Genomic DNA, 459,850 nt, shown 5'->3' on the forward strand with positions numbered 1-459,850 from the left:
CCTAGGGCGTGTCCGCAAAGTCGCGCCTGCCCGGCGACGCCTGGCACGCACTCTCGCCGCACCGGGCGAAGACCCAAGTACGTCCAGTACGAGGGTCTGCGCCCGGCACGCCGAGAGCACGCACCAGACGCCGCCGGGCCCGCCCTCCGGGCGGACGACGCGACTTTACGGACACGCCCTAGGGATTCCCCTGTGTCTGCTCTGTCGCAGCGCCCTCCGTAAGGAGCACATGGCAGGATCGGCCCTGTTCGCACATGTCTATGACGCCATGAGGGAGTGCAGTCGTGCCCGGAGAGAATCTGTCCCGCGACGAGGCCCAGGAGCGGGCGGCACTGCTGTCCGTCGACAGCTACGACGTCTTCCTCGACCTGCGCTCGGCCGTCGGGGAGCCGGAGCCCGGCGCGGCGGCCGGCGAGCCCCGCACCTTCCGCTCGGTCACCACGCTCCGCTTCCGCTGCGCCGAGCCGGGCGCGGCGAGCTTCGCGGACCTGATCGCGCCGAGTGTGACGGCCGTCTCGCTCAACGGCAGGGACCTCGACCCCGGTGAGGTGTTCGACGGCTCCCGGATCCGGCTGGAGGACCTGGCCGCCGAGAACGAGCTCGTCGTGGACGCCCGGTGCGCCTACTCCCGCACCGGCGAGGGCATGCACCGCTTCGTCGACCCCGAGGACGGCGAGGTGTATCTGTACACGCAGTACGAGCCCGCCGACGCGCGGCGCGTCTTCGCGAACTTCGAGCAGCCCGACCTCAAGGCCCCGTTCCGCTTCGAGGCGCGGGCCCCCGAGGGCTGGACCGTCTGGAGCAACGGCGTCGGCGAACTCGTGGACGGCGTGTGGAAGTTCGCCGAGACCAAGCCGATCTCCACGTACATCACGGCGGTCGTGGCGGGCCCGTACCACTATGTGACGGACTCCTACTCCCGCGCGTTCGACGACGGTACGACGCTGGAGATCCCCCTCGGCGCGATGTGCCGCAAGGGCCTGGCCCCCCACTTCGACGCCGACGACGTGTTCCTGGTGACCAAGCAGGGGTTGGACTTCTTCCACGACCACTTCGACTACCCGTACCCCTTCGGGAAGTACGACCAGGCGTTCGTGCCCGAGTACAACCTCGGCGCGATGGAGAACCCGGGGCTCGTCACCTTCCGCGAGGAGTACATCTTCCGCGGCAAGGTGACGCAGACGTCGTACGAGGCGCGGGCGAACGTCATCCTGCACGAGATGGCGCACATGTGGTTCGGCGACCTCGTCACCATGGTCTGGTGGGACGACCTGTGGCTGAAGGAGTCCTTCGCGGACTTCATGGGCACGTTCGCGAACGTCGGCGCGACCCGCTTCACCGACGCCTGGATCACGTTCGCCAACCGCCGCAAGGCCTGGGCCTACCGCGCGGACCAGCTCCCGTCCACCCACCCGATCACGGCCGACATCCGTGACCTCCAGGACGCCAAGCTGAACTTCGACGGCATCACCTACGCCAAGGGCGCCTCCGTCCTGAAGCAGCTGGTGGCGTACGCCGGACAGGACGCCTTCCTGGAGGGCGCCCGCCGCTACTTCAAGCGGAACGCGTACGGGAACACCCGCCTCGGCGACCTGCTGTCGGCCCTGGAGGAGACGAGCGGACGGGACATGGCCGCCTGGTCCCGGTCCTGGCTCCAGACCGCGGGCGTCAACTCCCTCACCCCGCAGGTGATCCTGGACGCGGAGGGACGCGTCGCCGAGCTGTCGGTGCTCCAGGAGGCGCCCGAGTCGCACCCCGAACTGCGCCCGCACCGCGTGGCCGTGGGCCTGTACCACCGTGAGAACGGCGACGGTCCGCTCGTGCGGTACGCGCGCGCCGAGGTGGACGTCGACGGGCCGCGCACGGTCGTCACCGAGCTGGCGGGATCGGAGGCCCCGGCGCTCGTCCTCGTCAACGACGACGACCTCACGTACTGCAAGATCCGCTTCGACGAGGGCTCGCTGGCCACGCTGCGGGACGCGCTCGGCGAGATCACGGACCCGCTCGCCCGGGCGCTGTGCTGGTCGGCGCTGTGGAACCTCACGCGCGACGCGATCCTGCCCGCCCGGGACTTCATCGCCCTGGTGCTGCGCTTCGCGGGCCGCGAGTCCGACATCGGCGTCCTGCAGATGCTGCACGCCTGGGCGAACTCCGCGCTCGTCAACTACGCGGCGCCCGACTGGCGCGAGCAGGGCGAGGCGCTGCTCGCCGAGGGCGCGCTGAAGGAGCTGCGGCTGGCCGAGCCGGGCGGCCAGCACCAGCTCGCCTGGGCCCGCTTCTTCGCCACCGTCGCCTCCGGCAAGGCCGACCTCCAGCTCCTCCAGGGCCTGCTGGACGGGACGGCGAAGATCGACGGTCTCGAGGTCGACCAGGAGCTGCGCTGGGCGTTCCTGGAGCCGCTGGCCGCGCGGGGCGTGGCCGACGAGTCCGTCCTCGCCGCCGAACTCGCCCGTGACGACACGGCGTCCGGCAAGCGGCACCAGGTCCGCTGTCTGGCCGCCCGGCCCTCCGCGGCGGTCAAGGCCCAGGCCTGGGCGGCCGTCGTGGAGTCCGACGCGCTGTCCAACGCCCTCGTCGAGGCGACGATCTCGGGCTTCGGCCGGCCGTCCCGGCGGGACCTGCTGGAGCCGTACACCGCGAAGTACTTCGCCGCCATCGACCGCGTCTGGGCGGAACGCTCCATCCAGATCGGCATGGACGTGGTCAGGGGCCTGTTCCCCGCGCTCCAGGACTCCCCGGAGACCCTGGCGGCGACGGACGCCTGGCTCGCGGCGCACGAGGACGCGCCGCCGGCGCTGCGCCGGCTGGTGCTGGAGTCCCGGGACGATCTGGCGCGGGCACTGCGGGGGCAGGCCCGCGACATCGCCGCCGCGGGCTGATCACCCGCACCACGCGGACCGCACCGCGGAGGGCACCGGCGCCACGGCGTCCGGCGCCCTCCGCCGTGGGCGCGTCCGGCACCCTTCACGGTGGGCACGTCCGGCACCCTTCACGGTGGGCACGTCCGGCACCCTTCACGGTGGGCACGTCCGGCACCCTTCGCGGTGGGCACGTCCGGCACCCTTCGCGGTGGGCTGATCCGATGCGCACACTGGTTACGAAATGCATGTATCCGGACCCGTGACCCCTGCCGACCCGCCTGCGGACCAGCGCCTTTCGGCAGTCGAACACCCGCGCCGAAAGGCGTATTCGTCCCGATTCGTCGACGAGCGGGTAACAGCGGTTAGAAGACGGCTCCCCGGCGGAAGACCCCGGACCATGAGCCACAGCACCCCCAACTCCCCCCGCACCCCGCGCCACCCGTTCCCCGTGCGGCACCGGATCCTGACCACCGCCCAGTTACGCGAACACGACGTGACGGCCGCGGACGCCGACGAGCGGTGCCGGCCCGGCGGTCCGTGGCAGCGGATCCTTCCCGGCGTCTTCCTGCTGCGTCCCGGCCCTCCCACGCCCGAGGAGCGGCTGCACGCGGCGCTGCTCTACACCGCGCGTCCCCCCTCCGCCCGCACGGCACACCGCGTCCCCGTCCAGCCGGGCTCCGAGGAACCGCGCGGCCACCGGCCCCGCGCGGACGCGCTGATCACCGGCCGGGCGGCGCTGGCCCTGCACGGCTTCTCCTGCGTCCCGCCGCTGCCCTCCCTCGGCAGGATCGACGTACTCGTCCCCCGGCTGCGCCGGGTGCGCTCGACCGGCTGCGTCGGCATCGTGCGCACGACCGTGCTGCCGGCGCACACGTTCGTGGCCGGGGTCCCCGTCGCCGCCGTCCCCCGCGCGCTGGCCGACGCGGTCGCGGAGCTGACCGACGCGGAGGCCGTGCGCGAGCTGCTGGCGGAGGCGGTGCGCCGCGGCTACTGCGAACCGCGTTCGGTCGTGGAGGAGCTGACGGCGGCCCGGCTGATGGACCGCCCGCACGTGGTGGACGCCGTGGACTCGCTGGTGGCGGAGGGCAGGGCGATCGCGGAGAACCGTCTGTACCGGATGGTCTTCGAGCACGGACTGCCCGACCCGGTCTGGAACGTCGACCTGCGGCTGCCCGGAGGCCCCCACCTCGGTGGTCTCGACGCGTACTGGCCCGAGCAGGCGGTGGCGGTCGAGCTGGTCACCCGGACCCCGCTCCAGGACGCGGACGCCCAGGGATCCGAGCAGGCCCGCAGGCGCGAGCACCTGGAGCGGCTGGGCATCACCGTCGTCCACGTCACCCCGCGGAAGCTCAGGGACGCGATGGAACAGCAGGCCACGGTCGTACGGACCGCGCTCATGGCCGCGGACGACCGCGATCCGGCCGCGCATGTCGTGGTGCTGCCCCGGTCGTGACGGACAGGGCCGCGCCCGGAGGGGAGGGAGGGGGTCCGCGTGCCGCTCACGCGGGCTCCCTCCCGCGTTCCGGCGGCGTTGTCAGTGCCCCGATCTACTGTGGGGCGGGCAGGAGTTCCCTGGCGGACACACCTGCCCCGACGAGCCGGACCAACGACAGGAGAGTGTGATGACGACCCTGCCCGACCGCCCGAAGACAGCGCTGCTGGTGATCGACATGCAGCACGGAGCCGTGAACGGCGCCCACGATCTCGCGGCCGTGATCGCGAACATCGGCACGCTCGTCGCCAGGGCCCGCGCCGAGGCGGTGCCGGTGATCTGGGTGCAGCACTCCGACGATCAGATGAAGTACGGCAGCGAGTCCTGGCAGTACGTGCCGGAGCTGGTCCGCGAGGACACGGAGCCCGTCGTCCACAAGAACTACGGCGACTCCTTCGAGGCCACCGACCTGGAGGACCTGCTCGCCGAGCGTGCGGTCGGCCATGTCGTGATCACCGGCGCCCAGACCGACATGTGCGTCCGCTCCACACTCCACAGCGCCTTCACCCGTGGGTACGACGTCACGCTGGTCGGCGACGCCCACACCACGGAGGACCTCACCGCGTACGGCGCCCCCACCCCGGCCGAGGTCGTCGCCCACACCAACCTGTACTGGAGGGAGCAGCGCGCGCCCGGCCGGCGCGGGGACACCGTCGAGACGGCGAAGGTGGGCTTCGCCGCCCGAGCCGCCGGCTAGAGCCTGTCGGACAGTCCCCGGGACGGGCTCCCGGACCGGTCCGGGGACGCACTGGTCGCGGGCGGCCGCTTCCCGCAGAACTCCGCCTCGACGACGGCTTCGGCGTCGCCCGCCCAGTCGCCGTTGAAGTTGAAGGCGAGGGAATGGCGGCCGTCCGCGGTGGTGAGGGCCACGCTGGACGAGCCGTGGATGCCGCCGTCATGGCCCCAGACCCGGACACCGCAGCTCAGCTTCCCCTCCAGGAGGCCGAGGCCGTAGCGCATGCCCGGGACGCCCTCGACGGCGACCGTCGTCCGCATCTCCCTGAGCTGCTCGCGCGGCAGGAGCCTGCCGCGCAGGAGTGCGGTGTAGAAGCGGTTCAGGTCGGCGTTGTCGGAGATCATCTCCCCCGCGGAGGACGCCCAGGAGGGGTTCAGCGCGGTGACGTCGTAGGTCGGTCCCGTCGTGGTCCCGGCCAGTTTGGAGTACGCCCTGCCGCTGGGCGAAGGGAGCGTGACCCGGGTGCCCGGCAGCGAAGTGGCGCGCAGGCCGAGGGGTTTGATGATCCGGTCGCGGATCTGCGAGGCGTAGGAACGGCCGGTGACCTTCTCGATCACCATGCCGGCCAGGACGTAGTTGGTGTTGGAGTAGTTCCAGGACGCGCCCGGCGCGAAGTCCGGCTTGTGGGACAGGGCGACGGCGACGAGCTGTCCGGGGGTCAGCGTGTCGTAGCGGTGCCGGAGGAATCCGTCCCTGGTGAAGTAGGTGGCGCCGAAGTCTTTGTCAGCCGTGTAGTTGAAGATCCCGCTGGTGTGGTTGAGGAGTTGGCGAACGGTGATCACGGTGCCGTCGTTGCCGTTGCCGCTCACGACGCCGGGCAGCCAGGTGTCCACGGTGTCGTCCAGGGACAGCCGTCCCTCGGCCTCGAGCTGGAGCAGGACGGTGGAGACGAACGTCTTGGTGATGCTGCCCACGCGGTAGCGGTCGGCCGTGGACCGCGGTGCGCCGGTCCTCAGATCCCCGGCGCCCGCGGTGGCCGACCAGGTGCCGTGCCGGTCCACGGCCCTCGCCGTCACCCCCGGCACACCGTCGCGCACGGCCGCTTCCAGTGCCTGCCGTGTCGGCGCGTGGCCGTCCTTCGCGGGCGCCGCCGCCGCGATGCCCGCCTGCGTCACCGCGATCCCCGCGGCGATCGCCCCCACCAGTGCCGTACGAACCCTCATGTCTTCCCCGTCTCGCTGTGGGACTCGGTCGGGGGGAGGGACACGGGGACACGCCGGCGGGTTGCCCGGACGGCGCGGGTTGATCCCTTTTCAGCCCTTCTTCAGGATCAGCTCGGTGTTGCGGTCGCGTGAGGTGCCCGACAGGTCGGTGCGGGCGCCGGGGGCGTTGAAGGAGAGTTCGCGGCACAGCGCCGCGAGGCCCGTCTGGGTGAGGTCGGAGAAGTCCGTGGCGTGCGGGGCCGCGGACTCGATGAGGGTGGTGAACAGCGAGAGCGTGCCGTCCTTGTTGTCCACCAGTTCGATGACGCGGGCGAGCTGGGGGAAGTCGACGTGGGAGGCGGTGCAGATCTCCCAGAAGGAGCGGTTGCCGGAGGCGGCGTGCGGGATGATCTCGTTCTTGTGGGTGTGGCCGTTCACCCAGGCCAGCGTGTTGCTGAAGCGGGCGAGCAGGGAGACGACCTCGCCGCCGCCGTGCCGCGCCTCGGCCGGGTGGGCCGGGTCGGCGTGGGTGTTGCGCATGGTCTTGCTGGTGTGGTGGCTGAAGACGATGACGTACGAGTCCGCGTTCTCGCGCAGCGTCTTCTCCAGCCAGCGCAGCTGAGCCGTGCCGATGGAGCCCTCGTAGTGGCCGCCGGGGTCGGTGGTGTCCAGGCTGACGCCGATGACGTCCTCGGCGATCCGGAACGTGTAGTACTGGGTACCCGCGGAGAGGTTCGCGGAGGAGTAGCCGTGGCCGATCGGGCCCGGTCCGGTGTACGCCGGGTCGAGGTGCGCCCTGACGTACTCGGCGGGGGTGAACGGGGCGCGCTTCTCGTCGGGCGTGACCGAGCGCATCTCGCGGGCGTGCGCCCTGAGCAGGTCGCGGAACGCGGCGCCCTTGGGGCTGCTGCCGTTCTTGATGGTCTTGGCGAGCGTGGTGGCCTCCGCCGAGCCCAGTGACATCAGCTTCTTGCCGCCGACGGCGAACTCGGTGAGGTAGGAGTCTCCGCGCGATCCGTAGCAGCCGAGCGGGAGCGCGTCGTGGTTGCCGACGGTGGAGTACCAGGGCAGTTTCAGGCCGGGGCTGCGCACCTCGCGGATGGCCGCCGCCAGGAAGCCCTGGATGCGCGGGAAGCCGAGCTGCTTGTCGGCGTCGCGCAGGGCGGCGTCGGGCTGCCAGTAGGTCTTCAGGTTGCTGGCCTGGACGCCCTCGTAGTGCCGCGGGTCACCGCTGTTGGGGGTGATGCGGCCGCCGCTCATGACCTTCAGGAACCACTCCAGCTCCGTCTTGGAGTTGTTGTCGGTGTTGTCCCCGGTGGTCATGACGAAGTGCAGCGGGGTTCCGGTGGCGGGGGCTCCGTGCAGCGAGTTGACCCGCTCGATCAGGGAGACCGCGCCCGCGACGGTCAGCGCCTCCTGCGGGCGCCAGGCGCTCTTGTTCTGGGAGCGCAGGTACTCGAGGCGCAGCGGGTGCTGGGCGTCGATCAGGTGCAGGTCGGTGAGCTGCACGAACGCGGCGAGCGCGGTGCGCCGGTCGGCTCGGCCCGTCCTGGCCGCGGCCAGTTCGTCGCGTACGACCCGCTTCCAGCCGGCGCCGTCACCGAGCCGGCGGTACCCGGTGGAGCCGGAGCGCGGGGTGGCGACGGAGCCCAGGGTCGTGCCGCGGGTGTAGGGGGCGAGCGCGGCGGGTCCCTTCGGGCCGGCCGTGGCCAACTGGCCCTCGTTGTGGGCGACGGAGTCGGCGACGGGCGCCTGGGCGGCCGTCGCCGCGTGCGCCGGGGACTGCGGGCGCAGGGCCAGGCCGATCCCCGCGGAGAGGGACACCGCTCCGGTGGCGGCCAGCAGGGTGCGGCGGTTGAGGGCGGGTACGGTGGCGACAGAGCGTATGCGCGGCATGGCGCGGTCTCCCCGAGTACGAACGCGTCGGCAGTGGCCGCGGGGCGCTCGACTGGCGAACTCCCCGCTTGTACTGGATCGTTGGCACTGGGGATGACCTGCGCGTTAACTGGACGGCAACGGGCGACGCCGATCACCGTACGTCGATCTCCGCGCACCCTGGGCGTCCATGGAGTCCTGTCCGAACGGCCGGTGGAGGGTCACTCCGCGTTCATCTTGCGGGGTAGGGGAGGTGGATCCGGGGCGACGCAGGCACGTTCACGGCGACGCCCGCACATTCACGGCGACGCACGCACGTTCACCGCGACTCCCGCCCGTTCACGGATTCGCCGGCGAGTACGCGGGCGCGGACCAGCGCAGCGGGCTGGCGGCGGACGTCTCGACGGCTTCGGCGAGGGTGAAGCGGACGGTCCGTTCGCCGTCGGGGGTGAACTCCGTGCGCGCCGTGCCGGTGAGCTGGAGCACCGTTCCCGATGTCCAGTCCAGGAAGAGCAGACCGGCGCGCGGATCGGCCGCGAGGTTGCCGAGGGTCAGGAACATGGAGTTCCCGGGGTAGTCGGGCCAGCTCAGTTCGCCGGGCGCGTCGACACGCACGAAGCCGGGGTTGCCGCCGCGGTGGCTCGCGTCGGCGCCGTGCGCGTGGACCGTGGCGAGGAAGAAGGTGTCGGCGGCCTCGACGAACTCCCGCTGGGAGAGGGTGAGTTCGCCGCCACGCCGGGGAACGCCCGGCGCCCGGGCGGTCACCGTCTCGTACGTCCGCCTCTTCTGGAGGTACTTGGGGCAGTTGGCGAAGACCTGGTCGGTCTCGACGGCGAAGCCGCGCGGGGTGGGCCGGACCCGGCCGTTGAGGCGCATACGGCGACGGGTGCGCGGGTCGAGTGCGATGGCACCGACGGCGGTGCCCGGGGTGGTGAGCGCGGCGGTGAGCGGATCACCCGCCGAAAGGCCGCCCGCGACCGAGATCCGACGGGCTCCGGTGGCCCGTACGAATCCCGGCTCCCCGGTGAGCAGCGAGGCCCACACCCCGCCGCCGCCCGCCGTCCCGGCGCCGCGGTCCCGTTCCGTCCCGCCCTCGGGGGCCGCCGCGCCGACGACCAGCATGGGCTGGAGTTCGAGGAACGCGGCGACCACCGGGCGGATGCCCCGGCCGACGGACCGGCCCACATGATCGGCGAGGTCCCGGACGCCGGCACGGTCCTGGATCGCCCGCGAACCGGAGTGATACGTCATGACGACTCCAGCCGCGAGAGGAAGCCGCGGGCCGGCGCGGACGCGTTCGGCGCCGGTGCCTCGCGGCGGGAGGCGGGCGAGCGGCCGGGGTCCTCGACGTCCAGGCCGACGCGGCCGGTGCGCGGCGTCATGACAGTCCCTTTCCGCCGGCGGCAGCCCCAGCGTGAGGCTAACCTTTCTAATCGATATTAGAGGTTAGAATCGAGAGCGTCAACCGGTGACCTACCCTTGAGGGGTTAGTCGCGAAGGGAGACCCCATGTCCACCAGCCCCGACCCCCGCCCCCTCACCGGCGAGCCGGTCTCGCTCGACCTGCTCAACACCCGCTGGATCCACGAGGGCGCGGTGCGGGACCTGCTGGCCGACACCGAGGGCCTCGCGGTGTGGCTGGCGGCCAACGGGCTCGACTTCCCAGCCGACGACACCGTCCTGCGGCACACGCTCGAAGCCCGTGACGCCCTGCGCGCCGCGGTCGACACCCCCCACGGCGAGACCGGCCGGCAAGGCTCCCGGTTCCCGGCACGGGCCGCCGCCCGCGTCGACGCCGTCCTCGCGCACGGACGCGTCCGCCTGACACTGACCGATCAAGGACCGGGCGGGACACCGGAGTTCGACGACCCCGCCTGGGGCCCGGCCTGGCTCGCCGCGCGCGACTACCTGGAACTGCTCCAGGCCGCTCCGGACCGCATCCGCCGCTGCGCCCACGAGGCGTGCGTCCTGCACTTCTTCGACACCTCACGGAACGGCACCCGCCGCTGGTGCTCGATGGCGGCCTGCGGTAACCGCGCGAAGGCGTCCCGCCACTACGCGCGCACAAAAGAGAGCTGAATCGACAAAGAGAGACATCCACCCCGCCCTGGATATCCGCCTATAGCGCACGATCTCCGACGTGACGCATGGCGGAAGTGCGCCATGGCTGCATCCCGCCACGGTCAACTCTCCCCAAACAACTGTCCCTTGGGTAAAGCTGAGCGGTCATCCGGGTTCACATTCCGGACTGATGCGACCGGTCCCTCAAGAACCACCGGAACCGGCCGTTCCACGCTCGTTCCTTTACCTCCAAGGGATGCAGATGACCTCCGACCCTCAGCGCGCCCCGATATCGGGCGCTAGACGCGTGGCCCGCCTGGCCATGGCAGCGGGCCTGGTGGCCGCGCTCTCCGCGGCAGGGCCCATACCCATGGCCTTCTCCGCGGACACGGGTGCGCCCACGGCCGACCCCGGCACCAAGTCCGCCGCCGCCAAACTCGGTTCGGCCGACGCCGACCTCCTGACCGAGGCCAAGGCCAACGGCGACAAGAACGTCACGATGATGATCGCGACGGCTCCCGGCCAGACCGAGCAGGTCGCCAAGGAGCTGGACGCGGTCAAGGGCGGCTCGGTGGGCCGCAGCTACGACAAGCTCGGCTACGTCCGCGCCACCGTCCCGACGAGCAGGGCGGACTCGGCCATCGCCGCCGCCGCGAAGCTGTCCTCGGTGCACGGGATCGACCTGCGCCAGGAGATCGCGCTGGACGACCCGACCCCGAGCGCCGACACGGCCAGGCACGGCAGCAACGCCTCCACGGCCGCCACCTACCCGGGTCCCGGCAAGAAGACGCCCGCCGAGAACCCGTACAACCCGTCCTTCGAGACGGGCGCCGTGGACTTCGTGCAGGACCACCCGAAGGCGGACGGCCGGGGCGTCACCATCGGCATCCTCGACTCCGGCGTCGACCTGGGCCACCCCGCCCTGCAGAAGACCACCACCGGAGAGCGCAAGATCGTCGACTGGGTCACCTCGACCGACCCGATCCTCGACAGCGACGGCACCTGGCGTCGGATGACCAACCCGGTCAGCGGTCCGTCGTTCTCCTACGGCGGCGTCAGCTGGAAGGCACCCGCGGGCGACTACCAGGTCAACCTGTTCCGTGAGTCCGCGACGGCCGGAGGGGACGCCGCGGGCGACGCCAACCGGGACGGCGACACCACCGACGTCTGGGGGATCCTCTACGATCCGGCCGCCGGTACCGTCCGCGTCGACCTGAACAACAACTTCGACTTCACCGACGACACGCCGATGAAGCCGTACAAGGACGGCTACCAGGTCGGCTACTTCGGCACCGACAACCCGGCGACGGACGTCGTCGAGCGGCAGCCGTTCGTCGTGGAGATCCGCAAGGACGTGCCCACCGACCCGTACGGCGGCGACTGGGTCGGCAAGAAGGCCGACTTCGTCAACATCGGCGTCATCGAGTCCGAGCACGGCACCCACGTCGCGGGCATCACCTCCGCCAACGGCCTGTTCGGCGGGAAGATGAACGGCGCCGCGCCCGGCGCGAAGATCGTCTCCTCCCGTGCCTGCACCTGGACCGGCGGCTGCACCAACGTGGCGCTCACCGAGGGCATGATCGACCTCGTCGCCAACCGTGGCGTCGACATCGTCAACATGTCCATCGGCGGCCTGCCCGCGCTCAACGACGGCAACAACGCGCGCGCCGAGCTCTACACGCGTCTCATCGACACCTACGGCGTCCAGCTCGTGATCTCCGCGGGCAACTCCGGCCCCGGCGCGAACACGATCGGCGACCCCGGCCTGGCCGACAAGGTCATCTCGGTCGGCGCGACCATCTCCAAGGAGACCTGGGCCGCCAACTACGGCTCCCAGGTGGAGAAGAAGTACGCGATGCTGCCCTTCTCCTCGCGCGGCCCGCGTGAGGACGGCGGCTTCACGCCGACGCTGAGCGCGCCCGGCGCCTCCATCAACTCCACCCAGACCTGGCTGCCCGGCGGCCCGGTCGCCGAGGCGGGCTACACCCTTCCGGCCGGCTACTCGATGCTCCAGGGCACCTCGATGGCCTCCCCGCAGGCCGCGGGCGCCTCGGCGCTGCTGCTGAGCGCGGCGAAGCAGAAGGGCATCACCCTCACCCCGGCCACCCTGCGCACCGCGCTGACGTCGACCGCCGACCACATCAAGGGCGTTCAGGCGTACGAGGAGGGCGCGGGCCTCATCAACATCGGTGACGCCTGGGACTCGATCAAGGACGGCGCCACCGCCCACGACTACACCGTCAAGGCCCCGGTCGACACCGCGATCGACTTCGCGCTGAAGACCCCGGGCTTCGGTACCGGTCTGTACGACCGCGAGGGCGGCCTCAAGGCCGGCCAGCGCAAGACGTACGACATCACCGTCACGCGTACGTCGGGCCCGGACCGGCCGGTCCGGCACGAGCTCTCCTTCGAGAACAACGCCGGCGGCGCCTTCCGGATCCTCGGCAAGGACGAGGTGTACCTCCCGCTGAACCAGCCGGTGACCGTCAAGGTCCAGGCCGCGCCGGAGTCGGCCGGGCTCAAGAGCGCGATCCTGGAGGTCGACGACCCGCGCACCGAGGGCGTCGACAAGCAGATCCTCTCGACCGTCGTCGTCTCCTCGCCGCTGAAGTACACCTACAGCAAGTCGAGTTCGGTGCAGCGCAACAGCACCACCTCGTACTTCGTGACGGTCCCCGAGGGCGCCAAGTCCCTGGAGATCGCGATCGGCGGGCTGAAGGACAAGAGCCAGACCCGGTTCATCGCGATCCACCCGTACGGCGTTCCGGTCGACAACACCAGCACCCCGTACTGCTACAACAACTACCTCGACGGCAACGGCTGCAAGCCCGACGTGCGTTCGTACGCGGACCCGCAGTCCGGCGTCTGGGAGATCGAGGTCGAGTCGCGCCGTACCTCGCCGCTGCTCGACAACCCGTACAAGCTGGATGTCGCCGTGCTCGGCGCGGCCTTCGACCCGGCCGTCGTGACCGTCCCCGAGGCCAAGGTCGGCACCCCGGCCACCGCCTCCTGGAAGGTGACGAACAACTTCGCCGCGATCGACGGCAGGCTGAAGGGCGGTCCGCTCGGCTCCTCCAAGAACGCGCGGCCGACCATCGCCGAGGGCGCGACGCAGACCACCACGGTCGAGGTGCCCGCGGGCGCCGCGTCGCTCGACGTGGTCATCGGGAACGTCTCGGACAACGCCGCCGACCTCGACCTGACGGTGTACAACGCCGCCGGGGCCGTCGTCGGACAGTCCGCGGACGGTGACTCGGAGGAGGCCGTCTCCATCGCCTCCCCCGCCGCCGGTACGTACACCGTCGAGGTCGCGGGCTACGCGGTCCCGTCGGGCTCGACGGCGTACGACTACCAGGACGTGTTCTTCTCCAGCGCGCTCGGCACGGTCACGGTCGACGACTCCACCCCGGTGAAGCTCGCCACCGGCGCCTCGGCCACGGTGTCCGGCTCGGTCACCGCCGCCGCGGCGGCACCCGAGGGACGCGAGTTCTTCGGTCAGGTCCAGCTGGTGAACGCGCGCGGCACGGTCGCGGGCCTCGGCAGTGTGAAGATCGAGAAGGTCACACCGTAGCGGTGTGACACCCGGCCGCGCGAGCGGCCCGGGGACTTGGGGCGGGCGTCCGGGAACGGACGCCCGCCCCTTCGCGCGCCGCCCCTTCGCGCGCCGCCCGCCCGCGGACCGCCCGCCCGTGGACCGCCCGGCCCCGTGCCCGGACAGCCCTTCCCGTGCCCCCGCCGGCCCGCCGTCCCTTCCGGGCCGCCCGGCCCCGGCCCCGGGTCACCGCTCCTCGGTGGCGCACCTCATCCCCCGGGACTCGGGCAGCGCCTTGACGATCCAGGACCGGTCGCGGGCGATCTGCTGCTCCCCCGTGGTCCAGATGTCGGGCGTCGAAGCGTGCCGCTGGATGCCGATCAGGACCTCGTCGCCCCGGTGCAGCCGCGGGTCGACGGCTTGGTCCATCAGGAAGGTGACCTTCTTCCCGCCCGTGGCCGGCTTGTAGTAGTGGTAGACGTCCAGGGTGATCCGGTCCTGTGCGGTGCCGGGGACCGCGGCCACATCGGTGACCGTGCCCTCCACGATGAGCCGGGAGCAGGCGATGTAGCCGGGGGCGCTGAGCGAGCCCGAGCCGCCACTGTCCTGCACCTTGGCGTCGGAGGAGGTCGTGTCGGAGCTCGCCGCGTCCGACCCGCCGGTCGCGGCCAGCCAGCCCATCCCCACCACCAGCGTGGCCATCGCCGCCGCCGCCAGCGTGCCGACGGCCATGGCGCGCGAAGGCCGAAAGCGCTTCTTCGGGGCGCCGCCGGGCCGCCCGCCGCCGGACGCCCGCGGCCCCTCGGCCCGCCGGTACTTCCCGGACCTCCCGGATTTCCCCGGCTTCTGGGACGCCCGGACCGGACCGGCCGACCGCCCGTTCTCCGCCAGCGCGTCACCGATGACGACCAGCTGCTCCCGGAGCACCTCGACGTCCGCGGCGGCCGACCGGTGCTCGGCCATGAACGCGATGTCGTCGCACGCGCCCTCGGGAAGTTCGGCGTCCGTGATCGCGGCCATCAGCGCGTCCACACCTTCGTACTCGGCCACGTCACACCACCTCGTCCTCGTGCAGGCGGGCGCGCAGCGCGCGGACCGCCGTGTGCAGCCTGCTCTTGACCGTGCCCTCGGGTATGCCGAGCTCGTGGGCGATGTCCCGCACCGGCAGGTCCGCGTAGAACCGCAGGACGAGGACCTGGCGCTGGGCGTCGGGCAGGTCGTCCAGGCCCTGGGCCACGGCCAGCGAGAGCACGCTGGACTCCTCGTCCGAGGGCTGCTCCAGCTGGCGCAGCGAGGCGAGCCGCTCGCCCAGCCGCTCCTGCCGGCGCTTGGCCCGGTGCCAGTCCATCGCCAGGTTCGAGGCGACGACCGCCGCCCAGGCCGACACGTCGCGCGGCGCCTCGTACCCCTTGGCGGCCCGCTCCAGCAGCCGCAGCCGGACCTGCTGTACCCCGTCCGGCAGGTCCGCCTGCGGCACCCCACCGAGCGCGAGCACCGCCCGTACCCGGCGTTCCTGCGTCGCGTCCAAGGGGTCGTCCGCCCCCGGTGCCCGACGTGTCCTTCTGCGCAGCACAGCACCCCTCCCCTCCCCGCGTCCCCTCTACGACGCCGGTGCGGGCCAAAACGTTCGGCCCGGTTCGAGTCGTACGTCACACCGGGCCCACGTCGTGACCGCGCCCGCACCGTACGGCTTGCGGTCACCCCGCGTCGCCGGGCGATTTCCTCGTACCCGGACGCCCGGACGCCGCAGGATCGGGCACCTCGGCGCGGGTCCCGGCGTCCCACGTCCTGAGCGGCGCGGCGAAAGGATTGGACACGCGGGCCCGGGTCAGACGCATGATGGAAGCGTTGGACCACGTAGAACGCACGTCAAGGGAGTCGCCGTGAGGGTCGGAATCGTCGGAGCCACCGGTATGGTCGGCACAGCCATGCGCAAGATCCTCGTCGAGCGGGACTTCCCGGTCGAGGAACTGCGTCTGTTCGCCTCGGCCCGTTCGGCCGGGACGGTCGTCGACGGGGTCACGGTGGAGGACGCTTCCACGGCGGACTACTCGGGCCTGGACATCGTGCTGTTCTCGGCGGGCGGGGCCACCTCCAAGGCGCTGGCCGAGAAGGTCGCCTCCCAGGGCGCCGTCGTGATCGACAACTCCTCCGCCTGGCGCAAGGACCCCGAGGTACCCCTCGTCGTCTCCGAGGTGAACCCGCACGCGATCGCCGACCGCCCCAAGGGCATCATCGCCAACCCGAACTGCACGACGATGGCCGCGATGCCGGTCCTGAAGCCGCTGCACGAGGAGGCGGGCCTCCAGGCGCTGGTCGTCGCCACCTACCAGGCGGTGTCCGGCTCGGGCGTCGCCGGTGTGGCGGAGCTGCACAGCCAGGCCCTGAAGGTCGTCGGCGAGGCCGACCTGCTGACCCACGACGGCGAGGCGGTCGACTTCCCCGAGCCGCAGGTCTACAAGCGCCCCATCGCCTTCAACGTGCTCCCGCTCGCGGGTTCGGTCGTCGACGACGGTCTGAACGAGACGGACGAGGAGCAGAAGCTGCGCAACGAGTCCCGCAAGATCCTGGAGATCCCCGCCCTCAAGGTCTCCGGCACCTGTGTCCGGGTCCCGGTGTTCTCCGGCCACTCCCTCCAGGTGAACGCCCGCTTCGCCCGCCCGCTCTCCGCCGAGCGCGCCACCGAGCTCCTCGCGGGCGCCCCGGGTGTCGTCCTCTCGGACATCCCGACCCCGCTCCAGGCCGCCGGCAAGGACGCCTCGTACGTCGGGCGCATCCGGCCGGACGAGACCGTCGAGCACGGCCTCGCGCTGTTCGTCTCCAGCGACAACCTCCGCAAGGGTGCCGCGCTGAACGCGGTCCAGATCGCGGAGCTGGTGGCGGCCGAGCTCAACGAGGGCTGACGCCCGGATCCACACACGCCCGAGGGGGCGGGCACCGACCGACCGGTGCCCGCCCCCTCGGGTTCTCCTGCGACGCGTCGCGTCCGCCGGCTAGGCGGTCGCGGCCCGCGCGTCCGCCGCCTGCGCCTTCAGGGCCCGCTCGACGCCCGAGCGGGACTCCGAGACGAGGCGCCGCAGGGCCGCGTTGGGCTCGGCCGAGGCCAGCCACGCGTCCGTCCTGGCGAGGGTGTCCTCGGAGATGTGGATGCCCGGGTAGAGGCCGGTCGCGATCTGCTGCGCGATCTCGTGCGAGCGCGTGTCCCAGATCTCCTTGACCACGGAGAAGTACTTGTCCGTGTACGGGGCCAGCAGCTCACGCTGGTCGGTCTGCACGAAGCCGCCGATGACCGCTTCCTGCACGGCGTTCGGGAGCTTGTCGGACTCGACGACCGAGGCCCACGCCTCCGCCTTCGCCTCCTCGGTGGGCCGGGCCGCGCGGGCGGTGGCCGCGTGCCGCTCGCCGGCCGCCGTCTTGTCGCGCTCGTACTCGGCGGCGATCTCCGCGTCGTCGAAGCGTCCGACGGCCGCGAGCCGCTGCACGAACGCCCAGCGCAGCTCGGTGTCGACGGCGAGGCCCTCGATGGTCTCGCGGCCTTCGAGCAGCGCCTCCAGGAGGTCGAGCTGCTCCGGCGTGCGCGCGGTCGCCGCGAAGGCGCGCGCCCAGGCGAGCTGGTGGTCGGAGCCGGCCTCGGCCGCGTGCAGGTGGGCGAGCGTCGCGTCCGTCCAGCGGGTCAGCAGCGCCTCGCGGGCGGTCGGGTCGGCGTACAGCTCGATGGCGAGCTTCACCTGCCGGTGCAGCGACTGCACGACACCGATGTCGGACTCCTTGCCGATGCCGGAGAGCACCAGCGCCAGGTAGTCGCGGGCGGCGAGTTCGGCGTCGCGGGTCATGTCCCAGGCCGAGGCCCAGCACAGGGCGCGCGGCAGGGAGGCCGCGAAGTCGCCGAGGTGCTCGGTGACGAAGGCCAGCGAGTCCTCGTCGAGGCGGACCTTGGCGTACGACAGGTCGTCGTCGTTGAGCAGGATCACGGCGGGGCGGCGCTTGCCGACGAGCTGCGGTACGGCGGTCAGCTCGCCGTCCACGTCCAGCTCGACGCGCTCGTCGCACACCAGCTTGCCGCTGGCGTCGTCGAGCTCGTACAGGCCGACCGCGATGCGGTGCGGGCGCAGGGTCGGCTCGCCCTGGGCGCCGGCGGGCAGGGCCGGGGCCTCCTGGCGGACGGCGAAGGAGGTGATGACACCGTCGGCGTCGGTCTCGATCTCGGGCCGCAGGATGTTGATGCCGGCGGTCTGGAGCCACTTCTGCGACCAGGTGCCGAGGTCGCGTCCGGAGGTCTCCTCCAGGGCGCCGAGCAGGTCGGACAGGCGCGTGTTCCCGAAGGCGTGGGCCTTGAAGTAGGCCTGGACGCCGCGGAAGAACTCGTCCATGCCGACGTAGGCGACGAGCTGCTTGAGGACGGAGGCGCCCTTGGCGTACGTGATGCCGTCGAAGTTGACGAGCACGTCGTCGAGGTCGCGGATCTCGGCCATGATCGGGTGGGTGGAGGGCAGCTGGTCCTGCCGGTACGCCCACGTCTTCATGGAGTTGGCGAACGTGGTCCAGGAGTGCGGCCACCGGCTGTCGGGGTGGTAGGCCTGGCAGGCGATGGAGGTGTAGGTGGCGAACGACTCGTTCAGCCAGAGGTCGTTCCACCACTCCATGGTGACCAGGTCGCCGAACCACATGTGGGCCAGCTCGTGCAGGATCGTCTCGGCGCGCAGCTCGTACGCGGCGTCGGTGACCTTGGAGCGGAAGACGTACTGGTCGCGGATGGTGACCGCGCCGGCGTTCTCCATCGCGCCCGCGTTGAACTCGGGCACGAAGAGCTGGTCGTACTTCGTGAACGGGTACGCGTAGTCGAACTTCTCCTGGAACCAGTCGAAGCCCTGCCGGGTGACCTCGAAGATCGCGTCCGAGTCGAGGAACTCGGCGAGCGAGGGGCGACAGTAGATGCCGAGCGGGACGGTCTGTCCGTCCTTCTCGTACACGCTGTGCACGGAGTGGTACGGGCCGACGATCAACGCGGTGATGTACGTCGAGATCCGCGGCGTCGGCTCGAAGACCCAGACGTCGTCCTTGGGCTCCGGGGTCGGCGAGTTGGAGATGACCGTCCAGCCGTTCGGCGCCTTCACGGTGAACTGGAAGGTCGCCTTGAGGTCGGGCTGCTCGAAGGACGCGAAGACGCGGCGCGCGTCGGGCACCTCGAACTGGGTGTAGAGGTAGGCCTGCTGGTCGACGGGGTCGACGAACCGGTGCAGTCCCTCACCGGTGTTGGTGTACGCGCAGTCGGCGACGACGCGGAGGACGTTGCGCCCCTGAAGGAGCCCGTGCAGCGCGATCCGCGAGTCCTCGAAGACCTCGGCCGGGTCGAGCGGGTCGCCGTTGAGGGTGACTTCGTGGACGGCCGGGGCCACCAGGTCGATGAAGGACTCCGCGCCGGTCTCGGCGGAGTCGAAGCGCACCGTGGTCACGGACCGGTAGGTGCCGCCCTCCTGCGCGCCGGACAGGTCGAGATCGACCTCGTACGAGTCAACGGTGAGCAGCTTCGCGCGCTGCTGCGCCTCTTCGCGGGTCAGGTTTGTGCCAGGCACGCGGTCATCTCCTCGTTATGTGTGGGTTGCGTCATCCTTCCACGGGACCCGCACACAGCGCGATGTCCGTTTCCCGCCGGTGCCGGGCCGTCGCGGGCGCGAGCCTGGACGCATGACGACGTACACCGCACAGCCCATCGGCGCGGCCGCTCTGAAGGAGCTCCGCGCCACCGACGACGCGGGCCGCCGGCCCGTCCCGCTGACCGACGACGAGGGCGGATCCCCGTTGCGCTGCTGTCTGCGCCGCAGCGAGCCCGGAGAGCGCGTCGCCCTGGTCTCCTACGCCCCGTTGCGCCGCTGGGCGGAACGGACCGGCGCCGAGCCCGGCCCCTACGACGAGACGGGCCCGGTCTTCATCCACGCGGACGTGTGCGCGGGCCCGGCCACGGACGCCCTCCCGTTCACCGACGCCCACCGAACGGTCCGCCGCTACTCGGCCCAAGGGCACATCCTGGACGGACGGATGGTCGAGGCGCCGTCCGCGTTCGACGAGGCCTTCACGAAGGCGTTCGCCGAGGCGTTCGCGGACCCGGAGGTGGCGCTGGTCCACGTACGGGCGGTGGAGTACGGCTGTTTCCTGTACGAGGTGCGACGGGGCTGAGGTCCCGGGAAACGCGGGGGGGGGGGGGGGGGGGGGGGGGGGGGGGGGGGGGGGGGGGGGGGGCGGGGGGCGGGGGGGGGGGGGGGGGGGGGGGGGGGGCGCTGGTGCTGGGGGTGGGGGGCGGGGGGGGCGGGGCGGGGGGGGCGCCCCCCCGGGGGGGGGGCGGCCCGCCGCCCCCCCCCCCCCCCCCCCCCCCCCCCCCCCCCACGGAGAGCCGGTGTGGACCGAGCGGGGCTCAGCCCTGCTTCGGCTGCTTGTGGGACTTGTCCAGGACCATCACGAGGGCGGTGATGCCCGCGAACAGCGCGATCGGCAGCACGACGTAGAGGCCGAGCGTCTCGACCACGCTCAGGTGGGAGCCGGGGTCGTCGCCGTCGTCGCGGGTCAGCGCGAGCGCGGGAGACGACATGAGCAGCATCATCAGCGTCGTACCGGCCGCCAGGGCACCGGCGCGCAGAGCGTTCTTCTTGTCCACGGTGCAAACGTAGCGAACACCCGACCGGGCCGCGCGTCCGGGGTGCCGTACGGAGGTCACGGGGCACGGCGCGGCGGGTCCGGAGGGCTCCCGGGCGTGGCCGTCCGGCCGGTCTCCGCCCGCACGACGTCGATCAGGGCGTGCAGCCGGGGCGAGGCGGCCAGCTCCTCCAGGGTCACCGGGCGGCCCTCGGCGTCGGCGACGGGCAGGCGCCAGTTGGGGTACTCGTCCCAGGTGCCCGGAAGGTTCTGCGGGCGGCGGTCGCCGACGGCGTCCGGGAGCCAGACGCCGATCAGACGGGCCGGGGTGCGCGTCAGGAAGCGGTGCACGGCCTGGATCTCGGCCTCCTCCACGGAGGCGGGGGCCCCGCCGCTCGGGCCGCGCAGCAGCCCGAGCCGGGAGAGCAGCGCCAGCCAGTCGCGCACGTCCGCGGCGGCGGCCGCCCGTTCCGTGTCGAGGGAGCCGGTCAACAGGCCCAGCCGGTCGCGCAGTTCGACGTGCTCGCCGGTGAACCGGGCCGCGGTGGGCGGCAGGTCGTGGGTGGTGGCGGTGGCCAGGCAGTCGGCACGCCAGTCGTCGGGCGACAGGGGCAGTCCGTCCCCGTCCCAGTCGCGTTCGAACCACAGCACCGAGGTGCCGAGCACTCCGCGTTCCTGGAGCGTCTCGCGCACCCCGGGTTCGACCGTGCCGAGGTCCTCGCCGATGACCAGCGCTCCGGCCCGCGAGGCTTCCAGGACGAGGATCGCGAGCATCGCCTCGGCGTCGTAGCGGACGTACGAGCCCTCGGTGGGCGGCTGTCCCCCGGGGATCCACCAGAGCCGGAACAGGCCCATGACGTGGTCGATGCGCAGGGCGCCGGCGTGGCGCAGGAGCGCGCGCAGCAGGCGGCGGTAGGGGGCGTATCCGGAGGCGGCGAGCCGGTCGGGCCGCCAGGGCGGCAGGCCCCAGTCCTGGCCGCGCGCGTTGAAGGCGTCGGGGGGCGCCCCGACGGTCGTGCCCGCCGCGAAGTACTCCTGCTGGGCCCAGGCGTCCGCTCCGTCGGGGTGGACGCCGACGGCGAGGTCGTGCACGAGCCCGACGGTCATGCCCGCGTCGCGCGCGGAACGCTGGGCGCCGGCGAGCTGGGCCTCGGTGAGCCAGGCGAGGCGGCTGTGGAAGTCGACCCGGTCCATCAGTTCGGCCCGTGCGCGGGCGGTCGCGGGCGAGCGGGGGTCGCGCAGGGCCGCGGGCCAGTTCCGCCAGTCGGAGCCGTGCACCTCGGCGAGCGCGCACCAGATGGCGTGGTCCTCCAGCGCCTGGCCCTCCTCGGCGAGGAAGTCGGCGTAGGCGGCCTGGCGTCCGGGCCCGAGCGGCACGGTGCGCACCACGGCGAGCGCCTCGCGCTTCAGCTCCCACACGGCGTCGCGGTCGATGAGCGCGCCCTTGCGCAGCACGGAGTCGCGCAGCCGTTCGGCGCGCTCCAGCAGCGTACGCAGCCGGTCCTGGTCCTCGGCGTAGGGGTACTCGGGGATGTCCTCGACGCGCAGGTGCACCGGGTCGGGGAAGCGGCGGGAGGAGGGCCGGTACGGGGAGGGGTCGGTGGGGTCACCGGGTACGGCCGCGTGCAACGGGTTGACCTGGACGAATCCGGCGCCCAGCGCCCGCCCCGCCCAGGCGGTCAGCTCGGCGAGGTCGCCGAGGTCGCCCATGCCCCAGGAGCGGCGGGAGAGCAGCGAGTAGAGCTGGACGAGCAGGCCGTGGGCGCGTCCGGGCGGCGCGGGCAGCCGGGTGGGGGCGACGACGAGGTGGACGGTGGCGGCGCGGCCGTCGGGGGCGGTGGCGTGCAGGCCGTGGACGCCGGGCGGGAGGTTCTCGGCGGAGGTCCGGGACTCGCCCTGTTCGGTGGTGACGCGCAGGCGGGTGCCGTCCGGCAGCGCGGCGACCTCGGCGGGGACGAGTCCGCCCCAGCACACCAGGGTCGGCGGCAGCAGCCGCTCCGCGGCCTCGGCCTCGTGCAGCGCGAGGGCGGTCCGGACGGCGTCCGGGGTGCTCGCGTCGACGCCGAGCGCCGCCAGGATCGCCACGAGCGCGGTGTCCGGGGCCGCGACCGTGCGGCCGGGGGACGGGCTGTACTCGGTGGCGACACCGTGCAGTTCGGCGAGTTCGGACAGGGGCATCCGCGGCGCCGGCTCCGATGCCGTCCGCGGTGGCTCGGCGGGCCCGGTGGGTGCCATCAGACCCCCGACGCGGCGCCGGTCGAGACGGGCTCGCTCGTCAGATGCGCGGCGTCCGCGAGCGGCGGCTCACTGGTCAGCGGCTCGGCGTCGGGCAGCGGGGGTTCGCTGGTCAGCGGCGCCGCGGAGCAGGCGCCTTCCGAGCTGAGCAGGCACAGGTGGGCGCCCTCGGGCTCGACGGCCGCCCGGCCCGCGCGCGGGCCGGGGACGGAGGGCTCCGCCGCGCGTTCGGACAGGGCCGTGAGGAGCAGGTGTGCCGATGCGGCCACGGGGGCCTCCTTGTCGAGGTCGGATACGGCGGCCGGGGGCATTCCGGCGGTTCGTGCCGGAAACGGATGCCCCGGGCGGTCACCGCAGCCCTACCCCGTGGGCGCGACGGCAGACGCGCACGGGCGGACAACGTGCTCCTGGTCACACTCCGTCGCCGCCCCACGGGCCCGGGCCACGCCTCCAGGCTGGGGTAATCCCGGCACTTCGGCCACTCTCGTTGACACCTTCACCACCCGAATGGTGGGCTCGACCGCACACCTAAGCCGCAGCCGAGATGGCGGGCCACGAGGGGGAACCGTGCGACTCGGGCGTGGAAAAGGAGTGACCGCACTCGCGTTCGCCGTGGTCGCGAGCACGTTCGGCGCGGCCCCCGCGGCCGTCGCGGCGGCACCCGGTCCGGCGGCCTCCGCGGACGACCGCGAGACCATCGGGGGCGGGGTGCCCGCCGTCTGGCCCCGTCCGCAGTCGCTGCGCGCGAACGGCACGGCGGTCACGGTCACGGACGAGGTCGTCCTGGTCACGCCGTCGCCCGACACGTCCGGCGCCGCGCGCTCGCTCTCCCCGGCCGGCTCGTACGTCCCGGGCACGCCCCTGACTCCGTACGCCCCCGGCGTGAGCGTCGCCGCGTACGCCCCGGACAGTGATCTCGACCTCGACCCGTACGCCCTCGAAGCGTTGCGCGCGCTGTTGCGGCGGGCCGGCGCCCGCACGATCACGACGGCGCGTGACGGTGACGCGCTACCGGCGCACGCGCTGGTGGTGCGCCTGGGCACGGAACCGGCGGACACCGGCCGGGCGGGCGCGGGTTCCTCCACCGGCGCGCTCGCCGCGTCGGGCTCCCTGGAGCGGGTGCTCACGGCGCTCGGCGCCGCGCCCCGCGCCGATCTCCCCTCCGGCGGCTACCGGCTGGCCGTCGGCCGCACCGGCGGACGGGACACCGTCGCCCTGGCGGGAGTCGGCGAGGACGGCCTGTTCCACGCGGTGCAGACACTGGGCCGGCTCGTCGGCGCCGACCGCCGGATCGCCGGTGCCGTCGTCCGGGACTGGCCCGGCACCGCCGTGCGGGGCGTCACCGAGGGGTTCTACGGCAGCCCGTGGACCCCCGAACAGCGTCTCGCGCAGCTCGACTTCATGGGCAGGACCAAGCAGAACCGCTATGTGTACGCGCCCGGCGACGACCTCTTCCGGCAGGCGCGCTGGCGTGAGCCGTACCCGGCCGGGGAGCGCGCCCGCTTCCGGGACCTGGCGGAGCGGGCGCGCCGCAATCACGTCACGCTGACCTGGGCGGTGGCCCCCGGGCAGGCGATGTGCTTCTCCTCGGACGCCGACGTGAAGGCCCTGACGCGCAAGCTCGACGCCATGTGGGCGCTCGGGTTCCGGGCCTTCCAGCTCCAGTTCCAGGACGTCAGTTACACCGAGTGGCACTGCGGGGCGGACGCGGACGCGTTCGGCTCCGGCTCCGAGGCGGCGGCGAAGGCGCAGGCACGGGTGGCGAACGCCGTGGCCCGGCATCTCGCCGCACGGCACCCGGACGTGGCCGCGCTGTCCCTGATGCCGACGGAGTACTACGAGGACGGCTCGACCGACTACCGCCGGAAGCTGGCGGGCGCCCTGGACAGGAACGTCGAGGTCGCGTGGACGGGCATCGGTGTCGTGCCGAAGACCATCACCGGCGGCGAACTGGCGCGCACCCGCTCGGTGTTCGGCAGCCACCCGCTCGTCACCATGGACAACTACCCCGTCAACGACTACGCGCAGGACCGGATGTTCCTCGGCCCCTACCAGGGGCGCGACCCGGCGGTGGCCACGGGTTCGGCGGCTCTGCTCGCGAACGCGATGCCCCAGGCGGAGGCCTCCCGCATCCCGCTGTTCACGACGGCCGACTACGCGTGGAACCCGCGGGACTACCGGCCCCAGGAGTCCTGGGAGGCCGCGATCGAGGATCTCGCGGGCGGGGACGCCCGGAGCGCGGACGCGCTGCGCGCGCTGGCCGGGAACGAGGCGTCCTCCGTGCTCGGCGGCCAGGAGTCGGCCTATCTGCGCCCGCTCATGGAGGCGTTCTGGCAGGCGCGGACGACCACGGACCGGGCCGCGGGCGAGCGCGCGGCCGAGCGGCTGCGCGCGGCGTTCGCGGTGATGCGCGAGACTCCCGAGCGGCTGGCCGGCCGCCCGGTCGCCACCGAGGTGAAGCCCTGGACCGAGCAGTTGGCGCGCTACGGCGAGGCCGGTGAGACGGCCGTCGCGCTGCTGGAAGCCCAGTCGGACGGTGACGCGACGGCGGCGTGGACGGCGTACCGCGCGCTGAACGGGCTGCGCGCGAAACTCGCGGCGAGCGAGGTGACGGTCGGCACGGGCGTGCTCGACCCGTTCCTGACGCGGGCCCGCACGGCGTACGAGAAGTGGGCGGGCATCGACGACGGGTCCTCCGCCGGGCACGACGCCCCGAAGGGCCCCGGAGCCGCGGGGGACGGCGGCGCGAAAACCGGTGACCCGGACACGGCGGGGACCGGCGGAGGCGGCGCCGCGGACGGCGACGGGACCGCGCCGGGCGACGGCACGACGAGGGACGGCGGGCAGGACGGCGGGCAGGACGGCAGCGTCGTCCTGCTCCCGCGCACCCGCACCCTCACCGACGTGAGCGTGCTCACCGACCCCGGCGTGGCGGGCTTCGTCGAGGCGTACGTACCGGGCGAGGGCTGGCGGTACCTCGGCGCCCTCGCCGCCGGGGGTGCGACGGAGCTCGGAGCGGCGGAGATCGGTGCGGCGGGCGTGCGCGTGAACGCGCTGCGGGTGGTCGGCCCCGCGCGTTCGCAGGTCCGCCATCTCGTGCCGTGGTTCGCCGACGCGCCCGCCGCGGCACTGGACCTGGCCCGCTCCACGGCGGACGTGGAGATCGGCGGCACGGAGCGGATCACGGCCCGGCTGACGTCGCTTCGTCCCACCGGTGTCAGCGGTGAGCTGACCGCGCGGGCCCCCGAGGGCATCGAGGTCAAGGTCTCACGGCCCTCGCCGACCCTGGCGCGCGGCGCCGTCGTCGACAGCGTCGTCGAGGTCACGGTCCCGGCGGGAACGCCGTCGGGCACGTACGAGGTGACGGTCGCCTTCGGCTCGCAGACCCGCACGCTGACCGTCCGCGCCTTCCCGCGCACGGCGGGCCCCGACCTCGCCCGCACCGCGGCGGCCTCCTCGTCCGCCGACGAGACCCCCGACTTCCCGGCCTCGGCGGCCAACGACGGCGACCCGGCGACCCGTTGGTCCTCCCCCGTGGACGACGGCGCCTGGTGGCAGGTGCGGTTCGCCGAGCCGGCGCGCCTCGGCCGGCTCGTGCTGACCTGGCAGGACGCGCACCCGTCCGCGTACCGCGTCCAGGTCTCCGCCGACGGCCGCGTGTGGCGCACCGCGACGACCGTGAACGACAGCCGCGGCGGCCGGGAGTCCCTCCGCTTCGACGAGAGCGACGTCCGCTACCTGCGCGTCCAGGGGATGCGGCGGGCCACGGCGTACGGGTACTCGCTGTGGTCGGCGGAGGCGTACGCGGTCGCGGAGGCGGCCGGAGGGCAGGAATCCGGCGCACCGTGAACCGGCGGGGCCGAAGCGGTCGATAGACGGGGTGTGAGACTGTTCCGCCCCCGAGGGGGCCACCGGGAGGACGACACGGACGCGGCGCTGCTGCGGGCCGTCTCGGACGGAGACTCGGCGGCGATGGCCGCACTGTACGACCGGCATGCCGGCTGGCTGCACGCACGGCTGACCAGACGCTGCGCCGACCCCGAGATCGTGCGCGAGGTCCTGCAGGACACCTTCGTGACGGTGTGGCGCTCGGCCGCCGGCCACCGGGGCGCGGAGGCCGGCGGCTGGCTGTGGACGATCGCCGCACGGCGTCTGGTGGACGCGCGGCGGGTCCAGGAGCGGGCGGCACGCGTGGAGTACGCGGCGCCGGCGCCCGCGCCGTCCGCGGAGGACCGCGTACTGGCGCGGCTCGAGTACGGCGATCTGGGCACGGCGCTGGACCGCATCTCCCCCGAACTGCGCGAGGTGCTGAGGGCCACGGTCGTCGACGGGCTGACCACGCGCGAGGCCGCCCGTCTCCTCGGCATCCCGGAGGGCACGGTCAAGACCCGCGCCCTGCGCGCCCGCGCCGAACTCCGCAAGGCCCTCGCCCAGCTGAACCCGCCGCAGAGCGCCTGCGCGCGTCCGACCCTGGCTCCGTCCCCGCTGGGAGGCCCGGCATGACCGGTTGGCACGCCCCCGACGACCTCGTCACCCGCTACGCGGACGGTTCCCTCCCGGAGACGGACGCCTGGTCGCTGGAGAAGCATCTGGAGCGCTGCGGGCCGTGCGCCGCGCGTGTCTCGCACACGGTGCGGGCGGGCGTGGCGGGGCAGGTGCTGGCGGAGGTCCGCGACGCGGTCCTGACGGCGGTGCGCGAACCGGCGCCGGCCGGTACGGCCGCCTCCGCCGCGCGGCTCCGCACCGGCCCGGCGGCCGGACCCGTACCGGGCCACGCTCCGGCGGCGGCGCCGAGGGCCGCGCGGGCCTTCGGGGGGCGGTTCGCGCGGATCCTGTGGGCCGCCGGACCGGCCGTCCGCGGGACCTGGGCCGGGGCCGTGGTGCTCGTCGCCCTGGGGGCGGTCGCCCTCGCCCACGCGGGCGGATGGGCGGGCGTACGGCCCCTGCTGCTGGCCCTCGCCCCCGTCGTCCCGGTCGCCGGGGTCGCCCTCTCCTACGGGCGCCACGCCGATCCGCTCCACGAGATCGCCGCGGCGGCTCCCTCCGGCGGGCTGCGCCTTCTGCTGACGCGGACGGCCGCCGTACTGGCGTTCAGTACGCCCTGCCTGACGGTGGCGGGACTGCTCCTGCCGTCCTCCGGCGCACGGCTGCCGGCGGGGCCCTCGACGGCCGGCTGGCTGCTGCCGGGGCTGGCCCTGACCCTGGCGTCGCTCGTTCTCTCGGGGTACCTGGGCTGCCGTACCGCCACGGCGGTGGTCGGCGGGGGATGGCTGCTCGCCGTCTCGGCCCCTCTCCTCGCGGCCACCGGAACCGGCCTGACGGCCGGTCTCGGCGAACAGCTCTCCCTCTACTTCACCGGCGCCGCCTCCCAGGGCTGCTGGGCGGCGGCGACCGTGCTGTGCGCCCTGCTCCTCGCCGCGCGCCGCACCGCGTACGACCGTCTGGAGACGATGTGAACATCCCCACGACCGGTGTGCCGCCCCTCGGCGCCACCGACCACCCCGCCACCGCCCCGGCCGGGCGTGCCGAGGACGGCCCGCGGGAGGCCGCCGTGCGGGTCTCCGGACTGAGCGTGCGGCACCGCAGGACCACCGCGCTGGACTCCGTCGACCTGGACTTCGGGCTCGGGGTCCACGGTCTGCTCGGGCCCAACGGCGCGGGCAAGACATCACTCGTCCGCGTCCTCGCGACGGTCGCGGCGCCCTCGGCGGGCCGGGTCGAGCTCCTCGGGAGCGACCTCCGCGGCCACCGGGAGCGCGGCGCGGTCCGCCGCGAACTGGGCTATCTCCCGCAGGACTTCGGGTACTACCCGGGCTTCACGGTGCGGGAGTTCGTCGCCTATGTGGCGTGGCTGAAGGAGCTGCCGCGGGCCGCGACCGACGCCGCGGTCGAACGGGCCGTGGCCCGGGTCGGCCTGGCCGACCGCGTCGACGCCAGGATCAAGACCCTGTCGGGCGGCATGGTCCGGCGCGTCGGCATCGCGCAGGCCATCGTGAACGACCCCCGCCTGCTGCTGCTCGACGAGCCCACCGCGGGCCTCGACCCGGAACAGCGCGTCGAGTTCCGCGCGCTGCTGCGGGAACTGGGCCGCACCGCCACCGTGATCGTCTCCACCCACCTGGTCGAGGACGTGGCCGCGGCCTGTACGGAAGTGACGCTGCTGGAAGCCGGCCGGGTCGCCTACCGCGGCACGCCCGCTTCGCTCGCGGCGCTCGGTGCGGACGGCCCCGAGTCCGACGGCAACGCCATCGAACGCGGTTACACGACGGCCCTGCGCGGCCACCGCGCGGCGACGGGGGCCGGCCGATGAGCACACGCCTCCAGCCGGGCGGAGACCGTCCGGCGCACACCCCCGCCCGAGCCGACACCGTCCCGCACCCGCACCCGCACACGCACCCGACCGACACCGACCCGGACACGCGCCCGACCGACGCGTCCCCGGACACGAACCCGACCGGCGCCACCGCACCCGAGCCCGGCCAGGACGGCCGGCGGATCTCGCGACCGGGCAGCCGGCCCGACCGGAGACCCCGTTCCGCGCCGCACCCCCTGCGCGCCGAGTGGCTGCGCGGCTTCGCCCCCTGGGCGGCCACCGGGCTGATGCTCGCCCTCGCCTGGACCGTGGCCGCCAAGGCGGATCAGTGGCAGGGGAGCTGGGGTGCGACGACGGAACTGCTGAGCATCGCCGCCGCCCTGATCGGTGTCCCGTTCGCGCTCGCCGCGGGCTCCTGGCAGGGCGGCAGGGAGCGCAGACGCCGGACGGCGGAGCTGCGCTCCTCCACCGCGCGTACGCCGCTCGTCCAGCTTCTGGCGGCCGCCCTGCCGCTCGCCGGCTGGCTGGTCGCGGCCCATCTCCTGGTGGTCGCCGGAGCGCTGGCGGCCTGCGCGCCGTACGCGTCGGCCGGCGGACCCGCGTTCACCGTGTACGCGGGGAACGCCCTCACCATCGCCGCCTGCGCGGTCCTCGGCCACACGGCCGGGCGGGCCGTCCCCTTCCGGCTGACCGCCCCGCTGCTCGCGATCGGCGGATACGTCGTCGTCGGCGCCCTCGGCACCCAGCGGTCCGACGTCCGCTACCTCACGCTCTGCATGGTCCACATCGTCGGTGACAACGACCTCGCCGTCTGGTGGTACCCGCTGGTGTCGGCCCTGTGGGCGGCCGCTCTCGCCGCCGCCGCGGTCCTGGCCCTCACCGCGTACCGCCGTGCCACCGCGCTGCTGCCGTTCGCGGCCGCTCTCGGCGCCGCCGTCCTGCTCGTCCAGACGGGCGACGGTCTGCTGCGCGACAACCAGCTCTCCCACCGCCAGGTGTGCGACACCTCGACCACCCCGGACATCTGCGTCAACGGCACCTATCCGGGCATGCTGCCGGAGGTGACCCGGGCCCTGTCCGGCCTCACCGGCCGGCTGGAGGGCGTGCCGAACCTGCCGGTCCGTTACGAGGACCTGTGGCGGGAACCGCAGCGTAACGAGGCACAGCTGCCGATGCTCAGCCCCATCGGCTGGAGCGCCGTCCGGGGCAAGGTGACCGATCCGGAGCGGTACGCGTGGGAGGCGGCCCACATGCTGGTCCGCTTCGACTGCGGCGAGGAGCCGTCCGCACAGCGGATCAGGGTCACCGACGAGGCCGTACTGCACTGGCTGGCCCCGGATCCCCAGGCCGCGTGGAATCGCGAGTACTCCATGAAGGAAGCCCGGCAGGAGGGGGACACGGAGGAACTCGCGTGGCTCAGGGCGAAGGACGAGGCGTACGCGCGCCTCACCGCGATGAGCGACGGCGAACGCCGCTCCTGGCTCGGCCGCTACTTCGCGACGGCCGCCGAGTGCGCCCCGAAGCCGAGCGAGGTGCCGTCCCTGTGAACGCCCGACGGACATCCCCGCCGATGTGGTCCGAGCCCGGACACCGGTTCCGCTCCCTCGCGCTGTACTCCCGCTCGCGCGGCATCCCGGCGACCCTCGCGGCCCTGGCCTGCGCAGCCCTGCTCACCGTGTGGATGGCGAGCCGTCCGGACGCCTACCTCGACCCGTCCCGCAGGGTGCCGCTGGTCGCGCTCGCCCCGCTGCTGGCCGCGGCGGCGACCGGCGCGAGCCTCCACTCGTACACCCGTGAGCTGGACGACACGGCCGTACGCCGCTGGTGGCCCCGGCGCCTGGCCCACCTGCTGTTCCTCAGCGCCCTCTCGGCGGCGCTGCTGGCGCTCGCCGTGCCCGGACACGCGCAGGAGTTCGGCGCGGCGGCGATGGTCCGCAACACGCTGGGGGCCATCGGCATCACGGCGGGCGGCGCGGTGCTGATCGGCGCCCGGCTGAGCTGGATGCCGACGACGCTGTACTTCAGCGCCGTGTACCTCTCGGCCTCCTCGCCCCGTGTGAACAAGGCAACAGTCGTGGGCTGGCTCATGCAGCCGGGTCCGCAGCACGGCGCCTGGGCCGCCGGTGCCGCACTCTTCGTCATCGGGACGGCACTCTGCGCAGCACGCGGGGCCCGTCCCGAAGGACCCCGCCTCTGAGACGGGATCGCACGGGCCGGGCCTCGTGAGTCAACGCGAAAGCCCGGATCGTCAGGCTGAGATGCCGTCGATCCGGGCCATGGCGTCGTCCGCGCCGTACGGTTGCAGGTAGGGCATCCAGCGCGGGTCCCTGTGCCCGGTTCCGATGATGCGCCAGGCGAGCCCCGTCGGCGGGGCGGGTTTGTGGCGCAGGCGCCATCCGATCTCGACCAGATGGCGGTCGGCCTTGGTGTGGTTGCAGCGGCGGCAGGACGCCACCACGTTGTCCCAGGCGTGCTGACCCCCGCGTGAGCGCGGGATGACGTGGTCGACGCTGGTTGCGACGCCACCGCAGTACATGCACCGGCCGCCGTCGCGGGCGAACAGAGCTCGCCTGGTCAGCGGGACGGGCCCGCGGTAAGGGACCCGTACGAACCTCTTCAGCCGGACCACGCTGGGTGCGGGGACAGTAACGGTCGCGCTGTGCATGAAGGCGCCGGATTCCTCGAGAGAGACGGCTTTGTTCTCAAGGACGAGGACGAGCGCGCGGTGGAGCGGTACGACGCCGAGCGGCTCGTACGACGCGTTGAGGACCAGGACGTGCGGCACGGATGCCTCCTTGTACGCCGGCGGCGCGTGGCTCGCGCCGGGACGATCTGCAGTCAGTCTCCCCTCATGCCTGGTGATGGCGCCACCATGTCCCGGTAACGGGCTGGGAGTGTTTTCGACCACACCCCCTACATCCCCAGGTGAGCACGGTCTCTCCCCTGAGCATGGCAACGATCCACACACGATGCCCCGTTAGTGTGGTGGTTCTGCCCGAACGGCACCCTTGTGTCCCCGCCGCGGGCAGACCGCTACGCCTGGAGGTACCTGCTGTGTCCCTGCCCGTCCTATCGGCCCTGGCCGCCGCTCCGGCCCCGTCGCCGTCCCCCTCGACGTCGACCGGTGTGACCCCCACGCTTCAGGACGCCCAGGAGAAGGCGACCCACGCCGCGAGCTGGGTCGAGGAGAACTGGTCGACCTGGCTGGCCATAGGCCTGCGCGTCCTGCTGGTGCTGGTGATCGCGGCCGTACTGAGAGTGTTCGTGCGCCGGGCGATCACCAAGCTCATCGACCGGATGGGCCGCACCGCCGAGGCGGTCGACGGCACGGCGCTCGGCGGTCTGCTGGTGAACGTGGAGCGCCGCCGCCAGCGCTCCCAGGCCATCGGCTCGGTCCTGCGCTCGGTCGCGTCCTTCCTGATCATGGGCACGGCCGCGCTGATGATCCTCAGCACGTTCGAGATCAATCTGGCCCCGCTGCTCGCGTCGGCGGGTGTGGCCGGTGTCGCGATCGGTTTCGGCGCCCGCAACCTGGTCACCGACTTCCTCTCCGGCGTCTTCATGATCCTCGAGGACCAGTACGGCGTCGGCGACGTGATCGACGCGGGCGTGGCCTCCGGCGAGGTCATCGAGGTGGGTCTGCGCGTGACCAAGCTGCGCGGCGACAACGGCGAGATCTGGTACATCCGCAACGGCGAGGTCAAGCGCATCGGGAACCTCTCCCAGGGCTGGGCGACGGCCGGTGTGGACGTCACGGTCCGCGCCTCGGAGGACCTGGACCACGTCCGGTCCGTCATCGGCGAGGTCGCCGAGGCCATCAGCAAGGAAGAGCCCTGGAACGAGCGGCTGTGGGGCCCGATCGAGATCCTGGGCCTGGACAGCGTCCTCCTCGACTCCATGGTGGTCCGGGTCTCGGCCAAGACCATGCCCGGCAAGGCCCTCTCCGTGGAACGCGAACTCCGCTGGCGCATCAAGCGCGCCTTCGACGCCGCGCAGATCCGCATCGTGGGCGGCCCCACCGCGCCCGCGGAGGAGGATCCCCTCGACCCGACGGCCGCGGTGGCGGCCCCGTCGGTCTTCGCCAACACGGAGTCCGCCCAGTCGGTGGCGACCTCGCCCATCCCGGCCCCGGCCCCGTCGAGCGTGCCGAAGTAGGCCGGCGGCGGCAGGGGAAAGGGGGCGGCATCCGGAACATCCGGGTGCCGCCCCCTTTCTCGTACGCACCCTGGCCACCTGAGACGTACGCACCCTGACCACCGGCTCGTACGCATTCCGGCCCTCTTCACAGGACCCCCGCATTCCGGCCACGTCGTTCAGCCGTCTACTGTCGCCCCAACAGCGGGCCCTTGTTCTGGAGCTCAACGCCCAGGGCCCCGCCTCGAATGTGGGGAATCCATGCGCAAGTACGCCATAGGCGCCGCCGTTTCCGGTGCCCTGGCCGTGTCCGCCCTGGCCGTGCCGACCGCGTCGGCCGCCACGCCGGACCTGACCTTCTCCAACGTGGTGGTCAACAACGGCAAGGCGATCGTGGTCGGCACCACCAACACGGTGAAGGTCCCGGTCACGTACACCTTCGTCCGCCCGGCCGACCTCGTCATCGACGGCATGCAGAGTGTCGCGGGCGTCCTCCTGTACCGCGGGGCGTCGCTCTCGCGGCAGGAGAACGAGCTGGGGCCGGACAACGCCCCGATCTGCACCACGACGGCCACGACGGCCACGACCGTCACGCAGTCCTGCACCGAGGTCATCTACGTCGAACCCGACGAGTACCTCTACGAGGCGGCGGACGCCGGCACCTGGAAGGTGGCCGGCTTCTACAGCAACGGCACCTCGGACAACGACGACTCCGACAACCACGTCGGCATCCAGTTCGGCTACGACATGTGGGGGGTTCCCGGCTCCGCGCAGGTCAAGCGCGCCGCCAAGCTCACCGCCGACGCCACTCCCGAGCCGGTGAAGAAGGGCAGCACCCTCACCGTCAAGGGGGCGCTCACCCGCGCCGACTGGGAGACCGGCAGGTACGCCGGCTACAAGGGCCAGTCGGCCGTCCTCCAGTTCAAGGCCAAGGGCGCCACCGGCTACAAGAACGTCAAGACGGTGACCTCCGGCACCGCGGGCGCCCTGAGCACCACGGTCAAGGCCTCGGCCGACGGCACCTACCGCTACGTGTTCACGGGCACGGCCACCACGGGCACCGCCGCGGCCACGGGCGACTACGTCGACGTGAAGTAGTCGAGGCCAGGGCCTCCCCCGCCCCACCCGAGCCGCCCCCGCAGCAGACGAACTCGTCCGCGGCGGGGGCGGCTTCGCGCGTTCCGGCGACGATCGCGCGGCTCGGACGGCGGTTGCTCTTGACGCCCGCACCCCCTCCGGCCTACTTTCCTCGCACCAGCAATAGGAAACTTTCCTAACAATGATCTTGGGTGGACTTCCCGAAGACACCCCTGGGAAGCTGGTCGGTCAAGAAGGGCAGGTGGCGACAGACATGGCAGCATCCGCCGGCACGCCGGGCACCCCGCGCGTCCTGCGTGCGATGAACGACCGCGCCGCCCTCGATCTGCTGCTCGCGCACGGGCCGCTCTCGCGGACCCGGATCGGGAAGCTCACCGGGCTGTCCAAGCCCACCGCCTCCCAGCTCCTCGCCCGCCTGGAGGCCGCCGGACTCGTCCTGGCCACCGGAACCAGCGAGGGACGGCCGGGCCCCAGCGCCCAGCTGTACGAGGTCAACCCCGGCGCCGCGTACGCGGCGGGTCTCGACGTCACCCCCGAGCGCGTCCTCGCCGCCGTCGCCGACATCACCGGCCGCACGGTCGGCGCGTACGAACTGCCCACTCCCGGCCGCCGCCCGGACCGGCCCGTCGTACGCCAGGTCACCGACGCCCTCGACGGCGCGGTGAAGGCCGCCGGGCTCGCCCGGGACGACGTCCGCCGCCTGGTCATCGGGACCCCCGGCGCCTTCGATCCCAACACCGGCCGGCTGCGCTACGCCTCCCACCTGCCCGGCTGGCACTCCCCCGCGCTCCTCGACGAACTGGCCGCGGCACTGCCGATGCCCGTCGAGTACGAGAACGACGTCAACCTCGTCGCCATCGCCGAGCAGCGGCTCGGCGCGGCCCGGGGCCACGAGGACTTCGTCCTGCTGTGGAACGAGGGCGGCCTCGGCGCGGCCCTCGTCCTCGGCGGCCGGCTGCACCGCGGCTGGACCGGCGGCGCCGGCGAGGTCGGCTTCCTGCCGGTGCCCGGCGCGCCCCTGGTGCGCCAGGTGACCCGGGCCAACAGCGGCGGCTACCAGGAGCTGGCCGGCTCCCAGGCCATCCCCAAGCTGGCCCGCGAACTCGGTATCCAGGACCTGCCCGCGGGCCCGTACACGAAGGTCGCGGCCACCGTCGTCGAACGGGCCGCCGCCGTCGACACGGGCCCCTACCGGCGGCTCCTGGAGATGTACGCGACCGGACTCGCCACCGGTCTGGCCTCCCTCGTCTCCGTGCTCGACCCCGAACTCGTCGTCCTCAGCGGCGCCTCGCTCACCGCGGGCGGCGAACCGCTGCGCGCCCTGGTCCAGGCCGAACTGGAGGAGCTGGCCGCGTCCCGGCCGCGCCTCGTCGTCGGCGACGTACACGAACACCCCGTGCTGCGGGGCGCGTTGGAGAGCGCCCTGGCGGCCACCCGCGACGAGGTCTTCGACACCTCCCGCTGAGTCCGCTCCACCCCGCAACGCCCACCGTCCCGAACCCACACCCCCTCCTGTCCCGCCCCGTCCTTCGCAGGGAGATCTCGCCATGCCCGGAATATCCCGAAAGGCGGCCGTCGCGCTCGCCGCCTCCGCCTCGATAGCCCTTCTCGCCACCGCCTGTACCGGCCAGTCCGGCGACGAGGGCTTCGGCGAGGACGCGTCCAAGGAACAGACGATCAACTTCTGGCACGGCTGGAGCGCGCCGAACGAGGTCAAGGCCGTGAAGTCGCTGGTCGCGGGCTTCGAGAAGGCGCACCCCAACATCCACGTGAACATCGTCGGCAACATGACCGACGACAAGATCAACCAGGCACTGCGCGCGGGCGGCGCCAAGGCCCCCGACGTGGTCTCCTCCTTCACCACCAACAACGTGGGCAAGTTCTGCTCGTCGGGCGCCTTCGTCGACCTGAACCCCCTCTTCAAGCAGGCGGGCATCGACCCCGAGACGACCTTCCCGAAGGCGATGAACGAGTACACCCAGTTCGACGGCAACCGCTGCACGGTGCCGCTCCTCGGTGACGCGTACGGCCTCTACTACAACAAGACCGCCTTCGAGAAGGCCGGGATCACCTCTCCGCCGAAGACCTGGTCGGAGTTCGAGAAGGACGCCGAGAAGCTCACGGTCACCAAGGGCGACTCCTACTCCCGGCTCGGCTTCATGCCGAACTACCACGGCTGGGAGTCCACCACCGAGCACTACTTCGGGCAGTTCTCGCCGACGTACTTCGACAGCAGCGGCAAGTCGAACATCGCCAAGGACCCCGCCTTCACCGCCGGGTTCACCCTCCAGAAGAAGCTGGTCGACGCGCTCGGCGGCTTCGAGAAGCTGGAGACCTACCGCTCCAAGCTCGGTGACGAGTGGGGCCCCAAGCACCCGTTCCACACCGGTCAGGTGGCCATGCAGCTCGACGGCGAGTGGCGGCTCGGCATGGCCGAGGAGGCCAAGCCCGGCTTCGAGATCGGCGTCGCCCCGCTGCCCGTCCCGGACGACCAGGCGGACCAGTACGGCAAGGGCTACATCACCGGCACCATCGCGGGCATCGCGTCCACCAGCAAGAAGCAGGGCGCGGCCTGGGAGCTCGTCAAGTACATGGCCACGAACACGGACGCGGTGGTCGGCTTCGCCAACGACATCCACAACGTTCCCTCCACGCTCGCGGCCCTCAAGTCGCCGAAGCTGAAGTACGACCCGCGGTTCAAGACGTTCCTGGACATCGCCTCGAACCCGAACTCGACGACGACTCCGGCGTCCCTCAACGGCGGCACCTACCTCGTGACGCTCCAGCAGTTCGGATACGACTACGAGAGCGGCAGGGCCAAGGATCTGAAGGCGGGCCTCGCGGCCACGGCCAAGCAGATCGACACGGACATCGCGCAGGCGAAGTAGCCGCACGGACATGAGTACTGTCACGCTCGCTTCGAAGCGCCGGCGCTCGGCGCTTCGGACCCTCGCCTTCATGTCGCCCTGGCTGATCGGTTTCGCGGTCTTCTTCGCCTACCCGCTGATCTCGACCGTCTACTTCTCCTTCATGCACTACGACGGCTTCAGGCCGCCGACGTGGAGCGGGACGCAGAACTGGCGTTACGTCTTCGAGAACTACCCGCTGTTCTGGCCCGCGTTGCGCAACACCCTGTGGCTGGTCCTCGTCATGGTGACCCTGCGGGTGGCGTTCGGGCTCGGCGTCGGGCTGCTGATCACGAAGATCAGGACGGGCACGGGTGTCTTCCGCACCCTCTTCTACCTGCCCTACCTCGCCCCGCCGGTGGCCGCCACCATGGCCTTCGCCTTCCTGCTCAACCCCGGTACGGGGCCGGTCAACTCGATCCTGGAGAAGGCCGGCATCACCGCCCCCGGCTGGTTCAACGACCCCTCCTGGTCCAAGCCCGCCCTGACCCTGCTGGCCCTGTGGGGCATCGGCGACCTGATGGTCATCTTCATGGCCGCCCTGCTGGACGTACCCACCGAGCAGTACGAGGCCGCCGAACTGGACGGCGCCTCGGCCTGGCAGCGCTTTCGGTACGTCACCCTGCCGAACATCTCGCCCATCGTGATGTTCGCCGTGGTCACCGGGGTCATCCAGACCATGCAGTACTACACGCAGCCGCTGATCGCCGGGAAGGTCGCCTCGGGCGTCATCCAGGGCGCCGGCACGCAGTTCGAGCCCGGCTACCCCGACAAGTCGACGCTCACCCTGCCCCAGCTCGTCTACAACCTCGGCTTCCAGCGCTTCGACTACGGCTCCGCCTGTGTGGTCGCGCTCGTGCTGTTCGCCCTGTCCATGGTGTTCACCGCGTTCCTGATGCGGCGCCGGGGCGGTCTCATCCAGGCAGGTGACTGACCGATGACCCAAGTACTCGACAAACCGGTGGAGTTGACGACCGCCGTCTCCCCCGCCGAGCGAACCGCCCGCCGCAGGGCCCTCCTGGAGTGGATCGCGGTCCACTCCCTCGGCGTCGCGGCCGCCCTCTTCTTCGTCCTCCCCTTCGTGTTCGTGTTCCTGACCTCGCTCATGAGCGACACCCAGGCGCTCAGCCGCGACCTGATCCCGCACACCTGGGAGTGGGGCAACTACAAGAAGGTCTTCGACACCCCGGGCTTCCTCACCTGGTGGAAGAACACCCTGCTGTACGCCGGTTTCGGCACGGTCCTGACCGTCGTCTCCTCGATCCCGGTCGCCTACGCCCTCGCCAAGTTCCGCTTCCGCGGCCGGAACCTGTCGCTGATGCTGGTCATCTCGATGATGATGCTGCCGCCGCAGGTCGTGATCATCCCCATGTACCTGTTCTGGGCGAAGCAGCTCGACCTGTCCGGCACCCTGTGGCCGCTGATCATCCCGATGGCGTTCGGGGACGCGTTCTCCATCTTCCTGCTGCGCCAGTTCCTGATGACCATCCCGAACGAGTACCTGGACGCCGCCAAGGTCGACGGCTGCGGGGACCTGCGGACGCTGCTGAAGGTCGTCCTGCCGATGGCGAAGCCCGGCATCGCGGCCGTCGCTCTCTTCCAGTTCTTCTACGCCTGGAACGACTACTTCGGCCCCCAGATCTACGCGTCCGAGAACCCGGGCGCCTGGACACTGAGCTACGGCCTGGAGTCGTTCAAGGGCGCGCACCACACCGACTGGAATCTCACCATGGCCGCGACCGTCCTGGTCATGGCCCCCGTGATCCTCGTGTTCTTCTTCGCGCAGAAGGCGTTCGTCGAAGGCGTCACGCTCACCGGAGTGAAGGGTTAACCATGAAACTCACCGTGGTCGGCGGAGGGTCGACCTACACCCCCGAACTCATCGACGGCTTCGCCCGGCTCAGGGACACCCTGCCCGTCGAGGAACTGGTCCTCGTCGACCCGGCCGCCGAACGCCTGGAGCTGGTGGGCGGCCTGGCCCGCCGGATCTTCGCCAGGCAGGGCCACCCGGGCCGGATCGTCACCACCTCCGACCTGGACGCGGGGGTCGAGGGCGCCGACGCCGTGCTCCTCCAGCTGCGCGTCGGCGGCCAGGCGGCCCGCGAACAGGACGAGACCTGGCCGCTGGAGTGCGGCTGCGTCGGGCAGGAGACGACCGGCGCGGGCGGCCTGGCCAAGGCGCTGCGCACGGTTCCGGTGGTCCTGGACATCGCCGAGCGGGTCCGCCGCGCCAACCCCGACGCGTGGATCATCGACTTCACCAACCCGGTGGGCATCGTGACGCGCGCCCTGCTCCAGGCGGGCCACAAGGCCGTCGGCCTGTGCAACGTGGCGATCGGCTTCCAGCGGAAGTTCGCCGGACTGCTGGGGGTCTCCCCCACCGATGTGCATCTCGACCATGTGGGCCTCAACCACCTCACCTGGGAGACCGGTGTGCGCCTGGGCGGCCCCGCGGGCGAGAACGTCCTGCCCCGGCTGCTCGCCGAGCACGGCGACACCGTCGCCGCGGACCTGCGTCTGCCCCTCTCCCTGGTCGAGCGCCTCGGCGTGGTCCCCTCGTACTACCTGCGCTACTTCTACGCGCACGACGAGGTCGTGCGGGAACTGCGCACCAAGCCCTCCCGCGCCGCCGAAGTGGCGGAGATGGAGCGGCAACTGCTCACCATGTACGGCGACCCGTCGCTCGACGAGAAGCCGGAGCTGCTGGCGAAGCGGGGCGGCGCGTACTACTCCGAGGCGGCCGTCGACCTCGCCGCCGCGCTGCTCGGCGGGGGCGGCAGCCCCTACCAGGTGGTGAACACGTACAACCGGGGAACCCTGCCGTTCCTGCCGGACGACGCGGTGATCGAGGTGCAGGCCGCGGTCGGCGCCAAGGGGCCCGCCCCGCTGCCGGTGCCGGCCGTCGACCCGCTCTACGCGGGACTCATGGCGAACGTGACCGCGTACGAGGATCTCGCCCTGGACGCCGCCCTGCGCGGCGGGCGCGACCGGGTCTTCCGGGCGCTGCTCGCCCACCCCCTGGTCGGCCAGTACGTCCTGGCCGACACCCTGACCGACCAGCTGATCGCGCACAACCGGGAGCACCTCGCGTGGGCATGACGTCGACGGAAACCGGTGCCGGGACGGCCGCCGGGTCCGGACCCGCGGGCCTCGTGCTGGCCATCGACGCGGGGAACAGCAAGACCGACGTCGCCGTGGTGACCGCGGACGGCACGGTGGCGGGCACCGCGCGCGGGGGCGGGTTCCGGCCCCCCGCCGTCGGCGTCGAGACGGCGGTGGACGCCGTCGCCGACGCCGTGCGACGGGCCTTCGACGAGGCGGGCGTCACCTCGGTCGCCCATGTCTCCGCCTGCCTCGCCAACGCCGATCTGCCGGTGGAGGAGGAGCGGTTGGCAACCGCGCTGCACGCGCGCGCGTGGGGCACCGGGGTGGAGGTGCGCAACGACACCTTCGCGATCCTGCGGGCCGGGATCGCCGAACCGCGCGGTGTCGCCGTGGTCTGCGGGGCCGGCATCAACTGCGTCGGCATGCGGCCGGACGGCCGCACCGCCCGTTTCCCCGCCATCGGCCGCATCTCCGGTGACTGGGGCGGCGGCTGGGGTCTGGCGGAGGAGGCCCTGTGGCACGCGGCGCGGGCCGAGGACGGCCGCGGCGGGGACACCGCCCTGGCCCGCACCCTGCCCGCGCACTTCGGCCTGGACTCCATGTACGCCCTCATCGAGGCGCTGCACCTGGAGCACATCCCGAACGCGCGGCGCCACGAGCTGACCCCGGTCCTGTTCGCCACGGCGGCGGACGGCGACCCGGTGGCCCGCGCGCTCGTCGACCGGCTCGCGGACGAGGTGGCCGCGATGGCGACGGTGGCCCTGACACGCCTCGGACTGCTCGCCGAGGAGACCCCGGTCCTCCTCGGCGGCAGCATCCTCGCCGCCCGCCATCCCCTGCTCGACGACCGCGTCCACGAGGTCCTGGCCGTCCGCGCCCCCAAGGCGGTCCCCCGGATAATCACCGCCCCGCCGGTCCTGGGCGCGGCACTCCTGGGCCTGGACCACGTACGGGCCGCGGGCGAGATCCACGCGCGCGTGCGGGCGTTCTACGAACGGGACTGAGGAGGCTCGCGGGGCCCGGGCGCCGGGGACGGCGCCCGGGGCTCGGGCACCGACCGTGACCTGGCGCGGAGGGGCGGGAACCAAACCGATCCGGAACACGTGTTCATGAGAAGGGGGGTGGCACGGGGGAATCGTGCTGCGCCGTGATCCGAACAAGATCCAGGCAAGGCCTGTGCGGATGCCGGTACGGGCGGCGATACTTGCCGCCGTGCACGTACACCGGCCGGCCGCGGCCACCGTGTTCCGCGGTGAGCGCGACCGGGCGGATGACCATGGGGGAGGTCGACAGTGACACACCCGCCGAAGGGCAGCGCGGCGCCACCGGGGCAGGGCACGCCCACGATGCCGGCCGTGCCGGCACAGTCCGGACCTCCCCGGCCGCCGGACGGATCCCCCGTGCCCCAGAGCGGGTTCGGGGCCCCGCGGAACGCTCCCCCGGCTCCCGGCGCGGCACCGCGGCGCACGGCGTGGGCCGAGGGTGCGGACCGGCTGCGCGCCGCGGCGACGACGGAGCCGGGGCGGCTGAGGATCATCGGCGCCGTCCTCGCCCTGCTGGTCGTCGCGTTCGGCGCGGTCACCGCCTGGCAGATGACGGAGCGTTCGGCCGCCGCGGACAACGTGCTGCACAGCAGCCAGCCGCTGAGCGCGAGCGCCGCCGACATCTACCGCTCGCTCGCCGACGCCAACACCACCGCCTCCAGCGGCTTCCTGGCGGGCGGTCAGGAGACACAGGACACCCGCGACCGGTACGAGCGTGACATCAGGACGGCGGCCGCGAAGCTGATCACCGCGGCCAACAGCTCCGAGCCGGGCTCGTCCTCGGCCAGGACCATCTCCCAGCTCAACGAACTGCTGCCCGAGTACAAGGGCCTGATCGAGCGGGCCCGCGCCAACAACCGGCAGGGCTACCCGCTGGGCGGCGCGTATCTGCGGTACGCGAACGAGAAGATGCAGCACGAGATGCTCCCGAAGGCCAAGCAGCTCTACGACCGGGAGAACCAGCGGCTGAGCGCCGACTACGCCGACGCCAAGCCCTACCCGTGGGCGGCGATCGCCCTCGGACTCGTCGCGCTCGGCGCCCTGGCTTGGGCCCAGCGGCGCAACTACCGCCGTACGAACCGGGTGTTGAACCAGGGCATGGCCTCCGCCACCGCGGCGTCCGTTGTCGTGCTGCTGTGGCTCGTCGTCGGGCACAGCGTCGCCCGAGCCGGGCTGAGCGAGTCCTACGACCACGGGGTCCGTTCCCTGAACGTGCTGCACCAGGCCCAGATCGCGTCCCTGAAGGCCCGCGGCAACGAGAACCTCACCCTGGTCAGCCGGGGCGCCGAGACCAAGACCCTGGCCGACAAGACGTCCGTGGACCTGTACGACTACGACTTCGGACAGGACATGAAGGCGCTCACCCGGCGCCTCGCGGAGGCGGCGGACCTCGCGGACGACCGGTCGGGCACGGAGCCCGTACAGACCGCGACGTCCAACATGGAGGAATGGAAGCGGCGCCACGGGGACGCCCGCGAGGCCGACAACCTCGGCAAGTACCAGCTCGCCCTGGACCGGGTGATCGGCACTGCCGACAAGAAGCCCACGGGCCAGTGCTTCGACGGCGTCGACCAGAACCTGGGGATCGCGCTGACGCACGAGGAGAGCGAGTTCCAGCGGGCGGCGAGCGACGGACTGGGCGCCATGACCGGGCTCCCGGCCGGTGCGGCCGTCCTCGCGGTGCTGGCCGCGGCGGGCGCGGTGCTCGGCATCGGACGCAGGCTTTCGGAGTACCGGTGAGAGGGGGAGCGGTGATGACCGCACGGCACCTGAGGGCACGCCTGAAGGGCTGGGGCGGCGTGGGCGCGATGGCCGTGGCCTGCGTGATGGCCCTGGTCCTCGCCCTGACGCTCCCGCTCGGCGACGTGCGCGGGAACGGAAGCACCGGCATCGGCGGGCAGGGCATCGCCCGGGGTGCCCAGGCCAGGGCCGCCGAGTGCACCGACCCGCAGAACCGGAGCCTCGCCCCGTCGGGCGCGGACGGGGCGACGATCGAGGCCATCAAGAACCGCAAGGACCGGCGGCTGATCGTCGGCGTCGACCAGAACAGCTACCACTGGGGCTACCGCGATCCGAACAACCCGAAGGCCGGCAGCGAGCTGGAGGGTTTCGACATCGACCTGGTCCACGCGATCGCCAAGGACATCCTGGGGGACGAGAACGCCGTCCAGTTCCGGGCCATCCCGACCAGCCAGCGCATCCCCGCGATCCAGGACGACAAGGTCGACATGGTGGTGCGCACCATGACGATCACCTGCGACCGTCTCCAGCACGTCGCGTTCTCCGCGCCCTATTTCAAGACCGGCCAGCAAGTGCTGGCCCCGACGAAGTCCGACATCAAGGGGTACGACGAGACCCTCGCCAAGAAGAGGATCTGCTCGGCGAAGACCTCCACCGCGTACCAACGGCTCACGGCGGACCGGGCCGCGAAGAAGCTCGTCTCCTCGGCCGTCATCACCGCTCCCGCGCCCAACCAGCTCGACTGCCTGGTGCGCCTCCAACTGGGCGAGGCCGACGCGGTGGTGACCGACGGCGCGCTCGCCGCGAGCCAGGCCGCCCAGGACCCCACGGTGGAACTCAAGGGCGGCATCTTCACCACCGAGTACTACGGCGTGGCGATGAAGCTGGGATCCGACGACCTGGTACGCCGGGTCAACCGGGTCCTCGCGGACTATCGCGAGAGCGGCTGGCGCCGGTCGTACGACAAGTGGCTCGCTCCGACCCTCGGAGCCCACTCCCCCTCGGAGGATCCGCCCCCCGCCTATTACAAACAACCGGCCTGATACGACTGGAGAGTTACCCGGGCGCACACCCAGCGCGCGGGGACCGCACGAGAACGAGAGGTGATCGATGGGCGTCACGGGACCCCCCGGGCCGGTGATGGACCGGGACGAGGCGGACCGTGCGCTGGCGCGCCTCGGCGCGGAGCACGAGGCCATCGAGACCTCGCTCCTCGCCCTTCAGGACCACGCGGGCCGCAGACTCCTGGAAGGCGCCGAACTCACCGGCTCGACCAAGGAGCGCTGGGCGGTCGCGGAGGCGTCGATCACCTTGCTGTGGGCGTACTTCGACGCCTACACGGACGCGCTGCGCTCCGCGCGCGAGATCCGCTCCCGCAGACGCTGGTCCAGCCGTGAGGATCTGGTCGAGCTGACCGAGCTGCTGCGCGGTTCGGGCATCACGGTCGCCGGTTCGGCCACGGCCACCGCGAACGCGCCGACCCTGGCCGGCACGGGCAAGCTCAGCGAGCGGTTCTCGCTGGCCGCCCTGGTGGACCGGATGAACGAGCTGTACGCGGCCTCGCTCGACATGGTCGTGACCGCGGACGCCGTGTGGTCCGCGCTGCCCGCCCGGATAGATTTACTGGCCGCGGAGCTCCAGCGCACCCGCGCGCTCGCGCACTCCGTGGGTGTGCGTCCCGGGGAGCACCCCTCGGGCGACGACCTGGAGCGGATCACCCGGACCCTGACCGCCCTGCGCGAGCGTGTGGTCTCCGACCCGCTCGGCTTCTGGGTTCCCGCGCAGGGGAGTTCGGCCCCGGGCGGCGGCCGCCCGGACACCACGGTGTACGACCGGGAGGCGCGCGCCCTGGAGGAGGTGCGCCGGGAGATCGACGCGGTGCTCACCGTGCGGCAGGACGCGGAGGCGCGGCTGGTGAAGCTGCGGGACGTGCTCAGCCGCGCGGACCGGACGCTCGCCGAGGCGCGCAGTGCCCGCGGCGAGGTCCTCGCGAAGATCGCCGCGTCCGAGGTGCCGGCCGTCAGCGGTCCGCCGACGGCGTTGCAGGAGCAGCTGGCGACGGCCGCGGAGTACCGCAGGCACGCGCAGTGGCACCGCCTCTCGCCGCTCCTGGAGGCGCTGGAGGAGAAGGCAGAGGACGAACTCCTGCGCGCCCGCGAGTCGTTGACGGCTGTCACCCAGCCGCTGGCGGTCCGTGCGGAGCTGCGCGGCCGCCTCGACGCGTACAAGGCGAAGGTCGCCCGGCACGGCTTCGCCGAGGACCCGTTCCTGGTGGAGCGCTACGACGCGGCCCGGCGCATGCTGTGGAGCGCCCCCTGTGACCTGCGGGTGGCGGAGGAGGCGGTGCTGCGCTATCAGCGGGCGGCGGCCGAGCTGCTGAGCCCGCAGGTGCCCGAGCGGAGCGGGCCAGAGGACCGTGCGGACCGGAGGGGGCCCGACGCGTGAGCGTTGAAGGGGATGCGGTGTGAGCGAGCAGCCGGTGAGTGAGCGGAACGAGTGCGGTCGGCCCGGTTGCGAGGGGTCGTACGAGGACATGGGAGGCGGCGAGCTGTACTGCGACACGTGCGGCCTCGCCCCCGCCGTGCCGGCGCCGGGACCTGGTGCGGGCGAACAGCCGGCGGGTGAGCCGCTCACGTGCGACCGGCCCGGTTGCGAGGGGTCGTACGAGGACATGGGAGGCGGCGAGCTGTACTGCGACACCTGCGGCCTCGCCCCGGCCGTGCCGGCGCCGGGGTCCTCCCGGTCCGGGAGCGGCCCGCGAGCCGGTGCCGGTGCGGCGGGTCCGGCGTCGTCCGGCGCCCTCGGGGGCGGCCGCGGTTCGCGTGGCTCCGACAGCGTCGGCGTGCGCGGCGGCTCACCCTCCAGTTCGCGTACGTCGTCGCGTACGTCGTCACGCTCCTCGCAGTCGCGGCGCTCGGTCTCCGGCCGCCTGTCGCGGTCGCTGTCGGGCCGGTCGACGGGCCGTTCGGTGTCGGTGCGCAGCTCCGGCTCGGCGGCGTCCTCCTCCGGGCGGGGCCGCCTCGGCGCCGGGCTCGTGGAGGTCCCCGGGGTGCCGCGGCCCGACCCGCGCGGAATGGTCCTGGAGAACCCGGAGGTGCCCGAGCGCAAACGGTTCTGTTCGCGCTCCGACTGCGGTGCGCCGGTGGGGCGTTCGCGCGGCGAGGCGCCCGGCCGCACCGAGGGGTTCTGCACCAAGTGCGGCCACCCGTACTCGTTCGTGCCGAAGCTGCGCACCGGTGACATCGTGCACGGCCAGTACGAGGTGATGGGCTGTCTGGCGCACGGCGGGCTCGGCTGGGTGTACCTCGCCGTCGACCGCGCGGTGTCCGACCGGTGGGTGGTCCTGAAGGGTCTGCTCGACACGGGCGACCAGGACGCGATGGCGGCCGCGATCTCCGAGCGGCGCTTCCTCGCGGAGATCGAGCACGCCAACATCGTGCGGATCTACAACTTCGTCGAGCACCTCGACCAGCGGACGGGTTCGCTGGACGGGTACATCGTCATGGAGTACGTGGGCGGCAAGTCGCTCAAGGAGCTGGCCAACGGGCGCCGCACGGCGGACGGCAAGCGCGATCCGCTCCCGGTGGAGCAGGCCTGCGCGTACGGCATCGAGGCCCTGGAGGCCCTCGGCCACCTGCACAGCCGCAACCTGCTGTACTGCGACTTCAAGGTCGACAACGCGATCCAGACCGAGGACCAGCTCAAGCTGATCGACATGGGCGCGGTGCGCAGGATGGACGACGACGAGTCCGCCATCTACGGCACCGTGGGCTACCAGGCCCCCGAGGTGGCCGAGGTGGGCCCCTCGGTCGCCTCCGACCTCTACACGGTCGCCCGGACGCTCGCCGTCCTCGCCTTCGACTTCCAGGGCTACACGAACGTCTTCGTGGACTCCCTGCCCGACCCGGACAACATCGAGGTCTTCCGTCAGTACGAGTCGTTCTACCGGCTTCTCGTCCGGGCCACCGACCCCGACCCGGCCCGCCGTTTCGCCTCGGCGCAGGAGATGTCCGAGCAGCTGACGGGCGTGCTGCGCGAGGTGGTCTCGCTCCAGACGGGGCGGGCCCGGCCGGCGCTGTCGACCCTGTTCGGGCCGGAGACCAGGGTCACCGACACCGAGCTGTTCGGGAAGGCCGCCGAGGACGTGTCGCGGCTGGGGGCCCGCGTGGTCCCCGTACGGGCGAGGAAGGGCGCGGCCGCGCTGCCCTCGGGGACGAACGGGACCGGGCCGCTGCCGCCCGGTCCGCCGTCCTCCGCCGCCCTGGTCAGGCCCGTCGCGGCGGCGGCCACCGCGCTCGCCCTGCCCGTGCCGCGGGTGGACCCGGGCGACCCGAACGCCGGTTTCCTCGCGGGGCTCATCGCGTCCGCGCCCGCGGAGCTGATCGCCGCGCTGCGGGCGGCGCCGGCCGCTTCCCCGGAGCTGCGGCTGCGGGAGCTGCGGGCCCGCCTGGAGATGGGCGAATCGAGCGAGGCCGGCTCGGCCGTCGACGCGCTGGAGGCCGATCACCCGGACGACTGGCGGGTGGTCTGGTACCGGGGCGTCACGGCGCTGGCGACCGGCGAGAACGAGATCGCGGCGCTGTCCTTCGACGCGGTCTACGACGCCTTCCCCGGTGAGCCCGCGCCCAAGCTGGCCCTCGGCGTGTGCGCGGAGGTGCTCGGCCAGCTCGACAACGCCGCCGAGTACTACCGGCTGGTGTGGACGACCGACCCCAGCTATGTGAGCGCGGCGTTCGGGCTGGCCAGGGTGCAGCTCGCGGCGGGGGACCGCCGTGGTGCCGTACGTACCCTGGAATCCGTGCCGGAGTCGTCGATCCACTACACGGCGGCCCGGGTCGCCGCCGTACGGGCGCGGCTGCGGCAGCGGCCGGTCACGGAGACGGCGGCGCCGCTCCTGGACGATCTGACGGCGGCGGCCGGGCAGGTGGAGGCGCTCGACGGCTTCGGTCTGGACGCGGTGCGGCGCGAGCAGTTGTCGACGGAGGTCCTCGGCTGCGCGCTGGACTGGGTACTCTCCGGTAGCCAGGGTTCCGCTCCGGCTTCCGGACGCGGAACCGCGCTGCTCGGCAGCGAGTTGGACGAACGTGGCCTCCGTTTCGGCCTCGAACGTTCGTACCGGACGCTGGCCCGGCTCGCGCGGGGCGGCGAGGAAAGGATCGACCTGGTGGAACGCGCAAACCGTTACCGCCCCCGGACGTGGGTGTGATTGATGTCCCAGATGCCCCAGCCGACGGCCCTTTCGCGGTGCCCCAGTTGCGAGGAGCCGCTGGACGCGGCCGACCGTTTCTGCGGTGCCTGCGGCTATGACCTGTCGACGGTCTCCGCACCGCCGCGGGATCACCCCACGATCGCCATGAACGGCACGTCCGCCGGCCCTGCGCCGGCCGCCCCGTCCATGGACTGGCCCCTGGCACACGAGGCCGGCGGCACGGACACGCCGGCGCCGGTCCACCGCGCCGCCGACATCCCGGGCACCGATTCGGGTGGTTCCGAACTGCCGCATCCGGAGCACCCCGAACCCCCCGAGAACTCCGAGCACTCCGAGCACCCCGAGGGGGATCCGGCGGCCGTCCGTCCGGCCGGAGCCAAGCGGCCCGCCGGGCAGCCCTCGGGCGTACGGTTCGACAGGCCGTCGGAGCCGGACGAGTACCCGCTCGCCCCTCCGGCCGACGGCCCGGAACGCGAGGTGCCCGCCGATCCCCGCACCGGCGACCTCCCGGTTCCCCCCGCGGGCGCCAAGCTGTGTGTGGCCTGCCGTTCGGGCCAGGTGGACACCGACGGCTACTGCGAGCACTGCGGACACGCGCAGCCACGGGAACGGGACCACATGGAACAGGAGTTGGGCGCGGTCGCCGCGGTCAGCGACCGGGGCCTGCGCCACCACCGCAACGAGGACGCGTTCGCGATCTCCTCGACCGCGCTGCCCGACGGCTCCCCCGTGGTCGTCGCGATCGTCTGCGACGGGGTCTCCTCCGCGACCCGCCCCGACGAGGCCTCGCTCGCCGCCTCCCACGCGGCGAACGAGTCGCTCCTCGCGGCCCTTCCGCTGGGCACGCATCCGCAGCAGGCCATGCACGAGGCGATCGTCGCCGCCTCGGAGGCCGTCAACGCGCTGGCCGACCCGTCCACCGCGCAGGGCGAGCACGCACCGCACGTGAACGCGCCCGCCTGCACCATCGTCGGCGCCCTCGTGACGTCCTCCCTGCTGATCGTCGGCTGGGTCGGCGACAGCCGGGTCTACTGGGTTCCCGTCGACCGCTCCTCACTGCCGGCCCGGCTCACCGAGGACGACTCGTGGGCCGCGCAGATGGTCGCCGCGGGCCTGATGAACGAGGCGGAGGCGTACGCCGACGAGCGCGCCCACGCGATCACCGGCTGGCTCGGCGCCGACGCCTACGAACTGGAGCCGCACACCGTCTCGTTCAAGCCGGACCGGCCGGGTGTGGTCGTGGTGTGCACCGACGGACTGTGGAACTACGCGGAGACGGCGGAGGAGATGGCCGAGGCCGTTCCCCTCGACGCCGCCGAGAGGCCGCTGCAGAGCGCCCGGGTTCTGGTCGGCCACGCCCTGGACGGCGGGGGCCACGACAACGTAACAGTGGCCGTCCTGCCGTTCCCCGCCCCCTCCCAGGGGGCAGGATCGGCCTGAGGCCGCGAACGAACGGGGGCGGCCGCGGACCGGAGGGGACCGGTCCGCACACAGTCAGCACCTCCGCCGGGGGCGGAGGCCCGAGGGGGACGAATAGGCATGGCCAATTTCTCGAAGTCGAACGTGCCGCAGTTCTCGGTCGACGTGTACCAGAACGAGTACCTGCCGGAGGGCGGTCGCGAGGTCAACGCGATCGTCACGGTGAGCGCGACCGGCGGCGGCACCATCGGAAGCGCGGTCACCTCGCCGCACCTGTACACACCGGGCCAGGGACCGGACGCCGCCGTGGCGATCATGGTCGACTGTTCGGGCTCGATGGACTACCCGCCGGCCAAGATGCGCAACGCCCGCGACGCGACGGCCGCCGCGATCGACACCCTGCGCGACGGGGTCCACTTCGCGGTGGTCGGCGGCACACACGTCGCCAAGGAGGTCTACCCGGGCAACGGGCGGCTCGCCGTGGCGGACGACTCCACCCGCGACCAGGCCAAGCAGGCGCTGCGCAAGCTGAGCGCGGGCGGCGGTACGGCGATCGGCACCTGGCTGCGGCTCGCCGACCGGCTGCTGTCCTCCGCGGAGGTGTCGATCCGGCACGGCATCCTGCTCACCGACGGCCGCAACGAACACGAGTCGCCCGAGGACCTGCGGGCCGCGCTGGACTCCTGTGCCGGACGCTTCACCTGCGACGCGCGGGGAGTCGGCACCGACTGGGAGGTCAAGGAGGTCACCGGGATCGCCTCGGCGCTGCTCGGCACCGCCGACATCGTCGCCGACCCCGCCGCCCTCGCCGCCGACTTCACGCACATGATGGAGACGGCCATGGGCAAGGAGGTCGCCGACGTGGCCCTGCGGGTGTGGACGCCGGTCGGCACCGAGATCAAGTTCGTCAAGCAAGTGGCGCCCACGGTCGGGGACCTGACGGACCGGCGCACCGAGGCCGGACCCCGCGCGGGCGACTACCCGACGGGCTCCTGGGGCGACGAGTCCCGCGACTACCACGTGTGCGTCCAGGTCCCGACGGCCGGGATCGGTCAGGAGATGCTGGCCGCCCGGGTCTCGCTGGTGATCCCGCAGAGCGACGGCAGCGTGCAGAACCTCGGCGCGCAGGGGCTCGTACGGGCCGTGTGGACCGACGACATGACCGCCTCGACCTCCATCAATCCGCAGGTCGCGCACTACACCGGTCAGGCCGAACTGGCACAGGTCATCCAACAAGGTCTGGATCTTCGCAAAGCGGGAGATGTCGACGGAGCAACGGCCAAGCTGGGACGGGCCGTCCAACTCGCCGGAGCCTCCGGAAACGCCGATACCGCGAAACTCCTCGCGAAGGTGGTGGACGTGGTCGACGTCGCGGCAGGTACTGTGCGATTGAAAGCACGTGTCGCGGAGGCCGACGAGATGACCCTCGAGACACGGTCCACAAAGACTGTTCGTGTAAAGAAGTAGCGAGCCCGGGTCCCGCGGGGATCCGGAGAAACCCGGTCATCACGACCGGAAAAGGAAGGGGGAAGCGCCGACATGCCGACCTGCCCGAACGGACACCAGTCGGGTTCCGACGATTGGTGCGAGGTCTGCGGTCACCGCATGGCCGGTACCGTGCCCCCGCTCCCTCCACCGCCGCCGCCCGGCGCCGGTTACGGATACCCGGCGCCCGGTTCGCCGCCGCCGGCCCCCGGCGGCCGGTCCGGCGTGCCGGACGCCAACGCCGAGTTCTGCCCGCAGTGCCGTACGCCCCGTGAGGGCGCGGCGCCGTTCTGCGAGGAGTGCCGGTGGAACTTCCTGACCAACACCGCCACCTCGTACACACCGGCGGCACCGCGTCCGCCGGCCGGCGGTCCGGGCGCTCCCGGCGGGCAGTCGCCGTACGGCGCTCCCGGCGGTCCCGGCGGCCAGAATCCGGCGCCGCGGTTCCCGCAGCCCGGGCCGGGACAGCAGGGCGGTCCGGGTGCCGGTGGCCCCGGTCACGACCCGTTCGAGTACCAGAGCTCGCGGCCCTCGCAGGTGAACCGGCCCGCCGAACCGATTCCGCCGGGCCCGGGTGCCCAGCCGTACGGCGGACCCCAGGGCTTCGGCGACCCCTCGCGCCAGGCGGCGCCGTCCGCGCCCGGCGGCCCCGGTGCTCCGCAGCAGGCCTACACCCAGCAGCCCTCCCCGCCGCCCTTCACCCAGGGCGGACCGCCTCGGCAGGGCGGCCCGGGGCCCGGCGGCCCGGCCTTCGGCGGCGGTGAGGACGACTGGGTGATCCCCCCGCCGTCGTCGGGTACGCCCGGCGGTCAGGGCGGCCCGAACAACCCGGGCCAGGCGAGCGGCTACGGCTACCAGCAGCCCGGCGCCACCCAGGCTCCGCCCGGTCCCGGCTACCAGCAGCAACAGCAACAGCAACAGTCGCTGTCCTGGAGCGCGACCATCGCACCGGACCGCGAGTACTTCATGGCGATGATGCAGCGCTCCGGCCCCGAGGCCGCGGGCCTGAACCTGCCCGCGTACTCGCCGGAGCTTCAGCGTCCGCTCCTCGGCAACCAGATCACCATCGGCCGCCGCCGGCACTCCACCGGCGAATCCCCGGACATCGACCTGTCGGTGCCCCCGGAGGACCCGGGTGTCTCGCACCAGCACGCGGTCCTGGTCCAGCAGCCCGACAGCACCTGGGCGGTCGTCGACCAGAACTCGACGAACGGGACCACGGTCAACGGCGGCGAGGAGCCCATCCAGCCGTTCGTGCCGGTGCCGCTCCAGGACGGCGACCGGGTGCACGTGGGCGCCTGGACGACGATCACGATCCGGCGCGGCTGAGCACCGTCCTGCCGGGCCCGGCACCGTGGCCCGGCAGGTGTCTCCCGTGCGGGAGGCGCCCGCCGAGCGCCTCCCGGACGCCCGGGAGCCCGAGCGCGCGGCTCAGGGCAGCGGCCAGGTGTACGGCCCCTCGGGGTCGTCCAGCCACGCCCGGGCGCCCTCCTCGCCGACCGTGACCCCGTACCGCTCGCGCTGCGGCTGCCCCTCGCTCTCCCACAGCGTGTAGGCCTCCTGCGGGTCCAGGCGGCCCGCCGTCAGGGCGAGCAGGAAACGGAACAGATCGTGGCCGCGGGCCCGGTTCGGCACCCCGTCGGTCCGGGTCGGCTCCGGTCCGGGCCGGGTGGCACCGCGCAGCGGCACGAAGAAGGCGGACGTGTGCAGGAAGCGTCCCTCGGCGTGACCGGGGTCCCGGACCTCCAGCGCGATCAGACCGGTGGCCAGCGGCGCGAGGACGCGGGCTCCGGGACCGCACTGGGCCAGCCAGGGGCGCGGGATCGTGGTCAGCGTGCAGGTGGCGATGATCCGGTCGAAGGGGGCGCGCTCGGGGACCCCGCGCGCTCCGTCACCGGTGACGACGGTCGGGTGGTACCCGGCGATGTCCAGATGCCGGCGAGCGGCCTCCGTGATCTCCACGTCGAGGTCGACCGTGGTCACCAGGCCGTCGCCGAGACGGTACGCGAGCAGGGCCGCGTTGTAGCCGGTCCCCGCGCCGATCTCCAGGACCGTGTCCCCGTCCCGTACCTCCAGCTCGGCCAGCATCTTGGCCATCAGCGACGGCTGGCTGCTGGAGGAGACCAGCTCCCCGTCCCGTACCCGGGTGGCCAGCGGCGCGTCCGCGTACGCGCCGCGCAGCCAGCGGTCCCGGGCCGGCGGGTCCGGGTCCTCGCCCCACAGACGCTCGTAGCCGCCGATCACGCCGAGGTAGTAGTACGGCACGAACAGGTGGCGCGGGACGGCCTCGAAGGCCTCCCGCCAGACGGGATCGCTCCGCCAGGCCCCGCTCCGCTCGATCACGCGCACCAGGGACGCCCGCGCCGCGTCGGCGAGGTCATCGGGGCCGGGACCGGTTTCGAGAGCGTGCGCGCCCATACCTCCACTGTGCTGCCGAACGGGCCACGAGGCGAGCGCCGACCCGTCCGGCCCGGAACCACTGCGTCCGCTCTGCGGGTATGGACCTAAGCCTTGAGTCCTCGGTCGCGCCGTCTGAGAACATGGGGGCGTGAAAGAGATTCGGCGCGGCACGCTTCAGGAGCAGACCTTCTACGAGCAGGTCGGCGGCGAGGAGACCTTCCGGCGCCTCGTACACCGTTTCTACGAGGGTGTCGCCGGGGATCCGCTGCTGAAGCCCATGTATCCCGAGGAGGACCTGGGCCCGGCCGAGGAGCGCCTCACGCTGTTCCTGATCCAGTACTGGGGCGGCCCGACGACGTACAGCGAGAACCGCGGCCACCCCCGGCTGCGGATGCGGCACGCCCCGTTCGAGGTCGACCAGGCGGCGCACGACGCCTGGCTGAAGCACATGCGGGTGGCCGTCGACGAGCTCGGCCTCTCCGAGGAGCACGAGCACACGCTGTGGAACTACCTGACGTACGCGGCCGCGTCGATGGTGAACACGGCGGGCTGACCGCCGGCTCCGGCGCCTGACACCGCGCGCCGCGGGGCCGGACTGCGGCGCCCGGGGGTCAGTGAACGCTGACGCCCAGCGAGCCGAGTCCCGTCCGGCGGACGGCGATCGAGCCGAACGGCGTCCGCAGGCGCAGCCACGCACCGGACGAGTACAGCGCCAACGTGCTGCCGCCCGAGGGGACCTGTCCCCCGGCGGAGGCGGGCGCGGGCGGCACGGGCCGCAGGAATCCCAGGGCCTGCGCGGCGTGCGCGGCCCGCACGGGAAGTCCGGTGTCACCGATCGGCCGGGACCATATCTCCCGCCCGACCCGGTCGAGTTCGGCACGGGTGCGCAGCTCGGGGGCCAACTCCTCGGTGCGCGACCGGAACTCGGCCACCGCCTCGGCGACCTTCGCCCGCACGGCGTCCGGTCCCGGCAGGCCCGGTTCCACCCGCCAGCCGCCGCGCGGCGGCAGGACCCCGGCCCACGGGGGCCCGGTGACGGCGGCCGGGACACCGACGGTGGCCGCCGACTCCTCGACGGACTCGAGGAGTTCACCGGCGGAGACGGTCACGTCCAGGCTGACGTCGAGCCCGTTCTCGTACGGCTTGGCGAGCCGTGCCGTCCGGATCGCGAGGACCTCGAACGACGGCGGCCGGCCGAAGACCGCGAGCGTGGTGCCGTGCGCCTTCAGGCGCACGGCGGCCGCGCGGTCGTAGTGGACGAGCCGGGAGAGGAAGGCGGCGAGATCCGCCGCCTCCCCCGCGTCGGCGAGGTGCAGGACGGTCATGCCGCGACGGCCTCGTCCTCGTCGTCGCGGTACGACTCCAGGAAGTCGCGTTCCTCGGCCGTGATCCGGCGAGGGCGCTGGTGCTCGAAGTCGAACGGCACGATCACCGTCGAGGCCGTGACGTAGACCTGATCGGGGTCCTTGACCTCGTAGGTGATCGTGAAGGACGCAGCGCGGATCTGCGTCACCCAGAGCTCGATGTCCACCGGCGCGTGCCGGTGGACCAGCTGCCGCTTGTAGTCGATCTCATGGCGCGCCACCACGGACCCCTGCTTGAAGTCCTTCTCCGGGCGGAACAGGAAGTCGATACGGGCTTCTTCCAGGTAGCGGAGGAACACCACGTTGTTGACGTGGCCGTACGCGTCCATGTCCGCCCAGCGCAGCGGGCAGCGGTAGATGTGCCGCAAGATCGATCAGCCCCGGGTCAGCTTCTTGTAAGTGGCGCGGTGCGGGCGCGCGGCGTCGGCACCGAGCCGCTCGATCTTGTTCTTCTCGTACGACTCGAAGTTGCCCTCGAACCAGAACCACTTGGACTCACCCTCGTACGCGAGGATGTGCGTCGCGACCCGGTCCAGGAACCAGCGGTCGTGGGAGACGACCACGGCCGCACCCGGGAACTCCAGCAGCGCGTTCTCCAGCGAGGAGAGCGTCTCGACGTCGAGGTCGTTGGTGGGCTCGTCGAGGAGCAGCAGGTTGCCGCCCTGCTTGAGGGTCAGCGCGAGGTTGAGGCGGTTGCGCTCACCACCGGAGAGGACACCGGCCGGCTTCTGCTGGTCGGGGCCCTTGAAGCCGAACGCGGAGACGTAGGCGCGGGAGGGCATCTCGACCTGGCCGACGTTGATGTAGTCGAGCTCGTCGGAGACGACGGCCCACAGCGTCTTCTTCGGGTCGATGTTCTCGCGGCTCTGGTCGACGTACGAGATCTTGACGGTCTCGCCGACCTTGATCGTGCCGGAGTCCGGGGTCTCCAGACCCTGGATCATCTTGAAGAGCGTGGTCTTGCCGGCGCCGTTCGGGCCGATGACGCCGACGATGCCGTTGCGCGGCAGCGTGAAGCTGAGGTCGTCGATGAGGACCTTGTCGCCGAAGGCCTTGGAGAGGTTGTTGACCTCGACGACGATGGAGCCCAGGCGCGGGCCCGGCGGGATCTGGATCTCCTCGAAGTCCAGCTTCCGCATCTTGTCGGCCTCGGCCGCCATCTCCTCGTAGCGCGACAGACGCGCCTTGGACTTGGCCTGACGCCCCTTGGCGTTGGACCGCACCCACTCCAGCTCTTCCTTGAGCCGCTTGGCGCGCTTGGCGTCCTTCTGGCCCTCGACCTTGAGGCGGGAGGCCTTGTTGTCGAGGTACGTGGAGTAGTTGCCCTCGTACGGAATGGCGCGGCCGCGGTCGAGCTCCAGGATCCACTGGGCGACGTTGTCGAGGAAGTACCGGTCGTGGGTGACGGCTACGACGGTGCCGGGGTACTTCGCGAGGTGCTGCTCCAGCCACTGCACGGACTCGGCGTCCAGGTGGTTGGTGGGCTCGTCGAGGAGCAGCAGGTCGGGGGCTTCGAGCAGCAGCTTGCACAGGGCGACGCGGCGGCGCTCACCACCGGAGAGGTTGGTGACGGGCCAGTCGCCGGGCGGGCAGCCCAGGGCGTCCATGGCCTGCTCCAGCTGGGTGTCCAGGTCCCACGCGTTGGCGTGGTCCAGGTCGTCCTGGAGCTTGCCCATCTCCTCCATGAGCGCGTCCGAGTAGTCGGTCGCCATCAGCTCGGCGACCTCGTTGAACCGGTTCAGCTTGCCCATGATCTCGGCGGCGCCGTCCTGGACGTTCTGCAGAACGGTCTTGGACTCGTCGAGCGGGGGCTCCTGGAGCAGCATGCCCACGCTGTAGCCGGGCGACAGGAACGCGTCACCGTTGGAGGGCTGCTCGAGGCCCGCCATGATCTTGAGAACGGTGGACTTACCGGCGCCGTTGGGACCGACCACACCGATCTTCGCACCCGGCAGGAAGCTCAAGGTGACGTCGTCGAGGATCACCTTGTCGCCGTGCGCCTTGCGCGTCTTGCGCATGGTGTAAATGAACTCAGCCAAGAGAAACCGTCCGGACGCTTGAAATCGGCAGTGGGCAGATACACCCCATCTTGCCTGACGGCTACCCCTTGAAGGAAACCCGTTCGGCCACGGGGGCGTGACCTGGCCTTTCCCCGTCCTCGCTCGTAGCTGGTCTGTCACTGGTTGTCGCCGTAGGTCACTGCCGAGCGCCCTCGCACGGCCCAGGGCGGCACCGGTCCGACCCTCCCGGCGATGTCAGTGCCGGTGGCTATGGTCCGACGATCATCGGGGCGAGTCATCGGGGAGGGGCCATGGGAGCCAAGACGGGACTGCTCATCTATGCCGACGGCGAGGTGCCGGGCCTGCTGCGACGGGTGAAGGCGGCGGACCTGCCGCGGACGTCCGAAACGATGCGGCGCCTTTACCCGGGCTCGGAGATCGAACAGCTCGGCGGCTCACCGCTGGCCTACTGCTTGTACCCCCCGAAAGGCGCCGCGTACGCCGCGAGCTGGCCGGGCGTGGAGATCGTCTGCGACCAACGGGTGATGGTCGACTTCCCGTCCCGGCTTCCCGAACACCTCATCGCGGCGAGCACAGGCCGCAAGCTCGTCCTGCACGCCATGCACAGCATCGTCGACTGGTTCGCGTTCGCCGTGTGGGAGGACGGGCGCCTGGTCCGCTCCCTGAGTCTGTCGCCGGACTGCGGCATCATCGAGAACATCGGCGAACCGCTCCCCTTCGAACTGCCCTACTGGGCCGGGGACCGTCCCGTGGACATCGTCCCCTGGCCGGACGAGGACGAAGAGCCTCGCCCGCTGCCCTTTCACCCGCTGGACCTGGGCGCAGAGGCCCTGCGCGCGCTCTGCGGCTTCGTCCGGGAGGACCGCCCCGAACCTGACGACTTCGACGCATACGACATCGACCTCCACGGCTTCTTCGTGTGGGACCCCCACGGACCCGACCCTGCGGGGGAAAAAGCGAAGCTGCGGAGGATCAGGGAAACCATGAGGTCGTTGTATTCCTACCGGCTGGGCCCCGACGGATCGCTGATCAAGTCCGATGTCCCGTAACGCACGACCTGGTCACCCCGAAGCCGAGGGCTGAAGGCCCGCGCTTCCACGTTCACATCGGTCGACCTGAGCCCTTCCACGCCATTGGACTGGTGGGCGCGGACTCCCTCGAATCGCCGACATCCGCCTTGTAAGGGCGGACGTGGTCGGCGGCGGAGTTCCCCAGGTCATTCCGGCTGTAGCGGCAGCCCGGGGGAACGGTGCATCTCGACTGTGACGAGCCGTTGTTGACCGCGGTTGACCGCACGATGTGGCACGGCTGTGGCACGCGGCTTGCCGGACCGTAGCTCCAGGGAAGGCTCCCGGGACTGTGGGCGCTCAGCCTTTGCTTACCCTTCACGAAACCAAGGACGATCCAGCGACACGGCAGCTGGGGCGGGCGGAGCTTGCAGTCCTCGGCGGCGACCATCAGGGACGGCCGCCCCGCACCTCCCCAGCGGAGGGGTCAACAGCTCGCCGCGCCGGAGGCATCGACCTGGCCCTGGCCGATCGCGACCAGGGCGCGGTCCAGGACCTCCTGGACCTGGCCGAGGGCCGAGATCGTGGTCACCAGCCCTGGGGCCTGGTAGTGGTCGACGACCGGCGCCGTCTCGCTGCGGTAGACCTCCAGTCGCCTGCGAACAGTTGCCTCGTGGTCGTCATCGCGCTGGTACAGCTCACCGCCGCAGACGTCACAGGCTCCTGCCACTTCAGACGGGCTGTAGTCGACGTGGAAGATGTGTTCGCGGTCCCGACGGCACAGCCATCGTCCAGCGATCCGCCTGACCACCTCGGCCTCGGGAATCTCCAGGTCGAGAACGGCATCCAGCCTCGAATCCGAGTCGGCCAGGATGCCGTCCAGCGCCTCCGCCTGGGCAAGATTGCGGGGGAAGCCGTCCAGCAGGAATCCGCGCTCGGTGTCCGGGCGGGCAAGGCGCTCTTGGATCACCCCGATCGTGACCTCGTCCGGTACCAGACGGCCGGCGCGCACGTGCATGTGGGCGTTCTGCCCGAGCTCGGTTCCCTGGTCGATGTGCTCACGGAACAGGTCACCGGCGGAGATGTGTTGGATCGACAGATGCGCGGCAAGGCGCACTGCTTGCGTGCCCTTGCCGGCTCCGGGCGGCCCGAGCAGGAGGATGCGCATCGATGAGGTGTCCCTTCGTCATGCGTGACCAGGGTCAATCCCAGGATTCGGAGTAGCCGGGCGTCGCGACTGCGTAGACGCCCTTTGTGCATTCCAGCAGATGATAGGCACCTGTGGTCTTTCACCCGGGTGCTCAAGTATCTCAGTGGCGTGCCCCGGGATGCCGGACGGATGGTTAAAGGGTTTCCGTCAGTCGCCACCCGCTACGAGAAACGCGCCTACATCTACCTCGGCACCGCCACCTTCGCAGCCACGATATGGCCCCGGGCATGATCCGAGAAACAGAGATTACAGGCGGTCTCGTAAGCCGGCGGAGGATCCGAGGCCTAGCCGGGGACTTGACTCTGTGGCCGCATCTTTATCAGGTCGATGACGGGGCGCTTCCGGTGCCGGTCCACCCACCCGGTGCCTCGACTGGCTGTCGGCTGACGTTCAGCGTCGACCACGGCCGGTCGCCCTTGTTGGTGTCAGACACTGATGTCAGGAGACTCATCGGGCTTGACTGTCCGCCGCAAGAATGGCCCGGGGATTCGCCGGTCGTAGCGCTGGTGTCCACACTCCAACGGGGTGCCAGACGCATCGAGTACCTGGGATTCCGAGACAACCCTGTCGGGATCACCGTTCTCGAAAAGCCACACGCTCACCAGCTCGGCCGCGACGGTCACCGCGAACTGGACGTTGGAGCCGTCGCTGACCGCGGAGACGGTGACGGCCTCCCCCGGCTCAAGCCAAAAGTCTTCGCCGTACGGTTCGACGAAGAGGCACAACGGGACGCTCCCCGCATTCTCAACCGGCAGACCTTCGTGCACTGGATCACCCCACTCTGAACCCTAGAGGCCAGTCGCCCACGCTCTGGCCGGCACTTGCGAACGGCGCCCCTTCCATCTCCGTCCGCCACCGCTCAAGGTCCGGCCTCCCTGCCCCTCGATGCGAACTATGGGCACAACGGTCACTGAGGTCTGCTCGGCTGGTCACACGGTCGCATGTGGCTGCTGACGGTTGACTCGGGTCGCGACGGTTGCTGTACCTCGCTGCTGTACGGCAGAAGGACTCTGCTTGGATCGGCCCATGATTTCTGTCGGCACCCCGGACGAGACGCAAGAGAAAGCAGAGCTTGCGGTCTGGTTCGGCGGAGCGTCCTTGGCGTTCTGGTTCTGCTGCCCGTTCTGGATACTGGTCAGCTTCGTCGCGCTGCCTCTGGCGCTCGTCGGCCTGGTGCGGGCCTTTGTCGAGTACCGCGCATCAAAGTCGGGGCGAGCGAACAGCACGCGAGCTGTAGTGGGTGGCGTGCTGTCCCTCTTGGGGGCGACAGCGGCGATCGCCTACATGATCTTTCTGGCCACCCACCCTGATCTTCCAGTCCAGGGGTAGCCGCCTCATTGGTGGCCCGTTTGACGAGGGTCAGGCGGACGAATAGACCCACCGCTTTAGGAGCAAGGTGGGCGATCACAGATGCGACCTGGGAATCCCTGCCTTGGGCAGCGTCGAGCGGTATGCGCCCCGGCGAACCCCGATTCCCCGTGAGTCCCCGTCCGTTCTGGCACGGAGCGGCACGCCCTGGGGCCACCCCTCGCCGCTCGATGATCAGTAGTCGAACCTCGGTGTCCTGACATGTCCGAGGGCGATGAGCCCCGCTCCGATGACCGCGACAGTCACGGACGAGAACACGCAAGCCACGAGCAACAGCACACCGGCCCCCCAGACCCTCGGCTGCGCGACGTAGCGTTGTAGCCGTCGGCCGGGAACTCGTCCGAGTACCAGCGCGCGCATGCCAACCACCGTACCCACGAGCTGAAGCCACACCGCTACGCCCCAGAGAACAAATGCCGCTCCCACGCTCCACCCCCTTGCGAAGCCGCCCTCTGCCGGCGGGCAGCAGTGTGACACAGAGACGGGACGCTGACTGCGTGAGGTCGGCGCCCGTGACTCCCCGCCGTTTTCCGACAGAACGGGCACGGGAGGGGCACGGCTACGCTCCCGGCATGACTGATATAACGCCGACCGATCCTGAGAGCGAGCAGGCGGCCGGGCGGGTACCTCTGTGGCTCGACCCCGCTGACATTCGATGGATCTCCCGCCATTGCTGCTGCCCGCCCGATGCTTCGCAGGAAGAGCGGGACCGCTGTGGCCGTATCCGCTTCCGGGCCAGCAATGCGCTCTACAAGCACGGTCACGGACGCTGACAACGTCAGGTCGGTGGAGCGGCTTTGGGCGGGAGTTGCCATGGGGCGAGTGATCATGGCCCCGTAAGCTTCCGGCGCGTCGGGCAGTCTGTGGACCTGCCCGGTAAAGCACGACGTTGGGGCCATGATCTGCGAGGCTCGCCCCATGGTGGCTGCTTCCTAATGTCGTGTGTCAAGCGTCAGGCCAGGTGTGCAGCTGGTGGAGCGGGAGCGTATTTCCGCTGGTCGCGCAGGAGAGCCCAGAGGACGTTGACGCGTCGGCGGGCGAGGGCCAGGACCGCCTGGGTGTGGCGTTTTCCCTCGGTGCGCTTGCGGTCGTAGAAGCGGCGGGAGTCGTCGCAGGTGCGGATGCTGACCAGCGCGGAGGTGTAGAAGACGCGTTGAAGGCCCCGGTGGTAGCGGCGAGGCCGGTGCAGGTTGCCGCGGATGCGCCCGGAATCGCGGGGTGCAGGTGCGAGGCGGCAAAGCCCGCCAGGCGGTCCGCTGTTTCGAAAGCGGCGATGTCTCCGCCGGTGGCCACCCGGTCTCGGACCCGCCAGTCCGGATCCTTGATCAGCTCGGCCAGGATCTCCGACGGCGCCGTCCTGTTATGTGCGGCCCAGAAACGCATGTCGGGATGCTTGCGCACCAGGTCCCACCACACGGGCAGCGGGAGGGTTGCCCACGCCGAGCGGTTGTACTCCGCCGGGTCCTCGCTCTCCCGCAGCCGGATGAACTCCTCCACGGAGGTGATCTCAGGGAAACGGTCCGTCATGGCACCCAGTAAGCCACGATCTCTAGGTCAGACCTCAAGCATCACCTGATGCCGAATCGTCAAGCATCATCCGAGACAAGACACTCTGGGTTGTCAGTGTGTGCAGTTACGGTGCGGCTCCCGAGGTGATCGAAGGAGCGTTCGTGTCTGCTGAGAGGCTGTTGGCGCCGCTGCTCAGTCTTGTGCCATCGGTGCATGGGGCGGACGAGGAAGTGGACTGGCGTGCAGTCCATGAGGCGCTCGGTGTGCGTCTGCCGAGCGACTACACGGCCTTCATGTCCGTCTACGGCGCGGGTGGCCTCGGAGACCTCAACATCCTGGGGCCGCTGCCTGTTGAGGGTCCGCAATGGGACCCCGGCAACATCCTCGAGTTCGCGCCTGAGTTCCGGGACCTGTGGAACAGCGAGGGTGGCGTTCCCGGCATCGTCGCAGACGGAGGATCGGTCCTGCCCTGGGGTTCCGGTTGCAATGCCAACGAGCTGGGGTGGCTCATGCTCGACCCGGATCCGGAGAAGTGGCCCGTGGTGGTTTGGCGTCGGCAAATCAGCTACGGCGACTCGCGATGGAAGCTCTTCGACTGCGGCATGGTCGAGTTCCTGGTCAGAATGATGCGCGCCCGATTCGATGAGTGTCCTCTTGGCGATGCCTCTCTGTGGGGCAAAACCGCTCCCTTTGTGCATTGGCGCGAGGAGCAGCGGCGTTGGCTTGCGGGGCTCGACCCGGAGACGGGCGAGCCGGACCCCATCATTCAAGACTTCCTGCAATGGCCGGCGCCCTGACTCAGCCGGTCACATGGGGCTTGAAGTCGTCTACGCAGGCTGGGAGTTCGACGCCCTGTCAGTGGGCGAGCGGCGCGAAGAGGACTGGGCGGATCGTCCAGGTGATGCGTGTGCCGACGTGGGTCACTGAGACTGTGCAGAGCTCCATGCGCGCGAGGGGGCTCTCCGGGTCCGGATACGTCCCTCGTACAGCCACGCCCACGCTTCGTCCGATGCGTCGGCGTCGAGCGCCGGGGAAATAGTGCGGAGAGCGACCGCGACCCATCGGTCGGCCTGTGTGCCGTATAGGCGTCGAAGGATGCTCGGAGCTCCGGCGGTTCACCTTCGTCAGGGGCCTCCGGCCTGGGGCTCCGCCGCTGTCGTCCGTGGCTCGTCCGTGACTGTCGGTCGCCAGCGGTCCGGCGGGCCGGCGAGGAACGGACAACGCCGTGGGAGAAGCCCCGGAATCTCCTCTTCCCTCGCACAACCATTCCGGCGGTTCCGTGGTCACACCCGTGTCATAGGCATCCGAAGCATGCCGCGCCCGGCGCCCTCCAGCCTCCGGTGACGCGCGGCCTCCCACGGCTCATGGGGGTTTGAACCACCTTGCGCAACCGCAGGATCTCCACCGCGACGGCACTCGCCGTCCTCTTCAGTTCCGCGGCGCTGACGGGCCTCGGGTCCACGGCCGCCCACGCCGACGGCAACGCCGTCCTGCCCGTCGCCTCCGTCGCCGACGTCGTCGTGGACAGCGTGCACCGGCACGTCTTCGTCAGCGACCGGACCGGCGGCAAGGTCGTCGCCACCGACTACAGCGGCAACGTCGTCGGGACGTTCGGATCGCTGCCGGGGGCCGACGGCCTGGAGCTCTCGGCGGACTCGCAGACGCTGTACGTGGCCGTCCCGGGCAGCGACGAGATCGCGGCCATCGACACGGCCGGCCTCACCGAGTCCGCGCGCTACTCGACCGGCACCGCCGACGCCCCGACGACGCTCGCCCGCGCCGGCGGGAAGCTGTGGTTCGGCTACGGCACGGCGGCGAGCGGGAACATCGGCTCCCTCGACCTCTCGGGCCCGGACGCCGTCCTCGCCGTGGCCCAGGACAGCCGCACCCGCTGGTACTACGCGCCCCGGCTGGCGTCCAACCCGGCCGCGCCCGGTGTGCTGGCCGCGGGCGTCCCAGGCCTCAGCCCCTCCGCCGTGGCGACCTATGACGTCTCCGGCCCGGACGCTCCCAGGCTCATGGCCCAGGGCCAGGCCGGCAGCAACCTGCGCGACCTCGCGGTGACCCCCGACGGCGACCAGGTCGTCACGGCCAGCGGCTCGCCCTACAAGCACCAGGTCCTGTCCACCAGCGACCTGAAGGAAGTCGGCAGCTACCCGACCGACCCCTACCCGAACGCCGTCGACATCGCCGCGGACGGCACCGTCGCCGCGGGCATCGACGGCATGTACGAGCCGGACGTCTACATATTCGAGCCCGGTACCACCGAGCCGGTCCGGAAGTACGAGTTCGCCGACACCGGTTCCGGCACCCTGGTCCCGGACGGACTGGCGTGGGAGCCGGACGGCGACCACCTCTTCGCGGTCACCGAAAGCGGCAACACGTACCGTCTCAACACCCTGAACGCGCCGACCAAGGCCGTCACCACGGTGACGGTGAGCGCGCCTTCCTCGGTGGTCCCCGGCAAGTCGCTGACGGTCACCGGGAAGATCAGCGGCGGCGATCCACTGCCGGCCGGGACGTCGCTGACGGTCACCCGCACCGACACGGAGTCGCCGTCGGGCAAGGAGCTCGCCCCGGTCACCACCGCCGAGGACGGAACCTTCTCCTTCACCGACACCCCGGCCGTCGAGGGCAACGCGAAGTACACCGTCTCCTACGCGGGCGACACCGGCCACGCCCCGACCTCCACCACACGCACCGTGACCGTCTCCCGCAGCACCACCACAGTCACGGTGAGCGCGCCTTCCTCGGTGGTTCCCGGCAAGTCGCTGACGGTCACCGGGAAGATCAGCGGTGGCGATCCGCTGCCGGCCGGGACATCGCTGACGGTCACCCGCACCGACACGGAGTCGCCGTCGGGCAAGACGCTCGCCCCGGTCACCACCGCCGAGGACGGAACCTTCTCCTTCACCGACACCCCGGCCGTCGAGGGCAACGCGAAGTACACCGTCTCCTACGCGGGCGACACCGGCCACGCCCCGACCTCCGCCACACGCACCGTGACCGTCTCCCGCAGCACCACCACAGTCACGGTGAGCGCGCCCGCAACGGCCACGCGCGCCAAGTCGCTGACCGTCACCGGCAAGGTCGCCGGTGCCGAGGCGCTGCCGGCCGGCACGGTACTCACCGTCAAGCGCACGGACCTGGAGTCGCCCTCCGGCAAGACGCTCGCCTCGGTGAAGACCAAGGCGGACGGCACCTTCTCCTTCACCGACACCCCGCCGGCCGGCGGCGACGTGAAGTACGCCGTCTCCTACGCGGGCGACGCGACCCACACCGCGGCTTCGGGCTCCGACACGGTGGCCGTCTCCCGGACCGCCACCACGCTGAGCCTGAACAACAACGGCACGGTGTACTCGTACGACAAGGACGTCACCTTCACCACGCACCTGGGCACCACCTACAAGAACCGCACGGTGGAGATCTGGGCCAACCCCTACGGCTCGGACAAGCCCAACGTCCTGGTGAAGAAGGCGACCGTCAACTCCAGCGGAAACGTCTCCGCTGTGGTGGACATGAAGCGGGACACCACAGTCACCGCGGTCTTCGCCGGTGACGCCCGCACGGCCCCGAAGTCGGTCAAGGTCACCGCGTACGCCAAGGCGAGTGTCTCCACCTCTCTGGCGAAGTACTACAAGACGGCCAAGGTCAGCGCGAACTCCCCGACGTACTACTGGTACCGCAAGAACACCGGCCCGCTGTTCACCACCGCGATGAACTACTACTCGGGCCGCCACTACCGGCTGGACCTCGACGTCTACGTCAATGGCCAGTGGCTCCGCGGTTACGAGGAGTACTTCGAGCTGGGCGCCAGCGGCAAGAGCGTCATGGACCTCGGCGCCTCCGACGAGGCGGGCCTGCGCGTCCGGGTCCGGTCGGCCTACATCAACGACTCCTCCGGCGACGACGTCAACTCCACCGCCTACAGCTCCTGGAAGTACATGTACTTCACCAACTGACCCGCGTCTCCGGACCGTCGGTCACGCCCACGACGGCCCGGAGACGGCCCGGAGACGGCCCAAGCCGCCCGACACGGCCCTTCATCGACGGGAAACCCGCTGGTGAGGGGCCGTTTCCGGTAGCTGTTTCCGGTAGCTGTTTCCGGTAGCCGTTTCCGATAGCCGGACGTCACCGACCGCCGTCGCCGCACAGGCACGGACGCGCCACCCCGTGTGACCCCCCGCGCCCTCGCCTCGTGCCCGGCCCGCCCGAGGAGGACACTTCTTCTAGGGGCTCATCCAGTCCGCTCTTCCAGGGGCTCAACCAGTCCGCTGAGGGCTTCACCAGGGGGCAGCGCCTTCGGAGGTGATCGCGATGACACAGACGACAGCGATGCAGGCACGGACCACGGTCGGCTGGCATGTCGAGATGGAATTCCAGGAGGACGACCACCGCACCCGCGCGGCCGCCCTGCTGCGGCTCCCCGACGGCAGCGAGGTACGCGCCCACGGATACGCCAGCCGCCACCCCTCCGACTCGAACCAGCCCAGGGTCGGCGAGGAGGTCGCGGGCGCGAGGGCCCTGAACGAGCTCGCCATGCAACTGCTGACCAAGGCCCACGACGAGATCGACGCGGCATCGGGCAGGACGTCCCACACGCTGAGGTGACCGGGGCCCGCCCCTCCGCTCCCCCGGAGCCGTCGGGACTCCCGGAGCCGTCGGGACTCCCGGAGCCGTCGCGCGAGCACGATCCGTCACTAGCCGTTCCGCTCCGTACCCCTGGACCTGCCGGAGTCGTGCGGGGGGGGTGTCCGGGGGTCGTCGCCTGCCCCGAGGCCGACCAGGGCGGACAGCTTAAGGACGTTTCCACGAATCCCGCACAGATTCCGCGCGGCTCCTCCATATACGGTTTCGTGGGCACTACAGTCACCCGCGCACCGATCACCGCGCGGCGCCGGGCACCATGCGGCCGGGTGGGGGTGTCGGCACACCGAGTTGCGTTGTTCTGGGGGGATTCATGCGTGAAATGGTCAAAGGGTCGAATGTTTCGCTCGGCGCTCTGAGCGAGAACATCGACTCGGTGATCGTCAGCCTGGGCTGGGGAAGCTCGACCGGCGAAGGGGACGCCGATGTGTCCGTCCTCCTGCTGGACGCGAACGGCAAGGTCCGCAGCGACGCCGACTTCTGCTTCTACAACAACCCGGTCGCCGCGGACGGAAGCGTGCAGCTTCTGGGCAAGACGCCGACGGCGGACGGCGACGAGGACCGGATCGGCTTCGACCTGACCGCGGTGTCCCCCGAAGTGGATCGCATCGTCCTGGCCGCCAGCCGCTACGAGGGCGCCCGGTTCGGTGAACTGGACCGCGTGAGGCTGGCGTTGGCGGACGGTGGGGGTGAGGAACTCCTCCGCTTCGCCATCGGCGACGCCGACTCGGTGAGCGCGATCATCTTCGGCGAGCTGTACAGGCGGGCCGAGGAGTGGAAGTTCCGCGCCGTCGGCCAGGGTTACGACACGGGTCTCGCCGGTCTGGCCGCGGACTTCGGGGTCGACATCGACGACGACGCGGCGGCCGAGGCGGCACTGGACGCGGCGGCCGACGACGATCAGCCGGACACGACGGCGGAGGCACCGGAGCCGGTATCGCCGTCGGCGGCGGCTTCGGTATCAGCGTCGGCGTCGGCGTCGGCCGGCGAACCCGAGCCGCGAGAAGCGCCGGCGGCGATCCCCTCCCCCCGCCGGCCGGAAGGCGAGACCCTGCCGACGAAGGCGGCGGCGCGGCCTCGTACGGCCAAGAAGAAGGTCACCCTGCCCAAGGCGGCCAAGAGGACGCTGGCCGAGAACGAGTCGTGGAGGGACGCGCGGCTCTTCCCGGCGTCGGCGCTCAAGAGCGACCGGGAGCGCGAGACGCGTGCGACGTCGGTGCTGCTGTCCGTGATGGCTCAGGTGCCGGAATTCGGCAGGAGACTCACCGCCGCCTTCGGAGCGCCGGCCGGCCGCATGGAGACCTTCACCGAGGTCACCCTGCCGCACGGCGACACCCCCCGTCGCCCCGACGGAGTGATCCGGGTCGAACGGGCCGGCAAGCTGTGGACGGCACTGGTCGAGACGAAGACCAACGGCAGCGCGCTCAAGGCCGAGCAGGTCCAGGCGTACATGGACATCGCCGCGCGCCGTGGCTACGAGGCCGTGATCACCCTGTCGAACGACGTCGCGCTGGAGGGCAGCCCGCTCGTCGAGGTCAAGATCGACAAGAGGCGCAAGCACAAGGTGGCCCTGTGGCACCTGTCGTGGGCGGAAGTCGCCCATCAGGCGCAGCTGTTGATCCGGCACGAGGGCGTCGGCAACGCGGCGCACGCCTGGCTCCTCCAGGAACTGCTGCACTACCTGCGGCACGAGAACTCCGGCTGCCACGGTTTCCAGAACATGGGGCCGGCCTGGGTGCCGGTACGCAACGGGCTCGACGACGAGACCCTGTGCCAGGGAGACTCGCGCGCGCTGGAGGTCGTCGAGAGCTGGGAACGCCTCGTACGCCAGGTCTGCCTGCGGCTGGGCGGCGAACTGGGCCAGAAGGTACTGCCCGTCCAGCGCACCGGACGCGGAACCGATCCGAAGGCGCTGCGCGGTCTTCTCGCGGACCGGCTCTGCCGCGACGGGCGGCTTCAGGCGGAGCTGCGCATCGAGGGGACACCCGGCGTCCTGGCGATCAACGCGGACCTGCGTACGGGCAAGCTCCGCACCTCGATCGAGATCCCGGCACCCGAGCAGGGCTACCCGTTGTCGTGGGCGAAGCGGCTGGTCCGGCGGCTGGCCGAGGCGCCGGCGGATCTTCACGTCGAGACCCTCGTCGAAGGGGAGGCGTCCGGCCCCCGGGGAACGCTCGAACGCCTCCGCCCCGAGCCGGCCGACATGCTGCCCAAGGAGCCCGCCTCCCGGATCACCGGGTTCCGGCTGTCCCTCCTCAAGAGCATGGGAAGCACGCGCGGGAACGCGGAGTCGGGCTTCATCCGCAGCGTCGACGACGCGGTACACCGCTTCTACACCGGGGTGGTGGTCCACCTGGACGGCACGACATCTCGCCGGACGCCTTCCAAGGACGGCGCGACGACGGGCTGAGCCCGGCGACCGGACGGGGCGGACCGGCGACGGAGGCACACGCGCCCGCTGCCGCCCGGGTGAACCGGCCAGGCATGTCCGGGACGGGAAGGGGGCCCGGCCGGGAGAACACGGCCGGGCCCCCTTCCCGTCCGCATCCACGACGCCGAGGACGACCGGCTCCTGTGCGACGACGTCCACGATCCGAACGCCGAAAACTTCGCCACGTATTCGACGCGGCCACCCGCGAGAACCCGGTGACAGCCGGACGGCCCCGGACCTTCCCCTTGATCATCAGAGAGGCGTTCGGGGCTTCGCCGTATCGAGTGAGACCTGTCTTGACCAGCAAAAAGCCCTCCCCAAAGGGAGGGCGGAGACTGGCGCCCCCGGCAGGACTCGAACCTGCGGCCAAGCGCTTAGAAGGCGCCTGCTCTATCCACTGAGCTACGGGGGCCGGGTGTGTCGGCCTGTGTCCTGGTGCCCGGGTGTGGGCGGATCCGTGACCTTGCCGGGGACAAGGATAGGGCTCCCGCATCCCTGCCCCTCATACTGCGCCTCCGTGGCTCGATGTGGAGGTTCAGTGAAGCGGTCCTGATAATCGCAGGCGGGTACGAATCGTGCACCGCTTTTGGCGTCTCGCGCATCGGGTGTTGTGCACTCGTTATGCCTGCGCCCCAGTCATCCCTTCCGCCCCGTCTGTCCTGTCGGCGCGCAGGCATACCCATATGCTTCAGAAAGACTCCAAAATTGGGCATTCTTCGCATGTGGTGACCTTGGACGTACGGCCTCAACTGCTCGACGCACTTTCCGCCCTGCGCGACCGTGTCGCCGCCGCACGCTTTCCGCTGCCCCTGGCAGGGGCTCCACGAGCGCGTGCCAACCGCGACGAACTGCTCGCACAGCTCGACGACTATTTGGTGCCCCGGTTGAGGGAACCCGAAGCACCCCTTCTCGCCGTCATCGGAGGGTCCACCGGTGCCGGCAAGTCCACCCTCGTCAACTCCCTTGTGGGGCGCCGGGTCAGCGAAGCGGGCGTACTGCGCCCGACGACCCGTACCCCGGTGCTGGTGTGCCATCCGGAGGACCATCACTGGTTCAGCGGCATGCGTGTACTGCCCCAGCTCACGCGCGTGTGGATGCCCCACCGGGAACCCGGCGACGATCTGCCCGCCGACGCCGAACGCGGGGAGCGGGTGCTGCGTATCGAGACCGCCGACACGCTCCCCCGCGGCCTCGCCCTCCTCGACGCGCCCGACGTCGACTCCCTGGTGGCCGAAAATCGGGTGCTGGCCGCCGAACTGATCTGCGCGGCCGACATCTGGGTGATGGTCACGACGGCCGCGCGGTACGCCGACGCGGTGCCGTGGCATCTGCTGCGTACCGCCAAGGAGCAGAAGGCGACCCTGGTGACGGTCCTGGACCGGGTGCCGCACCAGGTGGTGTCCGAGGTCGCGCGGCAGTACGGCGCGCTGCTCGCCAAGGCGGGACTCGGTGAGGCGCCCCGCTTCACCGTGCCCGAACTGCCCGAGTCCGCCTGGGGCGGCGGCCTGCTGCCCGCCACGGCCGTCGCACCGCTGCGTACGTGGCTCACGTACCAGGCCCAGGACCCGGGAGCCCGCCACGGGGCCATGGCCCGTACGGCCCATGGCGTCCTCGACTCCCTGAAGGCGCGGATGCCGGAACTGGCCAGTGCCACCGCCGCGCAGTACGCCGCGGCGACACGGCTCACCGCGGCCGTCGACGGGGCGTACGACAGCGAGCACACGCGCGCTAAGGGGCGTCTGCAGGCCGGGGCCGTGCTCTCCGGGGACGCTCTCAAGCGCTGGCGCGCCTATCCCCTCGACTGCACCGCCGAGGAATTGCTGGACGCGCTCGTGGAAAGCCTGTCCGCCCTGCTGCTGTGCTCCGTCGCGGCCGCCGACGAACGCGTGGACGACGCCTGGCGCCGTGAACCGGCCTCGGGAGCTCCGGGGCTGACGGACCGTGATCCGGCGCTGGAGAGCGCGGAGCACCGGATCGGCCTGGCCGTACGACGCTGGCGACGCGTCCTGGAGGAGTACGCCGAGGACGAGGTGCGCGACCTCGACAAGAGTGTCGCGCCGGACTCCGCGGTGGTGGCCGCGCTGGTCGCCACCGCGCTCCTGGGCGGCCGCAGGGCGCGCAGCGCGGGCGAGGGACTGGCCGAGCGGATCGGGGCCCACGGCGCGCTGCGGCTGCGCGACAAGGGCGGCCGACTGCTCACCGACCTCATCGACAGGGCCCTCCAGACCGAACGCGAGCGCCGGCTCGCCCCCCTCGAAGCGCTCGACGTCCATCCGGAACCCCAGGCCGAGCTCATCGCCGCGCTGTCCGTACTGCAGAAGGAGAGGTGACCGCGGTGACTGCCGTCACTGACCGCACGGATCAAGCCGACCGTCCCGGAGACGGACGTCCCGAGGACAGTCGTCCGGAGAACGACCGTCCCGCGGAGGACCGCCCCGAGGACGGCGTCGGCGAAAACGCCCCCTCACCAGCAGACTCCCCTTCCCGAGCGGGCGCCTCGGGCGGCGAACGCACCGACCTCGACGGCCGCGACGACCGCGACGGGGCGACCGGGGGCTCCAGGGGTACTCAGGAAAGCCGCCCGGACGACGGTCGGGCCGGTGCGGCACGTTCCGGGGCACGGCCCCTGGAGGGCACCAGGGAGGCCGGAGGGGGTGATGAGGGGGCCGACGGCGGCAAGGCGGCGCGGAGCGACGGTACGGCCGGACGGGGAGGCTCCCGGGACGCGTCCGGAACGGAGTCCCGCGCGCGTGGGGAGGACGACGACCCGGCGCACGCGGAGGACGGCCCGGTCTGGGACGACGGCCTCATCGCGCGACGCGTGACCGAGGCGGCCCCGGCCCGGTACCAGGCATCGCCGGCGGAGACCAAGGCCGCCGTTCCGTCGATGCCCGCGCCTCTCGCGTACGACGGGCCGCTGCGCTCGCGCCTGGACGCGCTCCGTGAACTGGTCGGCCTCTCCCGCGCCCGGCTCGACAGCGGAACGCTCGCCGAGGCGGGCCGGGTCCTGGACGAGGCGGCGGCCCGCCGCAGGCTCTCCGGGGAACACACCGTCGTCGCGATCGCCGGAGCCACGGGCAGCGGCAAGTCGCAGCTCTTCAACGCGCTCGCGGGCGTGGCGATCTCGGAGACCGGCGTACGCAGGCCGACCACCTCGGCCCCCATCGCCTGCACCTGGAGCGACGGCGCGGCCACCCTGATCGACCGGCTCGGCATCCCGGGGCGGCTGCGCAGACGACCGTTGCAGAGCGCGGAGGCGGAGGCCCAGCTGCGCGGCCTGGTCCTGGTGGACCTGCCCGACCACGACTCGGCGGCCGTCCAGCACCGCGAGCAGGTGGACCGGGTTCTCAAGCTGGTCGACGCGGTCATCTGGGTGGTGGATCCGGAGAAGTACGCGGACGCCGTCCTCCATGAGCGCTATCTGCGGCCGCTGGCCGGGTACGCGGAGGTCACCTTCGTGGTCCTGAACCAGGTGGACCGGCTCCCCGGCGAGGCCGCCGATCAGGTGCTCGACGATCTGCGGCGGCTGCTCGACGAGGACGGCATCGCGCTCGGCGAGTACGGCGAGCCGGGCGCCACCGTCCTCTCGCTGTCCGCCCTCACCGGGGCCGGGGTCCCCGAACTGCGTGAGTGTCTCGGCCAGTTCGTGGCGGAACGCGGAGCCGCCGCACGACGGATCTCCGCCGATCTCGACGCGGCCGCCGCACGGCTGCGGCCCGTCTACGCGACGGGACGGCGGGTCGGGCTCAGCGAGGAGGCGCGGGACGAGTTCGCGGACCGGCTCGCGGACGCGGTCGGCGCCGTGGCGGCCGGCGAGGCCGCCGAACGGTCCTGGCGGCGCAACGCCAACCGCGCCTGCGGCACTCCCTGGCTGCGGCTGTGGCGCTGGTATCTGGAGCGGCGCGAACCTCCGACCGGGCGTCTGCCCGTGCGCGCTCCGGCGGACGAGGAGGCCACCGCCCGCCAGCGCGTCGAACAGGCGGTGCGGACGGTGGCCGACCGGGCCGCGTACGGACTTCCCGCGCCCTGGGCGCTGGCGGTGCGCGAGGCGGCCGTACGGGGCGCGCAGGGGCTGCCCGAGGCGCTGGACGACATGGCGGCGCGCGCGGCGGCACCGGCGGGACGGCCGCCGAGGCCCGGCTGGTGGCCCGTCGCGGTGCTGGCGCAGGCCGCGATGACGATCGTCCAGGTCATCGGCGGGCTCTGGCTGGTGGGCCAGATCGTCGGGGTCATGTCTCCGAACCTCGGGGTTCCGGTGCTGCTGATGGTGTCCGGCATCGTCGGCGGCCCGGCCGTCGAGTGGGCCGGCAGGATGGCGGCCCGCGGGCCGGCGCGGCGCTACGGCCTGGAAGCGGAGAGACGGTTGCGCGAGGCGGCCGCCGGTTGCGGAAGGGCCCGGGTGCTGGATCCCGTGGCGGCGGAGTTGCTGCGGTACCGCGAGGTGCGGGAGCAGTACGGGCGGGTCATGGGGACGGCGACGGCGGGTACCCCGGTCGGGTGACGCGGTTTTCCACAACCGTCCCTCGGCCCACAGCGCCCAGCGGGCCCGGCCGGGCGGAGGCAGTCTGATCCCGCGGCGATCGCAGCGCATGCGTTCGCCGCGGCAGACGCATCCGCACGGGAGGGATTCACGATGAACGAGACGATGGTGTGCGCGGTGGGCAACGTGGCGACACGGCCCGTGTACCGGGAACTGGCGAACGGCGCGTCGGCGCGGTTCCGGCTGGCGGTGACCTCGCGGTACTGGGACCGCGAGAAGAACGGGTGGACGGACGGGCACACCAACTTCTTCACGGTGTGGGCCAATCGCGCGCTCGCCACGAACGTGGGAGCCTCGGTGTCGGTGGGGGATCCCGTCATCGTGCAGGGCAGGCTGAAGGTGCGCACCGAGACCCGCGACGGACAGAGCTGGACGTCGGCGGACATCGACGCGGTGGCGATCGGCCACGACCTCTCCCGCGGTACGTCGGCCTTCCGGCGTCCGTCCAAGGAGGGCGAGCCGGCTGCGGCACAGCGCCCCGAGCCCAGTTGGGAGTCGGTCCCGGACGCCCCGCCGGAGGGCGTGTCCCCATCGCGTCCGGAACCGGCCGGGGTGACGTGATGTCAGCGAGGGCCACGATCTGACCGAACTGCGGCCTATCGACAAATACATGACGAACAATCCTTGTGGATTTGTCGATAGGCGCAGCTCACGAAGTGATCGCGATAACGATTCCGAGTCAGATCGGTTATCGGACGACAGGACCGGGGGGAGCGATGCGGCGCTTCTTTAGGATGCCGAACACAGCTCTCGGGGCTTCTGATTCTGCTGGCGGGACCGTCCCCCATGTCAAAGGGTCCTGCGCGAAGGGGAATTCTGTGTCATCTGCGTTCTCGGTGTTGTCCGCGCGCGGACGAGGGGCAGCCCGTCTCGCCGCGGCGGCCCTGGTGTGGGGGCTCGCCGCAACGGGAACGATCGCCGCAGCCGGTACGGCCGTCGCGGAGGAGATCCCGCAGGGCCAGGGCGGAGCGACCGCCACCATAGGGGACCTGAAGACGTACGGGTCGGCGGTCATTCACGAGAACGGCGAGGACTCCTGGGTCTCGGCCGGCCTGTTCGAGATGTCCGTCGAGAACGGCGGCATGCTGCAGACCTACGGCATCGACCTCCACAACCCGACCCAGCGGGACGCCAGATACCAGGAGACCCCCTGGAGCGGCACATCACTGAGCGGCAACAAGGACGCGGGCCGGATCCGCTGGATCCTCGAGAACTCCTACCCGCAGGTGAACGACCTGGCGGCGCTCGCCGGGAAGGCCGGTGTCACCGGTCTCACCGAGCAGGACGCGGCGGCAGGCACCCAGGTGGCGATCTGGCGGTACTCGGACGGCGCCGACGTGGACGCCGCGGACCCGCAGGCGGAGAAGCTCGCGGACTACCTGCAGAAGAACGCGCGGGACCTGGCGGAGCCCGAGGCCTCGCTGACGCTCACCCCCGCCGCGGTGTCCGGCCACCCCGGTGAGCGGCTCGGCCCGGTCACGGTGCACACCAACGCGGGCAGCGTGACGGTGACACCGCCGACGGACATCGCCGCCGGCGGAGTGAAGGTCGTCGACCAGGACGGCAGGGCGATCACCTCCGCGACGAACGGGAGCCGGCTCTTCTTCGACGTGCCGAAGGACGGCGCGGACGGTTCCACCTCCCTCACCGTGCAGGCCTCGACGACGGTGCCGGTCGGCCGCGCCTTCACCTCGGAGACCCGCAGCCAGACGCAGATCCTCGCCGGCTCCAGCGAGTCCACCGTCTCCGCGACGGCGAGCGCGAAATGGGCGGCGAAGGGGGCGATACCCGCCCTGTCCGCCCAGAAGAACTGCTCGAAGGGCGGTGTGGACATCACGGCCGCGAACAAGGGCGACGCGGCGTTCACGTTCGAGCTGATGGGCGTCGAGCACACCATCGCGGCGGGCATGTCCGAGACGCTCACCATTCCGCTGCAGGAGGACCAGGCGTACGACTTCACGATCGGCGCCACCGACGGCGGCGGGCAGCGGTTCAAGGGCATTCTGGACTGCAGGACCCAGGGCGGTACGAGCGACATCTCGGCCCAGACCCTCAGCGAGCCGAGCCCGGCGTCGGTGGGAGGCGCCGGCGGGGGCACCGACCTCGCCGAGACCGGCGGCTCCGGACTGACTCCGGTCATCGCGGGCGCGGCCATCGCCCTCGTCGTGATCGGCGGCGCCGTGGTGGTCCTCGTCGGCAGGAAGCAGACACCGCCGCAGGTCTGACGTCCCGGCACCTGGACCGGGACCGCGGTGATCAGCCGTCCCGCCGACGGGAGCCGACGGGACGGCGGCCGCACCGAGGAAGCGGCGTCAGTACGGGCTAGGGCTGGGCCTTCCGGATGCGTACGACGGCGAAGGCCGCCGCGAGCAGACCGAGAACGCCGACGATCAGACCCGCTGTGCCCAGGGCGCGCGCCGTGGAGTCACTGCTCTTGTCGCTCGCGGTCGATTCGGCGGCGGCCGAGGACGAAGAGGAGGACGACGAGGACGAGTCGGATCCGGAGGCCCCTGTCCCGGCCGAAGCGGGCTTCTCCGCCGCGCCCTCGGCGGTGAGGGCGAGCACCGGAGCCGGGCTCTCCGGCTCCTCCTCGCCCTTCTGCGGCTGCTCGATCCAGCGGACCACCTTGCCGTCCGAGTAGGTCTGGAGCGTCTTGAAGGTCAACTGGTCGACGTCGTCCGGGAGCTGGCCGAAGGCGACCTGGAAGTCCTGGAACTCGCCGTGGCGGATCCGGCCACCGGTCCAGGTGATCTCGGAGACCGTGTCGGTGATCGTGCCGTCGTCCGTCTTGACGGGCTTCTTCAGCTTGACGGTCGTCGCCCTGGCGGTCCAGCCCGCCTGCGGGGTGACAAGGACACCCAGGACCGGGTGATCGGTGGGCAGGAAGATCTGCACCTTGGTGGTGCTGGCGGTGTCCTCCTCGTTGGGGACACGGAAGCTCAGGAGGCCGTCCGTGGCTCCCTTGGCGTAGCTCTCGGGGTGGACCGTCACGTGCGCGAAGGCCGCGCCCGCGGCGGTCAGGACGCCGGCGGCGGCGAGGGCGGCGACGGTGCCGGTGCGGCGCAGGGTGGTGCTGATCGGGGACATCCGGGGAACTCCGTACTGAAGGGAAACGTGGTCAGGGCGTGTGAGCGAGCCCTGCCGGCGGTCCCCGGCGCGAGACGGCGTGACGCAGCAGCGGCCGGCCGAGCGGCCACGGCTCGGCGGCCTTCCGGCGCACGACATCTCCGTACGGCCGTACCGGAGACAGTCCCGTCCTCGTCCTCCACCATGCGGCGAGCCCCGGGACGAACGTCACGGCCCGGCGCAGCAGGGACCACAGGGCGGCCTCGCCGCGCCGCAGCCACCACGTCGCCAGCAGGGCGGCGGCGACATGCGCGGCCGTGGCGTGCGGGGTCAGGGCGTGTGCGGCCGGGTGCGCCATGTGCATCCCGTGCATGTTCATCGCCGTGCGCGGCCGGGCGGCCTCGAAGCCGAGGTGGAGTCCGGCCTGCGCGACCAGCATGGCGCCGCCTATCCCGGACAGGGACCGTTCGCGGCCGCCCAGCACGCAGCCGGTGGCGAAGACGGCCAGCAGTCCGGCGCCCTCCGCCCACAGCGGGGGCACCTGCCCGGTGGCGAGCGCGTGCCCCCCGGCGGCCAGCAGCACGCACAGGACGGCGAACACCGCGGCGCGCAGACTCCGTACCGCCGGCGACGCATTCATAGTGCCCAGATACTGCCATGGGGAGGGAGTGACCGTCGCGGCTTCCCCCCGCGGTCCGCCGTCGTGGTCCGTCCGGCTCCGCGTGCCACGGCTCGGATAGGGTCCGGCTGAGCCTGGGAGGGACCCGACATGCGTCTTCGCTGTGCCGTGCTGGACGACTACCAGAACGTCGCGACCCGGATCACCGACTGGTCGCCCGTCGCGGACACCGTGGAAGTCACGGGTTTCGACCGGCACTTCGGTGACGAGGACGCGCTGGCGGCCGCGCTGGCGGACTTCGACATCGTGATCACACTGCGCGAACGCGTGCCCTTCCCGGCGTCCTTGCTGGCCCGGCTGCCCCGGCTGAAGCTGCTGATCGCCTCCGGGATGCGCAACTCGGTGATCGACTACGCCGCCGCCCAGGCGCACGGGGTGACCGTGTGCGGCACGCCGAGTTCCTCGACGCCGCCGGTCGAGCTGACCTGGGCCCTGCTGCTCGGCCTCGCGCGGGGGATCGTCACGGAGAACAACGCCCTGCGGGAGGGCGGTCCTTGGCAGAGCACCGTCGGCGCCGATCTGCACGGCCGGCGGCTCGGACTGCTCGGGCTGGGCAAGATCGGCGGCCGGGTGGCCCGGGTGGGACTCGCCTTCGGCATGCGGGTCGGCGCGTGGAGCCAGAACCTCACCGCGGAACGGGCCGAGGAGGTGGGGGTGGACCTCGCGGCCTCCAAGGAAGAGCTGCTGGCGGACAGCGACTTCGTCTCCGTCCACCTCGCGCTCGGCGACCGCACCCGGGGGCTCGTCGGCGCCGCCGAACTGGCCCTGCTCAAGCCGACCGCCTACCTCGTCAACACCTCGCGCTCGGCGATCGTCGACCAGGACGCCCTGCTGGCCGCGCTGCACGCGGGGCGGATCGCCGGGGCGGGCGTCGACGTGTTCGACGCCGAACCGCTGCCCGCCGGCCATCCGATGCGCTCGGCCCCTCGCCTGCTCGCCACCCCGCACCTCGGCTATGTGTCGCGGTCCAACTACGAGACGTACTACGGGGCGGCCGTCGAGAACATCCAGGCGTTCCTGGCGGGCACACCCCTGCGCCGCCTCGGCTGACCGCGCCCGCCCGATCACCGGCCCGCCCGATCACCGGTCCGCATGCTCACCGGCCCGGACGAACGGCCGTCCGTCCGGCCCCCGTTCGAACAATGATCCCCTGGTGGAACGCCCGTGACCAGGTGCGGACGGACGCGTTGAACGGGAAGTGCGGTCGCGTCCGAGCCATCGCACTCATCGAGTCGAAGGAGAACGTGATGTCTCGCATCGCGAAGGCCGCCGCAGTCGTCGTTGGCACGGGTGCCGTTGCCCTCAGCGGGGCCGGAATGGCCATGGCTGACGCCGGCGCCCAGGGCGGGGCCGTCGGCTCGCCCGGTGTTCTGTCGGGCAACGTCATCCAGGCCCCGATCCACGTTCCCGTCAACCTGTGCGGCAACACGATCAACGTCATCGGTCTGCTGAACCCGGCCTTCGGCAACACCTGCGTGAACGGTGACGCCGACTTCAAGGAGCACAAGGCGGACAAGAAGCACCACGGGGCCAAGAAGCACCACGGGGCCAAGAAGCACCACGGGGCCAAGAAGCACCACGAGGCCAAGAAGCACCACGAGGCCCGCGGCTACGGCAACTGAGCCCAGCACACCGAGCCAGCACGCGCGAGGCCCCCGGCGGGACGTCACCGCCGGGGGCCTCACCGGTGCCGGTGCCGTGACGCCGGTGCCCGCGCTGTGGCTATGGCTATGGCTATGGCTATGGCTATGGCTATGGCTATGGCTATGGCTATGGCTATGGCTATGCGTACCGGTAGATGTGGCTGTGGTCCTCCATCGATTCCGGCGTCACGCCCCACGGGGGCATCTTCTCGCGCCGGGCGACGATGCGCCGGTACTGGGAGTCACGTGGGCCCGGGGGCCGCTCGGGCAGATAGCGGGCACCCCTGTGCAGCTTCTGCCAGCGGGACCACTGAAGGTCGACGAAGGCGTGGTGCAGCCAGAAGGCGGGGTCGTTGACCGAGGCGCCGCCCAGCATGTGACCGCCGACCCAGCGGTGGACACGGTTGTGGTTCTCCCAGGTGGCGTTCCCCGTCCCGTGTCCCCACCCCTCCAGCCTGTTCCGGAAGCCGCGCGTGGTCGTCGAGTCGTAGGGGGCCGTGTCGTAGACGGGGTCGTTCAGGGCCGTGTTCAGCGCGGCCCGTGTGGGCAGTTGGATCGGCTTGCGCGGGCGGCCGAACTCACGCATGAGGAACGTGCCGTCGGTCACCCCTTCCTTGATCGTCCACTTGCCCTGCGCGTAGGCGAAGGGTCCGGTCATGACCTGCCGGTCGGAACGCCGCCCGTCGCCGCCGAGCAGGTCCTTGGTCCACGGGGCGGAGGTCGGCGTGCGGTCCCGCGTCCAGTCCCAGTACGGCACGCTCACCCCGGCGTCCACGCGCTGCAGCGCCTGCTCCAGGTCCAGCAGGAAGCACCGGTGCCAGGGCAGGAACGAGGGCGCCATGTGGGCCGCGCGCAGTCCGCCGTCGCCGTCGGAGACGTAGTAGTCGATGTGCCTGCGGACGAACTCGTCGTATTCTCCGCGGCGTTTGACCTCCAGCATCGCGGTGACGAAACGGCGCCGCTCCGCGCTCGTGAGGGTGCTGACGTTCTTACGCGTGTACACCATGGCGGTGACCGCTCCCCTCCGTACCGTTCATCCCTGTGCCGGTCCCCCGCCCGCCCACGCCGGCCGCCATGCCGTCCATGCCGTCCATGCGCCTGAGCTGCTCGGCCGGGCCCAGCTGCTCGACGGCCGCGCGGACCGCCGCCAGCGGTGTCGGATACGACTCGTAGTGGTCCACCATGCTGAGATAGCTGCCGTCCGCCCGGCGCATCAGATGGAGCGGCCGGCCGTCCACCGTGACCTGCCACTCGCCGCCCGCGAACGCGGCCCTGCCGTCCGAGCGGCTCTGCGTGCCGAGGATGTGCCGGCCGCGGTACACCTCGTCGAAGGAGAGGTCCCGGGGATGGCGGCGCGGCGGCCGTGAGGCCGCGACGACGGGGGCCAGCGCCACGCCGACGGCCGACAGGAGCAGTCCCCGCATCGCACCGCGCCGGGTCAGCGCCAGCCCGCCCGCCACACGTTCCGTCCCACGACCGCGCGCCGGGGCGCCCGGCGCCGGGCCGCCACCCCGCCCACGCCTCGGTACTCTGCCCGGCATCCAGCTGGCGAACATGCTTCTCTCCTCGGCGAATTGATGCTGTTTCGGTCGTTTTCGGGAAGGCCGGCGGCGGCGAGGTCCGGCGGACGACGACGGGGCGGACGTCGCCTCTCGGGGCACTAGGCCCCGGACCCCGTCTCCAGGTCCGACGTCGGGACGGTCCTCACCAGCGGTGCGAACACCGCGGCCTGGGGCCGCTTCGGTCCGGGAAGGCCGAGGTGGTCGGGGTCCGGTGCGCCGAGCGGGCCGTCCAGGCTCACTCCGGGGGGCGGCGTCCGCAGACCGGCCGCCGACGCGGCGAGAATCCCTCGTGCGGTCGGCTTCATCTCAGGTGCGGTCCCTTTCAGGATTCGGGGCTCGGCGTCCGTATCACGTAACGATTCCGGGAACGTCATCAGCTCAAGATTCCCCAGACGGACTCATTAGTCGTCCGATAGGGAGATCTCAGCTCGTCCAGAAATCCCACCAGCGGGTGAGGATCAGCATTCCGATGACGCCGATGTGCAGCGCCGGAACGACCCAGGTGAACTCCGCGAGAAATACCTTCAGCCATTCCGGGGCGGGTAGAAACGCGTTCCGCACATTGAAGGATGTGACGTACCAGAACATGATGATCGTGGCGGCCCACGCCAGACAGCACCACAGACACAGCGCGTTGATCCGGTAGAACGACTGGAACTGGAGCCAGCTGCAGAATCCGACTCCGAACAACATCCCCGCGTTGAAGGTCAGCCAGTACCACCGCGGGAATCCCGCACCGGTCAGCAGACTCACGCCGACACAGATCACCACGCTGTACGCCACCAGGCCCAGCATCGGGTTGGGGAAGCCGAAGGCCGACGCCTGCCCGCTCTTCATGACGCTGCCGCACGAGACCACCGGGTTCAGGCTGCACCCCGGAACGAAGTTCGGGTTCTCCAGCAGCTTGAACTTGTCGATCGTGATGATCCACGCGGCGAGAAGACCGGCCGCCCCGGTGATCACCAGCAGCACGGCCAGGGCACGGCTGCTGCCGACGGTGTGGCCGCGCGGACCGTTGCCGCCGCTCGTCCCCGATCCCGCGGCGGCCGCCATCAGCCGCGCAGCCTGCGCGCGGGCAGCAGCACGTGGGAGGCGCTGAGGAGAGTCTCCTCGTCGCCCGCGAAGGCCGTCAGGTCCTCGGGCGCGACGGGCTCGCCGGGCCGGGCCACGGGCCAGGCACGGGTGGCGAACAGGAAGTAGGCGTAGCCGCGTTCCCCGACCGCCTCGAGCCACTCCGGCGGCGCCACGCACCGGGCGTTGAGGTACGGCATGCTGACGACGGCCTGGCCTGCCTCGACGAGCAGGGTGAGCGGCAGGCTCGGCTGCCCGGATCCGTCGATGAGCTTGTCGCCCACGGGCAGTCCGTTGTCGATGAGCAGCTGCCGGATGGCCGCGGCGGAGCCCTCGGGGCCTCCTTCACCGTCTCCCAGCGAGTAGGCGAGGAGATAGGGCATGTCGCCGTCGGGGGCCTCTCCGCTGAATGCCATGACGGCGAGCGTGCCGAGATCGGCGCTCCGAAGTGAGCGCTTTTCGCTTGAGGTTGAGGTCACCGCGGAACCTTATCGATGCGCCCGTTCGGGTTCTGACCCGATATCACCCGACCGGGGGATGCCAGGAAGTGCGACCACACGAACGAGGTACGCGGCTCGAACAGCGCGAAGGACCGATTCCGCGTTTGGGGAATCGGCCCTTCTCACCACATCGGCCGCGCGATGTCAGTGGTTGAGGCAGGCGTTGCCGAAAGTCGGGTTCAGCAGGGCGATGACGTTCACGGTGTTGCCGCAGACATTGACCGGAACGTGAACGGGAACCTGGACGACATTGCCCGACAGAACGCCCGGGGAATTGACCGCGGCACCTTTGGCCCCGGAGTCCGCGGCGGCGCTTCCCGCGGCGGCACCCGCGGCCATTCCGGCGGTGGCGAAAATAAGAGCGGCCTTCTTGGCGGTGTTCATTGTGAGCCCTTTCATCGGAGATTTTCTCCAGAGCCTAGGGAAATGCCCGCGGGCATTGGGGAAAGACACGCACGCAAGGGATACGACTAACCCCGGGGAGGAAGTCCGCCGAGGAGCTGCGCGGGGGAGGCGGTCGTGTTCAGCGTCTTCGCCGCGCCGTTCACGCCGCTCAGCGCGGAGTCCTTGTTCTCGGTGTCGAGCGCGTTCGACTGGTGCTGGAGAGGAAGGACGTCCTGCGCGTCGAGCGAACGCTGGCTGGTGACGGTCTCCAGGGCGCCGTTGAGGCTGGAGGGCGCGAATCCGGAGGCTCCGGCGGCGAACGCGGGCGCGGCGGCGCCGGCGACGACCAGGGACCCGGCGACCACCGCGGCGGCCTTGAGAGACTTCATCGTGTTCCTTTCTTCGGCGACGGATGTCACCGGAGGGAATTCCTGTGCGCTGCCTAACGAGCCCCGAACGCAACGGAAACTCCGCGTGCGGAGAATTCCTGTGCCCCGCCGGGAGCCCGGGGGCGTCACGCCGGACGGCACGGCCCGTGCCGGGCTCTCGCGCGAACGGCCGGCGCCGGGCGTGCCCACGCGGACCGGCCGCCCTCCGTTTCGGGAGGACGGCCGGCCGGAAGGGTCCGCGACGGCGTCAGTCGTTGACGCAGGTGTTCCCGACCGCGGGGTTCAGCAGGCCGATGACGTTCACGGTGTTGCCGCAGACGTTGACCGGAACGTGAACGGGAGCCTGGACGACATTGCCCGACAGGACGCCCGGGGAGTGGGCGGCCGCGCCGTGCGCGCCGCTGTCGGCGGCGGCGATGCCGGCGGTGCCGGCCACGGCGGCGGCGGCAACGGAGGTCAGGGCCAGGCCCTTCGCGATACGCGACATGGGGAAGTGCTCCTTGGAAATCGACACAACATCCGGGCGGAATGCCCGGCTCTGGTGCAACGCGTGAGGCTCACGCGGGTTGTGCCTCCAAAGGGGTGATGTCTCGGACGACCGGACCTCATGATTCCGACACACATCACAGCTTTCGATGACAAAGGGGGACACCGGCTAGAGTCGGGCTCTCCGAGGACGGCTGGAAGCGGGCGTCCAGGGGCGCCGGGGGCTCGCGGGGAGTCGACGCGCGCATGCCCGATTCATCCGATTCTCGGATTTCCGCCCGTCTTCTCGTCCAGAACCTTTCCCCGAAAGGGCACCGCCGGTCATGCGTACTTCCCCGGGCCTGCTGCCGCGCCGTGCGATCGTGGGCGGCTCCGCCCCCGCCGCCTTCCGGACACCCGGCGGCCCCGCGTCCGCGGAGCCGCCCGCCGACAGACCGCCCGCCGCGCGGGCACAGACGCTCCCGTCCACCCGGCGGTACCGCGCGCTCCGGCACGGCGGAATCGTACGGCCCGCCAACTCCTCGACGAGCTGCCGGAGTTCGGCGAAGGCGGCGCTGGGCGACGCGGCCGACCCCCGCGACGACGTGCCGAATTCCACGATCGGCGGGACCGGACCCGACACCCCGAGGCGGGTGCCCTCGTACGCGAACGCCCCCGGTCACGACTCGGACGCCCTCGAAGTCGGCGAGGGGATCCGCGGCGGGGGTGACCAGTTGGCCTTCCGGATCGTTTCGCAGCGGGACGCGGCCTGGATCGGAGCACTGTTCGCCGCCGTCGACGCGAAGCAGTGACGCGCGCCCCGGTGCGCCGCCCGTGAGCAAGGAACCGCGCATGCATCTGCCAACAGACCCTCCGCCGCAGGTCCTTCATGTCACGCAGCCGGTCGACGGCGGTGTCGCACGCGTGGTCACCGACCTCGTCCGTGCCCAGATCGCCGCCGGGACGCGGGTGACCGTCGCCTGCCCGGACGGCAACGTCTTCGCCCGGGAGCTGCGGACGCTCGGAGCGGACGTACGGCCCTGGCACGCGACGCGGGCGCCGGGGCCGCAGCTCGCCCAGGAGGTACGGCGGCTCGGCCGGGTCCTGGCGCGGGTGCGGCCCGACGTGGTGCACGCGCACAGCGCGAAGGCGGGGCTCGCGGCCCGGCTGGCGCTGCGCGGACGGGTACCGACGGTGTTCCAGCCGCACGCCTGGTCGTTCGAGGCCGTCGACGGTGCCGCCGCGGCGCTCGCGCTGCGCTGGGAGCGGTGGGGGGCGCGCTGGGCGTCCCGGGTGGTGTGCGTCAGCGAGGCAGAGCGCGCGACCGGCGTACGAGCCGGAGTGCACGCCCTCTGGAGGGTGATCCCCAACGGCGTCGACCCCGGACGGTTCCACCCCGCCGCCGCGGACGCCGTACGAGCCGGGATGCCGCTGCTCGCGGGGGTCGGTCCGGCCGCTCCCCTGGTGGTGTGCGTGGGACGGCTGTGCCGGCAGAAGGGGCAGGACGTCCTCCTCGACGCGTGGCCCTCGGTTCTGCGGCGGGTGCCCGCGGCGCGGCTCGTGCTCGTCGGGGACGGACCGGACTCGGCGCGGCTGCGCGCCGTGGCACCGCGTGACGTGCTGTTCGCCGGGGCCGCCGCCGACGCGGTGCCCTGGTACCAGGCCGCCGATCTGGTGGTGCTGCCGTCCCGCTGGGAAGGCATGGCGCTGGCCCCGCTGGAGGCCATGGCCTGCGGGCGTCCGGTCGTCATGACGGACGTGGACGGCGCCCGCGAGAGCCTGCCGCCGGGCCACGACGCCCGCTGTCTGGTGGCCGCGCCGGAACCGGAGCCGCTGGCGGCGGCGATCGGCGCGCTGCTGGCCGATCCCCCGCTGCGCGCCTCGCTCGGCCACCAGGGGCGCCGCCACGTACTGACCACGCACGACGTGCGCCTCACGGCCGACGCGGTCGCGGCGGTGTACCGCGAACTGCTGGCCGGCCGAGAGCCGCAGCACGCCGGAAGAGTCATGTGCGCGGACCACACCGAGTGCAGGGAGTCCATCCACTCGTGACTGCGGAAAGCACCGTTCCCTCCCCCGGCGGACAGCCCCGGGAGTACGGATTCTCACCCGTCTCGGTCATGTCGTCGCACGAGAGCGACGGCGGTTTCAGGTTCCCGGCCGGACAGCGGAACACGGTCCGGCGCGTCTCCTGGCTGCCACTGGCCGCCGTGGACGCCGTCGCGGCGCTGGCGGCCGGACAGGCGCTCACGGAGATCCAGCGGCACCCGCTGTCCGTCGTCGCGCTGCTGCTGGTCGTGGTCCTGCTGAACGCCCGGGCCTCCCTGTACCGGCCGGCGCCGCTGCCCGCCCTGCTCGACGAGCTGCCCGCCGTCTGCGCGCGGATCGCGGTCACCTGGTGCGCGCTGGCCGCCGTCTTCGCCGCGTTCGCCCCGGACGAGGCGCTGACGGCCCGGACGCTGGCCCTGGGATGCGCCACGCAGTCGGTGATCAGCTGCACCGGCCGCGGGATCGTGCACTGGCGGCGTCGCCGGGCCCTCGCGCAGCACCCCGGCGCCGCCCTGGTGATCGGTCCCGCCGGGACCGCGCAGCGGGTGGCCGCGGCCTTCCTGCGCCACCCGAACTGCGGGGTACGGCCGGTCGGTGTCGTCGCCGACCGGCCGGCCGGCCCCGACGGACTTCCGGTCCTCACCACCGGTGAGGAGGTGCAGCGGGCGCTCATCCAGAACGGGGTGCGGGCCGTGCTGGTGGTGGAGCCGCCGGTCAGGCGCGGGCCGATGCTGCGGGCGCTGGCCCTCGCGGGCTGCGAGCTGTGGGAGGTCGATCCGGACTCCCCGTCGTACGACCGCGCGGGCCGGCACACGCTGGCCGGCTTCGCCTGCCGCCCCCTGTCGATCGGCGCCCGGCGCACCGCGTTCGGGAAGCGGTTCCTCGATGTCGCCGTCTCCGGCACGCTGTTGCTGCTGGTCAGTCCGCTGCTGCTGGTGTTCGCGGCCGTCCTGCGGCTGACCGACGGACCCGGTGTGGTGTTCCGGCAGGAGCGCATCGGCAAGGACGGACGGCCGTTCACGCTGCTGAAGTTCCGCACCCACCGCCCGGTCGACGCGCACGAGGCCGCGACCCGCTGGAGCGTGGCGGGCGAGCAGGAGATGAGCCGCTTCTGCGCGTTCCTCAGACGCACCTCGCTCGATGAACTGCTCCAGCTCCTGAACGTCCTGTGGGGCGACATGAGCCTGGTCGGACCGCGCCCCGAACGGCCCTACTTCGTGGCCAAGTTCAGCCAGACCTACCCCGGCTACGCGGCCCGTCACCGGATGCAGACCGGCATCACCGGACTCGCCCAGGTGCACGGGCTGCGCGGCGACACCTCGATCGAGGACCGGTGCCGGTTCGACAACGCGTACATCGACAACTGGTCGATGTGGCAGGACATCTGCATCCTGCTGCGCACGGCCGCGGCGCTCGTGCGCCCGACGGGGAGCTGAGCCGGTGAGCCAGGTCCTGCCCGTCACCCCCCTGGACACCGTGACCGCCGCCCTGCGGCGCGCGCTGCCGGTCCTGCCCGTCGTCGCGGTGATCGCGCTGCTCGGGCTGCCGGTCGCGCCGAGCGACGAGGGCGGCGCGAACATCGCGGACGCCGTGTCCGGTCTCGTGGTGCTCTGCTGCGCGATCCGTCTCGTACGGACCCGCCGGCGCCCCCTGTCCGCGACCGCCGCCCTGGTTCTCGGTCTGCCCGTGGTCGGCATCTCGGTCGCGGCGGCCGGGGCGGCGGACCCGGGCGCGGGGGTCACCGGACTCGCCCGCTATCTCCAGGTCTTCGTGCTGGTGCCGGCCGCGGTCCTGCTGCTCGTCCGCGACCGGCGCGACCTCAGGCTGCTGGCCTGGTCGTTCGTCGGGCTGGCGCTGTGGCAGGGGGCGGTCGGGGTACGGCAGTACGTCACCGGGACCGGCGCCTCGTACCAGGGCGAGGACGTCCGGGCGGTCGGCACCTTCGGGCCGACCGATGTGATGGGCATGGCGACGGTGGTCGCGTTCGGGGTGGTGTGCGCGGTGGCGCTGGCCCTGGGGGCCGGTGAGGCGCGGCAGCGCTCGGTCGCCGTGCTGTGCGCGCTGGCCCTGCTGCCGCCGCTCGCGCTGTCGTTCAGCCGGGGCGCGTGGATCGCCACGGCCGCGGCCTGCGGCGCGCAGCTCGTGCTGGCGGGGCTGCGGCGCGCGGTGAAGGCGGTCGCCGCGCTGGCCGCGGCCGGGATGATCCTGGTGGGCGGGCTGGGTCTCGGCAGCGCGATGCTCCAGGAGCGCGTCACCAGCATCACCCAGGTCACCGACGCACCGGACCAGTCGGTGACCGACCGGTACACGATGTGGGCGGCGGCCACCGACATGTGGCGCGAGCACCCGCTGACGGGCGTCGGGCTGAAGGGCTTCCCCGAGTACCGGGACGGTCACGCCTCGCTCGCGCTCTCCTCGGGCAGCGACATCGCGGGCGCGGGCACCGCCTTCCACAAGCAGGCGCTGCTCTCGCCGCACAACATGTACCTCCTCGTGCTCAGCGAGCAGGGTCTCGTCGGACTGCTCGCCCTGGGGGGCAGCTGGCTGGCGCTGCTGGTGTGCGCGCTGCGCGGACTCGTCCGCCTGCGCCGTACGGCACGGCAGACCACGGGACCCGGCCTCACGCCGGCGGGCCGTACCCCGCACGGCACGGACTGCGCGCTCGTCGCGTGCGGGCTGCTCGTCTGGCAGCTCGTCGACTTCGTGTACGCGGACATCGGCGGCCCCTCCACGGTCCTGACGGCCGTCATCTTCGGCGTGATCGGCTGGTGGGCCCTGATGGACGCGTCGGCCACGCCCGGCACCGGGGCGGCGGCCCCCGCCGCCGTACGGGAAGAGGCCGCGGCGCGATGACGATGACGCCGCCCCGGGCGGGGGAAGGCCCGGACACCACCCCGGACTTCGGGACGGGCAGGGCGACGGACACCGGCGCGCGGACCGGTCCGGCAGCGGGCACGGAGACCGGCACGGGGGCCGAGACAGGTTCGGGGGCCGAGACAGGTTCGGGGGCCGAGACAGGTTCGGGGGCCGAGACAGGTTCGGGTGCGGGCACCGGTCCGGGAGCGGGTGCGGGGACAGGCACGGGGACAGGCGCGAGGGGCGGTACGGGTGCGGGGGGCGTGGGGATGAGCACGGAGACGGAGACGGAGGCGGGAGCGGGCGTCGGCTCGGGGGCGGGTGCCGCCGCGGGAACCGGCGCCGAGCCGGCCCTCACGTTGCCACCCGCCCGTGAACCCGGCCCTCCCGGCGGTCCGCCGCCCGCGTCCGTCGCCGTGAGGACCCCCGGTTCCCGGAAGGGCCGGAAGAAGGCGGATCGGCCCGAAGTCGCCTCCGACCGGTTCCTCGCCAAGGCCGCGTTCGTCACCGTCGCCCTCTCGATCGCCGGAGCCCTGCTGGGCCTCGGCCGGGACCAGGCGCTGGCGCATCTGTTCGGTGCGGGGTCGGACACGGACGCGTTCCTCGTCGCGTGGACGGTGCCGGAGTTCGCGGCGACGCTGCTGATCGAGGACGGGCTGGCCTTCGTGCTGATCCCGGCGTTCAGCCTGGCCGTGACGCGGCGTGCCCGGGGAGCCGCCGGTGATCCCGTACGCGCCCTGGTCGCCGCCACCCTGCCCCGGCTGACGTTCGCCTTCGCGGCCTTCGGCGCGCTGCTCGTCGCGGGGGCGCCGTACCTGGTCGAGGCACTCGCGCCCGGCCTGCCCGACCCCCGGCTCGCGGTGGACTGCACCCGGCTGACCGCGACCTGTGTGTTCTCCTTCGGGCTCGCCGGGTACTGCAGCGCGGCCCTGCGGGCGCATCGGCGCTTCGTGGCACCGGCGGCGATCTACATCGCGTACAACACCGCGATCATCGGGGCGATGTTCGTCCTCGGCGCGCGCTGGGGCGTACGGTCGGCGGCCCTCGGTGTCGCGGTCGGCGGCGCGCTCATGGTGCTGGCGCAGGCACCGTCGCTGTGGCGGCGGCTGCGGCGCGGGCGACCGGAGACCGGGACCCCGGACGGTGAACCGGCCCGCCCGATGGACCTGACCCTCATCGGTACGGTCCTGCTCTTCGCGCTGTGCCGGCAGTCCCAGGTCCTCATCGAGCGCTTCCTCGCCTCCTCGCTGCCCGCCGGGGCCATCTCGCATCTGAACTACGCCCAGAAAGTGGCCCAGATGCCGATGGTGCTCTCGCTGATGCTCTGCACGGTCACCTTCCCGGTGGTCGCGCAGGCCATCGCCGAGGGCGACACCGAGCGGGCCCGCGACCGGGTGGAGCGCGATCTGACACTCGTCGCCTGCACGGTGCTCCTCGGCGCGGCCGTGGTCGTGGCGTGTGCCCCGCAGATCATCCAGCTGCTCTTCCAGCGCGGCGCGTTCACCGCCCAGGACACGGCGGCGACGGCGGCGGTCATACGGGTGTACGCCCTCGGACTGCTGGGTCACACCCTGGTCGGCGCGCTCGTGCGCTCGTACTTCTGCTCGGGGCGGCCGACCTGGTACCCGCTGTTCGCGATGACCGCCGGGGTCGTCGCGACCGGCTGGGCCGGGGCCCTGGCCGTCGGCCCGTGGGGGGTCCGCGGGATCGCCGCGGCCAACGCGGCCGGCGTCACCCTCACCGCCGTGCTCCTGCTGTACGGCATGGGTCCGCGCAGTGTGCCGATCCGCACCCGCGCGGTGGTGACCGAGATCGGCAAACCGCTGCGGGCCGCCCTGACCGCGGCGGCGACCGGTGGCCTGTGCGCGAGCGGTGTGGATTCCCCGCTGCTCGGACTGGTCGTCGGCTGCACGGTCGTGACCTTCGTCTTCGCCCTGCTGGCCTGGGCCTTCCGGGTCGAGGGGTTCGTCTCCGCACTCCGTTCCGTCACACGAAGGGTTCAGAATGCCCGTTTCCGCTGACATCAGCAGACGTACCGGTACGAGCTCCCTCGACGCGCCGCCCTGGGTGGCGATGTACCACTCCGTCGGAGACTGTTCCGACGACCCGTACCGCGTCACGGTCTCCCCGGACCGCCTCGACCAGCAGCTCGGCTGGCTGAGCCGGCGCGGTCTGCGCGGGGTGTGCGTCGCGGACCTGCTCGCGGCCCGTGCCCGCGGCCAGGGGCGGGATCTGGTGGGCCTGACCTTCGACGACGGGTACGCCGACTTCGTCGAGACCGCGCTCCCCCTCCTGCGGCGCCACGGGTTCGGCGCCACCCTGTTCGTGCTGTCCGGCCGGCTCGACGGCGACAACGCCTGGGATCCGCTGGGCCCGCGCAAACCGCTGCTGGGCAAGCAGGGCATCCGGCTCGCCGCCGCCTCCGAGGGCGTGGAGGTCGGCTCGCACGGACTCACCCATGTCGACCTGACGAAGGCCGACGACGCCGTGCTGCGCGCCGAGGTCGCAAAGAGCAGAGCGGTGCTCTCGGAACTGACCGGTGCTCACGTCGAGGGCTTCTGCTATCCGTACGGGAGCGTCGACCGCCGGGTCGTCGACGCCGTCCGCGAGGCCGGATACGGCTACGGCTGCGCGATCGACCCCGGCCCGCTGACCGGCCCGTACGCCCTCCCCCGCGTGCACATCGGCGAGAACGACACCTCCGTACGCCTGTTCCTGAAGCACCGCCTTCACCGGCTGCGCCGGCGCCCCGTCGAGGCGGGCCGGTGAGGGCGCTGCACATCATCACCGGCCTCGGTGTCGGTGGCGCCGAGCAGCAACTGCGGCTGCTGCTGCGGCACCTGCCCGTCGCCTGCGACGTCGTGACGCTGACCAACCCCGGCGCCGTCGCGGAGGGGCTCGCCTCCGACGGCGTGCGCGTGATCCATCTCGGCATGTCCGGCAACCGCGACCTCGCCGCGCTCCCCCGCCTGGTGAAGGTGATCCGCGCGGGCCGCTACGACCTCGTGCACACCCACCTCTACCGGGCCTGCGTGTACGGCAGGCTCGCCGCCCGGCTGGCCGGTGTCAAAGGGGTCGTGGCCACCGAGCACTCGCTCGGCGACTCGCAGATGGAGGGCCGCCCGCTCGGTCCCGGGGTACGCGCCCTGTATCTGGCCAGCGAGCGGCTCGGCCGCTCCACCGTGGCCGTCTCGCCCACGGTCGCCGAACGTCTGCGGCGCTGGGGAGTGCCCGCACCGCGCATCGAGGTCGTGCCGAACGGCGTCGACATCGCCCGCCTCCGCTTCGACCCGGACCTGCGCGAACGCACCCGCCGTCGGCTCGGGCTCCCCCAGGACGCGTACGTCGTCGGCGGGGTCGGCCGGCTCGCGCCCGGCAAGCGGTTCGACGTCCTGATCCGCGCGATGGCCGAGCTGCCCGGCGACTGCCGGCTGTTGCTGGTCGGCGGCGGCACGGAGGAGGTCGTGCTGCGGCGCGCGGCGCACGACGCCAGGGTCGCGGACCGGGTCCTGTTCGCCGGGGAACGCCCTGCGGGCGGCTCTCCCGGCGCCGATCTGCCGTCCCTGATGGGGGCCATGGACGTCCTCGCCTCGCCCAGTCCCGAGGAGGCGTTCGGACTGGCCGTCGTGGAGGCGCTGGCGGCCGGACTGCCGGTGCTGTACGTCTCCTGCCCGGCCGTCGAGGACCTCCCGCCCGGGGTGGCGCGCGGCGCCACCCGGGTCGAGGGCGGTGCGGACTCCTTAGCCCGCGCGCTCGCCGGCGTCCGAGCCGGGGGCCCCGCCCCCCGCTCGGCCCCGGAAGCGGCCCGTCACTACTGCATCACCCGCAGCGCCGCACAGCTCATGGACGTGTACGCGGCCGCTGTCTCGCGCACCTGACTGGAGTGAGTTCCACATGTCCGAAACCCTCACCAGGGGCCACCGCCCCTCGGGTTCGTCCCATTCCCGGGCGAGAACCATCCGGGCGTGGTCGCTGCTCGCGGCCACGACCCTGCTCGGCGGCGCGCTCGGCGGCGCGTACGGCGTGGTGAAACCGCCGGTCTACACGGCCACGAGCTACGTCATCGCCGTTCCGACGGACAAGGGTGATCCGTCCGCCGCGCTCGGCTTCGCCCAGGCCTACGGCCGGGTCGCCACACAGCTCGCGGTGCTCGGGGACGCGCAGGTGTGGGCCGGTGTTCCGGTGAAGACGCTGGAGGCCGACGTGCGGACGGCGACCTCCCCGGACGCGCCGATGGTCGCCGTCTCCGCGACCTCCTCACGCCCCGACCGGGCCGCCGACATGGCCAACGCGGTCACCCGCTCCCTGACCCAGCACGCCAACGCGAGCCAGAAGAGCACCCACGTCCAGCTCCTGTCGTTCTCCCGCGCGATGAAGCCGACCTCGGCGTCCTCCCCGTCCCCGACGGTGACGGGCCTGGTCGGCGCGAGCGCGGGCGGACTGCTCGGCGGCCTCGTGCTGCTGGTCCGTCCCCGGCGGACCGCCGACACGGTCCGTCCGGCCTCGGTACCGGGCCCGGCCACTGCCGCCGATGTGCACGGCCAGCGGTGAGCGCGACGGCACTCCGGGCCGGTGTGCGCGGCACCGCTCCGGCCGAACTCGTCACCGAGGAACGGGAGTTCGCCGAACTGGCGGGCGCCTGGGAGCGCCTGTACCGCCGGTGCGGCGCGGCCACCGCGTTCCAGAGCCACGCCTGGCTGCACTCCTGGTGGCTCTCGTACGGCACACCGGGGCGGCTGCGTCTGATGGTCGTGCGCGAGGGCGGTGAACTGCTCGCGGTCGCGCCGCTGATGCGGGCCCGCCGCCCGCTGCCGACGCTCGTTCCGCTCGGCGGGCCGATCTCCGACTACGCGGACGTGCTCCTCGACGACGAGCACGCCGACCGCGCGGCGGCCCTGCTCGCCGAGGGGCTGTCGGCCGCGGCCCGCACCGCGCTGATCGACTTCCGCGAGGTCCGCCCCGGCGGCGCGATGGAGCGGATCTACGAGCACTGGCGCGGACCGCGCCGCCGGGTCGGGGACTCCCTGTGTCTGGAGCTCCCGGCCACCTCGATGGACGAGCTGGTCGGCCGCCTCCCCTCCTCCAAGGCCCAGCGCGTCCGGGCCAAGCTGCGCAAACTCACCGCGCTCGGGGTCGAACGGCGGGTGGTGGGCCACGACGAGGTGGACGCGGCCCTCGGCCGGCTGCTCGAACTGCACCAGTTGCAGTGGGCGGGCCGGAAGGTGACGTCCGAGCACCTCCAGGAACGGTTCTCCGAACATCTGGTCCGCTCGGTGGGCCCGATGGTGCGGTCCGGGGACGCGGTGGTCACCGAGTTCCGGCTCGACGGCGCCGTGATGGCCGTGGACCTCACGCTGCTGTCCCGGCGCCTGGCGGGCGGCTATCTGTACGGCGCCCATCCGGGACTGCGCGAACGCAAGGCGGACGTGGCGGTGATACTGCTCGACGCCTGCTCCCGGCACACCGAGGGCGGTGACCGCGGGACGCTGAGCCTGCTGCGCGGCGACGAACCGTACAAGCACCACTGGCGCCCGGACCCGGTCGTCAACCAACGACTGCTCCTGGCCCGTCGGCGTACGGCGTTGCTGATGTCGGCGGTGATCTGCGACGTCGCCGCGCGCCGGCGGGGCAAGGAGCTGCTGCGGAGCTGGAAGGAACGCGGCGGCGGCAGGCCCTGACCGGCCCGCCGCCACCCGAGGGTCACCAGCCGCTCGGCCACCAGTCGCCGGACCACCACTCGTCCGGCGCCCAGTCGAGCCGCACGCACGGCTTCCCGCCGAGCCAGTACTCCACCCAGTCACCGAGCTCCAGCGGCGCACAGGTGGCCGGATCCGGTGTCGCGTGCGGAACGGGCTCGCGCGCGGGGGGCGGTGTCGGGGTCGGGGTGGACGCCGGCTCGGACACCGGGGTCTCGACCGGCGTCGGGACCGGATCGGGCGCCGGCGTCTTGACCGGCGTCGGAACCGGTTTCGGCGCCGACGTCTCGACCGGCGCGGGAACCGGCTCGGGCGTCGCGGCCGGCGTGGAGACCGGCTCGGACACCGAGGTCTCGACCGGCGTCGGAACCGGTTTCGGCGCCGGCGTCTCGACCGGCGCGGGAACCGGCTCGGGCGTCGCGGCCGGCGTGGAGACCGGCTCCGGTGTCGGCACAGGTTCCGGCGTCGGGGTCGGCTTCGGCGTGGAGGCGGGCTCGGTCGTCGGTGTCGAAGCCGGTACGGACGTGGGGGTCGCCTCGGATGCCGGCGTCGACGCCGGATCGGACGTCGGGGCCGGATCGGACGTCGGGGCCGGGGTCGCCGCCGGAACCGTGGGCGGCGGATCGTCGAAGGGGGACAGCGCGGCCCGGTAGGCCTCGGACGCCGACGGGTTGTCCCGGCACTGCCACACACCGTGCGGGCAGTAGTCGGTGAGCGTGTTGTACAGCGGCTTGTGCTCGTCGATCCACGCGAGCATGTCCTTCATGTACGTCACGTTGTCGCCGTTGCGATAAAGGCCCCATTCCGGATAGGAGATGGACTTGCCGTGGGCCTTGGCGAAATCCACCTGCTCCTGAAGCCCGTACGGCTCCTTCACCTGCTCGTCGAACGAGAGTCCCGACGGCTGGTCGTACGCGTCCATGCCGATGATGTCGACCGTGTCGTCACCGGGATAGCACTCGGTCCAGGGAATGGCGTCCAGGCCGCGGTTCGGGGCGAAATCGAACCGGAATCTCTGTCCCGGCACCGACCGCATGGCGGTGACGATTCTGTTCCAGTACGTCTTCCAGGCCTCCGGGTCGGGACCGCAGCGATGGGTGTACGTGATGCCGTTCATCTCCCAGCCGAGCACGATGACGGTGTCGGGCACCTTCAGCTCGACGAGCCGCTCGGCGAGCGCGCGGAAATGGTGGTCGAAGGCTCCGGTCTCGGCCTCGCGCAGCAGCCGGCGGACCTGACCGTCAGAGAGGCCTTCCTCGTTGCGCTCCATCATCGGGACGTTGAGGACGAGCATCCGGTCGTCCTGGCGGCGGCGCCAGTCCGCCCAGGCGTCCAGGAATCCGGGCGCGCCCTCGATGTTGCTCCAGCGGTCGCCGGGCAGATACGTGTGCCCGACCCGCAGCTCGGTGCCGCCGAGCCACCGGCTGAGCCGCTCGATACGGGCGACGCCCTCGGGGCCGAAGTCGAGGTAGGCACCGAAGGCAGGCGGCCCGGCCGCGCCCGGCCGGGCGGGCTTCACGCTGTCCGTGACGGGCGCCGTGGGTACGCCGGGGGCCGGGCGCGGCGTCCCGGTGGGGGCCGAGGCCGACCCCGCGGCCGGAACGCCACCGCCGGCCGGGGAGTTCAGGGGTGGTTCCGCCGTCGTGGGTGTCGGAGCCGGTGGGTCGCCGACCCGCACCGCCCCGGCGCCCACGGCATGCACCGGACCGGACGCGAGCGCGACCGACGTGACGATGCCGGCCGCGATGAATGCCAGTCTTCCGCTCCGGGGCCGCTGCCGCTGTGGGGCCATGCCTGCTCCTCCCTCTTGATCCTCGGATTTCCCTTTCCGATCACTGACACTCAGTCATATGAATACGTATTCGGCCAACCGGGCTTCCGGTCTCCCGTTTTGATGACCACCCGCACGGGTGACCCGCCCGGTCACCCCGCCCCTCTCCATTCCGAAGGAGAAGCCGTGCGGAATCTCGACGGCCGAGTCCCCGCCGCGCCGTTGCGCGTCGACCGGAATCCCTTCCACCACGGACGCCGGGAGCCGTACGCTCACCAGGCAGAACCGGTGTGGAGGTGCGCCTGGTCGCGGATTCCGAGGGAAGTCCCGTCCGCGGATCGCGCTTTGCCGGCGAGACGCGCCCTGCGCTCCCACCCGGTTCGTCGCTCGCGGACATCTCCGTGATGTTGCGCCAAGTGGCCGCCCGCGTTTCCCGGCCCGCCGCACTGGTCCCGTCGGATGACGTGAGCGCCCTCGCGGTGAGCGCTCCGGGCGGGAGGCGCGGGCCCTGTGTCCGCGCACCGCGGAGGCGGACACGCTGGGTGCGCGGAGTACGGCGGCTGCGGCTGCGACTGCGCACGAGTGCGGGCGGCAGGCGGCAGGCGGCAGGCGGATCCCGGCGCCCGGGAAGGGCCGTCGGCGGGGATCGGATCTGGAGCTCGGCGCCGGGCTCTGACGCCGGCCGCGCTCCGGGCGGACCCGCCGCGTACCAGGCGGCCCGGCTCCGGGCGGACCAGCCGCGTACCGGGCGGCGGCCGGGCTCCGACCGCGCGCCGATCGGGCGCGCGACCGGCTCCGGGTGCCGGGCGCGAGAACGCGAGCGGCACCCGGAGCGGGGTGTCACGGGCGGGACTGGGCCCGGCTGCGCCGGTACAGCAGGGCGCCGCCCGTCATCAGGGCGACACTGATCGCGGCGTTGGCGAGCACTCCCTCGCCGCCGGTCTCCGCCAGCGTGGGCGGGGTGTACTGACGGGGCACCGGGGGCTGCTCGTGGACCGTCACGGGCGGGGTGTGCACGACGGGCGTCTTCGGCGGCTGCGGAACCGTCCGCGGGGGCGCCGTCGGCGGCGTCCAGTGGTGCGGGGTCGGCGCGTGGTCGTGGGCGCACGAGTTGCCGGACACGGGGTTCGCGATGCCGATCACGTCCAGCGTGTTGCCGCAGAGCTCGACCGGGAGGTCCACGGGAGCCGCCACCTGGTTACCCGAGAGGAGACCGGGCGATCCATGCGTCTCGCCGTACGACGAGGCGCCGCTCCAACCGCCTTGGTGGGCACCCGAGTCACCGTACCCCTGGGCCATGCGACCGGAGTGACCGTGCCGGGAGTCGCCGTAGCCCGGGTCGCCATAGCCGGACTGGCCGTGCCGGGAGTCGCCGTAGCCACCCTGCCCACCGCCGTAGCCGCCGTGCTCGGCACGGTGACCACCGGCGTGGCCGCCGCGGCCCTGCGCGTGGTCGGTACCACCGTGACCGGCGCTGAGTCCCGGGTGGTACGCGGAGTCGGCTCCGTGCTGCGCGGGGTGGTGCGGCGCCGCGTGCCTGCCCTGCGAAACCGGGCCGTTGGCACAGGAGTTGCCGAACGCCGGGTTGAGGGCGGCGACGACGTCGACCGTGTTGCCGCAGACGTTCAGCGGCACGTTCACCGGAACCTGGACGTTGTTTCCCGACGCCACGCCGGGTGAGTCCGAAGCGGTCGCGGTCGCGGTCGAGTCCGCGAGGGCCGGACTGGCGTACAGGGACATGATGCCTGTCGCAGCCGCGGCCAGGACCACTCCCCTACTCAGGTTCTGTCGCACTCTTTTTGTCTTCCTGCTGGGAGAAGTGAGGAAGCCGGCCTTGGGGGCCGTGAGGCGGTCCACAGCCGGCCGTGGCACAGCCGGAGGCGGCTGAAGTGCCGAAACGTCAGTAGTTGGCGCAGACGTTGCCGATCGTCGGGTTCAGCAGGGCGATCACGTTGACCGAGTTGCCGCACGCGTTGACGGGGATGTGGATCGGGGCCTGGATCACGTTGCCCGAGAGGACGCCGGGAGAGTTGGCCGCGAGGCCCTCGGCGCCCGAGTCCGCGAAGGCGGGGGCGGCCATGCCCAGAGCCATGATCGCGCCGACGACGACGGGAGTGCTCTTCCTGAGCTTCACGTGCTTTCCCTTCTCTGCGGTCATGCCCCTTTGTCGGCCGAAACCGAGCGAGCACACCTGGGCGGCTCGCATCATGACCTGCGGGCTGTAAACGAGGGACGGACCACCGAGGAAACTGCGGAACGTCAGCCCGTGGGGAATTCACTCGAATCGCCCTGCCCGGAACGGGAATGCCCATACGACGGAAATGGAATTCATATATACGACGGGAATGCGCGTCGGGGCCCGGACCGCCCCCCGAACACGGCGTGCGGCCCGCTGTTCCCGTGTCCGGCGCGCGGGTCAGTTCCCGTACAGGGCCTCGATCTCGGCCGCGTACGCCGTCGTCACCGCGTGCCTGCGCACCTTCAGGGACGGGGTGAGCAGGCCGTTGTCCTCGGTGAACTCGCCTTCCACCAGGGCGAACGCGCGAATGGACTCGGCCCGGGAGACCGCGTCGTTGGCGTGGTCCACGGCCTTCTGGACATCGGCGCGCATCCGGGGGTCCCGGACGAGGCCGGACAGCGGGGTGTCCGCGGGAAGTCCGCGCACGGCGAGCCAGTGGGCGACCGCCTCGGCGTCGAGGGTGATCAGGGCCGCGACGAACGGGCGGTTGTCGCCGACGACGAGACACTGTCCGACGGGCGCGCGGCCGCGCAGCCGGTCCTCCAGGACGGCGGGCGAGACGTTCTTGCCGCCCGTCGTGATGAGGATGTCCTTCTTGCGGCCCGTGATGGTGAGATAGCCGTCCTGGTCCAGGGCGCCGAGGTCACCGGTGGCGAACCAGCCGCCCCTCAGGACGGCGTCGGTCGCCTCCGGGTCGTTCCAGTAGGCACCGAAGACGACACCTCCCTTGATCAGCACCTCTCCGTCGTCGGCGATACGGACGGCGGTGCCCGGGACCGGCAGGCCGACCGTTCCCGGGCGGGGCCCGAGCGGCGGGACCACGGTGGCGGCGGCGGTCGTCTCGGTCAGGCCGTACCCCTCGTGGACGACGATTCCGGCGGCGTGGAAGAACAGGTTGAGGTCGCGGTCGAGCGGGGAGCCGCCGCTGATGGCGTAGTGCGCGCGGCCGCCGAGTTCCTTGCGGATACGGCGGTAGACCAGCAGGTCGTACAGCGCCCAGGCCGCGTACAGGCCGGGTCCGGGGCCCTTGCCCGTCCCGAGGAACCGGTTCAGGTACGCCTCCCCGAAGCGCACGCCGACGCGGTGGGCGCGGTCGAAGGAGGCGGCGCGGCCCATCCTCTCGGCGGTCGCGCGCCCGGTGGCGTGGATCTTCTCGAAGAGATACGGGACGCCGACCAGGAAGGTGGGCCGGAACTCCCGCAGCGCGGGCCGGAGTTCGTCCGGTTTGATGCTCGGGCAGTGGCCCAGCTCGATCCGGGCCATCAGGCAGGCGATCTGCAGGGTGCGGCCCATGATGTGGGCGAGCGGGAGGAAGAGGAGCGTCGACGCGGTCCGGCCGGTGACCTGCTGGAAGACGGGGTGCAGCAGTTCGACGGTGTTGGCGGCCTCGGCGTACAGGTTGGCGTGGGTGAGGACGCAGCCCTTGGGTCTGCCGGTGGTTCCGGAGGTGTAGCAGATCGTCGCGACCGTCTCGGGGGTGAGCGCGGCGCGCCGCTCGGCGACCTGCTCGTCGGTGATGTCCCGTCCCAGGGCGGCGAGTTCGGCGAGGGCTCCCGCGTCGAACTGCCAGACGCGCGGGGGTTCGGGATGGTCCGCGACGCCGGTGGCGACGGTCTCCGCGTTCGCGGGGGTCTCGACGATCACGAAGCGGGCCCCCGAGTCCCGGACGATCCACTCCACTTGCTCGGCGGAAGAGGTCGCGTAGACCGGGACGCTCTGGCCGCCGGCCGCCCAGACGGCGAAGTCGAGGACCGTCCACTCGTAGCGTGTACGGGACATCACCGCGACCCGGCCGCCCGGTTCGAGGCCCGCGGCGATCAACCCCTTGGCCGTGTCGGTGACTTCGCGGGCGAAGGCGGCCGCGGTCACCGGCGTCCAGCCGCCGTCGCGCGGCCGCCGCAGCACGACGGCGCCGGGAGCCTCGGCCGCGTTGGTGAACGGCAGGTCGGCCGTGCTGCCGGCCGCGGGGGTGGGCGCCAGGGTGGCGGTACGCGCCTCGCGGACCGTACCGCTCTCGTCCCTGACCAGCTCCACCCTGCCGCGGCCCGCCAGGTCCGCGTGCCGCTTCGCCCGTTTCAGGTCCTTGCGTACGCCCATCACGGCTCCCGGTCGCAGGGTTCTTACCGCCGAGTCAACTTACCCGTGCGTAACGGAAATTCAATGGGCCGCGCACGATTCGCCGGCAGCGCTACCGGGCGCAGTCGTCGGCGCAGATGCCCAGTTCGTCGGCCTGCCCGATCGCGGTGGCGAGTGCCGCGACGTCCTTGTCCTCGGTCACGTTCGCCAGGGAGCGGGCCCGCGAGGCGAGTTCTCCGAGGGCCGGGACACCGGGCAGGGAACTCCAGCGAGCGTCGCCGGAGCGCAGCTCGTCGGCGAAGTAGGCGGCCACGGCGGTGACCTGGAAGGAGTACGGCGAGGTCCAGACACCCTCGCGCAGACCGCCGGTCTCCAGGCTGCCGGACTCCTCGTGCGGGGCGCGGGAGTCGGGGTCGAGCCAGCGGACGGTCGCGGTGGCCAGATGCCCGGAGGCGCCGGGGCGGGTGCGGACGGCGTAGAGGGCGGTGACCGTGTGGCCGGGGCCCACCTCGCCGCCGTCCACCCGGTCGTCGCGGAAGTCCTCGTCGGCGACCTTCCGGTCGTCGTAGCCGATCAGCCGGAACCGCTCGACCGTCTCGGGGTCGAAGGCGACCTGCGCCTTGGCGTCGCGTGCCGTGAGGTCGATGTTCTGCGGAAGCCGGTCGCAGAAGACGGTGAGGGCGTCGTCGCGGTCGGAGACGTACGTCGTGTGGCCGTCGCCCTTGTCGGCGAGGCGTTCCATGAGGGCGTCGCCGTAGTCGCTGCCGACACCCACGCCGAAGAGCGTGATGCCGTGTTCGCGGCGGGCCGAGGAGATCCGTTCGAGGATGTCGTCCGCGTCCGTGTCGCCGGTGTTGGCGAGGGCGTCGGAGATCAGGACGACCCGGTTGGTGGCCCCCTCGCGCAGCCCGTCGACGGCCGTCGCGTACCCGGTCCGCACGCCCGCGCCGAGGTTGGTCGAGTCGGTCGGCTCCAGACTGCCGATCGCCCGGTGGACGCGGGCGCGGTGGCCGCCGAGCCGGGTCATCGGCAGCACGGTCTCGGCTTCGTCGCTGAAGGTGACCAGGGCGACCGAGTCGTCGTCGCGCAGCCGGTCCGTCATCACGTCGAGGGATTCCCTGGCCAGGTCGAGTCGGCCCGGCTCCGCCATGGAACCCGAGATGTCGATGACGAAGGTGAGGGCGGCGGGCGGGCGTTCGCGCTCGCTGTCGGCGGGCCGGGTGGCGAGCCCGACCCGGACGAGGGACCAGCGTCCGTCGTCGGTGCGGGCTCCGTCGACGGACAAGGAGAAGCCGTTGCCGTCGGGGCGTTCGTAGTCCTGGCGGAAGCTGTTGACGAACTCCTCGGGGCGGACCGTCGAGGGGTCGGGGGCGCGGCCGTCCGCGAGAGTGCGGCGGGCGTAGCCGTACGACGCGGTGTCGACGTCGAGGGCGAACGTGGAGAGGTAGTCGGGCGACGGCGCGACGTCCGGGGCGTCCGACTGCTCGCCCTCGGCGTCGCGCTCGGCCGCGCCGCCGGTCGGCTGCGCGGGGCCCGGCAGCGGGAGGTTGCGGCGGCCGGACTTGTCCGAGCCGTCGGAGGAGTTGCTGCGGTCGCCCGCGCCGCATCCGGTGAGCAGCAGTGCGCCCGCCAGGGGCAGGGCGAGCAGGGTGCCCGCCAGCCTTCGACGGCTCGCCCTCCGTGCGCCGCTGTGTGGGCGGCCCGCGGCGGCCGCCGTCCGTGTGTGCTTGATCCCCATCTGTGCCCCCTCGGCGTACGGCCCTTGTGTGGGCCGACCTGTGTGACTGTGACGGCCGAGGGGGCCGGGACGAGCGCTCGGATGCGTTGCGGAAGGATCTCGAAGCGGCCACGACGGCGGGCCGCCGAGACCGGTAGGTGATCTTCCGGAGACCTACGACACGATGTCCTTGTGCCGGAAGCCGCGGAAGGCCAGGGCGAACAGGACCAGGGCGTAGGTCACGGAGATCGCCGCGCCCTGGATCATGCCTCCCCACTCCGGTGTCGGCTGGATGGCGTCGGCCCAGGCGAACTGCCAGTGGGCGGGCAGGAAGTCGCGCCAGTGGCCGAGTGCGGTGACCGCGTCCAGGACGTTGCCCACGATGGTCAGGCCGACCGCGCCGCCGACCGCGCCGAGCGGGGCGTCCGTCTTCGTCGACAGCCAGAACGCGAGCCCGGCGGTGACCAGCTGGGACACGAAGATGTACGCGATCACCGCGAACAGCCGCTGGGCGGCGGTGCCCGCGGAGAGCGCGCCGCCGGTGGGGATCTCCAGCGGGCCCCAGCCGTAGGCTGCGGTGCCCACGGCCAGCGCGACGACCGGCAGCAGGACCATCGCCGCGAGGCTGAGCCCGAGGGCGACGGTGAGCTTGGACCACAGCAGCCGGGCCCTGGGCACGGGCGCCGCCAGGAGGTAGCGCAGGGAGGACCAGCTCGCCTCGGAGGCGATGGTGTCCCCGCAGAACAGCGCGACCGGGATCACCAGGAGGAAGCCCGCCGAGACGAACAGGTTCACCGCGGCGAAGTTCGCGCCGGAGGCGGTGGCCGTGTCGAGCAGGGTGATCCGGCCGTTGCGCGCGCCCGGCTGACCGCCGATGGCGAACGCGATCAGCAGGACGAAGGGAAGGGCCGCGAGGACCGCCCCCATCACCAGGGTGCGGCGGCGCTTGAGCTGGCGGACGAGCTCGACGCGCAGCGGCAGGGTGCGGCTCGCCCGGTACCCGTCCGCGGTCTCGGTCCGCTCGAGGAGCGTGCTCATGCGGAGCCTCCGATCAGGGTGAGGAACGCGTCTTCCAGACGGCGGTGGGGTCCCACCGACGCCACCGGTACTTCGAGGCGTACGAGTTCCACGACCAGGCGTTGTGCGCTGCCGCCGGGGTCGAGGCGGACCAGCAGTCCGTCCTCGGTCGCGACGGCCGACAGGACGCCCGGCAGTGCGCCGACCTTCTCCACGACCGGCGCGTCGACGGGTGTCCCGGTGCCGACGAGCAGGGTGTCGCCGGAGCCGATGATCTCGGACACCGGGCCGGCCTGGACGAGCCGGCCGCGGTCCATGACCACGAGGTGGGTGCAGGACTGCTCGACCTCGGCGAGGAGATGGCTGGAGACGATGACCGTGCGGCCCGCGGCGGCGTAGCGGATCATCACCTGACGCATCTCACGGATCTGCGGCGGGTCGAGGCCGTTGGTGGGTTCGTCCAGGATCAGCAGGTCCGGGAGGCCGAGCATGGCCTGGGCGATGGCGAGGCGCTGGCGCATGCCCTGGGAGTAGGTGCGCACCGCGCGGGCGAGGGCGTCGCCGAGTCCGGCGATCTCCAGGGCTTCTTCCAGGTGGGCGTCCTCGCGGGGACGGCCGGTGGCCCGCCAGTACAGCTCCAGGTTCTCGCGGCCGGTCAGGTGCGGGAGGAAGCCCGCGCCCTCGACGAACGCCCCGACCCGGGAGAGGACCGGCGCGCCGGGGCGGATCGCGTGCCCGAAGACGTGGATCTCGCCGTCGTCGGGCTTGATGAGGCCCATGAGCATGCGCAGGGTGGTGGTCTTGCCCGCGCCGTTCGGCCCGAGCAGGCCGAGGACCTGGCCCTTCTCCACGCGGAACGACAGGTCCCGTACGGCGTACCGGTCGGCGGACCTGGCGTAGCGCTTGCTCAGGCCGGTGATCTGGAGCGGGACGTCGGCCAGTTCGGGGTCGGGTGCCGGGGCGCTCGTACGGCGGCGGCCGGTCACCAGCAGGGCCAGGGCGGCGAGCGCGCCGGCGAGCGGCAGCCACCACACCCAGGAGGGCAGCGGCGCGGCGGCGGTCTTCACCGCGGGGGCCGTCGGCACCTGGAGGGTGCTCTCGAGGGACACCGTGTACGTGGCGGGGGCCGCCGGGGAGGCGTAGCCGAGGTCGGTCGAGGCGAGGACCAGGCGCAGCCGGTGGCCCTTCCGGACCGCGTGGTCGACGGCGGGAAGGGTCAGGGACACGTCCTTGCCGTTCCTCGCGCCCTCGACGCGGACCGGGGTGACGAGCTGGGAGGGCAGTACCTGCTGGGTGCCGCCGGGACCGACGTCGTACACCTTGCCGAAGAGGACCGCGTCGTCGGTGCTCGACTCGACGTGCACGGTGACGGTCGGCGAGCCGGTGATCCGCAGGTCGTCCCGGAAGGGAGCGGACTCGAAGCGGGCGTACTGGCCGGGGAAGTCCAGGGAGACCCCGAGGCCGAGACCGGAGAGCTGGGCGAGGCCGCCGGAGCCGCCGAGCCCCGGCAGGGCCGAGATGGCGGGCGGACTGGCGCCCGCCGGGTTCTGGAAGCGCTGCTCACGGCCGGTCAGCTCGATCGTGCGACGGCCGCTGTCCAGTCCGGGATAGGTGTCCGAGCTCGCGCCGCGCAGCAGGGCGGCGCCGTCGGTGGAGTCGACGCCTCCGGTGCGGGTGACGCGGAAGGCGGGGCCGGTGCCGGCGCCCTTGTCGTCCTTCAGGTAGCGGTCGAACCAGGAGACGACGCGGGAGGTGACGCGGTCCGTCTCCATCTCGCCGCCGTCGTGTCCGCCCGCGATCCAGTCGACGTCGACGGGAGCGCCGTTGGCCTTGACCGCCCTGGCCATCGCGTCGGCCTGGCCGAGCGTGAAGAGGGAGTCGGACTGGCCCTGGGTGATGAGGGTGGGGACCTTGATGCGGTCGCCGACGGCGGAGGGGCTGCGCTCCTGGAGCAGCTTCGTCGCCGCCGCGTCCGGCTTCCCCGACTCCGCGACCCTGTCGTACATGGCGCACAGTTCGGGCTCGAAGCGGGCGCAGCCGCCGCCGGAGTTGATGAAGATGCCCGCCCAGAGCTTCTTGAACACGCCGTTCGGGAACAGGGCGTCCGCGAGGTTCCAGTACGTGATCGACGGGGCGATGGCGTCCACGCGCGGGTCGTTCGCGGCGGCCAGCAGGGAGATCGCCCCGCCGTACGAGGCTCCCGCCACCCCCACGCGCGGGTCTCCGTTCCCGTCGAGCCGGACCTCGGGGCGCCGGGCGAGCCAGTCGAGGAGCCGGGAGACGTCGGCGACCTCGGCCTCGGGGTCGTTCAGCCCGATCTTTCCGGTGGACCTGCCGAAGCCGCGCGCCGACCAGGTCAGGACCGCGTATCCGTCGCGGGCGAGTTTCTCCGCCTCGGCGCGTACGTCCGCCTTGCTGCCGCCGAAGCCGTGCGCGAGGAGGACGGCGGGGCGGCGGGACGAGGACGGCCCCGCGGTGAAGTACGAGGTGTCGAGCCGTACTCCGCCGTCCATGGCCATGACGCGGTCGGAGCGGTGGACGGCGGGCGCGCCGTCGGAGGCGACGGCCGTCCAGGTGCCCGCGCCGGCGAGCACCACGAGGGCGGCGGCCGCGGCCGACAGCCTCCCGCGGGCTCGTGCCGTCGTGCGGCCGGAGAGTTGTCCCCGGCGCGGCCCGCGCGGCCGGGGCAGTCGAAGATCCATGGCTCAACGGTACGGGCGCGCGCTGGCGGCAGGGACAGCCGCCGGGTTGAACCGGCACCCCTCCCGGGGAAGTACGGCGGGGGCCGCGTGTACCGCGTCCGTGGTACGAACGGGCCATGGAGCTGCGCCGCGCCGCCACCGCCCTGGAACTGACCGCCGCCGAGTACCTCTTCGACTCCCCCGTGCGTCCCGAGTGGGCGCGGCGGTTCCTGGAGGCGCAGGGACATCATCTGTTCCTGGCCTACGAGGGCGAGGTGCCGGTCGGCTTCGTCAGCGGGGTCGAGACGGTCCATCCGGACAAGGGCACCGAGATGTTCCTGTACGAGCTGGCGGTGGCGGAGCCCTTCCGGAGGCGGGGCACCGGGCGGGCGCTGGTCCGCGGACTCGCCGCCCTGGCCCGGGAACGCGGCTGTCACGGGATGTGGGTGGCGCTGGACGCCGGGAACGACGTCGCCCTCGCCACGTACCGCAGCGCGGGTGGCAAGGACGACGGGATGTGCACGGTGGTGACGTGGGAGTTCGGCTGAGGCCCTCGTGAGGGGGCGGGGTCCGGCGGAAGGGAGCCGGGCGGTGTGCCGCTCCGGTTACGCCTGCGCGTCCTCCGGGATCGACACCAGCCAGCGGGTGTCGCGGCGCGGGCGCAGGTAGAAGGCCCAGTACAGGGTGGCGGCGGCGGTGATGCCGCCGGTCCACAGCAGGTACTGCGTCTCCTGCTGGGTGAGGACGTAGGCGAGGACGACGATCAGCAGGATCGGCATCGCGGGCCACAGCGGCATCCGCCAGGCGGGGGTGTGGCGGTGGTGGCCGCGCCGGGCGAGCAGGGCGGCGACCGCGACGAGCAGGTACATGGCGGTCACCGACACGCCCGTGACGCCGTACAGGGTGTCGAGGTTGACGAAGCAGAGGGCGGCGCCGGGGACGCCCACGAGCAGGGTGGCGACCCAGGGGGAGCCGAACCGGCCGAGCCTGGACAGGCCGTTGTTGACCGGCTCGGGCCAGGCCTTGTCACGGGCCGAGGCGAACAGGACGCGCGAGTTCTGGATGACCATGACGATGCCCGCGTTGATGATCGCGAGGGCGACGCAGAGGCTGACGAAGGTGCCGACGGCCGAGTTCGACCAGGCCGTGACCATGCTGCTGATGTCGCCGCCGGTGAGCTCCCCGATGTCGGAGGCGCCCATGGTGATGGCGACGACCGGGACCAGGATGACGACCGTGGAGATGGCGAGGGTGGCCAGCACCGTGCGGGCGACGTTGCGGCGCGGGTTCTCCAGCTCCTCGGAGAGGTAGACGGCGGTCGAGAAGCCCTGGGTGGCGAAGAGGGCGATGGCGAGCCCGGAGATGACGAGCATGCCCGTCACGGCGTCGGTGTGTCCGCCGGTCCCGGCGACCTGCAGGGAGGTCAGGCTGCCGAGGCCGCGCTGGCTGTGCGTGAAGCCGAGGAGGGCCACCACGCCGGCGGCGACGACTTCGAGGACCAGGAAGATGCCGGTGATCCAGGCGTTGGCGCGCAGGTCGAGCAGTCCGGCGAGGGTGGCCAGCAGCATCACGCCGGCGCCGGTCATCGCCGGGTCGAGGTGCACCAGCGGGGCGAGGTAGTCGGCGGTGCCCATGGCGATCACCGGCGGGACGATCATCACCACCAGCAGGGACATCACGAAGACGAGCCAGCCCGCGAGCCGTCCGGCCAGCGTCGAGACCATGGCGTACTCGCCGCCCGCGCTGGGGATGAGGGTGCCCAGCTCCGAGTAGCAGAACGCCACGGCGATACAGAGGAGCGAGCCGATCGCGATCGTGAGGGCGGTCGCGGTGCCGAGCGAGCCGAAGAGGTCGGGGATGACCACGAACAGCGTCGAGGCCGGGGTCACGCAGGACAGCGTCAGCAGGGTGCCGCCCACGACGCCGATGGAACGCTTGAGCGTCTTGGGGTTCCCGGTCTCCGTCGATACTGCGTCGTCCAGGACGGCGGTCTCGACGGGACGGAGCGTGTCGGTCATGAAGCGGTTCCGATCGACTCGTGCAGCAGATGTTCGGTCGGGAGCGATATCGCCTCCGGCGGCTGGTGTCGTACTTCGTTCTCGTCCGCTCCCGCGCCGATGGAACCTTGGCGGAAACCGTTGCGTCAATGGCCGTTTACCTACGGAATCCGCAGCAGCGGAGCGACGCACGTCACATAACTTTCCCAGGCCGTAACACGCCCGTGTTGCAATCCTCAATACTCCACAGACTTTGACCTTGCTTTCAAAGGGCATGGAGCCGAAAAACCTGCACTACCCGTTTCGTCACGACGTGACGGGAACCGCAGCCCGAGCTCCGAAACTCACCGGAATCGGTCCGCATTCCGGACGCTAATCTGTGGTGGTCATGTCAGTCCCTGCCACTAGAGTCCTGCCGCACGGACGAAGCACGGACAGGGGTGGGGAACATGCGGTACATGCGGGGCGTGGTCTGGGCGGGGGTGGCCGCGGCGGCGCTGGCCGGGACGGCCGGATGCGGTGCGGAGACGACGAAGAAGGCCGCCGAGGCGGTCAGCCACGCCGACACGATCATGGCGGCGCTGGGGCGGGCCACCGACCGGACGGAGGCCCTGGGCTCCGCCGAGGTCAAGATGACGACCGAGGCGAACGGCGCCACTCCCATCGCCATGGAGGGCACCTACTCCTGGGGCCACGGTTACGCGTACGACGTCCGCATGGACACCGAGGCCGCGAAGATGCAGACGCTGACGGCCTCCCCGACGATCCGCACGCTCCTCGTCGACGGGGCCTACTACTACGACGTCGACCCGCAGCCCTCCGGCCCGCTCAAGGGCAAGGAGTGGATGAAGGTCGACGGGTCGGCCGTCTTCGGCACGGCGGGCGCCGAGGCGATGCGCGGAAACTCGGGCGCGGGCAGCCCGGCGGCGAGCATGCGGAACCTGAAGTACGCGAGCGACGTCGAGGACCTCGGCAAGGAGACCGTCGACGGCAAAAGCGCGACCCACTACCGGGCCGTGATCGACAAGAGTCACATGGGCAAGTACAAGGACGCCCTCGCGGGCGGGGACGACACGCTCTTCGGCTCGGCGACCGGCACCGTCGACGCGATCACCATGGACATCTGGGTCGGCTCCAAGGATCTGCCCGTCCGCTTCAAGGAGGTCATCGGCACCATGACGGTGACCATGGACTTCGAGAAGTTCGGCGCCACCGCCGATGTGAAGGCCCCGCCGGCCGCACAGACCGGTGATGTCACCGAGCTCATGAAGAAGGCGGCCGCGCAGCAGCAGTAGACCCCGGTCACGACGGTGCCCCGCCCCTCGTGCGAGGGACGGGGCACCGGGGGCGCGGACGCCTCAGTGGTTGCGGGGGAAGCCCAGGTCGACGCCCGCCGGCGCCTCCGACGGGTCCGGCCAGCGGGTGGTGACGACCTTGCCGCGGGTGTAGAAGTGCGTGCCGTCGTTGCCGTAGATGTGGTGGTCCCCGAAGAGGGAGTCCTTCCAGCCGCCGAAGGAGTGGTAGCCCACCGGCACCGGGATCGGCACGTTCACGCCGACCATGCCCGCCTCGATCTCCAGCTGGAAGCGGCGGGCGGCGCCGCCGTCCCGGGTGAAGATCGCCGTGCCGTTGCCGAAGGGGGACGCGTTGATCAGCGCCACGCCCTCGTCGTAGGTGTCCACGCGCAGCACACACAGCACCGGGCCGAAGATCTCGTCCTTGTACGCGTCCGCCGTCACCGGCACACGGTCCAGCAGCGAGAGGCCGATCCAGTGGCCGTCCTCGTGGCCCTCGACCGTGTGGCCCGTGCCGTCGAGGACGACCTCGCAGCCCTGGTCGGCGGCACCCTTCACGTACGACGCCACCTTGTCGCGGTGGGCCGCCGTGATGAGCGGACCCATCTCGGACGTCGGGTCGTTCCCCGGGCCGATCTTGATCTTCTCGGCGCGCTCGCGGATCTTGGCCACGAGTTCGTCGCCGACGGAGCCGACCGCCACGACGGCGGAGATCGCCATGCAGCGCTCGCCGGCCGAGCCGTAAGCGGCCGAGACGGCGGCGTCGGCCGCGGCGTCCAGGTCGGCGTCCGGCAGGACCAGCATGTGGTTCTTGGCACCGCCGAGAGCCTGGACCCGCTTGTGGTTCGCGGCGGCGGTGGTGTGGATGTAGCGGGCGATCGGGGTCGAGCCGACGAAGGACACCGCGGCGACGTCCGGGTGCTCCAGGAGCCGGTCGACGGCCACCTTGTCACCGTGCACGACGTTGAAGACACCGTCGGGCAGGCCGGCCTCGGCCAGCAGTTCGGCGAGCTTCATCGCGGCCGACGGGTCCTTCTCCGACGGCTTGAGGACGAAGGTGTTGCCGCAGGCGATGGCGATCGGGAACATCCACATCGGGACCATCGCCGGGAAGTTGAACGGCGTGATGCCCGCGACGACACCGAGCGGCTGCCGGATCGACGCCACGTCGACCTTGGAGGCCACCTCGGTCGACAGCTCGCCCTTGAGCTGCGTCGTGATCCCGCAGGCCAGCTCGACGATCTCCAGACCGCGCGCGACCTCGCCGAGCGCGTCCGAGTGCACCTTGCCGTGCTCGGCGGTGATCAGTTCGGCGATGGCGTCGCGGTTGGCGTCGAGCAGCGCGCGGAACCTGAACAGGATCGTGGTCCGCTTGGCCAGCGAGGACTGTCCCCAGGTCGCGTAGGCGTCCTTCGCGGCGGCGACCGCCGCGTCGACCTCGTCGACGGTCGCGAAGGCGACCTTCGTGGTCACGGCACCGGTCGCCGGGTCGGTGACCGGCCCGTACGTACCCGACGCACCCTCGACGGTCTTGCCACCGATCCAGTGGTCGACGGTCTTCGTCATGGCCATGCACTCCTTCACAGATGGCGGCGTCGGGCGGCGACGTGCCGGTCGTACTCCTCACGTGCCTTGACCGCCGACGGTCGGGTCGCGGTCTCGGCCACAGGTACATCCCACCAGGCCTGGGCCGGGGGCGCGCCCGACACTGTGTCTGCCGTTTGGGTCTCCACGTAGACACAAGTGGGAGTGTCCGCCTCGCGCGCCTCGGCCAGGGCCGCCCGCAGGTCACGCACGGTCCTCGCGCGCAGGACCCGCATCCCCAGACTGGCCGCGTTGGCCGCGAGATCCACCGGCAGCGGCGCCCCCGTGTACGTACGGTCCGCGGCCAGAGCGCGGTACGCCGTGCCCAGGCGCTCGCCGCCCACGGACTCCGAGAGCCCGCCGATCGAGGCGTACCCGTGGTTCTGGAGGATGACCACCTTGATCGCGACGCCCTCCTGGACCGCGGTGACGATCTCGGTCGGCATCATCAGATACGTGCCGTCGCCGACCAGCGCCCACACCGGCCGGTCCGGGGCCGCCATCCGCACCCCGATCGCGGCCGGGATCTCGTAGCCCATGCACGAATAGCCGTACTCGACGTGGTACTGGTCCCGCGACCGCGCCCGCCACAGTTTGTGCAGGTCGCCGGGGAGCGAGCCGGCCGCGTTGATCAGGATGTCGTCCTCGGTGACCAGCTCGTCGAGGACGCCGAGGACCTGCGGCTGGGTGGGCGGGACGTCGATGTCCTCGGCCTCGTAGGCCGTGTCGACGCGGTACTCCCAGCGCTCCTTGCCGTCCGTGTACTCGGTGACGTACGCGGGCTCCGCGCGGTGGCGGTGCGGTAGCAGCGCCTCGGTGAGCGCCTCCAGACCCGCGCGTGCGTCGGCGATCAGCGGAGAGCCGGCGAGTTTGTGACCGTCGTACGGAGCGATGTTGAGGTTGAGGAAGCGGACGCCCGGGGCCGTGAACAGCGTGCCCGAGGCGGTGGTGAAGTCGGTGTAGCGGGTGCCGACCCCGATCACCAGGTCGGCGGTCCGGGCGAGCTCGTCGGCGGTCGCCGTGCCGGTGTGCCCGATGCCGCCGACGTCCTGGGGGTGGTCCCAGCACAGCGAGCCCTTGCCCGCCTGGGTGGAGGCGACGGGAATGCCGGTGGCCGAGGCGAACGCGGCGAGCGCCTCCTCGGCACGGCTGTGGTGGACACCGCCGCCCGCGACGATCAGCGGACGCCGGGCGCCGCGGACCGCCTCGACGGCCCGGGACAGCTCCACGGCGTCGGGCGCCTGGCGCCGTACGGTCCAGGTCCGCTCGGCGAAGAACTCCTCGGGCCAGTCGTACGCCTCCGCCTGCACGTCCTGGGGCAGTGCGAGCGTGACGGCGCCGGTGTCGGCGGGGTCGGTGAGCACGCGCATCGCCTGGAGGGCCGCCGGGATCAGGGCCTCGGGGCGGGTGATCCGGTCGAAGTACTTCGACACCGGGCGCAGACAGTCGTTGACCGAGACGTCCCCGGCGAAGGGGACCTCCAGCTGCTGGAGCACCGGGTCGGCGGGGCGGGCCGCGAAGACGTCGCCGGGCAGGAGGAGCACCGGCAGGTGGTTGACGGTGGCGAGCGCGGCGCCCGTGACGAGGTTGGTGGCGCCGGGCCCGATGGAGGTGGTCACGGCGTGCGCGGAGAGCCGGCCGCACTGGCGGGCGTAGCCGACGGCCGCGTGCACCATCGCCTGTTCGTTGCGTCCCTGGTGGAACGGCATCACGGGGGGTGTGGAGGGTGTCCCCCCGCCGGGCACCGTGGCGTACTCGACGAGCGCCTGGCCGATCCCGGCGACGTTGCCGTGGCCGAAGATGCCCCAGGTGGCGCCGATCAGCCGGCGGCGCGCGCCGTCCCGTTCGCTGTACTGCGCGGCCAGGAACCGCACCAGCGCCTGCGCGACCGTCAGCCTCGTCGTCGAGGTCATCGGTATCCCCCTGTGCCCTTCGCGTGTCCCGGGTGGAAGCGGATCCGCCACTCCCTGTCCCCGCCCGGACCCGCCATGACGTTCAGGTAGTACATGGTGTGACCGGGCTGGGCGATGGACGGGCCGTGCCATCCGTCGGGGACGAGGACGGCGTCGCCGGTGCGGACCTCGGCCAGGACGTCCGAACCGCCCTCGCGGGAGGGGAACACGCGCTGATAGCCGAAACCGTCCGGTCCGTCGATCTCGAAGTAGTAGATCTCCTCCAGCAGGGACTCGACGCCGGGCAGGTGTTCGTCGTGCTTGTGCGGCGGATACGAGGACCAGTTGCCGCCGGGGGTGATCACCTCCACGGCGATGAGCCGGTCGCACGCGAAGACGTCCGCGGCGGCGAAGTTGCGCACCTGGCGGGCGCAGTCGCCGCTGCCGCGGTCTTCGACGGGAACCTCCGGCGCGGGGCCGTAGCGGGCGGGGAGTCGGCGCTCGCACTTCGCTCCTGCCAGGGCGAAGCGGCCTCCCGCGCCGGAGGCGATCTGGGCCCGGGCCTCACGGGGAACGTACGCGAAGTCGGAGACTCCGTCGAACACGCTCCTCCTGCCCAGGAGTTGGAACTCCTTCTCGTCCATACCGTCCTTGGCGCGCACCGTGCAGCCGCCGTCGAGCGGGAGCACGATCCACTCGCTGTCCCCGGTGGTGAACGTATGGGTGCCGCCGGGTGCCAGCTCCACGATCCGCAGGCTGCTGTGGGTCCAGCCGGCCCGTTCGGGGTCGATGTCGAGGGCGTAGTGGGCGTCGGCGGCGGTGCCCGCGGGCACGTACAGCTCGTTGCTCGGACGACTCATGCGGCCCTCACAGAAGTCCTACGGCGGTGTCCACGGCCGCGGCGACATCGCCGTCCGCGGGGTACAGCAGCGAACGGCCCACCACCAGGCCCTGCACGGTGGGGAGTTGGAGCGCCCCGCGCCATTTCTCGTACGCACCCTCCTGGTCCTCGCCGACGTCGCCGCCGAGCAGGACGGCGGGCAGCGTGGAGGTCTCCATGACCCGGGCCATGTCGTCGGGGTTCTCGGTGACGGGGACCTTCAGCCAGGTGTACGCCGAACTGCCGCCCAGGCCACCGGCGATGGCGATGGACTTGGTGACGGCCTCGGCACTCAGATCGTTGCGCAGGGAACCGTCGTCCCGGCGACGGCAGAGGAACGGTTCGACGAAGACCGGAAGCCGCCGTTCGGCCATGTCGTCGATCACGCGGGCGGCGGACTCCAGGGTGCGCAGCGACCCGGGATCGCCGTAGTCGACGCGCAGCAGCAGTTTGCCGGCGTCGAAACCGAACCGTTCGATGTCCCTCGGACGGTGGCCGGTGAACCGGTCGTCCATCTCGAAGGCGGAGCCCGCGAGTCCGCCCCGGTTCATCGAGCCGATGACCACCTTGCCGTCGAGCACGCCGAGCAGCAGCAGGTCGTCCAGTATGTCGGCGGTGGCGAGCACCCCGTCGACCCCGGGGCGCGAGAGCGCGACGCACAGGCGCTCCAGCAGACCGGCGCGCCCCGCCATGGCCAGCTTCCGGTCCCCGACGGCCAGCATGCCGCGTGCCGGATGGTCCGCGGCGACGATCATCAGCCGCCCTGAGCCGTCGACCAGCGGCCGCCGGACCCGCCGGGCGGCGGCCTCCGCGACGGCCTCGGGCCGGCGGGCGCGGGTCCGGGCGAGGGCGGAGACGTCGACGCGCACGGACGCGGGTCCGTCGCCGCCCTGTTCGGGGCGGGCTCCCCCGACGTGGCCGGCCCTCACCGCACCGCTCCGGCGGCGAGGGCCTGTTCGATCTCGAGCGGGGTGGGCATCGCGGAGGAGCACTCCAGCCGGGAGGCGACGATGGCGCCCGCCGCGTTCGCGTGGCGCATGGTCTTCTCCAGGTCCCAGCCGGCGAGCAGCCCGTGGCAGAGGGAGCCGCCGAACGCGTCGCCGGCACCGAGGCCGTTGAGGACCTCGACCGGGAGGGGCGGGACCTCGGCGGTGGTGCCGTCGCGATGGACGGCGAGGACGCCCTTCGGGCCCTGCTTCACCACGGCGAGCTCGGCGCCGGCTTCGAGGAGGGCGGCCGCGGCGGCGTGCGGCTCGCGTTCTCCCGTGGCGACCTCGACCTCGTCGAGGTTGCCGACGGCGACGGTGGCGTGGCGCAGGGCCTCGGCGTAGAAGGCGCGCGCGGAGGCCGGGTCCTCCCAGGCCGCGTCCTTCCAAAACATCGGGCGCCAGTCGAGGTCGAAGACCGTCGTACCGGAGCGGGCCCGGTGGGACAGGGCGGCGAGGGTGGCCGTGCGGCTGGGCTCCGCGCTCAGGCCCGTGCCCGTCATCCAGAAGACACGGGCGTCGCGCACGGCGTCGAGGTCGAGTTCGCCGACACGGATCTCCAGGTCGGGGGCCTTGGGCTCGCGGTAGAAGTACAGCGGGAAGTCGTCCGGCGGGAAGATCTCGCAGAAGGTGACCGGAGTCGGCAGTCCCGGGACCTCGGTGACCCAGCGGTCGTCGACACCGAAGTCGCGCAGCGCCTCGCGCAGATAGGTTCCGAAGGGATCGGCACCCGTTCGGGTGATGACGGCCGTACGCCGTCCGAGCCGCGCGGCCGCCACCGCGACGTTGGTCGCCGAGCCGCCGAGGAACTTGCCGAAGGAGGTCACCCGGGACAGCGGGACACCCGTCTGCAACGGGTAGAGGTCCACACCGATCCGCCCCATGGTGATCAGCTCGTACGCCATCGAGTTCCCTTCTCCGCGGTCCCTGCGGCTGCCCCCAGGTCTAGTCCCGCGAGGGGACCCTGTCAACGTTTTGTCCAGACATTCGGACCAGGGCTTGACACCTCCCGGGAGCCGCCGGAAGCTGACGCCCATGACGTCGTCGCCGCCGCAGTCATCGCCGCAGCCGCCCCCCGGACCCTCACCGAGGTCGTCACCGCGGTCGTCACCTCCCTCCTCACTGTCGCGCATCCGGATCGGTTCGGCTCCCGACTCCTGGGGCGTCTGGTTCCCCGACGACCCCGGGCAGGTCCCGTGGCAGCGCTTCCTCGACGAGGTCTCCGGATCCGGCTACGAGTGGATCGAGCTCGGCCCGTACGGCTATCTGCCCACCGATCCGGACGTCCTGCGGGAGGAGACCGCCCGGCGCGGGCTCAGCGTCTCGGCGGGCACCGTCTTCACCGGGCTGCACCGGGGTCCCGACGTGTGGGAGTCCACCTGGGCGCACGTCTCGGACATCGCGGCGCTCGCCCAGGCGATGGGCGCCGGGCATCTCGTGGTCATCCCGGCCTTCTGGCGGGACGACAAGACCGGCGCGGTGCTGGAGGACAGCGTGCTGACGCCGGCCCAGTGGCGCGATCTGACCACCCAGACCGAGCGGCTCGCCCATGAGGTGCGCGAGCGCTACGGGCTGCGCGTCGTCGTCCATCCGCACGCCGACACGCACATCGACAGCGAGGAGAACGTCACCCGTTTCCTCGACGCGACCGACTCCTCGCTGGTGTCGCTCTGTCTGGACACGGGCCACTACGCCTACTGCGGCGGTGACAGCGTCAAGCTCATCGAGACGTACGGCGAACGCGTCGGCTACCTCCACCTCAAGCAGGTGGACCCGCAGGTGCTGGCCGGGGTGCGGGCCGAGGAGCTGCCGTTCGGGCCCGCCGTCGCACGCGGCGTGATGTGCGAACCGCCCTCCGGCGTACCGGCGCTGGAACCCGTCCTCGCCGCCGCGCAGGACCTCGGCGTCGAGCTCTTCGCGATCGTCGAGCAGGACATGTACCCGTGCCCGCCGGACAAGCCGCTGCCCATCGCCCGGCGCACCCGGGCTTTCCTGCGGTCCTGCGGGGCCTGACGCCCGCCTCCCGGACACCCGGCCCCCCGATCCCCGGCCCGCCGGCCCGCCGGGTGCTCGGGGTCCGACAGGCCGTCAGCACCACCGGGCCGCCCCGCCGGGCGGCGGCCGAAAAGCACCGGCGCCTCCGCCCCCTCCACCCCTCTGCCCCCTCCACTCCCTCCGCCCTCCCCGGCCCGCTACCGCCAATGCGTCACTCGTGTCACAAAGAACACCCCTGTGTCACACATGTCGCGTTTACGCGGGTCTTGGGTCACACCCGGTCGACAGTCACAGCCCGGCGCTCACGCTGCGTCGTTCACCGGGCACACGCTTTGTGATCACCAGCGCAGCGCCCGGCTCCCCCGACGACCGTCCCAGGCCGCCGCCGCGGCGCGCGCGGGGAGGTACCACTCATGACCGACCGCACGCTCTGGTCGTACAAGGAGATCGCCGCGCACATCAAGGTGCAGCCGGACACCGTCCGGTCCTACCGCAAGCACGGGCTGCTGCCGCCGCCCGACCACGTCGAAGCCGGAAAGCCCTACTGGTACGCCGACACCGTCCGTGCCTGGGTCGCCGCCCGCCCGGGAAACCGGGGCCGCAGCGACAGATGACCCTGCTACGGGGTTCCCGCGCGTCGGGCACCTCTCCTGGCGGCGCCTCACCTCCGGGTGGGGTGCCGCCCCGAATTCGATTGCCGTCGCGCCGGCCGCCCGTCGATGATCCACCGATGAGCTTCTCCGAGAAACCCGTCCTCAGCGGCGAGAAGACCCTGCTCCGGCCGTTCACGCCGGACGACGTCCCCGTGATGACCGAGATCCTCGGCGACCCCGAGGTCCTGCGGCTCACCGGCAGCCCCGACGAGGAGTTGGGGCCGGAGCGGCTGCGCTCCTGGTACGGGACGCGCAACGACCAGCCGGACCGGCTGGACCTCGGCGTGGTGGACCGCGCCACCGGTGAACTGGTCGGCGAGGCCGTCCTCCACGAGTGGGACCGGCACAACCACAACTGCGTGTTCCGCATCCTCATCGGGCCGCGCGGCCGGGACCGGGGGCTCGGCACCGAGGCCACCCGGCTCATCGTCGGACACGCTTTCGAGCGACTGGCCCTGCACCGCGTCTCGCTGTACGTCTTCGCCTTCAACCACCGCGCCCGCCGCGCCTACGAGAAGGCCGGCTTCGTGGCCGAGGGGATCGAACGCCAGACGCTGCTCCAGGACGGCGAGTGGATCGACGCCGTACGGATGTCGGTCCTGGCCCACGAGTGGGCCGCCCACCGGGGACATCCCACCGGCCCGACGGCCGTCAGCTCCACGGCTCGATGACCGTCACCCCCGATCCCGGTGCCGAGCCCATCGCCGCCAGTGCCGCCGGGGCCGCGTCCAGGGTGATGGCGGACGTCACCAGGAGGTCGGGCCGGAGGGTCCCGGCGCGGACCGACTCCAGCAGCGGCGGATAGGCGTGGGCCGCCATCCCGTGGCTGCCGAGGAGTTCGAGTTCGAGGGCGATCACCCGGGCCATCGGGACCGGGGTGACACCGGTCGGTGAGGGCAGCAGGCCGACCTGGACGTGCCGGCCGCGGCGGCGCAGGCCCTCGACCGAGGCCGCGCAGGTGCCGGGCGATCCGAGGGCGTCCAGCGACACATGCGCGCCGCCGCCGGTCAGTTCACGGACCGCCCGCGCCGGGTCGGCCACGGCGGAGGCGTCCACGCACTCCTCCGCCCCGAACCTCCGCGCCAGGCCGAGCGCCGCGGAGGACACGTCGACGGCCACGACCCGCGCCCCGAAGGCCGCCGCGATCATCACCGCCGAAAGGCCCACACCGCCGCAGCCGTACACCGCGACCCACTCTCCCGGGGCCGCCCTCCCCTGTGCGACCACGGCCCGGAACGCCGTGGCGAACCGGCATCCCAGCGAGGCCGCCGTCGCGAAGGACAGCTCCGGCGGCAGCGGGATCAGGTTCACCTCCGCGTGGTCGAGCGCCACGTACTGGGCGAAGGAGCCCCAGTGCGTGAACCCCGGCTGGGTCTGGCGCTCGCACACCTGCTGGTCGCCCGCCGCGCAGGCGGGGCAGCTTCCGCAGGCGCAGACGAACGGGACGGTGACCCGGTCGCCGGGGCGATGGCCGCTCACCCCGGCGCCCACCGCCTCGATCACCCCGGCCAGTTCATGGCCCGGCACATGCGGCAGCGTGATGTCCGGGTCGTGGCCCATCCAGCCGTGCCAGTCGCTGCGGCACAGTCCCGTGGCCTCGACCCGCACCACCACGCCGTGCTCCGCGGGCGCCGGGTCCGCCACCTCCCGGACCTCGGCCGGCTCCCCGTACCGCTCGAACACCACTGCCCGCATCCGCTCCCGCCCTCCACTCGGAGATCAGCTCCCGCGGAAACGCTATCCGCGCGCCTCGGCCCTGTCCCGGCCGGACTCCGCCGGCTCTTCCGGCACCGCGTCCGGGGCCGGCCCGGCCTTGGACACCGCGTCCGCGACCGGCTCGGCGGCCGGGGCCGGCTTCGGTGTCTCCGCCTCGCTGAGGCCGAACCGGTCGTGAAAGCGCCGCAGGGGTCCGGGCGCCCACCAGGTGGCCGTGCCCGTCAGCCGCATGACCGCCGGGACCAGCAGGCTCCGGACGACCATCGCGTCCATCAGGACGGCCAGCGCGACGCCCAGTCCGAGCATCTTGGTGTTGGCCACCCGGGAGGTGCCGATGGCGACCATCACCACCGCGAGGATGACCGCGGCCGCGGTGATCAGTCCTCCGGTGCGCTGGAGTCCGAAGCGGACCGCCTCCCGGTGGTCGCCGGTGTGGTCGTACTCCTCCTTGATCCGGGAGAGGAGGAAGACGCCGTAGTCCATGGAGAGACCGAAGGCCACGCAGAACATCAGGACCGGGAGGGTCGTCTCGATCGACCCGGAACCGGTGAAGTCGAGGAGTCCGGAGAGATGGCCGTCCTGGAAGACCCAGACCACCGCGCCGAACATCGCGGTCAGACTCAGCGCGTTGAGCAGGACCGCCTGGACCGGGATCAGCACGCTGCCCGTCAGCAGGAACACCAGGAACAGCGTGACGATCGCGATGAAGCCGGCCGCCCACGGGAGCCGGTCGGCTATCGCGTGCTTGGAGTCGACCAGGACGGCCGCCGTGCCGGTCACGGAGGTCTTGAACGGAGCGTCGGCCGCCCGGAGTTCGCCCACCAGCCGCTGGGCTCCCTCGTCCACGGCCTCGCCCTCGGGCAGCACCGAGAAGTAGGCGGCGTCGCCCTTCACCAGCGGGCCGTCCACACGCAGCACCTCGGGCAGCGCGGCGATCCGCTCCCGGTACCGGGCGTACTCCGTCCGCGTCGCGCTCCCCTCGGCCAGGACCTCCAGAGCGCCGCCGGGGCTGCCCGGGAAGCCGTCGCGGATGTGCTGCTGGACGATGTGCGACTCCGCGCCCGAGGGCAGCTGACGGTCGTCGGCCGTGCCGAACTTCACGCCCAGGAAGGGCAGTCCGAGCACGATGAGGCCGGCCGTGGTGGCCACCGCGAAGAGCGGTGCCCTGCGCATGACGAGGGCGGCCATGCGGCCCCACGCCGCCCCGCCGTCGGCCGGGTCCTGCCTTCCGCGCCGGAACAGACGCCTCAGGTCCAGGGAGTTCACCCGGTCGCCGAGGAGCATGAGCGCGGCGGGGAGCAGGATCAGGGCGGCGGCCGCGGCGAGCAGCACGACGGCGATGCCCGCGTAGGCGAAGGAGCGCAGGAAGTACTGCGGGAAGACGAGCATCGCGGCCAGCGACACGGCGACCGTGAGGGAGGAGAAGAGAACGGTCCGGCCCGCGGTGCGCAGGGTGACACCGATCGCGGCGCGCGGCGGTGCGCCGGTGGCCAGTTCCTCGCGGAACCTGCGGACGATGAACAGGGCGTAGTCGATGGCGAGTCCGAGGCCGAGGGCCGTCGTCAGGTTCATCGCGAAGACCGAGACGTCCGTGACCTCGGTGAGTCCGCGCAGCACGGCGTTGGTGCCGAGGATCGCGATGATCCCGACCCCGAGCGGGAGCAGGGCGGCGACGGCGCTCCCGAAGACCATGACCAGCAGCAGGAGGGTCACCGGAAGGGCGATCATCTCGGCCCGGGTGAGGTCCTCCTTGATGGTCGTCTGCATCTCGTGGCGTACGGCGACGGGTCCGCCGACCTCGACCTCGACGGGCCCGCTCTTTCCTCGGTAGGAGGGTGCGAGGCGGTCCAGGGTGTCGGCCGCGGCCGTCTCGTCGCCGGTGAGCCGGGCGGCGATCAGCGCTTCGTGGCCGTCGCGCGCCTTGAGCCCGGGTGAACCGGACTGCCAGTACGAACCGACGCCGGTGACGCCGGGCTCGGCGGCCAGACGTGCCGCGATCCGCTTCGCCTCCGCCGCGACCGACGGGTCGTCGACCGAGGCCCCGCCCGCGTCGAGGAGGAGCAGCAGATTGGGCTGGGAGGCGGGGAACTCCCGTTCCAGCGCCTTGGTCGCGTACGTGGACTGCGCGGTGGGATCCTCCCAGCCGCCGCTGCCCAGCCGGTCCGCGACGCCGCTGCCGGCGACCACGGCGAGCGCGGTCAGCAGGAGGGCGACGAGCAGCGAGAGCCGTGGCCGCGCGGTCACGAACCGGGTCCAGCCGCCGAGGCGCGCACCCCCGCCCGTACCGCCGCCCGATTCCGTGGCGCCGCCCGTACCCGTTTCCCCGCTCCCGCCGTCGCCCGGGTCCTCGCCGGGCCTCTTCGCGGGCCCGTCGTCCGCGCCGTCGACTTCGGACATGATGCGGTGTCCCCTTCACCGTGACCCGATGACCCGCATCCGTGCAGGCATCATGGATCGCCCATTGCCATAGACTGGCAAACACGAGTCGTCGCTCGCGTTTTTCAAGAATGCGAGTGACCGCTCGCGTTTGTCAATCGTGTCCCGAGAAGCTGGGGATGACCCGTGCCCGAGAATCAGCAGACCGAGGAGTCCCCGGAGCACCCGCAGCCGGCCGAGGAGAAGCCGCGCCGCCGCCAGGCCCGCGGCGAGCGCCGCGTCGCCCAGCTCCTGGAAGCGGCGGCCTCGGTGTTCTGCCGGTCCGGCTACACCGCGGCGAGCACCAACGCCATCGCCCGCGAGGCCGGCGTCTCACCCGGCACGCTCTACCAGTTCTTCCCGAACAAGGAGGCCATCGCCGTCGGCCTCAGCGACCAGCTCCTCGACCACTGGGCCCGGTCGCACGGACAGGCGCTCGCCCACGAGAACGCCGGACTCCCGCTGGACCGGATGCTCGACGCGGTCCTGGACCCGCTGATCGCGTTCAACGTCGAGAACCCGGCCTTCGCCGTCCTGATGCACGGCGCCGACACCCCGGGGGTGATCGTCGAGGAGATCGGCACCCTGCACGGCACCCTCCTCGCCCGCGTCGAGGAGATGATCGCGGCCCGCCTGCCGGACATGCCCTCCGCCGAACGCACCCGCACGGCGAACATGACGGTCCACCTGTTCAAGGCCGGTCTCACCCTGGTCATGTCCCACGAGGGCGCCGAACGGGACGCCTACATCGCGGAGCTGAAGACGGTCATGCACCGCTATCTGGAGCCGCTGCTCGCAAGCGGGTCACCCGCCGGACACTGAGCCGCGCCGGACGGGGCCGGAACCAGCGTTCCGGCCTGCGACATCAAGGACATGTGTCATAAGGTTCGGACAAATCGATCAGTGATCCGCGGCATCGATCCGTCCGCACGCCCCCGCGTCCCGCATCAGGGGCCGCCCCGACGCGCCGGAACGCGGGTCCCCCGTCCGAGCCCACGGGCCGCCCCCGAGGGACAGAGGGATGGCCGTGCCCCAGAATCAGCCACCGGGTACACCCCGGGCCCGCATTCCCGGACCGCAGCAGCCCCCGCCGCCGTACCCCCGGATCCCCGCCGGCCTCTGGAAGCGCTGCCTGGGCATCGGCCTGGCCCTCTGGGCGCTGACCGCGGTCGTCACGTACGCCACGGCGGACGTCACGCCGCTGCCGACCCTGATCCTGCTCGGCGGCTTCCTCGCGCCCGTCTCCTTCGTGCTCTGGGCGTACGAGCGGCACGGCCGTGACCTGGGCACGAGTGCGGTCCTCGGCTGCTTCCTGGCCGGCGGCGCCCTGGGCGTGCTCGGCGCCTCGGTGACGGAGTACCAGCTCACCCGCCCTTCACCGTGGACGTACGTGGGCACCGGACTCGCCGAGGAGGCCGTGAAGCTCGGCGCGCTGATGTTCCTGCTGCGTCGGCACACCCGGATCCGCGGACCACGGGCCGGTCTGGTGCTCGGCGCGACGCTCGGGTTCGGTTTCGCGGCCCTGGAGAGCGCGGGCCACGCCTTCGACGCGGCCGTGTCCCTGCGGGGCGTCGGCCTGCGCACGCTCCTGGAGACCGAGATCCCGCGCGGGGTGCTCACCCCGTTCGGACACGGCCTGTGGACCGCGGTCACCGGCGCGGCCCTGCTGGCGCGGCGCCGCGCCGACGGGCGCTTCCGCCTCACCGCACGGCTGGCCGGCGCCTGCCTCGGCGCCTCCCTGCTGCACGCGCTGTGGGACTCCACGCACGGGATCGCGCTGTGGCTGGTGGCCCGGCTCACCCGCGCCGGACTCGACGGAACGCGTTTCGCCCCGGGCCGGCTGCCGCGGTCCACCGGCGGACAGGACCACCTCTTCACCCTGCTCTCGGTGGGCGGCCTGTTCCTCGTCGCGCTCGTGGGGCTGGCCTGGGCGCACTCGCTGGCGCACCGCGACGCTGCTTGGAGAAATACCCCCTAGGGGTATAGTGTGGTGAACATCGGGGGGGAACCCTGGGTTCCCAGGGATCCCTCCCGTAAGCGCACACCCCAGAACGCCTCGACGAGGAGTAACGCCATGACCGCCCAGACCGGCACCCCGGGTTCCGTCACCACCGTCTACCAGGTGAGCGGCATGAGCTGCGGACACTGTGAAGGCTCCGTCAGCGGCGAGATCTCCGCGATCCCCGGCGTGAGCTCGGTGAAGGCCGTCGCCTCGACCGGCGAGGTCACCGTCGTCTCCGCGGCCGCGCTCGACGAGAACGCCGTCCGCGCCGCGGTCGACGAGGCGGGCTTCGAGCTCGTCGGCCAGGCCTGAGCGACCCGCAGCTCTCCCCCTCCGTACCGGGTCGTGCCGACCGGCTGATACCGGCTCCGCGCGGCCCGGCCCCTTCCTGGAGCCGCACCATGACCACCGCAGCACCCGAGACGCCGATAGGCACCGCCTCGGAGATCGAGCTCTCCATCGGCGGGATGACCTGCGCCTCCTGCGCGGCCCGCGTCGAGAAGAAGCTCAACCGCATGGACGGCGTCACCGCCACGGTCAACTTCGCGACGGAGAAGGCCAAGGTCTCCTACCCCGAGGGGGTACGGGTCGCCGATCTGATCGCCACCGTGGTGAAGACGGGCTACACCGCCGAGGAGCCCCCGCCGCCCGCTCCGCCCGAGCAGGAGGCGCCTCCCGCCGCCGACGATCCCGAGACGGCCTCCCTGCGCGAGCGGCTGACCGTCTCCGCGGTGCTCGCCCTGCCCGTCGTCCTCATGTCGATGATCCCGGCCCTCCAGTTCGAGAACTGGCAGTGGCTCTCACTGACGCTCGCCGCGCCCGTGGTGGTCTGGGGCGGGCTGCCCTTCCACCGGGCCGCCGTGACGAACGCGCGGCACGGAGCGGCCACCATGGACACCCTGGTGTCGGTCGGCACCCTCGCCGCGTTCGGCTGGTCCCTGTGGGCGCTCTTCTTCGGCGACGCGGGGATGCCGGGCATGCGGCACGGCTTCGAGTTCACCGTCTCCCGTACGGACGGCGCCTCCACCCTCTACCTGGAGGTGGCCGCGGGCGTCATCGCGTTCATCCTGCTCGGCCGCTTCCTGGAGGCCCGCTCCAAGCGGCGCGCCGGAGCGGCGCTGCGGGCGCTGCTGGAGCTCGGCGCCAAGGACGTCGGCGTCCTGCGGGACGGCCGTGAGGTCCGCCTCCCGGTGGCGCAACTGGCCGTCGGTGACCGCTTCGTCGTCCGGCCCGGCGAGAAGATCGCCACCGACGGGACCGTCGTCGAGGGCACGTCGGCGGTGGACGCGTCCATGCTGACCGGCGAGTCGGTGCCGGTGGACGTGGGCGTCGGGGACGCCGTCACCGGTGCGACCGTGAACGCCGGGGGCCGGCTCGTCGTCGAGGCCGGCCGGATCGGCTCGGACACCCAGCTCGCCCGGATGGCCCGGCTCGTCGAGGACGCCCAGAACGGCAAGGCCGAGGTGCAGCGTCTCGCCGACCGGATCTCCGGGGTCTTCGTGCCCGTCGTGCTGGTCATCGCGCTCGGCACCTTCGGGGCCTGGATCGCGGTCACCGGGGACACGGTCGCGGCCTTCACCGCCGCCGTCGCGGTGCTGATCATCGCCTGCCCGTGCGCGCTCGGCCTGGCCACCCCGACCGCCCTGATGGTCGGCACCGGCCGCGGCGCCCAGCTCGGCATCCTGATCAAGGGGCCCGAGGTCCTGGAGTCCACCCGCCGGGTCGACACCGTCCTGCTGGACAAGACCGGCACGGTGACGACGGGCCGCATGAGCCTGCACGAGGTGTACGTCGCCGGGGGACGGGCCGAGGAAGACGTCCTGCGGCTCGCGGGAGCCCTGGAACACGCCTCGGAGCATCCGGTTGCCCGAGCGATCGCGACAGGCGCTCAGGAGCGCGTCGGTGACCTTCCGGCGCCCGAGCACTTCGAGAACGTGCCGGGGCGAGGCGTGCGCGGGCGTGTGGACGGCCGCGACGTCACCGTCGGACGGTTCCCGGGCGCGCTGCCGGAAACGCTTGCGGACGCGAAGAACGCGGCCGAGGCGGCGGGCCGTACGGCCGTCGTGGTCACCCTGGACGGCACGGCGGCGGGCGTGCTGGCCGTCGCCGACACGGTCAAGGAGACCAGCGCCGAGGCCGTGCGCGAACTGCGGGACCTCGGTCTCACGCCGATGCTGCTGACCGGGGACAACCGGGCGGTCGCCGAGGCCGTGGCACGGGAGGTCGGCATCGCCCCGGGCGACGTGTTCGCCGAGGTGCTGCCCGAGGACAAGGTCGCCGTGGTCCGGCGGCTGCGGGGCGAGGGGCGGACGGTTGCGATGGTCGGCGACGGGGTGAACGACGCGGCGGCGCTCGCCACCGCCGATCTGGGCCTCGCGATGGGCACGGGGACGGACGCGGCGATCGAGGCGAGCGATCTGACGCTCGTGCGCGGGGATCTGCGGGTGGCCGCGGACGCGATCCGGCTGGCCCGCGCCACGCTGTCGACGATCAAGGGGAATCTGGTCTGGGCCTTCGGCTACAACGTGGCGGCGCTTCCGCTGGCCGCCGCCGGCCTGCTGAACCCCATGATCGCGGGAGCGGCGATGGCCTTCTCCTCGGTCTTCGTGGTCACGAACAGCCTTCGACTGCGCGCATTCGCGTGACGACAGACCACGAGTCCCCCTAGAGTCCAACGAGAGCCTCACATAAGCTCTTCACAAGGCTCGCGCATCTTCCTTACGATTGGTCCTCGATTCCCATATCGTGGCTCTTGCGTATCTTCAGGACATATGCAAGAGATCCAGATCACAGTGATGTGAACGTAACCACCGAAGGGGTTCGTCGGTCTAAGTTGGCGATGTCAGAAGCGTCTTGGGGGGCGCGACTGGCATCTGGGGATGTCTTGGGGGACGTTCCCGGAAATTGCGTCGCCGGGGCACGTACAGCGGGGAGCTTTGAGCGGCCCTCCCGATCCGTACGCGTCCCGGCAGATCGCACCGCACCACCGCAGTACGGCGAGCACCGCTCGCCCGGCTCACCGCCGGCTCGTGCCGGCACACAGCGATTCAGGCGCTGTCCACAGACGCCCGGCCGGATCCCGTGGGGGGAATCCGCACCGGGACAAGGAAAGCGCCCTGACTGCCGGCCCGTGGGGGGACCAGTAGCAGGGCGCTTTCCGTTTTTTCGTCGTCGCTCACGCGTTCACCGGGCCCCGCACGGGAGCCCGGTGGTCGTGTACGAGCCTCAGCGGGCCTCGACCGGCACGAAGTCGCGCTCGACGATGCCCGTGTAGATCTGACGCGGGCGGCCGATGCGGGAGCCGGGCTCCTTGATCATCTCGTGCCACTGGGCGATCCAGCCCGGCAGCCGGCCGAGGGCGAACAGGACCGTGAACATCTCGGTCGGGAAGCCCATGGCGCGGTAGATCAGGCCGGTGTAGAAGTCGACGTTCGGGTAGAGGTTGCGCGAGACGAAGTAGTCGTCGGAGAGCGCGTGCTCCTCCAGCTTCAGCGCGATGTCCAGCAGCTCGTCGGACTTGCCGAGAGCGGACAGGACGTCGTGCGCGGCGGCCTTGATGATCTTCGCGCGCGGGTCGAAGGACTTGTACACCCGGTGGCCGAAGCCCATCAGGCGGACGCCGTCCTCCTTGTTCTTCACCTTGCGGATGAAGGAGTCGACGTCGCCGCCGTTGGCCTGGATGCCCTCGAGCATCTCCAGGACCGACTGGTTGGCGCCGCCGTGCAGCGGGCCCCACAGCGCGGAGATGCCGGCGGAGATCGAGGCGAACATGTTCGCCTGCGAGGAGCCGACCAGACGCACGGTGGAGGTCGAACAGTTCTGCTCGTGGTCGGCGTGCAGGATCAGCAGCTTGTCGAGCGCGGAGACGACCACCGGGTCGAGCTCGTAGTCCTGCGCGGGGACCGAGAAGGTCATGCGCAGGAAGTTCTCGACGTAGCCGAGGTTGTTGCGCGGGTACACGAAGGGGTGACCGACCGACTTCTTGTACGCGTAGGCCGCGATCGTCGGAAGCTTGGCGAGAAGCCGGATGGTGGAGAGGTTGCGCTGCTTCTCGTCGAACGGGTTGTGGCTGTCCTGGTAGAAGGTCGACAGCGCCGAGACGACCGAGGAGAGCATCGCCATCGGGTGGGCGTCACGCGGGAAGCCCCGGTAGAAGTTCTTGACGTCCTCGTGCAGCAGGGTGTGCTGCGTGATCTCGTTCTTGAAGGTGGAGAGCTCGTCGATGTTCGGGAGCTCACCGTTGATCAGCAGGTAGGCCACCTCCAGGAAGGTGGAACGCTCGGCCAGCTGCTCGATCGGGTAGCCCCGGTAGCGGAGGATGCCCTGCTCACCGTCGAGATAGGTGACCGCGGATTTATACGCGGCGGTGTTGCCGTACCCGCTGTCCAGCGTCACCAGACCGGTCTGGGCGCGGAGCTTGCCGATGTCGAAGCCCTTGTCGCCGACGGTGCTGTCGATCACCGGGTAGGTGTACTCGCCATCGCCGAACCGCAGTACTACAGAGTTGTCGCTCACGTCATCCCTCACCGACGTTGTGCCTCTTCTTCGAGGTGCCCTGACTGTCTCTACCATCCCCCATTTGGCCCTGGAGAGTGCACTCGGGGTCGACCATTGGGCCTATCGACGGCACTCAGTGCCGCCAACCTGCTCATCCTGCCGCGTTCGCCCCGCAACCGGAAGTGCTCTGTGACCTTCATGACTCGTTTGATCGATCATTTTTTGTGATGGAGCTCGCACCGTGTCCGAAAGGCCCCGTTCGGCGCTCGGGCGGGGCCTTTCGCCGCGCGGGGAGGCGCTGGTTCACGCGCCGGAGAGCCGGAAGTCCAGGGCCGTGCACCGGCGTCCCGCGGACACCGTACGCACCGCCTGGCCTATCGCCTTGCGCGAACCGACGAGAACGACGAGCTTCTTGGCCCGGGTGACCGCCGTGTAGAGCAGGTTGCGCTGGAGCATCATCCAGGCGCCCGTGGTCACGGGGATCACCACCGCCGGGTACTCGCTGCCCTGGGAACGGTGGATGGTCACCGCGTAGGCGTGGGCCAGTTCGTCGAGCTCGTCGAATTCGTACGGCACCTCCTCGTCCTCGTCGGTGCGCACCGTCAGCCGCTGCTCGACCGGATCCAGGGAGGTGACGACACCCACGGTGCCGTTGAAGACGCCGTTCTCGCCCTTGTCGTAGTTGTTGCGGATCTGCGTGACCTTGTCGCCGACCCGGAAGACACGGCCGCCGATCCGCTTCTCGGCGAGGTCCGGGCGGGCGGGGGTGATGGCCTGCTGGAGCAGTCCGTTCAGATGCCCCGCGCCGGCCGGGCCCCGGTGCATGGGCGCGAGTACCTGGATGTCCCGGCGGGGGTCGAGACCGAATTTGGCCGGAATCCGCCGGGCCGCCACGTCCACGGTGAGCCGACCGGCCTCCTCGGTGTCGTCCTCGACGAACAGGAAGAAGTCCTTCATGCCGTCGGTGAGCGGATGCTGCCCCGAGTTGATCCGGTGCGCGTTGGTCACCACACCGGACTGCTGGGCCTGGCGGAAGACTTTGGTGAGGCGCACCGCGGGGACGGGGCCCCGGTCGGCGAGCAGGTCGCGCAGGACCTCGCCCGCGCCGACGCTCGGAAGCTGGTCGACATCGCCGACGAAGAGCAGATGGGCACCCGGCCCCACCGCCTTGACCAGCTTGTTGGCGAGCAGGAGGTCGAGCATGGAGGCCTCGTCCACGACCACCAGGTCGGCGTCCAGCGGCCGGTCCTTGTCGTAGGCCGCGTCTCCGCCCGGCTTGAGTTCCAGGAGCCGGTGCACGGTGGAGGCCTCGGCTCCGGTCAGCTCCGCCAGGCGCTTGGCGGCGCGGCCGGTGGGCGCCGCGAGAACGACCTTGGCCCCCTTGGCGCGGGCCAGCTCCACGATCGAGCGGACCGTGAACGACTTGCCGCAGCCCGGACCTCCGGTCAGCACGGCGACCTTCTCGGTGAGCGCGAGCCGGACCGCCGCCTCCTGCTCGGGGGCCAGCTCGGCGCCCGTACGCCCCTTCAGCCAGGTCAGTGCCTTGTCCCAGGCCACGTCGCGGAAGCCGGGCATCCGGTCCCGGTCGGCGCGCAGCAGGCGCAGCAGCTGCGCGGACAGCGAGAGTTCGGCGCGGTGGAAGGGGACCAGGTAGACGGCCGTCACCGGGTCGCCTCCGTCCGGGCCGGGCACCTTCTCCCGTACGACACCGGGGTCCTCGCCGTCCTCGGCGGGGGCCGCCAGCTCGGCCAGGCACTCGATGACCAGGCCGGTGTCGACCTGGAGCAGCTTCACCGCGTCCGCGATCAGCCGCTCCTCGGGGAGGTAGCAGTGGCCCTGGTCGGTGGACTGCGACAGGGCGTACTGAAGGCCGGCCTTGACGCGCTCCGGGCTGTCGTGCGGGATGCCGACGGACCGGGCGATCTTGTCGGCGGTGAGGAAGCCGATGCCCCAGACGTCGGACGCCAGGCGGTAGGGCTGGTTCTTCACGACCGAGATCGACGCGTCGCCGTACTTCTTGTAGATGCGGACGGCGATGGAGGTGGACACCTCCACGGTCTGGAGGAAGAGCATGACCTCCTTGATCGCCTTCTGTTCCTCCCAGGCTTCGGCGATCTTTCCCGTGCGCTTGGGGCCGAGGCCGGGAACCTCGATGAGCCGCTTCGGCTCCTCCTCGATGATCCGCAGGGTGTCCAGGCCGAAGTGCCCGGTGATGCGGTCGGCGAAGACGGGTCCGATGCCTTTGACCAGGCCGGAGCCGAGGTAGCGGCGGATCCCCTGGACCGTGGCCGGGAGCACGGTGGTGTAGTTCTCCACGGTGAACTGCTTGCCGTACTGCGGGTGGGAGCCCCAGCGGCCCTCCATGCGCAGGGACTCGCCGACCTGGGCGCCGAGCAGGGCGCCGACGACGGTGAGCAGATCGCCCGCCCCCCGGCCGGTGTCGACCCGGGCGACCGTGTATCCGTTCTCCTCGTTGGCGTACGTGATGCGTTCGAGCACGCCTTCCAGCGTGGCCAGTCGTCGCTCGCCGGCCTGGGCGGCCCCCGCCTGATCGGTCATGATCCGACGGTACCGCCCGCCTCCGACAGTGTTCGGGCGCTGTGGACGACTCACCCGATCGCGGCCCGCCGAGGACGGCGCGGGCGCGGCCGCGAAAAGTTCGAGGGGCGGAGAAATTTCGAGGGGCCCGGTCCGTCGACCGGGCCCCTCGGTTTTCCCCTCCGTATCAGAACCCCCGCGATCCCCCCGGATCCCCCTCCAAAGGTCCTGATGCCACGTACGACCCGCGAAGTCGCGGAAGGGTTGTACCGCTTCCGGATTTTTTTCCGGCGGCCCTTCCTACGTGAACCGCCACCTGACACGACCTGAACCGAACAGGCCTGTGGCACATGCCAGGCGCACTAAACACCTCCGGCGGGCATTGCATCACTTGTAGTGAACCCGCAGGTCAGGCGGGTAATCGGGGTCGATCGCCGCCAATACTGTGGACGTCCCCCCACCCCTCCCACAAGGAGCGCACCCATGTCCGAGAGCACCGAGCCCGAGATCGGCCCGTTCACGATCGGCGATCCGCTTGCCTCACCCGGCAACCCGGTCGAGGTACCGGACTTCGACGACGAGTGGACCGTCCCCAAAGGCTTCACCTGGGTCTTCCGCGGCGACGGCAACAGGGAGCTCACCCGCCCGGTGATCATCGCCGACGGCTTCAACCACGGCGAGAGCGACCTCAAGAAGCTCTACCAGTTCCTGGAGGGCGAGCAGTACGGCTTCCTCGGCGAGCTCCGCCGGCGCGGCATGGACGTGATCCTGCTGGGCTTCAAGAACCGCACGGCGTCCGTCCTGGACAACGCCGAGGCCGTCGAGGCGACCGTCCTGGAGGCCATCGCCCGCCGTGTCGGCGACCACCGACTGGTCGTGGGCGGCTTCAGCATGGGCGGGCTGGTCACCCGCTACGCCCTGGCCAGGATGGAGAACCGGGCCATGGACCACCAGACGGGGGTGTACTTCTCCTACGACACCCCGCACCGTGGCGCCTCGATCCCCACCGGGGTCCAGGCGTTCTCCTACCTGCTCCCCCGGGGCCTCGACCTCAGGCCCCACCCCTTCACCCAGCAGATGGACAGCCAGGCCGCGCGGCAGATGCTGTGGCAGCACTACGACAACAAGACCGGGAAGACCGGCGTCGCCCCGGAGCGCGAGGCGCTGCTGAGCGAACTCGACCGGGTCGGCCAGTGGCCGCGGATCCCGCTCAAGGTGGCCGTCGCCAACGGCCGTGGCGACGGCGTCGGGCTGCCCGGGATCGAGCCCGGCGAGGTCGCGCTGCGGCTGGACGTCCGCTACCCCGGCACCACCTTCTACACCCAGGCCCAGGGTGACGACGTGACGGTCGCCTATCTGAAGCGGACGTTCCCGGCGGCCGAGAAGACCATCACGACCGACGGCTTCCCCGAGCTGGACGGCGCACCGGGCGGCACGCTCGCGACGTACGGGATCCTCGCCCAGTCGATCGAGACGGCGGGCGGGGAGGCCGATCTGCGGCACGCCGAGGTGTGCTTCGTCCCCTCCGTGAGCGCGGTCGACATCCTGGGCTTCGAGAAGCAGGCCGACCTGTACGCCGAGGTCGACGGCCTGGACCCGGACAGGAGCGGCCTGGACGCGTTCCTCTGTTCCTCCACGACGACGGCGCACACCCTCCCGACCGAGGAGCTGTGCACCTGGCTGATGGACCACTTCGAGAAGTGACCGGCAGACCCGTCGCCCGTCTCCCCCACGGGCGGGCGACGGCCCCTCCTCCATCACCTCCTCGGACCGGGGTCCGGGGCCGGGGCCGGAGCCGGAATCCGGACCCGGTCTCGATCCCGGTCCCGGTCCCGCCGTCATCGCACCACGTGCTCCACGTGCTCCACGTGCTCCACGAACCGTGCCGCCGTCTCCGCCAGCACCTCGCGCCCGTCCCTGGCCCACAGCTCCTCGTTGAAGAGCTCGACCTCGATGGATCCGGTGTAGCCCGCCGCCTCGACCAGGCCGCGCCACACGCGGAAGTCGACCGAGCCGTCGCCGAGCTGGCCGCGGCCGTTGAGGACACCCTCGGGAAGCGGGGTGGTCCAGTCGGCGAGCTGGAAGCTGTGGATCCGGCCCCCCGCCCCCGCGCGGGCGATCTGGGCGGGCGCCGTGTCGTCCCACCAGAGGTGGTAGGTGTCGACGGTGACGCCCACCTGCTCGGCGGGGAAGCGTTCCGCGAGGTCCAGGGCCTGGGCGAGTGTGGACACCACACAGCGGTCGGCCGCGTACATCGGGTGCAGCGGTTCGACGGCCAGGCGCACCCCGCGGGAGGCGGCGTACGGGCCCAGTTCGCCGAGCGCGTCGGCGATGCGCTCGCGGGCGCCGCGCAGGTCCTTCGAACCGGGCGGCAGGCCGCCGGAGACCAGGACGAGGGTGTCAGTGCCGAGGACCGCGGCCTCGTCGACGGCGGCCCGGTTGTCGTCCAGGGCGCGCCGCCGCTCCCCCGGGTCGATCGCCGTGAGGAAGCCGCCCCGGCACAGGGTGGTGACGGCCAGACCGGCGTCGTGGACGAGCTTCGCGGTGGCGTCGAGGCCGTACGACCGCACGGGTTCGCGCCACAGGCCGACGCCCGGGACGCCCGTCTCCCGGCAGGCCGCGACCAGTTCGGGCATCGAGAGCTGTTTGACCGTCATCTGGTTGACGGAGAAGCGGGCGAGGCTGTTCATGAGGTCACTCCGTACAGGGCCAGCAGGGTCTTCATCCGCGCCTCGGCGCGTTCCGGGCTCGGGAACAGGCCCAGCCCGTCGGCCAGTTCGTAGGCGCGCGCGAGGTGCGGCAGCGAGCGTGCCGACTGCAGGCCGCCCACCATCGCGAAGTGCTCCTGGTGACCCGCGAGCCAGGCCAGGAAGACAACGCCCGTCTTGTAGAAGCGGGTCGGGGGCCGGAAGAGGTGCCGGGACAACTCGACGGTGGGGTCGAGGAGTTCGCGGAAGCCTTTGACGTCACCGGTGTCCAGGACCCGTACGGACCGCGCGGCGAGGGGGCCGAGCGGGTCGAAGACGCCGAGCAGCGCGTGACTGAAGCCGCGCTCGTCGCCCGCGATCAGCTCCGGGTAGTTGAAGTCGTCGCCGGTGTAGCAGCGGACGCCGTCCGGGAGGCGGCGGCGCAGTTCGACCTCCCGGCGGGCGTCCAGCAGGGAGACCTTGACGCCGTCCACCTTGTCCGGGTGGGCGGCGATCACCTCCAGGAACACCTCCGTGGCCGCGTCCAGGTCGCCGGAGCCCCAGTAGCCCTCCAGGGCCGGGTCGAACATCGGGCCCAGCCAGTGCAGGATCACCGGGTCGGCGGACTGGCGCAGGAGGTGGCCGTAGACGTCGAGGTAGTCCTCGGGTCCGGCGGCGGTCGCGGCGAGCGCCCGGGAGGCCATCAGGACCGCCTGCGCGCCCGACTCCTCGACGAGGGCGAGCTGTTCCTCGTACGCGGCCCGCACCTCGTGGAGCGTGGCCGGGCCGGTGAGCTGGTCCGTGCCGGCGCCGCAGGCGATCCTGCCGCCGACGGCCCTGGCCTCGGCCGAGGAGCGCCGGATCAGTTCGGCCGCCCCGGCCCAGTCCAGGCCCATCCCCCGCTGGGCGGTGTCCATCGCCTCGGCGACACCGAGGCCGTGCGACCACAGATGACGCCGGAAGGCGAGCGTGGCGTCCCAGTCGACGGCGGCGGGCGCGTCGGGCGAGATGTCCGCGTACGGGTCGGCGACGACGTGCGCGGCCGAGAAGACCGTACGGGAGGCGAGGGGCGCGCCGTCGGGAAGGAGGGCGAGGGGGTCCCTGCGCGGCTCGTAGGTCCGCAGCCGGCCGTCGGCGCCCGGGAGCCGGATGGTCACAGCGCGATCTCCGGAACGTCGAGGCGGCGGCCCTCGGCCGAGGACTTCAGGCCCAGCTCGGCGAGTTGCACGCCGCGGGCGCCGGCGAGGAGGTCCCAGCGGTAGGGGGCGTCGGCGTAGACGTGCCGCAGGAACAGCTCCCACTGGGCCTTGAAGCCGTTGTCGAACTCGGCGTTGTCGGGGACCTCCTGCCACTGCTCGCGGAAGGAGTAGGTGGCCGGGACGTCCGGGTTCCAGACCGGCTTGGGGGTGGAACCGCGGTGCTGGACGCGGCAGTTGCGCAGTCCCGCGACGGCGGACCCCTCCGTGCCGTCGACCTGGAACTCCACGAGCTCGTCGCGGTTGACGCGCACGGTCCAGGAGGAGTTGATCTGGGCGACCGCGCCGCCCTCCAGCTCGAAGATGCCGTAGGCCGCGTCGTCGGCCGTGGCGTCGTAGGGCTTGCCCCGCTCGTCCCAGCGCTGCGGGACGTGAGTGGCGGTCAGCGCCTGCACCGAGGTGACGCGGCCGAACAGCTCGTGCAGGACGTACTCCCAGTGCGGGAACATGTCGACGACGATGCCGCCGCCGTCCTCGGCGCGGTAGTTCCAGGAGGGCCGCTGGGCGCTCTGCCAGTCGCCCTCGAAGACCCAGTAGCCGAACTCCCCGCGGACGGACAGGATCCGCCCGAAGAAGCCGCCGTCGACGAGCCGCTTCAGTTTGAGCAGGCCGGGGAGGAAGAGCTTGTCCTGGACGACGCCGTGCTTGACGCCCGCGGCGTGCGCGAGGCGGGCCAGTTCGAGGGCTCCGTCGAACCCGGTGGCGGTGGGCTTCTCGGTGTAGATGTGCTTGCCGGCGGCGACGGCCTTCCTGAGGGCCTCCTCGCGGGCGGACGTCACCTGGGCGTCGAAGTAGAGGTCGACGGACGGATCGGCGAGCACCGCGTCCAGGTCGGTCGACCAGTGATCGAGGCCGTGCCGCTCGGCGAGCGCCTTCAGCGCGTGCTCGCGACGGCCGACGAGGACGGGCTCGGGCCACAGCACGGTGCCGTCGCCGAGGTCGAGGCCGCCCTGGTCGCGCAGGGCGAGAATCGAGCGGACGAGGTGCTGGCGGTAGCCCATGCGTCCCGTCACGCCGTTCATGGCGATCCGCACCGTCTTGCGTGTCACGTCATTCCCTTCGTACGCGTCAGGCGCCGAGCACGCTCACAGGTGAGCGTGCTAGCAAGCGCTTTCTATCTGCTGAGAAGCTAGCCTCTGTGCAGCGGTCCGGACAAGACCACCGCGAAGTCGAGTTGTTCGAGGGGGCGAACGACGGGGGCCGTTGGCCGTATGGTCTGCACGGACCCTGCCCACAGGAAGCGGCGCACCCGGCCTTCTGCTCCGTGTTCGACGCCGTACGACGAGACAAGACCAGGCACGACGACGTACGAGACGTACGAAGTGGCACGACACGACGCGCGACCGGAGGACGACGAGATGACGGTGACCCTGGCGGACGTGGCGGCCCGCGCGCAGGTCTCTCCCGCGACGGTGTCGCGCGTGCTGAACGGGAACTACCCCGTGGCCTCCTCCACGCGCGATCGGGTGCTGCGGGCGGTGGACGAACTGGACTACGTGCTGAACGGACCGGCGAGCTCCCTGGCCGCGGCGACCTCCGACCTCGTCGGCATCCTGGTCAACGACATCGCCGACCCCTTCTTCGGGATCATGGCCGCGGCCATCCAGTCGGAGATCGGCGGGCCCGGGGGGCGCGCGGGCGGGGAACGGCTCGGGGTCGTCTGCAACACCGGCGGCTCCCCGGAGCGCGAGCTCACCTACCTCACCCTCCTTCAGCGCCAGCGCGCCGCCGCGGTCGTGCTCACCGGCGGCGCCATAGAGGACACCGCGCACGCGAGCGCGGTCGCGGCCAAGCTGCGCAAGCTGACGGAAGCGGGCACCCGGGTCGTGCTGTGCGGGCGCCCGCCCGCGCCGGAGGCGCCCGGGGCGATCGCGCTCACCTTCGACAACCGCGGTGGCGGCAGACAGCTCACCGAACACCTGATCGGCCTCGGGCACCGGCGGCTCGGATACATCGCGGGCCCCGAGGAACGCACGACGACCCGCCACCGGCTGGAGGGTCACCGCGCCGCGCTCGGCGCCCACGGCATCGAGGACGACCCCCGGCGCACCGTGCACGGCCGCTACGACCGCCGGTCCGGTTACGAGGCGACGCTGGAACTCCTGCGCCGTGACCCGTCGTTGACGGCGGTCGTCGCCGCGAACGACACCGTGGCGCTGGGCGCCTGCGCGGCGCTGCGCGACTCCGGTCTCGACATCCCCGGCGACGTGTCCGTCGCGGGCTTCGACGATCTGCCGTTCAGCATCGACGCGGTACCCGCCCTCACGACCGTGCGGCTGCCGCTCTCGGAGGCGGGCGCCCGTGCCGGGCGGATCGCCATGGGCCGCGAGGAGCCGCCGCCGGGCGGGATCGCCACGGTGCGCGGCGAGTTGATGGTGCGAGGGTCCGCCGGGGTTCCCCGGGGCTGACCTCTCCTTCCCGGACCCCCCTGGGCCTGGACCCACTTCCGCGGGGGTCTCCCGGGGGCCGGGTTCCCGGGGGCTCAGCCTGTCTTCGCCCCCTCCGCCCCTACCCGTCCCACCCCTGGTGGCTCCGCCCCAGACCCCGCTCCTCAAACGCCGGAGGGGCTGGTTTTCCCCGGCCGGGGCTGAATATTGCACCCGCAGCCGGGATCCGGCGTGAGGGGACGTGCCGGTACATCGATGCCCGTCGCCACCGACGCCCACCCCTCACCCAACGGCGACGGGCTGATGCACCGGCACGGCCCCGACCCACCCACCGGACCGAGACCCGCGAACGCCGACGCAAGCGAACCGGCGCCGGGAGGGTAGGCCCGGGAGTCCCGGCGGTTCTATGCTCGGGGTGGCGATTATCTCTGACTGGGTCAGGTATTCAGGAGGAACAGGCCGACCCGCGACCGTGCACAGCCGACCTTCGGGGCCGATCATGACCGTCCAGGACATCCGCTCCTTCAACCGCTTCTACACGAACGTCATCGGCGCGCTCGACTACGGCCGCCATCTCTACGCGCCGTACACGCTGACCGAGTCCCGCGTCCTCTACGAACTGGCGCACACGCCCCAGGCGGACGCCGCCGACCTCCGGACCCAGCTCTCCTTGGACTCGGGCTACCTGAGCCGGATCCTGAACAAGTTCGAGCAGGACGGGCTGGTCGAGCGGGCCGCGTCCGAGAAGGACCCGCGGCGCCGCCGGATCACGCTCACCGCGCGCGGCCGGAACGCCGCCGCACTGCTGGACGAGCGGGCCCGCCAGACCGTGGGCACACTGCTGGCGACCGTGCCGCCCGCCGACCGCCCCCGGCTCACGGAGGCGATGCGCACGGTACGGACCCTCCTGGGGGACGGACGGGCCACCCCCGGCCCCGAGGACGTCCTCCTGCGCGAACCGGGCCCCGGCGACCTCGGCTGGATCGTCCAGCGCAACGCGGCGCTGTACGCGGCCGAGTACGGCTGGAACGCCGACTACGAGGGCCTGGTCGCGAGGATCGTCGCCGACTTCGCCGAGGACCACGACCCCCACCTGGAACGGGTGTGGATCGCCGAGCTCGACGGCCGGCCCGTCGGCTGCGTGATGTGCGTACGGGACGACGCCCCCGGCACCGCCCGCCTCCGGCTGCTGCTGGTCGAGCCGGAGACCCGGGGCCTCGGCATCGGCGACCGTCTCGTCGGCGCCGTCACCGACTTCGCGCGCGGGGTCGGCTATCACGAGCTCGTCCTGTGGACCAACGACGTCCTGGCCGCCGCCCGGCGGATCTACCAGCGCCACGGTTTCGTCCTGGTCGCCGAGAAGCCGCACCGGTCCTTCGGCGCGGACCTGACGGGCCAGGACTGGCGACTGGACCTGCGCGCCGGCCAGGAATGACACGGACCGCGACGGCCTGCGCACAGGGCCTGCCGGCGGCGCGCTCCCGGGGCCCGTCCGTCGTGATCCGCCGCCCGGCCCCAGCCGCCCGCCGCCCGGACGCGCGCCGCCGTGTCCGGAGTGCGGACAGCGCGTCCGCCCGCTGAACGGATCCGCATCGCGGAGTTAACGCAACCACCCACCGTACGGATCCGCTCACGCAACCTGGGTGCGGAATCGTGCTCCCCCAAGTCACCTATTCTTTGGGGGAGTTGGCATATATGCAAGGCACCGTGGACGGCTTCGAGTTCGGAGCGGTGACTCCGGCGGCCTCCTACATCGTCGCCTGTGTGGCCAGCGCCCTGGGGCTGCGCTGCGTCGTCCGTTCACTGAACAACCGGCAGTCGTGGAAGCCCGGTTGGCTGGCGCTCGGGGCGGGGGCCATCGGCTGCGGCATCTGGACCATGCACTTCGTCGCGATGGTCGGCTTCAGGATCCAGGGGATCCCGATCGACTACGACGGCCGGCTGACATCGCTGAGTCTCGTGGTGGCGATCGCGGTGGTCGGCATCGGCGTCTTCGCGGTGGGATACCGCGGGGCCACCCCCGTCACCCTGACCGCGGCCGGGATCCTCACCGGGCTCGCCGTGGTGGCCACGCACTACACCGGCATGGCCGCGCTCGAGCTGAACGGGTCCCTGGAGTACGACTCGCTCACGGTGTCGGCCTCCGTGCTGCTCGCGGTCACCGCCGCGACCGCCGCGCTGTGGACCGCCGCGTCCTACCGGGGTTTCCCGGCCGCCCTCGGCGCCAGCCTCCTCATGGGCGTCGCGCTGACCGGCACGCACTACACCGGCATGGCCGCCCTCGGAGTACATCTGCGCGGCGCCACGGACGCGTCGTACATGACCGGGGCGTACGGCACCAGCTCGTCGGCCTCGATCCTGCTCCCCATGCTCATCGGACCGGTCGTCTTCCTGATCCTGGCCGGAGTCGTGGTGATGTTCGACCCCCAGCTCGTCCTCGGCGACGGGGAGTGGAGCCGGGCCACCCCGCGCCGGCGCCGGGCCGCGGCGGCCGTGCCCGAGCCCCCCGCGCAGCCCCCACGGACCGGCTCCCTCTTCGATCCCCGCGACCAGCACGCGGGCCGGCACGCTAACCCGCGCGGGCGGTGAGCCGCGCCGTCCCGTCCAGACACCACTCCAGCACGGCGGGCCAGGGCCCGTACCCGGCGTCCATGCCGAGATGCCCGGCCCCGGGCAGGATCTGTGCCGGCACGCCCAGGGGCTCGCCGTAGACCGTGCCGGCGCCCTCGGGGCAGTACGGGTCGTCGTCGCCGGCGATCAGCCGGGTGGGCCCGGGGAGGGTGAAGTCCTTCGCGGCCAGGGCGAATCCGGCGATCTCCGGCAGTTTGGCGAGGACGGAGGCGGAGGGCGGGGCGACGAGCAGCACCCGGTCGACGCCGGCCGCCCCCGGCAGCTCACGGGCGGCGGCGTGCAGCCACAGCACGGCCGAGAGGCTGTGGGCGACGACCACGCGTTCGGATCCGCGCAGGGCGTCCAGGTGGCGGGCCAGCTCCGCCAGCCACACCTCCAGGTCCGGATCGTCCGGGTCCGGGAGCTGCGGATAGACGACGTGCCGGCCGAGCTCGCCGAGCCGCCCGGCGAGCCAGTGCTGCCAGTGGCCCTCCGGGCGGTGGTTCTGCCAGCCGTGCAGGATCAGGAAGGACTGCGGGTCCCGCGCGTGGCCGTCGTTCGCGAGGTCACCGGTGTCGTACGTGCTCATGGCACCGATCGTTTCCGATTCCCGGCCCCTCGGTCCAGTGGCTCCCGCGGGCGAAGGCCTCCGGACCGACCGCGCGGCCCCGGCGCCACCTGATCCGAACGACGGACTCTAGGACCGCCGGACCCCAGGACCGCCGGACTCTAGGACCGCCGGACTCTAGGACCGCCGGACCCTAGGACCGCCGGACCGTCGCACCGGCCGCCCGGGACGACGCCCGGGCCACCCTCGCGGACAGCCGGTCCCGGCACTCGGGCCACTCCGCCGCCGTCACCGAGAAGACCGCGGAGTCGCGCAGCAGGCCTTCCTCTCCGGGCGTCCAGGAGCGGGACCAGTTGCGCAGGACGCCCTCCAGGCGGGCGCCGGTGCTCGCGATCGCGGCGCGGGAGCGGGCGTTGCGGGCGTCGGTCTTCAGGTCCACGCGTGCCACACCCCACTCCTCGAAGGCGTGCCCGAAGAGCAGGAGCTTGGACTCGGCGTTCAGGCCGGTGCCCTGGGCCGAGGCGGCGAGCCAGGTGAAGCCGACCTCGACGGCGTCGAGCCGGTCGTCCGAGCGCCAGGACCGCGGCTCCCAGTACGAGGTGGCACCGACCGCCCGTCCGGAGGCGAGGGAGATCTGCGCGTAGGGCGCCAGCCTGCCCGTCGCGGCGCGGGCGAGCTGCGCGTCGACGTAGTCCCCGACCTCGTCGGCCCGGGGCACCCAGGTGAACGCGTACGAGTCCCGGCGTTCCTCCGCCGCCTCGGCGAGGTCGGCCGCGTGCCGGTGGCCGAGCGGCTCCAGCCGTACCAGCGTGCCTTCGAGGACCGGCCCCTCCAACTGGAAACCCAACGCCCCGCACCCCTTCGCCGACCGGTATGTGTCCGCTGCGATTCCTATGCGGTGGGGGCGGTGCGTGTCCAGCGGTTATACGTCCTCGACGGTGCCGGCGTGCCGGGACCGCTCGGCGGCCAGGACGGTGAGGTGGCTGGTCAGGGACTCGCGCGGGCCCGACTTCACCAGGCCGGGGTTCCCGGTGGCGACGGCGGCGACGAAGGCGTCCATGAGCCCGGCGTCACCGCCCCCGTGGCCGCCCGCCGCGTCCGTGCCGCCCGGGCCCGCGAGGTCGACGGCCTCCTCGGTCCGGGTCAGGAAGTCGTAGACGCTCAGGCTCCCGCCGTCGCCGCGCAGTTCGCCGCGGGTCCCGAAGATCCGGGTCCGGCGGTCGGCCTGTTCGGTGAAGGCGGTCATGGTGAAGGTGGCGGTGGCGCCGGAGGCGAACTCCATCGACACCACCTGGTGGTCGACCACGTCGTTGTCGCAGGCGTACACGCACCGCCCGTACGGGCCCTCGCGCAGGGCGGTCTCCAGCGCCTCGGGGGTGAAGTCGTCGACGAGCACGCTCAGCGGCCAGTGGTGTTCGCCGCGGGCGAGCCGGTCGCCGTACTCGCGCCGGGCGGAGTAGGGGCAGGTGTTCTCCACCGCGCAGTCGAGGCAGCGGTCGGCGGCGCCCTCGGGCCTGTTCTCGGGCCGGAAGTGCGAGAGGCGTCCGAAACTGGAGACGCGGACGGGGGGTTGGCCGAGGACGTACTGCAACCAGTCGATGTCGTGGCAGGACTTGGCCATCAGCATGGACGTGGCCCGGTCCGTGCGGGCCCAGTTGCCACGGACGAAGGAGTGGGCCTGGTGCCAGAAGCCGACGGGTTCCAGGTGCTGGACGTTGACCACGTCACCGAGCCGGCCGGAGTCCACGACCTCCTTCACGGCGCGGGTGTACCGGGTGTAGCGCAGGACGTGTCCGACCGCGAGGATCACCCCGGCCTTCTCCACGGCGTCGACGATCCGCCGGCACTCGTCCTCGGTCAGGGCCATCGGCTTCTCCAGCAGGATGTGATGGCCGAGGGCGGCGAACTCCAGTACGGGTTCGAGGTGTTCGCGGTCGAGGGTGCAGACCAGCACGGCGTCCGCGATCCGGCCGCGGGCGGCCAGCACCCGCCAGTCGTCCACCGCGGCGTCCGGTTCCAGGCCGTGGGCGGCCGCGAACCGGTCGCGCCGGGTCTCCCGGGGCTCGGCGACGGCCACCACCCGGGCCCGCTCCGGGTGGTCCAGGGCCCAGCGCGCGTAACCGGTCCCGCGCTCCCCGGCACCGACGACGGCGAGTGTGACGACGGAGGCGACGGGAGACATCTGTTCACCGCTTTTCCGGTCGGGGCACAGGCGCGGTCGGCGCCGTCCGTCGCGAAGCTAGCCGCCCCGGATCATCCCGACAAGACGCCGACGCCGGACGCCGGGCCCGCTCAGCCGTCCTTCCCGGCGGCCGCCCAGGCCCCGAACACCTCGTGGAAGGCGGGGAACGTCTTGCGCACGCATCCGGGGTCGTCGAAGACCATGCCCGGGGCACGCAGCGAGGTCACGGCGAAGGCCATGGCGATGCGGTGGTCGCCGTACGTCCTGATCCCGGTGGCGGCGGGGACGCCCGGGTGGATCTCGATCCAGTCGGGGCCGGTCTCCACCCGGATGCCGAGCGCCCGGAGGTTCTCCGCGCAGGCCTCCAGGCGGTCGCACTCCTTGACCCGGGTGTTGGCGACGTCCTCGATGCGGACCGGACCGGTGGCGAAGGGCGCGATCGCGGCGAGCGTCGGCATGGTGTCGGAGATGTCCCGCATGTTGACGGTGAGTCCGCGCAGTTCGCCGGTGCCGCGCACGGTCGTGCGGTCGGGCCCGGTCTCCACGTGCGCGCCCATCCGGCGCAGGACGTCCACGAAGCCGAGGTCGCCCTGGAGCGCCCCCGCGCCGAGGCCGTGCACGGTGGCCTCGCGGCCGGTCAGGGCGGCCGCCGCGAAGAAGTAGCTCGCGGTGGAGGCGTCGGGCTCGACGGGGTAGGTGGTGGCCCGGTAACCGCCGGGCGCCACCTCGAAGACGTCGCCGTCCACCGTCACGTCCGCCCCGAACGCGCGCATCATCGCGAGGGTGATGCCGATGTACGGGGCGGAGACCAGGTCGGTGACCTCGATGCGCAGGCCCGTGCGGGTCAGCGGGCCGAGCAGGAGCAGGGCGGTGAGGTACTGGGACGACTGGCCGGCGTCGAGGGTGACCGTGCCGCCCTCCACCCCGGACGCCGCGATGCTCAGCGGGTGGTGGCCCTCCGCCTCCTCGTGCCGCAGGTCCACGCCCAGGTCGCGCAGCGCCTTCGACAGGGGTCCCAGCGGGCGCCGGCGCATCTGGGCGGAGGCGTCGAAGCGGTAGGTGCCGTGTCCCGCGGCGGCGAGGGCCGGCAGGAAGCGGGCCGTGGTCGCGCCGTCCCGGCAGTACACGTCGGCCCGCGCCACCGCCGGACCCCCCGGGCGGCCGTCGACGTGCCAGCTGTCCGGGGTCCGGCCGACGCGGTAGCCGAGCCGGGTCAGGCCCTCGGCGAAGCCCTCGGTGTCGTCCGAGCGGAGCGGGCGGACCAGGCGGGTGACCCCGTCGGCCGCCGCTGCCAGGAAGAGCGCGCGGGCGGTGATGGACTTGGAACCGGGAATGTCGACGACGGCCATGGGGTCATGCTGGCGCCCCGGCCCGCTCCGGCGCCGGAACGTCCGCCGGCTGGACCTTTCGTGGCGCCCGTGAGGTGAGCGCCACCCCGCCCACCAGCAGGGCCGCCGCCGCCCACCGCAGCGGGCCGACGGACTCGTGCAGGAACAGCGCGGCCGACGACATCCCGAAGACCGGGACGAGCAGCGAGAAGGGCGCGACGGTGGACGCGGGGTGCCGGTGCAGCAGCCAGCCCCAGGCACCGAAGCCGAACACGGTCGTGATCCAGGCGACGTAGACGACGACTCCGGCGCCCTGCCAGTCGAGGGCGCGCAGCGCGTCGAGGTCGCGGGAGGGGCCCTCGGTGAGCAGGGACAGACCGAGCAGCGGCAGGACGGGGACGGTGCTCACCCACACCATGAAGTTCAGCGCGTCGGGCGGGGACGCCTTGCGGGTGAGGACGTTGGACACGCCCCAGCAGGCCGCCGCCGCGATGACCAGGGCGAAGGCGCCGAGGGGGCCGGTCGCGCCCTCGTCGACGGCGGCGAGGCCCACACCGGCGAGCGCCACCGCCATGCCGTACAGCCTGACGCGGGTGGGGCGTTCGCCGAGGAAGGCGAAGGCGACGACCGCGGTGAAGACGGCCTGGATCTGGAGCACGAGGGAGGACAGTCCGGCGGGCATCCCCGCGTCCATGCCGATGAACAGCAGCCCGAACTTCGCGACGCCGAGGGCGAGTCCGACCGCCACGATCCACTTCCACGCCACCTTGGGGCGGCCCACGAAGAACACGGCCGGCACGGCCGCCACCAGGAAGCGCAGAGCCGAGAAGAGCAGGGGCGGGAAGTGGTCGAGTCCGACCTCGATGACGGTGAAGTTCACGCCCCAGACGGCGGCGACGAGGACGGCGAGGCAGATGTGTGCGGGTCGCATACGTCGAGCATCGGACGCCACCACCGTGTAGCACCAGCGCGAATGTCTGCATGGATGGATGAAGCAACGCTTACGTAAGCTGGGGTGGCGAGCGACATCGGCGTGCGACATCGCGGACCGGGAGGCCTCCATGCTCGATCTTCAGCGCCTGCGTGCCCTGCACGCCGTCTCGGTGCACGGCACGGTCGGCGCGGCGGCGGCCGCGCTCGGCTACACCCCGTCCGCCGTGTCCCAGCAGATCGCGAAACTGGAGCGGGAGACCAGGACCGTCCTGCTGGAACGGCGCGGACGCGGCGTCCGGCTCACCGAGCAGGCCGAACAGCTCGCCGCCACCGCCCAGGAGTTGCTGGCGATCGTGGAGCGGGCGGAGACCGAGCTGGAGGAGCGCCGGGGGATGCCGGCGGGACGGCTGACGGTGGCCGCGTTCGCCTCGGCGGCCCGCGGTCTGATGCCCGCCGTCCTGGCTGATCTGGCCGCCCGGCACCCGGCCCTGGACACCCGGCTGACGGAGATCGACCCGCACCTGTCCGTCGACCTGGTCGCCAGGGGCGCGGTCGACCTGGCCGTCGCGCACGACTGGGACATCTCCCCGCTGCCCGCCCCGCCGGGGGTGGAGCAGGCGGTGATCGGGGACGACCTGTGCGATCTGCTCGTCCCCGCCGGACACCCCTTCACCGGGCGGGCCTCGGTACGGCGCGAGGACCTGGGCGGCCAGCGGTGGATCTGCCAGCCGCCCGGGCGGGTCTGCCACGACTGGCTGGTGCGCACCCTGCGCGAGGCGGGCTGCGAGCCGGACATCGTCCACCAGGCCGAGGAGAACCCGACCCTCATCGCCCTCGTCGCCGCCGGTCTCGGTGTCGCCCTCATCCCGCGCCTGGGCCGCGGCCCCCTCCCCGAAGGGGTGGTGGAGGTGCCGCTCGACCCGCTGCCGGTCCGCCGGCTGTACGCGCTGTGGCGCTCGGGGGCGGCGCGCCGGCCGGCCATCGCCGAAACGGTCCGCACGCTCCGGTCGCACTGGCCCGCGGTGGCGAGCCGCGTCTGAGCGGCCCGGCCGGCCCGCCCTCGGCCGACAGCACGTCGTCACCGGCGCGCCCCCCTCCGACTGCGCCGGTGGCGGCCCTTTCGCGGATACTGTGCACACTCTTGACTGGAAGAAACTTCCCGGATAATCGTGACTCCTCGGAAGTTTCCTTCACGAGGGAAGGAGCGCTTGTGCGCGACTCCAGCACGGGAAGCACCGCAAGACCCTCCGGGCCGGCCGAGCCGGAGGGACCGTCAACGCCCTCCCGGCGTACGGTTCTCGCCGCCACGGCGGGCATCACCGCCGCGCTGGCGGTCGGCCCGCGCGCCCACGCGGCCGACGCCCGCCCGTACGACGACAAGGCCCTGCGCGCCCTGATCTCCCGTATGACACTGGAGGAGAAGGTCGGCCAGCTCTTCGTCATGCGGGTGTACGGCCATTCGGCCACCGCGCCCGACCAGGCCGACATCGACGCCAACCTCAAGGAGATCGGCGTCCGCACGGCCGCCGAGCTGATCGCCGAGTACCGCGTCGGCGGCATCATCTACTTCGCCTGGGCGCACAACACCCGCGATCCGCACCAGATCGCCGCGCTGTCGAACGGGATCCAGCAAGCCTCGCTCGAACTGCCGCGCGGGCTGCCGTTGCTGATCTCCACCGACCAGGAACACGGGATAGTGGCCCGGGTGGGCAAGCCCGCGACACTGTTCCCGGGCGCCATGGCGCTGGGCGCGGGCGGCTCGCGGGCCGACGCCCGGACGGTGGGCCGCGTCAGCGGGGCCGAACTGCGCGCGATCGGCATCAGCCAGGACTACTCCCCCGTCGCCGACGTGAACGTCAACCCGGCCAACCCGGTGATCGGCGTGCGCTCCTTCGGCGCCGACCCGGACGCGGTGGCGGGCCTGGTGGCGGCCGAGGTGAAGGGGTACCAGTGCTCGGGGGTCGCGGCCACGGCCAAGCACTTCCCCGGCCACGGCGACACCGCCGTGGACAGCCACTTCGGCTTCCCCGTCATCACCCACAGCCGTGAACTGTGGTCGGAGCTCGACGCGGCGCCCTTCCGGGCGGCGATCCGCGCCGGCATCGACTCGATCATGACCGCGCACATCATGGTCCCGGCGCTCGACCCCGCCGGAGACCCCGCCACCCTCTCCCACCCGATCCTCACCGGCATCCTGCGCGGCGAACTCGGCTACGACGGCGTCGTGGTGACGGACTCGCTCGGCATGGAGGGCGTGCGCACGAAGTACGGCGACGACCGCGTCCCCGTCCTCGCGCTCAAGGCCGGTGTCGACCAGCTCCTCAACCCGCCGGACCTGGGCGTCGCGTGGAACGCGGTGCTGAACGCCGTGCGCGGCGGCGAGCTGACCGAGGCCCGGCTCGACGAGTCGGTCCTGCGCGTCCTGCGGCTCAAGGCGAAGCACGGGCTGCTGAGCGACCCGTACGTCCGTGACGCGGCCGTCGACCGGGTGGTCGGCGTCCCGGCGCACCTCAGGGCCGCCGACCGGATCGCCGAGCGCACCACCACCCTGCTGGTCAACAAGGAGAGGCTGCTCCCGCTGTCCCGGCGGCGCACCCCGAGGGTGCTGGTGGTGGGCGCCGACCCCGCCTCGCCGTCCCTGTCCGACGGGCCGCCCACCACCGTCGTGGCCGCGGAGCTGACCGGGCTGGGCTTCACGGCGACGGCCCTGTCCACGGGGACGGCTCCGTCGGCGGCCACGATCGCCAGGGCCGTCACGGCGGCGGCCGACGCGGACACGGTGGTCGTCCTGACGTACAACCTGACGGCGACCGGTTCCCAGAAGACGCTGGTCGAGAGTCTGGTCGCCACGGGAGTCCCGGTGACCGCCCTCGCCATCCGCAACCCGTACGACATCGCCCGGATCCCGGGGGTCGGTGCCTGTCTGGCCTCGTACTCCTGGACCGACGTCGAGGTGCGCGCCGCCGCGCGGGTGATCGCCGGCCGGGTGGACCCGCGGGGCAGGCTGCCGGTGGCGGTGCAGCGGGCGGACGACCCGGCGCAGGTCCTGTACCCGATCGGGTACGGGCTCAGGTACTAGCGGAAGAAGGCCGCGCCCGCCCGTGTGGTCACGGGCGGGCGCGGCCTTCTTCCGGTCACGGACGCAGGGTCATGTCCCGTTCGGTGTCCCGGTGGTCCAGCTTCGCGTCGAACCTCGCGAGCGGCCGGGCCGCCGAGGGGTCCGCCTGGACCGTCGCGGAGGCGACGCCCGCCCAGTCGAGGACGCGGGCGGTGGCCAGCGCCTTCTCGTCGGCGGCGAGCCCGGCGACGTTGGCGCCGTGGTTCAGGCCCGGAGCCGTGAAGACGTAGGAGTCGCGCGCCTTGGAACCGAGACGGAACCGCTCGGCGCCCCAGGGGTCGTTCTGGCCGTAGACGAACAGCATGTGGTGCGCGTTCCGGCGGACCCAGCCGTCCACGTCACGCATCGCGGAGGGCTGGAACCTCATCGGGATGGAGCGCGGCACGAAGGTGCGCGGAGCCTGGTAGCCGTAGCGGACGTACTTCTTCTCGATGTACGGGAAGTGGATGGTGGGCGCGCCCAGTTGGGTGCCCGCCTGGTAGTAGTACGGGGTGTACGGCTCCAGGCCCTGGTCGGTGTAGAACGAGAAGCCGGAGATCGCGTCGACGGAGTCCCAGATGGCGTCGTCGCTCGCGTGCGCGGCGTCCGCGGGGATCGTGTCGCAGTCCTTCAGCAGGCTGTACTGCCAGAAGCCCCAGACGTAGTCGAGCACGACCGCCTCGTACGCCTTGTCCAGGCTGCCGACCGTGGTGAAGGTGTAGCCGTTGTCGGCGGCGTAGGCCGCGTACTTCTTCTCCAGCGGCTCGCGGCGCACCAGGGCCTCGCGCTGCACGGCGTTCAGCCGGTCGCGGCACTCCTTGGTGCCGACCGACGCGAAGAAGCGGTCGTACGCCGAGTCCTCGTCGTTCACGACGTCGTTGGGCGCGACATAGGCGACGACGCCGTCCATGTCGCGAGGGTAGAAGCGCTCGTAGTACGTGGCGGTCATGCCGCCCTTCGAACCGCCGGTGGATATCCACTTCTTGCCGTAGACCGGCTTGAGGGCCCGGAAGATGCGGTGCTGGTCGCTCGCCGCCTGCCAGATGTCGAGCTTGGACCAGTCTGCCGGTTCGGGCCGGGACGGCGTGAAGTAGCGGTACTCCATGGAGACCTGGTTGCCGTCCACGATCTGGGTCGGCTCGCGCCGGCTCGGTGTGGTCGAGACGTTGTAGCCGCCGGTGTAGAAGACCGTCGGGCGCGAGGTGTCCTTGTGCAGCACGGTGATCCGCTGCTGGAACGTGCCCTTGGACGGGTGCCGGTGGTCGACCGGCTGGGTGAAGTTCAGGACGAAGAACCGGTATCCGGTGTACGGCTTCTCCTGAACGAGGCTCACGCCCGGGATCGCGAGGAGCCGGTCCAGGATGTCCTTGCCCTCGTCGGCCGTGCTGGTTGCTCCTGTGGTGCCGTGGGCCTCCGGCTGGACGGCGGTGGCCGTCCCGGCCGTGCTCAGCGTGCCGATGAGCACCGTGAGCACGAGCAGCCCTCTGAGCGCCTTGCGCATGCACCCTCCCCTGGGAATACGCGGTTGTCCGCCGGAACCTAACGGAGCAACTCCCGTGACGCCAGGGGGTCTTGGGTCATCTGCGGTTCAGCACAGGATCCAGCCGGAACTCACCGACCCCGAGCCGACCGAGCCTTTGACCCGGACACAGCGATGGCCCGCGTACAGGGTCACCGGGCCCGCGTGATGCGCGAAGCGTCCGGAGTCCACCACCGGCCGGCCGCCGCGCGCCTGCACGCTGACGGACATCGGCTTGCGCGAGCCCCGTGCCCCGGGGAAGGTCACGGCGCAGACATAGCCACTGCGCTTGTACACCTGGACGGAACCGGTCGTGAAGGGCAGGGTGCGGACCTTGCGGCCCGAGCAGGAGGAGGAGGCGGCCTGGGCGCTGCCCGCCCCCATGAAGGCGAGCAGTCCGGCCGCGGTCAGCACCGCCAGGCCGAGCGCCATCCGCCGACGTATCGCACCACTGTCCACTGTCGTCCCTCCCGCGGCAATCAGCGTACTGGTGTACGGACGCAGGACGTACGGCGGATGGTTGCGTACCGCTACGGCCTCAAGGGCGGGCGCGACTCACCCTTGCGAGGTTTTTGCCTTTTTTGAAGACAACCGCGCCTGTTTCTCCCGGGTCCAACCGACCAGGAAACGAAAGGTGGTTCTTCATGTCCGGCATCAAGTCCACTCTCACGCCCGGCCGCGCGGTCATCGCCGCGGCCCTTCTGATCGCCGCCGGCGCCTCGGTGCCGGCCGTCGCGAGTTCCACCGCCGCGCCGCCCGCGCGCAGCGGGAGCAACGGTCCCGCCTACGACCGCGTGGCCGACTTCTACGGCGCCTACGTGGACGCCGTGACCGACGAGGGCTCCGGCCGCCTCGGCACCCAGCTGCGGTCGTTCTACCTGACCCCGGGGCTGCGCACCCAGCTGGCCCGCTGGGAGAACCGTCAGCACGCGGACGGGGTGCTGCGCGCCCAGAACGTGCCGAGCGCCTGGAAGGTGACGGCGGGCGACAGCGGCGCCGGGCACACCTGGTCGACGGTCCGGCTCACCTGGGGCTCCGCCGCGCACCCGACGTACACCTATCTGACGGTGCAGTCGGATCTGGCGACGAAGAAGATCTCCGGCATCAAGCCGAGGAGCTGACCGGCTCCTCGGGCTCGGGAGCGCCCACGAAGGTCCGCCACAGCGCCGCGTAGCGGCCGTCCAGGCGGAGCAGTTCCTCGTGGGTGCCGTCCTCGGCGACCCGGCCGTGGTCCATCACCACGACCCGGTCCGCGCGGGCGGCCGTCGTCAGCCGGTGGGCGACCACCAGCGTCGTACGGCGGCCGGCCAGCCGGTCGGTGGCCTGGTTGACCAGGGCCTCGGTCGCCAGGTCCAGTGCCGCCGTCGCCTCGTCGAGGAGCAGGACGTCCGGGTCGACCAGCTCCGCGCGGGCCAGCGCGATCAACTGGCGCTGGCCGGCGGAGAGGTTGCGGCCGCGCTCGGCGACCTCGTGGAGGTAGCCGCCCTCCAGGGTGGCGATCATGTCGTGCGCTCCGACCGCGCGGGCGGCGGCCTCCACCTCGGCGTCGCCGGCGCCCGGACGGCCGTAGGCGATGGCGTCGCGGACGGTCCCCTGGAAGAGGTAGGCCTCCTGGGGGACGACGCCGAGCCGGTGCCGGTAGGCGGTGATGTCCAGGTCGCGCACGTCCATGCCGTCGACCGTCACCCGCCCGGTGGTCGGGTCGTAGAACCGGGCGACCAGCTTCACGAGCGTCGACTTGCCCGCGCCGGTCTCGCCGACGAAGGCGACGGTCTGCCCGGCGGGGATGCGCAGGGACACCGCGCTGAGCGCCTCCTCGGCCTCGCCCGCGCGGCCGTACGCGAAGCCGACGTCCTCGAACGCGATCTCGCCCCGCAGCGACGTGACGTCCCGCGGCGCGTCGGCGGACTTCGTCGAGGTCGGCTCCCGGAGCAGTTCCTGGATGCGGCCGAGCGAGACGGTGGCCTGCTGGTAGCCGTCGAACACCTGGGAGAGCTGCTGCACGGGCGCGAAGAACAGGTCGATGTAGAGGAGATAGGCGACCAGCGCGCCGGTGGTGAGCGTGCCGGAGTCGATCCGGTGGGCGCCCACGACCAGCACGGCCGCCGCGGCCCCCGAGGCCAGCAGCTGGACGAAGGGGAAGTAGACGGAGATCAGCCACTGTCCGCGGATGCGCGCCCTGCGGTAGCTGTCGCTGCCCTCCGCGAACCGCCGCCCGCTCGCGTCCTCGCGCCGGAACGCCTGGAGGATCCGCAGCCCGGACACCGACTCCTGGAGATCGGCGTTGACCACCGACACCCGCTCGCGGGCCAGTTCGTACGCCTTGACGCTCGCCCGGCGGAAGAAGAACGTGCCGACGACCAGCGGCGGCAGCGTCACGAAGACGACCATCGCGAGCTGCACGTCGATCACCAGCAGGGCGCCCATGATGCCGAAGAAGGTGACGACGGAGACGAACGCGGTGACGAGCCCGGTCTGCAGGAACGTCGACAGGGCGTCGACGTCGGTGGTCATCCGGGTCATGATCCGGCCGGTGAGCTCGCGCTCGTAGTAGTCGAGCCCCAGGCGCTGGAGCTGCGCGAAGATCTTCAGGCGCAGCGCGTACAGGACCCTCTCGCCGGTGCGGCCGGTCATCCGGGTCTCGCCGATCTGCGCGGTCCACTGCACGAGCACGGTGATCAGCCCGAGCGCGGCCGCCGCCCACACCGCGCCGAGCGCGAGCCGGGTGACGCCCTGGTCGATGCCGTGCCGGATCAGGATCGGCAGCAGCAGCGTCATCACCGCGTCGACGGCGACCAGGGCGAGGCTGATGAGCAGCGGGGCCCCGAAGCCGCGCAGCAGCCGGCGCAGTCCGTAGGAGTCCTCGGCCCGGACCGCGCGGGCCTCGTCGACGTCCGGGACGTCGGCGGCCGGGGGCAGCGCCTCGACCTGGGCGAGGAGTCCGGGGGTGGCGGGCATGCCGTCGAGGGCGTTGTCGCGGGGCTCGCGGTCGCCGGTCCACAGGCGCGGGGTCACTCCGCGCTCGGCGTCGAACTCGGCGTCCAGCTCCTCGCGTACGGAGGTGTCCTCCCGCGGCGCGGCCGGCACGGCGTGCCCCGGGGAGACGCCGCCCAGCTCGTCGGGGTCGGTGAGCAGCCGCCGGTAGAGGGCGCAGCGGTCCTGGAGTTCCTCGTGGGTGCCGATGTCGGCGAGCCGGCCTCCGTCGAGGACGGCGATGCGGTCGGCGAGGTTGAGGGTGGAGCGGCGGTGCGCGATCAGCAGGGTCGTACGGCCCTGCATGACCTGCCCGAGCGCCTCGTGGATCTCGTGCTCGACCTGGGCGTCCACGGCGGACGTGGCGTCGTCGAGGACGAGCAGCCGCGGGTCGGTGAGGATGGCGCGGGCGAGCGCGACGCGCTGGCGCTGGCCTCCGGAGAGGGTCAGGCCGTGCTCGCCGACCTTGGTGTCGTAGCCGCCGGGCAGCTCGGCGATGAACCGGTGCGCCTGGGCGGCGCGGGCGGCGGTCTCGATCTCGTCCTGGGTGGCGTCCGGGCGGCCGTAGGCGATGTTGGCGCGGACGGTGTCGGAGAAGAGGAAGGAGTCCTCGGGGACGAGCCCGATCGCGGCGCGCAGGGACTCGGTCGTCAGCTCGCGGACGTCGTGCCCGCCGATCAGGACGGCGCCGTGTGTCACGTCGTAGAAGCGGGGCATCAGCAGCGAGACCGTCGACTTGCCCGAGCCGGAGGAGCCGACGACGGCGAGGGTCTCGCCGGGCCGGATCTCGAAGCTCAGCCCGTTCAGGACGGGCCGGTCCTTGGTGTACCCGAAGGACACGTCGTCGAACTCGACGGTGGCGGGCGCGTCGGCCGGCAGGGTCTTGGTGCCGTCCTTGATCGACGGCTCGGTGTCGATGAGTTCCAGCACGCGCTCGGCGCCGGCGCGGGCCTGCTGTCCGACGGTCAGCACGACGGCCAGCATCCGTACCGGTCCGACGAGCTGCGCGAGGTAGGTGGAGAAGGCCACGAAGGTGCCCAGCGTGATCTGGCCGCGCACGGCCAGCCAGCCGCCGAGCGCGAGCATCGCGACCTGGCCGAGGGCGGGCACGGCCTGGAGGGCCGGGGTGTACCTGGCGTTGAGCCGGATGGTCCGCAGCCGGCCCGCGAAGAGCCTCCGCCCGACCTCGCGCAGTTTGCCGGTCTCCTGCTCCTCCTGTCCGAAGCCCTTCACCACGCGGACGCCGCTGACGGCGCCGTCGACGACACCCGCCACGGCGGCGGCCTGCGCCTGCGCGTACCAGGTGGCGGGGTGCAGCCGGGAGCGACTGCGCCTGGCGACGAACCACAGGGCCGGGGCGACGGCCAGCGCGACCAGGGTGAGCGGCAGGGACAGCGAGGCCATGATCCCGAGGGAGATCAGGAAGAGCAGGACGTTCCCGATGGTCATCGGAAGCATGAACAGCAGACCCTGGATGAGCTGGAGGTCGCTGGTCGCGCGGCCCACGACCTGCCCGGTGGACAGCTCGTCCTGGCGCCGCCCGTCCAGCCGGGTGATCGTCTCGTACATGTCGGTCCGCAGGTCGTGCTGGACGTCGAGGGCGAGGCGGCCGCCGTAGTAGCGGCGGACGAAGGTGAGGGCGTAGACGAGGACGGCGGCGCCGAGCAGCGCGCCCGCCCAGGGGGCCATGCCCCGGCTGTGGTCACCGATGACGTCGTCGATGATCACCTTGGTGATCAGCGGGACCACCGCCATCAGGGCCATGCCGCCCAGCGAGGAGCCGAGCGCGAGCACCACGTCCTTCGGGTACCGCCAGGCGTACCCCGCGAGCCGTCGCGCCCATCCCCGTTCCGTCGCCACTCCGGTGCCTTCCGTAGATCTCACTCCGCCGGAAGGAAGCAACACCGAGCGAAGCGGATTTCATCCCTCCGCAACAATCGTCCGCCCGGCAGCGCGACAGACGTCCGCCCGCCGGGCGCGGTGGCCGGGCGGGCGGACGACGGAGTACGGAGGTGACGGCGCGGGCTGCGCGGCCCCGGTCAGCTCGCCGGGACGGCCGGGAAGGCCTCCGTCGGCTGCGAGGTCGGCGTGAACCGCTGGGGTGCGACGGTCGTCGGCACGAGGTCCTTGTGGATGGCCTTGGCGACGGCCTGGATGGTGGCGACGCCGTAGTCCATGGTGCTGCTGCCGACGGTGAGCACCGACATCACGTAGTCGCGGCCGCCGCCGTTGAAGGTGCCGAGGCTGTGCACCCGCCACGCGTTCGAGGAACGCGAGAGCCAGCCGTTCTTGACGTGCACGGTGACCGTCGACGGCGCCCCGGCCGGGGTCCCCCAGCGCTGCGAGGAGACGACCTTGTTCATGAGCTTCAGGATGTAGGCGCGGGAGCTGTCGCTCAGCACCGTGTTCTTCGCCGTGACGAGTTTGAGCAGCTTCTGCTCGTCGGTGACGTTGATCTGCGTCAGACCCCAGTAGCCGCCGGTGCCGGGCGTGGTCTTCGTCATCCCCGCGGCGGTCAGGAAGCCCTTGATCTTCGTCAGACCGAGCTGGTTCCACAGCTTGGTGGTCGAGGCGTTGTCCGACTGGGTGATCATCTTGGTGGCGAGCGACGTCTCGGTGCTCGTCAGATAGCGGTTGTGCTTCTTCGCGTCCCACAGCAGCGCGGCGAGGACGGTGACCTTCACCGTGCTGGCCGAGTCGAACGAGGTGGTGGCGCGGAGTGTGCAGGTGGTGTTGGTCGAGCGGTCGTAGAGACCGACCGCGACCGTGCCGCGGCGGTTCGCGAGCGCCGCGGTGATGTCCTTCTGAAGCTTGGCGGCCAGACCGGCCTTGCCCGACGTGCAGCTGACCGTCGGAGCCGGCGCGGCACCGGCCGGGGCCGCGGCGATCGCGATCGGCAGGATCACCGCGGCACCGAGGCTCGTTGCGAGCACACGGGCAGCCCGGGATATCCGGTGAGTCATGGAGGCTTCCCATCCCCTTGATGCGATACGAACGCGCCCTGGGCGCGCTCGTATCGAAGACTCACAGGAACGCCCGACAGTTGTACGGGTGTTCTAGGAACTGGGATCCGGATCACCCGGGGTGCCGGAAGACCCTTCCTCGCTCACAGGCCGCTCACGGGCCGCTCACAGGGTCGGCGCCGTCCGGCCGGAAGCCGCTCACGGCGCCGGGTGAGCCGTTCCGTCATGTCCCGCGCGCGGCGGCGGAGTTGTTGAATCCCGACACAGAATCGACACTTTCCCTTAACCCCATTGACCGCATGTCCATGTCACCCTCCCCGTTATCCGCTCCATTCAACCCGCGTAGAACGGACACCCCACGATGCCCGCCACGCACACAGGCCGCTGGAAGACCCTGGCGCTGAGTACCTCCGCGATCCTCATCGGCATCACCCTTCCGACGATGACCGCGACCCCCGCGAGCGCCACCACCACCGCGTACGACAGCACGTACTACAAGAACGCGGTCGGCAAGACCGGCACCAGCCTGAAGTCCTCCCTGCACACCATCATCAGCAGCCAGACCAAGATCTCGTACTCCGCGGTCTGGAACGCGCTGATGGCCACCGACCAGGACCCGAACAACAGCAGCAACGTGATCCTGCTGTACAGCGGTGTCTCACGCGCCAAGTCCCTCAACGGCGGCGACGTCGGCGACTGGAACCGCGAGCACACCTGGGCCAAGTCGCACGGCGACTTCGGCGAGGTGACCGGCCCCGGCACCGACCTGCACCACCTGCGTCCCGCGGACGTCCAGGTGAACAGCATCCGCGGCAATCTGGACTTCGACAACGGCGGCAGCGCCGTCACCAACGGCGGCGGCAGCACCGTCGACTCCGACTCCTTCGCGCCTCGCGCCGCCGACCGGGGCGACGTGGCCCGCATGATCCTCTACATGGCCGTGCGCTACGAGGGCGACGACGGCTTCGCGAACCTGGAGCCCAACGAGAAGGTCGGCAACGGCAGCAACCCCTACATGGGCAAGCTCTCGATCCTCAAGGCCTGGAACGAGGCGGACCCGCCGAGCGCCTTCGAGGAGAAGCGCAACCAGGTCATCTACGACACCTACCAGCACAACCGCAACCCGTTCATCGACCACCCGGAGTGGGTCGAGGCGATCTGGTAGACGGGCGGGCCCGGCCCTTCCCCGTGCCCCGGGGCCTCTTCCGGACGGGAGAGACCCCGGGGTGACTCCCGGCCCCGGCGAGGGCGGGCCCTCAGCCCAGGTGGGTCGGCGCGAACATCCGCAGCAGCGCCGGGAGGACGACCACCGAGGGGCCGGGCGTGGCCAGGGCCTTGGCCAGGTCCTCCTCCAGCGTCCCGGGGGCCGTCAGGACACCCGGGACGCCGAAGGACTCGGCGAGGGCCACGTAGTCCGGGCGGGACAGCTCCGTCGCCGTGGCCTGGCCGAAGGCGTCGGTCATGTACTCGCGCAGGATGCCGTAGCCGCCGTCGTCGACGATCAGCCAGGTGACGTTCAGGCCGTACTGCCTGGCCGTGGCGAGTTCGGCGATCGAGTACAGCGCGCCGCCGTCGCCGGAGACCGCGAGGACGGGGTGGGTGGGATCGGCCGCCGCCGCGCCCAGCGCCGCCGGGAATCCGTAGCCGAGACCGCCCGCGCCCTGGGCGGAGTGCATGGTGTTCTTTCCCCGCGGGTCGAAGGCCGACCACGCCCAGTACGCCAGGATCGTCATGTCCCAGAAGGACGGCGAGCCGGCCGGCAGGGCCCGGCGGACGGACGCCAGCACGTCCTGTTCCAGGGTGAGTTCCTGGGCGGCGATGCGCTCCGCCACCCGCGCGAGGACCGTGCTCACGCGCCCGGCCGCCGACGGGTCGGGGCGTTCCCCGACCGTCTCCAGCAGCGCGGACAGCGCGAGCCGGGCGTCCGCGTGGATACCCAGCGCCGGGTGGTTGGACTCCAACTTGCCGAGGTCGGCCTCGATCTGGATCACCCGGCCGCGGGGCTTGAACGTGTGGTAGTTCGAGGACAGTTCACCGAGGCCCGAGCCGACGACCAGCAGGACGTCCGCGTCCTCCAGGAAGTCCGTGGTGTGCCGGTCCTCCAGCCAGGACTGGAGCGAGAGCGGGTGGGTCCAGGGGAAGGCGCCCTTGCCGCCGAACGTGGTGACGACCGGCGCGTTCAGCTTCTCCGCGAGGGACTTCAGCTTGCCGGACGCGTCCGACCGGACGACACCGCCGCCCGCGATGATCGCGGGACGGGCCGCCGAGGACAGCAAGTGGGCCGCCAGCGCGGTCAGTTCGGGACGCGGGACGAGGTCCTCGGGGGTCGCGTCCATCGCCGTGACCTGGGGCAGAGAGGTCTCGGCGAGCAGGACGTCCTGCGGGATCTCCACCCACACCGGTCCGTGCGGGGCGGTCAGCGCCGACTCCCAGGCCGCGGCGATGGCGGAGGGGATCTGCGACTGCGTACGGACCGTGTGGACGGACTTGACGACACCCCTGAACGACGCCTGCTGGTCGGGGAGTTCGTGGAGATAGCCGTGGCGGCCGCCGCCGAGTCCCGCGGTCGGGACCTGGCTGCTGATGGCGAGGACCGGAGCCGAGGCGGCGCGCGCCTCCTGGAGCGCGGCGAGCGAGGTCAGCGCCCCGGGACCGGTGGACAGCAGCAGCGGCGCGGCCTCGCCGGTGATCCGGCCGTAGGCGTCCGCCGCGAATCCCGCGTTGTTCTCGACGCGCAGCCCGATGTACCGGAGCGAGGAGCGGCGCAGCGCGTCGAACATGCCGAGCGCGTGCTGGCCCGGCAGCCCGAAGACGGTCGTCGCGCCGAGACCGGAGAGGGTCTCCACGACCAGGTCTCCGCCGTTGCGGCCGGGGGGCGGGTCGAGCGCGGCCTCCGTCTGCGCCGCCGAGGGACGGAGAACCAGGTCGTGGTCGTGGGTCACTTGTTCCGGGCCTCCGCGATCTGGCGGGACATGATGGTGGTCAGTTCGTACGCGGTGTGGGACGCGGCCACGGCGGTGATCTCGGCGTGGTCGTACGCCGGGGCGACCTCGACGACGTCGGCCGAGACCAGGTTGCAGGACGAGAGTCCGCGCAGGATCTCCAGGAGCTCGCGGGAGGTCATGCCGCCCGCCTCCGGGGTGCCGGTGCCGGGCGCGTGCGCCGGGTCGAGGCAGTCGATGTCGATGGAGATGTAGAGCGGGCGGTTCCCGATGCGCTGGCGGAGCTGGTCGGCGACCTCGTCGGCGCCGCGGCGGTAGACGTCCGCCGAGGTGACGATGCCGAAGCCCATCTTCTCGTCGTCGGTGAGGTCCTGCTTGCCGTACAGCGGGCCGCGGATGCCGACGTGGGAGAGCGCGGAGGTGTCGAGGATGCCCTCCTCGACGGCGCGGCGGAACGGGGTGCCGTGGGTGTACTCGGCGCCGAAGTAGGTGTCCCAGGTGTCGAGGTGCGCGTCGAAGTGGAGCAGCGCGACCGGGCCGTGCTTCTTGGCGACCGAGCGCAGCAGGGGCAGCGCGATGGTGTGGTCGCCGCCGAGGGTCATCAGGCGGGCCCCGGTGCCGAGCAGTTCGTCGGCGGCGGCCTCGACCGTCTCCACGGCCTCGTTGATGTTGAACGGGTTCGCCGCGATGTCACCGGCGTCCGCGACCTGCGCGAGGGCGAACGGGGAGGCGTCCTGCGCCGGGTTGTAGGGGCGCAGCAGCCGGGACGCCTCGCGGATCGCGTTGCCGCCGAAGCGGGCGCCCGGCCGGTACGAGACGCCGGAGTCGAACGGCACACCGACGACGGCGACGTCGGTGGTGCCGACCTCGTCGAGGCGCGGCAGCCGGGCGAAGGTCGCGGGGCCGGCGTACCGCGGGACGCGGGACGAGTCGACGGGGCCGCGGGGCGTCTCGTTGCTGCTCATGAGGTATTGCCTTCTTTCCTACGCTTTGTCGCGTATGTACAACTAAGTACAAGTAACACGACTCTACTGGTGAACCGGGACCGGTTCGGACACGGGTTCGGCGTCGCGGCCCACGAGCCGCTCCCGCCAGGTGGCCAGCACCGCGGCGTCGGTCGCCGGCGTGGCCAGCGAGACGATCACGTACGCGGCCAGGGAGAGCGACAGTCCGATGTAGACGGGCTCGTTGGCGAGGATGCCGTACGAGGCCATCAGACCGATGACCGCGACACCGCCGACGACGACGGAGGCGAGGGCGCCGTGGACCGTGCCGCGCTTCCACAGCAGACCGCCGAGGATCGGGACGAGCAGACCGCCGACGAGCAGGTTGTACGCGACGGTCAGCGCCTCGACGACGTTGTCGATCGCGATCGCCGTGCAGATCACGGCGATGCCCATGACCAGGATGAAGACGCGGTTGCCCTTGACCTCGTCGTGCTCGTCGCCCGCGTCCCGCTTCACGGCGCCGCGCAGCCGCGACCAGATGTCGTTGTTGGCGACGGTGGCACAGGCGATCAGGGCACCGGAGGAGGTGGACATCACGGCGGCGAGGGCCGCGGCGAGCACCAGTCCGCGCACACCGACCGGGAGTTCGTCCTTGACGATGGTCGCGAAGGCGGTGTCGGCGCTGGGCAGCTTCGGGTACATGACCTTGGCGGCGGTGCCGATGACGGCGCCGGCGAGGGCGTACACCAGGCAGTAGGTGCCGGCGACGGTGCCGCCCCACTTGGCGGTGCGGTCGTTGCGCGCGGTGAAGACGCGCTGCCAGATGTCCTGCCCGATCAGCATGCCGAACGTGTAGATCAGCACATAGGTGAAGATCGTCTCGCCGCCGATGCCCAGCGGGTCGAAGTACTCGGTGGGCAGCTCGGCCTTCATCGCGGAGAAGCCGCCCGCCTTGACCACCGCGATGGGCAGCAGCAGGAGCAGCACGCCGATCGTCTTGACGACGAACTGCACCATGTCGGTGAGCGTGATCGACCACATGCCGCCGAGCGTCGAGTACGCGACGACGATCGAGCCGCCGAGGACGATCGCGAGCGTCCGGTTCATGTCGAAGAGGACGTCGAAGATCGTGGCGTACGCGATGGTCGAGGTGACCGCGAGCATCAGGGTGTACGCCCACATGACGACGCCGGAGATGACTCCGGCCCGGCCGCCGTAGCGCAGGTCGAGCATCTCGGAGACGGTGTAGACCTTGAGGCGCGCGATGCGGGCGGAGAAGAAGACGGACAGGGCCAGCAGGCCGAGGCCGATGGTGAAGACCATCCAGGCTCCGGAGAGGCCGTACTGGTAGCCGAGGCCGACACCGCCGATGGTGGACGCGCCGCCCAGGACGATCGCGGCCATGGTGCCGGAGTACATGACGGGTCCGAGCCGCCGCCCCGCGACGAGGAAGTCGCTCTTGGACTTGGCGCGGCGCATGCCCCACCAGCCCATGGCCAGCATGCCGGCCAGATAGACGACGATCACTGTGTAGTCGACGGCCATGGGTCTCCTTCAGGCATTCGGTGGCGTGTCGTGCTGGGAGGGGGCGGACGAGCCGGGCCGGCAACTGATCGCGGGGACATCCGCCCGTACCCGCGGCTGCCGGTCGGGACGACACTAGGTGGCCGGAAAGCGGCTGCGAAGTGTACGTTTCATCCATTCGATCCGAACGGGATGGAGGAACTGTCCATCGTGCCGGACTCACCGCCACCGTCCGCCCCGGCCGTGTCCGTCCCGGCCGTGCCGCCGACCCCTCCGGTGCCGCTGTCGGCGCTGCTGGCCCGCGAGGACCTGGCCCTGCGCCTGATCGCCGGGCCCGCGGAACCCGACACGGTGATCCACTGGGCCCACACCTCGGAGATGGCCGACCCCTATCCGTACCTGCTGGGCGGCGAGCTGCTGCTGACAGCCGGGGTCCACGTGCCCGCCGCGGCCGGTCCCGGCGAGGACACCCCCGGCCCGGAGGACTACTTCGACGGCTATGTCTCCCGGATCGTCGCGGCGGGCGGCGCGGCCCTGGGGTTCGGGCTGGCGCCGGTCCACGACACCGTCCCGCCCGCCCTCGTCGCGGCCTGCGACGCCTACGGGCTGCCGCTGCTGGAGGTCCCGCCCCGCACGACGTTCTCCGGCGTCGCCCGCGCGGTGTGGCAGCTCATGGCCCAGGCCAGGCTGGCCGAGCTGCGCCGGGTGACGGAGGCCCAGCAGAGTCTGGCGGCCGCCGCCGCCCGCCCGGATCCGGTGCCGGCGGTACTGCGGCAGCTCGCCCGGCGGGTGAACGGCTGGGCGGTGCTGTACGGCCCGGAGGGCACGGAGCTGGCCCGGGCCGGAACCGTCCCGCCGCCCCGCCCACCGGAGGCACCCCGGCCCGGCCCGGCCGCCCCCGCACCCCACCCGGCCCCGGGAAACCCGGCACCTCCGGGAAACCCGGCGACCCCCGGCAGCCCGACGGCTTCCGCCCGACCGGCTCCGACCGACCCGCCGGCTCCCGGCAGCCCCGCGGCTCCCGGCAACCCGACAGCCCAGGCAGGCCCGTCGGCTCCCGGCAGCCCCGCGGCTCCCGGCAGTCCGACGGCTCCGGCCGACCCGGCGGCTCGCGTCGGCGCTCTCCGTGGAGGGTCTCCCGAGGACGTGCTCGGTGAGCTCGCCGGTGTCGTGCGGCCCCGTAAGGCCCAGGGCCCCGCACCGGCCTCGGCCACCGACACCGTGGGCGGTGTCCATCTCACGGCGTACGCGCTCGGCAGCGGCCAGGGCTTCGTCCTGGGCGTCGCCTCGCCGCGCCGCGACCCCGGCGACCCCACGATCGCCTCCGTCGCGTCCGTGCTGCTCTCCCTCCTCACCGGAGAGCACCAGAGCGCGAGCGGGGCCGCGCGGTCGGCGGCCCTGGTGCGGCTGCTGCTCGGGGCGGCACCCGAGGCGGTGGCCCCCCTTCTCGGCGGTGACCGGTGGGTGGTCGTGCACGCGCGCCCCGCCGGGGACGGCCCCGCCCCGGACGCCGTCTCCGCGTCCGCGCTGGCGGCCGCGCTGGGCTCCGCGCTGGTGGACGCCGGCGGCGACGTCGTCCGCGTCCTCGTCCCCGGTGACCGCGTGCCCGCCGCGCAGCCGGGCTGGACCTGCGGGATCAGCGCGCCCGCGAGCCCGCACGGGTGGGCGGCCGCCGACACCCAGGCGGCCCGCGCGCTGGCCCGCGCCCGCGCCACCCGGGCGGCCCTGGTGCGGCACGGCGACCGTCCCGCGCTCGCCGACCTCGTCCCACCGGCGGACGCCGAGGACCACGCCGAGGCCCTCCTCGCCCCCGTCGCCGGGACTCCGGCCCTGACCGAGACGCTGCGCACCTGGCTTTCCCTGCACGGCAGTTGGGACCGCACCGCGGTGGCCCTCTCCATCCACCGCAACACCGTCCGCCAACGCATCGCCCGCTGCGCCGCGTTGCTGGACACGGACCTCGACGACCCGGACGTACGGATGGAGTTGTGGTTCGCGCTCAGGGAGGACGGAACGCGGGGCGCGCCGAACGGCCCCGCGGCCCGAACACCCGAGTGACGCACGTCCCAGCGACCGGGGCGGCCGCGCCCGGGGCCCGAGAGCACCGGCACAATGGTGGTATGCCGATACCCGGGACGCCCAGCCGCGCCGAACTCGTCGACCATCTCGTGAAGACCCGTATCGCGGGGGATGTCGCCACGCCCCGCGAGAACAACCTCTCCCACTACCGCAAGCTGGCGAACGGCGAGCGCAACTGGTGGCTCGGACTGGAACTCGGCGACCGCTGGGCCGACGAGCAGGACGTGCTCGCGGTGATGGCGGAGCGGGTCGGCGTCAACGACGACCCCGAGTACCGCTACGGCCAGGACACCATCGACCCCGAGCTGACCGTGGACGCGCTGGACCGTCTCGCGGGCCGGCTGCGCAAGGCGGCCGAGGACCGTCAGCGGGTGCTGTTCGCGACCGGTCACCCCGGCGGGCTGCTGGACGTGCACCGGGCCACGGCCGCCGCCCTGCGCGCCGCCGGCTGCGAGATCGTGGTGATCCCGGACGGCCTCCAGACGGACGAGGGTTACGTCATGCAGTTCGCGGACGTGGCGGTGCTGGAGCACGGCGCCACGCTGTGGCACACGCACTCGGGCGAGCCGATGCGCGCGATCCTCACCGCGCTGGAGCGGGAGGGCCGCCCGCTGCCCGACCTGGTCGTGGCCGACCACGGCTGGGCCGGCTACGCGGGCCGGCACGGTGTGGACTCCGTGGGCTACGCCGACTGCAACGACCCGGCGCTCTTCCTCGCCGAGTCGGAGGGCACGCTCCAGGTCGTGGTCCCGCTCGACGACCACGTCCTCAGCCCGCGCCACTACGACCCCATGACGGCGTATCTGCTCGGAGAGGCGGGCCTGGCCTGAGCCCGGAGCCCTCGGACACCGGCCCGGATCCCGGCGACCGGTCCGGGGGCGCGCCCGGCGCGGGCCGGCTCCCGGACGGCGTTCGCGTGCCGCGCCACCGGACCGCGCGGCGCGGGCTCCGCTCACGGCCGGGGGTTCAGCCCTCGGACCGCCGCTGGGCGCGGCCCGGTGTCGGGTCCAGGTACACCCTGCTCACCGAGGGGAGCACCGACCGGATCCGCTCCTCGGCCCGCTCGCAGGCCCACTCGATCTGGGCCGCGGTCGACGCGTCCCGGAAGTCGACCTTGGCGGCGACGAGCGCCTCGCGCGGCCCCTGCACGAGCGTGATCAGCTCCAGTACGGCCTCCACGTGCTCCACGTCCAGCAGCGCCGCCCGGATCCGCTCCCGCATCGGCCGGGGCAGCGGCCGTCCGATCAGCAGCTCCGCGTTGGAACGGCCGAGCACCCAGGCGACGTAGAGCAGCAGGAGCCCGATGAGCAGCGAGGCGATACCGTCCCAGACGCCCGATCCGGTGAGCTGGCCTCCGAGCAGGCCGCCCGCGGCGAACACCAGGCCGACCAGCGCGGCCGAGTCCTCCATGACGACGGCCTTCACCGCGGTGTCGGGGGTGCGCCGGAGGTAGGTCCTGAAGGGGGCGTCGAGGCGGGCGGCCTCACCGCGCGCCTGCCGCAGTCCCGTCCGCAGGGAGAAGCCCTCCAGCAGGAAGGCGACGGCCAGCACGATGTACGACAGGAGCGGGTCGCCGAGCTCCTCGCCCGCGACCAGGGTGTGGACGCCGTCGTAGATCGAGAAGACCGCGCCGCCGACGAAGGTGGCGACGGCGGCGAGCAGGGCCCAGATGTAGCGCTCGGGTCCGTAGCCGAGCGGATGGTCCTCGTCCGCCGGCTTCTCGCTCCGTTTCAGCGCCGTGAGCAGCAGCAGCTCCGTGACGGTGTCGGCGACGGAGTGGGCGGCCTCCGACAGCATCGCGCTGGAGCCGCTGATGACACCGGCGACCGCCTTGGCGACGGCGATCCCGAGATTGGCGGCCGCGGCGACGATCACCGTGAAGACGCTCTCGCCGCTGCCGGAGTCCTGCGCTGCGTCAGTCATGCCCCAGTCTTACCGGGCCACGCCTACCGGGGTACGCGGACCACGCCCTCCTGGATCACCGAGATGGCCAGCCGGCCGTCCTGGGTGTAGATGCGGGCCTGGCCGAGGCCCCGGCCGCCCGAGGCGGACGGTGACTCCTGGTCGTACAGCAGCCATTCGTCGGCGCGGAAGGGGCGGTGGAACCACATCGCGTGGTCGAGCGAGGCGCCGACGACGTCGCCGGTCACCCAGCCGCCGCGCCCGTGCGCGAGCAGGATGGAGTCGAGGAGCGTCATGTCCGAGACGTAGGTCGCGAGGACGACGTGCAGCAGCGGGTCGTCCGCGAGCTTGCCGTTGGTGCGGAACCACACCTGGGAGCGCGGCTCGCGGGCCTCGCCGACGGTGGCGTACGGCGGCGCGTCGACATAGCGCAGGTCGACGGACTCCCGGGCCTCCAGGATGCGCTCCACGACCTCGGCGTCGGTGAAGACGTCGGCGTACAGCGGAAGCAGTTCGGCGGCCGTGGGCAGCGTCTCCGGGTCGGGCGCGGGCGGCATCGGCGCCTGGTGCTCCATGCCCTCCTCGTACGCCTGGAAGGACGCGGAGAGATGGAAGATCGGCTGTCCGTGCTGGACCGCGACCACCCTGCGGGTGGTGAAGGAGCGGCCGTCGCGGATGCGGTCCACGGAGTACACGATGGGTGCGCCGGGGTCGCCGATCCGCAGGAAGTACGCGTGCAGGGAGTGGGCGAGCCGGTCCTCGGGGACCGTGCGCCCGGCGGCCACGAGGGCCTGCGCGGCCACCTGCCCGCCGAAGACCCGGGGGACGACGGCGGACCGGGAACGGCCGCGGAAGATGTCCTCCTCGATCCGCTCGAGGTCGAGCAGATCGAGGAGGGACTGAAGTGCCTCGCTCATAAGGCAGTTGTACCGCGCAGTCTTTTCTCGGACCTTACAGGCCCATGTCCTTGGCGATGATCGTCTTCATGATCTCGCTGGTGCCGCCGTAGATGCGGTTGACCCGGTTGTCCGCGTACAGGCGGGCGATCGGGTACTCGTTCATGAAGCCGTAGCCGCCGTGGAGCTGGAGGCAGCGGTCGATGACGCGGTGCGCGACCTCGGTGCAGAACAGCTTGGCGCTGGCGGCCTCGGCCGGGGTCAGCTCACCGGCGTCGAGGGCCTCGAGCGCGCGGTCGGCGACGGCCTCGGCCGCGTCCACCTCGGCCTGGCAGGCGGCCAGCTCGAACTTGGTGTTCTGGAAGGAGGCGACCGACTTGCCGAAGACGGTGCGCTCCTGGACGTACTCCTTGGCGAACCGGACGGCGGCCTTGGCCTGCGCGTAGGCGCCGAAGGCGATGCCCCAGCGCTCGGAGGCGAGGTTGTGGCCGAGGTAGTAGAAGCCCTTGTTCTCCTCGCCGAGCAGGTCCTCGACGGGCACCTTCACGTCGACGAACGCCAGCTCGGCGGTGTCGGAGGTCTTCAGGCCGAGCTTGTCGAGCTTGCGGCCGATGGAGTAGCCCTCGGACTTGGTGTCCACGGCGAACAGGGAGATGCCGTGGCGGCGGTCCTCGGCGGTGGGCGCGGAGGTGCGGGCGCAGACGATCACGCGGTCGGCGTGGACGCCGCCGGTGATGAAGGTCTTGGCGCCGTTGAGGACGTAGTGCGTGCCGTCCTCGGAGAGCTTGGCGGTGGTCTTCATGCCCGCGAGGTCGGAGCCGGTGCCCGGCTCGGTCATCGCGAGGGCCCACATCTCCTCGCCGGAGACGAACTTCGGCAGGAACCGCTTCTTCTGCTCGTCGCTGGCGAGCATCTTGATGTAGGGCAGGCCGAGCAGCACGTGCACGCCGGAGCCGCCGAAGGTGATGCCCGCGCGGGCGGTCTCCTCGTACACGATGGCTTCGAACTTGTACGAGTCGATGCCGGCGCCGTCGTACTCCTCGTCGACGCGGATGCCGAAGACGCCCAGCTCGCCGAGCTTGTGGTAGAAGTCGCGCGGCGCCTGACCGGCGGCGAGCCACTCGTCGTAGACCGGGGCGACCTCGGCCTCGATGAAGGCGCGCAGGGTCTCCCGGAACGCCTCGTGGTCCTCGTTGAACACAGTACGGCGCACCGCCGCCACCTCCGCCTGGATACCTTGGGTTATTTCTAAGCGCTTGCTCAGATACGAGGTTACCCGTCGGTCACGAGCGCCGTCCAGGGGTCGCCCCCCGAGACGCTCGTCACGCCCCGGAAACCTCGGGAGCCTCGGAAGCCACGGGAACCTCGGAGGCCACGATCGCCGCCTCGGGAACCATGGCCGCCGCGCCGAAGGCCCCCAGCGCCATCCGGTGCAGCAGCTCGGCGGTCCCCGCGCGCCCCGGGAGCGCGCCCGGCCGTCCCAGGTGGGGGGTCGAGTTCAGCAGGCCGAAGACCGAGTGCACGGACGAACGGGCCGCGGGCTCGGTGAGCCCCGGGTACACGTCACGGACCACCTCCACCCACAGCTCGACGTACTGGCGCTGGAGCTGGCGCACGAGCTTGCGGTCGCTGTCCCGCAGGCGGTCCAGCTCACGGTCGTGCAGGGTGATCAGAGGGCGGTCGTCGAGCGCGAAGTCGATGTGCCCCTCGATGAGCGAGTCGAGGAGCGTCTCCGCGCCCCCGTCGGCCTCCGCGACGCGGCGCCGGCCGCCCGTGAGCAACTGCCCGCTGATCCCCACCAGCAGTTCGGCGAGCATCGCGTCCTTGCCGGCGAAGTGCCGGTAGAGGCCGGGGCCGCTGATACCGACCGCCGCTCCTATCTCATCCACTCCCACGCCGTGGAAACCGCGCTCGGCGAACAGCCGGGCCGCTTCCCTGAGGATCTGCTCGCGCCGGGTGGGGGCGTCGGTTCTGGTGGCCATGGAATCAATTCTAGACAGGCGGGTTAGCGGTCGTTAACCTGAAGGAGTTGCGTTAACGCTCATTAACTGGTCGACCACTGGTGAGGGGACCGCAGGATGCAAGAGGCACCGGAGCTGACGAGCGCGGCAGATCCCGCGTCGGAGGCCTGGAGGGCCAACGAGGCGGCACACCGCGCGCTGGGCGAGGAGCTGCGCCACAAGCTGGCCGCGGCGCGGCTCGGCGGCGGCGAGAAGGCACGCGCGCGGCACACCGCGCGCGGCAAGCTGCTGCCCCGCGACCGTGTGGACGCCCTGCTCGACCCCGGCTCCCCGTTCCTGGAACTGGCGCCGCTCGCCGCCGACGGGATGTACGACGGGGCGGCCCCGGCCGCCGGTGTCATCGCCGGGATCGGCCGGGTGAGCGGGCGCGAGTGCGTGATCGTCGCCAACGACGCCACCGTCAAGGGCGGCACGTACTACCCGATGACGGTGAAGAAGCACCTGCGCGCCCAGGAGGTGGCGCTGGAGAACCGTCTGCCCTGTCTGTATCTCGTCGACTCCGGAGGCGCCTTCCTGCCCATGCAGGACGAGGTGTTCCCCGACCGTGATCACTTCGGGCGGATCTTCTACAACCAGGCGCGGATGTCCGGCGCCGGGATCCCGCAGATCGCGGCCGTCCTCGGCTCCTGCACGGCCGGCGGCGCGTACGTGCCGGCGATGAGCGACGAGGCCGTGATCGTCCGCAACCAGGGGACGATCTTCCTGGGCGGGCCCCCTCTGGTGAAGGCCGCCACCGGTGAGGTGGTGACCGCCGAGGAACTGGGCGGCGGCGAGGTCCACTCCCGGACCTCCGGCGTCACCGACCACCTCGCCGAGGACGACGCGCACGCGCTGCGGATCGTGCGCACCATCGTCGCCACGCTCCCCGCGCGCGGGAAGCTCCCCTGGGAGGTCACCGCGGCGGCGGAGCCCAAGGTCGACCCGTACGGGCTGTACGGCGCGGTGCCGGTCGACTCCCGCACCCCCTACGACGTGCGCGAGGTCATCGCGCGCGTGGTCGACGGTTCGCGCTTCGCCGAGTTCAAGGCCGAGTTCGGGCAGACCCTGGTCACCGGCTTCGCGCGGATCCACGGGCACCCGGTCGGGATCGTCGCCAACAACGGCATCCTGTTCTCCGAGTCGGCCCAGAAGGGCGCCCACTTCATCGAGCTGTGCGACCAGCGCGGCATCCCGCTGGTGTTCCTGCAGAACATCTCCGGGTTCATGGTGGGCCGCCAGTACGAGGCCGGCGGCATCGCCAAGCACGGCGCGAAGATGGTGACGGCCGTCGCCTGCACCCGCGTACCGAAGCTGACCGTCGTGATCGGCGGTTCGTACGGCGCGGGCAACTACTCCATGTGCGGCCGGGCGTACTCGCCGCGCTTCCTGTGGATGTGGCCCGGCGCCAAGATCTCCGTGATGGGCGGCGAACAGGCCTCCTCGGTCCTCGCGACCGTCAAGCGCGACCAGATCGAGGCGCGCGGCGAGTCCTGGCCGGCCGCGGACGAGGAGGACTTCAAGGACCCGATCCGCCGGCAGTACGAGCAGCAGGGCAACGCCTACTACGCGAGCGCCCGGCTCTGGGACGACGGAGTGATCGACCCGATGGAGACCCGGCAGGTCCTCGGACTCGCCTTGACCGCCTGCGCCAACGCGCCCCTGGGTGACCCCCAGTTCGGCGTCTTCCGGATGTGAGGGGACCCATGTTCGACACAGTGCTCGTGGCCAACCGGGGTGAGATCGCCGTACGCGTCATCCGCACCCTGCGCGCGCTCGGCGTGCGCTCGGTGGCCGTCTTCTCGGACGCGGACGCCGACGCCCGCCATGTCCGGGAGGCCGACACGGCGGTACGGATCGGACCGGCGCCCGCGTCGGAGAGCTATCTGTCGGTGGAGCGGCTGCTGGAGGCGGCGGCCCGCACCGGCGCCCAGGCGGTGCACCCGGGGTACGGCTTCCTCGCCGAGAACGCCGCCTTCGCGCGGGCCTGCGCGGAGGCCGGACTGGTCTTCATCGGCCCGCCCGCCGAGGCGATCTCCCTGATGGGCGACAAGATCCGCGCCAAGGAGACGGTGAAGGCGGCCGGAGTCCCGGTCGTCCCCGGCTCCTCGGGCAGCGGTCTGACGGACGCGGAGCTGATCGCGGCCGCCCGCGAGATCGGCGTCCCGGTGCTCCTGAAGCCGAGCGCGGGCGGCGGCGGCAAGGGCATGCGCCTGGTACGCGACATCGGGGTCCTGGCCGACGAGATCGCCGCCGCCCGGCGCGAGGCGCGGGCCTCCTTCGGCGACGACACGCTCCTCGTCGAGCGCTGGGTCGACCGGCCCCGGCACATCGAGATCCAGGTCCTGGCGGACGGGCACGGCAACGTCGTGCACCTGGGCGAGCGCGAGTGCTCCCTCCAGCGCCGCCACCAGAAGATCATCGAGGAGGCGCCCAGCGTGCTCCTCGACGAGGCCACGCGCGCCGCGATGGGAGAGGCGGCCGTCCAGGCGGCCCGCTCCTGCGGCTACCGGGGCGCGGGCACGGTGGAGTTCATCGTCCCCGGCGGCGACCCGTCCTCGTACTACTTCATGGAGATGAACACCCGCCTCCAGGTGGAGCACCCGGTCACCGAGCTGGTCACCGGCCTCGACCTCGTCGAGTGGCAGCTCCGGGTCGCCGCCGGCGAGCACCTGCCGTACGCGCAGGAGGACATCACCCTCACCGGGCACGCGGTGGAGGCCCGGATCTGCGCCGAGGACCCGGCGCGCGGCTTCCTCCCCTCGGGCGGCACCGTGCTCGCGCTGCACGAGCCCCAGGGCGACGGGGTGCGCACCGACTCGGGCCTGACGGAGGGCACCGAGGTCGGCAGCCTCTACGACCCGATGCTCTCCAAGGTCATCGCGTACGGCCCCGACCGCCCGACGGCGCTGCGCCGGCTCCGGGCCGCCCTCGCCGACACGGTCACCCTGGGCGTCCAGACGAACGCGGGCTTCCTGCGCCGTCTGCTGGCCCACCCGGACGTGGTGGCCGGCGACCTGGACACCGGTCTGGTCGAGCGGGAGGCGGACGGCCTGGTCCCGGACGGGGTGCCCGAGGAGGTGTACGAGGCGGCGGCGGCCGTCCGGCTCGCCGCCCTGACCCCGGCGGGCGAGGGCTGGAGGGACCCGTTCTCGGTGCCGAGCGGATGGCGGCTCGGCGGCACACCGAAGCCGGTGGGCTTCTCCCTGCGCGTCCTCGACCCCGTGGAGTACACCCCGCGCGGCACCCACACGGTGACCGCCGACCGGGTCGCGGTGACGCTCGACGGGGTGCGGCACACCTTCCACCGCGCCGCCGACTGGATCGGCCGCGACGGCGACGCCTGGCACGTGCGCGACCACGACCCGGTGGCCGCGTCGCTCACCGGAGCCGCGCACGCCGGTGCCGACTCGCTGACCGCGCCCATGCCCGGCACGGTGACCGTCGTGAAGGTCGCCGTCGGCGACGAGGTGGCCGCCGGACAGAGCCTGCTCGTGGTCGAGGCGATGAAGATGGAGCACGTCATCTCCGCGCCGCACGCCGGGACCGTCAGCGAGCTGGACGTCACACCGGGCACGACCGTCGCCATGGACCAGATCCTGGCGGTCATCACCCCCGCGGAGGAGGCGGAGACGGCATGAGCGCTTCCGAACCGGGCCTGCCGATGGCCGTACCGGCTCAGGCCGTACCGGTCCAAAACATGCCCGCGCGGGTGCGGATCTACGAGGTCGGCGCGCGCGACGGGCTCCAGAACGAGAAGGCGACCGTGCCCACCGAGGTGAAGGCGGAGTTCATCCGGCGCCTCGCGGACTCGGGGCTGACCACGATCGAGGCGACCAGCTTCGTCCACCCCAAGTGGGTGCCCCAACTGGCCGACGCGGAGCAGCTGTTCCCTCAGGTGGCCGACCTGCCGGTGGCGCTTCCGGTGCTGGTGCCGAACGAACGCGGGCTGGAGCGGGCGCTGACGCTCGGCGCCCGGCACGTGGCGGTCTTCGCCAGCGCGACGGAGTCCTTCGCGAAGGCCAACCTCAACCGGACGGTCGACGAGTCGCTCGCCATGTTCGAGCCGGTGGTGAGCCGCGCGAAGGAGGCGCGGCTCACCGTCCGCGGCTATGTCTCGATGTGCTTCGGCGACCCGTGGGAGGGGCCCGTCCCGGTCCATCAGGTCGTCCGCGTGTGCAAGGCGCTGAGGGACATGGGCTGTGACGAGCTGAGCCTCGGCGACACGATCGGCGTGGCGACACCGGGCCATGTGCAGGCCCTGCTCGCCGAGCTGAACGAGGAGGGCGTGCCCACCAGCGCGCTCGGCGTGCACTTCCACGACACCTACGGCCAGGCGCTCTCCAACACCCTGGCCGCCCTCCAGCACGGCGTCGCCACCGTCGACGCCTCCGCGGGCGGCCTCGGCGGCTGCCCGTACGCGAAGTCCGCGACGGGCAACCTCGCGACGGAAGACCTCGTATGGATGCTCCAGGGCCTCGGTATCGACACCGGGGTCGACCTCGGCCGCCTCACCGCCACAAGCGTGTGGATGGCCGGACAACTGGGCCGACCCAGCCCGTCCCGCACCGTCAAAGCACTCGGTAAAACGACTCAGTCCCACCAGGAGTGATCCGCATGTCTCTGGACCACCGCCTCTCCCCCGAGCTCGAAGAACTCCGCCGCACGGTCGAGGAGTTCGCCCACGACGTCGTGGCGCCGAAGATCGGCGACTTCTACGAGCGGCACGAGTTCCCCTACGAGATCGTGCGGGAGATGGGCCGCATGGGCCTGTTCGGGCTGCCGTTCCCCGAGGAGTACGGCGGCATGGGCGGCGACTACCTCGCGCTCGGCATCGCCCTGGAGGAACTGGCCCGGGTCGACTCCTCCGTGGCCATCACCCTGGAGGCGGGCGTCTCGCTGGGCGCCATGCCCATCCACCTCTTCGGCACCGAGGAGCAGAAGCGGGAGTGGCTCCCGCGGCTGTGCTCCGGGGAGATCCTGGGCGCCTTCGGCCTGACCGAGCCGGACGGCGGCTCGGACGCGGGCGCGACCCGCACGACGGCGCGCCTCGACCCCGAGACGAACGAGTGGGTCATCAACGGCAGCAAGTGCTTCATCACCAACTCCGGCACGGACATCACGGGCCTGGTGACGGTCACCGCCGTCACCGGCCGCAAGCCCGACGGCAAGCCGCTGATCTCCGCGATCATCGTCCCCTCCGGCACCCCGGGCTTCACGGTCGCCGCCCCGTACTCGAAGGTCGGCTGGAACGCCTCCGACACCCGTGAGCTGTCCTTCGCGGACGTGCGCGTCCCGGCGGCCAACCTGCTCGGCGAGGAGGGCCGCGGCTACGCGCAGTTCCTGCGCATCCTGGACGAGGGCCGCATCGCCATCGCCGCGCTGGCCACGGGGCTCGCGCAGGGCTGTGTCGACGAGTCGGTCAAGTACGCCAAGGAGCGGCACGCGTTCGGCCGCCCGATCGGCGCCAACCAGGCGATCCAGTTCAAGATCGCCGACATGGAGATGAAGGCCCACATGGCCCGGGTGGGCTGGCGCGACGCCGCGTCCCGTCTCGTGGCGGGCGAGCCCTTCAAGAAGGAGGCGGCCATCGCCAAGCTGTACTCCTCCACGATCGCCGTCGACAACGCCCGTGACGCCACCCAGGTCCACGGCGGCTACGGCTTCATGAACGAGTACCCGGTCGCCCGTATGTGGCGCGACTCCAAGATCCTGGAGATCGGCGAGGGCACGAGCGAGGTCCAGCGGATGCTGATCGCCCGGGAGCTGGGGCTCTCGGGCTGATCCCGGCACCGTGCCCGCGGCTCCCGGACACCACCGGGAGCCGCGGGGCCGCGGGGCGTGGGGCGCCCGGCCGGATGCCGGGTCCGGCCCGGTGCGGTATGGCCTGGTGCGGTCCAGTCTGGTCCGGTCCGTCTGGATCCCGCGGTCGGCGCGGTTCCGTGACCGCCGGCGCGATCCCCCGCCCGTATCCGCCCGTATCCGCCCGCGTTCACCCGCGTTCACCCGCGTTCACTCTCCAGAACTTACGGCCAGTCAACTCTCACTGGCGCAAGGGCTGTTGGAGAACCCGTGGAAGCGGTGGAGGGAAATCGGCGACCGATTTCGGCGGGCATACGCGCTGACCTGCGACACGGCGGATCCGGCACCCGGGCCCGATGGCGGCACCCACCCTCTGGACATGGGCTGAGGTTAGGCTAACCTACCTTCGAACTGATCCGGTGGAGCTTCACGCCCCATGTCGAAAGCAGCCGCACTCATGCCCAACGCCCGTGCCACCCACCTCTCCCGTCGCGGCGTCCTCGCCGCCGGCGGCGCCCTCGGCCTCGGCGCCGTCCTCGCCGCCTGCGGCGACGACGACGCTTCGAAAAACGGTGGCTCGGACGCGACGAAGGCCGCCGCGAAGTCCGGCCCGTGGACGTTCAAGGACGACCGCGGCACGACCGTGAAGCTGGGCAAGGCCCCGGCGAACATCGTCGCCTTCACCGGTGTCGCCGCCGCCCTGTTCGACTACGGCGTCGAGGTCAAGGGTGTGTTCGGCCCGACCACGACCAAGGACGGCAAGGCCGACGTCCAGGCCGGCGACATGGACGTCAGCAAGCTGACGGTCCTCGGCAACGAGTGGGGCCAGTTCAACATCGAGAAGTACGCGGGCCTCGCCCCCGACGTGCTGATCTCCACGACGTTCGACACCGCGGGCACCCTCTGGTACGTCCCCGAGGAGTCCAAGGACAAGATCCTCAAGCTCGCGCCGAGCGTCGCCGTCTCCGTCTACGACCGTCAGATGCCACAGTCCCTGGAGCGCATGTACGCGCTGGCCGAGTCCCTCGGCGCCGACGTGAAGTCCGCGAAGAACGTCGAGGCGAAGAAGAAGTTCGAGGCGGCCGCCGAGCGGCTGCGCAAGGCCGCCAAGGCGCGCCCGGAGATCAAGGTGCTGGCCGGCTCCGCGAGCCAGGACATCTTCTACGTCTCCGGCTCCAACCTCTCCATCGACCTGGAGTACTTCAAGGCGCTCGGCGTGAACATCGTCGAGCCCTCCGCCAAGGCCCTGAAGGCCAGCGGCGGCTGGTTCGAGAACCTGAGCTGGGAGAACGTCGACAAGTACCCGGCCGACATCATCATCATGGACGACCGCAGCGCGACCATCCAGCCGGCCGACATCACCGAGGCCACCTGGAAGAAGCTGCCCGCCGTCAAGGCCGGCCAGGTCATCGCGCGGACGCCCGAGGCGATCCTGTCGTACGCCAAGTGCACCCCGATCATCGAGCGCCTCGCCGAAGCCATCGAGAACGCCAAGAAGGTCGCCTGACACCCTCCGCGGTGACCCCCTGACGATCACTCAGGAGCACACATGGCGACGGCCGTAGCCGCCCCGTTCCGTTTCTTCACCCTCCGGGTCGTACGGACGAGGCGGCTCGGCCCGTCTCTGCTCCGGGTGACCTTCGGCGGAACCGACCTGGTGGACTTCCACTCCGACGGGCGGGACCAGTCCCTGTCGCTGTTCCTCCCGCACCCCGGCCAGGACGAGCCGGCCGTACCCGTCGAGCTGGGCGACGACTGGTGGCAGGCCTGGCGCGAACTGCCCGACGACGTAAGGGCGGTGATGCGCTCGTACACCCTGCGCGAACTGCGCCGCGATCCCGACGAGATCGACATCGACTTCGCGCTGCACGGCCTGGAGCCGGGCGCGGCCGTCCCCGCCGGGCCCGCCGCGCGCTGGGCGTCCGGCGCGCGGGCCGGTGACCGCGTCGTCCTGCTCGGGCCGGCCGTGGCGGACAACCGGGCCATCCGCTTCAGGCCGCCCGCGGACGCCGACCTCGTGGTCCTGTGGGGCGACGAGACGGCCCTCCCCGCGGTGTCCGCCATTCTCGGATCCCTCCCGGCGGGCCTGCGGGTGCGGGCCTGGCTGGAGGTCCCGCACGCCGGTGACATCCAGGACCTGACCACCCCGGCCGACGCCGAGATCACCTGGCTGGTCGGGGACGACCACACCGCCGGGGATCCGCCCCTGGCGCTCGGCGCCCTGCGGGAAGCGCGACTCCCGCCCGCCGAGGCCCCCTACGCCTGGATCGCGGGCGAGTCCGGACGCGTACGGGAACTGCGCCGCCACCTGGTGCGCGAGCGCGGCATCGACCGCCGGCGGGTCACCTTCGTCGGGTACTGGCGGCAGGGCCTGACGGAGGAACAACTGCGGCAACAGGGCGAGTAGTTCCGCTCCCCCGGATGCCTCCAGCTGATCGAAAAGAGGCGTACGTCACGAAGGACGGGCCAGGGCGAGGACGCTTGATCGACTTAGGTTAGGCTAGCCTAAGTCGAACCAGCGACCTCGCCCTTTCCCGTGTCCCGCTCGGACCCCCCCCCGCACGGAGGACCCCCACATGCGCTCGCACCTGCTCAACGACACCACCGCGGACCGGTATCGCCGCTCCGTGACCGAAGGGGTCGAGCGGGTGGCCGCCAAACTCGCCGCCACCGACCGCCCGTTCACGGGTGTCACGGTCGACGAACTCGCCCCCCGCATCGAGGGGATCGACCTCGACAAGCCGCTGCACGACACCACGGCCGTCCTCGACGAGCTGGAAGAGGTCTACCTCCGGGACGCGGTCTACTTCCACCACCCGCGCTACCTCGCCCACCTCAACTGCCCGGTGGTCATCCCGGCCGTGCTCGGCGAGGCCGTCCTGTCCGCCGTCAATTCCTCGCTGGACACCTGGGACCAGTCGGCCGGCGGCACCCTGATCGAGCGCAAGCTCATCGACTGGACCAACGAGCGCATCGGTCTCGGCCCGGCCGCCGACGGCGTGTTCACCAGCGGCGGCAGCCAGTCCAACCTCCAGGCCCTCCTCCTCGCCAGGGAGGAGGCCAAGGCGGAGAGCCTCGCCGATCTGCGGATCTTCGCCTCCGAGGCCAGCCACTTCAGCGTCAAGAAATCGGCCAAGCTCCTCGGCCTCGCCCCCGACGCCGTCGTCTCGATCCCCGTCGACCACGACAAGCGCATGCAGACCGTCGCCCTCGCCCACGAGCTGGAGCGCTGCCGCCAGGACGGCCTCGTCCCCATGGCCGTCGTCGCCACCTCCGGCACCACCGACTTCGGCTCCATCGACCCGCTGCCCGAGATCGCGGAGCTGTGCTCCCAGTTCGGCGCCTGGATGCACGTGGACGCGGCCTACGGCTGCGGACTGCTCGCCTCGCTGAAGAACCGGGACCGCATCGACGGCATCGAACGGGCCGACTCCGTCACCGTCGACTACCACAAGTCCTTCTTCCAGCCCGTGAGTTCCTCGGCCGTACTGGTCCGCGACGCCGCGACCCTGCGCCACGCGACCTACCACGCGGAGTACCTCAACCCGCGCCGCATGGTCACCGAGCGCATCCCCAACCAGGTCGACAAGTCCCTCCAGACCACCCGCCGCTTCGACGCGCTGAAGCTGTGGATGACGCTGCGCGTCATGGGCGCCGACGGCATCGGCGAACTCTTCGACGAGGTCTGCGACCTGGCCGCCGAGGGCTGGAAACTGCTCGCCGCCGACCCGCGCTTCGACGTCGTCGTACGGCCCTCGCTGTCCACCCTCGTCTTCCGGTACATCCCGGCCGCCGTCACCGACCCGGCCGAGATCGACCGCGCCAACCTCTACGCCCGCAAGGCCCTGTTCGCCTCCGGTGACGCCGTCGTCGCGGGCACCAAGGTCGGCGGACGCCACTACCTGAAGTTCACCTTGCTCAACCCCGAGACCACGACGGACGACATCGCCGCCGTCCTCGATCTGATCGCCGGCCACGCCGAGCAGTACCTGGGAGAGTCCCTTGACCGCGCTTGCTGAATCCACGAACACGACCTACGACTTTGTGGGCATCGGGCTCGGGCCCTTCAACCTCGGTCTCGCCTGCCTGACCGAGCCGATCGCCGAACTCAACGGCGTCTTCCTGGAGTCGAAGCCCCACTTCGAGTGGCACTCCGGCATGTTCCTGGAGGGCGCGCACCTCCAGACCCCGTTCATGTCGGACCTGGTCACCCTCGCCGACCCGACCTCCCCGTACTCCTTCCTCAACTACCTGAAGGAATCGGGCCGTCTGTACGCGTTCTACATCCGCGAGAACTTCTACCCGCTGCGGGTCGAGTACGACGACTACTGCCGCTGGGCCGCGGACAAGCTGAGCAGCGTCCGCTTCTCCACGACGGTCGCGGAGGTGACGTACGAGGACGAGGTGTACACCGTACGGACCGAGGCCGGCGAGCTGTTCCGCGCCCGCCACCTGGTCCTCGGCACCGGCACCTCGCCCCACGTCCCGGACTCCTGCGCGGACCTCGGCGGCGACTTCATCCACAACTCCCGCTACACGCGGCACAAGCAAGAGCTCCAGGCCAAGGACTCGATCACCCTGATCGGCAGCGGCCAGTCCGCCGCCGAGATCTTCTACGACCTGCTCAGCGAGATCGACGTCCACGGCTACCGGCTGAACTGGGTGACCCGCTCGCCGCGCTTCTTCCCCCTCGAATACACCAAGCTCACCCTGGAGATGACCTCCCCGGAGTACATCGACTACTTCCACGCGCTGCCCGAGGCGACCCGCTACCGCCTCCAGTCGGAGCAGAAGGGCCTGTTCAAGGGCATCGACGGCGAGCTGATCAACGAGATCTTCGACCTGCTCTACCAGAAGAACCTCGGCGGCCCGGTTCCCGCCCGGCTCCTCACCAACTCCTCGCTGGAGAGCGCGCGGTACGACCAGGGCACGTACACCCTCGGGTTCCGCCAGCAGGAGCAGGGCAGGGACTACGAGCTGAGCTCGGCGGGCCTGGTGCTGGCCACCGGCTACCGCTACGCCGAGCCCGCGTTCCTCGCGCCGGTCCGCGACCGGCTCCGCTACGACACCCAGGGCAACTTCGACGTGGCCCGCAACTACGCCATCGACACCACCGGGCGCGGGATCTTCCTGCAGAACGCGGGCGTCCACACCCACTCGATCACCTCGCCGGACCTCGGCATGGGCCCGTACCGCAACGCGTCCATCATCCGTGAGCTGCTCGGCACCGAGTACTACCCGGTCGAGAAGACCATCGCGTTCCAGGAGTTCGCCGTATGACCACCGCCACCTCCACCGCCATCGGCACCTTCACCGTCCGCCCCCTCGACCCCGTCGAGGACGCGCCGGTGCTGCACCGGTGGGTGACCCATCCCAAGGCCGCCTTCTGGATGATGCAGGGGGCGAGACTGCACGACGTGGAGCGCGAGTACATGGCCATCGCGGCCAGCGAGCACCACGACGCCCTCCTCGGCCTCCTGGACGGCGAGCCCGTCTTCCTGATGGAGCGCTACGACCCCCGGTACGTCGAACTCGTCGGCCTGTACGAGCCGGAGCCGGGCGATGTCGGCATGCACTTCCTGGTCGCCCCGAGCGACACCCCCGTGCACGGCTTCACCCGGGCCGTGATCACCACGGTGATGGAGCACCTCTTCGCCGACCCGGCGACCGAGCGCGTCGTCGTCGAGCCCGACGTGAGCAACACGGCCGTGCACGCCCTCAACGAGGCCGTCGGCTTCGTGCCCGTGGGGGAGATCCAGAAGCCCGAGAAGAAGGCGCTGCTGAGCTTCTGCACCCGGGAGCAGTTCACGAAGGCGGTGGCCGCGTGAGTCCCGCCGAGAGCGTCGCCCACCTCTCCCCCGAGCGCTGGGCCGAAGCCAACCGCCTCCTTCTCCGCAAGGCGCTCGCCGAGTTCGCCCACGAGCGGCTGATCGCCCCGCGGAGTCTGCCGGACGGCCGCTACGAGGTCCGCGGCGACGACGGCCTGACGAGCTACCGGTTCACCGCGACCAGGTGGTCCCTCGACCACTGGCAGGTGGCCGCCGAGTCGATCACCCGGCACCGTGACGGCGGCGAACTCCCGCTGTCCGCGATCGACTTCTTCGTCGAGCTGAGGAAGTCGCTCGGCCTGAGCGACGAGATCCTGCCCGTCTACCTGGAGGAGATCTCCTCCACCCTCGCGGGCACCTGCTACAAGCTCACCAAGCCGCGGATCCCCGTGCGCGAGCTGGCCGGCTCCGGTTTCCAGGCCATCGAGACCGGCATGACCGAGGGGCACCCCTGCTTCGTCGCCAACAACGGGCGGCTCGGCTTCGGTGTACACGACTACCTCGCCTACGCGCCCGAGACCGCGAACCCGGTGCGGCTGGTGTGGCTGGCCGCGCACCGCTCACGGGCCGCCTTCACGGCGGGCGTCGGCATCGCGTACGAGTCCTTCGTGCAGGGCGAGCTGGGCGCGGAGACGGTCGAGCGGTTCGACGGGATCCTGCGCGAGCGCGGGCTCGACCCCGAGGACTACCTCCTCATACCCGTGCACCCCTGGCAGTGGTGGAACAAGCTGTCCGTGACGTTCGCGGCCGAGGTCGCGCAGCGGCGCCTGGTCTGTCTCGGCGAGGGCGACGACGAGTACCTGGCCCAGCAGTCCATCCGGACGTTCTTCAACACGACCAGCCCCGAGAAGCACTATGTGAAGACGGCGCTGAGCGTGCTGAACATGGGCTTCATGCGGGGCCTGTCCGCCGCCTACATGGAGGCGACCCCGGCCATCAACGACTGGCTGGCCCAGCTCGTCGAGAACGACCCGGTGCTGAAGTCGACGGGTCTGTCGATCATCCGTGAGCGGGCGGCCGTCGGCTACCGGCACCTGGAGTACGAGGCGGCCACCGACCGGTACTCCCCGTACCGCAAGATGCTCGCCGCGCTGTGGCGCGAGAGCCCGGTCCCCTCGCTCCGGGAGGGCGAGTCCCTGGCGACGATGGCGTCCCTCGTCCATGTCGACCACGAGGGCGCCTCGTTCGCGGCCGCGCTGATCGAACGGTCGGGCCTGACGCCGGTGGAGTGGCTGCGCGGCTATCTGCGCGCCTACCTCACCCCGCTCCTGCACAGCTTCTACGCCTACGACCTGGTCTACATGCCGCACGGCGAGAACGTCATCCTCGTCCTGGAGGACGGCGCCGTGCGGCGGGCGGTCTACAAGGACATCGCCGAGGAGATCGCGGTCATGGACCCGCAGGCGGTGCTGCCGCCCGCGGTGGAGCGGATCCGGGTCGAGGTCCCCGAGGACACGAAGCTGCTGTCCATCTTCACGGACGTCTTCGACTGCTTCTTCCGTTTCCTGGCTGCCCAGTTGGCGGACGAGGGCGTCCTCGGCGAGGAGGACTTCTGGCGGACGGTCGCCGAGTCGGTGCGCGCCTACCAGGAGGCGACGCCCGAACTCGAGGACAAGTTCCGGCAGTACGACCTGTTCACGCCCGAGTTCGCGCTGTCCTGCCTCAACCGGCTCCAGCTGCGCGACAACCGGCAGATGGTCGACCTGACGGACCCGTCGGGCGCGCTCCAGCTCATCGGCACCCTGAAGAACCCGATCGCCGGGTTCTGAGCACCGGGCTCCGCGAGGAGCCCCGAAGACGGGCGGGCGCCCCGGAGACGGTCCTCCGGGGCGCCCGTCGGCATTCCCCCTAGCCCGCGGGCCAGGGGACCTGGGGCGAGCGGTAATAGCCGATGCCCAGGGCGTCCCAGCGGGGCGCCTGGGCGGCGAGGCGCACCTTGTAGGTGTCCCAGTCGTGCGTCGAGGCGGGGGACCAGCCGAGTTCGGCGGCCCCGGGCAGCCTCGGGAAGGCCATGACGTCGATGTCCGCGGAGCTCTGGATCGTCTCCGTCCACAGCGGCGCCTCGACACCCTTGACGGCCGAGGCGGGCACGCCGGGAAGGTAGCTTCCCGGGTCCCAGTCGTAGGAGCGCCGCACTTCCACCAGCCCGGCCCAGTCCTGCCCGAGCGGGGTGTCGGCGGTGTACTTCATGTCGAGGTAGAGCCGGTCCGCGGGCGACAGCACGAGCCCGGTCCCGTTCCGCGCGGCCTCGGCGACCTGCGCCTTCTCCTCGGCACCGGTGTCGTCGAGACCCCAGTACTGCGCGAGGGCGCCCGCCGCCGGGGTGGCCCCGGTCAGCTGGTGCCAGCCCATCACCTTCTTGCCGTACCTGGCGACCAGCGGCTGCACCTTGTCCATGAAGGTCACGTAGTCGGCGTGGCTGGTGGAGTGTGCCTCGTCGCCGCCGATGTGGAGGTACCCGCCGGGGGTGAGCGCGGCCAGCTCCCGGATCACGTCGTCCACGAAGGCGTACGTCAGCGGCTTGCCCACGCACAGCGAGCTGAAGCCGACCTCGGTGCCGGTGTAGAGCGGCGGCGCGACCCCGTCGCAGTTCAGTTCGGCGTACGAGGCGAGGGCGGCGTTGGTGTGCCCGGGCATGTCGATCTCCGGGACGACCTCCAGATACCGCGAGGCGGCGTACCGGACGATCTCGCGGTAGTCCGCCTTGGTGTAGAAGCCGCCCCCTCCGCCGCCGACCTCGGTGGAACCGCCGTGGGCCGCGAGCCTCGGCCAGGAGTCGACGGCGATGCGCCAGCCCTGGTCGTCGCTCAGGTGCAGATGCAGCTTGTTGACCTTGTAGAGCGCGAGTTCGTCGATGTAGCGCTCGACCTGGGCGACGGTGAAGAAGTGCCGGGAGACATCGAGCATGGCGCCGCGGTAGGCGTAGCGCGGGGTGTCCCTGATGGTGCCGCCGGCGATCAGCCAGGGGCCTCGCTGTACGGACTTCCTCTCGACGGCGGCGGGCAGCAGCTGCCGCAGGGTCTGGACGCCGTGGAAGAGGCCCGCGGGCCTGCCGGCCGTGATGGTGACGCCCGAGGCGCCGCTGTCGAGCCGGTAGCCCTCGTCGCCCAGCCCCTTGCCGCCGAGCCGGAGCCGGATCGCTCCCGCGCCGTGCGAGCCGACCGGCAGCCGGTAGCCGGTCGAGGGCCGCAGGACGCCGGCGAGGTACTCGCCGACAGCGCGGGCCGCGCGCGAGTCGTCGACGCGGATGCGGGTGTCACCGGTGATGCGGTACGGGGCTCCGCCCGGCTCGACGGAGGCGGGGGCCGGGACGACGCGGCCCAGCGGGGCGGCGGTGGCCCCGGTGTGCGGTGCCGCGCCGACGAGGGAGAAGCCGGCCGTCGCCACGAGCAGCAGCGTACCGAGAAGGCGGGGCGTTCTGTGGTGCTGTCTCACAAGCGCTCCCTTCGGTGCCCGGCGAGAACCCCGGCCCGTCCTCGGCCGCGCGCCTTCGCCGTGCCCCTCGATCTGGTCGATACCTCTGATTGGTCGAGACCACTCTGCCGCAGACGGGGTGGAACAATCCCCCGCATGGCGGAAATCATCCAGCGGGACGGCACATGGATCTTCGACGGCGACACTCTGCGGCTGACGCCGGGGCGGGACAAGAACGTCAGCCTGCTGCGCCGGACCCTGGGTGAACTCACCGTGCCGCTCGGCGCGTTGGCGGGTGTATCGCTGGAGCAGGGCAAGAAGGGCGGGCGGCTCAGGCTCCGGCTGCGCGACGGCGCCGACCCGCTGCTCCAGGCGACCGGCGGCAAGCTCGCGGAGCCGAACGACCCGTATCAGCTCACGGTGGAGGCCGACCGTCTCGGGGTCGCCGAGTACCTCGTGGACGAGGTGCGGGACGCGCTGCTCCTCGACCAGGTCCCGGCCGGTCCGGTCGACGGCTATCTGGTGCCCGGCCCGGCGGTGCCGCTGTCCGCGTCCGCGGGTGACGGTACGGCGAGCTTCGACGGCGAGCGCGTACGTCTGGAGTGGAACTGGAAGACGGAGGAGGCGAAGTCCGCGGCGGGTGCCCGGACGCTCGCGCTCGCGGAGATAACGGCCGTCGAGTGGCGGCCGGCGGCCGGACTGGAGAACGGCTGTCTGCGCTTCACCGTGCGCGGCGCCGACACCAAGGCGCCGCCGAAGTACGACCCCAACTCCGTGGAGCTGTGGGGCTTCAAACGGGACCCGCTGATGGCGCTGGTCGCGGCGGCCGTGCAGGCGAGGCTGCCGCATCCGGCGGCGGCGGTGGAGGACCGTCCCGCCGAGGAGCCGGACGGGGCGGCGGCCCTGGGGCCGGGGCCCGGGGCCGACCACGACGCCCTCCTGCGCAGGCTGCGCGAACTGGGCGAGCTGCACAGGGAGGGCGTCCTGACGGACGAGGAGTTCGCCCTGGCCAAGCAGGCGGTCCTCAAGCGCCTGTAGGAAACGGGCGGGCGAGGACCGCCGCGCGGGGGCCGGCCGCCGGTCAGGGAGGCGGTACGCCCCGCCTTCCGGGCGTACCTGGTTCCTGGGGGCCGGCGGTACCCGGCGCGCCCGGGCGGGTGCCCGGGACTACCTGGCCCGGCGCGCGATCGTGAAGTGGTCGACCTCCGCGCCGGTCTCGGCGATACCGCGGACCTTCAGCGTGGCCAGGCGTCCCTTCGGGGCGGGCTGGACGTCGACGCGCAGGAACGAGTAGTTGAGGTAGCGCACGCGCGACCAGGCGACCGTCTCGTTCTGCCGGCCCTCCTTCAGGTTGACGAAGGAGGCGACGGACTCGACCTCGTTCTCCTTGCCCTCGTAGGACTCCGGGGCGCTGAACGCGTACAGGCTGCGGCCGGCCGCGCCCGCCGTCACGTACACGACACCGTCGGTCTCCGTGTACGCCGTGCCGCCGATCGGCAGCTTCTTGGTGACGGCGTTCGCCTTGATGACGTCCGTGCGCTCGTACTGGTGGTTGTGGCCGTTGATCACCAGGTCGACGGTGTACTTCTCGAACAGCGGCACCCACTCCTGTCGCACGCCCCCCTCCGAGGCGTGCGCCGTGGAGGTGCAGTACGCGCAGTGGTGGAAGAAGACCACCACGAAGTCGATGTCCTTCGAGGCGCGGTACTTCTTGAGCTGCGCCTCCAGCCACCTGGTCTGGGTGCCGCCCGAGATGCCGAGGTTGGCCGGGATCTCGAAGGAGACGTCGTTGGCGTCGAGCGAGATGATCGCCGTGTTGCCGTGGACGAAGGAGTAGACGCCGGGCAGGTTGGCCTTGTCGGGGCCGTTGTCCGGAAGCGTCCAGCGGGCCTCCTCGCCGCCGTAGCCGTTGGGCGAGTACCAGGCCTCCATGTCGTGGTTGCCGTACGCCGGCATCCACGGGACCTGCTTGGCGACCGTCTCCGTCTGGGCGAGGAACTGGTCCCAGATGCGCGAGTCGAAGCCGGTGTCGGCGGTCTTGCCCTGGCCGGCCGGGTCCGCGTACGCGATGTCGCCGGCGTGCAGGTGGAAGGCGGGGTTCTGGGCGAGCAGCAGGGCGTCGTTGGCGAGGCCGTGGTAGCCGACGCCCTCGTCGCCGAAGGCGGTGAAGGTGAAGGGCTCGGCGCGGTCGGGCGCGGTGGTGAAGGTGCCGAGCGTGCCGAGGAGGTGCGGCTGGGCCGGGTCGAAGCCCGCGTGGCCGACGCCGTAGTAGTAGGTCCTGCCGGGGCGCAGGTGGGTGAGCTTGGCGTGCAGGTAGTACTGGGTGTGGTCGCCGCTCGCGCCCACGCCGGCCGGGGTGTACAGGGTGCGGACCTCGGCGTCGATCTTGCGGGAGAGGTCCCAGGGGTGGGCGCCGATGCGGATGTAGGGCTTGCCGACCGCGGCCGGCACCTGCCAGGAGACGGTCATCTCGGTGCGCGGGTCGTTGCCGAAGGCGAGGTGGCGGCCGAAGGGGGCGACGAGCGCGCCGTCGACCTTCTCCGCCGAGGCCGGGGCGGAGGTCCGCTGCGCCGGGGCGGCGGCCTGTGCGACGCCGGGCACGAAGGCGCCGCCCGCGACGGCGCCGATGGTCACGGCGCCGCCTCTGATCATGTTGCGCCGCGAGAACCTGGCGCGAAGGTACTCGTGCTGCTCGGCCATGGTCATCTTCTCGGCGAGCCGCTCGGGTACGCCCATGCGTGGAGTGTCCATGGATCCAGAAGTTGCTCCGGGCAATCGACGGGACGCAGGACGCCGGATGGACAGCCCACAAACAGCACACCATGAGAGATTCAACAAGCGCTTGCCCGATATCGGGCAGAATTCTTGCGAATCGTCTTCCGGTACCCCAGGATCAACGGGTGCACGACGAACTCGTTGATCATTTGACGCGGTCGACCCCCCTGAACCGGGGTGAGGCGCTGCGGGTGATCCAGGACGTTCTCGCCTATTTCGACGAGACGGCCCAGGAGTTCGTCCGCCGCCGCCACCGCGAGCTCCAGGCCCAGGGCCTGGTGAACGAGTCGATCTTCGAACGGATCGAGGCGGACCTGAAATATCGCGCGGTCGCGCCGCCGGAGCTCACACTCAGGCAGCTCCGCCGCATCGTCTATGGCTGAGGGAATCTACCTGTATGTGCGGAATCGTCGGATACATCGGCAGGCGTGATGTGACCCCGCTGCTCCTCGAAGGCCTTCAGCGCCTGGAGTACCGCGGCTACGACTCGGCGGGCATAGTCGTGACCTCCCCGAAGTCGGCCGGCCTGAAGATGGTCAAGGCGAAGGGGCGGGTCCGCGACCTGGAGGCGAAGGTCCCCAAGCGCTTCGCCGGCACCACGGGTATCGCCCACACCCGCTGGGCCACGCACGGCGCCCCCTCCGACGAGAACGCGCACCCCCACATGTCCGCCGACGACAAGGTCGCGGTCGTCCACAACGGCATCATCGACAACGCCTCCGACCTGCGGAAGAAGCTCGAAGCGGATGGCGTCGAGTTCCTCTCCGAGACCGACACCGAGGTCCTCACCCACCTCGTCGCCCGCTCCCAGCAGGTGAAGCTGGAGGACAAGGTCCGCGAGGCGCTGCGGGTCATCGAGGGCACCTACGGCATCGCCGTGATGCACGCCGACTTCCCCGACCGCATCGTGGTGGCGCGAAACGGCTCCCCCGTCGTGCTGGGCATCGGCGAGAAGGAGATGTTCGTCGCCTCGGACATCGCCGCCCTGGTCACCCACACCCGCCAGATCGTCACGCTGGACGACGGCGAGATGGCCACGCTCAAGGCCGACGAGTTCCGGACGTACACCACCGAGGGCACGCGGACGACGTCCGAGCCGACCACCGTCGAGTGGGAGGCCGCGTCGTACGACATGGGCGGCCACGACACGTACATGCACAAGGAGATCCACGAGCAGGTCGAGGCCGTGGACCGCGTGCTGCGCGGCCGCATCGACGACCGTTTCTCGACCGTCCACCTCGGCGGCCTGAACCTGGACGCCCGCGACGCGCGCGCCGTGCGCCGCGTGAAGATCCTCGGCTGCGGCACCTCGTACCACGCGGGCATGATCGGCGCCCAGATGATCGAGGAGCTGGCCCGTATCCCCGCGGACGCCGAGCCGGCCTCCGAGTTCCGCTACCGCAACGCGGTCGTCGACCCCGACACCCTGTACATCGCGGTCTCCCAGTCCGGTGAGACCTACGACGTGCTGGCCGCCGTGCAGGAGCTCAAGCGCAAGGGCGCGCGGGTCCTCGGCGTGGTCAACGTCGTCGGCTCGGCGATCGCCCGCGAGGCGGACGGCGGCATGTACGTGCACGCGGGCCCCGAGGTCTGCGTCGTCTCGACGAAGTGCTTCACCAACACCACCGTCGCCTTCGCCCTGCTCGCCCTGCACCTCGGCCGCACCCGCGACCTGTCGGTCCGCGACGGCAAGCGGATCATCGAGGGCCTGCGCAAGCTCCCCGCCCAGATCGCCGAGATCCTGGAGCAGGAGGACGAGATCAAGAAGCTGGCCGAGCAGTACGCCGAGGCCCGCTCGATGCTCTTCATCGGCCGCGTCCGGGGCTACCCGGTGGCCCGCGAGGCCTCGCTGAAGCTCAAGGAGGTCTCGTACATCCACGCCGAGGCGTACCCGGCCTCCGAGCTCAAGCACGGTCCGCTGGCGCTCATCGAGCCGGCGCTCCCCACCGTCGCGATCGTCCCCGACGACGACCTGCTGGAGAAGAACCGCGCCGCCCTGGAGGAGATCAAGGCCCGCAGCGGCCAGATCCTCGCCGTCGCGCACCGGCACCAGGAGAAGGCCGACCAGACGATCGTCGTCCCGAAGAACGAGGACGAGCTCGACCCGATCCTGATGGGCATCCCGCTCCAGCTCCTCGCCTACCACACGGCGCTGGCGCTCGGCCGGGACATCGACAAGCCGCGCAACCTCGCCAAGTCGGTCACCGTCGAGTAGTCACCACCGGACGGCGCTCCGCCACCCCTTCGTCGCCACGCAAGTCCCTTGCCGGCGGCCGGACATGAACGATCCCCGTGCGCACCACCCGCGCACGGGGATCGTTCTTCGAGGGGCCGGAGCCGCCCAATACCCCGGCCCGCGCCGAGGTCAGCCGGTGGCCGTCACCCCCCGGCCGGCGGCGCGTCGCGGAAGCGCGGTGGGCCAGTGGGCGAGAGCCGCGGTGGCCGCGTACCAGGCGACCGCGCCGGCCGCGACGGCGAACCAGCCACCGGCCTTGCCCAGGACGGTGCTGTCCGCGAAACGGCCGACGGCGAGAAGCAGCAGGGAGACGAAGAACAGTCCGTAGGCGCCCTGACCGAGGGTGTCCCCGCCCGCGAGGGCGAGCGAGAGCACGACGAGCGCGAAGAGCAGCAGGAAGAGTCCCGCCGCGTTGTCGGAGACCTGGCCGCCGGCCGAGACGGCCCAGGTGAACCAGAGGGCGCCGATTCCCGTGAAGGCCGTGCCGTTCGCCGTGTCACGGTCGCGGAAGGCGAGCAGACCGGCGACGAAGAGCGCGACGCCGCCTACGTAGTGGGCGAGTGACACGGCGTCGGCCGCCGTCACCCCGTCGATCAAGTCGGTGTACCCGAGGCCGAAGGCCAGCAGGGTCACGCCGAGCGCGAGTCTTCCTATGACGGTGGTGGTGCTTCCCGCAGAGACGTCGTTGTCCACGGCGGGCTCCCTTCATGCCTGTGCAGTTGTGCTGCGCCGTACCGGTCGCCGCGTAGGACCGGCGTCCCGTATATGCCCTTCACAAAGGCACAAACACCTCTACGCGTCAGTAGGTTCACTCACCGCGCAGAGAACGCCGCCGGTCGCGCGCGGCGCGGCCGGACCACCCCGTAAGGGACGGGGCGTCAGGGAATGACGATGACAGGGCGCTTGGCGCGCTTGGCGAGCCGTCCCGCGACCGAGCCGAAGATGCGCCCGACGATGCCGTGCGTGGAGCCCACGACTATCGCGTCCGCCTCGTACTCCCGGCCCACTTCCTCGAGTTCGTGGCAGATGTCGCCGCCGCGCTCGACCAGGATCCAGGGGACCTCGGAGAGGTATTCGGCGCAGGCGAGTTCGAGACCCAGCACCTCGGTGCGATGGTCCGGGACGTCGACGAAGACAGGCGGCTCGCAGCCCGCCCACACCGTGGTGGGCAGCCGGTTGGCCACATGGACGATGATCAGGCCCGAACCGGAGCGATGGGCCATCCCGATCGCGTAGGCGAGGGCACGCTCGCTGGACGTCGAACCGTCGAAACCGACGACGACGCCGTGCTTGAAAGCGGGATCGCAGGACTGGCGGGGTTCTTCCGCCGCCAGGGGCTCGGCCGCCGTGGGATCGGCGAGCGGGCGCTTGCGGTCCGCGGGATCGAAGAATTCGTGACCGGCCATGGGTGTCTCGGCGTTTGGATCCTCGTGGTGGGGACGACAACGAACGGCAGAGCTGTGTCTGGGAAACATCTTCCCAACCCCATACCCCCAAGGGTACGGCGGCACGCCTCCTCTGCCCAGATCCCGCGCGCCTTACGCGGCATTCCAGGGAGCATGCACGAGAGGGTGCCCGTAACGCAATGGTTGCTGCCCCGTACAGGCGGTTTGCGCAGGGCCCCCTGTGAATTTGCACCGGCTCCCCGGGAACGGGGGGTCCGGTCGGCGGGCGGGACCGGGCGGCCCCCTTCCGGACACACACCCCCACCGGCCGGGCGGTGACCGGCGGGTCGAACGCGCGTTGAACCGGTCGCAGCCGCCGCGGAGAAGGCACGCCATGGAGATCACATGCCGTGCGGAGCGCGGAGAACACCGGAGCACCAGGGAGCAGAACGTGTCCGGACCCGACACCGCCCCCCGCTCCTCCACACCCTCCGCGCCCTCCGCCCCGCCGGCCCGCCCCGCCCGTTCCGTACCGCCCGCGGCACCCCCCGGAGCGCGACCCGGATCACACTCCGGATCGCGATCGGGAACATGCCCCGGTTCACGCCCCCCGGCTCCTCCCGCGCCGGACGCGGTGGGCGACGTGGTCCGCTGGGCGGCCTTCAGCTGCGTCCTGGTCCCGGCGGTTCTCCTCCGGTACGGCAGTTCGCTCGCCGGCGCGGCCGGTACGGGACTTGGCCTCGCGGCCGTGACGGGGGTCTGTGTGATCCTGCTGCGCCGGTCCGAACGGGGGGCGGCGCTCCTGGCCGACGAGCAGCGGAGCACGTCGCACCCGCGCCCGCGCCGACGCGCCCCGCGGCAGCGCGGACGGCACGGGAGGACCGGTGCCAGGAGTACGGGAGCCACGGGGGTCACGGGGCACGGGAGCGGAGCGGGCCCGGGGGTCGCCCCACGGGGCGGAAGCGGCACGGGAGTTCACCGAGGCGCTCGTCACACCGAGGGGAGCGAGTCGGTCGACTGACCGGTTTGCGCGCACACCTACGCTTCTTTTCAGCCAACTTCCGGCAGTGGCGCATCCCTTGCTCGAACGACCCCCCAACCCCCGTTCGACCTGCACCTAAAGGGGTACGGAGGCCGCGCGCACCCTATGTGGATTGGCCACTGCCACGAGGCGCACTTCCCTGCGGCGCCCACGAGTGCAACGCTTCGTGATCGAATGCTTCACGCCAAGTTGCCATGTCGACATTCTGCGGAGTACCGAACTGGTCACCCTGGCGTGACGGGACACAGTAGATTCGATCTTGTCTTACGGCGGGGGACTCGTGCAGGACCGAGGGGAAACGTGCAGGAGCGACACAACCGAGGAGCCGCGACCACCGAGGGGGGCTTAGCAGGATGAGCCACGACTCCACTGCCGCGCCGGAAACCGCGGCCCGGAAACTGTCCGGGCGACGCCGCAAGGAGATCGTCGCGGTGCTGCTGTTCAGCGGCGGCCCCATTTTCGAGAGTTCCATTCCGCTGTCGGTGTTCGGGATTGACCGCCAGGACGCCGGCGTGCCGCGCTACCGCCTTTTGGTGTGTGCCGGCGAGGAAGGCCCGCTGCGGACCACAGGGGGCCTGGAACTCACCGCACCACATGGCCTGGAAGCGATCTCCAGGGCAGGCACGGTCGTCGTGCCCGCCTGGCGGTCGATCACCTCGCCACCACCGGAGGAGGCACTCGACGCACTGCGCCGTGCCCATGAGGAAGGCGCCCGCATAGTCGGGCTGTGCACCGGCGCCTTCGTGCTCGCCGCGGCCGGCCTGCTGGACGGCCGTCCGGCGACCACCCACTGGATGTACGCGCCGACGCTGGCCAAACGCTATCCGTCGGTGCACGTCGACCCCCGCGAGCTCTTCGTGGACGACGGCGACGTCCTGACATCGGCGGGTACGGCGGCCGGAATCGATCTCTGTCTCCACATCGTGCGGACGGACCACGGCAACGAGGCGGCCGGCGCGCTCGCCCGGCGTCTGGTGGTCCCGCCGCGGCGCAGCGGAGGCCAGGAGCGCTATCTCGACCGGTCGCTGCCGGAGGAGATCGGCGCCGACCCCCTCGCGGAGGTCGTCGCCTGGGCGCTGGAGCATCTCCACGAGCAGTTCGACGTCGAGACGCTGGCGGCTCGCGCCTACATGAGCCGCCGCACCTTCGACCGCCGGTTCCGCTCGCTCACCGGAAGCGCTCCCCTGCAGTGGCTGATCACTCAGCGCGTCCTGCAGGCGCAGCGCCTCCTGGAGACGTCCGACTACTCGGTGGACGAGGTCGCGGGCCGCTGCGGCTTCCGTTCACCGGTCGCGCTGCGGGGCCACTTCCGGCGGCAGCTGGGTTCGTCCCCGGCCGCGTACCGGGCGGCGTACCGCGCCCGCAGGCCGCAGGCCGAGCGGACCGTGGATCCGGACGGCCCTTCGGGTCCGGTCGGACCGCCGACGTCACTGCACCAGGAGCACTCGGGCCCGGTCCCGATGCAGACCCGCCGCACCGCGGCGGCCGGCCTGGGCGCGGCGGCGTCGCTCTCCGCGGAGGCGATGCGGGAACGGGCGGAGCTGTACGCCACGGGCAGGCCGAGCCTGCCCGGACAGCGCAGCGCGCCATAGGTCCGGCGGCAGCCGGCAGGACACGCGGGGCCCGCACCTTCGGGTGCGGGCCCCTTCGTATGCGGACCCCTTCACCCGCGGGCCCGGATCCGGTGCGATGCGCCGCCCCGGCGGGGCGCACGGGCGGGTCCACCGGAGGGAGGCTGGCCGTAGGGTGAGACGCATGAACGATCGCATGGTGTGGATCGACTGCGAGATGACAGGACTCTCGCTGTCGGAAGACGCGCTCATCGAAGTGGCCGCGCTGGTCACCGACTCTGAGCTGAACGTGCTCGGCGAAGGGGTGGACATCGTGATCCGCCCGCCGGACGCGGCCCTGGAGACGATGCCGGACGTGGTGCGCCAGATGCACACGGCCTCCGGCCTGCTGGAGGAGCTCGCCGGGGGGACGACCCTGGCGGACGCCGAGGAGCAGGTCCTCTCCTATGTACGTGAGCACGTCAAGGAGCCGGGCAAGGCCCCGCTCTGCGGGAACTCCGTCGGAACGGACCGCGGTTTCCTGCTGCGCGACATGCCGACGCTGGAGGACTACCTCCACTACCGCATCGTGGACGTGTCCTCCGTCAAGGAGCTGGCCCGCCGCTGGTACCCCCGGGCGTACTTCAACAGTCCGGAGAAGAACGGCAACCACCGCGCCCTGGCCGACATCCGCGAGTCCATCGCCGAGCTCCGCTACTACCGCGAGGCGATCTTCGTCCCGCAGCCCGGCCCCGACTCGGACACCGCCCGCGCCATCGCGGCCAAGCACGTCCTGCCCACCGAATAGGCCTTTGACGGGGCCCGGATGGGCCCCGGAAAAAGCTGTGCGCGAGCACCCCTTCAGACCCTGTACACTTTTTCTCGGCCGGTCGGAGAAACCCGAAGACCGGACATGGTGGGTGTAGCTCAGTTGGTAGAGCACCTGGTTGTGGTCCAGGTGGCCGCGGGTTCAAGTCCCGTCACTCACCCTGAGTAATCAGCCGGTGACCTGTTGAACAGGTCACCGGCTGATTGCGTTCCCGGACCCCGCGGCCCGTACGCTCCCCTGGTGTCCCACCCCACGAAGCCCCTCGCCACCACCCGGCTCGATCTCCTCCCGTTGCGGGCCGGGCACGCCGAGGAGATGGCCGCGGTGCTGGCCGATCCGGCGCTGCACGCGTTCATCGGCGGGGCGCCGGACACTCCGCAGGCGCTGCGGGCCCGGTACGAGCGCCTCGTCGCGGGCTCGCCGGATCCGGACGTCCTCTGGTGCAACTGGGTGCTGCGGGAGCGGGCCCTGGGATGCCTCGTGGGGACGGTGCAGGCGACCGTCTCGAAGGAGACCGCGGAGGTCGCCTGGGTCGTGGGCACACCCTGGCAGGGCCGGGGATACGCGGTGGAGGCGGCGAGGTCACTGGTCCGGCACGCGGCCCGGGCGTTCCCCGTCCGCACGGTCGTGGCGCATGTGCACCCCGCTCACCACGCCTCGGCCGCCGTCGCCGCGGCCGCGGGACTCACCGCGACCGGCGAACTCCACGACGGCGAGGTCCGCTGGGAGCTGACGGTACGACGGTGACCCGTTCCGGTCCCGGGCACGACGGCCCGGAACCGGAACGGGGGGGGGGGGGGGGGGGGGGGGGGGGGGGGGGGGGCGCGGCGGGGGGGGGGGGGGGGGGGGGGGGGGGGGGGGGGGGGGGGGGGGGGGGGGGGGTGTGGGGGGGGGGGGGGGGCGTGTGGTGGGGGGGGGGGGGGGGGGGCGCCCCGCCGCCGCCCCCCCCCGCCGGTGTCGCGTTGAGGACCGACTGGAGCGTGGCGGGCGTGTTGCTGCGCCGGAACGGTGAGACGCCCTCGGTGGCGGCGTAGAGCACCACGCCGAGCGACCAGAGGTCGGAGGCGGGCCCGGGGCGTACTCCCAGCACCCGCTCCGGGGCGATGTACTCGGGCGAGCCGACGAAGCCGCCGGTGTCCGTCAGGCTCGTGTCGCCCTCGATCCGGGCGATGCCGAAGTCGGTGAGCACGACGCGGTCGTGCGGCCCGAGGAGCACGTTGTCGGGCTTGACGTCACGGTGCAGGACGCCCGCCGCGTGCGCCGCCTCCAGGGCTCCGAGGACCTCCAGGCCGATGCGCGCGGCCTCGCGGCTGCCGAGGGTGCCCTCCCTGAGGGCGTCGCCGAGCGAGCGGCCCCGCACCAGCTCCATGACGATCCAGGGCTGCCCGTCCACGACGGCGACGTCGTGGACGTTCACCACGGCGGGATGGTCGAGCCGCGCCGCCGCGCGTGCCTCGCGCCGCATCCGCTCGTAGGCGTTGGCCCGTTCACGCTCGGGAAGATGGTCCGGGACTCGCGGTTCCTTGACGGCGACCTCGCGGTCCACGGTCTCGTCCACGGCCCGCCACACCGTGCCCATGCCGCCGTGCCCCAGCTTGGCGAGCAGGCGATAGCGCCCGGCGACGAGCCGGCCCGCCCCCGGTTCCCCCGAGGGCGCCGACGGCGAGGCCCCGGCCCGGTCCGGGACGGTGCCGGCGGGCGTGGCATAGGGATTGCCCGGGAACGGGACGGCGACCGGAACCTCCGGCTGCCGGCCGGGCCCCGCTGCCCCCGGCTGCCGGACGTGCCCCTGGCCCTCCGGCGGCTGCCCCGGCACCGCGGGCCCCGACTGCCCCGGCACCGCGGCCCCCGGCTGCCGCTCCCGCGTCACAGGTCTCGGTGGTCGCAGACTGAAACTCGTCGGCTCGTCGCCCCCGAGAGGGACTCCCCCGTCGTCACTCATGCGTCCATCTGTATCGCGGCGGACGCCACGTCATCCAGCCTCTGCGCCCACCGGTCACAGAGCCGTGACGCGGGCATCCCTTATCTCCCGTTTACGGAATCGCTCCGTCACGAGACCGCGAAGGTGTCCAGCGCCACGTCGAAGTACTCCTTGGCCTCCGTCACCCGGCCCACCGGCGCGGAGACCCAGACGTCGTACATCCGGCCGCCCTCCTCCCAGCACAGGTCGTAGGTGTGCCGTGGTCCCTCCGCCGCGGTGAAGCCGTCCCAGGTGAACTCCCACAGGGCGGCGGTGTGCCCTTCGTGCACCGTCCGCGCGACCCTGCCGTCGCGGTAGCCGGGATTGCTGGAGGGCCCGTCGGCGTCCGCCCGCCGCATCACGCCCAGCGGCCCCCCGGTCACGGGATCGGCCACCTTGATGCCGATGCGGAAGACGTCCCCCGGCGACATGTAGAAGATCCGCTCGCCCTGCGGATCGCGCGTGAAGCCGTCGGGCACGGCGAGCGAGAAGCCGTTCGGATCCGTCGCGACGCGGTAGCCCGAGGGCGCCGTGCGGGCGGTGGCGGGCGGAGTGCGGTGGCTGGTCACCGTGACGGTGGGTCCGGCGCCCCGGGGCGGGACCGAGGGTGTGCCGGACGCCGGGGACGAGGCGGAGGAGGTGCGGGGCGTGCCCGGCGCACTCGACGAGGCCGGTCTGCCCTCTCCGCCGCCGCCCATCAGCAGCGCGGCCGCGGACACCCCCGCGCCGGCCATCGCGGCGACCAGCGCCGCGGCGACGAGGAGGCTGCGCGTGGACTGCCGGGGCGGGGTGTCGGCCACGGTGGCGGCGGAGGTCCCCGGCGCCTCGGGCGCGGATCTGCGCAGGGACACATGGGGTACGTCCCGCCGCGTCGGCGTGTACGGGACCAGCAGGCGCGGCGTACGGCCGGTGTCCCGGTAGGCGCGCAGCATCCGCTCCGCCTCCGCCGCGTCGATCCGCCGCTCCGGGTCGCGCTCCAGCAGCCCTCGTACGACGGGCAGCAGCGGCGCGGCCTGGGCCGGCGGGCGGATCTCGTCGACGACGACCGCGTGCAGGATGCCGCCGAGCGAGTCGCGTCTGAAGGGCGACGCCCCGCTCAGCACCGTGCACAGCAGCGCGCCGAGCGACCACAGGTCGGACTCGGGACCGCTCCGCGCCCCGGCCATCCGTTCGGGCGCGGTGTACTCGGGCGAGCCGACGAACGCGCCGGTCTCCGTGAGCGTCGTCGCGCCCGCGACCTGGGCGATCCCGAAGTCGGTGAGCACGATGCGGTCGGTGCCCTCCTCGACGAGGACGTTGGCGGGCTTGAGGTCGCGGTGCAGGACGCCCGCGTCGTGCGCGCGGCGCAGCGCCTGGAGCAGGTCGATGCCGATGCGGGCGGCCTCGCGCGCGTCGACCGGCCCGTTCGCGGAGATCCGTTCGGCGAGCGAGCCGCCGTCGATCAGTTCCATGACGATGTACGGGCGTTCGTCGTCCTCGACGACGTCGTGGACGACGATGATGTGCGGGTGGTGGAGCTGGGCGACGGCCCGTGCCTCGCGCAGGGTGCGGTCGCGCTGGAGCCGGGACTCCTCCGCCGAGAGCGAGTCGTCGAGGGCCAGCTCCTTCACCGCGACCCGGCGGCCGAGCAGTTGGTCGGTGGCACGCCAGACGACGCCCATGCCGCCCCGGCCGATCCTGGTCTCCAGCCGGTAACGCCCCGCGATCACACGGGCGTTCTCCCCCTCGGTCCCCATGGGTCTCATCATGCCCCACCGGACCGACCCCTTCCGTGGCACCGACCGGCCAAGTATGCCGCTGCCCCAGGACACCCGGTGGCACGCTCCCGGCGGCTCAGGCTCGGATCAGCCCTCCTGGAAGCTCCGCAGAATCGTGTCGAACTGCTTTTTGGTGGCGGTCCATTCGACGGCCGGCGAGGACTCGTAGACGGCGTACTCGGTGCCGTCGCTCTTCATGTACCCGACGTCGATCGCACGGTAGGGCCCCGGGAAGTAGTGCGGCGCGTCCTTGGCCAGGGCGTCCCAGGTGTACTCCCATCGGGCACCCGGCTGGTCCCGGAACAGCTCCTCCTTGAGGAGCAGTTGTCTGTAGTCCCGCAGCCGCTCCGAGAGCTTCCCGTCCAGGTCGCTCATGTGCTCGTACGAGGTGCTGAAGTCCGGAGCGGTGTCGACGGCGACCCGCACGAGGTGTTTGCCCTTGTCGGGTGAGTAGTCGATCTGCCGGAGGCCGTCCTGGTCGATGGAGACGGACGGCTTCCACCCCTTGGGCAGGGAGATGCTGAAGCCCGCCTCGTCGTGCCGCTCCCAGCCGGCGGGAACCGCCCCCTGACCGCCCTTGTCGCTCGGCTCGGAGCTCGGCTTGTCGCTCGGCTCGGCGTCGGCGCTCCGGGTCGACGACGCGGAGGTGGAGCCGCCGGGGCTGCCGCCCGGGCCGAAGTGCTGCAGCGCGACCGCGACACCCCCGCCGACGAGCGCCGCGAAGGCGACGACCAGGGCGAACGTACGCAGGCGGTGCCGCTTCGGCGGCGCGGGCACGGGCCCGATCGTCACCGGCCGGTACGGCGTGGTGGAGGCCGTGTGCGCGCGGGTACCGGTGCCGGTCCGCGACTCCGGGGTGTCGTACCCCGCCTGCCCCGTCGGCGCGTACGCCTCACTCGACAGTCGTCCCGACGCCGCCTCGGCGAGCATCTGCTCGGCCTGCGCCGCACCGGGCCGCTCGGCCGGATCCTTGCGCAGCAGCGCGGCGAGGACGGGCCCCAGAACCCCCGCGTTGACCGGTTCGGCGGGTTCCTCCTCGACGACGGCCTGCATGGTGCCGATGGGCGACGTGCGGCGGAACGGCGACCGGCCCTCCACCGCGGTGTACAGCGTGGCCCCGAGGGCCCAGAGGTCGGAGGCGGGACCGGGGTCGTGGCCGCGCACCCGCTCGGGCGCGAGGTAGTCGACGGAACCGACGATCTCGCCGGTGCGCGTGATCGTCGTATCGCCCTCGACCTGGGCGATCCCGAAGTCGGTGAGCAGGACACGGCGGTCGGGCGAGAGCAGGACGTTGCCCGGCTTCACGTCCCGGTGCAGCACACCGGCGGCGTGCGCCGCGCGCAGCGCGCGCAGTACCCACAGCCCGATCCGTGCGGCCTCGGCCGGTTCGAGGCGCCCCTGCTCCTTGACCTCGTCGGCCAGCGAGTTGCCCTCCACCAGCTCCATGACGATCCACGGCCGGTTGTCGTGTTCCAGCACGTCGTGGATGGTGACGACGGCCGAGTGGTTGATCCGGGCCGCGGCCCGCGCCTCGGCGTGGGTCCGGGCGAGCAGCCGGGCCAGGTCGCTCTCGGCGACGTACAGCGCGGCGGTCAGCTCCTTGACCGCGACGGCGCGGTGCAGCACCTCATCGTGTGCGCGCCAAACCCGGCCCATGCCACCGCTGCCGATGGATTCGACAAGCCGGTAGCGGCCCGCGAGGAGCAGGCCCTGCATCTGATTCACGTTTCCCCGCAATGGTCTTGACAGGGTCAGACTAAGGAGAGGTACCCACCCTGGGAACAAGCGGGGTCGTACGGAGACCTCACTGTGACGGTTGTCCCATCCCTGTACGGAAGGGAACCGTTTGGTGTTCAACGTCTCTCGCCTGGCCAAACACGGCGTGGGGAGGGCAAAAGGGTTGCTCAGCGGCTGACTTGGTACGTCGACGACGCCTGCTCGTACAGCCGCGAGACCTCGTCGCGCTCGGCGTCCGGGCCGCGCACCTGGACCACGTGGTAGTGCCCGGCGACGAGGATCGCGAGGTTGCGCACATAGAGCGAATGCCCCGCGGAGTCCTGCCAGGTGAACTGGCCCTCGGCCATCGCCCTGCCGCCCACGTCGATCCGCCGCATCCCGCTGGAGGTCGCCCAGGTCGAGTCCCGGAAGGGCTGCAACTCCTTCTCGCTCTCCCGCTGATAGGTCATCGGGTCGCTGCCGTACGTGGCCGTGCCGTCCCGCCCGGGTACGAGGATGAGCTCGAAGTCCCCCTGGGAGTAGACGACCTGGCCGCTGCCGTTCCTCGGCGAACGCGTCCAGCCGCTCGCCACGGCGACCTGGAATCCCTCGGGGTCCTTGCGGAGGGTGAACCCGTCGGCGACACCGGGATCGGCGGTGGTGTGCGAGGAGGTCGAACTGGACTTCCCCGAGGGGCTCCTGCCGGGGTCGGGCGAGGCCTGGTCGGAGCCGGGCGCGTTGCTCGCGGTCGGGTCGCCACCGGGCTGTGTGGCGGGGCCGGCCTGTCCGGCGGCGCCGGTGCGCCCGTCGCCGGTGCCGCTCCGGTCCGCCTTGGGCATGAAGACGACCGCGTACGCGACCGCCGCGGCCAGCAGGAGCAGGACGAGCAGGAGCAGGTTCCGGCCCAGCCGTCGGGGACCCGCCGTGTTCTCCCGCCTGGCCCGCTTGTGGCGGGCGTGCGGGCTGGTCGCGGGCAGTCCGGCGCGACGCCTGCGGACGAGCTCGCCCCGGCGCCGTACGATCGGCAGCCGGCTCGGGTTGACGGGCGGTGCGGGCACGACGTGCGCCCCCGCCTCGGGCTCCGGCGCGGACCGCACCAACGACCGCAGCCAGCCGCGCAGTTCCTCGAAGTCGAGCCGCTCCGTGGGGTCCTGGCGCAGCAGCGATTCGACGACGGGGCGCAGCGGCCCGCACTCCTCGGCGAACGCGGGCGGCTCCGCGCACACCAGCTGGACCAGCTCGGCGGTGTTCTCCTCCGGGTAGGGAGCGTGTCCCTGCACGGCGCGGAAGAGCAGCGCGCCCAGCGCCCACAGGTCGGTCGCCGGTCCGATCGGGGCCGCCAGCTGCCAGTTCTCGTGCACCGGTCCGGCCTGCTCGGGCGCCCAGCGCTCGGTGACCGGCCCGACCACGGCCATCCGCGCCTGCCGGGCCCGCTCGGCCGCGAGCGCGGTGGCCGGCCCTCGGCGCGGCGACGTCCCGGCGACCAGATCGCCCCAACCGCCTCCGGGACGGCCGGAGGGGTGCGGGGCGGGGGCGAGTCCCCGCGGAGTGCCGGGCGCCCGGGTGTGGTCGGGGACCGGGGAGACGCCGGACACGCGGGCGTGCCCGGCGTCGGTGAATCCTCCGGGCGGTACGGGCACCTGGGTGCCGCCGGGTGCCGGGAAACCGCCGGTGGACCGGCCGTCGTCCGGGGTCCGCTCGCCGCCGAGGGGCCGTCCGGGGGCCGGGATGCCGGGACGGCCGCCCTGCCCTGTGCCGTAGGGCGCCTGTCCGGGCGCGAACGCGGCGCGGCCGTAGGCCGTGTCACCCCCCGCCGGCCCCTCTCCGTGGGCCGCGGCAGGACGCGGCTGGACTCCGTACCTGCCGGTGCCGCCGACTCCGTACGGGTCGGCTATCTGCCCCGGGGGCGCACTGTGCGACTGCGGGCCGCCGCCCTGGCCGGGAAGGTGCGGCGGGGTGTGGCCCTGGGACCCCGGGGTGTACGGGGAGGCGCCGTACCGGCTGTCCTGGCCAGGGGGGCGCGGCGGGTTGTGGGCCTCCTGCGGGGAGTGCGGGGTGCCGTACCGGCTGTCCTGGCCGGTCTGCTCGCCGGGTGCGGAGGGCCGGGGTGCCGGCAGGGCGAGCGGGTCGCCCCGGCGCTCCCCCTGTACGCGGGCGGCGGCCCGCGCTCCGGCGCGGTACGCGGCGATGGCCCCGGCGCGCGCGGCGCGGATGTCGTCCCCGGCGTCCTCCGCCTGCCCGCCCGTCTCCGGTCCGCCGTCCGGCCCGGCCGTACCCGCCGGACGGCCCGGACCCGCCGGATCGCCCGTTTCGAGGGCACGCGGTCCCCGGCCGGCCACGGGCGCGCCGGGCACCGGTGTCCCCGGGACCGGCGTTCCCTGCTTCGCGCGGGCCTCGATCGCCGCCCGCCGGGCCGCTTCGGCGTCCGCGCCGCTCGTGGCCGCCACGGCGACACCGCGCGCGCCGCCGCCGAATCCGGTACCGCCGACGGGTCCCCGTCCGCCCGCGGCACCCTGCCCGCCTCCGGCGGCACCCGAAGGAGCGCCCGTCCCGGCCGGACCGGCGTCACCGGGCTGCCCGGCGCGGGGGAGGGATCCGTGACCGGCCGTGAAGTCGTCCTCCGGCGCGGGGACCGGGTCGTACCCGCACAGCGCCTCTTCCGCGGCCCCCGCCGCCAGTCCGGTGAGCAGGACGCGGCCGTCGTCGCAGACGAGCACCGTGCGCGCGGTGATGTTCCGGTGCACCCAGCCGTGCGCGTGCAGGACCCGCAGCGCGGTGAGGACGTCGGCCGCCACCTCCGCGGCGCGGTAGGGGCTGAGCGGCTTCTCGGCGAGCAGTGCGGCCAGCGGCCTCGCGGGCACCGACTCGCTGACGATCCACAGCGACCCGCCCTCGGCGAACACGTCGAAGACCTGGTCGAGCCGGGGATGGTCGGGGATCCGCGCGGCGGCCTGCGCCGCGTCGATCGCGCGCAGCACCGCCGGTTCGGTGGGCCGCCGGGTGGTGCGGGAGGACGCCCGCCGCACCCCGCCGTCCCGGGCCACGAACCCCTCGGGCAACCCGTCCGCGTCGAGCACCTCGGCCTCGACGACCTCGGGCAACGGCACCTGCCGTACCAGGACTTCCTGCCCGCTGTAGGTGTCGAAGGCCCGGCTCTCGGCGAGTTCGTACTCGTCGGACGGCGGCAGGGGCAGGCGGTAGCGGTCGGCCAGTACCCGTCCCGCGTAGTCGTCCACGATGCTCCCCCAGCCGACCGGTTGGTCAATTCCGTTCGCCGTGCGTTCCGTTGTGGCTTCGTTCGGTCCGCAACCACTCACGATACGTGCCCGAGGCAACCCGCAGAGCGGTGATGCGAGATCTCGGGCTCCGTTCGTCGCGGAACGTCACCTCGGCCGGCGGTACGTCATGACTTCGGCTGGAACGTCTCGGTCAGCGTGGCCCACGTGCTCTTGCGCAGCGCGCCGTTCCACGCGGAGTCCTTGGCCGTGTACATCAGCGCGTAGCCCTGATGCGCGTTCACCACGAAACCCCGGTCGATCGAGTGGAACTTCGTGCCGCCGTCCACATAGGTGAACTCCCAGTCGGCCGTGTTCCAGCCTCGGTAGCTCACGCTCTCTATGACGATCTTCTTGTACTGGGGGCGCACCATGCCGCGCTCCTGGTTGTTCCAGTCCGCGACCGGGTCGTCCTTGGGAGTCGACGTCCAGCCGACGAGGAGCTTCTGCCCGTCGGGACCGGTGAACCGGGCTCCCGCGGCGTCCTGGGACTTGTACGCCCACCCCTTCGGCAGCCCGATCGAGAAGCCCTGGCCGCTCTTGTACGTCGTCACGGAGGCGGAACCCGAGCCCGGCTCCTTGCCGTCGCCGCTCGAACCGGCCGAGTCGCTCTTGCTCGTGTCCGTGTCCGTGCCCGACGAGGTGTCCGAGGAGTCGTCCGAGCCGGAGCCCGACTTGTCGCCGCTGTCGGTGTGCGAGTCGTCGCTCTTGTCCTTGCCCCCGCCCTCGCCGTCGCCGCCGCTCTTCCCGCTGCCCCCGGCCGCTTCGCTGGAGGCGGTCGCCTTGGCGCCGGTGCCGCCCTTGGCGCCGTCGTCGTCCCCGCCGCCGATCGTGAGGGCCAGCACGGTGCCGACCACGACCAGCGCCACGACGACCGCGAGGATCACCAGGGTGCGCAGCGGCACGACATCCGTGAGCGAGGCCTTCGGCGCCGGGCGGACCGGGCGCTCGGGTGCCACCGGCCATCCGGACCCCGAACCGCCGCGCGTACCCGCGGCTCCGCCGCCTCCGGCCGAACCGGAGTTCACCGGCTTGCCGTCGGAACCGCTCGGCTGGACCGGCACGGAAGGACTCGCCGCGGCGGTCGCCCCGGAGGCGCCGCCGACCGGGCCGGACGCCGCGCCGGACCCCGGACCCGTGCGCGGGGAGGCCGTCCTGGCCGCCCCCTCCGCCGGGTCGGAACCCGGGCCGCCGGCCGTCCTGGCGCGGGAGGCGGCTGCCGAGGTGGCCGCCGCCGTGGCGGCCCCGGCCGCGGTCGCGGCCTTGCGCACCGACCGCAGGGCCCCGCGCAGCCGCGCCGGTTCCTCCGGCAGCGGCGGCATCGCCACGACCTTCGTCGCGTCCGGCGGCTCCGGCAGGCTCTTCTCGGACTCGGTCTCGCGCAGCACCTCGTTGAGCATGGCCCGGGCACCCGCGTCGTCGAGCCGCTGCTCGGGATCCTTGGCGAGCAGGCCGTAGATCACGTTCTCCAGCGGGCCCGCGTTCTTGGGCTGTTCGACCGGCTCGGTCATCACCGCGGTGAGCGTCGCGATCGCGGAGCCCTTGTCGTAGGGCGGCACGCCTTCGACCGACGCGTACAGCAGACCGCCCAGCGACCACAGGTCGGCCGCGGGGCCGGGCTTGTGACCGCGTGCCCGCTCCGGCGAGATGTAGGAGGGCGCGCCGACGAGCATGCCGGTAGAGGTGATGGACGGGTCGCCCTCCACCTGGGCGATGCCGAAGTCGGTGAGCACGACCCGGCCGTCATGGTCGATCAGCACGTTCGACGGCTTCACGTCCCGGTGCAGGATGCCCTCACGGTGCGCCGACCGCAGCACGTCGAGGATGGCAAGACCCACCTCGGCGGCGCGCTTCGGCGTGAGGAGCCCGTCCTCACGGATGGCCTCGGCGAGGGACTTGCCCTCGATGAGCTCCATGACGATCCACGGCCGGTTGTCCTCGTCGACCACGTCGAAGACCGTCACCGCGCCGTTGTTGCGGATCCGCGCGATGGCCTTGGCCTCCCGCAGCGTGCGCGTGATCAGCCGGCGCTTCTCGTCCTCGTCGATGGCCGACGGGAACCGCAGCTCCTTCACGGCGACCGTACGGCCCAGGGTCTCGTCCTCGGCGCGCCACACCGTGCCCATGCCGCCGCGGCCGAGAACATCCCCCAGCCGGTACCGCCCGGCGAGGAGACGATCGCTCTTGTCCTGACGGGATGCTCCCGCCCGCTCTGCCTCCGACATGCGTCCCCTCATGCAACCCGCCCTGACAGAGCCTTCATTGTCCCCTACCCGACAAGTGCCCAGCGCCCTGGGGGCCCCTGGAACCGCAACAGCTCAGCCAGTGAGACGTCCGGACCCCGCCGAAGACCCTCCCACGGCCGTACGCCGCGCGTGCCGGCCGCCCCGCGACCGGGGTCCCGCGGGTCCGCCGCGCCCGCTTCCAGGACCGGCCCCGTGAGGGTCCCCCTCACAGCGGCGTGCCTCATCATGGGCCGCGACGAGGAAGGACCCCACGATGCCACCGCCCTGGACACTTCGGACGCTTCTGGCCATACCCGTGTCCCTGACGCCGCTCCCGACGGTCCGGGCCGACCTGCCGGAGCAGGCGCCGGCCGCCGCGCGAACGGCCGTCACCCGGGTCCCGGACACCGCGCTCGCCCGCCTCGCCACCCGCCTCGTCACGCACGGCGGCGCCCCCGCGGCCGCCCTGCTCGCCGACGACCGGTCCGGTTCACGTTTCACGAGCGCCGGAAACGGAATCAGTCGCTCCGATCATTTCCGTGCCGGGAGCATCACCAAATCGTTCATCGCGACGGTCGTCCTGCAACTCGCCGCCGAACACCGGCTGTCCCTGTCCGACTCCGTCGACGACCATCTGCCCGGCCTGGTGCGCGGCGCGGGCAACGACGGCCGCCGCATCACGCTGCGCGCCCTGCTCCGCCACACCAGCGGCCTCCGCGACTTCACCACGGCCACCCGGGGCACCGTCCCCGTGACTCCTCCTCAGGCCCTGCGCATCGCACTCGCCCGCCCCCCGGCCACCCGCGGCCGCTTCGCCTACTCGAACACCAACTACGTGCTGCTCGGCATGATCGTCGAACAGGTCACCGGCCACTCGTACGCCACCGAGGCCGAGCGGCGCATCATCACCCCCCTGCGTCTGACCGGTACTTCGTTCCCCGGCGCCCGCACGTCGCTTCCCGCGCCGCACGGCCGCGCGTACGCCGCCGACGGCTCCGACGTCACCGAGCTCGACCCGCGCGTGGCCGGCGCGGCGGGTGAGCTGGTGAGCACGCCGGCCGACCTGAACCGCTTCTACGCGGCCCTGCTCGACGGCACGCTGCTGCCCTCGCACTGGCTGCGCGAGATGCTCGACACCCGGGCCGCACACGGCTCGTACGGCATGGGGCTGTTCCCGGTGAAGCTGCCGTGCGGCACCACGGTGTGGGGCCACAACGGCCGGATCTCCGGCAGCTACGTGCGCAGCGCGGCCACCGTCGACGGCCGCCGTGTCCTCACCTTCCGGGTGAACACGGACGGGGTCACGGACCCGGCACTCGAACCGGCCCTGCTCGCCGCCGAGTTCTGTCCCCGCACCTCGTAGAACGGCCGGGCCGCGGGCGAGGACGGGATGCCGGCAAGAACCGTGTCAGCAGCCGTAGCCGAACAGAGCTGCCCGGAGAGGCCGTGGAATCCGCCGCCCGGCAGGTGCAGGTTCCCGCCACGGAGCTGGAGTCCTACGACTGACGTCATGTCGTGAGGTTCGCGCCGGCCGACCGATCGGCATCCTCGGGTTGTGGTTCCGGGGCGCCTCGCCCACCTACACGGTCCATCTCGCGCCATTCCGGACGCAGCCCGGCCAGGTTCGTGGTGAGGAAGTACGCAGCCCCGCAGGCGAGCAGCACCGGCGCGAGTCCGGCGGAGGCCACCGCCGCTCCGACGACCAGTCCGCCGAGAGGGATACCGGCCCAGGCCAGCGAGTCACCGAGCGCGTTGACCCGGCCCAGCATCCGGCGTGGCACTCGCTCGAAGAGGATGGCCCCCAGCACCGGGTTGAGGAAGCCCGACCCGAATCCACTGACGGCGAAAACGGCGAGTACCGCTCCCAAGGGAGCGTCGGAGGCGAGGATCAGGAACCTCGGCGCCCCGGCCACCAGGAACCCGGTGAAGAACACCACCCGGCGCCGCAGCCGGTGTGCGGCCACCGCGGCGACCAGACTCCCCGCGACCGCCGCGGCTCCCGTCACGCTGCCCATCAGGCCGATCGCGGCCGGCCCGTTGCCGGATTCCTTGGCCCAGACGGGCATGAGCACCGTGCCGAACCCCGCGTCCAGCAGGTTGGTGACCCCGACCATGACGATGACAGTCAGCAGCAACGGCTCGCCGCGCAGGAAGACGAAGCCCTCGGCGAAACGTCGCCAGTAACCCGGTACCGTCTCCCCGGTCTTCGACGGGGCTTCCTTGACCGCATGGCCCACCCCACGAGGCAGCGCCACTCCGATGATCAACGATCCGAGAGTGAAGCAGCACGCGTTGACGACCAGTCCTGTCATAGGGCCGAGCAGCGCCACCAACGAGCCGCCGGCCGCCGGGCCGATGGTGGATGCGAGCCGCTCGGTCACGCCGGACAGACCGGCGGCCCGCTCCAACGGCACCCGGCCGCGCTCGGCCGCCTCCGGGACCATGACCTCCTTGGCCAGGTCGCCGGGGCCGCGGGCCGCGCCGATCAGCGCGACCAGGGCCAGCAGGAGCGGAAAGGAGAGCAGGTCCAGGGCATGGAACAGGGGAACCGCGGCGGCGGCGCTCGCGCTGGCCAGATCAGTGGTCCAGGAAACCGCCCGCGGGCCGATCCGGTCCACCAGCGGCCCGGTGAACGCCTTGACCACCACGTAGGGAGCCATCTGGCAGAAGGCGACCAGTCCGGTCCGGGTGGCGCTGCCGGTCGTGACGAGCACGAACCAGGGGAGCGCGACGGCAGCGACCCGGGTACCGGTCAGCGACACGGCCATGGCCGCCAGGACCCCGCCGAGCGGCCGTAAGGACCGCTTGTCGGATATGCCGGCGGTGCCGGAGACGTCTCTCCTCATGACGTCTCCGTTCCCGTCACCTTCTGCGGACCGGAATGCGCCTCCGACGCGGCGGGCGTATCCAGCTCCGGCAGGAGGTGCGTGATGACGGCGACCCGCTCGGCTCCCTCCGGTGCTTTCGCCGCCGCCTCCGGCGTATCTCTCCGGTAGCGGGCGACGACCGCCCGCAACTCCTGGCGCAGGGCGGCGGTCTCCTCGGGCGTGAGCCGCAAGGCCCAGTCGCTCATGTCGAAGGTGCCCCGCCACTCATGGGGCATCGTCTGGAGCTCGTTGATCGCCCGCTGCGTGCGAAGGGTGTTGGTGGCGGCGACGGACTGCAGGAAGGCCAGGACGGCCTCGGGCTCGCGCTCGGCAAGCTCCGGATCGTTGAGTTCCGTCGTCTGATGCACCGAACGCCACCAGCGCTCTCGCGCGTTGCCGCGTTCCGTGTCCTCCTCGACGAAACCGGCCGCGCCGAGCTGGCGCAGGTGATAGCTGGCCGTGCCGGAGTTCACGCCGAGCCGCTCCGCGAGGCGAGTAGCCGTCGACGGGCCGTACTTCCGCAGCAGCCCGACCAACTCCACGCGCACCGGGTGCGCCAGGGCACGCAGCCCCTTGGCGTCCAGAACGACCGCGTCCGCTTCAGCCTTCGGACCGTCCGGCCCCGCACCTGTGTCAGTCATATCGCGCACTCTAGACCGCAAACAGTTCTTCGCAAAGACCTCTTCGCGAAGAACTGTTTGTGGTTCCCCAGGGAGGCAGTTGCCCGACCGACAGACCCCGCGGTGGCACGGTTCTTACCGGCACCTCAAGATCCCAGCCCACGGCACCGATTCAATTGAGATGGGCGGGAAGCGGCGGTCAGAACGGCACGATGTCCGGCGCCCCCAGCCGGGCCGCGTCCGCCGTCAGGTCGTCCGGCTGGCGCTGGGACTCCCGCTCGGCCTCGACCCGCTTCTCGTAGTGCTCCACCTCGCGCTCGATCTGGCCCTTGTCCCAGCCGAGGACCGGGGCCATCAACTCGGCGGCCTCACGGGCGCTGAGGGTGCCCCGGTCGAAGGTCTCGATGGAGATGCGGGTGCGCCGGGTCAGGACGTCGTCCAGGTGACGGGCGCCCTCGTGCGAGGCGGCGTAGACGATCTCGGCCCGGAGGTAGTCCTCGGCGGCCGGCAGGGGCGCGCCGAGGGACGGGTCCGCCGCGATGAGGTCGAGGAGCTCCTCGGCGAGCGCCCCGTACCGGTTCAACAGGTGCTCCACACGCGCCACGTGGATGCCGGTGCGCGCCGCGATCCGCGCTCGCGCGTTCCACAGCGCCCGGTACCCCTCGGCGCCGAGCAGCGGGATGTCCTCGGTGACGCATTCGGCGACCCGCTGGTCGAGGCCGTGCACCGCCGCGTCGACCGCGTCCTTGGCCATCACCCGGTAGGTCGTGTACTTGCCGCCGGCCACGACCACGAGTCCGGGCACCGGGTGGGCCACGGTGTGCTCGCGCGACAGCTTGCTGGTGGCGTCCGACTCCCCGGCCAGCAGCGGCCGCAGCCCCGCGTACACCCCCTCGACGTCGTCACGGGTGAGCGGCACGGAGAGCACCGAGTTCACGTGCTCCAGCAGATAGTCGATGTCCGCGCTGGACGCGGCCGGATGCGCCTTGTCCAGGTCCCAGTCGGTGTCGGTGGTGCCGATGATCCAGTGGCGGCCCCAGGGGATCACGAACAGCACGGACTTCTCGGTGCGCAGGATCAGGCCCGTCGAGGAGTGGATCCGGTCCTTCGGCACGACCAGATGGATGCCCTTGGACGCCCGGACGTGGAACTGGCCCCGCTCCCCGACCATGGCCTGGGTGTCGTCGGTCCACACGCCCGTCGCGTTGACGATCTGGCGGGCGCGGACCTCGTACTCGCCGCCGCCCTCGACGTCGCGCACCCTGGCCCCGACCACCCGCTCGCCCTCGCGCAGGAATCCGGTGACCCGCGCGCGGTTGGCGACCTTCGCACCGTACGAAGCGGCCGTGCGCACCAGGGTCGCCACATAGCGGGCGTCGTCCATCTGGGCGTCGTAGTACTGCAGGGCGCCGATCAGCGCGTCCCTCTTCAGGGCCGGTGCGACGCGCAGGGCGTGGCGGCGGCTCAGATGGCGGTGCGGGGGCAGGCCGCGGCCGTGACCGCGGGCCATCGACATGGCGTCGTACAACGCGACGCCGGAGCCCGCGTACAGCCGCTCCCAGCCCTTGTGCTGGAGGGGGTAGAGGAACGGGACCGGCTTGACCAGGTGCGGCGCGAGCCGTTCGAGGAGCAGGCCGCGCTCCTTCAGCGCCTCGCGGACGAGCGCGAAGTCGAGCATCTCCAGGTACCGCAGGCCGCCGTGGATCAGCTTGCTGGATCTGCTCGACGTGCCCGACGCCCAGTCACGCGCCTCGACCAGGCCGGTGGACAGACCGCGCGTCGCGGCGTCCAGCGCGGTGCCCGCGCCGACCACGCCCGCGCCCACGACCAGCACGTCCAGCTCACGCTCGGCCATTCCCGCCAGTGACTCGGCGCGCTCCGCCGGCCCCAGTGTCGCTGTCCTCACCGCTGCCTCCCGCTGTAGGTCGCGCTGGCCGCACCGTCCGGCGACGCCCGGCTCACATCCCCCCTGCCCAAAGTCTGACCGTCTCTCCCCTCATCGGCCACCGTCCCTCCTCAGCCTGTGGACAACTCCGGGCGACGCGCAAGGAATCTTGATCGATCAATCCCGCAAATCGGTCATATTTACTCCTAGTCTGACATTGCTCTCGCCCAACCCGCCCACAGGGCTTGCGCACCTGTCCCGCATCGGTTATTGGGAAGGACGGCCCACTCCATGCCCGCAGACCTCGCCGTCATCGGACTCGGTCACCTAGGCCTGCCCCTGGCCCAGGCCGCCGTCGCCGCCGGCATCTCCACCCTCGGCTACAGAACCGGACCGGAAGGCGGCTCCCTCACCCCCGCGGAGCTGCGCCGGATGCTCGCGGGCGGCTTCCGGCCGGCCTCGAATCCGGCCGAACTGGGCCGTGTCCGCACCGCCGTCATCTGCGCACCGACCCCACGGGGCGCGGACGGCGCCCTGGACCTCGGCCAGGTGGAGTCGGCGGCCCGCACCCTGGCCGCACGGCTGCGCCCGCACACCACGGTCATCCTGGAATCGCCCGTGCACCCCGGCACCACCGAGGCGTTCCTCCGCCCGCTCCTCGAAACCGGCTCCGGACTGCGCGCCGGGCGCGATTTCCACCTCGCGTACTCGCCCAGCAGGGTCGACCCCGGCAACCGCGACGTCGCTCCCGCCGGGACACCGAAGGTCATCGGCGGTCTCACCCCCGCGTGCACCGAGTCGGCGGCCGCCTTCTACGGCCGGCTCACCGACAAGGTCGTCCGCGCGCGCGGCCCCCGCGAGGCGGAGACCGTGCAGGTCCTGGAGACCAACTTCCGGCACGTCAACATCGCGCTCGTCAACGAGATGGCCGTGCTCTGCCACGACCTGGGCGTCGACCTGTGGGACGTCATCCGCTGCGCGGAGACCAAGCCGTTCGGGTTCCAGGCGTTCCGGCCCGGCCCGGGGGTCGGCGGCCACGGGATCGCCCAGGACCTCGGCGGCCCCTCCGGACGCCCGCTGCGGATGGTCGAACTGGCCCGGCAGGTCAACAACCACATGCCCCAGTACGTCATCCAGCGCGCCGCCGCGCTGCTCAACGAGCACGGGAAGTCCGCCCGGGCCGCGCGGGTGCTCCTCCTCGGCGTCACCTACAAGGCCGACATCGCCGACCAACAGGGCTCCCCCGCCCACGAGATCGCCGTACGGCTGATGGAACTCGGCGCGTCCGTCAGCTATCACGACCCGCACGTGCCGGCCTGGAGCGTCCTCGAGCGGCCCGTACCGCGCGCGGACTCCCTCTACGAGGCCGCGGCCGACGCCGACCTGACGATCCTGCTCCAGCAACACCGCACCTATGACCTGCAAGGCCTGTCCGTGAAAGCCCAGCTCCTCCTGGACACAAGGGGGGCGACCCCGACGGGAGCGGCACACCGGCTCTGAGCCGGCCTCGGCCGACTCGCCCTCGCACGGTGAACGGGGTGGTCCGCCGAGAACGCACCACCCCGGAAACCGACCTGTCAGGAAGTGGAGTGCGTGTAGTTGTAACCGATGGCCTGACGGGCGGTTCCCTTGCCCACGTAGGAGCCGTCCAACTTGCTGTACGCCTTGAACGTGTACGTCTTGTACAGGGGGTACGCCTTCAAGGTGCCCGTCTTGCCCCTCGGCACAGCCCAGCTCGCCGCCATGCTCTTCGTACGGGACTTGGTCACGTCGAAGCCCACCGCCGCCGACACCGATCCGGCCGTCACGGTGATCGAGGCACTCCGGGTGTTGGAGACCGTCTCACTGTTGGTCAGAGTGAGAGTGATCGGCCCGCGTCCCTTCACCAGCGCGATCGCGTTCTTGCCCTGCTTCACGCCGACGTACTTGACGTTCTTGATGTTGCACCAGTTGTGCTCGTGCACACGGCCCAGATCATCGGTTATGCGACTCACGCACGACGTCATCCGGGAGGCTTGCGCCTCTCCGCCCATCCCTACCGCGCCGACGAGCACGGCAAGAGCGATACCCGAGTTGAGTCCGACGCGGACAGCAGGTGGTGTGATCGATCGCAAAACTGTTCCCCTCGTTTTGCTACCAGTCGGTAACTCCAGGGACGCTATCCCACCCCCTGGCGGATCATTGGTGGATCCGGACCGATTTGATCAACATCTGAGGCTTGTCCTTCGAGGAACGCGGGCGCCGAACACGTAGGTCCGGGCCGCCCACGGGCGGCCCGGACCTACGGATCACGTTTCCGGGACTCGGCTTCGAGTGATCAGCGCTTGTGCTGCGAGTCCGCCACCGTCACCTCGACGCGCTGGAACTCCTTGAGCTCGCTGTAGCCGGTCGTGGCCATGGCGCGGCGGAGGGCGCCGAAGATGTTCATCGAGCCGTCCGGGATGTGCGACGGACCGGTGAGGATCTCCTCGATCGTGCCGACGGTGCCGAGGTCGACCTTCTTGCCGCGCGGCAGCTCCTCGTTCACCGCCTCCATGCCCCAGTGGTGACCGCGGCCGGGCGCGTCGGTGGCACGTGCGAGCGGGGAGCCCATCATCACGGAGTCGGCGCCGCAGGCGATGGCCTTGGGGAGGTCGCCGGACCAGCCCACACCGCCGTCGGCGATGACGTGCACGTACCGGCCGCCGGACTCGTCCATGTAGTCGCGGCGGGCCGCGGCGACGTCCGCGACGGCGGTGGCCATCGGGACCTGGATGCCCAGCACGTTGCGCGTGGTGTGCGCGGCACCGCCGCCGAAACCGACCAGGACACCCGCCGCGCCGGTGCGCATCAGGTGCAGCGCCGCGGTGTACGTGGCACAGCCGCCGACGATCACCGGGACGTCGAGCTCGTAGATGAACTGCTTCAGGTTCAGCGGCTCGGCGGCACCGGAGACGTGCTCGGCCGACACCGTCGTACCGCGGATGACGAAGATGTCCACACCCGCGTCGACCACGGCCTTGGAGAACTGCGCCGTGCGCTGCGGGGAGAGCGCGGCGGCGGTGACGACTCCCGAGTCGCGCACCTCCTTGATGCGCTGCCCGATCAGCTCCTCCTTGATGGGAGCCGCGTAGATCTCCTGAAGACGGCGGGTCGCGGTCTCCGAGTCCATACCGGCGATCTCGTCCAGCAGCGGCTGCGGGTCGTCGTACCGCGTCCAGAGGCCTTCCAGGTTCAGGACGCCCAGGCCGCCCAGCTCGCCGATACGGATCGCGGTGGCCGGGGAGACGACCGAGTCCATGGGGGCGGCCAGGAAGGGCAGCTCGAAGCGGTACGCGTCGATCTGCCAGGCGATCGAGACCTCCTTCGGGTCCCGCGTACGGCGGCTCGGGACGACGGCGATGTCGTCGAAGGCGTACGCCCGGCGGCCGCGCTTGCCGCGCCCGATCTCGATCTCAGTCACGTTGTGGCCTTTCCCTCTTCGCTTCTGCGCCTCCCAGTATCCCCGACGCCCACGACGAAGGCGGCCCCGGAAGCTCCGGGGCCGCCCTCGTGGCGGGTCTCAACGCGCGCGTGGAAGACCGTTCAGCTGTACTGACGACTACTTGAGGCGACTGTAGTTCGGCGCCTCGACCGTCATCTGGATGTCGTGCGGGTGGCTCTCCTTGAGACCCGCCGAGGTGATGCGCACGAACCGGCCGCGGTCCTGGAGCTCGGGCACCGTACGGCCGCCGACGTAGAACATCGACTGGCGCAGACCGCCGACCAGTTGGTGGACGACCGCGGAGAGCGGGCCGCGGTAGGGCACCTGGCCCTCGATGCCCTCGGGGACGAGCTTCTCGTCGGAGGCGACACCCTCCTGGAAGTAGCGGTCCTTGGAGAAGGAGCGCTGCTCGCCTCGGGACTGCATGGCGCCCAGGGAGCCCATGCCGCGGTACGACTTGAACTGCTTGCCGTTGATGAAGAGCAGCTCGCCCGGGGACTCCTCGCAGCCCGCGAGCAGCGAGCCGAGCATCACCGTGTCGGCGCCCGCGACCAGGGCCTTGGCGATGTCGCCGGAGTACTGGAGGCCACCGTCGCCGATGACCGGGACGCCGGCCGCCTTGGCGGCGAGCGACGCCTCGTAGATGGCCGTCACCTGCGGTACGCCGATACCGGCGACGACGCGGGTGGTGCAGATGGAACCGGGGCCGACACCGACCTTGATGCCGTCGACTCCCGCGTCGATGAGGGCCTGGGCGCCGTCACGGGTGGCGATGTTGCCGCCGATGACGTCGACGCCCGAGGAGTTCGACTTGATCTTGGCGACCATGTCGCCGACCAGACGGGAGTGGCCGTGCGCGGTGTCGACGACGATGAAGTCGACGCCGGCCTCGATCAGGGCCTGGGCCCGCTCGAAGGCGTCACCCGCGACACCGACGGCCGCGCCGACCAGCAGACGGCCCTCGCCGTCCTTGGCCGCGTTCGGGTACTTCTCCGCCTTGACGAAGTCCTTGACGGTGATGAGGCCCTTGAGGACGCCCGCGTCGTCGACCAGCGGAAGCTTCTCGATCTTGTGGCGGCGCAGCAGCTGCATCGCGTCGCCGCCCGAGATGCCGACCTTGCCGGTGACCAGCGGCATGGGCGTCATCACCTCGCGCACCTGGCGCGAGCGGTCGGTCTCGAAGGCCATGTCACGGTTGGTGACGATGCCGAGCAGCTTGCCTCCGCCGTCCGTGACCGGCACACCGGAGATCCGGAACTTGGCGCAGATCGCGTCGGCCTCGCCGAGCGTGGCGTCCGGGTGCACGGTGATCGGGTCGGTCACCATGCCGGACTCGGAGCGCTTCACCAGGTCGACCTGGTTGGCCTGGTCCTCGATGGACAGGTTGCGGTGCAGAACACCGACGCCGCCCTGACGGGCCATCGCGATCGCCATACGCGATTCGGTGACCTTGTCCATGGCGGCGGAGAGCAGCGGGATGTTGACCCGGACGTTCTTCGAGATGTGCGAGGCGGTGTCGATCTGGTCGGGCGCCATGTCCGACGAGCCCGGCAGCAGCAGCACGTCGTCGTAGGTCAGCCCGAGTGTCGCGAATTTGGCGGGCACTCCGTCGACGTTGGCAGTCATGACACCTTCCCCAAATGGCCTTGATCGGTGCGGATGTCCATGCTAACGGGAAGCATGGCTCTCTCATTCCACGGTTGAGGGTGGGCTTCGGCTTCGTATGTTCGTACGGGATGACGGTCGTTCCCGTTCAGACCCGTGCCCGGAGAAGGGCCCGGAGCCCGCCCGGGCAGCCCAGCCGGGGTGGGCGAACGCGGGCCTGCGCCCCGCCCCGGCCGCGAAGCGCGGCACGGAGCCTTCCGGGCCGGCCGGATCGACGCCGTCGGGGCCCGCCACCTTTTGCCTGCAATTTGCGGAGGAAAAGGGCTCCGGCGCACGGGCCGCCGACCGACCGCGGTGACCGGTATCACCGGAACGTGCCCTGCCGGCAGAGACGCGACGGGTGCGCCGGACACGGCGGGACCGCGCCACCCCGGCCACGGCGTCACCGTGGCCGGACCCGGATCCCTACTGCTCCGCCAGTGCCCGCAGCCGGCTGAGCGCACGGTGCTGGGCCACCCGGACGGCACCCGGTGACATGCCCAGCATCTGGCCGGTCTCCTCCGCCGTGAGGCCCACCGCGATGCGCAGAAGGAGCAGCTCGCGCTGGTTCTCGGGGAGGTTGGCCATGAGTTTCTTCGCCCATTCGGCATCGCTGCTGAGCAGCGCGCGCTCCTCGGGGCCGAGGGAGTCGTCGGGCCGCTCCGGCATCTCGTCGGACGGGACGACCGTGGACCCCGGGTGGCGCATCGCGGCACGCTGGAGGTCGGCGACCTTGTGCGCGGCGATCGCGAACACAAACGCCTCGAACGGGCGCCCGGTGTCCTTGTAGCGCGGCAGCGCGAGGAGCACCGCGACACAGACCTCCTGCGCCAGGTCCTCCACGAAGTGCCGCGCGTCCCCCGGGAGCCGGGACAGACGGGCGCGGCAGTAACGCAGCGCGAGCGGGTGTACGTGGGCGAGCAGGTCGTGCGTGGCCTGTTCGTCGCCGTCGACCGCGCGAAGGACGAGCGCACCGATCCCCGTCGTCTCGTCTTCACGCATCGGTCCATGGTGCCTCGGCGTCGTCCTGTCCGTGGCACCGCGTCCATAGTTGTGCACCGAAGCGTTATGAGCAGGTGCGCCGGAACTCATCTCCTGCGCCCTCCCCTTCCGCTCGACCGACTTGTCCCCAAGGAACTCCACACCTCAAGGATGCGGCATCCGCCGGGAAACGGAGTCCGGACACCGAGGAGGCTCTCTCCGAGGCCCCTGCCCCACCCGCCGTCCGGCGGGCAGGGACCGCTGCCGTCGCACCCGCGAGGCGGTTCGCCCAAGGGCTGTTCCGTGGTCCCCGGCGGGCGCGCGACGACGGCGAACGCACCTCGCCGCGTCACCGGACCGCGCGGACACGCCTCGTACGAGGACGGCCCTTCGCCCTGCGACGCGGCGCGTCGGACGGCGCGCGCCGATCCACCCCGGACCACGGGCCAGCCCTCAGCGAACCAGGCCCCACCGGAATCCGAGCGCGACCGCGTGCGCCCGGTCCGAGGCGCCGAGCTTCTTGAAGAGCCGCCGTGCGTGGGTCTTGACCGTGTCCTCGGAGAGGAACAGCTCACGGCCGATCTCCGCGTTGGAGCGTCCGTGGCTCATTCCTTCGAGCACCTGGATCTCCCGCGCGGTGAGCGTGGGCGCGGCGCCCATCTCCGCCGAACGCAGTCTGCGCGGCGCGAGCCGCCACGTCGGGTCGGCGAGCGCCTGGGTCACCGTGGCGCGCAGTTCCGCCCGTGAGGCGTCCTTGTGGAGATAGCCGCGGGCGCCGGCGGCGACGGCGAGCGCCACACCGTCCAGGTCCTCGGCGACGGTGAGCATGATGATGCGCGCACCGGGGTCGGCGGACAGCAGCCGCCTCACCGTCTCCACGCCGCCCAATCCGGGCATACGTACGTCCATCAGAATCAAATCCGAACGGTCGGCTCCCCAGCGGCGGAGGACTTCCTCGCCGTTGGCCGCCGTCGTCACGCGCTCGACACCGGGCACGGTCGCGACCGCGCGGCGGAGCGCCTCTCGGGCAAGCGGGGAGTCGTCGCAGACGAGGACGGATGTCATGACCGTCCTCCGCAGCTGATGCGCGTCACCTTGAGCCTCCAGGCTGTTACGAATCGTCACCTGTGCGGTCGCCACTCGCAGGCGGATATGACCGCCTACCCGAGCGCTTGTTCCTTCAACCGCCTCAGCCATCTCAACGATGGTCACTCGAAAGAGTTACGGGGCAGCCGGCCGTCATCGGCACTGTACGTGAGGGCGCGGACACGGTGGAGACATGCGCGCCGACCCTCAACGTTTCATCACAACCCATGCCCCATTCAGCCTGTTTTCTTCCCATTTGCTGGTGTCTGAGACTAGATTCGCAATGAGTCATATTTTCATCTCCTTAGATCGTAGATGTACGGTCGGTGGGCACAGAGCAGCCCAGAACGGCAGCAAGGGGACATGCAATGGCAGATTTCTCCCGCCTTCCCGGTCCGAACGCGGACCTCTGGGACTGGCAGCTCCTCGCGGCCTGCCGAGGGGTCGACAGCTCGCTCTTCTTCCACCCTGAGGGCGAGCGTGGTGCGGCACGGAGCGCTCGTGAGAACTCGGCCAAAGAGGTCTGCATGAGATGTCCGGTACGCGCGGAGTGCGCGGCACACGCGCTCGCGGTGCGCGAACCGTACGGCGTATGGGGCGGACTGACCGAGGACGAGCGCGAAGAGCTCATGGGACGGGCACGCAACCGACTGGTCTCGGCGGCGGCCACAGGGAACACCTCCGCCTCGAACACCTGAAGGAACGTTTCTGTCCTGAAGGCGCGTACGAGCTGAGTACGTACGTACAGGTCGGAGGTACAGGGGTACGTACGGGCCCGTGCGCACAAACCGGAGACGCGTACGAGGAGACGCGCACGGCGCACGCGGGGAACACGGGGCGTGCGGGGAAACACAGCAGGAGTCGAGCCCGTCCGTGACGGCCGGCTCCCCGGCGGGCGAACCGCTAGCGGGCCGCCGCCCGTGCCAGCCGGTCCAGCGTCGCGGCCACCGCCGGCACCTCGGCGAGGTCGGGGAGGGTGAGGGCGACGATCTCACGGCGCACCGCGGGCTCCACCGTCACGGTCCGGGCCCCCTTCGGACGTACGGACTCGATCGCGAGTTCCGGCAGGACGGCGACGCCGAGTCCCGCGCCCACCAGCCCCACCACCGCCGGATAGTCGTCGGTGGCGAAGTCGATGCGGGGCTCGAAACCGGCACCGCGGCAGACCTCGACGAGCTGGCCGCGGCAGCGCGGGCAGCCCGCGATCCACGACTCACCGGCGAACTCGCCGATCGCGACGGACCCCGCGCGCGCGAGCGGGTGCCGCTCGGGCACCAGGCCGACGAGCCGGTCCGTCAGCAGGGGCCGTACGACGAGGTCGTCCCATTCCTCGGCGCCCGGAGCGCTCTCGTAGCGGAAGGCGAGCGCGATGTCGCAGTCACCGGCCCTGAGCTTCTCGACGGACTCGGGCGGTTCGGCCTCCTCCAGGGAGACACGGGTGCCCGGGTGGGCCGCGCGCAGCGCGGCGAGGGCCGTGGGAACGAGGGTGGAACTGCCGCTGGGGAAGGAGACCAGCCGGACGCGGCCCGCCCGCAGCCCGGCGATCGCGGCGACCTCCTCCTCCGCCGCCGTGAGGCCGGCCAGGATGCTCGCCGCGTGCTTGACCAGAGCCTCACCTGCCTGGGTGAGGCGCATCTCGCGGCCCGTCCTGACGAGCAGCGGGGTGCCCACGGAGGACTCCAGGGCCTTCATCTGCTGGCTGACGGCGGGCTGGGTGCAGCCCAGCTCACGGCCCGCCGCCGAGAAGGACCCGGTGGTGGCGACGGCGCGCAGGACGCGGAGATGACGAGCCTCGATCACCCTTCGAGCATAAGCGCGTCTTGGGTGCGGCGCCGAATATCACGTCGACGCTTTGACCTGTATCGCCTAGCTTGATGGCATGAAGCTTCTGTCAGTGAACCTGGGCCGGGCACGGGCCGTCCCGTACACGGACCAGCCGGAGGGCGTGACCGGCATCGACAAGCGGCCGGTCGACGGTCCGGTCCGCGTGACGGCGCCGGGGCCCAAGGGGACCGGCGGAAGCGGGCTGGCCGGGGACACCGTGTGCCACCTGCGCCATCACGGCGGTGACGACCAGGCGGTGTACGCGGTGGCGCGCGAGGACCTCGACGACTGGGAGCGCGAGCTGGGCCGGACGCTGCCGAACGGCGGGTTCGGCGAGAACCTCACGACGCTGGGGCTCGGCGTGTCCGGCGCGCTGATCGGTGAGCGCTGGCGGATGGGTTCCGGCCTCGTCCTGGAGGTCACCTGCGGGCGCATCCCGTGCCGCACCTTCCAGGAGCACCTCGGTGAGAAGGGCTGGGTCAGACGGTTCACGCACCGGGGCGCGCCGGGCGCGTACCTGCGGGTGATCGAGCCCGGCGAGATCCGCTCCGGGGACCCGGTCGAGATCGTGCACCGGCCCGTCCACGACGTCACCGTCGCCCTCCAGTTCCGCGCCTCGACGACCGAACGGAAGCTGCTGCCGAGGCTGTTGGCGGCGGGCGAGGCCCTGCACCCGGAGTCGCTGGCGGCGGCGCGGGAGTACGTGGCGAAGCACGGCGGATAAGGGCGCGGCCCGGGCACCGTCCGCGGCGGTGTCCGGGCCGTGTCCACGGTGTGCCCGCGCGTGCGGGGCCTGGTGCGGGGTACGTACGGAGCGCGGGCGGACGGCCGGCGGCGCCGGGGGCACCGGCGGTCGGCGGCACCGGGGGCGGGGCTCCCGGCCGGTCACTACCCTTGCGCCATGACAACGGCTCTGATTACGGGATCGACCGCGGGGATCGGTGCCGCCTTCGCGCGGCGGCTCGCGGCGGACGGGCACAACCTCGTGCTGGTGGCGCGGGACACGAAGCGGCTGCGCGAACAGGCGACCGAGCTGCACGACCGGCACGGCATCGAGGCGGAGGTGCTCACCGCGGACCTGGCGACGGACGAGGGCATCGAGGAGGTCGCCGCCCGTCTGTCCGACCTCAAGAACCCGGTCGACCTGCTGGTCAACAACGCCGGCTTCGGCAACAAGGGCCGCTATCTGGACGTGTCGATGGCGGACGAGCTGAAGATGCTCAAGGTGCACTGCGAGGCGGTGCTCCGGCTGACGTCGGCGGCGACCGAGGCGATGCGGGAGCGCGGCCGGGGCGGCGTCGTCAACGTGGCGTCGGTCGCGGCGTTCGTGCCGCGGGGTACGTACGGGGCGTCGAAGGCGTGGGTCGTGCAGTTCACGCAGGGCGCGGCGAAGGACCTCGCGGGCAGCGGGGTGCGGCTGATGGCTCTGGCTCCGGGCTTCGTGCGCACCGAGTTCCACGAGCGGGCCGGCATGGGCACGGACAACATCCCGAACTGGATGTGGCTGGACGCCGACAAGCTGGTCGCGGCGGCCCTCGCCGATCTGGCCCGAGGAAAGACCCTGTCGGTCCCGGACCCGCGCTACAAGGTGCTCATGGGCGTGGTGAAGGTGACGCCGCGTGCGCTGCTGGGCGGGATCTCGTCGAAGACCGGGCGGAAGTACGGACCTCAGTGAGGTAGCACCTCGGTGCGGTAGTGCCTGGGTGCGGTAGTGCCCGGGTGAAGTACGCCCCCCGGCAAGGGGATCGGGTGGAACGCGCGGATCGCGGGCCGTCCGCGATGATCGTGCGGTGGGTGGTGTCGCCCCTCCGGTGGGAAAATCGAGGGTGAATCAACAGGACCAGGGGGCCGGAGGCGGCGCCATGACATTCATGCAGTTGATCGACTGTAGAACCAGCCGGTTCGACGAGATGAACCAGCTGATGGACACATGGGTCGAAAGAACCAAGGGGAAACGGACCGCGACGCACAGCCTCATCGGCAAGGACCGCTCCGACGCGAGTCACTTCGTGGAGATCGTGGAGTTCCCGTCGTACGAAGAGGCGATGCGCAACTCGAACCTTCCGGAGACCGAGAGGATCTTCCAGGAGATGGTGGCGCTCTGCGACGGCATGCCGACGTTCACGGACCTCGACGTCGTGCGCGACGAGCAGCTCTACGCGGCGAACATCCGCGCGTACTTCGAGACGCTGTCGGGTCCGGGTGAGCTGGAGCCGCTCAACGGACTGATGGCGGAGAACTATCACGACCACGATCCCGGCAACGAGCAGGACGTCATCGGGCTCGACGCGGTACGGCGCGAGATCGAGATGTGGCGCGGCGGCTTCGACTTCACGTTCACCGTCGAGGACCAGATCACCGAGGGCGACCGCGTCTGCACGAGGTGGACGTGGAACGGCACGCACACAGGTGACTTCATGGGGATGCCCGCGTCCGGGAAGCAGGCGTCCATGACCGGCACGACCATCTTCCGGTGCGGGAAGGACGGAAAGATCGTCGAGGGCTGGTGGCAGTACGACCGGCTGGGCCTGATGGCCGGGCTCGGCGCCCTGGACGCCGCCCTGGAGACCTGATCCCACCGGGTTCCACAGCCCTCACAGCCCTCACAGCCCACCGGGAGCGAGGCCCGTCAGGGGCGGACGGCTTCGGCCGGCCGTCGCACACCCTGATCGGGTCAGGCCGACGCCCGTTCCCCGGACAGGGGTTCGGGGGATCTTCCTCTGCCGCGCGCCGACGCTCCGGGCCGCGGAACGCGCACGAGCCCGGTCCGGCGGGACCTCACGTACTGCCGCGCGGCTGCACCTGCGCTCGTGAGCACGAGCGAGGGATGTAGCGCGGGTCGAGCCGACGGCCACGGCTTTCCGCACGGGACGGGGCCCGGTCCCACCGCGGGCGGCTCCCGGACAGCACTTCGCCCCGCCGCGGTGCGGCGGGGCGAAGTGGTCAAGCGCTGTTCGACGAACGGCGTCCCTCGGGGGGCATCGGCCCCGTCCTCAGGGAGTTCCCGCTGTGCGTCAGTGGGAGTGCCCGTGGCCGCCGTGGCCGGCGTCGGCCTCTTCCTCGGCCGGCTTCTCGACGACCAGGGTCTCGGTCGTCAGGAGCAGGGAGGCGATGGAGGCGGCGTTCTCCAGGGCGGAACGGGTGACCTTGACCGGGTCGATGACGCCGGCCTTGACCAGGTCGCCGTACTCGCCGGTGGCGGCGTTGAAGCCCTGGCCCTTGTCGAGCTCGGCGACCTTCGAGGTGATGACGTAACCCTCGAGGCCGGAGTTCTCGGCGATCCAGCGCAGCGGCTCGACGGCGGCGCGGCGGACGACCGCGACACCCGTGGCCTCGTCGCCGGTCTTGCCGAGGTTGCCCTCGAGGACCTTGACGGCGTGGACGAGCGCGGAGCCACCACCGGAGACGATGCCCTCCTCGACCGCGGCGCGGGTCGCGGAGATGGCGTCCTCCAGACGGTGCTTCTTCTCCTTGAGCTCCACCTCGGTGGCGGCGCCGACCTTGATCACGCACACGCCGCCGGCCAGCTTCGCGAGGCGCTCCTGGAGCTTCTCGCGGTCCCAGTCGGAGTCGGTGTTCTCGATCTCGGCCTTGATCTGGTTGACGCGGCCGGCGACCTCGTCGCTGCTGCCGGCACCGTCGACGATCGTGGTGTCGTCCTTGGTGACGGTCACGCGGCGGGCGCTGCCGAGCACGTCCAGGCCGACCTGGTCGAGCTTGAGGCCGACCTCTTCGGCGATGACCTGACCACCGGTGAGGGTGGCGATGTCGCCGAGCATGGCCTTGCGGCGGTCACCGAAGCCGGGGGCCTTCACGGCGACGGCGTTGAACGTGCCGCGGATCTTGTTCACGACCAGGGTCGACAGGGCCTCGCCCTCGACGTCCTCGGCGATGATCAGCAGCGGCTTGGAGGCGTTCGACTGGATGACCTTCTCCAGCAGCGGCAGCAGGTCCTGGATGGAGCTGATCTTGCCCTGGTGGATGAGGATGTACGGGTCGTCGAGGACGGCCTCCATACGCTCCTGGTCGGACACCATGTACGGGGACAGGTAGCCCTTGTCGAAGGCCATGCCCTCGGTGAAGTCGAGTTCCAGGCCGAAGGTGTTGGACTCCTCGACGGTGATGACACCGTCCTTGCCGACCTTGTCCATCGCCTCGGCGATGAGCTCGCCGACCTGCGGGTCCTGGGCGGACAGACCGGCGACGGCCGCGATGTCGGACTTCTCGTCGATCGGGCGCGCGGTGGCGAGGAGCTCGTCGGAGACCGCCTTGACGGCCGCGTCGATGCCCTTCTTCAGCAGCGCCGGGGAGGCACCCGCGGCGACGTTCTTCAGGCCCTCGCGCACGAGCGCCTGGGCCAGCACGGTGGCGGTGGTCGTACCGTCACCCGCGATGTCGTTGGTCTTGGTCGCCACCTCCTTCACCAGCTGGGCGCCGAGGTTCTCGAACGGGTCCTCGACCTCGACCTCACGGGCGATGGTCACGCCGTCGTTGGTGATGGTGGGAGCGCCGAACTTCTTGTCGATGACGACGTTGCGACCCTTGGGGCCGATCGTCACCTTCACCGTGTCGGCAAGCTTGTTGACGCCGCGCTCAAGGGCGCGACGGGCGTCCTCGTCGAACTTCAGGATCTTCGCCATAGGAGCGGTTCAGCCCTCTCGGAAAAAGTGAGAACGAACTGCGCCCCCGACGCCCGGCTGTGAATGGTCGCGGGTGCCAGGGGCGCAGCTCACTGCAATGCTTGGTGCGGGGTTGCCCGGGGGAAGACCCCGGACTCCCTTACCAGGTGAATTACTTCTCGATGATCGCGAGCACGTCGCGAGCCGAGAGGACGAGGTACTCCTCGCCGTTGTACTTCACCTCGGTGCCGCCGTACTTGCTGTAGAGAACGATGTCGCCGACGGCGACGTCGAGCTCGACACGCTTGCCGTCCTCGATGCGGCCCGGGCCCACGGCCAGGACGACGCCCTCCTGGGGCTTCTCCTTGGCGGTGTCCGGGATGACCAGGCCGGAGGCCGTGGTCTGCTCGGCGTCGAGCGGCTGGACCACAATGCGGTCCTCGAGCGGCTTGATGGCAACCTTGGAGCTGGTGGTCGTCACGATCCGACCTCCCCCTTCGGAGATCTCACGGGGTTAACTGTCTGAGGTGGCGACCAGGTGGATCCGTCGTCGCGGGTGCCGGATCTGCCCGTCGCTATTGGCACTCTCCAGGGGGGAGTGCCAGAACTGAGACTATGACTGTGATTAGCACTCGGTCAAGCGGAGTGCCAAAGGCAGTCGGCGTGGCGTGGGCCGGAACGTGCCGGACCGCACCGAATGGACGCTTACCCGCGGGCAACTCTCGGGTCGCCCCCCGTCACCCCCGTCATCCCCGTCGCCCCCCAAGGGGCAGCTCTCCGGTCGGTGCCTTCTAGAGGTAGTTCTCCAGCCGCGCCAGGGTGAAGCCCTCGCGCTGGATCCGGCGGAGCAGGCGGAGCGTGGCGTCCGTGAGATCGGGTTCGGCGGGGCCGGAGAGGATGTCGCCCGGCCGGAGCGGGTGCGCGTCGGCCGTCCTGCCGAGGACGATCGCGGCGACCCCGCAGTCGGCGGCGGCGCGCAGGGTGGTGTCGTCGTACCGGCCGTACGGGGGCCGCAGCAGCCGGGGCCGGACGCCGAAGCGCCGCGTGAGCTTGTCCTGCTGTCCGCAGATCTCGGCGCGCTGGCCGGCGTAGGGCAGACCACGCAGGGTGGCGTGGTCGAGGGTGTGGTTCTGGACGCTCACGCCGACCGCGCGCAGCCGGGCGAAGCGCCCGTACCCGGGGCCGGCGACCCGGTCCGTGAGGAACATGCTGACCGGCAGGCGCAGTTCGCGGACCATGTCGGCGAACCGCGGATCGCGCTCCGCCCCGTCGTCGTACGTCAGGAAGACCACCTTGTCGCGGGTGCGCACCTGGTTCACGACGGGCGGCAGTCCGGTGTCCGCGGTACGCGCGGTGGTCCGCGCGGGCACGTCCGGCGCGGGGGCGAGCGGGGTGGCCAGACCCCAGCGGCGGTACGCCGGCTCCGTCGGGTGCACCCGCTGGGCCGCCTTCTTGCCGAGCCGTTCGATGGGGTCGACGGACTGCGCGCAGCCGCTGAGCAGTACCGCCACGAGCAGCCCGGCGGCCGGCACCCGCACCCTCACGGGTGGTCCTCCGGGCGCGCGACCGCGTACCCCTGGCCGGCGCGCCGGGCCCGGGGCGGGCTCAGCCGGTCCGCGCGGGCGGCGAGGGCGCGGACGGGGCCCGCCCGGAACGCGGCCCGCGGGGCGCGGGCCGGCGCGGCGCCGCCGGTCCGGGGGGCGGAGGCCGAGCCGGTCCCGGCGCGGCCGGAAGCGCGGAGGGGGGGAGCGAGCGCGCCGACTCCCCAGCGCGCAGCAGCCCCGTTTGCGCCGGTTTTGTCATTTTGTCGTACGGGTCGCATGGAGCCGGATCCTCCCAGCCCACCACTCCCGCGGGGCCCCGACACCGCCGCCGGAAGCACACCGTCCACCGACTGGCCCACAATGGCCGGGTGAACGACGTCTCCTTCGCCCCGCTCCTCACCGCAGAGGGCCGCGCCCTGCTCGACGAGGTCCGCGCCACCGAACCGGCACAGGAACTGGCCGTCGCCACCCGGCTGCGCCGCGACCACCCCGCCGAACTGGTCTCGGCGGCCCTCGGCCAGGCACGGCTGCGGCAGCGGGCGGCGGCGAAGTTCGGCGCCGAGGACGCCGGACGGATGTTCTTCACCCCGAACGGGGTCGAGCAGTCCACCCGGACGACCGTGGCCGTGCACCGCGCCGAGCGATTGCGCGCCCTGGGGGTCCGCTCCGTCGCCGACCTGTGCTGCGGCATCGGCGGCGACGCCATCGCGCTGGCCCGCGCCGGAATCCGCGTCCTGGCCGTCGACCGCGACCCGCTGACGGCCGCCGCCGCCCGCGCGAACGCCGACGCGCTGGGGCTCACGGACCTGATCGAGGTGCGCGAGACGGACGTGACGCAGGTGGACACCGCGTCGTACGACGCCGTCTTCGTGGACCCGGCGCGCCGGGGCGGCCGGGGCCGGATCTTCGACCCCGAGGCGTACTCGCCGCCGCTGTCCTGGGCGGTCGCGGCGGCCCTGCGCGCTCCGGTCGCCGCGCTGAAGATCGCCCCCGGGATCCCGCACGAGGCGGTCCCCGCCGAGGCGGAGGCCGAGTGGATCTCGGACGGCGGGGACGTGAAGGAGGCGGTGCTCTGGTTCGGCACGGAGCCGGGCCTGGTGCGCGCCACCCTGCTGCCGGGCCCGCGCGAACTGCGCGGCCGCGGCCTGCCGGACCCGGCGGTCAGGACCGTCGGACGCTATCTGTACGAGCCGGACGGCGCCGTCATCCGCGCGCACCTGGTCGCCGAGGTGGCCGAGGATCTGGACGGCGGACTGGTCGACGAGACGATCGCCTACGTCACGGCCGACGAACTGCGCCCGACGCCGTACGCCTCCGCGTACGAGATCACCGACCGGCTCCCCTTCAACGTGAAGAAGTTGAAGGCACTGCTGCGGGAGCGGGGGGTCGGCGTCCTGACCGTGAAGAAGCGCGGGTCGGCCGTCGAGCCGGAGGAACTGCGGCGCAAGGTGAAGCCGCAGGGCCCGCACTCCGCGACGGTGTTCCTGACCCGGGTGGCGGGTGCCCCGACCATGCTGGTGGGGGCACCCGCCAAGCCGCCTACTGCTGGTGGCGGGTGCTGAGCGGACCGAGGTCCGGACCGGTGACGGGCCGCGGCGCCGTGCCCGCCCCCACCGCCGAGGCGCTCGCGGACGGCCCGGCGACGGTGGACGAACCCGCCATCGGCTCGACACCGTTGTAGTAGGGCCTGTACGTCCACTGGCCGCTGCTCGCGCTGATCGCCGTGCCCGCGGAGTTCAGCGCCGCCGCGGACACCGAGCCGGTGCCGCCGAAGGCGGCGATGACGTTGATGTTCGCGGCGCCCTTGAGCAGGTAGGACTTGGACTCGGCGGTCAGGGTGGCGGCGTCCGTCCACAGCAGCGGGCCGAACACGTTCATCGCCGCCGCGGCCGAGGTGCCACCGCGCCAGCTGTCGGTGGAGGCCAGGGCCGCGTTGCCCGGCGCGCTCCACCACATCCGCGCGAGGGCGGCCGCGGTGCCGGCGTTGGTGCTCGCCGTGACCGGGTAGTAGGTGTACGTCGACGGCCAGTGGGAGAACGGCGTGTGCGTGAGCGCGTACTTCGCCGAGGCGCCGACCGGGATCATGTACGTGTCGCGCGGGTCGAGGCCGTTGAGGTACGACTTCACGGACGAGGTCAGCGTGTTGCCGTCGTTGAGCACGACGACCGCCTTGCCGCTCGTCCCGTTCGCGCCCGCGGCCGACGCGGCGGCGAGCGCCGAGTGGTAGTCGGTGCCGGTCGCGATGAAGACGTACGTCGGCGCGCTGGTGATCGACTTGGCGACGGCGACCGAGGTCGAGTAGCGGGAGGTGCCCGCCAGCCGCTTCGGGACGAAACCGAGCGCGGTGACCCTCGTCGAGACGGCGCTGCTCAGGATCGACGTGCCGCCGACGAGGTAGACGCTCGCACCCGGCTTGAGGGTCCGCTTGAGCTCTTTCTGCACGGACGTCGGGATCGAGGTGCGCGGGGTCAGCAGGACCGGCCCGTGCTTCTTGCCCGCGAGGGCGGGGGCGGTCAGCGCGTACGACTGGCTGTCCTGGGAGACCAGCACGGCGGACGAGGCGTTCATCAGCCCCGGCTCGCTCTGGCCGACCGTGTTCCAGGTCCAGCGGGACGCGGCGATGTTGCTGCCGTAGACGTCGGCACCCCAGACCCGGGCGACGGTGTTCTTGCGCAGCGGCTGCCAGGCGAGGTCCCACTTGGCGGTGCTGGGCGAGTTGTAGAAGACCTTGGCTGTGCCGGTGGAGAGCTCGAGGACCTGGTTCTGCAGCTCGTTCGAGGTCGTCGTCAGCTGGTACGCGAGACGGGTGCCGTCGGGCGACCACGCGGGCTTGCTGATGTGGCCCGTCTCGTCCGCCGGCAACCGGGTCACCCCGGTGCCGTCCACGTTGACCGTGTACAGCTTGCCGTCGACCGTGTAGGCGACCTTCGTGCCGTCCGGGGAGATGGCCGGGGCGTTGGCCTTGCCTGCCACCAGCTCCTTGAAGGAGCGGTTCGCCCCGTCGTACAGCCACACGGCGCCGTAACGGTTGTCGCCGCCGCACGTGCTGCCGGAGCGGATGAACACCAGCTTGCCGTCGACAGATCCGCTGGGCTGGCTGTCGCAGCCCTCGTCCGCGGTGGCGAACAGGTGCTGCTGGAAGCGGGTGCCGTCGGACGGGGCGATGCGCAGCCGCCCGCTGAGCGTGAACACGACCGAGCCGCCGCCCCACCAGAAGGTCGGGTCGTCGGCGAGGATCGTGTCGGTCGTGCTGACCGGGAGCTCCACGGAACCGGCGAAGTCGTGCCCGACGACGTTGACCCGTCCGGTCGACTGGTTGACGTAGGCCATGCGGCTGCCGTCGGGCGACCAGGCGGGCTTCATGGCGTTCTTGACCCGGATCACGGGCGCGGTGCCGTTCTCGTACAGCTGCGAGACCGCGCCGTCCATGTCGCCGGTGAGAATGCCGTTGTCCGCCGTCCAGGCGACGTCGGCCGACGCCCCCGGTGCCAGGGCGATCGCCGTGCCGGCGGCCAGGGCCGTCGCCGCGGTGAGCGCCACGAGTCTGTGGCGCGCGGAAATTTTCAAGGGTGTACCCCCCAGGGTAGGTGCGATGGCTGCCGGACCACGCCTCGCGGGGGCCTACGGGTGAACGGAAGGCGTCCTCCCCGTGTACGGCAGCGGCGTCACTGTAAGCCCTTGCCGATCACGTTGGGAACGGGGGTACCGAACGGGAATCTCACGAACCCCGCAGCTCACGGGCCCGCGCCACCAGCAGCTCCCGCTCCCGCTCGTTGCGCGCCAGCGAGGCCGCCCGCTCGAACTCCGTGCGTGCCTCCCGCGTACGTCCCAGCCGGGCGAGCAGGTCGCCGCGCACGCTCGGCAGCAAGTGGTAGTCGCGCAGGGCGGGTTCACCGGCGAGGCCGTCGACGATGACGAGCGCGGGCTGCGGGCCCTCGGCCATCGAGACGGCCACGGCGCGGTTCAGTTCGATCACGGGGGACGGGGAGCGGGCCGCCAGCAGTCCGTACAGGGTGGCGATCCGGGGCCAGTCCGTGTCCTCGTAGGCGTAGGCCTGCGCGTGGCAGGCGGCGATGGTGGCCTGGAGGACGTACGGCCCCGGGCTGCCGGTGGCGACGGCGCCGGCTCGGCCCAGCGCGGTGAAGCCCCGGCGGATCAGCATCCGGTTCCAGCGGCGGCGGTTCTGGTCCTTGAGCAGGACCGGTTCACCACCGGGCCCGGTGCGCGCGGCCGCCCGGGACTCCTGGAGTTCCAGCAGGGCGGCGAGCCCGTGCACCTCGGGCTCCTTGGGCATCAGCTCGGCGAGAAGCCGGGCCAGCCGGAGCGCGTCCTCGCACAGCGCGGGCCGGAGCAGGTCGTCGCCCGCCGTGGCCGCGTACCCCTCGTTGAAGACGAGGTAGATGACCTCCAGTACGGACCCGAGCCGGGCTTCGCGGTCAGGACCGTACGGCACCTCGAAGGCGACCCCTTTCGCCGCCAGCGTCCGCTTGGCCCGCACGATGCGCTGGGCGATCGTCGGCTCCGGGACGAGGAAGGCGCGCGCGATCTCGGACGTCGTCAGCCCGCCGAGGAGCCGCAGGGTCAGCGCGATGCGGGCCTCGGCGGACAGGACGGGGTGACAGGCGGTGAAGACCAGGCGCAGCAGGTCGTCGTCGATGTCGTCCGGATCGGAGGGTTCGTCGATGTGGTGCGGAGCCGACAGCGAGAGGTCCCGCCCGACCTCCTCCAGCTTGCGCGCGTAGCGCTCCCGGCGGCGTACGAGGTCGATCGCCCGGTGCTTGGCCGTGGCCGTCAGCCAGGCGCCCGGGTTGTCGGGCACGCCGTCCCGCGGCCACTGCTCCAGCGCCGCGACCAGGGCGTCCTGGGCGAGTTCCTCGGCGATGCCGACGTCACGGACGATCCGGGCCACGCTCGCGATGATGCGGGGGGACTCGATACGGAAGATGGTCTCGACGGCCGTGTCGACGCCGCCGACGGGGGTTCTTCCGGGCTGCTGTTCCACAGTTCACCATCAGACACCCGCGGCGGCGTCAGGCCAAGGAGACCGCTCGGGCCGAGAAGCCGCTCAGCCCTCGGCGATCTCCCGCACCTCGCAGGTGACCGTCCAGAAGTCCTCGTGCACCTTGAGGAACCGCTTGGTCCACTCCAGCGCCTCGGCCATGTCCTTGCACTGCATGATCGCGTAGCCGCCGACGACCTCCTTGGACTCGGTGAAGGGCCCGTCGGTGACGGACAGCTCCCCGCCCGCGTAGTGGACGCGCTTGCCCTGCGCGCTGGGCGTCAGTCCCTCGGTCTGGAGCATGACGCCGGCCTTGGTGACCTCCTCGATGAGCTCGCCCATCCGCTGCATCAGTTCGGGGCTGGGACCCTCGGCGGGCGCGGTGCGCTCGTCGATCTGGACCAGGGAGAGGTAGCGGGGCATGGTGACTCCTCGTGTCCGTGACGCCCGTGGTGTCTGTGGCGCCTGTCGTGTCTCGGAGGCGGGGCTTCTCCCTGCCTCTCACCCGTGCGTCGAACGGGAGACACCTGCTTCGACACCGTCCCCGGATTTCTTCGATTTCTTTCCCCGGGCGGGCCCGGACGGATCAACCGGGGGAATCGGGACACCAGGGATTCGGATCAGTCGGCGAAGTCCTTGAGCTTCTGCGTGTCCAGCGTGAACCCGACCGGATCCGGCAGTTCGATCACCGCTCCGAACGCCCGGGTGGTGAGCGAGCGGTAGACGCCGCCCTCGGGGTCGCAGTGCACGGTGACGCTGTCCGTGTCCCGGTCGACGAGGAGGTAGACGGGGATTCCGGCGGCCGCGTATCCGTCGGGCTTCTCGATCCGGTCACGCCGGTCGGCGTCCCGGTCGTGCGAGGTGACCTCGACGACCATCAGGACACCCGTGGGCTCGGACCACTCGCCCTTCCCGGCGAAGTACTCCTCGGGCGCCAAGACCCCGTCCGGCTTGGCCCGCCCCTTGCGGTAGGCCTCGACCTTCAGCCCTTGCTCCGGATAGAGGAACAGCTCAGGCCGGTGCTGCATGCACCGCTTGAGGAGCCAGGCGACGATCTCGCCGTGATTGCCGTCCGGCATGGGCTTGACCCCGATCTTCCCGTTCAGGAATTCCAGCCGCGCCGACTCGGGCGCGTGACGAGCGAGCTCCTCGAACTCCTCGACGAGCATCTGGGGCCGGTCGGACGTGCTGGGGGTCATGGCGTCGCCTCCTCCCCTCCATCCTGCCCCGGTCACGGGCGGACCGTGCTGCAAGGTCGTCATGTGCCTGCTCCCTTCTCGGTTTCCTCCGTGCGGGTCCCGGTACGAAGAGCGGCACGCAGCCGTCCGACATGGGCGCGCACCTCATGGGCCGCGAGGGCGGGCCGCCCGCCCCGGCACACCCCGCACAACCCGCCCCGCAGTTGGCCACCGTCCCCGCCCGGTTCCCCGCACGCCGTGCACACCACCTCGTAGCGGGGCGCCGGTGGCTGCGGCTCGGGCAGCGGGGGCAGTTTGGCGAGAAGCCGGGCACGTACGAAGGCGTAGGCGTGCGCCACACGCTCCGGGAGCCCCGCCGTCAGCGCCTGGACGAGCTGCGGCTCACCGGCGCCCCGCGCGAACCACTCGGCGGCCTCCCCCTCCAGTGCCGCGCACTCCCCCGCCGACAGGGTCAGCCGGGCGTCGATCCGGCCGAGCCGGGCCAGCACGCTGTAGGCGGTCGATCGCGCCGCCGCCGCCACGGGCCGCTCGGTCACCGGAGTCTCCCCGGCAAGAAGGGCGTTCCACCAGGCGTCGTCGTGCGCGGTGCGCGAGAAGAAGGTGTGCCAGACCCAGCGGGGGCAGCCGTCGACGGTGACGGGGCGGCGCACCCTGCGCAAATGCCCTGCCGCGGAAAGGTTGTTGAGGGCCGTGGAGAGGGCGCACTGGCCGTACGGGAGGTGCTTGGCGAGGGTCTTGATCGAGAGGTCCGACTCGTCGGCGAGCCGGTCGATGTACGTCGCGATCGACGCCTCGCGGGTGGGCAGATGTACGAAGTCGCGACCCGTCCGTGGGGTTTGGTCGGGCGCCGACCTTTTTCCGTACCCCGGATTGGCGAGGGGATGGGCGGACGGGCGCGGGGCAGCACTAGGCTGGGTGACAGCCATGGATCGACTCTCTTTCGATCAACGTGGTCAGACCCCCGCGCGGTGCTCCAACACCCACGGGGGTCGATGCTTTCGCGGCGCACGCTACACGTCCGCCACGCTCCGCCGCGACCCGATCACGAAAAGTCATATCCCCTGGCCCGGACGGCACTTCGGCCGTCGGCAAGGGAGGGAGGGCGGGTTGAACCTCCCTCCCATTCCCTGCAAAAGAGGCTCGAATCCCGAGCCCCGAAGCTCAAGCCCCGCGGACCGGCTCCGGGGGTGTCACGTCAGTCGTTAGGTCACTTGAGCGAGGCCCACAGGTCACTCGCCTCCGGCTCGTTCGCGACCACGCGGTTGCGGTCCCAGGGAGCCGTCACCACCGGCATCATCACCGTCGTGACCTCGTCGGAGGAGAGGGACTTCAGGCTCTGGCCGAGTTTCGTCAGCTCGCCCAGGGAGTCCAGCCCGGTGTCCGTCGTCAGGCTGCCGGTCACCGCGTTCGCGACGCCGTAGAGCTTGGCCGGGTCGGTGAGCAGACCGGCCGACGAGATCTGCCCCAACAGGGCCTTCACGAGCTTCTGTTGGAGGCTTATGCGGCCCAGGTCGCTGCCGTCGCCTATGCCGTGCCGGGTGCGGGCGAGGGCCAGCGCCTTCGTGCCGTCGAGGTGGTGCTCGCCCGCGGCGAGACGCAGATGGCTCTTGTCGTCGTCGATGTCCTCGTCCGTGGTGACCGTGACCCCGCCGAGCGCGTCCACGAGGGCGGCGAAGCCGGAGAAGTCGATCTCGATGTAGTGGTCCATGCGGACATCGGTGAGGGACTCCACCGTCTTCACCGCGCAGACCGGGCCGCCGATCGAATAGGCGCTGTTGAACATCGCGTTGTAGGCCACCGCCGTCGTCCCCCCGGAGGAGGTGGGGCAGGCGGGCCGGGTCACCAGGGTGTCCCGGGGGATGCTCACCACGGTCGCCCGGGTGCGCCCCTCGTCGATGTGCACGACCATCGCCGTGTCGGAACGGGCACCCGAGCTGTCCCCGCCGCCGAGCTTCGCGTTCGCCTTTCCGCTGCGCGAGTCGGAGCCGAGGACCAGGATGTTCAGGGCGCCACCGGGAAGCGGGGAGGCCGAGGCGGACGCCGGGGCCGAGGGCGTCACCACCGCCTTCGCCGGGCGGTCGTCGCCGAGCGCGCTGTTGATGTCGACGCTCTTGATGTTCTGGTTCAGATGCCAGTAGGCCCAGCCCGCCGTGCCGACGCCCAGCACCAGCAGGCCCGCCAGGGTGAGGCCGACGGCCTTGAGTACCCGCGACCGCCGGCCCACCGGCCCGACCTCGACCCCATCCCCGTCCCCGTCCCCGTCCCCGATGCCCTCGTGTCCCGTCACGAGGAGGAACGTAAGTCCGAATTATTAGGGGACTGTTAGGGAAAGAGGCTCGAAACGATTTTCTTGGGAGAATCTCACGCTTCTCAGCCCGGACTCAGCCCCGCCCTGAGCCCGGACTCAGGCCCTGACCTCAGCCCAGCGTCACCGTGGGCACCGGATTGCTCCCGCTCCAGGACGCGTTGAACCCGAGCGTCACCGAACCGCCGCTCGGGACGGTCCCGTTGTAGGAGGCGTTGGCGCAGCTCACCGCCGCGCCGGTCTGGGTGCAGGTCGCGTTCCAGGCCTGGGTGATCCGCTGGCCCGCGCCGTACGTCCAGTTCACCTTCCACGAGGAGAGCGCGGCCCCGGAGCACGCGATCCGCACCTGCCCCGTGAACCCGGTGTTCCATTGGCTCTGGACGCTGTACGTCGCCGTGCACGCTCCCGTGGGCGGCGGCGTGGTGGTCCCGCCGAGCGAGGCCGCGATCGCGTCGTACGCCGGTTTGGGCGCGTAGTTCTCGTCATACGGGGTCGCCGCGCCGTAGCCCGAGAAGACGTCCGGGATCCAGGAGTCGGAGTCGGTGAAGCCCCAGACGGTCACGCCGTGGCAGCGGGTCACGGCGACACAGGCGTCGAACACGGCCTTGTAGTCGGCGGCCTGCTGGGCCAGTTTGGCGCTGTCGGAGGGGAGTTGCATCCGGATGTCCAGCTCCGTGACCGCGACGTCGACACCGAGGTCGGCGAAGCGCTGGATGTTCTGCTGGAGGGAGCCGGGGACCTGGCCGAGGATGAGATGGGCCTGGAGGCCGACGCCGTCGATCGGGACACCGCGCGCCTTCAGGGACTTGACCAGGTCGTACAGGGCGGTGCTCTTGGCGTTGACGCCCTCGACGTTGTAGTCGTTGATGTAGAGCTTGGCGCTCGGGTCGGCGGCGTGCGCCCAGGTCAGCGCCTGGGCGATGTAGTCGGAGCCGAGGCCGTTGTACCAGAGGGTCGAGCGGTAGGTGCCGTCCTCGTTGAAGGGCTCGTTGACCACGTCCCAGGCGGCCAGCTTCCCCTTGTAGCGGGTGACTTCGGTGGTGATGTGGTCCTGGAGCAGACCGCTCAGCTCGGCGGTCGTCCAGGTGCCGTTGGTCAGCCAGCTCGGGTTCTGGCTGTGCCACACCAGGGTGTGACCGCGCACCTGCTGGCTGCGGGCCTGCGCGAACGCGACGATCTGGTCGGCCTCGGCCCAGTCGAAGCCGCCCCGGGTGGGCTCGACGGTGCCCCATTTCATCGCGTTGCCCGGGGTCAGCGAGTTGAACTGGCCCCCGGCGATGTCGCCGTAGGTCCCGGTCAGCTTGGAGCCGGTGACGGCGGTGCCGATGACCTTGCCCTTGGCGGCGGCGAGGTCGCGCAGCGGGGTGCCGGCGGCGTGCGCCGTCGTACCGGCCGCGAGCAGGGCGGCCACCGTCGCGGCCCCGGCGAACAGGGCGGCGACGCGGCGGCGCAAGGGGCGGCGTAAGAAGCGGGTTCTGGCGGAACGGGTTCGGGAGGTTCTCATGGCGGGTGCCTCCGAAAGTTTCGGCTGTACAACCGATTGACTTCGCAGGAGTGTGGAGGGGGATGTCCCACCCGTCAATACGGCCCCCGGCCCCGCAGGACTGACCTGCCCCGGGTGACCCCACCCCTACTTTCGCCCCCTCCGCCCCTACCCGACCCACCCTGGGGCTCCGCCCCAGCCCCCGCTCCTCAAGCGCCGGAGGGGCTGGAATTACTGCCCGGCCGGGGCTGGAATTACTGCCTGGCCGGGACTGGAATTGCTGCCTGGCCGGGGCTGGGTCGTTCTGGACGGACGCACCCGCAGCCGGGTACGCGCGTGAGGGGACGTGCCGGTACATCGATGCCCGTCGCCACCGACGGCCACATCTCCGTCCAACGGCGACGGGCTGATGCACCGGCACGGCCCCGACCCCCCACCGGAGGCGCCCGGTCTCACGCCGGAGGCGCCCCCGTGCTGCTGCGCACGACCAGGCTGGTCGCCAGTTCCATCCGCGTCCCGGCCGAGGGCCGCTCCTGGCGGCTCAGGTCGAGCACCAGCTTCGCCGCCGCCTCGGCCATCTCCGTCAGCGGCTGCCGTACGGTCGTCAGCGGCGGCCCCACCCAGCGCGCCACCGGCAGATCGTCGAAGCCGACGACGCTGAGGTCCTCGGGAATGCGCAGCCCCAGTTCGCGGGCCGCCTCGTAGAGGCCGAGCGCCTGGAGGTCGTTGCCGGCGAAGACGGCCGTGGGCCGGTCGGGGCGGCGCAGCAGGTCGAGGCCGATCCGGTGGCCGGCCTCGTGGTGGAAGTCCCCGGCGACGATCAGCGAGGGGTCGACCGGAAGCCCGGCCGTCTCCAGCGCCGCGCGGTAGCCGTCGACGCGCGCCCGGCTGCACATCATCCGTGACGGCCCGCTGATGGCGCCGATCCGGGTGTGGCCGAGTTCGACGAGGTGGCGGGTCGCGGCGAGGCCGCCCTGCCAGTTGGTGGCGCCGATGGAGGGCACGTCGACTCCGGGATCGCCCGCCGGGTCCATCACCACGAACGGGATGGAGCGGCTGTGCAGCAGCGCGCGCTGGGAGTCGTCGAGGCCCGAGAGGACGAGCACCACGCCGTGCGGGCGGCGGGCGGCGACCTGGTCGGCCCAGGTCCGGCCGGGGGTGAGCCGCCCGGCGGACTCGGAGAGCACCACGCTGAGGCCGGCGTCCCTGGCGACGTTCTCCACGCCCCGGATGACCTCCATCGCCCAGGCGCTCTCCAGTTCGTGGAAGACCAGGTCGATCAGCGGCGAGCGGGAGGCCTCGGCACGGCGGCGGCGGTAGCCGTAGGCGTGCAGCAGCTCCTCGACGCGGGAGCGGGTCGCTGGGGCGACGTCGGCGCGGCCGTTGAGGACTTTCGAAACAGTCGGAGCCGAGACACCGGCTTCCCGAGCGATCTCGGCCAGCGTCGCCGTCTGTGGTTCTGCGGACTTCCCAGGCTTCATGGCGGCGATCGTATCTCTGCGCGACCCCTTGACGGGCCTACCGGATCGTCTTACCTTCCCGGAACATTCGAAAAATAACTCGAAACATTCGCGATGGATCACCGACGATCCTTCGCGCCTACCGAGAGGTGCCGTCCTATGGAGTCCTACAGCAGACGTTGGTTCCTCGGCGCGGGCACGGCTGCCCTGGCCTCCGTCGGCGGGCTCACCGCCTGCGGCTCCAGCGGCGGTTCCGGCGCCGACGGGACGCTCACCGCGTTCGTGTACGGCGACGACGCGGCGAAGATCCAGGTCAAGTCCGTGAACCGGTTCAACGCGTCGGCCGCCGCGAAGAAGGCCAAGGGCACGATCAAGCTCCAGAAGGTGCCCGCCACCGACTACCCGGCCAAGCTGCGCACGGCGATGGGCTCGCCCAACGCCCCCGACGTGTTCTTCAACTGGGGCGGCGGCTCCATCAAGGCCTACCGGGAGGCCGGCCAGCTGGTCGACCTGACCGACGTCATCACGTCCGACTCCGTGCTCAAGAGCGGCTTCCTGCCGTCGGTGCTGGCGTCGGGCGGACTGGACGGCAAGAACTACGGCGTGCCGATGCGCGGCATGCAGCCCGTGATCCTCTTCTACAACAAGACCGTCTTCGAGGAGAACAAGCTCCAGCCGCCCACCACCTGGGACCAGTTGCTGGACATCAACACCAAGCTCAAGAAGGCGAAGATCACCCCGTTCGCCCTGGGCGGCGCGGACATCTGGCCCGAGCTGATGTGGCTGGAGTACCTGGTCGACCGGATCGGCGGCCCCCAGGTCTTCGAGAAGATCAAGAACGGTGACGCCACCGCCTGGGGCGACCCGGCCGTCCTCAAGGCCGCCCAGACGGTCAAGGAACTGATCGACGACGGCGCCTTCGGCAAGGGCTACAGCTCGGTGGGTTACGGCAACGGCGGTGCTCCCGCGGTCTTCGCCAAGGGCAAGGCGGCGATGCACCTGATGGGTTCGTGGGAGTACTCCACGCAGCTCGGCAAGTTCCCCGACTTCGCCAGGAAGAACCTCGGCTGGTGCGCCTTCCCGCAGATCGAGGGCGGCGCCGGCGACATCCGCAACGTGGTCGGCAACCCGACCAACTACTGGTCGGTGAACGCCCGCACCTCCAACAAGGACGCGGCGATCGCCTTCCTGCGGGACTCCGCCTCCCTGGCGTACACGAAGGAACTCATCGCCAACGGTGACGTCCCGGCCACCTCGAACGCGGCGACCCTCCTGGACGCCTCGCCGAACCCGGAGTTCGCCAAGTTCCAGTACCAGATGGTGCAGCAGGCCCCGGCGTTCACGCTGAGCTGGGACCAGGCGGTCGACCCCGACGTGTCGACGCCGATGCTCACCGAGGTCAACAAGCTGTTCGTGGGCAAGTCCTCGCCGACGCAGTTCGTGTCGGCGCTCAAGGAGCTGAAGTGAGCCTCACGCAGGTCAAGGGCGGCCCGCGGAACGACGCGGGCCGCCCCCGCTCCGCCCGGCGCAACAGGGCCGGCCGCCCGAGCGCGGCACTGGCCCTCCCCGGCGTCCTGTTCTTCGCGTTCTTCGCCCTCGCCCCGATGGTCCTGGCCTTCTACCTGTCGTTCACCAGGTGGAACGGCCTGGGCGACCCCGAGCCGGTCGGCCTGGCCAACTGGCGCAAGCTGCTGAGCGACGACCGGCTGACCCAGTCCCTGACGGTCACCGTCGGACTGACCGTGGTGAGCTGGGCGTTCCAGACGGTGATCTCCCTGCTCCTCGGGGTGTGGGCGGCGGGCCGGCAGCGCAACCGCGCGGTCCTCTCGGCGATCTTCTTCGTGCCGTTCCTGCTGTCGTCGACGGCGATCTCCCTGCTGTTCTACGCGCTCCTCGACCCGAACTTCGGGATCATCCACAAGGACACCCTCGGCACGACCAGCGGCGCGTTCCTCGCGATCGTGTTCGTCGGCGGCTGGCAGTTCATCCCCTTCCACACCCTGATCTACCAGGGCGGAGCACGGCAGATCCCCGAAGTCCTGTACCAGGCGGCCGCGATCGACGGCGCCGGCCGCTACCGCCAGTTCTTCTCGATCACGCTGCCGCAGCTGCGCAACACGGCGACGACGTCGAGCGTGCTGATGATCGTCGGTTCGCTGACGTACTTCGAGACGGTCCTGATCCTCACCCAGGGCGGTCCGGGCACCGACACGGCGATCCTGCCGTACCTGATGTACGAGGCGGGCTTCAAGAGCTACGACTTCGGCTACGCGAGCGCGGTCGCCTCGTTCCTGGTGCTCGCGGCGACCGCGCTGTCCCTGCTGATGGTGAAGCTGTCCGGCTTCGGCGCGATGCGCAGCACCCGGGAAGGGATGTGACGCCATGTCGCACGACACACTGCCCCGTCCCGTGAAGACGGACTCCGCCCCCGCCGCCGGGCGGCCCGCGCCCCGCCGCAGGCACTGGACCCGGCGCGCCAACCCCCTCGCCGGGGCCGGGGCGCTGATCTGGCTGGCCGTCGTGATCATCCCGATCTACGCGATGTTCTCGGCCTCGCTCACCCACCAGGACGAGGCGCTGGGCCACAACGCCCTGAAGCCGCCGTCCCGTCCGACCCTGGACAACTACAACACCGTCCTGCACAACGGCTTCGGCCACCTGCTGTGGAACACGGTGCTGGCCGCCGCCGGGGTCGTCCTGATCGTCCTGGTGCTGTGCGTCCCGCTGTCCTACGTGGCCGTGCGGACCCGCAGCGTCTGGTCGGGGGCCGCGTTCCGGCTGTTCCTGCTGGGCGTGGCGATCCCCGCGCAGGCCGTCGTGGTGCCGCTCTACCTGATGATCGCCAAGCTGAACCTCTACGACAGCCTGCTCGCGATCGTGCTGCCGACGGCCGCGTTCGCCATGCCGGTGTCGGTACTGGTCCTCACCGGCACCCTGCGGGACATCTCGGAGGAGATGTACGAGGCGATGGCGCTGGACGGCGCCTCCACCACCCGGATGCTGTTCCAGCTCGTCATCCCGATGGCCAAGGGCGGCATCAGCACCGTCGTCATCTACGCGGCGCTCCAGGCCTGGAACGGCTTCCTCTTCCCGCTGATCTTCACCCAGTCCGACGGACCACGGGTGCTGACCCTCGGCCTGTTCAACTACGTGAGCGAGTTCGGCGTGAACATTCCCGCGATCCTCGCCTCCGTCGTCCTCTCCGGTGTCCCGATCTTCATCGTGTACCTGGTGGCCCGCCGCGCGCTGGTCGGCGGCCTCATGGGTGTGGGCGGCAAGTGAACGTGTACGACCAGGGGCGCTCGAACCCCCCTTTCCCCGACAGGAGTTCCATGACCACCGCTCCCTGGCGCGACCCCGCCCTGCCCGCCGCGACCCGCGTCGACGACCTGCTCTCCCGGATGACCCTGGAGGAGAAGACCGCCCAGCTCTACGGCGTGTGGGTGGGCGCCGACACGGACGGCGGCGGAGTCGCCCCGCTCCAGAGCGAGATGTCCTCCGACTACGACTGGGACGAGCTGATCACCCGCGGGCTCGGCCAGCTCACCCGCTCCTTCGGCACCGCCCCCGTGGACCCGGCGCTGGGCGCGCAGGCGCTGGCCCGCGCCCAGCGCCGGATCATCGAGGCGAGCCGCTTCGGCATCCCCGCGGTCGCCCACGAGGAGTGCCTGGCGGGCTTCACGGCCTGGCGGGCGACGGCGTACCCGGTCCCGCTGTCCTGGGGCGCCACCTTCCATCCGGAGCTGGTGGAGGAGCTGGGCCGGCGCATCGGCGAGGACCTGCGCTCGGTCGGCGTCCACCAGGGCCTCGCCCCGGTCCTGGACGTGGTCCGCGACCTGCGCTGGGGCCGGGTGGAGGAGACGATCGGCGAGGACCCGTACCTGGTCGGCACCGTCGCCACCGCCTATGTGCGGGGCCTGGAGTCGGCCGGGATCGTGGCCACGCTCAAGCACTTCGCCGGGTACGCGGCCTCGGCGGGTGCCCGGAACCTGGGGCCGGTGCGAGCCGGAGTGCGCGAGTTCGCCGACATCACGCTGCCGCCGTTCGAGATGGCGCTGCGCGAGGGCGGCGCCCGTTCGGTGATGGCCGCCTACAACGACACGGACGGCGTCCCGGCGTCGGCCGACCCGCAGCTGCTGACGGAGCTGCTGCGCGACGAGTGGGGCTTCACCGGCACGGTGGTCTCGGACTACTTCGGCATCGGCTTCCTCCAGACGCTGCACCGGGTGGCCGGCACCGAGGCCGAGGCGGCGCACAAGGCGCTGGAGGCCGGCATCGATGTCGAGCTGCCCACGCTGAAGTGCTACGGCGAGCCGCTGGTGGCCGCCGTCCGCGCGGGCACCGTCCCCGAGTCGCTGATCGACCGGGCGGCCCGCCGGGTGCTGCTCCAGAAGTGCGATCTCGGCCTGCTGGACGAGGACTGGCGGCCGGAGACCGGCCGCCCGGTCGACCTGGACTCCGCGGGCAACCGGGCGCTCGCCCGCAGGCTCGCCGAGGAGTCGGTGGTCCTGCTGGACAACGCGGACGGCGTGCTGCCGCTGGCCCCGGACACCCGCATCGCGGTGGTCGGCCCGCGCGCGGACGACCCCCTGGCCATGCTCGGCTGCTACTCGTTCCCCTCGCACGTGCTCACGCACCACCCCGAGGTGCCCACCGGTGTGGACATCCCGACCGTGCTCGACGCGCTGCGCGCCGAACTGCCGGACGCCAAGGTGACGTTCGCGCGGGGCTGCGGGGTCTCGGAGCCGGACCGGTCCGGGTTCGAGGAGGCGGTGGCACGGGCCGCCGAGGCCGACGTGTGCGTGGCGGTGCTCGGTGACCGGGCCGGCCTGTTCGGCCAGGGCACCTCCGGCGAGGGCTGCGACGTGGCCGACCTCGGCCTGCCGGGTGTGCAGGGCGAGTTGCTGGACGCCCTGGTCGCCACGGGGGTCCCGGTGGTCCTGGTGCTGCTCACCGGCCGCCCCTACGCGCTGGGCCGCTGGCAGGACCGCCTCGGCGGCGTGGTCCAGGCGTTCTTCCCGGGCGAGGAGGGCGGCCCCGCGCTGGCGGGCGTGCTGTCCGGCCGGGTCGGACCTTCGGGCAGGCTGCCGGTGAGCGTGCCGCGCGACCCGGGCGGCCAGCCGTGGACGTATCTCCAGCCGCCGCTGGGCCTGAAGGGCGAGGTGAGCAACCTGGACCCGACACCGCTGTACCCGTTCGGCCACGGCCGCTCGTACACCTCGTTCGACTGGGAGCCGGCCGAGGTTCCCGAGAGCGGGATCGGCACCGAGATCGGCACCGACGGTTCGTACGACGTGTCGGTGACCGTCCGCAACACCGGTGAGCGCGCGGGCGCCGAGGTCGTCCAGCTCTACCTGCACGACCCGGTGGCCTCGGTGACCCGCCCGGACGTGCGGCTGATCGGCTACCGGCGCCTGGACCTGGCACCGGGCGAGGCCCGCCGGGTGACCTTCCGCTTCCACGCGGACCTCTCGGCGTTCACCGACCGCGCCGGCACCCGGATCGTCGAACCGGGCGCCCTGGAGCTGCGGCTCGCCGCCTCCAGCGCGGACGTGCGCCACACGGCCCGGCTGAACCTGACGGGTCCGGTGCGGAAGCTCGGCACGGACCGGCGCCTGCGCTGCGAGACCGAGACCGTCCAGGTGTCCTGACCCGACGGCCGGCCGGTGCGTCCCGTTCCCGCACGGGCGCACCGGCCGTTCGGCCGTTCGTCAGCCCACCGACTCGAAGCGCCACCTGTGCACCGCCCGGGTCACCAACTCCTCGTCGGGTTCCGGAAGTTCGGGCAGCTCGGCGTCGTACGGCGCGTCCCACCAGGTGATGACGAGGACCCGGTCCTGAGGGGCCCGGAGGATCTCCCGGCGCACCGGGTCCCCGGGGATGTCCTGCCCGCGCACCCAGGCGAGCAGGTCCTCGCCCCGGCCGGCGACGGCCCGGGCCTCCCACATCAGCGCGACGGTCACGGGTAGAGGTTCTCCTTCGCGACCTCGTGCACGTGATCGTGCGTGTGCGCATGCCCGCGCCCCGGCACGTGCGGATCGGTCACCGGCAGCGACGAGTCCGCCGAAAGGTCCCAGTCGGAGGCGGCCCGGTTGCGGGCGACCATCTCGGCACCCAGCGCGGCGACCATCGCGCCGTTGTCCGTGCACAGCTTGGGGCGCGGCACCCGCAGCCGGATGCCGGCGGCCTCGCAGCGCTCCTGGGCGAGCGCGCGCAGCCGCGAGTTCGCGGCCACGCCACCGCCGATCATGAGGTGGTCGACGCCCTCGTCCTTGCACGCGCGGACGGCCTTGCGGGTGAGCACGTCCACCACGGCCTCCTGGAAGGACGCGGCCACGTCGCGCACCGGCACGTCCTCCCCGGCCGCCCGCTTGGCCTCGATCCAGCGGGCCACGGAGGTCTTGAGACCGGAGAAGGAGAAGTCGTAGGCCGGGTCGCGCGGCCCGGTCAGACCGCGCGGGAACGTGATGGCGTTCGGGTCGCCCTCCTTGGCGTACCGGTCGATGACCGGGCCGCCCGGGAAGCCGAGGTTGAGCACGCGCGCGATCTTGTCGAAGGCCTCGCCCGCCGCGTCGTCGATGGTCGCGCCCATCGGCCGTACGTCGGAGGTGATGTCGGTGGACAGCAGCAGGGAGGAATGGCCGCCGGACACCAGCAGGGCCATCGTGGGCTCCGGCAGGGCGCCGTGCTCCAGCTGGTCCACACAGATGTGGGAGGCGAGGTGGTTGACGCCGTACAGCGGCTTGCCGAGCGCGTACGCGTACGCCTTCGCGGCCGAGACCCCGACGAGCAGCGCCCCGGCGAGCCCGGGTCCTGCGGTGACCGCGATGCCGTCCAGGTCCCCGGCCGACACACCCGCGTCCTTCAGCGCCCGCTGGATGGTCGGGACCATCGCCTCCAGGTGGGCCCGGGACGCGACCTCGGGAACGACCCCGCCGAAGCGCGCGTGCTCGTCGACGCTCGACGCGATCGCGTCCGCGAGCAGGGTGTGCCCGCGGACGATGCCGACACCGGTCTCGTCGCAGGAGGTCTCGATGCCGAGGACGAGTGGTTCGTCAGCCATGGGTCTCTGTTCCTTGTACGGAGGTCGATGGGTCGTGCAGCCGCATCACCAGGGCATCCACGTTCCCCGGCTGGTAGTAGCCGCGCCGGAAGCCGATGGGCTCGAAGCCGAAGCGCTCGTAGAGCTTCTGCGCGCGGACGTTGTCCACGCGGCACTCGAGCATCACCTCGGCGCAGTCGAAGTCGCTGGCGGCCCGGAGCAGTTCGGTGAGCAGCAGGCCGCCCAGGCCGGTGCCCCACTGGTCCCGCCGCACCGCGATCGTCTGCACGTCGCCCAGGTCTCCCGAGGCGGCGAGCCCGGCGTATCCGACGAGCGCGTCGCCGTCGCAGGCGACCAGGTAGCGCCGGGTGGCCTCCGGCCCCCGGGCGTGGGCCAGTTCGGACCAGAACATGCCCCGGGACCAGGCGTCGACGGGGAAGAGTTCCTTCTCCAGTTCCAGCACGGGATCGATGTCCCACCAGCGCATCTCGCGCAGTACGAGGGTCACTTGGGGGTGACCACCTTGTAGTTCTTGGGCACCTGGGCGTCCGGGCGGCGCAGATACAGCGGCCTGGGCGGCTCCAGTTCCTCACCGGCGGCCAGCTTCTCGGCGGCCAGGGAGGCGAGGGCCGCGGCCGAGACGTTCTCGGGGGCGCGGGCGTCGGCGAAGGTGTCGGGGTACAGGAGCGCGCCCGCGCCGACGGCGGGCAGCGCGGTGACGGCCTCGTCGATCTCGGCGGGGCGGTCCACGGCGGGCTCCGACAGCCGGGTACGGCGGTCGGCGTACCGTGCCCAGTAGACCTCCTTGCGCCGGGCGTCCGTGGCGACGACGAACGGTCCCTCCACGTCGGCCGCGTACGCGAGCCCGTCGAGGGTGCACACACCGTGCACGGGCACGCCGAGCGCGACTCCGAAGGTGTCGGCGGTCATGAGGCCGACGCGCAGCCCCGTGTACGGGCCGGGGCCGACGCCCACGACGATGCCGGTGACGGCGTCCAGCTTGAGGCCTGCCTCGGTGAGCACCCGGTCGACGGCCGGCAGCAGCAGTTCCCCGTGCCGGCGCGCGTCCACCTGGCTCGACGAGGCGATGACGGACGTGCCGTCGTGCAGGGCGACGGTCACGGCGGGGGTGGCGGTATCCAGAGCGAGCAAGAGCACGCAAACAGCGTACGGCGCCGGAGCCCGACGCAAGGCCGCCCGGGACTCCCGTCCCCCGGCTGCTACCGTCAACAGCAAGGACGTACGAAGGTCGAGAGGTGGGCACACAAGGTGGCTAGGAGCAGCTCGGGAATCGTGGCCGGGCTCACCGTGGCGGCGCTCGCGGCAGTCGGCTTCCTCGCTTTCCAGGCATCCGCGAACGTTCCGGACACCTTGGGCAGCGAACCGGGCGCGAGCGTGTCGGCCAAGCCCTCCGTCTCCAAGGCACCCCGGGCCAAGAAGGACCCGGCCGCGCTGCCGGCCTCGTCCGGCACCGGTGTGCGGGTCGTCTACTCGACCGGCTCCGACCGCGTCTGGCTGGTCGGCGCGGGCGACAAGGTGAAGCGCACCTTCGAGGTCACCCCGGGCACGGTCGACCCGTCCGCCGGCACCTACGCCGTCACGTCACGGACCGGCTCGACCCCCGGGTCCGACGGGACGCAGATCGAGCACGTCGTACGGTTCTCGCTGGTCAACGGCGTCGCCTTCGGCTTCAGTGCCGCGGTGAACGGCTCCACGGAGGCTCCCGACCCGGAGAAGAAGCTCGGCGGCATCCGCTCCTCGCGCGCCGACGGCGACGCGATGTGGGGGTTCGCGACCGTCGGCGCGAAGGTCGTCGTCGTCAAGTGACCGCGGCGGCGCCCCGGTCCGCGTGCGTGTCAGGCGGCCCTGCGGGGGCGCTCCGCACCGGGGTCGGCCAGGGGTGCGAGGGGCGGCCTGGACACCGCCTCCGCCGCGGCGCACGCCGCCAGCAGATCCCGCATCGACACCCCGGCCACCGCGCGCGGCGCGGCCGGCACGTCACGTTCCGAAGTCGGCACTGCGGCCGACTCTGATGCCGACTCTGATGCCGACATGGACGCCTCCTCGGGCTTCGGGGGCAAGCGTGGTTAGGTAGACCTAACTACGCACTGATGTCCATGTGACCACGGCCGGGACGCCGAACGCAATATTTTGCCGACGTCCTGTCGGAAACGTTGGCCGAATGTACGAGCGAGGGCCGCCCGCGCCACGAAGACCCGGCGGAACCGGGCATGTGCGGCGCCGGGACGCGGGTCCGCCCCGCTCAGGCCGCGAGCACCGTCAGATCGGCGGCGGCCCAGCGCCGCCCGAGTCCCGTGACCGTCACGTGCCGCACCTCGTCGGTGGTGTCCCCGACGGCCCGGTGGATGACGACGTGCAGCCGGTCGTCGGTCAGCTCCTCGACCTTGCCCTCGCCCCACTCCACGACGATCACGGAGTCGGAGAGCGAGACGTCGAGGTCGAGGTCCTCCATCTCGTCGAGCCCGCCGCCGAGGCGGTACGCGTCCACGTGCACGAGCGGCGGTCCGTCGCCGAGGGAGGGGTGCACACGGGCGATGACGAAGGTGGGCGAGGTGACGGCGCCGCGGACGCCGAGCCCCTCGCCGAGCCCGCGGGTCAGCGTGGTCTTGCCCGCGCCGAGCTCGCCGTTCAGCATCACGAGGTCGCCCGCGCGCAGCAGTTTGGCGAGCCGGCGGCCCAACTCCTGCATCTGCTCGGGAGAGTTGACGGTGATCTGCACGCCGACGCCGTCCTGGGCGGGCTCAGCCGGGTTGTGCGCTGCTGCTGGTGCTTCCATAGCCACCCACGGTAGCCCCTGCCGGCACGGCTCCGACCCGCACGAGGAGGTCGGCGAGGCGGTCTATGACGACCTCGGGGTGCTCCAGCATGACCAGGTGTCCCGCGTCGGGCACGAGCACCAGCTCCGCGTCCGGCAGCAGGTCGGCGATGGCCTCGCTGTGCTCGCTCGGCGTCACCAGGTCCTTGACCCCGGCGAGGACGAGGACGGGCATCTCGGTGAAACGGGCGAGTGCGGCGGTCTTGTCGTGGTCGGTGAACGCCGGGTAGAACTCGGCGACCACGTCGATCGGCGTGCCCTCGATCATCCGCTCGGCGAACCGCTCGACGGCCGGATCGACGTCCCGGCCCGCGAACGAGTACCGCTTGATGACCCCGGTGAACAGGTCGGCCGTGGCCCGCCGGCCCCGCTCCACCAGGGCCGCCTGCTGCCCGAGCGCCTTCAGCACACCGGGAAGCACCCGGCGCACGGCGGCGACGCCCGCGACGGGCAGCCCGAAGTTGACCTCGCCGAGCCGCCCCGACGACGTACCGACCAGGGCGACGGCGACGACCCGGTCGCGGATCAGCTCGGGGAACTGGTCGGCGAGCGCCATGACGGTCATGCCGCCCATGGAGTGCCCGACGAGCACGATCGGGCCCTCGGGCACCGCCGCCTCGATGACGGCCAGCAGATCGCGGCCGAGCTGGTCGATGGTGACCGGCTTGCGGTCCTCCATCTGGGCCGCACCCCGCCCGGACCGCCCGTGGCTGCGCTGGTCCCAGTGCACCGTGCGCACGACACCGCGCAGCGCGGCGCGCTGGAAGTGCCAGGAGTCCTGGTTGAGGCAGTAGCCGTGGCTGAAGACGACGGTGACGGGGGCGGGGGCCTTGCGGCCGAAGAGCCTGCGCCGGCGCGGGGCGAGCGAGGCCTCCGGCTCGGCCTCGTCGACCTCGTAGTACAGCTCGGTGCCGTCGTCCGCGTACGCCTTGCCGGGCGTGCCGCGCAGCGTGCCGTACGGGCCGGTCGAGTCGAGGGCCAGACGCGCCTTCTTGCGCATGCCGCGCCCGACGGTCAGCCGCTCGATCGCGACTCCGGCCGCGGCGCCCGCCGCGACCACGCCTATCGCGGCGCCGGCGACACCGGCCCTGCGCCAGTTCCCGGCGGAGGCGGCGGCTGCCGAGGCCGCGCTCACGACGGCCTCCGCACTGGTCTCGCTCACGTCCCGCTCCTCTTCGCTCCGGCTCTCGGCTGTCGGTTATCGGCTGTCGGCTGTCGGCTGTCGGCCGTACGCGCGTCGGCCCGGCTCCCGCCCGCCGTGTTCCGCCCGCCGCTCTCCACCCGCCGGGCCCCGCGCGCCTGTTCGGCTCCAGGGTGCTACCCGTCTTGTTCCTCTTTCACCTTCACGTAGACGCGCGGAACGCGGGTTCCGATGCGCGTGACGATCTCGTACGCGATGGTGCCCGCCGCACGCGCCCAGTCCTCGGCGGTGGGCTCGCCGTCGTCGCCGGGTCCGAACAGGACGGCACGGGCGCCGGGCTCCGGCTCGTCACCGCCGAGGTCGACGACGAACTGGTCCATGGCGACCCGGCCCGCGACGGTACGCCACTTGCCGCCGACCAGGACGGGGCCGGTGCCCGAGGCGTGCCGCGGGACGCCGTCCGCGTAGCCGACGGGGACGAGGCCGAGGGTGGTCTCCCCCGGGGTGACGTAGTGATGGCCGTAGCTCACGCCGTGGCCGGCCGGTACGTGCTTGACCAGCGCGAGCGACGCGCTCAGCGTCATCACCGGGCGCAGTCCGAAGTCGGCGGGGGTGCCGAGCTCGGGGCTCGGCGAGATCCCGTAGACCGCGATGCCGGTCCGTACGAGATCGAAGTGGCTCTCGGGGAGGGTCAGGGTCGCGGGCGAGTTGGCGATGTGCCGCACCTCCGGGCGCACGCCCTGCTCCTCGGCGTACGACACCATCTCGCGGAACAGCGCGAGCTGGGCCCGGATCGAGGGGTGGCCCGGCTCGTCGGCGCAGGCGAAGTGGGACCAGAGTCCGGTCACGGTGATCAGCCCGCGCGCCTCGGCGGCCAGGGCCTCGGCGACGAGCTCGGCCCAGTCGGCGGGCTGGCAGCCGGCGCGGCCGAGGCCGGTGTCGGCCTTGAGCTGCACCCGGGCCCGCAGCCCGACGGACTCGGCGGCCGCGACGACCTCCCGCAGCGCCCACATCCCGCTGACCGACACGTCGATGTCGGCCTCGATCGCCTCGGCCCAGGGGCCGCCCGGGGTCCAGAGCCAGCACATGACGCGTCCCGGCAGGCCGGCCGCCCGCAGGGCCAGCGCCTCCTCCGGGGTGGCCGTGCCGAGCCAGGTGGCGCCCGCCTCGCGCGCGGCGCGGGCGCACTGGACCGCGCCGTGGCCGTACGCGTCGGACTTGACCACGGCCATCAGGGCCGCGGTCGGCGCGTGGGCACGCAGGGCCCGCACGTTGGCTCGCAGGGCGGCCAGATCGATCTCCGCACGGGCGCGCAGGGGCGCCGTCCGCGGGTGTGCTGTCTCTGTCATCGCGCCCCAGTCTCTCAGAGGCGTACGGCTGCCTCCCGGCGCCGGTCCCCGGACGGGCGGCCCCCGCTCCCGGCCGCGCCCTCAGCCGCGCGGCCTTCGGCCCCAGACGTAGACGTGGTCGCCCTTCCTGAGCACCTTCCAGAGCCCCCGGGCGTCGGCGAGCCGCAGGTTCACGCAGCCCATCGAGCCGCCGACGGTACGGATGCTGCCGCGGACGGCGTGGAAGGCCTGCCCGCCGCTGAAGAACTGGGCGTACGGCATGGGGCTGTCGTACAGGGTGGACCAGTGGTGACGGTGCCTCCAGTAGATCCTGAACCAGCCGGTGCGGGTGGGGTGCCGGACCCCGCCGCTGCGCATCGGCACCGGGCCGTACAGGATCCGGCCCCGCTGCTGCACCCAGGTGCGCTTGTGGGTGAGGTCGACACAGGCGACACGATAGGAACGGACCGGGCAGCCGCGCAGGGGGCGGGTGTGCGGGGCGCTGTGGGCCGGGGCCGACAGCGCCCGCATGCGGGCCCAGGTCGCCGGTCCGGCGGTCCCTGTGGCGGGGTCGATCCCGTGCTTCCTCTGGAAGGCGCGGATGGCCCGGCAGTCGGCCGCCGACTGCTTCCCGTCCGCCCTCAGCCCCAGCCACCGCTCGGCCTGCCGCTGGTACGGACCCCCGCGCCCGCCGCACGCCGCCGCCGGCCGGGCGCCCGGCGCCGCGGACGAGGGGGAGGCGTCCGGCCCGGACGTGACCGGCCCCGGCCCGCCGGGCGCGAACCCGGCCGACGCGGGCCCCGCCGACGCGGGATCCATCGGCGTCGACCCGGGCGGTCGGGACCCGTCCGGCGTCGACCCGAGCGGCGCGAACGCGACCGGCCCGGACCCTGGTGACCCGGACCCGGGCGACCCGGACGTGAGCGACCCGGACGTGACCGGCGTGGTCGTGACCGGCCCGTGCGTGCCCCCGGGCACGTCCCGCCCGCCCCGCCCCGCGGCGGGCATGCCCATGGCGGCCGGGGCCGCCGCCGGCAGCCGGCCGCCCGGGGCGTCGCCCGGCCAGGACGGACGCGGTCCTCCCGCCGGACCGGGCCACGGCTCGCCCACCCGCCCGGAGTCGGGCGGCAGCGGAGCGGACGTGGCCGCCACCGCCCCCACGGGCACGGCCGCAACCACCGCCAGCAGCACCGCGATCCCCTGGCACACCCTTCGTCTGCTCATCACGCGAACAGACATACGCAACATCACGCGCACCCCGGGGGCGCCACACGCGCAAGGTCCCCCGATCTGTGCAACGCCCACGACACCCGCTCCCCCGCCTCACCCTTGGCCGGGCCGGTCGAGGTGGGGTCGGTCCAGGCGGTCAGTCCAGGCGGGGGCGGTCCAGGCGGGGTCGGTCGGGGCGGGGTCGGTCGAGGCGGGGGCGGTCGAGGATGTCGCGCCAGGCCTCCGGCAGGGCCTCGGCCACGTCGTGGGCGCCCGCGGGGGCGCCGTCCGCCGCGAAGCGGCCGGCGAGTCCGTGCAGATACGCGGCGACGCTGCCCGCGTCGAGCGCGGAGAGCCCCGACGCCAGCAGGGACCCCGCGAGCCCCGACAGCACGTCCCCGCTCCCCGCGGTGGCCAGCCACGCCGTCCCGGTGGCGTTCACCCGCACCGCGCCGCCCGTGGGACCGGCGACCAGGGTCGTCGCCCCCTTGAGGAGGACCGTCGCCCCGTACAGCCCCGCCAGCTCCCGTACGGAGGCCAGCCGGGCCTCCTCCACCGCCTCCCGGGCGACTCCGAGCAGCGCGGCGGCCTCCCCGGCGTGCGGGGTCATCAGTGTCGGCGCGGTACGGGCCCGCACGGCCCCCCGGTCGGCGAGCCGCAGCCCGTCCGCGTCCACCAGCACCGGCACGTCCGCGGCGAGCACCTCCGCGACCGCCGAGGCGTCGTCCCCGGCCCCTGGCCCCGTCACCCAGGCCTGCACCCGACCCGCCTTCGAAGGTCCCGCCGCGGAGACCAGCGCCTCGGGGAAGCGGGCGACGACGGCGTCCGCGGCGGGCCCGACGTACCGCACCGCACCGGCGCCGCCGCGCAGCGCCCCGGCCACGGCGAGGACCGCTGCCCCGGGATAGCGGGCGGACCCGGCGGCGATCCCGACGACACCGCGCCGGTACTTGTCGCTCTCCGTCCCCGGAAAGGGCAGCCGGGCCGCGACATCGGCGTGCTGGAGCGCCTCCACGTCGGCCGGGTCCGGCAGGTCGAGCCCGATGTCGACGAGGCGTACGGAACCGGCGTACCCGCGCGCCGGGTCGATGAGCAGCCCCGGCTTGTGGGTGCCGAAGGTGACGGTGAGGTCGGCGCGGACGGCCGCGCCGAGCACCTCCCCGGTGTCCGCCTCGACACCGGACGGGAGGTCGACGGCGACGACGGCGGCCCGCGAGGCGTGCGCGAGTTCGGCGAGTCGCGCGGCCTCCGGCCGCAGGCCGCCCTTGCCGCCGATCCCGACGATGCCGTCGACCACGAGGTCGGCCCGCCGCAGGAGCGGTTCGGCGGCGCCGGGCGCGGCCGAGGTGCCTCCGGCGCGCAGCAGCGCGGCCAGTCCTCCCGGGTGAGTCCTCCCGGGGGCGAGCAGCACCGCGGTGACACCGGCCCCGCGCCGGGCGAGGCGCGCCCCCGCGTACAGGGCGTCGCCGCCGTTGTCCCCGCTGCCCACCAGCAGCACCACCCGGCGGGCGTACACCCGGCCCAGCAGGTCCGCGCAGGCGGCGGCGAGCCCGGCGGCCGCCCGCTGCATCAACGCCCCTTCGGGGAGCCGTTCCATCAGCTCCCGCTCGGCGGCCCTCACGGTCTCCACGCTGTACGCAGTACGCATGACGCCGAGTCTCCCGCACCGGAACGTCCCGTGCCCGCCCCCGCACCGTGCGGGCCTGTGAGCCCTGTCCGGAACCCGGGCGGCGCCGTGCGGGCCCGTGATCCCCGTCCGGAGCGGTCCCGGCAAGTCCCGTACCGCTCCGCCCGAAGGGGGCGGGCCCGCGGCCTCCCCACCCTCCGGCGGTCCCGCGGCCTCCGTACCCTCCGCCCGAAGGCGGCGGCCCGGCTATCCCTCCGCCACCACCACCGCCGAGGCCACCCCGGCGTCGTGACTGAGCGACACGTGCCAGGAGGCCACGCCCAGTTCGGCCGCGCAGGCCGCCACCGTGCCCTTCACGCGCAGCCTCGGCCGGCCGCTGTCCTCCACGTAGACCTCGGCGTCCGTCCAGTGCAGTCCCGCCGGGGCGCCCAGCGCCTTGGCGAGCGCCTCCTTCGCCGCGAAGCGGGCCGCGAGCGAGGCGACGCCCCGCCGTTCGCCGCTGGGCAGCAGCAACTCGCTCTCCACGAAGAGACGTTCGGCCAGCCCGGGCGTCCGCTCCAGCGACGCCCGGAACCGGTCGATCTCGGCCACGTCGATACCGACCCCGATGATGCTCATGTCCGCACCCTAGGGCCTGTCCGACAATTCGCGTCGTCGCCCGACGACGGCGCTCACTCCACCGTCACGGACTTCGCCAGGTTGCGCGGCTGGTCCACCTCGTTGCCCCGGGCCGTCGCCAGTTCGCAGGCGAACACCTGGAGCGGGACCGTCGACACCAGCGGCTGGAGCAGGGTGGGGGTGGCCGGGATGCGGATGAGGTGGTCGGCGTACGGGACGACCGCCTCGTCGCCCTCCTCCGCGATGACGATCGTGCGGGCGCCCCGGGCCCGGATCTCCTGGATGTTGGAGACGATCTTGTCGTGCAGGACCGAGCGGCCGCGCGGCGACGGGGCCACGACCACCACCGGCATGTCCTCCTCGATCAGCGCGATCGGACCGTGCTTGAGCTCCCCCGCCGCGAAGCCCTCGGCGTGCATGTACGCCAGCTCCTTCAGCTTCAGGGCGCCTTCCAGCGCGACCGGATAGCCCACGTGCCGGCCGAGGAACAGCACGGTGTTCTTGCCGGCGAGGGAGCGCGCGAGCTCCCGTACCGGCTCCATGGTCTCCAGGACCCGCTCGACCTCGCGGGAGATGCGCGACAGCTCCCGGATGACGGCCTGGATCTCGTCGCCCCACTTGGTGCCGCGCACCTGGCCCAGGTACAGCGCCACCAGGTAGCAGGCCACGAGCTGGGTGAGGAACGCCTTGGTGGAGGCGACGGCCACCTCGGGGCCGGCGTGCGTGTACAGCACCGCGTCGGACTCGCGCGGGATCGTCGAGCCGTTGGTGTTGCAGATCGCCAGCACCCTGGCGTCCTGGTCGCGGGCGTGCCGCAGCGCCATCAGCGTGTCCATGGTCTCCCCGGACTGCGAGATCGCGATGACGAGCGTACGACGGTCCAGGATCGGGTCCCGGTAGCGGAACTCGCTGGCCAGCTCCACCTCGCACGGGATGCGCGTCCAGTGCTCGATGGCGTACTTGGCGATCAGCCCGGCGTGGAAGGCGGTCCCGCAGGCGACGATGACGACCTTGTCGACCTCCCGCAGCACCTGGACCGGGATGCGCACCTCGTCGAGCCTCAGCGAGCCGGCCGCGTCGATCCGTCCCAGCAGGGTGTCGGCGACCGCCTTGGGCTGCTCGGCGATCTCCTTGAGCATGAAGTAGTCGTAGCCGCCCTTCTCCGCCGCCGACGCGTCCCAGTCGACGTGGTACGAGCGGACCTCGGCGGGGCTGCCGTCGAACCCGGTGACCCTCACGCCGTCGCGGCGCAGTTCGACCACCTGGTCCTGTCCCAGTTCGATCGCCGAGCGGGTGTGGGCGATGAACGCGGCGACGTCCGAGGCGAGAAAGGCCTCGCCGTCGCCGACACCGACCACCAGCGGCGAGTTCCGCCGCGCCCCGACGACCACGTCCGGCTCGTCGGCGTCCACGGCGACCAGCGTGAACGCGCCCTCCAGGCGCCGGCACACCAGCCGCATCGCCTCCGCCAGGTCCGCGCACGAGGAGTACTCCTCGGCGAGCAGATGCGCGACCACCTCGGTGTCCGTCTCGGAGGCCAGGTCGTGCCCCCGCTCGGCCAGCTCGGCGCGGAGCAGGGCGAAGTTCTCGATGATGCCGTTGTGGACGACGGCGACCCGGCCCGCGTTGTCGAGGTGCGGATGGGCGTTGGCGTCCGTGGGGCCTCCGTGGGTGGCCCAGCGGGTGTGCCCGATTCCCGTCGTTCCGGCCGGCAGCGGCCTGCCGCCCAGCTCCTTCTCCAGGTTGACCAGTTTCCCGGCCTTCTTCGCGACGGCGAGTCCCCCGTCCGCCAGGACGGCGACACCCGCCGAGTCGTATCCCCGGTACTCGAGTCGCTTCAGTCCGGCCATCACCACGTCGAGCGCCGGCTGCGACCCCACATAACCCACGATTCCGCACATGGCGGCAGCGTACGGTCCACCGCCCGTCCGAATCAGGCTCACCGTGCCCGATATCGGAAATTCTGGAGCCCTTTCGGAGACGGCCGGCAGGCTCCTCGGCCCCGCCGGAGTCACCCGGCGTGACGGACCCCACCCCCCACCCCGTTCAAACTCCGTTAACAATGGACTGTGATCTCTCCGGTCTCCCCGTTGCCGCGGAGCGCCCACCGGTCCAAGCCGGAGGCGACTCCCTACGTCGATCTCACCCGCGCCGAGTGGAGCGCGCTGCGTGAGAAGACGCCGCTCACGCTGAACGCCGAGGAGCTCGAGAAGCTGCGCGGCCTGGGCGATGTCATCGACCTGGACGAGGTGCGGGACATCTATCTGCCGCTGTCCCGGCTGCTGAACCTGTACGTCGGCGCCACGGACGGACTCAGAGGCGCCCTCAACACGTTCCTGGGCGAGAAGGGCTCACAGTCCGGCACCCCGTTCGTCATAGGCGTCGCCGGTTCCGTGGCCGTCGGCAAGTCCACCGTGGCCCGGCTGCTCCAGGCACTGCTCTCCCGCTGGCCCGAGCACCCCCGCGTCGAACTGGTCACCACGGACGGCTTCCTGCTCCCCACCAAGGAACTCGAGGCGCGCGGACTGATGTCGCGCAAGGGCTTCCCCGAGTCGTACGACCGCCGGGCCCTGACCCGGTTCGTCGCGGACATCAAGGCGGGCAAGGACGAGGTGACGGCACCCGTCTACTCGCACCTGATCTACGACATCGTGCCGGGCGAGCGGCTCACCGTCCGCCGCCCCGACATCCTCATCGTCGAGGGCCTGAACGTGCTCCAGCCGGCGCTGCCCGGCAAGGACGGCCGCACGCGGGTCGGCCTCGCGGACTACTTCGACTTCAGCGTGTACGTCGACGCCCGCCCCGAGGACATCGAGCGCTGGTACCTGAACCGCTTCCGCAAGCTGCGCGCGACGGCCTTCCAGAAGCCCGACTCGTACTTCCTCAAGTACACCCAGGTCTCGGAGGAGGAGGCCCTCGACTACGCCCGTACGACCTGGCGCACCATCAACAAGCCGAACCTGCTGGAGAACGTGGCTCCCACCCGCGGCCGGGCGGCCCTCGTCGTGCGCAAGGGCCCGGACCACAAGGTGCAGCGCCTGAGCCTGCGCAAGCTGTAGTCCCGTACGGCCGTTCCGCACGACCGTCCGTACGTACGACTAATCTGCGGCCATGCTGCACCTACGCCTGATCACTCCCCCGGACCGGACCGACGACGTCGTACGCCTGATCGAGGGAACGGTCGGCACCGCGCACCTCGTCGTGCTTCCGGGTGCCGCCCGCAGTCCGGCGGGCGACGTCGTCATGTGCGATGTCGCGCGCGAGGCGGGCGACGAACTCATCGGCCGGCTCCGGGAGGCCGGGCTCGACCGGACCGGGTCGATCGCCGTCGAGAACATCGACCTGTCGCTGTCGAAGCGGGCCGACGAGGCGGAGGACGAGGCCCCGGGCGAGGGCGTCGACGCGGTGCTGTGGGAGCACCTGGAGGAGGCCACGCACGAGGAGTCGACGCTGTCGGTCACCTACGTCGCCTTCATCACGATCGCCACGATGATCGCGGCGTGCGGTGTGGTGCTCGACAACGCGGTCCTGATCGTGGGCGCCATGGCCGTGGGGCCGGAGTTCGGCCCGCTGGCCGGGCTGTGCACGGCGGTCGTGCAGCGGGGGCGGCTCCTCGCCCTGCGCTCCCTGACGGCGCTGCTGGCCGGTTTCGCGATCGCCATGGCGGTGACGGTGCTCTTCAGCCTGTTCATGGACGGGGTGGGACTGTTCAGCGAGGCGGAACTGGAGGGGCCGCGCCCCAACACCGGGTTCGTCTACGCCCCGGACTGGTTCTCCTTCGTCGTCGCGGTGCTCGCCGGCGCCGCCGGCATGCTGTCGCTGACCTCGGCCAAGTCCGGAGCCCTGGTCGGTGTCGCGATCTCCGTGACGACGGTCCCGGCCGCCGCGAACGCCGCGGTGGCCCTGAGCTACGGCGACATGGGCCAGACGTGGGGTTCCACCAAGCAGCTGCTGTTCAATCTGCTCGGCATCGTGGTCGCCGGCACGCTGACGCTGCTCGCCCAGAAGTGGTTCTGGGCGATGCGGCGCGAGCACCGGGTCGCCCGTCCGGACCCCGCCCGGTAACGGGCCGCCCGGCGAGGACACCGCCGTGGACAGCCGTGAGGCCCGGCACCCCTGGGGTGCCGGGCCTCACGTATTCAGGCGGAGAGGCCTGGGACCTGTCCTAGCCGAGCGCCGACTTCACGGCGTCGGCGAGGCGCGCGGCCACCGAGCGGGCGTGGTCGATGTCGGCGGCCTCGACCATGACGCGGACGAGCGGCTCGGTGCCGGAGGGGCGCAGCAGCACCCGTCCGGTGGTGCCGAGTTCGCTCTCGGCGTCGGCCACCGCGGCGGCGAGCTCGGCGGAGGAGTTCACCCGTGTCCGGTCGACGTCGGGCACGTTGATGAGGACCTGCGGCAGCCGTTCCATGACCGAGGCGAGGTCCCGGAGCGTACGGCCGGTCTGGGCGACCCGGGCGGCGAGCAGCAGGCCGGTGAGCGTGCCGTCGCCGGTCGTGGCGTGGTCGAGGATGATGACGTGCCCGGACTGCTCGCCGCCGAGCGCGTAGCCGTGCCGCTTCATCTCCTCCAGGACGTAGCGGTCGCCGACCGCGGTCTGGATGAAGGCGAGACCTTCGCGTTCCATGGCGAGCTTGAAGCCCAGGTTGGACATGACCGTCGCGACAACGGTGTCGGAGCGCAGTACGGAACGCTCCCGCATCGCCAGCGCGAGAACGGCCAGGATCTGGTCGCCGTCGATCTCCTCGCCCGTGTGGTCCACCGCGAGGCAGCGGTCGGCGTCGCCGTCGTGCGCGATGCCGAGGTGGGCGCCGTGCTCGACGACGGCGGCCTTGAGGAGCTCCAGGTGGGTGGAGCCGCAGCCGTCGTTGATGTTGAGCCCGTCGGGCGCCGCGCCGATCGTGACGATCTCGGCACCGGCCCGCGCGAAGGCCTCGGGCGAGACCCGGGCGGCCGCGCCGTGCGCCTCGTCGAGGACGACCTTCAGACCGTCGAGGCGGTTCGGGAGGACACCGATGAGGTGGGCGACGTACTGGTCGAAGCCCTGGTCGTAGGAGTTCACCCGGCCGACGCCGGAGCCGGTCGGGCGGTCCCAGGGAGCGCCGGTGCGGTGCTCCTCGTAGACGCCCTCGATCCGGTCCTCCAGCTCGTCGGCGAGCTTGTGCCCGCCGCGGGCGAAGAACTTGATGCCGTTGTCGGGCATGGCGTTGTGGCTCGCGGAGAGCATCACGCCGAGGTCGGCGCCGAGCACTCCGGTGAGGTACGCCACCGCGGGGGTGGGCAGCACGCCGACGCGCAGGACGTCCACACCGGCGCTGGCGAGGCCCGCGACCACCGCGGCCTCCAGGAACTCCCCGGACGCGCGCGGATCCCGCCCGACCACGGCTACGGGCCGGTGGCCTTCGAACGTGCCCGCCTCGGCGAGTACGTGCGCCGCTGCCACGGAAAGCCCGAGCGCGAGCTCGGCCGTCAGATCCGCGTTGGCGACACCGCGCACGCCGTCCGTGCCGAAGAGTCGTCCCACTTGTCCTCCTGAGAAAAGCTGCAGAGTACGGAAGTCCTCCGAAGGATACGGAGCCATCCGATCACATGAGCCTTTGAGCACCTTGTGCCGTTATACGCCCAACCACTGTGATAAACGAACGCCCCGGCGGCACTGTGGCGTGCAGCCGGGGCGTTCGGAGCTACGCGTACTACGCGCAGAAGCAAGCGGCGAAGATTAACGCTTGCTGTACTGCGGAGCCTTGCGGGCCTTCTTGAGACCGGCCTTCTTGCGCTCGACCGCACGGTCGTCGCGCTTGAGGAAGCCGGCCTTCTTGAGGGCGCCGCGGTTGTTGTCCACGTCGGCCTCGTTCAGCGCACGGGCCACGCCGAGGCGCAGGGCACCGGCCTGACCCGAGACGCCGCCACCCGAGATACGGGCGATGACGTCGTAGCGGTTGTCGAGCTCGAGCACCTTGAAGGGCTCGTTGACTTCCTGCTGGTGCACCTTGTTGGGGAAGTAGTCCTCAAGGGTGCGACCGTTGATCTTCCACTTGCCGGTGCCCGGAACGATCCGGACGCGGGCGATGGCGTTCTTGCGACGGCCCAGGCCGGCGGCCGGCTGCGGGTCGCCGAAGCGGCCTTCGAGCGACTCCGAGGTGTACTCGCCCTCGACGGGCACCTCGGACTCGGTGGTGTAGCTCTCGATGTCGACGAGCTCAGTCTCTTCGACCGGCTGCTCAACGGTGGTCTCGGCCACGATTCTCCTCAGATTTCTTTATGTCTTAGGGGGTGGCCGGAACTACTGCGCGACCTGGGTGATCTCGAACGGGACCGGCTGCTGCGCAGCGTGCGGGTGGTTCTCGCCCGCGTAGACCTTCAGCTTCGAGAGCACCTGACGGCCCAGGGTGTTCTTGGGAACCATGCCCTTGATGGCCTTCTCGACGGCCTTCTCGGGGTTCTTCGCCAGCAGCTCGTCGTAGCGGACGGAGCGCAGACCACCCGGGTAACCGGAGTGGCGGTACGCCAGCTTCTGGGTCTTCTTGTTGCCGGAGAGGTGCACCTTGTCGGCGTTGATGATGATGACGAAGTCACCAGCGTCGACGTGGGGCGCGTAGATCGGCTTGTGCTTGCCGCGCAGAATGTTCGCGGCAGTGGTCGCCAGACGACCCAGGACGACATCCTGGGCGTCGATGACGTACCACTGGCGAGTGATGTCGCCGGGCTTGGGGCTGTACGTACGCACGGTCGTAGCCTTCGCTTCTTCAGTGAGTGGGTCCTGACATGGCCACCACGGACGATCACGACAGCCCTGACCGCACTGCGGTGACGCATACCGCGTGCTGGTCGCTGGTCATCAGCCCCGGTGGACCGGTGTAAGGGCCCCTCACGTGAGAATGAGCAAGCCAATACACATAACGAACTGCAAGCTTACCCGTGGCGGCCCGCAAGGGTCAAAACGCGAGTGCTCACACCCTCGTGGCCCGTCGTCCCCGTCGCTGGGCGACGAAGTGGTCCGGGCCGGCGAGCGGCAGGTGCCGGCGGCGCGGGAGCGCCACCGATGCAGTCATCACACACAGGGTAAAGCAGTCGCGGAAGGAACGCCGGGTCACCGCTTCCAGCCAGGGCCAGTCCGCGCCGGGCGCCTGCGGCACCAGCGCCAGCCAGAACCAGGGCCCACGGGCCGCCGCACCGGGATACGGCAGCCCCGCCAGCAGCAGCGGCACCACGACGAGCAGATAGTGGTCGTAGGACGGCCGGGACACCAGGAACGCCGAGAGCATCAGCAGCACCGCGGTCTCGGCGAGCCGCAGCGGCCCGGGAACACCGCGCGACCAGCGGCGGTACGCGGCCGGCACCCCGGCACCCGCCGCCGCGCAGGCCAGCGCGACCGCCACCGGGGACGGCACCCCGAGACGCGGCAGCACGGCAGCCGGAGAGGCCTCGTAGAGGCGTACGAAGCCGTCGTGGCCGCGCAGCAGGAACGGCAGCGTCCGTGTGACGAACGCCGCAGGATCGGGCATCAGCAGCGCCGCCCCGCCGGACGCCAGGGCGGGCACGAGGAACATCGCGGCCAGCGCCCGCCATCGGCGCGCGAAAAGGAAGAGGAGCGCCACGGGCACGAGCAGCGGCTTCAGGGCGAGGGCCGCGCCGATGACCACTCCGGCCCACCCCCACCGGTCCCGCGCGGCCAGCAGCAGGGCGAGCGGCAGCGCCGCCGCGGCGGTCACGGTCCAGTTGCCGAGCAGGACCAGGTGGCCGAAGGGCGCGAAGCCCAGCGCGAGCCCGGCCGGGCCGAGCACCGCGAGGCGGCTGCGCCAGGGCACCCCGTGGACGCTCAGCGCGCAGGCCCAGCCCGTCACCAGCAGCGCGGTCACCGTCAGGGGGACCAGCACGCGGAGCGCGTACGCCGGGAGCAGCGTCTGCGGCACCGCCGCGAGCACCGCGCTCGGGAGATAGAGGAAGTGCCGGTCGGCGTAGGGCGAACCGCCGTCCAGCCAGGTCCGCGCCGCCCGGACGACGATCGCGTTGTCCATCCCCCCGTCCGAGGTGCGGAGCGCGACGCCCACGGCGTGCGCGCACAGCACCGTGCCCGAGACCGCCCACGCGTGCCAGGAGGCTCTACGTACCAACCACCCGGAGATGTCACTTTTGCCCTTGCGCATTCAGATCACGCTAGGGGCTCAAGTGCCCGGTGGAGCTGACCGGCACCCCCCAACCCCCGTCTAAGATGCGGCGCATGAGTTATGGGCAGGGTGGGCAGGGGCAGCCCCCGTGGGACCCCTGGAAGCCGGGTTCTCAGCAGACGCCTCAGTGGAACAACCAGCGTTCCGGCGGGAATCCCGACTGGGCCGCCATGGCGGAGGCTTCCGAAACGCGCAACAAGCGCCGCAAAGTGCTGTTCATCGTGGGCGGGGCGCTGGCCACCGTCGCGGTCGGCGCTGCCGTGGCCATGGCCGTCGCCAACGCGAACGGGAACGATCAGGCCACGAACCAGCCGTCCCAACTGCCGGCCAGCTCGGACATCCCCGGCGCCACGACACCGGCGCCGTCCTTCGAGCCGACCTCGGCTCCGCCGCCGCTGGATCCGAAGCAGTTCATAGCCAGCGCGCAGAAGGACACCGCGCCGCTGAGCCCGGACATCCTCTTCCCCGGTACGCAGCTCACCATGGGCAACCGTGTGTACCGCAAGGGTCCGACGGCCGACACGAAGGACTGTGCCTCGGCCGTGAAGGGCACGCTGCCGCCGGTTCTGAAGAAGGACGGCTGCACCCGCTTCATGCGGGTCACCTACGTCAAGGACGGGGTGGCGGTGACGGTCGGCGTCGCGGTCTTCGACACCGAGGCCCAGGCCGCCAAGGCCAAGGCCGACGCGGACAGCAAGAGCATCATCGCCTCGCTCCCGGGCAACGGCATCAAGGCGTTCTGCGACGCGGCCGTCTGCCGGTCGACCACCAACGCCTACGGGCGTTACGCCTACTTCACGCTCTCCGGCTTCACCAACGGCAAGGACGTGACGACGAAGGACACCGCGGTGTTCACGACCGGCGACGATCTCGCGGAGTTCGCGTTCCGTCAGATCGGCCGGCGGGGACAGGCCCAGGCGTCGGCCGCGGCCAACCAGTAGCGGTTGCGGGCGGCGGCCGGTGAACACCGGCCGCCGCACCGCCCCGCACACGGCAGTTGACGCCCGCTCAGGCGGACGGGCCGTCAGCGGACCCGCGCGGGCGCCCGGGTGTCAGCAGGTCTCGCATCCGCCCGCCCCCGGCAACGCCCGCTTGTTCCGGGCCTCCTTGTTCCGCGCGGCCAGCAACTCGTCGGCTGGGTAGCCGACTTCCTCGAGCGTCAGCCCGTGCGGCCGTACGACGTGAACGGCCGAGTCCCGTACGCCGGCGGCGAGCACCTTGCCCGGCCATTCGGGCCCGCGGTGCCCGTCCCCCACGAACAGCAGGGCCCCGATCAGCGACCGCACCATGTTGTGGCAGAAGGCGTCGGCCCGCACGGTGGCGGTGATGACGCCGTCCTCGCCCCGGACCAGGCTCAGTTGCTGGAGGGTGCGGATGGTCGTCGCACCCTCGCGCTTCTTGCAGTAGGCGGCGAAGTCGTGCTCCCCCAGCAGCCGCTGGGCCGCCGCGTTCATGGCGTCCACGTCCAACGGCCAGTCGTGCCACAGGACATGACTGCGCAGCAGCGGGTCGACACCGCCGGGTTCGTCGGTCACGCGATAGGCGTAGCGCCGCCAGACCGCCGAGAACCGCGCGTTGAAACCGGCGGGCGCCTCGGTGAGCGACCACACCCGCACGTCCTTGGACAGCCGCCCGGCGAGCCGCTTCAGCAGCTTCTCCCGGTGCTCGGCCCACAGTTCCGCGGGCAGGTCGACGTGGGCCACCTGGCCACGCGCGTGCACCCCGGCGTCGGTCCGCCCGGCCACGGTCAGCTCGTACGTGGTGTCCTTCGTCCGGGTCACCGTCCGCAGGGCGTCCTCGATCTCCCCCTGCACGGTCCTGCGTCCGCCGGCCTGCTTCGCCCACCCGGAGAACCCGGTCCCGTCGTACGACAGGTCCAACCGCACCCGGACGAACCCGGGCTCCGCTTCGTCACTCACACCTAGATCCTCTCAAGCCCGGGTTCCTCCCCGGGAACGCGAAAGCGGGCCCGCCCCGAAAGGGACGGACCCGCTCACAGCGAGGCAGTGCCTCAGGCGTCCTTCGACTCCTCGGCGGGAGCCTCGGCGGCGTCCTCGACCTTGGTGTCCTCGACCTTGGCCGGGGCCTCGGTCTCCTTGGCGGCACGCTTGGTGGCAGCCTCGGCCTCACCGGTGGCCTGCTGGGCCACGGTCAGGGCCTCCACCAGCTCGATGACGGCCATGGGCGCGTTGTCGCCACGGCGGTTACCGATCTTGGTGATACGGGTGTAGCCACCCGGGCGGTTCTCGTAGCGCGGGCCGATCTCGGTGAAGAGCGTGTGCACGATGCTCTTGTCCGTGATCACCGAGAGCACCTGACGGCGGTTGTGAAGGTCACCCTTCTTCGCCTTGGTGACCAGACGCTCCGCGTAGGGACGCAGGCGACGGGCCTTGGCCTCGGTGGTGGTGATGCGGCCGTGCTCGAAGAGCGACTTCGCGAGGTTCGCGAGGAGCAGCTTCTCGTGCGCGGCGCTGCCGCCCAGACGGGCACCCTTGGCGGGCTTCGGCATGATGTTTCTCCTAGGTGTCTGCCCCGGCCGTATCAGGTACCGGAGTCAGTGTCCGAGCGGGCGATCGCCCGTCGAAGATCCGGGGTCCCGAAGGACCCCGGAGGACGGAAGCCGTCCCAGTACTGGGGCTCAGTACTGCTCGGTCTCCACGAAACCCGCGTCCGCGTCGTCGTCGGCGCCGAAGGCGTCGGCGGCGGCGGTCGGGTCGAATCCGGGCGGGCTGTCCTTGAGGGCCAGGCCCATGCCGGCCAGCTTCGCCTTGACCTCGTCGATGGACTTCGCGCCGAAGTTGCGGATGTCCAGGAGGTCGGCCTCGGAGCGGGCGACGAGCTCACCCACGGAGTGGATGCCCTCACGCTTGAGGCAGTTGTACGAGCGGACCGTGAGCTCCAGCTCCTCGATCGGCAGCGCGAGATCGGCGGCGAGGGCGGCGTCCGTGGGGGACGGGCCCATGTCGATGCCCTCGGCGTCGATGTTGAGCTCGCGGGCCAGACCGAACAGCTCGACCAGGGTCTTACCGGCCGACGCCATGGCGTCACGGGGACGCATGGCCTGCTTGGTCTCGACGTCGACGATCAGCTTGTCGAAGTCGGTGCGCTGCTCGACACGGGTCGCCTCGACCTTGTACGTGACCTTCAGCACCGGCGAGTAGATCGAGTCGACCGGGATGCGCCCGATCTCCTGACCGACCTGCTTGTTCTGGACGGCGGAGACGTAGCCGCGACCGCGCTCGACGGTCAGCTCCATCTCCAGCTTGCCCTTGCCGTTGAGCGTGGCGAGGACGAGGTCGGGGTTGTGGACCTCGACACCGGCCGGGGGCGCGATGTCGGCGGCGGTGACCAGACCCGGGCCCTGCTTGCGCAGGTACATCACGACCGGCTCGTCGTGCTCCGAGGAGACGACCAGCTGCTTGATGTTGAGGATCAGGTCGGTGACGTCCTCCTTGACGCCCGGCACGGTGGTGAACTCGTGCAGGACACCGTCGATGCGGATGCTGGTGACAGCAGCGCCGGGGATCGACGAGAGGAGGGTGCGGCGCAGGGAGTTGCCGAGGGTGTAGCCGAAGCCCGGCTCCAGCGGCTCGATCACGAACCGGGAGCGGAATTCGTCGACGACCTCTTCGGTCAACGAGGGGCGCTGAGCGATCAGCATGTGGTGATCAGTCCTTCATTCGTGGACGCCCGCTATTTGACGTCCGACAAAACCGCGCCTCCGAAGAGGCGGGTACAGCAAGGGTACGGGCGATACGGCCCTTTTACGGAGCCGTACCGCCCGGAAACCTCGAACCAAGCACAGGGCCGTCAGGATCGACGGCCGAGCGGCCGTGCGTCAGACGCGGCGGCGCTTCGGCGGACGGCAGCCGTTGTGCGGGGTGGGGGTGACGTCCTGGATCGAGCCGACCTCGAGGCCAGTGGCCTGGAGGGAGCGGATCGCGGTCTCGCGACCGGAACCCGGGCCCTTCACGAAGACGTCGACCTTGCGCATGCCGTGCTCCTGCGCGCGACGGGCGGCCGACTCAGCGGCCATCTGCGCGGCGAAGGGGGTGGACTTGCGCGAGCCCTTGAAGCCGACGTGGCCGGCGGAGGCCCAGGAGATCACGTTGCCCGAGGGGTCGGTGATCGAGACGATCGTGTTGTTGAACGTGCTCTTGATGTGAGCGTGCCCGTGAGCGACGTTCTTCTTTTCCTTGCGGCGCACCTTCTTGGCGGCGCCCTGACGACCCTTGGGGGGCATCTGTTTCTCCTACGGGGAGGTGGTCGGTCCTACAGCGAAGACCGCTGATGAAGCGTTGTCCGCTGAGGACTACTTCTTGCCCGGCTTCTTCTTACCGGCGATGGCGCGACGCGGGCCCTTGCGGGTACGAGCGTTCGTGCTGGTGCGCTGACCGTGCACGGGCAGGCCACGACGGTGGCGGATGCCCTGGTAGCAGCCGATCTCGATCTTGCGGCGAATGTCACCCTGGATCTCGCGACGGAGGTCACCCTCGGTCTTGATGTTGGCGTCCACGTACTCGCGGATCTTGACCAGCTCCTCCTCGGAGAGGTCACGAACGCGCGTGTTGGGGTTCACGCCAGTCTCGGCCAGCGTCTGCTGGGAAAGGGTCCGGCCGATGCCGAACACGTAGGTGAGGGCGACCTCCACACGCTTTTCGCGCGGGATGTCAACACCGGAAACGCGTGCCATTCAATGGCTCCAGTTGTCGTTCGGAGGTCTTCCGCAGAACCGGATCCCGCCCGCCGTCGTCCTCTGATCCAGGGATCGAGGAGTCGGTACGAACCGGGTCCCCGGCCTCCGACCGGGGGTGTCAGGCCTGATGAGACTCAGCCCTGGATCCTGCGTATGAACATGTACTGCTTGCGTCGCGCGAAGTATCTGCGGGTGCAGAAGGTGCGGTCGTGCGTCAGCCCTGGCGCTGCTTGTGGCGCGGGTTTTCGCAGATGACCATGACCCGACCGTGACGGCGGATCACCCTGCACTTGTCGCAGATCTTCTTGACGCTCGGCTTGACCTTCATTAGGTGAGGTTCTCCGGGTCAGTGCCACCCCCCGCGCTCCCGGAACGGGAACACGGAGCAAGGCAAGATCTACTTGTAGCGGTAGACGATCCGGCCGCGCGTCAGGTCGTACGGAGACAACTCCACCACGACCCGGTCGTCAGGGAGGATGCGGATGTAGTGCATGCGCATCTTGCCGCTGATGTGCGCCAGGACCTGGTGGCCGTTCTGGAGCTCCACCTTGAACATCGCGTTCGGAAGAGACTCAACGACAGTGCCCTCGATCTCGATGGCACCTTGCTTCTTGGCCACGCTTTGCCCTTCGAATCGACTACCTTGATCGACTTCATGCGAGCGCATGCAGACATGCGGGTGCACGAGAGCCGACGAGTCAGTCTACGTCAGGGCTCCCGGAAAGACGAATCAGCCTCGGTCCTCCCCGCCACTCATGACGATGCCCCACCCGTCGGCGCGGTATGCGCGAAGGGCGGGGCTGGCCGCTGGCACGGCCGGCGAAGAGAGCGGGCGGGCTCCCCTCGGGCGGGGGCATCAGCCCGCGAGGGGCGGGCGCCTCAGCCCGCGAGGGGGTCGGGCGCCGCCGTGACCCCGTACTCGGCGAGCTTCGCCCGGCCGCAGTCGGGCGCCGTGAGGACCAGCGGTCCCTCCGCCGTCAGCGCCACGGAGTGCTCCCAGTGCGAGGACCAGGTCCCGTCCGTGGTGACCACGGTCCAGTCGTCCTCCAGCACCTCGGTCCGCGGTGTGCCGAGAGACACCATCGGCTCGATCGCCAGGCAGAGGCCGGGAACCAGCTTCGGCCCCTTCCCCCGCTTGCGCTCGACGTAGTTCAGCAGGTGCGGGTCCATGTGCATCTCGGTGCCGATGCCGTGGCCGCCGTAGTCCTCGACGATGCCGTACTTGCCGCCGCCCGGCTTGGGCTGGCGGCGGATGTAGGTCTCGATGGCGCGGGAGATGTCGACCAGGCGGTTGCCCACCTTCATGGCCGCGATGCCCGCCCACATCGACTCCTCGGTCACCCGGGAGAGCTCGATCAGCTCCGGGGCGTGGCCGGAACCCACGAACGCGGTGAACGCGGCGTCGCCGTGCCAGCCGTCCACGATCGCGCCGGCGTCGATGGAGATGATGTCGCCGTCCTTCAGGACGGTCTTGTCGTCCGGGATGCCGTGGACGACGACCTCGTTGGCCGAGGTGCAGATCGTCGCGGGGAAGCCGCCGTACCCGAGGAAGTTCGACTTGGCGCCGTGCTCCTCCAGCACCTTGCGCGCGACCTCGTCCAGGTCCCGGGTGGTCGCGCCGGGCACCGCCGCTTCCCGCGTGGCCGCATGGATCGCCGCGACGACCAGCCCCGCCTCACGCATCTTGGCGATCTGCTCGGGGGTCTTGATCTGCACCATGGTGGCTGCGGCCTTTCTGGACCGGAAGACGGACTACTCCAACGATACGGGGGACTCGCCCCACCCTGCCCGGGGTCCCGGGACCCCGCGGCGCACAGGACCTCCGCCCTGTCCGCCTCGCACGTCGGCCGCGGCACCCGGTGAGGGTGCCGCGGCCGATGCGACGTACTGCTTCACGCTCCCCCGCGACACGCGTGCGTCACGGAACGGACCGCGGGGACTAGGCGTCCTCGCGGGCCAGCGCCTCCATCGAGCGCGCCGTGACCTCTTCGACCTTGCCGAGCGCCGGGATCGTGACGACCAGGCTCTGGGCACGGTAGTAGTCGATGATCGGCTCGGTCTGCGTGTGGTAGACCTCCAGCCGCGTACGGACGGTCTCCTCGGAGTCGTCGTCGCGCTGGTACAGCTCGCCGCCGCAGACGTCGCAGACGCCTTCCTGCTTCGGCGCCTTGTACGACACGTGGAAGACGTGCGAGGAGTCGTTGCGGCAGATGCGACGGCCCGCGATACGGCGGACCACCTCGTCCTCGGGGACCTCCAGGTCCAGCACCGCGTCCAGCTTCATGCTCTCGCTGCTCAGCATCTCGTCCAGCGCCTCGGCCTGCGAGACGTTGCGCGGGAAGCCGTCGAGCAGGAAGCCGTTCTCGGCGTCGGGCTGCTCCATGCGGTCCTTGGCCATGGCGATGGTGACCTCGTCCGGTACCAGTTCGCCCTTGTCCATGTAGGACTTCGCCAGCTTGCCGAGTTCCGTCTGCTGAGAGATGTTGGCGCGGAACAGGTCGCCCGTTGAGATGTGCGGGATCGCCAGATTCTTGGCGAGGAACGCGGCCTGCGTTCCCTTCCCGGCACCGGGCGGCCCGACGAGGACGATTCGCATCAGCGGAGGAACCCTTCGTAATTGCGCTGCTGAAGCTGACTCTCGATCTGCTTCACCGTCTCAAGGCCCACACCCACGATGATGAGGATGCTGGTGCCACCGAACGGGAAGTTCTGGTTTGCCCCGAAACCAACCAACGCCACCGTCGGCACGAGAGCGATCAGCCCCAGATACAGCGAACCCGGCCAGGTGATCCGGTTGAGTACGTAGCTGAGGTACTCAGCGGTCGGCCGGCCAGCCCGGATACCCGGGATGAAGCCACCATACTTCTTCATGTTGTCGGCGACTTCCTCGGGGTTGAACGAGATCGCCACGTAGAAGAACGCGAAGAACACGATCAGAAGGAAGTACATGGTGATGTAAATCGGGTGGTCACCCTTGGTCAGGTTGGCCGTGACCCAGGTTTTCCAGCCGGAATCGCTCTTCGAGAACTGGGCGACCAGGCTCGGAATGTAGAGCAGCGACGACGCGAAGATGACAGGAATCACACCTGCCTGGTTGACCTTCAGCGGAATGTAGGTCGAGGTACCGCCGTAGGAACGGCGGCCGATCATGCGCTTCGCGTACTGGACCGGGATGCGGCGCTGCGCCTGCTCGACGAAGACCACCAGGCCGACCATGCACAGACCCACCGCGATGACCGTGCCGAACTCGATCCAGCCATCGGCCAGCTTGCCCTGGATCTTGACGGTCCACAGAGCGCTCGGGAAGGTCGCCGCGATCGAGATGAACATCAGGATCGACATGCCGTTGCCGATGCCGCGGTCGGTGATGATCTCACCGAGCCACATGACGACACAGGTACCGGCGGTCATCGTGACGACCATCGTGATCGTGGTGAAGATCGACTGGTCCGGGACGATCTGGTTGGCCACGGGGCAGCCGGAGAACAGCGCGCCGCTGCGCGCGGTGGCCACCAGGCCCGTGCCCTGCAGGATGGCGAGCGCGACCGTCAGATAGCGGGTGTACTGCGTGATCTTCGCCGTACCGGCCGAACCCTCCTTCTTGAGGGCCTCCAGTCGCGGGATCACCACGGTGAGCAGCTGGAGAATGATGCTCGCCGTGATGTACGGCATGATGCCGAGCGCGAAGATCGTGATCTGCAGCAGAGCGCCGCCACTGAACATGTTGATCAGGCTGAACAGCCCACGGTTCGAGTCGGCCACGTCCATGCACGTCTGGACGTTCTTGTAGTCCACGCCGGGGATCGGAACGTGGGTACCGACGCGGTAGACCACGATGATGCCGAGCGTGAAGAGCAGCTTCTTGCGCAGGTCGGGCGTCTTGAACGCCCGGGCGAACGCGGTGAGCACGGTGCCTCCTGCGACCCCCGCGCTACAGCGTCAGAGGGTGACGGTCTTGAGGTTCGACGGATGACTGACAGCTAACCAACAGTCAAAGACCGCCCGGAGTTCCCGTGGGGCACGCCGGACGAAAATTAACAGTGCAGGCCACCTTACCGGCGACACTGCCCCCCTTGGAACGACCAACCGGGGATGCCCCTTTTGTGGGCATCCCCGGTCGGGATCGTTCAGGTCATCGAGACGCCTGTTGAAATCAGACGAGTTCGGTGACGGTACCGCCGGCGGCGGTGATCTTCTCCTTGGCGGAGCCGGAGACGGCGTCGACCGTCACCTGCAGCGCCACGGAGATCTCGCCCTGGCCGAGGACCTTGACGAGGCTGTTCTTGCGAACGGCACCCTTGGCGACGAGACCCTCGACGGTGACCTCGCCACCCTCCGGGTACAGCGCGGCCAGCTTGTCGAGGTTCACGACCTGGAACTCGGTCTTGAACGGGTTCTTGAAGCCCTTGAGCTTCGGGAGACGCATGTGGAGGGGCATCTGCCCGCCCTCGAAGCGCTCCGGAACCTGGTAACGGGCCTTCGTGCCCTTGGTACCACGACCGGCCGTCTTACCCTTCGACGCCTCACCACGACCGACACGGGTCTTCGCGGTCTTGGCGCCCGGGGCGGGACGGAGGTTGTGGATCTTGAGCGGGTTGTTTTCCGCCATGATCAGTCGACCTCCTCGACCGTCACGAGGTGGCGGACGGTGTGAACCATTCCGCGGAACTCGGGGCGGTCCTCCTTGACGACCTGCGTGTTGATGCCCTTGAGACCAAGGGAACGCAGGGTGTCACGGTGGTTCTGCTTGCTGCCGATGTACGACTTCGTCTGCGTGACCTTGAGGCGAGCCATTACGCACCCGCCCCGGCACGTGCACGAAGGAGAGCCGCGGGGGCGACGTCCTCGAGGGGCAGACCACGGCGAGCCGCGATCTCCTCGGGACGCTGCAGGCCCTTGAGGGCCGCCACGGTCGCGTGCACGATGTTGATCGCGTTGGAAGAACCGAGCGACTTCGACAGGATGTCGTGAACGCCGGCGCACTCCAGGACAGCTCGCACCGGGCCACCGGCGATAACGCCGGTACCGGGGGAAGCAGGCTTGAGCAGGACGACGCCCGCGGCCTTCTCGCCCGTGATCGGGTGCGGGATGGTGCCCTGGATACGGGGGACCTTGAAGAAGTGCTTCTTGGCCTCTTCAACACCCTTGGCGATCGCGGCCGGCACCTCCTTGGCCTTGCCGTAACCGACACCGACGGTGCCGTCACCATCGCCTACCACGACAAGCGCGGTGAAGCTGAAGCGACGACCACCCTTCACAACCTTGGCGACGCGGTTGATCGCGACAACGCGCTCAACGTACGCGGTCTTCTCGGCAGCAGCGCCGCCGTCACGGCCCTTCCGGTCCCGCCGCTCGCCGCCACCGGCACCGCTTCCACGGCGCTGGGGTCCAGCCATTGGATTACCTCTCTCTTTTTCCGCTAGCTACGCAGCGACAATCAAGTCGCTAGCGCGACGGGCGACTCAGAACTTGAGTCCGGCTTCGCGAGCGGCGTCCGCCAGGGCGGCGATGCGCCCGGCGTACTGGTTGCCACCACGGTCGAATACGACAGCCTCGACACCGGCGGCCTTGGCGCGCTCGGCGACCAGGGCGCCGACCGACTTCGCCTGAGCCGACTTGTCGGCCTCGCCACCGCGGATCGTGGTGTCCAGGGTCGACGCCGACGCGAGGGTGTGACCCTTAACGTCGTCGATGACCTGGGCCACGATGTGACGGTTGGAGCGCGTCACGACCAGGCGCGGACGCTCAGCCGTACCCGAGATGTGCTTACGGATCCGGATGTGACGACGCTTGATGGCAGCACGCTTGTAAGCGTCGCCCTTAGCAATCTTGACACCGTATGCCATGGCTTACTTACCCGCCTTTCCGACCTTGCGCCGGACGACTTCGCCCTCGTACTTGACGCCCTTGGCCTTGTACGGGTCGGGCTTGCGCAGCTTGCGGATGTTGGCCGCAACCTCGCCGACCTTCTGCTTGTCGATTCCCTCGACCGAGAAGTGCGTCGGGTTCTCGACCTTGAACGAGATGCCCTCGGGCGCCTCGACCGTGATCGAGTGGCTGTAGCCGAGCGAGAACTCCAGGTTGGAGCCCTTCGCCAGGACGCGGTAACCGACACCGCTGATTTCGAGCTTCTTCACGTAACCCGTGGTCACGCCGGTGATCATGTTCGCCACCAGCGTGCGGGACAGGCCGTGGAGGGCCTTGTTCTGACGCTCGTCGTTCGGGCGGGTGACATTGAGAATGCCGTCCTCACCCTTGGCGACCTCGATCGGCGCCGCGACGGTGTGGGAGAGGGAGCCCTTGGGACCCTTCACCTGGACCGTACGGCCGTCGATGGTGACGTCCACGCCGGCGGGAACCGTGATGGGGAGCTTGCCAATACGCGACATAGCTGTTTCCTCCGTTTCCCTTCTACCAGACGTAGGCGAGGACTTCTCCGCCTACGCCCTTCTTGCCGGCCTGCTTGTCGGTGAGGAGACCGTGTGACGTGGAGATGATCGCCACGCCGAGGCCACCGAGCACCCTGGGCAGGGAGGTGGACTTCGCGTACACACGCAGACCCGGCTTCGAGATCCGCTTGATGCCCGCGATGGAGCGCTCACGGTTCGGGCCGAACTTCAGCTCGAGGACGAGCTTCTTGCCGACCTCGGCGTCCTCGACCTTCCAGCCGGTGATGAAGCCCTCCTGCTGGAGGATCTCCGCGATGTGAGACTTGATCTTGCTGTGCGGCATCGCGACATCGTCGTGGTACGCCGAGTTCGCGTTACGCAGACGGGTAAGCATGTCTGCGATGGGATCAGTCATGGTCATGAATTGGCCTTCGGCCTCTCTCGCCGGGGTTTCCTGTATGCGCCATCCCTCTCCCCACTCAGTGGCGGGACGGGTGCGGTGCGGGGACCTACGGCGTAGTAAGTCGTCTGGGCGTCAGGCGCCCAACCCTCCTAGCCTAAGCCATGGAGAGGTGGGCGCCTGACAGAGCCCTTTACTTACCGAGAGTCCTGGATCCCTGAATTACAGGGACTACCAGGAACTCTTGGTCACGCCCGGCAGCTCGCCACGGTGAGCCATCTCACGAAGGCAGATGCGGCACAGGCCGAACTTGCGGTACACGGAGTGCGGACGACCGCAGCGCTGGCAGCGCGTGTAGCCACGCACACCGAACTTGGGCTTACGAGCAGCCTTGGCAATCAGAGCCTTCTTCGCCATCTCGCTTACGCCTCCTTGAAGGGGAAGCCGAGGTGACGGAGAAGGGCGCGGCCCTCAGCGTCGTTGGTCGCCGTGGTCACCACGGTGATGTCCATGCCCCGGGTACGGTCGATCTTGTCCTGGTCGATCTCGTGGAACATGACCTGCTCCGTGAGACCGAAGGTGTAGTTGCCACGGCCGTCGAACTGCTTGGGGGACAGACCACGGAAGTCGCGGATGCGCGGAAGCGCGAGCGACAGGGTGCGGTCCAGGAACTCCCACATGCGGTCGCCACGGAGCGTGACGTGGGCACCGATCGGCTGACCCTCACGCAGCTTGAACTGCGCGATGGACTTGCGGGCCTTGGTGACGGCCGGCTTCTGACCGGTGATCGTGGTCAGGTCACGGACGGCACCGTCCATGAGCTTCGAGTCACGGGCGGCGTCGCCGACACCCATGTTGACCACGATCTTGACGAGGCCCGGCGTCTGCATGACGTTCTCGTAGGAGAACTCTTCCTGCAGCTTCGCCGCGATCTCCTCGCGGTACTTCGTCTTGAGACGCGGAGTGGTGGTGGTAGCCATCAGATGTCCTCACCCGTCCGCTTGGCAACGCGGATCTTGTTGCCCTCTTCGTCGAAGCGGTAACCGACGCGCGTGACGACCTTGTTGCCGTCCTTCTCAACGACCAGCTGGACGTTGGAGACGTGGACGGGCGCCTCGGTCGTGACGATGCCACCGGCCTGAGAACCCTTGGCGGTCGGACCGGCCTTCGTGTGCTTCTTGACCCGGTTGACACCCTCGACCAGGACGCGCTCGTCGCGCGGGTAAGCGGCAATGACCTTGCCCTGCTTGCCCTTGTCCTTACCGGTGATGACCTGAACCAGGTCGCCCTTCTTGATCTTCATGCTTACAGCACCTCCGGCGCGAGCGAGATGATCTTCATGAACTTCTTCTCGCGCAGCTCACGGCCGACGGGGCCGAAGATACGGGTGCCGCGAGGGTCGCCGTCGTTCTTCAGAATGACGGCGGCGTTCTCGTCGAAGCGGATGTACGAGCCGTCCGGACGGCGGCGCTCCTTGACGGTGCGAACGATGACAGCCTTGACGACGTCACCCTTCTTCACGTTGCCGCCGGGGATCGCGTCCTTGACGGTGGCGACGATCACGTCACCGATGCCCGCGTAGCGGCGACCGGAGCCACCGAGCACACGGATGCAAAGGATTTCCTTCGCACCAGTGTTGTCGGCGACACGCAGTCGCGACTCCTGCTGGATCACGTCTATCTCCTGTTTGTCTGCCGGTTCCCGGGGCGGGGTCGTTCATCACGACCCCGCCCCGAGCCTGGCGGAACCAACCTCAGGGAAACCCCTCAGGTACTTACTTGGCCTTCTCGAGGATCTCGACGATGCGCCAGCGCTTCGTCGAGGACAGCGGCCGGGTCTCCATCAGGAGGACGCGGTCGCCGACGCCGGCGGCGTTCTGCTCGTCGTGGGCCTTGAGCTTGTTCGTACGGCGGATGACCTTGCCGTACAGCGCGTGCTTCACGCGGTCCTCGACAGCGACGACGACGGTCTTGTCCATCTTGTCGCTGACGACCAGACCCTCACGGGTCTTGCGGAAACCGCGGTCGGTCTTCTGCTCAGTCACGTTGCTCTCGCTCATCAGGCGCTCTCCACCGTCTCGATGCCCAGCTCGCGCTCACGCATCAGGGTGTAGATCCGCGCGATGTCCTTGCGGACGGCCTTGAGCCGACCGTGGTTCTCGAGCTGACCGGTCGCCGCCTGGAAGCGGAGGTTGAACAGCTCTTCCTTGGCTTCGCGGAGCTTCGCGAGAAGCTCCTCGTCACCCAGTTCGCGCAGCTCGGACGCCTTGGTACCGGCCGACATCACGCTTCACCTGCCTCGCGCTTGACGATCCGGCACTTCATCGGCAGCTTGTGGGCTGCGCGAGTGAGGGCCTCACGGGCGATCTTCTCGTTGGGGTAGGACAGTTCGAACATGACCCGGCCCGGGTGCACGTTCGCGATCCACCACTCGGGGGAACCCTTACCGGAACCCATGCGGGTCTCGGCAGGCTTCTTCGTGAGCGGGCGGTCCGGGTAGATGTTGATCCAGACCTTGCCGCCACGCTTGATGTGGCGGGTCATCGCGATACGCGCGGCCTCGATCTGGCGGTTCGTCACGTACGCCGGCGTGAGGGCCTGAATGCCGTACTCGCCGAACGAAACCTGCGTACCGCCCTTGGCCTGACCACGGCGCTTCGGGTGGTGCTGCTTGCGGTGCTTGACCCTACGGGGGATCAGCATGTCGGTCAGGCCTCCGTTCCGGTGCTCTCAGCCGGAGCGGCGACGGGAGCCTCGGCCTTGGGGGCCTCGGCAGCCGGAGCCTGCTGCGGCTTACGACCGCGACCGCCACGCTCGCCACCGCGGCCACCACGGCCGGCCGGGCGCTCGGCACCGCCACGGGCCGGGCGGTTGCCGGCACGGGCAGCGGCGTTCTCGGCGCGGACCTCGGCGATGTTCTTGACGTCGCCCTTGTAGATCCAGACCTTCACACCGATACGGCCGAAGGTCGTCTTGGCCTCGAAGAAGCCGTAGTCGACGTTCGCGCGGAGCGTGTGCAGGGGCACACGGCCCTCGCGGTAGAACTCCGAGCGGGACATCTCGGCGCCGCCGAGACGGCCACCGCACTGGATCTTGATGCCCTTGGCGCCGGCCTTCATCGTGCCCTGCATGCTCTTACGCATGGCGCGACGGAAGGAGACGCGGGAGGAGAGCTGCTCGGCAACGGCCTGGGCGACGAGCTGAGCATCGGTCTCGGGGCTCTTGACCTCGAGGATGTTCAGCTGGACCTGCTTGCCCGTGAGCTTCTCGAGGTCACCGCGGATGCGGTCGGCCTCGGCGCCACGGCGGCCGATGACGATGCCCGGACGCGCGGTGTGGATGTCCACCCGCACACGGTCACGGGTGCGCTCGATCTCAACCTTCGAGATGCCGGCGCGCTCCATGCCGGACGTCATCATCCGACGGATGGCGACGTCTTCCTTGACGTAGTCCTTGTACAGCTTGTCGGCGTACCAGCGGGACTTGAAGTCCGTGGTGATGCCGAGCCGGAACCCATGCGGGTTAACCTTCTGGCCCATTACCGGGTTCCTTCCTTGCTGCTGACGACCACGGTGATGTGGCTGGTCCGCTTGCGGATCCGGTAGGCACGGCCCTGGGCGCGCGGCCGGAACCGCTTCAGGGTCGGACCCTCGTCGACGTACGCCTCGGAGATGACAAGGCTGCCGGCGTCGGTGTGGTCGTAGTTGTGTGCGGCGTTGGCGATGGCGCTGTCAAGCACCTTGCCAACCGGCACGCTCGCGGCCTGCGGGGCGAAACGCAGGACCGCCTGAGCCTCCGTGGCATCCATGCCACGGATAAGGTCCACCACTCGGCGGGCCTTCATGGGCGTGACGCGGATGTACCGCGCCTGGGCCCTGGCTTCCATGGTTGTCCTTCCAGTGTCTGTCATGGTCGATTCCACCCCGCGTTAGCGGCGCTTCGACTTCCGGTCGTCCTTGACGTGACCCCGGAAGGTGCGCGTCGGCGAGAACTCGCCGAGCTTGTGGCCGACCATCGACTCGGTGACAAACACCGGGATGTGGGTCTTGCCGTTGTGCACCGCGATCGTGTGGCCGAGCATGGCCGGGATGATCATCGAGCGACGGGACCAGGTCTTGATGACGTTCTTGGTACCGGCTTCGTTCTGTACGTCCACCTTCTTTACGAGGTGTCCGTCGACGAAGGGTCCCTTCTTGAGACTACGCGGCATCTAAACCCGCTCCTAGCGCTTCTTGTTCGTCTTGCGGCGGCGGACGATGTACTTGTTCGAAGCCTTCTTCGGCGAACGAGTACGACCCTCCTTCTGACCCCACGGCGAGACCGGGTGACGACCACCGGAGGTCTTGCCCTCACCACCACCGTGCGGGTGGTCAACCGGGTTCATCGCCACACCGCGGACGGACGGGCGAACGCCCAGCCAGCGCTTACGGCCGGCCTTACCCCAGTTGATGTTGCTCTGCTCGGCGTTGCCGACCTCGCCGACCGTGGCGCGGCAGCGCTGGTCGACCAGGCGGATCTCACCGGAAGGCATACGAAGGTGGGCCATCGTGCCCTCCTTCGCGAGCAGCTGCACCGAGGCACCGGCGGAGCGGGCGAACTTGGCGCCGCCACCGGGACGGATCTCGATCGCGTGGATCGTGGTACCGACCGGGATGTTGCGGAGCGCCAGGTTGTTGCCCGGCTTGATGTCGGCCCCGGGACCGTTCTCGACGCGGTCACCCTGCGACAGGTTGCGGGGGGCGAGGATGTAGCGCTTCTCGCCGTCCGCGTAGTGCAGCAGCGCGATGCGCGCGGTGCGGTTGGGGTCGTACTCGATGTGCGCGACCTTCGCCGGCACGCCGTCCTTGTCGTGACGACGGAAGTCGATCACTCGGTAGGCGCGCTTGTGTCCGCCACCCTGGTGGCGAACGGTCACACGACCGGAATTGTTACGGCCGCCCTTGCTGTGCAGGGGGCGAACCAGCGACTTCTCCGGCGTGGACCGCGTGACCTCGACGAAGTCGGCGACGCTGGAGCCACGACGGCCCGGCGTAGTCGGCTTGTACTTGCGGATTCCCATTTCTCAGTCCTCGTCCGATATTCGGACCAGGGCACTCCGTTAGGAGGCCTGGCCGAAGATGTCGATACGGTCGCCCTCAGCGAGGGTCACGATCGCGCGCTTGCTGTCGGCACGCTTGCCGAAGCCCGTCTTGGTGCGCTTGCGCTTGCCCTGACGGTTGATCGTGTTGACCCCGGTGACCTTGACCGAGAAGACCGCCTGGACGGCCTGCTTGATCTGGGTCTTGTTGGCCCGCGGGTCCACGACGAAGGTGTACTTGCCCTCGTCGAGCAGCGCGTAGCTCTTCTCCGAGACGACCGGCTTGAGGAGGACGTCACGGGGATCCGTGAAGCTCTTGCTCAGCGGGGTCTCGACGGTGTTCTTGCCTTCGGCCTCGTGGCGCTTCGCCTTGGCGACGCGCGCGACCTTCTTGGCCTTGGCGGCCTTCGAGGCAATGCTCGGGTGACGCGTAGCCATCAGGCTTCGCTCCCTTCGGTGTCAGCGGCCTGGGGGCCAGACACGAAGGACTCGAAAGCGGCCTGGGTGAAGACCACGTCGTCCGAGACGAGAACGTCGTACGTGTTCAGCTGGCCCGGCTCCAGGATGTGGACCTGGGGCAGGTTGCGCGCGGAGAGCAGCGCGGCCTCGTCGGAGCGCTCGATGACCAGGAGCACGTTCTTGCGCTCGCTGACCTTGCCGAGGAAGCTCTTCGCGGCCTTGGTGGAGGGGGTCTCGCCCTCGATCACGCCGGTGATGACGTGGATGCGAGCGTTGCGGGCCCGGTCGGTGAGGGCGTGGCGCAGGGCCGCGGCCTTCATCTTCTTCGGGGTCCGCTGCGAGTAGTCACGCGGCGTGGGGCCGTGGACGACGCCACCGCCGGCGAACTGCGGCGCGCGGGTCGAACCCTGACGGGCGCGGCCGGTGCCCTTCTGGCGGTAAGGCTTGCGGCCACCACCACGGACCTCGCCACGACGCTTGACCTTGTGCGTGCCCTGACGGGCCGCGGCCAGCTGCGCGACGACAACCTGGTGAAGCAGCGGGATGCTGATCTTCTCTACATCGAAGATCTCCGCCGGGAGCTCAACGGTCCCGGCGGTGTCGCCGGAGGGCGACAGAATGTCAATGGTGCTCATGTCCTCAGGCCCCCTTGGCCGCGGTACGGACCAGGACGAGGCCGCCGTTCGGACCAGGGATCGCTCCCTTGATGAGGAGCAGGCCCTTCTCCGCGTCAACGGCGTGAACGGTCAGGTTCTGGGTGGTGACCCGCTCGTTGCCCATGCGGCCCGCCATGCGGACGCCCTTGAACACACGGCCCGGGGTGGCACAGCCACCGATGGAGCCGGGGGAGCGGTGCTTGCGCTGGACACCGTGTCCGGCGCCGAGGCCCTTGAAGTTGTGACGCTTCATGACACCGGCGAAGCCCTTGCCCTTGCTCTTGCCGGTCACGTCCACCTTGATGCCGGCCTCGAACACCTCAGCGGTGATCTCCTGGCCGAGGGTGTACTCGCTGGCGTCAGCGGTACGGATCTCGACGAGGTGGCGGCGGGGAGTGACGTCGGCCTTCGCGAAGTGGCCCTTGAGGGGCTTGTTCACCTTGCGCGGGTCGATCTCGCCGAACGCGATCTGGACGGACTCGTAGCCGTCGACGTCGTTCGTGCGGACCTGGGTCACGACGTTCGGGCCGGCCTTGACGACGGTGACGGGAACAACACGGTTGTTCTCGTCCCACACCTGCGTCATGCCGAGCTTCTCGCCGAGGATGCCCTTGATCTGCTTAGCCATTCTCAGATCACCGATCCCTAGAGCTTGATCTCGATGTCGACACCGGCCGGGAGGTCGAGTCGCATCAGGGAGTCAACGGTCTTGGGCGTGGGGTCGAGGATGTCGATGAGGCGCTTGTGCGTGCGCATCTCGAAGTGCTCGCGAGAGTCCTTGTACTTGTGCGGCGACTTGATGACGCAGTACACGTTCTTCTCAGTGGGCAGCGGCACCGGGCCCGCGACCGACGCACCAGTGCGCGTCACCGTCTCGACGATCTTCTTCGCCGACGAATCGATGACCTCGTGGTCGTAGGCCTTGAGCCGGATGCGGATCTTCTGTCCCGCCATGGCTACTCAGTAGTCCTTTGTCTCGATTAAAACGCTCTGGTACCCGGGGGTTCGCGTCCTGACCTCCGACCCACGCGGTCGGGTGTGTCGCGCTCCTGCCGACAGGGATATCCGTCACGGATTTCCCTACGAGGGACGCGGCTCCGCCCGAAAGCAACCGCAGGACCGGGGGTGAGAACACCCACCGGGTGCCTGGTCTGCACCCCGCTGACACTTCCCGGAAGATTCCCGTACGTCCGCCCCAGCGCTGCCTCACGACAGATTGGGCGACGAGTACTGTGGGACTCGCTTCCAGTCCTCCCGACGGGAGGCGCGCAGCATCGGCACTCGACCGAGCAACCCCGTTAGTCTGCCATACCGGACGGCCCCCTGGCCAATCGAGCCGAGGATCGTACCCCCAAGGTGACGCAGGTCAAACCCCGGGCACGCGGGCGGGCCGGCCGAAATCTCCGCTCGGGGCAAACTCGGGGCAAATGCGCCGGAAAGCGCACCCCCGCCGGTGACGCTCCGCGCCAGGCCGTGGAGTCCCCGCCGGCGGATTCCCTCGGCCGGATTCTCCAGCGCTCGATCCGCGGTCTCCGCCGGCGGCGTGACACCGCCCGTGCCGCCGTGCCGCGACCTCCCTCGGTTCCGGCTCCCGTTGGACCCGTAGCCTCGCCCCATGTCCCGCACCACTCCCCCGCGCCCCCTGGACGTCGCCGCTCTCTTCCCCGAGCTCGCGCCCCTGGCCCGTACCGCCGTCCGACTGCATCCGCGTCCAAGTACCCCTACGGTCAGGGACAGTTCGATCGGCGGCCCCCTCCTGTGGCCGGCCGACGAGCCGTGGCCCACCTGCCCCGACCACGACGCGCCCACGCACAGCGGTCTGGCCCCCGACGACGTACGGCTACGGCGGCGCATCCTCGCCGACGGCTGGACCCGGCCCCGCGCCGAGGGCGCCGACTTCCTCACCCCCGAGGAGCGCGTGATCGTCGACCGTGCCGTCGCGAAGACGCGGATACCGCAGGACGGCCCGGTCCCGCTCGTCCCCGTGGTCCAGCTCTACGCCGCCGACATCCCCGCGCTGCCCCGCCCGGCCGGCACCGACCTGCTGCAGGTCCTCTGGTGCCCCTTCGACCACGACGAGGACCACCTCCCCGCCGCCGAGCTGTACTGGCGGGCCTCCGCCGACGTCACCGACCCGCTCCCCGCGCCCCCGGAGCCGTCGGTGATCGGCAGCGACGACTACCTGCCCGAACCGTGCCTCCTCCACCCCGAGACGGTCACCGAGTACCCGGCGCCGCACGAACTCCCCGAGGAACTGGCGGACCGGATCGAGGCCTGGGAGGACGAACAGGACCCTGACGACGAGGACCCGGACGACGAGGACGACATCGAGGCCGTCGACTACCAGTACGACCTCAGCGTCGCCCCCGGCTGCAAGCTCGGCGGCCACGCGCCCTGGAGTTTCAGCGATCCGTTCCCGATGTCCTGCCCCGAGTGCGGCGCGGACGTCCGCCCGCTGCTCACCGTCGACGGCTCCGAATGGGACGGCGGCAGCGGCAGCTGGCGCCCCCTGGAGGACGCCGGGTACGACGGCCTGCATTTCCTCGGCCCGGCCTGCGCCACCCGGCTCAACATCGGCCGCGGCTACAGCATGCAGATCTACGTGTGCGTGTCCTCGTACGACCATCCGCACGTGCAGAACATGCAGTGACCGCTCTCCCGGCGGGCCTCAGAACGGCGCGAGCAACCGCTCCAGCTCCGCGTCGTACGCCCTGTACCCCGCCTTGCCCTGCTCCGGCGCACCGGAGTCCGGGCGCAGGGTGTCCGGAAGCTCGGCCACCCGCCACATCCGGAAGACGCCTTCGGGAGTGTTGCGCCCGGTGTCGCCCACGAGCTCACAGGCGACGCGGATGATCCCGGCGACCAGGCTCCCGCCCTCCTCGGCGTCCACTCCGGCCGCGATGCCGGCGGTCACCAAGGCATCCAGCAGACTGGCCAGTTGGAGATCCGCGCCCATGCGGCACATCCGGCGTACGACGTGCGGCTCCTCCAGATACGCGACGTTCTCCGCCGACTCCGGAACCCAGGTGACGCCCGCCGACCAGAGCAGCAGGAACGGCGCCTCGACCGGGTGCTCGCGCAGGTATCCCAGCTCGTCCGAGATCGCCATGACGGACGCGTCGAACCGGCCGATCGTCCGGACCGCCGCCATGATCCGTGCGATGTCCTCGCCCCTGGGCGCCAGGAAGTCCCCCACCGAGACATCGACCAGGTCCCAGGTGCCGGTGTGGTTCACCGCGCCGATCTCGACGACTCCGCCCAGGGCGGCGAACACGGTACGCGCGTAGCTCTGCGGGTGGATCGCCGCTCCCCCGGTCAGCCCTGGGCGACGAAGCCGATGAACGCCGACCAGGCGGCGGGGGCCATCACCAGGCGCGCGCCGCCCGGCTTCTTGGAGTCACGGATGTGGATCACGGTGGGGGTGGGGGCTATCTCGACGCAGTCGTTTCCGTTGCTGCTGTCGCTGTAGCTGCTCTTGCGCCACTCCAGGGCGACTTCGACGCAGTCGCCGGCTTCGCTGCTGCTGTAGCTGCTCTTGAACCAGAGAAGATCCGAGGAGATATCGGTGGAGGTCATGTGGATCACGTTTCTCCCAGCGCTCGCTCGATGAAAGCCACGGACTCTCCCGGCGTGAGTGCCTGGGCCCGGATGATGCCGTACCGCAGCTCCAGAACCCGGATATGCCGTGGGTCCGAAACCGGCCGCCCGGCGAACTCGTCGTCCGTGCGCCCGACGGCAGTACCGTCCCCGAACTTCAGCACCTGGATCCGCCCACCCGTGCCCGGGTGATCGGCGCGACCTGTCGGCATCACTTGAAGCTCCACGAATGGCAACCGGGCCACCTCCAGCATGTGTTCGAGCTGACGGCGCAGCACCATTGTGCCCCCGACAGGTCGGCGCAAGGTCACCTCTTCTTGGACGAAGCTGAGTTCGGAAGCCGGCGACCGCTCGAAGACGGACTTGCGGGCCACCCTCGCGGCAACCATCCGCTCCAGCTCGTCCGGCGAATAGGCCGGCCGCCAGGTACCGAGCAACGCACGCGCGTACTCGGGCGTCTGCAACAACCCATGGATGTTGTGGTTGCTGTACAGCAGAAGCTCGACCGCCCGCTCCTCCAGCATCTTCAGCTCGCGGACCTTCTTCGGGTACCGGGCCTTCTCCATGTCCTCCTTGAAGGCGCGGAGATGCCCGCCGGCGTCCAGGACGTCGTCCGCGCGGTCCAGGAAGTCCGCCCGGGGAATCCGCGCGCCCCGCTCCACCTTCCGGACCAGGTCCTCCCCGTACCCGATCGCCCGCCCGAACTCGACCACTCGCATCCCGGCCGCCTCCCGCCAGAGCCTGACCTGGCGGCCGGTCGCCTCGACCACCGGGGCGATCTCGTCCTCGGGGCTCACGTCCCACCCCGGCTCGTCCGCACTCTCGCTGCTCACACCCACCCACCTCCAACGCGCACCGTTCCCGTACGACACCCAGGACAGCCGGGACAGATCGGGACAACGACCGGACAAACCCCGTACGCACCGACGTCATCGCAGCTCACCGTAGGCGGAGTCGGACACGCTGAGTGACGTGAATCAGGAAACCGCCGGGCCCGAGGCCCAACGCGTCGAACCCGTCCGCAACTTCAGCGTGCTGCTGTCCCCCACGCCACGCGGTGCCCGTCTGGCCAGGCTGCTCGCGACCGAACAACTCCGCTCCTGGGAGCTGCCGTTGAGCCCGGCCGACCAGATCGTCGCCGAGCTCGCGAACAACGCGGCGACGCACGGCCGCGTACCGGGACGGGACTTCCGGCTCACGCTGTACGTCGTCGGCGACACCCTCCGCATCGAGGTGACGGACACCGTGGGTGACCGGCTTCCCCGACTCGGCCCGGCGGAGGCCGACATCGACTCGGGGCACGGCCTGCTCCTCGTGGACGCGTTCGCGGACCGCTGGGGCGTGACACCGGGACCGCCCCCGCGCAAGACCGCCTGGGCCGAACTGAGACTTCGGAAACCGGAACGTGAAGACCCGTGCTCCGGCGTGACCAGCGGTCTCCCCCAAGAACCACCGGGGAGAAAGAACCCCACCAAACCCCACCCCTCCCGCCCGTGGCGCAGCATCACTCCCCCGAGTGAATATGCCCAACTGGACTGGATTTGAGGTGGGTTGCCTGTTCTACGCTCAGCGCGACAGATCACGACCACAGGCATCCGCAGACATCCGCGGACCTGCGGCAGGAAATGCGACGGCCCCCGCCGGGAGTAGCAATCCCTGCGAGGGCCTGACCACCGAGGAAGTTCGGAGCTTCCTGATGGACAGTGAAAACCCTAGCGCGCCCGCGCGCCCCCAGTCCCGTATCCCGGGCAAGAATCACCCTCGCAGGCGCCCTCATTCCGGCGTCGTGCACGACAACGTCCACCACACCAGCAATTTCACGGTGGTCGGCAACCACCTCGCCCAGCACCCGGAACTGTCCGGACTCGCCATCGGGCTGGGCCTCCACATCCAGTCGCTCCCCACCGGCGCCCCCATCGACATCAAAACCCTCGCCTCCCGCTTCCCCGAGGGCGCCACCCGTATCTCCGCCGCCCTGCGCGAGCTGGAGGCACACGGCTACCTGCGCCGCACCCGCGAACGCACCCCCGACGGCCGGATCGTCACCCGCACGGTCTCCTGCAACCGCCCGGGACACCACCGCACGGCAGACGCGACCGCAGCCCACAGGCCGCCCGCCCGACGCCCGGCACCGGCCGACCGCCCTCGCCGCAAGGCGCTCCCGGCCGTCCCGCAGCCCGCGTACGCCTCCCCCGCCCTCCTCCAGACAGCCATCGACCTCCTCGCAGGTCTCCGCCGCGAGGACCCCCGCCTCCTCCTCTCCGCCTCCGACGCCGAACACCTCGCCCCTGGCGTCGCCGCCTGGCTCGAACGCGACCTCACCCCCACCGCCGTACGCCACGCCCTGACGAGCACCCTGCCGGACGAGCCCCTGCACCGCCCGGTCGCCCTCCTCGCCCACCGCCTCACGGCCCAGTTGCCGCCACCACCCCCGTTCCGTGCCCCCGCACCACCCCCGGCCGTCCGGCATCCGCTCCGGAACTGCGACGGCTGCGACAGGGGAATCCGCACGGCCGAGCCCGGACTGTGTCGCGACTGCCGATCCGATCCCCCGGAGGCCGCCTAGCATGAACGTGACGATCCTTGCCCCTGGGCACAGACGAGGAGCGAGCGCCATGACCATCGCCCCGGACGACGCGCGGCAGGGCACCTCCCACCTGTACCGGGCCATGCGCGACTTCGTGGAGTCCACGGACGGCACCCTTCCCGGCAAATTCGAGATCACCAAGGAAGGGATCGTCGTCGACATGACGTCGCCGGTCCGGCAGCACGAGCTCACCGCGTTGCGTCTCCGGAAACGCCTGGAGAAGGTCATGCCCGAGGAGATCGCGGCCCACACGGGCGAACCTGATGTCGAAGTGGCGCCGGAAAGCATCATGCCCCGCCCCGACATCATGGTGATCGCAGAGGCGGACATGGAGGGAGACAGGTCCTTCGACCCGCTCACGCTCATCGCCGCCGTTGAGATCGTGTCCCGCTCCAACCCGGACAACGACTGGGTCAGCAAGATGCGCGACTACCCCCTCATGGGCATCCCCGTCTACGCGATCTTCGACCCCCGCACCGGCACCGGCGCCGTCCTCACCGACATCCACTCCACCCCGGACGGCCCCCGCTACGCGACCCGCAAGGACTTCGTCTACGGCGAGGACGTGACGATCGCCGACTGGATCATCTCCACGGCGGACCTTCCGCTCTACCCGAGCGTCTGAACCCGGACACGGTGAAGGGGTCCGTAGGGACGAACCCGTACGGACCCCTCTGAAGCTCAGCTCAGACCGAAGCCACCCGGTCAGATCACGCCCTGCTCCAGCATCGCGCCCGCGACCCGCTCGAAGCCCGCGATGTTCGCGCCGCTGACGTAGTCGCCCGGGACGCCGTAGCGCTCGGCGGTCTCGTGGCAGATCGCGTGGATGTTGTTCATGATGGCGGTCAGCTCGTCCTCGACCCGCTCGCGCGACCACGAGGTGCGGGCGTGGTTCTGGCTCATCTCCAGCGCGCTGACCGCGACACCGCCCGCGTTGGCCGCCTTGCCGGGGCCGAAGGCGACGCCCGCCTTCTGGAAGAGGTGGACCGCCTCGGGGGTGGTGGGCATGTTGGCGCCCTCGGAGACCGCCTTGACGCCGTTGCCGATCAGGGTGGCCGCCGCGGCCGCGTCCAGCTCGTTCTGGGTGGCCGAGGGCAGCGCGACATCGCCCGGCACGTCCCAGACGCTGCCGTTCGCGACGAACCGCGCCGACGCGCCGCGCCGTTCCGCGTAGTCGGAGACCCGGCCGCGCTCGACCTCCTTGACCTGCTTGAGGAGTTCGACGTCGATGCCCTTGTCGTCGACGACGTAGCCGGTCGAGTCGGAGCAGGTCACCGCGTTGGCACCGAGGGCGGCGAGCTTCTCGATGGTGTAGGTCGCGACGTTGCCGGAACCGGAGACGACCACGGTCTGGCCCTCCAGGTCCTCGCCGCGCTCGCGCAGCATGGCGGCGGCGAACAGGACGTTGCCGTACCCGGTCGCCTCGGGCCGGATCAGCGAACCGCCCCAGTGCGCGCCCTTGCCGGTGAGGACACCCGCCTCCCAGCGGTTGGTGATGCGGCGGTACTGGCCGAACAGGTAGCCGATCTCCCGGCCGCCCACGCCGATGTCGCCCGCCGGCACGTCCGTGTGCTCACCGATGTGCCGGTACAGCTCCGTCATGAACGACTGGCAGAACCGCATGACCTCGGAGTCCGACTTCCCGCGCGGGTCGAAGTCGCTGCCGCCCTTGCCGCCGCCGATGCCGAGACCGGTCAGCGCGTTCTTGAAGATCTGCTCGAAGCCGAGGAACTTCACGATGCCCAGGTTCACCGACGGGTGGAACCGCAGACCGCCCTTGTACGGGCCGAGCGCGCTGTTGAACTCCACGCGGTAGCCCCGGTTGACGTGGACCTTGCCGTGGTCGTCCTGCCACGGGACACGGAAGATGATCTGCCGCTCGGGCTCCACCAGCCGTTCGACGAGGGCCGCGTCCGCGAACTCCGGGCGCTGCGAGAGGGCCGGAGCCAGCGTTTCGAGCACCTCGTGCGCGGCCTGGAGGAACTCGGGCTGCGCCGGATTGCGCCGCTCGATGTCGTCGAGCAAGGAGGCGATGCGGCTCTTCGTGTCAGGACGGGTCACCTGGGGTCCCTTCAGACGGGGGTTGCCGGAACGGCTGACCGGGGTCGGTTCGACCGGATCGTTTCCGGCGGCATCGGTGTAAGGGGCCCGGGCGCATCCGCGCACGGCGGACGCCTGGGACCCCGGAACTCCGGTACGACCGGGCGGGGTGCGCGCGGCGCCGTCGCCGGTGCGCAGACCAATGAAGCCTCCCATCCCGAGGGGGGAGACCATCCCTATAAGTGTTACTCCAGAATTACGACTGCGTTACGTGATTCTGCCTACACGTGCCAAGAATCGTTTCACCTGCAGGGACGACTCCCGCATCGAATCACTGTCCGAACTTCGTATACGGATTCGTCCACCTTGTGAGACGAACAGAACCCCAAGGCCCGGCGCGTCGCCGTGCCCGCGCGGCCGTTCCCGGACATGCGGAAGGGGCCCGTACGACCGAAGTCGTACGGGCCCCTTCTGGAGCTCTGGAAGGAGCTACCAGGTCATGCGATCAGCAATTACTTGGTGATCTTGGTGACCTGGCCGGCGCCCACGGTCCGGCCACCCTCACGGATGGCGAACTTCAGGCCCTCTTCCATGGCGACGGGCTGGATGAGCGAAACGGTCATCTCGGTGTTGTCGCCCGGCATGACCATCTCCGTGCCCTCGGGGAGGGTCACAACACCGGTCACGTCAGTCGTACGGAAGTAGAACTGCGGACGGTAGTTGTTGAAGAACGGCGTGTGGCGGCCACCCTCGTCCTTGGACAGGATGTAGGCCTGGGCCTCGAACTCGGTGTGCGGGGTGACCGAACCCGGCTTGATGATGACCTGGCCGCGCTCGACGTCCTCGCGCTTGATGCCACGGAGGAGCAGACCGACGTTCTCACCGGCCTGGCCCTCGTCGAGCAGCTTGCGGAACATCTCGATGCCGGTGACCGTGGTGGTGGTCTTCTCCTGCTTGATGCCGATGATGTCAACGGTCTCGTTGACCTTCAGGACACCACGCTCGATACGGCCGGTGACGACCGTACCGCGACCGGTGATCGTGAAGACGTCCTCGACGGGCATGAGGAACGGCTTCTCGGTGTCACGCGGCGGGGTCGGGATCGCCTCGTCGACGGCGGCCATGAGGTCCAGAACGGTCTGGCCCCACTCCTTGTCGCCCTCGAGCGCCTTGAGCGCCGAGACCTTGACGACCGGAAGGTCGTCGCCCGGGAACTCGTACTCGGAGAGGAGCTCACGGACCTCGAGCTCGACGAGCTCCAGGATCTCCTCGTCGTCCACCATGTCGGCCTTGTTCAGGGCGACGACGATGTACGGAACGCCGACCTGGCGGGCCAGGAGCACGTGCTCCTTGGTCTGCGGCATCGGGCCGTCGGTGGCGGCGACCACGAGGATGGCGCCGTCCATCTGCGCGGCACCCGTGATCATGTTCTTGATGTAGTCCGCGTGACCGGGGCAGTCGACGTGGGCGTAGTGACGGCCCTCGGTCTGGTACTCGACGTGCGCGATCGAGATCGTGATACCGCGCTGGCGCTCCTCAGGAGCCTTGTCGATCTGGTCGAACGCCGAAGCCTGGTTCAGGTCCGGGTACGCGTCGTGCAGCACCTTGGTAATGGCGGCCGTGAGGGTCGTCTTACCGTGGTCGATGTGACCGATGGTGCCGATGTTGACGTGCGGCTTAGTCCGCTCGAACTTTGCCTTCGCCACTGGGGTCCTCCTGCGGAGTGGTTCTGGTACGCCTTACTCATCGGCGCCAGGTGATCTTTGCTGGGATGCCGCCCGCCGGGGTTTTCCCTCCCGGGTGAGCCCCGGCGGTCGGTGTCAAGCCTAAAGCGTGTAAACGGGGTGTGTTACTCGCCCTTGGCCTTCGCGATGATCTCCTCGGCGACGTTCCGGGGAACCTCGGCGTAGGAGTCGAACTGCATCGAGTAGCTGGCGCGACCCGACGTCTTGCTGCGGAGGTCTCCGACATAGCCGAACATCTCCGAGAGGGGCACGAGGCCCTTCACGACGCGAGCGCCGCTGCGCTCCTCCATGGCCTGGATCTGGCCACGGCGGGAGTTGAGGTCGCCGATGACATCGCCCATCGACTCCTCGGGCGTGGTGACCTCGACGGCCATCATCGGCTCGAGGAGCACGGGGGAAGCCTTGCGCGCGGCTTCCTTGAACGCCTGCGAACCGGCGATCTTGAACGCGAGCTCGGAGGAGTCGACCTCGTGGTAGCCACCATCGAGAAGAATGACGCGGACGCCCGTCATCTCGTAGCCGGCCAGGATGCCGAACTGCATGGCCTCCTGCGCACCTGCGTCCACCGACGGGATGTACTCCCGCGGGATACGGCCACCGGTGACCTTGTTCACGAACTCGTACGCCGGACCATCGGTCTCGGTGATGGGCTCGATCGCGATCTGCACCTTGGCGAACTGACCGGTACCACCGGTCTGCTTCTTGTGGGTGAAGTCGTGACGCTCGACGGTCTTGCGGATCGTCTCACGGTAGGCGACCTGCGGCTTGCCGACGTTGGCCTCGACCCTGAACTCACGCTTCATACGGTCGACCAGCACCTCGAGGTGCAGCTCGCCCATACCGCCGAGGATGGTCTGGCCGGTCTCCTCGTCCGAGTGAACGTGGAAGGAGGGGTCCTCCTCCGCGAGACGCTGGATGGCGACACCCAGCTTCTCCTGGTCACCCTTGGACTTGGGCTCGATGGCGACCTGGATGACCGGCGCCGGGAAGTCCATGGACTCCAGGATCACCGGGTTCTTGTCATCGCAGAGCGTCTCACCGGTCGTGGTCTGCTTCAGACCCATCACGGCGACGATGTCGCCGGCGCCCACCGCGTCGATCTCCTCACGCTTGTTCGCGTGCATGCGGTAGATCTTGCCGATGCGCTCCTTCTTGCCCTTGACGGAGTTCAGCACCGCGGTGCCAGTCTCCAGGCGGCCCGAGTAGACCCGGACGAAGGTGAGCTTGCCCAGGTGCGGGTCGCTCATGATCTTGAACGCGAGCGCGGACAGCGGCTCGTCCTCGGACGGCTTGCGCTTGACGACCAGCTCCGCGTCCTTCACGTCGTGGCCCTCGATGGCCTCGACGTCAAGCGGAGTCGGCAGGTAGCGCACGACCGCGTCGAGCAGGGGCTGAACGCCCTTGTTCTTGAACGCGGTGCCACAGAACACCGGGGTGACCGTGACGCCGTCGGACTTGCCGGACGCGATGGTGACGCGACGGATCGCGGCGTACAGCTGCTCCTCGGTGGGCTCCTGGCCCTCCAGGAACAGCTCCATGATCTCGTCGTCGTGCTCGGCGACGGTCTCGACCAGCTTGCCGCGGTACTCCTCGGCAGCCTCGGCGTGCGTGGCCGGGATGTCGACGACGTCGTACATCTCGCCCTTGGCGGCCTCGGCGGACCACACGAGCGCCTTCATGCGGACCAGGTCCACAACGCCCTTGAAGTCCATCTCGGCACCGATCGGGAGCTGCATGATGATCGGGACGGCGCCGAGGCGGTCCTTGATCATGTCCACGCAGCGGTGGAACTCGGCGCCGGTGCGGTCCAGCTTGTTCACGAAGCAGATGCGCGGCACGCCGTAACGGTCGGCCTGACGCCACACCGTCTCGGACTGCGGCTCGACACCGGCGACACCGTCGAACACCGTGACGGCACCGTCGAGGACGCGGAGCGAACGCTCCACCTCGACCGTGAAGTCGACGTGCCCCGGGGTGTCGATGATGTTGATCGTGTAGTCGTTGTCCTCAAGCGGCCAGTGACAGGTGGTGGCAGCAGAGGTGATCGTGATGCCACGCTCCTGCTCCTGCTCCATCCAGTCCATGGTGGCGGCGCCGTCGTGGACTTCACCGATCTTGTAGCTGACGCCGGTGTAGAAGAGGATCCGCTCAGTGGTGGTCGTCTTGCCCGCGTCGATGTGAGCCATGATCCCGATGTTGCGGACCCTGGCCAGGTCAAGTGAAGTGGTAGCCATAAGGCTTCAGTCTTCTCTCGGTCTCGATGTGGGTAACGACTACCAGCGGTAGTGCGCGAAGGCCTTGTTGGACTCGGCCATCTTGTGGGTGTCCTCGCGCTTCTTCACAGCGGCACCAAGGCCGTTGGAGGCGTCGAGAAGCTCGTTGAGCAGACGCTCGGTCATGGTCTTCTCGCGACGGGCGCGGGAGTAACCGACGAGCCAGCGCAGCGCGAGCGTGTTGGCGCGACCGGGCTTGACCTCGATCGGAACCTGGTACGTCGCACCACCGACACGGCGGGACTTGACCTCGAGGGTCGGCTTGATGTTCTCCAGCGCGCGCTTCAGCGTGATGATCGGGTCGTTGCCCGTCTTCTCACGCAGACCCTCCATGGCGCCGTAGACGATGCGCTCGGCGGTGGAGCGCTTGCCGTTCAGCAGCACCTTGTTGATGAGGGAGGTCACCAGAGGGGAACCGTAGACCGGGTCGATGATGACCGGGCGCTTCGGGGCGGGGCCCTTACGAGGCATTTCTACTTCTCCTTCTTGGCGCCGTAGCGGCTGCGGGCCTGCTTGCGGTTCTTGACACCCTGGGTGTCGAGCGAACCGCGGATGATCTTGTAACGAACACCAGGCAGGTCCTTCACACGGCCGCCGCGCACGAGCACGATGGAGTGCTCCTGCAGGTTGTGTCCCTCACCCGGAATGTAAGCCGTGACCTCGATCCCGCTGGTCAGACGCACACGCGCGACCTTACGCAGGGCCGAGTTCGGCTTCTTCGGGGTGGTCGTGAACACACGCGTGCAGACGCCGCGACGCTGGGGCGAACCCTCGAGTGCGGGCGTCTTGTTCTTCTCGACCTTGTCCTGCCGGCCCTTCCGGACCAGCTGCTGGATCGTAGGCACTACTTCTCCGGTTTCTGTGTGCCGAATGGTGAAGCTAACCTGGAACGCCACCGACCCACGCGGTCGGGTGTGTCGAATACTGCAGACCCTCACCGCCAGGCGAAAAGGGCGCAGATTGCGGTGGCCGCTTACGGCTCCCCTTGCGGTCTGAAGGCACGCACGAGAGCCAGGGCACACCCCAGGCACAAGGTAAGAGCGTACCTACCTCACGGACTTCGGTCAAAACAAATGCCGTGGTGCCCGACACGCCGGACTTCTCCCGATCCATTCTCGGGGCACTTCACACTTGGCGCAGCTTGTCACCGGTTCCGCGATGAAAGTCCACGATTCGGTCCTCACCGCACACACTGGGTGAGTACGTTGACCCGTTGCCGCGCACCGGTCACTGTGCGTCGGCCACGGGGGCCGATCGGGGGACGGGGGATGGACTCATGGCGGCTGCACCCTTAGGCGCACCCTCAGGCGGGGACGAGAGCCTGGACGACCGGGTGCCTTTCCTGGCACGCCTGGAGAGCGAGGACCGCTCCGCGCTGCTGTCCCTCGGCCACGAGCTGTCCTACGCGCCCCGGACGGTGCTCCTGCACCAGAGCGAGCCCTCCTCGCACGTGCTGATCGTGACGCACGGCTGGACGAAGGTGACGGCGGCCGCCGCCAACGGCTACGAGGCGCTGCTCGCGCTGCGCGGCCCCGGCGACATCGTCGGAGAGTCCGCCGCGCTCACCGGCCGGCCGCGCTCCGCGACGGTGACGGCCCTGGAGCCGGTCCGTACGGTCGCGCTCGTACGCGAACACTTCCGGGACTTCCTCGCCCGCTCCCCCGCGGTCTCCTTCGCCCTGCTCGGCCTCACCTCGGACCGCACCCGCGCCGCCGACCGGCGCCGCCTGGAGTTCGCCTCCATGAGCGTCCGCGAGCGCTTCGCGGCGCTCCTGCTCGACCTGGCCCGCACGAACGGCCACCGCACGGAGGAGGGCATCGAGCTCTCCGTCCCGCTGAGCAAACAGGAGCTGGCGGGCTCGGTGGGGGCGTCCCGGGAGATGGTCCAGCGCCTGCTGAAGGAACTCCGGGAGCGGGAAGCGGTGCTGACGGGCCGGCGGACGATGGTGATCCTGCGCATGGACGTCCTGCGGCGGATCGCCCGGCGATGAACCGTCGGCTCCCCGCACCGGGACGCGCCGACCGCCCCGCCCGCGCGGACCGCCGCCCCGTACCGGTCCGCGGCCACCGCCCCGCCCGCGTACCGGTTCACGGCCCCGCCCGCGCCGACCGCGCCGGAGGTGACTCCGCTGACGGCCGGGACTCCCGTGACCGCGGACGACTTCTGTGCACACGGTCACACTTCGAGTGGGACATCCGCCCTCACACCCGGCCCACCGGTGACGCCACCCTGCTTGCCAGGCGAGGCCCCCACCGAAAGGCGACCATGACCGACCCCGTGAGCCGGACGATCCTTCTGCTGGACATCGAGAGGTACAGCGACCGGGACGACGTGGAGCAGGCCTACTTGCGCCGGATGCTGTACGACATCACGGACCGCGCGCTGGAGAGCGCCGGCATCGACGAACGGCTGCGCCTGCGGGCGGACCGCGGCGACTCGGTGATGGAGCTGATCGACGCCAACGCCTCGGTCACCGCGCTGCTGCGCGCCCTGCTCACCGAGGTGCCCCACCAGCTCCGCGCGGTCAACCGGATGGCGTCCAGCTCCGCCCAGATCCGGCTGCGCGGTGTCGTCGCCACCGGCTACATCGCCGTGGACGAGCACGACGGCTGGGTCGGCTCCGACCTCAACCACGCCTGCCGGCTCCTCGACGCCGGGCTGCTGCGCGCCGCCCTGCGGGAGCGGCCGGACGACTTCGCCCTGTGCGTCTCCGAGAGCGTGCACGCCGGGATCGTGCGGCACGACCACCCGGGCATCCCGGCACAGGGCTTCCACGCGGTGACGGTGGACAGCAAGAACGGACCCCTGCGGGCCTGGCTGCACGGCCCGGTTCCGCACGGGACCCATGGCCCCGGTGAAAGCGGGGGAGCCCCGGCGCCGGACTGCTCGGGGGAGAGCCCGGCGCCGGGGGCGGACACCTCCACACCCCGGACGGAGCGGACGGCGGCGACGGATCCGGCGACGACCGCCGCTTCGGACGCGACGGACGCGACGGATGCAAAGGCGGACGCGGCCGCGATCCCCGGCCCGCACGAGCCCTCCCGGACCGAACAGCCCGAACAGCCCGGGGAGCCCGGAGAGCCCGGAGAGCCCGCGCGGCCCGCGCAGCAGGCCGCCCGGCCCGCCGCGCCGCCCGCGAACGTCGTCTTCACCTTCGGCGGCGGCTCCCCCGTCTTCGGCGGAAGCCTCGTCGCGGGGGATCAGCACGGGGTGTCCGGCGGGCAGGTCACCGGGGACGTCCACCTGGGCAGGAGCGGGGGTGAGCCCGCGTGACGGCCCCCGCGCCCCCGACACCGGGCGGCCCCGACGACGCACCCCCGCCGGACGCGCCATGGCCCCCCGGGCCGTACCCGGACTCCGAGGCGGGCGGCGACGCGGGCGAGCCCGAGGAGGAGATCCAGGAGGCCAGGGCCGCACAGCGCGAACTGGTCGCGCACACCCCGGGATTCATCTTCGACGCGGCCGCGTCCTTCGGCGGCAGCCTGGTCGCCGGGGCCCAGCACGGGGTGTCGGCCGGCGGCTCGGCCCGCGATGTGTTCATGGGCGGCAAGACGGAGATCCACCACCACGGGACGGCCTCCGCGTCGCCGGCCCACGTCTCCGGCGAGATCCCCCGGCAGCGGCTCGACGCGCTCGCCTCGGTCTTCGTCGAGGGCCCCTCCTTCGCCGCCGCCCTGGCCCGGCTGCGCGACGAGCGCGTCCTGGTCCTCTCCGGCGCCCACTCCACCGGCCGCCACGCCGCGGCGCTCATGCTCCTGCACCGCCTGGGCGTGCCCGCCGTCCACGCGCTGTCCGCCGAGACCGGCCCGGCGAACCTCGGCACCCAGCTCACCGCGCCCGGCGGTCACGTCCTGCGCGATCTGCCGCTGAGCCGCAACCGCCCGCTGCGCGACACCCACCTGTACGCGGCCCGCGACCGGCTCGCGAAGACCGGCGGGTATCTGGTCGTGACCCTGGAGAACTCGCCGTTCCTGCTGGGAGTCACCCCCTCGCCCTGGGAACCCCCACAGGCGACCGCGGTACTGCGCGCCCACCTTGCCGACCTGCGGAAAGAGCCCGGAGACCTCGCCGGTCTGCTCGCTCTCGACCCCGTCCGCGACTTCCTCGCGCGCGGCGCCCACCGGCCCGCCGAGGTGGCCCGGTTCGCCGTCGAGGTCGCCCGCTACGACGGCGGCGAACAGGCGGCGGCCCGCCTCGCCGACTTCGGGCACACGGCCGTCGAGCAGCAGTGCCGGGAGTGGCTCGGCGACCCCGAGGCCACCCTGCGCGACAAGGCGTTCCTCGTCTCCCTCGCCGTCTTCGACCAGGCGCCGTACGTGCTCGCCGCGGAACTCGCCGACACGCTGTACGTGCACTTCCAGCGGCTCCAGCATCCCGAGCAGCCGCCGGAGATCCCGGTGTTCGGGCTCGCCGCCGAAACCCGGCTGGAGCGGGCGTGGGCCGAGGGCGAGGTACGGGTCGAGACCACGAGATGGGGCTCGGTGCCCCAGTTCACGGCCCGCTTCAAGAAGGAGAACACCCCCCGGGTACTGCTCGGCGAGCTCTGGACGGGCCATCCGTCGGCGCGGCCGGCGCTGGTCTCCTGGCTGAAGGAGCTGGCCCGCGACAGACGTCCGGTCGTCCGGACCCGGGCCGCCGCCGCCGCCGCGCTGCTGGCCCGCGCCGACCTGCCCTCGGCGATGGAGCTGCTGATCGACGGCTGGGCGGTGTCCAAGGCCTTCGGTCCCCGGCTCACCGCCGCGAACACGCTCACGCTCGCCCAGTTCCTCGACACGCCCGTCGTCCTGCGCCTGCTCACCCAGTGGTGCACGGACGCCCACTGGGCCCGCCGCTGGACCGCGATCCGCGCCTTCGGCCTGCTCACCCCGCTGCGCCCCGACCTCGCGGGCCCGGCGCTGAGCGCGCTCGCCGCCCGCGCCCGTACCGGGGGCGGCAGCAGGACCGAGTCGAACAACCTGGTCGACTCGACGGCCCTGCTGCTCTCGGTGGGCACACGGCGCGGCGAGATGCTCTCCGAACTGGTGCGCCTGCTCCACCACGACGCCGACTCGGTCCGCGAGCTCGCGCTGGGGGCCTTCGTGCGCGCCTGCGACAACGCCGAGGAGGGCGCGCTCGTCGAGTGGTACGCCGACACCGGCATGTACGAGACGGACTCGGCCCGTGACCTGGCCACCCTCTGGCGGACCGCGCTCGGCGACGCCCGGCAGTCCCGTGGCGCCCTGGCCGCCCTGCACACCTGGGTCGTGCTGGCCGAGAGCCGGGCGGACGTCACGCAGGCCCTGGAGCTGCTGCTGCCCGCGCTCGTCGTCACCGCGAACGACCACAGGCGCCTGAGCCACCATCTGGTCAATCTGCGCACCCCGGACGGCGGCGCGCGGCCGGCCGTGGCCGAGCGTCTGCTCCGCCTCATGACCCCCTCCACCCCAGATCCATCGAGGAGTTGAACCATGGCGGAGTTCCGCCGTCAGCCGGAGTGGCAGCAGGACGCCAACCGGCACACCACGCTCATCGACCCGGTGCTCACGGTGCGGCCCATCGCCCGCTTCGACTACACCGTCCGCCGCGCGGTCACCGCGATCGACCACGCGCTGGTCTTCGTCACCGCGAAGGGCTCGTACGACGTCTACATGCCGCCGCACCGGCCGAGCCGCCCGGACGCGGCCACCCGCCGCTACACCTCCGTCTACGAGGTGGACATGGGCAGCCATCCCGTGCAGCTCGCGCTGGAGATGCCGAGCGACGACGACGCGTTCGCCTTCGGCGCCACGGCCGATCTGACCTGGCGGGTCGCGGACCCGATCGCGTACGTGGCGAGCGGTGAGCGTGACGTGCCGACGCGGCTCACCCGTGAGCTGCACCAGCTCGCGCGGCCGGTGAGCCGCGCCTTCTCCATCGAGGACAGCCCGGCCGCCGAGCGCGCGGTCCAGCGGGCCGTGGACGAGGGCGGTTTCGCCGCGGGCATCGGACTCGCCGTGACCTGTGTCGTACGACTGCGGCTGGACGACGAGGCCATCGCGCACCGGCGGCGGCAGCGGAGCCTGCGCTACGAGTCCGACATGCTCGACCCCGAGCACGAGTTCCGGCTCCGGCTGGCCCATCAGCAGCACGAACTGGAGATGCTGCGCCAGCGGCAGGACCACCACCTGATCGCCGAGAAGATCAACTTCTACCAGTACCACCTCCAGCACGGAGGCGTGGGCGCCTGGGCCCTGCACCTGTCCCAGCACCCCGAGGACACCAAGATGGTCATCGGGTCCATCCAGAAGGACCAGCTGTCCATCATCCGCGGCCAGCTGCAGGTCCTCGCCGGGGACACCCTGGAGGACTTCCAGAAGGCGGAGTCGGCCCGCTCGACCCTGCGGGCCGTCGACGAGCTGATCCAGCAGCAGACGCCTCCGGCGCCGCGGGACGGTCAGGGGGCGCTGCCCCCCGGGGCGACGCCCGGACAGCCGCAGACGCCGACCCAGCCGCCGTACCCGGGCCGGTCTCCGTACCCGGACCCGTCGCCCCGGCCGCCGTACACGGAACCGGCCCCCTACGGCGACCGGCCTCCGTACGACGCCGGCCGGCCCCCGTACGACGGGCAGCCCCAGACCCCGTACGCGGGCGGACAGCCGCCCTACGCGGGACAGCCGTCGTACACGGGCGACACGGGCGGGCAGCCCCCGTACGCCGGGCAGCCCCCTGTCGCGGGCGATCGGCCCCCGTACTCCGGGCAGCCCCCGTACGCCGGGCAAGCCCCGTACACGGGCGGTCCGGGCGCCGGGTCCCCCGTGGTGCCGGGGCAGCCCGACAGCCCGTCGGCCCCGTACGGACCGCCCGCCACGACGCCCTACCCCACCGCGGGACCGGCTCCGGCCGTACCTCCGGTGCCCGGCCGCCCCGGCGACCCGCGAGCCGCCGTGCCGCCGGACCCCGCTCCGGAGGACGGGCCCGCCTGACCACGCCCGCCGAGGCACCGTCGGCCGCCGCCCACCGGCTGACGTCCCCGCACCGCCACCAGCCACACCGAAGGAGCCGTCATGTCCCAGCCTCCAGGCCCGGCCCACGAACCGGCATACCCGGGGACCCCGTATCCGGGACCCCCGTACCCGGGAGCCGCGACCCCGCCCCCGGAGTACCCGGTGGCCTCCGCTCCCCCGCCGCAGTACCCCGGCGGGCCGGCACCCCAGTACCCGGGTACGGGTACTGGTACGGGTACGACGACAGGGCACCCCCCTCAGTACCCGGGAGCCCCCGGCCCCGACGGACCGGGCCCGCAGTACCCGGGAACGGCGGCACCACCCCCGTACCCCGGCGGCGGAGGCCCCGCGCCCCAGTACCCCGGCAGTACCTACCCGGGAGCCCCCGGCCCCGGCGGACCGGGCCCGCAGTACCCGGGACCGCAGTACCCGGGAGCGGCGGCCGGAAGCCCGGCACCACCCCAGTACCCGGGAGCCCCGGGGGCTCCGGAGGCCGACCCGCGGTTCGCGGGGCAGCCGCCGCAGCCGGCGCCGGCGCCGTTCGTCCCGCGGCCCGCCGTCGCGCCCGACGATCTCCAGTACCGTCACCAGGGCTCGCGCGTCCATGTGGCCGGCCACCAGCGGGGCGCGGACGCCACCGCCATCGGACAGCTCGCCACGCAGATCCCGGGGGCCCTGGTGAGCCTCGCCGTGGTGTCGGCCTTCGCGCTGGGGCTGTTCGGCACCGTCGTGGGCTGGCTGGTCGTCGTGGCCTGGGTGGCGTCGGGAGCGCTCGTCTTCCACCGGCCCACCGAACTCCGCTTCGCCCGGCACGCGCTCAGGCTGCGGCCGCCGCTGGCCGAGGAACGCGCCCGGCTGGAGCCGATCTGGCGCGAGGTCACCGCCCGGGCCGGCATCGAGGCGAACACCTACGAGCTGATGGTGGAGAACAGCGACGACCTGAACGCGGTCGCCGTCGCCGGCCATGTCGTCGGCGTCACCACCTACTCCCTCAACCGGATTCCCAGCAGCAACCTCGCCGCCGTACTCGCCCATGAACTCGGCCACCACACCGGCGGTCACGCCTGGGCCGGGCTCCTCGGCTACTGGTACTCGCTGCCCGGCCGGCTCGCCTGGGCCTTCACCCGCGGGATGGCCAGGATCGCGCTCGCCGTCGCCGGGGTCTTCTCCGCGGCCGCGACGGGGCTGCTGATCCTCTTCATGGGGATGTTCGTGGTCGCCGGGTTCCTCGTCGCCTGGTACATCACCATCCCCCTCGTCGTCGCGCCCTACCTCCTCGCCTGGGCGGGCCGCCTCGGCGAACTGCGTGCCGACCAGCAGGCCGCGGCCCTCGGGTTCGCGCCCGAGATGGCCGAGGTCCTGCACCACTTCCAGGCCGAGGAGGACGCCGCGAAGGCGGCCGCCGCCGGCCAGGGCAAGAAGCTCCAGGAGCCCACCGGTCTTGCCAGGCTGCTGTCCACCCACCCCGACAACCACACCCGGCTGCGCGCCCTGGAGCCGTATCTCCAGCTCCCGCGCTAGGCCCGGGTCCCGGCACGCACCGGAAGCGGACCCCGAGGCTCGGACCCTAGGCCCGGATCCTAGGCCCGGACCGGGAACGCCGAAGGGCGGTCACCCCCACGGGGGATGACCGCCCTTCGTACTACTGCCTACTGCCTACCGGCTCACTGGTTGTACGGACCGTAGTCGTAGTCCTCCAGCGGGACGGCCTGGCCGGAGCCCGTGCCGAACGGCGAGTAGTCGATGTCGTCGTAGCCGACGGCCGAGTACATCGCGGCCTTGGCCTCCTCGGTCGGCTCGACCCGGATGTTGCGGTAGCGGGACAGACCCGTACCGGCCGGGATGAGCTTACCGATGATGACGTTCTCCTTGAGGCCGATGAGGCTGTCGGACTTGGCGTTGATCGCCGCGTCCGTCAGAACTCGGGTCGTCTCCTGGAAGGAGGCGGCCGACAGCCAGGATTCCGTCGCCAGCGAGGCCTTGGTGATACCCATCAGCTGCGGACGGCCGGAGGCCGGGTGGCCGCCTTCCTGGACCACACGACGGTTCTCGGTCTCGAACTTCGAACGCTCGACCAGCTCGCCGGGCAGCAGCTCCGCGTCGCCCGACTCGATGATCGTCACACGGCGCAGCATCTGCCGGATGATGATCTCGATGTGCTTGTCGTGGATCGACACACCCTGCGAGTTGTAGACCTTCTGGACCTCGCCGACCAGGTGGACCTGGACGGCACGCTGACCCAGGATGCGCAGCACGTCGTGCGGGTTGGTGGCACCCACGGTGAGCTTCTGGCCCACCTCGACGTGCTCGCCCTCGGACACCAGGAGACGGGCGCGCTTCGAGATCGGGAACGCCGTCTCGTCGCTGCCGTCGTCCGGGGTGACGACGAGCTTCTTGGTCTTCTCGGTCTCCTCGATCCGCACGCGGCCGGAGGCCTCGGAGATCGGGGCGACACCCTTCGGCGTACGGGCCTCGAAGAGCTCGACGACACGGGGCAGACCCTGGGTGATGTCGTCACCGGCCACACCACCGGTGTGGAAGGTACGCATCGTCAGCTGGGTACCGGGCTCACCGATGGACTGGGCGGCGATGATGCCGACCGCCTCACCGATGTCGACCAGCTTGCCGGTGGCCAGCGAGCGGCCGTAGCACATGGCGCAGGTGCCGACGGCGGACTCACAGGTCAGGACCGAACGGGTCTTGACCTCCTCGATGCCGTGCTTGACCAGTTCGTCGATGAGGACGTCGCCGAGGTCGGTGTTGGCCGGGGCCAGCACCTTGCCGTCGACGGTGATGTCCTCGGCCAGCGCACGTGCGTACACGCTGGTCTCGACGTTCTCCGTCTTGCGCAGCACGCCGTCCTCGCCGCGCTCGGCGATGGCCAGACGCAGACCACGGTCGGTGCCGCAGTCCTCCTCGCGGATGATGACGTCCTGGGAGACGTCGACCAGACGACGGGTGAGGTAACCCGAGTCGGCGGTACGCAGAGCGGTGTCGGCCAGACCCTTACGGGCACCGTGGGTGGAGATGAAGTACTCCAGCACGGACAGACCTTCACGGAAGGACGCCTTGATGGGACGCGGGATCGTCTCGTTCTTGGCGTTCGACACCAGACCACGCATACCGGCGATCTGACGCATCTGCATCATGTTGCCTCGGGCGCCCGAGTTCACCATCATCGAGACCGGGTTGGTCTTCGGGAAGTTCGCGTTCATCGCCTCGGCGACCTCGTTGGTCGCCTTGGTCCAGATCGCGATGAGCTCCTGCGTGCGCTCTTCCTTGGTGATCAGACCACGCTCGTACTGCTTCTGGACCTTCTCGTCCAGGTCCTCGTAGCCCTTGACGATCGCGCGCTTCGCATCCGGAACGACGATGTCGGAGATGGCCACGGTGACGCCGGAACGGGTCGCCCAGAAGAAGCCCGACGCCTTCAGGTTGTCGAGCGTCGCCGCCACGATGACCTTGGGGTAGCGCTCGGCGAGGTCGTTGACGATCTCGGAGAGCTGCTTCTTGCCGACCTCGTAGTCGACGAACGGGTAGTCCTCGGGCAGCAGCTCGTTGAAGAGCGCGCGGCCCAGGGTCGTCCGCAGGCGGAAGGTGTCACCCTGCTGCCACTCCGGCTCGCCCTCCTCCTGCGCCGGCGGGGTCCAGCCGCGCGGCGGGATGGTGCCCACCGGGAAGCGGATGTCCACCTGCGACTGGAGCGAGAGCTCGCCGGCGTCGAACGCCATGATCGCCTCGGCCACGGACGCGAAGGAGCGGTCCTCGCCCTTCACGTTCCGCAGGTCGCCGTCGGTGGTCAGGAAGAACAGACCGAGGACCATGTCCTGGGTCGGCATCGTGACCGGGCGGCCGTCGGCCGGCTTGAGGATGTTGTTCGAGGACAGCATCAGGATGCGGGCCTCGGCCTGCGCCTCCGCGGAGAGCGGCAGGTGCACGGCCATCTGGTCACCGTCGAAGTCCGCGTTGAACGCGGTGCAGACGAGCGGGTGGATCTGGATGGCCTTGCCCTCGACCAGCTGCGGCTCGAAGGCCTGGATGCCGAGGCGGTGCAGCGTGGGCGCACGGTTCAGCAGAACCGGGTGCTCGGCGATGACCTCTTCGAGGACGTCGTACACGACCGTGCGGCCGCGCTCGACCATCCGCTTGGCGCTCTTGATGTTCTGCGCGTGGTTCAGGTCGACCAGGCGCTTCATCACGAACGGCTTGAAGAGCTCCAGCGCCATGGCCTTGGGCAGACCGCACTGGTGCAGCTTCAGCTGCGGACCGACGACGATCACGGAACGCGCGGAGTAGTCCACACGCTTGCCGAGCAGGTTCTGACGGAAGCGGCCCTGCTTGCCCTTGAGCATGTCGGACAGCGACTTCAGCGGACGGTTGCCGGGGCCCGTGACCGGGCGACCACGACGGCCGTTGTCGAAGAGCGCGTCGACGGCCTCCTGGAGCATGCGCTTCTCGTTGTTCACGATGATCTCGGGGGCACCGAGGTCGAGAAGGCGCTTCAGGCGGTTGTTGCGGTTGATCACACGGCGGTACAGGTCGTTCAGGTCGGAGGTCGCGAAGCGGCCACCGTCCAGCTGCACCATCGGGCGAAGGTCCGGCGGGATGACCGGCACGCAGTCGAGCACCATGCCCTTGGGGCTGTTGCTGGTCTGCAGGAACGCGGAGACGACCTTGAGGCGCTTGAGCGCGCGGGTCTTCTTCTGGCCCTTGCCGGTGCGGATGATCTCGCGGAGGCGCTCGGCCTCCTCGTCGAGGTCGAAGGACTCCAGGCGCTTCTGCAGCGCCGCGGCACCCATCGAACCGTCGAAGTACGTGCCGAAGCGGTCACGCAGCTCGCGGTAGAGGAGCTCGTCGCCCTCCAGGTCCTGGACCTTGAGGTTCTTGAAGCGGGTCCACACCTCGTCGAGACGGTCGATCTCGCGCTGCGCACGGTCGCGCAGCTGCTTCATCTCACGCTCGGCACCCTCGCGCACCTTGCGGCGCACGTCGGCCTTGGCGCCCTCGGCCTCGAGCTCGGCCAGGTCGGTCTCGAGCTTCTTGGCGCGGGCTTCGAGGTCGGCGTCGCGGCGGTTCTCGACCTGCTGGCGCTCGACGGAGACGTGGGCCTCCAGCGAGGGCAGGTCGCGGGTGCGGCGCTCCTCGTCGACGTACGTGATCATGTACGCGGCGAAGTAGATGACCTTCTCGAGGTCCTTCGGGGCGAGGTCGAGCAGGTAGCCCAGCCGCGACGGAACGCCCTTGAAGTACCAGATGTGGGTGACGGGAGCGGCCAGCTCGATGTGGCCCATCCGCTCACGGCGCACCTTGGCGCGAGTGACCTCGACGCCACAGCGCTCACAGATGATGCCCTTGAAGCGGACGCGCTTGTACTTGCCGCAGTAGCACTCCCAGTCCCGGGTCGGACCGAAGATCTTCTCGCAGAAGAGTCCGTCCTTCTCGGGCTTGAGGGTGCGGTAGTTGATGGTCTCGGGCTTCTTGACCTCGCCGTGGCTCCACTGACGGATGTCGTCAGCGGTGGCCAGACCGATCCGGAGCTCATCGAAGAAGTTGACGTCGAGCACTATGCGTCAATCCCTCTCAGGGTTGTAAGTCTTAGGGGTCTGATACGGGGGTCCTGGGGCCGGCGGGCCTTGATCACCTTTTCCACAGGTGGCCAAGGCCCGGCCGGACTCCCGTCAGACCTCTTCGACGCTGCTCGGCTCGCGCCGGGACAGGTCGATGCCGAGCTCCTCCGCCGCGCGGAAGACGTCCTCGTCGGTGTCACGCATTTCGATGGACATACCGTCGCTGGACAGCACCTCCACGTTGAGGCAGAGAGACTGCATCTCCTTGATGAGCACCTTGAAGGACTCGGGGATGCCGGGCTCGGGGATGTTCTCGCCCTTGACGATGGCCTCGTAGACCTTCACGCGGCCGGTCACGTCGTCGGACTTGATCGTCAGCAGCTCCTGGAGGGCGTAAGCGGCGCCGTACGCCTCCAGCGCCCACACCTCCATCTCGCCGAAGCGCTGGCCACCGAACTGAGCCTTACCACCCAGCGGCTGCTGGGTGATCATCGAGTACGGGCCGGTCGAGCGGGCGTGCAGCTTGTCGTCGACCAGGTGGTGCAGCTTGAGGATGTACATGTACCCGATCGAGATCGGGTCCGGGAACGGCTCGCCGGAGCGGCCGTCGAACAGCCTCGCCTTGCCGGACGGGAGGACCAGACGGTCACCGTCGCGGTTGGGCAGGGTGTGCTCGAACAGACCCGCGAGCTCGTCCTCACGCGCACCGTCGAACACCGGGGTGGCGACGTTCGTACGCGGCGCGACCTTGTCGGCGCCGATGGCCTGCAGGCGCTGCGCCCAGTCGTCGGCGAGACCGGAGACGTCCCAGCCGCGGCTGGCGAGCCAGCCGAGGTGGATCTCCAGCACCTGTCCCGGGTTCATTCGGGACGGCACACCGAGCGGGTTGAGGATGATGTCGACCGGGGTGCCGTCCTCCAGGAACGGCATGTCCTCGATCGGCAGGATCTTCGAGATGACACCCTTGTTGCCGTGGCGGCCGGCGAGCTTGTCACCGTCCGTGATCTTGCGCTTCTGCGCCACGTAGACACGAACCAGCTGGTTCACGCCCGGCGGCAGCTCGTCGCCCTCTTCACGGTCGAAGACGCGGACGCCGATGACCTTGCCGATCTCGCCGTGCGGGACCTTCAGCGAGGTGTCACGGACCTCACGGGCCTTCTCACCGAAGATCGCGCGCAGCAGGCGCTCCTCCGGCGTCAGCTCGGTCTCACCCTTGGGCGTGACCTTGCCGACGAGGATGTCGCCGGCGACGACCTCGGCACCGATACGGATGATGCCGCGCTCGTCGAGGTCGGCGAGGACCTCCTCGGAGACGTTCGGGATGTCCCGGGTGATCTCCTCCGGGCCGAGCTTGGTGTCACGGGCGTCGACCTCGTGCTCCTCGATGTGGATCGAGGAGAGGACGTCGTCCTGCACGAGGCGCTGCGACAGGATGATCGCGTCCTCGTAGTTGTGACCCTCCCACGGCATGAACGCCACGAGCAGGTTCTTGCCGAGGGCCATCTCGCCGTCCTCGGTCGCGGGACCGTCGGCCAGGACCTGGCCCTCGATCACGCGGGCGCCCTCGTCCACGACAACCTTCTGGTTGACGGAGGTGCCCTGGTTCGACCGGGAGAACTTGTGCAGGCGGTACGTGGTGTACGTGCCGTCGTCGTTGGCGGTGGTGATGTAGTCCGCGGAGACCTCCTGGACCACACCGTCCTTCTCCGACTTCAGGACGTCACCGGCGTCGACCGCGCAGCGGTACTCCATGCCGGTGCCGACCAGCGGCGCCTCGGACTTGATGAGCGGAACGGCCTGGCGCATCATGTTCGCGCCCATGAGGGCACGGTTGGCGTCGTCGTGCTCCAGGAACGGGATCATCGCGGTCGCGACCGACACCATCTGGCGCGGGGAGACGTCCATGTAGTCGACGTCGTCACCGGGGACGTAGTCGACCTCTCCGCCACGACGGCGGACCAGGACGCGGGTCTCCTCGAACCGGAAGTCGTCGCCGAGCGGCGCGTTGGCCTGGGCGATGACGAACCGGTCCTCCTCGTCGGCCGTGAGGTAGTCGACCTCGTCGGTGACGACACCGCCGGTGACCCGGCGGTACGGCGTCTCGACGAAACCGAACGCGTTCACGCGGCCGTAGGAGGCGAGCGAGCCGATCAGACCGATGTTCGGGCCTTCAGGGGTCTCGATCGGGCACATGCGGCCGTAGTGCGACGGGTGCACGTCACGGACCTCGAAGCCGGCCCGCTCACGGGAGAGACCACCCGGGCCAAGAGCCGACAGACGGCGCTTGTGGGTGAGACCCGACAGCGGGTTGTTCTGGTCCATGAACTGCGACAGCTGGCTGGTGCCGAAGAACTCCTTGATGGAGGCGACGACCGGCCGGATGTTGATCAGGGTCTGCGGCGTGATCGCCTCGACGTCCTGGGTCGTCATGCGCTCGCGGACGACGCGCTCCATACGAGCCAGACCCGTGCGGACCTGGTTCTGGATGAGCTCGCCGACGTTGCGCAGACGACGGTTGCCGAAGTGGTCGATGTCGTCGGTCTCGACGACGATCGAGGTGCCGTTGTCACCAACGGTCTCGGTCTCACCGGCGTGCAGCTTCACCAGGTACTTGATCGACGAGATGATGTCCTCGACGGTCAGGATCCCGGCGTCGAGCGGGGCCTCGCCGCCCAGCTTCTTGTTGACCTTGTACCGGCCGACCTTGGCGAGGTCGTAGCGCTTCGGGTTGAAGTAGAGGTTCTCCAGAAGCGTCTGCGCGGCCTCACGGGTCGGCGGTTCGCCCGGACGCAGCTTGCGGTAGATGTCCAGCAGCGCGTCGTCCTGGCCCTGGGTGTGGTCCTTCTCCAGGGTGGCGCGCATGGACTCGTACTCGCCGAACTCCTCGAGGATCTGCTCGGTGGTCCAGCCGAGAGCCTTCAGGAGAACGGTGACGGACTGCTTGCGCTTGCGGTCGATGCGGACACCGACCATGTCGCGCTTGTCGATCTCCATCTCCAGCCAGGCACCCCGGGAGGGGATGACCTTGGCCGAGAAGATGTCCTTGTCGGACGTCTTGTCGATGGAGGAGTCGAAGTAGACACCCGGCGAGCGGACCAGCTGCGACACGACGACACGCTCGGTGCCGTTGATGACGAAGGTGCCCTTGTTGGTCATGAGCGGGAAGTCGCCCATGAAGACCGTCTGGGACTTGATCTCGCCGGTCTCGTTGTTGGTGAACTCGGCGGTGACGAAGAGCGGGGCCGCGTACGTGAAGTCGCGGTCCTTGCACTCGTCGATGGAGTTCTTCGGCGGCTCGAAACGGTGGTCGCGGAACGTCAGGGACATCGACCCGCTGAAGTCCTCGATCGGGGAGATCTCCTCGAAGATCTCCTCCAGACCGGACTTGGTGGGGACGTCCTGTCCGCTGTCCAGAGCCGCCTCGACACGAGCCTTCCACGCGTCGTTGCCGAGCAGCCAGTCGAAGCTCTCGGTTTGCAGCGCAAGAAGGTTCGGAACCTCGAGGGGCTCCTTGATCTTTGCAAAGGAGATGCGCAGCGGGGCGGTGCTGGCGCCGTTGTTCGTATTCGCGGTCGAGGCAGTGCGCGAGGCGGCCAAGAGGGGGTCCTTCCGAGGGCTCGGACTCACTACGCGCGTACCGGTCCCATGTCGGACATAGCGTCGGGCCGTTCCCGATCCGGCCGAATAAAGGCCAGGTCAGGGATGGTCCAACTGTCGATGCTCAAACACGGGTATGCCCCTGGTGACGGGCAGGAGGCAGCTAACAGGCAGCGCAAAGGGTCAGTGTAGCCACTAGGCCCACTGATGTCCAGTCCCGGTTTCTTGAGACTCTCACTGTTCTCAACACCTGCGACAAGCCACGCCCTCAATGCACATCGATACTGCCCTCTTCGTCAGCGATCCATGCCTCGGATACGGATCGTTGTGACGACGCGTCCTGAGAATTGCGCGCTGCGTGCGGTTCGTCAAGGCCCCCCATGCCCGAGCAAGTGCCGCGATCGTCACGTGCGGCCCGTCTTGCAACCCGTCCCTCTGCCTGTCACAGGGCGGCCGGAGGCACAACGAAGATCACCATACTCGTCGCGGCCCCCAGCGCAAGGCTGCCGCTTCAGGCCCCCTGGAAGGATCCCCTGAACGCCGAAGAGCGACCACCCAGTTGGGTGATCGCTCTTCGGTGCGTCAGCGTTACAGCGCTACGAGAGCGGCTGTGACAGCTTCACAGGAGTCCTCGGGGACTCGTCGAGTTACTTGACCTCGACGGAGGCGCCGGCGCCCTTGAGGGACTCGGCAGCCTTCTCGGCGGCCTCCTTGGCGACCTTCTCGAGGACGGGCTTCGGAGCGCCGTCGACGAGGTCCTTGGCCTCCTTCAGGCCCAGCGAGGTGAGCTCACGCACGACCTTGATGACCTGGATCTTCTTCTCGCCGGCACCCGTGAGGATGACGTCGAACTCGTCCTGCTCCTCGACGGCCTCGACGGCGGCGGGGCCGGCCGGACCGGCAACGGCGACCGCGGCGGCGGCGGTGACGTCGAACTTCTCCTCGAAGGCCTTCACGAACTCGGCGAGCTCGATGAGGGTGAGGTTCTCGAACTGCGCGAGCAGCTCTTCCTGGGACAGCTTCGCCATGATGGCGTCCTTCCACTAATTCGGCAGGTGCCGGATGTACTGGTGAGGCGGGCGTACGTTCGGCCCGCTACGACCGTCGCCTCAGGCGGCGGTCAATGCGCGAGCCGAATTACTCGGCACCGCCCTGCTCGGCCTGCTTGACACGAAGCGCCTCCGCGGTGCGGACGAACTTCGAGGGCAGGGCCTGGAAGAGGCGAGCAGTCTGGGTCTGCTTGCCCTTGAAGGCACCCGCCAGCTTGGCGAGCAGAACCTCGCGGGACTCGAGGTCCGCAAGCTTCTTGATCTCGTCGGCGGACAGCGCCTTGCCGTCAAGGACACCGCCCTTGATGACGAGGTTCGGGTTGTCCTTGGCGAAGTCACGAAGACCCTTCGCCGACGTCACCGGGTCACCGGTGATGAAGGCGACCGCCGTCGGACCGTTGAACAGGTCGTCGAGCGTAGAGATCCCGGCCTCGTTGGCCGCAATCTTGGTCAGCGTGTTCTTCACCACGGCGTACTGGGCGTCTTCACCGAGCGAACGGCGCAGCGTCTTGAGCTGCGCCACGGTGAGACCCCGGTACTCGGTCAGCACGGCGGCGTTCGAGCTGCGGAACTGGTCCGCGAGCTCGGCTACCGCGGCAGCCTTGTCGGGCCTTGCCATAGAGCGTCGGCCTCCTTCCGGGTGATGAGGACCGCTCAGAAGGGACTGACAAAACAAAACGCCCCGGCGCAGGCGCACGGGGCGTAGCTCGACCGGATTCCTCCACACGCTGGGCGTGCGGACTCCGGGAACACATCCACGGTCACCTACGCGGGTCGTCCGCAGTTTCAGCGGATCCTTCGGTCACCACACCCTCTTGCGAGCGCGAGGCAACGACCAGCGGTCTTTGGCTTCTCGAGGAGAGTACGTGAAGTGGACTCCGTCAAGCAAATCCGGCCGAACGGGCCCGGCTGCCGGACGCTCCGGCGCGTCCGACGGCGCGGATCAGCCCTGCTGGGCGTCCTTCATCATCTCGGCGAGGTCGACGGTGTCCTTGGCCGGCGGAGCGGTCACGGTCACGGGCTTGTTGTAGTCCAGGAAGGTGATGGTCATGTCGAGCGGACCCTTGTCGGCGGTCCCGCGCATACGGAACTGCTTGGTGTGGTCGTCGCCGTCGATCCACATGTCCATCGTGATCGCGTCGACGCCCATCTTCGTGTACTGGTCGAGGGCCTTCTCCCGCTTCTCGCGCGTGGCCTTGTCCTCGCCCTTGAGCGACTTGCGGTACTCGTCGAGGGTGATCGACCCCTTGTAGTGCGTGGTCTTCACGCCGTCGACGGTCTCGGTCCCGACCTTCTTCACGTCCTTGGAACCGGTGAGGAAGGTGGATTCGGTGGCCGGGTTCTTGTCGGCCTGTCCGCCTCCCAGCTGGTTCGCGTTCAGCTCCTTGTCCGCGCCCAGGGCGGACATGTCGAACTTGATCCAGCTCTTGCCGTCCATCTCCTTGGCGGCCTTGGCGCCCCCGCCTATGTACATCGCCTTGTCCACGAGACGGATCTCGACCGGGCCGTCGGCGGCCTGGTCCTCGGCGGTCATCTTCATGCTCATGGCCAGCGGCTTCATGCTCATCGCCGCCTCGCCGCTGACGCGCCCCTCCTCCGGGACCTTGCCGGTCATCCGGTAGCGGAGCGAGGTGATGTCGTCGGTCTTCTTCGCCGCCTTCGCCACGGCCGCGGCGGGCGTGAGGGCGGGCGACTCCTCCGCCCCGCCCTTCGAACAGCCCACGGCGCCCCCGCCGAGGACCAGCGCCGCGAGTGCCGCTCCGGTCGCCCGGCGCCGTACCGAGTCGTTCACAGAAAGCTTCAAGGTTCCCCCCAGGGAATAGTTGAGCGATGCACAGATTCTGCGCGAGCGTAGCCCAGGAGGCTTGGACGATCACCTGGATTTTGACGCAACTCTGATGCGTGCGTGGGACTTTGGGCAGGTGCGGCGAGGTCCGGAGAGGGCGCGGTGCGGACCGGGCAGGCGGGACGGACCGGGGAGGCGCTGAGCGGTGCTCAGGAGGGCGAGCCGGTGCCGGATCCGGTCGACGTGTCGCCGCTGCCCGGCGTCATGCCCTGCTTCGTCAGGATGTCCTTGAAGTCCTCGGTGTCACCGGCCGGGGGCGCGACGGCGGAGACCTTCACTCCGTAGTCGCTGTAGTACGTCGTGGAGGACATCGTGCCGCTCGCCATCGCGGCCTTGGAGACGGCCTTGACAAGCAGGTCCTCGGTGTCGACCCAGATGTCGACGTCCTCGGTCGTGATGCCGGCCTGGGTGAACTGCTTCTTCATGTCGGAGAGCTGGCCGTCGGTGAGGTGGGAGCTCCGGGCCGCGAGGTCGCTCACGTCCACCGTGCCCGCGTAGTGCGTGGCCCTCTTGCCGCGGACCGTCTCCTCGCCGACCTTCTTGACGTCGCCGGACGCCAGCAGGAGCTTCACCGACTGGTTCGGCGAGCTGTTCTGCATCTGGTCCTTCAGGAGCGCGCCGGAGCCGCCCCCGAACTTCGCCAGGTCGTCGTACCCGTACCGGATCCAGTGCTTGCCGCCCGCCTGCTCGGCAAAGGCGTCGCCCATCTTCGCGTAGTAGGCGTCGGACAGATAGCGGGCCTCCATGGAGTCGCTGCCCATCCGGCGCATCGTGTCGGCCATCGTGCCGCCGGTGTACGTGATCGTCATGTTGCCGGTGAAGCCGTCGGCCCAGGCCATGACGCCGCGCGACTTCATGGACATCAGCGTGCCCATGGTCGTCGTGGACTCGATCCTCGCGGAGTCGGCGCCGTCGGTGGACCTCTCCGCCGAGCGCAGGGCCGCGATGGGGCTGACGCGCGTGACGCCCTTGCGGCCGGCCTTGTCGCCGTCGCCCGAACTCCCCGAGGAATCCGACGAGTTGCAGGCCGCGACCCCTGCCAGCGCGGTCGTCAGCGCGATCGAGACAGTCACACCGCGCACCATGGTGCTCTTCATACGTCCCACCCCTATGCGAACTCTGTGAACCGCACGCTAGCGCGGCCCACTGACAGTCGTGGTCCGGAATTCCGCCCGGGGCGTTCGCCCCGCGGCAGCCGGAAGGACCTCCGCACATGAGGACGGGCCCCGCACCTCGAAAGGTTGCGGGGCCCGCTCAGATACGCGTGCGCGACGCGGTCACCGGGGTGAGCGAAGGGCTCAGACGGCGGCCGGGTCCTCCTCGACGAGGAGGTTGCGGGTGCGGTTGGGGTCGACGGGAACGCCGGGGCCGATCGTGGAGCTGATCGCGGCCTTCTTGATGTAGCGACCCTTGGCGGCCGACGGCTTCAGACGAAGGATCTCGTCGAGCGCGGCACCGTAGTTCTCCACCAGCTTGGTGTCGTCGAAGGACACCTTGCCGATGATGAAGTGCAGGTTCGAGTGCTTGTCGACGCGGAACTCGATCTTGCCACCCTTGATCTCGGTGACAGCCTTGGCGACGTCGGGGGTCACGGTGCCGGTCTTGGGGTTCGGCATGAGACCACGGGGACCGAGCACGCGGCCGAGGCGGCCGACCTTGCCCATGAGGTCCGGGGTGGCGACGACGGCGTCGAAGTCCAGACGGCCCTTCGCGACCTCGTCGATCAGTTCGTCGGAGCCGACGATGTCGGCGCCCGCGGCCTCCGCGGCCGCAGCACGGTCACCGGTCGCGAAGACCAGGACCCGGGCGGTCTTGCCGGTGCCGTGCGGCAGGTTCACGGTGCCACGGACCATCTGGTCGGCCTTGCGCGGGTCGACACCCAGGCGGAAGGCGACCTCGACGGTGCCGTCGAACTTGCTGGTGGAGGTCTCCTTGGCGAGACGGACGGCCTCGAGCGGGGCGTAGAGCTTGTCCCGGTCGACCTTGGCGTCCGCAGCGCGGAGAGACTTGCTGCGCTTGCTCACTACTGCTCCTGTTGTGTTCTGAGGAGTCGTGGTGCGGGCCGAGCAGGCCCTGCCACGTGCGGCCGCGGCCGCAGGGTTCCTACGAAGGTGGGTGTCAGCCCTCGACCGTGATGCCCATGGAACGGGCGGTGCCGGCGATGATCTTCGCGGCGGCGTCCAGGTCGTTGGCGTTGAGGTCGGGCATCTTGGTCGTGGCGATCTCGCGGACCTGCGCCTGGGTGATCTTGGCGACCTTGGTCTTGTGCGGCTCGCCGGAGCCCTTCTCGACACCCGCGGCCTTGAGGATCATCTTGGCGGCCGGCGGAGTCTTGGTCACGAAGGTGAAGGAGCGGTCTTCGTAGACCGTGATCTCCACCGGGATGACCCAGCCACGCTGCGACTCGGTCGCGGCGTTGTAGGCCTTGCAGAACTCCATGATGTTGACGCCGTGCTGACCGAGCGCGGGGCCGACCGGCGGGGCCGGGTTCGCCGCACCGGCGTTGATCTGGAGCTTGATAAGCCCCGTGACCTTCTTCTTCTTGGGAGGCATTCCGGGTCCTCTTTCGTTTTCGCCTTCCTACGTCCGAGTCGCCCCGGACGGCTGCCTTCAACCGAGTGATGATCCGGATGCAGGCATACCGCACAACGATAACGGGTATCTGTGCGCGGCTAAAAACCGAGCAGGTCAGACCGGCTGCGAGAGCCCGTCTGACCTGATCGGAAGACGTACGTCCAGAAGGTGTCAGTTCTTCTGGATCTGGTCGAAGGAAAGCTCGACCGGGGTCTCGCGGCCGAAGATCTCGACGAGGCCCTTGACCTTCTTCGAGTCGGCGTTGATCTCGTTGATCGTGGCCTGCAGCGTGGCGAACGGGCCGTCGGTGACGGTGACCGAGTCGCCGACCTCGAAGTCCAGCACCTGGACCTCGACCTTGCGCTGCGGAGCGGGCTTGCCCTCGGCCTCCGCGGCCTCGCGGGCGGCCTTCTCCTCGGCCTCCGGGGCGAGCATCTTGACGATCTCGTCCAGGGTCAGCGGGTACGGGTCGTAGGCGTTGCCCACGAAGCCGGTGACGCCGGGCGTGTTGCGGACGACACCCCAGGACTCGTTCGTCAGGTCCATGCGGACCAGGACGTAGCCCGGGAGCTTGTTCTGCTTGATCGTCTTGCGCTCGCCGTTCTTGATCTGCGCGACCTCTTCCTGCGGCACCTCGGCCTGGAAGATGAAGTCCTCGACGTTCAGCGAGACGGCACGCTGCTCGAGGTTGGTCTTCACGCGGTTCTCGTAACCGGCGTAGGTGTGGATGACGTACCACTCGCCGGGGAGCAGACGCAGTTCGTCGCGCAGGGCGGTCACGGGGTCGACGGGCTCGGCCTCGACTTCGGGCTCGGCCTCTTCGGACGCGTCCTCGTCCTCGACGTCCTCACCGGACTCGTCCTCGACGTGCAGGGCCGCGTCCTCGGCGCTCTCGCCGGCGGCGGCATCGGCAGCCTCGAACTCGTCCACGACGTCCGCTCCCTCGACGACCTCGAGCTCGTCGTCAACGGACTCGACCGACTCGGAGGTGTCGTTCAGGTTCGGGTCAGACACGGTGGCTGCTTCTTCCTGGTTACATGGGGGTGGAACGCGCGAAAGGGGCGCCGGTGACGGCGCCCTTCGCTCTCGGCTCAGCCGAAGACGTACTTGGCGGCGTGGTTGAGCCCATAGTCAATCACGGTCACCAGGCCGATCATGATGACGACGAACACAATCACCACTGTGGTGTAAGTCGTCAGCTGATTGCGAGTCGGCCAGACAACCTTACGGAGTTCCGCGATGATCTGGCGGTAGAAGGTGGCGAGGCGCTTCAGCGGGCCCTTCTTGGCACGCTTACCGCCCTTGCGGGCCTTCTTTTTGGACTCCGGCGCCTCGGCATCAGGCATGTCGATGGAGCCCACGGCGTCCGTCACTCGTCCTCACCTGATTCCCGGGTCGTGACCGTGCCGCGCCCGGTTGAGCCGCACGGCGGTGCATTGCAGTACGTACATGCGCACACATCCTGGCGAAAGGAGTGTGTAGCAGGGCCGGAGGGACTTGAACCCCCAACCGCTGGTTTTGGAGACCAGTGCTCTACCAATTGAGCTACGACCCTTTGATTTCCCCCAACGTACCGCATCCGACCGGGTGCTCGGTGTGCACCGGTTGAGCGCGGCCGATGAAGGCCAACGAGGTGAGAGTGTACGTGGTCCGGAGCCGGGCGTCGAACAGAAAGTGTCCGCTCGGGTCGTCTCCGCTGAAGATCCACTGGTGAGGTGCGCGGATCCGGACGGATGTTCTGCCGTTGTTCAGTCCGTGAAACCCGTGTGCCGGGGACATTTCCAGTCTGAAACGATGGGTCCCATGAGCCCTGCAACCCCTCCCACCGAGCGCCGGGTCTCCGCCCGAGTCGGCGCGATCTCCGAGTCCGCCACCCTCGCCGTGGACGCCAAGGCCAAGGCACTCAAGGCCGCCGGACGTCCGGTGATCGGCTTCGGCGCCGGTGAGCCCGACTTCCCGACCCCGGACTACATCGTCCAGGCCGCCATCGAGGCCTGCTCGAACCCCAAGTACCACCGCTACACGCCGGCCGGCGGCCTGCCCGAGCTGAAGGCCGCGATCGCCGCGAAGACGCTGCGCGACTCCGGCTACGAGGTGGAGGCCGCCCAGGTCCTGGTCACCAACGGTGGCAAGCAGGCCATCTACGAGGCCTTCGCCGCGATCCTCGACCCGGGCGACGAGGTCATCGTCCCGGCGCCGTACTGGACGACCTACCCGGAGTCCATCCGTCTCGCCGGCGGTGTCCCCGTGGACGTCGTCGCCGACGAGACCACCGGCTACCGCGTCTCGGTCGAGCAGCTCGAGGCCGCCCGCACCGAGAACACCAAGGTGCTGCTCTTCGTCTCCCCGTCCAACCCGACGGGCGCGGTCTACACCCGCGAGCAGATCGAGGAGATCGGCCGCTGGGCCGCCGAGAAGGGCCTGTGGGTCCTGACCGACGAGATCTACGAGCACCTGGTCTACGGCGACGCCGAGTTCCACTCGCTGCCCGTGGTGGTGCCCGAGCTGCGTGACAAGTGCATCGTCGTCAACGGCGTCGCCAAGACGTACGCGATGACCGGCTGGCGCGTGGGCTGGGTCATCGGCCCCAAGGACGTCGTCAAGGCCGCGACCAACCTCCAGTCCCACGCCACCTCGAACGTCTCGAACGTGGCCCAGGTCGCCGCGCTCGCCGCCGTCTCCGGCGACCTCACGGCCGTCGCGAAGATGCGCGAGGCCTTCGACCGCCGCCGCAAGACCATCGTGCGCATGCTGAACGAGATCGACGGCGTGCTCTGCCCCGAGCCCGAGGGCGCCTTCTACGCGTACCCCTCCGTGAAGGGGCTCCTCGGCAAGGAGATCCGCGGCAAGCGCCCCGCGGACACCGTCGAGCTGGCCGCGCTCATCCTGGAGGAGGCCGAGGTCGCGGTCGTCCCGGGCGAGGCCTTCGGCACGCCGGGCTATCTGCGCCTGTCCTACGCCCTCGGTGACGAGGACCTCGTCGAGGGCGTCAGCCGGATCCAGAAGCTGCTGGCCGAGGCGACGGACTGACCTCCGGCGTCCTCCCGCGCCCCCCGGGGCGCCGGTGACGTCGTCGCGCTCCACGCGCGCGTGCGGGGGCCGGCCACTCTCAGGAGCGGCCGGCCCCCGTTCGTTCGTTCGAGCGAGCCTCCGATCAGCGAAAGCGCTACCGGCACGACACGCGCGTACGGCAGGATCTTGGGATGGAGCGCGTACGTGATGTGAGTGAACTGCCGAAGGCCCATCTGCACCTGCACTTCACCGGTTCGATGCGGCACACCACCCTGCTGGAACTGGCCGACAAGTACGGCGTACGGCTGCCGGACGCGCTGACCAGCGGGGAACCGCCGAAACTGCGGGCGACCGACGAACGCGGCTGGTTCCGCTTCCAGCGCCTGTACGACGCCGCGCGGTCCTGCCTGAGAGAGCCCGAGGACATCCAGCGCCTGGTGCGCGAGGCCGCCGAGGAGGACCTGAAGGACGGCTCGGGCTGGCTGGAGATCCAGGTCGACCCGACGTCGTACGCACCGCGCCTGGGCGGTCTGATCCCGGCCCTGGAGGTCATCCTCGACGCGGTCGACTCGGCCGTGCGGGAGACCGGGCTCGGGATGCGCGTCCTGGTGGCCGCCAACCGCATGAAACACCCCCTGGACGCCCGCACGCTGGCCCGGCTCGCCGTGCGGTACGCGGACCGGGGGATCGTCGGTTTCGGCCTCTCCAACGACGAGCGACGGGGCATGGCGCGGGACTTCGACCGGGCCTTCGCCATCGCGCGCGAGGGCGGCCTGCTGTCCGCGCCGCACGGAGGCGAGCTGACCGGGCCCGCCTCGGTCCGCGACTGCCTGGACGACCTGCACGCCTCCCGGATCGGCCACGGGGTGCGGGCCGCCGAGGACCCCCGGCTGCTGAAGCGCCTCGCGGACCGCGGGGTGACCTGTGAGGTCTGCCCCGCCTCGAACGTCGCCCTGGGCGTCTACGAGAAGCACGCCGATGTCCCCCTGCGCACTTTGTTCGAAGCCGGCGTCCCGATGGCCCTCGGCGCCGACGATCCCCTGCTCTTCGGATCCCGTCTCGCCGCCCAGTACGAGATCGCCCGCCGCCACCACGCCTTCACGGACCAGGAACTGGCCGAGCTGGCCCGGCAGTCGATCCGCGCCTCGGCCGCGCCCGAGGACGTCCGGGCGAAGCTGCTGGCCGGCGTCGACGGCTGGTTGACCGCCTAGCCCGCTAGAGCGTGTCCGAGGCGCCCGCGGCCCCCGTCCTGTCCCCGGGTGCGATCCCGGCGAGCAGGGTGCGGACCAGCGCCGGGGCGAAGGTGTCCAGGGGCGGCGGCGCGCCCTCCTCGGTGGCGTCGTAGGCGAACGCCCGCTGCGCGCAGGCCCCGAGGAGGAGGGACGCGGCCGCATAGGTGTCGGTGTCCGGCTGGACACGCCCGGCCCGCTGTTCCGCCAGCAGATAGGCGGCGACGCCCCGGATGGGCATGTGCGGGCCCGCGCCCATGGCCCGCATGGCCTCGTCGTGACGGCGCTTGAGCTGCGTCTCCGCGTACAAGGAGGCGGCGATCGGGAAACTCTGCTCGTAGAAGAGGGCCGCCTGACGGGCGATCTCCGTGAGGTTCTCCTCCAGGGAGTGCTCCCGCGGCTCGGCCGTCAGCCGCTCCAGGAGAGGGCCGAGCTGGGGCAGCCGCTCGTGGAGTACCCGGATGAAGAGCTCTTCCTTGCTCGCGAAGTACTTGTAGAGCGCCGCCTCGGAACAGCCGGCCGCCCTGGCGATCTCCTTGGTGGTGGCACGGGAGAGACCGAGCGTGAGCATGAGCTCGTGCGCCGCGTCGAGGATGCGGATCCTGGCCGGCTTCGACGGCGTGCTCTCCGTGGCGGATTTCTGCTGCATGGGGCCCAAGGATTCCATGACCCGCCCTTACGGGGTTGACGGGTGGGTGAGTACTTACTCACTCTAGAGGAAGCAGGGTGAGTGAACACTCACCCACCACATTCCCTCTGATGCGGGAGCAGGTCATGGAACTCACCGTTTTCGGTGCCACCGGAGGCATCGGCCAGGAGATCGTCCGCCAGGCCCTGGGCGCGGGCCACCGGGTCACGGCGGTCGTACGGGATCCCGCGCGGCTCACCGTCACGGGCGCGAATCTGGAGGTCTTCCGCGCGGACCTCACCGACCCGGAGTCGCTGCGCCCTGCCGTCGCGGGCCGGCACGCCGTCCTCTCCGGTCTCGGCGCGCGCGGCCGCAAGGACGCCGGGGTCGCGGCCCGGCTCACCCGTACGGTGCTGGGCGCCATGGAGGCCGAGCAGGTGCGGCGACTGCTGGTGGTCAGCGCGGCTCCGGTCGGACCCGGCCCCGAGGAGGACACACTCCTCGACCGCGCGATGCTGCGTCTGATCTCCGCCCTTCTGAAGGACGTCTACGCCGACCTGCGGGAGATGGAGGACGAGCTCGCGGGCAGCGCCACGGACTGGACCGCCGTCCGGCCGCCCCGCCTCCGGAACAAGCCGCTGACCGGCTCCTACCGCACGGCCGAGGGCGGCTTCCCGCCCAGGGGTCGCTTCATCGCGCGCGCCGACGTGGCCCACGCGATGCTGGCGATGATCGACGACCCGGGGACCGTGAAGCAGGGGGTGGGCGTCGCCTACTAGTGGGCTACTAGTGGGCTACCGGTGGGCGTTCGCGCCGGTGATCGCCTTCAGAGGCTCGCGTTCACCGTCACCGGCTCGTTGACGAGCGTGATCCCGAAGGCCTCGTGGACCCCGGCGACGACCTCCCGGGCCAGCGCGAGGAGGTCCTCGGTGGTGGCCCCGCCGCGGTTGGTCAGGGCGAGGGTGTGCTTGGTGGAGATACGGGCGGGCCCGGTTCCGTAGCCCTTGGTGAAGCCCGACTTGTCGATCAGCCAGGCCGCGGAGGTCTTGGTGTGGCCCTCGCCGGCCGCATACGCGGGCGGTACGGCATCGGCGCCGAGCCGTTCCTCCACGCGCGCGTGGAACGCGGCGAACGCCTCGTGGGTGAGGATCGGGTTGGTGAAGAACGATCCGGCGGACCAGGTGTCGTGGTCCTCGGGGTCGAGCACCATGCCCTTCCCGGCACGCAGCTTCAGAACGGTCTCGCGGGCGGCGTCGAGGGGCACACGGTCGCCGGGCTCCACGCCGAGCGCACGGGCCGTCTCGGCGTACTTGACCGGCGCCGACAGCCCCTGCGCGTCCTCCAGCCCGAAGCGCACCCGCAGCACGACATGGCGCTCGGGGTCCGCCTTGAAGCGACTGTGGCGGTACGAGAACTCGCACTCGGCGTTGGTCAGCGTGACCGTCTCGCGCGCCTTCCGGTCGTAGGCGATCACTTCGGTGATCGTCGACGACACTTCCTGGCCGTACGCGCCCACGTTCTGGATCGGTGTCGCACCGGCGGACCCGGGGATGCCCGCGAGGCACTCGATCCCGGCCAGCCCGGCCTCGACGGAGCGGGCGACCGCGTCGGTCCACACCTCGCCCGCGGCCAGCTCCAGCCTCGTACCGTCGAGGGAGAAGCCCTTCGTGGCGATGCGCAGAGCGGTCCCGGCGAAGCCCTTGTCGCCGATGACCAGGTTCGATCCACCGCCGATGACCAGCAGTGGCGTACCGGCGTCGTCGGCCTCGCGCACGGCGGCGACGACCTCGGCGTCGGTCGTGGCGGTGATCAGCCGGGCGGCCGGGCCGCCGAGCCGGAAGGTGGTCAGCGGGGCGAGCGGGGCATCGTGGAGTTCCTGCACGGGCTCAAGACTACGAGACGGCACCGACTGCTCCGGGCGTACGGGGTCACGCGGGTGCCGGAGTTGCCGGGAGGAGGCGGGGTGTCGGTCGCCTGACACGCACGCGTACGGCCCCGCCCGGGCGGACGGGGGCCGTACGCGCGCGGGCCCGGTGCTCAGCGGCCGGCGGTCTCCAGCACCGGGGCCGGCCCGGCGGAGCCGGACCGGGCCGCGTCCGCCGCGTTCCCCGCGGTGCGGCGCCCGGCCGGGATCACCAGGGCGGCGATTCCGGCGACGGCCACGACCGCCGAGCCGGTGACCAGCGCGGGCCGCAGTCCGTCCACGAAGGCCTGGCCGGACTCGTATCCGCCCTGGGCGGCGAAGATCGACGACATGATCGCGACACCGAGCGCGCCGCCCACCTCGCGCAGCGCGTTGTTGGCGCCCGAGGCGATGCCCTGCTCCTGCGGCCGGACGCTGGACATGACCAGGTTGGCGGCCGGGGCGAAGTACAGCGCCATGCCGACACCGCTGATGATCAGAGCGGGCAGTTGAGCGCCGTACGAGGCGTGGGCGGTGGCCACGACGGCCATGTAGCCGAGGCCGACGGCCTGGAGGAAGAGGCCCACGGCGACGACCGGGCGGCCGCCGATGCGATCGGACAGGATGCCCGCGATCGGCGCGACGAGCATCGGCATACCGGTCCAGGGGAGCATCCGCAGCCCCGCCTCGGTCGGCGAGTAGCCGAGCACGCCCTGCATGTACTGGCTGAGCAGGAAGATCGAGCCGAACATCCCGAGGAACATCAGCAGGCTGGCCGCGTTGATCCCGGCGAAGGCGCGGGAGCGGAAGAGCCGCATCGGGAGCATCGGGTTCTTGGCCCGGGTGCCGTGGACGACGAAACCGGCGAGCAGGGCGGCGCCCGCGATCAGACCGGTCAGGACGAACGCGCTGGTCCAACCGTCGGCGGGCCCGCGGACCAGGCCGTAGACGATCCCGAAGAGGCCGCCGCTGGCGAGCAGGGTGCCGGGGAAGTCGAGCCGTGCGCCGGCGCCGAACGACTCGGACAGCCGAAGCCGGGCGAGCGGGAGCACCGCGAGACCCAGCGGAACGTTCAGCCAGAAGATCCAGTGCCAGGAGACGTGTTCGGTGAGGCTGCCGCCGATGAGGGGCCCGGAGGCGACCGCGAGTCCGTTGACGGCGCCCCAGATCCCGTACACCATGCCGCGCTTGGCGGCGGGGACCGCGGCCGTCAGCAGGGTCAGGGTCAGCGGCATCATGATCGCCGCGCCGACGCCCTGGACCGCGCGGGCGGCGATCAGCGAGTCGATGCCGGGGGCCATGGCCGCGGCGGCCGAGGCCCCGGTGAAGACGCTCAGGCCGACCATGAAGAGCCTGCGGCGGCCGAACCGGTCACCGAGCGCGGCGCCGAACATCAGCAGGACGGCGAAGGTGAGCGTGTAGGCGCTCACGGTCCATTCCAGGTCGCCCAGCGCTCCCCCGAGATCCTTGCGGATGGAGGGCAGGGCGGTGGTGACGACGAGGTTGTCGAGGGCCGCCATGAACCCGGCGACGCTCGTGATGAGAAGGGCCCACCCGGCCCCGCCGCGCCGCCCGGTCGGCTCCGCGGCCGACGCCGGGGCCGGCCTCTCGGGCGATCCCGTGGCCCCTGTCGGGGCCGGTGCCGCCGATCCGTTCTTCGCTGTCCGTGCCGTCCGCTGAGACATCGCTCCCCCAGAAGGTGATGTGATCACTGCCGATGGTTAGTTATTGATGACTAACTTTTGAGGTCATGAAGACGCGCCGAACACCGCCTCCGCCCTCGCGCTACTTCTCCAGCCGGCCCGTGACGCGCGCCGACGGGTAGAGCCCTTCCCAGACCCGGTGCTCGGGCGGGAACCCCATCGACACCAGGCAGTTGACGAGCATTCCGTACGCCATGAAGGTCGTGGTCCCGTCCACGTCGGCCCCGAGCGGCACGTGAACCGTGTCCCAGAGCCGCATCCAGCCGGCCCTGACCGCCTCGCCGAGCTCGTGATCGCCGGCCTCCTCGGCGGCCCCCACCGCGACGTACGTCTGCATCTGCATCAGCAGCCGCTCGGGGTGCTCCGCGATCACCTTCACGTAGGACCTCGCCATGGCATGCAGGGCCTCTTCGCCCTCCAGCCCCTCGGCGGCCTCCTCGAAGCTGCGCCGGGCGAGCTCCATGCAGTGCTCGGCGGCCGCCAGGAAGATCGCCCGCTTGCCCGGGAAGAGCCGGAAGAGATACGGCTGCGAGACACCCACGCGCTTGGCGATCGCCTCGGTGGACGTGCCGTGGTAGCCGCCGTGGGCGAACTCGATCATCGCCGCGCGAATGACGCTCTCGCGCCTCTCCTCTGCGCTCATCCTGACCATGCGACTAAGTTAGTACTCAATCACTAACTAAGTCAAGGGGGCTTCGGCCTGGGCGCGGGACGCTCGGGAGCCCGACTCTCAGGCTCTTGGCCTTGGGCCCTTAGGCCTTGGGCCCTTGGGCCTTGGCCCATGGCTCTCGGCTCTCGGCTCTCGGCTCTCGGCTCTTGGACGCGGAGTTCCCGAGGCGAGGCCCATGGGGCGCCGCAGCGGGCACGCGTAAGGGGCGCCCGCAATGGCGGGCGCCCCTTACGCGATCCGGTGTGTCAGGCGAGTCGTACGACCGCTCGCGACATGCCCAGCACCTTCTGCCCGCCGCTGGTCGCCGTGAGGTCGACGCGGACGGTGTTGTCGTCGAGCTTGGCCGCGACCTTGCCGCCGACCTCGATCGTGGCGCCCTTCTCGTCGTTCGGGACGACGACGGGCTTGGTGAAGCGAACGCCGTACTCGAGGACCGAGCCCGGGTCGCCGACCCAGTCGGTGACCACGCGGATCGCCTCGGCCATGGTGAACATGCCGTGCGCGATGACGTCGGGAAGGCCCACCTCGACCGCGAACTTCTCGTTCCAGTGGATCGGGTTGAAGTCCCCGGAGGCCCCCGCGTACTGCACAAGCGTGGCACGCGTCACAGAGAACGTCCGGGCCGGCAGCTCGGTGCCGACCTCGACGTCCGCGTAAGAGATCTTCGCCGTCATGTCAGCCCACCTCCGCCGCACGGGACACGAGCTTCGTGACGGCCGTCACGACGTGCTCGCCCGCCTCGTCGTGGACCTCGCCACGGATGTCCAGGATGTCGTTGCCCGCGAGGGACTTGATCGACTCGATGGTCGAGGTCACCGTGAGCCGGTCACCCGCGCGCACCGGGCGGGTGTAGGCGAACTTCTGGTCGCCGTGCACCACCCGGCTGTAGTCGAGACCCAGTTGCGGGTCCTGGACGACCTGGCCCGCGGCCTTGAACGTGATGGCGAACACAAAAGTCGGCGGGGCGATCACGTCGGGGTGCCCGAGCGCGCGTGCGGCCTCGGGGTCCGTGTACGCAGGGTTACTGTCCCCCACGGCCTCCGCGAACTCGCGGATCTTCTCCCGGCCGACCTCATAGGGGTCGGTGGGCGGGTAGGACCGCCCTACGAAGGACTGGTCGAGCGCCATGGGCTCGGCACCTCCTGGTTGTCGTCGCCGCACTGGTTGTCACAGCTGGAGCGACCGTCTTAGCCGGACGGCCTATCTTCGCTCTAAATCACGGGGTCCACGCATGACGCCTGGCCCGCGCCGGACATCGGTTCCACAACGACGCGAGGCCGCCCCCCGAAGGGGACGGCCTCGTGTACGAGCCTGAAATTATCGCGTTTCGCGGTGCGCGGTGTGCGCGTTGCAACGCGGGCAGTGCTTCTTCATCTCCAGTCGGTCCGGGTTGTTACGCCGGTTCTTCTTGGTGATGTAGTTCCGCTCCTTGCACTCCACGCAGGCCAGCGTGATCTTCGGGCGGACGTCGGTGGCAGCCACAGGAGTGCTCCTTGACGAACGGATGGGACATTAACGCATAGAAGAGTAGCCGATCGAAGGACCGACCCCACAATCGGCTACTGTCAGTAGCGGTGACCGGACTTGAACCGGTGACACAGCGATTATGAGCCGCTTGCTCTACCGACTGAGCTACACCGCTGAGATGCGATCGGATCCCGCCTTGCGACGGGAACCTTTCGCACCAGAGCCCCAATACGGAATCGAACCGTAGACCTTCTCCTTACCATGGAGACGCTCTACCGACTGAGCTATTGGGGCGAGCGATGAAGACATTACACGGTCCTCCGCCGATCGCCCAAATCCGTTTCGCGGCACCCTCCCGGGCCTGATCACAGGCGTTCCCCCAGGCGTTCCCGGAAGCGCTCACGCGCCCCTCGGGACTCATGGATCACAGGGGGTGACGGCTCTCCGGGCACCGGACGGTGGGGACCTGCGCCGGGTTCCGTGGGGACGTACGCCGGGTCCCGTGGGGGCCCGCGTGGGTGGTGAGGGCCGCCGGGGGCGGTCGTACCCGGCTCGGGGGTCACTGTGCGCGGGGGCGGCCTGTTCTGGACCGGTCTCGAAGGGGGCCTGTCCGGGCCGGTCTCGAAGGGGACCTGTCCGGGCCGGTCGACGGGCCACGCCGGTACGACTATTGCGCTCCTCCCCGACGTTGACGGGTCACCGCCCTAGGCTCGACCCACGCTGCGTGATCTTGTGTCCCCACGCTCCGCAGTCGTCCCTCCCGCAGCCGCCCCCGAGCCACAGGAGCGCGATGCCCGACAGTCAGCAGCAGCCGCCCCGCTCCCCCTCGGGACAGACCGACACGGCCGCTCTCCTGCTGTGCGGGGCGCGGCTCACCGACGGCCGGACCGTGGACGTACGGCTGGGCGGCGGTCGTATCGAGGCGGTCGGCACCGCGGGAAGTCTCGCGGCGGGTGCCTCGGGGGCTCTCGCCGCGAGGGTGGACCTCGACGGCTACCTCCTCCTGCCGGCCCCCGCCGAGCCCCACGCACACAGCGACACGGCCCTGACGGCCGACGACCACGGACCTCTCGCGTACGACGAGCGGGCGGTCCAGCTCAGGGCGACCGAGGCGGCCCTGCTGCAACTCGGGCACGGCGCCACGGCTTTGCGGTCCCACGTGCACGTCGGCGACGTGCAGGGGCTGGACGCGCTGGCGGCGGTGCTCGAGGTACGGCGGTCGTTGCGGGGGCTCGCCGAACTGGCGACGGTCGCGATGCCGCGCGTACTGACCGGGGCGGCCGGTGCCGACGGGCTCGCGATGCTGCGGGACGCCCTGAAGATGGGCGCTTCCGTGGTGGGCGGCTGTCCGGACGCCGACCCCGATCCGACGGGGTACGTCGAGGCCGTCCTGGAACTCGCCTCCGAGCACGGCTGTCCGGTCGATCTGCACACGGACGCCGCCGATCCCGCCCGGCTCGCCCGGCTCGCCGCGATGGCGGGCGGCCTGCGGCCCGGGGTGACCCTCGGCCCGTGCGGCGGGCTCGGCCGGCTGCCCTCCGAGGTCGCCTCCCGCGCCGCGGACCAACTCGCCGCGGCCGGAGTGACGGTGGTGTGTCTGCCGCAGGGCGGCTGCGGCTCCACCGACCGGCGCGGCACGGCTCCCGTACGGCTTCTGCGGGCGGCCGGCGTACGCATCGCGGCGGGCAGTGGCGCCCTGCGCGACGTGTCCAACCCGGTGGGACGCGGGGACCCGCTGGAAGCCGCGTACTTGCTGGTGTCCCGGTACGGGCTGCGCCCCGAGGAGGCGTACGGCACGGTGAGTTGTGCCGCCAGAGCCGCGCTCGGACTGTCCGAGGTGCGCGTGGAGGCGGGGTTCCCGGCCGAGTTGCTCGCCGTACGCGGGGACCACCTGGCGGGCGTGCTGTCCCTCGCGTACAGCCGGATCGTGATCCACCGTGGGCGCGTGGTGGCGCGGACCAGCGCGGTGCGGGAGTACTGCGACTCGGCGGCCGACTCCGGGCTGGAACTGCCCCGGCAGGGACGGGAAGAGCCGTCCTAGCCGGGGCTCCGAGGCTTCTGGCGCTGCCCGGCCTCACGGGCTCCAGGCTTCACGACCGCCAGGCTTCACGGGCGCCAGGCCTCACGGGCGCCAGGCCTCACGGGCGCCAGGCCTCACGGACCTGCCGGGGCGGCTTCCGAGGCCTCAGAGAGCCGACCGGGTCCGACCGGGTCCGACCGGGCAGAGCGGATCCGACCGGCCAGAACGGATCCGCACGGGCCGACGCCCCGATCGGGGCCGACCGGGACGCACTGGAACCGGCGCACTGGAACCACCCCTCGGAACCCCCGCACCCGCCCTTCCAGAACCCGCTCCTGGAACCCGCCGCCCATGAAGGCCTAGAGCCCACCGCCCATGAAGGCGCCGCCCAGCGGGCTGCCCCCGGGAAGCTTGTCCACAGGGAACTCGGTGGCTCCGGCCGGCGCGCTGACGTCACCCGCTTCGGAGAACTTCAGGACGAGGGGCAGCTTGGCCTTCGCCGGGCTGTCGGCGAGGACGGCCAGGTCGACCTTGATCTGCCGGAGGTCGCCGTTCTTCAGGGTGAAGTCGACGGAGGCCTTCTTGTTCGGCGCGTCCTTGAGGTCCTTGGCGGAGGGCAGTTCCGCACCCGCCGGAAGGTCGTCCTGGAGCGGGCGGAGCTTGCCGAAGACACCGGTGAGCAGGTCACGGACGTTGCCCGAGGCGACGACGTGCTCGACACCGTCGGCGCCGCCCTTGGTCCGGAAGGTGACCTTGTGGCCGATGACACCGCGTACGGCGTCGAGGACCTTCTTCTGGGTCTTCGCGTCGATCTCCCCGTCACCGGCGGCCCCCTTCGGGGCACCCCCGGCGGACTTCCGCGCGTCCTCCAGCTCCTTGGTGTCGAACTTCACCCAGTCGCCTTCGAGGACCTTCTTCAACTCCTTCTGGCTCGGCGGCAGATCGTCGGCGGACGGCATGGGAACGCCCATCGCCTCACCGACGGCCTTCATGTCGCTGCGGTAGTAAATGAAGTCGCCGACGATCCGGTACTCGACCAGGACGCCGCCGGTCCCCGCGATCCTCACGCTCGTCCCGATGAGGTCCTTCTGGCCCGAATCCGCCAGCGCCTTCCTGGACTTGACGGAGACGTCGACACGGAGCCCGCTGACGAACTTCGCGAACGTCGGGGGAAGGGATTCGTCGGAACCGTCCTCGCCCGCAAGGGCGTTGATCGCGTCCGCGTCGGCATCCAGGTCCAACTGGAAGGCGATCGACTTCTGTTCGCCGAGACGGGAGGCGGCGTGGTCCACCTTCTGCCCGGCCGTGAGGTTCTCGACCGTGCCACAGGCGGCCGCCGCGGTGAGAAGGACAGCGGTGCAGCCGACCGCGGTGACGGTCTTGCGTATGACGGTGATGATGGTCTCCTCTTGCAACGCCGCACGGGCCCGCACGGCGTTGCTTCGTTCGCGTGTTCACTCGTTCCGACGCGTTCCCGCGGCGATCACCCACGCGTTCACAGTGATCACCCATGTGACTCGTGAGTCGCCCACAGGGTTGTGCGGCGAACGCGGTCTTCCGGGCGTACGGTCGGAAACATGCGCATTGTCATCGCTGGTGGTCATGGTCAGATCGCGCTGCGGCTGGAGCGGCTGCTCTCCGCGCGCGGGGACGAGGTCGCGGGAATCATCCGCCGCGCCGAGCAAGGGGACGATCTGCGGGCGGCCGGCGCCGAGCCCGTCCTGTGCGATCTCGAGTCGGCATCGGTGGAAGAGGTCGCCGCGCATCTGCAGGGCGCCGACGCGGCCGTCTTCGCGGCGGGCGCGGGGCCGGGCAGCGGCGCGGACCGCAAGCAGACGGTGGACAAGGGCGCCGCGATCCTGTTCGCGGACGCCGCCGAGCGCGCGGGCGTACGCCGGCACGTGGTCGTCTCCTCGATGGGCGCGGACCCGGCCCATCCGGGTGACGACATCTTCGACGCCTACCTGCGCGCCAAGGGCGAGGCCGACGAGTACATCCGCGGCCGTACGGGTCTGGACTGGACGATCCTGCGCCCCGGCGGCCTGATCGACGACGCCGGAACCGGTCTCGTACGCCTGGAGGCCTCGACCGGCCGCGGCATGATTCCCCGCGACGACGTCGCCGCGGTCCTCGCCGAACTGGTCGACACTCCGGCCACCGCCGGTCTGACCCTGGAAGCCGTCAGCGGTTCGACACCGATCTCGGTCGCGGTGAAGTCGGTGGCGGGCAACTAGTGCCCCGGCAGGCAACGTTTGCCCGTCAAGGAGCGGCGTCATGGGGGTCCCCCTGCTCGAGCGAAGCCGAGAGCTTGGGGGAGCGTGCCGGGCGCCGCGACGGGGCGAACGTTGCCTGCCGGGGCACTAGGACCTGTCCGGTCGGCGGCGGGCCGCACCGGCCCGCGCTCGGCTCTGGCCGTGCCCGCCCAAGGGTCCGTTCCGTTCAGAACAGCGAGAGCTGGCCGGGGAAATCGGGGACGGTGTACCCGTCCAGCGTGGGCTGCGCCGCCCCGATGAACGCTTCCCGGCGCGAACCGGGACACGAGACCAGTTCCCCGGTCCCCCGCGCGCCGGGCGGATCATGCCGAGCGAACCGCCCCGCGACGACGGCGATCTCCCGACGGCACTCCGGGCAGTTCCTACGACGCGATGACATGGGATCAGTGTGCCCCGCCGGTCGCGGCTGCCGTCACCCCACGCGTCCCGTAGCCGGCCGCCCTGTCGATGAGCTGCGCTCGATGGCACTCAATGGCGCTCGATGGCACTCGATGAAGGTTTCCACCTGAAATTCAATTCTGGAGAGAATTTCAAATACGCCCTCCACACCCCAAGAATTGCGACGCACGAAAACAGGACGCGGCCGACCGGCCGCGTCCTGCGGGATCAAGGCGTCAAGCCACGGCGAACGGCTCACTCACCGGACCGGCGCCACATCGGTCGGCCGGACCCGTCCCCGAGGCCGCGACCGACGCCGACGCCCACCCTCCCGGACCCAACTACCCTTGCTCAGGAGGGCAGTTCACCCACGCAGCGCTTCGCCCGTTCCGTGCCGACCCGGCCACGGAACCCTTCGAAGCATCCGCACGTGCCCCAGAAGGCCTTCTCAGGCTTCTTCGCGGCACGGTCGCCGGCAATACAGATCACCATCCCGATATCGACTGCGGCGACAATTTCCTGCGCGCGGTTTTCGGCCGCCACCCATACCTTCGGCCAAGCCGAAGGTATGGGTGGCTACGCGGTTTACCGGGGGTCATTCCGGCCAAGGCCGAGGGCGGCGAGATCCCGCCCCCGCGCCGAGGGGGTTCAGTGCACGTCGACGTAGTCGGCCGCGCTGGTGGCGACGCCGGTCGTCGAGTTGCCGTAGTACACCCAGCGGTAGTAACCGTCGACCGAGGCGGTGACGGTGGTCTTCAAGCCCCCGGTGCTGCTGGTGGTGGCCTTCTTGACCGTCTGGAAAGTCTCGGCACCCTTGGCGCGGAACTGGAGGCTGACCGTACGGCCGCTGTAGGCGTCGTACTTCTTCGTGCTCCAGTTCGCCCGGGTCACCTTGCCCGTGACGGTGAGCGGCTTGCCCTTGGTGACCGGCTCCGGCGAGGCGTTGGTGGTGGCCTTGGCCGCGCGCTTGAGCTGGGCGGTCGTGGACCGCGTCTCCCGTTCCCCGGTCTTGAGGCCGCCGTCGGCCTTCCACAGCCGCAGCGAGACGCCGACCTTCCAGGTCGTGGCGTCGCTGTTGGAGTCGACGTGCTCCTGGCTCGGGTGCGGGTCGATGTAGAGGTTGCCCTCGCAGCGAGCGTGCTTGGAGTCGATCTCGTAGCAGGTGTAGCTGCCCGGCTGGATGAAGTTCTCTCCGGTGTCGGCCGCCGTCGTGATGCTGCCGCGGTAGAGGAAGGGGTACGCGGTGTAGCGCGAGGGGTCGGCGGTGCTGTACCCGGAAGGCAGCGCGATGTTGAAACTGATGGGCGGCTCCACCTCCTTCGAGGTGCCGACGACGATCGGCTTGCCGTTGTTGATGACGATGCTCGACACGGTGACACCGGTGTCCGCCGCCTGAGCCGCCGGCGCGTTCAGCACCGAGAGCCCCAACGCCCCCACGAACGCGGCCACCGCGACGGTTCGTCTGCCTGTCTTCATTCACACCTCTTCAGGAGTATGTCGTCACAAGAAGCGGCAGCTTATCTGGCAGGTTCATGGCCTCTGCGAGCGCGCCGGGCACTCGTCCCCGACGCCTACCGGACGCGGACCGCGAGCGGTGGAACCCACTGGCGGTACGAGGTGGGACACACCCCCTTCCCGTTCACCCCGGATCGACCAGGAGCGGGAACGAAGAAACCCCCTCCGACCTGCGGTTAAGCAGGTCGAAGGGGGTTACCTTCATGTGGCGGCGCCAGGGTTCGAACCTGGGTAGGCTAAGCCGGCAGATTTACAGTCTGCTCCCTTTGGCCACTCGGGCACACCGCCGGGGTTGCTGCCTCTGAGCCTCGCCTTCGCGGTGCTCCCTGGCAACGACGTAAACGATACCCGATGCTCGGGGATGCTTCGCCACCCAATTGATCGACGCTTGGGGGGAGGGGGGTGGCTAGGCTTATGCGGATGCGGCCGGAGGCCTACGCCGGGCTCGACGGCCGCCCCTACGCACCCCGATACAAGGAGCCACAGGACATGGCCGACTCCAGTTTCGACATCGTCTCGAAGGTCGAGCGGCAGGAGGTCGACAACGCCCTCAACCAGACCGCCAAGGAGATCTCGCAGCGCTACGACTTCAAGAACGTCGGCGCCTCCATCTCCTGGTCCGGCGAGAAGATCCTCATGGAGGCGAACTCCGAGGAGCGGGTGAAGGCCATCCTCGACGTGTTCGAGACCAAGCTGATCAAGCGCGGCATCTCGCTGAAGTCGCTGGACGCCGGTGAGCCCCAGCTCTCCGGCAAGGAGTACAAGATCTTCGCGACGATCGAGGAGGGCATCTCCCAGGAGAACGCCAAGAAGGTTGCGAAGATCATCCGTGACGAGGGCCCCAAGGGCGTGAAGGCCCAGGTGCAGGGTGACGAGCTGCGGGTCAGCTCGAAGAGCCGCGACGACCTGCAGGCCGTTCAGGCCCTCCTCAAGGGCAAGGACTTCGACTTCGCCCTGCAGTACGTGAACTACCGGTAGAACGACCGGCGGGACGTCCGCCGACACCCACGCGATGGCGTGCCGACGGTACGAGGAAGGGTGGACACCTCCGGTGTCCACCCTTCCTCGTACCGCGCGGCCGCGGTACCTGGCGACGCGGGCTCAGCGGCGCGAGTCGCCGAACAGGACGCGGTACAGGATCAGCAGCACGAGCGAGCCGCCGATGGCGGCGGCCCAAGTGGCGCCGTCGTAGAAGTGCTTGCTGATGGGGTGGTCCAGCCAGCGGGCCGATATCCAGCCGCCGACGAACGCGCCCACGACACCGATGACGGTCGTTCCGACGAAGCCTCCCGGATCGCGCCCCGGGAGCAGGAACTTGGCGATGGCGCCGGCCAGCAGCCCCAGAATGATCCAGCTGATGATGCCCATGTCTGAGCCTGCCCTTCCGTCCTGTACTCACGCTGTCCCGGCCCTGTGACTTCGGTCCGGGCCGGCCGTGTCCGCGCTGTCCGTATCCGGTACGGGTCGCGGGTGCCGATGTCGTGTCGACGCCGCGCTGATGAACAGGACGTCCTGTGGCTCCCGCCGGTTGCGACGATCAGTAGGGTGCGGCACATGACACCGTCCAGTCCCGGGTTGCGCCGCACGCTGGGAGTCGGCGACGCCGTGGTCATCGGGCTCGGCTCGATGATCGGTGCCGGGATCTTCGCCGCGCTCGGCCCCGCCGCACGGGCGGCCGGATCCGGGCTCCTGCTCGGGCTCGCGGTCGCCGCGGTCGTCGCCTACTGCAACGCGATGTCCTCGGCCCGGCTGGCCGCCCTGTACCCCGCTTCCGGCGGCACGTACGTCTACGGGCGCGAGCGGCTGGGGGCCTTCTGGGGATATCTGGCGGGCTGGTCGTTCATCGTCGGCAAGACGGCCTCCTGTGCGGCGATGGCACTCACCGTGGGCGCGTACGTCTGGCCCGCGCACGCGCACGCGGTGGCGGTCGCCGCGGTGGTCGCGCTGACCGCCGTGAACTACGGCGGCATGCAGAAGTCGGCCTGGCTGACGCGGGTGATCGTGGCGGTGGTCCTGGGGGTCCTCGCTTCCGTGGTGGTGGGGTGTCTCGGGTCCGACGTCTCCGATGCCGGGCGGCTGGGCATCGGGCTGTCGTCCGGCGCGGGCGGAGTGCTTCAGGCGGCCGGGCTGCTCTTCTTCGCGTTCGCCGGGTACGCGCGGATCGCCACACTCGGCGAGGAGGTACGCGATCCCGCGCGCACCATTCCGCGCGCGATCCCCTTGGCTCTGGGCATCGCGCTCGCGGTGTACGCGGCGGTCGCTGTCGCTGTCCTTTCGGTGCTCGGAACGGACGGGCTGGGGCGCGCCCCGGCGCCGCTGGCGGACGCTGTACGAGCCGCCGGACTGCCGGGGCTCGTGCCGGTCGTGCGGGCGGGCGCCGCCGTGGCCGCGCTCGGCTCGCTTCTCGCCCTGATCCTGGGTGTCTCACGGACCACGCTGGCCATGGCCCGCGACCGCCGCCTGCCGGGCGCCCTGGCCGCCGTGCATCCGCGCTTCCAGGTCCCGCACCGGGCGGAACTGGCCGTGGGCACGGTGGTCGCCGTGCTGGCCGCGACCGTGGACGTGCGCGGCGCGATCGGTTTCTCCTCCTTCGGTGTGCTGGCGTACTACGCGATCGCCAACGCCTCCGCGTGGACGCTGAGTCCGGCCCCGGCGGCGCGGGTCGTGCCGGTGCTGGGCCTCCTCGGCTGCGTGACGCTGGCCTGCGCGCTGCCGGGGGTTTCGGTGGTCGTCGGCGCGGCCGTGCTTGCGGTGGGGGCGGCTGCGTACGGCGTACGGCTGTGGGCGGCTTCGCGCTGAGCGCTGTCCCGTGGTCCCCCGTGGTCCCCCGTGGATCAGCGCGCGGCGTGAGCTGCCGTGCATCGCCGGGCGGACAGTGACCGCCCTGCTCGGCGCGTTCGGGCGGGCAGGGGTCAGGAAGCCCGGGTCACCGTCGTGCGTATGGGGAAGTCGGGCCAGAGGGGGAGGTCCGCGTCGTCGCTGGACTCCTCGTACCAGCCCGTTCCCTCCAGCCACGCGAGCAGCCAGGTCGCGAGGTCGGGTGCGTCCACGTACCAGGCGTGGTCGGCCCGGTCGGCGTTCGGCTCGAAGAGCAGGACCGTGCCGTCGGGGCTCTGGCAGTCCACGCACGCGTACATTCCGCAGCCCCAGTGGGATATGGGCAGGACACCCTCGGGCCAGGGCCAGTCGGGGTCCTTGCGGCCGCTCTCGCGACTGGCGAGGTACTGCGGAACGGCCGCCGGTTCGCCCGACGGCGGGCCGTCGAGCAGGGGCAACAGGCCGTATTCCGGACCGAATCCGCCGTCCCCTATCCGAAGGTAGAGCGAGGCGAGCAGTGCGGGCAGGGGGAAGCCGAGGACGGCCTCGGCGCGGGCGACCTCCGCCGGGCCCACGGGCGCCGGGAGCGAAGGCCAGCCCCACGGTCGGGTGTTGCGGGCCTCCGTGGCGACCCGTGCCAGCAACTGCTCGATTTCGGTCATGGCTTCATGATGCAGCGCGCCACCGACAATCGGGCAGCCTGTGGAAAACCCTCACGCGAGACGGACTTCGGCCCCGTTCCCGGCGAGGAGTACGGCGCGTGGTCCCGTACCGCTAACGCCCCGCGAACGGCTCGTCGGTGCGCACGATTTCGCGTCCCAGCGGGAACAGCGAGATCGGGATGAGCTTGAAGTTGGCGATGCCGAACGGAATTCCGATGATCGTGATGCACATGGCGATGCCCGTGACGATGTGGGCCAGGGCCAGCCACCAGCCCGCGAGGACGAGCCACAGGACGTTGCCGATGCAGGACGGGGCGCCGGCGTCGTGGCGCTCCACCGTCGTATAGCCGAACGGCCACAGCGCGTAGATGCCGATACGGAACGCGGCGATGCCGAACGGGATTCCGATAATCGTGATGCACAGGATGATGCCTGCGACGAGGTACCCGAGAAACAGCCAGAAGCCGCTCAGGATGAGCCAAATGACGTTCAGAATTGTCTTCACTGCTGACGACCTGCCATCTGCTCGAGCCGGGTGATGCGTTCCGCCATCGGCGGATGCGTGGAGAACATCTTTGAGATTCCCTGTCCCGGACGGAAGGGGTTCGCGATCATCATGTGGCTCGCCGTCTCGATGCGCGGCTCGGGAGGCAGCGGAAGCTGCTTCGTGCCCGCGTCGAGCTTGCGCAGCGCGCTCGCGAGGGCGAGGGGGTCGCCGGTGAGCTGGGCACCGGACGCGTCCGCCTCGTACTCCCTGGAGCGGCTGATGGCGAGCTGGATGAGGGAAGCGGCGATCGGGCCCAGGATCATGACCAGGAGCAGTCCGAGGATGCCGGGACCGTCGTCGTCGTTGGACCGGCCGACGGGGATCAGCCAGGCGAAATTGACCAGGAACATGATCACGGAAGCGAGGGCGCCGGCCACGGAGGAGATCAGGATGTCGCGGTTGTAGACGTGGCTGAGCTCGTGACCGATGACGCCGCGCAGCTCGCGCTCGTCCAGGATGCGCAGGATCCCCTCGGTGCAGCACACGGCGGCGTTGCGCGGGTTTCGGCCCGTCGCGAAGGCGTTCGGAGCCTCCGTCGGCGAGATGTACAGGCGCGGCATGGGCTGGCGGGCCTGCATCGAGAGATCGCGGACCATGCGGTACAGGGCCGGGGCCTCGAACTCGCTCACCGGGCGTGCGCGCATCGCGCGTAGAGCCAGCTTGTCGCTGTTCCAGTACGCGTACGCGTTCGTCCCGATCGCGATGAACAGCGCGACGATCAGGCCTGTGCGTCCGAAGAAGCTGCCGATGACGATGATGAGTGCGGACAGTCCCCCGAGGAGTACGGCTGTCCTGAGCCCATTGTGCCGGCGGTGCACGGTAGCCCTCCAAGTCGTGCGGCAGGGGAACCCTTTGCTTGCTGATGCTCTGCTTCCACTCTTCAGTGGACCCTCCCGTACTGGTCAACGCCAGACGGGAAGCACTAGTTCCCTTGTGCGCACTGCCCGGCGCGTGGGCCGTCCGGGTGATTCGGACGGCCGTTCACACGCGCGCGTGCCCCTTGAAGAGGCCCTCGGCGAGTGGTGCTTCGGAAGAGTGCTTCAGAAGAGCGCGGTCTCCGAGAAGCGGAGGATGATCTGGGGCGCCCCGGACAGGACGACGCCCAGGACGGCCGTCAGGGCGATGGCCGCGGTGAGCGGAACCGGTGCGCGGTGCGTGCCCGGCTCGCCTTCGGGGGCGCGGAAGAGCAGAGCCGTCCACTGGAGGTAGTAGAAGAGCGCGATGACCACGTTGACGGCCATGACGACGGCCAGCCAGCCGAGCCCCGCGTCGACGGCCGCCGAGAAGACGGTCACCTTGGCGAAGAGGCCGATGATGCCCGGCGGCAGACCCGCGAGGCAGAGCAGGAAGAAGCCGAGGACCAGCGCGGACAGGGGGTTCTCGGCGTACAGGCCGCGGTAGTCGCTGATGCGGTTCAGGGGGCTTCGGCGGGCCACCAGAGCGGCCACGGCGAAGGCGCCGAGGTTCACGGCGGCGTACATGAGGGCGTACGCGACCGTGGACCCGATGGCCTGCTGGGCGTCCTTGGAGTAGGCGGCGGCCGCGATCGGGACCAGGAGGTAGCCGGCCTGGCCGACGGAGGACCAGGCGAGCAGCCGCACCGCGCTGTACGCGCGCGTGGACCGCTGTCTCAGGGCGCCGACGTTCCCGACCGTCATGGTGAGGGCCGCCAGCACCGCCAGCGCCGGGCCCCAGACGTCCGCGTACGAGGGGAAGGCGACGACGGTGACCAGGATGAGCCCGGAGAAGCCGACGGCCTTGCCGACGACCGACAGGTAGGCGGCGATCGGCAGGGGTGCCCCCACGTAGGTGTCGGGCACCCAGAAGTGGAAGGGCACGGCGGCCGTCTTGAAGGCGAAGCCGACGAGGGTGAGGACGACGCCTGTCTGGGCCAGGGTGTGGAACTGTCCGTCGACGTGCTGGATCCCGTCCGCGATCCGGGTGAGATAGAGGGTGCCGGTCGTCGCGTAGACGAAGCTGACACCCATCAGGCTGACCGCGGTCGCGGTGACGGAGGACAGGAAGAACTTCAGGGCCGCTTCCGAGGACTTCTTGTCGCCGCGTCTGATGCCGACGAGCGCGAAGGCGGGCAGCGAGGCGACTTCCAGGGCGACGATGAGGGTCGCGAGGTCGCGGGAGGCGGGCAGGAGAGCGGCCCCGGCGGCCGAGGAGAGAAGCAGGAACCAGTACTCCCCCTCGGGGAGTTCCCTGTCGGCGTCCTTCAGGGCGGTGACCGACAGCAGGGCGACGAGGAGCGCGCCGCCGAGGACCAGGAGCTGGATGACCAGGGTGAAGCGGTCCGCCACGTAACTGCAGGTGTCGGTGGCGCCCGTCAGGCAGAACGTGGCCCGGTCGCCGTCCCGGAGGGGCAGCAGCAACAGCGCGGACGCGGCGAGGCCCGCGACGGACGTCCAGCCGAGTACGGCCTTCCTCGCGTCTCCGATGAACAGATCGGTGACGAGCACGACGAGTCCGACGACCGCCGCGAGGGTGGGCGGCGCGATGGCGAGCCAGTCGACGGACTGGACCAGGGAACTCATCGGTTGCCTCCTGCGAGGAGCTGCTGTACGGCCGGGTCGGTCAGGCCGAGCAGGGCCCGGGGCCACAGACCGGCGACGACGGTGAGGGCGACGAGCGGTGTCCAGGCGGCGAACTCGTAGGTCTGGACGTCGGCGAGTCCCGGAGACTCCCGGGGCGTCGCGCCCATGCAGACGCGGCGTACGACGACGAGCATGTACGCGGCGGTGAGCAGCGTGCCGAACGCGGCGATCGTCATGAACGTCAGATAGGCGGGACGGCTGAGGCCGGAGGCGGGCTCGAACGCGCCGAACAGTGCCAGCATCTCGCCCCAGAAACCGGCGAGGCCCGGCAGTCCGAGCGAGGCGACGGCGGCGAAGGCCAGCAGGCCGCCGAGGCGTGGTGCCTTGCCGTACAGCGCGGCACCGGACCCCTCGGCGAGGGCGTCGAGGTCGGTGGTGCCCGTGCGGTCCTTCAGCGCTCCGACGAGGAAGAAGAGGAGGCCGGTGATGAGGCCGTGGGCGATGTTGGCGAACAGCGCGCCGTTCACGCCGGTCGGCGTCATCGTCGAGATGCCGAGCAGGACGAAGCCCATGTGGCCGACGGAGGAGTAGGCGATGAGCCGTTTGAGGTCGCCCTTCGCGCCCTGCTTGGCGAGGGCCAGACAGGCCAGGGAACCGTAGATGATCCCGACCACGGCGAAGGCGGCGAGGTAGGGGGCGAAGGTCCGGAATCCGTCCGGTGTGACGGGCAGCAGGATCCGGACGAACCCGTACGTGCCCATCTTCAGCATCACGCCGGCCAGCAGGACCGAGCCGACGGTCGGGGCGGCGGTGTGGGCGTCGGGCAGCCAGCTGTGCAGCGGCCACATCGGCGTCTTGACCGCGAGTCCGATCCCGATCGCCAGAACGGCGGTGACCTGCACGGATGTGCTCAGCGACCGGCCGTTGTCAGTGGCGAGTGCCACCATGTCGAATGTGCCCGCCTTGATTCCGATCAGGAGCAGGCCCAGCAGCATGACGACCGAACCGAGCAGGGTGAAGAGGATGAACTTCCAGGCCGCGGCCTGGCGCTGGGCGCCTCCCCACCGTGCGATGAGGAAGTACATCGGGATGAGCACCATCTCGAACGCGAGGAAGAACAGCAGCAGATCGAGGACGGCGAAGGTCGCGAGTGTGCCGGACTCGAGGACGAGCAGCAGTGCGACGAACGCCTTCGGGGTCGGGCCCGCGGGCATCTTGAAGTAGGAGTACAGCGCGCAGAGGAAGGTCAGCAGCGCGGTCAGGACCAGAAGGGGGAGGGAAATGCCGTCGATGCCGAGGTGGATCCGCACGTCGAGTGCGGGGATCCAGCTGATGTCCGTCGTTGCCTGCATCTTCGACGGGTGGTCGTGGTCGAAGCCGAGCGCGAGGACGATCGCGGCGATGAGGACCACGCCCGTGACGGTCACGCCGTGCCGCAGCACCGCCTGTTCGGGCGACTTCCCCCTCAGTCCCGGCGGGGCCGGAAGAAGGGCGGCGGCGGCCCCGATGAGCGGGCCGACGACGATCAACGCGAGAAGAATCTGCATCACGGATTCACTGATATCGATCACGCCTGCTCACGCTCCCGTGGCGACGAGGAGGGCGGCGACCACCAGGACGACGGTGCCGGCGAGCAGCGCGCTCACATAGGTCTGCACGTTGCCGGTCTGCGCACGCCGTACGGCGGTGCCGAGCCAGCGGGGTAGGGCGCCCGCGCCACGTACGTAGGTGTCGACGACCTCTCGGTCGAGGAACCGGACGAGCGAGGCTCCGGCCTGGACCGGGCGGACGAACAGCACGGAGTACACGGTGTCGAGGTGGAAGCCGACGGCCGCGTGGCGGTGCAGCGGGCCGAGCAGCAACCGGCCCGGGTCCGCGGGGTCGGAGGCGTGGGCGACGTCACCGAAGACGGGTTCGTGGGCGGCGATGGCCTCGGCCTCGACGTGTCCGGCGTCGGCGTCCGGGTGGGCCGCGACCGCACCCAGGGGGACGCGGGCCGCCAGGGCCGTGGTGTGCCGCCAGGCTCCGTAGGTGACGATCCCGCCGACCAGGGCGAGTCCTGTGCCGAGCACGGAGGTGGTGAGGACCGGCGTCAGGTCATGGCCGTCGAACCAGTCGGGCAGCGGGCCGATCGCCAGGCCGAACGCGAGCGAGGGGATGGCGAGCACCCACAGCACGGCCGTCATGGTGACCGGCTGCCTGCCGTGGTCGGGGGCCTCGGTTCCGTGGCCGCGGAAGGCCAGCAGCCACAGCCGGGTCGCGTACGCGGCGGTGAGGACGGCGGTGACCAGCCCGGTGACCAGGACGATCCAGCCCGCGGCACCGGGGGCCTGCTCGGTGTGACCGGTGGCGACGTGCTCGGCGGCACCGAGGACGGCCTCCTTGGAGAAGAAGCCGCTGAAGGGAGGGATCGCGGCGAGTGCGAGCAGCGCCACGGTCATCGTCCAGAAGGCGTCGGGGACCCGGAGGCGCAGGTCCTTCATCCGGGACATGGCGGCCAGCGAGTTGGTGCCGGAGGCGTGGATGATCACGCCGGCGGCGAGGAACAGCAGCGCCTTGAAGGCGCCGTGAGCGAGGAGGTGGAAGACGGCGGCACCGCGGTCGCCGACGGCGAGAGCGCCGGCCATGTAGCCGAGCTGACCGATCGTCGAGTAGGCGAGGACCCGCTTGATGTCGTCCTGGGCGAGTGCCGCGAGTCCCGAACCGACCATCGTGACACCGGCCATGACGGCGAGGACGACCATCGCGGCCGCGGACGCCTGGAAGACGGGGAGGAGCCGGGCGACGAAGTAGATACCGGCGGCGACCATCGTCGCGGCGTGGATCAGCGCGGAGACGGGTGTGGGGCCCGCCATCGCGTCGGGCAGCCAGGTGTGCAGCGGGAACAGTGCCGACTTGCCCGCCACGCCCGCGAGGAGCAGGAGGGCGACGAGGGTCGGGTGGTGCAGCCCGCCGCTCGCCACGGTGCCGAGGACCGTGGTGATCCGGAAGGAGCCGGCGTCGGTGGCCAGCGCGAACAGACCGATGAGGAAGGGGACGTCGCCGAGCTTGGTGACCAGGAAGGCCTTGAGCGAGGCGGCGCGGGCTTCCGGGGTCTCCCAGTAGTGGCCGACCAGGAAGTACGAGCAGATGCCCATGATCTCCCAGCCGACCAGGAGCACCATCAGGTCGCCGGAGTAGACGACGAGCAGCATCGCGGAGGTGAACAGGGAGACGAGAGCGGCGTACGAGGGGTAGCGCGGGTCGTCGCGCAGGTAGCCCGTCGAGTAGATCTGCACACAGGTGGCGACGACGCCGACGAGTACGGCGACGAGGGCGGCGAAGCCGTCGATGTGCAGGCCCAGTTCGATGGGGACCGAGCCGGTCGGGGTGAGTTCGGTGCGCGAGTCGATGGCCTGGCCGCCGCCCTGGTCGACCGCGACCGTCACGGCGAGGACGAGCGAGGCGAGGACGGGCAGGACCGCGAGCGGGCGGACGAAGCCCGGGGCCGTGCGGCCGAGGAGGAGTCCGGCGGCCGCGCCGAGGAAGGGAAGGAGGGGGACGAGGACGGCGAGGGTGGTCGTGGTCACGCGGTGGCCTCAGCCTTCTCGGCCGCGGGGGCGTCGCTGTCGGGGTCGTCGGGGCCGTGGCCCTCGGCGGTGTCGCGGAGCTTGTCGATGTCCGAGGTGCCGCCGTTGCGGTAGACGGCGAGGACGATCGCCAGGCCGATGCCGATCTCGGCTGCGGCGATGGCGATGGTGAACAGGGTCAGGGCCTGGCCGGAGTGCAGCGTGTCGCGGGCGGCCCTGGAGAGCCAGACGTCGAAGGCGACGAGGTTCAGGTTGACGGCGTTGAGCATCAGCTCGACGGACATCAGGACCAGGATCGCGTTGCGGCGCGCCAGGACTCCGTACAGACCCGTGCAGAACAGGAGGGCGGCGAGCACGGCGGGATAGACGAGGTGCATCAGCGGACACCTTCCTTGTCCTGCTCGCCGTCGCGGCTTCCGGGGACACGCGGGGTGGTGGCGGTCCTGGTCGCCGCGGCGGTGTCCGCCTTCGCCTTGCGGGAGAGGACGATCGCGCCGACCAGGGCGGCGAGGAGGAGAACGGAGAGCGCTTCGAAGGGAAGGACCCAGCTCTGGAAGAGGCTGGCTCCGGTCACCTCGGTGGAACCGGCGGCGGCACCGTTCAGATCGACCCAGGTCGTACGGAACGCGTCGACGACGACCCAGACCAGGGTGCCGGCCGAGGCGAGGGCCACGGTCAGGGCTGCCCAGCGGTTGCCGGAGTCGGCGTCCGGGGAGCGGCCGATCGGGGCCCTGGTGAGCATCAGACCGAACAGAAGGAGGACGACGACGGAACCGACGTAGATGAGGACCTGCACCCAGGCGATGAACTCGGCCGTCAGCAGGAGGTATTCGACGGCGAGGCCGCCGAGGGCGACCACCAGCCACAGCGCGGCGTGCACGAGCTGCTTGGTGGTGACGGTGACGAGCGCGGCGCCGAAGGTGAGCAGGCCGACGAGGAGGAAGGCGATCTCGACCCCGGTCGGGGAGAGGAAGCCGTGGTGCTCGGCGGCGACGGTGGTGGCCGTGTGGGCCGCCGTGGCCGTGGCTGCTGCGAGGGTCACGACTGTTCCTCCTGTGGGCCGGAGGGCGGCGTGGCCGGAGACTCCGGCCGGCCGCTCTCTCCGGTCGGGCCCGGCTGATCCGGCTCCTCGGCCCCGGTCGCCCGAGCTGCCGGTTCGGCCGCGGCCTCGGCCTCGGCTCGGGCTGCCCGCTCGGCCTCGGCCTCGGCTGCCTGTTCGGCCGCGAGTTTGTCGGCGGTCTTGCGGGCGGCCGCGATCTCCTTGGGCTCCTCGGCGCCGGGGTCGAGGGCGGGCGGGGCCGGGACGGTCCACATCCACTCGCGGAGTTTGTCGCGTTCGTGGATGAGTTCGTGGATGTCGGTCTCCGCGTACTCGAACTCCGGGGTCCAGAAGAGCGCGTCGAAAGGACAGACCTCGATGCAGATACCGCAGTACATGCACAGGGAGAAGTCGATGGCGAAGCGGTCGAGGACGTTGCGACTGCGCTCGCGGCCGCCCGGGGCGGCGGCCGGGACCGTCTCCTTGTGGGAGTCGATGTAGATGCACCAGTCCGGGCACTCGCGGGCGCACAGCATGCAGACCGTGCAGTTCTCCTCGAAGAGGGCGATGACTCCACGGGTGCGGGGCGGGAGTTCGGGCTGGACGTCCGGGTACTGCGCGGTGACGGTCTTCTTCGTCATCGTGCGGAGGGTGACGGCCAGGCCCTTGGCGAGGCCGGAGCCAGGAATGGGGGCCATGGTTACGCGATCACCACCTTGACGATGCCGGTGAGGGCGATCTGGGCGAGGGACAGGGGGACGAGGAGGGTCCAGGAGAGCTTCTGGAGCTGGTCCTCGCGCAGGCGGGGGTAGGTGACGCGGAGCCAGATGACGACGAAGGCGAGGATCGCGGCCTTCAGGAGCGTCCAGACCCAGCCGAGGCCGTCGGCGCCCCAGGGGCCGTGCCAGCCGCCCAGGAAGAGGACGGTGGTCAGACCGCACAGGACGACGATTCCCGCGTACTCGGCGAGCAGGAACAGGGCGAAACGCAGGCCCGTGTACTCGGTGTACGCGCCGAAGATGATCTCGGAGTCGGCGACGGGCATGTCGAAGGGGGGCCGTTGGAGTTCGGCGAGACCGGCGACGAAGAACACGATCGCGCCGACGATCTGCCAGGGCAGCCACCACCACTGGAAGGCGTCCACGATGCCGGGGAGCGAGACCGTGCCGGCCGCCATCGCGACCGAGGCCGCGGTCAGGAGCATCGGGAGCTCGTACGCGAGGAGCTGGGCGGCGGTGCGCAGCCCTCCGAGAAGGGAGAACTTGTTGGCCGACGCCCAGCCCGCCATGAGCGAGCCGAGGACACCCACGCCCATGACGGCGAGGACGAAGAAGATGCCCGCGTCGACGACCTCGCCGACCGCGCCCTCACCCGGGCCGATCGGGATGACGAGGAGGACCAGGAGGTACGGGAGGAGGGCCACCGCGGGGGCGAGCTGGAAGATGCGCCGGTCCGCGCCCGTGGGGACGATGTCCTCCTTCTGCGCGAACTTCACGCCGTCCGCGACGAGCTGGGCCCAGCCGTGGAAGCCGCCCGCGTACATCGGGCCGAGGCGGCCCTGCATGTGGGCCATCACCTTGTGCTCGGTCTGACCGACGATCAGGGGGAACGTCAGGAACACGACGAAGACGACGAGGAGGCGTAGGGCGACGTCGAGAGTGTCGTTCACTGCGTACCTCCGGAGGGGTCGTCGGGGCTGAGTGGCTTCGGCTCGAGGGCCGGGGCCGGAGCGGGAGTGGCCTCGGGCTTCGGCTCAGGGGCCGGGGCCGAAGCGTCCTCGGACTCCGGCCTCTGCTCGGGCTCCGCGGCTTGTTCCGGCTCGGGCTTCGGGGCTTGTTCCGGATTCGACCCCGGCGTCGGCTCGGGCTCCGCGGCTTGTTCCGGCTTCGACTCCGCGTCGTCGAACGCGGGCTTCGGCTGGTGCCACGGTGCATCGGAGCTGCGTGGTGCGGCAGGCCTTCTGGCGGGCTTCGCCGCCGAGTCGGGCTCGGCTGCCCGCGTGGCGCTCGCCGGAGCGGCCGGTTCGGTGGAAGCGGCCGGTTCCGTCGCGGCCGTCGGCTCGTTCACGGCCGTCGGCTCGTTCGCAGCCCCCGGTTCCGTCGGTTCCGTCGCGGCCGTCGGCTCGTTCGCGGGCGTCGGGGGCGGAGGGGGTGTCTCCTGGGCACGTTGGCTGGCGGAGCCCTGGCTCACGCTGCGCGATCGGCGTGCGGGGCGCGCGGCATCGGCATCGGAGGTGGCGCCCGCGCCGGCGGACGCCACGTCTGCTCCCGCAGCGCCTGCGGACGCCGCAGCGGCAGGGGCAGCAGGTCCGGCAGGGGCCGTGGGCGTCTGGCTGGCCGAGCCCTCCCCCGCCGTACGGGCCCTGCGGACCGGGCGGTCGCCGGCGGGGCGGGCCGCGCCACGGGCCGGGCGGGACGGGGCCGGGGGGAGCTGGCCCTTGAGGGGGCCCCACTCGTTGGGGTCGGGAACGCCGGGCGGCAGCATCTGACGGCGCTTGGGGCCGCCGTGCTCGGACTCGCCGGGCTCCTTCGCACCGGGCCAGGCCTTGGCGACGCGGGCGGCCAGGACGAAGTCCTTGCGGAGGGGGTGTCCTTCGAAGCCCTCCGGCAGAAGCAGGGGGTCGAGGCCGGGGTGGCCCTCGAACGTCACGCCGAACATCTCGTGCGTCTCGCGCTCGTGCCAGGCGGCACCCGCGTAGACGGTGACCGCCGACGGGAGCGCCGGGGCGGTGTGCGGGACGGTCGTACGGACGAGGAGGCGGCGTACCGGGGACAGGGCCACGACGTGGGCCGAGACGCGGAAGCCCGTGCCGGGTTCGTCGACGGCGCTCAGCCAGTCGAAGTAGGTGCAGCCCAGGGTGTCGCGGGCCGTCTCCAGGGCCGCGATCCAGGAGGCCGGGGGCACGTCGACCGTCAGGACCTCGTACGACTCCTCGGCCGTGGCGTCGGGGCCGAAGAGTTCCCCGGCGGGGCCGGGAAGCCAGCCGACGGTCATCGTTCCTCCTCACCGGGGGCGGCCGGATCCGTCCCCGGAACGCTCGTCGCCGAGGGGGCCGGTGGCTTCACCAGGCCGCTCTGGAGTGCGGCGGCAGAGGGGCGGGGCGCGTCGGACCCGTAGCGCTCCCCCAGCGATTCCCGGGCGATCTTCTCCTGGAGCTTGAGGATGCCCTGGAGCAGTGCCTCGGGGCGCGGCGGGCACCCGGGGACGTAGACGTCGACGGGGATGATCTGGTCGACGCCCTTGGTGACGGAGTAGGAGTCCCAGTACGGGCCGCCGCAGTTGGAGCAGGCGCCGAAGGAGATGACGTACTTCGGCTCGGGCATCTGCTCGTACAGGCGCTTGACGGCGGGCGCCATCTTGTCGGTGACCGTGCCCGACACCACCATCAGGTCGGCCTGGCGGGGGCCCGGCGCGAACGGGATCACGCCGAGGCGGATGAAGTCGTGGCGGGCCATCGACGCGGCGATGAACTCGATCGCGCAGCAGGCGAGGCCGAAGTTGAAGACCCAGAGCGAGTAGCGGCGGCCCCAGTTCAGGACCACCTTCATGGGCTCGGGGGCGAGGCGGGCGAGCGCGCCGAGCCGCTTGGGCTCGGGCAGCAGCACCGGCTGGTCCGGGGCGGAGGGGGTCACGTCCATGTCAGGACGCCCTTCTTGTATGCGTACAGCAGGCCCACGGCCAGGAAGCCGAGGAAGATGAACATCTCGACGAGCGTCGCGGCGCCGTAGCCGGGAGCGGCGAAGACCGTGGCCCAGGGGAAGAGGAAGATCGAGTCGACGGCGAAGATGACGTAGAGGAAGGCGTACACGTAATAGCGGACCTGGGTGTGGGCCCAGCCCTCGCCGACGGGGTCGACGCCGCACTCGTACGTCAGGAGTTTCTCGGGGGTGGGGACCACGGGCCGCAGCAGGCGGCCCGCTCCGAAGGCGACGGCGACGAACAGCACGCCCACGACGGCGAGCAGCCCGACGACCGAGTAGGACTGGAAGTAGTCCGCCGCGACGACTGTTCCGGTCGCCGTGACAACGGTCGGTTCCGGCACGTCAGCCCCTCACTCCCTGACCTCGTTGCGCCCCGTCGTGCACCGTCGCGCACTCTGTGATGCGCCATGTTCGACGATCTGTACGGACGGGAGTCTAGGGCCTGCTAAAGAGAGCGTAAGCAGCCCGTCACACCTCGACCATCCCTCGACCACCGGAGACCCGTTCACGTCTCACGGTGTGAACGTGTCCCGGGAGTACCTCGGCGTCACGTCCGGCCGTCACCCCCGGGGGTGGGGTTATCCCCAGTGCATCGCGGCGGCCCACCTCATGGCGCGGCGGCGCGCCGCCGGGCAGGCTAGCGGATATGACCGAACGCATCCCGCCCGCCGATCCGTCGGACGCCCCGTCCGACAGTGACCGGCCGCCCGCCGTACGTATCGCCCTGGACCCGGTGACCTGGAAGGAGATCTCCCACCTCCTGGCGAATCTGCCGGCCTCGGTCATCGGGTTCGTGTACGTGGTGACGATGCTCGCCACGGGCGCGGGGCTCGCCGTGACCGTCGTCGGGCTGCCCCTGCTCGCGGCCGGTCTGCGCGGTTCGCGGCAGCTGGGCAAGCTGGAGCGGGGGCGGGCGCGGCGGCTGCTGGGGCTGCGGATCGACGAACCGAGCCCGTTGCCGGTGCGCCGGACCGGCTTCTTCGGCTGGCTGTGGTCGAGCCTGAAGGACCCGGTGGGCTGGCGGGCGGTGCTGTACGACCTCATACGGCTTCCCTGGGGCATCGCCACCTTCACGATCACGCTCGTGTCGTTGTTCGTGCTGTGGCCGGTGCTGCCGTTCATCGCGCGCGGGCTGACGAACGTCGACCGGGCGATGGTGCGCGGACTGCTGTCGCCCTCCGACGAGTTGGAGCGGCGCATCGCCGAACTGGAGTCGGACCGCGGGGTGGTGGTCGACACGGCCGCGGCCGACCTGCGCCGTATCGAGCGCGATCTGCACGACGGGGCGCAGGCCCGGCTCGTCAACCTCGCGATGGGGCTCGGCCTGGCGAAGGAGAAGCTCCTGGAGGACCCCGACGCGGCGGCGTCGATGGTGGACGAGGCGCACGGCGAGGTGAAGCTCGCCCTTCAGGAACTGCGTGATCTGGCCCGCGGCATCCACCCGGCGGTCCTGACCGACCGGGGTCTGGACGCCGCCCTGTCCTCGATCGCCTCGCGGTGCACCGTGCCCGTGAAGGTGAGCACCGAGCTGGAGACGCGGCCGGCCGCCGCCATCGAGGGCATCGCGTACTTCACCGTCTCGGAACTGCTCCAGAACGTCAGCAAGCACAGCGGGGCGAGGTCCGCGTCGGTCGACCTCTGGCGGTCGGACGACCGTCTGCTCATCCAGGTCCGGGACGACGGCCGCGGCGGGGCCGGCGTCGACGGCGGTACGGGCATGGCGGGGCTCGCGGACCGGCTCGGCGCGGTGGACGGACTGTTCGTCGTCGACTCCCCGGTGGGCGGCCCGACGGTCATCACGGCCGAACTGCCGTGGCGGAACCGCCGGAACGAGCCCGCGCCGTAGCCCACGGCCGACTCGGTGGAGACCTCCGGCCGGCGGACCCTGAGGACGTCGGCCGGTGGTCCTCGCCGGTCCGCCGGGGTACCGAGGTAGGGAAAACCCCCCGTTCAAGACGCCGATCCGCCGCATGTCCCGCGGACCTGCCAGGCGGCACGCTTGGAGGAGAGGGAGCGGCCGACGCGCGGACCGAGGCGCGCGCGGAACGCGACGAGGCACAGGACGAGACGAGAGAACGGACGAACCGATGGCCACGGAGTACGGACACGGATACGGGCACCGCGGCGGGTCCGGATTCGACGGGACGGGCGGCGCCGGGCGGCGGCACCGTCTCCCGGCCCCGCTGCGGGCGCCGTTCGAGGCCCGCAGCCTGCGCGAGTTCGGCTACGTGCTGCTGGGCCTGCCGCTCGGGATCCTCATGTTCACGTTCGCCGTCACGATGGTCTCGCTCGGCGCGGGCCTGCTGGTCACCTTCCTGGGCGTTCCGGTGCTCGCGGCCGCGCTGGCCGGCTGCCGCGGCCTCGGCTCGCTGGAGCGGGCGCGGGCGCGCGGGCTGCTCGGTGTCGAGGTGGCCGAGCCCGAGCCGCTGCGGACGAAGAAGCAGGGGGCGATGGCGTGGATGGGCGCCGTGCTCAAGAGCGGCACGTCGTGGCGGCACCTGCTGTACGCGGTGGTCCAGTTCCCGTGGTCGGTGTTCTCCTTCGTCGTCGCGGTGAACTTCTGGGTGTACGGGTGGGCGCTGCTGACGTATCCGCTGTGGTTCTGGGTCTTCCCGATGTACGGCGGCCAGGACGGACTCCAGCTGTACGGCGACAACACGCACTCGGTCTATCTGGACAACCCGTTCGAGATCACGGTGACCGCGCTGGTGGGGCTGCTCTTCACGATGGCGACGCCGTGGATCGTGCGGGCGCTGACGACCGTGGACGGGCTGATGGTGCGCGGGCTGCTCGGCCCCTCGCGGCTGGCCACGCGCGTGGTGGAGCTGGAGTCCGACCGCGGGGTCGTGGTCGACACGGCCGCCGCCGACCTGCGCCGTATCGAGCGCGATCTGCACGACGGGGCGCAGGCCCGGCTCGTCGCCCTGGCGATGGACCTGGGGCTCGCCAAGGAGAAGCTGGCCGAGGACCCCGAGGCGGCGGCGCGGATGGTGGACGAGGCGCACGGCGAGGTCAAGACGGCGTTGCAGGAGCTGCGGGATCTCGCGCGCGGTATCCATCCGGCGGTGCTGACCGACCGCGGGCTCGACGCCGCGCTGTCCTCGGTCGCCTCGCGGTGCACGGTGCCGGTGCGGGTGGAAGTGGATCTGGCCGCGCGGCCGGCGCCCGCGATCGAGGGGATCGCCTACTTCACCGTCTCCGAACTGCTCCAGAACATCAGCAAGCACTCCCGTGCGACGCGGGCGACCGTGGATGTGTGGCGGGTGGAGAACCGGCTGATGATCCAGGTCGGCGACAACGGGGTCGGCGGGGCCGCCGTCACCGGGGGGTCGGGCCTGGCCGGCCTCACGGAACGGCTCGACGCGGTGGACGGGATCCTGGTGGTGGACTCGCCGCCGGCCGGGCCCACCCTGATCACGGCGGAGCTGCCCTGGCGGGGCTGAGACTCCCGGCCGCACGCACGCGGGGACCCCGGTGCACACCACCGGGGTTCCCTGCTGCGTCGGAGCAGGAGCCGGGAGCGGCCGGTGCGCTCACCGGGCAGCCGGCCCGCGTACCCCACTGGGGTGGGGCGTGAGCACCGAACCTGCGTACCCCACGGGGGTGGGGGCGTGAGCACCAGGCCCGCGCAGCCCGCCGGAGACAGGGGCGTGAGCACCAGGCCCGCGCAGCCCGCCGGGCAGGGATGTGAGCCGGGGACCGTGTACCCCACCGGGGTAGCCGTGCCCCACCGCCACCGGACCCCCTCTTCACGTCGCCCGGGCGCATCCGGGTCCGAATGCTGGAATGCTGGGGTCTGTCGTACGAGCGGGCACGAACCCGGTGGAGCCGGGGGCGGCCGGGGGCGGGCTCTGGGGGGCCGAGGAATCGTGGAGGACAGGGTGCGAGTCGTCATCGCCGAGGATTCAGTGCTGCTCAGGGAGGGCCTGACCCGGTTGCTGACCGACCGTGGGCATGATGTCGTGGCAGGGGTCGGGGACGGCGACGCGCTGATCAAGACCATCACCGACCTCGCGGCGCAGGACGCGCTGCCGGACGTCGTCGTCGCGGACGTACGGATGCCACCGACGCACACCGACGAAGGCGTGCGGGCGGCCGTGCAGCTGCGCAAGGCGCACCCGGGACTCGGTGTGCTCGTGCTGTCACAGTACGTGGAGGAGCGGTACGCCACCGAACTGCTGGCCGGTTCGAGCCGTGGCGTGGGCTACCTGCTCAAGGACCGGGTGGCCGAGGTGCGCGAGTTCGTGGACGCGGTGGTGCGGGTGGCCCAGGGGGGTACCGCGCTCGACCCGGAGGTGGTGGCGCAGCTGCTGGGCCGCAGCCGCAAGCAGGACGTGCTGGCCGGGCTGACACCGAGGGAGCGCGAGGTTCTGGGACTCATGGCCGAGGGCCGGACGAACTCCGCCGTCGCCCGTCAGCTCGTGGTCAGCGACGGCGCCGTCGAGAAGCACGTCAGCAACATCTTCCAGAAACTCGGCTTGTCACAAAGTGACGGGGATCATCGGCGTGTTCTGGCCGTCCTCACGTACCTGAACTCGTGACGGACTGACAGTCTGTCAGTTGTCGAGCAGAACCAAAGGGTGAGCGGGGAACGTCGTACGAGGAAGGGACCGGGGGCGGGAAAAATCGTGACACGTCAGGATGTCAGGACGTCTCAAAGCGACGTCCACCATGTGAATGGCCCAAGGAAGGCGACCCTTACCGACGTAGGGTTGGAAAAGGAAGGGTCTGCGGGAAGGCCACTCCCGGACAGCCGCCTCAAAGGAGGTCCAGTTCAGTGACGAGCAAGGTCAGCAGCCCAACGGAACAGGCCGACGAAGCCGTCGTAGGAGAACAGCGCAAACCGCCGGGGGCGAAGGACGTCCGTCGGCTCGACCGGGTCATCATCCGGTTCGCGGGGGACTCCGGTGACGGTATGCAGCTCACCGGCGACCGCTTCACATCGGAAACTGCCTCCTTCGGCAACGACCTCTCGACCCTGCCGAACTTCCCTGCCGAGATCCGCGCGCCCGCAGGCACACTGCCGGGCGTTTCGTCTTTCCAACTGCATTTCGCCGACCACGACATCCTCACGCCGGGCGACGCGCCCAACGTCCTCGTGGCCATGAACCCGGCCGCCCTGAAGGCGAACATCGCCGACGTGCCGCGCGGCGCCGAGATCATCGTCAACACGGACGAGTTCACCAAACGGGCGATGCAGAAGGTCGGCTACGCGGCCAGCCCGCTGGAGGACGGCTCGCTGGACGGCTACAACGTCCATCCCGTCCCGCTCACGACGATGACCGTCGAGGCGCTGAAGGAGTTCGAGCTCACCCGCAAGGAGGCCGAGCGCTCCAAGAACATGTTCGCGCTGGGCCTGTTGTCGTGGATGTACCACCGGCCCACCGAAGGCACCGAGAAGTTCCTGCGGACCAAGTTCGCCAAGAAGCCCGACATCGCGGCCGCCAACCTCGCCGCGTTCCGGGCCGGCTGGAACTTCGGCGAGACGACCGAGGACTTCGCCGTCTCCTACGAGGTCGCGCCGGCGTCGAAGACCTTCCCGACCGGCACCTACCGGAACATCTCCGGGAACCTCGCCCTGTCGTACGGCCTGATCGCCGCCTCCCGGCAGGCCGATCTGCCGCTCTACCTGGGCTCCTACCCCATCACCCCGGCCTCGGACATCCTGCATGAGCTGAGTAAGCACAAGAACTTCGGAGTGCGCACCTTCCAGGCCGAGGACGAGATCGCGGGCATCGGCGCGGCGCTGGGCGCGGCGTTCGGCGGCTCGCTCGCGGTGACGACGACGTCCGGTCCCGGCGTGGCGCTGAAGTCGGAGACGATCGGGCTCGCCGTCTCCCTCGAACTGCCCCTGCTCGTCATCGACATCCAGCGCGGCGGGCCCTCGACCGGCCTGCCCACCAAGACCGAGCAGGCCGACCTGCTCCAGGCCATGTACGGGCGCAACGGCGAGGCACCGGTGCCGATCGTCGCACCGCGGACCCCCGCCGACTGCTTCGACGCGGCGATGGAGGCGGCCCGGATCGCGCTGACGTACCGGACGCCCGTCCTGCTGCTGTCGGACGGCTACCTCGCCAACGGCTCCGAGCCGTGGCGCGTCCCGGACACCGACGAACTACCCGACCTGCGCGTGCAGTTCGCCCAGGGGCCCAATCACACGCTGGACGACGGCACCGAGGTCTTCTGGCCGTACAAGCGCGACCCCGGGACCCTCGCCCGCCCCTGGGCCGTCCCCGGAACACCCGGCCTGGAGCACCGCATCGGCGGTATCGAGAAGCAGGACGGCAGCGGCAACATCTCGTACGACCCCGCCAACCACGACTTCATGGTCCGCACCCGGCAGGCCAAGATCGACGGCATCGACGTCCCGGACCTCGAGGTCGACGACCCCACCGCGGGCACCGACACGGCGGCCAACACCCTTGTCCTGGGCTGGGGTTCGACGTACGGGCCGATCACCGCCGCGGTCCGCCGGCTGCGCACCGCCGGGGAGCACATCGCGCAGGCGCATCTGCGCCACCTCAACCCCTTCCCGCGGAATCTGGGCGCGGTGCTCGGGCGTTACGACAAGGTGGTGATCCCCGAGATGAACCTCGGTCAGCTCGCCACCCTCGTGCGGGCGAAGTACCTGGTGGACGCGCACTCGTACAACCAGGTCAACGGCATGCCCTTCAAGGCTGAGCAGCTCGCCACAGCTCTCAAGGAGGCCATCGATGGCTGACACGTCAACGGAAGGCCCGGGCACGATCGAGGCGCTTTCCCTGGTCCCCAAGGCCGAGGCCAGGCAGTCCATGAAGGACTTCAAGTCCGATCAGGAAGTGCGCTGGTGCCCCGGCTGCGGTGACTACGCGATCCTCGCCGCCGTCCAGGGCTTCATGCCCGAACTCGGCCTGGCGAAGGAGAACATCGTCTTCGTCTCGGGCATCGGCTGCTCGTCCCGCTTCCCGTACTACATGAACACCTACGGGATGCACTCCATCCACGGCCGCGCCCCGGCCATCGCGACCGGGCTCGCCTCCTCGCGCCGCGACCTGTCCGTCTGGGTCGTCACCGGCGACGGCGACGCCCTGTCCATCGGCGGCAACCACCTGATCCACGCCCTGCGCCGCAACGTGAACCTGAAGATCCTGCTCTTCAACAACCGGATCTACGGCCTCACCAAGGGCCAGTACTCCCCGACCTCCGAGGTCGGCAAGATCACCAAGTCGACGCCGATGGGTTCCCTGGACGCCCCCTTCAACCCGGTGTCGCTGGCGATCGGCGCCGAGGCGTCCTTCGTGGCCCGGACCGTGGACTCCGACCGCAAGCACCTCACCGACGTGCTGCGCCAGGCCGCCGCCCACCCCGGCACGGCCCTGGTGGAGATCTACCAGAACTGCAACATCTTCAACGACGGCGCGTTCGAGGTCCTCAAGGACAGACAGCAGGCCGAGGAAGCCGTCATCCGCCTGGAGCACGGACAGCCCATCCGCTTCGGCGCCGACGGCTCGCGCGGTGTGGTCCGCGACCGGCACACCGGCGATCTCCAGGTCGTCACCGTGACCCCGCAGAACGAGGCCGACGTCCTGGTCCACGACGCGCACACCGCGTCGCCGACCACCGCGTTCGCGCTGTCCCGGCTCGCCGACCCCGACACCCTGCACCACACGCCCATCGGGGTGTTCCGCTCGGTCGACCGGCCGGTCTACGACACGCAGATGGCCGACCAGCTCGACGCCGCCATCGAACAGAACGGCAAGGGCGACCTCGCGGCGCTCCTCGCCGGCGGCGACACCTGGACGGTCGTCGGCTGAACCCGTCCGCAGGCGGTTCTCAGGAGGCCCGGGGCCCTAGTCCCCGGGCCTCGTCGTACGCGCTGCGGGCCCGCTCGACGTCGGCCATGCGCTCGTTGGTCCACAGCGCCAGCGACCGCACCTGCTCGGCGGCCTCGCGGCCCAGGTCGGTCAGGGAGTAGTCGACGCGCGGCGGGATGACCGGCTTGGCGTCGCGGTGGACGAGCCCGTCGCGCTCCAGGGTCTGCAGGGTCTGGGTGAGCATCTTCTCGCTGACACCTTTCCCGACCCTGCCGATCGCCCGGCGCAGCTCGCTGAAGCGGTACGAACGCTCCAGGAGCTCGATCAGGACGAGGACGCCCCAACGGCTGGTGACGTGTTCCAGGACGAGGCGGTAGGGGCACATCGCCTCGCCGGCGTCGTACCCGTCCGCTGCCTTGACGCTGCTTACGGCCATGCCAAAACCTTACTTCAAGGTGGGTACATTACATCGAAGTACGTACCTTACTTCAAGGTGGGTACTTTCCATCAGTTAGTGCAGCTCCTAGGGTGAGTGACATCCGCACCCCACAAGGAGATGTACGCCATGAGCATCGTCGTCACCGGAGCCACCGGACACCTCGGCCGTCACGTGGTCGAGCAGCTGCTGGAGAAGGTCCCCGCCGAGGAGATCACCGCCGTCGTACGGGACGAGTCCAAGGCCGCCGACCTCGCGGCCCGCGGCGTACGGCTCGCGGTCGCCGACTACAACACGCCCAAGACCTTCGACGGCCTGTTCGCGAGCGGTGACAAGGTGCTGCTGATCTCGGGCAACGAGTTCGACAAGGGCCGCGTCGGGCAGCACCGGGTCGTCATCGACGCGGCCGGGGCGGCGGGCGTCTCCCTCCTCGCCTACACCAGCGCCCCCGGGAGCCTGACGGCCGCGCTGGCCGACGACCACCGCGCCACCGAGGACGCCCTGCTCGCCTCCGGGCTGCCCTACACGCTGCTGCGCAACGGCTGGTACCACGAGAACTACACCGAGAACCTCGCCCCGGTGCTCGCGCACGACGCCGTCGTCCAGGCCGCCGGCGAGGGCCGGATCGCCTCCGCGGCGCGCGCCGACTACGCCGCCGCCGCGGTCGCGGTGCTGACCGGCGAGGGGCACGAGAACAAGACGTACGAGCTGAGCGGCGACGAGGCGTGGGGCTTCGCCGAGTACGCCGCCGAGCTGAGCCGGCAGACCGGCAAGGAGATCGTCTACAACTCCGTCTCCCCCGAGGCCTTCGCCTCGATCCTGACCGGCGCCGGGCTGCCCGAGGTCCTCGCCGGGATCCTCGCGGGCGTCGACGTCTCCATCGAGAAGGGCGAGCTGGCCGCCACCACCGGCGACCTGTCCCGGCTCACGGGCCGCCCGACCACGCCGATCAGCGAGTCCGTCGCGGCGGCGCTGAAGGCTTGAGGTCCCGGCGACGCCGAAAGCCTGAGGTCCTGGCGACACCGAAGGCCTGAGGTCCCGGCGGCGCTGAAGGGCCGAGGTCCCGGCGGGCGCCGGGCGCCCGTCCCGCACACCCCGCCTGTCATGACCGTATGGCGATACGGGCATGACAGGCGGGGGCGTGCGGCGCTACCTTCTTTCATGCTGCACGGAAGTTCCCCGACCGCACGGGAGCTCCGGAGCGCGGGACGCGACAGTCGTCCGAGACCGTGGGAGAAGGAGACGCCGGTGGCCGGGAAGTCGAGGGGCGAGCAGCGCATAGGTCTGCTGAACGGCTTCGCGGCGTACGGGATGTGGGGGCTCGTCCCCCTCTTCTGGCCGCTGCTGAAGCCCTCCGGAGCGATCGAGATCCTCGCCCACCGGATGGTGTGGTCGCTGGCGGTGGTCGGTGTCCTGCTGCTGGCGACACGGCGCTGGGCCTGGGCGGGCGAGCTGCTGCGGCAGCCGCGCAAGCTGGCGCTGATCACGGTCGCGGCGGCGGTCATCACCGTCAACTGGGGCGTCTACATCTGGGCGGTCAACTCCGGGCACGTGGTCGAGGCCTCGCTGGGCTACTTCATCAACCCCCTGGTCACCATCGCGATGGGCGTGCTGCTTCTCAAGGAGCGGCTGCGGCCGGTGCAATGGGCCGCCGTGGGCGTCGGCGCCGCGGCCGTCCTCGTCCTGACGATCGGCTACGGCCGCCCGCCGTGGATCTCCCTCTGCCTCGCCTTCTCCTTCGCCACCTACGGCCTGGTGAAGAAGAAGGTCAACCTCGGCGGCCTCGAATCGCTCGCCGCCGAGAGCACGATCCAGTTCCTGCCGGCGCTGGCGTATCTGCTGTGGCTGGGCTCGCGGGGCGACGCCACGTTCACCGCGCAGGGGCCGGGGCACGCCGCGCTGCTCGCGGCGACCGGTGTGGTCACCGCGATCCCCCTGATCTGCTTCGGTGCCGCCGCGATCCGCGTGCCGCTGTCCACCCTGGGCCTGCTCCAGTACATGGCGCCCGTGTTCCAGTTCCTCCTCGGCATCTTCTACTTCCACGAGGCCATGCCGGCCGAGCGGTGGGCCGGGTTCGCGCTGGTGTGGCTCGCGCTGTCGCTCCTGACGTTCGACGCGCTGCGCGCCGCGCGGCGGGGTGCGCGTGCCCTGCGGGAAGCGGCCCGCGCGGACTCGGCGGCGACGGCCGCCACGGGTACCGCCGCCGGCACCGGGGCGGTTGCCGCGGGGACCGTCGCCGAGATCGCGGAGGTCGCCGCCGTCGCCGCGGGTACGGCGCCCGAGGGCGCGGGAATCGCCGCCGACATCGTCGGATCCGCCGGTCAGGCCGGTACACGCGGCACCCGGTGACGAACGGGCGGCCGCGGCCGCCCGTGGTCACGGCCGCGCCCGGGCCCGGGCCCCGGGCGAACCGGCGGCCCCTCCTCCCGTACGACATGAGGGCGGGCCCGGCGCGTGACCTTGCCCGCCCGCCGGACACCCACTATGAGTGGCTCCATGACGCCGACTCCCGTGCCCGCGCCCGCACCCGTCCACTGGAAACTCGTCATCGACTCCGCGGATCCGCACGCGCAGGCCGACTTCTGGTCCGCCGCGCTCGGGTACACGGTCGAGGACAACAGCGCCTTCATCGAGCGGCTGCTGAGCCTCGGCGCCCTGCCGGCCGAGGCGACCGTCGACTTCCACGGCCGCCGGGCCTTCCGGGACCTGATCGCCGTACGGCATCCCGATGACCCGTACGACGAGGAACGCGGTACCGGCCTCGGGCGGCGCCTGCTGTTCCAGCGGGTCCCCGAACCCAAGACGCACAAGAACCGGCTCCACCTCGACCTGCATCCCGGCGACGGGCACCGCGCCGCCGAGGTCGAGCGTCTGACGTCGCTGGGCGCCGACGTCCTGCGCGAGGTGAAGGAACCCGCGGGCGAGTGGGTCGTGATGACGGACCCCGAGGGCAACGAGTTCTGCGTCCACTGAGACCGGGGCGACGGCTCCGCCCCGGCCGCTCAGCTCCTCACTCGCCGTGGGCGCGGGGCGCCCTGGCGTACGGGTTGTCCGCGGCGAGACGGGCTCGTTCCGCGAGGCGGATCATGCGGGTGCGGGCCGATTCGAGCTGTTCGAGGTCGTCGGCGGCGGGGCCGTCGTCGGCCGCGAGCTCGGTCCACAGTCCGATCAGGTCCCGCCCGAGGTGCAGGCCCTGGAGGGGATCGCGGACGGCGCGCCACGCGGCGGCCGCGCTCTGGACGTTGCCGTAGGCGGCCCCGGAGTCCCGGTGACGTCGGCGAACCCTCGCGAGATCCAGCGAGAGATGGAACGACCTGAGCGCGTCACCGGCCAAGTAGGCGATGTACGAGGTCAGTTCGCGCAGCTTCAGCACCTCGGGGTGCTCTTGGCCCAGCGACTGCGCCGCCTCCGCGACGGCACGCTCCGCCATGCCCGCGGCGGCCTCGATGCGGCCCATCTTCACGGCCTCGTTGATCCGGGCGACGGGCTCGGCGAGGAACGCCGACGCGGCGTCCCGTTCCGCGGCCGGCTCCTGCGGACTCGGCGCGAGCACCGCCTCCGCCACGGCGTCGAAGCCGCGGGCGGGGGTCGGCTTCGGATCCGGTTCCGGCTCCGGGCCGAGCAGCGACAGGGCCTCCATCGCGGAAGCGGGCTTCCGCTCCGGAACGGCCGCCTTCGGCTCGGGGGCGCGCTCCGGTTCCGGGGCCGGTCCGGTCACCGGAGCCGGGCCGAACTCCCCCGTCGGAGCGGGCGCCGCGGTGGCCGCCGACTCCGGCACCGCCCGCAGGACACGCGTCGACGCGGCCCCGGGCAGCGGCTTCGGTTCCGGTACCGCCCGCAGGACGAAGGTGGACGGCGTGGGAGTACCGGGCACGGCGGGGTCGGCCGCGGGCACCTGATCGGGGCCCGCGGCAGGATCGGCGGCACCACCGTTCGCCGGGCCGGCCCCCGCACCGGCGTCCCTTCCGGGATCCGCGGTGACGACCGGCTCGACCCTCGCCGCGGGGGCGGGGGCGGGCACGGACGCGAACCCGGGCATCGGCGCGGGCGCAGTGGCGGGCACGGATTCCGGGGATGCCGGCCGCACGGACTGCGGCTGGGACTGGGGCTGGGGCTGCGGCTGGGACTGGGACTGGGGTTGCGGCACGAACTCCGCCGTCACCGCCGGCTCCGGCCTGCGCACCGGCGCGGGCCGCGGCTCCGCGACGGGTTCCGGGCGCACCGACGGCTCGGGCGCGGGCGGCGCCACGGGCGGGTACTCAGGTGCGGGCGCGTGCACCGCCTCGGGCGTCGTGGCCGGGGCGGACGGTGTCCCGGTCTCCGGTCCCGGGAGCGGGCGCGCAGGTGGTTCCGGCACCGCGCGCAGGAGGAACGTCGCCTTGTCCCGGCGCGGAACGGCCGGTGCCTCCGGGACCTCCGGAGCGTGTACGGGCGGCTCGGCGGACACCGCCTCGGCGGACACCGGGACGGGCGGAAGCGGCGGAGCCGGCGCCTCCGGACGTCGCTGAGCCGGTGGCTCCGGGCGCTGGTCCCGAACCGACGGCCGCGGGCGCCGCTCATGGGGCGGGGGCTCGGTGAAGGTGCGGGTCGGGGGGTTCGGGTGGCCCTCGGGCGGGGTGTGGCGGTGCTCCTGGGGCGGAAGGTGCGGGCGCCCCTCGGGCCGAGGCTCGCGCGACCGCACGGGCGGCGCGGGAGGTGCCACACGTACCGGCTCCGCCGTGTAGCGGCTGGAACCGTCGACGTGCACCTGGAGCGGTACGACGAAGCCGATGCGTTCGTCGTGGATGCTGGCCAGCACCGGGTGGCCGGTGGCGAGGGCGAGGCGGTGCAGGTAGTTCAGGATCGCGCCCTGGACCGTCTCGCCGGGCGCGGCCACGACCGGCATCCCGCCGACCGTGGCACAGCCCCGCGCCCCGGCGGCCCCGGACGCCACCGCGGCGTCCGCGGACGCCGGTACGTGCACCTCGATCGGCGTCATCCCGGCGGTCGGCTGCCCCCCGGCACCGGCCGTCGAGCGCTGCCGCTTGAGTTCCCGCTTCTGTTCGCGGCTGAGTCGAGACATCGGTTCCCTCACGAAGGGGTGGTCGAGGACGGGTTCGAGGACATCGTCGGGGCCGGGGGCGAGGCCGGCGTCGAGGACGGGGAGGCCGACGGCGGGGGAGGCGGGTCCGCCGCTTCCACGGTCGTCACGTCGGCGACGCGCCACGGACGGCCGCCACCCGCCCGGGTGAGCTTGAGGTAGACGTTGGCGCGCGGACCCGTGCCCGTCCAGCCGTCGCGGCCGTGGGCCGTGCCCTCCACGACGAGAGCGCGGTAGGCCAGGACGGACGTGTCGGCGGGACCGTCGGCGTCGTCGTCCGCGGTCACGTCCACCGTGATCCAGGCCCGGTGACCGGCCCAGGTGTTCCACTCGGCGCCCGCCCCGCTCGCGGGGTGGTACGACCGCTCGGCCGCGGCCTTGGACGCGGTGAACCAGCGCGCGGAACGCAGCACGGCGTCGTGGGGACCGTAGTCGTACTTCGTGTCATAGCCGTACGCCACCTCCGCCCACGCCTCCGATACTGCCGTCGCGTCCGTCCCGTCGACACCCGACGGGCTCGGCACGTGTGCGTCCGTGCCCAGCGGCCTGCCCGGCGGGAGGGACGCCTTCGGTGCCACGGACGGCACCACGGAGGGCGACGAACCCGGCACGCCCACGTCATCACGATGGTCCCGCAGGCCACAGCCCGTCAACGCCAGGACCCCGGCCACGGACACGACCGCCAGCGCGGCGAACGTCCCGCGTGCCCCCGTACGGACCGCTGTACCCGTCCGTGTCGTCCTCATACTCGCCTCCCTCCTCACTTCAGCCCCAGCCAGGGTGCCGGATCCACGTACGTTCCGTTCCGCTGGACCTCGAAGTGCGCGTGCGGCCCTGTCGAGAGACCGGTGGAGCCCACCTCGCCCACCTTCTGGCCGACCTGCACGTGCTGGCCGACGTGCACGCTGAGGTTCCGCATGTGGTTGTAGGTCGTCGAGACGCGGTCGCCGTCGATGGTCCCGTGCGAGATGACCACGCGGTTGCCGTAACCGTTGGACCAGCCCGCGAAGGTGACCGTGCCGCCCCGGGCCGCCTTGAACGTCGTGCCCAGCGGCGCCGCGAAGTCGATGCCGGTGTGCAGCTTGTAGACGTGCTTGATCGGGTGGAAGCGCATGCCGAACGGCGAGGTCACGCGCGGGCGGCCGGAGAGCGGCATCGCCAGCTCCTGGCCGGCGGGAATCGTGCCCGGCGGATCGTCCACCGACTCGTACTTGGGTATCAGGGACTTGATGCGGGCGACGTAGTTCCGGGTCTCGGTGTACGGCGGCATGCCGTGGTACTGGTGCACCGCGCCGGGACCCGCGTTGTACGCCGCGAGCGCGAGGTCGAGGGTCTCGCCGCTCGCCTCGCCGCGGTTCTTGTACCCCTCGACCGTCTTGGCGAGGGCACAGTCGTAGCGGCCCTGGGCCATGATCGCGTCACCGGGATCGTACGGAGAGGCCCGGCCGTTGCCGTCGTCGTCCTTGCCCCAGCTCGGCCAGGTCCCCGGCATGAACTGCGACAGGCCCTCGGCACCCACGGGGGAACGGGCGTTGGGGTTCCAGCCCGACTCCGCCTCGATCTGCGCGGCGATGACCGCCGGCTTGATGACGTCGCACATGGCACCCGCCTTGAGCACCCAGGGAACGTAACTCGCGGGCACGGCACCGTCCTTCAGCCCCCCGCCCGCGCCGTACCCCGGGTCCTCCTCGCTCGACGCCCCGCTCACCGCGACCATCATGACCACCGGCATGAGCACGGCGGCCAGACAGCCGCCCACCACCCAGGTCATGGTGGATCCGCCCCCGTTGGACATCGGCCCCCCTCAGCCTCATGTTCCGGTCGTGCACATGCCGTCGAGTCTCTCGGTTCCCACCCGATTCCCGCGTCACCACGGCGTCACAGACTCGTCCCAGGAACTCACGCCCCGTTACCCAACTCGCCCGGGCGCCGGGAGGATCGGTGCACCGACGAGGAAAGAGAGCACCCATGCAGGGGATCGAGGGGGTGGCGATGCGGGCGAACGAGGGGGTGGCCGTGCGCGGGAGCGAGGGAGTGCCGCCGCGCGGGAGCGACGGCGCGGTGCCGTACGGGAACGGGCCGGGCGGGCCCGGGATATGGATACGCGGGGCGGTCGGAGAACCGGAACAACCGCCGCAGCAGTACGAGGAGGACCACCGGCTCGTCGCACGCGCACGGCGGTTCTCCTGGGTCGCCACGCACGGCGGAGCCGGTTCCTCCACGCTCGCCACCGTCTTCGGCGGCCATGACGCGGGCCGCGACTGGCCCCGGCCGGACCGGGGCGATCCGACCTCGGTCCTGCTCGTCGGCCGTACGCACGCGGCGGGCCTGGACGCCGTGTCGCACACCCTCGACATCTTCCGCCGGGGCGACGCGCCGCCGGGACTCGATCTCGACGCCATCGTCCTGGTCGCGGACGCGCCCGGCCGGCTGCCGCGTCAGCTCACCCAGCGCGTCAAGGTGATCAACTCGGTCATCGACGTCTACCGGGTGCCGTGGATGCCCGCGTGGCGCACCGGAGACCTCACCGGACCGCTGCCCCGCGAGGCGGCCTCCCTGGCCCGGCTGACGGGAAGGACCGCTCCATGACCACCCTGCACGCACTCGCCGCCACCCAGCTGGCCGTGAACACGGACGTCACCGAGGAGCTCGACAAGGTCCTCGGCATCATCGCCTGGCTCGTGACCGCCGCCGGTGTGGCGGGACTGATGCTCGTGGGCTCCCGGATGGCGCTGGCCGTCAAGTCCGGTGAGTTCGAGGAGCACTTGAACCAGTTCCTGATGGTGCTGGGCGCCTGTGTCATCGGCGCCACGGCGGGACCGATCGTCGGTTTCGTGCTCTGAGCCGCCCGTCGCGGGTCGGAGGCGACCCGCCGCACGGGGGGACGCCGTCCGGCGGAGGCCATCCACCCTCCGGCGGACGCCATCCACCTTGCCGCGGAGACCATCCCCACCCCGGTGGACGTCATCCACCTTGCCGGGGACACCATCCACCCCCGGCGGACGCCGTCCGCCGTCCGCCGCCTGCCGTCTGCCGTCCGACGTCCGACGCTCGCGCGCGTCGCGGAGATCCCCTGAGGCGCCATCGCATCTGATGGTGCCTCAGTTTTTCTCACGCCTCCCACCTCGTCTTTCATGACGGTCTCTTCCCGTCTGTCACGGACACGTCACCGACAGGTGCTGGATTCCCACATCGCTTGGCCCCGGCCCACGGAAGTCGCCAAGCTCACTGTGCACCGGGAACCCAGGGCGTCCCACGGATCTTCACCGCCCTCAAGTACCGCTCACGGCAAGCACGTACCGCTCGTACCGAGCAAGTGCCGCTCAGACCCGGCCAGTTCCGCACCCGTCCAGGACGTGTGCGCGGGCAGCCGGCCACATCGGGGAGAGACCATGTTCAAGGCGATAGCAGCCCAGGCCCACCAGTACGTCTATCTGGCGGACGGGAAGATCCCCAACCCGAACCGCGACGCGCCGAACGCGCTGACCGGCAAGGTCGACACCGTCCTCGGCATCCTCGCCTGGGCCGGCACCGCGGCGGGCGTCGCGGGTGTGCTCATCACCGGCGCCATGATGGCGATCTCGATGCGCCGCGGCGAGGGCTCCGAGCACATGGGCCGCCTCGGCATGGTGCTCGGCGGCTGTGTCCTGGTGGCCACCGCGGGCCCCGTCGTCACCTTCGTCTTCGCCTGACCGACGCCTCGTCAGAGCCTGAGCGAAGGGAGCGCAACCATGCTGAACTCCGGTCGGCCCCAAGGGGGCAGCGGGGAGTGGGAGCAGCCGTTCTGGCAGCAGCGGAGCTGGGTCCTGTCGGCCGGGTTCCTGCTGGTGCTGCTCGTGCTCGCCGGTGCCACGATGCTCAGCGGAGGCGACGGGGCACCGGCCGACGCGTCGGGCGGCGGCGATCCCGCCCCCTCCGCGGACGCGGACCGGGACCGCGGCGGGCGGGCGGACACCCGCCCCGCCGGCTGCCGCACCGACGACAGCGACCAGGCCAAGCCCACCCGGGCCCCGAAGGACTTCAAGTGGAAGGCCGACGGGACGGGTCTGGTGCCGGTCTCGGGAACGGTGGGCCCGCTCACGTTCGACGGACCGGTCTGGTCCTGCTTCGCCCACACACCGATGGGCTCCGTCATGGCCGCCCACACCATCACCGACCATCTGAGCTTCCCGGGCTGGCGCGAGGTCGTCGACCGGCAGGTCGTTCCCGGCGCGGGCCGCGACGCGCTCGTCGCGAGCCGTACCGCGGCGGGCGACAGGCCGACCTCGGGCGAGGCCGACGGAGGCGGTTACGCCGGCTTCACCGTCCTGTCGTACGACAAGGAGAAGTCGACCGTGATGTTCGTGGTGCGGGTCCCCGGCAAGGGCTCCTACGGCACCGCGTCGGTGACGCTGCGCTGGCTGGACGGCGACTGGAAACTCTCGCCCGACGCCGACGGGACCGTCTACTCGGGCATGTCGCAGATCAGCGGCACCAAGGGCTTCGTCACCTGGGAGGCGTGAGATGGCTTGTTCCTGGCGGATGTACGACTGTGTGATCGACGAGGTCGGCTCACAGTTCACCGACGGTGCCGTCGTCGCCTTCGCCAAGGCGATCGGCGACGCGACCACGGAAACGCTCAAGGCGCTCAACGGCGTGTGGATGAACGTCAGCGCGGGAGACGCCTCCGGGCCCATCGCCAAGATCGACGCGGAGGTGGACTGGCTCGTCGGCTACGTGGCCGTGGCCTCGCTGCTGATCGCGGCGATCCGCATGGCGCTGGAGCGCAAGGGCCAGCCGATGAAGCAGGCGTTCATGGGGATGTGGAAGGTCATCCTCGTCGGCGCGGTCGCGGTGACGGTGGTCCAGGCACTCACCCATGCCTCCGACGTGTACGCGCAGGACGTGTACAACAAGGCCGCTCTCGGCGACAAGGCGAAGACGATGCTCGGTGTGCTGTCCCTCGACCAGCCGGGCCTCATCCTCGTCTTCGGCCTGCTGGTGATGCTGTCGTGCTTCGTGCAGATCTGCCTGATGTACATCCGCATCGGCGTCATGATCACGCTCGTCGGCACACTGCCGCTGGCCGCGGCCTCCTCGATGACCGGGTGGGGCGAGGGCTGGTGGAAGAAGCACGTCGGCTGGCTCGCGGCCTGGCTGCTGTACAAACCGGCGGCCGCGCTGATCATCTACTCGGCCACGTCGATGACCGACGATACCGAGGACCTCGGCGGTACCGAGAAGCTCAACCAGACCATCGCCGGCCTCGGCATGCTGATCCTGGCGGTGTTCGCCCTGCCGGCCCTGCTGAAACTGATCGTTCCGGCGACCGCGGCCCTGGGCGGCACCTCGGGCGGCACGGTCACCGTGAACGCGGTCAACAACGTCGCCACCGGCGCCGTCAGCATCGCCGCGGGCGGTGCCGGCGGCGGTGGCGGGGGCGCCCCCGGTCCACAGGGCTCGCCGTCCGCGGGCGCCGGAGCTCCGGCGGGCGGTGGCGCGGGTGGCGCGGGTGCGGCCGGTGGCGCGGCGGCGGGCGGTGCGGCCGCCGCGGGCGCGGCCACGGGCGGCGCGACCCTCGCCGTACAGGCCGCGGCGGTCGCCGTGCAGACCGGTGTCGCGGCGGCCAGCGAGGTGGCCAACTCCCTGAACGACAACGACGGGATGAAGGGCCACAACCAGTAGGCGGCCACGGGGCCGCGGAGCCATGAGGCTTCAGGAGTTCCAGGAGTTCCAGGAGTTCCAGGAGGTCCGGGAGATCCGGGAGATCCGGGAGCCATGAGGCTTCAGGAGTTCCGGGGCTCCGGAAGTCCGGGACCCGCGACTCCGGTGCCGGCCGGTCCGAGCCCCCGGAAGGCCGGGGCGGCGCGCGAGCCGACGTCTCAGGACCGGCCACCGCCGCCCCGGAACTCCCCCCGTCACCAGTCACGTATCCAGCGCTTCGAGCCGGAAGAAGGAACCCCATGTCCACCGACGCCATGACGCGTCCCACGTACGGGAACTGGCGCAGGCCCCGCCGTCCCGGACTCGGTCCGCTGGGCCTGCTCGGCACCGTCGTCGCCTTCGGCGGACTGCTGGTGGCACTGCTGGCTTCGCTGGTCTCGCTGAGCGCCGCGATCGTCGTCCTCGTACCGGTCGGGCTCTTCCTCGCCCCGCTGGCGCTGCGCACGGTCGACGGCCGCAACGTCTACCAGGTCCTCGCGATCCGGATCGGGTGGGCGCGGCGCAGGTCGGCCGGCTCGCACACCTACCTCTCGGGGCCGCTGTCCAAGCGCCCCGGCGGCCGCTACCAGCCGCCCGGACTGCTGGCGCGCACACGGATGCACGAGGGCCGCGACGCCTACAACCGTTCCTTCGGCGTGCTGCACCACCCGGGCCGCGGCCTGTACACGGTGGTGCTGGCCTGTGAACCGGACGGCGGCTCGCTGGTCGACCCCTCCCAGGTCGACATCTGGGTGGCCTCTTGGGGCGACTGGCTCGCACGGCTCTCGCACGAGCCCGGCCTGCGCGGCGCCCAGGTGGTCGTGGAGACCGCCCCGGACACCGGGACCCGGCTCGCGGCCGAGGTGCTCCCCCGGATCTCCCCCGACGCGCCGGCCGCCGCGCGCGCCGTGATGGAGGAGGTCGTCGAGCGCTATCCGTCGGCGTCCTCCGAGATGCACACGTACATCGCCCTGACCTACGGCCCGACCGGCGGTCCCAGGCGGAGCACGGACGACATCGTCACCGATCTGTCGATGCGGCTGCCCGGACTGCTGTCCGGTCTGGTCGCGGCGGGCGGCGGCAGCGCCTACCCGCTGCCGGCCGACCGGCTCGCCGAGATCGTCCGGGTGGCGTACGACCCCGCCATCGCGCCCGATGTGCTCAGCGCCCGCGCCGAGCACGCCACGACCGGAGTGGAGTGGGGTGACGCGGGCCCGGCGGCGACCGTGGAGACCGTCACCTCGTACAAACACGACTCGGGTGTCTCGCGCACCTGGATGCTGACGCTCGCGCCCCGCGGCACGGTCCGCTCCAGTGTGCTGCGCGGGCTCCTCGAACCGGCCCCGGGCACCCGGCGCAAGCGGGTCTCCCTGATCTACCGGCCCATCGACCCGGCCACCTCCGCCCGCATCGTCGAGTCCGACCGGCGCACCGCGCACTTCATGGCGGGATCGCGGCGCGGTCTCGTGCAGGCGCGGGCGAGTTCGGAGATGCAGGCCGCCGAGCAGACCGCGGCCGAGGAGGCGGCGGGCGCGGGGCTCGTGGAGTTCTCGCTGATGGTGACGGTCACCGTGGACGCCGAGGAGCAGTTGCAGGACGCGGGCATCACCGTGCGCAACCTCCAGGCCTCGTCCCGCATCCTGATGCGCCCCGCCGACCGTATGCAGGCCGCGGCCTTCACCTGCACGCTGCCGGTCGGCCTGCTCCCGTGGGAGCACACCCTCGTTCCGTACCAGATCAGGGAGGCACTGTGAGCAGGCGGCAGGCACAGGGGACACCGGGCACCCTGGGGACACCGGGCGCCCTGGGAGCACCGGCCACCGCGCCGCCGCGCGGCTGGTACGGCCCCGCGGGTGGCCAGGTCGGGCATGTCGACCCGCCCGCGCTGTGGCGCGCGACCACGGTGCAGGCGTGCGGGCTGTGGCCGTTCGCGGCCGGCTCCGGCGCGCCGATGACCGGGGTTCCGCTCGGGCAGCATCTGCATACCGGGGCGACGGTGTGCGGAGACCCCATCTCCTGGTTCACCCGGGCCCGTTACATCTCCAACCCGTCGCTCTTCATGCTGGGGATGCCGGGCCTCGGCAAGTCGACCCTGGTCAACCGCATGCTGATCGGCATGTCCGCCACGGGCATCACACCCCTGGTCCTCGGCGACCTGAAGCCCGACTACGCCGACACCGTACGGGCGCTGGGCGGCCAGGTGATCTCCATCGGACGCGGGGTCGGCGGCATCAACGTCCTCGACCCGGGCGCGATGGGCGAGGCGGCGGCCCGGATCGGCGGGGAGCGCGGCCGGATCCTGGCCGCGGAGGCGCACGGCCGGGTCCTGAACATGGTCGCGGCGCTGATCACCATCGTGCGCGGGCGTCCGATGGACGACCACGAGCAGTCGGTGCTGTCGGCCTGTCTGCACCATCTCGCGGAGCGTACGAAGCCGGGGCGGCCGCCGCTCCTGCCGGATCTGCTGAAAGTGCTGGACGAGGGGCCGGACCGGGTCCGGGCGGTGACGCTGGACCGCGGGAACGTGGCCCGCTACCAGGAGGCCGTGGACCCGCTGCACCGCTCGCTCCTCGGCGTGCTCGACGGCCCGCTCGGCGACACCTTCGCCACCGAGACGTCCACCCGGATCGACCCGGCGTCGCCCGCGGTCTGCGTGGACATCTCCCGGATCGGCGAGGCGGACACCCAACTGACGGCCGCGGCGATGCTCGCCGCCTGGTCGGACGGACTCGGCACGGTGGCCGCCGCGCACGCCCTCGCGGACGCCGGACTCGCCCCGCAGCGCTGGTTCTTCACCGTCCTCGACGAACTGTGGCGCCCTCTGCGGGCGGCCTCCGGCATCGTGGAACGGATCGACGCGCTGACCCGGCTGAACCGCTCGCTCGGCCTCGGCGACGCGAAGATCACCCACACCCTGAAGGACGCCGAGGCCCTCGGCAGCGAGTCCGACCGCGCGAAGGCACGGGGCTTCGTGGAGCGGGCGGGCATGGTCGTCTGCGCCGGTCTTCCGCGGTCGGAGATGCGGGAACTCGGCCAGATCGTCGGTATGTCCGAACGCGAGATCGAGCTCGTGTCCTCCTGGTCGTCCCCGCCCGGCTGGGCCAGCACCGGCGGCAACGAGGAGCCGCCGGGACGCGGACGCTTCCTGATCAAGGTCGGCGGCCGTCCCGGCATCCCGATCAAGGTGTCGATCACCGACACCGAGCGCGCACTGCACAACACGAACACCCGCTGGTCGGAGGCGGGCAAGCCGTCCCTGCACAAGGGTTCCGGCCCGTCCGGGACACGTTTCAGCCCGTCCGGGACTTGAGGCGGAGGAGAAATTCCAGCCCGTCCGGGACTTGAGGACGGAGAGGAAATCCCAACCCGTCCGGGACTTGAGGCAGAGGGGAAAACCCAGCCCTCCGGGACTTGAGAACGGAGGGGAAATTCCAGCCCGTCCGGCGTTTGAGGACCCGCGCGGAGCGCGGCGGGGGCCGGGGGCACCGCCCCCGGGATGGGACGGGCAGGGGCGGCGGGGGCGAGAAACATCCAACGGGGGGAGCAGAGATGAGCAGCACACGCAGGACAGGACCCGGAGCCGGGGAGGACCTCCTCCCCTGGATCGTGCCGGGGGTCGCGTTCCTCATCGGCACCGTGTTCCTGGGCGCATGGCTGGGCGGAACCCTGGGCGCGGCGGTGAGCGGCGCGGGCTGGCATCCGCCGCCGTTCGCCCTGTCCACCCTCTCGACCCTGGTGAAGGACGGCCCCGGCCCGCTGTGGCCGACGGCCTCGCCCACCGCGCTCGCCGCGGGCATGGCCACGGTCTTCGGGGCCGTCGTGGCGGCGATCACCGTCCTGATCGCGCTCGTACGACGCCGGCTGACCGCGCCCTCCGGTCTCGCGGGCCGCAAGGAGCTGGCCGGGCTCCTGCCCAAGGGCGCCGCGCGGCGGGCCCGCGAGCTCCGGCCGGGACTGGCCAAGCTGGGCAAGATCACCGCGGACGACGCCGGGAACCTGATCGGCGACCTGGAACCCCGTGGCCCGGAGCTGCGCTCCAGTTACGAGGACGTCGAGCTCGATCTGATGGCGCCCCGCGCGGGCAAGTCCACCGGCATCGCGGTCCCGCGCGTCCTGCGGGCCCGCGGCAGTGTGCTGCTGACGTCGAACAAGGCGGACGTGTACAGCGTGACGCGGGCGGAGCGCGAACGGGTGGGCCGGGTCTGGACGTTCGACCCCCAGGGCATCGCCCACACCCCGCGCGGCCTGTGGTGGGACATGCTCGCGGAGGCGGCCACGATCGAGGGTGCCCGCAGGCTGGCCGGGCACTTCGTCGGCGCGGTCAACGACGATGCGTCCCGCCGCGACTTCTGGATCTCGGCCGCCCAGAACACCCTCACCGCCCTCTTCCACGCGGCTCACCGCGGCGGACGGCCGATCGGCGAGGTCCTCGCCTGGCTGGCCGACCCGGCCGACCGCACCCCGGTCGACCTGCTGCGCGACGCCGGGATGACGGCGCTCGCCGACCAGTTGCAGGGCACCGTGCTGGGCGCGGTGGAGACCCGGGACGGCATCTACGAGACCAGCCGCCAGTGCGTGGCCTGTCTGCTCGACCCCGCGATCGCCGCGTGGGTGACCCCGGATCCCGCACTGCCGCAGTTCCTCCCCGACCGCCATGTGCTCTCCGCCGACACGCTCTATCTGCTCTCCAAGGACGGCGGCGGTTCGGCCGCCGGGGTCATCGCCGCGGCCGCGGACTCCGTACTGCGCGCCGGGGTCGTCGCCGCCGAACGGATGGGCGGACGCCTCGAACCGCCGATGACGGCCGTACTCGACGAGGCGGCGAACGTCTGCCGGATCTCCGATCTCCCCGACCTGTACTCGCACTTCGGCTCACGCGGCATCAACATCGTGACCCTGCTCCAGAGTTACCGGCAGGGCTCACGGGTCTGGGGCGAGGCGGGCATGGACGCGCTCTGGTCGGCCGCGACCATCAAGCTGCTCGGCGCGGGTCTGGACGACGCCGACTTCGTGGAGAAGGTCTCCCGGCTCGTCGGCGAGCACGACGTGTCGACGGTCAGCTGGTCCAGGAGCAGGGACGGACGGTCCCGGTCGACGTCGTACCGCCTGGAGCGCATCCTGCCCGCCGACCGCATCCGCGCGCTGCCCAAGGGCACCGCCCTGCTCCTGGCCACCGGCATCAGACCCGCCCTGGTCCGGCTCCGCCCCTGGTACGCCGAACCGGGCGCCGACCGCATCGCGACGGCGGCCCAGGCGGAGGTGAGGGCCATCACCGCCCGCGCGGCCGAGAGGATCACGACCCGATGAACGAGCGACAGCCCGCCGAAGCCCCGCCGTTCATCCTCTTCCTCGACGGACCCGAGTACGCCGAGGAGATGAGCCGGCTGGCCGTCTGGGTGAGCGACCTGCTCCTTCCCGTCTACGGCCGCGAGGTCACCTCGCAGCAGCCCTGGTGCCCCCGCTGGTGGGAGCACCAGGAGGCGGTCGCCCGGCTGCACGGGCTGTGGCTGGCCTGGCAGGAGCACACCGACCCGGCGGCGGGCGCGTCCGGGCCCGCCGTCTGGCACCGGGACCACCTCGGCGCCGTACTGTCCGAACTGCGCTCTCCCGGCGGCCCGTTCGCGGGCTGCAAAAGTGGAAGCCACCGCCCGAAGACGCCGCCCGCGGCCGAGTCGTACGAGGATGCCGTCGCCGCGTCCCGGCAGATCGACCCGGATCCGTACGAGACCAGTCTCTGGTAGACGAGGAATACCCCGCCATGAACGAAACCCCCGCACCCGGCACGTCCGCCGCCGGCTCGGCTCCCTCCCTGCGCGCCTACCTCGGCCTCTACGCCGCCGGATTCGTGGAGCGCGAGCGGATGATCACGACCGTCGCCGCCTGGCCCTTCGAGGCCGAGGAGGGTCTGGACGAGGGCCACCCCGAGCCGACCCACCAGGACAACACGCTCTCCGTGCTCGCCGCGGCGTGCCTGCTCGGGCAGGTGACCCGCGAGGACGTGGAGGAGATCCAGCGCAGGATCGACAGCCGGCCGGGCGGCCCGGCTGACGGGGCCGAGCGGCGGCCATGACCACGGGCGAAAGGCCGGAAGCCGGGCTCAGACCCGAATACCGGGCGCTGTACAGGGAGTTGCAGACCCGGATGTCACCGGGCGGCGATCTCGCGCCGGGCGGCACGGACACGTTCGGACAGTTCCGGCGCGGTGCGCTGTGGACTCCGGACCGCGAGCGGATGCACTCCGCGATCCTGGAGGAGTTCACGGCGCGCTGCGCGGGCCTGCCCCGCGACGGCCATGCCGCCCTGCTCACCGCCGGGGCGCCCGGCGCCGGGAAGGGCGGTGCGCTCCGCGGGCTCGGCGAATGGCAGGGGGGCGACGACGAACTGGGGCGGGCCCTGAAGCGGGCGCACGGCATCGACGTAGGCGACTACGTGGTCCTGGACCCGGACGCCTTCAAGGTGGCGATCTTCGAGCACGGAGGATCACCCCATCTGCCGCCACACGCGCGCGAGTTGTCCGACGGGCGGCCGGTAGCGCCGTCCGAGACGGCCTCGCTCACCCACCGCGAGTCGGCGTTCCTCCAGGACGTCTTCGAGCAGTGGGCCCGCGCCGAGGGCTACAACCTCCTCTACGACGCGACCCTTCGCGACCAGCGCTGGAACGAGAAGCTCCTCGGCGATCTGCGGGCCGACGGCTACGACCGGCGCGTCCTGCTCTCGGTCGAGGTCCCCGTCGAACAGTGCCTCGCCCAGAACGCCGGCCGCTGGCAGCACGGCCGCACGGAATTCGACGCGGGCCGCGACCGGTACGGCGGGCGCATGGCCCCCGAGGTCATGATCGAGGACCTGTACGCCCGGAGCACCTCGGGGCGCGGGTTCTCCGTCGGTCGCGAGAACGCGGAGAAGCTGGTCGAGGGAGGGCTGGCCACCGCGCTGATCACCTCGGAGCGGGGCGTGTTCGCCGCCGGGCGGCCCACGGGCGCGGCCCCGGTGTCCGGGCTCGGCGCCTCGCCCGCCCACCAGCAGGGCGACGCCACGATCCGGGTCGCCACCGCGGCACGTCTGCGGTCCGGCGGCGGGAGCACCGCCCCGGCGGCCGGACGGACACCGGGTGCGCCGGGCGCCACGGCTCCGGCCGCTTCCGCCGTACCGCGCGCCGCGCCCCGGCCCCCGCGAGCGCGGTGAGCGCCATGATCGCCGTGCGCCCGGTGTACGCCGGGAGCGCCGGGAGCGCCGGGAGCGCCGGGAGCACTGTCGAGCGGCTACGCGCCCGGCTGCGGGCCGACGTGGTCGACGCTCTCCAGGATGCGGCGCTTGCGGGCGACGTTCTCCAGGAGTGCGGCCCGTTCGAAGCGGTGCGGGCTCCTGTCGTACACCTCGCGGCCGCGCTCCGAGGTGAACAGTTCCCCGGGAACGCTGTCGGCGCCCCGCGGAAGGAACTTGAGGACTTCCTCGACCGCCGCGAGCGCGAACGCGGAGCCCTCGCGCTGCTGATGGCGCTCGGCGGGCGGGGTGTGCAGCAGCCTCAGTCCCGTGTCCGTGGCGACCTGGTCGCTGACCCACAGGAACTCCCCGGGGTCGATGATCCGCGAGGGCTCGGACCCGCCGAACGCCGGTGGCGCGGGCGGGAGTTCATCGGTGAGCCGGAAGGCGAAGGAACGGGCGCGGCCGCACTGGGGGCAGACGCCCTCGTACACCGCGACCAGCACACCGTCACGCTCGTCGAGACGGTGCTCGCGCTCGAAGCTCTCCGCCCCGCACGCGCACGCGTGCAGGTCCATGTAGAGGTGTGCTTCCTGCGTCGAACGGGCGGTCAGCATGCCGAGATCTTACGTGCCACGAGGCCGTTCAAGGGGGAAAGTGCCAGTGGACCAGGAACCGCTCGACCGCGGGAACGCCGGCCGTTCCGACCGGGCGGACGCCCGGCGCGACACCCAGGGGGATCGTCGGGGGGATGGCCGAGGCGATGCCCAGGGGGACCGTCGGGGAGATGTCCGAGGCGGCACCCAGGGGGACCGTCGGGGGGATGTCCCAGGACACGTCCAGGGGAATTCTCAAGGGGGTGCCCCGCCTGAAGCCTGGGGGGAGGTCCGCTCGGGCCTCCCCGGCGCGGGTACGGGGCCGCGCGCGGAGCCCGTCGTCGTCACCGCGACCGACGTCGCGGGCAGCCGCTTCGTCTCGGGCACCGGCGCCGCGCCCGATCCCGGGCGGCAGGCGGCCGTCATCGCGCAGGCGGAGAGCACCCTGCCGATGGTGGTACGGAGCCTGTACGGGCAGCGGCTGAGCTCGGCCGAGCTGCGGTCCGGCGCCGCCGGCGACCGCTTCTTCGCGCTCACCGACGACCGGGGCAGGGCCCTCACCCTGCGTCTGGACGCCGTTCCGCTCCCCTCCGGCACGGTCGCGCGGACCCACGTCAACACCACCTCGGACCAGCACGTCGTCCAGCTCTCCGACCGGATGGACCCGCGCCAGGTGGGCCGGGCGCTGAGCCACGAGGTCGGCGAACTGCTCGCGGTGCGCGACCGGGCGGCCCGTGCCGCCGCCGGTGACCCCGAGGTCGCGGGCGTCGCGCCGAACCGTGACGAACTGCTGGCCCGCGGCGGGCTGGGGAGCGCGGACCGGCGTCCGAGCCTCACCGAGGAGGACCTCGGCCGGGTCGGCGAACTCAACTACCTGGCCGCCCGCATGAACGACGCCACCCTCGACGCCACCCAACGCGCCGAATCCCGGAGTGAGTTGTCGGCGCTCATCGACCACGCCGGACTACGGCCGCAGGCCCCGGCCGACTCCGACCGCTTCGCGCCCGAGCTCCGGGCCGCCGATGTCCGCCGTGACATCATCGACCCGCACCTGACCCCGATGACGGCCGACGCCCTGCGTGAACTGGCCGTCCCCGTCGAGCGGTTGAGCGCGGCCGATGCCGCCGGACTACGGGAGTTCCGGTCGCGGGCCGAACACGCCCGCCCCCTCGGGGCGTCCGCCCACGCCCCTCCCCTGCCGGGGTTCCGGCCCGACGGCTCCCCCGTCCCCCGCGAGGAGCTCGCCGCGGCGGCGGCCCAGGCGGCCGACCAGCGCACCCGGGCCGGTGCCGCCACCCTGGCCGAGCTGCGCGCGGAGATCGCCACGACCGGCGAGTGGCCCACCCGCCAGGTCGTCATCGGCGGTGGCGCCAGCCTCGTCGGACGCGACCCCCGGGCCCTGCTCGTCGACGCCCGCGGCCGCTGGCACCTGGACCCCGGCCAGGGCATCGTCCAGTCCCCCGACCAGACGAGGGACCTGCGGGCCGACGGGCTCGGCGACGCCCACCAGTTCGCCGACCCGACCGCGCGGGTGCCGCGCGACGCCGTACGCCTGTGGGAGGACCAGCTCGCCGTGCGCGGTCCCGTCGTCGACGGGACCGCGGCGCTGGTCCCGGGGCAGGACGGTCACCTCTACGCGCACATCCGGCCCGGCGACGGTTCCCCGGATGTCTATGTGAAGGTCGAGGGCACGCCGACCGTGGCCACCGGGCTGCCGCCGGAGATGGTGCCGGGCGTCGACCGCCGGGACGCGGTGAATCTGCCGGAGGCCCTCGACGCCGTACGCGGACAGCTTCCCGCCGGTTCACCGGCGCACGCACGGCTGACCGGGGAGGTCGGCGCGGAGCGGGCACTCCAGGTGCTGCGGGAGGAAGGCGTGCTGGACGGGCTGCGCTCGGACGGCGGGGCGCGGGCCGCGCTCCGGACGCTGGACGCGACCGCCCGGTGGGAGCGGGCGAGGGCCGCCGCGCCCGGACGGGTGTTCATCGGGGACGAGATCGCCGAGGGCCGTTTCGACGCGCGTGCCGCGGGTGCGGAGGGTGCCCCGAAGACGTGGCTGGTCGCGGGCGCCGGTGGCACGGGCGTGGCCAACGCCGAGATCATCCTGGAGGCCGACCCCGAGGCACGGGTCACCGTCTACGGGCCGAACCTTCCTCCGGCGCTGGAGAACCAGGTCCAGTTCACCGCGCTGCGCGAGCGGTTCGTCCGCGAGTACGGCGGTGACGGGCGCCTCACCATCGACATCCACCCCGACAACCGGGTCGGAGCCGTGCGGATGCACCTCGGGCCCGACGGGAAGCCGCGGTTCCGGGAGGGGCGGGTGGAGGCGGAGGCGTATGTGGCGAGCCTCGGGCGGACCGCGCCGATGCCGGAGGCTCTCCAAGAGCTGAGCGAGCGGACCCGGGCCGGGGGCGGGCAGGTGCGGGGGGATCTGATGTTCGACCGGGACCGGCAGTACCTCGGTTACGGCGTCACCTTCGAGTCGGGGGGCAGGCAGCACCGCGTCGAGGTGACCGGTGCGGCCTCGCAGTTGCTGCCCCGCGATGTCTTTCCTCGGGACACCCAGGCCGCTCTGGGTGCCATGGCCGCCCGCCAGGTGCCCTCCCAGAGCGGCAACGCGGCTCCGGGTTTCGCTCCTGTGGCCCAGCAGACGGCCCGGCTCGCGGAGGCGCGTGCGCAGGGGACGGTGGAGCGGCACGCGTCGGTTCCGGAGAGCTGGCGCAGGCCGGCCGTGGCGGGCGCGACGACGTCCACGCCGTCCGGTGGGCCCACGAACCCCGTGGCGAGCGCGGCCCGCCTCCAGTCCGGCCGGGGTTCCGCTTCCCCGACCGGAGCCGCACCCGGCCCGGCACCGGGTCCGGTACCTCGGGTACAGAGACCTCCACGCCCGGGTCGGTGAGACACGCTCGCGGGGGTGTTCGCGGGTGCGGTGCGGGTTCGGTGGGTGGGTCGGGGCCGTGCCGGTGCATCAGCCCGTCGCCGTCGGGTGAGGGGTGGGCGTCGGTGGCGACGGGCATCGATGTACCGGCACGTCCCCTCGCGCCGGATCCCGGCTGCGGGTGCGTCCGTCCAGAACGAAGAACGATTCAGCCCCGGCCGGGAAAATCCAGCCCCTCCGGCGCTTGAGGAGCGGGGTCCGGGGCGGAGCCCCAGGGGTGGGACGGGTAGGGGCGGAGGGGGCGAGAGAGAGTCGTTGCGGCGGAAGCACCTGCCTGGGGTCGGCTAGGGGCCCCGCCCTGGACAGGTTCATGCGCGTGCATATATTGTTCACGCGTGTAATCGACGCCGACGTATCTCAGGGGGAACCGTGACCCGCAAGTTCCTGTTCGTGCTCGGCAGCAGCCGCCCCGGCGGCAACACCGAGTCGCTGGCCCGCAAGGCGGCCGAACAACTGCCCGCCGACGTGGAGCAGCGCTGGCTGTCCCTGGCCGAGCACCCGCTCCCCGACTTCGTGGACCTGCGCCGGGACGGCGACCACGTACGCCCTCCCGCCCCCAGCTCCCAAGCCCTCCTGCTCGACGCCACCCTCACCGCCACCGACATCGTGATCGCCTCACCGCTGTACTGGTACTCGGTGTCCGGACTGACCAAGCGCTACCTGGACTACTGGTCGGGCTGGCTGCGCACACCCGGCCTCGACTTCAAGGCCACCCTGGCCGGGCGCACACTCTGGGGCGTCACCGCGCTCGCGCACGAGGAGCCGGAGGTCGCCGACCCGCTGATCGGTACGTTGAACCACTCGGCGGCCTACATGAAGATGCGCTTCGGCGGGGTCCTGCTCGGCAACGGCAGCCGTCCCGGCGACGTACTGAACGACACCGAGGCGCTGACGCGCGCGAAGACCTTCTTCGCCCAGGAGGCACCGCTCGCGCGTTTCCCCTACGAGCGCTGACGCGGCCGCTCAGGCGGTGATGTCCTTCGTCGTGAACCGGGCCCACGCGGCCGACCCGAACACGGCGACGTACAGGCCCTGGATGCCGAGGTCGCGGACCAGGTCGTCCCAGTAGACGGGGTCGCGCATGAGGTCGGCGAAGGACAGCCAGTAGTGGGAGAAGAAGTACGGCTGGAGTGCGTGCAGCTGGGGAATCTGGTCCAGGATCTGGACGGTGATCAGGAGGCCGACCGTCGTCGCCATGGCCGCGATGCCACTGTTGGTGAGGGTGGAGACGAACAGGCCGAGCGCGGCGACACCGGTCAGTGACACGGCGACGACCAGGGCGATGAGCAGCGCTCTGCCGAGCCCCTCGGCGAAACCGATGCGGGTTCCGGAGATCGTGGTCAGCTCGCCCAGCGGGAACAGCAGGGCGCCCACCGCGAACGCCGAGACCGCCACCACCAGGGTCGCCACCAGGCAGAACGTCATCGTCGTCGCGTACTTCGTGAGCAGCAACCGCGTACGGCCGGCGGGCGCGACGAGAAGGTAGCGCAGGGTTCCGGCGTTGGCCTCGCCGGCGATCGCGTCGCCCGCGATGACGCCGATCGCCATCGGCAGGAAGAACGGGAGGGTCGCGGCCAGCCCGGTGAACACCAGGAACAGTCCGTTGTTGGTGATCTGCGCGATGAACGCGGGACCCTCGCCGCCGCCACCGCCCGCGGTCGAGCCGCCGCTCGTCTCGACCCTGACGGCGATGCCGATGAGGACCGGCACGGCCGCGAGCACGCCGAGCAGCGCGATCGTGCGCCACCGGCGGAACGTGGTGACGAGTTCGTCGCGGAAGAGTCCGAGTGTCCACAACGGGCTCGGCCCGCGGACGGCCCCCGGCTCCCGCGACGGTGCCGGTGCCGGTGCCGGTGCCGGTGCCGGTGCCGGTGCCGGTGAGGGTGAGGGTGAGGGTGAGGGTGAGGGTGACGGCGCCGTGGCCGTCCTCGTCCTCGGCCCTGCCCCCGTCGCCGTCACGGTCGTGGCCTCGGTTGCGGCCTCGGTTGCGGCCTCGGCGTCCCGCTTCGGCGGATGTTCAGCCCGCGACATCGAAACCCTCCCCGGTCAGCGCCACGAACGCGTCCTCCAGCGAAGCCCGTTCGACTCCGAAACCGCGGACCCGGACGCCTGCCATGACCAACGCGCCGTTCAGTTCGGCGAGTTCACTGCCGGGCGGCTCCGCGGTCACTCCCGTCTCGGTCACGACGAGATCCATGACGCCCTGCTCCTTGAGGACCCGTGCCGCCTCCCCGGTGTCCGGCGTGGTCACCACCAGCCGGCCCCGGGCTCCGGCCGCGAGGTCGGCCACCGGACCCTGGACGATGAGCCGCCCCTGGGCCATCACGGCCGCGTGGGTGCAGACCTGCTCGATCTCGTCGAGGAGGTGCGAGGAGAGGAAGACGGTCGTGCCGTCGGAGGCCAGCTCTCTGACCAGCGAACGGATCTCACGCATGCCCTGGGGATCGAGACCGTTGGTCGGCTCGTCCAGGACGAGCAGCCGACGGGGCTGGAGCAGCGCGGCCGCGAGTCCGAGCCGCTGCTTCATGCCCAGCGAGTACGCCCTCGCCTTCTTTCCCGCCGCAGCGGTCAGCCCGACCCGGTCCAGCGCGGTCTCGACGCGTGTCCTGCGGGTCCGGGGATCGGCGGTCGGGTCGGCGGCGTCGTACCGGACGAGGTTGTCCCGACCGGAGAGGAAGCCGTACAGGGCGGGGCCCTCGATCAGCGCCCCGACGTGCGGGAGCACGGCGCGCGCCGACCGGGGCATGGGCCGCCCCAGCACGCTCGCCGTGCCCGACGTCGGCTCGATCAGGCCCATCAGCATCCGGATGGTGGTGGTCTTGCCCGAGCCGTTCGGCCCGAGGAAGCCGAAGACGCTGCCCGCCGGGACGGTGAGGTCCAGGCCGTCGACGGCGAGCTGTCCGCCGCGGAACCGCTTGCTCAGCGCGCGGGTGGCGATCACCGCGTCCTCGGCGGACACGGCACCCGCGGACACGGCACCGGTGCTCCCCGTCCGCCCCGCGGGGACGGCGGCGCCCTCGGCCCTCGCCGGATCGGGCTCGTCGGCGGACAGCTCCTCCATGGACTCCCTCGGTTCGGTTCGCCCGGCCGCGCCTACTGGGCGGCGTCGGCCGCCTTCACCAGCGCGGCCTTGGTGACGGCACCGGCGTACACCTTGCCGTCGTCCGTGATCAGCGCGTTGACGAGGCGGGTCGAGAAGACCGTGCCCGAGCCGAACCTGCCGGTGACGTGGTCGCCGAGGGAGTTCAGGAACCCGTCGACGTCACTGTTGCCGGTCGAGCCGGACGCCCCGGACGGCATGCCCTCGCCACCGGTGTCGAGGACGACGATCGAGTTCCAGCCCTCGCCGATGGTCTTCGGGCCGCCGACGCCGTCGGCCGTTCCCTCATGCCCCTTCGGCCACGCCTTCTTCAAGTCCTTCGGCTCGTCACCCTTCGACGTGCCGCCCTTCGCGCCCTCCAGCTCGTCGCTCTCGGTGACCTTCGCGCCCTTCGGCGGGGTGAAGGCGAACGTCGACGCGGCCGGCCGGGAGAAGTCGACCTGGGTGAAGCCCGCGTCCACGACGGCCGCGCCGCCGCTGGCCGGGGTCAGCGTGAACTTCAGCGGCAGCCCCGTCTTCGCGTCCACCGCGATGCTGATCGCGCCGACCGTGGTGCCGGACTGCCGGGGCTTGATGACCAGCTTGTAGGCGTCGCGGCCCGCGACGTGCGCGGTGCCGTCGACGGTCACGGAGGTCGTGTCGTCCACGGCCTTGAGAGCCTCTTCGGCGAAGTCCTTCGGAGTGGCCGGGACATCCCGCGGCGCCTTGTCCTTGGGGCCCTCGCCTGCGTGCCCGGACTCGGCGGACGTCGAGTGGAAGACCTCGTTCGACTTGCTGTCGTACCCCCACACGTCCTTGCCGTTGTGGATGACGCTGTACTCGGCGGCGTTGTCCAGCAGGGAGACCTTGCCCCTGTCCGGGCCGTCGACCGCGACGCGCAGCGTGTGCGTGCCAGAAGCCAGTTCGAGGAGCTTGGACTGCGGGTCGGCGGAGGAGCCGCTCTGCCCCTCGGCCGCGCCGGACAGCAGGCCGCTCTCCAGACCGCCCAGGTCGGGCAGCCCCAGATCGGTGCTGATCTTGACCGTGCCGGAGAGCTGCTGGACGTCCGACTCGGCGATCTTCTCGATGAGTTGCTGTGCGGTGACCTTCGGCAGGTCGGGGTCTCCGGAGTCGGCGAGCGCCGGAACGAGTCCGATCGTCGCCGCCGCCACCCCCACCACCGCGACCGGAACGACGTACCGCGCGGCCTTGCGTCGCCCGGCGAGCCTGTCGTCGGTCTCCGCGGCCCTCGCGCTGTCGTCGGATTCGTACGGTGCCATGTGTGCGTTACCTCCGTCGTCGGCGGCGGCCCTGCCCTCGTTTCCGCTCCACTCCTAAGCCGCCATTCTCACCCGGACCGGTGAGGAGTGGTGTTCTCCATCTGACCAAATACGCGGGATGAAAGCGTCAACCCCCGGGCTCAACTCCACGTAGTCCTGCGGTATGACGTGACAGGGCGGTGCCTGCCCCGACCCGTAGGGGTCGCTCGTGGGGGTCGTGCATGGGGTCGTACATGAGGTCGCACGTGGGGTAGCACGTGGGAGAACCCGGCCTGTCGCGCCCGGCCGGGTTCCCGACGGGGAGGCCGCCCTCGACGGGCACTTCGCCTCATCACCCAAAAGACGTCAAATGTGGCGACATTTCGAGCAAAGGACGGCTCGAATCCGTACGTACAGGTGGCAGCGATCGGAGCACCCGGCACTCCGGGGACCACAGGATCGAGGGATCGCCATGATCGCCATCAGGTACGTCGCGGGATACGCGGCCACGGGCACCGCAGTCCTGGCGCTCACGCTCGCCGGATGCGGAGGGGGCGGCGGCGGAAGCGGCGGCGGCAAGAGCGGGACCAGCCCCTCGCAGAGCAGCGGCGGCACGTCACAGAGCGGCACCACGGGATCGGCGACGTCCACGCTGACCACGGCCAAGGTCGCGAAACTGGGCACGGTCGTCACCGACGACAAGGGGTACGTCCTGTACCGCTTCGACGCGGACTCGGCGAACCCGACCAAGGTCACCTGCTACGACACCTGCGCCGCGGTCTGGCCTGCGGCCACGGCCAACGGCGGGGTGACCACGAAGGGCATCGACAAGAGCCTGGTCTCCACGGTGAAACGCGCCGACGGCAGCACCCAGGTCACCCTCGCCGGCTGGCCCCTCTACCGGTACGCCAAGGACGACGAGCCGAAGGAGGCCTACGGCCAGGGAGTGGACGGAACGTGGTTCGCGGTGACGCCGGACGGAGCGAAGATCACCACACCCGCCTCGACCTCGCCGGCACCGGCCACGACGAGCACGGGAGGCGGCGGAGGCTACTGACAGCCGCCCCGGCACGGACCGGTCCCGGCCTGGCCGGTACGGGGCTGGTCCCTGCCCAGACGGTACGGACCGGTTCCAGCCGGCCCGCGACCGGTGACACGTGAGCCTGCGTCCCCCAGCCGACCCATGTCCGGTGACACCCGAACCGGCGTCCCAGCCGGCCCGTGTCCGGTGACACGCGAGCCTGCGTCCCCCGGCCCGGCCATGTCCGGTGGCACCCGAACCGGCGTCTCAGCCCGCCCGGTGCACCACGGCGTCCACCAGCTCGACCAGCGCGGCCTTCGAGTCGCACTCACGCAGCGGGGCCAGCGCGGCGCGCGCCTCCTCCGCGTAGCGCACGGTGTCCCGGCGCGCCTGCTCCAGCGCGGGGTGCTCCCGCAGCCGGGCCAGCGCCTCCGCGTGCCGCGCGTCGTCCGTCAGGTCGGATTCGAGCAGCTCGCACAGCGCGATGTCCTCGGCGAGCCCCAGCCGCTCGGCGCGCTCGCGCAGCCGCAGCACCGGCAGCGTGGCGATGCCCTCGCGCAGGTCCGTCCCCGGCGTCTTGCCTGACTCGTGCGAGTCGGACGCGATGTCGAGGACGTCGTCCGCGAGCTGGAAGGCGACGCCCAGCCGCTCGCCGTACTGCGTGAGCACGTCCACGACCGTCTCGTCGGCGCCCGACATCATCGCGCCGAACCGGCACGCGACCGCGACCAGCGATCCGGTCTTGCCGCCGAGCACGTCGAGGTAGTGGTCGACCGGGTCACGGCCGTCGCGCGGTCCCGCGGTCTCCAGGATCTGCCCGGTCACCAGCCGCTCGAACGCCTCGGCCTGGATCCGGACGGCCTCGGGTCCGAGGTCGGCCAGGATGTAGGAGGCGCGGGCGAAGAGGAAGTCGCCGGTGAGGACGGCCAGCGAGTTGCCCCAGCGGGCGTTGGCGCTGGCCACCCCGCGCCGGACCTCGGCCTCGTCCATCACGTCGTCGTGGTACAGCGTGGCGAGATGGGTCAGCTCGACGACCACGGCCGAGGGCACGACACCCGGCGCGTAGGGGTCGCCGAACTGCGCGGCGAGCATCACGAGCAGCGGCCTGAACCGCTTGCCGCCGGCGCGCACGAGGTGCTGGGCGGCTTCCGTGATGAACGGGACCTCGCTCTTGGTGGCTTCGAGCAAACCCTCCTCGACAGCCGCCAATCCGGCCTGGACATCGGCTTCGAGAGCCTGGTCCCGCACGCTCAGCCCGAACGGCCCGACGACGGTCACGAGAGGTTCTCCTGTCTGCTGACGATCACATGGCGAACTCGGTCGATCATTCGGTCGATGACACGGTTTGTCGATGTGTCGCTGCCATCACTCAAGTCAGCGTATCCGGTCACGTTTCGATCACCGCGAGCGCCCACCGTCCCCCGGTCCACTTCGCTCCGCCAGGTGGTGGGCGCGAGTACACCCGGAAGGCACACGGGAAGCACCTGCGTGCCCCAACGGCGGGTACCCCGGCTCACGGGCGCCATCCCACCACCGACTGTATGTTCATGATCGGATGATGTGAAACGATTTACGATGACATGCGGCGAAATACCCGTGATTCCGTCCTCCGAGGTGACGCTCACGCACATCCGTACGCCCTTCCCTTACGAGACCCACTCACGAGGACGCCCTCATCCCTCTCCCGGGCGGCACCCGTCCGGACTCCTCGGTCCGGCGGCCGCCGGACCGAGGAGTCCGTACCAGCACCCCTGGAGCACCTCCCGTACCGCCTGACCGACTGGACGGCCCCGCGGGACCAGCAGCGCCACCCCTGGTACGCCGGGCACGGCCACGCCTCCGTCCGCGTGGATGTACGCGGCCACGGCAATGTCGACACGCATGCCCGGTCGCCACTCACACTCGGTCGGCCCGACCGCTCGCCTTCGCCGCCCGCCGGACCCCGCACACGGGGGCGAGGGCATGTGGCGGAGCATGCGGGAGAAACGGCTGGAAGCGATCGTCCGCGCCGCGCACACCCGGCCGGCGCACCGGACCAGGGACGCGCACCGGCGCCACGACAGCCTCCGCAAGGAGTACGGGGCCGTCCGCGCCGCGGTCCTCGCGGTCGGCGGCCGGCACGACCCGCACCGCGACACGGTGCCGCGTCCGGTGCGGAACCCGCCGCCGGACCGCGTACGAGGTCTCATCGGCTCCTGGTCCCGCCAGTACCCGGACCGGGGCCTGCCGCCGGGACCGGCCATCGGCTTCCTCCAGGAGACGCCGCGCCGGTGGGACCACTGGCTCAGGGACAAGGAGACGGACGCACTCTCCGTCCCCCTTCCGCGCTCGTACGTGATGGACGCGCACCCTCCGGCGACGGTGCACGCGCGGATCCCCGGCCACCGGGTAAGCGACCCGGCCCGGCCCTCACCCTCGGTGACCCCGGTCGCGTACGCGCTCCGGGGCGTCCTGAACCTCTCGGCGTGCCGGGGCCCCGGCCGGGCGGTTCCCCGGGAGCCGGGCACCACGGAGAACGTGGTGCTCGACCTGAACGCCATCGGCTACGCGTTCCCGGCATGCCATCGGATCCGGCTGGGCGTCTCCTCCGCGTACCGACCCTGGATCCGGCCCCAGCCGGGCTCGGAGGCGGGCTTCACCCTGGAGCCGATCGGCAGCGTCCCGCAACTCCCCATACGGGCAACGGAGTCGGACACCTCGGCCACCTCGGCCACCTGCGGCGCACAGGACTTCGTCACGACCGACGAACCCGTCCGCGAGGACGGCGACGAGGTCGTCTTCCACCGGACCCGGGAGAAGCGCTTCCGCGCACAGCTGGCTGACCGGGCGCACCAGCACGGGAGTTCACTCCCCGGACCGCTACGCATCCACACGCACCCCAGGCCCGGGCCGGCGCGACGCGCTCACGGCGCGGGCCCCGGCGTATCACCGCGCGCCGGACGGCGGCAGGACGCTCCCGTACCGAACACCGGTGGCACGAGGCGCACTTGACCGCCCACCGGCCCGAGTCCGGACCACGTCCGGGCGGCTTCGGACCACGTCCGGGCAGCTTCGGTTTACGTCCGGGCGGCCTCGGCTCGCGTCCGGGCGGCTTCGGCTCGCATGCAGGCGGCGCTCCCACCGCCGGGCGGACGCGTTCCCGATGTGTCCCGCGCCACAATTCCCGCCACACCAGGGGCCGCTCAGCACCCCGTGAAGAGCTCGGCGACGGCTTCCATCGCAAGCGCAATGCCCGAATTACCCCTCATGCCGCCTTGATGCTCTTTGGTCTCGTGAGTTGAGTCACCGGCGAACCGGACCCCCGCCGCGCGCCCTTCCCGGCCCAACCCGTTTGCCAAAGGCAAGTTGAGGATCCAATTCCGGCGCAATCGGACTTTTCGCCTGTGCATCAACCAGGAGAAAGCGATCTTCGCGGTCAAATCTCGTCTTGTTTCGGACATGTGCTCTCGCATACGTTCTGGTCGAACCCGGGCGGATCGCCGAATCCTGCCGCCGCCCGGCAACCCATCGACCCACGCACGGCAGGAGCGGGGGAACCACAGGTAAGCCGCCGATCCGGGCACACCGGACCGGCTTGGGGTGAAGCCGTGCCAACAGCGCGGCCGGGCATCTCCCGCCCGAACCCGACAGCTCACCTCGCAGGCGTCGGAGAGGACATTCGTCATGCCCGTACGAGGCAAGCACCGCCGCATGAAGACCAACGTCATCACCCGGGGCATGATCGCCGCCGGAACGGGCGGCATCGCCCTCGCCCTCCCGCTCGTGAGCGCCACCGGCGCCAGCGCCGCCACCCCGGCGCAGGCCCCGCAGGCCGCCCACACCGCGGTGGTTCCCAACGTGGAGCTCGTCACCTACAAGGTGGTCGCCGGCGACACGCTCTCCACGGTGGCGAAGAAGTACCCCAAGAGTGGCGGCTGGAAGAAGCTGTACGCGGCGAACCGCGCGGTCATCGGTGACAACCCCGCCCACCTCCGTCCGGGCCTGAAGCTGACCGTGGGCACGAAGACGCTGAAGTCGACGACCGTCCGCACCACGGCGAACGCGACCACCGCCGTCGCCAAGCCCAAGGCGGCCACCGTCACCCAGGCCTCCGCCAAGACGTACGCCGACAACCTCGACGGCTGGATCAAGGAATCCCTGGACGTCATGGCCAAGGCGGGCATCCCGGGCAGCTACGACGGCATCCACCGCAACGTGATGCGCGAGTCCTCCGGCAACCCCAACGCCATCAACAACTGGGACTCCAACGCCGCCGCGGGCATCCCCTCCAAGGGCCTCCTCCAGGTGATCGACCCCACGTTCCGGGCGTACCACGTGGCCGGCACGTCGTGGAACATCTACGACCCGGTCGCCAACATCACCGCGGCCTGCAACTACGCGGCCGACAAGTACGGCTCGATGGACAACGTCAACGGCGCCTACTGATCGCACCCCGCACCCCGTCTTCCTCCGCACCCGCCGACGGCGCCTTCCCGGCCCGTCGGCGGGTGCGTCGCGGTCGCGTCGGCCGGTGTGCGTTTTGCTGGTGCGCCGGGCGTCGCGACGGGGCGAACGTCGCCTGTCGCGGCGCTAGAAGCCGAAGAGGCGCTCCAGCACGACCGCGATCCCGTCGTCCTCGTTCGACAGGGTGATCTCGTCGGCCACCGCCTTCAGTTCCGGATGGGCGTTGGCCATCGCCACACCTCGGGCCGCCCAGTCGAACATCGGGATGTCATTGGGCATGTCACCGAAGGCGAGCGTCGCTTCCGGGGTGAGCCCGAGGTGCGCCGCGGCGAGAGCCAGGCCCGTCGCCTTGGTCACCCCGCATGGCTGGAGTTCGACGGTGCCGGGACCGGACATGGTGACCGTCGCCAGCGAACCGACCACTCCCCGTGCCGCCGACGCCAACTCGTCGTCGGACAAGGAGGGGTGACGGAGCAACACCTTGCTGATCGGCTCCGCCCAGAGGTCGTCCCGGCGCGGCACCCGCACCGCCGGCAGAGTCGGATGCGGCATGACATAGCCCGGCTCGATGAGCGTCAGCCCGTCCACGCCGTCCTGGTCGACCGCCGCGTACAGCAGCCCGACCTCCGCCTCGATCTTGCCGAGCGCCGTCTCCGCCAGTTCCCTGTCCAGGGTCACCGACCACAGCATGCGGTCCGCGCCGGCGTCGTACAGCTGCGCCCCCTGCCCGCACACCGCCAGTCCCTCGCCGCCGAGTTCGTCGAGAAGCGGTCGCACGCGCGGTGCCGGTCGGCCCGTGACCACGAGATGCCGGGCACCTGCCTGGGTCACCTTCGCCAACGCGGCCCGTGACCGGTCGGAGAGTGTGTCGTCGCCGCGCAGCAGCGTTCCGTCCAGGTCAGTGGCGATGAGTGAATATGCAGTCGGAGCGGCCATGATCCGAAGAATACGGATCGAACGACTCATCGGCCCGGCCTGAACCGGACGACGTCCGGTATCCCGTCAGCATCGCCGTTCACCGCACGGTGGTAAGCGCGTTGCGACCGCTTCGGATCACCCACGCTCCACTTCCGTCCACACCGACTTTCCCGCACACGACCGACCACATTTCCCCAACACCCCCTGGACAAAGGCCAACTCGCCGAAAGCCATCTCGGCCGCCGTACCGCACCACGCCGGCCGCCGGGGCCGGACATCGGCAAGTCCGTTCGCGGACAGGCTCGTTGGGCCGGGCAGAGACGAACCCCTCCCGCCTCGGAAAGTGCGCCACGGAACCGTACGAGACAGTCGCGGGCAGCCCCGGGCAGCCAGGAGCAGGTCCGTGAAGCGCGGCCACGGAACCGGGAAGCGGCACCCGTCACCCGGCTTCGGCGCACCCGCCGCCCAGCGACCTCCGGCTCCGCGCGGGACCAATACGGACATTGCAAACCCTTTAGGCCCTGCCGCAGCGGGGACACTCCCCCGTAACGTGTGCCCCGACCACATGAAACGCGTGGAACGCATGGATCACATGGCGAGTACGAATCCGAAAGCGAGGCACCAACCGATGCCCCCCTTCGATGTCCCCGAGGGTGACCCCTTCGGCCCGCACAACCTGCCGTACGGCGTGTTCTCCCTGACCGACCCGGCCGGCGACCCCGAGCGACGCGTCGGCGTACGGCTCGGCGACCACGTGCTCGACGCGGGCGCGGCGGCCCGTTCCCTCGGCTCCCCTTACGCCGGGCTGCTCGCGCAGCCGACCCTCGACCCGCTGCTCGCCGCGGGCCGCACCGCCTGGTCCGATGTCCGGCGCGCGCTGACGGCCTGGGTGACCGTCCCGGCCCACCGGGAGACCCTCGCTCCCCATTTCCACCCGCTCACCGACGTGACGCTGCACCTCCCCTTCACCGTCGCGGACTACGTCGACTTCTACGCCTCCGAGAACCACGCCCGGAACGTCGGCCAGATCTTCCGTCCCGATGCCGCCGACTCCCTCACCCCGAACTGGAAGCACCTGCCGATCGGCTATCACGGCCGCTCCGGCACGGTCGTGGTGTCCGGCACGGATGTCGTCCGCCCCTCGGGCCAGCGCAAGGCCCCCGCGGACGCCGCCCCGGTCTTCGGCCCCTCGGTCCGCCTGGACATCGAGGCGGAGGTCGGCTTCGTGGTCGGCACCCCCTCGGAACAGGGCCGTCCGGTGTCCCTCGGCGACTACCGCGACCACGTCTTCGGCCTCTGCCTGCTCAACGACTGGTCGGCGCGTGACGTCCAGGCCTGGGAGTACGTCCCGCTCGGCCCCTTCCTCGGCAAGTCCTTCGCCACGTCCGTGTCGGCGTGGATCACCCCGCTGGACGCCCTCGACGACGCCCTGGTGGCCCCGCCCGTCCGCACGCACCCCCTCCTCCCCTATCTCGACGACGCCTCCGAGGAACCGGGCGGCTACGACCTCCGGATCTCCGTGGCCGTCAACGGCCACGTCGTCTCGGAACCCCCCTTCTCCACCATGTACTGGACGGCCGCCCAGCAACTGGCCCACATGACGGTCAACGGCGCCTCCCTGCGCACCGGTGATCTCTACGGGTCCGGGACCGTCAGCGGCCCGTCGGAGGGCGAGCGCGGCTCGCTGCTCGAACTCACCTGGAACGGACGCGACGCCCTCGAACTCCCCGACGGCAAGCGCACGTTCCTCGAGGACGGCGACGAGGTCACCATGACGGCCTGGGCCCCCGGTCCGGGCGGGACCCGGGTGGGCCTCGGCGAGGTCAGGGGCCGCATCACACCGGCCGTCTCCCTGTAGGACTCTCCGGGGCAACTCTCCGGGGCGGGCCCCATCAGGAGGCCCCGGCAGAAGCTTTCGGGGATGCCTTCGGGATACCTCGACAGAGCTCCCGCAGAGGTCCGGCAGCGGTCCGGCAGAGGTCGGAGACGCCTCGGGCGCGGCTCCCGCGGAGGTTCCCGGCGGGAACGAGTCCGTGTCACGGTGGCCAGGATCCTGGCCACCGTGCCCCGCGGAGTCCGGCGACCCCGGCGGGGCCGACGGGGTGGCGGGGTGGCGGGGTCGGCAGAGCGTCCCCCCTGTCCCCGGTCCTCTGCGTCGGGCCGACTACATCCAGTCCTCGGGCTCCGGCTCCTGGTCCAGCTCGGGCCAGTCCGGGTCCGGTGCCGCGGCCGCCGCACCCGGCGCCGCCTCGGGTCTGCCGCCGTCCCCCGGGGCAGCGGGCGTGCCGTCGGCGAGCGAGGCGAGCACCCCGATGACACCCTCCCCGTAGGTCGCCAGCTTCTTCTCGCCCACTCCGCTGATACCGCCCAGCTCCTTCACGGAGGTGGGCCACACCGTGGCGATCTCCCGCAACGTGGCGTCGTGGAAGATGACGTACGCCGGGACTCCCTGTTCCCGCGCCTGCTCCGCCCGCCAGGCGCGCAGTGCCTCGAACGCGGGAACGAGCTCCGCGGGCAGTTCGGCCACCGCCGCCTTGGCCTTGCGCTCACCCTTGGGTGCCGACGACCGGGACGTGACCGGCTTCGGCGCCTCCTTGCGCAGCAGCACGTCGCGCTCGCGCCGCAGCACGGTCCCGCTCGCGTCGGTCAGCACCAGCGTGCCGTACTCACCCTCGACCGCGATCAGCCCCTGGGCCAGCAACTGCCGTACGACACCGCGCCATTCGGACTCCGCCAGCTCCGCGCCGATACCGAAGACGGACAGCTGGTCATGGTCGAACTGGATCACCTTGGCGGTCTTGCGCCCCAGCAGGATGTCGACGATCTGGCCCGCGCCGAACTTCTGGCCCCGCTCGCGCTGGAGGCGCACCACCGTGGACAGCAGCTTCTGTGCCGCGACCGTGCCGTCCCAGGTCTCCGGAGGCGTCAGACAGGTGTCGCAGTTGCCGCAGTCCGGTGTGTCGGGGTCCTGGCCGAAGTAGGCCAGGAGCTGGGAGCGCCGGCACCGGACCGTCTCGCACAGGGCGAGCATCGAGTCCAGATGGGCGGTGGCCCGGCGTCTGAAGGCCGCGTCACCCTCCGAGCCCTGGATCATCTTGTTCAGCTGGACCACGTCCTGGAGGCCGTACGCCATCCACGCTGTGGAGGACAGTCCGTCACGGCCGGCGCGGCCCGTCTCCTGGTAGTAGCCCTCGACCGACTTCGGCAGGTCCAGGTGGGCGACGAAGCGGACGTCCGGCTTGTCGATGCCCATGCCGAAGGCGATCGTGGCGACCACCACGAGGCCCTCCTCCCGGAGGAAGCGGGACTGGTGCGCGGCACGGGTTCCCGAGTCCAGGCCCGCGTGATACGGCACCGCCTCGATGCCGTTGCGGGCGAGGAACTCGGCGGTCTTCTCCACGGAGTTGCGCGAGAGGCAGTACACGATGCCCGCGTCGCCCGCGTGCTCCTCGCGCAGGAAGGACAGCAGCTGCTTCTTCGGGTCGGCCTTGGGAACGATCCGGTACTGGATGTTGGGGCGGTCGAAGCTCGCCTCGAAATGACGGGCCGCGGGCATGCCCAGGCGCTGGGTGATCTCCTTGTGCGTCGCCCGTGTGGCGGTGGCCGTCAGCGCGATGCGCGGGACGTCCGGCCAGCGTTCGCCGAGCAGCGAGAGCGCCAGATAGTCGGGACGGAAGTCGTGGCCCCACTGGGCCACACAGTGTGCCTCGTCGATCGCGAAGACCGAGATCTTCCCGCGGGACAGCAGGTCCAGCGTGCTGTCGAGACGCAGCCGCTCGGGGGCCAGGTAGATGAGGTCGAGCTCGCCGGCCAGGAACTCCGCCTCGACCACGCGCCGCTCGTCGAAGTCCTGCGTGGAGTTCATGAACCCGGCGCGCACGCCCAGTGCCCGCAGCGCGTCCACCTGGTCCTGCATGAGCGCGATGAGCGGGGAGACCACGACGCCCGTACCCGGTCTGACCAGGGAGGGGATCTGATAGCAGAGGGACTTTCCGCCACCGGTCGGCATCAGGACGACGGCGTCACCGCCCGCCACCACGTGCTCGATGATCGCTTCCTGCTCGCCGCGGAAGGCGTCGTACCCGAAGACCCGGTGGAGAGCGGCCAGTGCCTCGCTCCCGCCCAGCGTCTCCGTCGCGTCCGCTTCGGTCATCACACCCGTCCCGCCCATCGTTTCGTCCCCCGTACGTCGCGCCTCGACCACTGCGTCCACGATAGGGGTCCGCGCCGACAGTCCGAGAGTTGTCCACAGGCTGCGAGGGACCGGCTTCCCTACGTATCGGCGCTTGTCCCGTCTCACTCCGCCGCACGGCGCGCCCCGACGGGGTTCAACCCGTTGGCCCCGCTTGCATGGCGGCGCTTCGGGACCGAGGGCCATGCTGCTCGGGCGGGAGGAGGGGGCCCGCAGCCGACGGCCCCGTGCAGTCCGTACGCCTCTCTCGTTTCCCTAGGAGTCCTCGCATGTCCAAGCGTCCCCTCCGGACCGCCATCACCCTCGTGACAGCCGCCGCCGCGTCGCTCGCCCTGTCCGCCGGCCCCGCCCCGGCCGCGGACCGCCCGGTCGACCCGAAAGTGTTGCGGGATCTGGTCAAGGCGTACCTGGCCAGCGTGAAGTACCTCGACGAGAAGGTCGCCCTCGCCGACGGATACGTGCCCCGCCGGTGCTCCTCGGACCCCGCGGGGCACGGCAGCATGGGCTACCACTACTTCAACGAGTCCCGCTACGGCTCACTCGATCCGGCGAAGCCCTCGGCTCTCCTGTTCGAGGACGGCAAGGACGGAAAGCGCAGGCTCGCCGGGGTCGAGTGGATCGTCCTGGACTCGGACCAGAACCTGAAGACCAGCAAGGACCGGCCGTCGATGTTCGGCGGCCAGAAGTTCGAGGGTCCGATGCCGGGTCACTACCCCGGTATGCCGGTCCACTACGACCTGCACGTCTGGCTGTGGAAGCAGAACCCCAACGGGCTGTTCGACCGCTGGAACCCCAGGGTGAAGTGCCCGGCCGCCCCGTCGCACACCGGCAAGTCCGACATGCCCCACACCGGCAAGTCGGGCACCGCCCACACCGGTTCGTCCGGCACGGCCCACACCGGCTCCGCGGGCACGGCCCACACCGCCCACTGAGAACGGCTCGGGCCCCGCTCCCCCCGAAAGGGAGCGGGGCCCGAGCCTCGCGAGGAACCGCTCAGCGCACGAAGACCCCGGCCTGGCTCGCCAGGTTCAGGAAGTACTGCGGCGCCACACCGAGCACCAGCGTGACGGCCACACCCACCGCGATCGCCGTCGTCGTCAGCGGCGACGGCACGGCGACCGTCGGCCCCTCCGGCTTCGGCTCGCTGAAGAACATCAGCACGATCACGCGGATGTAGAAGAACGCCGCGATCGCCGACGAGATCACACCGACCACGACCAGCGCGCCCGCGCCGCCCTCGGCAGCCGCCTTGAACACGGCGAACTTCCCGGCGAATCCCGAGGTGAGCGGGATACCCGCGAAGGCCAGCAGGAAGACCGCGAACACCGCGGCCACCAGTGGGGACCTGCGTCCGAGACCGGCCCACTTGGACAGGTGCGTCGCCTCGCCGCCCGCGTCCCGTACGAGCGTGACGACGGCGAAGGCGCCGATCGTGACGAAGGAGTACGCGCCCAGGTAGAAGAGGACCGACGAGACACCGTCCGGCGAGGTCGCGATGACACCCGCGAGGATGAATCCGGCGTGCGCGATCGACGAGTACGCCAGGAGCCGCTTGATGTCGGTCTGGGTGATCGCGACGATCGCGCCGCCCAGCATGGTGACGATCGCCACGGCCCACATGACCGGCCGCCAGTCCCAGCGCATACCCGGCAGGACGACGTACAGCAGGCGCAGCAGCGCGCCGAACGCCGCCACCTTCGTCGCCGCCGCCATGAAGCCGGTGACCGGGGTCGGCGCGCCCTGGTAGACGTCGGGCGTCCACATGTGGAAGGGCACCGCGCCGACCTTGAAGAGCAGGCCCATGACGACCAGGGCCATCCCCATGAGCAGCAGCACGTCGTTGCCCATGGTGCCGGCGAGGGCCGGGTCCACGTTCGTGACCGCGCCGTCGACGACGTGCGCGATCGTCGCGTACGACACCGAGCCGGCGTAGCCGTACAGCAGGGCGATGCCGAAGAGCGTGAACGCGGAGGCGAAGGCGCCGAGCAGGAAGTACTTGACCGCCGCCTCCTGCGACATGAGCCGCTTGCGGCGGGCCACGGCGCACAGGAGGTACAGGGGCAGGGAGAAGACCTCCAGCGCGACGAACAGCGTCAGCAGGTCGTTGGCCGCGGGGAAGACGAGCATGCCGCCGATCGCGAAGAGCAGCAGCGGGAACACCTCGGTGGTGGTGAACCCGGCCTTCACAGCGGCTTTCTCGCTGTCGCTGCCGGGCACCGACGCGGCCTGCGCGGCGAACGCGTCGACCCGGTTCCCGTGCGCCTCGGGGTCGAGGCGCCGCTCGGCGAAGGTGAAGACGCCGAGGATCCCGGCGAGCAGGATCGTGCCCTGGAGGAACAGGGCCGGTCCGTCGACCGCGACCGCGCCCATCGCCGCGATGTGCGCCTTCGTGGTTCCGTATCCGCCCGCCGCGAGCGCGACGACCGCGGAGAAGGCCGCGGCCAGCGCGACGACGGCGACGAACACCTGCGCGTAGTAACGCGACTTGCGCGGCACGAAGGCCTCGATCAGAACCCCGACGACCGCCGCACCGAGGACGATCAGGACGGGCGACAATTGCCCATATTCGATCTTAGGTGCATCGATCTTGGAGATCGGCTCGGCCGCGGTCGCGGCTGTTGTCCACAGGCTGTGGACGGCTGATGCGCTCACTTGGCCGCCTCCACCTCGGGCTGGGGGTCCGTCTTGTGTACATCTGACATGGTCTGCTGTACCGCCGGGTTGACGATGTCGGTGAGCGGCTTCGGGTAGACGCCCAGGAAGATCAGCAGAGCGATCAGCGGGGCGACGACCAGGAGCTCGCGCACCCTGAGGTCCGGCATCTCGGCCACCGACGCCTTGACCGGGCCCGTCATCGTCCGCTGGTAGAGGACGAGGGTGTAGAGCGCGGCGAGGACGATGCCGAAGGTGGCGATGATGCCGACCACCGGGTAACGGGTGAACGTGCCCACCAGGACCAGGAATTCGCTCACGAAGGGCGCGAGACCCGGGAGCGACAGCGTCGCGAGGCCGCCGATCAGGAAGGTGCCCGCGAGCACCGGGGCGACCTTCTGCACCCCTCCGTAGTCGGCGATGAGACGCGAGCCGCGCCGCGAGATCAGGAAGCCGGCCACCAGCATCAGGGCGGCGGTCGAGATCCCGTGGTTGACCATGTAGAGCGTCGCGCCGGACTGCCCCTGCGTGGTCATCGCGAAGATGCCCAGGATGATGAATCCGAAGTGCGAGATCGACGCGTAGGCGACCAGCCGCTTGATGTCCCGCTGTCCGACCGCGACCAGCGCCCCGTAGACGATGCTGACCAGCGCCAGTACGAGGATCGCGGGTGTCGCCCACTTGCTCGCCTCCGGGAAGAGCTGGAGGCAGAAGCGGAGCATCGCGAAGGTGCCGACCTTGTCGACGACCGCCGTGATCAGCACGGCGACCGGCGCGGTGGCCTCGCCCATGGCGTTGGGCAGCCAGGTGTGCAGCGGCCACAGGGGCGCCTTCACCGCGAACGCGAAGAAGAAGCCGAGGAAGAGCCACCGCTCGGTGCTGGTCGCCATGTGCAGCGAGCCGTCGGCCCGCGCCTGGACGATCTCCTGGAGCGAGAAGCTTCCGGCGACCACGTAGAGGCCGATCACGGCGGCCAGCATGATCAGGCCGCCGACCAGGTTGTAGAGGAGGAACTTCACCGCGGCGTACGAGCGTTGTGTCGCCGCCGCCTTGTCGCCGTGCTCGTGGGCACGGTCCCCGAAGCCGCCGATGAGGAAGTACATCGGGATCAGCATGGCTTCGAAGAAGATGTAGAAGAGGAAGACGTCGGTGGCCTCGAAGGAGATGATCACCATCGCCTCGACGGCCAGGATCAGGGCGAAGAAGCCCTGGGTGGGACGCCAGCGCCTGCTTCCGGTCTCCATCGGGTCGGCGTCGTGCCAGCCCGCCAGGATCACGAACGGCATCAACAGCGCGGTGAGCGCGACGAGCGCCACTCCGATGCCGTCCACGCCCAGTTGGTAGCGCACCCCGAAGTCCGGGATCCAGGCGTGGGATTCGGTGAGCTGGTAGCGGTCGCCGCCGGGGTCGAAACGCACCAGGGTGACCGCGGCGAGCGCCAGCGTGCCGAGGGAGACCAGCAGCGCCAGCCACTTGGCCGCGACGCGCTGCGCGGCCGGCACGGCGGCCGTGGCGATCGCCCCGAGGGCCGGGAGCACCGCCGTCGCTGTCAGCAGGGGAAAGGACATCGGTATCAGACCGCCCTCATCAGCAGGGTCGCGGCGACGAGGATCGCCGCACCGCCGAACATCGAGACCGCGTAACTGCGCGCATAGCCGTTCTGCAGCTTGCGCAGCCGCCCGGAGAGGCCGCCCACGGAGGCCGCCGTCCCGTTGACGACTCCGTCGACCAGGGTGTGGTCGACGTACACCAGGGAGCGGGTGAGGTGCTCACCGCCGCGTACCAGCACGACGTGGTTGAAGTCGTCCTGGTACAGGTCGCGCCGGGCGGCGCGGGTGAGCAGCGAGCCGCGCGGGGCGACCACCGGGACGGAGCTGCGTCCGTACTGGAGGTAGGCGATGCCGGCGCCGACGACGAGCAGCACCATGGTGGCCGCGGTGACCGTGAGGGCGCTCACGGGCGAGTCGCCCTCCGAGTGCCCGGTGACCGGCTCCAGCCAGTGCAGGAAGCGGTCGCCGATGCTGAAGAAGCCACCCGCGAACACCGAGCCGAAGGCCAGCACGATCATCGGGATCGTCATGGACCTGGGCGACTCGTGCGGGTGCGGCTCGTGGCCCTCCGCGTCGGGCTGCCAGCGCTTCTCGCCGAAGAAGGTCATGATCATCACGCGCGTCATGTAGTACGCGGTGATCGCCGCGCCCAGCAGGGTCACGCTGCCGAGGATCCAGCCCTCGGTGCCGCCCTTGGCGAAGGCCGCCTCGATGATCTTGTCCTTGGAGAAGAAGCCGGACAGGCCCGGGAAGCCGATGATCGCGAGATAGCCGAGGCCGAAGGTCACGAACGTGATCGGCATGTACTTCCTGAGGCCGCCGAACTTCCTCATGTCGACCTCGTCGTTCATGCCGTGCATGACCGAACCGGCGCCGAGGAAGAGACCGGCCTTGAAGAAGCCGTGCGTCACCAGGTGCATGATCGCGAAGACGTAGCCGATGGGGCCGAGGCCCGCCGCCAGCACCATGTAGCCGATCTGCGACATGGTCGAGCCGGCGAGCGCCTTCTTGATGTCGTCCTTCGCGCAACCGACGATCGCACCGAACAGGAGCGTGACCCCGCCCACGACGGTGACGACGAGCTGGGCGTCGGGTGCCGCGTTGAAGATGGCGGCCGAGCGCACGATCAGATACACGCCCGCGGTCACCATGGTGGCGGCGTGGATGAGTGCCGAGACCGGGGTCGGGCCCTCCATCGCGTCCCCGAGCCAGGACTGCAGCGGCACCTGGGCCGACTTGCCGCAGGCCGCGAGCAGCAGCATCAGCCCGATGGCCGTGAGCTTGCCCTCGGTGGCGTCCCCGGCGATCCCGGGGTGTCCCTCGGTGCCCAGCAGCGGCCCGAAGGCGAAGGTCCCGAAGGTCGTGAACATCAGCATGATGGCGATGGACAGGCCCATGTCGCCGACACGGTTGACCAGGAAGGCCTTCTTGGCGGCGGTGGCCGCGCTGGGCTTGTGCTGCCAGAAACCGATCAGCAGGTACGAGGCGAGACCGACGCCTTCCCAGCCGACGTACAGCAACAGGTAGTTGTCGGCGAGGACGAGCAGCAGCATCGCCGCCAGGAACAGGTTCAGATAGCCGAAGAAGCGGCGGCGGCGCTCGTCGTGCTCCATGTACCCGATCGAGTACAGGTGGATCAGCGAGCCGACGCCGGTGATCAGCAGGACGAACGTCATCGACAACTGGTCGAGCTGGAAGCCGACGTCCGCCCGGAAGTTCCCGACGGCGATCCAGCTGAACAGATGCTGGGTGAACGTCCGGTCCTCCGGACTCTTCCCCAGCATGTCGGCGAAGAGCACGACGGCGACCACGAAGGAGGCGGCCGCGAGCACGGTGCCGATCCACTGGCCGACGGCGTCCAGCCGCCGTCCGCCGCACAGCAGTACGGCCGCTCCGAGCAGAGGCGCCGCGATGAGCAGCGCAATCAGGTTCTCCACGATTCAGCGACCCCTTACAGCTTCATCAGGCTGGCGTCGTCGACCGAGGCCGAGTGGCGGGAACGGAACAGCGACACGATGATCGCGAGCCCGACCACGACCTCCGCGGCGGCGACGACCATCGTGAAGAAGGCGATGATCTGGCCGTCGAGATTGCCGTGCATCCGGGAGAAGACGACGAAGGCGAGGTTGCAGGCGTTGAGCATGAGCTCGATGCACATGAACACCACGATCGCGTTCCGTCTGATCAGGACACCGGTGGCGCCGATCGTGAACAACAGAGCGGAGAGGTAGAGGTAGTTGACCGGATTCACTTGGACGCCTCCTCCGGCTTCGTACGCTCCAGGCGCTCCTCGGCACGCTGCTCCAGCGCCTTCAGGTCCTTCAGCGCGTCGGCCGACACGTCACGGATCTGCCCGCGGTCGCGCAGCGTCTTGCTGACGGTCAGCTCGGACGGAGTGCCGTCGGGGAGCAGGCCCGCGATGTCCACCGCGTTGTGCCGGGCGTAGACACCCGGAGCCGGCAGCGGCGGGATGTGCTTGCCCTCGCGCACCCGCTGCTCGGACAGCTCGCGCTGGGTCCTGGCGCGCTCGGTGCGCTCGCGGTGGGTGAGCACCATGGCGCCGATGGTGGCCGTGATGAGCAGGGCGCCGGTGATCTCGAAGGCGAACACGTACTTCGTGAAGATGAGGGCGGCGAGGCCCTCCACGTTGCCGTTCGCGTTGGCCTTCGACAAGCCGTCGAAGTCCTGGACGGACGCGTTGCCGATACCGGCGAACAGCAGGATGCCGAAGCCGAGTCCGCAGAGCAGGGCCAGCCAGCGCTGCCCCTTGATGGTCTCCTTCAGCGAGTCCGCCGCGGTGACACCGACGAGCATGACGACGAAGAGGAACAGCATCATGATCGCGCCGGTGTAGACGACGACCTGGACGATGCCCAGGAAGTAGGCGCCGTTGGCGAGGTAGAACACCGCCAGGACGATCATGGTTCCGGCGAGGCACAGCGCGCTGTGCACGGCCTTGCGCATGAAGACGGTGCACAGGGCGCCGATCACCGCGACGGTGCCGAGAACCCAGAACTGGACGGCTTCTCCGGTGGAGGTGGAGTACGCGGCCAGGTTGGCGGTCATGCCTCCGCCCCCTCTCCGGCGGGCCCGCCCGACGGACTCGCCGAGGGGTGCAACTCGCCCTTGGAGACGGCCACCTGACGCTCGGTGCCGGGTGCCGCCTCGGTGACCAGGCCTCGGTAGTAGTCCTGCTCGTCCGTGCCCGGGAAGATCGAGTGCGGTGTGTCGACCATGCCTTCCTGGAGTCCGGCGAGCAGCTGCTCCTTGGTGTAGATCAGGTTGGCGCGGCTGCTGTCCGCGAGCTCGAACTCGTTCGTCATCGTCAGCGCGCGCGTGGGGCACGCCTCGATGCACAGGCCGCACAGGATGCAGCGGGCGTAGTTGATCTGGTAGACGCGGCCGTAGCGCTCACCCGGGGAGTAGCGCTCCTCCTCGGTGTTGTCCGCGCCCTCCACATAGATGGCGTCCGCGGGACAGGCCCAGGCGCACAGCTCGCAGCCCACGCACTTCTCCAGGCCGTCCGGATGGCGGTTGAGCTGGTGCCGGCCGTGGAACCGCGGTGCGGTGGTCTTCTGCTCTTCCGGGTACTGCTCGGTCAGCCGCTTCTTGAACATGGCCTTGAAGGTCACGCCGAAACCGGCGACGGGGTTCTGGAAACCAGGCTTGGTCTCCTTCGGCTCCTCAGCCATCGGACCCCTCCTTTCCGTCACGAGATCCGGTGACCGGTCCATCACTCGCAGTATCGGACCCGCCACTGACAATCAGCTCCCGCTCGCGGCGCGGACGGCGCCGCGGTACCGGCGGCAGCTCCTGGCCGGGCAGCGGGGGCACGGGGAATCCGCCGGCCATCGGGTCGAAAGCGGCGGGCTCGGCGGGCGTCTCCTGGCCCTCCTGGCCCTGCTTGTCGCGGAAGATGTCCGCCACGAACGACAGCAGCAGCAGGACGAGGACGCCTCCGCCGACGTACAGGGCGATGTCCGCGAAGTCGTAGTTCTCGTTGCGCAGCGTCCGTACCGTCGCGACGAGCATCAGCCAGACCACGGAGACCGGGATGAGCACCTTCCAGCCGAGCTTCATCAGCTGGTCGTAGCGGACGCGCGGCAGCGTGCCGCGCAGCCAGATGAAGAAGAACAGCAGGAGCTGCACCTTCACCACGAACCAGAGCATCGGCCACCAGCCGTGGTTGGCGCCCTCCCAGAAGCTGCTGATCGGCCAGGGCGCACGCCACCCGCCCAGGAAGAGCGTCGTCGACACGGCCGAGACCGTCACCATGTTCACGTACTCGGCGAGCATGAACAGCGCGAACTTGATCGACGAGTACTCGGTGTTGAAGCCGCCGACGAGGTCGCCCTCGGACTCCGGCATGTCGAAGGGGGCCCGGTTGGTCTCGCCGATCATCGTCACGATGTAGATGAGGAACGAGACCGGCAGCAGGACGATGTACCAGCGGTCCTGCTGCTGCTCGACGATCGTCGACGTCGACATCGACCCGGAGTAGAGGAACACCGAGGCGAACGCGGCACCCATGGCGATCTCGTAGGAGATCATCTGGGCGCAGGAGCGCAGACCGCCCAGCAGCGGATAGGTGGATCCGGAGCTCCAGCCGGCGAGCACGATCCCGTAGATGCCCACCGAGGCCACCGCGAGGATGTAGAGCATCGCGATCGGCAGGTCGGTGAGCTGCATCGTGGTGCGCTGCCCGAAGATCGAGATCTCGTTGTCCGCGGGCCCGAAGGGGATCACCGCGATCGCCATGAAGGCCGGGATGGCCGCGACGATCGGCGCGAGGACGTAGACCACCTTGTCCGCGCGCTTGACGATCAGGTCCTCTTTGAGCATCAGCTTCACACCGTCGGCGAGCGACTGGAGCATGCCCCAGGGCCCGTGCCGGTTGGGGCCGATGCGCAGCTGCATCCAGGCGACGACCTTGCGCTCCCACACGATGGAGAAGAGCACGGTCACCATCAGGAAGGCGAAGCAGAACACCGCCTTGATGACGACCAGCCACCAGGGGTCGTGGCCGAACATCGAGAGGTCTTCAGCGGCGAGGTACGGCGTCATGCCTCCACCTCCTTGGGGGCCTCGGCGGCGATCGTCGCCGGGCCGATGCGGACGAGTGCGCCGGGCAGCGCCCCGGTGTCGGAGGCGACGCCCCCTCCGGTCGAGTTCAGCGGGAGCCAGACCACGCGGTCGGGCATCTCGGTGACCTGCAGCGGGAGTTCGACCGCTCCGGCCGGACCGGTCACGGCGATGACATCGCCGTTCTTGACGCCCGCCTCGGCGGCGGTGGCGGCCGACACGCGCGCGTGTGCGGCGTGCCGGGTTCCGGCGAGCGCTTCGTCGCCCTCCTGGAGGCGCCCCTGGTCGAGCAGCATCCGGTGCCCGGCCAGTACGGCCTCCCCCGCGGCGGGACGGGGCATCTGCACCCCGGTCTCCCGGGGTTCGGCGGCCCGCGACCCGTCCCAGGCGCCGAGCCGGTCGAGTTCCCCGCGCGTGGTGCGCAGGTCCGGCAGCCCGAGGTGGACGTCCATGGCGTCGGCCAGCATCTGCAGGACGCGCGCGTCGGCGGGCGCGAGGCGCCGGGTCATCTGGTCGGGCTTGAGGGCGGCCTCGAAGGAGCGGACCCGGCCTTCCCAGTTCAGGAAGCTTCCGGCCTTCTCCGTGACCGCGGCGACCGGGAGGACGACGTCCGCGTGCTCGGTGACCTCGCTGGGCCGCAGTTCGAGCGACACCAGGAAGCCCACCTCGGACAGGGCCGCACGCGCGCGCGTGGGGTCGGGAAGGTCGGCGACCTCCACACCCGCCACCACCAGGGCCCGCAGTTCGCCGCCGACGGCGGCTTCCACGATCTGGCCGGTGTCACGGCCGTAGCGGTGCGGGAGTTCGGAGACGCCCCATGCGGCCGCGACCTCGTCCCGCGCGCGCGGGTCGGTGGCCGGGCGTCCGCCCGGCAGCAGCGACGGAAGCGCGCCGGCCTCGATCGCACCGCGTTCCCCGGCCCGGCGCGGGATCCACACCAGTCGGGCGCCGGTGGCGGTGGCGGTCCGCACGGCGGCGGTCAGCCCTCCCGCCACGGCGGCCAGCCGCTCACCGACGACGATCACGGCACCCTCGGCGCGCAGCGCCTCGGCGGCCCTGGCGCCGTCGCCCTCCAGACCGACGCCGCTCGCGAGCGCGTCCAGCCACTCGGTCTCGGTGCCGGGCGCGGCCGGCAGCAGCGTGCCGCCCGCCTTCTCCAGTCCGCGGGTGGCGTGCGTGGCGAGGGAGAACGTCTTCTGTCCGTGCCCGCGCCACGCCTTGCGCAGCCGCAGGAAGACGCCGGGCGCCTCCTCCTCCGACTCGAAGCCCGCGAGCAGGACGGCGGGCGCCTTCTCCAGGACGGTGTACGTGACGCCCGTGCCGTCGAGATCCCGGCCGCGTCCGGCGACCCGGGCGGCCAGGAAGTCGGCCTCCTCGGAGCTGTGCACGCGCGCGCGGAAGTCGATGTCGTTCGTGTCGAGGGCCACGCGCGCGAACTTGCTGTACGCGTAGGCGTCCTCGACGGTGAGCCGTCCGCCGGTGAGGACACCGGCCCGCCCGCGGGCCGCCGTCAGCCCCTGCGCGGCGGCCTCCAGGGCCTCCGGCCAGGAAGCGGGCTCGAGGACGCCCTCGGCGTTGCGCACCAGGGGGGTGTCGAGGCGGTCGCGCTGCTGCGCGTACCGGAACCCGAACCGGCCCTTGTCGCAGACCCATTCCTCGTTGACCTCGGGATCTGGCGCGGCGAGACGCCGCATGACCTTGCCGCGCCGGTGGTCGGTGCGCGTCGCGCAGCCGCCGGAGCAGTGCTCGCACACGGAGTGCGAGGAGATGAGGTCGAAGGGGCGCGAGCGGAAGCGGTACGCCGCCGACGTGAGCGCGCCCACCGGGCAGATCTGGATCGTGTTGCCGGAGAAGTACGACTCGAACGGGTCGCCGTCACCGGTGCCGACCTGCTGGAGCGCGCCCCGTTCGACCAGCTCGATCATGGGGTCGCCCGCGATCTGGTTGGAGAAGCGGGTGCAGCGCGCGCACAGCACGCACCGCTCGCGGTCGAGCAGCACCTGTGTGGAGATCGGGACCGGCTTCTCGTAGGTCCGCTTCTTGCCCTCGAACCGGGACTCGGCGTTGCCGTGCGACATCGCCTGGTTCTGCAGGGGGCACTCGCCTCCCTTGTCGCAGACCGGGCAGTCCAGCGGATGGTTGATGAGCAGCAGCTCCATCACACCGTGCTGCGCCTTCTCGGCCACCTGAGAGGTGAGGTGAGTCTTGACGACCATCCCGTCCGTACAGGTGATCGTGCAGGACGCCATGGGCTTGCGCTGGCCCTCGACCTCGACGATGCACTGGCGGCAGGCGCCGGCCGGGTCGAGGAGCGGGTGGTCGCAGAAGCGGGGGATCTCGATGCCGAGTTGTTCGGCGGCCCGGATGACCAGGGTGCCCTTGGGCACGCTCATCTCGACGCCGTCGATCGTCAGCGAGACGAGATCCTCCGGCGGGACCGCCGCTTCCCCGCCTCCGGAGGGAGCGCTGGTGGTCACTGTCATGCGTTCACCTCCGTGTGCTTGTCCGCCCAGACCGTGGAGCGGGCGGGGTCGAAGGGGCAGCCGCGGCCCGTGATGTGCTGCTCGTACTCCTCACGGAAGTACTTGAGCGAGGAGAAGATCGGCGAGGCGGCACCGTCGCCGAGGGCGCAGAAGGACTTGCCGTTGATGTTGTCGGCGATGTCGTTGAGTTTGTCGAGGTCGGACATGACGCCCTTGCCGGCCTCGATGTCGCGCAGCAACTGGACGAGCCAGTACGTGCCTTCACGGCACGGCGTGCACTTGCCGCAGGACTCGTGGGCGTAGAACTCGGTCCAGCGGGTGACGGCGCGGACGACGCAGGTCGTCTCGTCGAAGCACTGGAGTGCTTTCGTGCCGAGCATGGAACCCGCGGCGCCCACTCCTTCGTAGTCGAGAGGGACGTCGAGATGCTCGTCGGTGAACATCGGGGTCGAGGAGCCGCCCGGCGTCCAGAACTTCAGCCGGTGACCGGGGCGCATCCCGCCGCTCATGTCGAGGAGTTGGCGCAGCGTGATGCCGAGCGGTGCCTCGTACTGGCCGGGGCTGGCGACGTGGCCGCTGAGCGAGTAGAGCGTGAAGCCCGGGGACTTCTCGCTTCCCATCGACCTGAACCATTCCTTGCCGTTTTGGAGAATTGCGGGAACTGACGCGATCGACTCGACGTTATTTACAACAGTTGGACACGCATAGAGGCCCGCGACGGCAGGGAAAGGGGGACGGAGCCGCGGTTGACCACGGCGGCCTTCGAGCGAGTCGAGCAGCGCGGTCTCCTCACCGCAGATGTACGCGCCGGCGCCCGCGTGCACGGTGAGCTGGAGGTCGAGTCCGCTGCCCAGGATGTTCTCGCCGAGGTAGCCCGCCGCGTAGGCCTCACGTACGGCCTCGTGCAACCGCCGCAATACGGGGACGACTTCACCGCGGAGATAGATGAAGGCATGCGAAGACCGGATGGCATAGCACGCGATCACAATGCCCTCGATGAGGCTGTGCGGGTTCGCGAAGAGGAGCGGGATGTCCTTGCAGGTCCCCGGCTCCGATTCGTCGGCGTTGACAACTAGATAGTGAGGTTTGCCGTCTCCCTGGGGAATGAACTGCCATTTCATTCCGGTCGGGAATCCCGCACCGCCCCGGCCCCGCAGACCGGAGTCCTTGACGTACGCGATCAGGTCGTCCGGTGACATGGCGAGCGCCTTGCGCAGGCCCTCGTACCCCTCGTGCCTCCGGTAGACGTCCAGCGACCAGGACCTGTCCTCGTCCCAGAAGGCCGACAGCACGGGTGCGAGCAGCTTTTCGGGACTCGTCTCGTTGATCTCTGCTGCCAAGGTCATCACTCCCCCTCCTCTGCCACAGGACCCGCCGGGTGGGACGGGTCGGAGGCCGACGTGTCCTGCGGCGCGTCGTGCGAGCTGGGGTGCTCGGCGGGCCGCTGGTTCTGAGGCGCTCCTCCGCCTCGCGGATGCACCACGCGCGCGGGGGCGCTCTCCCCCTTGGCCAGGCGCAGCCCCACCAGGGACGCGTGGCCCGCGCTGCCGCCGGCCTCCACCGCGCCCTCGCGCTCGTCGGGGAAGCCCGCCAGGATCCGGGCGGTGTCCTTGAACGTGCACAGACGGGCGCCGCGGGTCGGGTCGACGTCCACGCCCGCGCGCAGGTCGTCGACGAGCCGCTTGGCCGAGTCCACGGTCTGGTTGTCGAAGAACTCCCAGTTGACCATCACGACCGGCGCGAAGTCGCAGGCCGCGTTGCACTCGATGTGCTCCAGGGTGACCTTGCCGTCCCCGGTGGTCTCCCCGTTGCCGACGCCCAGGTGGTCCTGGAGGGCCTCGAAGATGGCGTCGCCGCCCATGACGGCACACAGGGTGTTGGTGCAGACACCCACCTGGTAGTCACCGCTCGGCTTGCGCCGGTACATCGAGTAGAAGGTCGCGACGGCGGCGACCTCGGCCGTCGTCAGGCCCAGTACCTCCGCGCAGAACCGCTGTCCCGTGCGCGTGACGTGGCCCTCCTGCGACTGCACGAGATGCAGCAACGGAAGGAGCGCCGAGCGGGAGTCGGGGTAGCGGGCGATGATCTCGCGCGCGTCCGCCTCCAGCCGGGCCCGGACGTCGGCCGGGTAGTCGGGCGCGGGCAGTTGGGGCATGCCCAGGCTGACGCCCTCGGGAGTGGTGGTCACCGGTCGACGCCTCCCATCACGGGGTCGATGGACGCGACGGCGACGATGACGTCGGCGACCTGGCCGCCTTCGCACATCGCCGCCATGGCCTGCAGGTTGGTGAAGGACGGGTCCCGGAAGTGGACCCGGTAGGGGCGGGTGCCTCCGTCGGAGACGATGTGCACCCCGAGCTCGCCCTTGGGCGACTCGATCGCCGTGTACGCCTGTCCCGGCGGCACGCGGAAACCCTCGGTGACCAGCTTGAAGTGGTGGATCAGGGCCTCCATGGAGGTGCCCATGATCTTCTTGATGTGGTCGAGCGAGTTGCCGAGACCGTCGGGGCCGAGCGCGAGCTGGGCGGGCCAGGCGATCTTCTTGTCGGCGACCATGACCGGGCCGGGCTGGAGCCGGTCCAGGCACTGCTCGATGATCCGCAGCGACTGGCGCATCTCCTCCAGGCGGATCAGGAAGCGCCCGTAGGAGTCGCAGGTGTCGGCGGTCGGGACCTCGAAGTCGTAGGTCTCGTAGCCGCAGTACGGCTGGGACTTGCGCAGGTCGTGCGGCAGGCCGGCCGACCGCAGGATCGGGCCGGTGGCGCCGAGGGCCATGCAGCCGGCCAGGTCGAGATAGCCGACGTCCTGCATGCGGGCCTTGAAGATGGGGTTCCCGGTGGCGAGCTTGTCGTACTCGGGAAGGTTCTTCGTCATCTTCTTCACGAACTCGCGGATCTGGTCCACCGCGCCCGGGGGCAGGTCCTGGGCGAGTCCGCCGGGGCGGATGAACGCGTGGTTCATCCGCAGGCCCGTGATCAGCTCGTAGATGTCGAGGATGAGCTCACGGTCACGGAATCCGTAGATCATGATCGTGGTGGCGCCCAGCTCCATGCCTCCGGTGGCGATGCACACCAAATGGGAGGAGAGTCGGTTCAGCTCCATGAGGAGCACGCGGATGATCGAGGCGCGGTCGGGGATCTGGTCGGTGATCCCGAGGAGCTTCTCGACGCCGAGACAGTAGGCCGTCTCGTTGAAGAACGGCGTCAGGTAGTCCATGCGCGTCACGAACGTGGTGCCCTGGGTCCACGTGCGGAACTCGAGGTTCTTCTCGATGCCGGTGTGGAGGTAGCCGATGCCGCAGCGGGCCTCGGTGACCGTCTCGCCGTCGATCTCCAGGATGAGCCGGAGCACGCCGTGGGTGGACGGGTGCTGCGGGCCCATGTTGACGATGATGCGCTCGTCGTCGGACTTGGCCGCCGACTGGGCGATCTCGTCCCAGTCGCCGCCGGTGACCGTATATACGGTGCCCTCGGTCGTCTCGCGGGGCGATGCGGCCGATGCCCCGGAAGGGGTCTGCGTGCTCATGAGTACGACCTCCGCTGGTCCGGAGCCGGGATCTGGGCGCCCTTGTACTCGACGGGAATGCCGCCGAGGGGATAGTCCTTGCGCTGCGGGAAGCCCTGCCAGTCGTCCGGCATCATGATCCGCGTCAGCGCGGGGTGGCCGTCGAAGATCAGGCCGAAGAAGTCGTACGTCTCGCGCTCGTGCCAGTCGTTCGTCGGGTACACGGTGACGAGCGAGGGGACGTGCGGGTCCGCGTCCGGGGCGCTGACCTCCAGCCGGATCAGCCGGTTGTGGGTGATCGAGCGCAGGTGGTAGACGGCGTGCAGCTCGCGGCCCTTGTCCTGCGGGTGGTGGACGCCGGAGACGCCGGTGCACAGTTCGAACCGGAGGGCCGGGTCGTCGCGCAGGGTCTGGGCGACGGGGAGCAGGTACTCGCGTTCGACGTGGAAGGTGATCTCGTCGCGGTCGACGACCGTCTTGTCGATGACGTTCTCGGGGACGAGTCCCTGTTCCTCCAGAGCGCCCTCCAGCTCGTCGGCCACCTCGTCGAACCAGCCGCCGTAGGGGCGGGTGGCCGCGCCGGGCAGCCGGATCGAGCGGACCAGGCCGCCGTAGCCGGAGGTGTCGCCGCCGTTGTCGGCGCCGAACATGCCGCGCTGGACGCGGATCTCCTCGCCCTGGTCGCCCCGCTGGCCGGGAAGGTTGGAGGCGCTCAGGTCCTTCTCAGGGTTGACCCCGTTGCCGTTCGCGTCGCTCACCGCAGCAGGCCCTTCATCTCGATGGTGGGAAGCGCCTTGAGCGCCGCTTCCTCCGCCTCGCGGGCCGCCTCCTCGGCGTTCACGCCGAGCTTGGAGGTCTGGATCTTCTGGTGGAGCTTGAGAATCGCGTCCATCAGCATCTCGGGCCGCGGCGGACATCCGGGCAAATAGATGTCGACCGGGACGATGTGGTCAACTCCCTGCACGATGGCGTAGTTGTTGAACATTCCGCCCGATGACGCACAAACCCCCATGGAGATGACCCACTTGGGGTTGGGCATCTGGTCGTAGACCTGCCGCAGCACCGGCGCCATCTTCTGGCTCACCCGGCCGGCCACGATCATCAGGTCGGCCTGGCGGGGCGACCCGCGGAAGACCTCCATACCGAAGCGCGCCAGGTCGTAACGCCCGGCGCCGGTCGTCATCATCTCGATGGCACAGCAGGCGAGTCCGAATGTCGCGGGGAAGACGGACGCCTTGCGCACCCAGCCCGCGGCCTGCTCGACGGTCGTCAGCAGGAATCCGCTCGGCAGCTTTTCTTCGAGTCCCATGCTTAAAGGCCCCTCAGTCCCATTCCAGGCCGCCGCGCCGCCATACGTACGCGTAGGCGACGAAGACGGTGAGCACGAAGAGCAGCATCTCCACGAGCCCGAAAACACCCAGGGCGTCGAAGGTGACGGCCCAGGGGTAGAGGAAGACGATCTCGATGTCGAAGACGATGAAGAGCATCGCCGTCAGGTAGTACTTGATGGGAAAGCGCCCACCGCCGACCGGCGTGGGGGTCGGCTCGATGCCGCACTCGTACGCGTCGAGTTTGGCGCGGTTGTACCGCTTCGGACCGATCAGCGTGGCCATGACCACGGAGAAGATCGCAAAGCCTGCCCCGAGGGCTCCCAGTACGAGGATCGGCGCATACGCGTTCACGCTCCTCGCTCCTCTCAGTCGGCACTGACTGGTGGCGGTTTCGGCGAGCCTGCACCCCTGCCTCGTCAGTACCGCGAACCCCACCCGTCCCGGCGAAGATCGCGGACATGTGAAGCAGGTCACAAGCCCAACTGCCTCGCATCTTATGCCCGGCGGTCTGTGATCTGCGACACGGGGTATTGCCTTAGCTTTGTGATCTCCACCACCTGACGAACGATCATGAAGTCGGATGAGCAGTGATCTTCACACGCGAAGCGTCAGGTCGGTCACCAGACGTGACATTTTCGCTCATCGCCGCAGGCCCAGGGGGTCGTCTCCATATCAAGAGACTTCCGCCGCATGCAAATTCGCGTTGGACGCACCCCCTTGATAGAGGACCGCGTTCACACTTCAGGGGGACCAACGGGACCGATGTGGACACGTGCACGCGTTCACGAGCGGGGGCGACGTGGCGACGGGGAGGGGTCACGCGCGGGACGCGGGGGCCCGGGTGACCGTTCCGTGACCTGCGCCACATCTACCTATGGGTCAGATAAGCCGGGCTTGGCCATCGACTTCAACCGGTGGTAGGTGGCGGGCAATTCGGACGTAATACTGAAAGGACATGATCACGGGCCTGGTGGACAGTGTCCGCAATGCCCGTTACGGCGTCAATAAAGAGTGACGGCCGACGAATTCGGCGATCGATTGAACAACTGTGGCGCACCACACGTTTCTTGAAGGTATGGAGGAGCCCCTGGTACCGCTAGTACCCATGTCCCACACCGCACACATACGAAGCCACCGGAAGCCCCGTCGCAACGCCCCGTCGCTCGCGATGCGCGCCGGAGTTGCCGGTGGCGTCCTCAGCACCCTGGCAGTGGCCGGCGCAGCGGGTTCGGCGAGCGCCGCCGAGCCCGTGACGCAGACCATGGAACTGCCGACCCTGACGGCCGATCTGGCCAACCAGGTCGCCCAGTCCGCGGACGCCACCCAGCAGGCCGCGGCCGACTACCAGCTCCAGGCGGAGCGCGACGCGGCGGCCGCCAAGGCCGCCAAGCAGGCCAAGGCCGACCTGGCCGACGCCAAGACGAAGGCCGAGGCCAAGAAGAAGGCCGAGGCCGCGCGCAAGGCCGCGGCGGCCGACGCCGTCTCGCGTTCCTCGGCGCGGACCGTCCTGTCGGCGAGCGCGTCCACGTCCACGAACGTCGCCGCCCCGGCCAGCGGCAGCGTCGCGACCGTCGTCGCCTTCCTGAAGGCTCAGGTCGGCGACGCGTACGTCATGGGCGGCACCGGACCCAACGCGTGGGACTGTTCCGGTCTGGTGCAGGCGGCGTTCAAGCAGGTCGGCGTCGACCTGCCGCGCGTCTCGCAGGACCAGTCGGTGTCCGGTACGCCGGTTTCCCTGTCCAATGTCCAGGTCGGCGACATTCTGTACTGGGGTGCGGCGGGTTCGGCGTACCACGTCGGGGTGTACATCGGTAACGGGCAGTACCTCGACGCGGCCAACCCCTCCAAGGGCGTCGTGATCCAGGACCTCTCGGGCTACCCGGCCACGGGCGCGGTGCGCGTGCTCTGACCCGCGGGTGACTTCCGGAGGACCGCTTCCTGTGCGGGGAGCGGTCCTTCGGGCTGTTCCGGAGCAGGCGGGAGCCCGTTCCGGACCGGCTCGGCCGGAGCTGTCCCGCTGACCGCCCGGGCGGCCCCGTACGACGGGTGAGCGCCCGGGTGGCCCCGTCCGGCAGGTGACCCGCCCGGGCGGCCCCGTCCGGCAGGTGACCGTCGGGGGCCGCGCGGGTCGCGTGCGGTCAGGCCTTCGGGGCGACCTTCGAGAGGCCGTTGATGATGCGGTCCATCGCGTCGCCGCCCGTCGGGTCGGTGAGGTTCGCGAGCATCTTCAGGGTGAACTTCATGAGCATCGGGTGGGTCAGGCCGCGCTGGGTGGCGATCTTCATGACCTTCGGGTTGCCGATGAGCTTCACGAAGGCGCGGCCGAGGGTGTAGTAGCCGCCGTAGGTGTCCTTGAGGACACGCGGGTAGCGCTGGAGGGCCAGTTCGCGCTGGCCCGGGGTGGCACGCGCGTGGGCCTGGACGATGACGTCGGCGGCGATCTGGCCGGACTCCATGGCGTAGGCGATGCCCTCGCCGTTGAAGGGGTTCACCAGACCGCCGGCGTCACCCACCAGCAGCAGGCCCTTGGTGTAGTGCGGTTGACGGTTGAAGGCCATCGGGAGGGCCGCGCCGCGGATCGGGCCGGTCATGTTCTCGGGGGTGTAGCCCCAGTCCTCCGGCATCGAGGCGCACCAGGCCTTCAGGACCTCGCGCCAGTCGAGCTCCTTGAAGGAGTCGGAGGTGTTGAGGACACCGAGGCCGACGTTCGAGGTGCCGTCGCCCATGCCGAAGATCCACCCGTAACCGGGCAGCAGCCGGTCCTCGGCGCCCCGGCGGTCCCACAGCTCCAGCCACGACTCCAGGTAGTCGTCGTCGTGGCGCGGCGAGGTGAAGTACGTACGGACGGCGACGCCCATCGGGCGGTCCTCGCGGCGGTGCAGGCCCATCGCGAGGGAGAGACGGGTGGAGTTGCCGTCGGCCGCGACCACCAGGGGGGCGTGGAAGGTCACCTCCCGCTTCTCCTTGGAGTCGGCGTCGCCCAGCTTCGCGTGCACGCCGGTGATCCGGCCGGTGCGCTCGTCGATGATCGGGGCGCCGACGTTGCAGCGCTCGTGCAGCCGCGCGCCCGCCTTCTGCGCCTGGCGTGCGAGCTGCTCGTCGAAATCGTCCCGCTTGCGCACGAGTCCGTAGTCGGGGAAGGAGGCGAGATCCGGCCAGTCGAGCTGGAGGCGAACGCCGCCGCCGATGATGCGCAGACCCTTGTTCCGGAGCCAGCCGGCTTCCTCGGAGATGTCGATGCCCATCGACACGAGCTGCTTGGTGGCGCGCGGGGTCAGACCGTCGCCACAGACCTTCTCGCGCGGGAAGGCCGTCTTCTCCAGGAGCAGGACGTCGAGTCCCGCCTTCGCCAGGTAGTACGCGGTGGTCGAACCGGCTGGCCCGGCCCCGACGACGATGACGTCGGCGGTGTTTTCGGAGAGCGGCTGGGGCTCGGTCACGGCGGGTTCTCCCCCAAGACTCGAAATCAACGTGCCGACGGGCACTGGACATGGGCAGTCTATGCAGCGGTACCGATCACCCGGCTGAAGGGCTGCCCCGTGAACCGAGCTCTCCCCGATGTACGCCTGCGCGTTCCCACCGACGAGGACGCTCTCGCCTGGCACCGGGTCTTCGACGACCCCGAGGTCATGGAGTTCCACGGGGGCCGCGCGGCCGAGCGGTCCGTCTACGAGGAGCTCACGGCCCGCCAGCGGCGGCACGACGCGGAGTACGGGTTCTGCCTGTGGACGATGGTCGGCCCCGGGGACGAGGTACTGGGCTTCACCGGCGCGCAGCCGTGGCCGCACGCCTGGGGTCCGGCCGGGAAGATCGAGATCGGCTGGCGGCTGGGGCGGGCGCACTGGGGCAAGGGGTACGTCACGGCGGCGGCGCGGACCACGCTGGAGCGGGTCCGCGCGGCGGGCGTCACGGACGTCGTCGCCATGGTCAACGCGGGCAACGCCCGTTCCATCGCGGTGACGAGACGGCTCGGCATGGAGCTCGCGGAGCGGTTCACGCTGCCCGCGTCGCAGCAGGAGGGCCACCGCTACCGGCTGGCCCTGTGACGGATTCCGGCGCGTCTCCTCATGGCTTCCGGAAGGGCACGGGCGAGGCTTACCCTTCCGGTACCGCTGGGGGTGACGTCTGTGCGCATAACACCCAAGACACCCGAAGTGCGCGTACCGCGGCTCGTCGGCCTGATGGCCGTGGACGCGCGTGAGACGGCAGAGGCGCGTGGTGTTCTGCTCGCCGCGCCCGACCGGCCCGATTTCCCTCGGACGGTCGTCGACTACGTCGTACGGCAATTTCCGCAGCCCGGCGCCGAGGTGCCGCGCGGAGCCGTCGTCACGGTGTGGTTCGACCTGGGGGACGCGGAGGGCGGCGCCGGAGTACGTGAACCACGTCCGCCCCGTCCGCCGTCGGGCGGGCTGCGCCGCGAACTCGACCTGCCCGGCGACCCGTTCGCGGTCCTCAGGTAACAGGCCCGGACGGGTTCCCCGGCGGGCGGACGCCGAGCGGGGTCAGGCCGGCTTGTAGCCCCGGTGGAGGGCCACGATGCCGCCCGTCAGGTTGCGCCAGGCCACCTTCGACCAGCCGGCCCCGATCAGCCGCTGGGCCAGTTCCGGCTGGGTCGGCCAGGCGCGGATGGACTCGGCGAGATAGACGTACGCGTCGGGGTTGGAGGAGGCGGCGCGGGCGACCGGGGGCAGCGCGCGCATCAGGTACTCGGTGTAGACCGTACGGAACGGCGCCCAGGTGGGGTGCGAGAACTCGCAGATCACGACGCGTCCGCCCGGCTTGGTCACGCGGTACAGCTCGCGGAGCGCGGTGTCGGTGTCCTGCACGTTGCGCAGTCCGAAGGAGATCGTGACGGCGTCGAAGGTGTCGTCCTTGAAGGGCAGCCTGGTCGCGTCACCGGCGGTCAGCGGCAGCCAGGGGTGGTTGCGCTTGCCGACGCGGAGCATCCCGAGGGAGAAGTCGCAGGGGACGACGTACGCGCCGGTGCGGGCGAAGGGGAGGGACGAGGTCGCGGTGCCGGCCGCGAGGTCCAGGATCTTCTGCGCGGGGCGCGCGTCGACCGCCTTCGCGACCTCCTTGCGCCACGCCCGGTCCTGTCCGAGCGACAGCAGGTCGTTCGTCAGGTCGTACCGTTCCGCCACGTCGTCGAACATCGAGGCGACTTCGTGCGGCTGCTTGTCCAGGGATGCGCGGGTCACGGTCCCCATTGTGGCAGTACGGGCCCGACGGTTCTCCGGCGCCCGGCCGGGAGTCGGGCTCTGTTCCCCGCGTACGGGAAAAGCGCCGCACCCGCCCCCGTGAACCACGGGGAGGGTACGGCGCCGTCCGACGGCTCCGGTGTCCGCCCGCGCGTCCGCGCACGGCCCACCGGGGCGGGGTACACCCTTCGGGCCGCTACGGCAGCAGCCGGGGCCGTTTCCGGGCGGCCACGTCCTCGACCCAGCCGAACAGAGGGATCGCGATCCAGATCAGCACCCAGCCGACGGCGAACATGAACCACTGGCTCTCCAGGGGCAGCCACTTCTCGAAGGCGGGCACCTTCCAGAACTGGTCGATCAGCGGGACGGCCAGGATCAGCGCGATCTCGTGCCAGAGGTAGATCGTCACCGCCCGCCCGTTGAAGACCGTCACCGCCCGGTCGAGCCGCCTGAAGCGGGCCAGCCAGGCGAAGTCGACGTCGTAGTACGCCTTGAAGTACATCAGCGGCGTCACGAAGCCCGCCGACCAGAAGGCCTGGGCGAGAGGGATCTCGTCGAGGTCGTACGTGCCGTACTCCGACCGGTGCGCGAGGGCGTACCAGCCGCCGTAGGCGAGCGCGGCCGCCGAGGCGAGGACCACCGCGGCCGGCTTCAGACGCTGGAGCACCCCCTCGCGGTGGGCGAAGCCGACGAGCCAGCAGAAGAGGTAGACGGCGAGGTCCGTGAGGGCGCTGCCGAGGCGGCCGTCCGAGAGGTGCGGGCCGTACTGGAGGACGAGGACCGGGACGAGCGAGAGGAGCAGCACCGGTACCGGGGCCTTGCGGAAGATCTTCAGCAGCGGCGGGGAGAGCAGGACGAACCAGAGGTACGTGCGCAGGTACCAGAGGATCTCCCAGGCCTGCACGCCCCACCGGCTCCCCGGAGGGTCGCCGACCGGGACGATCCAGAAAACCATCTGCCAGCCCGGCATCCAGCCGTGGATCAGCATCGCCACCACGACGAAGAGGCCCCAGAACCAGAACGGCGGCAGCAGGCGCCGTATTCGGCTCCGGACCACGGTGAGGGCGGGGCGCTCCAGGGACTTGGCCATCAGCGTGCCGGCGAGCGCGAACATCACGCCCATCGACGGGAAGACCAGCCCGGCCCAGGCCCAGCCGAAGGTGTGATAGGTGACGACCCGGACCAGGGCGACAGCGCGGAGGGCGTCGAAGTACCGGTCCCGTCCGCCCCCCGCTGCCTTCTCGCGGGAAGGGACCGGGGCCGGGACCGGCCTGGCCGCCGCGGCCTCCGCCGCCGCCGTCTCCGTCTCCGTCTCCGTCTCCGTCTCCGTCTCCGTCAAGACGGGACCCTCCGGCTCGGGAACGTACTGCCACTGCTCCTCGTACGGAGCCGACTGCCCGTACGCCGTCGGCTGCCCGTACGCCGGGGTCTGGGCGTACGGGAGCCCCTGCCCGGGGTCGTAGGCGTACCCGCCGTCGTACCCGTGCGCGAGGCCGTGGCCGTACCCGCCGTCGTACCCGGAGCCGTGCCCGTACCCGTACTCGCCCTCGTACCCCTGCCCCTGCCCCTGCCCCTGGCCCTGGCCCTGGCCCTGCTGTTCCGCGCCCCAGGTCATCTAGCTCACCCCCGCCGGGGTTCCGACCTCGCCCGTGCGCTTGAGCTTCTGCCAGCGGAGCCGCCCGCCGGTCAGGGCTGTGACGCAGGAGTGGATCAGGACCAGGTACATCATCTGGCGGTAGGCGAGTTGCTGGAGCGGGAGCATCGCGAGGTAGCGGTACTTCTCCCGGTCGAGGCGGAACGCGTAGGCCGCGCAGACCAGTTGGACCGCCAGGACGGCCAGCCAGGCGATCAGCGCGGCCCGGAAGTCCACGAAGATCATCGAGTAGAGGGTGAACACGTCGATGAGTGGCGCGAAGACCGGCGTGACGATCTGGAAGAGCACCACCAGCGGCATGCCCACGCGTCCGAAGCGGCCCGAAGGCCCCTTGTCCGTCAGGGACTTGCGGTGCTTCCACAGTGCCTGCATGGTGCCGTACGACCAGCGGTAGCGCTGCGACCAGAGCTGTTTCAGCGAACCGGGAGCCTCCGTCCAGGCCTTGGCGTGCTCCTGGTAGACGACCCGCCATCCCGCGCGGTGCATGGCGATGGTGATGTCGGTGTCCTCGGCGAGCGTGTCCTCGCTCATGCCGCCGACCCCCAGCACCGCGTCCCGGCGGAACGCGCCGATCGCGCCGGGGATGGTGGGCATGCAGCGCAGCAGGTCGTACATGCGGCGGTCGAGGTTGAAGCCCATCACGTACTCGATGTGCTGCCAGGCGCCGATCACGGTGTCGCGGTTGCCGACCTTGGCGTTGCCCGCGACCGCCCCGATCTCCGGGTCCGCGAAGGGCTGCACGAGCTGGTGCACGGCGTCCGGCTCGAAGACGGTGTCGCCGTCCATCATCACGACGATGTCGTGACGGGCGTTGCGTACGCCGTTGTTGAGGGCCGCGGGCTTGCCGGCGTTCTCCTGCCGGATGACCCGGACGTTCGGCATGCCGAGCGACTCGGCGATCTCGGACGTGTTGTCGTCGGAGCCGTCGTCGACCACGATGATCTCGATCGGATGCGTGCTCCTCGCCAGCGACTTCAGGGTGTTGGCGATGCATTCCTTCTCGTTGTACGCGGGCACGATCACGGTCACCGGCCGGGTGACCTCCGGTCCCCAGCTGAACTTCCCGCCCCGGCCGCCCCCGCGTTTGCGGTTGCGGTTGCGCTGCCGGTGGTGACGGCGGGCGAGGATCAGCATCATCCCGAAGCGGCCCATGACGGCGACGCCGACGACCACGAGGAACCAGGACAGCGCGGGGACGACCCATTCGGCGACCGCCACGGCGTAGACGAGTGCCCTGCCCTCGTAGAGGGTCGCGCCGTCGGCCTTCCGCTGGCCCGCCTGCGCGGCGGCGCTCGCGATGCCACCCGCCGCCGGACCGGTGCCCGCGGAGGTGCCGCCGGTCCCGGACGCGCCCCGGTCCGGAGCGGCCGCGGAGGCGCCCTGGTCCGGTGCGGCCCCGGACGCCGACCGGTTCAGTTCGGCCTGGGCGCCGCTGACGGTGGTGAAGGTGTAGCCCTTCGCCTTCATCTTCTTGATGTACGTGTCGAGCGCCTCGACCGTCTGCGAGCGGTCGCCGCCCGCGTCGTGCATGAGGACGATGGCACCCTGGTTCTTCTCCGGTGTCGCCCACCGCACGATCTTCGAGACGCCCGGCTTCTTCCAGTCGTCGCTGTCGGTGTCGACGAAGACGCTGGTGTAGCCGAGGCCGCCGAGCTCCTTGTAGACGGGCCAGCTGTAGTTGTCGACGGCGCTGATCTCCGACGAGTACGGGGCACGGAACAGCGTGGTGGTGATGCCGGCCGCGCCCGCGAGGGCCAACTGCGTCTGTTTCAGCTCACGTCGGAGCCGCGCGGTGCTCTGGTAGGAGAGGTCGACGTGGGTGAAGGTGTGGATGCCGACCTCGTTGCCCTGGTTCACCAGTTTCTTCACCACGTCGGGGTAGCGGGAGACCATCGAACCGACCATGAAGAAGGTGGCGTCGACGTCGTTGTTCTCCAGGACCTTGAGGACCTCGGGCGTCCAGTTGGGGGTCGGCCCGTCGTCGAAGGTGAGCACGATGGTCTTCTCCGGAACGGACTGCGTCTTCGCGGCGCCGGCGGCGAACGTCAGGATGGGGCCGCCGTCGAGGATCCTCTGGGGGACCTTGTCGTAGGCCGCGCCGTCGCGCACCCGGGCGTCGTTGCCGATCTCCGAGCGCAGATAGCCGTCGAGCAGCATGACGCTGATGAGCGCCAGCAGGAGCATCAGGGCGAGGATGACACGGGGTTTCTGTAGCGCGGCGGCCTTCCCGGCGGCCCGCTCCAGCTTGGAGGGGGCCCGCCGACGGCCGCGCGCCGGTGTCGTCGTGGTCATGGGAGTGGGTGCGCCCCCGTCACTCGGCGCCGGTGGAGGCGGAGGCCCCGGCGGTTGTCGTGGCGGTGGAGGACGCCCCGGCCGTCGCCGTGGAGGCGGAGGAGGGCGTGGACCCGGTGGGCGGACCCGACGGAGGGGTGCCGGTGGGCGCTCCGTCCGGCACGCCGCTCGGGGCGGTGCCGGCGCGCGGTCCGCCGTAGCCCCCGTCGGGGGCGGAGCCGGCCCGGCCGCCGTCGAAGGGGAGGAGCGAGGAAGGGGTCAGCGAGGTGCCCCAGCCCATGAAGGCCATGCCGAGCACGACGGCGTAGCCGAGGCAGACGACGCAGACGAGCATCCCGACTCTGCTCAGCAGGCGGGCACGGCGCCCGGAGTTGTCAACGAACACGGGGCCGGCCTCGGCCCCGCTGCCGCGTTTGCGGCGGCGGCCACGCACCTGGGCACGGTTTTCGACGGCGGACTCGGATTGCATTCCCCAGACGGTAGGACGCGTTTATGTGTCGGAAACTCCGAGTTCCGTATGAACGAACCATGAGAGAGGCCCCAACCTGTATTTTCTCTATGAGAATCGAGAAATGCCCGCGCCGCTCAGGCCTGATGAATATGGGAGATATGCACCCTTCCGGAGCCCGAATCACCCTCTTTGTCGGCATATTCGCTCGCGATTCTCCTTCGCGATCTTCATTCCGTATTCCGTTCCGGATGTGACACATTTCCAGTCGGGGAACAGCCGTTTGTTTCTGTCCTGAGACGGACATCACAAGGCGTCACAAGATGTCGCGAGAGATCACAAGAGATCACGAGAGTGGGTGCGTGCGGAATGCGGAGTTTCCTGAGGCCGGCCGCGGGGGTCGTCTGCGTGGTGGCCCTGGCCTGTGCGGGGTGCTCCTCGGGGGGCGGCGGCGCCTCGGACCCGGCGTCCGCGGGAGCCGGACGGACGACGGCCGCGGCGGCGTCACCGAACCCGGGCACGACCAAGTCGTCGGCCACCTCGTACGCCCCGTACGTGAGCGCCACGACCGCCGCCGACACCGACGCGGCGGGGTCGCCGACCACGTACAACCTGGCCTTCGTGATCTCGGACGGCGGCGGCTGCACCCCGGAGTGGGACGGCGTGTACGCGATCGGCGACTCGGCCGTGAAGTCCCGGGTCTCGGCGCTGAAGAAGTCCGGCGCACGGGTGCGGGTGTCGTTCGGAGGCGCCTCGGGCAAGGAGTTGGCGTCGACGTGCGACAACGCGAGCGACCTCGCCGCCGCCTACGGGGCGGCGCTGGACGCGGCCGGCTCCACCCAGGCGGACTTCGACGTCGAGGGCGCCCAGTTGAGCGACTCCGACTCGGTCGCGCTGCGCTCCGAGGCCATCGCTCTGCTCCAGAAGAAGCGTCCCGGACTGACGGTGTCCTTCACCCTGCCCGTGATGCCGTCGGGCCTCGACGCCGACGGCCTGGCCCTCCTGGAGTCCGCCAACGACCACGCGGTGGACGTCTCCACGGTCAACATCATGACCATGAACTACGGCAGTTCGTACGCCGACGACATGGGCGACTACGCGATCACGTCCGCCGAGGCGGCCCACGACCAGCTGAAGAAGGTGTTCGGGCTGTCGGCCGCCGACGCCTGGCAGGGGCTCGCGCTCACCTCGATGATCGGCGTCAACGACGTGGACAACGAGACGTTCGGACTCTCGGACGCGGCGCAGGTAAGGGAGTTCGCCGAGAAGAAGGGGGTGGCCTGGGTGTCGATGTGGTCGACGTTCCGGGACCGGCAGTGCGAGAAGGGCAGCGCCACGGCGGGCGACGCGGCGACCGACTGCAGCGGCGTGCGGCAGAGTGCGGGGGCGTTCGCGAAGGCGTTCGCGGGCTGAGCCGGCGGCACGCGCCGTGATCAGCGGCTCCGGTACACCAGCCGCCCGCCGATCACGGTCGCCACACAGGTTCCCGCACCGAGCCGGACCAGTTCGGCGCGGTCCGCCACGTCGAACACGGCGAACCGGGCGGGACCGCCCGGTGCCAGCCCCGGCAGCATGATCAGCGGGGTCGGGGACAGCGACGCCGGCCCCGCGAGCCGGTCCGGCCGCCGCCCCACCGCGAGACCCACCCTGCGCACCGCGTCGGCCACGGCTCGCGACCGCAGCTCCCCGGCCACCGCCACCGTGCCGTGCGCCAGCAACCGCTGGATCCCGCGCCGCGCGCTCGCGCCGACGCGCGCGGGATCGGCGCGGAAGATCCGCTTGGCCCGCTCCCCGCCGATGGGCTCGGTGCCGAAGCCCTCGGCCTCGCGCGGGTCCGGGTGGTACATGTCTTCCAGGAGCTCCGGGCCGTACGGGTTGAGCAGCCCCGGCGTCAGGATGCCGGGCCAGCGCCGCACCTTCGCGAGCGGACGGTCGGCGGCCAGTTCCTCGTACGGGCCGACGGCGGCGACGACCGCCCCGTCGACCAGGACCGAGGTCCCGGCCGACTGCTCGGCTACGTGAAGTGTCAGCACGGCGCGGCTAGTTGGAGGCCAGCAGCTTCAGCTCGGGGTGCGCTGTGCCGCCCTCGATCGCCGTCGAGGAGATGTGGGACATGACGCGCTCGTCGACCGGGTCGTTCGCCGGGTCGTCGTGGACGACGATGTGCTCGTACGTCGTGGTCCGCTGGGCCGGGACACGGTCCGCCTTGCGGATCAGGTCGATGATCTCCATGCGGTTGGAGCGGTGCTTGGCGCCGGCGGAGGAGACGACGTTCTCCTCCAGCATGATCGAGCCGAGGTCGTCCGCGCCGTAGTGCAGGGAGAGCTGGCCGACCTCCTTGCCGGTGGTCAGCCAGGAGCCCTGGATGTGGGCGACGTTGTCCAGGAAGAGACGGGCGATCGCGATCATCCGCAGGTACTCGAAGAGCGTCGCCTGCGTGCGGCCCTTCAGGTGGTTGTTCTCGGGCTGGTAGGTGTACGGGATGAACGCGCGGAAGCCGCCCGTCCGGTCCTGTACGTCGCGGATCATCCGCAGGTGCTCGATGCGCTCGGCGTTGGTCTCGCCGGTGCCCATCAGCATGGTGGACGTCGACTCGACGCCCAGACCGTGCGCGATCTCCATGATCTCCAGCCAGCGCTCGCCGGACTCCTTGAGCGGGGCGATCGCCTTGCGCGGGCGGGCGGGGAGCAGTTCGGCGCCGGCGCCCGCGAACGAGTCGAGACCGGCCGCGTGGATCCGCTGGACGGCCTCCTCCACGCTCACCTTGGAGATACGGGCCATGTGCTCGACCTCGGACGCGCCGAGGGAGTGGATGACCAGCTCGGGGTAGGCGCCCTTGATCGCGGCGAAGTGCTTCTCGTAGTACTCGACGCCGTAGTCCGGGTGGTGCCCGCCCTGGAACATGATCTGGGTGCCGCCCAGTTCGACGGTCTCGGCACAGCGGCGCAGGATGTCGTCGAGGTCGCGCGTCCAGCCCTTGGCGGTGTCCTTGGGGGCCGCGTAGAACGCGCAGAACTTGCACGCCGTGACGCACACGTTCGTGTAGTTGATGTTGCGCTCGATGATGTACGTCGCGATGTGCTCGGTACCCGCGTACCTGCGGCGGCGTACGGCGTCGGCGGCCGCGCCGAGCGCGTGCAGCGGGGCGTCGCGGTAGAGGACGAGCGCCTCTTCCGGAGTGATCCGCCCACCCTCGGCGGCACGGTCCAGCACGGACTGAAGGTCGGCCTTCTCGATCACCGGGAGCGTCCCTTTCGTAAGGGTTGTGGACAGACCCGACCACCCTACGCCAGCCCGCCGCAGCGGCCGACGTCAGGCCCGCCGGCCCGACGCGCCGACCGAGGTCGGGCCCACCCGACCGGCCCGGCACGCCGGGGCCGTTCGGCCGTTCGGCCGTGCGGCTCCGGCCGCGCGAACCGACCGCTCCGGCCGGCGTCAGGCCGCGTAAGCCCCGATCAGCAGCCCCACGTACGCCCCCGCGATCAGGAAGGGGCCGAACGGGATCGACGTCTTGCGCCCCGCGCGCCGCGCGATCACCAGCACCGCCCCGTACAGCCCGCCGAACAGGAACCCGGCGAAGGTCCCGAGGACGACCACGCTCCACCCGTACCAGCCGAGCACCGCGCCGAGACCGAGGGCGAGTTTCACGTCGCCGAAGCCCATGCCGTTCGGGTTGACGAGGAAGAGCACGAAGTACCCGCCCCCGAGCGCGAGCGCCCCGAACAGCGCGGTCGGCCAGTCCCCCGCGTGCTCGGGCAGCACCGCGGCCGCCCCGAGCAGCACGAGCGCCGCCGCCGCGAGCGGCAGGGTCAGCGCGTCCGGCAGCCGCTGCACCCGGAAGTCCACCACGGCGAGCAGGACGCCGAGCGGCGTGAGCAGCAGCCAGACGCCCAGCTCCGGACGCGTACCGGTCGCGGCGGCGAGCCCGGCGCAGAGCAGGGCGGTGACCGGCGCGACGAGGAGGACGCCGGGGCCGTAACGGGTTCCGCCCGGCGAACGGGCGAGCCCCAGCCATCCGCGCGCGGCCCCGGTGATCGGCTGCCCTTCGGGACAGCGGTCCCGCCACGGTTCGTCGGGGTCGACGGCGAAGCGGTACGCGGGCCGGGGCACCAGGAGCCCCGCCGCCGCACCCCAGAGTGCGGCGACGACGACGAGCCAGAGGTCGAGATCCACGCGTTCCCCCAGGATGAGTCCGGTACGACAACCGCGGCGACGGTCACGACGCCCGCCTCACGGCCGTCGGTTGCAGGCGGCCGGTACGGGTACGGCCGGTCGTCGGCGCGGGTTCGCCGACGGCCGGCACTCGCTCCACCGGCAGCAGGTGCCGATCTTGTCGGCGCCGGTACGCGCTCCACCGGCGACCGGTGCCGGTTTCGCCGGTAGCCGGTACGAGTTCGACCGGGGGCGGCGCGGGTCCGGCGGCCGGGTCGGTGCGGTCAGCTCACCGCGGCCGCGCCGCTCCGCCAGGCCGGCAGCAGTTCGTCGAGCAGCGCCTCCGTGCGGGGCGGCAGCCCCCGCGCCCCGCTGCGGGCCACCAGGTCCGCGGCGAGCCGCTTCACCTTGTCCTCGTCCCCCGTCGCGTGCGTCGCGCGCAGCAGTTCGTTCCACAGCCGTTCGTCCGCCGGCGCCGAGTTCATCGAGGCGTTCAGCGCCTCGATCGCCTTCTCCGCCCGGCCCTTCTCCAGATGGAACGCGGAGAGCGCGAGGCCGATGTCCGCCACGAGCAGCGGCAGTTGGGCGTCGATGATCTCGTGGGTGAGCCAGCCGTAACGTCCCTCGGGGCGGTCGGCGAGCAGCGGACCGCGGACGAGGACGAGCGCGTCGGTCAGCAACCGCCCGCGCACCACACGGCTGTCGACGCCCTTGCCCTGCGTCGCCTCGTGGTAGAGGGAGCGCAGCACGTCCAGGTCGGAGACGACGGACTTGGCGAGCGTGAGCCGCCCGGTCGCGTCGGCGCCGAGACGGGGGGTGCCGTCGGGGTCGGTGCCGAGCCAGCCGCGCAACCGCTCGACGAGCGCGTCCCGCACGTCCTCGGTGACACCGCGCGGCCACAGCGCGGAGGACAGCACGCGCGGGTGCACGCCTTCGCGGTGCAGCAGGAGCAGCGCCAGCGCCTCGTGCAGCAGCGGGCTGCGTTCGCCCTCGGGCGTCTCCAGGCCGATGATCTCGTACGGGCCCACGAGCCGCGCGTACACGGCGGGCCGCCCTTGTTCGCTGATGTCGACGAGGAACGGCGGGGTGCCGGCCGGCCCGTCGGGTCCGCCCTCCGGGTCCGCCTCGACGAAGAGCTCCACGACCGCGCGCTGCTGGTCCGCCGGCAGCATCTGCGCGTCGAGTTCGAGTCCGAGGAGCGGAGCGAGCAGCTTGCCCTCGCGGGTGATCTCCATCTCCCAGGCCGCGCCCGGCAGTTCGCCGCTCTCGGTGCCGACGAGATAACCGATGCCCAACCGCCCCGCGTCGGCGGCCAGTTCGGCGAGCCTGAGGGCGTCGACGGGGGACGGCTCGGCGGCGAGGAGGACGAGGTGCGGGGCCCAACGGGTGTGCTGCGCGGGCCCGGTACGGCCGGTGAGCACGGAGTCGTGTCCGGCGGCGCCCAGCGCGCCGCGCCGCTGCCGGGTCTCGGCCTCCATGGTCTCGACGAGCGCCTCGATGTCGTCGAGGTGGCGCAGCCGGTTGGGCGCGAGCGGCGTCAGGTCCTCGCCGAAGCCGACGAGCGTGATCGTCATGCGGTCCGACCAGCCGTTGGTGGCCAGTTCGGCGGCGACGGAGGCGAAGACGGCCGCGCGGTCGGTCGCGCTTCCGCTCAGGGAGACGATGCCGGGCACGGCCTCCAGGTTGAGCAGGAGCCGCGAGTCGTCCATGGTGCCGAGGCTGACGAGGCCGGGGTACGGGGCGGCGGTGTCCGTCTCCTCGTACCGCTCGGCGTCGGCGTGTGCCAGCATCCAGAACGTCTGGTCCTGGCCGAGCTGCCACGGCGCGGGCGGCTTTCCGGCCGGCTGGGCGAGCTGGAGGTGCAGATCGCCGTTGCCGCCGAGCCAGGCCGCGTAGACGGTCGGCAACGGGCGGGATTCGGCGGCGAGAGCGGCCGCGAGTCCGCGCAGCGACAGATCGAGGAGGCGTACGCCGTCGGGGTCGGCGCCGACGAGCAGCGCGTCCTGGGCGTCCGCGGCGGATCCGGTGGGAACCGGCGGTTCCATGCCCCGGTGTCCGCGGACGGCACCGAGCGCCGACTGCCACAGGGCCTGACGGCGGCGCCGGCCGAGGGCGCCGAGGAGGCCCGCGGCGAGGAGGGGCGCGCCGACGAGCGCCTCGGGCAGCCCAAAGGCGGGCCCGCTCTCCGCGGCGGCCGGCTGCGCGCCCTGTCCGTCGCGCGAGTCCGCGGCGGCTTCGTCGGAGGCGGCGCGCTCACGCTCCTGGCCGTGGTCGCCGCCGGCCCGCTGCTGGGGCACGCGGAAGTGCGCGGTGTCCCGGTCGACCTGGTCGCCCCGGTCGGCGCCGCTGTCCTGCCGTCCGCCGGCCTGCTGGTGATCGCCGGTCTTCGCGTAGTCGTGGATCTGCTGCTGGATCGGCTTCTGGGCCTGCGCCGGGATCCCGGGCTCGGCGTCGGGCATCTCGACGAGCTCGCCGCCGTGGGCGTCGCCGGGCATCTCCATGATCCAGCCGGGCCGGATGAGGCTGGCCTCGGACAGCTTGGACCCGTCGGGCTGCGTACGGTCCTTGTTGAGCTCGTAGATCTCCTTGTACCGGCGCCCGTCGCCGAGGTGGCGCTGCGCGATCTCCCAGAGCGAGTCGTGGTGGCGGCCCTCGGGCGGCTGGATCCGGTAGTACTTCGTGTCGCCGTGCCGGGCGGAGGTGCCGCCGTCCGGCCGCGACGCGGCCTGGGACGCGGCGTCGGCGGCCTGTTCGGCGACGGCCGCGGCCGCTTCGGCGGCGGCCCGCTCCTGCTGTTGCCCGAACAGCCCGCCCGGGATCTGCTGGGCGGCGGCGACGGAGCCGTGCCGGCCGCCTTCCAGGCTCTGGCCGAGCTGGGAGAGTCCCGGTGTGAAGCTCGCGGCGGCGGCGCCGACGAGCAGGAGTGCCGCGACGAGCTGACGGGCCAGCAACTGGCTCGCCCCGGCGCCCGGTACGCGGTTCGGCAGCCCGACGCCCGACAGCGCGGCCTTCATCTCGACGAGGACGCACGCGGTGAACTGCGCCCACGCGAACCACACGATGACCGTGAGCACATGGATGAACGTGCCGACGGTGATCTCCTGCTGGAGCCAGTCCAGCGAGGGCGTCCCGTGCGGCAGCGGCCAGCCCACGGCGACCACCAGCGCGCCGGGCACGCCGGCGAGCAGCACCAGCAGGGCGAGAAACGCCCCGAACGCCTTCACGAAGTCCCCGAACGTCCGACGACGCCGGGGCAGGGGCTGCGGCGTCCGATTCCTCGGACCCGGCGAGCCGCCCGTCGAACTGGAGTTGGTGCGTCGCGCCATGGCGGGTGTCCTGGGGTCGTCTGGTGAGGGCGTGAGTCGGGGGGTGACCCGAGCCTACTGAGAGTCTAGGGAGGGTGTCGAAGGTCGGGCAGACGGCATTGACGACCACACGCCCGTTTCGTCACCAACCGCCCGGGACAACCGAGTTGCCGCCGCAGCCCGGGGCCCGTCACCCCCGTCGGACCCTCACACCCTTCACAACATCCACCGGACGCTCCCGGGGCGGGTCCGGACACCGGTGCCGGTGCCGGTGCCGGTGTCGGTGCCGGTGTCGGTGCCGGTGCCGGTGCCGGTGCCGAACGAAAAAGACCCTGCCCCGAGGATTCGGGGCAGGGTCTTCGTGGAGCGCCGGGCAGGCCTTGCACCTGCATTTCCCCGCAGGAAGCGGGGCGTCTTTCCTTGGACCACCAACGCGTGGCCGGTCTGTGCGACTTCCGCCGACCAGCTCGAGATCAATATTATCAGAGCATCGCGCCGGTCCCACCGTGCCGCCGAGAAGCCCCCCGCCCCCGGTTCGGCCGGGTCCACGCCCACGTGCTTCGCGAGGGTTCAGGGAGCCGGTCTCGCGCCTACGCCGCCGCCGCCAGATCGCACCACACGTACTTGCCGATGTCGCCGCCCTGGCGCAGCGGATGCCAGCCCCAGTCGTCGGCGCAGGCCCGGACCAGGAAGAGACCCCGGCCCGCCTCCTCCTCACCGGAGGCCACCTCCACGTCGTACGGCGGCGGCATCGGGCTCGCGTCCCACGCGCCGATCCGCAGCACCCCGTCCCGCCGGTGCAGCCGCAGGGCAGCGGGCCCCTTCGCATGCCGTACGGCATTGGAGACCAGCTCCGCCGCCATCAGCTCGGCGACGTCCACGAGGCGGATCAGCCCGTGCAGGGTCAGGATCAGGCGGACGGTACGGCGGCAGACGGTCACCGCCCGGTCGTCCTGCGGGATGTGCAGGGCGTAGGTCCAGGGATCGGGTTCAGGCATGCGTGAACTCCGTTCGCGGCAGGAGGAGTTGATCGGGGCCGGCGATTCCGGGCGGTGGCAGTGCCACAGCCGTCACGGCAGGACGGAGTGGTGCGCTTCCGGGGTCCCGGCATGTCGCAGAGTGACGTTCGCATCACCGACGGTAGACCTAATTATTTAGATTTCACAAGGCGGTCGCGTAATCTGCCCCCGAACGAGTCACGTTCATGGGCACGCCGAGAGGGGAAGCCGATGGCATTGAGGCGTGACGCAACGGCACGTCAGATGCGCCTGGCGGCCGAGTTGCGCCGACTCCGCGAAGCGGCCGGGCTCGCATCGCGAGAAGCGGCCACACTGCTCGGAGTGAGCCCAGCGCAGATCAGTCAGATCGAAGCCGGCCTCGCGGGCGTGAGCGAGAAGCGTCTACGCCGGCTCGCGGCACAGTACGTCTGCACGGACGAAGCCTTCGCGGAAGCCTTGGTCGCCATGGCCACCGACCGGACACGCGGGTGGTGGGAGCCGTACCGCGGCTTGCTGCCCACACCGTTTCTCGACCTCGCCGAGCTGGAACACCACGCGACATTCCTGCGGGACGTTCAGTTCCTCTACATCCCCGGCCTTCTCCAGACGGAGCAGTACGCCCGTGCGGTCTTCTCGTACCGCGTACCTGAACTCCCGCCAGAGGAAGTCGAGTTGCGCGTACGGCACCGCATGCAACGCAAGGCGCTGCTCGAAGGCCCCACGCCCAAGCGGTACGACGGCGTCGTCCACGAGGCGGCACTGCGCATCATGGTCGGCGACCGTGCCACCTCAAGGGCCCAACTCGCTCATGTGCTGGGCCTCTCCGAAGCCGAGCACATCACCGTGCGCGTCATCCCCTTCGACCTGGAGGGGTTCGGTGGCGCCACGAGCGCCATGACCTACGCGGGAGGACCGGTGCCCAAGCTGGACACCGTCGTGCGCGACGCTCCCCAGGGCGCCGCATTCATCGACTCCGAAGCCCAGCTCAACGCCTACCGCACGCTCTTCCATAAGGTCGAGGAAGTGTCGCTGGACGCCGACCGGTCTCGCGACTTCATCCACAGGTTGACGAAGGAGCTGTGAGAGGTACCCATGAGCACCCCTGGCAACTGGCAGAAGTCGTCCTACTCGGGGCCGGGCGACGGCGACTCCTGCGTCGAGCTCGCCTCCACCCCTGTCGCGCTCCACCTCCGTGAATCCGACGCCCCCGGCACCGTCCTCACCACCACACCCGCCCCCGTCGGCCACCTCCTCCAGGCCATACGCACCGGAACGGTCGCGGCGCCCCGCGCGTAACAGCCCTTCGACGAAGCCCCGTTCGGCGTTTCACTCGTAATGATCAGCGCGATACGTTCACACGTACGTTCTGATGCAGAGGTTGCGGGTGTTACGGGGGAACGCGTGTCGAACAGGCCGACGGACTGGCACATACTCGACCTGGACCACGACCCGACGCCGGGCGACCCGCAGCGGGTGCGCAGACTCGCGGGCTCACTGCACGACTTCGCCGACGACGTCGCGGACATCCTGCGGGACGTCAAGGGGCTGGCCAACGACGACGCGGTCCTGAAGTGGGCGGGCAAGACGGCGGACGCCTTCGCGTCGGAGTTCGAGGACGTCCCCGGCCAGCTCAAGAAGCTCAAGAAGTCCTACGACATCGCGGGCGACGCGCTCGCCTCGTACTGGCCGGACCTGGACGACGCCCAGCAGAAGGCGGACAAGGCGCTACGCGACGGCCGCAAGGCCCGCCAGGACCTGTCCACGGCCAGGACCGCGCTCTCGGGTGCCGACGACTGGGTGCACACGGCCACCGCGAAGGCCGACTCCTACGACCCGGACAAGCACCGCGGCAAGAACGTACCCCCGCCGGACGAGGCCGACGTCCGGCGCGCGACACGTGACGCCCAGCACGCCAAGGAGCGGCAGACCGCCGCGCAGAAGGACGTCGACGACGCCCAGGGGCTCCTGGACGCGGCGAAGAAGCTCGCCGCCCACGCGAAGGGGCTGCGCGAGGACGCCGCCCGCCGCACGGTGAAGAAGCTGAACGAAGCGTCCGACGCCGGCATCCACAACCGGCACTGGTGGGAGGAGCCCGTCGACTGGGTCTCCGACCACTGGGACGAGATCGTCACGGTGTGCAAATGGGTCGTGACGATCGTCGGCGTCATCGTGATGATCGTGGGCGGCCCGCTGGGCTGGCTGGTCTTCGCGGCGGCTCTGATCGTGCTCGCGGACACCGTGAGAAAAATGCTCAACGGCCAAGCGGGCTGGGGCGATCTGATCTTCGCGGTCCTCGACTGCATCCCCGCCACCAAGGGCTTCACGAGCCTCGCCAAGATGGGCAAGCTCTGGAAACTGGGCGGCATGCGCGCCCTGGGCGGCGCCTTCATGAAGGGGATCGGCGGGGGGCTGCTGAAGACAGCCCGGAACCTCAGATCGGGCGAGGCCCTTCGGGGTATCTACCGCCCGTTCAAGGGATCCACGCGCCTCTTCGGGGGGACCATTCCGTACCGCGAGCTGTCCCCCAAAGCACGCCAGCTAGCCAAAGCACTGACACGCGGCCCCGTGCGCATCAGCCCCAACGAGGTGAATGTCTCGCACATGGCCGAACTCCAGAAGTTCCACGGTGTCGAGCATGCCGTAATCCAGAATCCGGCCGGTGAACTGCGACTGTTCCAAGGGACGGAACTAACCACCAGGATTCCCGATGAACTGGCCGACGACGGCTACAAGTTCATCGCCCACACGCACCCGGAGGACCGAATACCCGGGCCTCCGGACGAGTTGGAAGCCGCACGCAACACCAGGAACAGCATGACCCGCGACCTGGACAACAAGATGAGTCCCCACATGGAAGTCGTGATCAGCCGGGACGGAAATCTGAGATTCTTCGACAACAACGGGGTGTTGGAGCTGCCTCAAGGAACCTATCCCCCTGGCGGACCCATCAGTGACCGGGGCGGGCTTGTTCCTGTGCCCGGCATATAGTCCAAGCACTCGGTGAAGCAGGCTCCCGAGACCTGACCAGCAGGAGAATCATGCCCGACATCAACCGTTGCCAGATCTGCGGTGAAGCGGCTCCCCCGATCGACGGCCAGTGCGGAGAGATCACCGGATACCGCCTGGTTCGGGATCCCTGGTCCGCTTCCCCGTCCTTCCTCGACGGCAATCTCCACTTCTCATGCCTTGAGCAATCGGACAGACGTGGCGAGTTCCACGCGGAGTTCGTCCACCTCGTTCAGGCCGGGCACGAAGAGATCCCCGGTCCGGAAGCGTCGCACCCGCCGTTGACAAGGATGGGCCTGAGCATGCGCCCTGTCTTCGCGGGAGACGAGTGCGACATTTTCCAGAGCCGGATGTCCGATCGCTGGATGCTCGTGAAGAAGACCGGTCCATGGTTCGGCTTCGGCCTCCCCCAGCTCCGGGCCATCGGCTCGGGCGCACTTCCGGTCTCGTCCTCGGACGTGACCCGTTATCGGCTTCCCGTCGATCTCGGGGACGAGGTCGGCGCGTACGGCCTTTCCGAGCTGCTGGAGGCCCTCGGAGTGGCGCACCGGTACGCCGACGCGGCCGAGCTGGCCCGAGTGGAATACCGCCTCGTCGACTACTACGCGCCGAAAAGGCTCCTCGACTACGTGGCCGCGGCGCCCCTTCCCCTGCCGGAGGAAGCCGTCGCTTTCCTCGCCGCCCACGCGAAGACGTACAACCCCGTCACCTTCGACGAAGAGGACGCGTGATCGAGTACACGTACAAGGAAGGCCCTTGGGCCGAGACCGCGGTGACGCTGGTCGTCCGCAAGCAGGACCTGGACGCCGATCTCGTGACCCGGACCCTCTCGCTCCCTCCGGCATCGGTCCGGAGGCCGGGAAGCGATCACCGCGATGGGGTGTCACCGCCCCAGGACGGACTGTGGGCATTCCAGGTGCACGACAGAATGCCGGGAGGACTGAGCGATCAGCTCCGCACCCTCATGGACCTGGTCGAGCCCCGCTCCTCCTCACTGGCCCAACTGACTTCCCAGGGATACGACATCCACCTCGACCTCTTCGGATTCGTCGGCCGCGGGGCCACGTTCGTGCTCGCCCCCGACGTCGTCCGGACAGCTGCTGTCCTCGGCGTTCCCGTCACCGTCACCACCAGCGTCAGTGATCGGTGAGTATCCACATGGAACTCTCCTCTTCCTGGGGCACCCCCCGAGCCGCCCTTCTCATCACCGGGCGGAACCTGGAACCGCAGGACATCACGGCCGCGTTGGGCATCACGCCCACGTTCTCCAGGGAGGCGACGCGCGATGCGTCGTTCCGGCCCGGTGAGGGATGCTGGACACTCCAGGTGACCGGTGCGCCGGAACAGGGATTCGACGGGCTCGTCGACGAACTGGTCGCGTTCATTTCCCCCGCTCTGGAAGAGATCCAGGACATCCGGCGCCGTGGACACTCCGTGCAGCTGGACCTGAGCGGTCACGTCCGGAGCGGTTCCCGGGCCGTCCTCTCCCCTCACGTACTGGCGTGTGCGGCCCGGCTCGACCTGCCTGTGTCCCTCACCACGGACGCCGATCCCCCCGCCCGGTCCGAGGATCTGCTGGACTGGCTGCCGGCCCCGGACGGATCGCACCGGGCTACCTGAAGGAAGGCGTCCGACCTTGACCGCAAGCTCCACCTCCCCGGAGAACCCCGGCCTGTCCTCGGGATTCTCGCTGTCCGTCCCGGATTCCTGGTGGGAGTTCGACATCCGCCCGGAGGGCCGGGACGCGACCGTCCGCGGCCTCGTCGACGAGCGGATCCGTGAGGTTCCCGAACTCGCCGAGTTCCGGGGCGACCTGGCGGCCGTGCTGCGCAGGATGGCCAAGGACGCGTACGACTCGGGAGCCGTGTACATGGGCTGCATGGCCGAGAACTTCGACGGCGTCCCGCTGACCGCGACCCTCACCGTGTCGGTGCTGGGCGCCAGGAACAAGCAGGGCGTGGCACTGTCGACCGACCCGCGCGCGATCGCGGAGAGCCTGCGGACCGTCACGGCCCGCCGTGAGGGTGACGCCTGGCGCACGGTCACCACCGTCGACATCCCTCAAGTCGGCGTTGCCGCCCGGACGTTCGGCGTCGAGGACGTACCCGTCGCCCAGGGCGACACGCGTACCCTTCGTATGGTGCTGACCCAGACGTACATTCCGGTCCCGGGAACCGCCGACCAGGTCGTTCTCGTCTCCGGAGCCAGCCCGGTGCTCGACCTGGCCGCGGCGTTCCACGACATCTTCGACGCGGTGACCGGCACGTTCCGGTTCGTCTGACCGGGACTTCAGGACTCCAGGAGGGGGAACCGGCATGGGTGGTGGCGGCAAGAGCGACCTCGCGCTCCCGCTGAGCGAGCTGGAGGACTACGGCGGGCGGCTGCGGGACATCAAGACCCGGCTGAACCACACCAAGAAGCTCTTCGAGTCGTACAGGGACGACCTGGGCGATCACACCGTCTACGACGCCCTGGACGACTTCGAATCCGGCTGGGAGGACGGCCGCGAGGACATCGGCCAGGCCCTGGACGCCCTCGCGGAGATGTCCGACGCCGTGGTCCGCGAGTTCAAGAAGCTCGACGACGAACTGGCCAAGAACGTCTCCGAGGGCGTGAAGACGGAGAAGAAGGACGGGGCGAAGTAGCCCTGTGGCGAACGGGCATGTCGCACCTCGCCCCTCGCCGGGCCCGCCGGCCCGGAACGGCGAACCTTCGTCCCTGGAGTCACGCACTGATGCGCATCGACGTCGACGACCCCGGGCTGGACATGGGACTCGACCAGTCGCTCATCCATCAGGGCGAGTTGTTCACCGGTGAAACCGTCGAGACGGATTCCCGGACGGGACAGGTGGTCGCCGTGACGGCCTATGCCGACGGTCTGGAAGACGGCCCCGTACGCGAGTGGTTCCCGGACGGGGCCGACCGGGCGGAGGGGCGGTGCCGGCGAGGCATTCCGTGCGGTCGGTGGCGGGAGTGGCACGCGAACGGGCGGCTTGCCCTCGAGAAGGAATATGGCCGGCGCGGCCTGGTGAGATCGATCAGGAAGTGGTCGGAGAGCGGCGAGCTCGTCGACGACCGGACCTTCGACGCATGATGCCGACCACGCGGAGGGCCGAACCGTGACGGAGGTGCCCGGGGTGATTCGGACCGTGGGGTTCTTCTCCGAGCTCGGTCCTGGGTGGGGGCTCCCCCTGGACGGGCTTCTACGGGAGTCCGTCCATCCCGCCGGTGAGCCGGACGAGGCGGAGATCATCGGCTATCTCGGACGGGGCGCCGGGATCTGGGCCGAGACGAGCGCCGGGCCCGACGTCCTGGACCCGGAGGCCCCCGTCCTGTCCGGCGTCGGTTCGCTCTTCACGGACGGGACCTGGCTGTGGCGTCAGGATCTGCCGTACTACCTCGGCACGTACCACGTCACCCTGCCCCGGGATTTCCTCACGCACGTCAGGAAGGCCCGGTATCGGGTTCCGGCCGTGCCCGAGACACGGCTGCTGGAGATCCTGACGCGGGATCTCGGGATCACCGTGGACTGAGCGGACTGAGCGGACCGACTGGACCGAGTGGACCGAGCGGTGGACCGGCCGGTCGCGCTACCAGGGCGGCTCCCGCCCCTCTCAGCCCACCTCGTTCTCCGCCACGGCCCGCCCGTGGACGGTCACGTCACCGCCGTAGAACATGCCGGTGAAGACCGGCGAGTAGGTGAGCTGGACCTCGACCTCCACCTGATCGGCGTCGGCGGTCACGCAGTGGGTGGCCGCGATGTCGGCGCCGGACATGCCCATCTCCCGGGCGAACGCCTTCACCCGCGCGCCGCAGTTCTCGAAGTTGATGGGCGCCGGGCCGTTCTCGTTCTCGTAGAGGGATTCGAGGTCGATGTCCTGGGCGGCGAAACGGGCCGCCTGCTCGGCGATGTCCGCGGCCCTCTCCCGCTTGGAGATGGACATGCCCCCGTCGATGACGAAGGCCGAGAGCGACAGGAAGACGAGCGCGAAGATGATGACCGCGCCGGCGCCCGAGCCGCGGTCGTCGAGCCGTTCCCGGCGCCCGGCGGCCCAGCCGCGTACGGCGGAGTTCGGTTTCATGCCGTCCTCCGGAACGGGTCCAGCGGGGAACTGAAGGAGGCCTCCAGGGTGGTGGGCACGTCGAGGCCGATCATCGCGAGACCCCGTACCTCGCAGCTCACCTCGACGGTGAAGAGCGTGTCCGGCTCGAAGCCCGTGCTGGTCTGCGTCACGTTCACCGGACCCGAGCAGACGTCCCCGAGGTCGGCCTCGGCCGCCTTCCTCGCCTCGGCCATGGCCGTCGCGTGGTCCTTCTGGATCGAACCGGCCCGCGCGGCGTCCCGGGCCGCGCCGTCCAGCGCGCCGCGCCCGTCGACCAGCTGCCCGAAGGCCACCAGGACGAGAATGAAGAGGATCATCACCGGCGCGAGGATGACCACCTCGACGGTGGACAGCCCCCGGTCGCGCCGGTCCCCGGACACGCGGTCCGGGAGCGCGGCGAGCAGGGCCTTCGGTCCCGTCACGGCGCCTCCTCCTCCACGAATCTCTCCACCGGCCCCGACGACTGCGCGTGCACGGTCAGGTTCAGCCCCGGGAAGACCGAGGGGACCCTCCCCGTGATCTCGACCCCCACGGTGTCCGGCTCCGGCTGGAGCATCGTCACGTCCGGGGACAGCACCAGATTCGGGCCGAGCTGGCGGATGTAGCTGTCGACGACGTCACCCGCCTCGCCGCGCCACCCGCCGGGCTGCGCGTCCGCGGTGGCGCGGGCCTTGCGGGCGCCCGCCTGGGCCGCCGCCTGGGCGACATGGTCCGCGAAGAAGTACAGCGCGAACTGCACCGTCGCGAAGATCATGAAGAAGAGCACCGGCGTGAGCAGCACGAACTCGATCGCGGTCATGCCGGAGTCACCGCGGGCGGAGGCTGCCTCCACCCTGCGGCGCACCCAGCGGCGCACCCAGCGGCGTACCCCTCGACGTTCGCGCACTCGCATCCCCGGAACTCAGCAGGTCTTGCCGGCGTCGGCGCCCTTGATGCAGTCGCCGACCTTGTTGGCGCCCTCGCTCAGCGCGGCGTTGATGATCGCGGCGACCACGCCGACGATGGCGACGACGACGGCGGAGATGATGACCCACTCGACCGCGGACGCGCCCCGGTCGAGTTCACCGGAGCGGGCACGCTGCACCCGCCCCTGAAGGAAGGTGATCAGGAAGTCCACCCCCGGGATCCCGGTACTGAAGTTCCGTCCGTTCATGGTGAGTTGTCCTCTCGAAGAATAGTGGTGACCGGCTGGCGGCCCTTCGGGCACGGCGGAGAATCAGACCTGGAACACACGCATCGCCGCCGGGAAGATCAGGAAGACCAGGAAGCCCGCGCACAGCAGCAGTTGGGCGACGAGCATCGACTGCGACTTCTCGCCCGCGCTGCCCTCGATCTCGGAAAGCTCGCGGTGGCGCATCGTCTCGGCACGCGAGGCGAGCGACTCCCGCACCTTGGCACCGTCGTCCGCGACCAGCGCCAGCGAGGCCGACAGGTCCTTCAGCTCCTCGACGCCGAGTTCCTCGCCGAGCGAGCCGAGCGCCTGCCACTGGCTGATGCCGGTGATCCGGGCGTCGGCGAGCGCGTTGCGGATGCGCTGGGTGGCCCAGCCGTCGGAGATCTCGGCGGCGGCCATCAGCGCCTCGGGCAGACCGCGCCCGCCGGCCAGGCTCATCGACACCAGGTCCAGATACGCGCCGATCACGCGCCGCAGATCGCGCCGCTTGGCCACCGCGTCCCGCCGTACCTCCACATCGGGGAGGAAGAAGAAGACGATCGCGAAGAGCAGCGCGAGCCAGACCGGGACGATCGGGCTGCGGCCGACGCCGAGCGTCCAGACCACGGCGAAGAGGAACGGGCCGAAGAAGAGACCGGCCGCGGCCAGCAGCACCTTCGTCGCCAGGAACCTCTCCCAGCTCCGGTCCAGGACCGCGAGGTCGGCGCGCAGCGAGCGCTGCTCCCAGCCCTGCTGGAGATAGAGCTCGGCGACACGGGCGCCGACCTGGGCGCGCACGCTGCCGAGGCGTCCGCTGTCCCGCTGTCCGTGGTGCGCGGACTCGTACGCCGCCCCGCGGGCCCGCATCGCGTCGATACGGGCGACCTGCGCGACCGCGCTGCGCTTCGACGGCATCAGCGCGCGGACGAGGGCGTAGACGCCCAGGCCCAGGACGGCGCCGATCAGGATCGGCATGGTCAGGTTCATCGGCGTACCGCCTCATCCCCGGAAACCGGTGTACGGGGCCGCACGAACCGCACGGACGACTCGTCCCGTACCAGGAACCGCTCCGGCGTCTCGATCGTGGACAGCTTGCGCAGCCACCAGAAGCCGAGGCCGAACAGGCCGCAGACGCACGTGAGAACGAGCTGGCCGACCGCGGTGCCGTACGGCTCGACGAACTCGCGGTTGAAGATCGACAGTCCGAGGACGAAGGCGATGGAGACCGCGACGACGATCTGCACGGAGCGGCGGGTCGAGGCGCGCTGGGCCATCACGCGCTGCCGCATGTCGACCTCCTCGCGCGCCGACTTGGCCAGCGCGCCCAGTACCTGGCGCAGACCGGGGCCGCGCAGCCGCGCGTTGAGGATCAGCGCGGCCACGATGATGTCGGCGGACGCGTCGTCGATCTCGTCGGCCAGTTGCTGGAGGGCATCGGGCAGCGGTGTCCGGGAACGCAGCCGGTCCACCAGCGCGTCGAGATGCGGGCGCAGCACGGGGGCGGAGGCGCGTGCCGAGGCCGGGATGGCCTGTTCCAGGCCGACCGCGCCCGCGATGGTGTCGCGCAGCGACTCGGTCCAGGACGCCAGTGCCTCCACCCGGCGCATCGCGGCCCGTTCCTCGGAGGCGCCGCCGAAGAGCTTGTCCCAGAAGAAGACGAGGATGCCGGCCGCGATACCGGCGACGGCCCAGCGGGTGAGGAGGAGGACGACAAGGCCGGCGATCGCGGCGATCGAGCCGCGCTGTCCCGCGAACCGGATCAGCTCGCTCGCGCGCTCGCTGGCCTTGTGCTTCTCGTGTTCGGGCCTGGCGGGCAGCCCGCGCACGGCGACGGCGAACAGCGCGAGGCCGCCGCCGACGGCGATCCCGCACCCGAGGGCGTACAGGACGGGCAGGGAGAACAGTCCGCCCATGGAGCCGAGCGAGTCGAGGGCGGCGAGCGATGTCGTGCCCGAGGGCCCGACCGGCGTCGCGGCCGTGGTCAGGTGCGGCACGGCCGCGGCCGGCGTCGTCATGTCCTGGGTCATCGTCGTCACCAATTCCCGCTGCCGGGCAGCCGGTAGCCCTGCGCGACGAGGTCGTCGAGGCAGGCGATGGGCGCGTGCGGGACGATCCGGCCGTCCGGGGCCTCGGCGAACACCTCGCTGGACAGCACCCGTCCGTCGACGCCGTTGACCTCGCGCACGGAGGTCACCATGCGCTGGAGGCGGCCCCCGGACTCGTAGTCGTTGCGCCGCTGGACGAAGACCACGAAGTTCACGGCGCCCGCGATGAGCATCTGGCTGGCCTCGATGGGCAGCCGCTCGGTCGCCTGGAGCGCGTACGTGGAGATGCGGTTGAAGACCTCGCTGGAGCTGTTCGCGTGGATCGTGGAGAGCGAGCCGTCGTTGCCCTGGGACATCGCGTTGAGCATCGTGACGATCTCGTCGCCGAGGACCTCGCCGACGATGACGCGCGAGGGGTTCATGCGCAGCGAACGGCGCACCAGTTCGGCCATGGTGATGGCGCCCTGGCCCTCGGAGTTGGGCAGGCGCTCCTCGAACGCCACCACGTTCGGGTGGAGTTCGGCGAACGTGTCGAGGCCGAGTTCCAGTGCGCGCTCGACGGTGATGAGCCGCTCGTACGGCGGGATCTCGTTGGCGAGCGCGCGCAGCAGGGTCGTCTTGCCGGCGTTGGTGGCACCCGCGATCATGATGTTCTTGCGGGCCCGGACGGCGCAGGCGAGGAAGTGGGCGACCTCGGGGGTCAGGGTGCCGTTGCCCACGAGGTCGGACATGAAGACCTTGCCGAGGCGCGCGCGGCGGATCGACAGGGCCGGCCGGCGGGTCACGTCCATGACGGCGGAGAGCCGGGAACCGTCCGGCAGCCGCAGGTCGAGCTGCGGGTTCGCGGAGTCGAAGGGCCGGGAGGACAGACCCGAGTACGCGCCGAGGACCTGGATCAGCTCGATGAGTTCCTCGTCGGTCTCGGCGACGGGATCCCCCTTCTTCTCCCGACCGTCGGCATAGCCGATGAAGACCTCGTCGTACCCGTTGATGTCGATGTTCTCGACTTCAGGGTCGTCGAGCAGCGGCTGGAGACGGCCCACGCCGAAGAGCGCGGCGTGGACGGCGGCCGCGTACTGCTCCTCGGTCTCCGCGTCGAGCGGGGTCCGGCCGAGGTTGATCTCGGTGCGGGCGTGGTCCTCGAGTATCTGGGCGATGACGGCGCGCGCGTAGTGCCGTTCGTCCTCGCCGGACATCGGGGTGACACCGCGGACCTGGTCCTCGCGGCGCTGTTCGGAGATGCGGTCACCGGCGTCCTGCCGGAACCGCTTGACCAGCTGATGGTCGACGGCGGTCATCGGCCGGCTCCGGCGGCGGGCTGTCCGTGCGGGGCACCGGGTCCGTCGGCGGGTACGGACCACGCGGCGCCGTACTGCTGGTACAGATCCGCGGTGACCTTGCGGGCCGAGCGGATGAGCAGCGACTTGTCGAGGCGGCCGCGGCGGCGGCCGGCCAGCTGGGCGGCGCCCGCCGGGTCGTCGGCGATGGTGCCCACGACGCGGGCTCCGGTCTGGGCCGCCACGAGCATGTCGTTGACCTGGTGGACGAGCTTGGTGGAATCACCCGGGTCGGCGACGAGGACGACGCCGATGAACGGTGTGGCGAGTCCGCCGGCGCCGCGCGGTCCGCCGTGCAGCTTGGCGGAGAGGGCGGCGGCACGGTCGCGGACGCGGGCGATGGCCTCGGGCTCGGTACGGGAGACCAGGAGCACCAGGGCGGCGTGCGGGAACAGTTCGGCCGCCGGGGTGTCCCCGCTGATCCGGCCGCAGTCGGCGATGACGTCGGCGGGCGCGTTCGGGGAGTCGGCGAGCTGCGCGAACGCCCTGCCCAGGGTGGGCCAGAGCCCGGCGAGACCGGCGGCCTGCTCGGCGATCCCGAGTCCGACGAGGACGTCGAGTCCGCCGCTCAGCGGCTGGACGTGGTCCCACAGCTGGTCGGGGACGAGGCCGCGCCGGGCGGTCGCCGCGATCGACAGCAAGCCGGTGTTCGGGTTCAGCGGGCCGCCGTGGGCCGCCGCGCTCCGGTACACGAGGTCGCCGCCGGCGGGGTCGGTCTCGGCGAGCAGGACCCTGCGGGGCCAGACCGCCGCGAGCGCCACCGCTGCGGTGGTGACTCCCGGGGAACCCTTGTCTGCGGCGAGGGCGATGAGCGCCATGTCTGTCTACTCACTCGCCTCTAGTTGCCGGGGACGATGACGAGGGCGACCTGGCCCGCCGAGGCCGCGGAGGCGACGGAGGCGGCCTGGCCGCTGTCCACGATCAGGGTGACCGGCAGGTTGGTGCTGCTGATCGTGCTGTCCGTGTCGTTCTTGACCGAACTGACCTTCGCCTGCTCGACGATGGGCGCTCCGTCCGCGCTCGACGAACCGGAGGAGCTGGACGAACCCGACGAGCGGCTTCCGCTGGTCGCCGTGTCGCCGACGCGGTAGACGGCCACCGTGTCACCGGACTTGATGCCCGAGGGGTACTGGCCCTCCTTGAGGGAGACACCCACGGAGGCCTTGCCGGCGGGAAGCTCGGCGCCCTCGGCGAACATGTCGCCGATGACCACGGTCCCCTTGTAGATCGGGGACTTGGCCTTGAGCTTCTTGAGCGTGGCGAGCTGTTTCCACTCGACGTAGTTGATGGAGGTGTCTTCCGCGACCAGGACGGGGGTCACGTGATCGCCCACGGACTCACCGGCCTGGATGTCGCTCGTCACCTTCACGACCTCGATCCGGTCACCGGCGCGCAGCACCAGCATGGTGGCGCCGAGCGCGCCGACGAGGACGAGGAGCACCGCGAGGGCGGCCAACGCGGGTTTGCGCTCGCGAGGCGGGGTGGGAAGCCGCTCGCCCATCGCCGGCTGGGCCGACGTGGCGGCACGGTTGTTGCCCGCCCCCGTACGCTCTTGGATCCTCACGCGACCGCTCCCCGTACACCCAAGAAAATGTCTGTCAATTCACGAGCCAAGTAGGGCACTTCACCCCCGAACCCCTTTACGGGACGGACCGTGCGACCTGGTCGAACTCCGGCGCCGGGGCGAGTGTCAAGCCATGGCACCGTATCAGCCGCACATAAGCCCCTCAAGGCGCGTCAAGGCCCCTGAAGCGCACCCGACTCGACGTTATCGACGCGCAACGACAGCCGTTCGGTTCCGTGTTGAGCCCAGCGGCACGGCCTGTCCGTCACCTGTGCGCCAGCGAATCATCGCCGCGGTCCGGGACTTCCGTCACGGGCCGTGCACGAGGCCTGCACGAGGTGCTCACGGACGGGGCGGAAGAAAGACCGGACTCAGGACCGGATCCGGGCCGGACCCAGGACCGGACACAGGACCGGACTCAGAACCCCCAGGGACTGGGATGAGGCCTGACGGCCGGATCCTCCGACCAGACCAGGCGGGCCTCCAGGTCGTCCCCCAGGAGCTGGGTCAGGCGGTCGACGGCCCAGGCGTTCCACTGCACGCCGACGGGGAACTGCGGCACGCGGAAGGAGGGCAGGGCCGCAGGGAGGGCGTCCGGGCGGAAGACGGTCTTCTGCATCTCGCCGGTCGCCTTCTTCGGCTGCGAGGACGCGCGGGTGTCCACGCAGTCGACGATCCGGTCCACGAGGTGGAGGACGTACGTGTCCGCGGACGGCTCTTCGACACGGACCGGAAGCAGCGGACCCGACTTCTCCAGGTCGTCCCGCAGGCGGTCCGCCAGCCGGCCGCCGAGGATCGGGGCGCCCGGGTAGTCGGACGCGAACTCGGCCTCGCGGGCCTTCGGGTCACCCGTCCACTCCGCCGCGAACGCGGTCGGCCGCGGCGCCCGGTCGCCCTGGAACTGCCAGCGCTTGAGATCGATGAGCGAGTCGTCCAGACGCAGGGTGCGCAGGTTCCGGGCGCTCGGCATCAGGCGGTACACGGCCAGGGGCTTCGAGTTCATGACAGGCGTCGACACACCGCCCCCTGAGCGGCGACCGCACCTGGACTCAGAACCCCCATGGGGCCGGATGGGGTGTGACTGCCGGATCCTCGGACCAGGCCAGGCGGGCCTCCAGGTCGTCCCCGAGGAGCTCGGTCAGACGGTCGACGGCCCAGGCGTTCCAGTAGACGCCGCCGCGAAACTCGGGAACCCGGAACGCGGCGAGCCCCACGGGCAGAGCTTCCGGGCGGAAGACGGCCTTGGTGATCTCGCCGGTGGTCTTCTTCGGCTTGGACGACCGGCGTGTGTCCAGGCAGTCGACGACCTGGTCCACGAGGTGGAGGACGTAGTCGTCCGAGCCGTCGGCGCCGGAAGGGAAAGCCGGATCGGCTGCTTCGATGACGACCGGCACGAAGGGGCCCGATGCCGACAGCTCCGCGGCGAGCAGGTCCGCGACGCGTCGGCTCAGGACCGGAGCGCCCGGATAGCCGCTCGGGAACTCGCCCTTGCGCCAGCCGGGGTTGCCGTCCCACGAGCCGCTGAACGAGGTCGGCAGATCCGTCGCGGACCCGGTGATCTGCCAGCGGATGAGCTTTCTGAGGGAACTGCCGAGGAGCAGTGTCCGGAACTCACCCATGCGCGGAAGCAGGCGGTAGACGGCGAGGGGGTGTGGGGTGCTGTCGGTCATTTACGGTCCCGTCCAGACTGCGGTCGGTGAGGGTACGCCGGTCGAGAGCTCTCCCTCGACCTCACGTCCGATGGCGCGCAGCTCCCGCCGGAGCTCCGTGCGGATGGCCCGGACGCCGAATCCGCGGGCCGTCCTGTCCTGCACCAGTTGGTCCAGTCGCTGGTTGACGCGTTGCAGGAACGGCTCGCGGTGGGTGAAGTTGTGCGGGCTGGGGTGTCCGAGCGGTATGCCGTTCGCCGCGTCGTTCACGTCGACACCGTACCTTTGCAGCAAGTCACGGCTTCTGGCTCCCGGAACCCAGTGGCCGGCGGTGCCTCCGGAGGGAACGATGTGGGCGGCGGCCTGTCCTCGGCTCACCGGGCGCCCCTCGCGCCGCATGTTCCTGCGCAGCCGTCTGGCGTTCTGCCGGCAGGTCAGCAGTCCCAGGTAGTCGGTCCACAGGAGCGGGTCGACGACGTAGGCGCGCGGGTTCGGCCCCGCGTCCATGCCCAGTGGATCCGGGCTGAGATACGTCGCCGTCGCCGGGTCGTAGTACCGGAAATAGTTGTAGTGGAGTTCGGTCTCGGGGTCGTCGTACTGTCCGGGGAAACGGAGCGGTGTGGTCGTACTGGCGTCCTCACCCCATGTGGTGAGACCCCACAACGTGGTGGTGGCCCGCCAGTCGACGACACCGTCCTCCGAGACGAGCTCGGTAGGAGTCCCGACCAGGTCGGTGACGATGGCGTGGAAGCGTTCGTCGACACTCCGCCGCGGATCGTCGGGCGCGGTGCGGCGTTCCGTCTGGGCGAGCGGCCGGATGCCGTCACGGTCCCAGGTGAGGGTGACCTCCTCCACACCGCCGGCGGTCCGGGTCGTCTGCTCCACCAGGTGGGGGCCGTCCCAGGTGAAGAGGGTTTCCTCCATGACCGTCGACCCGTCGGGTCCGAGGCGCTGTTTGGCCGTCCGCCGGCCCATCGGGTCGTAGAGGTATCGCCAGACCGTTCCGTCCGGGGTGATCACCGAGGTGAGGCAGTCCTCGGCGTCCCAGGTGTAACGCCAGACGGCGGGCTTGCGGGACAGACGTGTTCTGCGGCGCAGGACGACCCTGCCCGCGGCGTCGTACTCGTAGTGGACCGAACCGGCACGGTTGACGCGGTTGCCGTCATGGGTGCGGTCGCCTCGCGCGTCGGGCAGGGGCAGGCTGTCCGGCCACACGGCCCGCGTCTGGTTGCCGACCTCGTCATAGGCGTAGGACTCCGTCCAGTCCGCCGCCCGCACGCCGGTCACCCGGCCGGCCCCGTCGACGTCGAAGCGGCGCCGCCCACGGACCGAGTCCTCCAGCGCGGTGACGCTGCCGTCGGCACGGTAGGTGTAGGCGTCGTGCTTCAGCCGCCTGTCCCCGACGTCCAGGGTGCGGCCGGTGAGGCGATCGTCCGTGTCCCAGGTCTGGGTGAGGGTGAGCCCGCGGTCGCCGACTCGGCGGGTGACCTCACGGCTGAGCGGGTCGTACTCGGAGACGAGCCGGCGTCCTGAGGTGCTGAGCAGGGTGCGGTTGCCGGCGGCGTCATAGACTAACGAGGCGGTGACGCCGGTGGGCGTGGTCCGTCCGACGGGACGGCCGAGCGCGTCGTACGCCGTGGTCAGTGCGCGTCCGTCGGCCTCCTGGACGGTGATGCGACCGGTCGGGTCGTAGGCGAAGGCGAGGGTGACGTCGGGGCCGACGGCCTGCAGAAGGCGGCCGTTCGCGTCGTGCGTGAAGACCGTGGACCGGCCGTCCACCGTCTTCTCGGTCCGGTTGCCCACGAGGTCGTACGCGTACGCCGTCTCCTGCCCCAACGGATTCGTGACGCTCAGCAATTGGCCCGAGAAGTCGTGGACGTAGCGCAGGGTCCGGCCGTCGAAGTCGGTCTCCGAGGTGAGGTTTCCCGCGGCGTCGTAGACGTAGTCCCAGGTCAGTCCACGGGGATCGGTGACCCGGGTGAGCCGCAGTTCTGTGTCGTGCGTGAACGTGTGGCGAACGCCCTCGGGAGTGGTCCGGGTCTTGACCAGGTCGAATCCACCGTAGGTGTACCGGGTCACCCGGCCCAGGACATCGGTGTTCGTGAGGCAGTTGCCCTCACCGTCGTACGTCCATGACTCCGTGCTTCCGTCGGGGTCGGTGCGCGATGCCTGGTGCCCCTCGACGGTCCAGCCGAAGGAGGTGGTGGAGCCCAGCGGGTCGGTGACGGCGACGGGCCGGCCGAAGGCGTCGTAGGCGACGCGTGTCTCCGCCCCGAGCGGATCCGTCGCCGAAACGGGCTGTCCCGAGGCGTTGTTGACGAACCTTCGCACCGCACCCAGCGGATCTCTCAGCGAGGTCAGGGCACCGGTCCCGTCATGGGTGAAGACGGCGGTGGCGCCCGAGGGGTCCGTCACGGAGACGCAGTTGCCCCGCTCGTCCCAGTCCTGCCGCGTGACGGCCCCGTCGTATCCCGTCAGCTCGACCGGAAGGTTCAACTCGTTGAAAACGGCGGTCGAGGCCGATCCGTCGGGCAGACGTACGGCGACCAGGTTGCCCCCCTCGTCCCATGCGAGCCGCAGGGTGCGACCCGACGGATCCGTCCGCGCGACCAGTTGATCGTCGTGGTTCCACTCCTGAACGGTGGTGCGTCCCAAAGGATCCGTCTCGGCGACCAGTTGGTAGGCCTCGTTGAACTGATAGACGGTGGCGCCGCCGAGGGAGTCGACCGCGGTGGTGAGGCGGGCCGCCTCGTCATAGGTGAAGCGGTAGCCGAGGATGCCGTCGTCTCCGCGCCCGGCGACGCACCGGCCCGCCTCGTCGTACGTGAAGCGGTACAGGAAGCCGTTACGGTCCTTCCAGCTCGTCATGCGACGCCGGTCGTCGTAGCCGAATTCCAGCGAGAGTCCGGAGGAGTTGCGGACCCTGGTGAGGTCGCCCCGCCGGTCGTAGCCGTACCGGATCAGCGTGGGCCGCTCCGGATGGCTGTTCAGCGTCAGCTCGACGACACGGCCGTTCTCACAGGCGACGCCGACGCGGTATCCGCCGTGGTGGACGATCTCCGTGGGTGTGCCGTCGGGGCCGTACGAGACCGAGACGGTGTTGCCGTTGCGATCTGTGACGAGGGTGAGGACCAGTTCCGACGGCGGGCGGCCGGGCACGGGCCGGAAGCGCAGCGTGCGACCCGTCTCGGGGCGGTGCACGGTGAGTTCTCCGCCCTCCCGGCCGAGCGGCCAGCGCGGGCCCGCCACCGGCATCACCGGGACATCGGGCTCGGGCACGGGATACGTCAGCATCATGCCGTCGTCCGCGACGAGCCTCACCCCGGTCGCGTCGAGCAGCAGCCTCTGGTCGAACGTCGAGGTCCAGCCGGGGCCCAGAAGACGGCCGCTGTGGACACCGGTGCGATGGTGGCGCTCGAAGAGCAGCGGCAGCATGCCGTCCAAGCTCACGTCGGTCGCCGACATGACCATTTGGCCGGTGGCCATGTCGATCGGATCACCACGAGTGACGAGCTTCTTCATCTGACGCCCGAGGTTCTTCATCCGCGGGCCGAGTCCCCGCAGGCTCATGGCCATGCCCTTGAGCCCGGTCTTGCCGAGGCCTTTCAGCCCCTTGAGTCCCTTGGCGAGTCCGCCGAGCGTGGTGAGCCCCTTCATGCCCGGTATGCAGTCCAGCGCGGCGAAGGCCACATCCCATAGGGACGCCTGCCCTTTCGCGTACTTGTTGAGCGTGTCGGCAAGCACGACCAGCGCCGCGATCAGCACGATCGCACCGAGGATCGGCCCCCCGATGATCATCGCGATGATGCCCAACACCGCCACCACGACCTTGCACACCGTGACGATGGTGTCCCAGTTGTCGGAGAACCAGTCCCCGACCTCCTCCCACCACTTCCGGTTGCGAATACCGGCGTCCGACGCCTCGTCGATCTTCGACTTCGCGTCCCGCGCCGCCTCCTCCCGCATCCTGCGGGCGTCCGCGGCCATCTTCTTCGCCGCGTCCAGCGCACTGTTCGCGTCCGTCACGTCCGACCGAGCACTCGTCCGCGCCGACTCGGCATGCTGCGCGTCCCGCGTGGCGGCACGGACCTTCGACTCGTCCGGCTTCTCGGTGTCCTTGCTTCCGGTCGGATCGTCCTTGTACTTGTCCGCTTCCCTGTTGGCCCGCGTCACCCACGAATCAGCCGACGAGAGACGGGACTTGGCGGACGTGAGATCCGCCTGCGCCTCACGCCCCTTGGCGAGCGCCTTGTCCGCCAGCGCCTGCGCCCGCTCCAGCCTCGGCCAGTAGTCCGCGAGCGCGTCCCCCGCCATCTCGTACGACTTCTTCAGCTTCTTGAGCTGCTTCGGCACACCCGAGAACTCACCCTGGAACGCCTTCGCCGACTTCCCCGCCCACCGCAGAACCGCGTCCTCGTCCGCCATCCCCTTGATCAGCCGCAGCGCGTCCGACACGTCGTCGGCGAAATCGTGCAGATCCTTCGACAGCTTCCGCACCCGGTCCGGATCACCCGGCGTCGGATCCCCGTCCAGATCCAGGACATGCCAGTCCCCCGGCCGATTCCCCGCCATGCCGCAACCCCCGTCACGCCCAGTTCGGCAACACCCGTACGCACAAGCGAAGTTACTGGATGGGCGCGAGGTGAGAAAGGGAAGCCGCCGTGGGTCTACCGGTCCGCGAAGCGGAACGTGGAGGTGACGGCGTCGAAGACGTCGAAGAAGGAATCGGCCAGGTCGAGGACCTGGCTGCTGCCGGCCACCAGGGCGACCTTGCCCTCCTGGCCGGGCACCGGGATGAACGTCTGCATGAGCACGGCCCGGATCGTGCGCTGGAGGCTGTCGTCCGGGACGACGATGTCCTCGATGCCGTACGTCCTCGCGGCGGGACCGACGCCGGGTATCTCGACGGTGGTCACCTTGCGCCAGGCGTCCCCCTCCTTCTTCGCCTCCCGCACGGCGAGTTGCCCCGCGATGGCCTGCGGGTCCGTGGGAAGGGGCTCACCGGTCCGCGAGCGGCCGCCGACGATCGAGACGGTGACCGAGCCGGTGATCGGGGCGTCCCCGCCGAAGGACTCGGCCATGCAGCCGCAGTACAGGGCACCGGACTTCCAGGCGTCGGCGGCGGCCTTCCGGAGGAACCCGATGTAGGTGTCACGATGCCGCGCCAACTCCGGGCGCCCCTCGATCCGTTCGCTCACCATCCGCCGGATCGAGTCGTCCCGTGACTCCGGCCGCACGTCGAACTCCCACCACGATTCCGGCACCTTGATCCGGAATCCGCCGCGCTCGACGGTGAGGGTCTCGATGTAGCGGTCCATGGCGCCCCCGGGTGCGTCGTTCGTCCTCTGCCTGGTGTGCGAACCGGCCGTGTGTGTTCGACCTGTTCGGCTCGGGTCAGCGTACGAGGTGCGGCGGACGCGAGGACAACACCCCGGAGACGAAGGGCTCCAGCCACGCGGCGCCTCATGTGAAGGTGTCGAACGCAAACCCTGGGTGAGATGTGGAAGCGGGCCCGTCTCCGCACGAGCCGATGTGTCACGGAACACCATCAGGCCACCGCAGAACGCCAATTCACCCCGGAACACCCCTTTATGCCCGTGTCCGGCACGGGGTTTCCGCCTGGCGAAACCAAGAGCCCCATGGATACCGTCATTGCCCTTGACCGACTTCGATCGACCGATGTCCCACGGGGAGTCCCTTGTGAAGCGCCGCACTTTGCCCGTTGCTACCGCGTTCGCCGCGACAACAGCCCTGCTGCTGACGGCCTGTGGCGGCGGGGACGACAGCCCGAAGGCGAACGACAAGATCGCGGGCGCGGACCAGGGAAGCACACGTTCGGCTTCCCCGAGCGCGAGCGCTTCGGACAACGCCGACCGGCCGGACATCACTCTTCCGGGCGACGTGAAGGACGAGTTCGAGGGCTGGAAGACGGGGGACGCGACGAAGGACGCCGTACTGGCGGACGCGGGTCGCGCGCAGACGGCCACGAACGACGCCATCATCAAGGGCACCTCGGACACCCCTGGATTGGCCTTCTACTACAAGGACAAGGCGTTGACGTCCTCCGCCAAGTGGGTCCAGAAGTGGCTTGACGCGGGAATCACGTACACGGGAACCACGCGCTACTACAGCCCCAAGGTCGAGATCTTCGACAGCAAGTCCGCCGGTGTCTCGTACTGCGCCGATGAGACCAAGGCGTACAACAAGGACCGGAAGACCAAGAAGGTCGACAGGACACCTGCCGGGAAGGACGCGTACGTTCTCTACAACACGCGCCTGGAGAAGACCGCTCAAGGCGTGTGGCAGACCTCCGACGGCACGTCCGTACGGGGGAGCAAGACGTGCGTACGGTGACCAGGCGCCGCACAGCCGTCACGGTCGGAGCGCTCGCGATCACCTGCGCGCTGTCCGTGCCCACCACGGCCTTCGCCAAGGGTCCCGGAGGATCCCAGTTCGACGTCGAGGGGAACAACCAGCAGGACGGTGGCAAGACCCTCGAATCGCGGATCGTCTACAGCGGATCCACCGGTGGCTCCCACAGCAGGCGTTCCGGCGGGTTCACTCCCGCAGGCGACTGGACTCCTCCCGCCTGCTGGTACGAGCCCAAGTGGACGCCGGACGAATTCGCCAAGGAGTTCCAGAGGGAGTGGGACATCCCGCACGCCAGTGGCGTCGGGGAAGCCCACAACCTGGCCGAGGAGCACTACAAGAACGGGCAGCCCTACAAGGACTTCAACAAGTCCGAGACGGGCAAGGGCCTGTGGTGGGACGCGGTTCGTGACCCGGACCGCGAGGAATCTGGTGATCCCGCGGCTTTCGCCTGCGACACCGCCACGTTCTGGGTGGAGAACGGTGAGACTCCGACCGTGAAGAACGCGGTGACACCGGAGATTCTGGCTCAGCTCGCCTACAGCCGGATCAGGGTGCCCGACACCAAGGTCACCCTCGCCCCCCGGGACATCACCAAGGTCAACCTGCCCACCTGGGCCTGGCTCGACAAGGCCACCTTCAAGGACGTGTCCGTCACCGCGTCCCTCGACGTCGCCGGCCTCAACATCTCCGCCACCACCACCGCGAAACCGGTCTCACTCACCCTCGACCCCGGCACCAGCGACGCCGAGACCTACCCGGCCTCCGGCGAATGCCGCCTGAACGACGACGACTCGATCGGCGAGCCCTACGCCAAGGGCAAGGCCACCAAGACCCCACCCTGCGGCATCAAGTACCTGCGCTCGTCCGGCGACGGAACCTACAAACTCCGAGCCACCATCACCTGGGCAGTCACCTGGACCGGCACCGGCGGAGCCGGCGGCGACCTGCCCGACGGCACCTTCGGAACGACCCAGGACATCACCGTGCAGGAGATCCAGTCCGTCAACCGATGACATCACCCTGGTCAGGGAGCCTGTTCCTTCTGCGGGACGGGGCGCTCGGGAGCGTCGGGGAAGAACTTCCGGGACGTCGCGTACATTCCGTAATACGGGTACAGGGGCGGAATGTCGGCACCACCCTGGCGGGCGATCACGGCGATCCGGCGATAGAGACGGGCCCTGCACCGTACGTTCCTGTCGGTCGGGTCGAGCAGGCTCCGGCGCCGCACCAGATAGGTCCCCGCCAGGCAGGCGCAGACGATCAGCGCGTCGACGACGATGAACGCGATCTGGAACTGGCGGGACCTGCCGGACGCGACCATGCCCCAGAAGGGCCACGCCCCGAGTCCGAAGACGAAGAGCGGAATCGCGGCCAGACAGCCGATGACACCGGCCTTCTCCGTGTCCTGTCGCCGCTGGAACAGCATCCAGTGGACGGCGTGGTCATCGAGAAAGTCGAAGCGCGCCTCTCGTCCGAATCGCTCTGCCGCAGCCTTGGCGGCGGGGACGGCGGCGATGACCTCCGAGGGGACCATGTCGTGCGCGGTCCCCTGGTCGTCGACGAATCGTCCGGGCTTGAGGGCGTGATAGTCACCCACGTGAGTCTCTCCCTGTCCGGCAGGCGCCGGTGCGGCGTGGAACGAGGTCGGGGAAGGGCTTGGACGCGGCGTCGGCGAGGGAGCCGTGGACTGTCCTGAAGACCGGGGCTCGCGTCCGGCGCGGGAGTGGGCCGCGTGTCGCCGGGGATCACATGATCCAGCGCAGGGACCCCGCGATCGAGGTGCACAGACGTTCCATGGGACCGGTGACCCCGGTGAGAGGCACGACAAAGCCGAGCACCAGATAGCCCACCGTTCCCGGCATGTGGACGTACAAGTCCAAGGTGGTCCGCGTGCGGATCCGGACCGCTTCACCGGCCGGGAGGACGACGATCGAAACCTCGGCACCGCGTCCGCTCCGCCGCTCCCTCTCCTCGAACGAGGCCAGGAGGTCCCTGGGCGTCGGAGCGCCCGGCCTGGGCATCAGCGACACGATGAGCGAGACGGGCAGGAGGCTGCCGTCGCGCAGCTCCGGCCGCAGGAAGAACTCCAGCGCACCGTTCGCGACGGCGGACTCGGCGGTGTTGCGAAGGCCGGCCCACGCCTCCTGCTTGATCTCCGCCGAGGCGCTCTTGTCGGCCGCCTGGAGGTCCACGAACGTCTTCAGCTGCTTGCGCCACCGGTCCTGGACCAGGTCGATCCTGAACCATTCGCGGGGAACGAGCAGTCGGTAGTCCTTGGGACGCGCCGACACGTCCGGTCCGGTCGTCATCCCGGCATCACGACGGGCTCGCCCTCGGCGTCGAACAGGCGCACGCTCTTGACGACTCCGGCGAACATGGACGAGAACACGTCCCATCCTTCGGGGGTGGGGGTACCCATCTCCATCACCACGGCGGTCCCGTTCGTCAGCGGCACCTGGACCTGGATGAAGGACGTCCGGACCGCCTCGTCCTTGCCCGACCCCGTGAGACTGCCGTCCAGACCGCCCTTCCGGTCCCCGACGCAGCAGACGGCAGGACCACACGGCAGTTCGATCTCGCTGACCTGCCCGATATCGAGGTGCCGCATCGAAGAGCCCATGAATCCGACCGGGTCGGATCCTGCCCGGGGGTCGAGGTCGATCATGCTCACCGTCACCGTGGCCGTACACCGTGTGCCCTCCACCTCGGTGAGGACGAACCCCGCGTACTGAACTCCGGCTTCCACGATGGAGTCATAGTGGGCGGCACACATGACAGCCCACTGGAGCTGTACGTCGAAGTCGGCTTCCGGCATCACATCGCGTGCGAGTTGCATCAGTTGCGCTGCGGTCTCGTCCAGATCCTCCGCGTCCAGCGGAATCTCGAAGAAGCCGTCCGGCATGATCCAGCGGACGTCTATGCCGTGCTCACCGGCCGGGCCCCGCAGTTCGCCCTCGACTGATATCGCCGTCATGACTGTTCTTCTCCGTCGGGAACACTCGTTTCATCCGCGCCCGGTCGGTACGTGGCAGCGAAAGGGTACGGACCGTAGTGCGGGTAGTGCGCGGGAACGTCCGCTCCCCCGTCGCGGGCGGCGTGTGCCACAGCGCGGTACCTGTGAGCCCGGGCCCGGAGATTCTGCCGCGCCGGGTCGCCCCAATGAACCACCGCGGCTCGAATCCACAGACCCAGCAGAATCAGAACGGCGATTCCGGTCGCGGTGAGATAGACGAGCTGAGCTCTGCCCGACTCCCAGTACTGGGCCGCGCCACCCCAGTACACAGCGGCGCCGAAGCCGATGAGCGCGAGCGGAACCCCGGTCCTGAAACCGGCGCTGAACATCTCCTGCTCGTCCTGGTGCCGAAGCCTCAGCATCCGGAGCACCGCCCCGTCGTCCAGGAAGTCGAAGCCGACCTCACGGCCCGCCTCTTCGGCCAGCCTCCGCGCCCCGGGAACCCCGGCGATCACCTCGCCGGGCACCAGCCGAGCCGGCTCCCCGCCCCTGCGGCCGATGAACTCCCACTCTCCGAGTTCGCTTGTGTCACTCATCAACGCCCTGCTCCTCTCATGCTGTTCGCCCGCTCATGCTGTGTTCCCCGCTCATGCTGTGTTCGCCCCGGATGCGGGCTAGGCGGCCAGCGCGGCGTGGAAGGGCTTCGGCGAGGCACCGGGAGAAGGCCTCGGCGTGGGCGCCGGAGTCGGCGAGGGCTGCTGGGCGGGCGGCTGGTATCCGGTGGTCCCGCCGTTCTCCCCGCTGAACATCCGGTGAAGGGCGCTCGCGAGGCCCGTCCCCTTGATGGCGGCCGTGATCTCCTTGCCGCCTATGGGCACGAATTTTTCCGGAAGGCCTGAGACGCCCAGCTTCTGGCCCAGCTTCAGCCCGCCGGCCAACGTCTTGTTGGTCAAGGTCACGCTCAAGCCGTTGAGGAAGTTGTGGCCGATCCCGTCCACAGCGGCGAGGCCCCTGAAGGATCCAAAGGTGCCGAGCTTTCCGAACGCCCTCAGTTTCGCCATGCCCTTGAGTCCGACCAGGGCCCGGAAACCCTTGAGGGCCCCCAGTCCGGGAAGGATGCCCAGAGCGTCCGTGCCCAGCTTCAGCCAGTCGACCTTGCCGCCGCGGACAGACATGTCGTACGCGTGACCGGCCAGCGCCGCGGCGCTGGAGAGAACCGCGAGGGTGGCGAAGATGGGCACCAGGAACTGGAGCGGCGGGACGAACGCGCAGACGACCGCCAGCACCGAGAGAATGGCCGAAAGATTGGAGAACGTATCCGCCCAGTCGGCGAGCCAATTCATGAATCCGCCGGGATCCCGAACGGCATCGTGGTGCACGACGTCTCTGATGTGGCGGGCCGCGCGATCTCCGGCGTCGTCAAAAATGTCCCTGGCGTCCGACACGTCCTTCCGCGCCTGGCCGATCCTGTGCAGCGCCTCGTTCTGTTTCTTCTTCCAGCGCTCGTACTCAGGCCTGTCCGCCTCGGGGATCTCGGTGACGAGGTACTTGTCCGTGAACTTCTTCACCTCCCGCTCCGCCATGTCGTGATCGTCCTTGGCCTCCCGGTAGTCCGCCAGCGCCTTGTCGGCTTTCCGCTGTGCGCGGTGCAGTTCTCCGGCGAACTCCTTCGACTCTCCGTCCGCTACCGTCTCGCCGAGCGCGTTCGCCGCCTCGTCGTACCGTTCGAACGCCTTCTGCAGTCGGTCACCCGCGCCGTCCGCCACTTCGTTGAAGGCGCGCCCCGCGTCGCTGTCCCATCCCTCCACGGACGACAACGCCTTGATGACCCGGGCCTGTTCATCGATCATCTCGGCCGTCTTGCGCAATTTGCGTCCGAGTGCCGCCACTTCATGCGGGTCGCCCGGCGTCGGATCCTCGTCCCAGAGGGGCGGCCAGTCGCTCGATCGCCTGCTCACTACTTGCCCTTCCCCTTGGCCCCCGAGATGGCATTGGCCAACTCGTGGTCTATTTCCTCATATTTCTGAGACGCGACCGATGTCGCTTCAGCAAGCTTCTTTATTTCCTTCATGAGCTGCTTGCGCGTCTTCTTCCATGTGCCGCCGAAATCGTCGAAGGCATCTTTCAATCCGCCATGGCCGAGTGCGTCGTTGTAACCGTCCGCCGGATTGCCGTGCTGTTCGAACTCACGGTGAATCTTGCCCAGCGAACGCGAACATTCCTTGATCAGTTCCAGATCGTAAGCGGTTCTGTCACCCATCGATTAATTCCCCATCGTGAACATGAGACACTGCTGCGATACTTCGCCCCGCAGGCAGCGAGGAAGGTGAGACGAGTTGTCCAGGAGCAGCGACCGCACAGCACGCAACCGCCTCGGCGTCGTTCCGGACGCCGGCGCGTGGTGCGCGATAGGCCGGATCCCCCAACCTCCGGCGGACGTTCACCAGGCGGCCGGCGCGGGCCCGTTGCGACCCGCGTTCCTCCGGCCGCTCGGCATCCTCGGCGCCGTACTCGTCGCACCGCTGATGCCCATCGCCATGCTGTTCAGCCTCCTGGCCTCCGGTGAGGAGGCCCTCAAGCGCCTCCTGTCGACGAAGGAGGAGCGCGACCGGGGCCGAGCGGACGACCTGGCCACCGACAGACGGGACAAGGCCATCGTCGAGCAGCGCCTCGACGACACCTTCGACGGCGACTGGGACAAGGCCGCGGGACAGTTCCTGCTGCGCTGGTACGGCCATTCCTCCCACCACCAACGTTTCGTCATGCTGGCCGAGGGCCGCATCGTGCTGGCCGCCCCGCCGAAGCGGGTGTCCGTCCGCCGAGAGGACCGCATGCGCGTCGTCGCCGAGATTCCCGCGGGAACGGCGGTCGTCGAGGACCCTCTGCCCGAGCACGACAACCGAAAGCTGCGCGTCCGCTTCACCGACGGCTCCTGGCTGATGCTCACCACGGAGGAGCAGCGCAGCGAACTCCACATGTGTCTGATGCGGCGGACACGGGCCGAGGGGCCCCACACCTCCGACGTCTGACATGACGGTGCGATGGGACACGGCATGTGCCCCATCGCACACAGGCGGCACGTGGTTCGCGGGCGCTTCTAGCCCTTGACACCCTTGGCCAGCTGATCGTCCAGGTCCTCATAGGCCTTCGCCGCGTCCTCCAGGAACTTGGCCATGCCCTTGAGGCCCTCAAGGGTTTCCTTCATGCCCTTGGTGAACTCCTTGAAGGAGTCGTCGAAGGCCTGGGAGCCCTTGGACGTGGTGTAACCGTCCGCGACGAGGCCGTCGATGTAGCTGTCGAGGCCGTGGAGCTTGTCCTCCATCTTCTCCTTCTCGTGGCCCAGTCGCTTGGCAGCGCCCCGCATCTTCTCGTAAGTGATGTCCGCGTCTTTGCCGCCGGCCATGTGGCGTCCTCCATGCTTCAACTCGCCCCAGGGCCAACCCCCGTGGCTCCTGATACGGATGGTGCGATCGTCCGCATCGAGCAAGCAGCTTACTTACGGCGCTTGCAGGAGCACACCCCGGTTGTGTCACGAGCCCGCACCAAGGGCCGTCCCCCGCCCGGGTCTTCGTTGTTCTCTCACATGGGCCGTTGCCTGCGGGAAGCGGTGAGCGGATAGGGTCGAGAGCACTGTGGCCCGCGTTCCGGAAGCGGCCCTCGGTGTCTGGGGGAGGACGAGCGTGCGGCTGACTCTGACCGTCGTCGACCCGCTCGGCGGCGCCACCGCCGACGTGGTTCTCGACGCGGATCCCGAGTCCTCGGTGGGGGACATCGCCAAAGAGCTCGCGGAGCACGTCGGTTACGGCGGCGGTGCGCAGATCATCCCCCTCGGGCATCACCAGGGGGCCGCGGGCGGCGGCGCGCCGGTCGCGTACGTCGACGGGTATCCCGTCGATCCCGCCGCGACCATCGCCACCTCGCCGCTGCGCGAGGGAGCCGTCGTGAGCCTGCACGACCCCGCGGGATGTCTGCCCGGCGAGCCGACCGGACTGGTCGAACTGCGGGTGGCGGGCGGCCCGTCGGCCGGTGCCGTGCACCGGCTCGGGATCGGCCGGTACGACATCGGCTCCGGCGCGGCCTCGTCCATCCGGATCGACGACCCCGAACTTCCGCAAAGGGCGCTGACGTTGTCAGTTGCAACGGACGGAACCTGCGGTGTCGTCGCACACGGGGAGAAGAAGGGCGTCACCCTCGACGGGGCGGCCATCGAGGAGCGCGAGGACGACGACTGGCCGCTCGGCAGCCAGGTCGCGGTCGGCAACACCCTTCTCCAGCTCGACCGTTACACACAGCCCGACGCGGCCCTCAAGTGGTCGGAGGACGGCGCCGCACTCGACTACAACCGGCCGCCGCGGCTGCATCCGCCGGAGCGCGAGACGAAGTTCCGGCTGCCGAGTCCGGTACGGGACTACGAGGCCCGGCCGCTGCCCTGGCTGATGGCGCTGACGCCGCTGGTCAGCGCCGTCGTCATGGTGATGGTCTTCGGGCGCTGGTACTACATGATCATGGCGCTGCTGAGCCCGCTGATCATGCTCGGCAACTACCTCATGGACAAGAAGCAGGGCCGCAAGTCCCATGCCAAGCAGGTGAAGGAGTACAACGAGCACAAGGCGCGGATCGAGAAGGACGCCCAGGAGGCCCTGCTCGCCGAGCGCCTCGACCGGCGCCGGGCGATCCTCGATCCGGCGACCGTGCTGTCGCTGGGCACCGGACCGCGCACCCGGCTGTGGGAGCGGCGGCGCACCGACGCGGACCATCTGCTGCTGCGCGTCGGCACCGGACGGATGCCGTCCGAGGTCGTGCTCGACGACCCCGAGCAGGACGACCACAAGCGCCAGGTCACCTGGAACATCGAGGACGCGCCGGTCGCCCTGCCGCTCGCCGAGCGCGGTGTCGTCGGCATCGCCGGACCCGGTGACTCGGCCCAGGCGCTGGGCCGTTGGGCCGTCGCGCAGACCGCGGTCCTGCACAGCCCGCTGGACGTCCAGTTCTACGTCCTGACGGAGAACAGCGGCCAGGACAGCTGGGACTGGGTGCGCTGGCTCCCGCACAGCAGGCCCGCCGGCGCCCAGGACGCCAACGTCCTCATCGGCACGGACGCCGAGACCGTCGGCGCCCGCATCGGTGAGCTCACCCAGCTCCTCGACGCCCGCCAGAAGGCCGCCAGGCAGAACGGCAACAAGGCCTCGTTCAGCGATCCGGACATCGTCGTCGTCTGGGACGGATCCAGGCGCCTGCGGTCCATGCCCGGCGTGGTGCGGCTGCTGCGCGAGGGCCCGGCCATGGCCATGTACGCGATCTGTCTGGACGCCGAGGAGCGGTTCCTGCCCGGCGAGTGCCAGGCCATCGTCATCGCGGAGCCGAAGCCCGAGGAGCACACGGACGCGCGGGCGCCCGCCAGGACCGCGCCGGCCGCCCCCGGCGGCTTCCCCTCCTTCCACGCCTGGCACGCCACCGAGACCGACGGCTCCGCCTCCGGAACGTCCAAAGCGCTCGAACTGCGGCTGCGGGTGCAGCAGACGGGCATCGCGCGGGTGCGGGACGTACGGCCCGACTTCGTGTCGGCGGCCTGGTGCTCCCGGCTCGCGCGTGCCCTGTCCGCGCTGCGCGACATCAGCGGCGAGACCGAGGACTCGGCCCTCCCCGGTGCCAGCCGGCTGCTCGACGTGCTTCAGCTGGAGCCTCCGACCGGGGACGCGATCAGCGCGCGCTGGCGGATGGGCGGGCAGTCGACGACGGCGGTCATCGGCGAGTCGTACGACGGCCCGTTCGGCATCGACATGCGGCGCGACGGCCCGCACGGCCTGATCGCCGGTACGACGGGTTCCGGCAAGTCGGAGCTGCTCCAGACCATCGTGGCGTCGCTGGCCGTGGCCAACACCCCCGAGAACATGACCTTCGTCCTCGTCGACTACAAGGGCGGCTCGGCCTTCAAGGACTGCGTCAAACTCCCGCACACGGTCGGCATGGTGACCGACCTCGACGCCCATCTCGTGGAGCGGGCCCTGGAGTCGCTCGGCGCGGAGCTCAAGCGGCGCGAGCACATCCTCGCCGCCGCCGACGCCAAGGACATCGAGGACTACCAGGATCTCGTACGCCGTGATCCCTCGCACGCGCCCGTGCCACGGCTCCTCATCGTCATCGACGAGTTCGCCTCCATGGTCCGTGACCTGCCCGACTTCGTGACGGGTCTGGTCAACATCGCCCAGCGAGGCCGTTCGCTCGGCATCCACCTGCTGCTGGCCACCCAGCGGCCGAGCGGTGTCGTCTCCCCCGAGATCCGGGCCAACACCAACCTCCGGATAGCGCTGCGCGTGACCGACGGCGGCGAGTCGAGCGACGTCATCGACTCCCCCGAGGCCGGGCACATCTCCAAGAGCACTCCGGGCCGCGCCTACGTCCGTCTCGGGCACGCCTCGCTCGTACCGTTCCAGTCGGGACGCGTCGGCGGACGCCGTCCCGGTGCCGCCGACCCGGCGGCGCTCGCGCCCTGGGCGGGGCCCCTCGGCTGGACGGACCTCGGGCGGGCCGCGCTGGTCAAGCCGAAGGCCGAACAGCGCGAGGAGGAGGAGATCACCGACCTCAAGGTGCTGGTCGACGCCGTGCGCGAGGCCAACCGTTCCCTCGGCATCCCGCCCCAGCACAGCCCCTGGCTGCCCGCCCTCTCCGAGACGCTGCTGCTCGACGAGATCACCGCGCCCGCGTTCGCGGGCGGTCCCGGCAAGCTGCCGCCCGCCCCGTACGGCGTCGAGGACCTGCCGGCCGACCAGGCCCGCCGCCCGGTCGTGGTGGACTTCGCCTCCTTCGGGCATCTGCTCATCGGCGGCGCGCCCCGCAGCGGACGTTCGCAGATCCTGCGGACGATCGCGGGTTCGCTGGCCCGCACCCACTCGGCGGCCGACGTCCATCTGTACGGCATCGACTGCGGCAACGGCGCGCTCAACGCACTGACCCGGCTGCCGCACTGCGGCGCCGTCGTCGGCCGCAACCAGACCGAGCGCGTGGTCCGCCTCATCGCCCGCCTGAAGGGTGAACTGACCCGCAGACAGGACCTGTTGGCCGACAAGGGCTTCGCGGACATCGGCGAGCAGCGGGCCGCGGAGCCGGAAGGCGAGCGGCTCCCGCACATCGTGGTGCTGCTCGACCGGTGGGAGGGCTGGCTGCCGACGCTCGGCGAGTACGACCACGGCGATCTGACGGACCAGCTCACCGCGATGATGCGCGAGGGCGCGAGCGTCGGAGTGCACCTGGTGATGACGGGCGACCGGCAGATCCTCTCCACCCGGATCGGCTCGCTCACCGAGGACAAGTACGCCCTGCGGCTCGCCGACCGCTCCGACTTCTCGCTGATCGGCGTCAACGCGCGCAAGATCCCCGAGGAGATCCCGCCCGGCCGCGGCTACCGCAACGAGCACGGCACCGAGACCCAGTTCGCCCTGCTCACGGAGGACTCCACCGGTCAGGGCCAGGCCGCGGCCCTCACGGCGATCGGCGAGGCGGCAACGGCCCGCGACGCCGGACTGCCGCGCGAACGCCGCCCGTTCAGGGTCGACGTGCTGCCCACCCGGATCGGCTTCGCGGACGCGTGGGAGATGCGCGACCCGGACGCCTCCCGCTCCAGGCTGTGGAGCCTGGTGGGCATCGGCGGCGACGACGTCATGGGCTTCGGCCCGGACCTCTCCCGGGGTGTTCCGACCTTCGTCGTCGCGGGCCCGGCCAAGTCCGGCCGCAGTACGACCCTGATGAACATGGCGCGGTCGTACCTGGCCCAGGGCGTACGTCTGGTCATCGCGGCGCCCCGCCCGTCGCCGCTTCGTGAACTGGACGGCCAGGACGGCGTGTTGAAGGTCTTCGACGAGGACGACATCGAGGGAGACGATCTGCGCGAGGCCATCGCCCCGGCGACGCCGGAGGAGCCGATCGTGGTGCTGGTCGACGACGGCGAGGTCCTGGAGGACTGCGACGCCGAGACCGTCTTCAAGCGGATCGTGCAGCGCGGCGCCGAACGCGGTCTCGGCCTGGTCATCGCCGGTGACGAGGAGGACGTGTGCAGCGGGTTCTCCGGCTGGCAGGTCGAGATGAAGAAGGGCCGCCGCGGCATCCTGCTCTCTCCGCAGGACTCCTCCGCGGGCGAGCTGATCGGCATCCGTACGAACCGCAGCATGGTCGGCGGACCGGTCGCCCCCGGCAAGGGCCTGCTGCACCTCGGGGACGGGGAGCCGATGACGGTGACGACGCCGATGTGACTGGACGGGCCGGGCGAGGAAGAGGACCGGAAGGAACAGAGGGAACGGAAGGAAGGGGGGTGCGGGTCCGGTGAGCGGATCGGCGAAGCCGAAACGGCGCAGGGCCGCGGGGGCGGCGCTGCGCTACGAGCACGTGCGGCAGCGGCCGTCCGTGTGGGCGCAGGCCAGGGAGAAGGCGTCCCGAGCGGAGTCGTACTTCGGCTGCCTGGTCTTCCTGGCGGTCACGGCTGCGATCGTCGGCTTCGCGCTCGCGGGCATGACCTGGGGATCCGAGCTCTGGGGCGATGTGGCTCCCGCCTGGCCGGGCGGCGGCTACGGCTTCGCGGCCGCCGTCGGTGCCGTGCTGCCCATCGGCCTGGCCGCCGTGATCGCGACCCTCGCCCGGATGAAGTGGAAGACGAGCCCGCTCCGTTCGCTCGGCTGGGTCGTCGCCTCCCTGCCAGGAGTCGCCGCTTTCCTCCTGTGCGCGGTGGTCGTGTTCGCGGCCTTCCGCCCCAAGCACCGACGCGACTGGAACGCCGGGTGCTACGGCCGGGGCAACCCCTGCTGGGTCCATGTGGAGTACCCGTGGGTCTGGGCCGTGGGCCTGCTCTCGACGGTGCTCGTCGCCGCGGCGCTGATCGCCGCGGCCATCAAGATCTCGGATGCGCGCGAGAAGACCGGGCCCGGCTGAACCCCCGCCTCCCGCCCCCGCTCCGAGCCCGCGCCTCGGGTCGGCGTCCGGTGGCCGGCCGGCACCTCCGCCGCCCCGTGTGACGCGGATCACGGGAACCCGGAGCGCGTGGATCGGCAGTTAATGAGGGTGAGCACTGACATGCGTACCCGGATACGTGCCGGGGATCCGAGCGCGTTCGCCGAGCTGTACGACAGCTACGCCCGCGCCGTCTACAACCACGCCTTCCGCCTCACCGCCGACTGGTCCGCGGCGGAGGACGTGATGGCCGAGACCTTCATGGAAGCGTGGCGTCTGCGCGACCGGGTCAGCGCCGAGGGCGGCAGCCTGCGGCCGTGGCTGCTGGGCGTGGCGATCAACATCGCCCGTGGCCACCATCGCAGCAACCGGCGCTACCGGGCCGCGGCGAACGCCGCCGCGGAGGCCGAGACGACGCTGCCCGACCACGCCGACGAGGTGGCGGGCCGGCTCGACGACCGACGGCGTATCGCCGCCGCCCTGCGCGCGCTCGCCGCCCTGCGCAGACCCGAGCGCGAGGTCCTGACGCTGTGCCTCTGGGAGGGGCTGGAGTACACGGCCGCGGCGGAGGCGCTCGGCATCGCCGTCGGAACGGTGCGCTCACGTCTCTCCCGGGCACGCGCCAAGCTGCGCAGACTCACCGAGGCCGAACTCGGCGGCCGACCCGCCGCCCGGGCGGCGCCGGTCCCGTACACGGACGACCACGCCGAAGAACGCGCGGGAAAACCCGTACGAGGAAATCGGGAACTCGGCCGACCGGATCGACAGACAAGAGGAGAACACATCCACTCGATCCGGCCCGTATCGGAAGGAAATCGATGAAAGCGACCCAGTCCCGGCAGAGTCCGGCCGAGTGGGAGGAGAGCGCGCCTCTCCTCCCGCAGACTGCGCGCGATCTCCCGGCGGGCCGTCACCAGTTCCACAAGGAGCGTTTGATGGCCCACATCCAGCAGGACACCCAGCGGGACGCGAACACCACGAAGGCCGCCCCCGCCCTGCCGAAGCCCCGGGGACTCCGCCTGCTGCGCCCGGCTTTCGTGCTGCCCGCGATGGCTGTGGCCGGCGCGGTCGTCGCCGGAACGCTGCTGATGGACAGCGGCGTGCACAACGATGGTCTCGCCACCGGACCCGCGGCGGTCGTCCCCGTCGGCGCCACGACCACCAAGGGCCTGCCGCAGCTGATCGACCAGGTCTCCCTGGCGGCGGCCGAGGAGACCCACCCCACCGTCAAGCCCGGTCAGTACGTCTACATCGAGTCCCAGACGGCCGACACCTTCGTGAAGACGGTCGGCGACGACAGCAGCCTCGCCAGCTACGCGCTGCACCGGCGCCAGATCTGGAAGTCCGCCGACGGCACCAAGGGCTGGCTGATCGACGCGGCCGTCAACGACAGCGCCGAGGGCGAGACGCTGAGCCTGCCCGACGAGCGGGGCAACACCCCCGAAGCAGGCCTGAACCACCCGTCGTACGACTTCCTGGCCGGGCTGACCACCGACCCCGACGAGCTGCTGAAGGTGATCTACAAGGAGACCGCGGGGCAGGGCAACACCCCCGACCAGCAGGCGTTCACCACGATCGGTGACCTGCTCGGCGAGAGCTACCCGCCCGCGGAGCTCTACCCGGCCCTGTTCAAGGCCGCCGCGAAGATCCCGGGCGTGGTCGTGGTGAACGACGCCAAGGACGCGCTCGGCCGCTCGGGCGTCGCGGTGGCACGGCTGGACGAGACCAGCGGCGAACGCGAGGAGTGGATCTTCGACAAGAAGACCCACGTCTTCCTCGGCGAGCGGACCGTGCAGGTCAAGTCGGTCACCCAGGACGGGATCGTCATCAAGCCCGGCACCGTCCGCTTCACCCACGCCATCACCGAGCGCGCGATCGTCGACGGCATGAAGCAGACCCCCGGGCAGAAGGGCTGAGACCCCGCCGCCGCAGGCCGAGGCCCACCGCTGTCCACCCGCCCCGTGGCCGCCGTCCCAGGACGGCGGCCACGGGGCTGTGACCACGGAACGGCGGCCACGGGGCGGTACGAACCCCGGCTTCCGGCGCGGGACTTCAGCCGACCTTCGTCATCCGGGCCACCGGGTCCCCCGCCTCGGCGTTGTCCGTGTCGTAGGTGAGGACGCTGCCGGCGGGAGTCAGCCGGACCTCGTGCCGGCCCTTGGTGCAGACGTCCCGGTTGGACTCCGACGCCACGCTCGTGGCGACGAGCTGCTTCTTCGTGACCTTCTTGAGGACGAGGACGTCGTCGCAGACGCCGCCGATCTGGTCGGTCTGCCGGAAGGTGCCCAACTCCTCGCCCACGGCCGCCTGATGGACGGTGACACGGAACGTGCCCATGGGGAGGGTGCCGCCGAGGGCGAGGCCGTCGCCCTCCCAGGTGCCGAGGTAGGAGGCCGGGACGGTGGACGACTGGTCTCCCGGGTCGGACGCGCTCTTGGTCGGGCCCGGTGCCGGGGCGCTCCCCGTGGAGCCCGGCCGGGTGGCGTTCGCCGACGGATCGGTGGCGGGGTCGCTCGCCGTCGCCGACGGACGCCCGCCCGCCACGTTCCCCTGGTCGTCCTTGCCGCTGCCCGGCAGCAGGTCGAAGAGGAACGCCGAGCCCACGGTCACCGCCGCCAGCGCTCCCGCGACGGCGAGGGCGACCGTGCAGCTCATCCTGCGGCCCTGTCCGCCGGCCCCCGGCGCGGAGGTCGCCGCCACGCTGACGGAGACCTTGCCCGGACGGTCGTACGGCTGCTGTTCCGGCGCCCCCTCGCGGTGTACGGCGTCCTGCGGTTCGGCCGTCCGGCTCTCACGCCGGCCGGGTACGTACGTGGGCATCGGGGGCGGCGGCCCGAAACCCGGCGGGGGCGGCCCGAACCCGGAACCGGACCCCGGCGCGCCGGACACACCACCGCTCCCCGAACCGGCTCCGGCCCCGGCCCCGATCCCGGCGCCCCGGCCGTTCTCCACCGACGGACTGCTGAAGCCCACCGGCCCGGACGGCGTGGCCTCCACGGTCCCCGCCGCCTCAAGGTTCAACAGCTGTACGGCACTTCGGCTCACCCGCTCGACCAGGGCACCCGGCAGCCAGCCCGCCGACACCAGCCGGGCGGCACCCTGTGGTGCGAGCCGGACGGCCACCTCTCCCGGAGTGGGCCGCGCCGCGGGCGACTTGGCCAGGCAGGCCGCCACCAGCTCGCGCAACTCGCCCTCCAGGGAGCCGAGTCGCGGTTCCTCGTGGACCACCTTGTAGAGGAGGGAGGCGGAGGAGTCGCCGGGGAAGGGAGGCTCGCCGGTGGCCCCGTACGCGAGGACCGCGCCGAGCGAGAAGACGTCCGCGGCTCCGGTGACGCCCTTGCCGAGGATCTGCTCGGGGGACATGTAGCCGGGCGAGCCGACCGAGACCCCCGTCGAGGTCAGGGAGGCGGTGCCGTCCGTGGCCCGCGCGATGCCGAAGTCGATGAGGAGCGGACCGTCGAGGGTGAGCAGCACGTTGGAGGGTTTGACGTCGCGGTGGACGAGGCCCAGCGCGTGGACCGCGGTGAGCGCCTCGGCGAGACCGGCGCCGAGGACGCGCGCGGAGTGGGCCGGAAGCGGTCCACCGTCCGCGACGGCGGCCGTCAGTGAGGGACCGGCCGCGTAGCCGGTGGCGACCCAGGGGACCGGCGCCTCCGGGTCCGCGTCCAGGACGGGGGCCGTCCACGCGCCGCCCACCCGCCGTGCGGCCTCGACCTCGCGGCGGAAGCGGGCGCGGAACTCCTCGTCGAGCGCGAAGTGCGGATGCACGATCTTGACCGCGACCGTGCGTCCGCCGGCACTGCGTCCCAGGTACACGCGCCCCATGCCGCCGGACCCCAGCCGGCCGAGCAGCCGGTAGGGCCCCACGACCGTGGGTTCGTCGGCTCCGAGCGGCTGCATGGCACTCACGGTTCCCCCTCCCCCGTACACACTGCCCAGCAGCGTAGTGCCGTGCGCGCCCGGAGCCGCCCGACTATCGGCGCCGCCCGACCATTCGGCGCCTCACGGCTGGAGGAGCCGTACGCTCACGTCCTCCGGGAACCCGGTGGTCGAGCCGACCCGGCGCGCGAACTCCCGTACGGCCTCCAGCTGCGGGCCGCCGAAGCGGAAGTCGAGCGTCGTGAAGTACTCCTCCAGGACGGACTGGTCGAACTCCTCCCACCGGGCCGCCTGCTCGGCGACCTTGGAGACCTCGTCGAGGGAGAGGTCACGGGAGGAGAGGAAGGCCTGGTGCACCTTGCGGGTGACGAGCGGTTCGCGCTCCAGGTAGTCGCGCCGGGCCGCCCACACGGCGAAGACGAAGGGCAGGCCCGTCCATTCCTTCCACAGCGCGCCGAGGTCGTGCACCTGGAGCCCGAACTTCGGTCCGTCGAGCAGGTTGGCGCGCAGCGCCGCGTCGCCGATGAGGACGGCGGCGTCGGCCTCCTGCATCATCAGGCTCAGATCGGGCGGGCACGTGTAGTACGAGGGCTGGACCCCGACCTTCTCGGCCAGCAGGAGCTGGGCGAGCCGCACGGAGGTGCGCGAGGTCGAGCCGAGGGCGACGCGGGCACCGTCGAGCTGGTCGAGGGGAACCTGCGAGACGATCACGCAGGACATCACGGGGCCGTCGCAGCCGACCGCGATGTCCGGAAAGGCGACAAGGTCGTCGGCGTGCTTGAGGAACTCGACGAGCGTGATGGGCCCGATGTCGAGATCCCCTCGCACCAGCTTCTCGCTGAGCTTCTCGGGGGTGTCCTTGGTGAGCTCGAAGTCGAGGAGTGTGCCCGTTCTCGCGAGCCCCCAGTACAGGGGCAGGCAGTTCAGGAACTGGATGTGGCCGACGCGCGGCCGGGTGCGAGAATTGTCCACATCGTGAGGCTAGACCCCGGGCGATAGCGTGCGGGCCTCAGGGTCGGCGTGTGCTGGTGGAAACCATCCCGACTCCTCGTGTCAACGGTTGTGACACCTCGAAGTCAACGCACGTCAGGCCCCCGACCCCATGGGGACACCCGTCCGGATGACGTGATCTTTGCCTCTATTGCTTTCGGCTGCCTGCGTGCTAGGCTCGCCGCAAGTTGCAGTTTGGTTTCCCTTGCAGTACAGAGCCTGCGGAGCATGTGACCGCGGGCTCTCGTCGTTTTCAGACGTATGCAGTTGTTTACACAATCGCAGGTTCTGGAGCAGGGCAACCCTTTGGGCCCAAGGAGGGCTTATGGCTACCGGAACCGTGAAGTGGTTCAACGCCGAAAAGGGCTTTGGTTTCATTGCCCAGGAAGGCGGCGGCCCGGACGTCTTCGTCCACTACTCCGCGATCAACGCGAGCGGTTTCCGCTCTCTCGAAGAGAACCAGTCGGTTTCCTTCGACGTCACGCAGGGTCCGAAGGGCCCGCAGGCGGAGAACGTCACCCCGCTCTAAGCCTTCGGCTCCATGAGCCCGATTGCTTTGATCCGGAACGGATAGCAGTACCCAAGGAGCCCCGCGCCAGCCGGTCGCGGGGCTCCTGCCTTTTCCGCCCGGGGACCACGCCGTCCCCGCCCGTCCCCGCCCGCCCCCGCCCGGGACTACGTCGCGTACAGGGCCTCTATCTCCCTGCTGAAGTCCTTCTCGATCGCCGTGCGCCGCAGCTTCATGGAGGGGGTGAGGTGGCCGGCCTCCTCGGTGAAGTCGACGGGCAGGACGATGAAGCGGCGGATGGATTCGGGGCGCGAGACGAGCCGGTTGGCCTCGTCGACGGCGCGCTGCAGGATGGCCAGCAGCTCCGGGTCGTCCATGACGAGTTCCGGGGGAACCGGGTGCTTGCCGTTCATCCGGCGCCAGTGGGCGATGCCCTCGGGGTCGAGGGTGATGAGGGCGGAGACGAACGGGCGGCGGTCCCCCAGGACGATGCACTGGGCGATCAGCGGATGGGCGCGCAGCCAGTCCTG

The 459,850-nt window shown here is 71.0% G+C and carries 402 protein-coding genes, 6 tRNA genes, 5 pseudogenes and 1 riboswitch (1 of these 414 cut by a window edge); of the genes and pseudogenes, 165 read left to right on the forward strand and 248 right to left on the reverse strand.

Annotated features, from left to right (window positions below):
- Positions 1–284 precede the first annotated feature (284 nt).
- From pepN (ACFYW9_RS04805) to ACFYW9_RS04815, 3 genes are all read left to right on the forward strand, one after another.
- Positions 285–2,879, forward strand: a complete 2,595-nt coding sequence (gene pepN / locus ACFYW9_RS04805; protein WP_389144841.1) for an aminopeptidase N — start codon at positions 285–287, stop codon at positions 2,877–2,879.
- Positions 2,880–3,258: 379 nt separating this feature from the next.
- A complete protein-coding gene (locus ACFYW9_RS04810) occupies positions 3,259–4,314 on the forward strand; it encodes a hypothetical protein (protein WP_351862952.1) in 1,056 nt (351 codons plus the stop codon).
- A gap of 169 nt (positions 4,315–4,483) precedes the next feature.
- Entirely contained in the window at positions 4,484–5,050 is a 567-nt protein-coding gene (locus ACFYW9_RS04815; protein WP_389144844.1) for a cysteine hydrolase family protein, read from the forward strand.
- Here the strand turns inward: ACFYW9_RS04815 and ACFYW9_RS04820 are convergent.
- The 4 genes from ACFYW9_RS04820 to ACFYW9_RS04835 all read right to left on the reverse strand — a co-directional run bounded on the left by ACFYW9_RS04820 (position 5,047) and on the right by ACFYW9_RS04835 (position 9,488).
- On the reverse strand, positions 5,047–6,252 hold the full coding sequence (locus tag ACFYW9_RS04820; RefSeq protein WP_389144847.1) for a serine hydrolase domain-containing protein: 1,206 nt from the start codon (positions 6,250–6,252) through the stop codon (positions 5,047–5,049). The two genes, ACFYW9_RS04815 and ACFYW9_RS04820, sit on opposite strands and share 4 nt — an antisense overlap.
- 90 nt (positions 6,253–6,342) lie before the next feature.
- The gene (locus ACFYW9_RS04825; protein ID WP_389144850.1) at positions 6,343–8,127 is read right to left on the reverse strand and encodes a TIGR03767 family metallophosphoesterase; all 1,785 of its coding nucleotides are present in this window, start codon (positions 8,125–8,127) and stop codon (positions 6,343–6,345) included.
- 318 nt (positions 8,128–8,445) lie between these two features.
- Positions 8,446–9,357, reverse strand: coding sequence for a pyridoxamine 5'-phosphate oxidase family protein (locus tag ACFYW9_RS04830; protein ID WP_389144853.1), 912 nt, complete (start codon positions 9,355–9,357; stop codon positions 8,446–8,448).
- Positions 9,354–9,488 carry a hypothetical protein gene (locus ACFYW9_RS04835; protein WP_389144856.1) on the reverse strand — a complete coding sequence of 45 codons (135 nt, stop codon included), beginning with the start codon at positions 9,486–9,488 and terminating at the stop codon, positions 9,354–9,356. Before ACFYW9_RS04835 ends, ACFYW9_RS04830 begins: the two co-directional genes overlap by 4 nt.
- Positions 9,489–9,614: 126 nt before the next feature.
- On the opposite strand from ACFYW9_RS04835, the gene ACFYW9_RS04840 reads away from it, so the two are divergent.
- The gene (locus ACFYW9_RS04840; protein WP_389144858.1) at positions 9,615–10,184 is read left to right on the forward strand and encodes a CGNR zinc finger domain-containing protein; all 570 of its coding nucleotides are present in this window, start codon (positions 9,615–9,617) and stop codon (positions 10,182–10,184) included.
- A 244-nt stretch (positions 10,185–10,428) separates the two neighbouring features.
- Positions 10,429–13,737, forward strand: coding sequence for a S8 family serine peptidase (locus ACFYW9_RS04845; protein ID WP_389144860.1), 3,309 nt, complete (start codon positions 10,429–10,431; stop codon positions 13,735–13,737).
- Positions 13,738–13,944: 207 nt separating this feature from the next.
- Here the strand turns inward: ACFYW9_RS04845 and ACFYW9_RS04850 are convergent, their stop codons facing one another.
- Entirely contained in the window at positions 13,945–14,748 is an 804-nt protein-coding gene (locus ACFYW9_RS04850) for a hypothetical protein (RefSeq protein WP_389144863.1), read from the reverse strand.
- 1 nt (position 14,749) lies between these two features.
- Positions 14,750–15,271 (reverse strand): sigma-70 family RNA polymerase sigma factor, encoded by a 522-nt coding sequence (locus tag ACFYW9_RS04855; RefSeq protein WP_351862943.1) that lies wholly within the window; start codon positions 15,269–15,271, stop codon positions 14,750–14,752.
- A 310-nt stretch (positions 15,272–15,581) separates the two neighbouring features.
- On the opposite strand from ACFYW9_RS04855, the gene ACFYW9_RS04860 reads away from it, so the two are divergent.
- Positions 15,582–16,601: an aspartate-semialdehyde dehydrogenase gene (locus ACFYW9_RS04860; protein WP_389144866.1), complete on the forward strand. Its 1,020-nt coding sequence runs from the start codon at positions 15,582–15,584 to the stop codon at positions 16,599–16,601.
- Positions 16,602–16,691: 90 nt separating this feature from the next.
- On the opposite strand, the gene pepN (ACFYW9_RS04865) is transcribed toward ACFYW9_RS04860, so the two are convergent.
- Positions 16,692–19,271 (reverse strand): aminopeptidase N, encoded by a 2,580-nt coding sequence (gene pepN / locus ACFYW9_RS04865; RefSeq protein WP_389144870.1) that lies wholly within the window; start codon positions 19,269–19,271, stop codon positions 16,692–16,694.
- A gap of 112 nt (positions 19,272–19,383) precedes the next feature.
- Between pepN (ACFYW9_RS04865) and ACFYW9_RS04870 the strand changes: the two genes are divergently transcribed.
- Entirely contained in the window at positions 19,384–19,872 is a 489-nt protein-coding gene (locus ACFYW9_RS04870; protein ID WP_389144873.1) for a DUF1203 domain-containing protein, read from the forward strand.
- A 235-nt stretch (positions 19,873–20,107) separates the two neighbouring features.
- Here ACFYW9_RS04870 and ACFYW9_RS04875 read toward each other — a convergent pair whose 3' ends face one another.
- Genes ACFYW9_RS04875 through ACFYW9_RS04885 form a run of 3 tightly spaced genes read right to left on the reverse strand, consistent with a single transcriptional unit; the run spans position 20,108 to position 22,829 of the window.
- Positions 20,108–20,347, reverse strand: a complete 240-nt coding sequence (locus ACFYW9_RS04875) for a hypothetical protein (protein WP_389144876.1) — start codon at positions 20,345–20,347, stop codon at positions 20,108–20,110.
- Positions 20,348–20,403: 56 nt separating this feature from the next.
- The gene (gene malQ, locus ACFYW9_RS04880) at positions 20,404–22,560 is read right to left on the reverse strand and encodes a 4-alpha-glucanotransferase (protein ID WP_389144879.1); all 2,157 of its coding nucleotides are present in this window, start codon (positions 22,558–22,560) and stop codon (positions 20,404–20,406) included.
- Positions 22,560–22,829 carry a hypothetical protein gene (locus ACFYW9_RS04885; protein ID WP_389144883.1) on the reverse strand — a complete coding sequence of 90 codons (270 nt, stop codon included), beginning with the start codon at positions 22,827–22,829 and terminating at the stop codon, positions 22,560–22,562. The genes malQ and ACFYW9_RS04885 overlap by 1 nt, the downstream gene beginning before the upstream one ends.
- A gap of 238 nt (positions 22,830–23,067) precedes the next feature.
- On the opposite strand from ACFYW9_RS04885, the gene ACFYW9_RS04890 reads away from it, so the two are divergent.
- From ACFYW9_RS04890 to ACFYW9_RS04915, 6 genes are all read left to right on the forward strand, one after another.
- Positions 23,068–26,409 (forward strand): beta-N-acetylglucosaminidase domain-containing protein, encoded by a 3,342-nt coding sequence (locus tag ACFYW9_RS04890; protein ID WP_389144886.1) that lies wholly within the window; start codon positions 23,068–23,070, stop codon positions 26,407–26,409.
- A 33-nt stretch (positions 26,410–26,442) separates the two neighbouring features.
- The gene (locus ACFYW9_RS04895) at positions 26,443–27,063 is read left to right on the forward strand and encodes an RNA polymerase sigma factor (protein ID WP_389144889.1); all 621 of its coding nucleotides are present in this window, start codon (positions 26,443–26,445) and stop codon (positions 27,061–27,063) included.
- Positions 27,060–28,016, forward strand: coding sequence for a zf-HC2 domain-containing protein (locus ACFYW9_RS04900; protein WP_389144892.1), 957 nt, complete (start codon positions 27,060–27,062; stop codon positions 28,014–28,016). The genes ACFYW9_RS04895 and ACFYW9_RS04900 overlap by 4 nt, the downstream gene beginning before the upstream one ends.
- A 95-nt stretch (positions 28,017–28,111) precedes the next feature.
- Positions 28,112–28,870: an ABC transporter ATP-binding protein gene (locus ACFYW9_RS04905; protein WP_351863021.1), complete on the forward strand. Its 759-nt coding sequence runs from the start codon at positions 28,112–28,114 to the stop codon at positions 28,868–28,870.
- Positions 28,867–30,420: a hypothetical protein gene (locus tag ACFYW9_RS04910; protein WP_389144895.1), complete on the forward strand. Its 1,554-nt coding sequence runs from the start codon at positions 28,867–28,869 to the stop codon at positions 30,418–30,420. The genes ACFYW9_RS04905 and ACFYW9_RS04910 overlap by 4 nt, the downstream gene beginning before the upstream one ends.
- Positions 30,421–30,443: 23 nt before the next feature.
- On the forward strand, positions 30,444–31,070 hold the full coding sequence (locus ACFYW9_RS04915; RefSeq protein ID WP_389144898.1) for a hypothetical protein: 627 nt from the start codon (positions 30,444–30,446) through the stop codon (positions 31,068–31,070).
- A 51-nt stretch (positions 31,071–31,121) separates the two neighbouring features.
- Here the strand turns inward: ACFYW9_RS04915 and ACFYW9_RS04920 are convergent, their stop codons facing one another.
- Positions 31,122–31,658 carry an HNH endonuclease gene (locus tag ACFYW9_RS04920; RefSeq protein ID WP_326787747.1) on the reverse strand — a complete coding sequence of 179 codons (537 nt, stop codon included), beginning with the start codon at positions 31,656–31,658 and terminating at the stop codon, positions 31,122–31,124.
- 269 nt (positions 31,659–31,927) lie between these two features.
- Between ACFYW9_RS04920 and ACFYW9_RS04925 the strand changes: the two genes are divergently transcribed.
- The 15 genes from ACFYW9_RS04925 (at position 31,928) to ACFYW9_RS04995 (ending at position 52,341) form a co-directional block, all read left to right on the forward strand.
- Positions 31,928–33,028, forward strand: coding sequence for a mechanosensitive ion channel domain-containing protein (locus tag ACFYW9_RS04925; RefSeq protein WP_389144901.1), 1,101 nt, complete (start codon positions 31,928–31,930; stop codon positions 33,026–33,028).
- A gap of 240 nt (positions 33,029–33,268) precedes the next feature.
- Positions 33,269–34,105 (forward strand): hypothetical protein, encoded by an 837-nt coding sequence (locus ACFYW9_RS04930; RefSeq protein WP_389144904.1) that lies wholly within the window; start codon positions 33,269–33,271, stop codon positions 34,103–34,105.
- Positions 34,106–34,358: 253 nt separating this feature from the next.
- Positions 34,359–35,570 (forward strand): ROK family transcriptional regulator, encoded by a 1,212-nt coding sequence (locus ACFYW9_RS04935; protein WP_351862931.1) that lies wholly within the window; start codon positions 34,359–34,361, stop codon positions 35,568–35,570.
- A gap of 82 nt (positions 35,571–35,652) precedes the next feature.
- On the forward strand, positions 35,653–36,993 hold the full coding sequence (locus ACFYW9_RS04940; protein WP_389144909.1) for an ABC transporter substrate-binding protein: 1,341 nt from the start codon (positions 35,653–35,655) through the stop codon (positions 36,991–36,993).
- Between the two features lie 10 nt (positions 36,994–37,003).
- Complete coding sequence (locus ACFYW9_RS04945; protein WP_389144912.1) at positions 37,004–37,945, forward strand: carbohydrate ABC transporter permease; 942 nt, start codon at positions 37,004–37,006, stop codon at positions 37,943–37,945.
- A gap of 3 nt (positions 37,946–37,948) precedes the next feature.
- On the forward strand, positions 37,949–38,842 hold the full coding sequence (locus ACFYW9_RS04950) for a carbohydrate ABC transporter permease (RefSeq protein ID WP_389144915.1): 894 nt from the start codon (positions 37,949–37,951) through the stop codon (positions 38,840–38,842).
- Positions 38,843–38,844: 2 nt separating this feature from the next.
- Positions 38,845–40,110 carry a 6-phospho-beta-glucosidase gene (locus ACFYW9_RS04955; RefSeq protein WP_389144918.1) on the forward strand — a complete coding sequence of 422 codons (1,266 nt, stop codon included), beginning with the start codon at positions 38,845–38,847 and terminating at the stop codon, positions 40,108–40,110.
- Positions 40,107–41,120 (forward strand): N-acetylglucosamine kinase, encoded by a 1,014-nt coding sequence (locus ACFYW9_RS04960; RefSeq protein ID WP_389144921.1) that lies wholly within the window; start codon positions 40,107–40,109, stop codon positions 41,118–41,120. The genes ACFYW9_RS04955 and ACFYW9_RS04960 overlap by 4 nt, the downstream gene beginning before the upstream one ends.
- Before the next feature lie 342 nt (positions 41,121–41,462).
- A complete protein-coding gene (locus tag ACFYW9_RS04965; RefSeq protein WP_389145749.1) occupies positions 41,463–42,899 on the forward strand; it encodes a hypothetical protein in 1,437 nt (478 codons plus the stop codon).
- A gap of 14 nt (positions 42,900–42,913) precedes the next feature.
- Positions 42,914–43,942 carry a glutamate ABC transporter substrate-binding protein gene (locus ACFYW9_RS04970; RefSeq protein ID WP_389144924.1) on the forward strand — a complete coding sequence of 343 codons (1,029 nt, stop codon included), beginning with the start codon at positions 42,914–42,916 and terminating at the stop codon, positions 43,940–43,942.
- Positions 43,943–44,009: 67 nt separating this feature from the next.
- Positions 44,010–45,344 carry a hypothetical protein gene (locus ACFYW9_RS04975; protein WP_328669164.1) on the forward strand — a complete coding sequence of 445 codons (1,335 nt, stop codon included), beginning with the start codon at positions 44,010–44,012 and terminating at the stop codon, positions 45,342–45,344.
- Positions 45,345–45,432: 88 nt separating this feature from the next.
- Entirely contained in the window at positions 45,433–48,105 is a 2,673-nt protein-coding gene (locus ACFYW9_RS04980) for a tetratricopeptide repeat protein (RefSeq protein ID WP_389145752.1), read from the forward strand.
- A gap of 3 nt (positions 48,106–48,108) precedes the next feature.
- On the forward strand, positions 48,109–49,548 hold the full coding sequence (locus ACFYW9_RS04985; protein WP_389144928.1) for a protein phosphatase 2C domain-containing protein: 1,440 nt from the start codon (positions 48,109–48,111) through the stop codon (positions 49,546–49,548).
- Between the two features lie 99 nt (positions 49,549–49,647).
- Positions 49,648–50,994 carry a VWA domain-containing protein gene (locus tag ACFYW9_RS04990; protein ID WP_389144931.1) on the forward strand — a complete coding sequence of 449 codons (1,347 nt, stop codon included), beginning with the start codon at positions 49,648–49,650 and terminating at the stop codon, positions 50,992–50,994.
- A 72-nt stretch (positions 50,995–51,066) separates the two neighbouring features.
- Positions 51,067–52,341, forward strand: a complete 1,275-nt coding sequence (locus tag ACFYW9_RS04995) for an FHA domain-containing protein (RefSeq protein ID WP_389144934.1) — start codon at positions 51,067–51,069, stop codon at positions 52,339–52,341.
- A 102-nt stretch (positions 52,342–52,443) separates the two neighbouring features.
- Here ACFYW9_RS04995 and ACFYW9_RS05000 read toward each other — a convergent pair whose 3' ends face one another.
- The gene (locus ACFYW9_RS05000; RefSeq protein WP_389144937.1) at positions 52,444–53,430 is read right to left on the reverse strand and encodes a methyltransferase domain-containing protein; all 987 of its coding nucleotides are present in this window, start codon (positions 53,428–53,430) and stop codon (positions 52,444–52,446) included.
- Positions 53,431–53,560: 130 nt separating this feature from the next.
- On the opposite strand from ACFYW9_RS05000, the gene ACFYW9_RS05005 reads away from it, so the two are divergent.
- Positions 53,561–53,965: a globin gene (locus tag ACFYW9_RS05005; RefSeq protein ID WP_329299710.1), complete on the forward strand. Its 405-nt coding sequence runs from the start codon at positions 53,561–53,563 to the stop codon at positions 53,963–53,965.
- Between the two features lie 58 nt (positions 53,966–54,023).
- Here ACFYW9_RS05005 and ACFYW9_RS05010 read toward each other — a convergent pair whose 3' ends face one another.
- The 3 genes from ACFYW9_RS05010 to ettA are packed head-to-tail and all read right to left on the reverse strand — an operon-like array spanning position 54,024 to position 56,815.
- The gene (locus tag ACFYW9_RS05010) at positions 54,024–54,737 is read right to left on the reverse strand and encodes a hypothetical protein (RefSeq protein ID WP_389144942.1); all 714 of its coding nucleotides are present in this window, start codon (positions 54,735–54,737) and stop codon (positions 54,024–54,026) included.
- A complete protein-coding gene (locus tag ACFYW9_RS05015; RefSeq protein WP_328452358.1) occupies positions 54,734–55,144 on the reverse strand; it encodes a thioesterase family protein in 411 nt (136 codons plus the stop codon). Before ACFYW9_RS05015 ends, ACFYW9_RS05010 begins: the two co-directional genes overlap by 4 nt.
- A gap of 6 nt (positions 55,145–55,150) precedes the next feature.
- Positions 55,151–56,815, reverse strand: a complete 1,665-nt coding sequence (gene ettA / locus ACFYW9_RS05020; RefSeq protein ID WP_351862919.1) for an energy-dependent translational throttle protein EttA — start codon at positions 56,813–56,815, stop codon at positions 55,151–55,153.
- A 272-nt stretch (positions 56,816–57,087) separates the two neighbouring features.
- Here ettA and ACFYW9_RS05025 point away from each other — a divergent pair, with 272 nt between their 5' ends.
- Entirely contained in the window at positions 57,088–57,846 is a 759-nt protein-coding gene (locus ACFYW9_RS05025; protein WP_389144947.1) for a DUF6928 family protein, read from the forward strand.
- 445 nt (positions 57,847–58,291) lie between these two features.
- On the opposite strand, the gene ACFYW9_RS05030 is transcribed toward ACFYW9_RS05025, so the two are convergent.
- Positions 58,292–58,972: an adenylate kinase gene (locus ACFYW9_RS05030; protein ID WP_389144950.1), complete on the reverse strand. Its 681-nt coding sequence runs from the start codon at positions 58,970–58,972 to the stop codon at positions 58,292–58,294.
- 467 nt (positions 58,973–59,439) lie between these two features.
- Positions 59,440–59,781 (reverse strand): hypothetical protein, encoded by a 342-nt coding sequence (locus tag ACFYW9_RS05035; RefSeq protein WP_389144953.1) that lies wholly within the window; start codon positions 59,779–59,781, stop codon positions 59,440–59,442.
- 259 nt (positions 59,782–60,040) lie between these two features.
- Here ACFYW9_RS05035 and ACFYW9_RS05040 point away from each other — a divergent pair, with 259 nt between their 5' ends.
- Positions 60,041–60,343 carry a hypothetical protein gene (locus tag ACFYW9_RS05040; RefSeq protein ID WP_389144956.1) on the forward strand — a complete coding sequence of 101 codons (303 nt, stop codon included), beginning with the start codon at positions 60,041–60,043 and terminating at the stop codon, positions 60,341–60,343.
- A gap of 991 nt (positions 60,344–61,334) precedes the next feature.
- Here the strand turns inward: ACFYW9_RS05040 and ACFYW9_RS05045 are convergent.
- Positions 61,335–61,675: pseudogene (locus ACFYW9_RS05045) on the reverse strand (transposase); the annotation flags it as partial.
- A gap of 377 nt (positions 61,676–62,052) precedes the next feature.
- Here ACFYW9_RS05045 and ACFYW9_RS05050 point away from each other — a divergent pair.
- On the forward strand, positions 62,053–62,688 hold the full coding sequence (locus ACFYW9_RS05050; protein WP_389144959.1) for a hypothetical protein: 636 nt from the start codon (positions 62,053–62,055) through the stop codon (positions 62,686–62,688).
- Between the two features lie 58 nt (positions 62,689–62,746).
- On the opposite strand, the pseudogene ACFYW9_RS05055 reads toward ACFYW9_RS05050, so the two are convergent.
- Positions 62,747–63,008 (reverse strand): annotated as a pseudogene (locus ACFYW9_RS05055) (hypothetical protein); the annotation flags it as partial.
- 265 nt (positions 63,009–63,273) lie between these two features.
- Between ACFYW9_RS05055 and ACFYW9_RS05060 the strand changes: the two are divergent.
- The 3 genes from ACFYW9_RS05060 (at position 63,274) to ACFYW9_RS05070 (ending at position 68,948) form a co-directional block, all read left to right on the forward strand.
- Complete coding sequence (locus ACFYW9_RS05060; protein WP_389144962.1) at positions 63,274–65,853, forward strand: YncE family protein; 2,580 nt, start codon at positions 63,274–63,276, stop codon at positions 65,851–65,853.
- A 355-nt stretch (positions 65,854–66,208) separates the two neighbouring features.
- On the forward strand, positions 66,209–66,502 hold the full coding sequence (locus ACFYW9_RS05065; protein ID WP_351862912.1) for a DUF1876 domain-containing protein: 294 nt from the start codon (positions 66,209–66,211) through the stop codon (positions 66,500–66,502).
- 349 nt (positions 66,503–66,851) lie between these two features.
- Positions 66,852–68,948 (forward strand): TerD family protein, encoded by a 2,097-nt coding sequence (locus ACFYW9_RS05070; RefSeq protein WP_389144966.1) that lies wholly within the window; start codon positions 66,852–66,854, stop codon positions 68,946–68,948.
- A 357-nt stretch (positions 68,949–69,305) separates the two neighbouring features.
- On the opposite strand, the gene ACFYW9_RS05075 is transcribed toward ACFYW9_RS05070, so the two are convergent.
- Positions 69,306–69,381: transfer RNA gene (locus ACFYW9_RS05075), tRNA-Arg, on the reverse strand.
- 271 nt (positions 69,382–69,652) lie between these two features.
- On the opposite strand from ACFYW9_RS05075, the gene ACFYW9_RS05080 reads away from it, so the two are divergent.
- The 4 genes from ACFYW9_RS05080 (at position 69,653) to ACFYW9_RS05095 (ending at position 75,734) form a co-directional block, all read left to right on the forward strand.
- Positions 69,653–71,299 carry a dynamin family protein gene (locus ACFYW9_RS05080; protein WP_389144969.1) on the forward strand — a complete coding sequence of 549 codons (1,647 nt, stop codon included), beginning with the start codon at positions 69,653–69,655 and terminating at the stop codon, positions 71,297–71,299.
- Between the two features lie 5 nt (positions 71,300–71,304).
- Complete coding sequence (locus tag ACFYW9_RS05085; RefSeq protein WP_389144972.1) at positions 71,305–73,470, forward strand: GTPase; 2,166 nt, start codon at positions 71,305–71,307, stop codon at positions 73,468–73,470.
- Positions 73,471–73,602: 132 nt separating this feature from the next.
- Positions 73,603–74,070 carry a single-stranded DNA-binding protein gene (locus ACFYW9_RS05090; protein ID WP_328452328.1) on the forward strand — a complete coding sequence of 156 codons (468 nt, stop codon included), beginning with the start codon at positions 73,603–73,605 and terminating at the stop codon, positions 74,068–74,070.
- A 257-nt stretch (positions 74,071–74,327) separates the two neighbouring features.
- Positions 74,328–75,734 (forward strand): TQXA domain-containing protein, encoded by a 1,407-nt coding sequence (locus ACFYW9_RS05095; protein ID WP_389144976.1) that lies wholly within the window; start codon positions 74,328–74,330, stop codon positions 75,732–75,734.
- Between the two features lie 97 nt (positions 75,735–75,831).
- On the opposite strand, the gene ACFYW9_RS05100 is transcribed toward ACFYW9_RS05095, so the two are convergent.
- On the reverse strand, positions 75,832–76,596 hold the full coding sequence (locus tag ACFYW9_RS05100) for a YcnI family protein (protein ID WP_389144979.1): 765 nt from the start codon (positions 76,594–76,596) through the stop codon (positions 75,832–75,834).
- Between the two features lie 31 nt (positions 76,597–76,627).
- Positions 76,628–77,215, reverse strand: coding sequence for a hypothetical protein (locus ACFYW9_RS05105; protein ID WP_351862887.1), 588 nt, complete (start codon positions 77,213–77,215; stop codon positions 76,628–76,630).
- A 129-nt stretch (positions 77,216–77,344) separates the two neighbouring features.
- On the opposite strand from ACFYW9_RS05105, the gene ACFYW9_RS05110 reads away from it, so the two are divergent.
- The gene (locus ACFYW9_RS05110; RefSeq protein ID WP_351862886.1) at positions 77,345–78,304 is read left to right on the forward strand and encodes a D-2-hydroxyacid dehydrogenase family protein; all 960 of its coding nucleotides are present in this window, start codon (positions 77,345–77,347) and stop codon (positions 78,302–78,304) included.
- 197 nt (positions 78,305–78,501) lie between these two features.
- Positions 78,502–78,876 carry a chaplin gene (locus ACFYW9_RS05115; RefSeq protein ID WP_389144984.1) on the forward strand — a complete coding sequence of 125 codons (375 nt, stop codon included), beginning with the start codon at positions 78,502–78,504 and terminating at the stop codon, positions 78,874–78,876.
- 160 nt (positions 78,877–79,036) lie between these two features.
- Here ACFYW9_RS05115 and ACFYW9_RS05120 read toward each other — a convergent pair whose 3' ends face one another.
- The 8 genes from ACFYW9_RS05120 to chpG form a co-directional block, all read right to left on the reverse strand.
- Positions 79,037–79,903 (reverse strand): tyrosinase family protein, encoded by an 867-nt coding sequence (locus ACFYW9_RS05120; RefSeq protein ID WP_389144987.1) that lies wholly within the window; start codon positions 79,901–79,903, stop codon positions 79,037–79,039.
- Positions 79,887–80,438 carry a tyrosinase family oxidase copper chaperone gene (locus tag ACFYW9_RS05125; RefSeq protein ID WP_389145755.1) on the reverse strand — a complete coding sequence of 184 codons (552 nt, stop codon included), beginning with the start codon at positions 80,436–80,438 and terminating at the stop codon, positions 79,887–79,889. The genes ACFYW9_RS05120 and ACFYW9_RS05125 overlap by 17 nt, the downstream gene beginning before the upstream one ends.
- A 119-nt stretch (positions 80,439–80,557) precedes the next feature.
- A complete protein-coding gene (locus ACFYW9_RS05130) occupies positions 80,558–80,764 on the reverse strand; it encodes a hypothetical protein (RefSeq protein WP_389144990.1) in 207 nt (68 codons plus the stop codon).
- A gap of 118 nt (positions 80,765–80,882) precedes the next feature.
- Entirely contained in the window at positions 80,883–81,512 is a 630-nt protein-coding gene (locus ACFYW9_RS05135; protein ID WP_389144993.1) for a vitamin K epoxide reductase family protein, read from the reverse strand.
- Complete coding sequence (locus ACFYW9_RS05140; protein WP_351862881.1) at positions 81,512–82,009, reverse strand: DUF5949 family protein; 498 nt, start codon at positions 82,007–82,009, stop codon at positions 81,512–81,514. The genes ACFYW9_RS05135 and ACFYW9_RS05140 overlap by 1 nt, the downstream gene beginning before the upstream one ends.
- Before the next feature lie 165 nt (positions 82,010–82,174).
- A complete protein-coding gene (locus ACFYW9_RS05145; protein WP_389145758.1) occupies positions 82,175–82,414 on the reverse strand; it encodes a chaplin in 240 nt (79 codons plus the stop codon).
- A gap of 86 nt (positions 82,415–82,500) precedes the next feature.
- Entirely contained in the window at positions 82,501–82,803 is a 303-nt protein-coding gene (locus ACFYW9_RS05150) for a hypothetical protein (protein ID WP_389144997.1), read from the reverse strand.
- A 247-nt stretch (positions 82,804–83,050) separates the two neighbouring features.
- Positions 83,051–83,290 carry a chaplin ChpG gene (gene chpG, locus ACFYW9_RS05155; RefSeq protein WP_351862879.1) on the reverse strand — a complete coding sequence of 80 codons (240 nt, stop codon included), beginning with the start codon at positions 83,288–83,290 and terminating at the stop codon, positions 83,051–83,053.
- Between the two features lie 322 nt (positions 83,291–83,612).
- Here chpG and ACFYW9_RS05160 point away from each other — a divergent pair, with 322 nt between their 5' ends.
- From ACFYW9_RS05160 to ACFYW9_RS05200, 9 genes are all read left to right on the forward strand, one after another.
- Positions 83,613–84,080, forward strand: a complete 468-nt coding sequence (locus ACFYW9_RS05160; protein WP_389145000.1) for a hypothetical protein — start codon at positions 83,613–83,615, stop codon at positions 84,078–84,080.
- A gap of 40 nt (positions 84,081–84,120) precedes the next feature.
- The gene (locus tag ACFYW9_RS05165) at positions 84,121–85,320 is read left to right on the forward strand and encodes a glycosyltransferase family 4 protein (protein WP_389145003.1); all 1,200 of its coding nucleotides are present in this window, start codon (positions 84,121–84,123) and stop codon (positions 85,318–85,320) included.
- The gene (locus tag ACFYW9_RS05170) at positions 85,317–86,753 is read left to right on the forward strand and encodes an exopolysaccharide biosynthesis polyprenyl glycosylphosphotransferase (protein WP_389145006.1); all 1,437 of its coding nucleotides are present in this window, start codon (positions 85,317–85,319) and stop codon (positions 86,751–86,753) included. The genes ACFYW9_RS05165 and ACFYW9_RS05170 overlap by 4 nt, the downstream gene beginning before the upstream one ends.
- 4 nt (positions 86,754–86,757) lie before the next feature.
- Positions 86,758–88,170: an O-antigen ligase family protein gene (locus ACFYW9_RS05175; RefSeq protein ID WP_389145009.1), complete on the forward strand. Its 1,413-nt coding sequence runs from the start codon at positions 86,758–86,760 to the stop codon at positions 88,168–88,170.
- Between the two features lie 272 nt (positions 88,171–88,442).
- Complete coding sequence (gene murJ / locus ACFYW9_RS05180) at positions 88,443–90,194, forward strand: murein biosynthesis integral membrane protein MurJ (protein ID WP_389145012.1); 1,752 nt, start codon at positions 88,443–88,445, stop codon at positions 90,192–90,194.
- On the forward strand, positions 90,178–90,942 hold the full coding sequence (locus tag ACFYW9_RS05185; RefSeq protein ID WP_389145015.1) for a polysaccharide deacetylase family protein: 765 nt from the start codon (positions 90,178–90,180) through the stop codon (positions 90,940–90,942). The genes murJ and ACFYW9_RS05185 overlap by 17 nt, the downstream gene beginning before the upstream one ends.
- Positions 90,939–92,051, forward strand: a complete 1,113-nt coding sequence (locus ACFYW9_RS05190; RefSeq protein WP_351862873.1) for a glycosyltransferase — start codon at positions 90,939–90,941, stop codon at positions 92,049–92,051. The genes ACFYW9_RS05185 and ACFYW9_RS05190 overlap by 4 nt, the downstream gene beginning before the upstream one ends.
- 16 nt (positions 92,052–92,067) lie before the next feature.
- Positions 92,068–92,724: a lipopolysaccharide biosynthesis protein gene (locus tag ACFYW9_RS05195; RefSeq protein WP_389145018.1), complete on the forward strand. Its 657-nt coding sequence runs from the start codon at positions 92,068–92,070 to the stop codon at positions 92,722–92,724.
- Entirely contained in the window at positions 92,721–93,851 is a 1,131-nt protein-coding gene (locus ACFYW9_RS05200; RefSeq protein WP_389145021.1) for a GNAT family N-acetyltransferase, read from the forward strand. The genes ACFYW9_RS05195 and ACFYW9_RS05200 overlap by 4 nt, the downstream gene beginning before the upstream one ends.
- A gap of 520 nt (positions 93,852–94,371) precedes the next feature.
- Here the strand turns inward: ACFYW9_RS05200 and ACFYW9_RS05205 are convergent.
- The 7 genes and pseudogenes from ACFYW9_RS05205 to ACFYW9_RS05235 all read right to left on the reverse strand — a co-directional run.
- Positions 94,372–95,661: pseudogene (locus ACFYW9_RS05205) on the reverse strand (glycosyl hydrolase); the annotation flags it as partial.
- Positions 95,662–96,480: 819 nt separating this feature from the next.
- Positions 96,481–97,434 (reverse strand): chaplin, encoded by a 954-nt coding sequence (locus tag ACFYW9_RS05210; protein WP_389145024.1) that lies wholly within the window; start codon positions 97,432–97,434, stop codon positions 96,481–96,483.
- Positions 97,435–97,540: 106 nt separating this feature from the next.
- A complete protein-coding gene (locus ACFYW9_RS05215; protein ID WP_351862868.1) occupies positions 97,541–97,798 on the reverse strand; it encodes a chaplin in 258 nt (85 codons plus the stop codon).
- A 258-nt stretch (positions 97,799–98,056) separates the two neighbouring features.
- Positions 98,057–99,976 carry an AMP-dependent synthetase/ligase gene (locus ACFYW9_RS05220; protein ID WP_389145029.1) on the reverse strand — a complete coding sequence of 640 codons (1,920 nt, stop codon included), beginning with the start codon at positions 99,974–99,976 and terminating at the stop codon, positions 98,057–98,059.
- Between the two features lie 91 nt (positions 99,977–100,067).
- On the reverse strand, positions 100,068–101,693 hold the full coding sequence (locus tag ACFYW9_RS05225) for a von Willebrand factor type A domain-containing protein (RefSeq protein ID WP_389145032.1): 1,626 nt from the start codon (positions 101,691–101,693) through the stop codon (positions 100,068–100,070).
- A 153-nt stretch (positions 101,694–101,846) separates the two neighbouring features.
- Positions 101,847–102,710, reverse strand: coding sequence for an ABC transporter permease (locus ACFYW9_RS05230; RefSeq protein WP_389145035.1), 864 nt, complete (start codon positions 102,708–102,710; stop codon positions 101,847–101,849).
- Positions 102,707–105,391, reverse strand: a complete 2,685-nt coding sequence (locus ACFYW9_RS05235) for an alpha/beta fold hydrolase (RefSeq protein WP_389145038.1) — start codon at positions 105,389–105,391, stop codon at positions 102,707–102,709. The genes ACFYW9_RS05230 and ACFYW9_RS05235 overlap by 4 nt, the downstream gene beginning before the upstream one ends.
- A gap of 116 nt (positions 105,392–105,507) precedes the next feature.
- On the opposite strand from ACFYW9_RS05235, the gene ACFYW9_RS05240 reads away from it, so the two are divergent.
- The gene (locus tag ACFYW9_RS05240) at positions 105,508–105,918 is read left to right on the forward strand and encodes a GNAT family N-acetyltransferase (RefSeq protein ID WP_389145041.1); all 411 of its coding nucleotides are present in this window, start codon (positions 105,508–105,510) and stop codon (positions 105,916–105,918) included.
- Between the two features lie 57 nt (positions 105,919–105,975).
- On the opposite strand, the gene ACFYW9_RS05245 is transcribed toward ACFYW9_RS05240, so the two are convergent.
- Positions 105,976–107,388, reverse strand: a complete 1,413-nt coding sequence (locus tag ACFYW9_RS05245) for an APC family permease (RefSeq protein ID WP_389145044.1) — start codon at positions 107,386–107,388, stop codon at positions 105,976–105,978.
- Positions 107,389–107,816: 428 nt separating this feature from the next.
- Between ACFYW9_RS05245 and ACFYW9_RS05250 the strand changes: the two genes are divergently transcribed.
- Entirely contained in the window at positions 107,817–108,662 is an 846-nt protein-coding gene (locus ACFYW9_RS05250) for a hypothetical protein (RefSeq protein ID WP_389145047.1), read from the forward strand.
- Positions 108,663–108,725: 63 nt separating this feature from the next.
- Here the strand turns inward: ACFYW9_RS05250 and mmsA are convergent, their stop codons facing one another.
- The 5 genes from mmsA to iolC are packed head-to-tail and all read right to left on the reverse strand — an operon-like array spanning position 108,726 to position 114,909.
- Positions 108,726–110,228, reverse strand: a complete 1,503-nt coding sequence (mmsA, locus tag ACFYW9_RS05255; RefSeq protein ID WP_351862860.1) for a CoA-acylating methylmalonate-semialdehyde dehydrogenase — start codon at positions 110,226–110,228, stop codon at positions 108,726–108,728.
- Positions 110,229–110,242: 14 nt separating this feature from the next.
- The gene (gene iolD, locus ACFYW9_RS05260; RefSeq protein WP_389145051.1) at positions 110,243–112,159 is read right to left on the reverse strand and encodes a 3D-(3,5/4)-trihydroxycyclohexane-1,2-dione acylhydrolase (decyclizing); all 1,917 of its coding nucleotides are present in this window, start codon (positions 112,157–112,159) and stop codon (positions 110,243–110,245) included.
- Positions 112,156–112,998, reverse strand: a complete 843-nt coding sequence (gene iolB / locus ACFYW9_RS05265) for a 5-deoxy-glucuronate isomerase (protein ID WP_389145054.1) — start codon at positions 112,996–112,998, stop codon at positions 112,156–112,158. Before iolB ends, iolD begins: the two co-directional genes overlap by 4 nt.
- 7 nt (positions 112,999–113,005) lie before the next feature.
- Positions 113,006–113,887 carry a deoxyribose-phosphate aldolase gene (locus ACFYW9_RS05270; RefSeq protein ID WP_389145762.1) on the reverse strand — a complete coding sequence of 294 codons (882 nt, stop codon included), beginning with the start codon at positions 113,885–113,887 and terminating at the stop codon, positions 113,006–113,008.
- Positions 113,888–113,943: 56 nt separating this feature from the next.
- Positions 113,944–114,909, reverse strand: a complete 966-nt coding sequence (gene iolC, locus ACFYW9_RS05275; protein WP_389145058.1) for a 5-dehydro-2-deoxygluconokinase — start codon at positions 114,907–114,909, stop codon at positions 113,944–113,946.
- A 130-nt stretch (positions 114,910–115,039) separates the two neighbouring features.
- On the opposite strand from iolC, the gene ACFYW9_RS05280 reads away from it, so the two are divergent.
- The 3 genes from ACFYW9_RS05280 to ACFYW9_RS05290 all read left to right on the forward strand — a co-directional run bounded on the left by ACFYW9_RS05280 (position 115,040) and on the right by ACFYW9_RS05290 (position 117,323).
- Positions 115,040–116,017 (forward strand): sugar phosphate isomerase/epimerase family protein, encoded by a 978-nt coding sequence (locus ACFYW9_RS05280; RefSeq protein WP_389145061.1) that lies wholly within the window; start codon positions 115,040–115,042, stop codon positions 116,015–116,017.
- Positions 116,018–116,412: 395 nt separating this feature from the next.
- Positions 116,413–116,613, forward strand: coding sequence for a MerR family transcriptional regulator (locus ACFYW9_RS05285; protein ID WP_351862855.1), 201 nt, complete (start codon positions 116,413–116,415; stop codon positions 116,611–116,613).
- 116 nt (positions 116,614–116,729) lie between these two features.
- Positions 116,730–117,323: a GNAT family N-acetyltransferase gene (locus ACFYW9_RS05290; protein ID WP_389145065.1), complete on the forward strand. Its 594-nt coding sequence runs from the start codon at positions 116,730–116,732 to the stop codon at positions 117,321–117,323.
- Here the strand turns inward: ACFYW9_RS05290 and ACFYW9_RS05295 are convergent.
- Positions 117,304–118,347: a zinc-dependent alcohol dehydrogenase family protein gene (locus ACFYW9_RS05295; RefSeq protein ID WP_389145068.1), complete on the reverse strand. Its 1,044-nt coding sequence runs from the start codon at positions 118,345–118,347 to the stop codon at positions 117,304–117,306. The two genes, ACFYW9_RS05290 and ACFYW9_RS05295, sit on opposite strands and share 20 nt — an antisense overlap.
- A gap of 42 nt (positions 118,348–118,389) precedes the next feature.
- Entirely contained in the window at positions 118,390–120,765 is a 2,376-nt protein-coding gene (locus ACFYW9_RS05300) for an MMPL family transporter (RefSeq protein ID WP_389145071.1), read from the reverse strand.
- Between the two features lie 165 nt (positions 120,766–120,930).
- On the opposite strand from ACFYW9_RS05300, the gene ACFYW9_RS05305 reads away from it, so the two are divergent.
- The 4 genes from ACFYW9_RS05305 (at position 120,931) to ACFYW9_RS05320 (ending at position 125,430) form a co-directional block, all read left to right on the forward strand.
- Entirely contained in the window at positions 120,931–121,605 is a 675-nt protein-coding gene (locus ACFYW9_RS05305) for a TetR/AcrR family transcriptional regulator (protein ID WP_351862851.1), read from the forward strand.
- Positions 121,606–121,804: 199 nt separating this feature from the next.
- Positions 121,805–122,761, forward strand: a complete 957-nt coding sequence (locus tag ACFYW9_RS05310) for a PrsW family intramembrane metalloprotease (protein WP_389145076.1) — start codon at positions 121,805–121,807, stop codon at positions 122,759–122,761.
- A 96-nt stretch (positions 122,762–122,857) separates the two neighbouring features.
- Complete coding sequence (locus tag ACFYW9_RS05315) at positions 122,858–123,097, forward strand: heavy-metal-associated domain-containing protein (protein ID WP_328669217.1); 240 nt, start codon at positions 122,858–122,860, stop codon at positions 123,095–123,097.
- Positions 123,098–123,186: 89 nt separating this feature from the next.
- On the forward strand, positions 123,187–125,430 hold the full coding sequence (locus tag ACFYW9_RS05320; RefSeq protein ID WP_389145079.1) for a heavy metal translocating P-type ATPase: 2,244 nt from the start codon (positions 123,187–123,189) through the stop codon (positions 125,428–125,430).
- Between the two features lie 580 nt (positions 125,431–126,010).
- Here the strand turns inward: ACFYW9_RS05320 and ACFYW9_RS05325 are convergent.
- Positions 126,011–127,300 (reverse strand): citrate synthase, encoded by a 1,290-nt coding sequence (locus ACFYW9_RS05325; RefSeq protein WP_351862848.1) that lies wholly within the window; start codon positions 127,298–127,300, stop codon positions 126,011–126,013.
- A 285-nt stretch (positions 127,301–127,585) separates the two neighbouring features.
- Complete coding sequence (locus ACFYW9_RS05330; RefSeq protein WP_351862847.1) at positions 127,586–129,841, reverse strand: ATP-dependent RecD-like DNA helicase; 2,256 nt, start codon at positions 129,839–129,841, stop codon at positions 127,586–127,588.
- A 462-nt stretch (positions 129,842–130,303) separates the two neighbouring features.
- Between ACFYW9_RS05330 and ACFYW9_RS05335 the strand changes: the two genes are divergently transcribed.
- Positions 130,304–131,524, forward strand: a complete 1,221-nt coding sequence (locus ACFYW9_RS05335; protein WP_389145084.1) for an esterase/lipase family protein — start codon at positions 130,304–130,306, stop codon at positions 131,522–131,524.
- Between the two features lie 134 nt (positions 131,525–131,658).
- On the opposite strand, the gene ACFYW9_RS05340 is transcribed toward ACFYW9_RS05335, so the two are convergent.
- Genes ACFYW9_RS05340 through ACFYW9_RS05350 form a run of 3 tightly spaced genes read right to left on the reverse strand, consistent with a single transcriptional unit; the run spans position 131,659 to position 134,812 of the window.
- The gene (locus ACFYW9_RS05340) at positions 131,659–132,510 is read right to left on the reverse strand and encodes a sugar phosphate isomerase/epimerase family protein (protein WP_389145087.1); all 852 of its coding nucleotides are present in this window, start codon (positions 132,508–132,510) and stop codon (positions 131,659–131,661) included.
- The gene (locus ACFYW9_RS05345; RefSeq protein ID WP_389145090.1) at positions 132,507–133,664 is read right to left on the reverse strand and encodes a dihydrodipicolinate synthase family protein; all 1,158 of its coding nucleotides are present in this window, start codon (positions 133,662–133,664) and stop codon (positions 132,507–132,509) included. The genes ACFYW9_RS05340 and ACFYW9_RS05345 overlap by 4 nt, the downstream gene beginning before the upstream one ends.
- Positions 133,661–134,812 carry a Gfo/Idh/MocA family protein gene (locus tag ACFYW9_RS05350; RefSeq protein ID WP_389145093.1) on the reverse strand — a complete coding sequence of 384 codons (1,152 nt, stop codon included), beginning with the start codon at positions 134,810–134,812 and terminating at the stop codon, positions 133,661–133,663. The genes ACFYW9_RS05345 and ACFYW9_RS05350 overlap by 4 nt, the downstream gene beginning before the upstream one ends.
- A gap of 309 nt (positions 134,813–135,121) precedes the next feature.
- Between ACFYW9_RS05350 and ACFYW9_RS05355 the strand changes: the two genes are divergently transcribed.
- The 3 genes from ACFYW9_RS05355 (at position 135,122) to ACFYW9_RS05365 (ending at position 138,739) form a co-directional block, all read left to right on the forward strand.
- On the forward strand, positions 135,122–136,171 hold the full coding sequence (locus tag ACFYW9_RS05355) for a LacI family DNA-binding transcriptional regulator (RefSeq protein WP_389145096.1): 1,050 nt from the start codon (positions 135,122–135,124) through the stop codon (positions 136,169–136,171).
- Between the two features lie 478 nt (positions 136,172–136,649).
- Complete coding sequence (locus ACFYW9_RS05360; protein ID WP_389145103.1) at positions 136,650–137,585, forward strand: GNAT family N-acetyltransferase; 936 nt, start codon at positions 136,650–136,652, stop codon at positions 137,583–137,585.
- A gap of 260 nt (positions 137,586–137,845) precedes the next feature.
- On the forward strand, positions 137,846–138,739 hold the full coding sequence (locus ACFYW9_RS05365) for an MHYT domain-containing protein (RefSeq protein ID WP_389145107.1): 894 nt from the start codon (positions 137,846–137,848) through the stop codon (positions 138,737–138,739).
- Here the strand turns inward: ACFYW9_RS05365 and ACFYW9_RS05370 are convergent.
- The 5 genes from ACFYW9_RS05370 to ACFYW9_RS05390 all read right to left on the reverse strand — a co-directional run bounded on the left by ACFYW9_RS05370 (position 138,720) and on the right by ACFYW9_RS05390 (position 143,769).
- Positions 138,720–139,349 carry an RBBP9/YdeN family alpha/beta hydrolase gene (locus tag ACFYW9_RS05370; protein WP_389145110.1) on the reverse strand — a complete coding sequence of 210 codons (630 nt, stop codon included), beginning with the start codon at positions 139,347–139,349 and terminating at the stop codon, positions 138,720–138,722. The genes ACFYW9_RS05365 and ACFYW9_RS05370 overlap by 20 nt on opposite strands.
- Before the next feature lie 172 nt (positions 139,350–139,521).
- The gene (locus ACFYW9_RS05375) at positions 139,522–140,175 is read right to left on the reverse strand and encodes a GNAT family N-acetyltransferase (RefSeq protein WP_389145113.1); all 654 of its coding nucleotides are present in this window, start codon (positions 140,173–140,175) and stop codon (positions 139,522–139,524) included.
- 75 nt (positions 140,176–140,250) lie between these two features.
- Positions 140,251–141,510 carry a Gfo/Idh/MocA family protein gene (locus ACFYW9_RS05380; RefSeq protein WP_389145117.1) on the reverse strand — a complete coding sequence of 420 codons (1,260 nt, stop codon included), beginning with the start codon at positions 141,508–141,510 and terminating at the stop codon, positions 140,251–140,253.
- A 110-nt stretch (positions 141,511–141,620) separates the two neighbouring features.
- Entirely contained in the window at positions 141,621–142,859 is a 1,239-nt protein-coding gene (gene aroA, locus ACFYW9_RS05385; RefSeq protein ID WP_389145120.1) for a 3-phosphoshikimate 1-carboxyvinyltransferase, read from the reverse strand.
- 4 nt (positions 142,860–142,863) lie between these two features.
- Positions 142,864–143,769 carry an EamA family transporter gene (locus ACFYW9_RS05390; protein ID WP_389145123.1) on the reverse strand — a complete coding sequence of 302 codons (906 nt, stop codon included), beginning with the start codon at positions 143,767–143,769 and terminating at the stop codon, positions 142,864–142,866.
- Between the two features lie 130 nt (positions 143,770–143,899).
- Between ACFYW9_RS05390 and ACFYW9_RS05395 the strand changes: the two genes are divergently transcribed.
- Both ACFYW9_RS05395 and ACFYW9_RS05400 read left to right on the forward strand, forming a co-directional pair.
- A complete protein-coding gene (locus ACFYW9_RS05395; protein ID WP_389145126.1) occupies positions 143,900–144,811 on the forward strand; it encodes a LysR family transcriptional regulator in 912 nt (303 codons plus the stop codon).
- A gap of 170 nt (positions 144,812–144,981) precedes the next feature.
- Positions 144,982–146,850 (forward strand): glycoside hydrolase family 3 protein, encoded by a 1,869-nt coding sequence (locus tag ACFYW9_RS05400; RefSeq protein WP_389145129.1) that lies wholly within the window; start codon positions 144,982–144,984, stop codon positions 146,848–146,850.
- Positions 146,851–146,905: 55 nt separating this feature from the next.
- Here the strand turns inward: ACFYW9_RS05400 and ACFYW9_RS05405 are convergent, their stop codons facing one another.
- Positions 146,906–148,369 (reverse strand): S28 family serine protease, encoded by a 1,464-nt coding sequence (locus ACFYW9_RS05405; RefSeq protein WP_389145132.1) that lies wholly within the window; start codon positions 148,367–148,369, stop codon positions 146,906–146,908.
- 87 nt (positions 148,370–148,456) lie between these two features.
- Positions 148,457–148,846 carry a hypothetical protein gene (locus ACFYW9_RS05410; RefSeq protein ID WP_351861629.1) on the reverse strand — a complete coding sequence of 130 codons (390 nt, stop codon included), beginning with the start codon at positions 148,844–148,846 and terminating at the stop codon, positions 148,457–148,459.
- Between the two features lie 185 nt (positions 148,847–149,031).
- On the opposite strand from ACFYW9_RS05410, the gene ACFYW9_RS05415 reads away from it, so the two are divergent.
- Positions 149,032–149,508, forward strand: a complete 477-nt coding sequence (locus tag ACFYW9_RS05415) for a hypothetical protein (RefSeq protein WP_389145136.1) — start codon at positions 149,032–149,034, stop codon at positions 149,506–149,508.
- Here ACFYW9_RS05415 and ACFYW9_RS05420 read toward each other — a convergent pair.
- Positions 149,492–153,220 (reverse strand): ABC transporter ATP-binding protein, encoded by a 3,729-nt coding sequence (locus tag ACFYW9_RS05420; RefSeq protein WP_389145765.1) that lies wholly within the window; start codon positions 153,218–153,220, stop codon positions 149,492–149,494. The two genes, ACFYW9_RS05415 and ACFYW9_RS05420, sit on opposite strands and share 17 nt — an antisense overlap.
- A gap of 179 nt (positions 153,221–153,399) precedes the next feature.
- Positions 153,400–154,323: a serine hydrolase gene (locus ACFYW9_RS05425; protein ID WP_389145139.1), complete on the reverse strand. Its 924-nt coding sequence runs from the start codon at positions 154,321–154,323 to the stop codon at positions 153,400–153,402.
- A 361-nt stretch (positions 154,324–154,684) separates the two neighbouring features.
- Between ACFYW9_RS05425 and ACFYW9_RS05430 the strand changes: the two genes are divergently transcribed.
- On the forward strand, positions 154,685–155,488 hold the full coding sequence (locus tag ACFYW9_RS05430) for an endonuclease (RefSeq protein WP_351861635.1): 804 nt from the start codon (positions 154,685–154,687) through the stop codon (positions 155,486–155,488).
- Between the two features lie 91 nt (positions 155,489–155,579).
- Here the strand turns inward: ACFYW9_RS05430 and ACFYW9_RS05435 are convergent, their stop codons facing one another.
- The 3 genes from ACFYW9_RS05435 to ACFYW9_RS05445 all read right to left on the reverse strand — a co-directional run bounded on the left by ACFYW9_RS05435 (position 155,580) and on the right by ACFYW9_RS05445 (position 159,757).
- Complete coding sequence (locus tag ACFYW9_RS05435; RefSeq protein ID WP_389145143.1) at positions 155,580–157,265, reverse strand: thiamine pyrophosphate-binding protein; 1,686 nt, start codon at positions 157,263–157,265, stop codon at positions 155,580–155,582.
- Entirely contained in the window at positions 157,262–158,230 is a 969-nt protein-coding gene (gene speB / locus ACFYW9_RS05440; protein ID WP_326787619.1) for an agmatinase, read from the reverse strand. The genes ACFYW9_RS05435 and speB overlap by 4 nt, the downstream gene beginning before the upstream one ends.
- Positions 158,231–158,293: 63 nt before the next feature.
- The gene (locus tag ACFYW9_RS05445; RefSeq protein WP_389145147.1) at positions 158,294–159,757 is read right to left on the reverse strand and encodes a sodium:solute symporter; all 1,464 of its coding nucleotides are present in this window, start codon (positions 159,755–159,757) and stop codon (positions 158,294–158,296) included.
- A gap of 171 nt (positions 159,758–159,928) precedes the next feature.
- Between ACFYW9_RS05445 and ACFYW9_RS05450 the strand changes: the two genes are divergently transcribed.
- Together ACFYW9_RS05450 and ACFYW9_RS05455 are read left to right on the forward strand one after the other, a co-directional pair.
- Positions 159,929–161,794, forward strand: coding sequence for a PucR family transcriptional regulator ligand-binding domain-containing protein (locus tag ACFYW9_RS05450; RefSeq protein ID WP_389145150.1), 1,866 nt, complete (start codon positions 159,929–159,931; stop codon positions 161,792–161,794).
- A gap of 62 nt (positions 161,795–161,856) precedes the next feature.
- Entirely contained in the window at positions 161,857–162,645 is a 789-nt protein-coding gene (locus ACFYW9_RS05455; protein ID WP_351861643.1) for a phosphatase, read from the forward strand.
- 136 nt (positions 162,646–162,781) lie between these two features.
- Here ACFYW9_RS05455 and ACFYW9_RS05460 read toward each other — a convergent pair whose 3' ends face one another.
- The 4 genes from ACFYW9_RS05460 to ACFYW9_RS05475 all read right to left on the reverse strand — a co-directional run bounded on the left by ACFYW9_RS05460 (position 162,782) and on the right by ACFYW9_RS05475 (position 166,595).
- Positions 162,782–163,738 carry a cation diffusion facilitator family transporter gene (locus tag ACFYW9_RS05460; RefSeq protein WP_389145153.1) on the reverse strand — a complete coding sequence of 319 codons (957 nt, stop codon included), beginning with the start codon at positions 163,736–163,738 and terminating at the stop codon, positions 162,782–162,784.
- Between the two features lie 23 nt (positions 163,739–163,761).
- Positions 163,762–164,634 carry an acyl-CoA thioesterase II gene (tesB, locus tag ACFYW9_RS05465; RefSeq protein ID WP_351861648.1) on the reverse strand — a complete coding sequence of 291 codons (873 nt, stop codon included), beginning with the start codon at positions 164,632–164,634 and terminating at the stop codon, positions 163,762–163,764.
- A gap of 34 nt (positions 164,635–164,668) precedes the next feature.
- Positions 164,669–165,826, reverse strand: coding sequence for an acyl-CoA dehydrogenase family protein (locus tag ACFYW9_RS05470; protein ID WP_389145157.1), 1,158 nt, complete (start codon positions 165,824–165,826; stop codon positions 164,669–164,671).
- A gap of 109 nt (positions 165,827–165,935) precedes the next feature.
- Positions 165,936–166,595: a TetR/AcrR family transcriptional regulator gene (locus tag ACFYW9_RS05475; RefSeq protein WP_389145160.1), complete on the reverse strand. Its 660-nt coding sequence runs from the start codon at positions 166,593–166,595 to the stop codon at positions 165,936–165,938.
- Between the two features lie 96 nt (positions 166,596–166,691).
- Between ACFYW9_RS05475 and ACFYW9_RS05480 the strand changes: the two genes are divergently transcribed.
- The 10 genes from ACFYW9_RS05480 (at position 166,692) to ACFYW9_RS05525 (ending at position 180,009) form a co-directional block, all read left to right on the forward strand.
- Entirely contained in the window at positions 166,692–168,308 is a 1,617-nt protein-coding gene (locus tag ACFYW9_RS05480; RefSeq protein WP_351861654.1) for a carboxyl transferase domain-containing protein, read from the forward strand.
- An 8-nt stretch (positions 168,309–168,316) separates the two neighbouring features.
- Positions 168,317–170,251: an acetyl/propionyl/methylcrotonyl-CoA carboxylase subunit alpha gene (locus ACFYW9_RS05485; protein WP_389145165.1), complete on the forward strand. Its 1,935-nt coding sequence runs from the start codon at positions 168,317–168,319 to the stop codon at positions 170,249–170,251.
- On the forward strand, positions 170,248–171,222 hold the full coding sequence (locus tag ACFYW9_RS05490) for a hydroxymethylglutaryl-CoA lyase (protein ID WP_389145168.1): 975 nt from the start codon (positions 170,248–170,250) through the stop codon (positions 171,220–171,222). The genes ACFYW9_RS05485 and ACFYW9_RS05490 overlap by 4 nt, the downstream gene beginning before the upstream one ends.
- 11 nt (positions 171,223–171,233) lie before the next feature.
- A complete protein-coding gene (locus ACFYW9_RS05495; protein WP_351862051.1) occupies positions 171,234–172,394 on the forward strand; it encodes an acyl-CoA dehydrogenase family protein in 1,161 nt (386 codons plus the stop codon).
- 475 nt (positions 172,395–172,869) lie between these two features.
- Positions 172,870–173,919 carry an ABC transporter substrate-binding protein gene (locus ACFYW9_RS05500; RefSeq protein WP_389145769.1) on the forward strand — a complete coding sequence of 350 codons (1,050 nt, stop codon included), beginning with the start codon at positions 172,870–172,872 and terminating at the stop codon, positions 173,917–173,919.
- Positions 173,920–173,961: 42 nt separating this feature from the next.
- Complete coding sequence (locus tag ACFYW9_RS05505; protein ID WP_389145171.1) at positions 173,962–174,819, forward strand: siderophore-interacting protein; 858 nt, start codon at positions 173,962–173,964, stop codon at positions 174,817–174,819.
- 169 nt (positions 174,820–174,988) lie between these two features.
- Positions 174,989–176,431: a lysine decarboxylase DesA gene (gene desA / locus ACFYW9_RS05510; protein ID WP_389145174.1), complete on the forward strand. Its 1,443-nt coding sequence runs from the start codon at positions 174,989–174,991 to the stop codon at positions 176,429–176,431.
- Positions 176,415–177,692, forward strand: a complete 1,278-nt coding sequence (locus ACFYW9_RS05515; protein WP_389145177.1) for a lysine N(6)-hydroxylase/L-ornithine N(5)-oxygenase family protein — start codon at positions 176,415–176,417, stop codon at positions 177,690–177,692. The genes desA and ACFYW9_RS05515 overlap by 17 nt, the downstream gene beginning before the upstream one ends.
- On the forward strand, positions 177,689–178,240 hold the full coding sequence (locus ACFYW9_RS05520; RefSeq protein WP_389145180.1) for a GNAT family N-acetyltransferase: 552 nt from the start codon (positions 177,689–177,691) through the stop codon (positions 178,238–178,240). The genes ACFYW9_RS05515 and ACFYW9_RS05520 overlap by 4 nt, the downstream gene beginning before the upstream one ends.
- On the forward strand, positions 178,237–180,009 hold the full coding sequence (locus ACFYW9_RS05525) for an IucA/IucC family protein (protein WP_389145183.1): 1,773 nt from the start codon (positions 178,237–178,239) through the stop codon (positions 180,007–180,009). The genes ACFYW9_RS05520 and ACFYW9_RS05525 overlap by 4 nt, the downstream gene beginning before the upstream one ends.
- Positions 180,010–180,088: 79 nt before the next feature.
- On the opposite strand, the gene ACFYW9_RS05530 is transcribed toward ACFYW9_RS05525, so the two are convergent.
- Positions 180,089–181,675 carry a beta-N-acetylhexosaminidase gene (locus ACFYW9_RS05530; protein ID WP_389145186.1) on the reverse strand — a complete coding sequence of 529 codons (1,587 nt, stop codon included), beginning with the start codon at positions 181,673–181,675 and terminating at the stop codon, positions 180,089–180,091.
- Positions 181,676–181,810: 135 nt separating this feature from the next.
- On the opposite strand from ACFYW9_RS05530, the gene ACFYW9_RS05535 reads away from it, so the two are divergent.
- A complete protein-coding gene (locus ACFYW9_RS05535; RefSeq protein ID WP_351861674.1) occupies positions 181,811–182,692 on the forward strand; it encodes a DUF4429 domain-containing protein in 882 nt (293 codons plus the stop codon).
- A gap of 129 nt (positions 182,693–182,821) precedes the next feature.
- On the opposite strand, the gene ACFYW9_RS05540 is transcribed toward ACFYW9_RS05535, so the two are convergent.
- Positions 182,822–184,390, reverse strand: a complete 1,569-nt coding sequence (locus ACFYW9_RS05540) for a fibronectin type III domain-containing protein (protein WP_389145190.1) — start codon at positions 184,388–184,390, stop codon at positions 182,822–182,824.
- Positions 184,391–184,554: 164 nt separating this feature from the next.
- On the opposite strand from ACFYW9_RS05540, the gene ACFYW9_RS05545 reads away from it, so the two are divergent.
- Both ACFYW9_RS05545 and glmS (ACFYW9_RS05550) read left to right on the forward strand, forming a co-directional pair.
- Positions 184,555–184,812 carry a hypothetical protein gene (locus tag ACFYW9_RS05545; RefSeq protein ID WP_351861678.1) on the forward strand — a complete coding sequence of 86 codons (258 nt, stop codon included), beginning with the start codon at positions 184,555–184,557 and terminating at the stop codon, positions 184,810–184,812.
- 14 nt (positions 184,813–184,826) lie between these two features.
- Complete coding sequence (gene glmS, locus ACFYW9_RS05550; RefSeq protein WP_351861680.1) at positions 184,827–186,644, forward strand: glutamine--fructose-6-phosphate transaminase (isomerizing); 1,818 nt, start codon at positions 184,827–184,829, stop codon at positions 186,642–186,644.
- 150 nt (positions 186,645–186,794) lie between these two features.
- On the opposite strand, the gene ACFYW9_RS05555 is transcribed toward glmS (ACFYW9_RS05550), so the two are convergent.
- Positions 186,795–187,358: a GPR1/FUN34/YaaH family transporter gene (locus ACFYW9_RS05555; RefSeq protein ID WP_351861682.1), complete on the reverse strand. Its 564-nt coding sequence runs from the start codon at positions 187,356–187,358 to the stop codon at positions 186,795–186,797.
- A gap of 185 nt (positions 187,359–187,543) precedes the next feature.
- Positions 187,544–188,071, reverse strand: coding sequence for a universal stress protein (locus tag ACFYW9_RS05560; RefSeq protein ID WP_261703579.1), 528 nt, complete (start codon positions 188,069–188,071; stop codon positions 187,544–187,546).
- Positions 188,072–189,445: 1,374 nt separating this feature from the next.
- Between ACFYW9_RS05560 and ACFYW9_RS05565 the strand changes: the two genes are divergently transcribed.
- The 4 genes from ACFYW9_RS05565 (at position 189,446) to ACFYW9_RS05580 (ending at position 192,218) form a co-directional block, all read left to right on the forward strand.
- Complete coding sequence (locus ACFYW9_RS05565; RefSeq protein WP_351861687.1) at positions 189,446–190,684, forward strand: helix-turn-helix domain-containing protein; 1,239 nt, start codon at positions 189,446–189,448, stop codon at positions 190,682–190,684.
- Positions 190,685–190,847: 163 nt separating this feature from the next.
- Positions 190,848–191,450, forward strand: a complete 603-nt coding sequence (gene orn, locus ACFYW9_RS05570; RefSeq protein WP_351861689.1) for an oligoribonuclease — start codon at positions 190,848–190,850, stop codon at positions 191,448–191,450.
- 108 nt (positions 191,451–191,558) lie between these two features.
- Positions 191,559–191,631 (forward strand) — tRNA-His (locus tag ACFYW9_RS05575).
- Positions 191,632–191,708: 77 nt separating this feature from the next.
- Positions 191,709–192,218, forward strand: a complete 510-nt coding sequence (locus ACFYW9_RS05580) for a GNAT family N-acetyltransferase (RefSeq protein WP_389145772.1) — start codon at positions 191,709–191,711, stop codon at positions 192,216–192,218.
- A 198-nt stretch (positions 192,219–192,416) separates the two neighbouring features.
- Here ACFYW9_RS05580 and ACFYW9_RS05585 read toward each other — a convergent pair.
- From ACFYW9_RS05585 to ACFYW9_RS05605, 5 genes and pseudogenes are all read right to left on the reverse strand, one after another.
- Positions 192,417–193,413: pseudogene (locus ACFYW9_RS05585) on the reverse strand (serine/threonine-protein kinase); the annotation flags it as partial.
- 107 nt (positions 193,414–193,520) lie between these two features.
- The gene (locus ACFYW9_RS05590; RefSeq protein ID WP_389145198.1) at positions 193,521–195,167 is read right to left on the reverse strand and encodes a protein kinase; all 1,647 of its coding nucleotides are present in this window, start codon (positions 195,165–195,167) and stop codon (positions 193,521–193,523) included.
- Between the two features lie 108 nt (positions 195,168–195,275).
- A complete protein-coding gene (locus ACFYW9_RS05595; RefSeq protein ID WP_389145775.1) occupies positions 195,276–196,904 on the reverse strand; it encodes a serine/threonine-protein kinase in 1,629 nt (542 codons plus the stop codon).
- Positions 196,905–197,092: 188 nt separating this feature from the next.
- Positions 197,093–200,140 carry a protein kinase gene (locus ACFYW9_RS05600; RefSeq protein WP_389145201.1) on the reverse strand — a complete coding sequence of 1,016 codons (3,048 nt, stop codon included), beginning with the start codon at positions 200,138–200,140 and terminating at the stop codon, positions 197,093–197,095.
- 167 nt (positions 200,141–200,307) lie between these two features.
- Positions 200,308–202,404, reverse strand: coding sequence for a serine/threonine-protein kinase (locus tag ACFYW9_RS05605; protein WP_389145204.1), 2,097 nt, complete (start codon positions 202,402–202,404; stop codon positions 200,308–200,310).
- Positions 202,405–202,678: 274 nt separating this feature from the next.
- Here ACFYW9_RS05605 and ACFYW9_RS05610 point away from each other — a divergent pair, with 274 nt between their 5' ends.
- A complete protein-coding gene (locus ACFYW9_RS05610; protein WP_389145207.1) occupies positions 202,679–203,767 on the forward strand; it encodes a serine hydrolase domain-containing protein in 1,089 nt (362 codons plus the stop codon).
- 145 nt (positions 203,768–203,912) lie between these two features.
- Here the strand turns inward: ACFYW9_RS05610 and ACFYW9_RS05615 are convergent, their stop codons facing one another.
- The 3 genes from ACFYW9_RS05615 to ACFYW9_RS05625 form a co-directional block, all read right to left on the reverse strand.
- On the reverse strand, positions 203,913–205,250 hold the full coding sequence (locus tag ACFYW9_RS05615) for an MFS transporter (RefSeq protein WP_389145210.1): 1,338 nt from the start codon (positions 205,248–205,250) through the stop codon (positions 203,913–203,915).
- Positions 205,247–205,912 (reverse strand): ArsR/SmtB family transcription factor, encoded by a 666-nt coding sequence (locus ACFYW9_RS05620; protein WP_389145213.1) that lies wholly within the window; start codon positions 205,910–205,912, stop codon positions 205,247–205,249. Before ACFYW9_RS05620 ends, ACFYW9_RS05615 begins: the two co-directional genes overlap by 4 nt.
- Before the next feature lie 178 nt (positions 205,913–206,090).
- Positions 206,091–207,797, reverse strand: a complete 1,707-nt coding sequence (locus tag ACFYW9_RS05625; RefSeq protein ID WP_351872013.1) for a glycerol-3-phosphate dehydrogenase/oxidase — start codon at positions 207,795–207,797, stop codon at positions 206,091–206,093.
- A 270-nt stretch (positions 207,798–208,067) separates the two neighbouring features.
- Here ACFYW9_RS05625 and ACFYW9_RS05630 point away from each other — a divergent pair, with 270 nt between their 5' ends.
- Positions 208,068–209,276, forward strand: a complete 1,209-nt coding sequence (locus ACFYW9_RS05630) for a nucleotide sugar dehydrogenase (protein ID WP_389145217.1) — start codon at positions 208,068–208,070, stop codon at positions 209,274–209,276.
- Between the two features lie 77 nt (positions 209,277–209,353).
- Here ACFYW9_RS05630 and ACFYW9_RS05635 read toward each other — a convergent pair whose 3' ends face one another.
- The 5 genes from ACFYW9_RS05635 to ACFYW9_RS05655 all read right to left on the reverse strand — a co-directional run bounded on the left by ACFYW9_RS05635 (position 209,354) and on the right by ACFYW9_RS05655 (position 214,929).
- The gene (locus tag ACFYW9_RS05635; protein ID WP_389145220.1) at positions 209,354–209,770 is read right to left on the reverse strand and encodes a hypothetical protein; all 417 of its coding nucleotides are present in this window, start codon (positions 209,768–209,770) and stop codon (positions 209,354–209,356) included.
- A gap of 323 nt (positions 209,771–210,093) precedes the next feature.
- Positions 210,094–211,218 carry a GuaB3 family IMP dehydrogenase-related protein gene (locus ACFYW9_RS05640; protein WP_326785992.1) on the reverse strand — a complete coding sequence of 375 codons (1,125 nt, stop codon included), beginning with the start codon at positions 211,216–211,218 and terminating at the stop codon, positions 210,094–210,096.
- A 138-nt stretch (positions 211,219–211,356) separates the two neighbouring features.
- Positions 211,357–212,865 (reverse strand): IMP dehydrogenase, encoded by a 1,509-nt coding sequence (guaB, locus tag ACFYW9_RS05645; protein ID WP_351872022.1) that lies wholly within the window; start codon positions 212,863–212,865, stop codon positions 211,357–211,359.
- 444 nt (positions 212,866–213,309) lie between these two features.
- On the reverse strand, positions 213,310–213,885 hold the full coding sequence (locus ACFYW9_RS05650; RefSeq protein ID WP_326785994.1) for a sigma-70 family RNA polymerase sigma factor: 576 nt from the start codon (positions 213,883–213,885) through the stop codon (positions 213,310–213,312).
- A gap of 432 nt (positions 213,886–214,317) precedes the next feature.
- Positions 214,318–214,929, reverse strand: coding sequence for a response regulator transcription factor (locus tag ACFYW9_RS05655; protein WP_003948568.1), 612 nt, complete (start codon positions 214,927–214,929; stop codon positions 214,318–214,320).
- 389 nt (positions 214,930–215,318) lie between these two features.
- Here ACFYW9_RS05655 and ACFYW9_RS05660 point away from each other — a divergent pair, with 389 nt between their 5' ends.
- Entirely contained in the window at positions 215,319–215,648 is a 330-nt protein-coding gene (locus ACFYW9_RS05660; protein ID WP_351872025.1) for a WhiB family transcriptional regulator, read from the forward strand.
- A gap of 205 nt (positions 215,649–215,853) precedes the next feature.
- On the opposite strand, the gene ACFYW9_RS05665 is transcribed toward ACFYW9_RS05660, so the two are convergent.
- Positions 215,854–216,750 (reverse strand): LysR family transcriptional regulator, encoded by an 897-nt coding sequence (locus tag ACFYW9_RS05665; protein ID WP_351872027.1) that lies wholly within the window; start codon positions 216,748–216,750, stop codon positions 215,854–215,856.
- Positions 216,751–216,829: 79 nt separating this feature from the next.
- Here ACFYW9_RS05665 and ACFYW9_RS05670 point away from each other — a divergent pair, with 79 nt between their 5' ends.
- From ACFYW9_RS05670 to ACFYW9_RS05680, 3 genes are all read left to right on the forward strand, one after another.
- Positions 216,830–217,498 (forward strand): MOSC domain-containing protein, encoded by a 669-nt coding sequence (locus ACFYW9_RS05670; RefSeq protein WP_389145227.1) that lies wholly within the window; start codon positions 216,830–216,832, stop codon positions 217,496–217,498.
- A 177-nt stretch (positions 217,499–217,675) separates the two neighbouring features.
- Positions 217,676–218,449 carry an SDR family NAD(P)-dependent oxidoreductase gene (locus ACFYW9_RS05675; protein ID WP_389145230.1) on the forward strand — a complete coding sequence of 258 codons (774 nt, stop codon included), beginning with the start codon at positions 217,676–217,678 and terminating at the stop codon, positions 218,447–218,449.
- Positions 218,450–218,636: 187 nt separating this feature from the next.
- A complete protein-coding gene (locus ACFYW9_RS05680; RefSeq protein ID WP_389145233.1) occupies positions 218,637–219,347 on the forward strand; it encodes an ester cyclase in 711 nt (236 codons plus the stop codon).
- Between the two features lie 441 nt (positions 219,348–219,788).
- Here ACFYW9_RS05680 and groL read toward each other — a convergent pair whose 3' ends face one another.
- From groL to ACFYW9_RS05695, 3 genes are all read right to left on the reverse strand, one after another.
- Positions 219,789–221,414 carry a chaperonin GroEL gene (gene groL / locus ACFYW9_RS05685; protein ID WP_389145237.1) on the reverse strand — a complete coding sequence of 542 codons (1,626 nt, stop codon included), beginning with the start codon at positions 221,412–221,414 and terminating at the stop codon, positions 219,789–219,791.
- Between the two features lie 151 nt (positions 221,415–221,565).
- Positions 221,566–221,874 (reverse strand): co-chaperone GroES, encoded by a 309-nt coding sequence (groES, locus tag ACFYW9_RS05690; RefSeq protein ID WP_266761820.1) that lies wholly within the window; start codon positions 221,872–221,874, stop codon positions 221,566–221,568.
- A 310-nt stretch (positions 221,875–222,184) separates the two neighbouring features.
- On the reverse strand, positions 222,185–222,937 hold the full coding sequence (locus ACFYW9_RS05695) for a polysaccharide deacetylase family protein (protein WP_389145241.1): 753 nt from the start codon (positions 222,935–222,937) through the stop codon (positions 222,185–222,187).
- A 368-nt stretch (positions 222,938–223,305) separates the two neighbouring features.
- Between ACFYW9_RS05695 and ACFYW9_RS05700 the strand changes: the two genes are divergently transcribed.
- The gene (locus tag ACFYW9_RS05700; protein ID WP_389145244.1) at positions 223,306–224,499 is read left to right on the forward strand and encodes a methyltransferase domain-containing protein; all 1,194 of its coding nucleotides are present in this window, start codon (positions 223,306–223,308) and stop codon (positions 224,497–224,499) included.
- Here ACFYW9_RS05700 and ACFYW9_RS05705 read toward each other — a convergent pair.
- The 8 genes from ACFYW9_RS05705 to ACFYW9_RS05740 all read right to left on the reverse strand — a co-directional run bounded on the left by ACFYW9_RS05705 (position 224,477) and on the right by ACFYW9_RS05740 (position 234,404).
- Positions 224,477–226,504 (reverse strand): cell wall-binding repeat-containing protein, encoded by a 2,028-nt coding sequence (locus tag ACFYW9_RS05705; protein ID WP_389145247.1) that lies wholly within the window; start codon positions 226,502–226,504, stop codon positions 224,477–224,479. The two genes, ACFYW9_RS05700 and ACFYW9_RS05705, sit on opposite strands and share 23 nt — an antisense overlap.
- Positions 226,505–226,655: 151 nt before the next feature.
- Complete coding sequence (locus ACFYW9_RS05710; RefSeq protein ID WP_389145250.1) at positions 226,656–227,939, reverse strand: RNA polymerase sigma factor; 1,284 nt, start codon at positions 227,937–227,939, stop codon at positions 226,656–226,658.
- Between the two features lie 63 nt (positions 227,940–228,002).
- Positions 228,003–228,359: a YciI family protein gene (locus tag ACFYW9_RS05715; protein ID WP_351872121.1), complete on the reverse strand. Its 357-nt coding sequence runs from the start codon at positions 228,357–228,359 to the stop codon at positions 228,003–228,005.
- Between the two features lie 197 nt (positions 228,360–228,556).
- Positions 228,557–229,135 (reverse strand): Uma2 family endonuclease, encoded by a 579-nt coding sequence (locus ACFYW9_RS05720; RefSeq protein WP_389145255.1) that lies wholly within the window; start codon positions 229,133–229,135, stop codon positions 228,557–228,559.
- A 59-nt stretch (positions 229,136–229,194) separates the two neighbouring features.
- A complete protein-coding gene (locus ACFYW9_RS05725; protein ID WP_389145258.1) occupies positions 229,195–230,061 on the reverse strand; it encodes a hypothetical protein in 867 nt (288 codons plus the stop codon).
- A 281-nt stretch (positions 230,062–230,342) separates the two neighbouring features.
- Entirely contained in the window at positions 230,343–231,404 is a 1,062-nt protein-coding gene (locus ACFYW9_RS05730) for an LCP family protein (RefSeq protein WP_389145777.1), read from the reverse strand.
- Positions 231,405–231,552: 148 nt separating this feature from the next.
- Positions 231,553–232,893 carry an endo-1,4-beta-xylanase gene (locus tag ACFYW9_RS05735; RefSeq protein WP_389145261.1) on the reverse strand — a complete coding sequence of 447 codons (1,341 nt, stop codon included), beginning with the start codon at positions 232,891–232,893 and terminating at the stop codon, positions 231,553–231,555.
- Positions 232,894–233,375: 482 nt separating this feature from the next.
- Positions 233,376–234,404: a LacI family DNA-binding transcriptional regulator gene (locus ACFYW9_RS05740; RefSeq protein WP_351875002.1), complete on the reverse strand. Its 1,029-nt coding sequence runs from the start codon at positions 234,402–234,404 to the stop codon at positions 233,376–233,378.
- A gap of 138 nt (positions 234,405–234,542) precedes the next feature.
- Between ACFYW9_RS05740 and ACFYW9_RS05745 the strand changes: the two genes are divergently transcribed.
- From ACFYW9_RS05745 to ACFYW9_RS05760, 4 genes are read left to right on the forward strand one after another with little or no spacing between them, the layout of a single operon-like run.
- On the forward strand, positions 234,543–235,850 hold the full coding sequence (locus ACFYW9_RS05745) for an ABC transporter substrate-binding protein (RefSeq protein ID WP_389145265.1): 1,308 nt from the start codon (positions 234,543–234,545) through the stop codon (positions 235,848–235,850).
- Positions 235,847–236,761 carry a carbohydrate ABC transporter permease gene (locus ACFYW9_RS05750; protein WP_389145268.1) on the forward strand — a complete coding sequence of 305 codons (915 nt, stop codon included), beginning with the start codon at positions 235,847–235,849 and terminating at the stop codon, positions 236,759–236,761. Before ACFYW9_RS05745 ends, ACFYW9_RS05750 begins: the two co-directional genes overlap by 4 nt.
- A gap of 4 nt (positions 236,762–236,765) precedes the next feature.
- Complete coding sequence (locus ACFYW9_RS05755; protein WP_351874998.1) at positions 236,766–237,665, forward strand: carbohydrate ABC transporter permease; 900 nt, start codon at positions 236,766–236,768, stop codon at positions 237,663–237,665.
- Positions 237,666–237,715: 50 nt separating this feature from the next.
- Positions 237,716–240,034 (forward strand): glycoside hydrolase family 3 N-terminal domain-containing protein, encoded by a 2,319-nt coding sequence (locus ACFYW9_RS05760; RefSeq protein WP_389145273.1) that lies wholly within the window; start codon positions 237,716–237,718, stop codon positions 240,032–240,034.
- Between the two features lie 60 nt (positions 240,035–240,094).
- On the opposite strand, the gene ACFYW9_RS05765 is transcribed toward ACFYW9_RS05760, so the two are convergent.
- The 4 genes from ACFYW9_RS05765 to tsaB are packed head-to-tail and all read right to left on the reverse strand — an operon-like array spanning position 240,095 to position 242,583.
- Positions 240,095–240,346: a hypothetical protein gene (locus tag ACFYW9_RS05765; RefSeq protein ID WP_389145276.1), complete on the reverse strand. Its 252-nt coding sequence runs from the start codon at positions 240,344–240,346 to the stop codon at positions 240,095–240,097.
- Entirely contained in the window at positions 240,343–241,446 is a 1,104-nt protein-coding gene (tsaD, locus tag ACFYW9_RS05770) for a tRNA (adenosine(37)-N6)-threonylcarbamoyltransferase complex transferase subunit TsaD (protein ID WP_351874989.1), read from the reverse strand. Before tsaD ends, ACFYW9_RS05765 begins: the two co-directional genes overlap by 4 nt.
- Positions 241,439–241,933 (reverse strand): ribosomal protein S18-alanine N-acetyltransferase, encoded by a 495-nt coding sequence (gene rimI, locus ACFYW9_RS05775; protein WP_351874986.1) that lies wholly within the window; start codon positions 241,931–241,933, stop codon positions 241,439–241,441. Before rimI ends, tsaD begins: the two co-directional genes overlap by 8 nt.
- On the reverse strand, positions 241,930–242,583 hold the full coding sequence (gene tsaB / locus ACFYW9_RS05780; protein WP_351874983.1) for a tRNA (adenosine(37)-N6)-threonylcarbamoyltransferase complex dimerization subunit type 1 TsaB: 654 nt from the start codon (positions 242,581–242,583) through the stop codon (positions 241,930–241,932). Before tsaB ends, rimI begins: the two co-directional genes overlap by 4 nt.
- Before the next feature lie 111 nt (positions 242,584–242,694).
- Between tsaB and ACFYW9_RS05785 the strand changes: the two genes are divergently transcribed.
- A complete protein-coding gene (locus tag ACFYW9_RS05785; RefSeq protein ID WP_389145281.1) occupies positions 242,695–243,252 on the forward strand; it encodes a hypothetical protein in 558 nt (185 codons plus the stop codon).
- Positions 243,253–243,281: 29 nt separating this feature from the next.
- Here the strand turns inward: ACFYW9_RS05785 and ACFYW9_RS05790 are convergent, their stop codons facing one another.
- From ACFYW9_RS05790 to glmS (ACFYW9_RS05825), 8 genes are all read right to left on the reverse strand, one after another.
- Positions 243,282–243,479, reverse strand: coding sequence for a hypothetical protein (locus ACFYW9_RS05790; RefSeq protein ID WP_389145284.1), 198 nt, complete (start codon positions 243,477–243,479; stop codon positions 243,282–243,284).
- A 209-nt stretch (positions 243,480–243,688) separates the two neighbouring features.
- Positions 243,689–244,222 carry a tRNA (adenosine(37)-N6)-threonylcarbamoyltransferase complex ATPase subunit type 1 TsaE gene (gene tsaE, locus ACFYW9_RS05795; protein ID WP_326786042.1) on the reverse strand — a complete coding sequence of 178 codons (534 nt, stop codon included), beginning with the start codon at positions 244,220–244,222 and terminating at the stop codon, positions 243,689–243,691.
- Positions 244,188–245,423, reverse strand: coding sequence for an alpha/beta fold hydrolase (locus ACFYW9_RS05800; protein WP_389145288.1), 1,236 nt, complete (start codon positions 245,421–245,423; stop codon positions 244,188–244,190). Before ACFYW9_RS05800 ends, tsaE begins: the two co-directional genes overlap by 35 nt.
- Positions 245,424–245,578: 155 nt before the next feature.
- Positions 245,579–246,751: an alanine racemase gene (gene alr / locus ACFYW9_RS05805; protein WP_389145292.1), complete on the reverse strand. Its 1,173-nt coding sequence runs from the start codon at positions 246,749–246,751 to the stop codon at positions 245,579–245,581.
- An 81-nt stretch (positions 246,752–246,832) separates the two neighbouring features.
- Positions 246,833–247,954 carry a L,D-transpeptidase family protein gene (locus tag ACFYW9_RS05810; RefSeq protein WP_389145295.1) on the reverse strand — a complete coding sequence of 374 codons (1,122 nt, stop codon included), beginning with the start codon at positions 247,952–247,954 and terminating at the stop codon, positions 246,833–246,835.
- 142 nt (positions 247,955–248,096) lie between these two features.
- Positions 248,097–249,587, reverse strand: coding sequence for an NAD(P)H-hydrate dehydratase (locus tag ACFYW9_RS05815; RefSeq protein WP_389145298.1), 1,491 nt, complete (start codon positions 249,585–249,587; stop codon positions 248,097–248,099).
- A gap of 225 nt (positions 249,588–249,812) precedes the next feature.
- Positions 249,813–250,184, reverse strand: a complete 372-nt coding sequence (locus ACFYW9_RS05820; protein ID WP_328670925.1) for a holo-ACP synthase — start codon at positions 250,182–250,184, stop codon at positions 249,813–249,815.
- 53 nt (positions 250,185–250,237) lie between these two features.
- The gene (glmS, locus tag ACFYW9_RS05825) at positions 250,238–252,085 is read right to left on the reverse strand and encodes a glutamine--fructose-6-phosphate transaminase (isomerizing) (protein ID WP_389145302.1); all 1,848 of its coding nucleotides are present in this window, start codon (positions 252,083–252,085) and stop codon (positions 250,238–250,240) included.
- Positions 252,086–252,253: 168 nt separating this feature from the next.
- Between glmS (ACFYW9_RS05825) and coaA the strand changes: the two genes are divergently transcribed.
- Positions 252,254–253,243 (forward strand): type I pantothenate kinase, encoded by a 990-nt coding sequence (coaA, locus tag ACFYW9_RS05830; protein WP_328670917.1) that lies wholly within the window; start codon positions 252,254–252,256, stop codon positions 253,241–253,243.
- Positions 253,244–253,295: 52 nt separating this feature from the next.
- Positions 253,296–254,249, forward strand: coding sequence for a DUF389 domain-containing protein (locus ACFYW9_RS05835; protein WP_389145306.1), 954 nt, complete (start codon positions 253,296–253,298; stop codon positions 254,247–254,249).
- A 100-nt stretch (positions 254,250–254,349) separates the two neighbouring features.
- On the opposite strand, the gene glmM is transcribed toward ACFYW9_RS05835, so the two are convergent.
- The 4 genes from glmM to ACFYW9_RS05855 all read right to left on the reverse strand — a co-directional run bounded on the left by glmM (position 254,350) and on the right by ACFYW9_RS05855 (position 258,331).
- On the reverse strand, positions 254,350–255,708 hold the full coding sequence (gene glmM / locus ACFYW9_RS05840) for a phosphoglucosamine mutase (protein ID WP_351874956.1): 1,359 nt from the start codon (positions 255,706–255,708) through the stop codon (positions 254,350–254,352).
- A gap of 195 nt (positions 255,709–255,903) precedes the next feature.
- A complete protein-coding gene (gene rpsI / locus ACFYW9_RS05845; RefSeq protein ID WP_351874953.1) occupies positions 255,904–256,425 on the reverse strand; it encodes a 30S ribosomal protein S9 in 522 nt (173 codons plus the stop codon).
- A gap of 42 nt (positions 256,426–256,467) precedes the next feature.
- Entirely contained in the window at positions 256,468–256,911 is a 444-nt protein-coding gene (gene rplM / locus ACFYW9_RS05850; protein ID WP_168529673.1) for a 50S ribosomal protein L13, read from the reverse strand.
- A gap of 223 nt (positions 256,912–257,134) precedes the next feature.
- Positions 257,135–258,331: a glycosyltransferase family 87 protein gene (locus tag ACFYW9_RS05855; protein ID WP_389145311.1), complete on the reverse strand. Its 1,197-nt coding sequence runs from the start codon at positions 258,329–258,331 to the stop codon at positions 257,135–257,137.
- A gap of 74 nt (positions 258,332–258,405) precedes the next feature.
- Between ACFYW9_RS05855 and ACFYW9_RS05860 the strand changes: the two genes are divergently transcribed.
- Positions 258,406–259,293, forward strand: a complete 888-nt coding sequence (locus tag ACFYW9_RS05860) for a hypothetical protein (protein ID WP_389145314.1) — start codon at positions 258,406–258,408, stop codon at positions 259,291–259,293.
- A 111-nt stretch (positions 259,294–259,404) separates the two neighbouring features.
- Here the strand turns inward: ACFYW9_RS05860 and truA are convergent, their stop codons facing one another.
- From truA to rpsJ, 31 genes are all read right to left on the reverse strand, one after another.
- Positions 259,405–260,271, reverse strand: coding sequence for a tRNA pseudouridine(38-40) synthase TruA (gene truA, locus ACFYW9_RS05865; RefSeq protein ID WP_389145317.1), 867 nt, complete (start codon positions 260,269–260,271; stop codon positions 259,405–259,407).
- Between the two features lie 92 nt (positions 260,272–260,363).
- Positions 260,364–260,861, reverse strand: a complete 498-nt coding sequence (rplQ, locus tag ACFYW9_RS05870) for a 50S ribosomal protein L17 (protein ID WP_328670906.1) — start codon at positions 260,859–260,861, stop codon at positions 260,364–260,366.
- 129 nt (positions 260,862–260,990) lie between these two features.
- Positions 260,991–262,013, reverse strand: coding sequence for a DNA-directed RNA polymerase subunit alpha (locus tag ACFYW9_RS05875; RefSeq protein ID WP_003966937.1), 1,023 nt, complete (start codon positions 262,011–262,013; stop codon positions 260,991–260,993).
- Positions 262,014–262,190: 177 nt separating this feature from the next.
- Complete coding sequence (rpsK, locus tag ACFYW9_RS05880) at positions 262,191–262,595, reverse strand: 30S ribosomal protein S11 (protein ID WP_003956432.1); 405 nt, start codon at positions 262,593–262,595, stop codon at positions 262,191–262,193.
- Between the two features lie 69 nt (positions 262,596–262,664).
- On the reverse strand, positions 262,665–263,045 hold the full coding sequence (gene rpsM, locus ACFYW9_RS05885) for a 30S ribosomal protein S13 (RefSeq protein ID WP_037626962.1): 381 nt from the start codon (positions 263,043–263,045) through the stop codon (positions 262,665–262,667).
- 217 nt (positions 263,046–263,262) lie between these two features.
- Complete coding sequence (rpmJ, locus tag ACFYW9_RS05890) at positions 263,263–263,376, reverse strand: 50S ribosomal protein L36 (protein ID WP_003998809.1); 114 nt, start codon at positions 263,374–263,376, stop codon at positions 263,263–263,265.
- A 69-nt stretch (positions 263,377–263,445) separates the two neighbouring features.
- On the reverse strand, positions 263,446–263,667 hold the full coding sequence (infA, locus tag ACFYW9_RS05895; RefSeq protein WP_003948620.1) for a translation initiation factor IF-1: 222 nt from the start codon (positions 263,665–263,667) through the stop codon (positions 263,446–263,448).
- A 260-nt stretch (positions 263,668–263,927) separates the two neighbouring features.
- On the reverse strand, positions 263,928–264,767 hold the full coding sequence (gene map / locus ACFYW9_RS05900) for a type I methionyl aminopeptidase (RefSeq protein ID WP_387302130.1): 840 nt from the start codon (positions 264,765–264,767) through the stop codon (positions 263,928–263,930).
- A 220-nt stretch (positions 264,768–264,987) separates the two neighbouring features.
- Positions 264,988–265,644: an adenylate kinase gene (locus tag ACFYW9_RS05905; protein ID WP_389145324.1), complete on the reverse strand. Its 657-nt coding sequence runs from the start codon at positions 265,642–265,644 to the stop codon at positions 264,988–264,990.
- Positions 265,644–266,957: a preprotein translocase subunit SecY gene (gene secY, locus ACFYW9_RS05910; protein ID WP_389145327.1), complete on the reverse strand. Its 1,314-nt coding sequence runs from the start codon at positions 266,955–266,957 to the stop codon at positions 265,644–265,646. The genes ACFYW9_RS05905 and secY overlap by 1 nt, the downstream gene beginning before the upstream one ends.
- Positions 266,958–267,201: 244 nt before the next feature.
- Positions 267,202–267,657 (reverse strand): 50S ribosomal protein L15, encoded by a 456-nt coding sequence (rplO, locus tag ACFYW9_RS05915; RefSeq protein ID WP_003974249.1) that lies wholly within the window; start codon positions 267,655–267,657, stop codon positions 267,202–267,204.
- A 2-nt stretch (positions 267,658–267,659) separates the two neighbouring features.
- Entirely contained in the window at positions 267,660–267,842 is a 183-nt protein-coding gene (gene rpmD / locus ACFYW9_RS05920; RefSeq protein ID WP_055553514.1) for a 50S ribosomal protein L30, read from the reverse strand.
- Positions 267,842–268,444 (reverse strand): 30S ribosomal protein S5, encoded by a 603-nt coding sequence (gene rpsE, locus ACFYW9_RS05925; protein WP_055513610.1) that lies wholly within the window; start codon positions 268,442–268,444, stop codon positions 267,842–267,844. The genes rpmD and rpsE overlap by 1 nt, the downstream gene beginning before the upstream one ends.
- A gap of 66 nt (positions 268,445–268,510) precedes the next feature.
- Positions 268,511–268,894, reverse strand: coding sequence for a 50S ribosomal protein L18 (rplR, locus tag ACFYW9_RS05930; RefSeq protein ID WP_060901491.1), 384 nt, complete (start codon positions 268,892–268,894; stop codon positions 268,511–268,513).
- Between the two features lie 3 nt (positions 268,895–268,897).
- Positions 268,898–269,437, reverse strand: coding sequence for a 50S ribosomal protein L6 (rplF, locus tag ACFYW9_RS05935; protein WP_269247080.1), 540 nt, complete (start codon positions 269,435–269,437; stop codon positions 268,898–268,900).
- 22 nt (positions 269,438–269,459) lie between these two features.
- Entirely contained in the window at positions 269,460–269,858 is a 399-nt protein-coding gene (gene rpsH, locus ACFYW9_RS05940; protein WP_261705332.1) for a 30S ribosomal protein S8, read from the reverse strand.
- Between the two features lie 210 nt (positions 269,859–270,068).
- Positions 270,069–270,254 (reverse strand): type Z 30S ribosomal protein S14, encoded by a 186-nt coding sequence (locus tag ACFYW9_RS05945; protein ID WP_261705331.1) that lies wholly within the window; start codon positions 270,252–270,254, stop codon positions 270,069–270,071.
- A 5-nt stretch (positions 270,255–270,259) separates the two neighbouring features.
- Positions 270,260–270,817: a 50S ribosomal protein L5 gene (rplE, locus tag ACFYW9_RS05950; RefSeq protein ID WP_328449238.1), complete on the reverse strand. Its 558-nt coding sequence runs from the start codon at positions 270,815–270,817 to the stop codon at positions 270,260–270,262.
- On the reverse strand, positions 270,817–271,140 hold the full coding sequence (gene rplX / locus ACFYW9_RS05955) for a 50S ribosomal protein L24 (RefSeq protein ID WP_328449240.1): 324 nt from the start codon (positions 271,138–271,140) through the stop codon (positions 270,817–270,819). The genes rplE and rplX overlap by 1 nt, the downstream gene beginning before the upstream one ends.
- A 2-nt stretch (positions 271,141–271,142) precedes the next feature.
- Positions 271,143–271,511 carry a 50S ribosomal protein L14 gene (gene rplN / locus ACFYW9_RS05960; RefSeq protein WP_003998823.1) on the reverse strand — a complete coding sequence of 123 codons (369 nt, stop codon included), beginning with the start codon at positions 271,509–271,511 and terminating at the stop codon, positions 271,143–271,145.
- A 100-nt stretch (positions 271,512–271,611) separates the two neighbouring features.
- Complete coding sequence (rpsQ, locus tag ACFYW9_RS05965) at positions 271,612–271,896, reverse strand: 30S ribosomal protein S17 (RefSeq protein WP_266761752.1); 285 nt, start codon at positions 271,894–271,896, stop codon at positions 271,612–271,614.
- Positions 271,896–272,120 (reverse strand): 50S ribosomal protein L29, encoded by a 225-nt coding sequence (gene rpmC / locus ACFYW9_RS05970; RefSeq protein ID WP_003998824.1) that lies wholly within the window; start codon positions 272,118–272,120, stop codon positions 271,896–271,898. Before rpmC ends, rpsQ begins: the two co-directional genes overlap by 1 nt.
- A complete protein-coding gene (rplP, locus tag ACFYW9_RS05975; protein WP_010986348.1) occupies positions 272,120–272,539 on the reverse strand; it encodes a 50S ribosomal protein L16 in 420 nt (139 codons plus the stop codon). The genes rpmC and rplP overlap by 1 nt, the downstream gene beginning before the upstream one ends.
- 5 nt (positions 272,540–272,544) lie before the next feature.
- On the reverse strand, positions 272,545–273,375 hold the full coding sequence (gene rpsC / locus ACFYW9_RS05980) for a 30S ribosomal protein S3 (RefSeq protein ID WP_389145337.1): 831 nt from the start codon (positions 273,373–273,375) through the stop codon (positions 272,545–272,547).
- A complete protein-coding gene (gene rplV, locus ACFYW9_RS05985; RefSeq protein ID WP_006604878.1) occupies positions 273,375–273,722 on the reverse strand; it encodes a 50S ribosomal protein L22 in 348 nt (115 codons plus the stop codon). The genes rpsC and rplV overlap by 1 nt, the downstream gene beginning before the upstream one ends.
- A gap of 42 nt (positions 273,723–273,764) precedes the next feature.
- Positions 273,765–274,046 carry a 30S ribosomal protein S19 gene (rpsS, locus tag ACFYW9_RS05990; RefSeq protein ID WP_024755409.1) on the reverse strand — a complete coding sequence of 94 codons (282 nt, stop codon included), beginning with the start codon at positions 274,044–274,046 and terminating at the stop codon, positions 273,765–273,767.
- A gap of 12 nt (positions 274,047–274,058) precedes the next feature.
- Positions 274,059–274,895, reverse strand: coding sequence for a 50S ribosomal protein L2 (rplB, locus tag ACFYW9_RS05995; RefSeq protein ID WP_153289116.1), 837 nt, complete (start codon positions 274,893–274,895; stop codon positions 274,059–274,061).
- A gap of 39 nt (positions 274,896–274,934) precedes the next feature.
- The gene (gene rplW, locus ACFYW9_RS06000) at positions 274,935–275,351 is read right to left on the reverse strand and encodes a 50S ribosomal protein L23 (RefSeq protein WP_189190335.1); all 417 of its coding nucleotides are present in this window, start codon (positions 275,349–275,351) and stop codon (positions 274,935–274,937) included.
- The gene (gene rplD, locus ACFYW9_RS06005; protein ID WP_037627000.1) at positions 275,351–276,007 is read right to left on the reverse strand and encodes a 50S ribosomal protein L4; all 657 of its coding nucleotides are present in this window, start codon (positions 276,005–276,007) and stop codon (positions 275,351–275,353) included. Before rplD ends, rplW begins: the two co-directional genes overlap by 1 nt.
- A 4-nt stretch (positions 276,008–276,011) precedes the next feature.
- Positions 276,012–276,656, reverse strand: coding sequence for a 50S ribosomal protein L3 (rplC, locus tag ACFYW9_RS06010; protein ID WP_037627001.1), 645 nt, complete (start codon positions 276,654–276,656; stop codon positions 276,012–276,014).
- A gap of 17 nt (positions 276,657–276,673) precedes the next feature.
- A complete protein-coding gene (rpsJ, locus tag ACFYW9_RS06015) occupies positions 276,674–276,982 on the reverse strand; it encodes a 30S ribosomal protein S10 (protein WP_003948644.1) in 309 nt (102 codons plus the stop codon).
- A 661-nt stretch (positions 276,983–277,643) separates the two neighbouring features.
- On the opposite strand from rpsJ, the gene ACFYW9_RS06020 reads away from it, so the two are divergent.
- A complete protein-coding gene (locus ACFYW9_RS06020) occupies positions 277,644–278,678 on the forward strand; it encodes a hypothetical protein (RefSeq protein ID WP_389145342.1) in 1,035 nt (344 codons plus the stop codon).
- An 18-nt stretch (positions 278,679–278,696) separates the two neighbouring features.
- Here the strand turns inward: ACFYW9_RS06020 and ACFYW9_RS06025 are convergent, their stop codons facing one another.
- Genes ACFYW9_RS06025 through ACFYW9_RS06035 form a run of 3 tightly spaced genes read right to left on the reverse strand, consistent with a single transcriptional unit; the run spans position 278,697 to position 280,458 of the window.
- Positions 278,697–279,302, reverse strand: a complete 606-nt coding sequence (locus ACFYW9_RS06025; RefSeq protein ID WP_389145345.1) for a hypothetical protein — start codon at positions 279,300–279,302, stop codon at positions 278,697–278,699.
- Between the two features lie 41 nt (positions 279,303–279,343).
- A complete protein-coding gene (locus tag ACFYW9_RS06030) occupies positions 279,344–279,604 on the reverse strand; it encodes a DUF397 domain-containing protein (protein WP_389145348.1) in 261 nt (86 codons plus the stop codon).
- A 5-nt stretch (positions 279,605–279,609) separates the two neighbouring features.
- Positions 279,610–280,458, reverse strand: a complete 849-nt coding sequence (locus ACFYW9_RS06035; RefSeq protein ID WP_389145351.1) for a helix-turn-helix domain-containing protein — start codon at positions 280,456–280,458, stop codon at positions 279,610–279,612.
- Positions 280,459–280,597: 139 nt separating this feature from the next.
- Here ACFYW9_RS06035 and ACFYW9_RS06040 point away from each other — a divergent pair, with 139 nt between their 5' ends.
- The 3 genes from ACFYW9_RS06040 to ACFYW9_RS06050 all read left to right on the forward strand — a co-directional run bounded on the left by ACFYW9_RS06040 (position 280,598) and on the right by ACFYW9_RS06050 (position 282,837).
- A complete protein-coding gene (locus ACFYW9_RS06040) occupies positions 280,598–281,170 on the forward strand; it encodes an ATP-binding protein (RefSeq protein ID WP_389145354.1) in 573 nt (190 codons plus the stop codon).
- A gap of 151 nt (positions 281,171–281,321) precedes the next feature.
- The gene (locus ACFYW9_RS06045) at positions 281,322–282,191 is read left to right on the forward strand and encodes a helix-turn-helix domain-containing protein (RefSeq protein ID WP_389145357.1); all 870 of its coding nucleotides are present in this window, start codon (positions 281,322–281,324) and stop codon (positions 282,189–282,191) included.
- A gap of 49 nt (positions 282,192–282,240) precedes the next feature.
- Positions 282,241–282,837: a Uma2 family endonuclease gene (locus ACFYW9_RS06050; RefSeq protein WP_389145360.1), complete on the forward strand. Its 597-nt coding sequence runs from the start codon at positions 282,241–282,243 to the stop codon at positions 282,835–282,837.
- An 80-nt stretch (positions 282,838–282,917) separates the two neighbouring features.
- Here ACFYW9_RS06050 and gdhA read toward each other — a convergent pair whose 3' ends face one another.
- The 5 genes from gdhA to rpsL form a co-directional block, all read right to left on the reverse strand.
- Positions 282,918–284,273 (reverse strand): NADP-specific glutamate dehydrogenase, encoded by a 1,356-nt coding sequence (gene gdhA, locus ACFYW9_RS06055; protein WP_389145363.1) that lies wholly within the window; start codon positions 284,271–284,273, stop codon positions 282,918–282,920.
- 491 nt (positions 284,274–284,764) lie between these two features.
- Positions 284,765–285,958, reverse strand: a complete 1,194-nt coding sequence (gene tuf / locus ACFYW9_RS06060; protein WP_351863229.1) for an elongation factor Tu — start codon at positions 285,956–285,958, stop codon at positions 284,765–284,767.
- A gap of 143 nt (positions 285,959–286,101) precedes the next feature.
- A complete protein-coding gene (fusA, locus tag ACFYW9_RS06065; RefSeq protein WP_351863228.1) occupies positions 286,102–288,231 on the reverse strand; it encodes an elongation factor G in 2,130 nt (709 codons plus the stop codon).
- Positions 288,232–288,270: 39 nt separating this feature from the next.
- Positions 288,271–288,741 (reverse strand): 30S ribosomal protein S7, encoded by a 471-nt coding sequence (gene rpsG, locus ACFYW9_RS06070; RefSeq protein ID WP_003992340.1) that lies wholly within the window; start codon positions 288,739–288,741, stop codon positions 288,271–288,273.
- A gap of 2 nt (positions 288,742–288,743) precedes the next feature.
- The gene (gene rpsL / locus ACFYW9_RS06075) at positions 288,744–289,115 is read right to left on the reverse strand and encodes a 30S ribosomal protein S12 (RefSeq protein WP_003948652.1); all 372 of its coding nucleotides are present in this window, start codon (positions 289,113–289,115) and stop codon (positions 288,744–288,746) included.
- 431 nt (positions 289,116–289,546) lie between these two features.
- Here rpsL and ACFYW9_RS06080 point away from each other — a divergent pair, with 431 nt between their 5' ends.
- From ACFYW9_RS06080 to ACFYW9_RS06100, 5 genes are all read left to right on the forward strand, one after another.
- On the forward strand, positions 289,547–290,260 hold the full coding sequence (locus tag ACFYW9_RS06080) for a Crp/Fnr family transcriptional regulator (protein ID WP_328449271.1): 714 nt from the start codon (positions 289,547–289,549) through the stop codon (positions 290,258–290,260).
- Between the two features lie 275 nt (positions 290,261–290,535).
- Complete coding sequence (locus ACFYW9_RS06085; RefSeq protein WP_389145368.1) at positions 290,536–291,543, forward strand: hypothetical protein; 1,008 nt, start codon at positions 290,536–290,538, stop codon at positions 291,541–291,543.
- The gene (locus tag ACFYW9_RS06090) at positions 291,540–293,714 is read left to right on the forward strand and encodes a hypothetical protein (protein WP_389145371.1); all 2,175 of its coding nucleotides are present in this window, start codon (positions 291,540–291,542) and stop codon (positions 293,712–293,714) included. The genes ACFYW9_RS06085 and ACFYW9_RS06090 overlap by 4 nt, the downstream gene beginning before the upstream one ends.
- Before the next feature lie 3 nt (positions 293,715–293,717).
- On the forward strand, positions 293,718–295,211 hold the full coding sequence (locus ACFYW9_RS06095; protein ID WP_389145374.1) for a PE-PGRS family protein: 1,494 nt from the start codon (positions 293,718–293,720) through the stop codon (positions 295,209–295,211).
- Between the two features lie 81 nt (positions 295,212–295,292).
- Positions 295,293–296,753 carry a M48 family metalloprotease gene (locus tag ACFYW9_RS06100; RefSeq protein WP_389145376.1) on the forward strand — a complete coding sequence of 487 codons (1,461 nt, stop codon included), beginning with the start codon at positions 295,293–295,295 and terminating at the stop codon, positions 296,751–296,753.
- Between the two features lie 143 nt (positions 296,754–296,896).
- Here the strand turns inward: ACFYW9_RS06100 and ACFYW9_RS06105 are convergent, their stop codons facing one another.
- From ACFYW9_RS06105 to ACFYW9_RS06155, 11 genes are all read right to left on the reverse strand, one after another.
- On the reverse strand, positions 296,897–300,796 hold the full coding sequence (locus ACFYW9_RS06105; protein WP_351863223.1) for a DNA-directed RNA polymerase subunit beta': 3,900 nt from the start codon (positions 300,794–300,796) through the stop codon (positions 296,897–296,899).
- A 114-nt stretch (positions 300,797–300,910) separates the two neighbouring features.
- Positions 300,911–304,396, reverse strand: a complete 3,486-nt coding sequence (gene rpoB, locus ACFYW9_RS06110) for a DNA-directed RNA polymerase subunit beta (protein WP_351863222.1) — start codon at positions 304,394–304,396, stop codon at positions 300,911–300,913.
- Positions 304,397–305,043: 647 nt separating this feature from the next.
- Positions 305,044–305,424 (reverse strand): 50S ribosomal protein L7/L12, encoded by a 381-nt coding sequence (gene rplL, locus ACFYW9_RS06115; RefSeq protein WP_328449285.1) that lies wholly within the window; start codon positions 305,422–305,424, stop codon positions 305,044–305,046.
- Between the two features lie 109 nt (positions 305,425–305,533).
- Positions 305,534–306,064, reverse strand: a complete 531-nt coding sequence (gene rplJ / locus ACFYW9_RS06120) for a 50S ribosomal protein L10 (RefSeq protein ID WP_326786081.1) — start codon at positions 306,062–306,064, stop codon at positions 305,534–305,536.
- Positions 306,065–306,388: 324 nt separating this feature from the next.
- On the reverse strand, positions 306,389–307,237 hold the full coding sequence (locus ACFYW9_RS06125) for a DUF1396 domain-containing protein (RefSeq protein WP_389145780.1): 849 nt from the start codon (positions 307,235–307,237) through the stop codon (positions 306,389–306,391).
- 203 nt (positions 307,238–307,440) lie between these two features.
- On the reverse strand, positions 307,441–308,388 hold the full coding sequence (locus ACFYW9_RS06130; protein WP_351863218.1) for a hypothetical protein: 948 nt from the start codon (positions 308,386–308,388) through the stop codon (positions 307,441–307,443).
- Positions 308,389–308,589: 201 nt separating this feature from the next.
- Complete coding sequence (gene rplA, locus ACFYW9_RS06135) at positions 308,590–309,315, reverse strand: 50S ribosomal protein L1 (protein ID WP_328449291.1); 726 nt, start codon at positions 309,313–309,315, stop codon at positions 308,590–308,592.
- A gap of 94 nt (positions 309,316–309,409) precedes the next feature.
- Entirely contained in the window at positions 309,410–309,844 is a 435-nt protein-coding gene (gene rplK, locus ACFYW9_RS06140) for a 50S ribosomal protein L11 (RefSeq protein ID WP_261705301.1), read from the reverse strand.
- 192 nt (positions 309,845–310,036) lie between these two features.
- Complete coding sequence (nusG, locus tag ACFYW9_RS06145; protein WP_389145385.1) at positions 310,037–310,879, reverse strand: transcription termination/antitermination protein NusG; 843 nt, start codon at positions 310,877–310,879, stop codon at positions 310,037–310,039.
- 77 nt (positions 310,880–310,956) lie between these two features.
- The gene (gene secE / locus ACFYW9_RS06150; protein WP_103549158.1) at positions 310,957–311,238 is read right to left on the reverse strand and encodes a preprotein translocase subunit SecE; all 282 of its coding nucleotides are present in this window, start codon (positions 311,236–311,238) and stop codon (positions 310,957–310,959) included.
- A 109-nt stretch (positions 311,239–311,347) separates the two neighbouring features.
- Positions 311,348–311,420: transfer RNA gene (locus ACFYW9_RS06155), tRNA-Trp, on the reverse strand.
- 248 nt (positions 311,421–311,668) lie between these two features.
- Here ACFYW9_RS06155 and ACFYW9_RS06160 point away from each other — a divergent pair.
- Positions 311,669–312,895: a pyridoxal phosphate-dependent aminotransferase gene (locus tag ACFYW9_RS06160; protein WP_266761701.1), complete on the forward strand. Its 1,227-nt coding sequence runs from the start codon at positions 311,669–311,671 to the stop codon at positions 312,893–312,895.
- Positions 312,896–313,068: 173 nt separating this feature from the next.
- Positions 313,069–314,088 (forward strand): adenosine deaminase, encoded by a 1,020-nt coding sequence (locus tag ACFYW9_RS06165; protein ID WP_351863214.1) that lies wholly within the window; start codon positions 313,069–313,071, stop codon positions 314,086–314,088.
- A 4-nt stretch (positions 314,089–314,092) separates the two neighbouring features.
- Here the strand turns inward: ACFYW9_RS06165 and ACFYW9_RS06170 are convergent, their stop codons facing one another.
- Positions 314,093–314,755: a TetR/AcrR family transcriptional regulator gene (locus ACFYW9_RS06170; protein WP_351863213.1), complete on the reverse strand. Its 663-nt coding sequence runs from the start codon at positions 314,753–314,755 to the stop codon at positions 314,093–314,095.
- Between the two features lie 125 nt (positions 314,756–314,880).
- Between ACFYW9_RS06170 and ACFYW9_RS06175 the strand changes: the two genes are divergently transcribed.
- Positions 314,881–315,513 carry an NAD(P)-dependent oxidoreductase gene (locus ACFYW9_RS06175; protein ID WP_389145390.1) on the forward strand — a complete coding sequence of 211 codons (633 nt, stop codon included), beginning with the start codon at positions 314,881–314,883 and terminating at the stop codon, positions 315,511–315,513.
- 47 nt (positions 315,514–315,560) lie between these two features.
- On the opposite strand, the gene ACFYW9_RS06180 is transcribed toward ACFYW9_RS06175, so the two are convergent.
- The 8 genes from ACFYW9_RS06180 to ACFYW9_RS06215 form a co-directional block, all read right to left on the reverse strand.
- On the reverse strand, positions 315,561–316,616 hold the full coding sequence (locus ACFYW9_RS06180; RefSeq protein ID WP_389145393.1) for a UDP-N-acetylmuramate dehydrogenase: 1,056 nt from the start codon (positions 316,614–316,616) through the stop codon (positions 315,561–315,563).
- Positions 316,617–316,771: 155 nt separating this feature from the next.
- Positions 316,772–318,178 (reverse strand): DHA2 family efflux MFS transporter permease subunit, encoded by a 1,407-nt coding sequence (locus ACFYW9_RS06185; RefSeq protein ID WP_389145783.1) that lies wholly within the window; start codon positions 318,176–318,178, stop codon positions 316,772–316,774.
- A gap of 244 nt (positions 318,179–318,422) precedes the next feature.
- Positions 318,423–318,992 (reverse strand): TetR/AcrR family transcriptional regulator, encoded by a 570-nt coding sequence (locus tag ACFYW9_RS06190; RefSeq protein ID WP_389145396.1) that lies wholly within the window; start codon positions 318,990–318,992, stop codon positions 318,423–318,425.
- A gap of 263 nt (positions 318,993–319,255) precedes the next feature.
- A complete protein-coding gene (locus tag ACFYW9_RS06195; protein ID WP_326786092.1) occupies positions 319,256–319,684 on the reverse strand; it encodes a MaoC family dehydratase in 429 nt (142 codons plus the stop codon).
- A gap of 1 nt (position 319,685) precedes the next feature.
- A complete protein-coding gene (locus ACFYW9_RS06200; protein WP_326786093.1) occupies positions 319,686–320,138 on the reverse strand; it encodes a MaoC family dehydratase N-terminal domain-containing protein in 453 nt (150 codons plus the stop codon).
- Positions 320,139–320,327: 189 nt separating this feature from the next.
- Entirely contained in the window at positions 320,328–320,492 is a 165-nt protein-coding gene (rpmG, locus tag ACFYW9_RS06205; RefSeq protein ID WP_003948671.1) for a 50S ribosomal protein L33, read from the reverse strand.
- Positions 320,493–320,579: 87 nt separating this feature from the next.
- Positions 320,580–320,652 (reverse strand) — tRNA-Met (locus tag ACFYW9_RS06210).
- A 46-nt stretch (positions 320,653–320,698) separates the two neighbouring features.
- Positions 320,699–320,771, reverse strand: a tRNA-Thr gene (locus ACFYW9_RS06215).
- Between the two features lie 496 nt (positions 320,772–321,267).
- On the opposite strand from ACFYW9_RS06215, the gene ACFYW9_RS06220 reads away from it, so the two are divergent.
- Entirely contained in the window at positions 321,268–322,518 is a 1,251-nt protein-coding gene (locus tag ACFYW9_RS06220) for an amidohydrolase family protein (RefSeq protein WP_389145401.1), read from the forward strand.
- Positions 322,519–322,856: 338 nt separating this feature from the next.
- Here the strand turns inward: ACFYW9_RS06220 and ACFYW9_RS06225 are convergent, their stop codons facing one another.
- Entirely contained in the window at positions 322,857–323,912 is a 1,056-nt protein-coding gene (locus tag ACFYW9_RS06225) for a hypothetical protein (RefSeq protein ID WP_389145404.1), read from the reverse strand.
- A gap of 162 nt (positions 323,913–324,074) precedes the next feature.
- On the opposite strand from ACFYW9_RS06225, the gene ACFYW9_RS06230 reads away from it, so the two are divergent.
- Positions 324,075–324,731 (forward strand): SDR family oxidoreductase, encoded by a 657-nt coding sequence (locus ACFYW9_RS06230; protein WP_389145407.1) that lies wholly within the window; start codon positions 324,075–324,077, stop codon positions 324,729–324,731.
- A 205-nt stretch (positions 324,732–324,936) separates the two neighbouring features.
- Here ACFYW9_RS06230 and ACFYW9_RS06235 read toward each other — a convergent pair whose 3' ends face one another.
- From ACFYW9_RS06235 to ACFYW9_RS06250, 4 genes are all read right to left on the reverse strand, one after another.
- Positions 324,937–325,149: a hypothetical protein gene (locus ACFYW9_RS06235; protein WP_328449318.1), complete on the reverse strand. Its 213-nt coding sequence runs from the start codon at positions 325,147–325,149 to the stop codon at positions 324,937–324,939.
- Between the two features lie 350 nt (positions 325,150–325,499).
- On the reverse strand, positions 325,500–325,691 hold the full coding sequence (locus ACFYW9_RS06240; protein ID WP_389145411.1) for a hypothetical protein: 192 nt from the start codon (positions 325,689–325,691) through the stop codon (positions 325,500–325,502).
- A 105-nt stretch (positions 325,692–325,796) separates the two neighbouring features.
- Positions 325,797–326,624, reverse strand: coding sequence for a hypothetical protein (locus tag ACFYW9_RS06245; protein ID WP_351863198.1), 828 nt, complete (start codon positions 326,622–326,624; stop codon positions 325,797–325,799).
- Between the two features lie 245 nt (positions 326,625–326,869).
- Positions 326,870–326,951: transfer RNA gene (locus tag ACFYW9_RS06250), tRNA-Tyr, on the reverse strand.
- Between the two features lie 201 nt (positions 326,952–327,152).
- On the opposite strand from ACFYW9_RS06250, the gene ACFYW9_RS06255 reads away from it, so the two are divergent.
- Positions 327,153–327,641 carry a YajQ family cyclic di-GMP-binding protein gene (locus ACFYW9_RS06255; RefSeq protein ID WP_328449323.1) on the forward strand — a complete coding sequence of 163 codons (489 nt, stop codon included), beginning with the start codon at positions 327,153–327,155 and terminating at the stop codon, positions 327,639–327,641.
- Positions 327,642–327,764: 123 nt separating this feature from the next.
- Here ACFYW9_RS06255 and ACFYW9_RS06260 read toward each other — a convergent pair whose 3' ends face one another.
- Positions 327,765–328,031 (reverse strand): GlsB/YeaQ/YmgE family stress response membrane protein, encoded by a 267-nt coding sequence (locus ACFYW9_RS06260; RefSeq protein ID WP_326786102.1) that lies wholly within the window; start codon positions 328,029–328,031, stop codon positions 327,765–327,767.
- Between the two features lie 186 nt (positions 328,032–328,217).
- Here ACFYW9_RS06260 and ACFYW9_RS06265 point away from each other — a divergent pair, with 186 nt between their 5' ends.
- Positions 328,218–329,462 (forward strand): APC family permease, encoded by a 1,245-nt coding sequence (locus tag ACFYW9_RS06265; protein WP_389145416.1) that lies wholly within the window; start codon positions 328,218–328,220, stop codon positions 329,460–329,462.
- Positions 329,463–329,575: 113 nt separating this feature from the next.
- Here the strand turns inward: ACFYW9_RS06265 and ACFYW9_RS06270 are convergent, their stop codons facing one another.
- The 13 genes from ACFYW9_RS06270 to ACFYW9_RS06330 form a co-directional block, all read right to left on the reverse strand.
- Complete coding sequence (locus ACFYW9_RS06270) at positions 329,576–330,142, reverse strand: SMI1/KNR4 family protein (RefSeq protein ID WP_389145419.1); 567 nt, start codon at positions 330,140–330,142, stop codon at positions 329,576–329,578.
- A gap of 112 nt (positions 330,143–330,254) precedes the next feature.
- The gene (locus ACFYW9_RS06275) at positions 330,255–330,647 is read right to left on the reverse strand and encodes a YccF domain-containing protein (protein ID WP_351863191.1); all 393 of its coding nucleotides are present in this window, start codon (positions 330,645–330,647) and stop codon (positions 330,255–330,257) included.
- Positions 330,644–331,507: a zinc metalloprotease HtpX gene (gene htpX / locus ACFYW9_RS06280; protein WP_351863190.1), complete on the reverse strand. Its 864-nt coding sequence runs from the start codon at positions 331,505–331,507 to the stop codon at positions 330,644–330,646. The genes ACFYW9_RS06275 and htpX overlap by 4 nt, the downstream gene beginning before the upstream one ends.
- A gap of 222 nt (positions 331,508–331,729) precedes the next feature.
- Positions 331,730–333,229 (reverse strand): NADH-quinone oxidoreductase subunit N, encoded by a 1,500-nt coding sequence (locus ACFYW9_RS06285; RefSeq protein ID WP_389145423.1) that lies wholly within the window; start codon positions 333,227–333,229, stop codon positions 331,730–331,732.
- The gene (locus tag ACFYW9_RS06290) at positions 333,226–334,800 is read right to left on the reverse strand and encodes a NuoM family protein (protein ID WP_389145426.1); all 1,575 of its coding nucleotides are present in this window, start codon (positions 334,798–334,800) and stop codon (positions 333,226–333,228) included. The genes ACFYW9_RS06285 and ACFYW9_RS06290 overlap by 4 nt, the downstream gene beginning before the upstream one ends.
- Positions 334,801–334,806: 6 nt before the next feature.
- Positions 334,807–336,798, reverse strand: a complete 1,992-nt coding sequence (locus tag ACFYW9_RS06295; protein ID WP_389145429.1) for an NADH-quinone oxidoreductase subunit L — start codon at positions 336,796–336,798, stop codon at positions 334,807–334,809.
- On the reverse strand, positions 336,795–337,175 hold the full coding sequence (gene nuoK / locus ACFYW9_RS06300) for an NADH-quinone oxidoreductase subunit NuoK (RefSeq protein WP_351863183.1): 381 nt from the start codon (positions 337,173–337,175) through the stop codon (positions 336,795–336,797). The genes ACFYW9_RS06295 and nuoK (ACFYW9_RS06300) overlap by 4 nt, the downstream gene beginning before the upstream one ends.
- Entirely contained in the window at positions 337,175–337,840 is a 666-nt protein-coding gene (locus ACFYW9_RS06305) for an NADH-quinone oxidoreductase subunit J (protein WP_389145432.1), read from the reverse strand. Before ACFYW9_RS06305 ends, nuoK (ACFYW9_RS06300) begins: the two co-directional genes overlap by 1 nt.
- Positions 337,837–338,535, reverse strand: a complete 699-nt coding sequence (locus ACFYW9_RS06310; protein WP_389145435.1) for a NuoI/complex I 23 kDa subunit family protein — start codon at positions 338,533–338,535, stop codon at positions 337,837–337,839. The genes ACFYW9_RS06305 and ACFYW9_RS06310 overlap by 4 nt, the downstream gene beginning before the upstream one ends.
- A gap of 2 nt (positions 338,536–338,537) precedes the next feature.
- On the reverse strand, positions 338,538–339,506 hold the full coding sequence (locus tag ACFYW9_RS06315) for an NADH-quinone oxidoreductase subunit H (protein ID WP_389145438.1): 969 nt from the start codon (positions 339,504–339,506) through the stop codon (positions 338,538–338,540).
- Positions 339,503–340,831: an NADH-quinone oxidoreductase subunit C gene (locus ACFYW9_RS06320; RefSeq protein WP_389145441.1), complete on the reverse strand. Its 1,329-nt coding sequence runs from the start codon at positions 340,829–340,831 to the stop codon at positions 339,503–339,505. Before ACFYW9_RS06320 ends, ACFYW9_RS06315 begins: the two co-directional genes overlap by 4 nt.
- Positions 340,828–341,475: an NADH-quinone oxidoreductase subunit B gene (locus tag ACFYW9_RS06325; RefSeq protein ID WP_389145444.1), complete on the reverse strand. Its 648-nt coding sequence runs from the start codon at positions 341,473–341,475 to the stop codon at positions 340,828–340,830. Before ACFYW9_RS06325 ends, ACFYW9_RS06320 begins: the two co-directional genes overlap by 4 nt.
- On the reverse strand, positions 341,466–341,879 hold the full coding sequence (locus ACFYW9_RS06330) for an NADH-quinone oxidoreductase subunit A (protein WP_326786120.1): 414 nt from the start codon (positions 341,877–341,879) through the stop codon (positions 341,466–341,468). The genes ACFYW9_RS06325 and ACFYW9_RS06330 overlap by 10 nt, the downstream gene beginning before the upstream one ends.
- A 305-nt stretch (positions 341,880–342,184) precedes the next feature.
- Between ACFYW9_RS06330 and ACFYW9_RS06335 the strand changes: the two genes are divergently transcribed.
- The 5 genes from ACFYW9_RS06335 (at position 342,185) to ACFYW9_RS06355 (ending at position 349,331) form a co-directional block, all read left to right on the forward strand.
- On the forward strand, positions 342,185–343,384 hold the full coding sequence (locus ACFYW9_RS06335) for a sensor histidine kinase (protein WP_389145449.1): 1,200 nt from the start codon (positions 342,185–342,187) through the stop codon (positions 343,382–343,384).
- A 241-nt stretch (positions 343,385–343,625) separates the two neighbouring features.
- Complete coding sequence (locus ACFYW9_RS06340) at positions 343,626–344,981, forward strand: sensor histidine kinase (protein ID WP_389145452.1); 1,356 nt, start codon at positions 343,626–343,628, stop codon at positions 344,979–344,981.
- A gap of 438 nt (positions 344,982–345,419) precedes the next feature.
- Complete coding sequence (locus tag ACFYW9_RS06345) at positions 345,420–346,079, forward strand: response regulator transcription factor (RefSeq protein WP_351863173.1); 660 nt, start codon at positions 345,420–345,422, stop codon at positions 346,077–346,079.
- A 236-nt stretch (positions 346,080–346,315) separates the two neighbouring features.
- Complete coding sequence (locus ACFYW9_RS06350; RefSeq protein ID WP_351863171.1) at positions 346,316–348,259, forward strand: 2-oxoacid:acceptor oxidoreductase subunit alpha; 1,944 nt, start codon at positions 346,316–346,318, stop codon at positions 348,257–348,259.
- The gene (locus tag ACFYW9_RS06355; RefSeq protein WP_351863170.1) at positions 348,252–349,331 is read left to right on the forward strand and encodes a 2-oxoacid:ferredoxin oxidoreductase subunit beta; all 1,080 of its coding nucleotides are present in this window, start codon (positions 348,252–348,254) and stop codon (positions 349,329–349,331) included. The genes ACFYW9_RS06350 and ACFYW9_RS06355 overlap by 8 nt, the downstream gene beginning before the upstream one ends.
- A 19-nt stretch (positions 349,332–349,350) precedes the next feature.
- Here the strand turns inward: ACFYW9_RS06355 and ACFYW9_RS06360 are convergent, their stop codons facing one another.
- Positions 349,351–349,767, reverse strand: coding sequence for a helix-turn-helix domain-containing protein (locus ACFYW9_RS06360; protein WP_329301173.1), 417 nt, complete (start codon positions 349,765–349,767; stop codon positions 349,351–349,353).
- Between the two features lie 129 nt (positions 349,768–349,896).
- Here ACFYW9_RS06360 and ACFYW9_RS06365 point away from each other — a divergent pair, with 129 nt between their 5' ends.
- The 3 genes from ACFYW9_RS06365 to ACFYW9_RS06375 all read left to right on the forward strand — a co-directional run bounded on the left by ACFYW9_RS06365 (position 349,897) and on the right by ACFYW9_RS06375 (position 352,740).
- Positions 349,897–350,751: an SDR family oxidoreductase gene (locus tag ACFYW9_RS06365; RefSeq protein WP_389145457.1), complete on the forward strand. Its 855-nt coding sequence runs from the start codon at positions 349,897–349,899 to the stop codon at positions 350,749–350,751.
- Between the two features lie 264 nt (positions 350,752–351,015).
- Positions 351,016–352,116 (forward strand): EamA family transporter RarD, encoded by a 1,101-nt coding sequence (gene rarD / locus ACFYW9_RS06370; protein ID WP_389145460.1) that lies wholly within the window; start codon positions 351,016–351,018, stop codon positions 352,114–352,116.
- A gap of 147 nt (positions 352,117–352,263) precedes the next feature.
- Positions 352,264–352,740: a VOC family protein gene (locus ACFYW9_RS06375; RefSeq protein ID WP_389145463.1), complete on the forward strand. Its 477-nt coding sequence runs from the start codon at positions 352,264–352,266 to the stop codon at positions 352,738–352,740.
- 37 nt (positions 352,741–352,777) lie between these two features.
- On the opposite strand, the gene ACFYW9_RS06380 is transcribed toward ACFYW9_RS06375, so the two are convergent.
- Genes ACFYW9_RS06380 through ACFYW9_RS06390 form a run of 3 tightly spaced genes read right to left on the reverse strand, consistent with a single transcriptional unit; the run spans position 352,778 to position 356,642 of the window.
- Positions 352,778–354,829 carry a hypothetical protein gene (locus ACFYW9_RS06380; RefSeq protein ID WP_389145466.1) on the reverse strand — a complete coding sequence of 684 codons (2,052 nt, stop codon included), beginning with the start codon at positions 354,827–354,829 and terminating at the stop codon, positions 352,778–352,780.
- Positions 354,830–354,837: 8 nt separating this feature from the next.
- Positions 354,838–355,593 carry a hypothetical protein gene (locus tag ACFYW9_RS06385; RefSeq protein ID WP_389145469.1) on the reverse strand — a complete coding sequence of 252 codons (756 nt, stop codon included), beginning with the start codon at positions 355,591–355,593 and terminating at the stop codon, positions 354,838–354,840.
- Positions 355,594–355,607: 14 nt separating this feature from the next.
- Positions 355,608–356,642 (reverse strand): peptidoglycan DD-metalloendopeptidase family protein, encoded by a 1,035-nt coding sequence (locus ACFYW9_RS06390; RefSeq protein ID WP_389145471.1) that lies wholly within the window; start codon positions 356,640–356,642, stop codon positions 355,608–355,610.
- A 173-nt stretch (positions 356,643–356,815) separates the two neighbouring features.
- On the opposite strand from ACFYW9_RS06390, the gene ACFYW9_RS06395 reads away from it, so the two are divergent.
- The 11 genes from ACFYW9_RS06395 to ACFYW9_RS06445 all read left to right on the forward strand — a co-directional run bounded on the left by ACFYW9_RS06395 (position 356,816) and on the right by ACFYW9_RS06445 (position 367,711).
- Positions 356,816–357,436 carry a hypothetical protein gene (locus ACFYW9_RS06395; protein WP_389145474.1) on the forward strand — a complete coding sequence of 207 codons (621 nt, stop codon included), beginning with the start codon at positions 356,816–356,818 and terminating at the stop codon, positions 357,434–357,436.
- Positions 357,433–357,690: a hypothetical protein gene (locus ACFYW9_RS06400; protein WP_351863155.1), complete on the forward strand. Its 258-nt coding sequence runs from the start codon at positions 357,433–357,435 to the stop codon at positions 357,688–357,690. The genes ACFYW9_RS06395 and ACFYW9_RS06400 overlap by 4 nt, the downstream gene beginning before the upstream one ends.
- A 549-nt stretch (positions 357,691–358,239) precedes the next feature.
- A complete protein-coding gene (locus ACFYW9_RS06405; RefSeq protein ID WP_329301164.1) occupies positions 358,240–358,539 on the forward strand; it encodes a hypothetical protein in 300 nt (99 codons plus the stop codon).
- Positions 358,540–358,578: 39 nt separating this feature from the next.
- Entirely contained in the window at positions 358,579–359,349 is a 771-nt protein-coding gene (locus tag ACFYW9_RS06410; protein ID WP_389145479.1) for a hypothetical protein, read from the forward strand.
- Between the two features lies 1 nt (position 359,350).
- Positions 359,351–360,511 (forward strand): hypothetical protein, encoded by a 1,161-nt coding sequence (locus tag ACFYW9_RS06415; protein WP_351863151.1) that lies wholly within the window; start codon positions 359,351–359,353, stop codon positions 360,509–360,511.
- Between the two features lie 278 nt (positions 360,512–360,789).
- Positions 360,790–362,283 carry an SCO6880 family protein gene (locus ACFYW9_RS06420; RefSeq protein WP_351863149.1) on the forward strand — a complete coding sequence of 498 codons (1,494 nt, stop codon included), beginning with the start codon at positions 360,790–360,792 and terminating at the stop codon, positions 362,281–362,283.
- Between the two features lie 32 nt (positions 362,284–362,315).
- Positions 362,316–363,839, forward strand: coding sequence for an ATP/GTP-binding protein (locus ACFYW9_RS06425; protein ID WP_389145788.1), 1,524 nt, complete (start codon positions 362,316–362,318; stop codon positions 363,837–363,839).
- A 239-nt stretch (positions 363,840–364,078) separates the two neighbouring features.
- Complete coding sequence (locus ACFYW9_RS06430) at positions 364,079–365,836, forward strand: type IV secretory system conjugative DNA transfer family protein (protein WP_389145484.1); 1,758 nt, start codon at positions 364,079–364,081, stop codon at positions 365,834–365,836.
- Positions 365,833–366,270, forward strand: coding sequence for a DUF4913 domain-containing protein (locus ACFYW9_RS06435; RefSeq protein WP_389145487.1), 438 nt, complete (start codon positions 365,833–365,835; stop codon positions 366,268–366,270). The genes ACFYW9_RS06430 and ACFYW9_RS06435 overlap by 4 nt, the downstream gene beginning before the upstream one ends.
- A 17-nt stretch (positions 366,271–366,287) precedes the next feature.
- Positions 366,288–366,599 carry a hypothetical protein gene (locus ACFYW9_RS06440; RefSeq protein ID WP_389145490.1) on the forward strand — a complete coding sequence of 104 codons (312 nt, stop codon included), beginning with the start codon at positions 366,288–366,290 and terminating at the stop codon, positions 366,597–366,599.
- Positions 366,596–367,711: a zeta toxin family protein gene (locus ACFYW9_RS06445; protein WP_389145493.1), complete on the forward strand. Its 1,116-nt coding sequence runs from the start codon at positions 366,596–366,598 to the stop codon at positions 367,709–367,711. The genes ACFYW9_RS06440 and ACFYW9_RS06445 overlap by 4 nt, the downstream gene beginning before the upstream one ends.
- 77 nt (positions 367,712–367,788) lie before the next feature.
- On the opposite strand, the gene ACFYW9_RS06450 is transcribed toward ACFYW9_RS06445, so the two are convergent.
- Together ACFYW9_RS06450 and ACFYW9_RS06455 are read right to left on the reverse strand one after the other, a co-directional pair.
- Positions 367,789–368,346, reverse strand: a complete 558-nt coding sequence (locus ACFYW9_RS06450; RefSeq protein WP_389145496.1) for a hypothetical protein — start codon at positions 368,344–368,346, stop codon at positions 367,789–367,791.
- Between the two features lie 28 nt (positions 368,347–368,374).
- Entirely contained in the window at positions 368,375–368,584 is a 210-nt protein-coding gene (locus tag ACFYW9_RS06455) for a hypothetical protein (RefSeq protein ID WP_389145499.1), read from the reverse strand.
- A 192-nt stretch (positions 368,585–368,776) separates the two neighbouring features.
- Between ACFYW9_RS06455 and ACFYW9_RS06460 the strand changes: the two genes are divergently transcribed.
- Together ACFYW9_RS06460 and ACFYW9_RS06465 are read left to right on the forward strand one after the other, a co-directional pair.
- Complete coding sequence (locus tag ACFYW9_RS06460; RefSeq protein WP_389145502.1) at positions 368,777–371,224, forward strand: hypothetical protein; 2,448 nt, start codon at positions 368,777–368,779, stop codon at positions 371,222–371,224.
- 408 nt (positions 371,225–371,632) lie between these two features.
- On the forward strand, positions 371,633–372,217 hold the full coding sequence (locus ACFYW9_RS06465; protein WP_389145505.1) for a flavodoxin family protein: 585 nt from the start codon (positions 371,633–371,635) through the stop codon (positions 372,215–372,217).
- A gap of 9 nt (positions 372,218–372,226) precedes the next feature.
- Here ACFYW9_RS06465 and ACFYW9_RS06470 read toward each other — a convergent pair whose 3' ends face one another.
- The 3 genes from ACFYW9_RS06470 to ACFYW9_RS06480 form a co-directional block, all read right to left on the reverse strand.
- Positions 372,227–373,060, reverse strand: coding sequence for an ABC transporter permease (locus ACFYW9_RS06470; protein ID WP_389145508.1), 834 nt, complete (start codon positions 373,058–373,060; stop codon positions 372,227–372,229).
- A 220-nt stretch (positions 373,061–373,280) separates the two neighbouring features.
- Positions 373,281–374,324 (reverse strand): ABC transporter ATP-binding protein, encoded by a 1,044-nt coding sequence (locus ACFYW9_RS06475; protein ID WP_389145511.1) that lies wholly within the window; start codon positions 374,322–374,324, stop codon positions 373,281–373,283.
- Positions 374,325–374,356: 32 nt separating this feature from the next.
- Complete coding sequence (locus tag ACFYW9_RS06480) at positions 374,357–375,622, reverse strand: outer membrane lipoprotein carrier protein LolA (protein ID WP_389145514.1); 1,266 nt, start codon at positions 375,620–375,622, stop codon at positions 374,357–374,359.
- A gap of 451 nt (positions 375,623–376,073) precedes the next feature.
- Here ACFYW9_RS06480 and ACFYW9_RS06485 point away from each other — a divergent pair, with 451 nt between their 5' ends.
- On the forward strand, positions 376,074–376,658 hold the full coding sequence (locus tag ACFYW9_RS06485) for a hypothetical protein (RefSeq protein ID WP_389145517.1): 585 nt from the start codon (positions 376,074–376,076) through the stop codon (positions 376,656–376,658).
- Between the two features lie 231 nt (positions 376,659–376,889).
- On the opposite strand, the gene ACFYW9_RS06490 is transcribed toward ACFYW9_RS06485, so the two are convergent.
- A complete protein-coding gene (locus ACFYW9_RS06490; RefSeq protein WP_351863126.1) occupies positions 376,890–377,900 on the reverse strand; it encodes a polyprenyl synthetase family protein in 1,011 nt (336 codons plus the stop codon).
- Between the two features lie 297 nt (positions 377,901–378,197).
- On the opposite strand from ACFYW9_RS06490, the pseudogene ACFYW9_RS06495 reads away from it, so the two are divergent.
- Both ACFYW9_RS06495 and ACFYW9_RS06500 read left to right on the forward strand, forming a co-directional pair.
- Positions 378,198–379,301, forward strand: a pseudogene (locus ACFYW9_RS06495) (CocE/NonD family hydrolase); the annotation flags it as partial.
- A gap of 820 nt (positions 379,302–380,121) precedes the next feature.
- Positions 380,122–380,282: riboswitch (cyclic di-AMP (ydaO/yuaA leader) on the forward strand.
- Positions 380,283–380,285: 3 nt separating this feature from the next.
- The gene (locus tag ACFYW9_RS06500) at positions 380,286–381,047 is read left to right on the forward strand and encodes a transglycosylase SLT domain-containing protein (RefSeq protein ID WP_389145521.1); all 762 of its coding nucleotides are present in this window, start codon (positions 380,286–380,288) and stop codon (positions 381,045–381,047) included.
- Between the two features lie 144 nt (positions 381,048–381,191).
- Here the strand turns inward: ACFYW9_RS06500 and ACFYW9_RS06505 are convergent, their stop codons facing one another.
- On the reverse strand, positions 381,192–382,001 hold the full coding sequence (locus ACFYW9_RS06505) for an HAD family hydrolase (RefSeq protein ID WP_389145524.1): 810 nt from the start codon (positions 381,999–382,001) through the stop codon (positions 381,192–381,194).
- A 610-nt stretch (positions 382,002–382,611) separates the two neighbouring features.
- Between ACFYW9_RS06505 and fahA the strand changes: the two genes are divergently transcribed.
- Positions 382,612–383,841 carry a fumarylacetoacetase gene (gene fahA, locus ACFYW9_RS06510; RefSeq protein ID WP_351863120.1) on the forward strand — a complete coding sequence of 410 codons (1,230 nt, stop codon included), beginning with the start codon at positions 382,612–382,614 and terminating at the stop codon, positions 383,839–383,841.
- A gap of 306 nt (positions 383,842–384,147) precedes the next feature.
- On the opposite strand, the gene recQ is transcribed toward fahA, so the two are convergent.
- Positions 384,148–386,154, reverse strand: coding sequence for a DNA helicase RecQ (gene recQ, locus ACFYW9_RS06515; RefSeq protein ID WP_389145791.1), 2,007 nt, complete (start codon positions 386,152–386,154; stop codon positions 384,148–384,150).
- 290 nt (positions 386,155–386,444) lie between these two features.
- On the opposite strand from recQ, the gene ACFYW9_RS06520 reads away from it, so the two are divergent.
- On the forward strand, positions 386,445–387,107 hold the full coding sequence (locus ACFYW9_RS06520; protein WP_389145527.1) for a hypothetical protein: 663 nt from the start codon (positions 386,445–386,447) through the stop codon (positions 387,105–387,107).
- Between the two features lie 61 nt (positions 387,108–387,168).
- Here ACFYW9_RS06520 and nuoN read toward each other — a convergent pair whose 3' ends face one another.
- The 14 genes from nuoN to ACFYW9_RS06590 are packed head-to-tail and all read right to left on the reverse strand — an operon-like array spanning position 387,169 to position 403,128.
- Positions 387,169–388,827, reverse strand: a complete 1,659-nt coding sequence (nuoN, locus tag ACFYW9_RS06525) for an NADH-quinone oxidoreductase subunit NuoN (RefSeq protein WP_389145530.1) — start codon at positions 388,825–388,827, stop codon at positions 387,169–387,171.
- The gene (locus ACFYW9_RS06530; RefSeq protein ID WP_389145533.1) at positions 388,824–390,395 is read right to left on the reverse strand and encodes an NADH-quinone oxidoreductase subunit M; all 1,572 of its coding nucleotides are present in this window, start codon (positions 390,393–390,395) and stop codon (positions 388,824–388,826) included. Before ACFYW9_RS06530 ends, nuoN begins: the two co-directional genes overlap by 4 nt.
- 5 nt (positions 390,396–390,400) lie before the next feature.
- A complete protein-coding gene (gene nuoL / locus ACFYW9_RS06535; protein WP_351863113.1) occupies positions 390,401–392,314 on the reverse strand; it encodes an NADH-quinone oxidoreductase subunit L in 1,914 nt (637 codons plus the stop codon).
- 14 nt (positions 392,315–392,328) lie between these two features.
- Positions 392,329–392,628 (reverse strand): NADH-quinone oxidoreductase subunit NuoK, encoded by a 300-nt coding sequence (nuoK, locus tag ACFYW9_RS06540; protein WP_103548331.1) that lies wholly within the window; start codon positions 392,626–392,628, stop codon positions 392,329–392,331.
- Positions 392,625–393,443: an NADH-quinone oxidoreductase subunit J gene (locus ACFYW9_RS06545; RefSeq protein WP_389145536.1), complete on the reverse strand. Its 819-nt coding sequence runs from the start codon at positions 393,441–393,443 to the stop codon at positions 392,625–392,627. The genes nuoK (ACFYW9_RS06540) and ACFYW9_RS06545 overlap by 4 nt, the downstream gene beginning before the upstream one ends.
- Complete coding sequence (gene nuoI / locus ACFYW9_RS06550; protein WP_351863109.1) at positions 393,440–394,069, reverse strand: NADH-quinone oxidoreductase subunit NuoI; 630 nt, start codon at positions 394,067–394,069, stop codon at positions 393,440–393,442. The genes ACFYW9_RS06545 and nuoI overlap by 4 nt, the downstream gene beginning before the upstream one ends.
- Positions 394,062–395,441 (reverse strand): NADH-quinone oxidoreductase subunit NuoH, encoded by a 1,380-nt coding sequence (gene nuoH, locus ACFYW9_RS06555; protein ID WP_328670824.1) that lies wholly within the window; start codon positions 395,439–395,441, stop codon positions 394,062–394,064. Before nuoH ends, nuoI begins: the two co-directional genes overlap by 8 nt.
- On the reverse strand, positions 395,438–397,942 hold the full coding sequence (locus ACFYW9_RS06560) for an NADH-quinone oxidoreductase subunit G (RefSeq protein ID WP_389145541.1): 2,505 nt from the start codon (positions 397,940–397,942) through the stop codon (positions 395,438–395,440). The genes nuoH and ACFYW9_RS06560 overlap by 4 nt, the downstream gene beginning before the upstream one ends.
- Positions 397,939–399,291 carry an NADH-quinone oxidoreductase subunit NuoF gene (gene nuoF, locus ACFYW9_RS06565; RefSeq protein WP_351863103.1) on the reverse strand — a complete coding sequence of 451 codons (1,353 nt, stop codon included), beginning with the start codon at positions 399,289–399,291 and terminating at the stop codon, positions 397,939–397,941. The genes ACFYW9_RS06560 and nuoF overlap by 4 nt, the downstream gene beginning before the upstream one ends.
- Positions 399,288–400,130, reverse strand: coding sequence for an NADH-quinone oxidoreductase subunit NuoE (gene nuoE / locus ACFYW9_RS06570; RefSeq protein WP_351863101.1), 843 nt, complete (start codon positions 400,128–400,130; stop codon positions 399,288–399,290). Before nuoE ends, nuoF begins: the two co-directional genes overlap by 4 nt.
- Positions 400,127–401,467 carry an NADH-quinone oxidoreductase subunit D gene (locus tag ACFYW9_RS06575; protein WP_351863100.1) on the reverse strand — a complete coding sequence of 447 codons (1,341 nt, stop codon included), beginning with the start codon at positions 401,465–401,467 and terminating at the stop codon, positions 400,127–400,129. The genes nuoE and ACFYW9_RS06575 overlap by 4 nt, the downstream gene beginning before the upstream one ends.
- On the reverse strand, positions 401,464–402,204 hold the full coding sequence (locus ACFYW9_RS06580; RefSeq protein WP_326786163.1) for an NADH-quinone oxidoreductase subunit C: 741 nt from the start codon (positions 402,202–402,204) through the stop codon (positions 401,464–401,466). Before ACFYW9_RS06580 ends, ACFYW9_RS06575 begins: the two co-directional genes overlap by 4 nt.
- Complete coding sequence (locus ACFYW9_RS06585) at positions 402,201–402,755, reverse strand: NADH-quinone oxidoreductase subunit B family protein (protein WP_003998928.1); 555 nt, start codon at positions 402,753–402,755, stop codon at positions 402,201–402,203. Before ACFYW9_RS06585 ends, ACFYW9_RS06580 begins: the two co-directional genes overlap by 4 nt.
- Before the next feature lie 13 nt (positions 402,756–402,768).
- Positions 402,769–403,128, reverse strand: a complete 360-nt coding sequence (locus ACFYW9_RS06590; RefSeq protein WP_037627175.1) for an NADH-quinone oxidoreductase subunit A — start codon at positions 403,126–403,128, stop codon at positions 402,769–402,771.
- A gap of 724 nt (positions 403,129–403,852) precedes the next feature.
- Here ACFYW9_RS06590 and ACFYW9_RS06595 point away from each other — a divergent pair.
- On the forward strand, positions 403,853–404,686 hold the full coding sequence (locus ACFYW9_RS06595; RefSeq protein WP_351863099.1) for a C40 family peptidase: 834 nt from the start codon (positions 403,853–403,855) through the stop codon (positions 404,684–404,686).
- Positions 404,687–404,915: 229 nt separating this feature from the next.
- Here ACFYW9_RS06595 and ACFYW9_RS06600 read toward each other — a convergent pair whose 3' ends face one another.
- Positions 404,916–406,217, reverse strand: a complete 1,302-nt coding sequence (locus ACFYW9_RS06600; RefSeq protein ID WP_387298052.1) for a geranylgeranyl reductase family protein — start codon at positions 406,215–406,217, stop codon at positions 404,916–404,918.
- Positions 406,218–406,316: 99 nt separating this feature from the next.
- Here ACFYW9_RS06600 and ACFYW9_RS06605 point away from each other — a divergent pair, with 99 nt between their 5' ends.
- Together ACFYW9_RS06605 and ACFYW9_RS06610 are read left to right on the forward strand one after the other, a co-directional pair.
- On the forward strand, positions 406,317–406,823 hold the full coding sequence (locus tag ACFYW9_RS06605) for a GNAT family N-acetyltransferase (protein WP_326786166.1): 507 nt from the start codon (positions 406,317–406,319) through the stop codon (positions 406,821–406,823).
- An 81-nt stretch (positions 406,824–406,904) separates the two neighbouring features.
- Positions 406,905–407,237, forward strand: coding sequence for a PASTA domain-containing protein (locus ACFYW9_RS06610; protein WP_326786167.1), 333 nt, complete (start codon positions 406,905–406,907; stop codon positions 407,235–407,237).
- Positions 407,238–407,279: 42 nt separating this feature from the next.
- On the opposite strand, the gene ACFYW9_RS06615 is transcribed toward ACFYW9_RS06610, so the two are convergent.
- The 4 genes from ACFYW9_RS06615 to ACFYW9_RS06630 all read right to left on the reverse strand — a co-directional run bounded on the left by ACFYW9_RS06615 (position 407,280) and on the right by ACFYW9_RS06630 (position 412,390).
- Positions 407,280–407,975: a demethylmenaquinone methyltransferase gene (locus ACFYW9_RS06615; protein WP_389145552.1), complete on the reverse strand. Its 696-nt coding sequence runs from the start codon at positions 407,973–407,975 to the stop codon at positions 407,280–407,282.
- Between the two features lie 196 nt (positions 407,976–408,171).
- Positions 408,172–409,590, reverse strand: a complete 1,419-nt coding sequence (locus tag ACFYW9_RS06620; RefSeq protein WP_389145555.1) for an acyltransferase — start codon at positions 409,588–409,590, stop codon at positions 408,172–408,174.
- Positions 409,591–411,921 (reverse strand): bifunctional polysaccharide deacetylase/glycosyltransferase family 2 protein, encoded by a 2,331-nt coding sequence (locus tag ACFYW9_RS06625; protein ID WP_389145558.1) that lies wholly within the window; start codon positions 411,919–411,921, stop codon positions 409,591–409,593.
- A gap of 19 nt (positions 411,922–411,940) precedes the next feature.
- Positions 411,941–412,390, reverse strand: coding sequence for a hypothetical protein (locus ACFYW9_RS06630; RefSeq protein WP_389145561.1), 450 nt, complete (start codon positions 412,388–412,390; stop codon positions 411,941–411,943).
- Positions 412,391–412,738: 348 nt separating this feature from the next.
- Here ACFYW9_RS06630 and ACFYW9_RS06635 point away from each other — a divergent pair, with 348 nt between their 5' ends.
- Positions 412,739–413,782 (forward strand): chitinase, encoded by a 1,044-nt coding sequence (locus tag ACFYW9_RS06635; RefSeq protein ID WP_389145564.1) that lies wholly within the window; start codon positions 412,739–412,741, stop codon positions 413,780–413,782.
- Positions 413,783–413,802: 20 nt separating this feature from the next.
- On the opposite strand, the gene ACFYW9_RS06640 is transcribed toward ACFYW9_RS06635, so the two are convergent.
- The 5 genes from ACFYW9_RS06640 to ACFYW9_RS06660 all read right to left on the reverse strand — a co-directional run bounded on the left by ACFYW9_RS06640 (position 413,803) and on the right by ACFYW9_RS06660 (position 420,824).
- A complete protein-coding gene (locus ACFYW9_RS06640; protein WP_389145567.1) occupies positions 413,803–414,402 on the reverse strand; it encodes a hypothetical protein in 600 nt (199 codons plus the stop codon).
- 7 nt (positions 414,403–414,409) lie between these two features.
- Positions 414,410–415,609 (reverse strand): cyclic dehypoxanthinyl futalosine synthase, encoded by a 1,200-nt coding sequence (gene mqnC, locus ACFYW9_RS06645; protein WP_389145570.1) that lies wholly within the window; start codon positions 415,607–415,609, stop codon positions 414,410–414,412.
- A gap of 195 nt (positions 415,610–415,804) precedes the next feature.
- Entirely contained in the window at positions 415,805–416,542 is a 738-nt protein-coding gene (locus tag ACFYW9_RS06650; protein WP_351863091.1) for an A24 family peptidase, read from the reverse strand.
- Between the two features lie 263 nt (positions 416,543–416,805).
- The gene (locus ACFYW9_RS06655) at positions 416,806–419,847 is read right to left on the reverse strand and encodes a BTAD domain-containing putative transcriptional regulator (RefSeq protein WP_389145574.1); all 3,042 of its coding nucleotides are present in this window, start codon (positions 419,845–419,847) and stop codon (positions 416,806–416,808) included.
- A gap of 569 nt (positions 419,848–420,416) precedes the next feature.
- A complete protein-coding gene (locus ACFYW9_RS06660) occupies positions 420,417–420,824 on the reverse strand; it encodes an ATP-binding protein (protein ID WP_389145577.1) in 408 nt (135 codons plus the stop codon).
- Positions 420,825–421,055: 231 nt separating this feature from the next.
- On the opposite strand from ACFYW9_RS06660, the gene ACFYW9_RS06665 reads away from it, so the two are divergent.
- From ACFYW9_RS06665 to ACFYW9_RS06710, 10 genes are all read left to right on the forward strand, one after another.
- Positions 421,056–421,907 (forward strand): helix-turn-helix domain-containing protein, encoded by an 852-nt coding sequence (locus tag ACFYW9_RS06665; RefSeq protein ID WP_389145580.1) that lies wholly within the window; start codon positions 421,056–421,058, stop codon positions 421,905–421,907.
- A 9-nt stretch (positions 421,908–421,916) separates the two neighbouring features.
- Positions 421,917–422,120 carry a DUF397 domain-containing protein gene (locus ACFYW9_RS06670; protein ID WP_387298021.1) on the forward strand — a complete coding sequence of 68 codons (204 nt, stop codon included), beginning with the start codon at positions 421,917–421,919 and terminating at the stop codon, positions 422,118–422,120.
- Between the two features lie 105 nt (positions 422,121–422,225).
- A complete protein-coding gene (locus ACFYW9_RS06675) occupies positions 422,226–423,812 on the forward strand; it encodes a WXG100 family type VII secretion target (protein WP_389145584.1) in 1,587 nt (528 codons plus the stop codon).
- Between the two features lie 320 nt (positions 423,813–424,132).
- Positions 424,133–424,561 carry a hypothetical protein gene (locus ACFYW9_RS06680; RefSeq protein WP_389145587.1) on the forward strand — a complete coding sequence of 143 codons (429 nt, stop codon included), beginning with the start codon at positions 424,133–424,135 and terminating at the stop codon, positions 424,559–424,561.
- Positions 424,558–424,980 carry a DUF4279 domain-containing protein gene (locus ACFYW9_RS06685; RefSeq protein WP_389145590.1) on the forward strand — a complete coding sequence of 141 codons (423 nt, stop codon included), beginning with the start codon at positions 424,558–424,560 and terminating at the stop codon, positions 424,978–424,980. Before ACFYW9_RS06680 ends, ACFYW9_RS06685 begins: the two co-directional genes overlap by 4 nt.
- Before the next feature lie 8 nt (positions 424,981–424,988).
- The gene (locus ACFYW9_RS06690; protein WP_389145593.1) at positions 424,989–425,450 is read left to right on the forward strand and encodes a DUF4279 domain-containing protein; all 462 of its coding nucleotides are present in this window, start codon (positions 424,989–424,991) and stop codon (positions 425,448–425,450) included.
- 16 nt (positions 425,451–425,466) lie between these two features.
- Positions 425,467–426,111, forward strand: a complete 645-nt coding sequence (locus tag ACFYW9_RS06695; RefSeq protein ID WP_387298011.1) for a hypothetical protein — start codon at positions 425,467–425,469, stop codon at positions 426,109–426,111.
- A gap of 34 nt (positions 426,112–426,145) precedes the next feature.
- Entirely contained in the window at positions 426,146–426,475 is a 330-nt protein-coding gene (locus tag ACFYW9_RS06700; protein WP_351863081.1) for a hypothetical protein, read from the forward strand.
- An 89-nt stretch (positions 426,476–426,564) separates the two neighbouring features.
- On the forward strand, positions 426,565–426,924 hold the full coding sequence (locus tag ACFYW9_RS06705) for a toxin-antitoxin system YwqK family antitoxin (protein ID WP_389145598.1): 360 nt from the start codon (positions 426,565–426,567) through the stop codon (positions 426,922–426,924).
- Between the two features lie 43 nt (positions 426,925–426,967).
- Positions 426,968–427,363, forward strand: coding sequence for a hypothetical protein (locus ACFYW9_RS06710; protein WP_389145601.1), 396 nt, complete (start codon positions 426,968–426,970; stop codon positions 427,361–427,363).
- 81 nt (positions 427,364–427,444) lie between these two features.
- Here ACFYW9_RS06710 and ACFYW9_RS06715 read toward each other — a convergent pair whose 3' ends face one another.
- The 13 genes from ACFYW9_RS06715 to ACFYW9_RS06775 form a co-directional block, all read right to left on the reverse strand.
- Entirely contained in the window at positions 427,445–427,912 is a 468-nt protein-coding gene (locus ACFYW9_RS06715; RefSeq protein ID WP_329301116.1) for a pilus assembly protein TadG-related protein, read from the reverse strand.
- Positions 427,909–428,355 (reverse strand): TadE/TadG family type IV pilus assembly protein, encoded by a 447-nt coding sequence (locus ACFYW9_RS06720; RefSeq protein WP_389145605.1) that lies wholly within the window; start codon positions 428,353–428,355, stop codon positions 427,909–427,911. Before ACFYW9_RS06720 ends, ACFYW9_RS06715 begins: the two co-directional genes overlap by 4 nt.
- Positions 428,352–428,825 (reverse strand): TadE family protein, encoded by a 474-nt coding sequence (locus ACFYW9_RS06725; protein ID WP_389145608.1) that lies wholly within the window; start codon positions 428,823–428,825, stop codon positions 428,352–428,354. Before ACFYW9_RS06725 ends, ACFYW9_RS06720 begins: the two co-directional genes overlap by 4 nt.
- A gap of 9 nt (positions 428,826–428,834) precedes the next feature.
- Entirely contained in the window at positions 428,835–429,086 is a 252-nt protein-coding gene (locus ACFYW9_RS06730) for a hypothetical protein (protein ID WP_351863077.1), read from the reverse strand.
- 63 nt (positions 429,087–429,149) lie between these two features.
- Positions 429,150–430,073, reverse strand: a complete 924-nt coding sequence (locus tag ACFYW9_RS06735; protein WP_351863076.1) for a type II secretion system F family protein — start codon at positions 430,071–430,073, stop codon at positions 429,150–429,152.
- Positions 430,070–430,999 carry a type II secretion system F family protein gene (locus tag ACFYW9_RS06740; protein WP_389145795.1) on the reverse strand — a complete coding sequence of 310 codons (930 nt, stop codon included), beginning with the start codon at positions 430,997–430,999 and terminating at the stop codon, positions 430,070–430,072. The genes ACFYW9_RS06735 and ACFYW9_RS06740 overlap by 4 nt, the downstream gene beginning before the upstream one ends.
- A gap of 119 nt (positions 431,000–431,118) precedes the next feature.
- Entirely contained in the window at positions 431,119–432,429 is a 1,311-nt protein-coding gene (locus tag ACFYW9_RS06745) for an ATPase, T2SS/T4P/T4SS family (RefSeq protein ID WP_351863075.1), read from the reverse strand.
- Positions 432,426–433,286, reverse strand: a complete 861-nt coding sequence (locus tag ACFYW9_RS06750) for a hypothetical protein (protein WP_389145613.1) — start codon at positions 433,284–433,286, stop codon at positions 432,426–432,428. Before ACFYW9_RS06750 ends, ACFYW9_RS06745 begins: the two co-directional genes overlap by 4 nt.
- Before the next feature lie 20 nt (positions 433,287–433,306).
- Positions 433,307–434,032 (reverse strand): hypothetical protein, encoded by a 726-nt coding sequence (locus ACFYW9_RS06755; RefSeq protein ID WP_389145616.1) that lies wholly within the window; start codon positions 434,030–434,032, stop codon positions 433,307–433,309.
- A 418-nt stretch (positions 434,033–434,450) separates the two neighbouring features.
- On the reverse strand, positions 434,451–435,035 hold the full coding sequence (locus tag ACFYW9_RS06760; protein ID WP_389145619.1) for a hypothetical protein: 585 nt from the start codon (positions 435,033–435,035) through the stop codon (positions 434,451–434,453).
- Between the two features lie 46 nt (positions 435,036–435,081).
- Entirely contained in the window at positions 435,082–435,702 is a 621-nt protein-coding gene (locus tag ACFYW9_RS06765) for a hypothetical protein (RefSeq protein WP_389145622.1), read from the reverse strand.
- The gene (locus tag ACFYW9_RS06770) at positions 435,703–440,253 is read right to left on the reverse strand and encodes a DUF6531 domain-containing protein (RefSeq protein WP_389145625.1); all 4,551 of its coding nucleotides are present in this window, start codon (positions 440,251–440,253) and stop codon (positions 435,703–435,705) included. It abuts the gene before it with no gap.
- A 95-nt stretch (positions 440,254–440,348) separates the two neighbouring features.
- On the reverse strand, positions 440,349–440,999 hold the full coding sequence (locus ACFYW9_RS06775) for a hypothetical protein (protein ID WP_389145628.1): 651 nt from the start codon (positions 440,997–440,999) through the stop codon (positions 440,349–440,351).
- A gap of 382 nt (positions 441,000–441,381) precedes the next feature.
- On the opposite strand from ACFYW9_RS06775, the gene ACFYW9_RS06780 reads away from it, so the two are divergent.
- Positions 441,382–442,035: a hypothetical protein gene (locus ACFYW9_RS06780; protein WP_389145630.1), complete on the forward strand. Its 654-nt coding sequence runs from the start codon at positions 441,382–441,384 to the stop codon at positions 442,033–442,035.
- Positions 442,023–443,066: a hypothetical protein gene (locus ACFYW9_RS06785; protein ID WP_389145633.1), complete on the forward strand. Its 1,044-nt coding sequence runs from the start codon at positions 442,023–442,025 to the stop codon at positions 443,064–443,066. Before ACFYW9_RS06780 ends, ACFYW9_RS06785 begins: the two co-directional genes overlap by 13 nt.
- 11 nt (positions 443,067–443,077) lie before the next feature.
- Here the strand turns inward: ACFYW9_RS06785 and ACFYW9_RS06790 are convergent, their stop codons facing one another.
- From ACFYW9_RS06790 to ACFYW9_RS06815, 6 genes are all read right to left on the reverse strand, one after another.
- Complete coding sequence (locus ACFYW9_RS06790) at positions 443,078–443,650, reverse strand: hypothetical protein (protein ID WP_389145636.1); 573 nt, start codon at positions 443,648–443,650, stop codon at positions 443,078–443,080.
- Between the two features lie 148 nt (positions 443,651–443,798).
- The gene (locus ACFYW9_RS06795; RefSeq protein ID WP_389145639.1) at positions 443,799–444,362 is read right to left on the reverse strand and encodes a hypothetical protein; all 564 of its coding nucleotides are present in this window, start codon (positions 444,360–444,362) and stop codon (positions 443,799–443,801) included.
- Positions 444,359–445,027, reverse strand: coding sequence for a hypothetical protein (locus ACFYW9_RS06800; protein WP_389145642.1), 669 nt, complete (start codon positions 445,025–445,027; stop codon positions 444,359–444,361). The genes ACFYW9_RS06795 and ACFYW9_RS06800 overlap by 4 nt, the downstream gene beginning before the upstream one ends.
- Positions 445,024–445,602, reverse strand: a complete 579-nt coding sequence (locus ACFYW9_RS06805) for a hypothetical protein (protein ID WP_351863063.1) — start codon at positions 445,600–445,602, stop codon at positions 445,024–445,026. The genes ACFYW9_RS06800 and ACFYW9_RS06805 overlap by 4 nt, the downstream gene beginning before the upstream one ends.
- Before the next feature lie 78 nt (positions 445,603–445,680).
- Positions 445,681–446,964 (reverse strand): putative T7SS-secreted protein, encoded by a 1,284-nt coding sequence (locus ACFYW9_RS06810; protein WP_351863062.1) that lies wholly within the window; start codon positions 446,962–446,964, stop codon positions 445,681–445,683.
- Complete coding sequence (locus tag ACFYW9_RS06815) at positions 446,964–447,266, reverse strand: hypothetical protein (protein ID WP_351863061.1); 303 nt, start codon at positions 447,264–447,266, stop codon at positions 446,964–446,966. The genes ACFYW9_RS06810 and ACFYW9_RS06815 overlap by 1 nt, the downstream gene beginning before the upstream one ends.
- Before the next feature lie 76 nt (positions 447,267–447,342).
- Here ACFYW9_RS06815 and ACFYW9_RS06820 point away from each other — a divergent pair, with 76 nt between their 5' ends.
- Entirely contained in the window at positions 447,343–448,035 is a 693-nt protein-coding gene (locus tag ACFYW9_RS06820; RefSeq protein ID WP_389145647.1) for a hypothetical protein, read from the forward strand.
- Positions 448,036–448,103: 68 nt separating this feature from the next.
- On the opposite strand, the gene ACFYW9_RS06825 is transcribed toward ACFYW9_RS06820, so the two are convergent.
- Complete coding sequence (locus ACFYW9_RS06825; protein WP_164369568.1) at positions 448,104–448,409, reverse strand: WXG100 family type VII secretion target; 306 nt, start codon at positions 448,407–448,409, stop codon at positions 448,104–448,106.
- Between the two features lie 277 nt (positions 448,410–448,686).
- Between ACFYW9_RS06825 and ACFYW9_RS06830 the strand changes: the two genes are divergently transcribed.
- The 4 genes from ACFYW9_RS06830 to ACFYW9_RS06845 all read left to right on the forward strand — a co-directional run bounded on the left by ACFYW9_RS06830 (position 448,687) and on the right by ACFYW9_RS06845 (position 455,859).
- A complete protein-coding gene (locus ACFYW9_RS06830; RefSeq protein ID WP_389145651.1) occupies positions 448,687–453,252 on the forward strand; it encodes an FtsK/SpoIIIE domain-containing protein in 4,566 nt (1,521 codons plus the stop codon).
- Positions 453,253–453,322: 70 nt separating this feature from the next.
- Complete coding sequence (locus ACFYW9_RS06835; RefSeq protein ID WP_389145654.1) at positions 453,323–453,925, forward strand: hypothetical protein; 603 nt, start codon at positions 453,323–453,325, stop codon at positions 453,923–453,925.
- Positions 453,926–454,066: 141 nt separating this feature from the next.
- Positions 454,067–454,765 carry an RNA polymerase sigma factor gene (locus ACFYW9_RS06840; protein ID WP_351863057.1) on the forward strand — a complete coding sequence of 233 codons (699 nt, stop codon included), beginning with the start codon at positions 454,067–454,069 and terminating at the stop codon, positions 454,763–454,765.
- Positions 454,762–455,859: a CU044_5270 family protein gene (locus ACFYW9_RS06845; RefSeq protein ID WP_389145658.1), complete on the forward strand. Its 1,098-nt coding sequence runs from the start codon at positions 454,762–454,764 to the stop codon at positions 455,857–455,859. The genes ACFYW9_RS06840 and ACFYW9_RS06845 overlap by 4 nt, the downstream gene beginning before the upstream one ends.
- 136 nt (positions 455,860–455,995) lie before the next feature.
- On the opposite strand, the gene ACFYW9_RS06850 is transcribed toward ACFYW9_RS06845, so the two are convergent.
- Together ACFYW9_RS06850 and ACFYW9_RS06855 are read right to left on the reverse strand one after the other, a co-directional pair.
- Positions 455,996–457,843, reverse strand: a complete 1,848-nt coding sequence (locus ACFYW9_RS06850) for a serine/threonine-protein kinase (RefSeq protein WP_389145798.1) — start codon at positions 457,841–457,843, stop codon at positions 455,996–455,998.
- 102 nt (positions 457,844–457,945) lie between these two features.
- Positions 457,946–458,794 carry a menaquinone biosynthesis protein gene (locus tag ACFYW9_RS06855; protein ID WP_351863055.1) on the reverse strand — a complete coding sequence of 283 codons (849 nt, stop codon included), beginning with the start codon at positions 458,792–458,794 and terminating at the stop codon, positions 457,946–457,948.
- 343 nt (positions 458,795–459,137) lie between these two features.
- Here ACFYW9_RS06855 and ACFYW9_RS06860 point away from each other — a divergent pair, with 343 nt between their 5' ends.
- Positions 459,138–459,341 (forward strand): cold-shock protein, encoded by a 204-nt coding sequence (locus ACFYW9_RS06860; protein WP_010986243.1) that lies wholly within the window; start codon positions 459,138–459,140, stop codon positions 459,339–459,341.
- Positions 459,342–459,487: 146 nt separating this feature from the next.
- On the opposite strand, the gene ACFYW9_RS06865 is transcribed toward ACFYW9_RS06860, so the two are convergent.
- Positions 459,488–459,850, reverse strand: partial view of an AMP-dependent synthetase/ligase gene (locus ACFYW9_RS06865; protein ID WP_351863054.1) — the 3' end only. It continues 1,542 nt past the right edge of the window; 363 of the gene's 1,905 nt are visible here — the last part of the coding sequence; the start codon falls outside the window, past its right edge; it ends in the stop codon at positions 459,488–459,490.

The sequence above is a fragment of the Streptomyces sp. NPDC002698 genome (genome assembly GCF_042888945.1).
Taxonomy (GTDB): Bacteria; Actinomycetota; Actinomycetes; order Streptomycetales; family Streptomycetaceae; genus Streptomyces.

Bases quoted from the DNA above. Each gene is read 5' to 3' on its own strand.
- ACFYW9_RS04810 (WP_351862952.1), top strand. From the start codon at position 3,259: ATGAGCCACAGCACCCCCAACTCCCCCCGCACCCCGCGCCACCCGTTC.
- ACFYW9_RS04815 (WP_389144844.1), top strand. From the start codon at position 4,484: ATGACGACCCTGCCCGACCGCCCGAAGACAGCGCTGCTGGTGATCGAC.
- ACFYW9_RS04820 (WP_389144847.1), bottom strand. From the start codon at position 6,252: ATGAGGGTTCGTACGGCACTGGTGGGGGCGATCGCCGCGGGGATCGCG.
- ACFYW9_RS04825 (WP_389144850.1), bottom strand. From the start codon at position 8,127: ATGCCGCGCATACGCTCTGTCGCCACCGTACCCGCCCTCAACCGCCGC.
- ACFYW9_RS04830 (WP_389144853.1), bottom strand. From the start codon at position 9,357: ATGACGTATCACTCCGGTTCGCGGGCGATCCAGGACCGTGCCGGCGTC.
- ACFYW9_RS04835 (WP_389144856.1), bottom strand. From the start codon at position 9,488: ATGACGCCGCGCACCGGCCGCGTCGGCCTGGACGTCGAGGACCCCGGC.
- ACFYW9_RS04840 (WP_389144858.1), top strand. From the start codon at position 9,615: ATGTCCACCAGCCCCGACCCCCGCCCCCTCACCGGCGAGCCGGTCTCG.
- ACFYW9_RS04845 (WP_389144860.1), top strand. From the start codon at position 10,429: ATGACCTCCGACCCTCAGCGCGCCCCGATATCGGGCGCTAGACGCGTG.
- ACFYW9_RS04870 (WP_389144873.1), top strand. From the start codon at position 19,384: ATGACGACGTACACCGCACAGCCCATCGGCGCGGCCGCTCTGAAGGAG.
- malQ (WP_389144879.1), bottom strand. From the start codon at position 22,560: ATGGCACCCACCGGGCCCGCCGAGCCACCGCGGACGGCATCGGAGCCG.
- ACFYW9_RS04890 (WP_389144886.1), top strand. From the start codon at position 23,068: ATGGTGGGCTCGACCGCACACCTAAGCCGCAGCCGAGATGGCGGGCCA.
- ACFYW9_RS04900 (WP_389144892.1), top strand. From the start codon at position 27,060: ATGACCGGTTGGCACGCCCCCGACGACCTCGTCACCCGCTACGCGGAC.
- ACFYW9_RS04910 (WP_389144895.1), top strand. From the start codon at position 28,867: ATGAGCACACGCCTCCAGCCGGGCGGAGACCGTCCGGCGCACACCCCC.
- ACFYW9_RS04915 (WP_389144898.1), top strand. From the start codon at position 30,444: ATGTGGTCCGAGCCCGGACACCGGTTCCGCTCCCTCGCGCTGTACTCC.
- ACFYW9_RS04930 (WP_389144904.1), top strand. From the start codon at position 33,269: ATGCGCAAGTACGCCATAGGCGCCGCCGTTTCCGGTGCCCTGGCCGTG.
- ACFYW9_RS04935 (WP_351862931.1), top strand. From the start codon at position 34,359: ATGGCAGCATCCGCCGGCACGCCGGGCACCCCGCGCGTCCTGCGTGCG.
- ACFYW9_RS04940 (WP_389144909.1), top strand. From the start codon at position 35,653: ATGCCCGGAATATCCCGAAAGGCGGCCGTCGCGCTCGCCGCCTCCGCC.
- ACFYW9_RS04945 (WP_389144912.1), top strand. From the start codon at position 37,004: ATGAGTACTGTCACGCTCGCTTCGAAGCGCCGGCGCTCGGCGCTTCGG.
- ACFYW9_RS04950 (WP_389144915.1), top strand. From the start codon at position 37,949: ATGACCCAAGTACTCGACAAACCGGTGGAGTTGACGACCGCCGTCTCC.
- ACFYW9_RS04955 (WP_389144918.1), top strand. From the start codon at position 38,845: ATGAAACTCACCGTGGTCGGCGGAGGGTCGACCTACACCCCCGAACTC.
- ACFYW9_RS04960 (WP_389144921.1), top strand. From the start codon at position 40,107: ATGACGTCGACGGAAACCGGTGCCGGGACGGCCGCCGGGTCCGGACCC.
- ACFYW9_RS04965 (WP_389145749.1), top strand. From the start codon at position 41,463: ATGCCGGCCGTGCCGGCACAGTCCGGACCTCCCCGGCCGCCGGACGGA.
- ACFYW9_RS04970 (WP_389144924.1), top strand. From the start codon at position 42,914: ATGACCGCACGGCACCTGAGGGCACGCCTGAAGGGCTGGGGCGGCGTG.
- ACFYW9_RS04975 (WP_328669164.1), top strand. From the start codon at position 44,010: ATGGGCGTCACGGGACCCCCCGGGCCGGTGATGGACCGGGACGAGGCG.
- ACFYW9_RS04980 (WP_389145752.1), top strand. From the start codon at position 45,433: ATGGGAGGCGGCGAGCTGTACTGCGACACGTGCGGCCTCGCCCCCGCC.
- ACFYW9_RS04985 (WP_389144928.1), top strand. From the start codon at position 48,109: ATGTCCCAGATGCCCCAGCCGACGGCCCTTTCGCGGTGCCCCAGTTGC.
- ACFYW9_RS04990 (WP_389144931.1), top strand. From the start codon at position 49,648: ATGGCCAATTTCTCGAAGTCGAACGTGCCGCAGTTCTCGGTCGACGTG.
- ACFYW9_RS04995 (WP_389144934.1), top strand. From the start codon at position 51,067: ATGCCGACCTGCCCGAACGGACACCAGTCGGGTTCCGACGATTGGTGC.
- ACFYW9_RS05000 (WP_389144937.1), bottom strand. From the start codon at position 53,430: ATGGGCGCGCACGCTCTCGAAACCGGTCCCGGCCCCGATGACCTCGCC.
- ACFYW9_RS05010 (WP_389144942.1), bottom strand. From the start codon at position 54,737: ATGACCGTCCTGCACCTCGCCGACGCGGGGGAGGCGGCGGATCTCGCC.
- ACFYW9_RS05025 (WP_389144947.1), top strand. From the start codon at position 57,088: ATGGGAGCCAAGACGGGACTGCTCATCTATGCCGACGGCGAGGTGCCG.
- ACFYW9_RS05030 (WP_389144950.1), bottom strand. From the start codon at position 58,972: ATGCGCATCCTCCTGCTCGGGCCGCCCGGAGCCGGCAAGGGCACGCAA.
- ACFYW9_RS05040 (WP_389144956.1), top strand. From the start codon at position 60,041: ATGATTTCTGTCGGCACCCCGGACGAGACGCAAGAGAAAGCAGAGCTT.
- ACFYW9_RS05065 (WP_351862912.1), top strand. From the start codon at position 66,209: ATGACACAGACGACAGCGATGCAGGCACGGACCACGGTCGGCTGGCAT.
- ACFYW9_RS05070 (WP_389144966.1), top strand. From the start codon at position 66,852: ATGCGTGAAATGGTCAAAGGGTCGAATGTTTCGCTCGGCGCTCTGAGC.
- ACFYW9_RS05080 (WP_389144969.1), top strand. From the start codon at position 69,653: ATGCTTCAGAAAGACTCCAAAATTGGGCATTCTTCGCATGTGGTGACC.
- ACFYW9_RS05090 (WP_328452328.1), top strand. From the start codon at position 73,603: ATGAACGAGACGATGGTGTGCGCGGTGGGCAACGTGGCGACACGGCCC.
- ACFYW9_RS05100 (WP_389144979.1), bottom strand. From the start codon at position 76,596: ATGTCCCCGATCAGCACCACCCTGCGCCGCACCGGCACCGTCGCCGCC.
- ACFYW9_RS05105 (WP_351862887.1), bottom strand. From the start codon at position 77,215: ATGAATGCGTCGCCGGCGGTACGGAGTCTGCGCGCCGCGGTGTTCGCC.
- ACFYW9_RS05110 (WP_351862886.1), top strand. From the start codon at position 77,345: ATGCGTCTTCGCTGTGCCGTGCTGGACGACTACCAGAACGTCGCGACC.
- ACFYW9_RS05115 (WP_389144984.1), top strand. From the start codon at position 78,502: ATGTCTCGCATCGCGAAGGCCGCCGCAGTCGTCGTTGGCACGGGTGCC.
- ACFYW9_RS05120 (WP_389144987.1), bottom strand. From the start codon at position 79,903: ATGGTGTACACGCGTAAGAACGTCAGCACCCTCACGAGCGCGGAGCGG.
- ACFYW9_RS05125 (WP_389145755.1), bottom strand. From the start codon at position 80,438: ATGCCGGGCAGAGTACCGAGGCGTGGGCGGGGTGGCGGCCCGGCGCCG.
- ACFYW9_RS05130 (WP_389144990.1), bottom strand. From the start codon at position 80,764: ATGAAGCCGACCGCACGAGGGATTCTCGCCGCGTCGGCGGCCGGTCTG.
- ACFYW9_RS05135 (WP_389144993.1), bottom strand. From the start codon at position 81,512: ATGGCGGCCGCCGCGGGATCGGGGACGAGCGGCGGCAACGGTCCGCGC.
- ACFYW9_RS05145 (WP_389145758.1), bottom strand. From the start codon at position 82,414: ATGAACACCGCCAAGAAGGCCGCTCTTATTTTCGCCACCGCCGGAATG.
- ACFYW9_RS05150 (WP_389144997.1), bottom strand. From the start codon at position 82,803: ATGAAGTCTCTCAAGGCCGCCGCGGTGGTCGCCGGGTCCCTGGTCGTC.
- chpG (WP_351862879.1), bottom strand. From the start codon at position 83,290: ATGTCGCGTATCGCGAAGGGCCTGGCCCTGACCTCCGTTGCCGCCGCC.
- ACFYW9_RS05160 (WP_389145000.1), top strand. From the start codon at position 83,613: ATGCGTACTTCCCCGGGCCTGCTGCCGCGCCGTGCGATCGTGGGCGGC.
- ACFYW9_RS05165 (WP_389145003.1), top strand. From the start codon at position 84,121: ATGCATCTGCCAACAGACCCTCCGCCGCAGGTCCTTCATGTCACGCAG.
- murJ (WP_389145012.1), top strand. From the start codon at position 88,443: ATGAGCACGGAGACGGAGACGGAGGCGGGAGCGGGCGTCGGCTCGGGG.
- ACFYW9_RS05185 (WP_389145015.1), top strand. From the start codon at position 90,178: ATGCCCGTTTCCGCTGACATCAGCAGACGTACCGGTACGAGCTCCCTC.
- ACFYW9_RS05195 (WP_389145018.1), top strand. From the start codon at position 92,068: ATGTCCGAAACCCTCACCAGGGGCCACCGCCCCTCGGGTTCGTCCCAT.
- ACFYW9_RS05215 (WP_351862868.1), bottom strand. From the start codon at position 97,798: ATGACCGCAGAGAAGGGAAAGCACGTGAAGCTCAGGAAGAGCACTCCC.
- ACFYW9_RS05220 (WP_389145029.1), bottom strand. From the start codon at position 99,976: ATGGGCGTACGCAAGGACCTGAAACGGGCGAAGCGGCACGCGGACCTG.
- ACFYW9_RS05225 (WP_389145032.1), bottom strand. From the start codon at position 101,693: ATGGGGATCAAGCACACACGGACGGCGGCCGCCGCGGGCCGCCCACAC.
- ACFYW9_RS05230 (WP_389145035.1), bottom strand. From the start codon at position 102,710: ATGAGCACGCTCCTCGAGCGGACCGAGACCGCGGACGGGTACCGGGCG.
- ACFYW9_RS05235 (WP_389145038.1), bottom strand. From the start codon at position 105,391: ATGGATCTTCGACTGCCCCGGCCGCGCGGGCCGCGCCGGGGACAACTC.
- ACFYW9_RS05240 (WP_389145041.1), top strand. From the start codon at position 105,508: ATGGAGCTGCGCCGCGCCGCCACCGCCCTGGAACTGACCGCCGCCGAG.
- ACFYW9_RS05245 (WP_389145044.1), bottom strand. From the start codon at position 107,388: ATGACCGACACGCTCCGTCCCGTCGAGACCGCCGTCCTGGACGACGCA.
- ACFYW9_RS05250 (WP_389145047.1), top strand. From the start codon at position 107,817: ATGCGGTACATGCGGGGCGTGGTCTGGGCGGGGGTGGCCGCGGCGGCG.
- mmsA (WP_351862860.1), bottom strand. From the start codon at position 110,228: ATGACGAAGACCGTCGACCACTGGATCGGTGGCAAGACCGTCGAGGGT.
- iolD (WP_389145051.1), bottom strand. From the start codon at position 112,159: ATGACCTCGACGACGAGGCTGACGGTCGCGCAGGCGCTGGTGCGGTTC.
- iolB (WP_389145054.1), bottom strand. From the start codon at position 112,998: ATGAGTCGTCCGAGCAACGAGCTGTACGTGCCCGCGGGCACCGCCGCC.
- iolC (WP_389145058.1), bottom strand. From the start codon at position 114,909: ATGGCGTACGAGCTGATCACCATGGGGCGGATCGGTGTGGACCTCTAC.
- ACFYW9_RS05280 (WP_389145061.1), top strand. From the start codon at position 115,040: ATGACGTCGTCGCCGCCGCAGTCATCGCCGCAGCCGCCCCCCGGACCC.
- ACFYW9_RS05285 (WP_351862855.1), top strand. From the start codon at position 116,413: ATGACCGACCGCACGCTCTGGTCGTACAAGGAGATCGCCGCGCACATC.
- ACFYW9_RS05290 (WP_389145065.1), top strand. From the start codon at position 116,730: ATGAGCTTCTCCGAGAAACCCGTCCTCAGCGGCGAGAAGACCCTGCTC.
- ACFYW9_RS05295 (WP_389145068.1), bottom strand. From the start codon at position 118,347: ATGCGGGCAGTGGTGTTCGAGCGGTACGGGGAGCCGGCCGAGGTCCGG.
- ACFYW9_RS05300 (WP_389145071.1), bottom strand. From the start codon at position 120,765: ATGTCCGAAGTCGACGGCGCGGACGACGGGCCCGCGAAGAGGCCCGGC.
- ACFYW9_RS05310 (WP_389145076.1), top strand. From the start codon at position 121,805: ATGGCCGTGCCCCAGAATCAGCCACCGGGTACACCCCGGGCCCGCATT.
- ACFYW9_RS05315 (WP_328669217.1), top strand. From the start codon at position 122,858: ATGACCGCCCAGACCGGCACCCCGGGTTCCGTCACCACCGTCTACCAG.
- ACFYW9_RS05320 (WP_389145079.1), top strand. From the start codon at position 123,187: ATGACCACCGCAGCACCCGAGACGCCGATAGGCACCGCCTCGGAGATC.
- ACFYW9_RS05330 (WP_351862847.1), bottom strand. From the start codon at position 129,841: ATGACCGATCAGGCGGGGGCCGCCCAGGCCGGCGAGCGACGACTGGCC.
- ACFYW9_RS05335 (WP_389145084.1), top strand. From the start codon at position 130,304: ATGTCCGAGAGCACCGAGCCCGAGATCGGCCCGTTCACGATCGGCGAT.
- ACFYW9_RS05340 (WP_389145087.1), bottom strand. From the start codon at position 132,510: ATGAACAGCCTCGCCCGCTTCTCCGTCAACCAGATGACGGTCAAACAG.
- ACFYW9_RS05355 (WP_389145096.1), top strand. From the start codon at position 135,122: ATGACGGTGACCCTGGCGGACGTGGCGGCCCGCGCGCAGGTCTCTCCC.
- ACFYW9_RS05360 (WP_389145103.1), top strand. From the start codon at position 136,650: ATGACCGTCCAGGACATCCGCTCCTTCAACCGCTTCTACACGAACGTC.
- ACFYW9_RS05365 (WP_389145107.1), top strand. From the start codon at position 137,846: ATGCAAGGCACCGTGGACGGCTTCGAGTTCGGAGCGGTGACTCCGGCG.
- ACFYW9_RS05370 (WP_389145110.1), bottom strand. From the start codon at position 139,349: ATGAGCACGTACGACACCGGTGACCTCGCGAACGACGGCCACGCGCGG.
- ACFYW9_RS05380 (WP_389145117.1), bottom strand. From the start codon at position 141,510: ATGTCTCCCGTCGCCTCCGTCGTCACACTCGCCGTCGTCGGTGCCGGG.
- aroA (WP_389145120.1), bottom strand. From the start codon at position 142,859: ATGGCCGTCGTCGACATTCCCGGTTCCAAGTCCATCACCGCCCGCGCG.
- ACFYW9_RS05390 (WP_389145123.1), bottom strand. From the start codon at position 143,769: ATGCGACCCGCACACATCTGCCTCGCCGTCCTCGTCGCCGCCGTCTGG.
- ACFYW9_RS05395 (WP_389145126.1), top strand. From the start codon at position 143,900: ATGCTCGATCTTCAGCGCCTGCGTGCCCTGCACGCCGTCTCGGTGCAC.
- ACFYW9_RS05405 (WP_389145132.1), bottom strand. From the start codon at position 148,369: ATGCGCAAGGCGCTCAGAGGGCTGCTCGTGCTCACGGTGCTCATCGGC.
- ACFYW9_RS05415 (WP_389145136.1), top strand. From the start codon at position 149,032: ATGTCCGGCATCAAGTCCACTCTCACGCCCGGCCGCGCGGTCATCGCC.
- ACFYW9_RS05425 (WP_389145139.1), bottom strand. From the start codon at position 154,323: ATGACTCACCGGATATCCCGGGCTGCCCGTGTGCTCGCAACGAGCCTC.
- ACFYW9_RS05430 (WP_351861635.1), top strand. From the start codon at position 154,685: ATGCCCGCCACGCACACAGGCCGCTGGAAGACCCTGGCGCTGAGTACC.
- speB (WP_326787619.1), bottom strand. From the start codon at position 158,230: ATGAGCAGCAACGAGACGCCCCGCGGCCCCGTCGACTCGTCCCGCGTC.
- ACFYW9_RS05445 (WP_389145147.1), bottom strand. From the start codon at position 159,757: ATGGCCGTCGACTACACAGTGATCGTCGTCTATCTGGCCGGCATGCTG.
- ACFYW9_RS05450 (WP_389145150.1), top strand. From the start codon at position 159,929: ATGGAGGAACTGTCCATCGTGCCGGACTCACCGCCACCGTCCGCCCCG.
- ACFYW9_RS05455 (WP_351861643.1), top strand. From the start codon at position 161,857: ATGCCGATACCCGGGACGCCCAGCCGCGCCGAACTCGTCGACCATCTC.
- ACFYW9_RS05460 (WP_389145153.1), bottom strand. From the start codon at position 163,738: ATGACTGACGCAGCGCAGGACTCCGGCAGCGGCGAGAGCGTCTTCACG.
- tesB (WP_351861648.1), bottom strand. From the start codon at position 164,634: ATGAGCGAGGCACTTCAGTCCCTCCTCGATCTGCTCGACCTCGAGCGG.
- ACFYW9_RS05475 (WP_389145160.1), bottom strand. From the start codon at position 166,595: ATGGCCACCAGAACCGACGCCCCCACCCGGCGCGAGCAGATCCTCAGG.
- ACFYW9_RS05480 (WP_351861654.1), top strand. From the start codon at position 166,692: ATGCAAGAGGCACCGGAGCTGACGAGCGCGGCAGATCCCGCGTCGGAG.
- ACFYW9_RS05485 (WP_389145165.1), top strand. From the start codon at position 168,317: ATGTTCGACACAGTGCTCGTGGCCAACCGGGGTGAGATCGCCGTACGC.
- ACFYW9_RS05490 (WP_389145168.1), top strand. From the start codon at position 170,248: ATGAGCGCTTCCGAACCGGGCCTGCCGATGGCCGTACCGGCTCAGGCC.
- ACFYW9_RS05500 (WP_389145769.1), top strand. From the start codon at position 172,870: ATGCCCAACGCCCGTGCCACCCACCTCTCCCGTCGCGGCGTCCTCGCC.
- ACFYW9_RS05505 (WP_389145171.1), top strand. From the start codon at position 173,962: ATGGCGACGGCCGTAGCCGCCCCGTTCCGTTTCTTCACCCTCCGGGTC.
- desA (WP_389145174.1), top strand. From the start codon at position 174,989: ATGCGCTCGCACCTGCTCAACGACACCACCGCGGACCGGTATCGCCGC.
- ACFYW9_RS05520 (WP_389145180.1), top strand. From the start codon at position 177,689: ATGACCACCGCCACCTCCACCGCCATCGGCACCTTCACCGTCCGCCCC.
- ACFYW9_RS05535 (WP_351861674.1), top strand. From the start codon at position 181,811: ATGGCGGAAATCATCCAGCGGGACGGCACATGGATCTTCGACGGCGAC.
- ACFYW9_RS05540 (WP_389145190.1), bottom strand. From the start codon at position 184,390: ATGGGCGTACCCGAGCGGCTCGCCGAGAAGATGACCATGGCCGAGCAG.
- glmS (WP_351861680.1), top strand. From the start codon at position 184,827: ATGTGCGGAATCGTCGGATACATCGGCAGGCGTGATGTGACCCCGCTG.
- ACFYW9_RS05560 (WP_261703579.1), bottom strand. From the start codon at position 188,071: ATGGCCGGTCACGAATTCTTCGATCCCGCGGACCGCAAGCGCCCGCTC.
- ACFYW9_RS05565 (WP_351861687.1), top strand. From the start codon at position 189,446: ATGAGCCACGACTCCACTGCCGCGCCGGAAACCGCGGCCCGGAAACTG.
- orn (WP_351861689.1), top strand. From the start codon at position 190,848: ATGAACGATCGCATGGTGTGGATCGACTGCGAGATGACAGGACTCTCG.
- ACFYW9_RS05590 (WP_389145198.1), bottom strand. From the start codon at position 195,167: ATGGGGACCGAGGGGGAGAACGCCCGTGTGATCGCGGGGCGTTACCGG.
- ACFYW9_RS05595 (WP_389145775.1), bottom strand. From the start codon at position 196,904: ATGCAGGGCCTGCTCCTCGCGGGCCGCTACCGGCTTGTCGAATCCATC.
- ACFYW9_RS05605 (WP_389145204.1), bottom strand. From the start codon at position 202,404: ATGTCGGAGGCAGAGCGGGCGGGAGCATCCCGTCAGGACAAGAGCGAT.
- ACFYW9_RS05610 (WP_389145207.1), top strand. From the start codon at position 202,679: ATGCCACCGCCCTGGACACTTCGGACGCTTCTGGCCATACCCGTGTCC.
- ACFYW9_RS05615 (WP_389145210.1), bottom strand. From the start codon at position 205,250: ATGAGGAGAGACGTCTCCGGCACCGCCGGCATATCCGACAAGCGGTCC.
- ACFYW9_RS05620 (WP_389145213.1), bottom strand. From the start codon at position 205,912: ATGACTGACACAGGTGCGGGGCCGGACGGTCCGAAGGCTGAAGCGGAC.
- ACFYW9_RS05630 (WP_389145217.1), top strand. From the start codon at position 208,068: ATGCCCGCAGACCTCGCCGTCATCGGACTCGGTCACCTAGGCCTGCCC.
- guaB (WP_351872022.1), bottom strand. From the start codon at position 212,865: ATGACTGCCAACGTCGACGGAGTGCCCGCCAAATTCGCGACACTCGGG.
- ACFYW9_RS05650 (WP_326785994.1), bottom strand. From the start codon at position 213,885: ATGCGTGAAGACGAGACGACGGGGATCGGTGCGCTCGTCCTTCGCGCG.
- ACFYW9_RS05655 (WP_003948568.1), bottom strand. From the start codon at position 214,929: ATGACATCCGTCCTCGTCTGCGACGACTCCCCGCTTGCCCGAGAGGCG.
- ACFYW9_RS05660 (WP_351872025.1), top strand. From the start codon at position 215,319: ATGGCAGATTTCTCCCGCCTTCCCGGTCCGAACGCGGACCTCTGGGAC.
- ACFYW9_RS05670 (WP_389145227.1), top strand. From the start codon at position 216,830: ATGAAGCTTCTGTCAGTGAACCTGGGCCGGGCACGGGCCGTCCCGTAC.
- ACFYW9_RS05675 (WP_389145230.1), top strand. From the start codon at position 217,676: ATGACAACGGCTCTGATTACGGGATCGACCGCGGGGATCGGTGCCGCC.
- ACFYW9_RS05680 (WP_389145233.1), top strand. From the start codon at position 218,637: ATGACATTCATGCAGTTGATCGACTGTAGAACCAGCCGGTTCGACGAG.
- groL (WP_389145237.1), bottom strand. From the start codon at position 221,414: ATGGCGAAGATCCTGAAGTTCGACGAGGACGCCCGTCGCGCCCTTGAG.
- ACFYW9_RS05715 (WP_351872121.1), bottom strand. From the start codon at position 228,359: ATGCCCCGCTACCTCTCCCTGGTCCAGATCGACGAGCGCACCGCGCCC.
- ACFYW9_RS05720 (WP_389145255.1), bottom strand. From the start codon at position 229,135: ATGACCCCCAGCACGTCCGACCGGCCCCAGATGCTCGTCGAGGAGTTC.
- ACFYW9_RS05725 (WP_389145258.1), bottom strand. From the start codon at position 230,061: ATGGCTGTCACCCAGCCTAGTGCTGCCCCGCGCCCGTCCGCCCATCCC.
- ACFYW9_RS05740 (WP_351875002.1), bottom strand. From the start codon at position 234,404: ATGAAGCCTGGGAAGTCCGCAGAACCACAGACGGCGACGCTGGCCGAG.
- ACFYW9_RS05745 (WP_389145265.1), top strand. From the start codon at position 234,543: ATGGAGTCCTACAGCAGACGTTGGTTCCTCGGCGCGGGCACGGCTGCC.
- ACFYW9_RS05755 (WP_351874998.1), top strand. From the start codon at position 236,766: ATGTCGCACGACACACTGCCCCGTCCCGTGAAGACGGACTCCGCCCCC.
- ACFYW9_RS05760 (WP_389145273.1), top strand. From the start codon at position 237,716: ATGACCACCGCTCCCTGGCGCGACCCCGCCCTGCCCGCCGCGACCCGC.
- tsaD (WP_351874989.1), bottom strand. From the start codon at position 241,446: ATGGCTGACGAACCACTCGTCCTCGGCATCGAGACCTCCTGCGACGAG.
- ACFYW9_RS05790 (WP_389145284.1), bottom strand. From the start codon at position 243,479: ATGTCGGCATCAGAGTCGGCATCAGAGTCGGCCGCAGTGCCGACTTCG.
- tsaE (WP_326786042.1), bottom strand. From the start codon at position 244,222: ATGGAAGCACCAGCAGCAGCGCACAACCCGGCTGAGCCCGCCCAGGAC.
- alr (WP_389145292.1), bottom strand. From the start codon at position 246,751: ATGACAGAGACAGCACACCCGCGGACGGCGCCCCTGCGCGCCCGTGCG.
- ACFYW9_RS05810 (WP_389145295.1), bottom strand. From the start codon at position 247,954: ATGAGCAGACGAAGGGTGTGCCAGGGGATCGCGGTGCTGCTGGCGGTG.
- ACFYW9_RS05815 (WP_389145298.1), bottom strand. From the start codon at position 249,587: ATGCGTACTGCGTACAGCGTGGAGACCGTGAGGGCCGCCGAGCGGGAG.
- ACFYW9_RS05820 (WP_328670925.1), bottom strand. From the start codon at position 250,184: ATGAGCATCATCGGGGTCGGTATCGACGTGGCCGAGATCGACCGGTTC.
- glmS (WP_389145302.1), bottom strand. From the start codon at position 252,085: ATGTGCGGAATCGTGGGTTATGTGGGGTCGCAGCCGGCGCTCGACGTG.
- ACFYW9_RS05835 (WP_389145306.1), top strand. From the start codon at position 253,296: ATGCTGCACCTACGCCTGATCACTCCCCCGGACCGGACCGACGACGTC.
- ACFYW9_RS05855 (WP_389145311.1), bottom strand. From the start codon at position 258,331: ATGCGCAAGGGCAAAAGTGACATCTCCGGGTGGTTGGTACGTAGAGCC.
- ACFYW9_RS05860 (WP_389145314.1), top strand. From the start codon at position 258,406: ATGAGTTATGGGCAGGGTGGGCAGGGGCAGCCCCCGTGGGACCCCTGG.
- rplQ (WP_328670906.1), bottom strand. From the start codon at position 260,861: ATGCCGAAGCCCGCCAAGGGTGCCCGTCTGGGCGGCAGCGCCGCGCAC.
- ACFYW9_RS05875 (WP_003966937.1), bottom strand. From the start codon at position 262,013: ATGCTGATCGCTCAGCGCCCCTCGTTGACCGAAGAGGTCGTCGACGAA.
- rpsK (WP_003956432.1), bottom strand. From the start codon at position 262,595: ATGCCCCCCAAGGGTCGTCAGGGCGCCGCCAAGAAGGTGCGCCGCAAG.
- rpsM (WP_037626962.1), bottom strand. From the start codon at position 263,045: ATGGCACGCGTTTCCGGTGTTGACATCCCGCGCGAAAAGCGTGTGGAG.
- rpmJ (WP_003998809.1), bottom strand. From the start codon at position 263,376: ATGAAGGTCAAGCCGAGCGTCAAGAAGATCTGCGACAAGTGCAGGGTG.
- map (WP_387302130.1), bottom strand. From the start codon at position 264,767: ATGGTGCAGATCAAGACCCCCGAGCAGATCGCCAAGATGCGTGAGGCG.
- ACFYW9_RS05905 (WP_389145324.1), bottom strand. From the start codon at position 265,644: ATGCGAATCGTCCTCGTCGGGCCGCCCGGTGCCGGGAAGGGAACGCAG.
- rplO (WP_003974249.1), bottom strand. From the start codon at position 267,657: ATGGCGGAAAACAACCCGCTCAAGATCCACAACCTCCGTCCCGCCCCG.
- rpmD (WP_055553514.1), bottom strand. From the start codon at position 267,842: ATGGCTCGCCTCAAGGTCACGCAGACGAAGTCGTACATCGGCAGCAAG.
- rpsE (WP_055513610.1), bottom strand. From the start codon at position 268,444: ATGGCTGGACCCCAGCGCCGTGGAAGCGGTGCCGGTGGCGGCGAGCGG.
- rplR (WP_060901491.1), bottom strand. From the start codon at position 268,894: ATGGCATACGGTGTCAAGATTGCTAAGGGCGACGCTTACAAGCGTGCT.
- rplF (WP_269247080.1), bottom strand. From the start codon at position 269,437: ATGTCGCGTATTGGCAAGCTCCCCATCACGGTTCCCGCCGGCGTGGAC.
- rpsH (WP_261705332.1), bottom strand. From the start codon at position 269,858: ATGACCATGACTGATCCCATCGCAGACATGCTTACCCGTCTGCGTAAC.
- ACFYW9_RS05945 (WP_261705331.1), bottom strand. From the start codon at position 270,254: ATGGCGAAGAAGGCTCTGATTGCCAAGGCTGCTCGTAAGCCCAAGTTC.
- rplE (WP_328449238.1), bottom strand. From the start codon at position 270,817: ATGGCTACCACCACCACTCCGCGTCTCAAGACGAAGTACCGCGAGGAG.
- rplX (WP_328449240.1), bottom strand. From the start codon at position 271,140: ATGAAGATCAAGAAGGGCGACCTGGTTCAGGTCATCACCGGTAAGGAC.
- rpsQ (WP_266761752.1), bottom strand. From the start codon at position 271,896: ATGAGCGAGAGCAACGTGACTGAGCAGAAGACCGACCGCGGTTTCCGC.
- rpmC (WP_003998824.1), bottom strand. From the start codon at position 272,120: ATGTCGGCCGGTACCAAGGCGTCCGAGCTGCGCGAACTGGGTGACGAG.
- rplP (WP_010986348.1), bottom strand. From the start codon at position 272,539: ATGCTGATCCCCCGTAGGGTCAAGCACCGCAAGCAGCACCACCCGAAG.
- rpsC (WP_389145337.1), bottom strand. From the start codon at position 273,375: ATGGGCCAGAAGGTTAACCCGCATGGGTTCCGGCTCGGCATCACCACG.
- rplV (WP_006604878.1), bottom strand. From the start codon at position 273,722: ATGGAAGCCAGGGCCCAGGCGCGGTACATCCGCGTCACGCCCATGAAG.
- rpsS (WP_024755409.1), bottom strand. From the start codon at position 274,046: ATGCCGCGTAGTCTCAAGAAGGGACCCTTCGTCGACGGACACCTCGTA.
- rplB (WP_153289116.1), bottom strand. From the start codon at position 274,895: ATGGGAATCCGCAAGTACAAGCCGACTACGCCGGGCCGTCGTGGCTCC.
- rplW (WP_189190335.1), bottom strand. From the start codon at position 275,351: ATGGCTACGCGTCACCCGAGCATTGCCTCGAAGGCCGCCAAGGCCAAG.
- rplD (WP_037627000.1), bottom strand. From the start codon at position 276,007: ATGAGCACCATTGACATTCTGTCGCCCTCCGGCGACACCGCCGGGACC.
- rplC (WP_037627001.1), bottom strand. From the start codon at position 276,656: ATGGCTAAGCAGATCAAGGGCATCCTCGGCGAGAAGCTCGGCATGACG.
- rpsJ (WP_003948644.1), bottom strand. From the start codon at position 276,982: ATGGCGGGACAGAAGATCCGCATCCGGCTCAAGGCCTACGACCACGAG.
- ACFYW9_RS06020 (WP_389145342.1), top strand. From the start codon at position 277,644: ATGTCCCGCACCACTCCCCCGCGCCCCCTGGACGTCGCCGCTCTCTTC.
- ACFYW9_RS06030 (WP_389145348.1), bottom strand. From the start codon at position 279,604: ATGACCTCCACCGATATCTCCTCGGATCTTCTCTGGTTCAAGAGCAGC.
- ACFYW9_RS06045 (WP_389145357.1), top strand. From the start codon at position 281,322: ATGGACAGTGAAAACCCTAGCGCGCCCGCGCGCCCCCAGTCCCGTATC.
- ACFYW9_RS06050 (WP_389145360.1), top strand. From the start codon at position 282,241: ATGACCATCGCCCCGGACGACGCGCGGCAGGGCACCTCCCACCTGTAC.
- fusA (WP_351863228.1), bottom strand. From the start codon at position 288,231: ATGGCTACCACTTCACTTGACCTGGCCAGGGTCCGCAACATCGGGATC.
- rpsG (WP_003992340.1), bottom strand. From the start codon at position 288,741: ATGCCTCGTAAGGGCCCCGCCCCGAAGCGCCCGGTCATCATCGACCCG.
- ACFYW9_RS06080 (WP_328449271.1), top strand. From the start codon at position 289,547: ATGGCGGCTGCACCCTTAGGCGCACCCTCAGGCGGGGACGAGAGCCTG.
- ACFYW9_RS06085 (WP_389145368.1), top strand. From the start codon at position 290,536: ATGACCGACCCCGTGAGCCGGACGATCCTTCTGCTGGACATCGAGAGG.
- ACFYW9_RS06095 (WP_389145374.1), top strand. From the start codon at position 293,718: ATGGCGGAGTTCCGCCGTCAGCCGGAGTGGCAGCAGGACGCCAACCGG.
- ACFYW9_RS06100 (WP_389145376.1), top strand. From the start codon at position 295,293: ATGTCCCAGCCTCCAGGCCCGGCCCACGAACCGGCATACCCGGGGACC.
- rplL (WP_328449285.1), bottom strand. From the start codon at position 305,424: ATGGCGAAGCTGTCCCAGGAAGAGCTGCTCGCGCAGTTCGAGAACCTC.
- rplJ (WP_326786081.1), bottom strand. From the start codon at position 306,064: ATGGCAAGGCCCGACAAGGCTGCCGCGGTAGCCGAGCTCGCGGACCAG.
- ACFYW9_RS06130 (WP_351863218.1), bottom strand. From the start codon at position 308,388: ATGAAGAGCACCATGGTGCGCGGTGTGACTGTCTCGATCGCGCTGACG.
- rplK (WP_261705301.1), bottom strand. From the start codon at position 309,844: ATGCCTCCCAAGAAGAAGAAGGTCACGGGGCTTATCAAGCTCCAGATC.
- ACFYW9_RS06160 (WP_266761701.1), top strand. From the start codon at position 311,669: ATGAGCCCTGCAACCCCTCCCACCGAGCGCCGGGTCTCCGCCCGAGTC.
- ACFYW9_RS06165 (WP_351863214.1), top strand. From the start codon at position 313,069: ATGGAGCGCGTACGTGATGTGAGTGAACTGCCGAAGGCCCATCTGCAC.
- ACFYW9_RS06170 (WP_351863213.1), bottom strand. From the start codon at position 314,755: ATGCAGCAGAAATCCGCCACGGAGAGCACGCCGTCGAAGCCGGCCAGG.
- ACFYW9_RS06175 (WP_389145390.1), top strand. From the start codon at position 314,881: ATGGAACTCACCGTTTTCGGTGCCACCGGAGGCATCGGCCAGGAGATC.
- ACFYW9_RS06190 (WP_389145396.1), bottom strand. From the start codon at position 318,992: ATGGTCAGGATGAGCGCAGAGGAGAGGCGCGAGAGCGTCATTCGCGCG.
- ACFYW9_RS06195 (WP_326786092.1), bottom strand. From the start codon at position 319,684: ATGACGGCGAAGATCTCTTACGCGGACGTCGAGGTCGGCACCGAGCTG.
- ACFYW9_RS06200 (WP_326786093.1), bottom strand. From the start codon at position 320,138: ATGGCGCTCGACCAGTCCTTCGTAGGGCGGTCCTACCCGCCCACCGAC.
- ACFYW9_RS06220 (WP_389145401.1), top strand. From the start codon at position 321,268: ATGCCCGACAGTCAGCAGCAGCCGCCCCGCTCCCCCTCGGGACAGACC.
- ACFYW9_RS06230 (WP_389145407.1), top strand. From the start codon at position 324,075: ATGCGCATTGTCATCGCTGGTGGTCATGGTCAGATCGCGCTGCGGCTG.
- ACFYW9_RS06235 (WP_328449318.1), bottom strand. From the start codon at position 325,149: ATGTCATCGCGTCGTAGGAACTGCCCGGAGTGCCGTCGGGAGATCGCC.
- ACFYW9_RS06245 (WP_351863198.1), bottom strand. From the start codon at position 326,624: ATGAAGACAGGCAGACGAACCGTCGCGGTGGCCGCGTTCGTGGGGGCG.
- ACFYW9_RS06255 (WP_328449323.1), top strand. From the start codon at position 327,153: ATGGCCGACTCCAGTTTCGACATCGTCTCGAAGGTCGAGCGGCAGGAG.
- ACFYW9_RS06260 (WP_326786102.1), bottom strand. From the start codon at position 328,031: ATGGGCATCATCAGCTGGATCATTCTGGGGCTGCTGGCCGGCGCCATC.
- ACFYW9_RS06265 (WP_389145416.1), top strand. From the start codon at position 328,218: ATGACACCGTCCAGTCCCGGGTTGCGCCGCACGCTGGGAGTCGGCGAC.
- ACFYW9_RS06270 (WP_389145419.1), bottom strand. From the start codon at position 330,142: ATGACCGAAATCGAGCAGTTGCTGGCACGGGTCGCCACGGAGGCCCGC.
- ACFYW9_RS06285 (WP_389145423.1), bottom strand. From the start codon at position 333,229: ATGAGTTCCCTGGTCCAGTCCGTCGACTGGCTCGCCATCGCGCCGCCC.
- nuoK (WP_351863183.1), bottom strand. From the start codon at position 337,175: ATGCACCTCGTCTATCCCGCCGTGCTCGCCGCCCTCCTGTTCTGCACG.
- ACFYW9_RS06310 (WP_389145435.1), bottom strand. From the start codon at position 338,535: ATGGCCCCCATTCCTGGCTCCGGCCTCGCCAAGGGCCTGGCCGTCACC.
- ACFYW9_RS06320 (WP_389145441.1), bottom strand. From the start codon at position 340,831: ATGACCGTCGGCTGGCTTCCCGGCCCCGCCGGGGAACTCTTCGGCCCC.
- ACFYW9_RS06325 (WP_389145444.1), bottom strand. From the start codon at position 341,475: ATGGACGTGACCCCCTCCGCCCCGGACCAGCCGGTGCTGCTGCCCGAG.
- ACFYW9_RS06335 (WP_389145449.1), top strand. From the start codon at position 342,185: ATGACCGAACGCATCCCGCCCGCCGATCCGTCGGACGCCCCGTCCGAC.
- ACFYW9_RS06340 (WP_389145452.1), top strand. From the start codon at position 343,626: ATGGCCACGGAGTACGGACACGGATACGGGCACCGCGGCGGGTCCGGA.
- ACFYW9_RS06355 (WP_351863170.1), top strand. From the start codon at position 348,252: ATGGCTGACACGTCAACGGAAGGCCCGGGCACGATCGAGGCGCTTTCC.
- ACFYW9_RS06360 (WP_329301173.1), bottom strand. From the start codon at position 349,767: ATGGCCGTAAGCAGCGTCAAGGCAGCGGACGGGTACGACGCCGGCGAG.
- ACFYW9_RS06365 (WP_389145457.1), top strand. From the start codon at position 349,897: ATGAGCATCGTCGTCACCGGAGCCACCGGACACCTCGGCCGTCACGTG.
- ACFYW9_RS06375 (WP_389145463.1), top strand. From the start codon at position 352,264: ATGACGCCGACTCCCGTGCCCGCGCCCGCACCCGTCCACTGGAAACTC.
- ACFYW9_RS06380 (WP_389145466.1), bottom strand. From the start codon at position 354,829: ATGTCTCGACTCAGCCGCGAACAGAAGCGGGAACTCAAGCGGCAGCGC.
- ACFYW9_RS06385 (WP_389145469.1), bottom strand. From the start codon at position 355,593: ATGAGGACGACACGGACGGGTACAGCGGTCCGTACGGGGGCACGCGGG.
- ACFYW9_RS06390 (WP_389145471.1), bottom strand. From the start codon at position 356,642: ATGTCCAACGGGGGCGGATCCACCATGACCTGGGTGGTGGGCGGCTGT.
- ACFYW9_RS06395 (WP_389145474.1), top strand. From the start codon at position 356,816: ATGCAGGGGATCGAGGGGGTGGCGATGCGGGCGAACGAGGGGGTGGCC.
- ACFYW9_RS06400 (WP_351863155.1), top strand. From the start codon at position 357,433: ATGACCACCCTGCACGCACTCGCCGCCACCCAGCTGGCCGTGAACACG.
- ACFYW9_RS06405 (WP_329301164.1), top strand. From the start codon at position 358,240: ATGTTCAAGGCGATAGCAGCCCAGGCCCACCAGTACGTCTATCTGGCG.
- ACFYW9_RS06410 (WP_389145479.1), top strand. From the start codon at position 358,579: ATGCTGAACTCCGGTCGGCCCCAAGGGGGCAGCGGGGAGTGGGAGCAG.
- ACFYW9_RS06415 (WP_351863151.1), top strand. From the start codon at position 359,351: ATGGCTTGTTCCTGGCGGATGTACGACTGTGTGATCGACGAGGTCGGC.
- ACFYW9_RS06420 (WP_351863149.1), top strand. From the start codon at position 360,790: ATGTCCACCGACGCCATGACGCGTCCCACGTACGGGAACTGGCGCAGG.
- ACFYW9_RS06430 (WP_389145484.1), top strand. From the start codon at position 364,079: ATGAGCAGCACACGCAGGACAGGACCCGGAGCCGGGGAGGACCTCCTC.
- ACFYW9_RS06435 (WP_389145487.1), top strand. From the start codon at position 365,833: ATGAACGAGCGACAGCCCGCCGAAGCCCCGCCGTTCATCCTCTTCCTC.
- ACFYW9_RS06440 (WP_389145490.1), top strand. From the start codon at position 366,288: ATGAACGAAACCCCCGCACCCGGCACGTCCGCCGCCGGCTCGGCTCCC.
- ACFYW9_RS06445 (WP_389145493.1), top strand. From the start codon at position 366,596: ATGACCACGGGCGAAAGGCCGGAAGCCGGGCTCAGACCCGAATACCGG.
- ACFYW9_RS06450 (WP_389145496.1), bottom strand. From the start codon at position 368,346: ATGCTGACCGCCCGTTCGACGCAGGAAGCACACCTCTACATGGACCTG.
- ACFYW9_RS06460 (WP_389145502.1), top strand. From the start codon at position 368,777: ATGGTGGTACGGAGCCTGTACGGGCAGCGGCTGAGCTCGGCCGAGCTG.
- ACFYW9_RS06475 (WP_389145511.1), bottom strand. From the start codon at position 374,324: ATGGAGGAGCTGTCCGCCGACGAGCCCGATCCGGCGAGGGCCGAGGGC.
- ACFYW9_RS06480 (WP_389145514.1), bottom strand. From the start codon at position 375,622: ATGGCACCGTACGAATCCGACGACAGCGCGAGGGCCGCGGAGACCGAC.
- ACFYW9_RS06485 (WP_389145517.1), top strand. From the start codon at position 376,074: ATGATCGCCATCAGGTACGTCGCGGGATACGCGGCCACGGGCACCGCA.
- ACFYW9_RS06500 (WP_389145521.1), top strand. From the start codon at position 380,286: ATGCCCGTACGAGGCAAGCACCGCCGCATGAAGACCAACGTCATCACC.
- ACFYW9_RS06505 (WP_389145524.1), bottom strand. From the start codon at position 382,001: ATGGCCGCTCCGACTGCATATTCACTCATCGCCACTGACCTGGACGGA.
- fahA (WP_351863120.1), top strand. From the start codon at position 382,612: ATGCCCCCCTTCGATGTCCCCGAGGGTGACCCCTTCGGCCCGCACAAC.
- recQ (WP_389145791.1), bottom strand. From the start codon at position 386,154: ATGGGCGGGACGGGTGTGATGACCGAAGCGGACGCGACGGAGACGCTG.
- ACFYW9_RS06520 (WP_389145527.1), top strand. From the start codon at position 386,445: ATGTCCAAGCGTCCCCTCCGGACCGCCATCACCCTCGTGACAGCCGCC.
- ACFYW9_RS06530 (WP_389145533.1), bottom strand. From the start codon at position 390,395: ATGTCCTTTCCCCTGCTGACAGCGACGGCGGTGCTCCCGGCCCTCGGG.
- ACFYW9_RS06545 (WP_389145536.1), bottom strand. From the start codon at position 393,443: ATGACCGCCAACCTGGCCGCGTACTCCACCTCCACCGGAGAAGCCGTC.
- nuoI (WP_351863109.1), bottom strand. From the start codon at position 394,069: ATGGCTGAGGAGCCGAAGGAGACCAAGCCTGGTTTCCAGAACCCCGTC.
- nuoH (WP_328670824.1), bottom strand. From the start codon at position 395,441: ATGACGCCGTACCTCGCCGCTGAAGACCTCTCGATGTTCGGCCACGAC.
- ACFYW9_RS06560 (WP_389145541.1), bottom strand. From the start codon at position 397,942: ATGACAGTGACCACCAGCGCTCCCTCCGGAGGCGGGGAAGCGGCGGTC.
- ACFYW9_RS06575 (WP_351863100.1), bottom strand. From the start codon at position 401,467: ATGAGCACGCAGACCCCTTCCGGGGCATCGGCCGCATCGCCCCGCGAG.
- ACFYW9_RS06585 (WP_003998928.1), bottom strand. From the start codon at position 402,755: ATGGGACTCGAAGAAAAGCTGCCGAGCGGATTCCTGCTGACGACCGTC.
- ACFYW9_RS06595 (WP_351863099.1), top strand. From the start codon at position 403,853: ATGGAGGAGCCCCTGGTACCGCTAGTACCCATGTCCCACACCGCACAC.
- ACFYW9_RS06620 (WP_389145555.1), bottom strand. From the start codon at position 409,590: ATGACCTGGGGCGCGGAACAGCAGGGCCAGGGCCAGGGCCAGGGGCAG.
- ACFYW9_RS06625 (WP_389145558.1), bottom strand. From the start codon at position 411,921: ATGACCACGACGACACCGGCGCGCGGCCGTCGGCGGGCCCCCTCCAAG.
- ACFYW9_RS06630 (WP_389145561.1), bottom strand. From the start codon at position 412,390: ATGCAATCCGAGTCCGCCGTCGAAAACCGTGCCCAGGTGCGTGGCCGC.
- ACFYW9_RS06635 (WP_389145564.1), top strand. From the start codon at position 412,739: ATGCGGAGTTTCCTGAGGCCGGCCGCGGGGGTCGTCTGCGTGGTGGCC.
- ACFYW9_RS06655 (WP_389145574.1), bottom strand. From the start codon at position 419,847: ATGGCGCGACGCACCAACTCCAGTTCGACGGGCGGCTCGCCGGGTCCG.
- ACFYW9_RS06660 (WP_389145577.1), bottom strand. From the start codon at position 420,824: ATGCCTGAACCCGATCCCTGGACCTACGCCCTGCACATCCCGCAGGAC.
- ACFYW9_RS06665 (WP_389145580.1), top strand. From the start codon at position 421,056: ATGGCATTGAGGCGTGACGCAACGGCACGTCAGATGCGCCTGGCGGCC.
- ACFYW9_RS06670 (WP_387298021.1), top strand. From the start codon at position 421,917: ATGAGCACCCCTGGCAACTGGCAGAAGTCGTCCTACTCGGGGCCGGGC.
- ACFYW9_RS06680 (WP_389145587.1), top strand. From the start codon at position 424,133: ATGCGCCCTGTCTTCGCGGGAGACGAGTGCGACATTTTCCAGAGCCGG.
- ACFYW9_RS06690 (WP_389145593.1), top strand. From the start codon at position 424,989: ATGGAACTCTCCTCTTCCTGGGGCACCCCCCGAGCCGCCCTTCTCATC.
- ACFYW9_RS06700 (WP_351863081.1), top strand. From the start codon at position 426,146: ATGGGTGGTGGCGGCAAGAGCGACCTCGCGCTCCCGCTGAGCGAGCTG.
- ACFYW9_RS06705 (WP_389145598.1), top strand. From the start codon at position 426,565: ATGCGCATCGACGTCGACGACCCCGGGCTGGACATGGGACTCGACCAG.
- ACFYW9_RS06715 (WP_329301116.1), bottom strand. From the start codon at position 427,912: ATGAAACCGAACTCCGCCGTACGCGGCTGGGCCGCCGGGCGCCGGGAA.
- ACFYW9_RS06725 (WP_389145608.1), bottom strand. From the start codon at position 428,825: ATGCGAGTGCGCGAACGTCGAGGGGTACGCCGCTGGGTGCGCCGCTGG.
- ACFYW9_RS06730 (WP_351863077.1), bottom strand. From the start codon at position 429,086: ATGAACGGACGGAACTTCAGTACCGGGATCCCGGGGGTGGACTTCCTG.
- ACFYW9_RS06735 (WP_351863076.1), bottom strand. From the start codon at position 430,073: ATGAACCTGACCATGCCGATCCTGATCGGCGCCGTCCTGGGCCTGGGC.
- ACFYW9_RS06740 (WP_389145795.1), bottom strand. From the start codon at position 430,999: ATGGGCGGACTGTTCTCCCTGCCCGTCCTGTACGCCCTCGGGTGCGGG.
- ACFYW9_RS06745 (WP_351863075.1), bottom strand. From the start codon at position 432,429: ATGACCGCCGTCGACCATCAGCTGGTCAAGCGGTTCCGGCAGGACGCC.
- ACFYW9_RS06750 (WP_389145613.1), bottom strand. From the start codon at position 433,286: ATGGCGCTCATCGCCCTCGCCGCAGACAAGGGTTCCCCGGGAGTCACC.
- ACFYW9_RS06760 (WP_389145619.1), bottom strand. From the start codon at position 435,035: ATGAACTCGAAGCCCCTGGCCGTGTACCGCCTGATGCCGAGCGCCCGG.
- ACFYW9_RS06765 (WP_389145622.1), bottom strand. From the start codon at position 435,702: ATGACCGACAGCACCCCACACCCCCTCGCCGTCTACCGCCTGCTTCCG.
- ACFYW9_RS06770 (WP_389145625.1), bottom strand. From the start codon at position 440,253: ATGGCGGGGAATCGGCCGGGGGACTGGCATGTCCTGGATCTGGACGGG.
- ACFYW9_RS06775 (WP_389145628.1), bottom strand. From the start codon at position 440,999: ATGGACCGCTACATCGAGACCCTCACCGTCGAGCGCGGCGGATTCCGG.
- ACFYW9_RS06795 (WP_389145639.1), bottom strand. From the start codon at position 444,362: ATGACGACCGGACCGGACGTGTCGGCGCGTCCCAAGGACTACCGACTG.
- ACFYW9_RS06800 (WP_389145642.1), bottom strand. From the start codon at position 445,027: ATGACGGCGATATCAGTCGAGGGCGAACTGCGGGGCCCGGCCGGTGAG.
- ACFYW9_RS06805 (WP_351863063.1), bottom strand. From the start codon at position 445,602: ATGAGTGACACAAGCGAACTCGGAGAGTGGGAGTTCATCGGCCGCAGG.
- ACFYW9_RS06815 (WP_351863061.1), bottom strand. From the start codon at position 447,266: ATGGGTGACAGAACCGCTTACGATCTGGAACTGATCAAGGAATGTTCG.
- ACFYW9_RS06825 (WP_164369568.1), bottom strand. From the start codon at position 448,409: ATGGCCGGCGGCAAAGACGCGGACATCACTTACGAGAAGATGCGGGGC.
- ACFYW9_RS06840 (WP_351863057.1), top strand. From the start codon at position 454,067: ATGCGTACCCGGATACGTGCCGGGGATCCGAGCGCGTTCGCCGAGCTG.
- ACFYW9_RS06845 (WP_389145658.1), top strand. From the start codon at position 454,762: ATGAAAGCGACCCAGTCCCGGCAGAGTCCGGCCGAGTGGGAGGAGAGC.
- ACFYW9_RS06850 (WP_389145798.1), bottom strand. From the start codon at position 457,843: ATGCAGCCGCTCGGAGCCGACGAACCCACGGTCGTGGGGCCCTACCGG.
- ACFYW9_RS06860 (WP_010986243.1), top strand. From the start codon at position 459,138: ATGGCTACCGGAACCGTGAAGTGGTTCAACGCCGAAAAGGGCTTTGGT.